This is a genomic window from Mycobacterium sp. 3519A, assembly GCF_900240945.1.
GTDB lineage: Bacteria > Actinomycetota > Actinomycetes > Mycobacteriales > Mycobacteriaceae > Mycobacterium.
In genome coordinates, this window is sequence record NZ_OESG01000013.1 from 53955 (window position 1) to 515327 (window position 461373).

The following is a 461373-nucleotide window of genomic DNA, read 5'->3' on the forward strand; positions in this document are numbered from 1 at the left end:
CGGCCCGGACACGCAGACGATCGACCTCGGCGACGGCTGCGTGATGCCCGGACTCGTTGAAGCCCACGGGCATCCGATGATGGAGGCGATCGTGCTCTCCGACCGGATGGTCGACATCCGGCCCGTCACGATGACGAACGCCGACGACATCGTCGCCGCGATCCGCGCCGAGGTCGACAAACGCGGTGAAACCGGCGCCTACCTCAACGGCTGGGATCCGCTGCTGCAACCGGGCCTGCCGGAGCCGACGCTGGCCTGGCTCGACGACGTCGCCCCGGACACGCCGCTGGTAATCGTCCACAACTCCGGGCACAAGGCGTTCTTCAACAGCGCCGCCGCCAAACGCGTCGGCCTGACCCGCGACACCCCCGACCCGAAGGGCTCGCGCTACGGCCGCGACGCCAACGGCGACCTGGACGGCACTGCCGAGGAAACCGGCGCGGTGTTCAGCCTGCTGACCGGTGCGATCCAGCCGAGCGACTACCCCGCGATGCTGCACGCCGAACTGGCGCGACTCAACCGCGCAGGCCTGACCACATGCTCGGAGATGGCGTTCGCGCCCCCGTTTCGGCCGGTGCTGGAGCAGATGCACGACGACCTCACCGTGCGCCTGCGGGTATACGAGATATCCAACGCCGACATGACGACGGATATGACGCCCGACAACGGCGACGATCTGGTCCGGCAGGTCGGCATCAAGATCTGGGTCGACGGCTCACCGTGGATCGGCAACATCGACCTGTCCTTCCCGTATCTGGACAGCGACGCCACCCGCGCCATCGGCGTCGCACCGGGCTCCTGCGGGCACGCCAACTACACCCGCGAGCAGTTGACCGAGATCGTGCACACCTACTTCCCGCAGGGCTGGCCGATGGCGTGCCATGTGCAGGGCGACGCAGGCGTCGACACGATCCTCGACGTCTACGAGGACACGCTCAAACGCTGGCCCCGCGACGACCACCGGTTGCGTCTCGAGCACGTCGGCGCGATCCGCGACGAACAACTGCAACGGGCACACGACCTCGGCGTGACGTGCAGCATCTTCGTCGACCAGATCCACTACTGGGGCGACCTGATCGTCGACGGCCTGTTCGGCGCCGACCACGGAAGCCGTTGGATGCCATGCGGTTCCGCGCTCGCCACCGGGATGCGGATCTCGCTGCACAACGATCCGCCGGTCACCCCGGAGGAGCCGCTGCGCAACATCAGCGTCGCGGCCACCCGGATCGCGCCGAGCGGGCGCGTGATCGGACCCGAACAGCGGATCACCGTCGAGCAGGCCATCCGCGCGCAGACCCTCGACGCGGCGTGGCAGTTGTTCGCCGACGACGTGATCGGCTCGCTGGAGGTCGGCAAGTACGCGGACATGGTGGTGCTGTCGGCCGATCCGCGTGCTGTGCCGCCGGCACAGATCGCCGATCTGGAGGTTCGCGGAACTTTCCTGGCTGGCAGGCAGGTTTATGGCACGCTCTGATCATGGTCGACCTGCCTGAACCGCGTTTCCTCGACGAACGCACCGCCCACTGGGCGCAAGCCAAACCCGACGAAGAAGCGTTCACGTATCTGGACCGCACCTGGACCTGGTCGGAGTGGAACGACCGGGTCCGCAGGCTCGCAGGCGCGCTGCAAGAACGAGGCATCAAGCGGGGCGACGTGGTGGCGTTCCTGGACAAGAACCACCCGGCCTGCGTCGAGTTGACCATCGCCGCCGCGTCGCTGGGAGCGGCCAACGCCATCATCAACTTCCGGCTGGCCGCCGACGAACTGGACTATGTGCTCAACGACTCCGGCGCCAAGCTGCTGATCGTCGGCGAGGAACTCAAACCGGGCGTCGACAAGATCCGCGACGGTCTCCCCAACGTCGAGCACGTCATCACCGTGACCCCCGAGGGCGGCGACGGTGACGAGTACGAGGCGCTGCTGGCCGGGGCGACGCCCGTCGGCCGCAGCGACGACGTCGAACCCGACGACGTCTGCATCATCATGTACTCGTCGGGCACCACCGGACGCCCCAAAGGTGTCGAACTCACGCAGGCGAACATCATCGCGCACACCGTCAACGCGCACGAGGGCTTCGAGTTCGACGAGGGCGACAAGAACATGGTGTCGATGCCGCTGTTCCACGTCGGCGGGTCGTCGTATGTGCAGTTCGGCATTCACGACGGCTTCCCGAGCGTGATGACGCGCGACGTCGACGGCATGACGCTGGCGGGGGCAATCCTCAAGGGCGCCAACAGAACTTTCCTGGTGCCCGCCGTGCTGGCCAAGGTGCTCGAGTCCGGTGAGGACGCCGTGAAGCTGTTCGGTGCGCTGAAGACGTATGCCTACGGGGCGTCGCCGATGCCGCTGCCGCTGCTGCGGGCGGCGCTGAAAGCGTGGCCGAACACCGACTTCATCCAGGCCTACGGGTTGACCGAAGTGTGCGGTGTGATCAGCCATCTGCTGCCGGAGGCGCACCGAGACCCCGGTAAGGAGGAACGCCTTTCCAGCGCGGGGACGTTGGTGCCCAATGCCGAGGTGCGGGTGGTCGACCCGGACACGCTGCAGGACGTGCCCGAGGGCGAGCAGGGCGAATTATGGTTCCGCACACCGCAATTGATGAAGGGTTACCACAACAAGCCGGAGGCCACGGCCGAGGCGATCACCGAGGACGGCTGGTTCCGCACCGGCGACATCGGCCGCGTCGACGACGGCGGCTTCATCTTCGTCGAGGATCGACTCAAGGACATGATCATCTCCGGCGGGGAGAACATCTACTCGATCGAGGTGGAGCGGGTACTCGCCGAACACCCCGCGGTGGTCGACGTCGCGGTGATCGGGATACCGGACGAGAAGTGGGGCGAGGTTGTGAAAGCCGTTGTCCAGCTTGAAGGTGAGGCCTCCGAACAGGAGCTGATCGCGTACTGCCGCGAACATCTGGCCGCCTACAAGTGCCCGAAGACCGTCGACATCAAGGAGGAGTTGCCGCGCAACCCGACCGGCAAGATCCTCAAGAAGGATCTGCGCAAGCCGTACTGGGAGGGCCGCGACCGCGCGACGGTCTAGCCTGGGAGCCGTGATCCCGCCGCTGGACGACCTGCTGGACCGCCTGCACGTCGTCGCGCTGCCGATGCGAGTTCGGTTCCGCGGCATCATGGTTCGCGAGGTCGCGCTGTTCGACGGGCCGGCAGGCTGGGGGGAGTTCGGACCGTTCCTGGAGTACGAGCCGCCGGAGGCCGCGCATTGGCTGGCCGCGGCCATCGAGGCGGCCTACGGGCAACCGCCCGACGTCCGGCGTGATCGCATCCCGGTGAACGCCACCGTGCCCGCCGTCACCGCCGACCAGGTGCCCGCGGTGCTGGCCCGGTTTCCCGGTGCGCGTACCGCGAAGGTGAAGGTAGCCGAACCGGGCCAGTCGCTGGCCGATGATGTGGCGCGGGTCAACGCCGTTCGCGCGCTGGTGCCGATCGTGCGTGTCGACGCCAACGGCGGCTGGACCGTGGATGAAGCCATCGCGGCCGCGGAAGCATTGACCGCCGACGGGCCGCTGGAGTACATCGAGCAGCCCTGCAAGACGGTGCCCGAACTCGCCGACGTCAGGCGTCGCGTCGATGTGCCGATCGCCGCCGACGAGAGCATTCGCAAGGCCGACGACCCGCTGCACGTGGTGCGCGCTGACGCCGCCGACGTCGCGGTGCTGAAGGTGGCGCCGCTGGGCGGGGTGCGCAAACTGCTCGAGATCGCCGCGCGGATCGACATCCCGGTCGTGGTGTCCAGCGCGCTGGATTCGGCCGTCGGCATCGGTCAAGGTCTGTTGGCCGCGGCGGCATTACCTGACCTGAGGCACGCGTGCGGGTTGGGCACCGGGGGGCTGTTCGTCGACGACGTCTGCGCACCAGAGCCACCCGTCGACGGGTATCTGCCGGTCAAAAGGGTGACACCCGAGCCGGGCCGACTGGACGCACTGAAGGCCTCGGCGGACCGCAGGCAGTGGTGGATCGACCGCATCGCGGACTGCTACCGCGTGAAACTCGAGTAAGCGGCTACGCTATGCGGTCGGCCCCGCCGGCCAAAGACTGCAGGCATGACCGGTTTACGCGTTGGCACGCTGGACTTGATCGTCGCGGGCCGACCGGCCGCCGACACATTCACCCGGGCCAACTATCTCAGCGCCGCGGCGATAGGCGTCGACTCGTTCTGGGTGCCTGACCATCTCAACTCCATTTTTCCGCGCGCTTTGTGGCAGCCGAAGTACTGCGGCGCCGCGCGGATTCAGCCGTCGGTTGACGCGTCGATGGAACCGTGGACGATGCTCGGAAACATCGCCGCGCGCAATCGGATCGGTCGACTCCCACTGGGTATCGGCGTCACCGACGCGGGCCGTCGCAATCCGGCGGTGACGGCGCAGGCCGCCGCGACCGTGAACCTGCTCAACCGCGGACGGTTCATCCTCGGCATCGGTCCCGGCGAACGCGAAGGCAACGAGCCGTATGGCGTCGACTGGTCCAAGCCGGTCGGCCGGTTCGAGGAGGCGATGGCCACGATCCGGGCGTTGTGGGACCCGACGAGTTCTACGCCCGGCACGGTGCGCAGCATCCGCTCGGCGTCGGGTTCGGCGGAGGCCAGGACCTGTTGCCGCAGACGCTCGACGAAGAGACCGTGCTGTCGCACATCAAGGGCGTCACACCGGAGTTCCTGCGGTCCATGATGCTGACCGGAACGCCCGACGAAGTCGTCGAACAAGCGGCGGCATGGCGGGATTGCGGTGTGCGGTATTTCGTCGGAATCAACACGAGCTTCCTGCAACAGAGTTTGCGCAACGGGATCGGTTCCGCCGTGCCGTTCTTGCGAATCCTGCGACGGCTGAAGCGGCTCTGAGCCGCGGCTGTCCTAATCTGTGGGGACCATGGCCTAGACGCCACCGCAACCCTCGCCAACACTGGGAGACATGCGATCGGTGGTGGTCCTCGGCTATCCGGGCGTCCAGGCTCTCGACCTGGTCGGCCCGTTCGAGGTGTTCACCGGCGCCACCACCTACCTGGCGGGCCGGGGGCGCGCTGATGAGGGCTACGCCGTCAGCGTGGTCTCCCGCGGCGGCGAACCGGCGAGCACGCTCACCGGACTCGCGCTGCTAACCGAACCGCTGCCGGACCCGCGGACACCGATCGACACCCTGGTGCTGCCCGGCGGCATCGGCGTCGACGACGCGCGCCGCGACGCGGACACCGTCGGGTGGATACAGATCGCCGCCGAGAACACCCGCCGCGTCGTCAGCGTGTGCACCGGCGCGTTCCTGTGCGCGCAGGCCGGCCTGATCGACGGGTGCACCGCGACCACCCACTGGGCGTTCGCCGACCGCATGTCACGCGAATTCCCTTCTGTGACTGTTGATCCCGAACCCATCTTCGTTCGCAGCTCCGAGAAGGTGTGGACCGCCGCGGGAGTCACTGCGGGTATCGATCTGGCGCTGTCGCTGGTGGAAGACGACTACGGCACCGACGTCGCGCAGACCGTGGCCCGCTGGCTGGTGCTGTACCTGCGCAGGCCAGGCGGTCAGACGCAGTTCGCGGCGCCGGTGTGGATGCCCCGCGCCAGGCGCGCGCCGATCCGCGAGGTCCAGGAGGCCATCGAGTCCGAACCCGGTGGTGCGCACAGCATTCCGGAGCTGGCCCGGCGCGCCGCGATGAGCCCACGGCACTTCACCCGGCTGTTCACCGAGGAGGTCGGCGAGGCGCCGGGCACCTACGTCGAACGGATCCGCACCGAAGCCGCCCGCCGCCAACTCGAGGAGACAGACGACACCGTCATGGTGATCGCCGCGCGCTGCGGATTCGGCTCAGCGGAGACACTGCGTCGCAGTTTCGTGCGCCGCCTTGGGATTTCACCGGACCAATACCGCAAGACGTTCGCCTAATCAAAGGAGATGGCAATGACGCAGATCGCAATCGTGGTGTATCCGGGCTTCACCGCGCTCGACTTCATTGGCCCCTACGAGGTGCTACGCAGCCTGCCCGATGCGGAGGTTCGGTTCGTGTGGCACGAACCGGGGCCGATCGCCGCGGACTCGGGTGCGCTGCTGATCGGCGCCACGCACTCGTTCGACGAGACGCCGTCGCCGGACGTCCTGCTGGTGCCGGGCGGCATGACGACGTTCGAACATGCCCGCGACGAGAAGCTGCTCGACTGGGTGCGGCAGGTGCACCAGACGACCACCTGGACCACGTCGGTGTGCTCCGGGTCGGTCATTCTGGCCGCCGCCGGGCTGCTGCAGGGACATCGCGCGACGTCGCATTGGATGGCGCTGCCCATGCTGAAGCCGTTCGGTGTCGAGGCCGTCGGCGATCAGCGGATCGTGCACGAGGGCAAGATCGCGACCGCCGCCGGGGTGTCGGCGGGCATCGACCTCGGGCTGTGGCTGGCCGGGCAGATCGCCGGTGCGGCCAAGGCGAAGGCCATCCAGCTCACCATCGAATACGACCCGCAGCCTCCGTTCGACTCCGGTCATATGTCGAAGGCGTCGGCGGCCACCAAGGCGTCGGCGACCGCGCAATTGACCAAGGAGACCGCCAAGCAGCACCAGTTGAGCCAGCCGGCCCGGCTGCTGTGGGACGCCGCGATACAGCGGGCGCGCGGCCAGCGCCGCAGCCGCGTCAAGGTGTGACCAGGTCGGCGTGTGCGTCGGTGAACGCCTGTGCGCCGCGCACCAGCGCCGACCTGTCGTCCTCGGTCATGCGTCGGCTGACTTCGTCGAACGCCGCGACGCGCAACGCGATCAGCTCGTCCAGTACGGCGCGACCCGCATCGGTCAACTCGAGCACGGTGGCGCGGCGGTTGGTCGGCGAGACGCTGCGGGTGATGTAGCCGGACTCCGCGAGCCGATCGCTGAGCCGGCTCGCCGTCGATGGCAGCAGATCGAGATCGACGCCGAGTTCGGTGACCAGGCATGGCCCGATCCGGTCCAGTGACTGCAGGGCGCGCAGCGGCGCCAGCCCGATCCGCTTCTCCATCCGCGCGAGCACCGAGACGTTGAGTTCCAGCAGCCCACGTGTGGCCCGCTCGAGTTCGTCGGCGAATCCGTCAGATCGCATACTCGGGCAGTTCGATGTCGTCGCGCAGTGCGCGGTTCAAGGCCAGATCGCCGACGATGGGAAGGTTCATCGCCTGTAGTCCTACGTTGCGCAGCCAGATCCCGGGCCACGTCCGCGCCGCGAAGAACGACACAAATGACGAGGCCCGGTTCTGCTTGTCTTCGATGAACGGTTGCAGACGGGTTTCGTATGCCTTGAACGCCTGACCGAAATCGCCACCGGCGCGCTGCAATTCGCCGGCCAACACGTAGGCCTCGACCATGGCCAGCCCGGTGCCCTCGCCTGCGAGCAGGGACACGCACGCGGCCGCGTCGCCGACCAGCGCCACTCGATCGGTGCACCACCGGTCGAGGCGCACCTGGCTGACCGAGTCGAAGTACAACTCGTCCACCCCGTCGAGCGCCTCGATGATCTGCGGGCACTCCCAGCCGGCGTCGGCGAACTCGCAGCGTAGCCGCGCGCGACCCGCCTCGATGCCCACGGGGACGTCGGGCTGCTCAGCACGAAAGATGAAGAGGAACAACGTGCGATCGTCGCGCAGCGCGAACCGTCCGAGCGACTTGCCCGGCACGTTATAGGTGACATAGACGACTTCTTCGCGTGGCCGATATCCGTCGACCACGCATGCGGCGACCTGACAACCCAGATAGCGCAGGTGCGTCGCATCCGGTCCGAAGGTCAGCGAACGCACCCTGGAGTGCAGGCCGTCCGCGCCGACGACGAGGTCGAAATCGCGAGGGGCCGCGCTCGCGAACGTCACGCCGACCCCGTCATCCCGTTCGTCGATTCCGGTGATCGTGTCGGAATAGATTGTCTCGACGTCGTTTTCGACGACGTGATAGATGGTCGCCGCGAGGTCACCGCGCGCAACACTGGTGTACTTGCCCTCCGTCGCTCGGCGAATCCCCGCAACCCGAAGCTCGGCCCTGGTCCGGCCGTCTGCGCCGACGACCCGCAGTTTCTGAATCTGGTAGCCCTTTTCGTGTAGCTGGGCCGCGATGCCCATCTTCTCTGCGATGCGATAGCCCAGTCCCCAGAAGTCGATGACGTAGCCGCCGGTGCGGAAGGTCGGTGCGGACTCGATCAAGGTGACGTGGTGGCCGGCGCGGCGCATCCAGTACGCGAACGCCGGTCCGGCGACGCCAGCGCCGCTGATGGCGATTCTCATGATTCGGACGCTACTCTGAGTTCGTGCGTATTGCACGATGTGCAGAATCGATGATTTGGGTCGGGGTGCTGGCGATCGCCCTGTGCGGCTGCAGCAGCGCGACCGCTGGTCAGGCGTCAGCCTCGTCGGACGCCCCGACCCGAGCCGCCACGGCCCTGGCGTCGCCGATGACCGACCAGACGCAGCCGACGGCGTGGACCGTGGTGCGTGGGCTGTCGCGCGCCGGCTTGGCCGCCACCAACCCGCTGGACACGACGGCTGGCGAATGCCCGGCGGCCGGTTGTCTGCAGTCGGTCGTGACCGATCAGCTCCGGGTGAAATCCTTTGCGACGCCTGTGCAGGCGACGCGCTACGCCACCGCCCGCGGGCTGCAGCACGCCGGAACGATCGCGGTGGCATTCGCCCCGCCGCTGTCACACACACAGCGCGAGCGCTACTGGGCCGCGATCGAGCGGCTGGCCGCGATTTGAGTGCGGAAATGCGCGCTCACCGCTCTCAGATGCACACAAATCGCCGTGAAGTAGCGTCGTCGGGGTGAACCTGGCCTACGACGACCGCGGTAGAGGCGACCCGGTGCTGTTCATCGCGGGGCGCGGCGGCGCGGGACGCACCTGGCACCTGCATCAGGTGCCGGAGTTCCTGCGGGCGGGTTATCGCTGCGTCACCTTCGACAACCGCGGTATCGGCGCGACGGAGAACGCCGAGGGTTTCACCACCGAGACCATGGTCGGCGACACCGCCGCGCTGATCGAGAAACTCGACCTCGCGCCGGTGCACATCGTGGCGGTGTCGATGGGCGCCTACATCGCGCAGGAACTGATGGTGGCCCGCCCCGAGCTGGTCCGCTCGGCGGTGCTGATGGCCACCCGCGGCCGGCACGACCGCACCCGCGACTTCTTCCGCACCGCCGAGCTGGACCTGGTGCGCTCCGGCGTGTCGCTGCCGCCGTCCTACGACGCGAAAGTGCGCCTGCTGGAGAACTTTTCACCCAAGACGCTGAACGACGACGCCGCCGTGCGCGACTGGATCGACATGTTCACCATGTGGCCGACCAAGCCGACGCCGGGCGTGATGACCCAGGTGTCGATCGCGCCGGAGGGCAACCGGCTCGCCGCGTACCGGAGCATCAAGACGCCGGTGCTCGTCATCGGCTTCGCGGACGACGTGGTGCTGCCCGCGCATCTCGGCAAAGAGGTCGCCGACGCCATCCCCAACGGCCGTTACCTGGAGATACCGCACACCGGCCACCTCGGATTCATCGAACGGCCGCAGGTCGTCAACGCCGCGGCCCTGAAATTCATCGCCGATAGTCTGTAGTGGTGAACCCATCGACTGCGCAGGCCCGCGTGGTCGTCGACGAATTGATTCGCGGCGGCGTCCGGGACGTGGTGCTGTGCCCGGGTTCGCGGAACGCGCCGCTGGCCTTCGCGCTGCACGACGCCGACCGGGCAGGTCGCATCCGCCTGCACGTCCGCATCGACGAGCGCACCGCTGGCTATCTGGCGATCGGGCTTGCGGTGGCCGAACGCGCCCCGGTGTGCGTGGCGATGACGTCGGGCACCGCGGTCGCCAACCTCGGGCCCGCGGTGGTGGAGGCCAATTACGCCCGTGTCCCGCTGATCGTGCTGAGCGCCAACCGGCCCTACGAACTGCTCGGCACCGGCGCCAACCAAACCTTCGAGCAGATGGGCTACTTCGGCACCCAGGTGCGCGCCAACATCAGCCTCGGCCTCGCCGAAGAAGGCCCCGAGCGGGTCGACGCGCTCAACGCGCAATGGCGCTCCGCGACATGCCGAGTCCTGGTGGCCGCCACCGGATCTCGCACCGCCAACGCGGGCCCGGTGCAATTCGACATCCCGCTGCGCGAGCCGCTGGTGCCCGACGCCGACGACCCGGCCGAGCGCTACGCGCCCGAGGGCAGGCCCGACGGCAGGCCGTGGACCTACACCCCGCCGGTCACGTTCGATCAGCCGCTCGACATCGACCTGACCCCGGACACCGTCGTGATCGCGGGGCACGGCGCTGGCGCGCATCCGAACCTCGCCATGCTGCCAACGGTCGCCGAGCCGACCGCGCCGCCCGCGCAGAATCCGCTGCATCCGTTCGCGCTGCGACTGGTCCGCCCGCAGCAGGTGATCATGCTGGGCCGCCCGACGCTGCACCGGCCGGTGTCGACGCTGCTGGCCGATCCGTCGGTGCCGGTGTATGCGCTGACCACCGGGCCGCGCTGGCCGGACGTGTCGGGGAACTCGCAGGCCACCGGCACGCGGGCGGTGACCACCGGCGAGCCGAATCCGGCCTGGTTGCACCGCTGCGCCGAAGTCAACCGGCATGCGGTCGAGGCGGTGCGCAGCCAACTCGCGGCGCACCCGCTGACCACCGGACTGCACGTCGCCGCCGCCGTCGCCGACGCGGTGCGGCCCGGCGACCAGTTGGTGCTGGGCGCCTCCAACCCGGTGCGCGACGCCGCGCTGGTCGGCCTCGACCCGCAGGGCATCAAGGTGCGGTCCAACCGCGGCGTCGCGGGTATCGATGGCACGGTGTCGACGGCGATCGGCGCGGCGCTCGCGCATGACGGCAGGACCATCGCGTTGATCGGTGACCTGACGTTCGTGCATGACAGTTCCGGGCTGTTGATCGGGCCGACGGAGCCGACGCCGCGCAACCTGACCATCGTGGTGTCCAACGACAACGGCGGCGGCATCTTCGAACTGCTCGAGCAGGGCGACCCGCGGTTCTCCGACGTGTCGTCGCGGATCTTCGGCACCCCGCACGACGTCGACGTCGGCGCGCTGTGCCGGGCCTACCACGTCGAGAGCAGGCAGATCGAGGTCGACCAGTTGATCGGCGCGCTCGGTGAGCGGTTCGAGGGGATGCGCGTGCTGGAGGTGAAGGCCGACCGGTCGTCGCTGCGGGCGTTGCACGCATCGATCAAGGCTGCCCTGTGAGGCATCTGAATGCGTTGCGGCGCTTCCTGATTCCCCGGCTGACCAAGGATCCCGGCGAAACTCTGTCCCAACGCGTGTTCCGCCGGATCCGGATCGGGATCATCGTCGTCGCATGTCTGGTGACGCTGCAGTCGGTGCTGCTGGTGCTGGGCGCGTGGCGCAACGACCGGCAGATCGAGCGCCACATGGGTGTGGCCGAAGCCAACGTGCTCAACGCCGGACCGCGGCGGTCCACCATCGAGTTCGTCACCCCGGACCGCGTCACCTACCGTCCCGAACTGGGCGTGTTGTACCCGTCGGAACTGGAGAACGGGATGCGGATCTACGTGGAGTACGACACCAACAACCCCGATCTGGTTCGGGTGCAAGACCGTAACGCGTCGCTGGCCATCATCCCGGCAGGCTCGATCGCGGTGGTCGGCTGGCTGATCGCGGGCGCCCTGCTGGCCGGCGTCACGCTGGTCGAGAAGCGAATGACCAGAACACCTGCCGCCGTTCAGGATTGAACGAGCTTGTTCAGCCAGTCGTTGTCGTAGATGTCGAGCTTCTCGCCCTTGTCCAGGTCGTAGACGGTGGGGGTACCCATCTCGGTCGAGTCGATTTCGTAGAGGAACTCGAAGTTGGCGTCGTCCATGTCCTTGATGTTGACCGCTGACCCGCCGCCCTTGATGTTCTGCGCGACGGCGTCGGGCATGCCCGCCTTCTTGGCGTACTCCGCGAGTTCGTCCCCGGTGGGTGGCGTGCCGCCGGGACGCTGGTTGGCCCAGACGTTTTCGACGAAGCGCTGGAACTCGGTGCCGGTCGCCGTCACCGCGGGTGAGCCGGCCTTGTCGGCGGCCAGAAACAGCGCGTTGCTGACCTGACCCGAATAGCCGTCGGTCTTGTCGTCCATGAAGATCATCGGCCGGTAGGTCACCTCGAGTTCGCCGACAGCGATGTAGTAGGCGAGTTCGTCGCCGAAATCGTGCTGCAGATCCGCGCAGTGGTTGCACTGCGGTTCGGTGTAGATCTCGATCTTCTTGGGCGCGTTGGCGAATCCGGCGACGACTCCGAAGCCGTCCTTGCTGACCGACAGCGGCGGCTTGTCCGGATCGGGTGCCGCGGTGCCCGCGACCTGCTTGGTGCAACCGACGGCGGTGATTGTCAACGCCGTCGCGATCAGCGCCAAGACCCGGGATATCCGCATGTCAACCGCCCTTCTTTGTGCGCACGATACTCGGCACGAGGTTTTTGCGTGTCGTATGCCCCCAGGCAACCTTTGCGACAGCCGTCGATGCGACATTCGTGGCGTGCGCGTTGCAATCGTCGCAGAATCGTTCCTTCCGAATGTCAACGGCGTTTCGAATTCGGTGCTCCGGGTGATCGAGCATCTGCGCCGCACCGGGCACGAGGCCCTGATCATCGCCCCGGACAACCCGCGCGGTGAACCCGCTGCCGACAAGGTGTACGACGGCATCCGTGTGCACCGGGTGCCGTCGCGGATGTTCCCGAAGATCACCTCGCTGCCGCTAGGCGTGCCGCGACCGCGGCTGGTGAACGTGTTACGCGGTTTCGACCCCGACGTGGTGCATCTGGCGTCGCCGGCACTGCTCGGCTACGGCGGCCTGCACGCGGCGCGTCTCCTCGGGGTGCCGACCGTCGCCGTATTCCAAACCGACATCGCGGGTTTCGCGCAGAGCTACGGCATCGGCTTCGCAGCCCGCACCGCCTGGGCGTGGACGCGGCACCTGCACAGCCGCGCCGACCGCACCCTGGCGCCGTCGACCGCCGCGATGGAAGACCTGACAGCACACCGCATTCCGCGGGTGCACAAGTGGGCCCGCGGGGTCGACATCACCGGCTTCGCTCCGTCGACGCGTGACGACGTCCTGCGGCGCCGCTGGTCGCCGCAGGGTAGCCCGATCGTCGGTTTCGTCGGGCGACTCGCACCGGAGAAGCATGTCGAACGGCTGGCGCCGCTGGCCGGACGCGACGATCTTCAGCTCGTAATCGTCGGCGACGGGGTCGACCGCGGAAAACTCGAAAAGGCGCTTCCGTCAGCGATTTTCACCGGTGCACTGTACGGGACCGAGCTCGCGACGGCCTACGCCAGCATGGATGTCTTCGTCCACCCCGGCGAGCACGAGACGTTCTGCCAAGCAGTCCAGGAGGCGATGGCGTCGGGTCTGCCCGTCGTCGCCCCGAACGCAGGCGGGCCGCGCGACCTGGTCGCGCCGTACCGCACCGGATTGCTGTTGAACGTCGACGAGTTCGAAGCCAGGCTGGCCGACTCTGTCGACCATCTGATCGCCGAACGCCAACGCTATTCGCTGGCCGCTCGCCGCAGCGTGCTCGGCCGCACGTGGCCCGCGATCTGCGAGGAGTTGCTCGGCCACTACGAGGACGTCATCGGCATGCGCCGCGCCAAAGCCGCGTGAGTCTCGCGCTGGAAACTCAGCCCTGCGCCTCGACCGCGACCAGCTGCCACTCTTCCCAAGTCTTGAGCCGGTTCTCGTAGTCGGCCTTGGCCAGTGACAGCGGCAGCTCACCGAAGAACACGCGCAGCGGCGGCTCTGCAGCATCGACGATCTTGAGCACCGCGCGCGCCGACGCCTGCGGATCGCCCGGCTTGGACGTGCGCTGGCTGCGCGCCCGCTCGGCTGCCTCGTGCACCTCTTTGTAATCGGGCAGCGGCGCGGAGCGCTTGGCCGACGACCCCGCCCAGTCCGTCGCGAACCCGCCCGGTTCGATCAGCGTCACGTGGATTCCGAACGGCGCGACCTCCTGCGCCAGGCTCTGCGAGAAACCCTCCAGCGCCCACTTCGACGCGTGGTAGATGCCGACGTTCTGAAACGCGGTGATGCCGCCGATCGACGACACCTGCAGGATGTGGCCGCTGCGTTGCGCACGCAGGTACGGCAGCGCGGCCTGCGTCACCCACAGCGCGCCGAACACGTTGGTCTCGATCTGCGCCCGCGCCTCGGCCTCGGTCAGTTCCTCGATGAAGCCGAAGTGGCCGTAGCCGGCGTTGTTGACGACGATGTCCAACCGGCCGAAGTGGTCGTGAGCCTGTTTGACCGCGGCGAAGTCCGCGTCGCGGTCGGTGACGTCGAGTTGCAGAGGCAGCAGCGCGTCGCCGTACTTCTCGACCAGGTCGGCCAGCGTCGCGGTGTCGCGCGCGGTGGCGGCGACCTTGTCGCCCCGCTCCAGCGCCGCGATCGCCCACTCCCTGCCGAACCCGCGTGATGTCCCGGTGATGAACCAAACCTTGTTACTCATGGTGGTGGTAATGCCCGCTGTGGCCCGCCTCATTCCCGAATTCGCGAATCAGAAGGCTGTGAGTTCGCTGAGGCCACGCCTCAGTCAGGCCGGTTGTAGATGACACGCGTGCGAAAGACGATGTCCTGCAATGATCTTCGATTCCGGTCAACGGCGACCCAGAGCAGGCCCACCGGAAACAGCACGTACGCGACCGCCCGAAGCAACGCGACCGCCGGTGCGACACGTCCTGAGCGGCGGCCGGTGACGCGCAGACCCATCGTCACCGCGCCGGCCGTGCATCCTGACACCACCCAACAGGAGGTCAGGTAGAGGACGGCAACCGCGAACGTGATCAGGGTGGAGAACACGGCATTGAGCGAAGGCAAGCTGAACGCGGCGGGTGAGAACACCAATCGGGTCAGCACCAAGCCCGCGTACAGCGCGCCCATGATCAGCAGAACGACGACCAAGTCGATCACGGCGGCGATACCCCGGCTCACGATTCCGGCAGCGCGCGCTTGCCCGGCGGCAGGCGTCGGTTGGGTCACTGCGGCGCTCGGGTCCGCCCAAGGACGCGATCGACGATCCCGGCGACCACGTCGTCGGCGCGTTCACCCTGAGTGCGGACGTCGGTCATCACCTCGGCGGTCACCGAGTTCGTCGACTCGCGGATGATCGCCGGGAGATCGACGCCGTCGATCACCTTGTTGGCCAAGTCGATCAGGTCCATCCGGTCCACGATCGCGTCGATATCGAATTCGGCGGCAATCGCGTTGATGTCGACGTGTTCGCGGACCAGCGTGGTGAGATCCAGCTCGGCCAGGATCTGCTCGACCATGTTCACCGCGACGGTGGTGACGAGAGTTCTGACCGGGTCGACGGCGTGCGTGAGCACCTGTTCGCCCTGAGCGGTAAGGGCGGCCACCCCTTTTCTGACCGCCGGTCCGACCACCGGCAATCTGGTTATCACGCCGTAGGTCGCCGCGGCCCCGCCGACGGCCAGCGTCGCCGCGCCCGCGGCGGCAGACACCACCGGGTTCTTCGGCACGTCGACGTCATCGGTCACCTCGGCATCGTAATTGCGTATTGCCACGGACGAGGCGGTCTGAGCAACCAGGTAGCGTCGCGTGCGTGAACCGCGCGACGCTGGACAAAGACCCGCATGAAGTGGCGTCGATGTTCGACGCCGTCGCGCGCCGCTACGACCTGACCAACACGGTGCTGTCGCTCGGGCAGGACCGGTTCTGGCGACGGGCCACCCGCTCGGCGCTGCGCATCGGGCCTGGCGACAAGGTGCTGGACCTGGCGGCGGGCACGGCGGTGTCGACGGTCGAACTGGCGGCTTCCGGCGCCTGGTGTGTGGCCGCGGACTTCTCGGTCGGCATGTTGGCAGCCGGTGCGCAGCGTGACGTGCCCAAGGTCGGGGCCGACGCGACGCGGCTACCGTTCGCCGACGGCGTGTTCGATGCGGTGACCATCAGCTTCGGGCTGCGCAACGTCGTCGACCACGCGGCGGGGCTGCGCGAGATGGCCCGCGTGACACGGCCCGGCGGCCGGCTGGTGGTGTGCGAGTTCTCGACGCCGACGAACGGCGCGTTCGCCACCGCCTACAAGGAGTACCTGATGCAGGCGTTGCCGCGGATCGCCCGCGCGGTGTCGTCGAATCCGGACGCCTACGTCTATCTCGCCGAATCGATTCGGGCGTGGCCCGATCAAGCGGAACTGGCGCGCCGCATCGCCGGCGCAGGCTGGTCAGCCGTGCGGTGGCGCAACCTCACCGGCGGCATCGTCGCGCTGCACGCCGCCGTCAAGCCCTAGCGGCGGCGCTGAGTCGCCGGTAGTTTCGGCTCATGGCTCACGGTCGTCTCGCAGATCCCGAATGCTCTCTCGGTACCGATCCCCGTTCCGACCCGCGAATGGTCAAGGCGCTGGCGCAGTTTGGTCTCGACGGTCTACTGGCCCCACTCCCGGTGACCGTCGATTCGCCGCTTCAGGAGCGGATCGAGTTCAGCAAGCTCGGTGAGGACGGCATGGCTGCGGTGTTCGCTGCGCTGGCGCAGGAGAGCCCTGCTGTGGAGGGCGTGACCACCACGACGACGACGATCGCGGGCGGTGACGGCAACGACGTGACGCTGTACATCAGTCGCCCGGACGGTGTGTCCGGCGCGTTGCCGGGTGTGGTGCACCTACACGGTGGTGGCATGGCGATCAGTCGCGCCGATGACCCGGGCTACCTGAAGTTGCGCGAATACCTCGCCAGCACAGGCGTAATCGTGATCGGTGTGGAGTTCCGCAACTCCGGCGGCAAGTTCGGTCCGCATCCGTTCCCGGCGGGACTCAACGACTGCGCGGCGGCGACGCAGTGGGTATCGGCGAACCGCGCTGAGTTGGGCATCAGCCATCTGATCGTGTCGGGGGAGTCCGGCGGCGGCAACTTGACACTGACCGTCGCGCACAAGGCGAAACGCGAAGGCTGGCTGCATGAGGTCGCCGGGTTCTACGCGCAGTGCCCCTACATCTCGAATCGTTGGTCGGAGGACTGCGAGGACCTGCCGTCGATGAAGGAGAACGACGGGTACTTCATCAGCCTGCAGCAACTCGCAGTGCTCGCCTCGCTTTACGATCCCACCAATTCGCATGGCGGCGACGCCACCTGCTGGGCCTACGTGGCCAGCGACGCGGAGCTGAGCGGTCTTCCGCCGCACGTTATTTCGGTCAACGAACTCGATCCGCTACGCGACGAAGGACTCGCCTACTACCGTCGGCTACTGCGTGCGGGGGTGCCCACTGTCGGCCGGATGGTCCTCGGCACCTGTCACGGCGGCGACCTGATGTTCCCTGGCGCCATGCCGGAGGTGTTCGAAGCGAGCATGCGTGACGTCAGCGCATTCGCGAAATCGCTGACCTAATCGGCGAACTCCCGCCACAGCCGGGCGGTTTCGCGGCCGACGTCGGCGTCGTGGGTCTGCTGGAAGTTGCGGCCACCGCGGGCGAACGTCGCCAGCACGGCCGCAGGAACGTCCTCCTCGCCGACCGGTTCGGCCAGCCACCGGCACGGTCGGACATGCACGAGGTCGACGGCCACCGCGGCGGCGTCGTCGTCGTAGAAGTACGGCCCGTCGATCCGGCCCAGCCAGTAGCGGCCGGCGTCGTCGCGGGTCCAGACGAACGCGCCGTCGGGGATCGCCATGAACCGCTCGACCCGACGGCCGAGCCGCTCCTGCTCGCCGCGGTCCATGACCCGCCTGCCGAACCCGCACACACCGAGCCTGCGGGCACGCTCGACCGCAGCCCGGCTGTCCACGTCGTCGCTGCGCGACCGCATCGGTGCGCGATAAACCTCGGGCATAGCGCTCATCCTGCGCGATATGCTCCCGCGCGTGGCCACGTTCTGGCGCTACGTCAAGATTCAGCTGATGATGTTCGTCTTCGGCATCGTCGGACCGATCTTCTTGATCATCTTCTTTGCGACGCAACCCGATCCGACGATGAAGTGGGCGTACTGGGCCGGATTGTTCATCACCGCAGCCGACGTGTTGATCGCGATCGCGCTGACCAAGGCCAGCGACCCGGACAAGACGCCCGCCGATCTCCGGCTCGCGCTCAAAGTCGCACAGCGCCTGCAGGGCGGCAACGGGCCTACGGGCGACTAGCTGATGCGCCGCGTGACGTGGCCTGCGATCAAGTCGTACATCCGGCGGGTGACTTCGGTCGCGTCGCTCATGATGTTGTAGCCGTGGTCCACGCCGCTGACTTCGACGTACTCCACCAGCGAGCCGACCGCGTCCAGCTTGTCGGCGTACCGTTTGGCTTCTTCCCGGAGTCGGTCGAACTCGGCCGTGACGACCAGTGCAGGCGCGATGCCTGCGATGCCGTCCCCGTTCGTTCCCCATGCGGGCGAGGCAAACCGGTGGCCGCGTTGCGCGCGGTCGGGAATGTAGGCGGTGTCGAAGACGTCACCCATCCACGGTTGCAGCACCGCCTTCGAGCCCAGCGGCGACGTCTTGTCGGCGGTCGGCGTCACGAGGTCGAGCGGGGGGTAGTGCAGCATCTGCAACGCGATCGCGGGGCCGCCGTTCTCCAGCGCCATCCGGGAAGCGGCCGCCGCCAGACTGCCTCCCGCGCTTTGGCCTCCCACACACAACCGGGAGCCGTCCCAGTCGCGTTCGGGTGCCGACGCCCATTGCAGGACGTCGTAGATCTGTTCGACGGGCGCGGGAAATCGTTTATGCGGCGCCAACACGTAATCCGTATTGAGCACATGGACATTGGCGTTGGCGGCGAGATATCGGCACCACGGGTCGTCTTGTTCGCGATGTCCTACGACGAAACCGCCGCCATGAACGTTCACGTACACCCCGGCATTGCCTGTTGATGTCGGCGGACGATAGATCGTCGCGGCGACAGCTCCATGGCGGGTTTCGATGCTGATTTCGGCGGTGTCGCCGAGGATTTCGGGAAAGCGGACTCCGGGTTTAGGAGTGGGGTTGATTGCCGCAGCGAATATGCGCGCGATTACGTCGGCCACTGGCCGTTTTGACAATATCGACACGAAGCCTCTCAACGCCGGACAGCCCGAATGCATTACCGCACGGTTGCGACGGGTCAGCTGAAGGGCGGCCGCCGGTCGATTCGCCGGGACGCCAATCCCGCCGAGCGCCACACCCGCGCGATCCAATCGACGTCCTCGTCGGTGACCAGATTGCCCATCACCCGCACCGCGATGTTCATCAACATCGTCGAACGCATGGCCAGCGGTCCCGTCGACGGCAGGAACCGCGGAATCGTCAGGAGCAGCCCAAGCCGCCGCGCGGCCGAGAACGCGCGCGCGTAGTGCGCCGTGAGCACCGCGGGCCATGCCGACGTCAGGTCTCCGGTGCCCAGCATCTCGGCGGCCAGCCTGCCGGTCTCCAGCCCGTAGTCGATGCCTTCACCGTTGAGTGGGTTCACGCAGGCCGCGGCGTCGCCGATCAACATCCAGTTCGGCCCGGCCACCCCGGACACCGCGCCACCCATCGGCAACAGCGCCGACAACGGCGCGCGCGGTTCACCGGTGAAGCCCCATTCCTCGCGGCGCAGCGACGCGTAATACGACATCAGCGGCCGCAGCGCGGCGTCGGCGGGACGTTTCGACGTCGCCAGGGCCCCGACGCCGATGTTCACGTCGCCGTTGCCCAGCGGGAAGATCCAGCCGTAGCCGGGCAGCACGCGGCCCTCCGGTGAGCGCAGTTCCAGATGCGACGTGATCCACGGCTCGTCGCTGCGCGGCGTGGAAAGGTAGCCGCGGATCGCCACGCCGTAGACGGTCTGCTGGTGCCATCCCCTGCCGAGCATCCGGCCCAACGGCGAACGGGCACCGTCGGCGACGATCAGCGACGTGCAACCGATCTCGGCACCGGAGCCCAACACCAACGAGGACACCCGCCCACTCGAATCATGGCGGACGTCAGCGACTTTCGATCCCAGCAGCATCTTGGCGCCGTCGTCGGCGGCCACCATCCGGATGCGGTCGTCGAGTTCGGTGCGGGGGACCGCGCTGCTGACGGCCGGGAACGACGGACCCGGCCACTCGACTTCGACGTCGCCGCCGAAGCCGATCAGCCGCAGCCCGCGGTGCTGCACGCGGCCTTCCAGCCAAGGGCCGAGGCCCAGCCGCTGCAGTTCCAGCACCGCGCGCGGGGTCAGCCCGTCGCCGCACGCCTTGTCGCGGGGGAACTGCGCCGAGTCGATGACAAGCACGTCCCGACCGGCGCGACAGGCCCACGCGGCGGCCGCCGAACCCGCCGGACCGGCCCCGACGACCACCACGTCGGCTCGCATACTCACGCCTCCCAGTATGTTGGCAGGGTGAGGACACCAGCGAGTGTGGTGGCGGGGGTTGATTTCGGAGACCCCGTGTTCGCGCATGACGTGCGCGACGGAGTGGCCCGCATCGAGGACCTGATGGCCACTGAGCTGGGTAAAGCCGATGAACTGATGTCGGAGGCCGTCCAGCATCTGTTCCAGGCAGGCGGCAAGCGGTTCCGCCCGCTGTTCACCGTCCTCTCGGCCCGGCTGGGGCCAGAGGCCGACGCGTGGCAGGTCACCGTCGCAGGCGCGGTCATCGAACTGGTGCACCTGGCGACGCTGTACCACGACGACGTGATGGACGAGGCTCAGGTGCGTCGCGGCGCACCGAGCGCCAACGCCCGGTGGAGCAACAACATCGCGATCCTGGCGGGGGACTACCTGTTCGCGACCGCCTCGCGGCTGGTCAGCAGGTTGGGCCCGGAAGCCGTGCGGGTTATCGCCGATACGTTCGCGCAGCTGGTCACCGGGCAGATGCGCGAGACCAGGGGAGCGGCCGACGGCGTCGACGAGGTCGAGCACTACCTGAAGGTGGTGTACGAGAAGACCGCCTGCCTGATCGCGGCCTCCGGCCGGTTCGGTGCGACGTTCTCGGGTGCCGACGAGGAGCAGATCGAACGGCTCAGCAGGCTCGGCGGCATCGTCGGCACGGCGTTCCAGATCTCCGACGACATCATCGACATCGACAGCGACCCCGATGAATCGGGCAAGGTGCCGGGCACCGACCTGCGCGAGGGCGTGCACACCCTGCCGGTGCTGTACGCGCTGCGCGACACCGGGCCGGACGCCGACCGGCTGCGGCAACTGCTGAAGGGACCGGTCGAGAACGATGACGACCTGGCCGAGGCGCTGCAGCTGCTGCGCCGGTCGCCGGGGATGGCGCAGGCCAAGGACACCGTGGCGCGCTACGCCGCCCAGGCCCGCGACGAGTTGGCCTTCCTGCCGGACGGGCCTGGTCGCCAGGCGCTGGCAACTCTGGTGGACTACACGGTGAACCGGCACGGCTGACCCAGGAACTCCCACAGCGGGGCCGGGCGTTGAATCAGCGGTTAGTTCGTAGGAGGAAGCGCAATGACCTGGCATCCGCACGCCAACACCGCGAAGACCTTTTTGCTGCTGGCGGGCTTCTCGGCGCTGATCGTGTTCGTTGGGGCGCTGTTCGGCCGCAACATCATGTTCCTGGCCGTGCTGTTCGCCGTCGGCATGAACGTCTACGTCTACTTCAACAGCGACAAGCTGGCGCTGCGGGCGATGCACGCCGTCCCGGTCAACGAGATGCAGGCGCCGGTGATGTACAAGATCGTGCGCGAGCTGGCCACCACGGCGCGCCAGCCGATGCCGCGGCTCTACATCAGCGACACCTCCGCGCCGAACGCGTTCGCCACGGGTCGCAATCCGCGCAACGCCGCGGTGTGCTGCACCACCGGCATTCTGCAGATCCTCAACGAGCGCGAACTGCGCGCCGTGCTGGGCCACGAGCTGTCGCACGTCTACAACCGCGACATCCTGATCTCGTGCGTCGCAGGCGCGATGGCCGCGGTGATCACGGCGCTGGCCAACCTCGCGTTCTTCGCGAGCATGTTCGGCGGTAACCGCGAAGGTGGCACCAATCCGCTTGCGATTCTGTTGGTTTCGCTGCTCGGCCCGATCGCCGCGACGGTGATCCGGTTGGCGGTGTCCCGGTCGCGGGAGTACCAGGCCGACCAGTCGGGCGCCGAGTTGACCGGTGACCCGCTGGCGTTGGCTTCGGCGTTGCGGAAGATCAGCGCGGGCGTGCAGCAGGCGCCGCTGCCGCCGGAGCCGCAGTTGGCCGACCAGGCGCACCTGATGATCGCCAACCCGTTCCGGTCCGGCGAGCGCATCGGCAAGCTGTTCTCGACGCACCCGCCGATCGAGGACCGCATCCGCAGGCTGGAAGCGATGGCAGGCCGGGGTCCCGGCCTCTACTAGGCGCTACTTCTTCCGGGGCCGGGCCGTGGCCTTGGGCATCGGACGCCAGATCGCAACCGAGGTCTTGTACGACAGCTTCTTGGCCCAGTGCACGCTCACCTTGACCGCGCCGACCGGGTGACCGTCATCGATCGCCGCCTTGATCTGCTTGGCGATCTCGACCACCGAATCCGGGACCTTCTTGTAGTGGCCTTCGCGGTCGATGACCCGCTGCAGCCGACTCTTGACGAAGCCGTGCGGATCACGCTGTGCGTCGGAAAACTTGCCGGGATAGTCCTTTTCGGAACTCTTGACCTCGAAGAAGTAGATCCATGCGACGTCACCCTTGACCTTGATCGCGACGAGGTCGACGCCGTGACCGCTGGGGTTCTGCAACTCGACGACCGAGTAGCCCCTCAGTTTGAGCGTCAACTTGAAACTGGCCTCGCCCATCTCACCGGTGCGCAGATCGCGGCCGTAGTTCTTGCTGGCTTCGGCCTCGATCCGCCTGCGCAGGTCCGCCAGGGAGGCATCCGTGAGCTGAGCCATCTCGGCCTCCAGCTCCTTGTCGCCTGGCGTCAGCAGACCCTCGAGCCCCTCCCACGGCTTGGTGGCCGCGGTCAGCGCCACATTCACCGCTTCCACGGGGTCGATCTTCTTCACAACGCTGCCACCGAGCTCCTTTTCGGTCTGTCGCACCAGACCGCGCTCGGTGTTCGAGATCGTCGGGCTGAACGCGGCCTCGGTGAGATCGGCACGCCTGCCGAGCGACGGCGCGCTCGTCAAGGCGATCGCGAACGCCGCCAGCATGGTGCGGTTGATCTCGTCCCACCGCTTGCAGAACTTGTCAGCGGCTTGGTTCAGCGAATCGCCTTCGTGCAGAACGTAATAGACGACTTCCTTCCAGAACTGCGGGTTGTCGTTGCCCAGCACGTACAGCTCGAGACGGTCGACCCCCCGCCACGCAAACCAGCCGCCGCGCACCGCGTACCACTTGATCCATTCGACGTCCGGCCAGCCCTTCCACTCCTTGCTGGGAGGTACTGGAGGCACAGGAACGATGCCGTAAGGAAAGGCCGCGACATACAGCCCTGGCTTGAGCGCGGTGAGCGCCTGCCCGCCGGTCATGCCGAGCGCGGGCACGTAGGTGTTGTTGTGCGCGCGGTTGGCTTCGCGGGCCCTCTCCTCGGCCGCCTCACGCGCCCACCGGTCTTCGGCGAACTCATCGCCGCCCTGTATCACGCGGTACCACAACCGTTCGCCGTACGACGACAGCAGCGTCAGGTCGAACGCGCCTGCCTCCCATTTCAGCAGCCAACGCATCGCCGGGTTCCCGCCGCGCTGCGGTTCGAGCGTGTAGCGGGGCGGTAGTTCGCCGCTACGGAACACCAGCTTGGCGATTTCGTGCGCGAACACCCAGGTGTCGAAGTCCAGCGTCATCGACCGTGCCAGGGTCTGTTGCACCCGGGCCTGCGGCACGTTCGCGGTGCCCCGCTTGTCTGTGCCCCGCTGTTTGGCCGTCGGCGATGACATGCGCTACGCCTCAGGCGGCACGACCACCGAGCCGTTACCGTCGATGAGGATCTGCTTGTCGATATCGGGATCGCCGCGCTCGGCGACCAACAGGCGACCGGCGTAGCGCAGGTTCTCCAACTCGAGCTTGCGCACCTCGGCGCGCGCCTTGGAGACGTCGACGGCGCGGTGCCGTAGCTTGAAGTCCTCGAGGTTGGGATGCTTGCCAGGCAGCGCGTCGATGTACAGCGACCGGCTGGGCACCACGATCTCCTCGCCGGGCCTGCGGGGCGCGCTGAGGATGCGACGGTATTGCTCCTCCAGAATCGGCAACAACTGGTCGAAGTCGGCCTCCGACAACGTGTTTCGGAGAGCCTTGACGTGTTTGACAAAATCTTCTGGGGTCCACGCGCCCAGTTCGTCGGGGTCGTGCACGCCGAGCTCGGTGTCGATGTATGGCGTCATCATGAAGTCCGTCAGCGCGTTAGAACGCTTCAGCGGGAAGATCATGTAGTTGCCCTTGAATCCGAGCGGGCTGTCCAGATCGGCGATCTCTGCCAACGTGCGGTCCTCGGCCGGGTCTACGGGATCAACGGGATCCGCCGGCGTACTGAAAACCTTCTCCGAAGTGACCTTGAATACCACGTGATCGGGCTTGGGGACGATGTGTGCCGGCGGCGCATCGAGACGTTCGACGGTGTACTGGACCGACGATGCGCGAAGCGTCGGCGCCTTGAGTTTGTGCACGGAGAAGTAGAGCTGATCGCGGAACGTGTGACTCCAGATGGCCTGCATGTAGTACAGCACGTTGGCCTTGAAATGCACCCGTAGCGCGGCGACTTGAAGGAGCCGGTTGGAGTGCTCGGCCAGCGCCTGGGCGTAGTCCGCGGTCGCTTTGTACAACGCCGCGGCTTCGCTGCGCAGCGACTCCCGCAGCTCCTGTTCGGCCCGAACGGCCTTCTCGTAGTAGGCGCGTGCGTTCTCTTCGCGAACGCGCACGGCTTCGAGGTCATCGCCTTCGCCCTCACCGGTCACCCAGTCGGAGAGCGAACCCCACCAACCTTCCTGCGCCTCTTCGTCGATCTTGTCGGCTCGCAGATTCATCATCCGCTCGAGCTCGTTGTTGCGCTGCTTGACCTCGGTCAGCAACTGTGCGTGATTCCGCTCGATGGTCTCGACGCTGGTGCGCAGCCGGTTCACGATGCTCTGCCGCTCGCGCAGGGCGAGTTCGTCTCCGACGATGGTCGTCGTCAGGTAGCGCAGAGCGTCTCGGTAGCGGTCGTCGAGCAAGACGCGGTTGATGATCCAGCTGTGCGTGATGAGAATGCGGTCGATCGAGCGGCGACTCGGGTTGGGCACCTCCATGCCGACCAGTACCACCGGCGTCAACCGGTGTAGCTGTTCGCATACCCGGAAGCGCCGCTGCAATTCGTAGAACAAGTACGTCACCGTGAGTTCGTCGTTGGGATTGGTGATCTCGGTCGACTCCGTCGACTCGAACTCCGACGTCTCCTTGGTTTCGATCTCCAGCTTGTGGTTGTTCTTGTACTCGCGGGCGGCCTGAAGCACCGCCTCGCGCATCGACTTCTTGGTATCGGCCGAGTCGTCGGAAGCGTCCTTGGTGAACGATGTCTTGCTGTCGCCGTCGGCGATGCCGATGTCGTAGCTGCCCTCCGCGGTGAGCGAAAAGCTCGTCTTGCCTTGCGCTTTGCGCACGATCTCCGCCTCGTCGCGGCCCTGGTCCTTTGACTCGTCTTTGCGAACCTCGAGGCTGTCCTCCATCTCACGGACCATGCGTTCCTTGCGCTCCACCCGCTTGATGTTGATCTTGCGGGTTTCCCGAGGGGTGAGCGTGATCGTGCCGACGAGATCGCCGACCTGGTAGGTGAGCGGCTCCCACCGCTGCCGATACGTGACGTTGAGGCCGTAGTTGACGCTGCCGGGGGCGAACACCTCGAAGCTGTACTGCTCGTGCAGCAAGGCCTCGAGCTGGTCGAGCAATTCATGCGGTTGCTTTGGCAGACCGTCGATTTGGGCGTCTTTGACTCCGCCGACCACCACGGGGCCGATCGGCGGCCAGTGTGGCGGCGTCGGCGGCGGCGGTGTTGGCGGAACCGGCGGGTAGCCCGGGTCACCGGGGGCCAGCGTGGGGGGGGTCGGGTTCATCATGGGGTCGACCGGGCGACGGGCGAGCGCAGTTGGGATGGTCGGGGTTTCGGCGCGCATGACGTGGCCGAGTTCGGCCCGCAGCGCCTGCAACGGCTTGGCGCCTTCGTCGACGGCCGTCACCGGATCGCCGCCGGCGTCGCTGACCGCGCGGGCGAGCCGTGACGAGATCTCGATGACCTCTTCGTCGACGGCGTGTGTCCAGACGTGGTCGAAGGCGATCTGCAGGTGGTGGAAGTCGTAGATCGCGGGCACGTCGGCGGGGCCGCCGCGCAGGGCGAAGGTGTCGGTGCCGCTTTGCACGGCGGCTTGGTCGGTTCGTGTTTCGGTCGGCGGTGCGTCGGGCGTGGCCATGGTGTCGACCAAACGGTGAATGTAGGCGGGCAAGTCGTCCTCGGTGGCAACAGGAGGTTGCCCGGATGGCGGCGTGGTGGGGTCCGGCGCCGGTGCAGGGTCGGCGAGCGCCTCGGTGAGCGACGGTGGTTGCGATGCCTGGTCCTCGGCAAGCGCCAGGGGATCCTCGCGGGTGCGGTCGGCGGTCCGGAACGCATCCTCGGCCGCGCCGAACAGCTCGCGTTCGACGATTGGGGCCGGCACATCAGTGGGCGTGCCTGCGGCCGTCGGGAATTCGGTTGGGACGTCGTCGCGCGGCAGTTGGATATAACCGACCGTCGGCGGCTTGGACCGGTTGGCAGACCGCGCCAGCGCGTTCCAGCTGGCGGTGTGGACTTCGTCCTCCGTTGAACCCGGTGCGATGTAGCCGGTTTTAGCGCTCGCATGTCCGGTGAGTTGATCGAGAAGCCGCGGTTGGAACTTCTCGTCGATGGTGCGGGCGCGTTCGCGTTCCTTGTCGACTTCATCCTTCGCGAGCTGGCGTAGCTCGTCCTTGAGCACTGCGGTGCGAGCCAGTGTCGCTTTGGCGCCGTGCAGCGCGAAGGCGGGTTGTTCGAGGGTGGTGTCATCCGAGCCGGCCGGAGGTGTGAGGCCCGCGGCTTCGAGCGCGGCAGAGGTGAGGGTGATCAGGAATTCCTCGACCGGGCCTGCTTTCCGACGCGGCTCTGGTGTGGTGTACAGCTTCGCGCCCTCACGTTCGCCATCGGGCGCGCGCACGACGACGACGATGTCATGGCTCCTGGCCGGCTCGCAGGGGTAGACGACTTCGAAACCGCCGTCCTGTCCGGTGATGACAGCCCCCAGCCGCGAGACGTCGGCGGTCTCGGACGGCGGCGTCGTGGCGTCGTGGCGTGTCACGTCGAACGCCGTCACGACGAGATTCGGGATGCCGACTCCGGACTCTGTGAGCACGATCCGGCCGCCGATGCGTTGAAATGTTGATGCCACTGTCGTTCCTCCCCTGTGGCCAATAAGCGCTCAAGGTAGGCCTGACGGCAGCGTCAACACACGAGTAGTGCGCTACTCGTACTGAGCGACCTGTGCACATTCCGGAGCGCTGAGCGCGCGTCAACGCACACAAACCGGACGGTCAGGGCCACTGGACCCCGATTTCGTCGCAGATCGGCGGGATGATGATCAGCGCCCCGCGCGGGCTGCAGAACGGCGTGCCGGGCGGCTTCGTCGGCAGGGGAGGCGGCATCGGGAATTCCGGCGCGGGAATGTCGGCGGAGATGAAGCTGTCCAGCGGATTGCCCTGCAAATCGACCATCCGCACGTTGCCCTGGCCGAACGGCACCGTGTACCAGGTGTGGCACATCTTCATGTCCCACTGGATGTTGTTGAACGGCAAGGCTTCGCCTGGACACCAGCTGTGCGGCTGGGCCGAGAACGTGTCGGCCTGCGCGGCACCTGCGCCGAAGACCAGGGCGGCGCCGGCGGCCAGCACCGCGGCCGGAAGCGTGATTCGGTTCATTCGTCCAGTACAGAGGCCGGTCTGAGCTACCGATCCCAACATCGTCCTGCGGTAACGCGGGGCGATCGGGGGTCGATGTGCTCAGTATGGTGCGAGCCAGAAGCGGGCGATTTAGGGTGTGGACCGTGCTGAGCAGAGTTTTCCTGGGCGTCCTTGGCGCGGCGGCCGTCGTCGGCGCGCCGGGTTTCGCGACCGCTGAACCGCCGCCCGACCCGCCGCCGCAGCCGCCGCCACCGCCGAACGTCAACGCGCTGGCGCCGGTCAAGCTGTCCGATTACGCGATGATGGACGGCAACTGGTTCGCGTTCACTACGCCGGAAGGGGTGATCTGCGCGCTGCAGAAGGGCAACGGCTACGGCTGCAGCGGCCCGATCCCCGCCGCGCCGGAGGGCGCGAACCTGGTCAGCGCCGGCTACGGCGGCCCGGCGGGCTTCTCGATCGCGCCGCGCAACGTCTTCGAGGCGGCCGCAGCGGCCAAACCGCTGCCGCCCGGTTCGCGGATCAGCTATCAGACGGTCAGCTGCGGCAACGACGGCACGACCACGACCTGTGTCGACAGCCGCAGCCAATCGGGTTTCGTGCTGAGCCCGGCGGGCAGCTTCATCATCAACTCGGAGAACCCGCTGCTGTATCGGCCCGACAACCGGGGTCCGTTCTCCAACTGAGTGGTCGTGCCACCGACCGGGTACTCGAACGCATCGAGTACGAGGAGGCACGATGGCTAAGGATCATGGGTCCAGCGTGAAGAACGACAAGCAGTACGAGGGCCTGCGCAAGAAGGGCATGAGCAAGGAGCGGGCGGCCAAGATCGCCAACACGCCCAACGCGTCGAAAAAGGGCGGCAAGAACAGCCATAAGAAGTCGAGCTAGCCCTTACAGGTAGTTCCCGACGGGCATCTGCGGCCGGAACCGGCCGGAAGTCACGGTGTTGACCAAGTCCGCAGTGCAGACGCGCCCGGATCCGGACAGCACGGTGCGGCGCACGATCTCGCGGATGTCGGCGCCGCTGGTGTCCGGGCTGAGGTGTGCGGCCACGGCGGCCAGATCGACGTCGTCGGCCCCTGGCACATCGCAGAGATAGGTCGCCAGGATGCGCGCCGCGGCTTCCCTTGTGGGATAACCGATTTCGATGATCGAGTCGAAGCGCGCCGACCGAACCGCCGCCGCGTCAAGGGTTTTGACGTCATTGGTGGACGCCACGGTGAGTAGCGGCGTCATCGGGTCGGCATCCATGACAGCCAGGAACTCGGACAGCACGGTGTCGGCGCCGTTGCCACTGCGATGGCCGACGATCAGGTCGATGTCTTCGATGATGACAAGGGTCGGCCCGAAACTGCGGGCTTCCCGGTAGACCGCGGACAACGCGTGTCGACCCGCCCGGGCGTCGACCATCACCACGGTGAACTGGCCGAGGAGTTCGTGGGCAAGTACCCGGGACACCACGGACTTGCCGACGCCGGGTGGCCCGGCGAGCAGGATGCCGCGACGGAGGCCGAGCCCCAACCGCTCCATTAGGTCCCGGTGGACGGTAACGGCGGCGACGTTCAGATCGATCTCGCTCCAGACTTCGTCGGGCACAATAACCTTGGCGCGGGTGATCTCCGGAAGTTCCACAGGTTCGAGGACCAGGCCCTGCTCCATGGATGCGGTCAAGGCGCGACCGCGAAAGAGGCTCATCGCGCCACGGGCGTCTTCCATGATGGCGTCCAGCACGCGCGCGGCGTGCGCACGGTCGGCGGGCACGGTGTAGACCTGAATGAGGCAGAACTCGCCGTAAGCGTTCGATTCGATCTGAACGACGATCGGTACCGGCGCGAGTTGACCCGCATCGAAGAAGGCGGCCAGCGTCGCAGGAGGCGCGAACCGTTCGTCGCCGATCTCGACGGCACCCCACGTCGGGGGTTCATCGTTGTTGCCGGGCCCGATGGGCGGGTCGAACTTGTCGATCAGCGCCGCGAGCGCCAAACCGGCTGTGACATGGCCAATCGAGGACAGCGATCGCGACTCACACACCACGTCGGAGTCGAACCCGCCAAGGGAGGAGTGCAGAAACCCGTCGAACGTCGTTCGGACACATACGTTGTCGGTGAGAATCCGGCCGAGCAGCTCGAGGGCTCGTTGGACATGCTCGGACTCGCCGGCAAGCGCGGACGACAGCGACGAAGAACACTCCTCCTTTCTGGACACGGTGAACCAGTATGAACCCGCCGACCGGCAAAGGCCAGCTAATTTTTCAGGCGGGCTCAGAAGCCGGAGCCGTGCACCTCGTGGCCGGGCGTCTCGGCCACCAGTCCGCGGTAGGCCTGCTCGACGGTGGAGCCGTGGTTGATGACGCCGTCGACCTCGCGGGCGATGGGCATGTTGATGCCGTACTTGTCGGCGAATTCCATGATCACGCTTGAGGCTTTGACACCCTCGGCGACCTGATTCATCGACGCGATGATCTCGTCGATCGGCTTGCCAGCGCCCAGTTGTTCGCCGACGTGGCGGTTGCGGCTGCGTTGACTGGTGCACGTGACGATCAGGTCGCCGGTGCCCGCCAGGCCGGCGAACGTGTCGCGGTGCCCGCCGACCGCCTCGCCCAGCTTGGACATCTCCCGCACCGCGCGGGTGATCACCATGGCGCGGGTGTTCTCCCCGATGCCCAGCGAGTAGCCCATGCCGACCGCGATCGCGTAGACGTTCTTCAGCGCTCCCGCCATCTCGACGCCGGTGACGTCGTCGGTGGTGTACGTCCGGAAACGCTTGGTGCGGAACAACTCCGCCAGCCGCGCGGCGAGATGCTGGTCGGGCATCGCGAGCACCGCGGCGGCCGCGTAGCCGTCGGCCACCTCACGGGCGATGTTCGGCCCGGCGAGGATGCCTGCCGGATGGCCGGGCAGCACCTCGTCGACGATCTGGCTCATCCGGTAGTTGGTGCCCTGCTCGAGTCCCTTCACCAGCGACACCACCGGCACCCACGGCCGCAGTTCCTTGGCCAGCTCAGTCAGCACTGCGCGGAAGCCGTGCGACGGCACGCCCATGACGATGACGTCGGCGCACTGTGCGGCCTCGGCGAAGTCGGTGGTGGCCCTGAGACTCTCAGGCAGTTGCGTCTCGTCGCCGAGGTACTTCGAGTTGCGGTGGTTGTCGTTGATGTCGTCGGCGGTCTCCTGCGAGCGCACCCACTGCAGCGTCGGGCCGCGCCTGGCGCAGATGGACGCCACAGTGGTGCCCCAGGATCCTCCGCCGAGGACGACGACTTTCGGTTCGCGTTGCGCAGCCATGCCGCTCAGCGTATTGCCGAGAGCTGCCGTTTCACCGGTAGTTGACGAACTGCAGTGCGACGTCGAGGTCGGCACCCTTGAGCATCGAGATGACGGCCTGAAGGTCGTCGCGCTTCTTCGAGCTGACGCGGATCTCGTCGCCCTGGATCTGCGCCTTGACGCCCTTGGGGCCCTCGTCGCGGATCAGCTTGGTGATCTTCTTCGCGTTCTCGCTACTGATGCCCTGCTTGATGGTGCCGCTGACCTTGTAGGTCTTGCCGGAGGCCTGCGGCTCGCCCGCGTCGAACGCCTTCATCGAGATGTCGCGGCGGATGAGCTTCTCCTTGAAGACGTCGACGGCCGCCTTGACGCGTTCCTCGGTCGAGCTGACGATCTCGATGACCTCCTCGCCCTTCCAGGCGATGGTGGTGTCGGTGCCGCGGAAGTCGAAGCGGGTGGCCAGCTCCTTGGCGGCCTGGTTCAGCGCATTGTCGACCTCCTGGCGGTCGACCTTGCTGACGACGTCGAACGATGAATCCGCCATGGATCCGTCCTTCCTGGACTCTATGGTGCGTTTTCGTCTTAGGCCCATCCTCGTTGTACCCTGCTAGTCGCACCAAACCGGGGCACACCCCCGGTGCAGCACCCAGGCAGGTTGCCCGAGCGGCCAATGGGAGCGGACTGTAAATCCGTCGGCTAACGCCTACGCAGGTTCGAATCCTGCACCTGCCACTCTGGTCAGACACTGTTTTGCGGGGGTCTGACTTGTTCGAAGGCTCCGAAATTATCGCAAGGTGCGGGTGGGCCGCGCCGATTTGAGGGTCGGTATCCCCGATTAGCGGAAGTACGCCTCGGTCGTGCGAGTACTCGGCGTCGACGCGTGATAAAACCGCTGCGTCGGCAGGGACCCGCGTGAAGTGCGAGCTGGATGGCAAACGGTCGAGTCGCTGCCCGACTCACCGCAGGTCGTTCGTCGCGGCCAGCCTCGTGCGATCTGGTACGAGGGCGCTAGTGCGAATACTGTCCGGCTCGCAGTTCGGCAAAGGCGGTGATCGCGGTTCTCCGCGACTCTTTCGGATCCGTCAGTCGACCGGACGTCAATGGGGTGTGAATCGCGGCTGACCACTTTCCGAACCGGGAGCCGCTGTAATGACCGCTTCGGGTTGCGAGTCGTCACGGTGAGCGCCTTCAACTCGTGCCCCGGCCATGCCGAGATCGAGGCGATTGGCACCTCCTGCAAATGCACGAGCGTGCGGTGAGTGCGGCAGGCTCAACGCCTCACCCGGGCTCGTTGACCACGACGGAGCGTTCCAACCTAAACCGACCACCTCGGCGCGGCGCATGCTCCACAGAGACAGCTGCCAACTGATCGCAATCTATACGCCCATCTTGAGACCGGCGCCCCCGTCTATGAACAGTTGCTGTCCGGTGACGTAGCGGGATTCGTCGGAGGCGAGATAGACGACGGCGTGGGAGACGTCGTCGGTTTCGATGTACGGGATCGGCATCGCTTGCAGAATCGGGAAAACGAGTTCCGCGTCCTCACGCGTTGGATCGGTCAGATCAGGGCGGAAGGTGCGGTACATCGGCTGGTTGTGCAACATGGCGGTGTTGACGCTCGTGGGATGCACGGTGTTGATCCGTATGTTGTGCGGCGCCATCGTCAGCGCCAGCGCTTTGGTGTAGTCGCGGACCATCTTCTTGGCCATCCCGTAACCGGCTCCGCCAGGACCGGAAGGCCCGCCGCCGTTCGCAAGGTCCTTTTGCTCGACCAATCCAGCGATGGATCCCGTCACGATCACCGAGCCCCCTGCGGTCAGGTGTTCCAGCCCGAGATGGACCGTATTGACCACTCCGACGAAGTCGACGTCGAACGCATCGATGAATCCGCGATACGGAATGTGGTTGCCTTGCGGGCAGATTCCCGCATTCGCGACTACCACGTGTAAGCCGCCGAGTTCTGCGACCGCATCGTCGAGCACCTTCTTCAAGGCGCCGCGGTCGCGGACGTCCACTACGCCGGTCACGACGCGCCGTCCGGACTTTTCGATTAGTTTGGCAGTTTCGTCCAGGTCGGCGGGCGTGGCCAGCGGGTACTCGTTGGACTCAATGTTCGCGCATATGTCGAGGGCGATGATGTCCGCTCCTTCGTCGGCCAGGTGCACAGCATGGCTGCGTCCCTGTCCGCGCGCTGCACCGGTGATGACGGCAACCTTGCCCGTGAGACGGCTCATCCAACCCTCCGTATGCGATGAATTGAGTACCCACCGTCGTTGGATAATAGAACACTGAGTGTTAATCTGTCACATGCCCTGGTGTGCCCGCTGTGACGCTTGGAGGGTCTGCATTCGGTGACTGTGAATCAAGACAGCGCCAGCGTGGAGTTCTTCGCCGACGCCACGATTCAGGATCCCTACCCGGTCTACGAAAGAATGCGAGCAGAAGGGCCCGTGCACCGGATCGGGGACTCGGGTTTCTATGCGGTATGTGGCTGGGACGCCGTCCATGACGTGATCAACCGGCCCGAGACGTTCTCCTCGAACCTAACTGCCACGATGACCTATAGCCCCGACTACGGTGTCGCGGCGTTTGAACTTGATGCACTTGGCGGTCCGACCCATGTTCTGGCGACGGCCGATGACCCGCTTCACGCGGTGCACCGCAAGCTCTTGATACCTCAACTGGCGGCTAAACGAATTCGCGCTGCTGAGCAGTTCGTATCTACGGTAGCCGACCGCCTGTGGAACGAGAATCTGCGCGATGGGCGAATCGAATGGATGAGCGCAATCGCGAACAAGCTCCCGATGATGGTGGTGGCCAGGATGATTGGCGTACCAGACGACGACGTCGACATGCTCATCGCAACGGGCTACGCGATGACGCAACTTCTCGACGGCTTGATCGATGACGATGGGCTTGCGGCGGCGGGCGCGGCGGCGATGGAGGTGAGTAACTACATCAGTGAGCATTTCGCTCGCGCGACCGCCAACCCGGGCGACGACCTCCTCGGCGCACTTGCGGCAGCGTGTGCTGCTGGAGAACTGGACGACACCACGGCGCGGATCATGATGCTGACTCTCTTCAGTGCCGGCGGAGAGTCCACGGCATCGCTTCTCGGCAGCGCCGTCTGGATCCTCACACGCTATCCCGACGTCCAGCGCCGACTGCGCAGCGAGCGGAACCTGATAGGCGCCTTCCTCGAAGAGGCTTTGCGGTACGAGCCCCCATTCCGGGGTCATTACAGGCACGTCGTTGCTGACACGGCCCTCGCCGGCGTCGCGTTGCCCGCGGGGTCACGCCTGCTTCTGCTCTGGGGTGCCGCCAATCGAGATCCTTCTCAATTCGTGTGTCCCAACGAATTTCGACTGGACCGACCGCATGGAAAAGGTCATCTCACCTTTGGCAAAGGTGCGCATTTCTGCGTCGGTGCAGCACTGGCCAGACTGGAAGGCCAGATCGTGCTGGAAATGCTGCTCGACCGTACCCGATGGATTGATACGGCTGACACCGGACGATGGCTGCCCAGCATCCTCGTGCGGCGTCTCGAGCGACTGGAGCTGGCTGTCACGTGAGTGTTCCGACGAGCAACGATCTCGCTGCGCATTACGAACTGGCCCAGGCGAAGGCGCGCTACTGCCGGCTCCTCGACACCAAAGACTGGGCGTCGCTGGCTGACTTGCTGACAGCTGACATGGAATTCGACCTGAGCGACGGCAGTTCCGACGTAGCGCCGATCGTCGGCCGGGAGAATGTGCTGGCGGCTGTTCAGTCGTCGGTCGCTGGAGCCAAGACTGTCCATCAGATCCACGCACCTGAAATCGATCTGAATGGTGATGAAGCGCATGCCATCTGGGCCGTGCAAGAACGGGTCGTTTGGGACAACGGCACGTCGCTGACAGCGTTCGGTCACTATCACGATCGTTGGGTGCGAATCGATGGCAAGTGGAAGATCGCAGCGCTGCGGCTCACTCATCTGGTGATGGACTTCGGATAGCGACCATCACCCGCCGGCTTCGACCGCGTGGCGCTACATCGCTGTGCGGCTGTCATGCCCCATCGATGCGGGATCTCGGTCGAATTCGCGGACCATCGCCTGAACGACATACGACGCGGCCAGTCGGCCACCGCGCGTGAATACCAGGCCGTCACCCTGTACCAACCCGCGACCCGACCAGAACGCCCGGTTTGCGTACAGTAGCCAGTCGGTGACATCGACCTCTTCATGAAATGCTATGGTGGCCTTCATGATTCCCGTCGACAAGCTGCGGTGAGCGCGCGCTTCACCGAAGCCCCGATGCGGGAGCATCCCGGCGGCAATTGTCCAATGCGTTGTGGACTGAGCCAGCAACCCCGCATGGAGATAGGGCTCGTCGGGTGCGTCCCGGAACCGAACCCACGCGTTGATCTCCGGCGGCCCGACCCGATCTGGATTTGGATCGTAGGCGCCATCGACCACTCGGATTTCGCGGCCAGTCATCCCGAAGCCCGCGAAGGGCTCGGCGTCTTCAGGCGGGGGAGTGTCGGGCATTGCTACGGCGTGACCTATGACGTCAGAGGCCCCGGCATCACAGAGCAGGATGCCTGCGCTACGCAACGCTCCACCCTGAGTCGCCCGCACTTCGGCGGTCGAGAAGGTCCGTCCACTGCGCAACATCTCGACCGAAACATCCACTGGGGCGTCGAACGAGGCGGCCTTCATGAACACCATCGAGGCCGAGGTGACACGTTGCTGTGGAACGGTCTTCGACACCGCGACGATGGCCTCAGCCAGCAGCTGACCTCCTTCGACGACATTGCGCCGGGTGGGCCCGTGTGCGGGCCCCGTGTAGCGCCCTTCGCTTGCAGGTTCCACGTCGATCAAACGCAGCAGCTCACTGGCGTCACCCCAGAGCGGAAAGGTCGCAGGCACTGCCGTTCCGTCCGGCCAGCGCTCGACGACGACCACGCGCAAGTCGCGGTCGTAGAAGGACACGTAGCCCGCCAGTCCGGCCACCTCGGGCAGTGGTGTCGGGTACGCCCAGACGACGTTGGCGATCTCATGCCCGTGCCCAGCCAGGTTCCAATATGACGCACGGCCCTTGAAGGGGCACACGGTGGTGTGGTCGGTGGCGTTGAACACGCTCCAATCGACATCGCTTTCGGGGAAATACAGCCGGTCGACGTGGTCGGTCTCAGTGACGACCAGGCATCGATCGCTCTGGGCCAGCAGGTTGTCATCGAGCCAGACCTGGCCTGTGTAGGTGGCCGGCGTGAGCTCGATGCGGTAGTCAGGGTGGGTCGGCCATGCCGACTCGACTTGCGTCGTCATCAGTCGCTCGCGGGAAGAGGCTTGGCTTCCTTCAGTGACAATGGTATTTCTCCGACGGTCAGACTTCCCGCCCCCGCTTTGGTCACCAACACCTCGGCGCCCTGTTCGTCGACGTAACGCTTTCCCATCACGGTGCCGCCCGAAAACTTCGGATCGAGTTCGCCTGAGCGTGCCGCGTCGAGTGGCACCATGGGAGCTCCGCCGCAACGGAGGTCATCGAGGCTGTCCGTGCTGCGGACGACGATGACTTGGGTGTCGTCGACTTGACTCTGTAACCGGGTGCCGTTCTTGATCACCGTTGTACCTCTTCCACTTTCATGCGACGGACACGTCGGCAATGATCTCGCGCCGAAGGATTTTGCCGGTTGCGTTGGTGGGCAGTTCGTCGCGGAACACGACGCGGTCAGGCGTTCGTGACCCGCGAAGGCTCTTCCGTACATGCTCACGCAGCTCGTCGGGATCGGGCGAGGCGCCAGGGGACGCCACCACGACGGCGACGATCGCCTGTCCCCAGTGCGCGTCCTCGACGCCGACCACCGCCACCTCGTGAACATCCGGGTGCTCGGCAAGCACGTCTTCGAGTTCGGCGGGGGCGATGTTTTCACCGCCGCGGATGATCGTGTCATCGGTGCGACCCGCGATGAAGCAAGCGGATTCCGTCGGACACCACGGCGGGTCGGTCTGGATTGTTCGAGACGGCCATCTCGAGCAGCAGGGAGATGCTCATCAGCGCATCGGCGCCGAGGGTGACTTGACGACGATGTGGTCGAGACCCACCCCCGGGGTGTCGGCCGCAGCGGCGAATATTCCGGCTAGCACATCGGCCACACCTTCCGGCGTCATCTGAGTACCGGGAACGAGGCCACGCGAAATCCATTCGGCGGACGCTGAGCCGAGCAGTTCGGGATCGAATGCCGAAGTGAAGTCAGTCGGCACGGTCGCACCGACTTCCACGCAGCTGAAGCGATAACCGGGCTGTTCCAGCCGCCACGAGACCAGGCTGCGCTCCAGCGCCGCCTTACTCGACGAGTAGGCGCCGAGCGCGAGGTGCGGACAATGCACCGAGTCCGAAGACAACACGGCGACGATGGCCGACGGAGTGAGCACCGGAAGGCACGCCCGGATAGTCTGGTGAACACCGATCACGTTGATCTGCAACACATCCAGCAGATGTTGCTCGGTGGTGTCGGCCATCATCGCCAGAGGAGCGTAGCCCGCCGATATGAACAACATGTCTATCTGGGTCAGTGACTCCCTGGCGACATCGGCAATCCTGCCGCGATCGGCCGCGTCTCGGATGTCGCCCACGACTGCGGTTCCGCCGCCGGCTTCGGCGATGACGTCGGCGAGTCGATCTCCGCGGCGGGCAGCAAGCACTAGTCGCGCGCCTTCTTTGCCGGCGCGGACGGCGAAGGCGCGCCCGATGCCCGCAGAGGCGCCTACCACCACGATTCGCTTATCTGCGAGGGATCGATCACCCATGAGTGTGTCCCCATGCCTTCATGTGTCGCATCATGACTTCACGCCTTGGGCAATGGATTTGATTTCCAGGTACTCCTCGAAACCTGCGACGCCCATCTCGCGCCCGACCCCGCTGTGGCGGTAGCCGCCGAACGGCACATCGACGCCGTAGAAGACGCCGCCGTTGACGTTCACAGTGCCGGTGCGGATGCGGTTGGCGACCGCCAGAGCACGCTCGTCAGAAGAGCTGATCACTGCACCGGACAACCCGTACTTCGAGTTGTTGGCGATCGTGACGGCGTGGTCGTCGCCGTCGTGCGGGATGACGGCCAAGACCGGTCCGAAGATCTCTTCCTGGGCAACGGTCGCGTCGGGGTCAACGTCGATGAGCACTGTCGGTTCGACGAAGTATCCCCGCGTCAGGTGTTCGGGAATGCCGCCGCCGATCGCAACGGTGGCGCCTTCCGCTATGCCGGCGTTGATGTAATGCAGTACGCGTTGTCGCTGCTCTTCGCGGATGAGCGGTCCCATGAGCATCGCCGGGTCGGTCGGATCGCCGGACGGCCAATCTGTCAAAGTCTCGACGAGCGCCTCGATTCCCTCGCGGTACTTGTTGCGCGGCAACACCAAACGGGTTGTGTTGGCGCAGCCCTGCCCGGCGTGCGTGGTCGCCGCGAATGCGGCGGAGGCAGCCACTGAGGCGATATCGGCATCCTCGAGAGCGACGAGTGCCGACTTACCGCCGAGTTCGAGGAACACCCGCTTGATGGTGGTTGCAGCCGCGGTCATGACCCGCGTGCCCGTCGCGGTTGATCCGGTGAACGAAATCATGTCGACCCGGGGGTCTTCGCAGAGTTGCTGTCCGACGTCGTGGCCTGAGGAGGTCACCACGTTGAACACCCCCGGAGGGATGTCGGTTTCTTCTGCGACGAGCTTTCCCAATAACGTGGCTGCCCACGGAGTATCCGGAGCGGGCTTGAGCACCACGGTGTTGCCTGCCGCCATCGCGGGGACGGCCTTGGCGAGATTGATCTGTACCGGATAGTTCCACGGCGTGATCGCGCCCACCACGCCCACGGGCTCGCGTCGTGTGTAGCGCCGTGTCTTCATCCCGAAGGGTTCCGCAATGCCGAGATCGCTTTCCCACGCGTAGGAATCGACCAGATCGGCCAACCATGGCAGACCTGCGATGGGGGCGTCGACCTGTGGCCCATAGGTCAGTGAGATGGGGCAGCCCACTTCGGCAACCGTCGTGGCGCGCAGCTCGTCGGCGTGCTTGGTGAGGGCGTCGTGCAATTGCCTGATGCACTCGACACGTCTGCTGTGGTCGAGTGCCCAGTCCGTCTCGTCGAAGGCTCGGCGGGCCGCGGCGATGGCGTCATCCATGTCGTCGGCATTGCCGTCAGCCGCGACGCCGACAACCTCCTCGGTGGCCGGATTGACATTGCCATAGGTCGCCCGGGATGCGGCAGGCACCAGACGCCCGTCGATCAGCATCCGCTCTTCGTGCCAGATCTCTGCCATGAATCTCCTGAACCGACCGAGCGGGCGCGTCGACCAGCTCACTCCGATGTCGGAGAACAATAATACAAGAACTGTTCAATTGATCCAGTACGGATTGACTCAGCGCAGGCCGTTGATCGCAAACTTTTCTACATAGCGGCGGACGGTGTCGGGCTTGCTCATATCGAACGTCTGGCCCGTGTTGACCGTGGAGAACGAATAGATGATGCGCGCGAGCCACTCGCTTGCTGCCGTCACATCGACGCTGGCACCGACCTCGCCGCGCTCCTGCGCTTCCCGCACGTATGGGGCTAGGAACGCCGTCGAGCGACGAATCGCGGTGTCACCGTCGGAGATCATGTGCCGCATCAATTCGGCGTCGTCGGCCATCAGGCGGTTTCTGGTGCGGTGGTCGATCAGGATCTTGGCGTGCGTCTCGGCCATAGCGCCGATCTTCTCGGCGAGCGTCGACTTCTTCGCCATGGCCGCGGCGACCTGCTCGTAAAACTTCTGCGCGCCGAACTCAATGGCCGCCTCGATCAACACGTTGCGGTCCTCGAAGTAGCGGTAGACCGTGCCTCGCGACACGTTCGCCATTCGGGCGACATCCTGCACGCTGGTGCGATGAATGCCGAGCTGAGCGAAACACTCGTTCGCCGCTTCGAGTATCTGATCCCGGCGGTCGAATTCGTCTTGATCGTCGAGCGCGGCTGGGGCTCGCTCAGTCGACATGTCGCTCCTCGTCCCCGAAATCCGGACCGTCCAGGCTGTTAATGCTACGCGACACACGGTGTCCAGGTGTTCTGTCGCTCGGCGTGTGACCTCCAGGTAAACACAATGACACATTGCGTTCTCTTGTTCAGTATGCGAGCTTATCTCGAAAGGCGGCGGTCCGCAGCGCTACCGCTGGTCTGCGAGAAGGGGGCGGTCGGTGGATCTGGGTGTCAGAGGACGCAATTTCGTCGTGGTCGGCGGTACCTCCGGCATGGGCTTCGCCGCTGCACAGCAGCTTGCGGCGGACGGGGCCAACGTCGCTTTGTTGGCGCGCGACGGCGACCGCGCGGCCGACAAGGCGAAGCGACTCTCAGAGCAGCATCGCGTGCAAGCGGTCGGCATCAGTGTCGACGCCGCGGCATCCGGAGACGGCGTCGACCGCGCCGTCGACGAAGCGGCCGACGCCCTCGGACCGTTGCGTGGCCTTGCGATCACTGCGGGTCCGATGAAGCAGCAAGGGCCGTTTCTCGAGCATGCAGACGAGTCGTGGGACTGGTACTACCAGATGATCCTGATGGCCACCGTGCGCTCATGCCGAGCGATCATTCCCCACCTACAACGCAACGGCGGAGGGACCGTGGTCACTACGGCCGCCTACTCCGTGCGCGCGCCGAAGATCCTCATTCCGCCCTACAACGCGCTCAAGGCCGCGGTGCTGACGATGTCGAAGATCCTTGCCAAAACCCATGGGCCGGACGGGATCCGGGTGAACACGGTATGTCCCGGATTGTTTGATACCGAGGTCAACGACTTCATCCGGGCGCAGCGCGCGCAGCAGTACGACGTACCTCTCGAGGACGCGATCTATACACACTTGTCGAGCAACCCGGCGTGGAACATGCGCGTCGCGTTGGACCGGGGTGGCCGACCGCACGAGGCAGGTGAACTGATCGCGTTCCTGCTGGGCGATCGGGCCGCTTACATGACGGGTGCGGTGATCAACATCGACGGGGGCACCGACTTCTAGATACCGACGCGTTCGGCCAGTAGTCGGCGGTGATAGGAGGCATCGCCGAGCAGATCACCCGACGACTTCGCTCGCTTGAAGTACATATGAGCCGGGTGCTCCCAGGTGAATCCGATGCCACCGTGGATCTGGATGTTCGCCGCGGCGGCGTGCAAGTAGGCGTCTGAGCAGTACGCCTTGGCGAGAGACGCGGCGGCAGGCAGTTCCTCGGCCATGGTTGCTGCAGAGTGCGCCGCGTATTGTGCCGCACCACGGGCACATTCGATCTCCAGCATCAAGTCGGCGCACTTGTGCCGGATCGCTTGGAACGACCCGATTGGCTTGCCGAATTGCTTGCGTGCCTTCGCGTAATCGACCGCGAGGTCGAGACAGCGCTGCGCGCCGCCGACCTGTTCGGCGGCCAGGCCCGCCGCCGCGACATCCAACGCACGCGAAAGCCCGGCCCAGGCACTGCCATCAGCGCCGATCAGGGTGGCTCCAGTGTCGGCGAAGTCGATACGCGCTTGCCGTCTGGTCGGGTCGAGCGTGGACAGCGGCCGACGCGTCAATCGGTCGACGTCGTCTACGGCGAACAGTGAGATCCCGGCGTCGGTCCGGGCCGCGACCAGCACCACGTCGGCGATATGCCCGTCGAGGACGAAAGTCTTTGTGCCGTTGAGGAACCAGGAATCTCGCTTGCGCACGGCGCGGGTCTGGATTCCCTCGACGTCCCAGCGGCCGGATTGCTCCGCCAACCCCAGGGCCACAATGCTCTCGCCCGACGCGATTCCTGGCAGATAGCGCTTCTTGGCCGTGTCGTCCGCACACAGCGCCAAGAGGCCACCTGCCAGTACCACGGATCCGAAGAAGGGGCTTGGCAACAACGCCCGGCCCATCTCCTCGAGCACCACGGCGAGTTCGGCGAAGCCGAAGCCGGATCCGCCGTACTCCTCGCCGATGGCAAGGCCTTGCAGCCCGAGTTGGTCGGCCATCTGTTTCCACACTGCGGGGTCGTAACCGTCGGCCGTCTCCATCACATGACGTACAGCGGCCTCGTCCGATTTGAGCTCGAGGAAGGAACGGACGGAACTACGCAACTGTTGTTGGTCATCGGTGAGGGCGAAACCGTCTGCGGGATTGTTCATCTCAACGGTCCCTTGAGGCGTTGACGGCGCGGCCGGTCGGGTTCACCCGTGGGCGGGCGGCGTCGCGGCGCAAACTGGTCAGCCACGCACCGACCGCCGCGGGCGCGCGCACCGGGGTGTCGAGCCGGCCGGGGTCGGCATCCCAGAACTCCTGCCACGACGGAAAAGCGTCGTGGAATCCGCCGTCGTGCCGTGGCGAGCCGGGCCAGCGCATTTTCGCCGACCCGATCGGCGGGTCGGTGACATCGGACTGGTACCAGAACAGCGGCGTGCGTTTTGCGAAATACCAGTGGCCGTCGCGGCGCTGATAGCTGTCGAGATAGGCGAGCAGTTCGACCACCCAGATCGCTTCTGTCTCCAAGTCGTTGCGCGAGTAGACGAGACCAGTGGCGTGGCTGTCGTCATGGATGTCGATGACGTGGCCGAGCACACCGTGCGCGCTACCCAGTAGGTTGTGGCGCATCTCGGTGTCGTACCACGCTCGCAGGGCGGCCCGGCCGCTGCGCTTGCCGGGAACGCCGACGTCATCGACGAAGAGGTTGACCAATGCATCGAGGTCGCGCATGTCGAGGGCGACGGCGTATTTCGCGGCGAGCTGACGGATCTCGTCGAGCGCTTCGAGACGTTCGATGCGGGCTTGCAGATCCGCAAGAGATGTCACGACAGTTCTCCCGTCGCGAGCAGGTCGGTCAACCGCGCTTTGTCGATCTTGTTCGTGGTCGTATATGGCAACCCTGCGGGATCGGGCAGAATCACCCACTTCTTGGGGACCTTGTAGGCGGCCAACTCCTTGCGGCACGCGGTCACCAGATCGTCTGCGGCTGCCGTAGCGCCCTCGTTGAGCACCACGACCGCACTGACGACCGCACCTTTGTCCGGGTCGGGAATTCCCACCACGTACGCGATCCGTACCCCGTCGAACCGGCCGATGGCCGCCTCCACCTCGACAGGAGCCACGTTGGCGCCCGATGTCTTGATCATGTCGTCGGTACGCCCCGCGAAGTAGAGGTGGCCGTCGTCATCGCGACGGCCCGCGTCCTTCGTGTGATACCAGCCGTCGGCGTCGAACACCTCTGTGTGGTTCCTGCCGACGATGCCGCGCATCATCGCAAAGCCGCGAACGCAGATCTCGCCGGAGACACCGTTGGGCACCTCGTTACCGTCGTCGTCGACGATCTTGTGCTCGTAACCGGGCGCGGACACACCTAGCGATCCGCGCTTGGACTGGGGTAGTTGTTCGTGCGGGGGCCACCAGGTGTGCGAACTGCACGTCTCGGTCATGCCGAGTTGAGCCACGCGCAGGGACGGATCGTCCGCGCGACGTTGCGGGGCGAGCAGCACCTGCTGGTAGCCGTCGCGCAACGTCGACAGATCGGTGCTATCGAAATCGGGATGGTTGGTCAGCGCCGGGCCAACGTGGGGGAAACCCGTTGCGTAGGTGGCGCGTTCGGCTTCGAGTAGGCGCAGCACGTCACCCGCGTCGAACTTGTGCTCGGTCAAGATGGTCAGACCGATCTGCATGGGGCCGAGCAGCCCGAACACCAACCCGCCCACCCAGAAAAAGGCCATCGGTATGTAAACGCGATCGCTCGCTGTCCACTCGTGTTGAGTCGCGATGAACCGCGAGTGTGTGATGGCCGTCGCGTGGGTGTGGATGACACCCTTGGGTTCCGATGTGCTGCCCGACGTGTAGATGACAACCAGGTCATCGCTGGGGCGCACCGTCGTTTCGACCGCGGCCAGAAACGACGCAGACACGGGGTCGGGCCATTCCGAGGCGTCTGCGTCAAGCGGAAAGATGTTGCGTAACTGGGGCAGTCCGTCGACGCGTAGCGAGACGCCGCGTTGTGCGATGCCCACTGCGCTGGCGACGCGGTCGCGAATGTCTTTCCCGAGGAGACGATCGACGGCCACCACGGTGTGAATATCGGCATCGCGCAGTAGCCAAGCGAGTTCGGGCGGCTGGAAGAACGTGTTGATGGGCACCGCGACGGCGCCGATGCGGGTGGCCGCCAGAAACGCGACTGCGAAGGCGGGTCCGTTGGGGGCGAGGATTCCGACGCGGGTGCCCTTACCCACTCCGGCGGCGAGAAACTTGCGGGCCATCTCCGCAGACTGCATTTCGGCTTCCGCGTAGGTGATTCGCTCGTCGGTGCCGTCGCCGATGGACGAAACGACGAAATCGTTGTCGCCGTGTGCGCCGACAATATCGGCCAGCATCGCCGGAATCACCGGGCGATAGGGAAGTGGTTCGTAGCTGAAGGTCCTCAATCGACTACCCATCGAGGTTCCCGCTTTTCGGCGAAGGCCACCATGCCCTCCCGGTAGTCAGGGTGAGTCATTTGGTGTTGCAGCACATAGCGATAAGCAACATCGTTGGCGGCGCGCAGGCCAACGTCCAGGCTCGTCCACATCGCCTTGATGGAAGCCTGAACGGTGGCGGGTGACAGTTGGGCGATCGAGAGTGCAATCTCGCGAGCGCGCTCCTGCAGGCGATCCGCAGGCACCACCTCGTTGATGAGGCCGATCTCGTAACCTCGCTGCGCGCTGATGCGACCCTCCTTGGTCATCAGCGCCAACTGCATCACCATCGACAACGGCATTCTGCGCAGCAGCACGGCCGGCTCGAGCGCGAACACGTTGCCGACCTTCAGATGCGTATCGATCAACTCGGCGTGTTCGGCTGCGATGATCAGATCGGAATCCGCGACCTGGTGCAGCGCGCCGCCGACAGCCATGCCGTTGAGTGCACAGATGACCGGCTTCCAGACCTCGTGATGCAGCCGCGATCCCGGTACCTTGTTGCGGATACCGCCCTCTGCGGTGGCCCGGATATCTTGACCCGCGCAGAACGCACGGTCACCAGCGCCGGTGATGATGGCGACACGGATGTCCGAGTCGTCGCGAACCCGCGCCCACGCCATGGCGAGTTCGGTTCTGGCCAAGTCGTCGGTGGCGTTGAGCCGCTCGGGGCGGTTGATCGTGATCGTCGCGACATGGTCGCTGACCTCAAACAGAATTCGCTTCAGATCCACGACAATCCCCTGGCCTCGGCGCTTGATAGCGCTAAACAGATTAGCAGAGAGTGTTTCATCGTCATGTCCGGTCAGTCACGGCATCCACTGTCCGCCCGATACCGAGATGAGCTGACCGGTCAGATGTTTCGCGGCGGGCGAGCACAGAAAAGCGACTACCGCCGCGACGTCGTCAGGCGCGCCGATCCGCCCGGTCAGGGTGGAAGCGCGCATCTGGTCGATCTCACTGTCAGTCTTGCGCGATAGCAGCCACGGGGTTGCCGTCGTCCCCACCACGACCGTGTTCACCCGTACGCCGAGTGGGCCGAGTTGCACCGCCATCAAGCGGCTCAGCCCCTCGACGCCTGACTTCGCCGCCGCGTACGCGGGCGGTCCGGTGCGCACACCGTGTGCCGACACCGAGCTGATGTTCACGATCGAGCCCGCCTGCTCCTGGATCATCTGACGCGCGACCACTTGCCCCATCACGAATGTGCCCTTGAGGTTGACGTCGACGATTCGGTCCCAGTCCTCATCGGTCTGATCGAGGAATGTGGCAGGCAGCGTCATCCCGGCATTGTTGATCAGCGCGGCGATGGGGCCGTATTCCGCGGCCAGTTGACTCATTGCGGCTTCCACCGCTTTCCGGTCGGTGATCGAGAGTTCAAGCGGGACAATGAGTCCGGCCCGGGCGACATCGCTATCCATGCATCGCGCAATAGCCTTGGGGTTCACGTCGACTACCGCGGTCCGATAGCCCGCGCCGATCAATGCGGTGACGATGGCTTCGCCTATGCCGCGAGCTCCGCCGGTCACCACCGCGACGGGAAGCCTGTCATCCGACACGGCGGCTCCTGTTCTCTTTGACAGCGCGCTCGATCCGGTCGATGGACGGCCGCAGCAGGTCGACCGCGTCGGACATCATCGCCGCCAGGTCGCCGGTCCCGCCACCGGAAACCCACACGTCGATCGCGGCCCGGTTGGCGCCGTTGACGATCGTTGCGGCGAGTCGTGGCCGCACGTCGACGTGATCCCGGGTGTCCAACCAGCGGGCCACTTCTGCCGTCATCTGGTCGATCCAGTCCTCGTTGATCCGGAGCATCGTTGCGCGCAGGGACGGCAAACGGCGGTACATCTCCGCCCTGACCAGAAAGATTTCCGGCTGCTCGCTGATGGCCGACGCAACAGCCTCCGACGCTTCGGCGAGTGCCCCCCACAGCGAAGCTGATGCCGAGTCGCGGAATCGGCGCGTGGCCTCCTCGAGTCGGTCCGCGTAGCCATGGAAGAGGATGTCCTCCTTGGCGGCGAAGTGATGGAAGAACGTCCGCGGTGCGACGCCGGCCGCGGAGGAGATCTGTTCGACGGTGGTCTCCTCATAGCCGTTACTCGTGAACAGTTCGATGGCGGCTGCTATCAGGGCATCCCGATTTCGCCGGCCTCGCGCCCTGCGCTGGTCCATGGTCAGCATCCTGCCAACGTTGCGCTTCCCGAAGTGAGTGCGACGACATCGCCTTGCAGGGTTTGGAACCGCACAGAATCGCCGCTGCGCCATACCTCTGTGCACAGTTCGGAGTCGAGCATGACCGGTTTGGCGAATCGACAGCTGATCGACGTAAGCGTTTGCGGGTCGCCGTCGCCGATCGTGTTGATCAACGCCCGCGCGGCGAAACCGAGAGTGCACAACCCGTGCAGGAACACGTCGTCGAATCCGAACTTCCTGGCCGCGACGGGGTCGATGTGTAGTGGGTTGCGGTCACCGCTGAGCCGATAGATCGCGGCCTGCTCGGGGCGCACCACGTCGACGAACACCGCGTCAGGCGCCCCGGTGGGATCCTCGGCAGGCCCTGGTCCGCGCGATCCCCCGAAGCCACCGCCCCCCAGCACCATCGTCTGAGCCGACGCGCTGAACAGTGGCCCCTGCGAGTCCACGCCCACCGATGTCACTTCGATGGCGGCGTGCCTGCCCTTGTCCCAGACCGCGGTCACCTCGGCGGTGATCGTGACCTCGCCGCTCGTGCCAAGGGGGCGTTCGAGCCGCAACGACTGCGCGGAATGCACGATCGGGTACGAACCGAGATTCAGCGCCGCGCGTAGATCCTTGACGGCCCACCAGTTGGCGATCAGCGCGAAAGTCGGCAGCACGGCCGGCCCGCAGTGCTCGTCGAGAAGCTGCAGTTCCTCCGGCGGGCGGGCACCCACGCCAAGCGCGTAGAGGATGGCGTCGGTGTCGGTCCACTGGAAGTGGGTCTCGGCAAGAGTGATGCCGACAAGGGCGTCGGAGAGGATCACGGGCGCGGTCACGGGGCCTCCAGCACAATGGAACGGTTTGACGCTATTTGTTCGATCGTGCAATATAGTCGCAGTAACTGCAACTATATTTGTGACGGAGGTGTCGACATGCGCTTCGGCGTGTTCATCCTCGGAGACAAGCCCAACCACCTCACGCACAAAGAGGTCCTCGCCAACGTGGTGGAAGAGGCGAGGTGGGCCGAAGAACTCGGCTACGACGAGATCTGGCTGGCCGAGCACCACTTCTCGCCCTACGGCACCCTCGCCGACCTGCCACTCGTCGCCGCGGCGATCGCCGCGCAGACGGAGCGAGTCCGCATCGGCACCGCGTGCATGGTGGCGCCTTTCCACGATCCGATCCAGCTTGCCGAGCGGATCGCACTGGTCGACAACCTCTCTGGCGGCAGGTTCGACGCCGGCTTCGGGCGCGGGTACCAAGCACACGAATTCAAGGGGTTCGGCGTTCCGATGGATGAGGCGACCGCCCGCTACCAGGAGTGCGTCGAGATCGTGCACCTACTGCTGACCCAAGAGAACGTCACCTACGCCGGCAAGTATTGGCAACTGGATGACGTCACCATCCACCCGCGGCCGGTCCAGCACCCCATACCGGTATGGGGCACGGTCATGAAGACGCCCTCGAGCTTCGAGTGGCTAGCCGACAAGGGGTTCGGCGCGATCATCGGAAACCCCTATCAGGTCGATCCTGATCTCCAGGGTGCGCTCGACATCTATCTGGAGACTCAGGCCAAGAAGGGCCTGGCCGCCGCGACAGGAAACGTGTGGGCGCTGCTGAACGCGTTCTGCCACGACGACGATGCTTTCGCGCGCACGTACCCACGCGAAAGCGTTGAGCTCTCGATCCGGACTCACCGTCAGTACTCGAATCCGTTCGAGCGGGGCGGCGAGATCCCAGCCGACTACAAGGCTTACTCGGACTGGTTCGAGAAGCACGACAAGCAGAGCTATGAACAGGTGCTCAACTCGCATCTGACGTTGATGGGTGATCCCGACCGAATCATCGAGAAGATGCGGACAGTGATCGACATGGGGTGGCGCAACATCATGTTGCGGATGTCGCGCGGTGGCGCGATGGATCGGCGCAAGGTCTACGAGTCGATGAAACTGTTCGCCCAAGAGGTGATTCCGGCGGCGACCGAGCTGGCGGCAACACCGGCTTGAGCGGGCAGCTCGCCGATCGCATTCGCGCGATACTGGCAATCGATCCGGACGCGCCTGCGATCGAGTTTCAGGGCACCTGGACGAGCTGGCGGACGGTGTCGGATGTCGCGGGCAGAGTCGAACACAGCTTGCGGACTTCAGGTTTGGACGAGGGGTGTCGTGTCGGCTTGGTGCTTCGCAACGATCCGGCGATGGTCGCGGCGATCCTGGGCGTCATATTCGCGCGCGGCTGCGTCGTCACGATCAACCCGTCCCATGGGGATGCCGGACTGGCCAATGACATCGAAGACCTGCGGCTCCCGGTCGTCCTCGCTGTCGGTGCCGACTGGCAGCGACCTTTCGTCGCGTCCGCAGCCAGCGGTGCGCTCGGTTTCGAAGTCAGCACCGATCCCGCATCTGTCGCTGCGGTTGCCAGCCTGGAGCATCTCGGCTCTGGCCCGTTTCGTCCGGCGGCGGACGGTGTCGCCGTCGAGATGCTGACAAGTGGCACGACCGGTCCGCCGAAGCGAATTCCGCTGTCTTATAATGCGTTCGAACGAACCGTGGCGGCTGCCGGCGCTCATTACGGGTCGGGTGACGCCGATGTTGCGCGCCTGCGTGGCGGGGTCGCCATCGTCAGCTCGCCACTGGTGCACATGTCGGGCCTGTTCCGCACGCTGCTCAACATCTGCGAGGGCCGCAAGGTCGCATTGTTGGAGAAGTTTCGGGTGCCCGACTTCGTCGATCTGCTCGAACGCCACCGGCCGAAGGCGGTCAGCCTGGTTCCGTCCGCTCTCGCGATGATCCTCGACGCGCAGGTTGATCCGGAGGCGTTCTCGAGTGTCAAAGTCGTCACGTCCGGCACCGCGCACCTGCCGGTGGCAGTCCAAGAAGAGTTCGAAGAGCGTTACGCCGTCGCGGTATTGCCGTCCTACGGGGCCACCGAGTTCGCGGGAGGGGTCGCGGGATGGAACTTAGACTTACATCGTGAGTGGTCAAAGTCAAAGCGCGGCAGTGTCGGTCGCCCCCAGGCAGATCGCGAAATCAGGATTGTCTCGACCGAGGACGGGCGCGGGCTGTCTGTCGGCAGCCAAGGGCAGATCGAGGTGCGAACGCGGGGTGGCGATTGGGTGCGCACGACGGACCTGGGGCGGATTGACTCTGACGGCTTCCTTTTCGTCGACGGCCGCACCGACGACGTGATCGTTCGCGGCGGATTCAAGGTGACGCCTGCCGATATCGTGGGGGCGCTACGAAGCCATCCCGCCGTCCGCGATGTGGGAGTGACCGGTGTGCCCGACGACCGTCTCGGCGCCGTCCCGGTGGCCGCAGTCGAACTCGCGCGCGGCGCTCGGGCGGACACCGAAGAGCTCCTCGACTTCCTCCGGGAGCGGGTGACCCGCTACCAGATGCCCGCATTGCTCAAGATCGTCGACGAGCTACCACGGACCCCATCGCTCAAGATCAGCCAGCCACGGTTGCGCGAACTGTTCAAAGGAGAGCGGACGTGAACTCGACCATCAGGGGAGCCGCAGCCATCGTCGGCGTAGCAGACGAGGTTTCGCCGTCCGGAGTCATCGACGTTCCGTTGCGTGAGTTGGAGGCTCGCGTCGTCACAGCGGCGCTGGCGGATGCCGGACTGTCTCTGGCCGACGTCGACGGGTTGTGCGCATGCACGGGCGGCACGCTGATGCACTCGGTCGAACTGGCCGAATACCTCGGCATCACAGCACGATTCACGGATGCCACGCAGACCGGCGGCGCCAGCTATGGCCTGTACATCGAGCATGCCGCCGCGGCGATCGCGGCCGGCGAGGCTGAGACTGTCGTCATCGTCTATGCGTCGACGCCACGTGCCGCGCGCAAGCGCGGTGAAAAGGGGCTCGGTGTGTTCGCCACCCCGGAGCGCCTGGAATGGGAAACCCCGTTCGGGGTGATGCTGCCGATCAGCGCGTATGCACTCGCCGCGAATCGGCACATGGCGACCTACGGGACCACTGCCGAGCAACTGGCACAGATCGCGGTCGACACCAGGGCATGGGCGGTCCGAAATCCGCGAGCGCATCTGCGTGATCCGATCACCGTCGACGACGTGTTGAATTCGGGTTTCCTGGCCGAACCGGTGCACAAGCTCGAATGCTGCCTTGTGACCGATGGCGCTGCCGCCGTCGTCGTCACCAGCGCCAAGCACGCGCGATCACTGAGCAAGCCGCCGGCCTATGTACTCGGTGCGGCCTCGGCTGCCTCGCACGCGATGATCTCGCAGATGCCCGATCTGACCGTCACGCCGGGTGCGGTGTCGGGCCCGTCCGCGTTCGCGGCGGCAGGCATTTCCCCGTCGGACATCGACGTCGTTCAGCTCTACGACTCGTTCACGATCACTGTGCTACTCGCACTGGAGGACCTCGGCTTCTGCGCGAAAGGGGAGGGCGGTCCGTTCGTCGGCGACGGCGTCCTGGCACCGGGTGGCAAGCTGCCCGGCCAGACCACCGGCGGCGGCCTTGCCTACACACATCCAGGAGCGTTCGGAGCCTTCCTTCTCGTCGAGGCCGCACGGCAACTGCGAGGGGAATCCGGTGAACGCCAGGTCTCCGATGCACAGACTGCATTGGTCCACGGCACGGGCGGCGTGCTCTCCGCTACATCGACGGTGATCCTGGGAACGGAGGCCACCCTGTGAACGACGGATTTCCGGTGCCGGCGCCCAGCGCGGTGTCCGCGCCATTCTGGGCCGCCACTGAAAAGCACCAACTGAGCATGCAGCGCTGCGAATCCTGCCATCGGTTGGTCTGGTATCCGCGCGCGCTGTGTCCGCGGTGCGGCGATTTCTCGTTGCGCTGGGAACAGCTGTCGGGCCAGGGCGTGGTCTACGCGGTCAGCGTGCACCACCGCGCCGCCCATCCTGCCTTTGCCGACCGCGTGCCCTACTCAGTTGTGCTGGTGGATCTCGACGAGGGTGCGCGGATGATGTCAAACGTATTCGGCGCACCGCCAGCCGTCGGCGATGCGGTGTCGCTGGCGTGGATCGCACTGGACGACGGACGCAACCTTCCCATCTTCGAGGCGCTATGAGCGGCGGAGACGACCTGCGACGAATCCGTGAAGACATCGTGTTGCGGCATGTCGCGGGTGAGAACGACCGCGATCTAGAAGCGATAATGGCGACCTTCACCCGCGCGCGATACGAAATCGTACCCACTGCAATGGTTTACGACGGTGACCAGTCAGTCCGCGAGATGATCCTGCGTCAGTGGGCCGAGCTTCCGCGGATGCACTACTCCGCCGAAGGCATCTTCCACGGCAACCTCGGCTTGATGGTGGAAACCCGGACAACCTGTCCCGGAACACCGATCGACATGCTCAGCGTGAACCTGTTCGGTTTCGACGGCGCGGGGCTGGTCCTCGAGCGCTGCTACTTCGACCGGACGCTGTTCGCGGCACAGCTGGAGCTATTGAACGGTTAGACAAAATTCGTCATGTTGTAGAATCGGACCGCCGAAGTGCACGGGCAAGGAGTGTGTATGGCCACGCAGTTGGACGCCGAGGCGCAGTCACCGACCAGCGATCGCGCCATTGAGCTGTACCGCCTGATGAGCAAAGTCCATCTCGCCGATCAACGAGTGCGAAAAGGCTTGTCTTCAGGCGAGATAGCGATGAGTTACTGGCCAGTCGATGGTCAGGAGGCGATGTCCGCGGGCGCGATGCTCGCGCTTGCCGAGAGCGACCAGCTGGTCACCACATACCGCGGTCTTGGCGACGTGGTCGCCAAGGGGATCGACCTGCCCCGGTACTTCAGCGAGATTCTCGGCAGATCGACGGGTCTTTCCCGAGGAAAGGCCGGCGCCATGGGAATCTACGATCCCGATCACGGAGTCGCGTGGACCACCGGCATCGTCGGCGCGGGACCGCTCATTGCAAACGGCATCGCTCTGGCAGCGGCCCAGCGCAACACCGGGCAGGTGGTACTCGTCAGCTTCGGCGACGGCGCCACCAGCATCGGCTACGTCCACGAAGCCATGAACATGGCCGCACTGTGGTCACTGCCCGTCGTGTTCTTCTGCCAGAACAACGCGTGGGCCGAAGGAACCGCGATGGGTCGATACACCCGGTCGCAGCGACTGTCCGACCGTGCGGCCGGGTACGCCATGCCAGGCGACACCGTCGACGGCACCGACCCACACGCTGTCTACACCGCCGTACGGGACGCGGTGGCCAACGCCAGGTCAGGACGCGGACCGAGCTTCATCGAGGCAGTCGGATATCGACTGCAGGGCCACTACTTCGGCGACGCGATGAGCTACGCCGACCAGGACGAACTCGCTGCCAAGCGAGCGGATCCACCTCTTTCACGTTATCGACGCCTGCTCATCGAGGAAGGCCTCGCCGACGAGTCGGGACTCGACAGCATCGATACCGAACTCGCCGACGAGATCGAGGACGCGTTCGCATCGGCTCGCGATGCAGCTGCGCCAGATGTCAGCGAGCTGACCCGCGATGTGTTCTGCGGCAACGGGTCCGAGCTGGCGGCGCGCGGTCAGGTGCGTGCAGTGTTGCCGTCGGGCGAGACCGAGGACCTCGGCCTGGTGCAGGCGATTCACCGAACCCTCGACAGGGCGATGGCTGCCGACGAGTCGATCGTGCTGTTGGGCGAGGACATCGGCGACCCTTCGGGCGGCGGTATGTTCAAGGTCACCGCCGGATTGTCGGCGAAATACGGTGAGCATCGGGTGCGCGACACCCCGATCGCCGAATCATCGATCATCGGTGCGGCGGTCGGCGCTTCGTTGGGCGGTCTGCGGCCAGTTGCCGAACTGATGTTCATGGACTTCTTCGGGGTCGCGATGGATCAGATCGCCAACCACGCCGCCAAGGTTCGGTACATGTCCGGTGGCCGCAAAGGCGCACCGATGGTCATCCGCACGATGGTGGGAATGGCTGCGGGACCGCAGCATTCGCAGGCGTTCGAGGCATGGGCGATGCACACTCCCGGACTCAAGGTGGTTTGGCCAAGCACCGCCGCTGACGCCGCCGGGCTGCTCAATGGGTGCCTGCAGGAGAACGACCCTTGTGTCTTCATCGAATCGATGAAGCTCTACTACGGCGGCGGTAAAGGGCCGGTCCCTGTCGCTGACTATGTGATCCCGCTCGGTCAGGCTGATGTCAAGCGGCCGGGCCGAGACGTCACGATCTGCACGTACGGCGTCATGGTTCATGCCGCACTGGACGCTGCGAAACAGCTTGAAGCGGAGAGTATTTCCGTGGAGGTGCTTGACCTGCGCAGTCTGGTGCCGCTGGATATGGAGGCAGTACTCGAGTCGGTTCGCAAGACGAAGCGGTTGGTGGTGGCACACGAGTCGGTCGGCTTCTGCGGCCCTGGTGCGGAGATCGCGGCCGCTGTCGGCACAGAACTCTTCGGCGTGCTGGCCGCACCGATCCAACGAGTCGCAGGCACGTACACGCCCGTTCCGCGGGCGGCCACGCTCGAGGCGGCCTGCCGCCCGAACGCGAGCCAGCTCGCCGATGCCGTCAGGGAGATCATGTGACAGAGGTTCGGATGCCGAAGCCGGGCGACGCGATCACCGAAGCGGAGGTGACGAATTTGTATGTCGCCGATGGTGACTCGGTGAATGAGGGCGAACCGTTGTATGCGATCGCCACCGACAAGGTCGAGATGGACATCGAAGCGCCCGCCTCCGGTGCTGTCACGTGGAAGGTGACGGTCGGCGACACATACGACGTCGGCGAACTCGTCGCCGTGATCTCATGAGTGAACTGCCCGATGCGGTAACCGTCGACCTCGGCGCGCCCGAGTTGACGGGTCGAATCGACGGGGACACGCTGACAGTCACTATCAATCGTCCGGAGAAGCGCAACGCGGTGACCGCCGACGGCTACCACGGCATCAAGCGCGCGGCGATGATCGTCGCCGACGAACCCCGGCTGCAATTCCTGGTGATCACCGGTGCGGGCGACGTTTTCTGCGCCGGCGGTGACATGAACTCCGTCGGCAATCCCGACCGCACCTGGGATGCGTTCACCGAGGCCTACGACGGCACCCCCTTCGAAGTGCTTGGCAAGATCCCCAAGCTCGTCGTGTGCGCTGTCAACGGAATCGCCATGGGCGGTGGCTTGGTGATGACCTTGTTCGCCGATCTGGTGATCGCATCCGATCGGGCACGATTGCGTGTTCCCGATCTGACGCGGGGCGTCTACGAAGCGTTTGTCGCAGCCAGACTGCCGCAGCGAATCGGGACGCTGCGGGCGAATCACTTGATCTACGGCAATGACTGGATCGATGCGGCGGAAGCGGAACGGCTCGGCCTAATCGGCAGAGTCGTCGCCCACGACGAGTTGTCCGAAGCGACCCAGGCTTTGCTGGCTCGGGTACGCAACACCGGCCCGGCCGCCCGTGCGGCGATGAAACGTGAGATGGCACGGGCGTTGCCTGCCGTCGACGTCAGCGGCTACTGGTCGTCGATCGGCACGTCAGAACAGATCGAGGCGTTCACGGCGTTCCTGCAGAAGCGCGACCCCATCTGGTCTGTCAACTCAGACCGCGACGCATTCGTTCATACCCGCCGGCCAGCATGGCTGCCGGCCGATGGGCAATTCTCAGAGGGGGAAAATCCTTGATTCGCACCAGATTCACCGAAACATTCGGTATCGATGCCCCGATTGTGCAGGGCGGGATGCAGTGGGTGGGTCGCGCCGAGTTGGCCGCGGCGGTCTCGGACGCGGGCGCGCTCGGGCTGATCACCGCGTTGACGCAGCCCACCCCCGCCGATCTCGCCAATGAGATCGCCCGCGCCCGCGACCTGACAGACAAACCATTTGGCGTGAATCTGACCATTCTCCCGACGATCGATCCGCCGCCGTATGACGAGTATCGGCGGGTGATAGTCGATGCAGGCATCAAGATCGTGGAGACGGCCGGATCCAATCCGGCACCGCATCTGCCGATGTTCCACGACAACGGAATAAAGGTGATCCACAAATGCACATCGGTTCGTCACGCCGTGAAGGCGCAGAGCCTCGGTGTGGATGCGATCAGCATCGACGGGTTCGAATGCGCCGGCCACCCCGGTGAGGATGACATTCCCGGACTGGTGCTGATTCCGGCTGCCGCAAAGGAGATCGAGATCCCGATGATCGCCTCGGGCGGCTTTGCCGACGGGCGTGGCTTGGTCGCCGCGCTGGCACTGGACGCCGACGGTATCAACATGGGCAGCCGCTTCATGTGCACCGTCGAATCGCCGATCCATCAGAACGTCAAAGACGCGATTGTTTCGGGCAGCGAGTTGGACACCGAGCTGATCTTCCGCACGCTCCGTAACACGGGCAGGGTTGCGAGTAACACCGTATCCCGAGAAGTGGTCGAAATCCTCAACGACGGTGGGCAATTCGAGGACATCGCTCATCTGGTGTCAGGTAAACGTGGCGTGAAGGTCTACGAGACCGGCGATCTGGATGCCGGTATCTGGTGGATCGGAACGGCGATGGGACTGATCGACGACGTTCCAACCGCCGGTGAACTGGTTTCTCGCATCGTCGCCGATGCCGAAGAGATCATCAGTGGACGGCTCTATGGGGCGCTGAAGTGAGCATGCCGGCGGGCACGTCGGAACTTACCGGCTGCGACGAGATCCTGGTAGCCAGCGATGGACCCGTTCGCATTGTCACACTGAACAACCCTGACAACGCCAACGCGGTGAACAACGCCATGCACGGCGCGTTCGCCCGGTTGTGGACGAAGCTCGGCGAGGATACGGACGCCCGGGCGGTCCTGCTCACCGGTACCGGTGACTACTTCTCGGCAGGCGGAAACCTGGTCGAGTGGCTCGAAACCCATGTCAACAATCCGGTGACTCGACGCGAAGGCATGCGCGACGCGCGCCGGATCGTTCGCGACATGATCGATTTCCCGCTTCCCATCGTGGCCGCGGTCAACGGCCCAGCCGTCGGATTCGGCTGCAGCATCGCGGTTCTGTGCGACATTGTCTTGATGTCGGACCGGGCGTTCTTCGCCGACACCCATGTCGCCAGCGGGCTCGTCGCCGGCGACGGGGGCTCCGTGCTCTGGCCGTTGTTGATGAGCCTGCTGAAAGCGAAGGAGTATCTGCTCCTCGGCGAGCGGATCAACGCGGCCACTGCCGTTGAGCTCGGCCTGGCCAACCGGGTAGTACCCCACGAATCGACCAAGCAGGACGGGCTGGCGCTGGCGCATCGGCTCGCCGCTCTGCCCGCGCGTGCCGTTCAGGACACCAAGCGGACCTTGAATCTCCATGCCGAGCGTGCGGTCACCGCGATCCTCGAATACGGGATCTCGGCGGAGACCGAGTGTTTCACCACTCCTGAGCACCGGGCGGCGATCGACAAATTCCTCAACCGGTAGGCCCTGATGACAGACGCACCTCTCGTCACCGCGGAGGACCTCGGCAGCATCAGAGTGGTGCGTTTGAACCGGCCCGCACAGCGCAACGCTTTGCAGTACGAGTCGTGGACCGAGTTGGCGACCGTCCTTTCAGACGCGGTCACGGCGGGCGTCCAAGGCGTCGTTGTGGCGGGTGCCGGCGGATTCTTCAGTGCGGGAGGCGATCTGAAGAGTGGACCCGCCCACGGCTCGGGGCCGATGAGCCCTGCCGGGCGTGTCGAGCATGCCCAGCAAGTGATCGAACAGCTCAAATCCGTCCCGATGCCGACTATCGCTGCTGTCGAGGGGGGCGCCGTCGGGCTCGGGTGGAGTTTGGCACTGTCGTGTGACCTGGTGGTAGCCGCCTCGGACGCCTTTTTCAGCGCGCCGTTCGTGGCCCGTGCGGTCGTTCCCGATGGCGGGCTGGCGTGGCGGCTCACCCAGCAGATTGGCCGGCATCGCGCGGCCTCGCTTCTGCTGCGGGGCGGGCGTCTTTCTGCGGTGGAGGCCGAACGACAGGGGTTGGTGACTGATGTCGTCGAACAGGGGAGTGCGGTTGACAGTGCCATCGCCATCGCTCGTGAATTGGCGGGCGCTGACGCTGGGGCGGTGGAAATGACCAAGAGGCTGATGAATTCAGCGGAAGCGGCACAGCTGGCTGCGTTTAACCCGGTGGAGTTGGCGATCGCGACTATCGCCCAGCAACGTTCTGCTAGCGGGGAAGCCCGAGGCCAGTGGTCGAGATGAGATCCCGCTGAATCTCGCTGGTGCCCCCACCGATCGTGTGAAGCAACGACAACAACAGGCCCTCCGAGAAATGCCCGTCAAGAAGGGCGTCAGGATCATCAGGCAGCAATGCGCCGGCGGGCCCGAGTATTTGTGCACCCAACTGACGGAGCTCTGCCGTCAGTTCTGAGTGGTACAGCTTGGAAAGCGACGGCAGCGCGGGGTCCAGCGCACCGGTGGCTTGTAAATGCGCAACCCGATACGACAGCGCGCGGCCTACCTCGACCCGTTCTACCATGCGTGCCAACGCTGTTCGGTTCATCGGGTCGCTGAGTGGATCATGCGTGGAGCCGAGTTGCGAATGGCACCAGTCGACGAGCTCGTCGAGGTAACGCTGTGCCTGCGCGGCACGTGTCACGTTCGACCGTTCGGCGTCAAGCAGCGCCTTGGCCACCTTCCACCCGTCGCCCTCGCCGCCCACCAGGTTGTGGGCGGGTACTCGGACCTCGTCGAAAAACTCCTCGGCGAATGTGGGATAACCCGTCATCGATCTGATCGGCCGGCGAGTGATTCCCGGCGTCGACAGGTCGACGAGGAAGAACGAGATTCCGGCCTGGCGCTTATCCGCCACGGGCGACGTTCGCGCCAACACGAACATCCAGTCGGCGAGTACGCCGTTGCTGGTCCACGTCTTCTGGCCGTCAAGAACGTAGTGGTCTCCGTCGCGGCGGGCCGTCATCCGCAATGCCGCGAGGTCCGAGCCCGCCTCAGGCTCGGAATAGCCCTGCGCCCACATCCGCTCCGAGCGCGCGATGGCGGGCAGGTGTTCGCGCTGCTGTTCGGGTGTGCCGAACCGAAAGAGCACGGGCGCAAGCATGTTCACACCGTTGGTGTTGACCAGCGGTGCGCCCGCATAGGCGAGTTCTTCCCGGATCACCACCTGGTCGACCACACCGCGGCCGCCACCCTCGAACTTCGCAGGCCAATGCGGTACGAACCAGCCCTGGGTATGCAGCGCCCGACAGAATGCCACCGCACGATCGTGTGCGTCGCGAGGCAGGTAATCGGGGTTGGCTGCGGTCCGCCTGAACTCGTCGGGCAGGTTGTCGTCAAGCCACTTGCGCACCTGGGTGCGCAGTAGGTCGACGGCCTCTCCGCCGCCGAACCGCACGATCGGCTTGAGCGGCACGACTGATCACACCCGGTCAGTTGGTTTTGCGGCCTTCTTCATCAACTCCGCCATGTAGTCCCGAAACTCTTTGGATCCTGTGACGACGGCCTGCAGGTCGTTACTCGCCTGCTGGTGCGTGCGGAACCCCATGTTCTCCCAGGCGCGCAGAATGCCTGCCTTCGTCGCCTGCAACGTGATCAACGGAGCTTTGGCAATCTTGGCGGCCAGCGCTTCGACGGTCGCTTCGAGTTGATCCGCTGGAACGACGTGATTGACCAGTCCGAATTCGAGCGCTTGCGCCGCGGTGATCTTCTGGGCGGTGTACAGATACTCGGCCGCTCGCTTGTAATTCATGAAGACCCACGGCTCGAACATCGTTTCCGACCCGGGCAGCCCGAATCCGGGCACGAGTGGCATCTGGAACCACGCGTCATCGGAGCACACCGTGATTTCGGGAATCAACGCCCAAGTGGTTCCGCCGCCGATCGCGTAGCCGTGAACCTGTGCGATGACGGGCTTCGGAAACTCCCATAGTTTCAACACCGGCCACAGAAACAACTGGGCGGCGGAGCGCCACACCTTGCCCGAAGCGTCGAGTTCAGCCTTGAATTCGGGATAGCTGCCGTCAGGGACGTGTCCGGAGCAGAACCCCTTGCCGTTGGCCTTGATGATGACGACCTTGACGTCGTAGTCGTATTGCGCATCGTCAAGTGCTTCGTTGACGCTGTGCACCATCTCTGACGTCTGCGCGTTGGCACGCTCCGGATTGTTGAGAATGATCCGGGCGATCGCACCGTCCTTCTCGTAGACGACGTGATCGAGCGTGCGTGATTCCAACGGGGTCCCTCCTCTTCCAACGGCCAAGCCACTACTAAACAGAATGACGCAGAGTGTACCATTGTTTAGCGGCCGGTCATCTGACGAAGGGAGCCTGCCTGATGGTGACAGCGGACCTGCGATGGGATCCGTTTGACCGTGCTCTCCACCGAGAGCCCTATGCGGTGTGGAGGCGGTTACGTGACGAGGCTCCGGTCTACTACAACGAGGAGTACGACTTCTACGCGCTGAGCAGGTTCGACGATGTCATGACGGCGTCACTGGACACCGAGACCTTCTCGTCCGAGCATGGCGTGACATTGGACATGATCACCTCGGAGCGCCTGGAGTCGAAGGCGATGATCATGATGGATCCGCCGGATCACACTGCTCTGCGAAAAATGGTGAACCGCAGCTTCTTCCGCAGCACCGTCGCCGAGCTGGAGGACCGGGTCAGGCAATTGTGCCGAAACTATCTCGAAAAATTCGATGGTGCAGACGGATTCGACTACGTCCGTGATTTCTCGATGAAGCTTCCCGTCATGGTCATCAGCTCTCTCCTCGGCTTTCCTGAGGAAGATCACGACAATTTGAGGGAATGGTCCGATCTGCAGATTCACCGCGACGAGGGTGCACCTGAGCTGAATGATGCCGGCAAGCAGGCCGCGGAGAAGCTCTTCGCCTACTACTTCGACCAGATCCGTCAGCGACGCGAGAATCCGAAGGACGACATCGTCAGCCATCTGATGGCGTCTGATCTGGTCCAACCAGGTAAGCAAAGTCGTCGACTCGACGACGGTGAGGTCATGCTCTTCATCGCGTTGATCAACGTCGCAGGCAACGAGACGGTGGCGAGACTGCTCGGCTGGGCGGCCCTGACGTTGGCGCGAAACCCGGGCGAGCGGGCCAAACTCGTCGCCGAGCCGAGTCTTGTCGGAAACGCCGTCGAGGAGTTACTGCGCTACGACGCACCGTCGCCGGTGCAGGGTCGTTACTCACTTCGAGAGGCGGCCTATCACGACGTCGTCATCCCAGCGGGGTCGCGCATCGCGCTGCTCACCGGGTCGGCGGGCCGAGACGAGCGTCAGTATGCCAACGCCGACATGTTCGACGTCAATCGAACCGGCATCCGCCACATCAGCTTTGGGCACGGATCCCACTTCTGTCTCGGGGCTGCATTGGCCCGCCTCGAGGCTCGCGTGGCGCTGGAAGAGACATTGGCCAGATTTCCCGAATGGGATGTCGACGAGGACGCGGTGCACTTCGTTCACACCAATTCGGTGCGCGGACCGTCCAGCGTCCCGATCAGCCTGTGACCACCTCCGGCTTGACAGCGCGCACCGAGGGCAGTGTGCGATGGCTGATACTCGACCGTCCCGACGTCGGGAACTCAGTAACGCGGGCGATGCAGCGCGACATCATCGAGAACCTGAACCGGGCGTCTGCTGATGTTGACATCCGCGCGGTCGTGCTAACCGCTGCCGGCGACAAACACTTCTGTACCGGACCGAACTTGCGTGACCCCGAGATGCGCCCGAGTCAGGATCGGGTGGCCGGTGACGCCGCCCGGATCCTGCGCAACGGATCACAGGCGGTGGTCACGGCGCTGTTGGATTGTGAAAAGCCGGTGATCTGCGCTCTCAACGGCGCGGCTGCCGGCGTCGGCGCCAGCATGGTGTTGGCGTGCGACCTCATCGTCGCAGCCGAAAGTGCAAGACTGATCGAGCTTTTCGTTCGGCGTGGGCTCGCGCCAGACGGGGGAGCGGCGTACCTGCTCGCCCGCAAGGTGCCATTCAACATCGCCAAACAACTCCTGTTCTTCGGTGCGGAGTTGTCCGCTCAGGACGCGCATCGAATCGGTCTCGTGAACAAGGTCGTCCCCGACGCCGACCTGCACGCGGAGGTAACCGCGTGGGCTCAGCGCCTCGCGAACGGCGCCACCCGCGGGATTGCCGCTGCCAAGGCCATGCTGAACCAAGCGCTGGATGTTGACCGGGCCGCGGCGTTCCATGCCGAGGCTCTGCTTGTCGAGCAGGTGGCGGGGACCGACGACGTCGCTGAAGGCGTCGCGGCGTTCATGGAGAAGCGCGAACCACAGTTTCGGGGACGATAGAGGCGGCGCAACAACTGATGCGAATCATGGCTTCCGGCGCGGGGACGATCTTGCGTCCCTTCGTCACCGCCGTCCATCTGAATACGAGCTCAGCGATCAAGACGCGTCTGCGCGGATACGGCGCCTGGGCGGGTGCGGTCAACACTGACTACGACCCGCTGGATCGGGCAACGGCCGCCCAACCGTTCACGGCCTACCGTGCCCTGCACCGCGGTGGTCGGGTGCACTACAACCCGAAGCGGTCGACGTGGATACTCCACCGTCACGAGGATGTGCGCGACGCATTGCGCCACACCGACGCCGTCACCAGCACACAGGGGGTGACGCGGTTCAAGCTTTCCGCACCGGTGCTCGTGTTGTCCGATGACGAAGAACATGCGCGACTGCGTAAGCAGGTGCAACCCGGCTTCAGCAAGGGGGCGATGACCAGCTGGCAGGTCATGACCGACAAGCTGGCCGCCGAACTGGTCACCGACGTGCTGGTCAACCCGGGGTGTGATGTCGTACAGAAGCTGACCATCCCGATGCCGATGCGGATGATCGCGCACATCTTGGGCATCCCCGACGCCGACGTTGCACAGTTCCGGCATTGGTCGGAGGCCGGAATGCACATCGTCGATTTCGAGCCGACGCGACAAGGAATCGTCCGCTCGGCCAAGGCGATTGCATCGGTTGTCGCTTTGCAGCGGTACCTGATGCGCCAGTTTGCCGCAGGCGGGCTCAAGGGCTCCGACGGTGTGCTCGGTAGGCTGCTCGCACACAACGACGACGGTTCTCTGACCGACGGCCAGCTGTTCCTGATCACCATGCTCTTGTTGATCGCGGGGAACGAGACGACGACGAACCTGCTCGGCGGCATGTTCGACACGCTTGCGCGCAACCCGGAGCAATATCAGCTGATCCGGTCCAACCCCGACCTCATTCCGATGGCGGTCGAGGAGCAGTTGCGATTTTCGACGCCAATCCAGAATCTGTACCGGTATACCCGGGACGACTACCGGGTCGGTGACGTGACCATTCCCGCGGGATCGCGGATACTGCTCTCGTTCGGGGCGGCCAATCGAGACCCCTTGGTATTCGAGAATCCCGACGAGTACCGGGCAGACCGAAATCCGCGCAGCCACATCGCATTCGGATACGGCGCGCATATGTGCATCGGTGCGCCGTTGGCTCGGATGGAGGCGCAAGCAGTACTGCGCGAACTCGTCACCAAGGCATCAGCCATCGCGCCTGCCGGCGAAACGACGTGGTCGACCAATAGCTCGCTGCGCGGGCCTACCTCCTTGCCGGTCTACCTCACGCCGGCCTGACCGGCGCGCCGCGCGCGAATAGTGTTGGTTGCCAAGTAGATCGGGTACGCGACCGACAAGGTGGCGGTCAGTCTGTGTGTGGTGGGACTCAGCAGCGTAAGGCCGATTGCCGTCTCGATCGCGCCGTTGCAGTAGACATGTGTGCGGGTGTGATTCGTGAAACCCAGCCTTCTGTTGAGCGGCTCGAACTTTCGCGGCCAAATGAAGTGAGCCAATCCGCCCGCCGCGACATTGAGCCCGAGGATGATCTGAGTTTTCGATCCGGCGGTCACTGCTGCACCTCGCCCTCGAGCACGCCGTCGCGCAGTTGCGCGCGAAGCCGGACCTTCTGGACCTTCCCGGATGCGGTACGGGGAAATTCTTTGACGACCCTTACCGATTCGGGCCACTTCTGTCTGGCCAGCCCGGCCTCCGCCAGATGGTTGCGGACCTGGTCGAGATCGGGTCGTCCGGCTCCGTCGGCAAGGCGGATAAGGGCTATGCCGCGCTCCCCGAATCGTTCGTCGGGTTCGGGGACGACCGCAACTTCAGTGACGCCGGAAAGACCGAGAAGCAGTTCCTCGACTTCTCGCGCCGATATGTTCTCACCACCTCGGATGATGATGTCGGACATCCTGTCAGTGATCGTGAGAAAGCCGTCTGAGTCGAGGACTCCCACATCCCCGGTTCGATACCATCCGTCGCTGTCGAAAGCCTCGTCGGTGAGAGCGGCGTCGGTGTAGCCGAGACACAGGTCCGGGCCGCGGCTCAAAATCTGGCCCTCCTGGTCGAGCCGAATCTCGACACCCGCCAGGGGATGGCCATCGGTGGTGATCCGCTTCGCTTCGTCCTCGCCGAAAGCGCACCCGGTGATTGTCGGATGTTCGGTGCTTCCGTAACAGCGAGTCACCTTGATCCCCAGTCCGGACAGGCGGCGGGTGAATCGCGTGGGAACCGCGGAGCCGCCAAGCCCGGCAGACGGGACGTACCGCAGATGCGCGCTGGTGAAATCGGGGTGGTCGAGCAGGCTGGTGAAGAAGTACGGCGCGCCGCCGGAGAGCCCGACCTGCTCGCCGAGCATCAACCTCAGCACTTCAGCCGCGTTCCATTCGTCGATCAAGTGGATTGGCACGCCGCGGATGAGCGGCCCCAGCAGCGCACCGAGCATTCCCATGAAGTGTCCGACGGGGGCACCGACAAGAGGGGGTGGCCCGCCGGCCGGGGAGATCGCCGCGTTCTGGCGCGCCTCGAATCCGATGGTGCGATGCGAATGCACCACACCTTTGGGGCTCTGGGTGGTGCCGGAGGTGAACGCGATGACCGCGGGCTGGTCAGGATTTACCGATACGGGTCGATCGAGCGGCTCTGCGGTGGGCAGAGCCGATTCGCCTTCGCCTACCAGCACCCACGGAATGTCGCCGACGACCTCGACCAGACTGTGGTCGTAGTCGATGCGTGCGAAGCGGTTTGGTGTGACGACAAGCGCGGGCGCAACATCTCGAAGGATGTGGCTGAGTTCCTTCGGCCCGTAAAAGTGCACGACCGGCACGATGACCGCTCCCGCAAACGCGGTGCCCCAAAAGGTGACTGCGGCTTCGACCCAGTTGGGAAGTTGCATGACAATGACATCTCCCGGTCCGATGCCTCGTTGATGCAGCCACCCCGCGAACTGGCGCGCGGCTGAGGCGACCTCGCCGATCGTGCCGCGCCAGGCGCGATCGGAGGAATGCACGACGAACGGGAGATGGACGACGTCGATCAGCGACTCGTGGATAAGCGTTCCAAGGCTGCGCGAGTCCCACCAACCTTGCGCGACGTAGCGGGCGGTCAACTCGGCGGGCACTTCACGCAGAGAATCCAAGCTCAATGCACCTCGGCAGCTAACCGGCGAGGTCGGTTAGTGCATGCAGCCGTCACGCCTAAACAATAGAACATAATGTGTACTCTTGTTGGAGTTGTCCAGTCATCCGACGGGAGATGGGCGTGAGCATGTTCGATGCTTTCTCGTACCGTGACAAACGTGTCCTCGTCGTCGGCGGCGCGACGGGAATGGGTGCGGCCGCTGCGCAACTGGCACTGGATGCCGGCGCCGAAGTGGTCGTGATGGACTACGCATCCATTGAGATCGACGGCGTCGGCACCATTCAGATGAATCTCGCCGAGGCGGCTAGCATCGAAGCCGCGGTCGATGCATGTGGCGGCCCGGTTCATGCCGTGTTCGCCTGCGCAGGCGTCGCCGACGGCCCGGGAATCGAGCGAATCAACTTCATCGGGCACCGCCACCTCATCGACCGGATGCGCAACCGTGCCATGCTGCCGCCAGGAAGCGCCATCGGGTTCATCTCATCGGCCGCAGGATTGGCATGGAGATCGAACTACGCTCAGCTCAACGAGTTTCTTGACATAAGGGATTTCGATAGCGCGACCAAATGGGTTCACGACCACGGTTGTGCGCACTACATGTGGACCAAACAAGTGGTCTGCGCTTACGTCGCCCGCGAGGCGATGAGTCTTCTCGAAGAAGGCATCCGAATCAACGCGATCTGTCCCGGGCCCACGGACACCCCACTCGCACAAGCGAATGCGGAGCTGTGGCTGGAATTCGGCGCTGACTACCGCCATAAAGTGGGCATCAAGGCCGCAACACCGATGGAACAGGCCTACCCGCTGCTGTATCTCTGCAGCGACGCCGCCGCTGTCGTCAACGGCATCACGATGGTGACCGATTCCGGATATCTGAGCGCGGGCATCACCGGCGCATTTCCGGCCGGTGCGGACATGGCCGCCATGCTCTTGGACGGGTAGCCGACAATGAGTGATCTGTCAGGACGCGTCGCACTCATCACAGGCGCCAGTGGCGGTATCGGGCGTGTACTCGCGCGCCGATATGCGCGCTGCGGTGCCAGGGTTGCACTTGCCGCCCGTCGACCGGCCGAGTTGAATACGACGGCCGCGGTGATCGCCGAAGAGGGCGGCGAGGCCATGGCTGTGGTGGCGGATATCCGCGAAGAAGGCCAGTGCCGCGACGTCGTCAACGCGACGGTATCGCGCTGGGGGCGGCTCGATATCCTCATCAACAATGCCGCCGTGCCGGGTGCTGACGAAGCTGTTGCGGACGCGACTGTAGCCAACTGGACGGACGTGCTGGCGACCAACCTGGTTGCGCCGATGGTGCTGTCGCGAGAGGCATTGCGACAGGCCATGATTCCCGCGGGCACGGGCAACATACAGTTCCTGTCCTCCGCCGCGGCACGCGAGGTGCAGCCACGCAAAGCGCACTATGCTGCGGCCAAGATCGGCCTGTCCGCGCTGGGGCAGACCCTCGCGCTCGAAGTCGGCCCCTGCGGGATCCGCGTCAACACCTTGGTCATCGGCAGCGTCGCGGGTGAACTGTTCGACAACTATGTCGGCAGGCGGGCCCGCGAGGAGGGGGTGAGTCCGGCCGACGTGCGGCGCAGGCTCGTCGGGCGCAACAAGCTGGGCCGGTTGGTCCAGCCTGATGAAGTCGCCGAGCTCTCGATTTGGCTGGCCTCCGATGCTTCCTCGGCGATCACCGGGCAGGACATCAACGTCACGGGAGGTTGACCGGATGACTGAATCAGACACTGTCGCGGTGCTACTCGCCCGCGACGACATTCGCCAGCTTCCCTATCTGTACGCCGCCGCCATCGAATCTCGAAACGTAGATGCGATGGCCGACCTGTATGCACCCCAGGCTCGGTTCGGTGAGTACGGCGACGGGCCCGATGGGCTACGCAGGCTGATGACACAGAGCCTTGATGGCAGCGTATTCGCGGTGATCCTGGTCGCCAACCACATGATCGAAATCCAGGACGCCGTCCGGGCGCGCGGACAAGTGTGGGCACATTGCTTCGCTCAGACCCGGGCTGAGGGATTCGTCGAACAACTCATCAAGTACGAGGACGCTTACATAAAGCACGAAGATCGCTGGCTGTTCCTGCACCGCAGGCATCGATTGTGGTACGGCCAGGCTCGCAATCCGTCACCACTCGAACAAGACCCTGCCGGCTGGCCCGCCCGCCAGGTGGGCATCGGCGATCTGCCGCTATCGGATCCTGCCTTCGCTGCGTGGTGGGAACGACGTCCATGACCGCGACAACACGATGTCTCGCAAGCGGTCTAGCGTTCCCCGAGGGGCCGGTCGCTGCTACCGATGGTTCGGTTCTCGTGTCGGAAATGGCCGCCGGTCGCATCACGCGTGTCTGTGCCGACGGCACAACGGAAGTGTTCGCCGAGACAGGGGGAGGACCGAACGGCGCCGCCCGCCTGCCCGACGGCCGCTTGATCGTGTGCCAGAACGGCGGATCGCGATTCGGAATCGGGCCGTGGCCCTATGAGTTCGACGGTTGCGCGATGCTGTTTCGACCCGTCGCTCCACCAGAGCATCCGGTCACCCCGCAGATACAAATCGTTGACACGGCTGGCAGTGCATCGACTTTGACGACCGAGTTCACTTCGCGGAGCGGAAAGCGGCTTCCGCTGGTGCGGCCGAGTGACATTTGCGTCGACGCCCATGGCGGGTTCTATACCACTGACGGGGGGACCACCCGTGGACGCAACCGAGCGATGACCGGCCTGCTGTACGGGACCGTGGACGGCGAATTGACCGAGATCGTGTACCCACTCGAAATGCCCAATGGCACAGCACTTTCGCCCGACGAAAGCAAGCTCTATGTTGCCGAGACCCGAACACGTCGAATATGGGAATTCGAGCTCGGCGGACCGGGCCTCGTCCGGGGGGCCCGCGGATTCGCGACGGTTCCCAGCGGCGGACCACTCAACGTGGGCGGCGCCGACGGCTTGTGCGTGGACCCCGAGGGCTGGGTCCTGGTCGCTACGCTGGGGCTAGGTGGCGTCACCGTATTCGCTCCGGACGGCAAGCTGCTCGGGATGATTTCGGCTGATGACCCGATGACGACCAACATGACGTTGAGCCCCGACGGTGAAACGCTTTACATCACCCTGGCCTCGTCGGGCAGGCTGGTGACGGTCAACGACTGGCGATCAGCTATCGAAAGGCGTTGACCGTCTATTCCTTGTTCGCCATCTGTTCGGCGAGGTTGTTGACGAAGGCGCCGTAGCCGACGCCGCCGTGGTCGGCCATCACAGCGTCGTAGTCGTAATCCGACGGCTGCCCGTTGTTGGGTCGCCAACCGGAGTCGGCGGTGCACGACTTGAAGCCCTCCTCGGGGAAGGCGTACCAGCGCCGGGTATTCAGCTCTACGATTTTGGCGGCGTCTTCATCTGGGACGTCAGCCAGCATCTCCTCAGCCCGGGCCCGACTCTTTGGCCAGAACGAATCCGAGTGTGGGTAGTCACACTCCCAGGTGATGTTGTCGATACCGATCTGGTCACGCAGTGCCACGCCGACCTCATCCTCGATGAAGCAGCCCGAGATGTTGCGGCGGAACAACTCCGACGGTGCGACGGTCGGGTGAATGTTCTGGTAGTACTTGTGCTTTCGCCACACGTAATCCGCACGCTCGACGAGGTAGGGCAGCCAGCCGATGCCGCCCTCAGAGAACGCGACCTTCAGATTCGGGTGTTTGTGGAACACCGGTGAGAAGACCAGTTCGACTGCCGCGGCCATCGACGTGGTGCCCATCAGCGTGACCATGACGGCAAACGGCGCCTCGGCCGCGGTCGAGGGCGGCATTCCGCCGGAACCGAAGTGCATCACCGCAGTCAGGTTCGTCTCCTCCAGAGCCGAGAAGACAGGATCCCAGTGCGGCATGTGGAAGCTGGGGAGGCCGAGATTCATGGGATTGTCGGGCAACCCGATCGCACGCGCACCCTTGGCGGCCACGCGCTCGATTTCAGCGACCATGAGGTCGACGTCCCACAGCGGGGTGATCGCCATCGGGATGAACCGGGCCGGATCTGTGGCGCACCATTCGTCGATCGAGAAATCGTTCCAGGCCCGTACCGAGAGCAACGCGAGTTCCTTGTCCTGGCCCTCCAGGAACACTGTGCCGCAGAACCGCGGAAACGACGGGAAACACAACATCGCGTGAACACCGTCGACGTCCATGTCGGTCAGTCGCGCCTTGGGGTCGTAGCAGCCAGGAATCATGTCGGAATAGCGCACCGGGTCTACACCGAACTCCTCAGGGGATTTTCCCGCGACCGCGTTGAGGCCGATGTTGGGGTACGCCCGGCCCTCGTAAACCCACTGCTGGACGGGCTCCGCGCCGTCACGGGGGAACTCCACGATCCGTGGACCCGCCTGCAGGAATTTCTTCGGTAGGCGGTCAGACCACACGTGCGGTGGCTCGATGAGATGGTCGTCAACAGACAACAGCTTCATCGACGGTTGCAGCGGCATTGCTCTATCCCCAGTTCTTCCGACTGTTACCCTGATGGAACAAATATACAAATTCTGCTCAGTTGACTATACCGCCGTTGCGGGTTCGTTCTCAACTGAGGTGCAGGCGCTGGCGAAGGAGATACTCGATGGATCCGAAGGACCGCATTCCGCACGACGACTGGGCTGACCAGGACCTATTGACCAAGAGTGAAGCTGCTGAACGGCTGGCGGCTGAAATCGAGGACGTCCAGACCAAGTTGGCGGCGGGCGCAGGGGACGAAATCATGGAACGACGCCTTGGTGCCCTGCGGGAATCACTGGCCCGGATCACGTCTGCCGACTGAACAGCGGCGCTATTTGCGTGGCAGGCCAAGCACCCGCTGCGCGATGATGTTGCGCTGAATCTGGGCGGTACCGCCATAGATTCCGGCGGCACGTGACCAGACGTAGATATCCCATTCGAGCCCTTCAGCGAGCAGCGGCTCGCTCCCGCGCACGTCCATCATGGTGTGGCCGAAAATCTGGTCAGCGCGCGTCATCAGCAGCTTGTCGACCGACCCTTCAGGGCCCGGGAGGTGGCCGTGCTGGCGGTCGCTCAGCGATCGTTGCACCTTGACCTGCAGTGCACGCAATTCGACGTATGCCCGGCCCAGCCGGGCGCGTGTGGCCGGAGTGTTCTGGAGACGGCCGACGCGAACGTCCTTCTCGAGATCCCGAAGTTGCCGGGAGAGCCGGCTGATCCAGTTGATGTCGCTGGGCCCTCGCTCGTAAGCAAGCAACTGGTTGGCGATCGACCAGCCCTGGCCCCGTTCGCCAAGCAGATTTTCGGCGGGGACCTCGACGTCGTCGAACGTCACTTCGGCGAACTCGCGGTTGCGGGCGGCGTTGACAATCGGGCGAACGTCGATACCGGGCGAGGACATCGGGACCAGCAAGACCGAGATACCGGCGTGTTTGGGAGCATCAAACTCGGTGCGGCACAGGAGGAAACACCAGTCAGCCACCGCGGCGAAACTCGTCCAGATCTTACGGCCGGTGACACGGAAGAACTGCTTGCCGTCCGCCTCCGTGTATTCTGCCCGGGTTTTCAGTCCGGCCAGATCCGAGCCCGCTTCGGGCTCGCTGAAACCCTGGCACCATCGCACGGCCCCTGACAGCAAGCCGGGCAACAACTCAGCGCGTTGCTGATCGGATCCGAAGATTCTCAGCGCGTTGCTGAGATGACCTACCCCTTCGATCGGTGAAGCGCCGGCGCGGCCCAATTCGTCGTTGAGGATCGCCTCATAGATCGGCGGCAGCCCGTGACCCCCGTACTCGGTTGGGAAGGACAGCCCGATGTATCCGGCCTTGTATAACGTTTGGTGCCAAGCATTCTGGGCGTCGGCGCGCGCTGCCGGATCTTCGGGGATCGCGGCCTGCGCCGCGTGCTTGCGCAACCACTGTCGCAACTGGTGGCGGAACTCGCTCTCTTGTGGTGAGTCATTGAAGTCCATCGGCCTACCCAATTTCCTCATCGGCGAGTCGAAGCTGCGCGATGGCGTCGTACTGAACTGACTCATCTCCGAACAGTTGCCGGTCGAGCAGCATCCTGCGTACCCGGAAATGCGCGATGTGTTCCCAGGTGATGGCGATGCCGCCGAAAACCTGAACCGCGGCTTCGACGACCTCGCGACCCGCATCGGCGGCGTATGCCTTCGCCGTCATGGCCGCCAAGCGAGCCTCATCCGGGGGTAGGTGGTCGATCGCCCACGCGGCATGCCAAAGGCAGCTCCTGGCGCCTTCGACGCGGACCAGCGCGTCGGCGAGCAGGTGTTGGACCGCTTGGAATGATCCGATTTTCACGCCGAACTGCGCGCGCTCGCCGGCGTAGCGCACCGATTCGTCGAGTGCACCCTGCATGACACCCATCAGGTCGGCCGCGATCGCCGTCAGCGCCAGCGACTCGACGCGTTGCCACCGCTCCGTGTCGATCGAGTCTCCGACGGCCATCGCCGACCCGTTTTGATCGGGCCGGATCCTCAGCAGTGTGCGGGTCAGGTCGAGGCCGTCGCCGCCACGGTCCTCGAGCGGCACGCAGACCACCCGTCTCACACCGTCGGTCTCTCCCACCAGCAGAGCGTGGGTGGCACCCTGCGCGTCGAATCCGATTCCGCCGCCGGCCGGGCTCCCGAAACCTCGCAAGTCACCTGTGAGGACCGGGGCGACCCGGAGAGTCCCCTCGGCAATCAGCTCGAGCTCTTTCTCGGCGCCGGCCGCCTCCAGCAGTTCGGTGGCAAGTACCGCCTGCCCGACCACCGGGACCGCGCACAATGCACGTGCAAGCTGCTCGATGACGACGACGGTCTCCATGCCACTGGTGTCCATGCCGCACAGCGCCGGGGAGCGCAATGTCGGCACGCCCAGTTCGACGACCTGAAGCCACTGCTCTTCGGAGGTGGAACCGGCTTCGATGTTGCCCGGTCCGGTGGTTCCCAAGCGTGCGGCAAGCCCAGATGCGGTGTCCTGTAGCAGCTTCTGCTCGTCGGTCAGGCCAATGTCCATTGGGCAACTATCGATCCTGCAACAGTGTCAGCGCGATTTTCGGGCACATCGCCACCGCTTCGCGAACCGCGTCCTGCCGATTGGTCGGAATTTCACCGACTTTCACAACTGCCAGATCGTCGGCGCCGAGTTCGAAGACATCGGGGGCGATGCCCACGCAGACAGCGTTGGATTCGCATAGGTCGCGGTCGACTTCGACGTGCATCCGGGTCCTCTTTCCGTGGCTGTCGACGATCTGTCATCATCTTGAATGATAGAACGAATAATGTTCAACTGTTCAATCTAGGAGGCTCGGGCTGTGACGCGGTTGAGTAATCGAAATGCCCTGGTGACCGGCGGTGGACAGGGACTGGGGCGGGCGATCGCGCGCCGACTGGCCGAAGAGGGTGCCCGCGTCACGGTGGTCGATCTGAACGAGGAGAAGGGCCGCGAATGCGTCGAGCTGATCGGTAAGGACGGCGGCGCTGCCGCCTACGTCAAGGCCAACGTCGCTAAGCGTGCGGACATCGAGTCGGCAGTCACCGCTGCGGCTGTCGACGGGCGACTACAGGTGCTCGTCAATGCTGCCCAGTACTTCGCAATGCCCAAGGCGCTGGAGCTCGTCACTGACAAGGATTGGGAGCTGTCGGAAGCCACTGGGCCAAAAGCTACCTTCCGCTTCATGCAGACCGCGCATCCGTTCCTCAAGGCAAGCGGTAACGCGTCGGTTGTCAACTTCGTGTCCGGTTCTGCGCTGGCCGGGATCGGCTACACCGCACCGTATTCCGCGGCAAAGGGTGCGATTGCAGCGCTGACGAAGGTGGCCGCCAATGAATGGGCTGGACACGGTATCCGGGTCAATGCGGTCTGCCCGTTCGCGTTGACCGACGTGCAGCGCGACATGATCGGTACCGAATGGGACAACTACACCAGGACCGCGGCCGCGTCACCGTTCAAGCGCGGTGCTGACCCGGACCGGGAAATCGCACCTGCGGTCGCATTTCTGGCCAGCGACGACGCCGCATTCGTCACCGGCACGGTGCTGCACATCGATGGGGGCATGACCGAGTTGTCCACGGTCGACTACTCACAGTCGCCCGGCGTCTTCACATAGATCACGCAAGGGTCATCTCCACGCTCGTGTAACCACGCACGGTTGCGGTCAAGACACGCTCGCGAGCACCGATCGTGTAGTTGGGGAATTTCTTTGCGATGTATTCGAAGACGAGCTGAGCCTCCCGACGCGCCAGCCACTGCCCGAGGCAGATGTGAATGCCCCAACCGAAATAGACGTCGGTGCCACGCGATCGGTTGATGACGAAGCGATCCGGTTCGTCGTATCGACGTTCGTCACGGTTTGCACTGCCGAGCAGGAGCAGCACCCAGTCTCCGGGCTCCATCACCACGCCGTGTTTCTCAACCCGCCGGGTGAGAGTGCGGGCGACCCAATGGCTCGGTGTGTCATACCGCAGTGCCTCGTTGACAGCGGCGGGAATCAACGTGTGGTCGCCCAGAATTCGCTGCCACTGGTCTGGATGCTCATGCAGCGCAACAAGTCCGTTTGAGATCAGCTTCTGCGTGGTTTCGGATCCGGCCGCCGACAGCAGGTTGGCGAACATCAGCACCTCGTGCGGGGAAAGGGCCCGCTCGCCGGTTTCGGGATCGTCGAACGTGGACCTGAGCACGATGCTGATCAGGTCGTCACCAGGCTCGCTGCGCCGCGCCTCGATGAGGTCACCGATATAGGCACTGATCTTCCGATTGGCTTCGATCGCACTCGGTGGCATCGCGACCTCGCCCTCGTGGCGGGTCAGAAAAGCTTCCCACCAGACCCGCAGCTGCTCGCGGTCGGCGTGCGGGACTCCCAGTAGATCCCCGATCACATCGGTGGGCACCGAGAACGCGAAGGCTTCCATCGCGTCCACAGTCGTGCCCGATCGCAGTCGATCCAAGTGGTGATCGACCACAGACTGCAATGCACTCTCCATCGCCGCGACCGCCTTCGGGGTGAAGAAGCCTTTCAACACCCCGCGGATGCGGTCGTGGCGCGGCGGATCCATGGAAATGACCGAGTATTTGCGGCCGTCATTGTCCGGATTCTCAGGGGCGGGGCCCAGTTTGGAGGAATACGTCTGCCAATCGCGCAACGCGCCCGACACGTCGTCGAAGCGCGACAGCACCCACCATCGGTTATCCGGATCTCGATAGACCGGTGCTTCATCGCGCAGCCGGCGATACACCGGATACGGGTCGTCGAAGACCGCCCTCGAGAACGGCGAATACATCAACTCGCTGGTCGCGGGCATGGAAAGACTCTACCATCAGCCTGAACAATGAGACGGATTGTGCCTAGTTGCTCAGCCTCTCGATCAGCTCGAGAAGATTGCCGTCCGGATCGGTGAGCATGAGTCCCCTGTTTCCGCCGGGAAAGGTGACTGTGCGTTCGGCGAGCAATGCGCCACCCTCGGCGACGACTGTGGACGCGAGCAGGTCGGGGTCGTCGACTCGAAAAGACAGGTGGGTGAAACCGGTGGCATTCATGGGGCGCGGCGTGGGTGCTTCGTGCCGGCCCGGCGCACGATAGCCGAGAAGTTCCAGGCGGACGCCATCTCGTTCCAGGTAGACAAGATCGAGGACCAGACCAGGGACGTCGAGGAGCTGTTCGGTGGCAGGGTCATCCACCGTCATCCTGCCGACTTCTGTGAATCCGAGTGCACGGCAATAGAAGTCGGTGGATCTTTCGATGTCCCGCACACAGAGCCCGATGTGCGTGAGCCGGTGACCGTCGCTCATGGACGCTCGACGAGTGACTCGAGTGTCGCGTTGTGTTCGCCGAGCATCGGCGGCCGCGTCGGGGGGTGCGTTGGAGTCTCGCTGAACAGATATGGCGTGCCCGGGTAGGTGATGGTCCTTCCGAGTTCCGGATGATGGACCGGCACCTGAAAGCCGCGCGCCACTGTGTGCTCGTCGTCGAAAGCTGCGTTCGGCGGGAGCACCGCCCCTGCGGGAAAGCCGCGGCGCTGGCTGGTGAGGAAGAATTCTTTGGCAGGCAATGTCGACGCGATGAGCCGGATCGCATCGCGGGCGGCACTGAGAATCGCCGTCGTTTCGTCGTCCTCGCCGATCAACGCGATCTCCACCGGGGTGTCGCGTTCTGCGGCAAGCTCGAGGAAGACTGCTTCGGGCAACTGCTCGGCGAGATTCAGTTCGCGCAGCCAGTCCAGCAATCGACCGAAGTCCTCGGGTTTGCGCGGCAACACGCCCGTCGTCGCGAAAAGGCCGTCGGCACAGCGCACCTGGACCGGTGCACTGGGCGCGGAGTGCGCATGACGTCCGGTCTGGCGGAAGCAGACACCCTGAACCGTCAGCCAGTGGTAGGTGGTCTGCTCGCAGGTGACATTGCAGGCAGCGGACACGCTGATGTCGACGAGCTGACCCCGTCCCGTCTGGTCACGATGCGCTAGTGCTACGAGCGTGCCTACCGCACAATACATTCCGGCTATGTTGGCGGCCTGGTCACCCGCGCCGCGGATAGGAGGAAGCGAGTGGTCGTCATAGCCGCAGTTCCACACCGGCCCGCTGCCCGCCAGCATGGTCAGGTCGGTGACCGGTTGATCTGCCCGGGCGCTGTGCAGGCCGAACGGGGTGACCGAGACCCAGATCAAGCCATCGTGACCAACCCGGCTCTGGTCGTAGCCGATTGTGCCCTCGCTGAGTCGGTCGCCCGGGGCGATCACGATGTCGGCCGTGCCGATCAGCCGTCGTACTGACTCGACGCCTCCAGGAGTGTCGAGATCGGCGGTGACGCCACGCTTTCCGGCATTGCCGCCCCACCACCGCAGGCTGCGGTCGGCACCTGGCACGTCGTCGACAAACGGCGGGCGGGAACGGTGCGGTGAACCGTCAGGTGGCTCGACCACGGTGACGTCGGCGCCGAGTTCGGCGAGCACCCGTCCGCCGATCGGTGTGTACTGACCCGTCAACTCCACGATGCGAAGATCGGCTAGCGCACTCAGATCACACCTCGATCCGCCCAGGCCGCCAACTCGTCGTCGCTGTGGCCGAGCAGGTCCGAGAACACCTCGCGGTTGTGCTGGCCGAGAACCGGCGCCGCCGCCCGGATCTGCCATGGCGTTTCCGAGAACCGCATCGGGATTCCCTCGACCCGAACCGTTCCCATCTCGGGGTGGTCGACTGTGGGAAAAAGCCCCATGGCCGCCAGGTCAGGATCGCCGTCGATCCGTTCGGCCGGGCTCTTGACTACGCTGGCGGGCACTCCGGCCGCGGTCAGGTCGTCGGCGAGCGTGCCTGCGATGCGGTTGGCGGTCACCGCGCCGATCAGTTTGTCGAGCTCGTCGCTGACGCGCAGACGCTGCTCGACCGTGCTGAATCGATCGGATGTCAGAGCTGGTTCCCCGAGAACCCCTGCAAGCAGGCCAAATTCCCGGTCGTCGCGGCAAGCGATGGCAATCCAGCGGTCGTCGCCCACGCACGGATAGATGCCGTGCGGCGCCATCTCGTCGAAGTCGGCGCGGTTGCCGTGAGCGGTTGTCGCCCGCCCATTGACCGTCCAGTCGAGCACTTCTGTCGGCAGCATGCCGATGCCTGCCGGGACGGTTGCGAGATCGACGTGCTGACCGATGCCAGTGCGCCTGTGGTGGTGGACGGCGGCGAGGATCGCGATCGCCATGTAGAAGGCCGAACCGTGGTCCATGTAGGAGAAGCCCCATCCGGAGGGTTCGTCATCGGGTAGGCCCGCGGTATACGTCAATCCACTGACGGCCTGCACGATAGGCCCCCACGTCTTGAAGTCCTTGTAGGGACCGGTGTGGCCGAAGCCGCAGTTGGAGACGTAGATGATGTCGGGTTTGATACGGCGGAGGTCGTCGTAGCCGAAGCCGCGGTGCTCCATGACCCCTGCGGCGAAGTTCTCACACACCACGTCACTGACGGCGATGAGCTCGCGCAGCAGCTCCTTGCCCTCGTCCGTGCGCAGGTTGATGGTCACACCGTATTTGCCGACGTTGTGGTTGTTGAATCCGCCACCCAGATTCACTCCGCGGCGATCGTCGACGTAGGGGCCGACTCCGCGGAGCGCGTCCCAGAGCCCTTGCGTGGCCGGATCCTCGACGCGGATCACCTCGGCGCCGAAAGCGGCCAGGATTTTGGTGGCTCCGGCACCTGCCAGCTGGCCACTCAAATCGCACACCCTTAGGTGGGAGAGCGCGTCGGTCACGACTGTCTACGATAGCAAATAAACATCTGGTGTTCTATTGTTCAATCCATGGCTGCGATCACATCGACTGGACCCATGGCCGGCGTTCGTGTGCTCGAGGTGGCCCAGTGGACGTTCGTCCCTGCCGCGGGTGCGGTGCTCGCCGACTGGGGCGCCGACGTCATCAAAATCGAACACCCGCAGACAGGGGATTCTCAACGCGGACTCAAGCAACTCGGTCATATCAAGGTCGAGGGCAGGCGCAATCCCGTGATGGAGCACGCCAACCGCGGCAAACGCTCAGTGGCGCTTGATATCTCCACGCCGGATGGACACGAGCTGTTGATGGACATCGCTCGCACCAGCGATGTGTTCCTGACCAACTTGCTACCGGATGCGCGTAAAAAGCTCAAGATCGACGTCGAGGACCTCAGGACGATCAACCCCGACATCGTTTACGCGAGGGGCAGCGCCTATGGGCCGCTCGGGCAAGACGCAGGCGCCGGCGGTTACGACATGACCGGCTTCTGGAGTAGAGCGGGGGGAGCGACGGGCTCGACGCCCAGCGACCTCGAGGGGGTGGTCCCTCAGCCGGGACCGGCTTACGGAGATTCGATTGGCGGCATGACAATCGCGGGTGGCATCGCGGCAGCGTTGTTCGAGCGGCAGCGCACCGGACACGCTCGCATAGTCGACATCTCGCTTCTGGGCGTCGGCGTGTGGGCGTCAGGGGTAGCTGTCAACGCCGCGCTGGTCAGCGGAGAGCCATGGATCACCAATCCGGCCGGCGCCAACGTGACGCCGAACAATCCCTTGGTGGGTTTTTATCGCACAAGCGACAATCGTTACCTCGGATTGTCGATGCTGCAGGGCTTTCGGTACTTCGCCGAGTTCTGTAAGCGCGTCGGAGTTCCGGAGTTGGGCACCGACGAGCGGTTCAACAGCCACGAAGCACTGACCCGCAATGCGGCAGAGGCGATTACGGTACTCCGAGAGGCCATTGGTGCGCATTCGTTGGAGCACTGGCGGAAAGCGCTGGAGGGCTTCGGCGGTCAGTGGGCGCCGGTGCAGAACACCGCGGAGGTGGCCGTTGATCCGCAGGTGCGTGCCAACGGCAACATCGTTTCCGTCGACGACGGCCGGGAGTCCTTCGAGCTGGTGGCGAGCCCCGTGATGTTCGACGAGACCGCATTGAACCTCCGCGCGATGCCTGAGTTCGCCGCAGACACAGAGCAGGTGATCCTCGAACTGGGTGGCGACTGGGATCGCATCATGGCGCTGAAGGAGAGCGGCGCCATCGCGTGAGTGCTCGCCTGATCAGGCCTGCATCAGCGCCACCACGCATGAGCCGCCACCCCCGACTGCTTGCGCGAGGCCGACCCGCGGATCGGCGACCTGACGTGAATCTGCTTCTCCACGAAGCTGACTGACAATCTCGGCGGTTTGCGCCAGTCCGGTGGCTCCGATCGGATGGCCACGCGCTATGCACCCGCCGTCGGTGTTGGTGGGCAGTGAGCCGTCTGATGCGAGCCCACCCGACTCGGCCAACTTCACGACACCTGCCGAGTCTGTCAGCCCCATCGCGATCAGGGCGGTGATCTCCTCGCTGGCGCACATATCGTGAAGGGACACCACCCCGACGTCGCCGGGTGCGACGCCGGCGGCGGCGAACGCCCGCTTGGCGGTCAGCGTGATCTGAGACGGCGGGCCGACAACCGGTCCGACGAGAGGCCAGGACGGGTCCGACGGCCAACTGGTCTGCTCGATGGACAGCAGAGACACCGATCGCGGCACGGCATCGGCAGAAACCACCACCGCCGCACCGCCGTCGACCGACGCGTGGCACATCATCTTGGTCAGTGGGTCTGCCACCATTCGTGCACCCAGCACATCGTCGGCCGTCACCTGGTCCGGATTGCGTCGGGCGGCCAGCGGATTGAGCCGGGCTTGGTTGTACGACTTGGCTGCGACCGCAGCGATGACCTCTGGCCCGCATTTCGTGTCGTGCAGCCAGCGCGCCGCCTCGATGGCGTAGTGCACCTGGGGCGGGAAGCGATCCCAGAAGCCGACGGCCGCGGGCACGACCCCGCCGGGTTCCAACGCCGTCGTCTTCTCGTACCCGATCGCCAGTGCGGTGCGGCAGCGCCCGGACGCTACGGCCCAGATGGCGTGCCGCAATGCGACCATCCCGCCGGCCGACGCGCTTTCGGTAGCTGTCACCGGGATTCCGGTGCGGCCCAGCCGATGTGCCACCGCCAAACCTGTTTGTGGACCGGCCAGTGCCGACGAGGTGAACACTTCGCCGACGGCTTCGTAGTCGATGCCGGCATCCGCCACCGCCTTTTCAGCAGCGACCACGCCCAGATCGGCCAAGGGGGTGCCGCTGTGCCTTCCGAACTCGGTGACCCCGATACCGGCGATACGAACGCCCGTCATGACGGGTCCGCCACGAACACTGCGACCGCCGCGTCTCCAAGACATTTCTCGACGAGGCGCCCGGTCGTTCCGGGTTCCGGGCGGGCGCCTTCGACGAGGACCTGCAGTCGGGTGTGCCCGCAGTCGACCCAGGCGACACAGTAGCCGTCCTGTCCAAATTCAGGGTAGGGCGACTTCGACGGCACGAATGTCGATGACCACACGGTTGCCGTCGCTTCAGCTGCTGACATCGCTGACTGACATCCTCTCGAAAACGTCACGGTGCCGAAAATCTGTGCTGCCCAGGGCCGGCGGCGGTGACAGTGGAATGGGACCCTGGCCGGCGAATCGCCATGGCAGCCCGACCAATCGCGCCGTGCCGATCGCGGGATCGGGATGGGCGATTTCGGGGAAGAAATCGCGGGTCCTCAGGTGTTCATCGACGATGAGCTCGGCTGCGCTTCGGACGACGGCCGCCGACACTCCGGCCGACCGAAGTTCGGCTGCGACGTCTTCGCCAGTATGGTTGGCTACCGAGGCCGCGATGGTATCGGCGTCGCGATGCTGCGATTCCTCGAATTCGACTGCGACCCAGCGACTGTCGGCACTCGGGAAGATGCCGCGGTGCACTTTGGCGTCCGGTTGTGTCTGTGCAATCGAGGCTGCCGAGACGAATTCCGAGATGGTGAACGCGACCACTTCGGCCATCGATACGTCGACGACTGCGCCTGTGTCGCGCGCCGGCCCGAGTGCCCAGGCCGCGATGACGACCGCCGTGATCACCGACGACAGCGGGTCCGCCAACACTGTGCCAAGGCGGGCGGGGTCGCCGTCGGCACTCACGGTTGTGCCGGCCAGTCCGCCGTATGCCTGAACGTTGTTGGCGTACACCCGATATCCTGCTAGCGGGCCATCGGAGCCGAACCCGGATACCCGTACCGCCAGACGGCCTTGCCCCGCTAGCTCGTCAGGGTCGACCTTCAACCGTCCGAGGCGTGAGGACCCGACGTTTTCGATCACGACATCGGCCTCGCGAAGTATGTTGGCGACGTCATCGATCGCAGTCGAGGGGTCGATCAAGACGCTTCGCTTGGAGTGATTGGCCACCGCGAAGTACGCCCCGCGCTCGGCGCCGGCGATTCCCTCTGCGAACGGGCCGGAGCGGCGGTAGATGTCGAGGCGGTCCGGATCCTCGACGCGCACCACAGTCGCACCCATACCGCCCAGCAATGCTCCGACGATCGGGCCGGCGAGTACATGCGTGAGCTCGGCGATGCGCAACCCACGCAGTCCTCCGCGACGCGGCAGGCCGGCGTGCCCTGGTCGACATCGCCACGGGGGCTCGAGCACGGCGATCTCGCGCTCGCCGAGGCGGGTGGACGTCAATGAGCCCCGGTGCGCGAACTGCGGTGAGTTCAGCAGTTCACCGGGTAGGTTGACCGGCGTCGACGGAACGCCGTGTGCCTGAAGCAGATCAGCGCAATCGGCCTTGTCCCGCAGGGCAGTCCACTCGGTCACCTTGGCGTTGATGAGTTCGGCATGCTCGATGCGGGCCGGACGTTCGTCGAGACCGTGTGCCCAGTCGGGATTGCCGAACGCAGTCAGGAGACCCTGCCATTGGTGGTTCTCGACGGCGGTGATGCGGACCAGGCCGTCGCGGCAACCGAACACACCCGAGGGCGCCAGGTATCGACCGCTGCCCGCGCGACCGGGGCACCGGTACATCGCGTGGGCGCATTCGGGCAGGGCGGCGGTGAAGATCACCGCTTCCTGGATGGACACATCCAGACGTACCGGACCCGAAACCTGGTTGCGACAGTCGAGGCCGTGCAACGCGGCCAACGCGGCCACGGCGCCCGCGGATTTCAACGCGACGTAGCCGGGTGCGGGCACCGGGTTGCCGTCGTCGTCCTCGATCGTCGCCAACAACCCGCCGCTGGCCTGGGCGACCAACTCTCCGCCCGGGCGTCCGCTGTGCGGTCCGTCCATACCGAAGGCGGACAGGGTGACAACCACGGTATCGGGGCTGACCGGCGGCGCGGCGGCGCCGTCGGCAATCACGATGTCGGCATCCCCGTGAAACCCGTTCTCGTCGTCGAGGATCCGCTTTTGACGGTCGAGGACGACGTCGACTGCGGAAATCTCACCTGATGAGCCGACCAACACCGGGCCGACACGAGGCGAACGTGGCCCGGGCAGCCTGGACACATCCGCACCGAGGCTCGCCAGGAGTGCGGCCGCCGCAGATCCCGCGATGCCGTCACCGAGCTGGAGCACGCGGACGCCCGACAGGAACGGGGTCGGGGCACGATCCTCGGTCACCGCACTGCGCTCCTGCATCCGGCCAACAGCGACAACGCTGTAGAACAATCGAACAACGGTCGTTTCGCTGCAGTGTAGCGGAGTCGGGTTCACAGATTCACACTCAGTGTTCTATTGTTCAGATATGGCGATGATGTCTCCTGCCGTGACCAATGCCCGGTTCGACGATCCGGCCTTCTATCTGGGCGACCCCAACGCGACGTTTCGCGAACTGCGGGCGAGTGACCCGCTACATTGGTATGACGACGGGAAATTCTGGGTCGTCACCAAGTACGACGACATCAAGGGCATTTCGGCCCGACCCGAGAAGTTCACGTCGGAGCGCATCGCGGTGATGATGGATTTGATCGCCCATCGGCAGGGCGTCGATCCACAGGGATTCGGAAACCGGGGCATCATGTTCATGGATCCTCCCGTGCACCGCGCCCACCGCAAGGCTATCGGCGTGCGCTTCACCCCTGCCGCTGTGGCGAAGATGGAGGATCGAGTCAAGCAGGTCGTCGCTGCGGCGTTCGACAATCTTCCTGACGGACAGTTCGACTGGATCGAGCACATCGCCGAACCGATTCCGGTGTACATCTTTTCCTACTTCCTGGGCGTGCCCGAGGAGGACTGGCCGAAGGTCGCGTCGTGGGCGACGACGATTGCCAAGGCAGGCAGCGGATTGGCCGACGACAACGACTTCGGGTTGATTTTCGACCAGATCGCGCCGTATCTGATGAATCTGATCGCGCAACGCGCCGTCGATCCACGGGATGACCTGCTGACCATGTTGACGCAAGTACGCATCGACGGTGAGCCGTTCAACGAGGTGCAGACGATGGTCTACGCCATGACGTTGCTCGCCGCCGGCAGTGAGACGACGCAGAGCCTGTTGGCCGGGCTCGTCCAGTGCATGGATCTGCACCCTGAACAGCGCGAGCGGCTCTTCGCCGATCACGCGTTGGCGGACAACGCCATCGAAGAGACGTTGCGATGGTGGACGCCGGTGATGAGCATGGCGCGACAAGCGGCCCACGATGTTGAGATGCGTGACAAGACAATCCGCGCGGGGGATGGGCTGCTGATGGCCTACGCTTCTGCCAATCGAGATGCCGACCATTGGGGTCCCAGTGCGGAGGAGTTCGACATCAGCCGCAGCGACGCGTCCGGTCACGTCGGATTCGGTGTGGGAGAACACTTCTGCATGGGCGCCGCGCTTGCGCGCCGTGAAGCCCGCTTCGTCCTGCACGAGGTGCTCGAGCGAGCGAAGGGGCTGCATGTCACCGGCGCGCGGGTCAAGCGAGAATCGTCGTTGGTCAATACCTTCGACCGACTCGAGGTGACGTTGGACTACCGCTGAGACGCGTGCCGCGCGGTCAGCCAGTCCGTCACGGCTCGGCGGTGCTCGGCCCGCGATCCCAGCGTCGCGACTGCGGTGGCCGCTCGGCGCAGGTGTATGTGGGCGTCGTGTTCCCACGTGTAGGCGATGCCGCCGAACACCTGGGTAGCACCCTCCGGCACAGCGCGAAGGGCATCGATCGCCCAGAATGCGGCAAGCGACACCAAAGCTGACGAATCCGGTTCGTTCTGCTCGCACGCGTCAGCCGCCCGATTGATGAGTGCCCGGGCCACCTCGATCGCGGACCGTTGGTCGACGAGTCGATGTTTGATCGCCTGGTATGAACCGATGGGTCTGCCGAACGCGACGCGCACCTTTGCGTACTCGGTGGCGGCGGCGTTGGCCGCTGATGCGATGCCGACGAGTTCGGCGATGGCTGCGATGCGGTGCCGCAACACCGCATCCGAGTGGCGCCGTACCGCGTCGTTGCCCTCTGCTATCGGCACCAGTTGCGCGTCGGCGAAAGTGACTGCCGCCGCGGGATTGTGGTCAAGTGGGCGAAGAAGCTCACGGCTCACACCCGAGGCGGCCGGATCCACCACGCCAAGCACTGGACATTCGTCTGATTCGGCCAGGACGAGTAACCGGGTGGCGCTCGCCCCGTAGGGAACGACAGGGGCAAATCCTGAAACCCGTTGTCCCACAGAGCTGACCGATCGGTCGAGGATAAGGGTGACGCCATCTTCGCAGCTGTCCAGGCACCATGCCGCCGCGGCCGTGGCGGTCAGCGGCACAGGTGCTGCGGCAGCACCGGCGGCTTCGGCCAGCACTGCGAGTTCCCGCAGCGTGCCGCCGCCGCCACCACTGGACTCGCTGACCAGGACGTCCGGCCAACCGAGTTCGCGCACCGTCCGCCACAGCTGATCGTCGAACGCTGGCTCGGATTGTTCGAGCAGGGCCCGAAGCCGTCCGATAGACCACGCGTGTCCGAGGATGCCATCCGCCGACTCTCGGAGATGCGCAAGTTCAATCGCAGCATCGGCGATATCGCCCAGAGAAGATGCGCTGTCAGTAGTCACGGGGCAATCCCAGAAGGCGCTCGCCGATGACGTTTCGTTGGATTTCCGAGGTGCCCGCGCCGAACGTGGCCGCACGCATCAACAGGTAGCTCGCGGCGACATTGCCGCCTTTGGCCGCACCTGGAGAGCCGCGCTCCAACGTGCCCGCGGGTCCGGCGAGTTCGAGCCCAAAGTTGGCCATCGACTGATCCACTTCCGACGTCAACAACTTGGCGACCGACGCTTCCGGCCCGGGACTCACTCCGCGTACGCCTGCCGCCGTGGCTTGAGCAGCGATCTGCCGCAAAGCCTCTACCTGGGCGGCGTACCTGACGATCTGATCGGCGACGTAACTGTCATCGAACCCGATCTCAGTCAGGGCATTCGGTTCCTGTGCCATTCGCACCAAGATGTCCAGTCGCCGTTCGATCCGATGTGTCCGGCTCTGACCCACTCGTTCATATCCGAGTGTTGACTTCGCGACTGTCCATCCGCCGTGCAGAGGCCCCAGCACGTTCGCCAGGGGGACACGAACCGAGTCGAAGAAGACCTCGTTGAACTCGGCAGCCCCCGTGATCTGGCGTATTGGCCGTACCGTGATGCCTGGAGTTTTCAGGTCGACGAGTATGTAGCTGATGCCCTCGCGCCGTTCGGCGTTGGGATCGGTGCGGGCAAGGATGTAGATCCAGTCGGCGTACTCGGCTTTCGACGTCCAAACTTTCTGGCCGCTGATGACCAGGTGTCCGCCGTCAACGACGGCTTTGGTCTTCAGCGCCGCGAGGTCACTGCCCGCGTCCGGTTCTGAGAAGCCTTGGCACCAGACGTCTTCAGCGGACAAGATGCGCGGGAGGTAGTGAGTGCGCTGGGCGTCCGTGCCCCATTGGATGATCGTTGGACCCAGCTGATTGATGGCACTGCGGTTGATGGGCTCTGGTGCGTGTGCTGACGCCATCTCCGTGTTGAAGATCAACTGCTGCACCGGAGTTGCGCTACGCCCGCCGAACTCGGTCGGCCATGAGATGGCGGCCAGGCCCGCGTCGGCCAGTCGGTTCTGCCAGCGCCGCATCCGGACAATGCGAGCCGACTCCCCACCATCCTTCGCACGGATGTCGGGTGTCAGTGCTGTTGCGAGGAAGGCTTGGACCTCATCGCGAAAAGTGATGTCGGCGTCGGTGAGCCTGACGCCGTAGTCGAGACCGGTCACGTTCCGCCGCGGATGATCGACGCCATCCGCTCTTTCATCTCCCCGTAGGTGATCGCGGTGGTGCCGGCCTTCGGTGCGCGGCCCGCGTCGACCTTGGGCGCCGACAGATCGAGCCCGCTGATCTTGTCGCGCAGGGCCGAGACAGTGCAGTTCTCTCGGCCGAGTCGCGCTACGCCGTCATACCCGTAGACGCGGGCGGCGTTGCGCCAGGTGATGGCCTCGACCTCGTCGAAGGTGCAGCCCTCGAGTTGCGCCGCGAGCTGCTCGGGCGCATCCGGCCAGCTGCTGTCGGAATGCGGATAGTCCATCTCCCAACAGATCGTTTTCACCCCGATTCGGTCACGCATCTCGATACCGACACGGTCGCGGATGAAGCACGACATGAAATTGCGTCGGAAGACGTCAGTCGGAGTCAGCCCGGCACCGAGGTCATCGCCAGTCCACGCCCGTTGGCGCGAGTAGATGTCCTCGAACCGCTCGAGTAGGAACGGGATCCAACCGATGCCGCCCTCGGAAAGTGCGAACTTGATGGTCGGGAACTTCGTGACGACCGGCGAGAAGAGCAGATCGGCCGTGAACCGCATGGTGTCGATCGCCAACATCGAGTTGTAGGCGAGATAGGTCGTCTGGTCAGAGGGCACCGGCACACCGCCGCCGGTCCCGATGTGGATGTTGACCACTGAATTGCACTCGCAGATCGCCGCCCACATGACATCCCACTGTGGGTCCTGCCACGGCGGCTGGCCGTAGTTGCCGATGTGCTGCGGCACGGTCACCGAATGACAACCCTGTGCCGCAACACGTTTCACTTCCGCGGCGGCCAGCACGGGATCCCACAGAGGCAGAATGCCCATCGGGATGAACCGATCGGGATGCCTGCCGCACCAATCCTCGATGTGCCAGTCGTTGTACGCGCGGACCATAGCTTCCGAGACGTCGCGGTCCCCGTGATAGGTGAACAACGCACCCGAGATAGTGGGGAAGGACGGAAAGCACGCTGATGCCAACACGCCCGCGGCGTTCATGTCTGCGACCCTGGCGTCGACGTCGTAGCAGCCCGGTCGCATATCGCTGAAGCTGGACGGCTCGAATCCCCACTCGTCGTTGGGGCGACCGGCCACCGCGTTGAGCCCGATGTTGGGCAGTTGCAGGCCCGCGTACTCCCAGAAGCAGACGCCGTCGTCCGTCTCGACGATCCGCGGAGCATCGTCGGCGAACTTGGCCGGAATCCGGCCCTTGAACATGTCAGGCGGCTCCACAGTGTGGTCGTCGACGCTGATCAGCACGAGATCACGGGGATCTATCACCGAACAATCCTAAACTAATGAACAAAGTTTGTGTATGTGTGTACAGGCTATCCCCCGCGCTTGTTCGTCGCATCCGCCAGCCAGTCGGCCATCATGGTGTACACAGCTTCGATGCTTTGGCGCGCATTCGTGTCGTCGCCTGATGGGTCGTAGTCCACTTCCCAGCCCACTCTGGACATGTCATGCGAACCGGGCACGTTGGTCACGAACACGACGGTCTCGAAGCGATTTACCGGCAACGGGTTGTTGAGGATCTCATAGGACAGTCGCATCTGATCTGGGTCAATCCACCGCAGTCGCTCGACGATAGGGGTGTCGCCGGAGCCATGAATTTTCCTGCACATGCCGGGGCCGTTCCCCTCGATCTCTACATCGCCGGCGACGGGGATCCAGTGCACGTCACCGAAGTCGGCTAGCAGCGCCCAGATCGCGCCGGCGCTTGCCGCGACATCCTTGCTCACCGTCATCGTTGGCATGCGCGGACAGTACCATCGTATGGAACACTTGATCGGATAGTGTTCCTATGTCCCATCGCTGCGACGGGATGGAAGACGGGGCTGATATGGCGAATGGCGATTCCGATTTCGTGGTCGACGAGGACTGGGTCGGATACCAGATTGTCGAGCCGCACATTGCACAGATAACGATCAATCGACCGGACCGACGCAACGCGATCCTCTCGCCCGACATGCATGCGCTGTTCAAGGATCGCCTCGATCGCGCCGAGGATGACGATGACGTCAAGGTCGTCATTCTGGTGGCTGAAGGCAAGGACTTCTGCAGCGGTGACGACGTTCGTCGTCTACCCGTCGAGCAGGCTGGTCTGACGAAGGGAAAGCGGCTACCGCAAACAGCGCGGATGGCGAATGCGCGCAGGCTGCATCGTCATCTGACGAACTGGCTGCACTTTCCCAAGACGGTGATCGCCGCGTGCCAGGGTGCCACCCTCGGTGCGGGAATGAACCTCGCGTTGGCCGCCGACATCCTCTTGGTTTCCGATGACATGTACCTTGCCCGGCCACAGGCACGCATCGGCTTCGCCGGCTTTTCCACGGCGATGCCGTTGGCACTGCTCAAGCTCGGTCCCAACCGCGGATATGAAGCCATGATCACCGGCCGGAAGGTCTCGGCGGCGGAACTCCGCGACTGGGGGGTGGCCGCTTCCGTGGTCCCCGCGGATGGCCTACGCGACGAAGCCCTGCGCTATGCGCGCGCAATCGCACACCACTCCGCCGATGGATTGATGGTCGGTAAGCATGCGCTCATTGCTTTCTGGAATGCGGTGGGCATTGCGCAGTTCGGCGATTGGGTTCCGATGGCACACACAGTGTTCAGCAACCTCTCGTGGCGCGAAGACGAGTTCAACTTCATGAAGGAGCGGTCCGCCCGTGGGGGGAGAGAAGCCTTGGCCGAGCTCGAACGCCGCTACTCCGAATGGGGATTCGACTAGATAGAACACATATACAGATTCTGTCAGAATGTTCTGTATGCTGAACGGGTCGACCGCACGGAAGTGAGTGACTATGGGTGTGCTGGACGGACGTACTGCGCTGGTGACGGGCGCCGGCAGAGGCATTGGAGCGGCGGTTGCCGAAGGGTTGGCCGCCGAGGGGGCGACAGTGCTGGTGTCGGACGCAGGCGTCGGCGTCGACGGGACCGGACATGATGCGGGGCCCGCGGAGACGGTTGCCGCAGCGATCAACGAGCGCGGCGGCAAAGCGTTTCCGGACACGACGGACATCACCGATTTCGGTGGCTGTGCGGAGCTGATCACGCGTGCGGCCGAGACGTTGGGCGGCCTGGACGTGGTCGTGAACGCAGCGGGCATCCTGCGCGACGGCATGGTGTTCAAGATGAGCGAGCAGGACTGGGACTCGGTCGTGGCGGTACACCTCAAGGGCACGTTCAATGTCACACGCCATGCCGCGGCGTGGTGGCGCGAGAACCGCGGTGGCCAGTACCGACTGATCAATTTCACGTCGATGTCCGGGCTGCAGGGCGCACCGAGCCAACCGAACTACGCGGCAGCGAAGATGGGCATAGTCGGGCTGACGTTTTCGTGCGCAAATGCGCTCAAGGGATACGGTGTGCGCTCCAACGCGATCGCCCCGATCGCGGGGACCCGGATGACGCAGGGCATCAAGGGTGGTGGGAGCATGGATTATTCGGATTCCAATACCCGGCTGTCGCCGAAGAACTGTGTCCCGCCCGTCGCCTACTTGGCCAGCGTGCAATCAGAGTGGCTCAATCGTCGAGTCATCTTCGCGGGCAACGGCCGGATCAGCCTGATGTCGAATCCCGTGGTCGAACGGGAGATCGTCTCTGCATCCGGTACGTGGGACATCTCCACCGCGTTCACGGAGATCGAAAGCTCGTTCAAAGAAGCGGTGTTGTGGCCCAACATCTTCGACAAGCCGCCCGCGGGCTGAGTCAGACGAGGGAAACGGTGATGACTGATTTGATGTCCGCCCGGGTGCCTGAGAAGTTCGCTTGCGGGGAGACATTCGTTCCCAAGAGTCGCTACATCGACCCGGAATTTCTCCGCCTCGAACTCGACCGCCTGTTCACCCAGGTTTGGCAGGCCGCGTGCCGCGAAGAGGAGATCCCTGACCCTGGTTGCTATTACGAGTACGCGATCGGCCGCCAATCGGTGCTGGTGGTGCGGCAAAAAGACGGCAGTATCAAGGCTTTCTACAACACTTGCGCGCACCGTGGGATGAAGATCGTGCGAGGCACCGGATGCGCGTCCGAGGGTGATTTGCGCTGCGAATTCCACGGTTGGCGTTACGGATTCGATGGCCGATCATCGTTTGTGCCCTGCCGCGATGAGTTCGCCCCGCGACCACGGGAGCAGTGGAACCTGTCTCCGATCAAAGTGGGAACCTGGGGCGGGTGGGTGTTCATCACGATGGCGCAGGACCCGCCTGACCTGCTCGAGTGGCTCGATCCGCTACCGACGGCGTTGGCGCCGTTTCGACTTCAAGACATGCGTTATCGGTGGCGCAAGCGGACATTCCTACCCGCGAACTACAAAACCGTCGTCGACGCGTTCATCGAGGGTTACCACACGCCGGGCACACATCCGCAAACACTGCGCGCTGTGCAGGGGCCCCGACCGTCGACCGAGCCCGCTGTACCACAGGAGTATGCGTACGCGCCGTACACGCCAACGATCACCTACAAGAATCACTCTCGGTTCGTGTACACGCAGCGGCCGGACACCGCCAACCGTGATGCCGGGCGCCAGCAGCAGGCCGCCCGTCCCGAGGTCTTCGCGAACTCCATGCAATACAACTACCTCGGGGTGGGCTCCCTGGTCACCGAGCGCGACTATCGCGCCGCTCAGCAACTGGCGAAGATGGAGCCAAGCGAGGTCCCGCCGTTCGTGCTGTATCACCAGATGTGCGAGGAGCTTGCACGCGCGGAAGGCGTCGACTTCCCCACGATGTCAATGGAGGAATACTTCGCAGGCAATGGTGACTGGCACATCTTCCCGAGCCTGGTGATTCTCGTCGAGAAGTCATGTCTGCTGGGATATCGCATGCTGCCTGACGCCGAGGACCCCAACCGGTGCACGTTCGAAATGTTTTCGTTAGAGCACTTCGCGCCGGGTGAGGTGCCCGAGACGGCTTGGCAGGAATTCGCGCGTTGGCAGGACCACGACGGGTGGGGCGAGCTGCCGACCCAGGATTTGCGGAATATCGGAGCCATCCACGCGGGCATGCATTCCAACGGATTTGACGGACTCTGGCTCAACACTGCGCAGGAGATGTCGATTCGCAATGAACATGCGATCGCCGATCGGTTCATCTTCGGCTCCGCCCGTGATTGAGGCGGACTCAGGCTGGCGGCCTGTGCCCGAACTGTCGGAACTGAACCGGCCGTTCTGGACGTCTGGTGCCGAGGGCGTCCTACGCCTGCAACGGTGCCCGAGTTGTCTGCGGATGATCCATCCGCCGGCGCTACGGTGTCAGCACGATCAGGGAAAGCCGGAGTGGGTGGTGCTCAGCGGTGAAGCAACGGTTGAGTCGTGGACGGTGAATCATCATCCATTCTTCCCGGGCTTCTCGTCGCCTTACATCATCGCGTTCGTCAATCCTGTTGAGGATGACCGAGTTCGGATCCTGACAAATCTCATCGACATCGACCCGGCCGACGTCGCGGCGGGCATGAGCGTGCGCGTGACGTTCGAGCACGGTGGCGATGAGGACGACCCGGTCTACTTCCCACTGTTCCGTCCGGAGATTTGATGTCGACACGCCTCACTGACTGCGTTGTCATCAGCGGGATTGGTCAGTCGGATATCGGACGCCGACTCCACCGAGATCCGTTGCAGCTCACCGCTGATGCATGCGTTGCGGCGGTCGAGGATGCCGGCCTTTCGCTTGCCGACATCGACGGACTGACGACGTATCCGGGCTCGTCGATGCCGGGCAAAGGATTCTCCGGAGCAGGCTTGCGCGAAATCCACGATGCTCTCGGAATCAATCTGAACTGGGCAGCCGGTGGCGTCGAATATCCAGGGCAGCTCGGGGCCGTGGTCGACGCGATGTTGGCCGTCGCGGGTGGCTTGGCCAATCATGTGTTGTGTTGGCGCAGCATCTGGGAAGGCACCGCGCAGGGTGCGGGACGCCGCAAGGGGTACAGCGTGCCGACCGGGACGAGGCCCACCGGTCAGCTCGGCTGGCAGCTTCCCTACGGGGCCGCGGCGGCGAATCTGGCCGGTCTCCAGATCCGGGCGCGGATGGAGAGATTCGGGTTGACACGTGAGCAACTCGGGCAGATCGCCATCGTGCAGCGAGCTCATGCCAACCTCAATCCGAAGGCGATCTACACAGAGCCGCTTCTGCTTGACGAATACCTGGACTCTCGGATGGTGTCGGACCCGCTGTGCATGTACGACTGCGACATCGCATGCGACGGGGCGACCGCATTTGTGATCTCCGGATCCGAACATGCACCGAACCTTGATCATCCCGCCGTAGTCGTCGAGGCGCTCGACTGCGCCCACCACGACCGATTCCTCTGGGAAGGAGGAGAGGACATCACCCGCATCAGCTCGCGGTGGTCGACGGTCTGGGAGCGAACGGATTTCACGGTAGACGATGTCGACTACGCCTCGCTCTACGACGGCTTCAGTGTGTTCGTACTGTGTTGGCTCGAAGATTTCGGGTTCTGCGCGCTCGGCGAGTCAGGCGACTTCGTGGCCGATCCGACCCGGATCTCGTTGGGTGGCGTGCTCCCGATCAATACCGCGGGCGGTCAGCTGTCTGGTGGTCGCCTGCACGGCTTCGGACATCTGCACGAGGCCTGCATGCAGATCCGTGGCGAGGCAGGCGCACGCCAGGTCGACGGTGCCGCGTTGGCCGCCGTCGGCGTCGGTGCGGCCAACAGCGGTACGACGGCGATGCTGTTGCGGCGCCCGTGAAGGGGATTCACTCCGGCCACAGCGGGGCCGGGGTCTGGCCCAGCGGATAGTAGCCCAGTGGCGCGTCGGAGGAACTGCGGTTGATGCGAGCTTGCATCTGCGGTGTGAGCATTCCGGTGGATATCAGTTCGGCGAATACGTTCGTTACGTGCACGCGGTCGAAAACGTCACGCTGCCATGCGAATTTACCGTTGCCCGCGTAGCCAAACCAGCTGGCACCCAGGCCATGCACCTCGCGACTCGACCCGTCGGGAAGTGTCACGATCTGTTTCCAGAACCCGACCAACTCCCCGGCGGCTTCGTCGATGAGTACGCGCTCATACGGATAGTGCCAGCCGAGCAGTCCATCCATCTCTCGGCCCAAGGCGATTTCGCGTATCTCGTCGACGCCGACACACATGACGTCGCCTTGTGTGCCGACGTTCCAACCGTAGGTCGCGTCGTCTGTGTAGAACCGTGCCAATTGACGCCAGTCACCGATTCGTTCCGCTTCCCGGTTGGCCGCCAACCACCGACGAGCCATGTCGTCGAGTTCGGTGCGGTCGAAGGAAGTCATACCCCTCACATCGGCCGTGAGTCGAGCATCAAGTCGACCCAGTTCTCAGCAGGGTGGTTCTCGCCTGGCCGGAAGATTGCGGTGCCCCCCGCCGGATCGTTGAACACGCCGGTGCTCTCGTCGTAGGGCACTACGCGCTGTCCGGACGCTTGAGGCGGAGCGTCTGATGCCGGCGCCTCGGCAGGCAGCGGAGCGGCAGGCGCGGCAGGAGGTGGCGGTGGTGGTGGCACACCGTACGGCGGAACTTGTTGGTCGGGGGGCGCGTAATACGGCCATGGCGGAGGCGGCGGTCCGGGCTCGTTCGGCGGAAACGGCAACGGAAACGGCGCATGCGGAGCCGGCCCAGGCCCAGGCGGCACGCCGGGTGGCAACTGCACGACCGGGGGACCCGGGTCAGGGTCTACCTGCGGCGGGATATAAGGATACTTGTTGGGCGGCAATATGTTCCGTGGGTCCGTGATCGGCGTGCCAACCGGTACCGGTGGACCGCGCCAGGGATTGTTGCCTACTGGCACGTACCCGTTCGGATCCCGGCAGAGTGCCACCGTTGGCGCTCGTTTGCCGGGAAACTCCTGACACGGGTAGTTGCGGGCGCCGCGCACTGCCGACGGATCATTGTGAGGCACTTTGCAATAGAGATCGTTAGGCAGCAGACGCAGTGTCTGGTCGGCCGGCGAACGGATCTCAGTCGGCGGCAGGAATCCGGTTTCGCATGGAGGCGGGTCTTGCAGACTGACCTTGAAGTCGAGCTTGCCGCCTTCGTCGGCAGGCAACTGGCCGGCCACCGTGAGGAATGCGGCGTACTGGGCAGGCAGGATCACCAGCACCTGCTCGATGGCCTTCCGGTAGATCACGCCGATGCGGCCGAAGTTCGCGAGGGTCGCCGCCAGTACTGGAAACGACGGACGAATTCCGGTCATCAGCGCGTTGGCCACGTCGGCGGTCGGCGGAGTTTCGCGCAACGTGGTGCGAATCTGCTGGTCCGCGGTGCGCAACTCGTCGGTGAACCGGGCCAGTCCACCGGCGGTCGATTTGATGTCGTCACCGCTACGGATCTGACTGTCCAACAGAGCCTGCGCCTGATCGATCAACTGCGACGTGGGAAGGTAGTTGGAGTTGGCCTCGTCCACGAGCACACGAGACGCACCGATCAGACGAGACAATTCCGGGCCAGACCCGTTGAAGGCCTTGAATGTCTCGCGCAAGAGATCGTGGATCCGAGTGTTGCCGACAGCGTCGACCAGGGCGTCGGCTTGCTGCAGGAGTGCCGTGATGTCCTCGCCCACCGCGGTGTTGTCCTGGCTGATCCGCGAGCCGTCCCGCAACAGCGCCGGACCGTGGTCGGGCCGGGGAACAAGGTCGACATACTGTTCCCCAACCGCTGAAACGCTCTTGACCGTGGCGCTGACGTCGGACGGAATCCTGGTGGCGGTGTTGAGTCGCATGTGCGCCTGCACTCCGGTGTCGGTGAGTTCGACCGACTCGACCCGCCCCACCGTTACACCGCGGTAGGTGACGTTAGCGTTCTGGTACAGCCCGCCACCAGTTTCGAAGTCAGCTGTGACGTTGTATGACCCGATGCCGACCGCAGCGGGAAGATGCAGGAACATCGTCGCGATCACGCCGATGCAGACGACCGTCACGAGCGCAAAGATGGACAACTGGACGCGTATCAGTCGACTGGTCATGGACCGGTTCCCGTCGTGGAGACGGTGCCGGGCGGAATTTTGAAGGGGTCCGCAGCCTGACCCGATAGATTCGCCATGTCGCCGACGATGAATTCCGGCGGGTTCACGACTTCGGACAGGTGTTTCATTTGATCGTCGAGCGCCGACGTCGTGAAGAGTGACTCACCGAGTCGGCGTAGCGTGAGGTCGAAGGTGACGAAGACGTTGAGATAGTCGCCGCGTGCTGCGCGCTTGATGTATTTGCCGACAAAGGGATACGTGACGAGCTGCTGCAGAGCGGTGACGAAATTCTCGCGGTAATCCGTGAGCGATTTGACGACGGGATAAAGGTCCTTCAAGTCGGCGCCGAAGTCGACCTTGATACCGGCGGCGACCTTTGAGGTGATATTTGCGAGCTTCTGCAAGGCGGCGAACGCATCGATGATGCGTTGGCGGCTGTTGTTGAGCACAGTCAGTACCTCGGGCAGTGTGTCGAGTGCTCGCCCGATCTTGTCGGTGTTGCGTGCCAGGATTTCTGCGAATCGATTCACCCCATCCGCGGCGGCGATGATGTCGCCCGTCTGGGCGGCGATGGATCTGGTGAACTCTGCCAGACGCGGCACGAGATCGGTGAACTGACCGGCCCGTCCGGCGACCGCAGCGTAGGCCTCGTCGGTAATATCCTGTAATGCACCAAGATTGCCCTTGTTGACCACCACGCCCAGGGACGACAGCACCTCCTCGGTGGTGGGGTACCGGCCTGTGTGGGCGAGCGGAATCACGGAATCCTGGGTGAGGGCGCCGACGGGCGGCTCGGCAGTCGGGGCAGCCAACTCGACGTGTTGCGAACCGAGCAGCGATGTCTGGCCCACTTTTGCGGTCGCATTCGCAGGCAGGTGGACGTTTCCATTGAGCGACAGCGTGACGGCCGCGTAGACCGTTCCGTCGGCTCGTTGCACTGCTTGCAGTCCCGAAACACTGCCGACTGCAACGTCATTAACCAAAACTGGTGAGTTCTGCGGCAGCGCTGCGACGTCAGGCAATTCGACTGTGAGGGAGAACGACCCTCTCCCGTGACCCTGGGTTCCCGGCATGTTGAGCGAATTCAGCCCGCCGAATTGACACGCGGATACCAGCATCAGGCACGAGGCGCCTGCAGCGGTTTGATACGCGGAGCGGGAAAGACGCTGCGAAGAGAAGAGAGTCTTCACCGGCCCGGCCCGTTCGATTGCCCGGCGCCCGGATCTGCCGGCGGTGGCGGTGTGGGTGTATCGGAGGGCGCTGGAGGGATGAGCAACGTTGCAGGGTCCACGGTTTGGCCGGGCGTTGGGATCGAGTCCGGCAGCGGCATCCATTGGAGGTAAGGCACTGGTGTTTGAGCTTTGGCTTCGGTGTCCGGGGCGTCGTATGCGATTTGGCCTTTGTAAGCAGTGATGCTGTCGATCGGGTGGAACAGGAACGGCGGATAATGCATGGCGAGTCGCTTGAGCACCGGGGCCATGCGCTGTCGGCAGATCTCGGCGCGCTTGTAGTAGTCCGGTGAGGCGCCCGCCTCGAGCGTGCCGCAGATGAACTGCATCGGGTTGGTCATGTTCGGCAACGTGAGCAGGCCGGCGAAGGTGGCTTGGGCAGGGCTGTACATGTTGTAGAAGTTGGCCAGACCATTTGGTCCCACATGGAGGATCTGTTCGATGTCTTCACTGTGCGAATTCAGCATCGAGGTGAACTGGGCAAGCTTGTTGATCTGATCGATCAAGGGAGCGTTGTTGTCTCCGAGGAACTTTCGGAGGTCCCGCAACGCCTGGTTGAGGGTGGCGAGCGTGTCATCCAAACCTCGAGAACTGCTTGCCAGCGCTTGGGAAACCGACGCGACGTGATCGGTGAACTGCACGATCTGGTCGTTGCTCTTGGACAGCGCGTTCACCAGGACCTGAAGATTTTTGATGGTGCCGAACAGGTCCGATCGTGAATCAGCGAGCCTGCCTGTCGTTTGTGAAAGCTCGCGAAGCGCCGACCGGAACGAGTCGCCGCTGCCGGTGAAGCTTTCTGCCGCTTGGTTGATGAATGCAGCGACGGGACCCTGCGGATCGCCGGCCTTCGGGCCCAGCTGGCGACCCAGGTCCGTCAGCTGCTTCTTGACGTCGTCCCATTCGACGGGAACGCCGGTGCGATCGGTTCCGAGGCTCGCGCCGTCGGGCAGGATAGGGCCGCCGGTGTACTGGGGTGTCAGCTGCACGAACCGGGCTGAGACGAGGTTGGGCGCGATGAGTATCGCGCGGGCGTTAGTAGGAATCGGGATCCGGTCATCAAGGCGCATGGTGACTTTGACGTTGTCGGGTAGCGGTTCGATCGACTGGATGGTGCCGACGGGGACGCCGACGACGCGGACGTCATCACCGGGATACAAACCCACGGCGGAGGTGAAATAGGCAACGACCGAGCGCCGATGCGAACTCGATGGCCATATGACGAATACACCGGCGACCAGAAGCGGGACGAGCACCGCGGCAGCGAAGATCCGCAGCCACGCTCGCTTCGACAGGCGCTCCGATGTGGTCATGGCGCCCTCGGCCTCAGAATCGTTCGCTCACTGAGAAATCCGCGTAGGTTGTCGGCGAGGCTGTCGGGTAGCTTGCCGGGCTGAAAGTACAGGTCCTCCAGCATCGCGAGGGCAGGCGGGGGGATGAGGCCGTTTACGTTGACCTGAAACCCTGGACCGGAGGCGACCACCTCGCCCAGCGCGGTCGCGTAAGGCGGCAACGCTGTGATCGCCTCGCTGATGTGTTCATTGCGGCTATTGAGGTTGTCAACGACGAGATTCAGCTTTTCGAGCGCTGGACCAAAATCCTGCTGGTTGTCTGCGACCAGGCCCGACAGTTGATGCGATACACCCTTGATGCCGGAGATGAGGCGATTAAGAGCAGACCGCCGTTCGTCCAACGCGGTAAATAGATCGTTGCCGTCGTTGACGAGTCGGTTGACTTGTTCAGCGCGTGTGTTGAGTGTCGCGCTGACTCTTCGGGCGTTGTCCAGCAGCTGTCCCAGCGCCTCGTCGCGTGCATTGATGGTGCGTGACAGTGCTGCTACCCCGTCCAGCGCCCCGCGAAGCTGAGGTGTTGCGTCGCGCAACGAGTCGGTGAGCATCTGAAGAGCTTCGTCGAGTTTGGTCTTGTCCAGGTCGGCTGAGCTTTGCCCGAGATCCTGCAGTGCCGAATTCAGTGTGTACGGGGTTGTCGTGCGATCGAGCGGTATCAACGTCGCCGTACCGCCTCCGACGGGCGACACCTCCAGTGACTTTTGACCAAGTACGGTGTCGGTCTTGATCGCCACCAAGCTCTGATCGCCGACCCTGATGTGACGGTCGACGGTGAATGCGACCTTAGCCCCGACGGGAGCTAGCGTGACTGTCTTCACGGTGCCGACCTTTATGCCCGAAACCGCGACATCACTGCCGGGAGATATCCCGCCCGCATCGGCGAACACCGCTTCGTAGCCTTTCCCTTGTGGCCAGAACGGTAAGTTGGTGTAGCCAGCCGCTACCAACATCAGACAAATGGTTAAGACGATGCCGAAAACCCCTGTCCGCAGGGGACTGTTGTCTGTGCGTCCGTGGTTAGCCATTCTCGGAGCACCGTCCTTTCGACGGGTCCGGTGGGCCTGCAACAGGAATGAGTATGTCGCTTCCGGCAGGCCCGTTGATCTTGAACCGGACCGAGCAGAAGTAGATGTTGAAGAAGGAGCCGTATGCGCCGAGCTGAGCCAGTCGGCGGTAGTTTTCGGCGGCCGGATCGATCTGTGCGTTGATCTCGTCTTTGCGCTTGTCCAACGTCGTGGCCAGCGGGCGCAGATTCTCGACGACGCCCTGCAACGGACGACGTCCGTTCTGAAGTAGTTCCGTGAGATCGGTCGTCGTGGAGGCCAGTGGTGGAATTGCACCTGCAATAGCGTCGCGGTTTTGCGCGAGGCCGCTGATCAGCTGTTGGAGTTGATCGACGGCTGTGTCGAACTGTGTGCCCTTGTTGTTGACGGTGCCCAACAGCGTGTTGAGATTGCTGATGACGTCGCCGATGAGCTGGTCTTGGCCAGCGAGCGTAGTCGTGAATTGGCTTGTGCTGTTTAGCAAATCGGAAAGCGCGCCGCCTTGGCCCTGCAGCAATTCGATGATCGCGTCGCTCACCTGGTTGATCTTGTTGCCGTCGAGCCCTTTGAGGCCTGGTCGCAGGCCACCGAGCAGCGCATCGAGGTCGAGTGCTGGCTGGGTTTGCGATTTGTCGAGTGTCCCGCCGGGCGGAATGAGGTTCAGATCGCCTGGGCCGCTGGCGATCTCCAGATATCTATCACCGATGAGATTCTGGTAGCGTACGATAGCCCGTGACGAGCTGTACAGGCGGTAGCGCTTGTTCATCTCGAACGTCACGTCCACGCTGTTGTCCGGCATCAGTTTGACGTCTTGAACCGACCCGATCTGGATGCCGGCCATCCGGACGTCTTGACCCGCTTTGAGTCGTGAGGCCGTGGCGAAGGTGGCGTGGTAGGCGTTGTTTGCGGCGAAGCGAAACTGTCCGAATGTGACGACCAGGAACGCGGCGACGAGCAGCATCGCGACGGTGAAGATCGCGACCTTCAACGGGATTCTGTTGTCGGGGTTCAAAAGTCGTCCCTTTCGGCGAATGCGCCGTGAAAGAGGAACTGCAAGGTTGACGGTGCATTGAACTGCAATTCCGTGTTCGGCTGAAACGGCACGTATGCGTTGTCGGTGACGACAAAGGGCGCGTGATACCAGGAGCCACCGTATTGGCGATTCGGGATGTTGGGTAGCCCTCGGCAGTTTGGGCCGCCATGTGCATTGACGATTGGAAGGCTCTCGGGATACGTGTATGCGGGCACACCGGGAAGAAAGCTCGAAGATGTGTACAGACCGGGCTTGATGCCGCCGATGATCGGCGCGAATTTCGCGATGGCCTGCGGGATCGCACGGAGCAGGCAAGGAATTTCCGGCGAGTACTCGCCAAGAACCTGCAACGGAGCCCGCAAGCGCTGCACGCCTGCGACCAGGTCGTCGGCGCCTGGGGCCAGTGTGTCGAATCCGTTGTTGGCCAGACCAGTCGCGGACAACAAGGCAGCGTTGAGGTTGTCCTGCTCCTCAACGACGGTGGCGCTGATTGACGGCACGTTGTCCAGGATCGTGACGAGATCGGGCGCGGCGTCGGCGTAGATGTTGGCCACCTGCGCTGTCTTCTGCAAATCGGCCTGCACCATCGGCATTTTCGGATTGATCTGCGCGAGATAGTTATTCAGACTCGAGAGTCCGGCGCCGAGATTATCGCCGTTACCTCGCAGTCCCTCCGCTATCGCGCTGAGGGTTCCATTGAGCTCAATGGGGTCGATCTTGTGCAAGAGGTCGGTCAGTGTCTCAAACAACGTGTTGGCTTCCAGCTGAACGTTCGATACTTCGACGACCGTTCCTGGGCTCAAGGCGTGTCCGCTGGCTCGATCGGGAATGAGGAATTCGACGGCCTTGGCGCCGAAAACGGTCGTGCTCGCGATCCGCACTTTGGCGTTGGAGGGAATGTGACCGAGTTGTCGGCTGTCGATGGCCAGCGTTAGACGAGCGTCGTCGCCGCTGTAATCGATTGAGGTCACCCGCCCGATTCGGATGCCTCGGTATTTGACCTTGGCGTCCTTGTCCATCACGAGGCCTGCCCGCGGGGACATCACGGTGACAATGTCGAATGAGCTGAACACGGCGTTATAGGACAGGTATGTGAACACCACGACGATCGCGATGAGGCCTACCAAACCGGCGGCGGCGATCCTCACGCGAGATCTCTTCGGTTGGCGGTCCGTTGTCGTGCCTCTCGATTTGCGCCGTTGGGCTGCGCCGCCTGCCGAGTAGCAAACAGCCTGATGGAACAATAGGGCAATATTTGTTCTGTCGTCAACAAGGGAATTGCGCCAACGTGAGGGGCGCTCATCGCGACCGACTGGCACAGTGCGGCACTGCGTGATGGCCTAGGTGCACCGAATTACGCTCTGCGGTTTCACAATTCACTGCTGCGGCCACATAGCGTCGATGGCCAGAGGTTGGAGTGGAGGAACGGGAGAACACGCTGTCCTTCGTGCACATATATGCATCCGTTGCGTAGATGTCTAGTCCGAGCGTCGGACGCATCTGAAGTATGGGCAGGCCGGTCGGGGAGGGATCTGACACTTTGGTCGCGAGACAGCTGCCAACTATCTCGTCGTTCCCGGTGAAAACCGGTTGATCATGATGGGCTGAAGTGCGCTGGGTCGCAGTCCTTTCCGCAAATGCGTCGACCCGTTGTTGAGCGCCGTCAAGCCGAACTCGTCGCTGTTCATGATCGGCGAAAAAATCTTTGCACGATCATGTTAGGTCTTATTGACGCGCGGGTAGATGACAGCTTGTAGCACGAGGTCGGGGCGGAGCTACTCACCGATGTAGGGAGCTTCGATGGCTGCGAAACACAGGAAGACGATCGACCGCGGACGCCCGGGTACGCAGACACTGGTCACAGCGGCCTGCGTTACCGGCGGAGCGTTCGCCGCGGCGATGGGTGGCGCACACAATGCCCCGGAATTGACGCCGACCCCGACGCCGACGACCGCACCGGCATCGATATTGGCCGCGGCCGTCGCATCCGAACCGATGCCGAACCCGCTGTTGGCAGCGGTCCAAACCACAGGGGATGCGGTCGGCGCACTCGGCGGGGTTGGTGTGGACCCGGTCGAGGACAACACCGATCCGGCACTGCAGTTGCCCGAGCGTCAACCCGTACTCAGCGCGGACCCAGTGCTGTCGTTCGCTCCTACGACCTTCTCCGCGCATACGCTCGGGTCGTCGATCGCAGGCGTGAACCCACGGTCGAGCGCGCTGGTCGGCCCCGCATCAGCGCAGTTCACGCCCGAGGCCGGATCGTTCCGGAACCCGGCGTTCGAGGCGATCGGCGTCATGACCTATCAGGCGGTCCAATTCGTCGGCATCTTCATCGGAAACGGCGACGAGCCCGGTGAAAATGGTGGCCTCCTGATCGGCAACGGCGCCGACGGGGGACCGGGCCAGAACGGCGGTCGCGGCGGACTGCTGTTCGGCAGCGGTGGCAACGGCGGCGCCGGGATCGCGGGTGTCGACGGCGGCCGGGGCGGGGACGGCGGCGACGCCGGGCTGTGGGGCAGCGGCGGCACCGGCGGGGGCGGGGGCCGCGTCCCGGCCGGCACCGGCGGGGGCACCGGGGGGAGTGGGGGGGGCCGGGGGCAATCCGGGCTTCAACGGCACCGCGGGCGACGGCGGCGACGGGGGCGGCGCGTCGGCGGTGTCCGGCACCGCGACGGGTGGAGTGGGCGGCAACGGAGGACTGGGTGGCATCGACGGTCAAGGCGGCGATGGCGGATCCGGCGGCAGTGCCGCCGCCGAGTCGGGTGATGCCATCGGCGGTGCAGGCGGTTCGGGCGGCGGCAGCGGCCTGATGCAACACGGCGGTGACGGCGGCGACGGCGGCCACGCGACAGCCGAGACCGGCACCGCGCTGGGCGGCGACGGCGGCAACGGAGGGTCCACCAGTTGGGCGAACGGATACCACGCCGGCAGCGGCGGCAAGGGTGGCAACGGCACCGCAACCAACGGCACCGGCACGGGTGGCAACGGTGGCGACGGCGGCACGGACGGTCCCGGTGCGGCGGACGGCACGGGCGGCGTGGGCGGTACCGGATCGGGATCCACCGGAAGCACCGACGGCGGCCCAGGCAAGCACGGGTAAGGCTACGGCGCCTGCTTGGTCAGCGCATCGATCTGCCGTTCAACGAAGTGGCGCATCTCCTCATGTCCCAGGGCGACGCCGACGGCGTCCTCGTTGCAGAGGCTGCGCGCGATCTGCGCGATCAGCATCGAGATCACGATCGGCGGGTAGGTGTCCAAGTCGATGCCGTGCGCGCGTAACGCGACGGTGACGGCTGCGGTCTCGATATCGCGAACGCGTTCGGCATACGCGCTGAGCTCAGCGCCAATTACCTTGCGGTGGTTGGCAAGTGCCATGAATTCGGTGTTCAGTACGGTGCGCCGCCGGTCGCTGTTGACGGCCCACAGTGCCCGCAACGGATCGTCGTCGGTCAGCGCGGCGCGCATCTGATTCAGCGCGGCGTCCGCGCCCTCGCGCAGCACCGCGAGGAACAGGTCGTCCATCGTGGGGAAGTAGTAGTGCACGAGAGGCTGCCGCACCCCGACCTTGGCGGCCACTCGGCGAGAAGTGGCAGCCGCATAGCCCTCGTCGTGCATGATCTGGGCGGTCGCCTCGATGAGCCGGCGCCGAGTGCCGCCGTCGTCGGCCCTCGCTTTGCGCGGCGCGGCCATTCAGCTGCCCGTCGATCGGATCGTGGTAGGCATCAGCCGATTATCGCTTCGACGCCGCCGGCGCTGTCGTCAGCACGTGAATCACTTCGCGCAGGGGTTCGGGTGACGTCGCGATTTCACCGATGAACGGGTGTGACAACTCCAGCACAAGGAACAGCTGCGCCCCGACGAGTACACCGAGGATGGCGACCATTGTGTAGTGCGTGGCCGGTCTCTCCACGCCATAGATGATCGCGCCGCCGAGCAGCAGTCCGCTGGTGAGGAAGATGACCGCCCACAACGACCATGGCGGACCAATGTCGGTGCGCGCCTGGAACGTTCGCTCAGCACGTGCCTTACTGAGCGCGTCGAGGTTGGAGTAGGACGCGGCGAGACGCGCTTTCTGAGCGTCGGTCTTGGCCTGGACCTGATCGTATGCCGCGTTCAAACGGGACAGTGCTTCGTCGGCCTGTGGATAGGTGCGTCCGTTGGCAACCTCGCCCCATTCGGTCACAGCCGCGTGCTCGTAGTCCAACAAGCTTGTCCGAATCCGCTTTCTGTCGGCGTCGTCGAACACCGCGGCGTCCCTGGCGAGTTGCACACCGGCGGTTCCCTCGCTGCGGGCTCGGCCGTCCGCGTCGTTGATCTGCCCCCACATCGCCGAGACCACGAATCCGATGAAGAACGCGAAGACGAATCCGACGACGCCGAACGCGAACCTCGTGACGTCGTTGTGCTCCTCACCTCTCAGCTGCGGATAGCGGCGACGCACGAAGCGCTGAATCAGCATCGCTGCGCCGGTGATGGCGACGATGATCCCCAGCAGCAGAAGCCACGAGGGCAGATTGTTGACCAACCATCGGCTCAAGCCGGCGCTCCTCCCCGCGACCCCTGACCTCGACTGTAGGTGCGCGGCCGGCTCGCGAATGTGCGATCGGAACTTTTGGCTGTCAGGCCCTTTACTCGGCGGTCGACTTCGAGGACTGCCACTGGATGGTCCGCTGGCGGGTCGTGCGCAGCGCATCTGCCGGAAAAACCCGGTCGGCCAGCTCGCGCCAGTCGACGGCGTCGATATCGGATGCGGAAGGCGCAAACTCAAACATCGTCGGACTCCTTCACTCGAGACTTGTCATGGGGCTGACTGGATTTGGGCATCGGTGCTCAGCACGGCCAACGGCACCCGTTGCGGGGGTGTAGTCGGCTCGAGAACCTGCTTGCTGTTCGTCACCGTCGTGCTGGTGCAGCTGGTGGTGTTCGTCGCCTTGTCCGTGACGCAACAGCGGTAGTTGGTGCCGGACTTGCCGGTGGTCTGGTTGTAGATCTTCGTTTCCGTGTACGTGCCGCCCTTGGCGGCGCAGTCCGATTTCTCGCTCGCATATGCGGTAGGCGCGGCGACGGTCATCAAAGTGCCGAGTCCGAGCACCGCCGCGGCAAGGGCCGGGGTCGCGAACCTGGTGAAGCTGGTGGTAAGCATGCGTCAATCGTCATGCGTGAGCTGCGGATCCGTAATCGCCGGCAAGCCAGATTCCGCCGCGCGGCGGGAAGGCTTTCCTATCCGTCGGGATAGGGACTAGGCGCGCTCAGCCGTCATGTTCATCTCGACGGTGCCCTGGCAGGCGCCGCTCGCGATGTCGGTGTGCATGGTGCCTGCCAGTGTTCCATCCGGCTGGGGCGTGTAGCGCACGGTCGATCGGGCCGGGTTCCATTCGATGGTGGTGTCGGGCATCATGCAGTCCCACTGGAAATCGGTGGTCTGCGTCCAAGACGTTCCGTCCCAGGTGAACTGGATGGGTTCGGGAACCGTCTTGTTCCGCGGCGGCGGGCCGCTGACGATCGTCGCCACGCACTTGCCGCTCGTGCAGGTCGAGCGGACCCCATAGGTGTCGCTGTACTGCCCCTCGGGCTGGCCGGCGGCGACGCTGGTCCCGGACTTCGGGCCGACGATGAACGTGATCGTGTACTCGCCATTCCAGGACGCGGTGTCGGCGCCGGCCGGTGCCGACAGGATCGCGGCCACCATGAGCGACCCGGCGCACATGCCAGCGGTACGACAGCCTCGCGTCATCGCCTGAGTGTCGCAGATTGCGGACGTCGCAGGCGCATCATCGATGAGAGTCGCACTGAGCTGAATCGAGGCGAGTGGATGTCGCACTCAACCGCCGACCGGGCCGCATTGGCCGCCGACCTGCAACGTGCCCGGACCGATTTTCGGCACTTGTTGCAAGCTGCCGACGAGCGGGACTGGACCAAGTCCACCGAGGACACGCGGTGGACCAACGAGCAGTTGCTGTTCCACATGGTGTTCGGCTACATGGTGGTGCGACGGCTGATCTTCCTGGTTCGCATACTCGGACGTCTGCCTGACGGCGTCAGCCGATGGTTCGCGCGGATTCTCGACGCGGTCGCGCGACCGTTTCACATGATCAACTACTACGGAACCTGCGCAGCTGCCCTTGTCTACAACCGCCGCCGCATGGGCGAGAAGATGGAAAGGGTGATCGACAGGCTGCAGCGGTCACTCGCTGCCGAAAGCGACGAATCATTCTGTCGCGGTATGCATTACCCGACTAGCTGGGATCTCTATTTCCGCGATTATATGACGCTCGCGGACATCTACCGGTACCCAGGACAGCACTACGACCACCATCGGCGACAACTGACGCTGACCAAGATGTGACGTCGCGCGCTACCGGCGCGCGGTGACCCCGAGTTCGGCGAGAAGGCGGCGGACACGCTCTTCGATGTCGTCGCGGATAGGCCGGACCGCGTCGACGGCTTGACCGGCAGGGTCGGGCAGATCCCAGTTCTCGTAGCGTTTTCCGGGAAAGTAGGGGCACGCGTCGCCACAGCCCATGGTGACGACGACATCGGCGGCCCGCACGATTTCGTCGGTCCAAGGCTTGGGAAATTCGCCGGTGATGTCGATGCCTACCTCGGCCATCGCGGCGATCGCTGACGGATTGATTTCCTGGCCGGGTTCGGAGCCGCCAGACCAGGCGACGGCGTCCTCTCCGGCTAGGTGGGTGAAGAAACCGAGGGCCATTTGCGACCGGCCGGCGTTATGGGTGCACAAGAACAGCACCGACGGTCTGCCGTCGGTCATGATGAACTCCTGGGGTGATGCGGTACGACGACTTCGTCGGCCACCCGCGCGGAATCCGGGTACAGCGCAACGATCAACGCCAGACCGATGAGCCCGCCGACGATTTGGGCGGCGATGAACCCTGGCGCGGAGCCTGGAGCGATGCCGGCGAAGGTGTCGGAGAACATGCGGCCGACGGTTACCGCTGGATTGGCGAAAGACGTTGAGCTGGTGAACCAATACGCGGCTCCGATGTAGGCGCCCACGGCCGCCGCCGCGACGGATGCTCGGCCGGTTCGGGCGAGGGTGAAGATCAGGGCGATCAAACCGGCTGTCGCGACGATCTCGCCGACCACATGACCGGTCGTGATGCGGTCCTTGGTGGACCATTCGAACACCTGACGGTCGAACATGAAGTTGGCCAGCCATGCCCCGACGACTGCTCCGACTGTTTGAACCACGGTGTAGGCGATCGCATGGCTTCCGGCGATACCGCTGCCGGACCGGCGGCCAAGCAGCCAGTCGGCCGCCGTCACGACGGGGTTGAAGTGCGCGCCGGAGACGGGGCCGAACATCAAAATCAGCACCGCCAAGCCGAATACCGTCGCGGTCGAGTTCTCCATCAGCTGCAACCCGACATCGTTCGCCGACAGTGCGGCGGCGGCGATGCCGGAACCGACCACGACGCTGACCAGAAGGGCGGTGCCGACGAACTCGGCGAGCAGGCGGCGCGGAAGCGCGACGGTGTCCACCTACCCGCTACCCACCAGACTGTCCGCGCCGCCGACCAATCGGGAAAGCTTCTGCTCGTGAACGCCGTCGGGACCACGGGCAGTCAGCCCGACGATCCCGACGGCACGCGGAGTCAGCAGCAGGACGCACTGGCTTGCGCTGGCTCGGCCTGCCCACCGCAGCAGACGCTTCCGCCTTCGTTCTCGTCGACATGCTTGGGACTGGTGCCGAAGGTGTCGGAGTCCGCGAGAACCGTGTAGACCTCCCACTTCTCACCTGCGGGGCCGGTGACCCACACCTTGTCCTGGAGGGCGAAGCAACACGTCGTGCCGATCTCCTCGTCGGTGAACAGTCCGGCGTCGGAAAGCCGGGCGATCTCGGCGTGGACGGCGTCGCTGGATTCGACTTCGACGCCGAGATGATTGATGGTGCCGCCCTGACCCCGGTTCTCGATCAGGACGAGCTTCAGAGGCGGGTCGGCCACGGCGAAGTTGGCGTAGCCCTCTTTCACCTTGGCCGGCGAGGTGTTGAACAACGTGGAGTAGAACGTGATCGCCTCGTCGAGGTCGTCGACATTGAGTGCGAGTTGAACTCGGGACATAATGAGTTCCTTCCTACCTGTGAGACATATATCGAAGTAGCGCGCTACGCCCAGCTTCCCACCTTTTTGATATATGTCAATATCCCTGGCAGTATTGATGCATGCCGAAGACTCTGCCGATGATCGATATGTCTGCGCCGGTCTGCTGTGCGCCCGTCGCCGCGGGCCCGATGACCGACCAGGACGCACTGCATGTGGCGCTTCGGCTCAAAGCCCTCGCCGACCCCGCGCGGGTGAAGATCATGTCTTACCTGTTCAGCTCGGCGTCGGGTGAAGAGAACAGTGGCGACCTCTCGAAGGCGCTGGGGTTGACGGAGTCCACCGTCAGCCACCACCTCACCCAACTCCGGCGCGCCGGACTCGTGGAGTCGGATCGGCGCGGCATGAACGTGTACCACCGGCCGCACCGCGATGCCCTCGGCGCGCTCTGCAGCGTCTTGGACCCCAACTGCTGCAGGTGATTTCGCTCAGGCAACGAGAGTCACTCGTCGACGACCCGATCGCGCTCCGAGGCGGATTGCCGTGGCGGCGCGATTCGATCTTCGATGCATTGCCGGACGGCGTCTTGCCCCTCGTTCAGGCACAAGAGGCCCAACCGGGTGGCACGCCAATGCGGCGGGGCATCCGACCACCGGCTCAGGTACACGAGCTCAGCATGTTCGAGGACCTGTAAGGCTTCTCGCACCGGTCGCTCCAGCCACCGGGTGTCACCGTCGGCGACATCGGGATACCTGCGGTGCAGGTGACCAGCTTCGCTTCGGTGAGGTCTTTACCCTCGTTGAACGCGGGCATGAGAACACCCGCCAACCCCTCGGGTGGACGCTGACGAGCATCATCTCTATCTCGTCAGCCTCCGAAATCGTGGGCCTCGTCGTATCCGTAGTCGCCGCCGGGATCGAGGCTCACCCGCGGTGCATCGACCCGATGTGGCGTCGCCGCGGCGGGCGACGGTTGGGCCAGCGCATCGTGGGCTTCGTCGTATTCGTAGTCGGAGCCCGCGTCGATGCGGTTCTCAGTCATAGGGAAAGTATCCGTCAGGTTGGTCCGATGATGTGGCAGGTTGTGTCGCAGCGCATCAACGTCCCCGGAGGAAGCGGCCGCAGCGGGTTGTACGACGGCGGGGCTGGCGCCGCAGGAGGCGGGGCCGGCGCGGCAGCAGGCGGTGCGGGCGCCGGCGCGGCTGGCGCTTGAGGCGGTGGCGGCGCAGGTGCTTGTGGCGGGGGGCCCAGCGCCGCCAACACGTGATCCGCGGTAAAAGTCGCTGCCTGATCGACCATTCCGCTCTCGACGTACTGCATGTGCGCGTTGAAGTCCTGCCCGTTCGAACAGACGAAATCGTCGGGGACGCACAAGTCGATGGTCTTGGCCGCGTACGCCGGGCCGACGTCGATCTGCGGTTCGTGGATCGCTCGCATGAAGCGGGCGTTCGGCTTTCCGAACAGCGCGACCGCGGCCACGTGGTTGGCGACGTCGGGCGGCATCGGGTTCGGCACGCCGTCGGGCGCACCGTCCGGTATCACGTTCGCGGTGACGAAACCCGCAACGGCCGCACCCTGGGAGAACCCGCCCAGCACGATCTTGGTGTTGGGGCAGTTCGCCGCCGTCGCCTCGACGTGTGCGCTGGCGTCCCTGACGCCGTCGATCGCGGTGGGGAAGTCGATGGTTGCCGGGTAGTCGACCGGATAGACGGTCATCGTCCTGGCGCCCAGCCGGGGCCGCAGCGCGTCCACGAATGCCTGCCCGGTCGGGCCGACGCCCGGGTCCTCGGTGGTGCCGCGGGCGAAGACGACCTCGACATCGGGGCAGGGCTGCGCGGACGCGTGCAACGGCGTCAACGATGCCGCCGCGACGGCGACGAGAATTGCGAAAGAGCGCACCCGCACCGCGCAATGCTGACACACCGCGGCGACGACGGCCTGTCGAGAATCAAACGAAAGATGAACGCCGCGTTAATGACTGGTGCGTGAGCGTCGAAAATGCACACATGGTCGTGGCCCACGTTTGATCACGACCCTGTGTGCAATCTCGCGCGACGGGTTCACATCGGCCAGCCTCCGGCGTAGCCTGTTAGGCATGAGTCAAATAGCGGCAGCGTTGCCGCCGGGGCCCCGGCTACCCAAGTGGCTCCAAACAGTCGTGTTCCTGCGGTACTGGCCGCGCTTCGTCAAGGCATGCGGCCGCCGCTACGGCAAGGTGTTCACCATTCGCGCGCTGACCGTGCCGCCGATGGTGTACGTGGCAGATCCGGCCGAGATCAAGAAGGTGTTCGCCGGCGACCCGAGCGTCTTCCACGCCGGTGAGGCCAACGCGATGCTCAGCGGACTGCTCGGCGACACCTCGGTGTTGGTGATCGACGGCGATGTGCACCGCGACCGGCGGCGCCTGATGCTGCCGCCGTTTCACCGGGATGCGGTGGCCAGGCAGGCCGCGCAGATGGCGCAGATCGCCGCGGCCAACATCGCGGAATGGCCGGTGGGCCAACCGTTCGCGGTGGCGCCGAAGATGTCGGAAATCACACTCGAGGTGATCCTGCGGACCGTGATCGGCGCCAGCGACGCGGCCCGTCTGGCTGCGCTGCGGGCGGTGATGCCCAAGCTGCTCAACATCGGGCAGTGGGCGTCGCTGGCGATCGCGCGCCCGCAACTGCAAACCCGACGACCGTGGCGCACACTGTGGGACCGCATCCAAGAGGCCGACCGGTTGCTCTACGCCGAGATCGCCGACCGCCGCGCCGACTCGCATCTCGAGGAGCGCACCGACGTGTTGGCGATGCTGGTGCGCGCCACCGACGAAGACGGCCGCACACTCAGCGACCGCGAACTGCGCGACCAGCTGATGACGCTGCTCGTCGCGGGCCACGACACGACCGCGACCGCACTGTCGTGGGCGCTGGAACGGCTTACCCGCCACCCGGACATCCTCGAAAAGGCGGCCCGTGCCGCCGATTCCGGCGACGACGAGTACCTCGACGCGGTGGCCAAGGAGACGCTGCGGATCCGTCCGGTCGTCTACGACGTGGGCAGGGTGCTCAAAGAACCGGTGGAACTGGCGGGCTATCGGTTGCCCGCGGGCGTGATGGTGGTTCCCGGAATCGGATTGGTGCACAGCGACTCCGAGGTTTACCCGGACGCGGACCGCTTCGATCCCGACCGGATGGTCGGTGCGACGCTGAGCCCGACGACGTGGTTCCCGTTCGGTGGCGGCAACCGTCGCTGCCTGGGTGCGACGTTCGCGATGGTCGAGATGCGCGTCGTGCTGCGCGAGGTGCTGCGCCGGGTCCAGCTGGCGACGACGACGGCGGCCGGCGAGACGCAGCAGGTCAAGCACGTGATCATGATCCCGCGCAACGGCGCACGCATCCGCGTGCGGGCGCTGCGGCCCGCACATGCCGTTACTGCGCCAACAGGTTGACCACACCCGCGAACACCCGCGGAAAGCGTTCTGCCGCAGGCACAATCCGCGACCGTATCGGCGACCCGCTGGCCTCCAGCGCTGCCGCCGTCAACAACCGGTAGCGCCGCGACATCCGGCGCCAACGCCGGTCGTACTGCTGCGGCTGTTGCGCCACAACGCATTCCACCAGTAGCTGCGCGGCGCCGAACGCGATCCCGAGACCCTCGCCGGTCAACGCGTCGACATATCCCGCGGCGTCACCCACCAACATCACCCGGCCCGCCGTCCTGCTCCGCACCCGCTGCCGCAGCGGGCCCGCCGCGCGGTCAGGCCCGTGCGCCCGCCCCTGAACCCGCTGCTGCAGATCGGGAAACGCCGACAGATGCGCGTCGAAACTCCCTTTGCGCGACGTGAGCACCGCGACCCCGACGCAGTCGGCGGCCACCGGGGTCACGTACGCCTCCGCATCCTGCGACCAGTACACCTCGACACAGTCGCTCCACGGCGCCATCACATGATGACGACGGATACCCCATCGCCGCCGTCCGCGCGACGGCTTTGCCAATCCCAACGCGCTGCGGATCGGCGAGTGCAAACCGTCGGCGGCGGCAAGATACCGCGACTCAAAGCCGCTGCAGCGCACCGAGGTAGCGCTTTGGCTCACCGGCCCGATCTCGCCGTGCACGATCCGCACCCCTTCCGTCGTCGCCGCCTCCAACAGCGCAGCGTGCAACGCGGTGCGACGCACACCGCGCCCGGCGCCCCCACGGAACCGACCCGTGACGCGGTGCCCGCCGTCGATGTAGGTGATGCCGTGAAACGGCGTGCCGGGCGGATCGACGCCGAGGCCGTTCAGCAGCGCGACGGCGTGCGGCATCAACCCCTCACCGCACGCCTTGTCGACGGGTCCGACGCGGCGCTCGACCACGACGACCTCCAGTCCCGCTCGGGCGCCGAGGATCGCGGTGGCCAGCCCTGCCGGGCCGCCACCCGCGACCAGCAGGTCGATCACCGCAGACTCTCCAATGCGGCGTTCTCGACGCCGATGCGGGTGCGCAACACCAACGCGTTGAGCACGGTGAACACCACCGCCGTCACCCAGGCCGTGTGCACCAACGGCAACGCGATCCCTTCGGCGACCACCGCGACGTAGTTCGGGTGTGAGAAGAACCGGTACGGGCCGCCGGTCACCCGCGACGCGTCGGGAATGACGACGACCCGGGTGTTCCACTGGTGCCCCAACGTCCTGATGCACCACCACCGCAACCCCTGCGCGGCGAGCACCACCGCCAGCATCGGCCAGCCCAGGGCAGGCAGGAACGGGCGGTGCGCCGCCTCCACCAGACACCCCACCAGCAGTGCGGTGTGCAGTGCCACCATCACCGGATAGTGCCGTGCGCCGAACTCGACACCGCCGCGCGCCCGACTCCACGCCAGATTACGTTGGGCGACAACCAGTTCGACGAGCCTTTCGGCCGCCACCGCGGCGATCAGCAACGAGTACCACAGCATGCTCAGTGCCAGCGCAGCAACACGAGTTCAGCGCAGAACCCCGGCCCCATCGCCATCAACAGGCCCGGTGTGCCCGGCGCCGGTGGCTTCGCACGCGCGTCGCGCAGGATATGCAGCACCGACGCCGACGACAGATTGCCGATCTCGCTGAGCGACCGCCACGACAGTTCGAGCGCGTCGTCGTCGAGGTCCAGCGCGGTGGTGATCGACTCGAGAACCTTTGGGCCACCGGGATGTGACACCCACGAGCCGATGTCGTCGACGGTGAGGTCGTGCTCTGCCAAGAAGCCGGTGACATCGTCGGCGAAATAGCGTTCGATCAGATCGGGCAGATCGGGCGACAACACCAGCTGGAAGCCGGAAGCGTCGACGTGCCAACCCATTATCCCCAGCGAGTCGGGATACATCCGGCTGCGCGTGGCGATTACATCGGGTCCTGCGGCACCGTCGTGCAGGCCGCGCCGGTCCCCGACGGCGACCACTGCGGCCGCACCGTCGGCGAACAACGCGCTACCGACCAGTGTGGCCATCGTCGGTTCGGCCGCCGCGTACATCAACGAACACAATTCGACCGACACCAGCACGGCGACTTCGTCCGGCGCGCCGCGCAGATAGTCGTGCAGACGCGCGACACCCGCCGCACCGGCCACGCAGCCGAGGCCGAAGATCGGCACCCGACGCACGTCGGGTCGCAGGCCGAGGCGCTCGGCGATGCGGGCGTCCAACGACGGCACCGCGATGCCGGTGACGGTGGTCGTCATGATCAGGTCGACATCGGTGGGTCGCAGCCCGGCGTCTTCCAGCGCGCCGGACAGCGCCGCGCAACCCAACTCGACGGCTTGTTCGATGAACAGGTCGTTGGTCTCGCCGAAGTCGCGCAGCGTCGCGTACCGCTCGAGCGGAAGAACGAGGTGCCTGGCGTCGACCTTCGCGCTCTTGTGCAGGCTGCGGATGATCTGCTCATGTCCGGCGAAGGCGGGATCGGCGATGAACGTGTCGGTGATCTCGTCCTGGCGGTACCGATTCGGGGGGACTACGCCGTGTACGGCTGCGATAACACTCACTACCTAGACACGCGGCCCAGACCCCGTGGGTTCGATTTCACCTCTGTGCTGTTGCTGTGCAGGTGTTTCGCCGTCGCTGAATCCGAGCCGCCGGTGCACTGCGACCAGCCAGCGCGGCGCCCACCAATTCCATTGCCCCATAACGTGCATGAACGCCGGCACCAGCACCATCCGCACCAGGGTCGCATCGACCAGTATCGCCAGCGTCAGGCCGAGGCCGAACAACTTCATGACCGCGACCTCGGCGGCGATCAACGCCGCGAACGAGATCGACATGATCAGTGCCGCGGCGGTGATGATCCGGCCGGTGTGGGCGATGCCGCGCGCCACGCTCTCGTCGTTGTCTGCGCGGGTCCGCCCCGACGCCAGCCAGAATTCGCGGATCCGGGAGACCAGGAACACCTCGTAGTCCATCGACAAGCCGAACGCGATGCAGAACAACAGCACCGGAATGTTGGCCACCAGCGTTCCGGTGGGCGTGGTGCCGAGCGCGCCGAAGTGGCCGTCCTGGAATATCCACACCATCGCGCCGAACGCCGCGGTCAGCGAAAGTACGTTGAGGATCAACGCTTTCAGCGGCAACACCACGCTGCCGGTCAGCAGGAACAGCAGCACGAACATGATCACGGCGATGAGGCCGAGCACCAGGGGCAGCCGTGACGTGATGGCGTCGACGCTGTCGCGGTTGGTCTGCGCCAGGCCGGTCATGTCGACGGTCTTGCCCGCGGGCCCCGGCACGGCGTGCAACCGGTCGAGTTGGGTCTCCGATGCGTCGGAGAACAGCGGAGCCGAACTGTCGACGGTCAAGAAGGCGCTGGTGGCGTTCAGTCCGGCGGGCGACGACGGTGGGCCGACCCACTTTCCGTCGATGAACGTCCCGGTCGGCGCCGATACGGCGGATACGTCGGGCACGCGGGACAACTCGGCGGCGTACCGGCCCATCTCGGTGGGGCCGACGCCGGTCATGTCGCCGATGACGACGGTCACCGCGGCGTCGGAGTTGTGTACGAAGTCCTTGCGCAACTGGTCACCGACTTGATGCGACGACGCCGACTCCGGCAGCACGCGGTCGTCGGGGAAACCCCACCGCACGTTGAAAAACGGTGCGCCGAGGAACAGCAGCAGCGCCACTCCCGCCAGGCCGAGCGGAATCGCCTTGTGCATAACGCAACTCGCCGACCGGTACCAGAACCTCTGCTCGACGGGCACGGGCCGGGTCTTGACGCGACCGCGCATCCGATCGCCTAGCAGCACCAGCGCGGCGGGCGTGACGACGATCGCCGCCAGCGCCGCGAACGTCACGGTCGCGACCCCCGCGTAGGCGAACGACTTCAGGAAATGCATCGGGAAGAGCACCATGACGGCCATCGACAGCGCGACGGTCGTCGCGGAGAACGCGACGGTGCGGCCCGCCGACACCATCGTGCGCAGCACGGCCTGGTCGCGGCTGGCGCCGTCGGCCAGTTCGTCGCGGAACCGGCTGATCATCAGCAGCGTGTAGTCGATCGCCAGCGCCAGCCCCATCGCGGTGGTGAGGTTCAGCGCGAAGATCGACACGTCGGTGGCAAACGCGATCAGGCGCAGCACGGCGAGCGCGCCGAGGATCGACATCACCCCCACCGCCACCGGCAGCGCGGCCGCGACCAACCCGCCGAACGCCCAGACCAGCACCAGGAAGCTCAGCGGTATCGCCAGCGACTCCATCACCAGCAGGTCACGTTGCGACTGTTCGGTGATCTGAACGTTCACGATCGCGGTCCCACCTGTCCGGACCGTGACGCCGGGAAGGGCGGAGTGGTCGGCCGCCACCTGGTCCGACAGTTCCTTGGCGTAACGCTGCTGGTGGTTCTCGTCGCCGATGATGCCCGCGACGATCAAACCCGACGTGCGGTCGCGGCTGACCAGGTCGGCGGCGGCCGACGGCGGCGCGGTCCACGGCGACGTAACTTGCGCCACGTGTGGCGAACTTCGGAGTTCGTCGACGATGCGGTTGCCTGCCGCGTGAGCTGGTGCGCTGTCAATACCCTCGGGTGTGGAGACGACGATCAGCAATTGCACGTCGCCTTGATGGAATTGGTCGGTGAGGATGCGCGTCGCGCGCGTCGACTCGGACGTCGGATCCTGGAATCCGCTGGCGGACAGGCTCTTAGCAACCGGCACGCCGAAGATGCCGAGCGCGACGGTCAGCAGCACCGCACCCGTGATCACGCGTCGCGGTGCGGTGATGGCCACTACGGCGATCCGGCGCAGCAGGGTGTTTCCTCCGCTCAGTCTTCTCGTCCTTAACACGAAAGACGGTCGGCAAGCGTTCAATGTAACGGGACATGCGGCACCGGTCAGGTGTCCGTAGTGTGGTATCCACGTGGCGCCGAAGCCAGTTGCTTTGCTGCGCTTCGATTTCGGCAACGTTATGCGTGCATCCAATGTGGGAACACGGTGTAACACTGCGCGTCGGGGTTCGAAATGGTTAGGACCGAAAGGATGAGCATGACCTCCGCACACGGTGGCTCGCGCCTGGGCACCCGTTTCGGGCCCTACGAGCTCAACGCCTTGATCGGAGTCGGCGGGATGGGCGAGGTGTACCGCGCCTACGACACCGTGAAGGAGCGCACGGTGGCGGTGAAGGTGCTGCGCGCCGAGATGGCCGCGGACCCGAATTATCAGGAGCGTTTCCGGCGGGAGTCACGCGTCGCCGCGCGGCTGCAGGAGCCGCACGTCATCCCCGTGCACGATTTCGGCGACATCGACGGTGTGCTGTACATCGACATGCGGCTGGTCGAGGGCGGCAGCCTGAAGGACGAACTACGCGCAAATGGGCCGATCGAGCCGGGGCGGGCGACGCGGATCATCTCCCAGGTGGCCGCCGCCCTGGATGCGGCGCACGCCGACGGCCTGGTCCATCGCGACATCAAGCCGGAGAACGTGCTGCTCACGCCCGACGACTTCGCCTATCTGGTGGATTTCGGGATCGCGCACGCCGGCGGCGACGCGAGCATGACGATGACGGGGCTGATCATCGGCTCATGCGCGTACATGTCCGCGGAGCGGTTCAGCGGCGGGCAGGTCGGGCCGTCGGCGGACGTGTACTCGCTGACCTGCCTGCTCTACGAGATGTTGACCGGGCGTCCTCCGTTCGAGACCGGTGACCTGCGGCAGTTGATGACCGCGCACATGTTCTCGCCGCCGCCGAGGCCGAGCATCATGCGCAGGGGGATCCCGCGCGCGTTCGACGACGTGATCGCCAAGGGCATGGCCAAGAAGCCCGGTGACCGGTTCGCGTCGGCGGGTGAGATGGCGAAGGCGGCGACGGCCGCGCTGTCCGGCGGCCCGGTGCCCCCCGCGCCGGTGCCCCCGCCTGCGCCTGTGCCCGGCGCGCCGCCGTCGACCATGCAGTTCTCGGCGATGTACGCCGACCCGGCGGGGACGGGATACACGCCGTACCCGCCGCCCGTGCTCCCGGCGCCCGAACCGGTGGCCCGCACGTCGCGGTTCCGGCCCAGCCAGGTGGCGTTGGTGGTGGCGACCATTCTGTTGTTCGGCGTCGCGGTGGTGCTGGCGATGCAACTGTTCGACGGCGACAGGGAGACCGCCGCGCCGCCACCGCCGACGACCATGGCGGCGCCGCCGCCTTCGACCACCACGCAGACCGAGACGGTGTCGCCGTCCGCGACGACGACGACCCCGACCACCACCACCACGACGACGACGTCGACGACTCCCACCACCAGCGGGACACCGCTACCCGGCGTGTCGGGCACCGACGCGCAGGGCTTCGTCGGACATGCCGCCAGGTGCGACGCGGGCAGCACACCTGCCGCGGCGATCAGGACCGCGCAGTCACTGGCCGTGATCTGCCAGACGCCGTCGGGCAGCTACTACTACCACGGCGAACGGCTGCGCGACGGCGCCAATGTCCGGCTGGCCAACGCCGTGCCCAACGGCGGCGGCTTCGACGTCGTCAATCCGGAGGACGGGGCCAGCTACGAGGTGCGGCCCGACCACCTGATCATCCGCAGCAACGGCCATGTCGATTCCAACGAGCCGGCGCTGGAGTACTCGTCAGGCAACGGCTAGACCCCGCCCAGTTGGTGCGCGAACGTTCGTTACCGCTCGAAAAATCGGCGATTTATCGAGCGGTACGGAACGTTCGGCCGTCGAAGACCACGTTTTGCAGCGGCTCGCCCCGCTGCAGCCTGCCGATGTTCGCCGCGACGTCATCGGCACGGCCCATGAACGTGTCCCGCGTGACGCCCGATGAATGCGGCGTCATCAACACATTCGGCAGCGCCGCAAACGGCAATTCACTCGGTGCGCCCACCCCGTGGCTCGCCGGATAGCGATACCAAACGTCGATGGCCGCCGCCCGGATCTGACCGCCGGCTAATGCGTCGTACAGCGCCTGCTCGTCCACCAGCGGACCCCGGCCGACGTTGATCAATACCCCGTTTTGGCCCAGCGCGTTCAACTGCGCAGCCCCGATCATGCCCGTGGTCTTCTCGTTCAGCGGCGCCGACACCACCGCGACGTCGCACTCGCTCATGAGCCGGTCCAGCTCGGCGGTGGAACCGGCCCACGCCAACCCGCAGTCCGGCACCCGACCCGAGCCCGTCACCGCCGCCCCGCTACAACCGAATGCGCGGAACAGGTTCCACGCACACCGTCCGATGTGCCCGAACCCGACGAACCCGATACGCGTGCCGCCCAGCGTGCCCGGTTGAGGTATCGACGGGTCGTACACCGATGTCGCCCACACACCCTGGCGCAGCTGTCGGTCCTGAGCGAGGAAATCCCGCCGCAGCAGCACGGCCGCCGCGACCGCATACTCCGCTATCGACCTCTCGTGGTGAAACGTATTGGCCACCAGAACATCCGGGCCCAGCGCCGCGAAGTCCACCTTGTCGGTACCTGCCGCGGCCGGGTGAACCAGCCGCAGCTTCTCCGCGACCTCAGCCATTTCGGCGGTGAACGTGCTGCCGACATATACGTCGGCATTCCGCAGTTCGTCGAGGCTCGGCTGCCACACCACCTGGGAGCCCGGCAGCAGCGCCGCTTCGAACCGCTCCCGGTGCGGCATCAAGTTCGGGTCAGCGACAACGATTTTCATCACGGAGCCGGAGTGCCGGCGACATCGGACCGCTGCAGCGCCGGCCGCTTGCTGTCGAACGTCCAACCCGGGATCAGATACTGCATCGCCACCGCGTCGTCGCGGCCGCCGAGCCCTTCGCGCCGATACAACTCGTGCGCCGCGGCGACTGCGTCCATGTCGAGTTCGACGCCGAGGCCCGGCTTTTCGGGCACAGTCAGATATCCGTCGACAATCCGGTACGGGTCGGCGGTGATCCGCTGCCCGTCCTGCCAGATCCAATGGGTGTCGATCGCGGTGATGTCTCCTGGCGCCGCGGCCGCGACGTGGGTGAACATCGCCAGTGACACGTCGAAGTGGTTGTTAGAGTGCGACCCCCACGTCAGCCCCCACGCGTCGCACAGCTGGGCGACGCGGACCGATCCGGCCATCGTCCAGAAATGGGGATCCGCCAACGGGATGTCGACGGCATTCGCCCGGATTGCGTGGCCGAGTTCGCGCCAGTCGGTGCCGATCATGTTCGTCGCGGTCGGCAGCCCGGTCGCCCGCTTGAATTCCGCCATCACCTCGCGGCCGGAGAACCCGCCTTCGGGCCCGACCGGATCCTCGGCGTATGCGAGCACACCCGTCAGCTCTCGGCACGTCTTCACCGCATCCGCGAGCAGCCAACCACCGTTGGGGTCCAACGTGATTCGCGCATCCGGGAACCGGTCGGCCAGCGCGATCACCGCCTTGGCCTCGTCGGCCGCGGACAGCACGCCGCCCTTGAGCTTGAAGTCGCGGAACCCGTAGCGGGCACGCGCGGCCTCGGCGAGTCGGACCACCGCGTCCGGCGTCAGTGCCTCCTCGTGCCGGATCCTCAGCCACTCGTCGGCGTCGGCGTTCTCGTCGGCCGGAGAACGATACGCCAGGTCGGTCTTGGTGCGGTCGCCCACGAAGAACAGGTAGCCGAGCGCCTGCACCCGGTCGCGCTGCTGGCCGTCGCCGAGCAGCGCCGCCACCGGGACGCCGAGGTGCTTGCCGAGAAGGTCGAGCAGCGCCGACTCGACGGCGGTCACCGCGTGCACCGCCACCCGCAGATCGAACGTCTGCGCACCGCGGCCCGCCGCATCGCGATCGCCGAACGCGCGCCGCATGTCGTTGAGCACACGGTGGTGGTCGCCGATGCTGCGGCCTGCGACGATCGCGCGTGCATCCTGCAGGGTGCGCCGGATCGGCTCACCGCCGGGCACCTCGCCGACGCCGGTGTTGCCGTCGGAGTCGGTCAGGATCACCAGGTTTCGGGTGAAGAACGGCCCGTGCGCGCCGCTGAGGTTCAGCAGCATGCTGTCGTGGCCTGCGACCGGGATCACCGCCATATCGCGGACGACGGGTGTGCTCATGTTGATCTCCTCACGAGGCGAACCATTTGTCGCCGTTGGCCAGTGGCCGCACCACGCGGGAGACTTTGTCTCCCATCGCGCACAGCGCGTCGACGATCTCCCGCTCGCGGTGCGACGTCAGACGCCCGACGGGCACCGACGCGCTGATGGCGTCCTGCGCGGGCCTGCAGTAGCGCAGCGCGACGGCGAAACACTTCAGTCCGGTGGTGTTCTCCTGGTTGTCGGTGGCGTATCCGCGCACCCGCACCTCGTCGAGGGCGTCGTCGAGGGCGCCGCGGTCGACGATCGTGTTGGCGGTCAACGCTTTCAACGCGGCGGGGATGTGCTCGTCGCGCTCGGTGCCGAACTGCTCGGCGAGCAGTGCCTTGCCCAGCGCGGTGGTGTATGCGGGTAACCGCCTGCCGACTCGGTTCGCCGCGCGCGTGTACTGCTTCGACTCGCGGGTGGCCAGGTACACGACGTCGGTGCCGTCGAGCCTGCCGAGGTGAAACGTCTCGTCGAGGTCCTGACGGAGTTCGTCGAGGAACGGGGTGATCAGCGGCATGTACGGATCGCTGTCCAGATAGCTGGTGCCGACCAGCAGCGCGCGAATACCGATGCCGTACAACGTGCCTGACGGATCGCACCGCACCCAGCCCTGCGCGACCAGCGTCCGCAGCAGAGCGTGGGCGCTGCTGCGCGGCATTTCGAGTGCGTCGCTGATCTCGCGCAGCCTGGCCGGGGTGTCGGGTCTGGCGGCCAGGTACTCGAGCAGTTCGACCGTGCGCACGGCGGACTTCACCTTGCGGACGGCGATATCGGGTTCGTCGGTCACTGTTCCCCCTCAGATCGGCAGCAGTTCGCGGCCGACCAACACTACGGCGCCCAGCGTCGAGGCCCCGATTGCCAACCAGCGCAATCGTTTCGGGTCGAGAACCCGGTTCAGACCGCGGGACAGCAGATAGCCCGCCACGGCGGCCGGAACGAGCAACGCGAAGATACGCATCGTGTGCGCGTGCACCGCGCCGGTGGCGGCGAGCGCGGCCATCGACATCAGCGAGCCGACCAGGAAGAAGCCGCTCATCGTCCCGCGCAGCCGTGCGCCCTCGTTGCGTTGCCACACCAGCGCCATGGGCGGACCGCCGATGGCCGTCGCGGTGCCGAGCACGCCCGACGTGGCGCCCGCCAGCACCACGTTGCGTCGTCGCGCGGCGGGGATCCAGCCCGTGCTGGTGAACGCCACCCCCAACAGCACCACCGCCGCCAGCATGATGGTCAGCGCGCGCTCGGGCAGCACCGCCAAAAGCAGTGCGCCCGCGATGGTTCCGGGTACCCGGCCCACCAGTGCCCAGCCGGTGCCGCGCAGGTCGATGTGCTCACGCTCGCGCACCACCACGATCAGTGTGATGAGCGTGGCCACCATGATCAGGGTGCCGGGGATCAGCGCCGGGTCGACGATCGCGACGACCGGTGCGGCGAACATGCCGATGCCGAAGCCGATCGACGCCTGCAGCGCCGACGCCAACATGATCGCCCCCGCCACCGTGCAGAACCCGAGCACACTCATGCCGACGCGGACGCCAGCGTCCCCTCCTGCAGCAGCGGATGGTGGCACTCGGCGGTGTGCGCGCCGACCTCCGGGTCGACGGCATTCGGTGGCCCGGTCGTCGCGCAGACCTCGGTGGCCTTCCAGCAGCGGGTCCGGAACCGGCACCCCGACGGCGGATCGAGCGGCGACGGCACCTCGCCCTTGAGCAGGATCCGCTCGCTGCGGTCCGCACCGTCCAGCTTCGGCGCCGCGGACATCAGCGCGGCGGTGTACGGATGGTTCGGGCGGTCGAAAACCGCTTCGGTGGGCCCGGATTCGATGATCCGCCCGAGGTACATCACCGCGACGCGGTCGGCGACGTGCCGGACCACCGACAGGTCGTGGGAGATGAAGATGTAGGAGATGCCCAGCTGGCCCTGCAGATCGTTGAGCAGGTTGAGCACCTGCGCCTGCACCGAGAGGTCCAGCGCGGACACCGGCTCGTCGCAGATGATCACGTCTGGATCCAGCGCCAACGCCCGCGCGATGCCGATGCGCTGACGCTGACCGCCGGAGAACTCCTGCGGATACTTGTCGGCCGCCTTGGCGCCGAGACCCACGAGGTCGAGCAGCCCGCGCACCCGCATGTCGCGGTCACGCCGGTTCTGGTAGAGGCCCTTGTGACTACGCCAGGGTTCGGCGATGATGTCGCCGGCCGTCATGCGTGCGTTCAGCGACGCATACGGATCCTGGAACACCATCTGCACCCTGCGGCGGAACGCCAGCAGGTCCTTGCCACGCAGGCTGAACGGATCGATGCCCTCGAACCGCACGCTGCCGGAGTCCGGACGCTCCAGCATCAGCAATGTCCGTGCCAGCGTGGACTTTCCGCAGCCGGACTCGCCGACCAGGCCGAGCGTCTCACCGCGCGCGAGGTCGAGCGTGATGCCGTCCAGCGCGCACAACCGCTTCTTGCCGGGCACGCGGAACGACTTGCGCAGATCGCGGACCTCGAGCAGCGGCTCAGACATTGACAACCTCCTCGGGGAAGTGGCATGCGGCTTTACGATCCGCGCCGGCGAGCGCCGGCCGATCGGTTGCGCAGATGTCGCGGGCGAGCGGGCAGCGGGCCTGGTACACGCAGCCGTGCGGGATCGCGTGCAGGTCCGGCGGGGTGCCGCCGATGGACTTGAGTACGTCGCCCCGTCGCGCGTCGACGGGTACGGAGTTCAGCAGACCCTTGGTGTACGGGTGTTGCGGGTTGGCGAAAACCTCTGACACCGGCCCGGTTTCGACGATGTTGCCCGCGTACATGACCGCGACACGATCGGCTTCCTCGGCGACCAGCGCGAGGTCGTGGGTGATCAGCACGACCGCCATCCGGTACTCGGCGCGAAGGTCGCGCAGCAGCGCCATGATCTGGGCCTGCACGGTGACATCCAGGGCAGTGGTGGGCTCGTCGGCGATCAGCACACTCGGGTTGAGGGCCACCGCCATTGCAATCAGCAGGCGCTGACGCATGCCGCCGGAGAACTGGTGCGGGTACGAGTTCAGTCGTGTTTCGGGCTGTGGGATGCCGACGCGGGCCATCAGGTCGACAGCCTTGGCCTTGGCTTCCCTGGCGGACAGCCCGTGGTGGATCCGGAACGGTTCGGCGAGTTGGGTTCCCACGGTGTAGAGCGGGTTGAGCGCAGTGAGCGCGTCCTGGAAGACGATCGCGAGCTCGGTGCCCGCCATCTCGCGTCGTTTGGCGCGGCCGACGCTGAACAGGTCGACGCCGCCGAGTTGCGCCGTTCCGTCGACGACATCGGCGACGGGTTCCAGCAGACCGACCAGTGCGGTGGCCGTCATCGACTTACCGCACCCGGATTCGCCGAGCAGCGCAAGCGTTTCCCCGCGGCGCGCCGAGAAGCTGACATCGTTGACAGCGCGCACCGTGCCGCTGATGGTGCGGATGTCGACGGTCAGGCCGTCGACCTCGAGCACCGGGTCGGCGTCGAGGGTCTTGCGGGTCCGGCGTTCTGCGACAGCGGTCATGAGAGGGCCTTCGTTGTCTTGGTGAAGCGGGACAGGCGTTTCTGCGGGACGGTCAGGCGCCACCGTTGTCCTGGATCGGTGGCGATGCGGGCCCAGGCCGCGAGGATGGTCGCCGATACGGTGGTGATGACGATGGCCAGGCCGGGGAAGAACGACAGCCACCACGCAGTGTGCAGGTAGGTGCGGCCCTGCGCGACCATCAGGCCCCAACTGATGTCGGGCGGCTGGATACCGATACCCAGGAAACTCAACGAGCTCTCCGCGAGCATCACGTAGCAGAAGTCCAACGTGGCGACGGTCAGCAGCGTGGGCAGCACCACAGGGACGACGTGGCGCCAGATGATCGAGCGGGCGCTGGCGCCGAAGGTGCGGGCGGCGTCGACGAACAGCCTGCTCTGCAGCTCGGCCGATTCGGCGCGGGCGGTGCGCAGGTAGACCGGGATACGCGTGATCGCCAGCACCGCAACGATATTCGTGGCGCTGGGGGAGAACACGTACAGGACGACGACGGCGAGCAGCAGTGACGGGAAGCTCATGATCACGTCGGCGACGCGCATCGCGACGGTCTCGCGCCAGCCGCGGTAGTAGCCGGCCCACATGCCGATGGCTGATCCGACGATCGCGGAGATCAGCACGGCGGGGACGGCGACCGACAGCGTGGTCTGGCACGCGACGATCAGCCGGGCGAGCATGCTGCGACCGAGCGGGTCGGTGCCAAGGATGTTGGCCCAGCCGTGGGCGAGTGTGAACGGCGCCTGGTTGGAGTTGTCGAGGTCGATGTGAGTGGCGAGGTTGCCGACGAGCGTCGGGCCGACGATCCCGGTCAGGAACACCAGGCCCAGCACCACAGCCGCGGCAGCCGCGACGCGGTCATTGACCAGCAGCCGGAACCACTTTGAGCGCTTACGGGTTTCGGGCTCGCCGACGATCGCGGTGGTCGGCTTGACCGGGACCAGATCGAGTTGAGTACTCACGGCTGTCTCCTAAACTCTCGCGGGTTCCCGGACGCGGGCGTCGAGCAGTGCATAGCAGGCATCGATGAGGATGTTGAGGGCGAAGATGCTCACCGCGGTCAGCAGCACCGCCGCCTGCAGCACGGCGAAGTCGCGTTGCAGGATCGCATCGATCATCAGCTTGCCGATGCCTGGCCAGCCGAAGATCGCCTCGACGACGACCGCGCCGTTGATCAGGCCGACGGCCAGGTCGCCCGCGACGGTCAGTGCCGGGGCGGCCGCGTTGCGCAGCGCATGGTGGGTGACGACGCGCAGGTCGCTGGCGCCCTTGCTGCGGGCCAACCGCACATACGGGGCGGACAGGGCGGAAACCATTGCGCCGCGGACCACTTGGGTGAGCACGCCGAGTGGGCGAATCATCAGCGTGGCGATCGGCAGGATCCACGACAGACCACTGTCGACGCCGGAGGTGGGCAGCCAACCGAGCAGCACCGCGAAGAGCCAAACCCCGGTGATCGCGAACCAGAAGTCCGGGATGCTCGCCGCTGTCATCGACAGCAGGCTGGAGAACCGATCAGCCAGCGAGTTCGGCCGATACGCAGCCCAGCAGCCGATGATGACCGCGAGCACGATCGCCAGAAGCATTGTGGTGAGCGCCAATTGCAGGGTGGCGGGAAAGGCCCGCAACGCCATCGCTGACGCGGACTCGCCGGTGCGCAGCGAGGTGCCGAAGTCCAGGTGCAGGACGCCTTTGAAGTAGTCACCGAGCTGGGTGAGCAGCGGCTGGTCGAAGCCGTGCTTCGCGGCGAACTCGGCGCGCTGCTCGGGGGTGGCCGACTCGGGCAGGTACAGGTTGGTCGGATCACCGGTGAGCCGGGCGAGCAGGAACACGCCGAGCAGCACGATGATCAACGGCAGTGCGCTGGTGTACATCCGGCGCCGGACGAAGGAGAACATGCGGCTGACCTTCCTTACTGGGCGGCGGTGCGGTCGGGCCCGGCCGGATGCATCTCGGCGAGCCGCATCTCGTCACCGGTGGCGGAGTTGGGTTTGTAGTCGACGCGGGGCGATTTACCGAGGATGCCGCGCATGTGGGCGATGTACGCCATCTGCATGATCTCCTTGGGTTCCTCGGCGAACAGTTGCGCGAACGCATCCTGGCGGGCCTGGCCCGTCAGTGCCTCGGCGGCGCGGATCTTCTTGTCGAATTCCGCTGTGCCGTACGCGGCTTGGGGCCCGTCGCTGAGCATGTACTGGTCCATGGTGAACGCGGCGTCACCGGCCTGGTTGCCGTGCATGATCATCAGGATGTATGGACCGGGGTTCGGCGGGAACGGCCGCAGCTGGTACTCCAACTGGTTGGAGGTGTCCATCATCTCGATCTTGACGTTCAGGCCGATCTCGGTGAACTCGCTCTGCAGCACCTCGATCGTCTCGCTGATGTTGGGGAACTGCGCGGTGCGGCCGATGAGCCGGATCTGCTTGTCTACAGGGACTCCGGCGGCCTTGGCCTCGCTGATGAGCTGCTTGGCCTTCTCGGGATCGTGCGGCCACAGCGGCAGCTTGTCGTTGTAGCCGACGACGCCGGACGGGATCAGCTGCGAGGCAGGCTGACCGAGGCCACGGAACAACGCCTTGACGATGCCGGTGCGGTTCACGGCATAGTTGATGGCCTGCCGAACGCGGATGTCGTTGAGCGGAGCCTCGGTGGCCTGCAATCGCAGGGCGGTGGTCTCGTTGTTCTGGAACGGCACGCCGAGATCGCCTGCGCCGTCTTCCGGGCCAAGGCCCGTCGCGATGTCGGTCTCGTCGTTGGTGATCATCGCGGCGCGCACGCTTCCCTCACTGCGCCACTGGTATTCGGCTTCGGCGAAGGCAGGCTTGGTGCCCCAGTAGGTCGCGTTGCGCTTCAGGCGCAGTTTCTGCCCGTACTGCCAATCGTCGATGGCGAAGGGGCCGGTACCGATCGGCTCGCGCACCTTCTCGGTGGTGCTCGTGGTGCGCGGCACGATCTCGACGAAGGAAATGCGCAGGGGGAGAATGGGATCCGGAGTCTCGGTGCCGACCGTCAGCGTGGTGTCGTTGACGGCGTCGAGCTTCAGCTTCTCGTCACCGAACACGTAGCCGTCGACATTGCATTGCAGATCGGAGTTGACGGCCCGGTCGATGGAGAATGCGGCGTCCTGCGCGGTGAACGGCGCGCCGTTGGAGAACGTGACGCCCTTGCGGATGTCGAACGTCCAGAGGTTGGGCGAGGTCTGGCGCCAGCCCGTTGACAGCAGCGGCTGCAGATCACCGGAGTTGGGGTCGCGCTCGATGAGGGGTTCGGTGATGTTGGATCGGACGACGATGCCGGTCGACGTCAGCGAGCTCTCGCACGGCTCGAGAGTCGGCGGCTCCTGCTGGAGAACGATGCGCAGAGTGTTGGTGTCGTACCCGCCGTGACGGGAGTTCGCGACGGTGCAGCCGGAGGCGGCCACAGTGACGCCCGCAAGGGCGACGGCGAGAGCTTGGCGTCTCATGGAACCTCCCGGGCTGCGGTGGTGGCGTCCACGTATGTAGATAAACCGTGTGATCGCAGACACACGGTAAGGACGGTCTCGGAACAGCGTCAACCCGGGCCCAAGTGCCCGAACAGCGTTCCGACGCGACGAACATTCGTCGAAAAGAACCAGGTCACAACCGGTTTCGTGACCTGCGATACCGTGCGGTTGCCGCGAATCCAGAAGTCATGCCGGTTCGGTATAAGTCCATGCTATTTCGGGGTTGGACGGGTATTCGCAGGTCGCCGTACCGTGTGACCATGAGCCGTTCGGTGTTACAGGTTGGCCCGTTGAAACCGTCCCTGGCGCAGACGCTGCAGGACGACTACGCGGCGTACGTGCTGCCCGACGACCCTGCCGAGTTTCTGGCCGCGCACGGCGACGAGATTTCGGCGGTGGTAACGTCGGGGCGTACCGGTGTCGACGCCGAGTTGATGGCGGCGCTGCCGAATTTGGGTGCGGTCGTCAACTTCGGAGTGGGTTACGACACGACGGATGTCGATGCGGCGGCGGGGCGTGGTGTTCAGGTGAGTAATACGCCGGACGTGCTGACCGATTGCGTGGCCGACACCGCGGTCGGGTTGACCATCGACGTGATGCGGCAGTTCTCGGCATCGGATCGGTATGTGCGGGCCGGTCGGTGGCCGGTGGACGGCAACTACCCGCTGACACATCAGGTGAGCAACAAAAGGGTGGGCATCATCGGCCTGGGCCGGATCGGCAGTGCAATCGCTAAGCGGCTCAGCGCATTTGGATGTGTGATCTCGTACCACAACCGGCATGCGGTCGAGGGTTCGGCCTACACCTATATCGGATCGCCGGTCGAGTTGGCGGCAGGCGTCGACGTGCTGATCGTCGCGGCGGCCGGCGGTTCTGGCACTGCGGGATTGGTGAGCCGCGAGGTGATCGACGCGCTGGGACCCGACGGGTATCTGGTCAACATTGCGCGCGGCAGTGTGGTGGACGAAACGGCTTTGGTCGACGCGTTGGTCGGTGGCCGGTTGGCTGGCGCGGGACTCGACGTGTTCGTCGATGAGCCCAACGTGCCGGAGGCGTTGCTCACGATGGACAACGTCGTGGTGCTGCCGCACGTGGCGAGCGGAACGGTGGAAACCCGTGCGGCGATGGAGGAATTGACGCTGCGTAACCTCGACAGCTTCTTGCAGACCGGTACGCTCGTCACGCCGGTGCCGATGCCGGCGGCCGCCTCGGGTTGACCAGGAGCAACCTCAGTATCGGTTGCAGGTATTGGCAACTTGCAGAACAAGCCCAGTGTATGGTCCCGCGGCCGGGATGCTCTGCACTTGCTGAATCATCTGCTGGCGCTGATCGCGAGGTGCGCCGAGAAATGAATGTAGCCACCCCACCGCAACGGGGCTACTGGTGAACTGTGCGGCATCGCCCGGTGAGTTGGCGTTGAGCGCCGCGATGACCTGATCGTAGGTGCATGTGGTGTTCACCACCGCGGTGACGTCGGGTTGCGCCGAGGCGACCCCGGTTCCGAGGCCGAGTGGCAGCGCGATACTGACAGCGGCTACAACCACTTTCGTGCTCGACAGCATGAATTCACGCTAGCACGCCGTGGACGTGCGTAACGAGCGAAGACCGCATCACCTCGGCGAATCGCCGATCGCCCATTTTCGTTGAGAGAGAACAACTCTCATGATGTCGGTGTCAGACCTGTCTGAAGCACGACATTAGTTGTCATTTCAAGCAAAGTCTGAAGACGTCACTGAACGGGAAAGTAAACGTCCCCAGCAACGTTTCGAGCGGCTTACAATCAGCGAGGCTTGCGCAACGGGGGGCGAACCATGACGCACGTACACGCTTTCGCCGATGATGCTCTCGGCGAACTGGACGCGGTCGCTCTGGCCGAGGCTCTCAAAACCGGCCGGGTGACCGGGTCCGAGGTGGTGGAGGCCGCCATCGCGCGCATCGAATCGGTCAATCCGGCGCTCAACGGCTTGGCGTGTCAGGCATTCGACCAGGCCCGCGCCCAAGTCGGGAAGCGCGGTCGAAACGGCGAACTCTTCGCCGGTGTACCGACTTTCGTCAAGGATTGTGTCGGCGCCGCGGGCATGCCGACGAAGTCGGGCTCGGATGCCTGGCAGCCGCGCCCCGCCGCCACCGACAGCAACTGCGCCCGGCAGTACCTGACCACCGGACTGATATCACTGGGCAAGACGCAGATGTCGGAGCTCGGGCTTGGCGGATCCGCCGAGCATCCCCGGCTGGGAGCGGTCCGCAACCCGTGGAACACGGACTACACCGCCGGCGGCTCGTCATCCGGTTCGGCGGCGCTTGTCGCGGCCGGTGCGGTGCCGATCGCGCACGGCAACGACGGCGGTGGCTCGGTCCGGCTGCCGGCTTCCTGCAACGGATTGGTGGGCTTGAAGCCGTCCCGCGGCCGCCTGCCGCTGGATGACAGGGCGTGGTTGCCGCTACACATTCTCGTCAACGGGGTGCTGACCCGGTCCGTGCGTGACACCGCGGCTTTCTATCGGGAAATGGAACGCATCTGGCGTAATCCGGCGCTGCCGCCGATCGGCGACGTGAGGCAGTCAGGCACGCAACGGTTGCGCATCGCCGTCGTCACCCGCTCGGACAAACGCGAGTGCAGCCCCGAACTGCGCGAGCTGACGGGCAAATGCGCCGACCTGTTGGACGAACTCGGCCACCGCGTGGTCTTCGTCGAGAAACTGCCGTTACCTTCCACCGTCACCGACGACTTCCTGCTGTATTGGGCCCTGCTGGCCTCCTGGCAGGTGAAGGGTATCCAGCGCGCATTCGGCGACACCTTCGACCGCACCCGGTTGACCAACCTGACACTGGGCCTGGACCGCTACGCCCGTCACAACAGGCACCGACTTCCACTGGCGATCATGCGGCTACGCGCCGTCCGGCGGCGCACCGCACAGTTCTTCGCCGACTATGACGTGGTGCTGAATCCGGCGGTCGCCGACGAGACGCCGCGCCTTGGCCACCTCGATCCGACCGCCGACGCGCGGCAGACCATCGACCAAACAGTCAGCTGGAACGCGTTCGCGCCTCTGCACAACATCACCGGCGAGCCCGCTATCTCGCTGCCGCTGGCTGAAACCGCGAACGGTATGCCGGTCGGCATGATGTTCTCTGCCGATCTTGGACGCGAAGCGCTGCTGCTGGCATTGGCCTTCGAACTCGAGGAGGCCCGACCCTGGGCCCGAATCGACAAAGGCTAGCCGACCACATCCTCGACAAGGTCGTCCGTTGTCCATTCCCGCTGCGGCAGAACATCTCTCAACAGCCGCAGCAGCGCGGGATTCGAACTGTCCCCCCGCCACACCGCGTCCAATTCGACGGGTCGCTCCCGGAACGCGCCGATGGAGCGGAATACCACCCCGTCGGGATGCAACGTGGCCGCCGACGCGGGCACCAACGCGATGCCGATGCCCGAGCGCACCAACACCAGCATCGTGTGCACCTGCGTCACGTACTGCACGTAGCGCGGCGTAGCCCCCGCGATCGTGAACGTGCTGATGAGCAACTCGTTGAAATACCGGGCCTGCACCGGCGAATACATGATGACGTCCTGCCCGTCGAGATCGTTGAGCGTCAACTGCCTGCCCAGCGACGCCATCGGATGCGCCTCCGGCAGCGCCGCGATCAACTGTTCGTGCAGCAGCGGCCGCGACACCAGACCCGGTCGCTTCACCGGCGGGCGCGCCATCCCCAGGTCCAGCTCGCCACTCATCAGCCCCTCGAGCTGTACGGCCGTCACCATCTCCCGCAGATCCAGTTTCACGTCGGGCAGCTTCTCCCGCGCCGCACCGAGCAGGCGGGGCAGCACGACGTGGGCCGACGCCGCGGTGAACCCGACCACGACGGTGCCCAGATCTCCTTCGGGAATCCGCTTCACCGTCTGCGCTGCGCCCTCCGCGAGCTGCAGGATGCGCCGGGCATCGGGCAGGAACGCCACCCCCGCCGGTGTCAAAGTGACGGTTCGTGTCGTGCGATCGATCAGCTGCACGCCGAGCTCGTTCTCCAGTTGCTGGATCTGCCTGCTCAGCGGCGGCTGCGTCATGTGAAGTCGCTCGGCGGCCCGTCCGAAGTGCAGCTCTTCAGCGACGGCGACGAAACAGGACAGCCGGGCGAGTGAAAACACCGATGCACTCCTCGCATCACTGCACGCCAATCGCGTGCCGATCCTGCATCAGTCTAGGCTCCGTCGACTGCCGAACGTGGGTTACCCGCACGCCTCAGGCGCCCGGAGCGTGCGGGTAACCCACGTTCGGCGATAGGCGCTACCAGCGCGGGCTGACCGCCTCGAACTGCGGATCGACGCTCCGCATGTATCCGGTGTCGTCGCGGTCGCGGATCCCGCAGACCACGTACTGCTCGTGCAGCGCCGCCAGCGCGTCGTCGTCGATCTCGACGCCGAGCCCCGGCCCGGTCGGCACCCGCACCGACCCGTCCACGAAGGACAGCGCGCCAGGACGCACCACGTCCTCGGTCTTCCACGGCCAGTGCGTGTCGCATGCATAGGTGAGGTTCGGTGTCGCACCGGCCAGGTGCACCATCGCCGCCAGGCTGATGCCCAGATGCGAGTTGGAGTGCATCGACAACCCGAGGCCGAAGTTCTCGCAGATGCCCGCCAGCAGACGCGACCGCTGCAGCCCACCCCAGTAGTGATGGTCCGACAGCACCACACGCACCGACTGTTTCGCCACCGCGGGCGCCAGCTGGTCGAACGCCACCACGCACATGTTCGTCGCCAGCGGCATCGGCGCCTGCTGAGCCACCTCCGCCATGCCGTCCAGTCCCGGCGTCGGGTCTTCGAGGTATTCGAGGATGCCCGCCAGCCCCGACGCGACCTTCATCGACGTCTGCGGCGTCCACGCCGCGTTCGGGTCCAGCCGCAGCGGGTGTTCGGGGAACACCGCCCGCAGCGCTTCGATGGCGGCCATCTCATCCTCGGGCGGGAACACGCCACCCTTTAGTTTGATTGCGGTGAAACCGTATTCGTCCACGATGCGGCGAGCCTGTGCCACGATGCCGTCGGGGTCGAGCGCCTCGCCGTAGGCGTCCGCCTCACGACCGGGATGTGCCGCCCACTTGTAGAACAGGTACGCGCTGAACGGCACCGCGTCACGCACCTTACCGCCCAGCAGATCTGACACCGGCCTGCCGACGGCGTGCCCCTGCACGTCAAGGCAGGCGACTTCGAACGGCGAGAGGACCTGATCCACCACGCTGGCCGTCGTGATCATGCCCGCCGTTCCGACCGCGCGGGAATCGCCGCGCAGCCGGTCGGCGATTGCCGCCCGAATCGCGTTCAAAGCGAACACATCCAGACCCGTGATGGCCTCCGCCGCAACCGTCAGCCTGGCGAGGTGCGCTTGGTCGGCGTACGTCTCGCCGAGACCCACCAGACCGGCGTCCGTGTCCAGCTGGATGATCGCCCGCAGTGCATACGGTTGATGCACGCCGACCGTGTTGAGCAGTGGCGGGTCGACGAACGCGACCGGCGTGATGCGGGCGCCCGTGATGCGAATCCGGCTGGGCGCCATCGCTATACGACCTCGGTGAGCGCCTCGGCCAGCACCGTCCGTCCCGCGGCGATGATCGACTGCAGCTGGGTCAGGTCGTCGGCGGTCGGCATCACCAGCGGTGGCCGCACCGGCCCCGCCGGCGTGCCCTCCATCGCGACACCTGCCTTGACGAGCGATACGGCATAGCCGGGCACGGTGTCGCGCAGGCGCACCAGTGGATGGAAGAACTCCCGCAGCAGCGCGTTGGCCAGCGCGTCATTGCCAGTTTCCAGCGCGTCGTAGAACGCCAACGCCAGGTCGGGCGCGAACGCGAACGTCGCCGACGAATACAGCGGCACCCCGATCGCACGATAGGCCTGCTGTGTGGTTTCCGCGGTCGGCATGCCGTTGAAGAACAGGAAGTCCTTGTCGGTCGCATCGGTGACTGCGCGGACGATGCGGGCCACCTGATCGAGATCGCCTGTGCCGTCCTTGAATCCGATCACGGTCGGGATCTTCGCCACCTCAATGGCGGACGCTTCGGTGTAGCGCGCGTTGTTGCGGTTGTAGACGATGACCGGTAGGTCGGTGACGCCGGCGACCTCGCGGGTATAGGCGATCAGCCCCGCCTGCGGCATCTCCACGAGATACGGCGGCAGCAGCAGCAGCCCGTCGGCGCCTGCGTCCTTCGCCGCCCGCGCGAACACCTTCGCCTGGTTGACGGAACCGCCCGCCCCGGCGTACACGGGCACCCGGCCCGCGACCACGTCGACAGCGGTCTGGACCACGCGGCCGAACTCCTCGGCCTCAAGGGCGTGGAATTCGCCTGTGCCGCAAGCGATGAACACACCGCCGGGGCCGGCGTCGACGCCGCTGCCAACATGCCGGGCCAGCAGGTCGAGATCGACCTCGCCGGTCTCGGTCATCGGCGTGACGGGGAAGAACAGAACTCCACTAAACGTGGGGTGCATCGGTGGGGACTCCTTGATCGGTGTTACGGGTCAGTCTTGTGTGAGTCGGCCGTCGATGCGCCGCCACAGGTGGTCAGGGTTGCCGTCGGCAATTGCGCTCGGCAGCAGTGCTTTCGGCATGTTCTGGTAAGCGACCGGGCGCAGGAACCGCTCGATCGCGCGCGACCCGACGGACGTGGTGCGCGAGTCCGACGTCGCGGGGTATGGGCCACCGTGCACCATGGCGTGGCCGACCTCGACACCGGTGGGCCAGCCGTCGAACAGGATCCGGCCTGCCTTGAGCTCGAGCAGGGGCACCAGCTGACGAGCATCGTCGTAGTCGGATTCGTCGGCGTGCACGGTGGCAGTCAGCTGGCCCTCGATGTTCTCCGCGACGGTGCGCATCTCGGCCGCGTCGGCGCAGCGCACGATCAGGCTGGACGCTCCGAAGACCTCGGCCTGCAGGGCCTCGGACGACAGGAAGCTCTTCGCGTCGGTCGCGAACAGGGCGGCGCGGCAGGAGGTTTGGTTGTCGCCGGCGCCGCCGCGCACGACCAGATCGGCCGCGCCGCTGAGCGCATCAACACCCGCGGCGTAGTTCGCCGCGATACCGGGCGTGAGCATCGGCGTGGCGGGCGCTTGCGCCACCGCGTCGCGGGCCGCGCTGAGGAAGGTGTCGAGGCCGGGGCTGTCGACGGCGATCACCAGGCCGGGATTGGTGCAGAACTGCCCGGAGCCCATGGTCAGGGACGCGACGAACGCCCGGCCGAGGTCTGCGCCGTGTGTCGCGAGCGCGCCGCCGAGCAGGAAGACCGGGTTGATGGAGCTCATCTCGGCGTACACCGGGATGGGTTCGGGACGGCCCGCGGCCGCGGCGACGAGAGCCATCCCCGCAGTGCGCGAACCCGTGAAGCCGACGGCCTTGATGCGCGGGTCGGTCACGAGCGCGATGCCCAGTCCGGGTCCCGAACCGTACAGCAACGAGAACGTGCCTGCGGGTAGGCCGCTGTCGGTGACGGCTTCGGTGATGGCGCGGCCGATCAACTCGGAGGTGCCGGGGTGGGCGTCGTGCGCCTTGACGACGACGGGGCAGCCCGCGGCCAACGCCGACGCGGTGTCGCCGCCCGCGACCGAGAACGCCAGCGGGAAATTGCTGGCGCCGAATACGGCCACCGGTCCGAGGGCGATGGAGCGTTGCCGAATATCGGGGCGGGGCAACGGTTTCCGGTCGGGGAGCGCGGGGTCGATGCGAGCCTCGTTCCAACTGCCCTCACGCAGCACGTCGGCGAACAGCCGCAGCTGACCGGTGGTACGGCCCACCTCGCCGGTGATGCGGGCTTCCGGAAGCCCGGATTCGGCGACGGCCCGCGCGATGACGTCGTCGCGGATGGCCTCGATGTTCGCCGCGATCGCCTCGAGGAATCGAGCGCGCTGCTCGGACGATGTCGAACGGTAGGTGGCGAAGGCCGCAGCGGCGGCCGCGCAGGCGGCGTCGACGTGGGACTGGTCGCCGTATGGGTATGCGGGCTCGAGGTCCTGGCCGGTGCTCGGGTTGAACCCGCGGATCGGCGTGCCGGCGCCGCGCACAGGTGAGCCGGCGATCAGCATCTGACCGGTCAGACGCGAGGTGTCGGACATCGTTGCAGTCATATCAGCAACGGTAGGAGGCATATCAATGCTTGTCCAAGACCGATCTACGCCCGACTAATGCAGTACATGCATTAATGGTTGACCCAGCGCGAGCGCGGTTTCGCCCGGCCCAACGCCGGGTACCGAGCAAACACGACCGCAGGGTCACCCGACGAACAGCTGAGGCGAAGGACTGTCGGCACCTTTTAAAAACTTTAGTCTGGTGTGGAGCACCCGAAACGGTCAGCTAGCAAGCGAAGGAATCCGGTAGGCATGGCACCGTTGAGTACCGGCGATGGGTTCGCCGACGTTGTCGTCACCGCGATCACGTCGACCACCTCGCTTGCGTCGGACGCCGAAAAGACGTGGCAGTTCTTATTGGAAGGGCACAGCGGCATTCGCGAACTGGACAAGCCGTTCGTGCCCGAATTCGAATCGCCGGTGCGCATCGGCGGCTCGCTGCAGGAGAACTTCGACGAACACCTCAGCCGTGTCGAACTGCGCCGGCTCGCGTACATGCAGAAGATGTCGCTGGTGTTGGGCAGGCGGCTGTGGGAGACCGCAGGCGCCCCCGACGTCGACACCCGGCGGCTGATGATCTCGATCGGCCTTGCGCTCGGCAGCACGCAGGAAATCGCGGAGCAGTACGACACGTGGAAGGAAAAAGGGTTGCGCGCGGTGTCGCCGCTGGCGGTGCAGATGTACATGCCCAACGCGCCCGCCGCCGCCGTCGGACTGGATCGCGAGGCCAAGGCGGGCATCATCTCGCCGGTGATGGCTGACACTTCGGGTGCCGCCGCGGTCGCGGAGGCATGGCGGCAGATCGTGCTCGGCGAGGCCGATGTCGCGATCTGCGGTGGCGTGGAAACCCATATCGAGGCGGTCCCCGTCGCGTCGTTCTGGCAGATGGGGCTGTTGTCCACCAACAACGGCGACCCGGAAGGGGCCTGCAGGCCGTTCGACAAGGACCGCGACGGCATGGTGCTCGGCGAGGGCGGCGCGCTGCTGCTGATCGAGACGGAGGAACACGCGAAGGCCCGCAACGCGCCGATCCTGGCCCGGGTGATGGGCGCGGCCATGACGTCGGACGGCTACGACAGCGTCGAGCCGGACCCGACCGGAGAACAGGCCGCCGCGGCCATCACTCGTGCCATCGAACTGGGCGGGTTGACACCGTCCGACATTGACCACGTCAAAGCGCACGCCACCGGAACGGCGCACGGTGATCTGGCCGAGGCGAGGGCGATCAGTCGGGCGTTCGGCGACCACAAGCCCGCCGTCTACGCCCCCAAGGCCGCGCTCGGTCACTCGCTCGGGGCGGCAGGCGCGGTGGAGGCCGTGTTGACGGTGCAGGCGCTGCGCGACGGTGTCGTACCGCCGACGCTCAACCTGAACGAACTCGATCCCGAGATCGACCTCGACGTCGTCGCCGGTGATGCGCGGCGCGCCGATTACCGCTACGCGGTGGCCAATTCATTCGGGATGGGCGGCAACAACGTCGCGCTGGTGTTCGGCGCGGCGTAGGACGGCTCAGGGCTTGACGAGCGTGAACTGACCCAACTCGCTGATGCCGCGGTTGAAGAAGTCCGAGCATCCGGTCAGGTAGCGGATGTAGCGCTGGTAGACCTCTTCGGACGTGGCGGCGACGGCCTCGTCGTGCGCGGCTTCCAGATTGGCCGCCCACGTGTCGAGGGTCCGCACGTAATGCGCGTTCAAATATTGCGTGTTTTTCAGCGAAAGCCCAGCGGCGCCCGAATATTCGGCGATGTCCTCGTCGCACGGGATGGCGCCGCCGGGGAAGATCTCCTTGGCGATGAAGCGCATGAACTTCAGGTCCGACATGGTGATCGGAATGCCCATGTCCGGCCAGCGCTTCAGCGGATGCCCCAGGATCGTCTGCAAAACCATCCGGCCGCCGGACGGCAGACTGCGGAAGCAGGTTTCGAAGAAGGCGGCGTACCGGTCCTTCGGGAACGCCTCGAACGCCTCGATGCTGACGATTCGGTCGACGGACCCGTCGAACTCCTCCCACCCCCGCAGGAAGACCTCACGCGAACGCTGCGAATCCATCTCCTGCAGCAGGTGCTGGCAGTACACGCTTTGGTTCTTGCTCAGCGTCAGGCCGATCACGTTGACGTCGTACTTTTCGACGGCGCGTTTCATCACCGAACCCCAGCCGCAGCCGACATCCAGCAGCGTCATCCCCGGCTGCAGGTCGAGTTTGTTCAGCGCGAGATCGATCTTGGCCATCTGCGCGTCTTCTAAAGACATGTCGTCACGCTCGAAGAAGGCGCAACTGTAGGTCCGCGACGGGTCCTGGAAGGTCCCGAAGAAATCATCGGAAAGGTCGTAGTGGGCTTGGATTTCCTCGAATTTGGGACGCAACGGCGTTGAACTCGCGCTGCTGTTGGCCACCTGTTACCGACCTCCTCCGGACAGATCGCTGTGCGATCGCTGACGGACTGACCCCCCCTTTGTTCTACCTCAGGTTTCGTTTTGCGGCCCAATTAGCCCTTCTCGCACGTGAACTGGCAAACGTCGGTGTAGCCGTTGCGGAAGAGGTCGGCGCAGCCCGTCAGGTACTTCATGAAGCGTTCGTAGATCTGTTCGGACGTGATCGCGATGGCCTCGTCCTTCTTCGATTCGAGATTTGCCGCCCAGGTGTCCAGCGTCCGAACATAGTGCGACTGAAGGTGTTGCTCACGTGTCACGGTGTAGCCGGCCGCCACCGCGTGCTCCTTCACCATCGACGCCAGCGGCAGCCGGCCGCCCGGGTAGATCTCGTCCATGATGAATTTGATGAAGCGGACGTTGGACATCGTCAGCGGCAATTTTTTGGCTTTGATCTCCTCGTCGCTCGGAATGATGATCGTGTGTAGCAGCATCACTCCGTCGTCGGGCAGCCAACTGAACGTGTTCTTGAAGTAGTCGTCGTACTTGTTGAAGCCGAAGTGCTCGAACGCGCCGATCGACACGATCCGGTCGACCCGGCCCTCGAACTCCTCCCACGGCTGCAGCCGGACCTCCATCTTGCGGTCGCTCTTGAGGTTGGCGAACCAGTAGTCCTCGATGTGGCGCTTCTGGTTCTCCGACAGCGTCAGGCCGATGACGTTGACGTCGTACTTCTCCACCGCGCGGGCGATCGTCGACCCCCAGCCGCAGCCGATGTCGAGCAGTGTCATGCCTGGCTGCAGGCCGAGCTTGCCGAGCGACAGGTCGACCTTGGCCATCTGCGCCTGCTCGAGCGTCATGTCGTCGCGCTCGAAGTAGGCGCAGCTATACGTCTGCGTCGGGTCCTGCCAGAGCTTGAAGAAGTCGTTCGAGATGTCGTAGTGGAACTGCACTTCGTTCTTGTCCGAGCCGCGGGTCTGCGCCGCTGACTTGGACAGCCACTTGGACTGGGCGGGCGGGACCGGTTTGACCTGGGCTTGGCTGGTTGTGTCTGCCACTGTTACATCCTGTCCGGAGGTCGAAACGGGCGGTTGGTTCAGTGTCAGCTGCTTGAACACTTGAGGCGAGATTACGCCTGCGGTTCAAGATCGTTGGTACCCAACCGAAGTCGATTCGCAATTGACGTCGCCGAGCAAATCCTGGCTAGTCCTGGACGGCTTTTGCCAGCGCAACGTACTTGGTCAGCGCGGCGGTGTCGGAGAGTTCGCGGACGGCCTGGCGTACGACGCGGACCAGCACCCAGGCGCGGGCTTTGTCTTCGTCGAAACCGGCCGCGTCGACCAGCGTGTAGAAGCGTCGCCGCACGCCGTCGCGGATGCCGCCTGTGAGCTCGTCCCACCGGTGCAGGAGCATCGGCGCCAGCTCGTAGTGCGGATCGCCGTTCGCGGGCCGCGGCGCGATCGCGAGCCACGGTTCCCGGTCGGCGGCAAGGACGTTCGCGTAGTGGAGGTTGCCGTGCACGACGGTGTCGGCCGGTTGGCCGACCAGATCGCGGCTCAGCGAAACCGCCTGCTCGACGAGGCGATGCGGGATCGCCGCGCTGCGCGGCAAGGCTTCGAATTCGCCGATCCATTGCTCGAGAGATGAAGTGAGGGTGGGCAGTTGGGGCAGTGCGGCAACGTGGAGCCGACGGTAGAGGCCTGCCACCACCTCGCACGCGTCGACGTCGGGCAGGGTTTCCAGGCTGTCCGGATGCAGCCGCTCCAGCAGCACGGCGTGCTGCCGCGGGTCGGCGGACAGCAGCCGCGCCGCGCCAGCGCCGCCCCATCGCCGCAGCACCAGGTGCTCATGCTCGGAGCCGCCGCCGATCTTCAGCACGGCGGGCACGCCGTCGGACGTCGTCACCGGCAGCACCACCGAACCCGGCCTGCTGATCGGTTCCCCGTCGCTGCGCAGCCGCCACTGCTCCAGGAGCTCGTTCACCGGGCGTCTACTGACCCGTCTCGCCCTCGACCTGCGACCGGATCCACTCGAGATTGGCCGCCATGTTCTGCTGCCATTCGGTCAGCCGCCGGGAGACGATCCTGGCTTCCTTGTCCGGCTGCGCGGCGATGCCGGGCGTCAAGCCCGACGGTCCTGGCCCCATCCGGCCCCATTGCCGGATCAACACGCCGTCGCTGGTGGGCTCCACCTCGAAACCCCATGTGGCGCTGACCCCCTCGGGGCCGATGACGTTCCAGACCCACCGGCGCTGGTCGTCGACCTCGACGACCTCGCACACCGTCTCCCAGTCGCCGAACGCGTCGTGGCGGCTGCGGCCGCGGAAGCGGGCGCCGAGCTCGACGCGATGGGCGCCGTCGAGCCATTCGGTGGACTGCAGTTCGTTGGAGCACCGCTCGGACAACGTGATGTCGGTGACGTAGCTCCATGCGGTCGCCGGATCGCACCGCACGCGCTGCGTCACTTCTATGGTGGGCTGATCACGGTAACGCACCGTTGCAGCATGCCACGGTCGGAAAGCGAGGCACCCGGTGAAGGTCGGCGCGATCATCGAACCCCGGTTGCCGGGCGCAATCCAGTTCGCCGTCGAGGCGGAGCGGCTCGGCGTCGACTCGTTGTGGACGCCCGAGGTGTGGGGCTACGACGCGTTGACCGGGCTCGCGTACGTAGCCGCCAAGACGTCGACGATCAAACTGGGAACCTTTGTGGTGCAACTGGGTTCGCGAAGCCCCGCGATGCTCGCGACGTCGGCGCTGAGCCTGCAGGAGTTGTCGGACGGCAGGTTCCTGCTGGGCGTCGGCACGTCGGGGCCGCGGGTGATGGAGGGTTGGCACGGCGTGCGGTTCCACAAGCCGGTGGAGACCACCAAGGAAACCATCGAGATCGTCCGGATCATCAGCCGCGGAGACCGACTCGAGCATCCCGGCGAGATCTACCCGCTGCCGCTGCCGGACAGCAGCGGGGCGGCGCTGAGGCCGCAGGTCCGGCCAAGGCACGTGCCGGTGTACGTGGCCGCCATGGGTCCGCGCAACCTGCGCCTGACCGGCGAAATGGCCGACGGGTGGCTGGGCAATGCGTTCATCCCGGAAGCGGCGGAGGTGTTCCTCGAGCCGCTGCGCGAGGGCGCGCAGCAGGCGGGGCGGAGCTTGGCGGACCTGGATCTGGTGGCGCCGGTCGCGGTCGAGTTCCACGACGACGAAGCGGCCGCCTCGGCCGCCGCGCGCAGGCATGCGGAGGGTTATGCGTTCACGATCGGGGCGATGGGCGTCAAGGGCCGCAACTTCTACAACGACGCGTTCACCCGGTTGGGTTATGGCGACGAGGTCGCCAGGGTGGCCGAGCTGTGGCAGAGCGGACAGCGGGACGAGGCGCGGCGGGCGGTGCCGCTCGACCTCGGTCGGCTGACGAATCTGGTTGGCACACAAGAGCAGATCGAGCAGCGACTGAAGCTGTATCGAGAAGCGGGCATCAGCACGCTGCTGGCGAAGATCGAGGGCGACTATGGGTCGCACCTCGCGACGTTGAAGCGGTTGCTCGCCGCGGTCGGCTAGATGGCCATCGGTTGGCCGTCGGTGCCGTGCCAGGCGTCGGCGGCATCCTGCAACGGCAGGCCCAGGGCGTTGCACAGTCCGATCACGGTGCCGAAGCTCGGGCTCGGCAGCCGTCCGACCTCGATCTTGCGCAGCGTCTCGGGGGAGATGCCCGCGTTGCGCGCAATGGTCTCCGGGTCGCGTCCGGCCCGGGCCGTCCTGATCAGCGCGCCGAGGCGTTGGCCTGCTCGCACCTGCTCGGGGCTCAGCGGTACACGCACCATGCCGTTAGCATAGCGGTATAAAAATACCGTGCTGGATGGATGTGGCAGATGATCGAACTGAAGACGGCGGCCGAGATCGACAAGATGGCAGTCACCGGGGCGTTCGTCGCGGAGACGCTGGCGACGCTGTCGGCCGAGGCGGAGCCCGGGGTGAATCTGATGCAGCTCGAGCATCACGCCCGCGAGCTGATCGCCGCGCGCGGTGCGACGTCGTGCTACTGGGACTACGCGCCGTCGTTCGGGCGCGGCCCGTTCAAGAACGTGATCTGCCTGTCGGTCAATGATGCTGTGCTGCACGGGCTTCCGCGCGATTACGTGTTGCGCGACGGCGACGTGTTAAGTCTTGATTTCGCGGTGTCGATCGACGGTTGGGTGGCCGATGCCGCGGTGACGGTGATCGTCGGCGAGGCGGCCGACGAGGAGGACAAGGCGCTGGTCGCCTCGACGCGCAGGGCGTTGGACGCGGCGGTGGCGGCGGCGGTGCCCGGTGGTCGACTCGGCGACATCTCGGCGGCCATCGGGGAGGTCGCTGCCGACGCCGGATATCGGGTGAACACCGAATTCGGCGGCCATGGCCTCGGGCGGACCATGCACGAGGATCCGCACGTGCCCAACCTCGGGCGGCGCGGGCGTGGGCTGCTGCTGCAGCCGGGGATGACGCTGGCGCTCGAGCCGTGGTGGGCGCGCGGCAGTAATCGGCTGGTGATGGATCCGGACGGGTGGACGCTGCGGTCGGCGGACGGGTCGAACACCGCGCACTCTGAACACACCATCGCGATCACCGAATCCGGCCCGCGTGTGCTCACCGCCGCGTACGCCCGCGCGTAGTCAGGTCAGTTGTCGCTCGGTACGTGGGCACTTTCGCATACGGCCTCCCAGAAGTCAGAGGCCGCCGAGATCGTCGGGCACATCGACGGCATGCTCCCGAAGGGCCGCCAACGGCACCACGTCCAGCGTGCGCTCATGGGTGCTGGCCAGCACTACCGGAGCGGCGCATTCGTCCCGATAGGCGCGGAACCAATTGGCCGCGGTGACGCACCAGCGGTCGCCCGGCGTCAGGCCGGGAAAGCGGTACTCAGGCCGCGGTGTCGACAGATCGTTGCCGATCGACCGCTGATGTTCCAGGAACTCCGCGGTCACCACGGCACAGATCGTGTGCCTGCCGATGTCCTCCGGACCCGTCGAGCAGCAGCCGTCGCGGTAGAAACCGGTCATCGGCTCGGTCCCGCACGGCTGAAGCGGTTCACCGAGCACATTGATCTCAGAGGTCTCGGACATCAGGCAGGCGTCAGCTTCACCGCCCGCAGCGGTTCCCGTTCGGCCGCTTCCCTGAACTCGTCGACCGTCGGGATGCGGCCGTCCCGGAACTGCAGCCCCATCATCCGCTGCGCGCGCCTGACGCCGTAGGTCTCGGCGACCTTGTGCGCCAATTCCGCGACGGCCCCGGGATCTTCGATGAGCTCACCGTGCATGGCCTTCATCGTGCCGTCGTGCAGCACTTCGGCGAGCGCCCCGTTGCGGAAGTTCTTCGTCCACGCCGCGCCGGCGAGCGCATAGAGCGTGTTGTCAATTCGGTGCGCGCTCACTGGAATCGAGTACCGATTGCCCGACTTGCGGCCCGTGAAGTTCAGCACCATCAGCTGCTTGCGGGCGGCGCCGGCAAGCGGGGTGCGCAGCAAGAACTTCAGCGCGGGGTTGACCGCGCGGAGAAGCCGCTCAGGCGGATGCGATGAGGTAACCGCTGGTGACTGTTCTGGCATGAGCTCACGGTAGGACTACCGCGGCGCGTGTGGGGCGCGATTCACCGGCGACCGGTTCTGCCGTCCTCCCGGACCAAGTCGACGATCTCGCGGTTCCACGCGTTGTACCGTGCGTGCCTCAGGCCGCCGTTGACCAGTACGACCATCAGGGCTGCGACGCCGGCCGCGCACAACCAGAGTCCGACCGCGGCGACGACGGCGTCGGCGCCTGCTTGCCACGACTGCGCGGGCGGGCTGACCTGCCGACCGTCCTTGTCGACCCAGATGTCAACCTTCGAACCGTCTTTCACGGGTGCGTGGTAGGTGACCAGCCCGGCGGTCTCGACGTCACCGGCTTGCCAGCGGGCCTCCACGCGTGCCGCGGTGCCCCGAGGGTTCGGCTTGCTGTCGGCCGTCGCGGTGGCGGCGACCCGGTGCCGGTCGAGTTTCTGCGCGGCGTACATCTTGGCGTGTTCGTCGTGAACCGCGGTGCCGACTGCGCCTGCGAACGGAATGACGGCCAGCAATGCCACGACGGCGACGGCCAGCACAGCGACCTCGACGCGGTCAGAGGAGCGAACCAGCGGGTTACGGCCTCGCACCTGGGCTAATCGCCACCGCCACCAGGCCACTGTCAACCACTGCATGACACACCCCTCCTCGGTCACTCGCGCACCGAGGTGTGGATAGACCAGACTTGGAAACTCAAACCCAACCGCGCCGCCCCGCTGAGACGTGGACACCGCCATCTTAGCGTTGACTTACTTGCAATTGGCCTGTATATGACGAGCGCCACGACTTTCTGGCAAACGTGATGTAGCTTCAAACGGCACAGCGGGGACAGCCGCTGCCTAGGAGTAAGCGGTGGATGCGACACCATTCGGGCACTATCAACTGCAAAAGCTGATCGGCCGGGGCGGTATGGGAGAGGTCTACCGCGCCTACGACACCAAGACCGACCGTATCGTCGCGCTCAAGGTACTTCCCCATCATCTGGCCGAGGACGCCACGTTTCAGCAGCGGTTTCGCCGCGAATCGCAGGCCGCCGCGGGCCTGAGCGACCCGCACGTGGTACCCATCCACGGTTACGGCGAGATCGACGGCCGACTCTATCTGGACATGCGGCTGATCGAGGGCCGCAACCTCGGCACCATGCTCGAGGAGGCCGAGGGCAAACCGCTCGGGGCGGCCTTCGCGGTCAACGTCGTCGAGCAGGTGGCCACGGCGTTGGATGCCGCGCACAGTGCCGGCCTGATCCACCGCGACGTCAAACCGTCGAACATCCTGATCACCGAGCGCGACTTCGTGTACCTGATCGACTTCGGGCTGGCCCGCACCGCGGGGGAAAAGGGCCTGACGACGGCGGGCAACACGCTCGGCACGCTGGCCTACATGGCGCCGGAGCGGTTCGAGGGCGCCCAGATCGATCCGCGCGCCGACATCTACGCGCTGACGTGTGTGCTCTACGAGTGCATCACCGGGCAGCGGCCGTATCCCGCGGAGAGCTACGAGCAGCAGATCAAGGGGCACATGGTGGCGCCGCCGCCGAAGCCGTCGACGCTGGACCCGAAGTTGTCGGCGTTCGACGACGTGATCGCCAAGGGCATGGCCAAGAAGCCGGTGAAGCGGTATCAGACCGCAGGCGAGTTGGCGGCCGCGGCCAGGCGTGCGCTGGAGACGCCGGTGCGGTCGACGGGTCGCTCGGGCAAGCACTCCAAACAACGATCGGCAGGGGGCATGTCGCGGCGCGCGCTGGCGATCGCCGCATCGGTGGTGTTACTCGCCGCGCTCGGCACGTTCGCGGTGTGGCAGTGGGCAGGCTCGCGGGGCAGCGACACCAAGCCCGCCGGCGTGGCCGAGAGTTCGGCGACCCCGGCACCGGTGTCCGGCGCGGTGCCCGAGATCGCGGCGACGGTGCCCGAGGCGATCAAGTCGACCGGCCGACTGGTGATCGGCGTCAACGTCCCTTATGCGCCAAATGAATTCAAGGACTCGTCGGGTCAGATCGTCGGCTTCGATGTCGACCTGATGAACGCGGTCGCCAAGACGCTGGGGCTCAAACCCGATTACCGCGAGACGGGTTTCGAGGCGATCATTCCGTCGATCCGCGCCGGCGACTTCAACATCGGGATGTCGTCGTTCACCGACACCAAGGAACGCGAAGGCTCCGCGGACTTCGTCACCTACTTCCAGGCGGGCACGCTGTGGGCGCAGAAGGTCGGCGCAGGCGTCGATCCGGACAACGCGTGCGGGCTGCGCGTCGGCGTGCAGTACGCGACGATCCAAGAGACCGAAGAGATTCCGGCGAAGAGCCAGGCGTGCACCGAGGCGGGCAATGCGGCCATCGAGAAGGTCGTCTACGTCAGCCAGGACGACTTGAACACCGCGCTGATCGGCGGGGAAGTCGATGCGATGTCGGCGGATTCGCCTGCGACGGGTTTCGCCGTCAAGACGTCGGGCGGCGTGCTGGAGCCCGCAGGCGAGATCTTCGACACCGCCCCCTACGGATGGCCGGTGGCCAAGGATTCGGGGCTCGCGGAACCGCTGAAGCGGGCACTTGAGCATGTGATCCAGACGGGGGAGTACCGCACGATCGCCACGATGTGGGGTGTGGAGAAGGGCATGATCACCTCGCCAGTGATCAACGGGGCGATTCGCTGACACATCGTCGGGGTGTAGATTGGTGGTAGGCCGCCGTTCGCCCGACGCACGATCTCGGCCGAACCGACATGGTTAAGGACCAGGCTATGGAATCGTCCGATTTGTTTTCGCATCCCTATGTGCCCGAAGCGGTTTCGAACAAGGAATCGTCTGCCGACCCAGTGCAGGCTCCCGTGTTCTCGGACCGCCCTGACTCGACTGCTGATACGCCGCCGTCGTCATGAACGGCTTGACCGGGACGCGGCGGTTGGCCCGTCCCGTCAGGCTGGCGCTCGCCCAACATCTGGGCTCTGACATCGACGGGGCGTGGTGGCCGTATACGTCGTCGCTCGCTGACGAACTGCCCCAACTGATCAGCGTTTTGCACAAACCGCTCGGCGAAATCGTCGACATCTGCATCAACTGGTCGGCCGTGCAGGGGCCGCGGGAACTCTACGAAAGCGTGTCCGGACCCAAAACGGCGCGCGTCGGCCATCCGGGACGTCAGCGCCTGATGGTCGTCGAGGGCCGCCTCGGCTGCGCGAATCTGCTTGTGGTGCCGCACATGACGTCGCAGCCGCTGGGCGTCATGGTGATGCGGTGCGCGGCCGCGAGGTCGTTCTCGAGTGCCGAACGTGACACCGAACTCTTCGAGATCGCGGAATGCGTGATGCGCGCTGCGCAACTCGAAAGTGCTTCGTGGACAACCCGTATGCGCGCTGGCGCCGTTCCTTCGCAGGAGGCCTAGAAACGCCAATGGGCTGGCACGGAGTTATCCGTACCAGCCCATTGTGAAGTCTGGGTCGCTCACACGGAGGAGACGCGTACCGCCTGGGGGCCCTTGGCTCCCTGCTCGACCTCGAATTGGACGCGCTGGTTTTCCTCGAGGGTGCGGAAGCCGCTGCCCTGGATCTCGGAAAAGTGCACGAAGACATCCTTCGCGCCGTCGTCAGGCGTGATGAAGCCGAAGCCCTTGTCGCCGTTGAACCACTTCACAGTTCCCTGTGCCATTTACTTACTTCTTCCATTTCAAATGCGGATGTACCAAAAACATCCGCGCATCACGGTAGCAGGGCCGGTCAGACGGCGCTGCGTTGTGAAGTTCTTGCGCCGTGACCGCGACGACGACGTGCGGACCCCGATCGACGCGGCCGCGTCGGATTGGGCGTTTGCGCCGCCGCCTTGGGTGCGGGCGCCCGATAGGGGGCGCGTTCGCCCGCCACCGCATCCACGGCGGCCGATTCGGCCGTCACTTCCTGCGGCGTGACGCGAATGCCTGCCCGACGCAACAGCGCCTGCGTTTCGCGGCGTTGCTCGGGCAACACGACAGTCACCACATCGCCCGAGTTACCGGCCCGCGCGGTCCTGCCGGACCGGTGCAGATACGCCTTGTGCTCGGCGGGCGGATCGATGTGGACCACCAACTCGATCCCGTCGACGTGCACGCCGCGCGCGGCGATGTCGGTGGCGACCAGCACCCGTACGTCGCCTGCAGAGAACGCGGCGAGGTTACGGTCGCGCGCCGGCTGGGAAAGGTTGCCGTGCAAGTCAACTGCGGGCACGCCGGACTCGGTGAGCTGTTTGGCGAGCTTGCGCGCCTGATGTTTGGTGCGCATGAACAGGATTCGGCGTTCGCTGCCGGACGCCAGCCGGTGCACCAGTTCCTTCTTGGCCTGGACGCCCGCGACGTGGAACACGTGGTGTGTCATCGCGGGCACCGGCGAATCGGCGGTGTCGACGGAGTGCAGCACCTCGTTGCGCAGGAAGCGTTTGACGAGTTTGTCGACGCCGTTGTCCAGGGTGGCGGAGAACAGCAACCGCTGCCCGCCGCTCGGGGTCGCGGCCAGGATGCGGGTCACACCGGGCAGGAACCCGAGGTCCGCCATGTGGTCGGCCTCGTCGATGACGGTGATCGCGACCGCGTCGAGACTGATCAGGCGTTGCTTCATCAGGTCCTCGAGTCGGCCGGGGCAGGCCACCACGATGTCGACGCCGGATTTCAGCGCCGCCACCTGCTTGCCCTGCGGCACGCCGCCGAAGATGGTGGTCACCCGCATCTGGTAGGCGGCGGCCAGCGGTTCGAGGGTCGCGGTGATCTGGCTGGCCAGTTCGCGGGTCGGAGCGAGCACCAGGCCCGACGGCTGTGACGCACGTCGCTTGGTGCCGGCCAGCCTACTCACCAGCGGAATGGAGAAGGCCAGCGTCTTGCCGCTGCCCGTCTTGCCCCGGCCCAGCACGTCGCGGCCGGCGAGGGTGTCGGGCAGGGTCTGGATCTGGATGGGAAACGGACTGGTGATGGCGCGCGCAGCGAGCACATCGATCAGTGGTTCGGACACGCCGAGATCGGCAAAAGTGTTGGGAGTACTAATTTTTGGGTGTCTTTCAGAGTCACGAGGTGGCGAGATTGCCGGTGGGCAAAATCGATCGCCGCGATACGAATCGCGCTGATGAGCGCGGGGGGAGGAGAATGTCTCACGACGTATCAGCCGTTGATTTGAACAGCCGACGTTGAGACAAGCATAGCAGGCGCACCTGCGGGTATTCACCGACCACCAGTCGTCGACCGTCAGGAAGCCCTTGTGAGTGACACCAATCAGCGCCAACTCGGCGCGTCGGACAGCCCCATCGAGGACGAGTTGGAGGAAGCGTTCGGCCGCATGATCGACGAGGGCACGCAGCGCCTGCATCGCACGTGGCGAGAGGTGTTGGTGACCGGCTTCTTCGGCGGCACCGAGGTTGCGATGGGGGTGTTGGCGTACCTGTCCGTCCTGCAGGCCACCCATGACCCACTGCTCGCCGGGCTGGCGTTCTCGATCGGATTCCTGGCGCTGATGCTGGGCCGCAGCGAGTTGTTCACCGAAGGCTTCCTGGTGCCCGTCACCACGGTGGTCGCCAAGCGCGCCAGCATCTGGCAGATGCTCAAGCTGTGGGCAGGCACGCTGGTCGCGAATCTCGCGGGCGGATGGGTGCTGATGTGGTTGATCATGCTCGCGTTCCCAAAGCTGCACGAGCAGGTCGTGGAGTCGGCGGGCCATTTCGCGACCGCTCCGATGACGGCGCAGAACATTGCGCTGGCGGTGCTCGGCGGGATGGTCATCACGTTGATGACCCGCATGCAGCACGGCACCGACGCGGTGATCGGCAAGATCGCGGCCGCCGTCGCTGCGGCGTTTCTGCTGGCCGGTTTGCAGTTGTTTCACTCGGTGCTCGACTCGCTGCTGATCTTCGGCGCACTCATCACCGGGGACGCGCCGTTCGGTTATCTCGATTGGCTGCGCTGGTTCGGCTATACCGTGGTCGGAAACGTGGTTGGCGGCCTGGTCCTGGTGACGCTGTTGCGCCTGCTGCGGAGTAAGGATCGTTTGGAGGAGGAGCGTGTCGCCGCCGACAACTGATCGCCCGCGACGCGCGCCGCTGACGTTCCTGTGGTTGCTCATCCTGTTCATCACCACCCGGATGCAGCGATCGGCGGGCCGGTGGGGTTCGCGTCGGCTGCAGCGTGAGCACTCCACCAATCTGCACCGGCTGCGAACCGAACCGCTCCGAGTGCTGGCCACCAGCCTGTTCTGGCTCGACGACCGCAGGTGGTGGCCGTACGTGCCGGTGTTCGCGGGCGTCGTCGCGCCGGCCGAATGTCGATTGGGTTGGTGGCGTTGGCTTTTCGTCGGGTTGGCGGCGCACACCGTCGGAACGTACGTCGGGCAGGGGTATCTGCGGCTGTTGATCCGGATGGGCCGGGCGCCGACGCGGTTGGTCGCGGCGCGTGACGTCGGGGTGAGCTACTTCCTTCTCGGGGTGGCGGGCACGCTGTCCGGATATGTGCGCACGCCGTGGCGGTTGCGCTGCCAAGGTGCGGCGGTCGCGGCGCTGACGGCCAATGTCGTTGTCAGGCCGACGTTCACGGAGGTCGGACACCTGACGGCGTTTCTCGTCGGGTTGGCGGCGATACCGCTGGCGCCCGACCGTGAACAGCCTCAGCGCACGATGATCGTGCGCTCGCGCTGAGGGACAAGCTCACCGATGATCGGCGCGCCGGGAATCTCGCCCGCCACCAACAGCCCACCAGATGTCTGCGCATCGGCCAGCAGCAGCGCTTCGTCGTCGCTGACCGCCGACAGGTCGACGTGCGGGCGCACCCAGTCGAGGTTGCGCCTGGTGCCGCCGCTGACATAACCGTCCTTCAACGCATCCCGTGCACCGTCGATGTACGGCACCGCCGCGGAGTCGACGACCGCCGTCACGCCGCTGGCGCGGGCCAGCTTGTGCAGATGCCCCAGCAGTCCGTAACCCGTTATATCCGTGGCGCATTCGGCGCCTGCGTCCAGCGCCGCCTGCGAAGCCGCGGCGTTCAGCGTCGTCATCACCTCGATGGCTTCGGCACATACCTCACCGGTCGCCTTGTGCCTGCTGTTGAGCACCCCGATGCCGAGCGGCTTCGTCAACGACAACGGCGTGCCCGGCTTACCGGAGTCGTTGCGCAGCAGCCGGTTCGGGTCCGCGATCCCGGTGACTGCCAGCCCGTATTTGGGTTCGGGATCGTCGACGCTGTGCCCACCGGCGAGGTGGCAGCCGGCCGCGTTGCACACGTCCAGTCCGCCGCGCAACGCCTCGGCGGCCAATTCGAACGGCAGCACGTCGCGCGGCCAGCCCAGCAGGTTGACCGCCACCACGGGACGTCCGCCCATCGCGTACACATCGGACAGCGCGTTGGTCGCGGCGATGCGCCCCCAGTCGTAGGCGTCGTCTACGACGGGGGTGAAAAAGTCCGTCGTCGCGATCAGCGCGCGGTCACCGTCGATGCGCACGGCGGCCGCGTCGTCACCGTCGTCCAGCCCGACCAGCAGTTCGCCGAACGGCTCCCGCGGCCCCGCCGTCGTCAACCCGCGGACCACCTCTTCGAGCTCTCCCGGGGGGATTTTGCAGGCGCAACCGCCGCCGTGTGCGTACTGGGTCAACCGGTATGTCATGGCTCCAGTGTGCTGCCTGCGATGATGTCACCGATGGTCTGGGAGGCGTATCCGGTCTGGTGACCGGCGCGGTCTTCAAAATCGCTGAGCGGCAGGTCCTGTCGCTGGCGGGTTCGATTCCCGTCCGCCTCCGCCATCAGGCCACCCAGACGATGTCGCCGTTCGCGCTGATCCTGGCCCCTTCCGACGGCGGGTGGGCGACGAGTCGGCCGTCGTGCATCAGGTGGCGCACCTGCAGCGAGCAGCGGAGCACCGCCACGTCGGCGACGATGCGGCGGTGACAGCGCCACCACACCGCCTCGCTGCACATCATCGCGGTGTGCTGCCGCTGCGCCTGCTCGACCAACTCCTCGAACGCCTCGGCGAACGGGGTGGTCCTGGTGTATGCGGCGTAGGCCGCGAACTGGCGGACCTTCCACCAGGTGTCCTCGAGCGGCGTGCCCGCGGGTAGCGTCCGACGGCCGCCCAGTCGGGGTTCCCACCGGTACGCCAGGCCGGCGTCGGCGGCCCACGCGGCGATAGCGGTGGATTCCACGTCGGGGTTGTGCCTGCTGTTCGGGTAGCGGCGGATATCGACCAGCGCCTCGACGCCGGCCCCGCGAAGCAGCTTGACCAGCGCGTTTCTGTCGAGCGCGCCGTGGCCCACCGAAGTCAGCACCCCATCGGTATACCCCGAAGCCCGCGACGAGTAGAACGGTGGAATGGACGACTGCCGTCGGCGTGTGCCCCGCACCGATGTGTTGCTCGCCGATCCTCGGCTCGTCGAGGCGGAACGGGCACTCGGCCGCGCACTGGTCAAAAGCATTGTCGCCCAAGCGCAACAGCGGGCGCGCGCCGGTGAGATCGAACCGGAGCAGGTGGCCGATCACGCGGTCGCGGCGTTGCCGGCGGCCGCGGCGAGCCTGCGTCCGGTCATCAACGCCACCGGCGTCGTGGTGCACACCAACCTCGGCCGCGCGCCGCTGTCGCAAGCCGCTGTCGACGCGGTGGTGACCGCCAGCGGGGCGACCGACGTGGAATTCGACCTGGAAACCGGGCGCCGGGCCCGCCGGGGCCGCGGTGCGTTGGCCGCCCTGGCCGGGGCGGTGCCGACCGCCGGTGGCGTGCACGTCGTCAACAACAACGCCGCGGCGCTGCTGCTCACCGCGATGACGCTGGCGCCGGGTAAGGAGATCGTGGTCAGCCGCGGTGAGCTGATCGAGATCGGCGACGGCTTCCGGTTGCCTGAGCTGATGGCCTCGACGGGCGCGCGGATCCGCGAGGTCGGCACCACCAACCGCACCCATTTGCCCGATTACGCCGACGCCATTGGCCCCGACACCGGCTTCGTGCTCAAGGTGCACCCGTCGAATTACCACGTCAGCGGCTTCACCTCGGCCGTCGGCATCACCGAACTCGCCGCGCTGGACGTCCCGCTGGTCGTCGACATCGGCTCGGGCCTGCTCACGCCGCACCCGCTGCTGCCCGACGAACCCGACGCCACCAGCGTGCTGCGCGACGGCGCCGACCTCGTCACCGCCAGCGGCGACAAACTGCTCGGCGGCCCGCAGGCCGGGCTGCTGTTCGGCACGGCCGAGTTGATCGAGCGGCTGCGACGGCATCCGGCGGCCCGGGCGCTGCGGGTCGACAAACTCACGCTTGCCGCGCTGGAGGCGACGCTCGTCGGTCCGCCGCCACCGGTGGCGCAGGCGCTCGACGCCGACGTGGCCGAGTTGCGTGCCCGGGCGCGCCGACTGGCAGCCCAGCTTCCCGGCGCGACGGCCGTCGACTGTGTCGCGGCGGTCGGCGGTGGCGGCGCGCCGAATGTCGAGTTGCCCAGCGCCGCGGTCAGCCTGCCGGAGTCCTGCGCCGCGCCGCTGCGCCTCGGCAGCCCGGCGGTGGTCGGGCGTCTGGAGGCAGGCCGGTGTCTGCTGGACCTGCGCACGGTCGACCCCTCGGACGACGACCGGTTGGTCCAGGCGGTGCGGGCGTGTATGTCGTAGCGACCGCGGGCCACGTCGACCACGGCAAGTCGACGCTGGTGCAGCGGCTCACCGGCATGTGGCCCGACCGGCTCGCAGAAGAACAGCGCCGCGGGCTGACCATCGACCTCGGTTTCGCGTGGACGTCGTTGGGCGGCAAGCAGATCGCGTTCGTCGACGTGCCCGGCCACGAGCGCTTCGTCGCGAACATGCTCGCCGGCGTTGGGGCAGTCGCCCCTAGAAACCCCGTGATGTTCGTCGTGGCGGCCACCGAAGGGTGGATGCCGCAGTCGGAGGAGCACCTCGCCGCGATGCGGGCGTTGGGCGTCCAGCACGTGCTGGTGGTGATCAGCAAGGCCGACCTGGCGGATCCGGCGCGCGCCGTCGCGCAGGTGCATGAACGGCTGCCCGGCGCACCCGTGGTTCTCGGTACCGATATGGATCGGGTTCGAGCACAACTACTTTCACTGGTCGACGGGTTGCCGGTGCCCGACCGTGCCGCCGATGTGCGGTTGTGGGTCGACCGCTCCTTCACCGTGCGCGGGGCGGGCACGGTGGTGACTGGGACGCTCGCGGCGGGCACCATCCGCGTCGGCGACGAACTGGAGCACGCGGGACGACGCGTCACGGTGCGGGGAGTGCAGTCGCTGGGCCGCGACGAAACCGAGGTGGGCGCGGTGGCGCGGGTCGCGGTCAACCTCCGCGGGGTGGACCGCCAACTCATTGGCCGCGGCGACACGTTGCGCACGCCGGGCGCCTGGCTGGACACGGCCGAACTGGACGTCGCGTTACGCGAACCGGGCGAATTGCACCGGGAACTGATGCTGCACGTCGGGTCGGCGGCGGTGCCGGTGTTCGTGCGGTCACTCGGGGAGGCGGCGGCACGGCTGCGGCTCGGGCATGCTCTGCCACTGCGCGTCGGCGATATCGGGTTGTTGCGCGACCCGGGCGAGCATCGCATCGCCGCGGGCATCGAGGTGCTCGACGTGCGACCGCCCGCGTTGCGCCGCCGCGGCGCTGCGCGGGAGCGGGCGGCCGAGTTGGCCACCGGCCGTGCCAGGCCGCCGGCGTGCGCACGCGCAGATGAGTTGCGCGCCATGGGTTTTGAGGCGACGGGGCAACGCGTTGGTGACTGGGTCGTCGACCCGCAGTGGTGGTCGCAGCGGCGTCAGCAGATGACAGCCGCCGTCAAACAGTGGGTGGCCGAGCACGACGTGGCGGCGGGTATGCCGCTGGAGACGGTCAGGCAGCGGACCGGTTTGCCGTCAACCGACCTCGTCGCGCACCTGCTCGACGGCACCGGACTCGAAGTGGTCGACGGCCGCGTCCGCTCACCGGGATCCGGGCTGCCGCCGCGCATCGACAAGGCGCTGCGCACCCTGGAGGAGTGGCTGGCCGCCGAACCGTTCCGGGCGCCCGACGCCGACGAACTCGCGGAGTTGAAGCTGGGCGCACAGGAGTTGGCGGCGGCGGTCCGGGTCGGGCGGCTCACCCGGATCGCCGACGGTGTGGTGCTCGGACCCGACGCATTGGACCGCGCCGCCGACATGTTGCGGTCGCTGCCGCAGCCGTTCACCGTCGCCGAGGCCAAACGGGCGCTGGGCACCACCCGCCGCGTGGCCGTTCCGCTGCTGGAACAGCTTGACGCGCGGCGGATCACGAGGCGAAAAGACGACAGCACGCGGACGGTGGTTTGATCGAGGGGGAAGCGGGCAAGGAAGGACGACATGGACCTCAAGGGTTTGTTCGAGTCGTGGCCGGTGTATCGGCAGCTCACCGGCGACGACCGGCTGGGCCGCGGCAAAGCCGCGCAATCCACGCGCTCCTTGACGTTGACGCCGCGCACTGCCGAGGCCGACCGCGTCGCGCATTCGGTCTGCCCGTTCTGCGCGGTCGGCTGCGCGCAGAAGGTGTACGTCAAGGACGAGAAGGTCGTCCAGATCGAGGGCAACCCTGACAGCCCGATCTCGCGAGGCCGCTTGTGTCCCAAGGGTTCTGCCAGCAAGCAGCTCGTCACCGGCCCGCAGCGGCTGACCAAGGTGCGCTACCGCCCGCCGTATGCCACCGAATGGCAGGAGATCGACCTCGACCGGGCGATGGACATGGTCGCCGACCGGGTGCTCGACGCCCGCGAAAAGGGCTGGCAGCAGTTCGACAAGGACCGCAACACGCTGCGCCGCACCATGGGCATCGCCAGCCTCGGCGGCGCGACGCTGGACAACGAAGAGAACTATCTGATCAAGAAGCTCTTCACCGCGCTGGGCGCGCTACAGATCGAGAACCAAGCCCGTATTTGACACAGCGCCACGGTTCCCGGTCTGGGAGCCTCCTTCGGTCGCGGCGGGGCGACGGATTATCAGCAGGACCTCGCCAACTCCGACTTCATCGTCATCATGGGCTCGAACATGGCCGAGGCCCATCCGGTCGGGTTCCAGTGGGTGATGGAGGCCAAGGCGCGCGGTGCGCGGGTGGTGCACATCGACCCGCGGTTCACGCGCACCAGCGCGGTCGCCGACCGCCATGTGCCGCTGCGTGCGGGCAGCGACGTCGCGTTCCTGGGCGGGGTGATCAACTACATCCTGTCCAACGAACTGGATTTCCGGGAGTACGTGACCGCGTACACGAATGCGTCGTTCCTCGTCGACGAGGGGTTCAGCGACACCGAGGATCTCGAGGGGTTGTTCTCCGGCTACGACGGCGAGACGGCCGCCTACGACCCGTCGACCTGGCAGTACGAACGGACCGACGCGGAGTACGGCGGTTCGGGTGCCAAGGAGCACGCCGCCCCGGATCAACACGGTTCCGGCGGGGCCCCGATAGAGGGTGCGGCGCAACGGATTCCGTCAGATGAGACGCTGCAGCACCCGCGTTGTGTCTATCAGATCCTCAAGCGGCACTACGCCAGGTACACACCGGAGATGGTCGAGCGGGTGTGTGGTGTGCCCGCCGAGGAGTTCCTGGCGATCGCGAAGGCGTGGGCGGAGAACTCGGGCCGGGAACGGACCGCGGCGCTTGTCTACAGCGTCGGCTGGACGCAGCATTCGCTTGGCGCGCAGTTCATCCGCGCCGGTGCGATCATCCAGTTGCTGCTCGGCAACATCGGCAGGCCGGGCGGCGGGGTGTTCGCGTTGCGCGGCCACGCCAGCATCCAGGGTTCCACCGACGTGCCGACGCTGTTCAACCTGTTGCCCGGCTACCTGGCGATGCCGCACGCGGGGCAGGAGACGCTGTCGGACTACCTCGACGACATCATGAGCACGAACCAGAAAGGCTTCTGGCGAAACGCGGATACCTACATGGTCTCACTGCTCAAGGAGTACTGGGGCGAGCAAGCGACCGCCGAGAACGACTACTGCTTCGACTACCTGCCGCGGATCAACGGCGACCACGGGACGTATCGGACCGTGATGGACATGGTCGACGGCAAGGTGTTCGGCTACTTCCTGCTCGGCCAGAACCCCGCCGTCGGGTCGGCGCACGGCCGGCTGCAAAGGTTGGGCATGGCCAACCTGGACTGGCTGGTCGTGCGCGACCTCGTCGAGATCGAGAGCGCGACGTTCTGGAAGGACGGTCCGGAGGTCGAGACCGGCGAGATGTCGCCGGAGACCTGCCGCACCGAGGTGTTCCTGTTCCCCGCGGCGTCGCACGTCGAGAAGGCGGGCACGTTCACCCAGACGCAGCGCAAGCTGCAGTGGCGGGAGAAGGCCGTCGAACCGCCCGGCGACGCCCGCTCGGAGTTGTGGTTCTTCTATCACCTCGGCCGCATCCTGCGGGAGAAGCTGGCCGACTCGACCGACGAGCGGGACCGCCCGTTGCTCGACCTCTCCTGGGACTACCAGTTGGAGGGCGACGAACCGTCGGGTGAAGACGTGCTGCGGCGCATCAGCGGTGTCGACCTGACGACAGGGCGGGCTGTCGACGACTACATGTCGTTGAAGGCCGACGGCTCCACGATGTGCGGATGCTGGATCTACAGCGGGGTGTACAAGGACGAGGTCAACCAGTCGGCGCGGCGCAAACCGAACGACGACGCCGAGTGGGGCTGGGTCTGGCCGATGAACCGGCGCGTGCTCTACAACCGCGCGTCGGCCGATCCGCAGGGCAGGCCGTGGAGCGAGCGCAAGAAGCTGATCTGGTGGGACCCCGAAAAGGGTGAGTGGGTCGGCGACGACGTCCCCGACTTCGAGAAGACCAAACCGCCGGACTACCGGCCCGACGACGACGCAATCGGGGTGGCGGCGTTGCGCGGCGACGACGCGTTCATCATGCAGGCCGACGGCAAGGCGTGGTTGTTCGCGCCGGGCGGCGTGCTCGACGGCCCGCTGCCCACGCACTACGAACCGCACGAATCACCGGTGCGCAACGCGCTTTACAAGCAGCAGGGCAACCCGGCGCGCAAGGTGTACGGGCGCGCGGACAACCCGTCCAACCCGTCACCCCCGGAACCGCACGGCGAGGTGTTCCCGTACGTGTTCACCGCCGCGCGGCTGACCGAGCACCACACCGCGGGCGGGATGAGCAGGCAGCTACCGTACCTGTCCGAGCTGCAGCCCGCGTTGTTCGTCGAGGTGTCACCGGAGTTGGCCGCTGAACGGGGCCTGTCGCACATGGACTGGGCGCACGTGATCACCAGCCGCACCGCGGTGGACGCGCGCGTGTTCGTGACCGACCGGATGCGGCCGTTGCGCATCGAAGACCATGTCGTACACCAGATTTGGATGCCGTACCACTGGGGCAACGTCGGGCTGATCGACGGCGACGTGGTCAACGATCTGCTGGGCGTCGTGGTCGACCCCAACGTGTTCATCCAGGAGAGCAAGGTCGCCACGTGTGACATCCAGCCGGGACGGCGGCCGCGTGGGCCCGCGCTGCTGCAGTACGTCGCGATGTACCGGGAGCGGGCCGGGATCACGATCGCGACAGGCACGGATCTGGACACCACCGGGCTGTCCACCGAGCACACCGAGGAAAACCCATGAGCGACAACAGCTTTTACGGACCGCTCGCTGACCCGGCTGGCAATGCGGGGTATTCCGAGCACCCGGAGCGGGTCGGGTTCTTCACCGACACGTCGGTGTGCATCGGGTGCAAGGCGTGCGAGGTGGCGTGCAAGGAATGGAACGGGGTGCCCGACGACGGGTTCGACCTGCTGGGTATGTCGTTCGACAACACCGGGATGCTCGGCGCGAACTCGTGGCGGCACGTAGCGTTCATCGAACAACCCTCGCAAGTTGACCTCGGCATGCCGGGCTTCGAGCGCCCAGGCGATGTGTCCGGCGCAGAAACGCGCACCGACTTCCGGTGGTTGATGAGCAGCGATGTGTGTAAGCACTGCACGCACGCGGGCTGCCTGGATGTGTGTCCGACGGGCGCGTTGTTCCGCACCGAGTTCGGCACAGTCGTTGTGCAGCAAGACATCTGCAACGGCTGCGGCTACTGCGTGTCGGGCTGCCCGTACGGGGTGATCGAACGGCGTGAAGGCGACGGCCGGGCGTGGAAGTGCACGCTGTGTTACGACCGGCTGCACGATGGTCTCGAGCCGGCGTGCGCGAAGGCGTGTCCGACGGACTCGATCCAGTTCGGGCCGCTGGATGAGTTGCGTGAGCGGGCGGCGCTGCGGGTGGAGGAATTGCATGCGCGCGGAGAGACTTCCGCGCGACTGTACGGACATGACCCCAACGACGGCGTCGGTGGCGACGGCGCGTTCTTCCTGCTGCTGGACGAACCGGAGGTGTACGGGTTGCCGCCGGACCCGGTAGTGCCGACGCGGGACGCCGCCGCGATGTGGAAATACGCGGGGATGGCGGCGTCGGCGTTGGTCGGGTTGGCGGTTTCGGCGTTTGTGGGGAAGCGATGAAGGAACAGCTGGCGGTGCCGCGGGCGGAGTTCCGCTCGTACTACGGGCGGCCGATTCTCAAACCGCCCGTGTGGAATTGGATGATCGCGGCGTACTTGTTCTGCGGCGGATGGTCGGCGGGTTCGGCGCTGCTGGCCGCCGGCGCCGACGTGACAGGCAGGCCGGGGCTGCGGCGCGGGTCGCGGGTGGGCGCGTTGCTCAGCATCGTGGCGAGCTTGTACTTCCTGGTGGCGGATCTGGGTCGTCCGGAGCGGTTCCATCACATGCTGCGGGTGGCGAAACCCAGTTCGCCGATGAGCATGGGCACGTGGATCTTGTCGGCGTACGGTCCTGGGGCGGGGTTGGCGGGTGTGGCCGAACTGATGCCGGGCCGGATGCGGCGCAGCCGGCTGGGCCGGTTGGTGTGGTGGCTGGCCAGGCCGGCCGGTGTGTGGGCGGCGGCGACGGGGCCGGGTGTGGCGTCGTATACGGCAGTGCTGTTGTCGCAGACCGCCGTTCCGGCGTGGCGCGAGGCGCATCCGTATCTGCCGTTCGTGTTCACCGGTTCGGCGGCGGCAAGCGGTGGGGGTTGGGGGATGGTGGTCGCGCCGCACGGTGAGTCCGGCCCGGCACGGCGGATGGCAGTCGCCGGCGCGGGTTTGGAGGTGGCGGCGTCACGGTTGATGGAGAAGCGGCTGGGGCTGTCGGCCGAGGCCTACACGACCGGAAAGGCACACCGATTGCGGCAGTGGTCGGAGTATCTGACCGTCGGAGGAGCGCTCGGTGCGGCGGTGAGCCGGCACCGCGCGGTGACGGTGGCGTCGGGCCTGGCGCTGTTGGCCGGCAGCGCATTACAGCGGTTCGGCGTCTTCGAAGCGGGCGTGGAATCGACACGCGACCCGAAGTATGTGGTGGTTCCGCAGCGGGAACGGCTCGCCGCCGGGCAGCCGGCACGTGGCGACCGTTCTGCCGCGACCAAGTGACCATTTCGAAAGTGCCCGCCTGTGAGCGACTTTGAGTTAGTTGTCGCTGGGTGGTGGTTGGGGTTCGTAGGGGTTGCACCACCACCAGTCGGCGCGTTCGCCCAGCGGTCCGGTCCAGGGTGGAACGTCGGGTGGTGGGCCGTTGGGTGGGCGACCGTGAGGTCAGTGGGGTGCCGTCGCTGTCGGTGACGACGAGCGCCTCGGCGGGCCCGGTGATGGTGATCTCGCCTTTGTGGTGCATGCGGTGGTGGTACGGGCAAACGAGCACCAGGTTGTCCAACTCGGTCAGCCCGCCGTCTTCCCAGTGGATGATGTGGTGGGCATGCAGTCCCCGGGTGGCCCCGCAGCCGGGGACCGCGCAGGTGGGGTGGCGGTGTTCCAACGCCCGGCGTAGTCGCCGGTTGATGGTGCGGGTGGTGCGTCCGGTGCCGACGAGCCGTCCGCAGCGTTCGAACCACGCCTCACAGGTGGCATCACAGGTGAGGTATTGGCGGTCGGCATCGGAGAGCAGCGGACCTAGGTGCAGGTTGGCGATGCGCTGTTCGACATCCAGGTGCACGATCACGGTGGTGCGCTGGCCGTGCGGGCGGGCCGCCACATCGGCGTCCCAGCCGGCCTCGACCAGGCGCATGAAGGCTTGCGCATTGGTCGGTAGCGGCGGGCGCGCTTCCTGGGTGCTGTCGCGGTGGTCGTGTTTGTACTCGTTGACCAACGCGTCCCGGTGTGAGGCCAGCGCGGCATCAAAGGTGGCGGCCTGATCGGTGGGCAGGGTGATCCGATACTTCGTGCACGTCTCGTCCGCAGTTTTGCTGAACGAGGCTTGCGGCGCCGGCGTGGGATCCGGATCCGGGCGCGGCTCCAACTTCACCGCCGTGCGCAACTGACTCACCGTGGCCACCGCCGCCAACTCGGCGTAATGGGCATCGGATCCCTCACCGGCGCGGGCGGCGATCACCCCGACCTGATCCAACGACAGCCGGCCTTCCCGCATCGCGGCCGTGCATTGGGGAAACTCCTCACTGCGGTCGGCGATCGTGGTGATCGTGTGCGCGGTCGTCGACGACAGTCCGAGTCGCCAGGCCATCAACGCGGCCACCGACCGCGCCCCCGTCGCCCCCCACAGGTTGTCCCGGTCGATCTGCGCGGCGATCTCCACAATGCGCCCATCAATGGCATTGCGCTGCCCCGCCAATTCGGCCAATTCCTCGTACAGCACTTCCAGACGGTCGCTGCGAGACACCGCAGGACCGTCGAACGAAGCAGCAGACGGAATCGGAAACATGACCCCATCATCACCACCACCCACGACAAGATGCCCATCCGAAAACCGCGCCTGTGGATGAATTCGGGTCTGGGGATAAACCCAAGGGGTTCATTCCCATTCGGGGCGAGTTATGCGTCACACCGGGTCACATTTACGGCTAGCAGGAATGGCGGTTTGGGCGTTCACCGTGACGACATTGAATTAACAACGGCGCAACATGGAACACGTCAGCCTGAAGGAGAAGAAATGAAACTGAGTTACGCCGCACCGCTGGCGATCGCTACCTTTGCCGCCGCGATCGGATTGGCGCCGCTCGCCTCCGCGGATGCAACCGTGCACCAAAACAATGGCAACACCGAGATCACAGCCACTCCCGGTGCCGCCGCTCACGAAGCTGCCCAGCAGCAGCAGCCGTTCGGTGGGGCCGAAGGCGCGCTGATCTTTCACCACTAGAAACCCGCTCACCGCTTCGGGCCGGACGCTACAGCGTCCGGCCCGAAGCGCTTGATAGCGTCAGGAATTGATGACTCCTCCGTTCTCGTGGCAGCTGCCGTACGCCTGGCCGCGCAAACCGCTGATGGCCCGCAACATCGTCGCGACCTCACAACCGTTGGCTGCGCAGGCCGGTCTGAGGATGATGGCCGGTGGCGGCAACGCGGTTGACGCGATCATTGCGACCGCGATCACACTGACCTTGGTAGAACCTGTGTCCAACGGCATCGGGTCGGATGCGTTCGCGATCGTCTGGGACGGACAGCAACTGCACGGGTTGAACGCGTCCGGCCGGTCACCGGTGGCGTGGACACCGGAGTACTTCACCGAGGGCGCCGTGCCCGCAATGGGCTGGAACTCGGTGACGGTGCCCGGGGCGGTGTCGGCGTGGGCGGAGCTCCATGCGAAGTTCGGCCGGCTGCCCTTCGCCCGGTTGTTCGAGCCCGCGATTGACTACGGCCGCAACGGTTTTCTGGTGTCGCCGACGGTCGCCGGGCAGTGGGCCGCGCAGGTGCAGCTGTACGCCGGACAGCCAGGGTTCGCCGAAGCGTTCATGCCCGACGGGCGGGCACCGCGACCCGGCGAGCTGTTCCGATTGCCCGAGCACGCCGCCACCCTGGAGAAGATCGCCGAGACGAATGGCGAAGCCTTCTACCGCGGTGAACTGGCCGAGGCGATGGAAGCACATTCGACGGCCAACGGCGGCGCGCTGCGCGTGGCCGACCTAGCGGGACACCGCGCCGACTGGGTCGGCACCATCACCGGCGACTACCGCGGTTACACGGTGCACGAGATTCCGCCCAACGGCCAGGGCATCGTCGCGTTGATCGCGCTCGGCATCCTGCAGCACTTCGACATCGCTTCGCTGCCCGTCGATTCGGCCGACAGCGTGCACCTGCAGATCGAGGCGGTGAAACTTGCCTTCGCCGACGCGCTCGCCTACGTGTCCGACGGCGACCACATGGCGGTCACCACACAGCAGTTGCTCGACAAAGAATACCTGAGGCAGCGGGCCGAGCTGATTGACCGACACCGCGCGAAACCCGTTGTGGCGGGCCAACCCCGGGGCGGAACGGTGTACCTCACCGCCGCGGATGCCAACGGGATGATGGTGTCGATGATCCAGTCCAACTACATGGGCTTCGGCTCCGGTGTGGTGGTGCCGGGCACCGGCATCTCGCTGCAGAACCGCGGCGCGGGTTTCGTCGCCGAGCCTGGGCACCCCAACCAGGTCGGGCCGGCAAAACGCCCGTACCACACCATCATTCCCGGCTTCGTGACGAAAGCCGGTGCGCCCGTGATGAGCTTCGGCGTGATGGGCGGCACCATGCAACCACAGGGCCATGTTCAGGTGATGGTCCGGATCGCCGACTACGGGCAGAACCCGCAGGCGGCCTGTGACGGTCCACGCTTCCGGTGGATCGGCGGACAGCAGGTCAGCGTCGAGGGCGGATTCCCGCCCGCCACGTTGGACGGACTACGCGAGCGCGGACACGACCTCGTCACCGTCGACGACTACAACCAGTTCGGAAGCTGCCAGGCGATCTGGCGACTCGACGACGGCTATGTCGCGGCCAGCGACCCGAGACGCGACGGGCAGGCGGTCGGTTTCTAGCTACGGCAGAACAGTTTTCATCAACATGACGTTGTAGGCCGTCCACTCCGACAAGTTGAAGTACAGCTCCCTGCCGGTCGACCAGGGATGCAGGAACGGTGCATAGATGCCGCCGGGGAACTGCATCGACGGCACGATCATCTGCTCCGGACCCCACGGCCCCTGCGGTGCAGGCGCGGTCCTGAACACCACGTCGTTCATGCCGTTGCAGTACATGATCAGGTACTGCCTCAGGTAGGTGTTGAACTGGGCCGACATCTCGCCAACCGGACCTGGAACCACCGGCGTCGCCGCCGCCGGATTGCCTGGCACCCAGGCGTTCTGGTCGGAGTTCCAGTACTCGTACTTGGTCACGTCCGCGATCGCGCTTGGCGCGACACGCGCGACGTACGCCGATCCGCCGCGGCCCGCCGGCGTGCCGAACGAGTAGATGTACGGATCGCCGGGACCGGGCTTGAGGAACGCCCCCTGCTGGAAATTCTCGTTACCCGCGACGTGCCGGGCGCCGGGAATCGCGTCGGGCCTTGGTGTGCGGACCGACCCGGGGTAGACGCCCCACCGCTCACCGTTGTCCGGTGACACCGCGATCGCCGAATAGTTGGTTGTCCACGCGCCGTTGGCATCCCAACTCTTGATGGACATGTAGTTGACGTACTGGTTGCCGCCGACGGAGATGCCTGCGGTCGGAATGATGCCCGTCTCGTCGGGCGCCCATCTGGTGCTGTTGATGATCTGCTTCGAGATACCCCGCGCCCACAATGGCGAGTTCGCCACACTGACCGTGTTGGACAGCGAGCCGTCCTGGCTGCGCATCAGCACGTTGTAGCGCCACTGGTGACCGGGAACGCTGCAATAGCCGGAGGTGTCGCCGAACGCCATCAGCACTTGGTGAGATCCGTTGTCCCACATGATGCCCAGGTCGGTTCCGGAGATGGCGAACCGGGACAGCGTGTTGTTCGGGCTCTCCGGCCCGGTCACCCAGCCGACGAGCGACGTCCCCGGCGGGGAAGGTGCCGCCGCAGGCGGCGGTGCCGGAGCAGCCTCCGGAACCGGTTGAGCCGCAACGGGTGGCGCCGGTTCGGTGGCCGCGGCCGGAGGAGGCGGCGGCGGGGCGACAGCGGCTTGCTGCTGCAGGCGCGCGGAGCGCTGACCCATCAGGTTCATCACCGCCGACGTGATGGGCCCGATCTTGGGCAGCGGCGCTGCGGTGTTCGCATAGGCGGGTCGGTGCCCTCGTGGCGGTCCGCCGTTGGTGGGCAGCGGTTGGGCAGGCGCCTCGACCTGAGGCTGGCCGGCCGCCGCCGCATCCGTGCACGGCTCGGCGCTCACCGGCGCCGCGACGCCGATCCCGACACAAAGCACAATCGCGGACGCCACCGATACCGGGGCAATTCGCGGACGCGGCGACATGACACACCTTTCGAGGGGGCATGACGTCGCTTGGACGTCAGGAGTCGACTGTTGTGACAGTAGTGATCAGTGAGGTCGAAGTGATCATTGATGTGCTGATAGGTATGCATCCGTGACCGTGTCGCTATACATCGATGTAATTCTGAAATCGGTCAGCAATCGAAAGGCATGTTGCTGACGGGACCGTCAAATGTGGCATCTTGGCAGGCCAACGAACTGAAAGTTCGATAACAGATCTTTGCTTTGCCATGCAGCGGGACATTTCGTGTGTTCCCATCGGTGGATGTCTGTGAGGCAGCGCTGGCCCGACGAGGTGTCCACCGACCTGGTCCCGGTGCACGCGGCGGAGGAAGCTGGCGACGAGTCGCGTGCCGACATACCGCTGTGGATGCTGAAGTTGCTGCTCATCGTCGTGGCCATCGGCGTCGTGGTCGCGTCGGTCGCCGTGATCGTGCAGATGACCGACCGCTCGGCAACCAACTCCCCGACCGCCGCGGCGGGCGGGGACTGCCTGACGTGGCCGCCCGGCGAGCCGGATCGCGCATCGCGGGTCGACTGTTCCGGCGAGCACCTTTTCGAGGTCGTCAGTTCAGAGGCCGCGGCCGACGAGCAGGCTTGCGCGCAAGCGGTCGAGCGCAGCCTCGGGACACGCTACGACCCGAATGGCCGCTTCGTCGTCGGAGCGGTATCGGTGTCCGGCCAGACGATGTGCGGCCTGCAGTTGCCGAGCAACGGCGTCGCGTCGGTGCCATTCAAGGGCCGCGTCGTCGATCAGGACCAGTCGCTTATCTGGCCGACAGGCACCTGCCTAGGGATCCGCGACGGCCAGACGACCGACGTCGCGGTCGAGTGCGGTCTGCCGCACGCGCTGGAAGTCACTGGGACAGTGGACCTTTCCGCCCACTTCGGCCAATCGGCACCATCGACCGCTACTCAGGACACGCTGTTGCGTGAGGTGTGTGGCGCAGCGACGTCGGCCTACCTGGCGCCGGTGCCGCTGACCGACACTGGCCTGGCGGTGCGCTCTCAGCCGATCGATGCGGCCGGATGGGCGGCGGGCAGCCGCAAGGTGGCGTGCCGCATCGGGGCGCCGAAAGACGGCGGCGGGTGGGCGACGTTGGTGCGCAGTGCGAAGGACGGCGTCGTGGTCGACGGGCGACGCGGCGCGGCACTGCCCGCGCCGGCACCCGAACCGCCTGCGCCCGTGGAAGTCTCGGCTCCGGCCGAACCCGCGCCCGTCGAACCGGCCCCCGCCGTGGAGGCGGCCGCCCCGGTCAGCGAGACACCTGCGCCGTCGACCGTCGCCGAAGTGCCGGTCCGGGTGAACCGCGAAACCGACGAATCCGCCACTGCCGCAACGCCGGTACCGCATCTGGACGGTGCGGAGGCCCCGGGACCGATCCCGCACATGGCGGGACCCACCGTGCCGGGACCGGTGCCGCACATGGTCGACTCGGTGGCGCCGGGACCGGCGTCGGGTGCGCTACCGGCAGAACAGACCGCGGAGTCGGCCACCCCTTAGCGGGCAGGATCAGTCGCCCGTCACTGCGCTCTCGTGCTCCTCGACGAGCCAGCGCGCCACGTCGACGAGCTTGATGTTGGTTTCCTTGGACGCCTTGGCCAGCAGGTTGAACGCTTGCAGGCCGGTCAGGTGGTCGCGGTGCATCAGCAGGCCCTTGGCCTGTCCGATGACGTCGCGGCTGGCCAGTGCGGCCTGGAAGTTCGTCTCCGCGGTGGCACCGATCATGGCGACGGCCGCGTGCTGGGCGAGGATCGTGCCGACATCCACCGAATCGTCGGAGAAGACGTCGGGCTCGCCTGCGTACAGATTCAGCGCGCCGAGGTTCTCCGAGCGGACGAATAGTTGGAACGACAGCAGGCTGCGGACGCCCAACTCCGTTGCTTGCTGCGCGAATTGAGGCCACCTGCCGTCCGTCGTCATGTCGGCGATGTGGACGGTGTGGTGCTCCCGCAGCGCCGTCAGGCACGGTCCATCGCCGAGTTCGGACTGCAGGTCGTCCAGTTTGGCGACGATCGGGTCGGTCGGGACCTCGGCGACGACCCGGCGTCCGTGAATCGTCGAGATGCCCGCCCACCGCGCGCCGGGCACGATGTGCGCGGCGGCGTCTACGATCGCGCGCAGCGTGTCCGCGGTGCCACTCTGCGCCTGCATGTCGACGGCTAGATCACCGAGGAGGCGGGCCAGCCGGTGGTGAACATCACCGGCCATGACAAAAGCGTAGGTCGGCCGCCTTGACCGCGGACCGGATCGACACTTCAGGTTTGATTTCGCCGCCCGGGGTTATATACCTTCCACCGGGCGAAAGGGACGGCGGTGGCGATCAATATTCCTGCTGAGGGCAGCGCGTTGGCGATCTGTCCGGCATGCGGGTATCCGACATGGGGTAACGGGCTGTGTGCGCCGTGCGCGCCGACGGTAGCGGACTCGATCAACGTGGCGGCCGACGTGTCGGACTTCAACCCCGCCGCCTAAGCGGCTACTTGTTGTACGCCGTACTGCCCTCGACGGCATGGGTGGTGCTGATCAACTTGGCGTAGCAGTGATCGCGGTCCAGGCCGCTACTCGTGCACCAGGCCAGGGCTTGATCGGCGGTCGGAAACCCGGTGCCGACGATGGTCACCCAGAAGTCCGATTCGGAGAACGTCGACCAACTACCTGACCACAGCAGCCGAACGTTGGGGTAGCGAGCTCGGAGCTGTTGATGATCGGCCAAGATCATTTCTTTTGTCCACGTGGCGCCTTCGGCGACCATGCCGACCCGTTTCGAACTCACCTGCGGTACCCAGCGGTCCTCGACGGCGTTGACGACCATCGGCTGGTCGCCCGCGGCGATGGCGCGCAGTTGTGCTCCACTGACGTCGCTGGTGGGAAGCGTCACAGGTGTCGGAGTCAAGGTCCGCGGCGGTGAACTGATCTTCGTCGTCTCGACGATGTTGGCCAAAAGCGATGGGACCGTGGTCTTTCCGCCGATCTGGGTGTCGTATGTCACGGCACCCTCGACTTCGACGAACATGGTCACGTCGTCCTTCACGACGAAGTTGGCGACCATGCGCGCATTGCGTGCAGTGACGAGCGTGTTCTGCTCATAGTCGTACGGGTCCGTCATCGGCGCAGGGCCCGTGTCGGCGCGGAACGCGGTCGCGCCGGTTGCCGCATCGAATTGTGTGATCACCCCGTAGACGACGATCTTGCGGCCCGCCCACGCGTCGGGGTTCTTCGCCATCAACGCGAACTCCCGCGCAGTCACCGGCGTGTACGTCGACCGATCCAAGCGCTCGGCTTCCCGCGCGCGGTAGCGTTCGGCTTGTCGGTCAACGGTCTCGCGTGCCGTGGTCGGCGTAGGCGCGGCGCTCGGAAGCGCCGGCGGTGCGGCATCGGGCCTGCTGAACTGCAGACCGAGCAGCACTCCCACCGCCAACACCAGCACCGCAACCACACCGGCGATTGAAGCGGCGAGCAGGGGACTTCGCTTCCCGCGCTTGCCATCTCGGTCACCGTAGTCTTCGGGCCACGGGACGACCTCGGCGTGATGGTGTGAATACGGCGGATAGACCATGATCTTTCTTTCTGCTACCGGTGGACGCGCTAACCGCCGAGCAATCCTGCGACGGCGCCGACGGCTGCGGCCATCACCGCGGCAGCAGGGAAGTTGCCAGTCATCAAGATATCTCCCTATCCGGCGACAATGTCACGCAGTCCAAGAGAAGGCTTGTTCTGATCTTGAAAGCGGCTTCACCTGGTGAAATTCACAGGATCGGCTTATCACAACCCAAGCTATTCGGAACTACACCGAAAGGAATCGGGTGTTTCCCTATCTTTGCTGAAGCGCCGCGGACGCGCTGCCGACCGTTTCACCCCTCGCTGACGGGGGAGGTCAGCAGACGTCGAGCGCGGGCAGCTTTCACGATGATGCCGGCGCTCTGGAACGCGGTGGTGCGCTGGTGCTCGTACAACACGGGCAGGTCGGCGGCCTGACGCAGCAGCATGGTGCCAAGAGCGGTGCTGGTACCGGCCGGCACGACCAGGAGATCCGCCTTGGCCAGGCTGCCGGTGACGGTGATGACGCGCAGATGCCTGCCGTTCTCACCGGGCGTGGCCGCGACGCCGCGACGGTTGATCAGGTCGAGATTCGAAACACCTTGTAACGGCGACCAGTTGACACTGATGTCGATGACCTTGCCCAGCGGTTCGCGCAGCGCATCGGTCAGGTCGGACAGCTCGCGCGCGATCGAGGACGTGTGCGGCCACCATGCTCCGTCGAGACCGCTGCCGAGCGTGGACGTCAGCGTCAAGCGGATCGGATTGCGCAGCCGTCGTCCGTCAACCGCGTCCCTGACCGTGTGATCCACCGAACGACTTCCTTCGTTTCGAGGCCGATCAGTTCGTTGAGCGGCTTACGAATCGGATCGCACACGTTGCCGGCTACGAAACGGTTCGCTGTGAGCCTACACGCGGCCCTCCGGGACAGGACCGTTGCCCTGCGTGAACGCGAAACCAGTTCGGCGGCAACGGAAATGCGTCTTCGAGGGCCAGGAGTCGCCAGTGGGCGTACGCTCGAGGCATCGGGACCATCCAGGCCCCCAATCGCAAGGGGTCTACATGGCTGACAAATCTCCCCGGCAATCCATGAGCAAGAAGTCCGGTAAATCGCTCAAAGAGAAGCGAGCCGACAAGCGCGCCAAGGCTGAGCACGCCTCGTCGACCACCATCATCCAAAAACACTGATGCTCAACTGGATTCACGTATGACCCGGGACAACGGACCGGAGAGCACGCCTCGGCTGCGGTTGAAGCCCAAGGCACCCGTGTCCGGACACGTCGACGGGGCGTGGTGGCCACGGACCGACGACCTCACCGTGGAACTGCCGGATCTGCTTGCGGTGCTGTCAGTGCGCCTCGGCGCGATCGACCGTGTGCTGTACAACCTCGCCGAATGGGCCCAGATGCCGAAGCGGTTGACCACCGGCGGTCGAGCGGTCCGCCTCGACGGGTACCGGCTGCAACCGCCGAACACCCTTCAGGTGCTGGGACTCGGTCGCGAGAATATCCTCCTGCTCGTCGTACCCCCGCACACCGACGCCGACGTCGCACACGAGGCGATGATGACCGCGGCGGCACCCAACGATGCGACATCCGTCGGCGATCTGCTCTCGATCGGCACGTCCGACCAAGATGAGCCCGCCGACTACCACCGCCCGACGTTTCGTCGGCGCGTCAGGAAGGCGTGACCGTGACCGTCAAAGTGACGCTTCCCGACGGCCGCACCGATGACTACATGCGGTTCGGTGACGCGTACGTCAAGCATCACGACGGCACTCTCGACGTCGTCCGCACCGGTGCCAAGCACCCGTACAGCTACGCGTCCGGCGAGTGGACCGGCGTCGAAGGAGACCAGAAGCGATTCAAGAAGCGGTTCTGGGGCTGACGCTCACGCCACCGTCATCGCTTCGCGCGCCAGCACCTCGGCGGCCGCCCGTTCGCCGGAGCGCACCGCTCCGTCGATGAATCCGTACATGGCAGTGGATGTTTCGGTACCTGCCCAATGGATGCGGCCGCACGGTTCGCGTAGCGCGGGGCCGAACTCGGTGAGTACGCCAGGCGGCGTATGGCTGATCATCCCGCCGCCGGAGTAGCGCTCGACACTCCAGTTGTGTTCGACGTAGTCGACCGGCGTCCGCGCCTTGTCGCCGAACCGTTCGGCGACGGCGGCAAGCACCGCCTGCCTGCGTTCGCCGTCGGACAACTTGGTCATCCGGCGCGCAACCGGTCCTTCCGTGATGACGGTCAGCACGCCGGGTCTTGCCGTGTCGGTGCAAGAATCGATGGTCAGATTGGCCATCGAACCCGGCGCGAACGACTGACCCGACAGGCCGTCGGCTCGCCAGAACGGCTCGTCATAGATCAGCGCGATCTTGAACACCGCTCCCGACGGCATCCGTTGGTGCAGCAGCGAGCGGTCCATCGAAAGCATTGGTGCATAGACGATTTGGCCCGCGATCGCGATCGGCACCGCCACGACGACGCGCCGCGCGCGGACCACCATGTCGTCTGACCGGACACTCACTCCGTCGGCGTCCTGGCTGATGCTGCGCACCGGCTGCGACAGGTGTATCGCCTCGCCGAGTTCGGCCGCGACCGCCCGGTGGATGGCGCCCATGCCCCCGACCGGTCTGGCGTCCTCGGCGGCATCCTTGACGCCAAGCACAAAGCTCGGCCCACCGGCCGAGGCCATCTGGTAGAGCACGAACAGCAGTGAGATCTCCGAGGCGGCCGACGTGTACAGCCCGGCCACGGAGGAGTCGAGCAACTGGTGTGCGGCCTTGGACAACGAGTGCCGGTCCAGCCAGGCGCCCCAGCTGAGTTGGTCCCATTTGCGTGCCTTGGGCGCGGCCCACGGCGCCTCGACCGGGATGGTTTTGCACATCTGCGTCAGTTCCAGGAACACCGCGCCGATGTTGGCCACCGCCCACGGGTTCATCGACAACGGGATGGTCCCCTGGTAGCGGTACTTCTTGCCGTCGACGAACATCATCGCGTCGCCCTCGACGTACTGCTTGTAGCTCGGCACCCCGAACTCGGCCATCAAGCGGTAGATGGCGTCCTGCCCCGGCCCGATCCAGGCGCCGCCGCGGTCGATCCACAAGCCGTCGTCGCGGGTTTCGGTGAAGGTGCGACCGCCGACCCGGTCACGGGCCTCCAACAGCGCCACCGAGTGCCCCGCCTGTTTCAGCCGCAGCGCAGCGGTCAACCCCGCGAACCCGGCTCCCACCACGCAATAGTCCACGTCGGCCATCGGGCCCCCTCGCCTCGAATTGGTGTCATTGTCACCCTCACGGCCGGGTTATGCTGGCTGCTGGCGCAATTTGCTCGGTACATGAGGAGAGGTCGTGCCTGACGAAGTCAGGGTTACTCCCGAAGACCTGCACATGTCCGCTGCCACTGTCGACGTCCACGCGGACACCATGAAGGCCCGTCATTTCGAGGCGGACGGCCGGATGGAATCGGCCCAGCTTGGTTTGCCCGCCGGGTCCGCGGCGGCGTTGACGGGCGCCGTGGCGAAGTGGCAGGCCGACACCACGGCGATCTTCGGCCGCATGGTCGACCATTCGGACGGGTTGCGCACCGGCGCGGCCGCCTACCAGCAGACCGACCACGAAACGGCAAGCGACCTCGATCTCGGGCTGTAGCGGTGACGCTGTCCGTCGCCGATATCGACCGCTGGAACCCCGGTGACGTCCGCGAGGTCTTCCACGCCACCCGCAGTCGGGCCGAGGCCGCCGCCGAAGCCGCCAACGGCATCGCGCAACTTCCGGCGTTCGGCACCTGGGGCGGCGACGCGTCGGCGGCTGCCAAGGACGCGATCGGCCAGACCCGCAAGGACCTGGACGCGCACGGCAACGAAGCGCTGGCGGTGGCGCGGGCCGCCGACCGGGCAGCCGACGACATCGAGGCGCTCAAGGGCAAGCTGGCCAACCTCCGCACCCGCGCCCATCAGCTGGGAATGGAACTCGATGCGGCATCCAATTCCTTTGTCCCCGTGGCCGGCTCGACACTTACGGCGACCGACGTGGCGCTGGCCGAAGCCGAGCTGCAACCCCAGCTGACCGCGCTGCTGGCCGAGGCCGCCGCCATCGACGACGAGTTGGCGCAGGCCATCAACATGGCCACTGGCAAGACACCGATCCCGCAGACCGGTCCGCCGGTCGGCCCCGAGGGGTTGACGCCCACCCAGGTCGCCAGCGACGCCAACGAAGCGCAGCTGGAGCAGGAACGCGCCGGCACCCAGGCGCGGGTCGACGAATTACAACACCAGATCGACGAGCTGGCCCGGCAGACCTACACCACCGGCGACCACAGCACCGCGACGTTCGACCGGCTCAACGAGCTCAAAGACCAATTGACCAGTGCCAAAAGCTATCTGGGTGACCTGAACGCGGTGCACGATGCGCTCGGGAAGGCCCCCGAGACCTACTTGACCGCATTCGACCCGCGCACCGGCACCGGCAAGCACGTGCTGGCGGCGGTCGCGGTCGGGAACCCCGACACCGCGCGCAACGTCTCGGTCACCGTGCCCGGCCTCGGCTCGAACACCCAGGAGACCCTGCCGGGCATGGTCAGCGAGGCGCAGAACCTCCGACTGGAAGCCGAACGCCAGATGCGCAACGCGGGAGTGCCCGGATCCGCGGCGACCATCGCGTGGATGGGCTACGACCCGCCGCCCAACCCGCTCAACACGCTGAGTCCGCGGGACGCGTTGGCGACCATAGGCGACGGGCAGGCACGCGCAGGCGCTGACAGCTTGTCGTCGTATCTGGAACAGGTCCGCGCCAACAATCCGAACGGACACATCACACTGTTCGGACATTCGTACGGGTCGCTGACGTCGTCGTTGGCGTTGCAGGAACTCAATGCCCAAGGGCTGCACCCGGTGAACGACGTCGTGTTCTACGGATCACCGGGCCTCGAGCTGACCAGTCCCGACCAATTGGGCCTCAGCGCAGGGCATGCTTATGTGATGCGCGGTGTGGATGATCCGATCGCAACCGCCGTCGCGGAGTTGGCCCCGCTGCACGGGTGGGGCGTCAACCCGTACGACGGCATGTTCCCGCAGTTGTCGGCGCAGGCCGGCCTGGACCCCGGTGGGGTGTTGCGTGAGGGCGTTCAGAGTCATTCGGACTACGCCCGGCTCGGAAGCGACAACCAGTTGCGGATGTCCGGCTACAACCTGGCCGCGGTGATGGCGGGCCTGCCCGACAACGTCGCGATGGCGCCACCGCCACCCGCACCCATCCCGGCGCCGCAACCCCCGCTGATACCGGGGGTCCCGGGGCGATGACGCGACGAAAGTTGGCTGCGGGCTTGCTCATTGGCGCGCTGTGCATCGCCGCGTGCGGCTCGTCGACCAGTACGGGGGAGACCAGTGTGACATCAGCCGACCCGACCCAGCTCGAACAGAAGCTGCAATCCAAGCCGTCCCTGGAAACCGCGCAGACGGATTACCAAGCGGCGGTGCAGAAGATGGCCGCAGCCATCGCGGCGCTGACGCCGGGCACGACGTGGCAGATCGAGCAGACCACATGGGTGGGTTGCGGAGGCGACTACGCGCAGACGAAGGGCAAGCAGGCCTACGTGATGGCGGTGTTCAGCGGGCCGATTCCCGACAACGTCTGGCCGCAGGCGGTGCAGATCGTCAAAGACGGTGCCGCACAACAGGGAGCGACCGAGTTCGGGACGTTCAAGGACAACCCCGGCGATCACGACATCTACATCGCCGGGCCCGACGGTGTCGAATTCAGGCTGGGCACGCAGAAGGCGTCGACGCTCACCGCCAAGTCCGACTGCCGATTGAGCCAGGCGGATGCGGCCCCGCGCTAGCCGTAAAGCCGTAGCGCTCGGCGCGGTGGCGTTGCTCGCCGCGTGCTCCAGCGGCACCGCCGAGCGCGCCGACGTCACCACCACGGCCACCACGGTGACACCGACCAGGCCGCCCGTCGCAGCCCCGCCACCGATGCCCGCTCCGAACCCGACGTTCGACTTCTCCCCGGTGTCCACGCTGATCAACGATGCGATCGCCGCGAACAAGCTGCCCGGGGCAGTGTTGCTGGTCGGCCACGGCGGCCACGTCGTCTTCCAGCAGGCCTACGGTCAGCGCAAGCTCGCGGGCGAACCGGGTCTCGACGGCTTGCCCGCCCCTGCCGAACCGATGACCGGCGACACCATCTTCGACATGGCGTCGCTGACCAAACCGCTCGCCACCGCCACCGCCGTCATGCAGTTGTACGAACAGGGCAAGGTGGCGTTCGACGATCCGGTGCAGCAGTATCTGCCGGACTTCAACCCGGCCGACGATCCGCAGCGCGCCAAGGTGACCGTGCGGATGCTGCTGACGCACACCTCGGGCGAAACGGGGGACGTCGACCTCAGGGACCCGTGGGGACTGGACCACCCGGACAAGGCCGAAGGCCTTCGCCGGGCGCTGACCACGCCGCTGGAGTCCGGACCTGGCGAGTGGTTCCGCTACTCCGACATCAACTTCATCCTGCTCCGCGCGCTGGTCGAAAAGCTCACGGGCCAAACCGAAGACGTCTACGTGCAGCAGCACATCTTCGCGCCGCTGGGTATGACGGAGACCCGTTACCTGCCTGTCGCCAAGGCGTGCGGCTCGTACACGCTGCGAGGGGCGGCGATCGCGTGGGACCCGGCGTCGAACCAGAGCGTCGCCTGTTCGGAAGGAACGTGGAACGTCGACTTGTTGCCGCGCATCGCACCGACCGCGCACGACGAGGAAGGCAGAGCAGATCCCGGCCGGAACCCCGATCTCGACCACTTGCTGCGCGGCACGGTGCACGACACCACGGCGCGGCGCATGGGCGGAGTGGCGGGGCACGCCGGACTGTTCTCCACGGCTCGCGATGTCGGGATCTTCGCGCAGGCGCTGCTTGATCGGCTGGCGGGTAGTCCCAGCGAATTCCCGCTGCAGCAAGCCACTTTGGAGCTGATGACGACACCGCAGCAGCCCGGCCACACCGATCTCCAACTCGACGCGGCGAATGAAGCGATTCGAAACGCCGTCGGTAAGGAACCGCGCTATCCCGCGATCAGGGGGCAGAACCTGCGCGGCTTCGGCTGGGACATCGACACGGGGCTGTCGATGCCGCGCGGTGTGGTCTTCCCCGTCGGCAGCTTCGGCCACACCGGGTTCACCGGAACGACGGTGTGGCTGGACCCTGGCTCCGACACGTACGTGGTGCTGTTGTCGAATTCGATTCTGGTGCGGGGCAGTCCGCCGATCCAGCACCTGCGCGGCGATGTGGCGTCGGCGACGGCCAGGGTGCTGCACCTCTACGGCAGCGGTTGATCACCGCTCGAAGTGCTGATAGTCCTTGGGATTTCGCCAGTAGCCGCCCCACTGCCACCCCCGGTCGGTGAACGCGCGCACGACGGCGTCTCCGCCGTGCAGGATGCCGGGGTCGGTGCGGTTGCGGTCGGTGTACGGCGCAGCGGTCTTTGGCTGTATCGCGCCGGCCCTGTCAACCTCCGGATTCAGCAGCGGGTTCAAGTCGATGGCCCGACCGAACGCGTGCAACGACCAGTGGCCGGTGCCCGGGATGTCGCGGCAGTTGAACGCCGAGGTGTTGTTGTCTTCCATCGACAGTTCGTCGTCGGCGCCCGGGTACTGGTCGACGGTGCGGATCTTCGCAATCGGATAGCGCTGCCGCAGCAATTCGTCGAAGATCGCGACGACGTCCGCCGCGAGGTCTGCGTTGACGATCAGCGTGCCGCGGTGCGTCTGCCTGTCAAACCCCAGATAGCCGACCTCGACCCGGCGCAGTTGTCGCGGGTCTATCGGGCATCCCGGCCGCCAACTCGGTCCGAGGTCGGCGACGGTGACCGGCTCGACGGTTGGCGACGGTGACGTCTCGACGGTCGGCGGTGCGGGCGTCGCGGCGGGAGGGGGTGGGGCGGAAGCGCACTGCACCACGGCGGCGCTGACCACTGCCAGCGTCGAAATAACCGCTACCAGAGGCGGTTTCGTGCGACCTGCCGAGATACGGTCGACTTTACGCGCGAGCCGTGGCTACGGCGCGGGAACGCTACCGCAACCGACGCCGGGCACACAGCCGCTGGCGCCGCCGGGACCCGCAACACCACCGGGTCCCCCCGGGATGCTGCCTGCGGCACCCTCCGGCCCTGCCACCCCGCCGGGGCCGCCGGGAATGGTGCCTGCCGCGCCTTCAGGTCCAGCCGCACCGGCGGGTCCGCCGGGGATGGCGCCGTACGCGCCTTCGGGGCCTGCGACCCCGCCGGGGCCGCCGGGAACTGCGCCGTACGCGCCAGGCACTGCGGGTGCGGGCGCCGGCGCCGCACAGCCCGCTCCAGAGAGGTCATAGCATCCAGGCGGACCGCCGGCCGGGAAGCTGACGGGCGAGGCAAAGGCGCCGGGAGCCATGGCAATCGCGGCGGCCGCCGCACCAGTGAAAAGCACGGGAGACAGTTTCTTCAGATCGACCAGCATGTCCGCGGAGGTACCACCGCGCAGGCACTTCGAAACTTCGGGATTTGCCGACCGCTTGACGGGGCAAAGACAGTAGGACGTCGAAGGAGGATGCGTGGGACGGTACCTGTTAGCGGCGAGCCCGATACCCGGGCACGTCATGCCGCTGCTCATGGTGGGTCGCGACCTTCGCGGGCGCGGACACGACGTCACCGTGCTCACCGGCGACGAGCACCACGCGGCCATCCGTGAGGCCGGACTGCAGCCGCTCGCCCTGCCGACGTCCGCGAAGCCGCTGCGCCCGCAGGTCGCGGACCGGCCGGTCCCCGAAGTGGTGAACCGTTGGCTCAGCGGGCGCGCCGAGATCACGTCGGTGTTCATCGAGCCGCTCGCCGCCCAGTATCACGCGCTGCAAGACGTGTTGCGCACCGAGACGTTCGATGCGGTGCTGTCCGACATCGGCTTCACCGGCGTGCTGCCGCTGCTGCTGGCCGACGGGCCGCGGCCGCCGGTGTTGGCATGTGGTGTCGGTCCGCTGACCATCTCGAGCGTGAGCACGCCGCCGTTCGGGGCCGCGTGGCGGCCCAAGCCGGGGCGCGGCTACCGGCCGATGACGTGGGTGGTGCACAACGGGCTGATGGCCGACATCCAGCGTCGCCTCGACAAGACGCTGTCCCAACTGGGTGTCCGCCGCTGCCCGGTGTTCCTCACGGATTGGCCCGCCCTGGCCGACCGGCTGCTGCAGTTCACCATCCCCGCCTTGGAATATCCGCGGGAGGATCTGCCCGCCAACGTCACCTTCACCGGCCCGGTCGTCACCGACACGCCGCCACGCAACCGGTGGGCACACGCATCGGGAGCGCGCGCCGTCGTCCACGTCACGCAGGGCACGTGGGACAACCAGAACCTCGACGACCTGCTGCTGCCCACCCTGCACGGCCTCGCCGATCGCGACGATCTGCATGTCGTGGCGACCACCGGCCGGCCCGTCGATCATGAACTGGGACAACGGGTTCCGGACAACGCGTACGTCACGGACTTCCTGCCGTACCGCGATTTGTTACCGACGGTGGACGTCATGGTCACCAACGGCGGCTACGGCGGCGTCCACTACGCGCTGCTGCACGGGATCCCGTTGGTGGTCGCTGGCGGTACCGCGGACAAGCCGGAGATCGCCGCGCGGGTGGCCCACGCCGGCGTCGGCGTCGACCTCGGGACGACGCGTCCCACCCCCGCTGCCGTCGCCGCCGCCGTACAGCACGTGCTGACCACGCCGGAGTACCGCGAGACGGCCCGCCGACTGGGTCGGGAAATGCTGCAGCACAACGCATTCGACAACATCGCCGCAACGCTAGGCGAGCTGGAGTGCTCGGCTAGTTCGCCGTGAAATGAGCCCGGACCAGCGCGACGGCCAGCGGATAGTCGATCAGTGCCGCGGCGAGCACACCGCTCAAGTCCTCGACCGCCGAGCGTGCGTCCACACCGCGACTGGTGAGCAGTTCGGCCAGCCAGGCCGCCGTCTCCGCCACCGTCCGCGGATCGTCGGTGAGCAGTGCGGCCATCACCGCGTGCAGCATGTGCGGTACCGCGTCACGCGCCACCGCCCGCACAGAGTCAGCGTCGGCGCCTGCGGTCACCGACCAACCGCGGCGGACCTGGTCGACCAGGCGCAAGTGGTCGCCCTCCATTGCGGCGAGCTCCTGGACCGGCGCTGCGGGCAGTGGCTCCACCGCAGGCACCACGACCGGCAGCGCGGCGGCGGCCTCGACGGCGCCCTTGGCGTCGCGTGCCCACGCGGTGGCGCCGAGCGCCTTGGCGCGCACGTCGTCGTCGCCGAACGCCGCACCGCCCACCACCGCGGGCACCCCCGCCGTCGTACTCGCCTCGATGAACCGCCGGGTGGTGGGCAACGCGCCGAGCACCGAACAGCTCACGGCCACCGCGTCCGGGCCGATGTCCTGGATGTACTGGCTGAACCGAAGCGGAGACGTCGCGGGCCCGAGTGGCACGGTCTGCCAACCGTCGGCGCGCAGCGCGCAGTCGATGATCGCGGCGGGCAGCCAATGCCATTCCTTCTCGGCGCACGTGACCAGCATCTGCCCGCGGGTGACTGGTGTCTCGGCGATGCGCCGCGCGACCACTTCCGTCGCGGCGATCCCCATCGCGGTGGCGGCGTGTTCCTGCGCCACCGACCATTCGCCGCGCTGCCATCGCCGGCCGATGTTGCGCTGGGCCGCCGCGACCACGTCGATCAGGATGTCGAGCGGTGCGGTTCCGCTGCCGAGCAGATGGTCGACCAGCGCGACGATCTTCGACCGGTCCCCGTCGGCGAGGGCCTGGTCGTAGCGCCGCAGCGCGGATGACTGGTCTACTTCGAGCATGTGACGGCCAGCAGCGCCATGTCGTCATGCGGGCGCCCGTCCAGGTACTCCATGACGTCACGCTCCACCGCCTCGCAGACGACTTCAGGTGCGGCGCCGGCGTATGCGGGGAGCAGGGAATGCAGTCGCTCCATTCCGTACTGGCCGGAGTCACCGCGGGCTTCGTCGACCCCGTCGGTGAACATCAGCATGGTGTCGCCGCGCTCGAGACGTAACGACGCGGCGCCGTAACGCATATCGGCGACCAGGCCGACGGCCATCCCGTACACGTCGACCTGGTCGACACGACCGTCGGCGCGTATCACCAACGGTGCGGGATGCCCTGCCGTGGCCAGGTCGACGTCGACGTGTGTGCCGTCGGGGTGCGGGCGCAGCCGGGCGCACAGCACCGTGACGAACTGGGCCGAATTCGATTGGTGCAGAACGTTGTTCAACGCGCTGAGGACGGTGGGCGGATGACGGTCGAAGTGCGCGGCGGTCCGGATGCTCTGCCGGGCCTGACCGGTCACCGCGGCGGCCTCCACGCCCTTGCCGCACACGTCGCCGAGCGCGACCAGCCAGTCGCCACCCTGACCGGTGACATCGTAGAAGTCACCGCCGACGTCGAGATGCTCAGCCGCAGGGCGGTAACGGGCGGCCAACCGCAATCCGGCGACCTGCGGAAGTTCGGGTGGCCGCAGATGCTGCTGCAGTACCGAAGCCACCCTGGCCGTCTCGTCGTACATCCGCGCCGAATCCAGTGCCATCGACGCGCGCGCGGCAATGCGTTGGGCGAATGCGACATCGTCGGCGCTGAATCCGGCGTTGGCCCGGCGCAGCATCACCAGCGCGCCGAACGTCGTACCGCGGGCGGTCAGCCCGAACCCCAGCGCCTCGGCAGGCACCAGCGCCTCGGCCGAACCGCGGAACGGTTCGACCGGTACCAGGCCGGACAACTCGCTGCCCTCGATCTGCTCGGTCTGTCCGGTGCGCAGGATGCGGCTCAGCGGCAGCCCCTCGAGCCTGGCCCGCGCGACCACGACACCACCGGGTTCGGCGTCACCCAACATCACCAGTTCACCGCTGCGACTGTCGGGAACGATCACCATCGCCCAGTCGGCGAGCCGTGGTTGAACCAGCCCGATCAGTTTGAGCGCGCTGCGGCGCAAGTTGAGGCAACCGCCCAACTCAACGGCGATCTCTTCGGCGAGTTGTTCGCGATCTTTGACAGATGGACGCACCTGGACCTGCAGCTCTGGGGTCACTGGGGTGGGCAATAACGACACAAATATCCGACCTTCTCCCCAACGGGGTTCCGAATGCGATGCGGGCAACGACGGCCCGCGGACACCGGTACGAGAAGGCTGGCATCTCAACCTCGCCGTCCACCCTACCCAGTCACCCCCGAGTGCGTGCGACGGCGGGAAAAATCGGATGCATCGATTGTGCATCAAATGGCGGATTGCGGGGTAAACACCGACACCCGACCTCACCCGTAGAAGGAGTTTCCAGATGTTCCGCACTCTGCCCGTTCGCACCTATTTGCTGGCCGGTGTCTCGGTAGTCGGCGCTGGCGTGCTTGCAGCCAGCCCCGCCGCGCCGCCGGCACCGCTGCAGGCCTCCGTCGCCCCGGCCGCTGCGGGTGCCGCCCCGGCGCCGGTGGTGCCGCCTGCGCCGGTCGCCCCGCCGCCCGCGGAGATCAACGCAGTGGCCGCCGCGGTTCCTGAGCCGGTTGCCGCTGCCCCGAACCCGGGCCTCCAGTTGAGCCTGCTGACGGGCACACCGAACCTCGGTGCGGGCAACGTCGGCAACTTCAACACGGGCCTGAACAACCGCGGCGCCGCCAACACCGGTGCGGCCAACGTGGGCAACTTCAACATCGGCGCCGCCAACACCGGCGACTTCAACATCGGTGTGGCCAACGACGGCGACTTCAACGTCGGCATCCGCAACCGCGGCAACTACAACGTCGGCGCGCTCAACGACGGGGTGCGCAACTTCGGCGTCGCCAACAGGGGCACGTTGAACTTCGGTATCGGCAACACCGGGACAGGCAACATCGGCTTCTTCAACACCGGCAACTACACCATCGGCGCGTTCAATATCGGCTTGCGCTACGCCAACTCGCCGACTGCGCCGGCCACCACCCTCAAGGAACCCGCGACCACCACTCTCAAGGAGACCACGACGCAGCGCGTGAGCACGACCTCCGGGAACAAGGCGACTCCTGCCACCGCGGCGAGCGATGACGACAAGCCGGTCGTCAAGAAACCGAAGGACCGTGTGCAGAAGAAGCAGGCAGACACCAAATCCGCTGACTCCAAAGACAAATGAGTGCACAACGCCGCGCAGCCACGCTGGTAGCGGGCTGCGCAGGCGTGGCGTTGGTGGTCGGGTCGATGGTCGCGTTCAACACCGCGCTCGGCGACATCGCCCGCGCCACCTCGGCATCGCAGACCCAGTTGACGTGGATCGTCGACGGGTACACCGTTGCCCTGGCGTGCCTGCTGCTCCCGGCCGGCGCGATCGGCGACCGGTACGGCAGGCGTTCGGCGCTGCTGGCCGGGCTCGTCGTGTTCGCGGTCGCATCGGTGGCGCCGGCGCTCAATGACAGCCCGGAGGCGATCGTGCTCTGGCGCATCGTTGCAGGCGCTGGCGCGGCGTTCGTGATGCCTGCCACGCTGGCGTTGATGGCGCAGGCCTATCCGCACAGTCAGCGCGCCAGGATCGTCGGGCTGTGGGCCGGGGTGGCCGGCTGTGCGGGTGTGGCCGGCATGTTGGGTTCGGCTGTGCTGCTACAGTTTTCGGACTGGCGTGCCATCTGCTGGGCGCTCGGCGGTGCAGCGGTGGCCGTCGCGGCGACGGCGTGCGTGGTGCCTGCGTCGGTGGCCCCCGACGCGCCGCGGATCGACTGGGTGGGCGCGGTGCTGATCGCGGCCGCGATCGCGGTGGTCGTGCTGACGCTGCTCGACGCGCCGCGACGGGGGTGGGATCATCCGCTGACCCTGGCGGGGTTGGCCGCCGCGGTCGGCCTCGGCTGGCTGTTCGTCGTCGTCGAGCGGAGACGGTCCCGGCCGCTGTTGGACGTCACGGTGTTCGCCGATGCGCGGTTCGCGGCGTCGGTCGCGACCGTCGTGGTGATGTTCGCCGCGACGTTCGGCTTCTTCTATCTGGCAATGCAATACGCCCAGCTGATCCTCGGCTACTCCGCGTTGACGGCGGCGTTCGCGTTCGCGCCGTTCGCGCTGCCGGTGGTGGTGCTCTCGGCGCTGTCGTTCCGCTTCGCGCCGCGGCTGGGTCTGCGGACCGTCCTCGGCGCCGGCCTCGGCTTGATCGCCGTCGGATTCGCCAGCATGACGCTGCTGCAACAGGATTCGCCGTATGCGCTGTTGGCGTCGACGGTGCTGGTGATCGGCTCTGGCATCGGGCTGTGCACCGCATCGGCGACGTCGGCGATCATGTCGTCGGTGCGCGACGAGCGCCAAGGGCTGGGCTCGGCGATCAACGACGTGGCCCGCGAGGTCGGCGCCGCGATCGGTATCGCGATCGCGGGTTCGGTGCTCGCCGAACGCTACACCGACACCGTCACGTCGCGACTGCAACCGCTTCCCGAGATGCTGCGCGCGTCACCGGGTCAGGCCCTGCAGATGGCCGACGCCATGGGCGCCAGGGGCGACTGGATCCGCGAAGCCGCCGTCGACGCCTTCGTGACGGCCACCCACGCGGCCGCGCTGGTGTTGGCCCTCATCGCCGGTGGCGCCGCGGCGTGGGTCGCATGGCGTGCACCGGGATTGCGAACGAAAGGTATCTGCAGTGTTGAACAAGATCATCAAAACGCTTGGCCAGCTGGGCTCAGTGGTGGGCATCCGCACCGTCGAGGAGCCGGGACACAGGTGCGAACCGCTGACGAAGCACGTCCAGATCCGGCATTACGGCCCGCGGGTGGCGGCGGAAACCACCGTCGGCCGTGACGAGATGTCGGCGCGCCACGAGGGCTTTCGCCGATTGGCCGGCTACATCTTCGGCCGCAACCACGGTGGTGACCGGATCGCGATGAGCGCACCGGTGGGCACCGCGCCGGCGGAACCCGGGTGGGTGATCCGGTTCTACATGCCTGCCGGACGGACGCTGGAATCGCTGCCGATGCCCCACGACGACCGTGTCCGGCTGGTCTCGGTGCCCGCCGAATCGGTTGCGGTGCTTCGCTTTACCGGCACCGCGACACCTGAGGCGGTCAGGGCGCACACCGCGGCGCTGCGTCGCGTATTACAGGCGTACGGTTTCGAGACGGTGGGCTCGCCGGTCACGTGGCTGTACGACCCGCCGTGGACCGTCCCGTGGCTTCGTCGCAACGAGGTCGCCGTCGGCATAACTCCGGTTCGGGTTTGACGCGACTGTCAACCCGGGTACGGGTGGGAAATGGAACGGCTGAGTGGACTTGACGCCAGCTTTCTGTACGTCGAGTCGCGCAACGTGCCGTTGCACGTCTGCTCGGTGGTCGAACTGGACACGACCACGATTCCCGGCGGCTACCGCTTCGATCGATTCGTCAACGACCTGGCCGCGCGAATCCAGGCGTTGCCGGAACTGCGGGTCAAACTGGTCGACAGTCAGTTGAACCTCGATCACCCGGTCTGGGTGGAGGACGACGACTTCGACGTCTCGCGGCACGTGCACCGGATCGGGTTGCCGTGGCCGGGCGGACGCGCCGAACTGGCCGAAGTGTGCGGACACATCGCCTCGGTGCCGCTGGATCGCGGCAAACCGGTGTGGGAGATGTGGGTGGTCGAGGGCGTCGCGGGCACCGACCCGCATCAGGGCGGCCCGCTGGCGTTGATGATCAAGGTCCATCACGCCGCGGTGGACGGCGTATCGGCGGCGAACCTGCTCAAACAACTGTGCACGCTGGAACCCGACGCGCCGCCGCCCGAACCGGTCGAAGGGCCGGGCGGGGCGTCGCTGGTGGAACTCGCTGCCGGGGGGTTGGTCAGATTCCTGTCGCGTTCTCTACAGATGGCCAGGGCGGTGCCCGCGGCGGTGTCGACCGTCGCTGATTCGGTCAACCGGGCCGTCAGCGGCATGGCGATGGCCGCGCCGTTCAGCGCGCCGCGCACCGTATTCAACGACGAAGTGACGCCGGACCGCGTCATCGCCTTGGCGCAGTTGGACTTTGACGACGTCACCCGGGTCAAGACGCGATTCGGCGTCAAGGTCAACGACGTCGTGTTGGCGCTGTGCGCGGGCGCGTTGCGGGATTTCCTCATCGACAGGGGCGAGCTGCCGGAGAAGCCGCTGCTGGCGGTGGTGCCGATGTCGGTGCACGACAAATCGGACCGGCCGGGCCGCAACCACGTGTCCGGGATGTTCTGCAACCTGCACACCGACATCGAGGACGCCGGCGAGCGGCTACATGCCATCGCCGAGGCGAACACCCGCGCCAAGGACCACAGTGCGGCGATCGGCCCGACGTTGGTGCACGACGTCACCCAGGTCGTCGCGCGCGGCATGGTCAGCCTCGTGCTGGGCGTGATGGCGCGGACCCCGCTGCGCACCGCCCCGATCCACAACGTGGTGATCTCGAACGTCGCCGGGCCGCCGGCCAAGCTGTACGGCATGGGCGCCGAGATCAAGGGGCTGTACCCGTTCGGCCCGATCTTCCACGGGTCGGGGCTGAACATCACCGTGATGTCGCTGGACGGCCAGCTCAACGTGGGCCTCATCTCCTGCAGGCGGATGGTCGACGACCTGTGGCCGCTGGCGGACCGGTTCGAGGCGCAACTCGACGAGCTGTTGGGCTGCGGCGCCCGCCCGCTGGTCTGAGGTGCGCGTTTTGGCCTGCCGGCAACTTCTCGTCGCTAGGCTCCTGAACTGACAGGGTCATCACAGGATCGGGGGATCGGCATGTACAGGCGTGAGACCACTGAGGCCAGGCAAGCCCGCGAGCAACAGCATGAAGAGGACGCCCGACGGCTCAAGGAGCTACCGGCGTTCTCGAAGTTCTCCGACGACGACCTGAGGCGGATCGCGCGTGCCACCCACCGCACCTCGACATCGGGGCCGTGGCCGCTGATCCGCGAGCAGACGGTGTCGGATGCCTGTTACATCCTGCTCAGCGGGGAGGCCGGGGTGTACGTGGGCCAGGAACGCATCGCGGTGGTGGGTCCGGGTGAGGTGATCGGCGAGTCGGCGCTGCGGCACGGGAAACTGCGCAACGCGACGGTGACGACGACCGGCCGGGCCGAAGTGCTGCACATCGCGCGTGACGACCTGCGGCGCCTGCTCGACGAGGTGCCTGCCCTGCGCCAGATGATGGACGAGACGGTCTCGCGGCACGTACCCAGAGCGGCAACAGAGGACTGACCGCAAACCAGCAAACTTGGAAGTTGCTGTGAAGGAATAATTTTCGGCGCGGGCGGGTTACCTACGCGCGTGCATGCCCAAGTCTCTGACACCTCGAAACTGATCTGATGCGCCAGGGACCCCTTGCCGGACGGTATCCGGCCGTGGCCGCGATGGTCACACTCGCATTGATTCCCTATTTAGCTTTGTCAGCGGCGCTCGACCCGTTGGTGCCGATCATCTCCGCGCAGCTGCACATGTCCGCCCAGGAGATGAGCCTCAGTTCCGGGCTCGGTAACGCGGCGTATGCGGTGGGCACGGTGCTGGCGGTGCAGTTCGCGCAGCACCTGCCGCAGCGCAGGATGCTGCTGGCGTACGCGGTGGTGCTGGCGGTGGGGTCGGTGCTCGCGGCGGCCGCGCAGAACTCGACGATGTTCATCGGCGGCCATGTGCTGCAGGGGCTGGCCACCAGCATGCTGCTGATCGCCGCGGCGCCGCCGCTGACCATCGGCTTCCCGCGGGAGAAGCTGCGCAACACCGCGGTGATCATGAACATGTGTGTGTTCGGCGCGGTGGCGCTGGGCCCGTTCATCGGCGGTGTGCAGGCCGCGTCGCATGCGTGGCGGCCGCTGTTCTGGGTCGTCGCCGGGGTGGCCGTGCTGGCGCTGCTGATGGCGGCGTTGACGTTCGAGGACGCCCCGCCCGCCGATCTGGACGCACCGCGCGACCTGAAGGCGATCCTGTTGGCCGCCGTCGGCTGTACCGCCGCGTTCGTCGGCGCGGCACAGTTGACCACCCACCCGTTCAGCGATCCGGCGGCCAGCGTGCCGATGTTCGGCGGCCTGGTCTTGATCGTGGTGTTGATCGTCTACCAGTTCCGGGCCGCGCAACCGCTGCTGACCGTACGCACGATGATGACCAGCGCGATCCCGGTCGCGGGCGTGGGTGTCGCGTTGTTCGCGGCGGCGGCGTCGGTGGCGGCCACGGCGCTGACGGCCAACGTGTTGATGCAGCACTTCAGCGCGGTGCAGGTGGGGCTGATCTACCTGCCCGAGGTCGGCGGCGCGATCGTGATGGCGGTGGTGTTCGGCTACGTCATCACCCGCAAGGCGATGCATTACCTGCCGCTGGTCGGCATGGCGCTGCTGGCGGCAGGCATCGTGGTGTTCCGGTTCGCGCTGCCGGACCATGTGGGCCTGGCGTTGGTCGGTTCGTTGTTGACGGGGCTGGCGCTGGGCGCGACCGTCGCGCCCGCGTTGTTCGTGGCGGGCTTCTCGTTGCAGTCGGCGAGCCTGCAACGGGGGTTCGCGATCATCGAACTGCTGCGCGCGGTGGCGGCGTTCATGGTGGCGCCGATCCTCGCCCACGTCGCAGGCGCGATGTCGGGCGATCTGAATGTGGGCACGGGTGTGACGCTGTGGATCGGGCTCGGGTTGGCGATCGGCGGCGCGATCTTCGGGGTGGCGATCTACGCGCTCAGCGGGGCCAGGCCGCAAGACCCCGACCTGGACGAGTTCCTCGACGGCGATTCACCCGCGTGGTACTCGCCGCCGTTGTTGGCGCGGTTGCGCGGTGTGCCGGTCGCGCCGCCCGCGCCTGCCGAACGGGTGACGGCGCCGGTGCAATGGCACGAGTCGCAACCGGTGGTGTTCGCCTACGACGGAACCCGCCTGGCGGACAAGGCAATTCGATACGCCGCGGGTCAGCTCGAGCCGGGCCGATGCGCGTTGGTGGTGTGCGTGTGGCAGCCGGCCGATGTGGGCTTCACGCCGACCGACGCCAAGCACTTCGACGCCGATCAGGCCGGCGAGGTGCGGCGTGCGGCGGAAAGGACCGCCGCGCACGGGGCGTCATTGGCCGAGGCCGCCGGGTTCCACGCGACGAGCATGGCGGTGGAGGCGGCGCCGACGTGGAAGGGCATCGTGCGCACCGCGACCGAACATGACGCGAGCCTGATCGTGCTCGCCCCGCACCGCCGCAGCGGGCTGCTCGGTTTGGTGCAGGGCAGCGTCACGGGCGCGGTGATCGCGCACTCCGACATTCCGGTGATGGTGGTGCCGGAGAGCGCGACGCCGGCGTATGTCGCGGATTCCGCCTTGGAGCAGGCGGCGTCGCGCTAGCTTTTGCGCCGAAACGGCATTCCAGCACGCTTCTTCTCGAACTTTGCGTGCTGGAATGCCGTTTCGCGGCGACGCAGGTTAGAGCCCGCGGCCCACTTCGTCGAGCACAACGCGCAACGCCTCGTAGATGGCGTCGAACTCCTGCTGACCGCTGATCAGCGGCGGCGCCACCTGCACGACTGGGTCGCCGCGGTTGTCGGCGCGGCAGTACAGCCCGGCGTCGAGCAGTTTCGTGGTGATCGTCGGGAGCAGCTTTCCGCACTCGTCGTTGGTGAAGGTTTCCTTGGTCGCCTGATCCTTGACCAGTTCGATGCCGTAGAAGAAGCCCTCGCCGCGGACGTCGCCGACGATCGGCAGGCTCAACAGCTTCTCCAGCGTCGCGCGGAACGCGGGCGCGGCTTCCTTGACGTGGTCGGTGATGCCCTCGCGGTCGAAGATGTCGAGGTTGGCCAACGCCACTGCCGCCGACACCGGATGCCCGCCGAAGGTGTAGCCGTGGGCGAAGGTGGTCTTACCGTCGTTGAACGGTTCGAACAGCCGGTCGGAGGCGATCATCGCGCCGATCGGCGAGTACCCCGACGTCAAACCCTTTGCGCACGTGATCATGTCGGGCACGTAGCCGAAGTCGTCGCAGGCGAACATCGAGCCGATGCGGCCGTAGGCGCAGATCCCCTCGTCGGAGACCAGCAACACGTCGTCCTCGTCGCAGATCTCGCGGCCCCGCTCGAAGTACCCCGGGGGCGGCGGAATGGACCCGCCTGCGTTCTGTACGGGTTCGAGGAACACCGCGGCGACGGTGTCGGGGCCCTCGAACTCGATGGCCTCGGCGATGCGGTCGGCGCAGTACTGCCCAAATGCTTTGATGTCGTGGGCATATGGCTCGGGTGCGCGGTAGAAGTTGGTGTTCGGTGCGCGGAACCCGCCCGGTGTCAGCGGCTCGAATTGCTGTTTGAAGGCGGGTAGGCCGGTGATGGCCAGCGCGCCCTGCGGGGTGCCGTGGTAGGCGATGGATCGCGAAATCACCTTGTGCTTACCGGGTTTGCCGGTGAGCTTGAAGTAGTTCTTCGCCAGCTTCCACGCCGACTCGACGGCCTCGCCGCCGCCGGTGGTGAAGAACACCCGGTTCAAATCGCCTGGCGCGTAATTGGCGACGCGCTCGGACAGTTCGATCGCGCTGGGCGTGCCGTACGACCACAGCGGGAAGAACGCCAGCGTCTCGGCCTGCTTGGCCGCAGCCTCGGCCAGTTCCTTGCGGCCGTGGCCGACCTGGACGACGAAAAGGCCGGACAGGCCGTCGAGAAACTGCCTGCCCTTGTCGTCCCAGATGTGTACGCCCTCACCGCGAGTGATGATCGGCGGTGTGATGCCCTCACCGTGCTTCGCGAAGTGGCCCCACAGATGGCGGTTGGCCTTGGCGGCGAGGTCGGTGGTGCCATTGAGAACGGTCTGTGTCATCGGATACCAATCTATTTGTTCTGGGGGAAGCCGAGTTCGATGCCGCCGTGGCTGGGGTCGAGCCAGCGGCTGGTGACGGCTTTCTGGCGGGTGAAGAACTGGACACCGTCCATGCCGTGGGCGTGGGTGTCGCCGAACAGCGAGGACTTCCAGCCACCGAAGCTGTAGTAGGCCATCGGGACCGGGATGGGCACGTTGACGCCGACCATGCCGACCTCGACCTCGTTCTGGAAGCGCCGCGCGGCGCCGCCGTCGTTGGTGAAGATCGCGGTGCCGTTGCCGTAGGGGTTGCTGTTGATCAGTTGCAGCGCTTCGTCGTAGGACTCGACACGCACCACCGACAGCACGGGGCCGAAGATCTCGTCGGTGTAGACGCTCATCTCGGGGGTGACGTGGTCGATCAGCGTGGGGCCGAGCCAGAACCCTTCAGCGCCTCCGTCGGCCTTCACCGTGCGGCCGTCGACGACGATCTTGGCACCGTCGGCTTCTCCGGCGTCGATATAGGAGGCGACCTTGTCGCGGTGGGCCTTGGTGACCAGCGGGCCCATGTCGGCGCCCTTGGTGCCGTCGCCGGTGCGGAGGGCGCGTGCCCGGTCACTGATTTTGGCGACCAGGTCGTCGGCGATCGGGCCGACCGCCACGCAGGCGCTGATGGCCATGCAGCGTTCACCGGCAGAGCCGAAGCCGGCGTTGACCATGGCGTCGGCGGCCAGGTCGAGGTCGGCGTCGGGCAGGATCACCGCGTGGTTCTTGGCGCCGCCGAGGGCTTGGACGCGTTTCCCGGTCGCGGTGCCGGTCTGATACACGTACTGGGCGATCGGGGTGGACCCGACGAAGCTCACCGACTTGATCTTGGGGTTGGTCAGCAGTTCGTCGACGGCGGTCTTGTCGCCCTGCAGCACGTTGAACACGCCGTCGGGCAGGCCGGCGTCTTTCCACAGCTGAGCCAGCCACAGTGAGGCGGACGGATCCTTCTCCGACGGTTTGAGGATGACGGTGTTGCCCGCGGCGATGGCGATGGGGAAGAACCACATCGGCACCATGGCCGGGAAGTTGAACGGGCTGATGATCGCGACCGGGCCCAGGGGCTGGCGGATCGAGTAGACGTCGACCTTGGTGGAGGCGTTCTCGGTGAACCCGCCCTTGAGCAGATGCGGGATGCCGCAGGCGAATTCGACGACCTCCTGGCCGCGGCTGACTTCACCGAGGGCGTCGGAGACGACTTTGCCGTGCTCGGAGGTGATGATCTCGGCCAGTTCACCTTTGCGAGCGTTGAGCAACTCGCGGAAGGCGAACAGGATCTGGGTGCGTTTGGCCAGCGAGGTGTCGCGCCACGCGGGGAACGCCGCGGCGGCGGCGTCGATGACGGTTTGCGCGTCGTCGACGGTGGCCAGCGCGACCTGACCGGTGACCTCGCCGGTCGCCGGATTCGTCACGGGCAGGGAACCGCCGCTACCGGCAAACGCCTTGTTGTTGAACCAATGGGTGATGGTGGTGTGCACGCGTCCAGCGTGCACCATCAGGCTGGGAATGGGGAGTGCAGATTGTCAACGGAATACGCTTGGCCTTTACACTGTGTAAATGCCGTTGACCGTGGCGGACGTCGTGAGTTTGCCCGTCATCCAGGCGGGCCGGCCCGAGGTGCTCAGCAAGTGCCGATGGGACGAGCAGATCCGCTGGGTGCATGTCAGCGATGTGGCGGACCTGTCGGGGCTGCTGCAGGGCGGCGAACTGGTGTTGACCACCGGCATCGCGTTGCGCAGATCCCCGGCGCGGTACCTGCGCCGCATCGCCGACGGCGGCGCGCTCGGGGTCATTGCCGAACTGGACGCGCCTTTGCCGAAGACGGCGGCGGCAGCGGCGGCGAGCGTCAACGTCGCGTTGGTGGTGCTGCACCGTGAGATCAAGTTCGTCGAGGTGACCGAGGCGGTGCATCGGCGGATCGTGGCCGAGCAGTTCGACGCGGTCGCGTTCGACCGCCGGGTGCACGCCACGTTCACCGACCTGAGCATGAAGCGGGTGTCGACGCCGGGCATCGTGACCGCCGCTGCGCGCATTCTCGACGAGCCGGTGGTGCTGGAAGACCTTGCGCACCAAGCACTTGCGGTGGCGCCGGGGCCGGAGACCACTGCAGCGTTGCTCGATGACTGGGAGTACCGGTCGCGGCGGGTGTCGGCTGAACGGGATGGCTGGGCGATGAGTCCGGTCGGCCCGCGCGGTGAGGAGTGGGGACGGCTGGTGGTGCCGCGACCGCCTGCGGATGCGTCGCGCGCCAAGATGGTGCTCGAGCGTGCGGCGGCGGCACTGGCGTTGAACCGGATGATCGAGCGGGACCGGTCCGGGTTACATCAGCAGGCACAGAGCGGGCTGATCGACGACGTCGTGCGCGGTCGGGTCAGCGACGAACGTGAAATCGCAGCGCGGGCATACGGATTGGGGCTGCGGAAGACGGCCCGCTATCACCCGGTGGTGGTGCGCACGGAGGACGCGTCGACGGGTTCGGACCCGGTTGCGGGCCAGCGGCGCAATGTCAGGCTGTTGGATGCGGTGGCGCACACGGTGAATGCGTCGGGGCACACGGGGTTGTTCACGATTCGCGGTGACGGTGAGATCGGCGCGGTGGTGGCGTTGAGCGCGACCCGGGACAAGGCGTGGACTGCGTTGGGGTTACACGTCGCGCGGGAAGTGGCACGGGTGGACGGCGGACAGCGGTCGGTGCTTGCGGTGGGGGAGTCGTCGGGTTCGATCGCCGACGCGATCGTGGGCATCGCCGACGCGGCGCATGTGGCGGAGGCGGCGTTGGCGATGGGTGGTGAGCGGCGGCCGTTCTACCGCACCTCCGATGTGCGGTTACGGGGTCTGATCTCGCTGCTGCAGGACGACCCGCGAGTGCAGGCGTTCGCCGAAACCGAACTCAAAGCGCTGTTGACGGCCGAGAACACCGGCAGTCCAACGGATTTCAAGGTCCTGCGGGAGTATCTGCGGTTGGGCGGGAACAAGGTGGCGCTGGCAGCAGAGCTCGGCATCAGCAGGCCTGCGCTGTACAAGCGGCTATCGGCCATCGAGGAGAAACTGGGCGTCGACCTCGCCGACGCGGAATCGATGGCGTCGCTGCATGTCGCCATGCTGGTGCTCGACGTGCGTCGAAGGGTCACACCGTCGTAGGAAGCGTCGCGCCGGTGGCCAATTCGGCGTACTCGCGCATCAACCGCAAAGCGGTGTCGCGGCTCATCTCGGGATCGCGCGCCACGATCCGGTAGCCGAGGTAGTCCTCCATCGACATCAACGTCATCGCGACGTCGCGGGCCGGGCTGCGCAGCGAGAATTCGCCTGCCTTCTGCCCCGCGCTCAGGATGCGGGTGTACAGCTTCACCTGCCGGTGGTAGATGTGCTGGACGTCGCGACGCTGGTCGAGTTCGAAACCGGCCGCCAGCACCGCACGCCAAATCGCCCGCCACTCAGCGTCTTCCGGGCCGGTGGGGAGTCCGGCGGCGATGGTCAACGCCAGTTGCTCGCGCACGTCGTCGGTGTGCTTGACCACCGCGAGGCGCTCGTCGTAGAAGCGGACATCCGAACGCTGGGCCAGCTCCGAGAGAAGCTGGTGCATGTCCTTGAAGTAGTAGCGCACCGCGTTGGCGGTCAGGCCCAGTTCGGCGGCCACGTCGGTGACCCGCAGGCTGGCCAGGTCGTGGCGTTCGATCAGGCCGATGGCCGCGTCGAGGATCTCGGTGCGCCTTTGCGCTTGCCGGTTCGGTCGTGCCACGGTCCCATGATCCCCTTTTTGCCGATTCTCTTGCGCAACCCACCGCCGAGGTGCATTCTTTTCCGCTAAGGAAAAAAACTATCACCACGGACTTCGCGGGAGAGTGCATGCGAGCCAGAGACCTCGGCATCGTGGTGGGCCAGCATCCGACTGGCCCCGATAACGCGATCACCGATGTCGCCGGTGTCCGCGTCGGCCACGTCACTGTCACCGACTCAGAGGCGGTGAACACCGGTGTGACGGTCGTGGTGCCGCATCCCCGCATCTGGACCGAACCGGTGTTCGCGGGCGCGCATCGACTCAATGGCAGCGGCGAGATGACCGGACTGGAATGGATCCGCGAGTCCGGCGAACTCACCACCGCGATCGGGTTGACCAACACCCACAGCGTCGGAGTGGTGCGCGACGCGCTGGTCGCGGCGCAGGTACGCGAGCGTGGCGAGGGCCTCTACTGGTCGCTGCCCGTCGTCGGCGAAACCTACGACGGAGTGCTCAACGACATCAACGGCCACCATGTGCGGGCCGAGCATGTGGACGACGCACTGGCGCGCGCGGACGCCGGACCCGTCGAGGAGGGCAACGTCGGCGGCGGAACGGGGATGATCTGCCACGGATTCAAGGGCGGCATCGGCAGCTCCTCGCGGGTTACCGAGACCGCGACGGGACAGTACACCGTCGGAGTTCTGGTGCAGGCCAATCACGGTCGCCGCGAGCGGCTGCGGGTGAACGGTGTCTCGGTCGGTGAACTCATGGACGATGTGCCGACGCCGGACATCTCGACGCGCTACGAAGCCGGTTCGGGATCGATCATCGCGATCGTGGCCACCGACGCGCCGCTGCTGCCGCATCAATGTGCGCGGCTGGCGCAACGCGCCGCCCTCGGTGTCGCCCGGATGGGCGGGGCGGGTGAGCAGTACAGCGGCGACCTGATGCTGGCTTTCGCGACGGGCAACCGCGGAATCCCGCCGTACGCGTGGGACGAGGATCCCGACGCGGGACAGCCGGAGATCCCGCTGAAAATGGTTGCCCCGCAGTTGATGACACGCCTGTTCGACCTGACGATCGAGGCGACCGAAGAGGCCATCCTCAACGCGTTGGTGGCGGCCGACACGCTGACCGGACGTAATGGCACCACTGTGCGCGCCATCGACCACGCCAAGCTTCGCGAGGTGCTCGGCACCAAGGAACCCGTCCACAACTAGGAGGACCCATGACCGAGACAGCGACCCGAAGCGGAAGGCTCACAGGACATCTCGGCACGGTGGGTGTCGTGTTCATGGTGGTGGCCGCGGCGGCCCCGCTCACGGTGATCGGGGGCAACATGCCGCTGGCGATGGGCCTGGGCAACGGCGCAGGCGCGCCGGTGGGTTTCCTGATCGCGGCGCTGGTGTTGCTGCTGTTCAGCATCGGCTTCGTCACGATGACGCCGTATGTGCCCGAAGCCGGCGCGTTCTTCTCGTATGTCACCGTCGGGCTGGGGAAGCGGGCGGGGATGGGAATCGCGGTGGTGGCGCTGATCGCGTACACCGCGATCCAGGTGGGCATCTACGGCTACATCGGGTGGGCCATCGACGATACAGTCCGCTTCTATCACGGACCGCAGATCCCCTGGCCGGTCTACTCATTCGTGATCCTGGCGATCGTCGCGTTGCTGGGCTACCGGCACATCGAGCTCAGCGCGAAGGTGTTGGGCGTGGCGCTGGTCCTCGAGATCGGCATCGTGCTGGTGTTGGATCTGGCGATCTTCGTGAATCCCGGACCGGCAGGGCTGACTGTCGCGTCGTTCCAGCCGAGCGTGTTCACGCACGGCACGTTGGGCATCGCGGTGCTGTTCGCGCTCACCGGTTTCATCGGATTCGAGGCGACGGCGGTGTTCCGCGACGAGGCCCGCGATCCGGAACGCACGATTCCCCGCGCGACGTATGCGGCGGTGCTGATCATCGGCGGCTTCTACGCGCTGACGTGTTGGGCGTTCGTCGTGGCGATCGGCCCGGATCAGGTGGCCGCCGTCGCGCAGCGGACGCTGGACGGCGAGGCGAACGTGCTGCTCGACACCACCGATCAGATGCTGGGCCGGGTAGGCCGCGACATCGTCAATGTGCTGCTGCTGTCGAGTCTGTTCGCGTGTGTGCTGTCGTTCCACAATGTGATCGCCCGCTACCAATTCGTGCTTGCCGGAAAGGGATTGCTGCCGCGACGGCTCGGCAGCGTGCACCCGACGCATCATTCGCCGGCGTTCTCGTCGGTGGTGCAGACGGCGACAGCGACGCTGATCGTGTTGGTGCTGGCGGTGTTTCAGGTTGATCCGCTGGTCGGAGTGTTCGGGTCGATGGCCGGGGTGGCGACGGTGGGCATGGTGATTCTGATGCTGACGACGTCGGCGGCCGTGCTGGCGTACTTCATGCGACAAGGGGGCGGGCTGTGGCAGACGCGGGTTGCCCCGGCGTTGGCGTGTATCGGGCTGCTGGTCAGCATGTGGCTGGTGTTGTCGAACTTCACGCTCGTTACGGGCGGCAGTTTCGCGCTGAGCACGATGCTGGCTGTGGTGCCGTTCCTCGGCCTGCTGATCGGCTTCCTGATTGGGCAGCCGCAGGTTTCGTCACGCGACGCTGCCGCGGCAGATGCTACGGCTCACCCTTAGTCGCGGCCGCGTCAGCCTTTCCAGCAGGCGCGGTTGTCGTTGTTCCGGGTTCGTCGGCGCCGGTCTTCGGTTCGGCGACGGGCGTCGGGTGCTCATTGCCACGGCGACGGCTGTACCACCGCCAGCCGTACCGGCCTGCGGCGACTAAACCGCCCCCGATGGTGGTGAGCTGAATCCAGTAGTTCTTCAGCAGATCGAAGAATCCACGCAGTCGATCGCCGAGGCTCGGCGTAACTGGCGGGGGCGCTGGGGGTTTCACCGCGGGGTGCACGCGAATCCGCAATGGCACGTTCTCCGTGGTGACGCTGCCGTCCGCTCGCGGACAGAAGATGATGGCCTGCAATTTGAGCTCACCGGCCACATGCGGCTGGATCTGCCACGGGAACAGCAGGCTCACCTGATCCCCGATCGATCTGTCGAGGGTCTCGAGTGGCGAGATCGTGGCGTCCGAGGAAATCACGGTCAACTTCGCTCGGATTACCGTGCCCGCCGTCACGTCGACCGGAAGAGGCGGCCGCGCAACGTCATCAGGAATCGTCGCATTGATCGCGTCCTGCAACCGTTGAGCATCGCCGATGCTCAACGCGATGTTCTCGGTGACGCCCTCAGTCAGGAAATCCGGCGCATGCCATACGGCGTTCTCAGTGACCAACCTCTGCACATTGTGGTCTACGCCGTGGGCCGGGCCGTCGGGTGCCTCCGTCTGCGGGGGTTGAGATGACGGTGCGACGGGGCCGCCTGCAATGACCTCGGGGCCTGGCGCCGGCGCACCAGGGGATAGCTCAGTGGGGGCAACCGGATACGTCGGCGCGGGACTTGAGGCGATTGTCGCCGTGGTCGTACGGCTGGGTTCAGACGTCGGAGAACTGTCCGACCCGCAACCAGCGACGAGGAGAGCGGCGAGCGCCGCCACTGGCAACACGCCGACGATGCACCCGCGGACTGTCGTGGACATCTCGGTCAGCCCCGTGCACTAGATATGCGCATTGTTCCCCCCTCGCGGACATCAGCACTCGTCGCGGAGCCTGAACCGCTAACACCAGGGTAAATATGTTGCTTCGCCGAGCAACGAGTATTCGGCTACTTGATTTGAGCTTTCGCGATCGCGGGCGGCCGAAGGTTTCGAACTGATGTGCGACGGGAATCAGGGCCGCATGAGTGATGACACACAGCTGCAGAACCCAGAGAAGGACACCTCGGAGTGGGTCACCGGCGACGAGCCGATGACCGGCCCGCAACGCAGCTACCTGCAGACGCTGGCGCAGGAGGCCAAGGAAGAGGTGCCCGATGATCTGACCAAAGCGCAGGCATCCGAGGCCATCGACCGCTTACAGAAGGAAACTGGACGCGGCAGGTAGCGGTCAGTTGGCCGGCGGACCACTATGTGCCTTCCGCCTTCGCGCAAGGAGGCGCTCACCAGCGTGGCAGTTTGCCTCGAATCCTCGAATCCGATGTCTCGCTCAGGTGGACGGTGGCCGCACAACCGTCGTCGGCGGGTCGCCGCTGTCGTCCGGCTTACGGCGCAGGATGCGCAGCGTGGCGGTCGGCGTCGCGAACTCCTCCGTCGGAGGCGCTTCGAGCACCGTCGTCGAATCCTCTTTCAGCCGAACAATTTTCGGCACCGCAACGGTGGGCGCAGGGGTACCGAGTGTCGGTGCGGCGGCCGTCTGCGGCTCAGGCGCCGGCGGTGCAGGCGCCGCAGAAACCCGGGTCTCGCGCCGGCGCACGAAGTAGGCGGCCAGCGGCCCCGTGAACAGCATCGCGAGCAGCACCGCCAGGCTGAGCAGACATACCGCGACGTCGAACGTGCTGGTGATCTGCTGGGCCAGGTTGTTGCCGTACACGGCATCCGGCGACGGTTCGGCGTAGCGCGGGGCCAACGCGACACCGATCGCCAGGTTCGCGACGGTGAACACGAAAAGCACACCACTGAACGCCGCGATCACCGTCGCGGTGGTCTCACCGCGCTCGAGTCGGCGGTGCAGCCACCGCGCCAGGACCCCGGTGATCAGGTCGAACACCGTCATCGCCACCGTGTCGTAGGCCGCGCGGGGCAGATCCAGCGACAGCGCGATCAGGAAGTCGACGACCCGGCACACGGCCGCCGCGAACGCCCAGAACGCGATCAGCGTCAGGCACTTCTGCGCCGCCGACCGGTAGGCGCCCAGCGTCGGCGGCTTGATCAGAAAGACGGCGTACAGCGTGGTCGGCGCGACGATGGCCGCCGCGGCCGCCCAGAACAGATAGCCCTCGTAGCCGACCGCGGCCGTCGACGTGTTCTGCGCGATGCCGTGGAAGGCGTCGATGTCGCGGCCGACCGGAAACACCCACACCAGCACCGTCGCCAGCGCCCCCGACGCGCCCAACGCGGTGGTGGCCAGCCGGGCGGCGGCCGACCTTTCCAGCAGCCAGCGCGACGCGATCAGCAACGCGATCATCGCGACCGCGCCGTAAAGCAGCGTCGTGACGATGACCGCGACGTCGCGCCCGCCGAACTCGCCGTTGGTGACGAACAGGTACCGCAACCGCCAGTACAGGTTGAAGGCGACCGCCAGCGTCGCGAGCGCAATCGACACCGCGCCGAGTACCCGCGCCGCGGCATACCAACGCCGAAAACCGTTGTCCTCGATGGTGATACTGGTGACCGGCGGCTGCGCGGCGAGCAGCGCGCCGCCGAGGCCGACGATCAGGCCGGGGCCCACGCCCGGCGGCGTCAACCCGGTACCGCCGTCGCGCACCGTCTCCAGCACGTGGAAGCCGACGAAGCCGAGCGCGAGAACCAGATACGGGACGGCGAGCACCAGCCGGATCAGGCCGGTGCGACGGACGTCGGCCTCGGGGCCGGCCAGCCGTAACGGGCCGCGGTGTGGCGCGGCCGCGGCCGCCAGGGCCAGCAGCGTGACGAAGACGACCAGCACGAAGAACAGGGCGTTGCTGCCGGGCACGCCGAGACCGAAGTCCAGATTCCAGGGCAGCAGCAGCGCCAGAACCAGCAGCGCGGCCGCGACACCGTCACGGACCACGTTGGTGCGGACCGGCACATATCCCACGCGTGGCGACCGGCCGACGGTGGCGGGCGCGTCGTAACGCTGGTCGCTCACGAAACGATTTCCTCTCTGGAGTGACGCGAGGGGTCGCCACTCAGGGTGCTGACTTTTGCTCTCATATACAAGCAACGCATCCAGGCCGCCGGGCTGTGAAAGGGTGAATCGGTGGACGTAATGGTCGGGGTGGCGGTCACCGGGAGGGTGGCGCGCCTGGCGATGATCGGCGCGGGCGGGCAGGTGCTCGACCAGTACGCGCTGGAGCTGCCCGACGACGCGATGACCGATCTGGCCGAGACCATCGTCGGCACGTACCGCGCGGTGGCCGACTCGGGCAACGTGATGGCCGCGACGCGGCTGTGCCTGCCGGACGCCTCACAAGCGGAGACGCTGCGGCAGACGGTGGCGAGCGCGGGCGTGCAGAACGTCGAGTTGGTGTCGGAGGCCGAGGCTGCCACGGCGCTGGCGCGCAACGCGGGTGCGGACGCGGCACTGCTGCTGGCCGACGACGACACGGTGTCGCTGACGGTGGTCGGCGAGGACGAGGAGTCGACGTCGGTGTTGGCGTCGGCGCCGATCGGGGTGGCCGGTGCGGCGGTCGCGTGCGCGGCGGTGCTGCAGAAGCTGCCGACCGAGCCGACGCGGATCATGCTGGTCGGCCAACGACTGGATCTGGATTCGGTTGCCGCAGAGCTGCATTCGACGGCGCCGGTGGAGGTGCCACCGGATGCCGGGTTCGCGATCGCACGGGGCGCGGCGCAGACGGCCGCACATTCGGAGTATCCGGCGGGCGCGGCGACGATGATGGCGCCTGCCGCCGCGGACGCGACGATGATGGCGCCCGCCGCGAGTGACGCCACGATGATGGCGCCCGCAGCTGGTGAGGCGACGCAGATGGCGCCGACGGCCGGTGACGCGGTGGTCGGCCCGCAGCTGGCCTATTCGGAAGAGGAGCCTGCCGAGTACGAGCTGCCGTACGACTCGCTGGAGGAATTCGTTCCGGAAATCGAGGACGAAGAGGCCTACACGGCGCTGATCGAGCCGCCGGCGCGGAAGTCGATGTTGATGGGCAGCGCGTTGGCGTTCGTGGTCGTCAGCTTCGCGACGTTGGCGGTGACGGTGGCGGTCACAATCCGGCCGGTGGCCGACGTGTCGGCGCAGCAGATGCCGGTTCCGGCGACGCAGCAAGCGGAGACGGTACCGGGGCGGTTCCTGCCGCAGGTGCCGCATGAGCCGGATCCGGTGGCATTGCCGGTGGCGGTGGTGTCGCCTGCGCCCGCCGCGCCGCCGGTGCGGAATGTGCCGAATGTGCAGCCGAACCGCGGACCGAATAGCTTCGCGCCGCAGGCGCCTGCCCCAGCACCGCAAGCTCCGCCGCCCGCGCCTGCGCCGGCTCCGGTGCCGGGCGCGCCGGTGATCCCGATCCCGCCGGTGATTCCATTCCCGCCGCCGTTCTTCCCGTTCCCGCCGCCGCCGACGTTCACCACGACGGTGACGTCACCGCCGACGACGCCGACGACAACGACCACCGAGCCGACGACGCCGACGACCACAACAACTGAGCCGACGACGCCGACGACATCGACGGAAACGTCGACGTCGACCGCAACTCAGACGTCGACGTCGACAGTGACGACGGTGTCACCGCCGCCGGTGATCGAGAAGCCGGCGCCGCCGGTGACGCAGGAACCGGCATCGCAGGCGCCCGCGTACACGGCACCGCCGGCTGCACCCGCCTACACGCCGCCGGCCGTGGTCGCACCTGAACCCGTGGCGCCGGTAGCTCCCGTTGCACCGGTGGCGCCTGCTCCGGTCATCGAAAAGCCTGCGCCGGTTTTCGAGGCGCCGTCGAGCGGTGGCGGCTCGTCGAGCAGCGGCGGATCGTCAAGTGGCGGTGAATCGTCAAGCGGCAGTGGAGGTTCCGGCTCGGCACCCGCGACGACGATCCCGGCGTCGCCCTAGTCGCCGGTCCGCTCGAACCTGTCGTTGAATTCGCCGCCGCCGGTGCAGTCGCCCCCGGCCGCAACAACTTGGTTGCCACGCCCGGTGAGGACCGCGATCGGGTCTCCCATCTCCGCGGGCAGCGGGTACTCGGCGTTGATCGTCACCTGAGCGGTGCCGCCCGCGCCGCACGTGGTGGTGCCCTGCTCCGCGCGGGTCCACTTGTCGCTGGCGAACATCAGCGTGACGGCGCCGTCCGTCCCGTGAAACAGACTCATGCACCGATCGCCGGTCCGCAAACAGTACGTGTTGGCGGTGAGCGTCCGCGGCGGAACGGTGGTGCCGTTGGTGAAGGTCGTCGTCTCGCGGTAGCGGCCGCGTAGCGCGTCGGCCGGCGATGCCACGCGCGGCGGCAGCACCGCGGGATCGGCCACCTTGCCGGGGTCGGCGTCGCCGGTGCGGGTGTATTTCACGGTTCGTTTGGCGGCGCAGGCGCTGTTGGTGGAGGCGCGGACGGTTTCGCCGGTGAGGGTGCCGTCGGATTGCGGTTTCAGCGAATAGACCACCCAGATCTCGTCCGGGGTGGGGCCGCCGCATTGCGCCGAAGCGAGACCGACGGCGACCCACGTTCCGCCCAGTTGATCGAACGTCAGGTTGGAGACCAGGGCGATGCCGCCTTCGTTGATGTTGGCGGCCGTCGCGACACAGCCGCTGGCGCCGCATGTCGAGCGGACCGCCCACGTGGCCGTCGTGGCGGGCGCATTGGCCACCGGCTTGTCGTCGAGATCCGTGCCCGGCCCGAGATCGGCGCGGTAGGTGCCGTCAAAGGTTTCGGGGGCGGCGGCCGTCGCGGCTGGCGTCGCGGGCTTGTCGTCGCGGGTGAGCTGCACGGCCGCGAAGACGCCGCCGGCGATGAGCACGACGACGCCGACGAGTGCGCCGGCCAGGATGAGTGGTGTGCGGGACGAGCGTTTCGGGGCCCCCGAAACGCTCGTCCCGCACACCACTCATCCTGGCCGGCGCACTCGTCGGCGTCGTCGTGCTCATCGCCGGCGGCTGGCCCCAGTTGCTGTGGACCACCGGCGCGGCTTGCGTCGGCGCAGAGTGCGACTGATCGGTCGGCTCGGTGATGGCTTGCCTTGCGGCAGCGGCCATTTCGACGGCGGTGGGGTAGCGATCGGTGGTCTGTTTGGCCAGGCCCGTTTCGATGACCCGGTCCAAGCCGGGCGGAACGGTGTTCGAGGTTTGGGATGGCCGGGGTGGCGGGGCGACCATGTGGCCGACGGCGACCTGCTCGAGAGTGGAGCCAGGGAACGGTGTTTCGCCGGTGAGGCACTGGTACAGCACGCAGGCAAGGGCGTAGATGTCGGAGCTGGGTTCGATGTCGCCGGTGCGGAAGCGTTCGGGGGCCATGTAGGCCCACGTGCCGATGGTCGCCCCCTCGGAGGTCAGCTTGGTGTCGTCGGCGGCGCGGGCGATGCCGAAGTCGATGAGGTAAGCGAAATCGTTGTCGGCCAACAGGATATTGGACGGCTTGACGTCGCGGTGCACCAGGCCGACGCGGTGGGCGCTGTGCAGCGCGCCTGCGATCTGCTCGATGATGTTGACGGCGCGTGCGGGCGGGAGCGGACCGGACTTGAGCAGGGTGTCGAGGTCGGCGCCGTCGACGAGCCGCATGGTGACGTAGAGGCGGCCGTCGATCTCGCCGACGTCGTGGATGGGAACGACGTGGGGATCGTCGAGACGCGCCGCGGTGCGGGCCTCGCGGCGGAAGCGGCGGTCGAAGTCGGGGTCCTTGGCGAAGTGAGGCAGCAGCATCTTCAACGCCACGACGCGGTCGATGGTGGTGTCGTAGGCCTTCCACACCTCGCCCATACCGCCTTGGCCGAGCAACTCGATCAGTCGATAGCGGCCGAATGGCGTCCCCTCCACGCGCTCACGATAAACCGGGTACGGGGCGCAGGTCCCGCGATCTTTTTCAGCCGCTGCGCGCAGCGACCTTCATTACAGCGCCATGTCCCAGAACGCCACCTCGTGTGCCAGCACGTCGGCGACCAGCTCGTCGTGTCGATCCGGGACGGCCAACACGCCGAGTGCGTCGACGTAGTCCGAGAAGGCAGGCGTAGTCCAGTGCTCGACGAACTCGCCGAACGGGGAGGCGTCGGACGCGGCGGACGTCCACGCGAGCAGGTACACCCGTTCGAGCACCCACAGCGCAGTCACCGCCGCCTCATATGGAATGGCATCCAGTCGCTGCAGCAGTTCGCGGTACGCGAGTGTCGCAGGCAGCGGTCCCTGCGCTAAGTCGATCCCCCGCCGCGCGGCCTGCTCCTCGAACCAGTCCAGTTCCGCGACCAGCGCCACGCAGCCTCCGGCGAGTACCGCCTGGGCTGCGCGCGGCGCGCGTGCCAACAGCCGCGCCTGAAAAGCCAGCAGGTCGCCGACGAACAGGACGTCCTGCGCAAGCCACCGGTCAAACGCGGAATCCGTGATAGCGCCGTCGCGCACCGCGTCGAGAAAGGGATGCCGGGTAGCCGCCGACCAGAGCGAATCAAGCACGCCCCGAAGGATAGTCACGGTGCTATCGGGGCCAGGGCGCGCCCGCTCGAGTCAGGCCATCTCAGGCACACGCAGGTGTGCGATGGCCAGGTCGAAGTCGCACTGGTCGAGTATCTCTGCGTGGGCGTCCTTGCTACCCGTGGTTCTGATCCTGTCCAACGCGTCCTTGTTTTGCTCGAGGGCTTCGGCGTTGTCGAAGGTCGCCGCGGTCACGCCACGACCGGATGCTCGGTCGACGAGCAGGCTGGCACTGCAGAATCCGTCCAGCTCCTCGAGGGCGGGCAGGATCGTCGTCTTGAAGAAGTCGATCCCTCGGTCGATTTGATCCGGATCGACCTTGACCCAGGTGGCCCGGACACAGCAGCCGTCACCCGCTCGGTGCTCGCGGTGCATGGCAGCGACCTCCCATTCCTCGACCTGCGCGCTGCCACCGAAGAGCCCAGCGGCCTCGTCGCGAATCGGCCGCACGCTCTCCGCGCTCGCCCGCATCGACTCCTCGGAATCCCAGGAGCTGGTGGCGATGCAGCGGCCGGACGTTCGGTCGACCATCAAGGACATGCCGACACATCCGGGAATACCCTCGAGCGCGGGCAGCACGGTATCGCGTATATGCGCAATACCGGCGTCGATGGATGAAGGCTGCGCCTGGATTGAGGTGCTTCGTGCGTACATGATCTGCCTCCGGTCTATGTGGGGCAGCGTCTCGACGGCGCCGCCGGACCACTTCATCGTCCTCCCACCGGCACGGCATGGCAATGGGAGCTGAAACGTGCTGTGCGCCCGCACAATACGCACTTCATAAGCAAGCGCAGCTAATGAGTTCAGCGGACCGCTGGGATGCGCCATCCTGTTACGGAGTAAGTGAATCTGCCCCGCCAGGACCCGTCGAATTTGTATGCTCTAGTTCGCTGTTCAAATAGCAGTGCTAACGGCGTGTCGCTTCGGGGGTGGCAACGTGGAGGCTTTGTTCACGAGTCAAGTCGGCGGGGCCGGCCTGCGCGATCGGATCCTCTCGGTGCTCCAGGACGCCGTCGATCTGGCCGGCGATCACCAGGTCGACGTCCACATCATGACGTTCTCCTTCACCGACGCCCAGATCGCCAACCGGCTTGTCGAGGCGGCACGCGCGCGGCCGAACCTGTCGATACGTCTGCTCGCCGACTGGAATCAGGGCGCCGAAGGCACCGGACGCAAAGTCCGCGCGTTGGCTGCGCTCGGACTGCCCAACCTCGAGGTGAGGTACAAGAAGGACCAGCCGTACGTCTGGGACGCCGACGCCTGCCGGATGCGGTGGTCGTATCAGGCCAGCCGGGGCCTCCTGCACCACAAGACGTTGGCGGTGCTGGTCGACGGGCGGCCACGCACGCTGTTGTGCGGAAGCTTCAACTGGTCGAAACGATCGGCGAAGTCGTACGAGAATCTCATCGCGTTCACCGCAGACGATCCCGCGTCGCTGAACCTGATGACCGCTGTCGAGCGGGAGTTCGAGGCGTTGTGGTGTGACGGCGCCGCCACGCTGTCGCCCGACGAGGTCCGCGCGCACTACGCCGCGGTTCTCAAGGAATACCAACAGGATTCGGCGCGTGACGCCGCATTGGTAGTCGGGGTGGCGTGCGGGTCGGGTGCTGCGCTCGAGATCCTGCGCGACGGGGACGCGCCCGACGGTGCAACGGGTTCGCCGTATGCGCAGATCGCCTTCAGTTCCCGCGCACCGGAACAGGCCGAGGCCGCCGCCGGGTACGCCGAAGCCAACCGGCGCAACCGGTTCGAGATGTGCAAACCGTCGGGGAAGACCAAACAGGTCCCGGTGACGTTGTCGACGCTCGCGTTGGACACCATCGCCCGCGCGCAACCGGGCGAGCATCTGCTGGTGGCCATGTACGCGCTGTCTGTCCGGGTGCCCGAGTACGGCGAACTCCTGGCCGCGGCCCGCCGCGGGGTACGCCTGCTCATCGTGTTGGACGGCCACGCCGGTGTGCGCCCGCTGTCGCAATTGGCCGAGGCGGCATACGGAAAAGAGAAGCTGCCCATCCACCTTCGGGCCACCGGACGCAAGACCATGCACCAGAAGTACATCGTCCATCCCGAGAGCCGGACCGTGCTGACCGGCACCGCGAACCTGTCGACCGACGCGTCGGACCGGCACAGCGAGCACCGGATCCTCTGGCGCGGCGACGCGCAAGCGACCGACGCGTTCGTCGCGGACTTCGAGACCATGTGGCAGCGGCTGGCCCCGCCGTTCAAGTCGCGTGCCGCCGCACCGGCGTACGGATCTTGACGTAACGCCCAGGCTGGGCGTAGCTTTTCGGCTAGCGAGACGGCCGCCGCGTCGTTCCCGTTGTTAATGATTAGTGCTTACGCCGGGTCATTCTTCCTCACCTCAACCGTGAAGCGCGTAGGCGATGTCGTCAGTCATGTGTCTGCTGCTGTATGGCAGTCGCGCGCGCGGAGACTTTGACGCTGACTCTGACGTCGACCTGACCGCGATCACCGCGGATGACGCACCCACGCCGGTGTCGTTCGGACGGGCCACGGTGATGGCCGAACCGCTCGACGATGCGCTGCGCGCCGCCCGGTCGGGCAGCCTGTTCGCCTACCACCTGGTGTCTGAGGGCAGGGTGTTGTTCGAGTCCGAGCCGGTGTTCGCACGAATCCAGCGAGCCTTCCAGTTCCGCGACGACTACACCCCGGTCATCAAAGACTGCGCAGAGGCCGGCTGGTTTTTGGTGCGACATCACGAGAAGGCCACCGACGCACGCAAATTCAACCATGCAGTCGCATGGTGCACCCGAGAGATGCTCATCGCCAAGGCGGCGATGGTGCGAGAACCCGTCTTCTCCGCCGACGGTCTGGCCGAGTTCGTCGGGTGTGCCGCCGTCGCGCCGGTGATCCGCGGCAAGCGCAGCTCGGTCATCGACCCGGAGGTTGTGCGGCAATTCCGAGGCATCCTCGACGAATTCGGCACGCCGGAACCGACGCCGCTGCCCTCCATGCTTACCGCCGAGCGCAGGTTTCGGGACGCTCGAAACTCCGCTGGCGTGATCGCGATGCGCGCCTTCCGCAACCCCACCGACACGGATATCAAAGGCAGGGAACATGTCTCAGCTCGATGATCAGTTCGACCTCGACATCCGGTTGGCCCCGTTCGTGCGTCCGCTCGCCACGTTGACCGAAGAGATGCGTGACACTGGCGGGTGGGAGTGCTATTCCGTCGACGCGAGCTGCGGCGAGACCTGCCCGTGCAGCACCGTCGAGACCTGCGATCAACGCCTGGAGGACTGCGGCTACCCGTTCACCTACCCGGGGAACTATTGCGAGGACCAATCCGACGGCTGCGGTGAGACTGGGGGCACCTGCGTCAACTGCCCCGATCCCGGCACCGATGGGTGCGACGGCTAGACGCCCGTGGACGCGCTGACCGTTGCCGTCGACACCGCGCGGCGGCTGCGCGCAGACCCAGGCGCAGCCGGCTTATGGGGAGGGTGCGCCGGGTTGGCGGTGCTGGCGGCGGCCCTGGACACGGTGGAGCCCGAATGTGGTTGGGATGGCGTCGGGTTCGATTATTTGCGCCATGCGGTCCGCGGCATGGAAGCGGATCCGAAGCCGGCGGTCGGACTGGGTGGCCTCGCTGGCTTGGCCACCGCGGCATCGCTGCTGTCCCGTGACGGCAGGCGGTACGACACGCTGTTGACCACACTGGACACCGCGATCGTCGACCGCGTCGGGCAGGTGTCCGACGGTGTGCTGCAGTCACGACCACACGGCGTCCCGGTGTCGCTGTTCGACGTGATCACCGGATTGGCCGGAGCCGGACGGTATCTACTCGGCCGAACGTCAGCACCCTGTCGGGCGGCGCTGGAGAAGCTATTGCGTGCGCTGGTGTATCTCTCGGAGGACGGTGGGGACGCGGTTCCGCATTGGCACACCACCTTCAATCACTCGACCGACAACCTGCGCGCGAACTATCCCGATCGTCACGTCAATCTCGGTCTCGCGCATGGGATTCCGGGGCCGCTCGCACTGCTGTCGCTGGCCGCCAGTGAAGATGTCGAGGTTACCGGTCAACGCGACGCGATCATTCGCACCGCCGACCGGATCGTGCACGCGCAGTGTCGCGACGAATGGGGGGTCGGCTTCCCGGTGGCCGCCGCGTTGACACAAACGACCGCGTCACCGGCGCGTTCAGCGTGGTGCTACGGGTCGCCGGGGGTGGCGCGAGCACTGTGGCTTGCCGGGGCGGCGACGGGCCGGTCCGACTACCGCAATCTTGCGGTGGCCGCGATGACCGCTGTGTTCAAGAGGCCCATCCCGCAGCGGCGGATCGATTCGCCCACGCTGTGTCACGGTGTGGCAGGCCTGCTTCAGATCACCCTGCGCTTCTCGCGCGACGGCGCAGGATCAGCCTTCTCGGCTGCCGCTGAGCAACTCACCACACAACTGCTCGACGCCCACGAACCCGACGGTCGGTTCGGCTACCGCGATCTCAAGCCGACAGGCGAACACATCGACAATCCCGGCCTGTTGGAAGGTGCGGCAGGCGTGGCGCTGGTCTTGCTGACCGCGGCCACGCCGGTGGAGCCGATCTGGGACCGGGTCCTGATGTTGTCATGACGCTGTACGAACCGTTGGATTTCGCGGTGGTCCGGGCGCCGCTACTGCCCGTCGACACACTCGACGCGTGCACTGGAGACTTGCGCGGCGCGCTGACGAGCGAGGCGCGCTCAGCACTCGCGGTGGCGAGCATGACGTTCAGCGACGCGCTGGCCAAGGACGGCGTCGGCCCGCTGCGCCCACGCACCGAATCCACGTTGCGCCGATACCTCATCCGGATGTCTACGCGGCCAACGCCGCTGGGCTTGTTCGCGGGGGTGGGCCTGGCCAGTTGGGGTGAGCGCACCGACATCGAACTGATCGCCGATCATCGGCCACGGCGCACCCGCCCGGACGCGGGCTGGCTGATGACGCTTGTGGATCGTGCGGAATCCGATCCGCGGATCCGCCGACAGCTGTGTGTCCGGGCGAACCCGCTGGCGCTGGCGCGGGCCGGACGGATCTTCCTCGCCGAGAGGGCGTCCCGTGACAACGGCGCGGCGCTGTCGGTGTCGGTGCGGGCCACCGACGTGGTCAAGCGGACCATGGCGGCGGCACGGACACCGATCCGCTTCGACGACCTGACAGCGCATCTGCTCGAGACGACGCCAGGAGCGACGGTCGAGCAAGTGACCACGTTGGTGGATCGGCTGTGTGAGCAGACGCTGTTGCTGACTGATCTGCATCCTCCGTTGACGGTTGCCTCGCCGGCGCGCTACGTGCTGGAGAAGTTGACGTCCATCCCTGCTGCGGGGCCGGTCCGCGCACAGCTTTCCGACGTTCTAGAGGCTGCCGACCAGTGGGATGCCGAGCAGTCACCGGACGAAGCAGGTTTCCGGACGCTGACAGCGCGGGCGAACGATGCGGTAACGGCGGAAGATGCGCCGCTGCAGGTGGATTCGGCGCTCAGTTTCGCTTCCGCCACGGTGTCGAAGCGCATCGCCATCGACGCGGCGCGCGCGGCGGAGTTGTTGCTTCGGGTGAGTCGCAGTGCGCGTGGGCCCGCGACGTTGGAAACGTACCGGCGGATGTTCGAGCAGCGGTACGGGGGACATCGCGAGGTGCCGCTGGTCGAGATGGTCGATCCGCACGTAGGCATCGGGCCGCTGCCGCTCACAGCGTCGGGTGAACCGGGTGGTCGGAATCAGGTGCTCGTGGATTTGGCGGCGGAGGCGTTGCGCAGCAGGAGTCGCGAGGTCTTCCTGGACGACAACGTAATTGAGCAGCTCGCCACCGGTGACATGTCGGCGACCGGGGTGCCGCTGTCGCTCGACGTCGATGTCGTGGTTTCGGCGGAATCACGGGAGGCGATCGACGCCGGTGAGTACGACCTCGTGGTAGGCCCAAGCATCGGCAGCGGGGCGGCCGGGCGGATGCTGGGCCGGTTCGCGGATTTCGTGCCGGACGCGCCGAAGGCGTTGGCGCAGGTGGCCGCCGCCGAGGCGGAACGCGCACCGGGGCAGGTGATCGCCGAACTGATCTATCAGCCGAGGGCGCGCAGATTGGGCAACGTGTCCACGCGGCCGAATCCGCGGCGCTACGAGATCGCGATCGACGTGCCGGCCAGCACCGATGCCGAGCACACCATCGGAGCCGACGAACTGGTGGTGGGTGTGCGTGACGGCAGGTTCCGGGTGCGGTGGACGCGCACCGGCGAAGAGGTGATGGTCACCGCTGGCCATATGCTCACGTCGACGCGCGCACCGGCCGTCGCCCGGTTCCTCTCCGAGGTGGGGCGCCATCAGACACGGCAACTCAATGCGTTCTCGTGGGGACCGGCGGCGTCGTTCCCGTTTCTGCCGCGGGTGCGGTGCGGGCGGATCGTGTTGTCGTTGGCGCAGTGGCGATTGCGCGCGGACGACTTCGTGTCGGGGCTCGACGATGCGGCGGCGTTCCGCACCGAACTCGATGTGTGGCGGGCACGGTGGGATGCCCCGGCCGCGGTGGTGGTCGCGGCCGGCGATCACCGGCTGACGCTGGATCTGACGCGAGACGCGGAGGAACTACGTCGAGAGTTGCGGATCCGCGGTTCACTTGTTGTCCAAGAACAATTCCCGGGACCGGACCGCACCTGGTTACCCGACAGCGCCGGCCGTCGATTCGCGGCCGAGTTCGTGGTTCCGCTGATCCGCCGCGCGCCGACGCCGGCGCCGCCCACGGGCCCGGTGGGTGGCTGGCGAGCGGACTTGAGGCCGCCGGGCAGCGATTGGTTGTTTGTGAAGTTGTACTCCCCTGCGGATCTGGAAGAGGAGTTGCTCAGGGGACCGGTGCGGGCATTGACGCGGGAGGTGGCGGGGGAGGGCTTCGGTGAGTGGTTCTTCATTCGATACAGCGATCCGCGCAGGCACATTCGGTTGCGGTTCCGCGGCGACCCCGAGCGCTTGCTGAGGGACTTGCTGCCGCGGATCACGGCGTGGGCGTCGGAGTTGACCAATGTTGGTATGTGCGAACGATTCTCGATCGACACATACGAGCGGGAGTTGGATCGGTTCGGAGGGCCGGACGGCCTGGCGGCGTCGGAGGAGTTCTTCTGCGCGGACAGTGTGGTGGTGAGCGATTTGTTGGCTTGTCCCGTGATGGAGCCATTGCCGACTGCGGTGATAACTGTCGACGCGATATTGCGGGGATTGGGGATGGACAGACAGGACCGAGGCCTATGGTGCGCGGCCAGATCGGGAGCCAAGTCTGAGTCCGGTGCGGATTATCGGGAATGGAAGCAGCTCTTACGGCCGATGCTTGCCGGCGGCACCGCACCGCCACCGCTCGACGGCGTTTTGGGTCGACTTCGAACGGCGAGCGCCCAACTGCACAACGCCACAACAAAACTCCACGGCGCGGGGCGTATGTCATGCGCGCCGATTGACCTGTATGGCAGCCTCGTACATCTACACCTGAACCGACTGCTGGGAGCCGACCGGGCCACCGAACGTCGGGTGTATGGGCTGTTGGGACGGCTATTGCACGGCCTCACTGTGCGGCATTGAGCCGCATTCCCATGGTCGGAGAATTTGCACGCGTCTCTCGGTCAGCAGCGGACGAATCTTCGCGACGACAATGTCTTGGTAGTGGTCCGATGCCTGATGTGCCGCAAGCGCGTCCTCGTCGCGGTACCGCTCGATGAGCACGATGCCGGTAGGATCGTCCCGCTGCTGAAAGATTTCGTAGCCTTCACAACCCGGTTCGGCCAAGGATCGAGGGCGTAGGTCGGCCAGTAGGTCTCGGACCGTGTCGATTGACTCCTCGGTGGTTTGCCAATCCGCCACCACCACAACTGATGTCACGGGATCATCTTCAGCGCTTCGACCAATGCCTCGCCCACCAACGCCCCCGATTGTGGATTCTGTCCGGTGATCAGGCGGCCGTCGACGACGACTTTCGGCTGCCACGGATCGGTCGCTTCATAGAGCGCGCCTTCCGCCCGCAGGTCCGTCTCGAGGTCGAACGGGATGTCCTGATCGGCATAACCGTCTTCCTCGGCGGTGGAGAAAGAGGTGAGCTTGCGACCGCGCACCAGCGGTGTGCCGTCATCGAGCGTGACCCCGAGAAATGCCGACGGACCGTGGCACACGGCCGAGACGATCATGCCCGCGTTCCAGGCGCGAATGACGGTGGATTGCACCTCCGGGTTGCGCGCGATGTCGACCAGTGGACCGAGACCGCCAGGGAAGAAGACCGCGTCGTAGTCGAGCACATCCACGTCCGACAGCCTGCGACTGCGGGAGAGCCGCCGGTAGGCCTTCGTGTCGAGGAAGTCGGTCTGGCTCGTGTCGTCACCGTCGAATCCGTCCTCCGGCGGCTTCCCCCCTTGCGGTGTAGCGAACTCGACCGCGATACCGGCACGGTCCAGCGCCTGGACCGGATGGGCGATCTCGGGAAAGAAGAATCCCGTCGGCCGATGGTGCGGACCGATGTGCGCGGCGTTGGTTGCGACAAACAGTACGTATGGAACACCCACGACCTTCTCCTTGACCTGCGATATCCGACCGTCGGACCTCCGCAGCACACCACGAACGCGCGGATCCGGGCGCGCTCCGCTCGGGTTCCCGCGCGGAACGGACAATCGCCGAGCAGGAATGGGCTATCGGGCTGCCGCCGCCGATGCGGCGCGGGCATGGTCGGTCGATCACCAAGCCGGACTGTGCGTCCAGCGCGCCGAACGGTTTCTCGCCGGACTCGGCTGACCGTCCGTGCGGTGATCCACTGCCCGTCAACTGATCGTCAACTGCTTCCGAATACGTTCGGCACATGCAGACGATGCGCGCGGCACGGATCCATCGCTTCAACCAACCGTTGGAGGTCGACGAAGTTCCAGTCCCCGATGCGGGGCCGAATCAGGTGCTGATCAAGGTCGCGGCGGCGGGGATGTGCCGCAGTGACTACCAGCTTCTGGATGGCTACTTCCGAGACGGCTCGCCCGTGGAGTTGCCGTTCATCCCGGGACATGAGGTTGCCGGCAACATCGCGGCATTGGGTTCTGCGGTGCCGGCGTCGGCGGGACTCTCCGAAGGCGACCCGATTGTGGTGGACCCGAACTGGGGCGACGGGACCTGTCGGCAGTGTCATGAGGGGAACGAACAGCTCTGTAGTGGTGGGCAACTCGTCGGATTCGGACCCGACGGTGGCTTTGCCGAGTACATGCTGGCGCCGTACGACCATGTCATCTCGGTGGCTGACCAACCGGACGCGCGACTGGAGAATCTTGCGCCGCTGACCGACGCGGGGATCACGCCGTATCGCGGGATGAAGAAGTTGCGCGACGCGGGCAAGCTGGGCGCCGGACGCACCGTGGTGATCAACGGGGTCGGCGGCCTCGGCGGGTACGGCGTGCAGTATGCCCGGCTCTTCGGTGGCGGAGCGACGGTCGTGGCATTCGCGCGAAGCGATGAGAAGCTCGCGGTGGCAACGGAGAACGGCGCGCATCACACGGTGAACGTGCGCGACAAGTCTGTCGAGAATGTGCAGGACGAACTCGAGGGGCTCACGGGCCGGCGCACTGTTGATGCAGTGCTGGACTGCGCCGGATCACCGGAGTCGTTGGGGTTGGCGGCGGCCATTCTGGCGACGGAAGGTGCGCTGTCTCAGGTCGGCTTGATGGGGCGGCGTGTCGAACTTCCGCTGTTTCCGTTCGTCAGTGGAGAGAAGTCCTACTTCGGGTCGTTCTGGGGCAACCACAACGACCTCACGGAGGTCCTTGCGCTCGCGAGCCAGGGGTTGATCAAACACAACGTGGTCACCACCAAACTCGACGATGTCAACACGAATCTAGAAGCGCTCGGTCGCGGCGACATCGTCGGGCGCGCGGTGATCGTCTTCGACTGAAACCGGTAGGGAGCAGTGCATGGCAGACATCGTCTTCATTCACGGTCTGTGGGTGTCGTACAGATCATGGCAACCGTGGATCGATCACTTCGCCGCCAGCGGCCATCGGGGGATTGCACCGCGATGGCCTGGCGAAGCCGACACCGCGGTGGCATCGCGGGAAAACCCTGATGCGCAAGCCGGTTTCGGCCTCGGCCAGATCACCGATCACTTCGCTGCGGTGATCGAACAGTTCTCCAGCTTGCCGGTGGTAATCGGGCATTCATTCGGCGGTCTGATCGCGCAGAAGCTGTTGGGGGAGAACAAGGTGGCCGCGGCGGCGGCCATCGATCCGGCGCCGATGAAGGGTGTGAGAGTGTTGCCTTTCGCGCAGCTGCGGTCGGCCTTCCCGGTATTGGGCAACCCGTTGAATCATGGTCGGGCGAAGGGGTTGACGCGTAAGCAGTGGCTGTATGGGTTCGGCAACACGCTGACGGAGGCAGAGTCGGATGAGCTGTGGGAGCAGTGGTCGATTCCGTCGCCTTGTAAGCCGCTGTTCGAGGCGGGAACGGCGAACTTCGTGCCGAACTCCGCGGCGAAGGTCGATGTCGGCAATGCGGATCGCGGACCCTTGCTGATCACGGGTGGGACCGCGGACCACACGGTGCCGTTCGTGACAGCCAAGGCGGCGTTCAAGCGGTACGCGAAATCCACTGCGGTCACGGAGTTTCACGAGTTCGACGGGGCGGGGCACTCGTTGACGGTCGATCGCCGTTGGCGGGAGGTCGCCGATGTGACATTGACGTGGCTGAGTGACAAAGGGTTCACCGGAAGCATCGCGGTATGAGCGGCGTACTGGCTGTCGACCCGGCCGGAGAGCTGTTCGCGCAGTTATCCGCTGCGGCCGGTGGTCATTGGCCGGGTGTGTCGATTACGCGGTGCACCTCGCTTCTGCAGTGCGACGGCGTCAGATCGCTGTCGCTTGTGTTCGTCGCGCAGCGTACTGATGCGCCAGTAGTGGGTTCGGTCAACTATCTGGTGGCGGCGCCTGGGCATCATCTCGACTGCGAGATTCCGCAGGGGTTTTCGGAACGTCCGGTGCTGGGTCTTGTCGTGGCGATTGACCCGCAGCTGGTTCGGTCGGTGGTGACGAGTGTGCGAGGAGTCGGCATCGTGTCACGCGATCCGTCTCTCGCGCGGCGTGGAGCATCGGTCGCCGATGCGGAGATGGTGAGCACCGTTTCGAGGTTCTTGGGGTCGCTGAGCGTTGAGTGTGATCGCCGGGTGCTGGCGCCGCTGTTGTTGCGGGAGTTGGTGTATCGGGTGTTGCGGGGCGAGCAGGGTGGTCGGTTGATGCGGATGGCCGCGGAGCAGGAGATGACGCATCCGGTCGGTGCGGCGGTGGCGTATATCGATACGCATCTGGCTGACGCGTTGACGGTCGATGCGCTGGCGGCGCGTGTGTGTCTGAGTCCGTCGAGCTTCTCGCGGGCGTTTCGGGAGATGACCGGGTTTGGGCCGTATCAGTATGTGAAGGAGGCGCGGCTTGTTCGCGCGCAGCAGTTGCTTGATGGTGGGCGGTGCTCTGTCGCGGACGCCGCGCGTCAGGTGGGGTACGTCAGCGTGTCGAATTTCATCAAGGCGTTCCGACGCCGATTCGGCGTGACGCCCGGCGACTACGCGAACGCGCATCCGTTCCGTCAGGCGTGCTGAGGGGCGTAGCGCGAGGACTCCGTCTCTGGCTGCTGTCGATGACACACAGGGCGCTCACACCACTACCGGCACCCGCTCCGCCGTCTTGCGCGCTCCTGCCCCAACGGAGTTTGTCCTACGCGCCACCGGTCGTCACCGGTATTGCCCCTGCTCATGCGGATCGGAAACCTCGGAAGCAGGGACCACAACTGCGTCGCGACTCTCGGTCATGAAGGCGACAGCCAGCTCCGCTGGCGTTTCTGGGGTCGGTGGCTGCATCAGGTCGCCCTCAACGGACAGGCTGACGACGGCGTCAACAAATTCTCTCGAAACCGCCGCGAGGCGACTGAACAAAACGTATTGTTCCTCTATCAAAAAGGGGGAGTTTGCTGTGATTGTGAAAGTATCAGCGTCATTGATGATCTGCACGGGGCTAGTCGTTGCGGGTGTCGATACCGCATCACCCGCGGGAGCCGATTCATGGGCGATGCCGAACCTGATCGGAAAGGACCTTCAAGGCGCGCAGGATGCGATTCAGTCATTGACGTCTGATGCGATCTGGTACACCTCCTCGACCGATCTCACTGGCAAGGGGCGTATGCAAATCGACGACCGCAACTGGGTGGTGTGCACTTCCACGCCAGCGCCAGGAGCCGTGATCACAGAGCGCAGCAAGATTGACTTCGGCGTGGTCAAGAAGGACATCGAGTCCTGTCCGTGATCGCCTGCTCTTTTCCGCACACACATGCCGAGAAGACCGACAGTCACTAGCCCGGGGGAAACATGAACAACAAGAAGCATCTGACCACTTTCGCCAGCGCCGCGATCCTTCTGGCTATCACCGGAGTGGGTGCAGCGACGGCACAAGCCGCCACCACGAGAAGCAATGCGCCTGTGCACATGGAAGATTCGACTGGCCTAATCGGGGGTTCCGCTGATACCGGAAAACCGACGATGGGCCTCAATCTCAGATCCGAACTGCCCCTCAGCCCAGCGAGTCAGCAAAATGCCGTCCGCTCCGCCGAAGACTATCTCGAGACCTCGTCCTTCTCGCGTCAGGGGCTCATTGAACAGCTCGAATATGAGGGCTTCTCAACTGAAGACGCAACATTCGCCGTCGACCACATCACCGTTGACTGGAACGAGCAGGCGGCGAAGTCCGCGAAGGATTACCTGGAGATGTCGGGATTCTCGCGCAGCGGACTCATCGATCAGCTCGAGTATGAGGGGTTCACACCAGCGCAAGCCGCATATGGGGTGACCGCCGCCGGGCTCTAGCCTGAACTGCTGCGCCAAGCTTTCACCTTAGTCGCGACGTCAGACCCCAGCAGGCACCTTCTCCGTGGTCTTCCGCATCTCCTGCCGCAGCGACGAGAACTCCGAGATTGTCCGCGTCGCGACCGACGCCACCGGCCGCGCGTTGCGGCCGGTCGGCTCGGTCTTGGACACCATCACCACGCTGTCGATGTACGGCTGGATCGTGGTGGCGTTCTGCACCGTCGCGACGATCACCAACTGGAAGCCGAACTTGCGGAACGCCTGCAGCGCCTGCTGCGCGAACTGCGGGTCCGACTTGCTGAACGCCTCGTCCAGCATCAGCTGCGCGAAAACCGGCCTGTTGTCATCACTTTCGGGGCTGGCCAGGTTGAAGCTCAACGCACCCGCGAGACAGAACGCCATCAGCTTCTCCTGCTCGCCGCCCGAGTTGTCGCCCGCATTGCTGTGCGTCCGGATGAGCTCGTCGTTGGCGACATCCCACTCCGCACAATCGAATGTGAACCGGTTCCGCACATCCAGCGCGTCGCGCGTCCACGCCTTGTCCTCCGGCGCCGTCGACGCCAACCGGTTACGCAGCCGCAGAATGTCGGCGTACTGGTCCAGAATCGCCTGCTTGTCGCCCAACCCGACCTCGGCGATGCGTCGCGAAATCGACCGCACGATCTCGGTCAACTCGCTTACCGCCGTCAGCTGCCGCGGCGTCGCCCGCAGCGTCAACCGGGTGCCACGGTTGAACTCCACCGCGCCCAAACCCGTGTTCACACGGTCGATCTGATCGCTGATCCGCCGCGCCTCCTGCTCGGCCACCCGGTGCAGCGTCAGGATCGCATCCGGCGCCTGCTCGGTGACCAACCGCATCATCCGCTCGTAGGCCTCGGGCAGCTCGCGCTCGTCGATGTGCTTACACAACGCGACGTAGTCGTGCACCCGCTCATCGAAATCGTCCGAATCGTTGGGGATCGCGTCCGGGAACGACGTGTCAAACGTGTTGAGGATGCGCGCCAACTCGTCGTAGGAGCGACGCCGGCTCTCCCGCAGCTGCTCGCGTTCCTTCTTGATCGTCGCGAACAACGCATCCCGGTGCGGCTCGGGATCCAACAACTCCAGCGACACCGGCAACGCAGCCGCGTACCGGTTCAGCAGCTCGGTCAGCGGCTCCGAGACGAACGCCGGCGACAGCCGCTCCTCGAGGTCCATCAGCCGGGTGCGCCGCTCGTCGAGGCTGTCCCGGCGGGTCTGGATCGCGCCGCGCCGCGTCATCAATTTCTGGATCTGCGACCAACATTCGTCCGCGCGCGCATTCAGCGCCTCGATGTCGGGATTGTCGGCCATCAGCAACTCGTACTGTTCGCGCAGCCGCTCGGCGTGCCCGTCGGCGGTCTCAGTATCGATCTGGCTCCACTGCGGGAACTGCTCGCAGATCGCCTTGCACGCCGCGGCCCGGTCGCGCCACTGCTGGCGCTGCGCGGCGATGTCGTCGGCCGTGCGGCGGGCCTTCTGATACGTCTCCTCGGCTGCGGCCAACTCGACAGTCAGCGCGTTGATCTTCGCGGTGACATCACCCTGGTACAGGTATTCGGACTGCTTGACCGGTCGCCGGTCATCCTTCACCGCCAGCCGGTCAGAATCCTTGTACAGGCCGGTGTCGGTGACCGCGCGCCGGAACCGGTCGAACACATCGGGGGTGTCGACGCACATGTGGTCGCCGGCATTACCAATCACATCGACAGCCTCGGCGGCGCACGGATGCGAAGGAGCGACAGCAAACAGCTTGCCCGCCAACGTATTCGACTCCGGCTCCACCGGCTCCGCACCCAGGAGTTTCGCCCGCACATGGTGCAGCTGCAGCCGGCCCCGCATATCGGTCTCGTTGACGAACCGCAGCACCGCCGCCCAGTGCTGATCGGGCACCAGCAGCCGTAGCCCGGCGCCGCGCAGCACCTTCTCCACCGCGAGCCGCCAGCGGGTCTGATCGGGCTTGAGGTCGAGCAGTTCGGCGATGTACGGCAGTTCGGTGGCATCGGCGCCCACGGCAGTACAAATGTGGTCGCGCATCGCCAACGCGAACTCGGGCAACGCCGAGCCGACATGCTCCACGCGCTTGAGTTCCTTGGCGGCATCGTCGCGGGCGATGCGGGCGGACTTCTGCGCGTACTCGGCGTCGGTGGAGGCCTCCCGGTTGCGTTCGACCTTGGCGAGCATCTCGGTGGCCTGCGCGAGCAGCTCCTCACGCAGGTTCCAGAATTCGTCGGCGGTGTCCGGGATCTCGATGTCCTGGGCGGTGAGCATGTCCTCGTAGGCGGCGCGGCGGCGCTCGACCTGCTCGGCCTCGGCCTCGGCGGCGGTCACCTGCGACTGTAGCGGCGCAATGTTCGCACTGGACCCGCTGATCTGGGCGTTGAGCGAATCCGCTTCCGCCTTGGCGAGATTCAGCGATCGGGTGACGTCTTCGTACTCGTTCTCCAGCTGGTCGATCGTGCCGTCGAGCGTGGCGATCTGGGCGGGGCACTGCGCGAGTCGGACGTGGTCGGTGTAGGCGCGCACCATCGGCGCGTCGACCAGGTCGATGATGCCCAGGTCCGACGACTCCGACGCGTACCGCTGCTGGATGGCCTCGATGTCGCCGAGGATCTTGCGTTTCTTCTGCGCGACAGCCAGTAGTTCGCGGGCCTCGACCAGCGGGTCGATCTGCTTGAGCGCCTCGGGCAGCCGGGCCAGGCTGTCGGGTTCGTCGAGCATGAACTCGCGCACGAACTGTTCAAGTCCACCAACGCTTTTCAGCGACTTGGCCTTGCCGAGCAGCTGCTGGGCGGCGTCGGAGGCGCGGATGCCGATGGTGGCGTACAGCTGCGCGAGGTACTGCGACTCGACCTTGGTGGAGAACCGCCAGTCCTCTTTGAACACTCCCGCGTCGAAGCGGCCGGCGGCCCAGCGGTTGCAGACGTCCTCGATGTCGAGGTCGCCGTCGCCGAGCACGAAGCGGCTGGAGGAGTCGTTGCGGGACTCACCGGTCAGCCACTTGAGCACCAGGCCGGTGACGGTGCGACCGGTGTCGCTGGTGTAGGTGACCGCGACGGCCGACCAGGCGGTGCCGTCGCCGCGCAGGTACATGACCCTGCTGGTGCTGCCGTCGCTGCGCTGGCCCCAGGCGCCGCGGACGTACTTGTCGACGGTGCGGCGGCCTGCGCTGGACCCGGCGGCGGTGTTGTCGCCGGAGGCGTTGAAGTTGCGCCGGTTGAACGGCAGGAAGCCGAGCGAAATCGCGTCCAGCAGTGAGGATTTGCCGCTGCCCGAGGCGCCGGCGATCAGGGCGCCGCCCGCGCTGAACGGGATGGAGTGGTAGCCGTCGAAGACGCCCCAGTTGATGACCTGCAGCCGGGACAAATGAAACTGCTCAGTCATCGACCTACATTCTCCGTGCCGTCGTCCACCTAGCGTTCCTCGATCTGTCATTTGTCGGACGCCTCAACATAGGCGACGGGGCCGACATCGCCGGCGTGGGGAGGGCCGTGTCGGGGGAGAAATCCGTCACCTCGGCCTCTTTGCCCGGTGCCGAGTAACAGCTGAGGCCAATGCGACCAATGTGGCTTATCGTGCCTTCAGTTCCACGACCCGAAGGTTCCCGTAATCAGCGACGTACACATCGCCCGCTGCGCTCACCGCCACACCCCAGGGCTTCTTCAGCCCAGAGAACGGCATGTCTGCCGAATGTGACTGGCCTGCAGCCAGTTTCGAGACACGCCCGTCGCCGTAACTGGTGACGTAAACGCCGCCAGAATTGTCGACGGCAACTCCATTCGGCCCGTGCAGGTCCGCGAAAGGCAATTCAGTCGCGTTGGGTGCGCCGGGCGCCAATTTCAACACGCGGTTGTTACGCGAGTCGGCGACATAGACGTCGCCGGCGCTATCGACCGCCACACCGGACGGTTTGCTCAGACCGGAGAAGGGCAGTTCGACGGCGCTACCACCGACGACCTTCACCACGCGATCGTTGTACGTATCGGCAATGTAGACGGTGCCCTCAGCGTCGACCGCGATGCCGCCTGGCCGGTTGAGTCCTGCAACGGGAAGTTCGGCGGTCTTACCGGCGCCAGGAGCCAGTTTCAGGACTCGGTCGTTGACGTAGTCGGTCGCGTAGACGGTGCCGGTGGCGTCGACGGCCACGCCGACCGGGCCTGCACCGGAGAAGGGCAGCTTCGCCGGGTCGGTGCTGTTCGCCGACAATCTGAGAACCTGGTCGTCGGCGATGTCGGTGGCGACGTCAGTGACGTAGACGTTGCCGCTGCCGTCGACGGCAACCCCTTGTGGTCCGTGCAGCGGGCCGAACGGCAACTCGGTCGGACCGGTCGGTGCCGAGGCCGACGGCAGCGTCGTCGCCGAGTGACGGGTAGCAGCGGACACGATCGCGGCGACCGCGAGCCCGATGACGGCGACCAGTGCCAGCCCCATCCATACCCACTTGGCTCGCGTCGGCGCTCGATCGGGTTGCGGTGAAAAGCTCACGACTGCCCTTCGTCTCCTTAGGTCGTGGGGGACGTACCACTGTCGCATCTCACCCGCCGCGACCGAATATTGCTGTCAGTAGCAGGCCCATTGGTGAGTTAGCCTAAGATCATGCCGACGGGAAAGTTCGAGGTAGACACCGGTTTGCTTCGTTCCGGCAGCGACTCCAGCGATTTTGCGGGGACAGCGGCCCGGAAGGCGGCGGATCGGCTCTCAGAGGCATCCGTTCCGCAGGGCATTTTCGGTGACTTCGCGGCCGCACAGGCTTTTCACAGCGCCATCACCACCGCTCGCGACAGTCACGCCCAGCGGTCGCAGGAGCATCATGCGCGGCTGACCGACATCGCGAGCAAGGGCCACATCGGTGCCCGCGCGGTGACCGACACGGATACCGGCGCCGCGCAGGCGATCGGTTCGGCGGGTGATCACGTCGGCGAAGGCGGCTCTTGAGCCAGTACGTCAACTTCACCGAAGCCGAACTGGTGGCCGCCGCGGGCGACGACCCGTGGAAACTGAACAAAGAGATCCAGGCGGGCGACGCCGGTGCGATCAACGACCTGGCCGATGCGTTTCACCAGTCCGGTCAGCACATCAAAGAAGCCGACGAGGAATTCGACGCTGCCAAGCGTCAATTCAAAGAGGCGTACCGGAAAAACGACAGCGAGTATCCGATCGACGAATCGCACGAAGTGCAACGTACGGCGACGCAGCTGGCCGGTCACCCCGAAGAACTGTCACGTATCGCCGTGGACCTGGAGCAGGTCGCGGCGGCGCTTGCGATAGCACAGCGCGACAGTGACGCCGAGATCGCTGCTCTGGAAACACAATTGCACGGTATCGACGATCAGATCACTGCCGCTCTGGCCGCGAACTCGCCATCCGAGGCGGCCCAGCTGCTCGAGTCGGCGAAAGGTGCGACCAGCGCGGCCGCCGCGCAGCTCGAAGGATTCCGCGGCGCCTACGTCGCGCAGTTGGACGGCGCAGAAGCCGCGATGATGGCGTCGGGTTATGCGCCGGACGTGATCGACGACGTCGACGGCGTGGCCGGCAACGCGCCTCGAGAGATCGCGCAGCGGTACGACCAATCGGGCCAACGGGCTCGCGACCAGGCTCTGGTCGACAAGGCGCACGCGGAAGGCAGGAAAACATATCTGCCGAGCATGGCGGGCCAGCCCGGTTATATGACACGGGAAGAGGCCGACGCGGCGGCGCGCTTGCGCGATTACCAGGCGATCACCGACCCGGCTCACGGGTATGCCCATTCGGCCCATGCGCACGGCGACGACCGGCCGACCCGGCTGGCGGGTCAACGGCTCGACGACTATATGACGGCCACGTCGACCGGTCCCGTGCCGAAAGACGTTGTCCTCGGCGGGGATGCACGCACCCGCGCGCAGGCGCGGCTGAACCTGCAGCACGATCTGCAGAATGGGAATGTGTCATGGCATCAACAACCCATGACGCCGGACGACGCCACTGTTTTGATCGATCAGATGGAAGTGACCGACCGGGCCAATGCGCTGACGCGACTGCAGCAGCAGCTCCAGGAATCCGGGATGACGCCGGAGGGAGCCGCCGGGGTGGCGGACGGTATGTCGCACGGCGTGGTGCCGAAGGAACTCGTCGAAGGTGCGTCGGCTGCGGGTAAGCCGATCGCGGGTGGGGCAGAAGCCTTCGACCGATTCGGTGAAGCGTTGCCCACGGGCAAGCATTGGCAGCCGGGTGTGGCATTCTCGCCCGAGGACGCTGAAGCGCTCAAGAAGATCGGCGGAAAACTCGGATGGGTCGGCAATGCAATAGATCTCGGGGTGGGCCTGTACGAATGGCAGCACGGGGCCCCGCTCGGGGAGGTGGTCACCAAGTCTGCCGGCGGGATGGCGGGGGCGTGGGCGCTGGGAGCAATCGGGGCCGAGGGTGGCGCGGCGATCGCCGGTCCGCCGGGGGCGTTCGTCGGTGCGCTCGTCCTCGGCACGGTCGGCGCGATGGGCGGCGAGGAAGCTGGGGAGGCGGCTTACAAATGGCTTACGGGGTAGATCATTAACGTCCCATTTGTCGTCACCACCTTCGTCGGCTTGCTGCTGCCGGTGCTGGCTCCCCACAGGAACCCCACGGTGGGTCGGCGGATGTTCTGGGCCGGCATTTCCATTGCGACGGTGTCCGCGTTTTTCATTGCGTTCCCGCCGGACTGGAAATCCGGCCTGCTGCTGTCGCTACTGGTCGCCGTGCTGATGCTCATGACGGCCTACTTCACCAGCTCGTACCTCAAATTCGGCGACAAGGTCGTCGCGTTCTCGACAGCGGATGCCGGAACCACGGCGTCGGATGCCGCCTTCACGTCAGCGCGCAAGTTGTGGTGGCTGATGGTTCCGGCAATGGCCTTGTGCGCATTCAACATCGGCCAGTACATACTGCACAAGGAGAATCCGCGGCTGGCGGTGGCGATGGCCGTCGCGGTGGTGGCCATAGCGGTCGTCTTCGGTTACAACGACGGACGCGCGCGGTATTCGATTGCCCGGAAACAACTCCCGCAGTTCGTTGTCGTGTCGATTGTCACGCTGGGCGTGTTCACCGTGCTGTACCTCGGCGGCTACGCGGTTGGCAAGCAGCGCGCCTAGCGCGCTACGCGGCCGTTGACCGGGGAGGGAACTCCGCACCGTTACTGATCGCGTCACGGTAGGCGAGCACGCGTCCCGGAATCGTGGACAGCACCGCGATGGTGCGGCCATCACGGCCGTAGGCGGCAGTGAACTGCCACTCGTCCGGGCGGCCTTCGACTACGGTGTAGGCATCGTAGTCCGTTGTCACACCGAGCATCTGGAGCTTGACGTCGTACTGATCGGACCAGAAGTACGGCAATTCGTCGTACGTGTCGGCATTGCCCGGACTGGCCAGCAGCGTGCGCGCCGCAGCCTCGCCCTGGCGGCCGGCGTGGTCCCAGTGCTCGATGCGTAGATGCCGCTCATAGCGTGGATGCCACCAGCGCGCGACGTCACCGGCGGCGACGATGCCGCTGCCGCCCTCGACGGCGCCAGTCGCGTCACATAGGACGCCGTCGTCGATCCGCAGTCCGGAGCCGTCGAGCCACTCGGTCGCCGGGGTGACGCCCAAGCCGACGACGACCAGGTCGGCGGCAAGCCGTGAGCCGTCGTTGAGCCGCACGCCGTCGACGCGTCCGTTACCCGTGAAGGTCTCGACTTGCACGCCGATCCTGACGTCGACGCCATGCTGTTTGTTCAATTGCGCCCAGCAGGAGGCCATTTCGGGACCGAGCGCCGACAGGAGCAGGCCATCGCTGCGTTCGATGAGGGTGACGTCGAGCCCGAGCATCCGGCACGTCGCCGCGACCTCGGCGCCGATGAACCCGCCGCCGACCACCACGACGCGGGGACGGTCGGCGAGTCGTTCGCGAATGGCGAGGCAGTCGTCGACTGTGCGTAACAGCATGACCCCGTCGGGCACCTCGCCCGGCCACGCGCGCGGGGCGGCGCCGGTGGCGATGACGAGGCCATCGTAACGCAGCGACAATGGCGCGCCGTCGTCGTCGAGTTCGAGCGTGTGCGACGACGGATCCAGCCTGCGTGCCGACGCACCGCGCAGCACGCGGGCGTCAAGATCGAACTGCGGGGCCAAATCGATTCCGGCGCGTTGGATCTGCCCGCTGAGCAGTTTCTTCGACAGCGGCGGACGGTGATACGGGGCGTGCCATTCGTCGCCGACGATCGTCAGAGCGCCGTCGTAGCCCTCCTTCCGCAGCGTTTCGGCGGCGCGCATCCCTGCGATCCCCGCCCCGACAACGACGACGTCGCGAAGGTCGGTAGGCATGCGGCTAGTCCTCCACTGTGATGGCCTGGGTGGGACACGACACTTGCGCACCAATGATCTGGTGACGCAGGTCGTCGCTTGGACGGTCGTCGAGCACGTGCAGGCCGTCCTCTCGGACGTCGAACACTTCGTGGCAGATGCTCATGCAGACGCCATTTCCGTCGCAGGTGTCAAGGTCGACTGCTACTTTCATTGGGCTGCAACCTCTTTCGTGTCGGCGACCTGCTGGCCGCTGGTCATCTCAGCGCCCTGGGGTCGTTGTCGAGCGCCTGCGCGTTCGCGTGCCGCCTTCGCGGCCGGCGAGTACTCGAGGTAGTCGATGGCCATCTGGGTGTCGCCTTCATCGTTGGGATGATGGCTGGGCCGCAGGTAACGCAGCGGCGCGGCCAACAGCAAGCTCCACGGTCCGGGTAGCAGACCCTTGCGTGCGGCCCGCGTCCAGTCGCGCCAGCGCCATTTCTGGTCGATGGTTGAGTCGGCGGCCATCAGATAGCGCGCCCCGGCGATCCACCACGCGACGAACAGGGGAGTTGTCATCAGCATCGAGAAGGCTCGGATGACGTAGTTGCCGCTGACATGTTGGTAGACGTCGTAGACCAGCGAGCGGTGCTCGACTTCCTCAGCACCGTGCCAGCGCAACAGGTCGAGCATCACCGGGTCGGCGCCGACTTCCTCGAGAGTGCGGTTCTTCAGGACCCACTGGCCCAGCATCGCGGTGAAGTGCTCGAGGGCGGCCACGTCGGCAAGCCGGCGATAGAGCCACCACCGTCGCAGCGGTGCCGGGAAGAACTTCGGCGGGTCGCCGAGTATTGCCGACAGGTGGCGTCCGAGGCGGTCGGTGTAGGGCTTGGTCTCGATGCCCTGGTCGGCGAGATGGTCCAGCACGACTTGGTGCGCCCAGGCGTGCCACGACTCCTGCTGGATGAACGGTTTGATGGCCGCCTCCAGCTCGGGGTCGTCGACCAGTGACGACGCTTCCAGAACAGCTTTGATGAAGTGGCGTTCGCCTTCCGGAAGCAACAGGTGCAGAACGTTGATCATGTGGGTGGTGAACGGGTCGTCGGGCACCCAGTGCAGCGGTGTCTCCGACCAATCGAAGCGGACCATGCGGCGGTACATGGGATGTCCGTCGTGATGCAGCTGGACTTCAGGCATGAACTCTCCCGGGATATGACGGCTGTGTGTCCGTCGGCTACCCGAGTTGGATGCCCGTTATGCGTACCGGCGGTACTGGATTTCGAAAAGCGGGAAAACAGGCTTCTTTCACAGCTTTTCGTCAGTCAGCTGCCAGGCGGTCGGGCCAGCTCAGTCCTCCGCGGAGTCTTCGTCCTCTGCCGGCGCTCCGCCATTGAGCAGCTGTTCGAACTGCTGCTGCAGTTCGGTGATGACCGAGGCTGTCATGATCGCGGTGATGACGGGGGAGATCGTGTAGCTGTCCTCGTCGTCGCGGGTTTTGCGAAGGATCTCCAGGCCGGTGAGCCGGGCGATGGCGCCGTCGATGCGGGCGGCGAAGGTGACGGCGTCGCGGTCGGTGTCGTTGAGGACGCCGGAGAACAGGCCGTGCATCTCCTCGCGGCTGATCAGCACGGTCTGCCCGCCGGACGCGCGCATCATCTGGGCCAGGTGCAGCGCGAGGATCGAGTCGTAGGTGCCGAGCGGCTCACGGCGCAGAAGCTTGATGCCTCTTGCGGATTCGTAGCGCGCCTGCTCGACGAACGCGACGTCGGTCCCGTCGACGATGCGCAGCAGCAGGTCGAGTTCCGACAGCCGCACGGCCAGTTCCTTGCGGTATTCAAGGACCCAGCTGTACACGTCGGCGTCAGCTTCGGCGCTGATGTAGCGGCGGGTGAGCAGGTGCTGCAGGGCCCAGCAGGCGCGGTCGGGCAGTTCGGAGACGTCGCCGTCGAAGCGGGGCCGCCGCTGGACCGGTGGACGGGCGGATTGGTCGACCTGGGGCAGTGAGGAGAAGTCGATGTCGGCTTCAGAAGTCACTCGCATTCCTCGCTCTGCACTTGATCGGACTCCCCAACATAGGACACGGCCCGGACATCGTGGGCACGCGGTAGGGCGGTGTCGGCGGCCGATTTCACGTATACGCGCTGCATAAGTGGCACGCTGAGGCCTATGAAGCGAGCCGTGATCGCGCTTGCCTCGGCGATCCTGCTGGTTGTCGCGTGCGCAAACGGCCCCGAATCCGTCGGGCAGCCGTCTAACGGCGGACCGGAGGACATCGCGACCAACCTCGACGTGCCGTGGGGCATCGCGTTCCTGCCCGACGGCACCGCGCTGATCGCCGAACGCGACAGCGGCGCGATTCGGCACATGACGCAACCCGGCGTCATCACGAACATCGGGTCAGTGCCGGGTGTCGCGGCGCGCGGCGAGGGCGGCCTGCTCGGCTTGGCCACGGCGGGTCAAACGGTGTTCGCCTACCTGACCACCGCGGGCGACAACCGCGTCGTGACGATGCGCTTCGACGGGGCCTCCCTGACGGAGCCGTCGCCGATCCTGACCGGCATCCCGGCGAGTTCGGTCCATGACGGCGGGCGCATCGCGTTCGGCCCGGACGGCAAGCTGTACGTGACGACGGGCGAAAGCGGTGACCCCGGCATCGCGCAGGACCGCTCGTCGCTGGGCGGCAAGATCCTTCGCATCAACCCCGACGGCTCGATCCCGTCGGATAATCCGGATCCTGCTTCCCCGGTGTGGTCGTTCGGGCATCGCAATATCCAAGGGCTGGCGTGGGATTCGGCTGGGCGGTTGTGGGTGACGGAGTACGGCGCGAACCGGGTGGACGAGCTCAACTTGATCCAGCGGGGCGGCAACTACGGCTGGCCGATCGCGGAAGGCCGCGCGGGCACGCCGGGGCTGATTGACCCGGCGATCGAGTGGGGCACCGGCGAGGCGTCGCCGTCGGGGCTGGCGTACTTCGGCGGATCGCTGTGGGTGGCGTGTCTGCGCGGTCAGCGGTTGTATCGGATACCGGTCGGCGCCGACGGCTCGGTGGCCGGTGCGACACCGTTGTTCGTCGGACAGTACGGGCGGCTACGCACCGTGGTCGCTGCACCGGACGGCGCGCTGTGGTTCACCACCAGCAACCGCGACGGCCGGGGCAGCCCGCGCGAGGGCGACGACCGGATCCTGCAGTTCCGGCCCTGAAACCCGCTTACCCCAGCGGCGCCAGCGGATAGATGATCTTCGCCTCTGCCGACTCCGGCGGCGCGATCGCCTTGACCTGTCCGCCCTGGATCTGCACCAGCATCGGGTTCAGTGCGGTGTTGTTGTGGAAGTGGTCGCCTTCGGTGGCGAATTTGATTGGCCCGTAGAAGGTTTGGATGTCGGTGGCGGCGATCAGGTCGTTCAGCTTGCTCCGGTTGTCCTCGGACAGCGACGGCGGCTGACCCAGCTTCTCCACTGCGGACTGCAGCACCAGCCCCGCGGCGCTGCACCCGGCGGCGGTGTAGTCCGGCGGCGAACCGTGCTGAGCCTCAAATGCTTTCGCGTAGTCGCCCGCCGAGCCGAACAGGTCATCCTTGAACGTCGCAGACGGCAACCACACCGAGATGCCCATCACCCCGTCGGCCTGCCGTCCCAGCGCCTTGGAGAACGAGGCGTCGGTGATCCCGTAGTGCTCGATGATCGCCTTCGGGGTGTAGCCGGTCGCGGCCATCGCCTTGACAAAGTCGACCAGCAGCACGTCGTGGCCGCCGACCGCGACGATGTCGGGCCGCTGCCCCGCGACCACCTGCGCCACCGGCGCCAGGTCGGCGTTGGGCGGGAACAGCGAGAAGTGCACCACGTTGAGCTTCGCCGCCTCGGCGCCGGACCGGAAACCCTGCGCGGTGTCGTCGGAGAACGGCTCGTTGGCGCCGACGACGGCCGCCGTCACCGGCTTCGGATTCGCGGTGTCGACGATGGACTGCATCGCCTTGGCCGCCGTGAGGTCGACGGCGGGAATCACGCCAAAGGTGAACGCGGGCTGCTTCTTCCAGACACCGGGCGACTCCGCGGAGCCGGCGATGCACGGCACCTTGTACTTCGCGCAGATCGGGTCCATCGCCAGCTGCACACCGCTGGTGTACGCGCCGAACATGGCGTTCACACCCTCTTGGGTCGCCAGCCGGGACGCCGCGTCGGCGCCGGTGGCGGGATCGCTCTTGCAGTCCTGCACGACCAGATCGACTTGGTACTTCTTGTCGCCGATCGCCAGTCCGCCCGCCTTGTTCACCGCGTCGGCCCACATCTGATATCCGCGCTGGGCGATCTGCCCACCGGTCGCCGATTCACCGGACAACTCGAGCACGGCGCCGACCTTGAACTTGTCGGTGGCCCCGCCGCCACCGCCCTGTTGCTCACCGCCGCACGCGGCCAACAGGCTCGGGCCGGCGACCACGCCGCCCGCGACCAGCCCAGCTCGGGTCAGAAAGCGTCGACGATTGATGTTGTGGGACATAATCATTCCTCTCCGGTTGCCCGACCTCCGAGATAGAGGTGCATCAACTCGCGGTCGTCTTCGACATCGGCGGGTGTGCCCTCGAACCGGTTCTGCCCGCCCACCAGGACGTAGAGCCGGTCGGCCACCCGCAACGCCTCACGGATGTTCTGCTCGATCATGATCACGCCGACCCCGCGCCGGGCTAGCGCGGCCGCGCGGACCAGGACGTCGCCGACGAGCTTGGGCGACAACCCCGCCGACGGCTCGTCGAACAACAGGAACCGCGGATTCAGCACCAGCGCACGGGCGATCGACAGGATCATCTGCTCCCCGCCGGACAGCGCACCGGCCTGCACGTCGTTCCGCTCGCGCAGCCGCGGGAACTCTTCCAGCAGTTCATCAATACGGCGGTCCAGCTGCTTGCGGTCGCGGATCGTGTAGCCGCCGATGCGCAGGTTGTCGCGCACCGAGAGCCGCGGGAACACGCCGCCGCCCTGCGGCATCATTGCCAGCCCGCGGCCCAGCGTGCGATGCGACGGCAGATGGGTGATGTCCTCGCCGTCGAGGCTGACGCGGCCCGCCCACGGGTCGATCATGCCCACCATCGCCTTCAGCAGGGTGCTCTTCCCGCAGCCGTTCGGCCCGAAGATGCAGGTGACCTCGCCGGTGCGGGCCGTCATCGACACTTGGCGCAGCACCTGCACGCCGTCATAGCCGGCGTCGAGTTCCTCGACGGTGACGACGCTTTCGGGGCGCTCACTCATCCGCGGACACCCCCAGATACGCCTCCATCACGTGCGGGTCGTGCGAGATCTCGTCAAAGCTGCCCTGCGCCACGATCTTTCCGGCGTCCATCACGATGATGCGGTCGCAGATGTCCTGCGCGAGTTCCATGTCGTGCTCGATCACCAGGAACGTGGTGCCCGCGTCGCGCAGGGTGCGGATGGCGCCCAGCATGATCTGGCGGAGCCGCGGATGCACCCCGGCGGCGACCTCGTCGAGCAGCGCGACCTTCGGCTTCTGCATCAGCACCCGGCCCATCTCCAGCAGCCGCTGCTGCCCGCCGGACAGGCTGCGGGCGAGGTCGTCGGCGACGTGGGTGAGCTCCAGCTGCTCCAGCACGGCGTCGGCGTCCTCGCGGGCGTTGTTCCAGTCGAACTGCACGGCGGCGGTCCAAAGGTTCTCCCGCACAGTCATATTGATGAACAGCGCCGGAATCTGGAAGGTGCGGCCCAGCCCGGCGCGGGCGATCTTGTAGGGGGCGAGGCGGGTGACGTCGCGGCCGAACAGCGTGATGCGGCCGGCGTCGGGTTTCAGCGCGCCGGTGAGCAGGTTGAACAGCGTGCTCTTGCCGCTGCCGTTCGGGCCGATGATGCCGACGATCTCGGACTGCGCGACGTCGAACGAGACACCGTCGACGGCGTGGATGCCGCCGAACGAGCGGGCCAGATTCTCGACTGCCAGCACCGTCATGGGCCGGCCTCCTGCGTGGCCTTTTCGCGTGGTGCGAGGTCATCGCGGGCGCGGCCAAGGAATTGGCGTACCAGGCGCATTCGTCGGGCGCGGCGGGCGATGCTGACGAGTCCGTCGGGCAGGAACAGCACGATCACCATCACCAGCACGCCGACGATCATGATGTAGGCGGTGGTGTCGCCGTAGCTGATTCGCATCTGTTCTTCGAGCAGGAACATGGCGGTGGCGCCGAGCGCGGGGCCCCAGATGTGGCCGAGGCCGCCGACGAGCACCATCACGACGAGCTGGTCGGTGATCAGGGTGTTCAGCACGCTGGCCGGGTTGATGAAGGTGATCCAGTAGGCGTTGATGCCGCCCAGCACGGCAGGGATGACCGCGCTGAGCACGAACGCCCAGATCTTGACCATGGTGGTGTTGATGCCCTGCGCGCGGGCGGCGATCTCGTTGTCGCGCACCGCTTTTACCTGGAAACCGAACCGGGAGCGTTCCAGGAGCAGATAGCACACGACGTAGGCGATCGCTGCGGCGCCGAGCATCGTGTAGAAGAAGAAGTTGTCGTCGGAGCGGATCGGGGTGGTGAGCCCGCGGGAGCCGCCGGTGAAGTCGACGACGGTGGTGAGCTGGCGGATCGCCTCGGCCAGCGCCCAGGTCGCGATGGCGAAGTAGGCGCCCTTGAGTCGCAGCGTGGGCCAACCGACCAGTGCGGCGACGGCGCCGGCGATGACGGCCGCGACCGGAAGGGTGGCCCAGAAGTTCCAGTCGTAGTCGGGTTGCATCAGGATCGCGGTGGTGTAGGCGCCGATGCCGAAGAACGCGACGTGGCCGAAGCTGATGTAGCCGGCGTACCCGCAGATCACGTTCCAGGACAAGGCGATTCCGGCCCACATCGCGACGCCGGTGGCGACGCGGACGTAGTAGGGCGACGTCATCATCGGCAGCAGGCACATCAGCGCGACGACGAGCACCAGCACGCCGAGATTCAGGAACGGGTTGCCCCCAGAGGCAGGCTTACTCATGCGACGACCTCGCAGGCTCGGTCGCCGCATTCTGGGCCGATGATTCGCTCGCAAGCTTCGCTCATGCCAGACCCCGCCGTGAGATGCCTTGCGGGAACAGCAGGAGCGCGACGAACAGCACGCCGAAGACCACCAGCAGGGTGTAGTCGGCGCCGACATAGGTGGTGGTCAACGACTGCAGCACGCCGAGGAACAGACCGGCGGCCATCACCCCGAGCGCCGAGCCGAGCCCGGCGAGCACCACGACGAAGAACGCGAAGAGGGTGTAGCGCAGGCCGACCTCGGGGGTCATGGCGTAGATGGCGCCCAGCAGCGCACCGGCCATCGCGGTGAGGCCGACGTAGAGGGCGTAGACCAGGCTGCTGATCCGCTTGACGTCGATGCCCATCAGCCCGGCGTTTTCTTTGCTCTGGGCGGTGGCCCGGATGGCGAGACCGGTGCGGGTGTAGAAGAGGAACGCCAAAAACAGGCCGGTGGCGATGACGGCGAAGGCGAAGCCGGCGACCCGGATGGCGGGTGCGGTGATGCCGAGCAGCGAGACGTTGCCGGAGAAGAACTCGGTGTGCACGGTACGGGGCGTGTAGCCGAACGCGGTGAGCAGGCCGCCGCGGATGAGGGTGGCCAGGCCGAAGGTGAAGGCCAGCCCCATCAGCGCGGGCAGGGCGTACTTGCTGGTCCGGACCCGGTAGATCAGCGGTGCGATGAGCCAGCCGACGATCCCGAAGACGATGAAGATGACGGGGAGCAGCAGGAACGCGTCGACGCCCAGCGCGTCGCTGGCCACGACGGCGGCGAACGCGCCGATGACCACCCACATGCCGACGGCGAGGTCGACGACGTCGAGGACACCGAACGACAGCGAGAAGCCGATGCTGATGGCGACGTACAGACCGCCGATGAGAATTCCCCCGACAAGCGCTTGCGCGAGTTCGGTCACTGCATCCTCTCGGCTGAGCGGTCAGACTGCTCGGAGCGTGTCCGGGCCGTGAGCGTAAAAACCATAAAACAATCGATATGGACGCGGACGACTTTCGAGGTCACGGTTCCGCATCCCACGTCGCGAAAGTTTGCTGGTGGCTCCGTTGAAAACGCGTGTCGAGTAACGACATTGGGTAGAGGGTTGACGGATGAAGGCGACACCCCAAGCGGATCTGGTGTGTGAAGGCGGCGGCGTGCGGGGCATCGGCTTGGTTGGTGCGGTGCATGCGCTGGTGGCGGCGGGATATGGGTTTCCGCGGGTCGCTGGATCGAGTGCGGGTGCGGTTGTCGCCTCGATGGTGGCCGCGCTGCAGGCGGCGGGCGAACCGCTGTCGCGACTCGACGAACTGGCGCAGAGTATCGACTATTCGAAGTTCGCCGACCCGACGTTGCTCGCGCGGATACCGATCGTGGGCCCGGCGCTGTCACTCGTGGCGAAGGATGGGCTGTACAAGGGTGACTACCTGGAGAAGTTGCTGACCGGGCTGCTCGGCGATCTCGGGGTGCACACGTTCGGTGATTTGCGCACCGGCGAGCAGGCGCCGCAGTATGCGTGGTCGCTGGTGGTCACCGCCAGTGATTTGTCGCGGCGCAGGTTGGTCCGCATTCCGTGGGATTTGCCGAATTACGGTGTGGATCCTGATGAGTTCTCAGTACCGAAGGCGGTGCGGGCCTCGTCGGCGGTGCCGTTCGCGTTCGAACCGGTGCGGGTCAGCGGTGCGACGTGGGTGGACGGTGGACTGTTGTCGAATTTTCCGGTGCAGTTGTTCGACAGCGGCAACGCGCCGCGGTGGCCGACATTCGGCATCCGACTGTCCGCGCCGCCGGGAATGCCGCCGACGCATCAGATCCGGGGTCCGCTGTCGCTGGCGTTCGGCGCGCTGGAGACGCTGATCAGCGATCAGGATGCGGCCTATGTCGATGACCCGTGCACGGTTCGACGCACCATCTTCGTTCCCGCCGAGTCGGTCGGATCGCTCGATTTCGACATCAGTGCGCACGAGCGCGATGCGCTGTACAACCGCGGGGTGCAGGCGGCCCAAGATTTCTTGGCGTCCTGGAACTACGCCGAATACCTGCGGGCGTGCCGCGGCGGGCCCGCGCCCGAAACTGACGTGTGACGGCTTCGGTGGTCAGGTGGCGGCGCCGACGAGGGTGGTGATCGGTTCGGTGAAAGTCAAACGCGGCACGGCGATTTCGCGGTCGCGGCCGTCGAGGGATCGAAAGCGGACGGTGGTGGACCCTGTGTCTTTGTCGGGGATCGGGGATTGTGGCTGCTTGAGCGCCCACGACCACAGCACGATGACGTGACCGAGATAGGCGGTGTCGAGCATGGCGACGGCGTCGGGCAGCGAGACGGGCCCGGCGGTGATGGCGTGGTTGAGCATGTCGGACATGGCGGGGGCGTCGACCTGGGTGGTGAGGGCGGCGAAGCTGGTGAGGTCGACCTCGGTGTTGCCGGGTGTGGCGGGTTTGGGGTTGGACAGGTCGCCGATCCGGAAGCCAAGGGCGCCAATGGAACTGATGTTGTGGCGGGCGAGGGGGACGTCGATGTCGAGGCGGGAATCGGTGAAGGAGGACTTGAGTAGGGCGCGGGCGGCGGTGATGGCGTCGTTGAGTTGGCGGGCGACGCCGCGGCTCTGCTCCATGGTGCCGAAGGCGGTGAAGCGTTTGACGCGTTGGGCGCAGCGCTGCTGGATGCGTTCGACTTCGTCGATCTGGTGGCCGACGAGTTCGAAGAATCCGGCCATCACTTTGCGCAGTGCTGGGTCGAGGGCGGGCAGGGCTTCGGCGACGGCCGCGACGTCGGCCTCGAACTCGGCGCGTTGGTCGGGGTCGTTGATCATCCGTAGGAAGGCGCGGTGGGAGTCGCGACCCTGGGAGTCCCAGGCGGCCTGGTAGTCGGTGTACATCTGGCGCTGGCGGTCGCGGTATTCGGTGTTGGAGTCAATGGGCTCGTCGAGGGCGGCGGTGGCCTGTTCGATCATGGTGCCGTACTGGCCGATGTCGGTGATGAGGCGTTCCATCTGCAGGGCGATGGCGCGGGCCTCGTCGTAACAGTCCGTCACGTCGGGCTGCGGGCGTTGGCCGGCATCGAGCGCGTCGAGTTCCTCATGGAGAGAAGCGATTTCGGCTTCGATGTGTTTGCGGATGCGGGCGGGATCATGGTCGACTTTGACGGCGACCTGTTTGAGGCGGGCGGCGATGCCGGTGATGGAGCCGCCGGTGGCGATGGTGTCCTGGCGGCGCATGGTTCTTAGGAAGTCAAGGGCCCGGCGGGCGTCCTGGGTGAGGTAGCAGACGTTCTGGTCGTGGCGTTCATCGACGATGCGGTGCAGCCAGCCCTGCGCAGCCCAGGACTTGATGAGCGCGAGGCCGGACTGGGGGTCGTCGAGGTCGGCGAGGTCGCGTTCCAGGCGCACGACGAGTTCGGTCTCGGGCAGCGCCCCGTCAGCAAGGTGGCGCTCCATGAGCGTCGCGTAGAGGTTGAGATTGGTGGCGGACAGCAGCCGGATCGCAGGAGAGCCTTGCAGGTCGCGGTTGAGCTCGAGCAGGTCCACCGCCGATACCGCGCTGTTCTCGTCCACCTGTTCCTCTATCGAGTTGGGTACCTCCGGAGGCCCCAACATAGGGCACCGGGCCGACAGATCCGGCGCGCCACTAGGCCGTGTCGAGGTTCGGTTTCGGAGACAGGGGACCAGTGTGAAACACGAGGTGAATGAGGCGAATGGATAGGAGTCGGCGCGGGTCGAGCGATGCTCGCGGTTTACGGTGAATCGGCTGCGCGGATCAGTGACGACGAAACTGGAGCGACGGTATGCGGCACGGATGTCGGATAGTGATGGCGGCGGGGGTGATGGCACTGGCGGCGTGTTCGTCGCAGTCTGCAACGACCTCGCCGCCATCCGAGTCGCACTCGTGGTTGTCGGCGTCGAGCGGTAGCGCAGCGCCAGGTTCCCCGACGTGGGGCAGCGCACAGGTCACGGTCGACGGCCACGCGCATGACATCACGGGCGTCAGGTGTAGGAGCAAGGAGGGGTCGGTGATCATCGACATTGGCGACGACAACCTAAGCACCGGCGCCATGGTGACCGAAGGCCGCGCGCCGAGGGTGGAAGTGGTGTCGATCGACAAGTCCATCGGGGGCGGGAAATCGAACCTCTACTTGGTTTCCAAGTTGGATGAAGCCACGGCGCAGAAGAACGGAAACAGCTACACCATCTGCGGCCAGGTGGATGACGTGGACGCTGCTGCGGACTCCACCAAACCGGTGACGAGGCCGTTCGAGATGAAGTTCAGTTGCCCTTGGTAGGCGTTCGTCAGCGAGTCAGCTGAGCCACGGCGTTGTACCCCTCGCGCGCTGCGCCCAGCGTCCTCTTCAAGTCCGCTTGACGAAATGCGCGATGCCTGCGATCGATCAGCCCTGCAACGCCCGGGACGCGCAGGCGCGCTGTTTCACGCACATAATTCGGAAGGAACCGAAGCAGCGGCGCGTTACGCCACAGCCCGACGGGTGGAAATCCGGCCTTGGCATAGGAGCCGGGCGCATAGAACGCCGCGTGCCCCAGATTGAACCGGTAGTTCAGTTCGGCTTTGATCTTGGCCAGACCGGTCGCCTCCGCGGGGGGACGATAGACGTCCATGAACGAGTGGCACAGCGTGCGCGAGTCCTCGTCGTCCTTCGTGCGTTGGGCTAGCGCCAGAAGTCGCATCGCGCGGAAACCCTCGGCTACCGTCTCCGGATAGAACGGCGTTTCGACTCCCATGATGTGTCCCACGTAGCGCCAAAAATGCAGCACGGCAACCAAATCGGCGTCACTCGTGCGGTAACCGAGGCGCTTGAGGTCCTGACCGGCGAGGAATGATCCGGCCATCAGGGTGCTGAACATGTTGAATTGACTGATCGGCACGCCGAGGCGGGGACGATCCCACTCCGGATGCGGGAGAATCCGCTGGCGGATCATGCAGTGCAACAGGCGTACTCGAAGGGCGGTGGTGAATCCGTCATTGCCGCGTCGCAGCCCGTCAATCTCGCCGATGTCGGTCCAGAACTTACATGTCTCCCAAAACCGATGCAGCGCAGAGTTTCCGGTGTATGCGCCGGTGAGAATCAGCGGCTTGGTCACCGAAGGCGTGCGATAACCCAGAAAGGTCGTCATGCCGAAATAGGGGTACAGCTCCTTGCCGTAACGGCGGAACACCTCGGCTCCGTAGTCAACAAGTTCCCAGTCCAGCCAGTCCGGTTCGGTGGTGATCTGGTCGAACAACGCTCGAAGTTGGCTCGAGGCATTCGGCACTGCATCGATGCCGTCGTTCAGCGCTAGGTAGAACTCTTCACGCGCTGTGCGTACCGAACCCCGGGCGACAGCGTCGGCGTACCACGCATCGCCGAGTCGGTCGCCCTGGTCCAACGATCTGCCCATCGCCGCGACCGTGTCCGACGGCAGTGTGACGTCGGTGCCCGCGATCTCCGTGAGCTTGCGGGTCAAGGCGTGACCGCGGGCGGAGCTTTCCTCCTCAAAGAAGACGAACTCCGTCGGGATGGCCGACTGGTCGTCAGCGCCCGGGGAGGGGTTCGGGTGATTGTCGGTTTGAAACATCGCTGCTCCGTCTGTCCGGATGGGAAGGCCGCCGCATTAGTCGCCCGCGGCTGCCCCCCGACCCTCGGTTCGTCGACCATATCTGTTCGCTTGCTTGCGCGCAAGCAAGGAGCGAGGAATGCCGAGTGACCTGGCTGGTTAGGGCTTGACGACTTGGTGAGGCGGCTCAGCCAGATTTTGCGGTCAATCCTGAAATTGCGAGACGCGCCGCGTCGTCGGCGACCTGATCGACCGTCAGGTGTGTGCGTTCGCCGTCGTACCACTCAGTCGTCCCGTTGCACATCCCGATGATCAAGAGTGCTTGCGAGATCGGCGGCGCGGACACGAAGATCCCGGCATCCTGGCCGGCTTCGATGACCCGAGCGGTCCGCTGGACATAACTCCACATGCCGTCACGCAGAGCCTGTGCTCGCGGTCCGGTCAGCTTGTCCAATTCCTTGAACTGCACGCGGAAAATGTCGACCCGCGACAGGACGACGCGGACGTGGTTGGCGATGATGCGCGCCAATTTGACGTCAGGAGGTAGGTCGGCGTCGAAGAGCGACTGCGATGATTCCGTCATTGCGGCGCCGGCTTGTGCAATCAGCTCGTAGAGGATCTCTTCCTTCGCGGGGAAGTAGTGGTAGACCGCCTGACGTCGGAAGTTCAATTCGAGCGCGATTTGATTGAGGTTCGTCTCCCGAAAGCCGCGCTCCGAGAACAGCTTCGTGGCGGTACGCAGGATCGCATCCCGACGGTTTTCGTCCTTGTGGGTCACGGGTCGCGAAGTCTTGGCGTCTCCAGCTGCCACAACGCTTCCTTCCGCTGCCCGGGCCGATCACGTTACGCGGCTGGTGGGCCACTCCCACAGGAACCCACGCCATGATGGAAGTGATGAACCGGACCATGGTTGCCCTCGCGGCGGTCCTGGGCGTGGTCGTGGCACTGCTGATGTGTGGATCGATCACTGCAGTGGCCCACGCGGCCGCTGCGGCACCGGCAGGCGATGCGCTCTCGATCGGCGACGCGGACGCGCTCGGGCAGATCGATCTGTACGTGGATCCGATGTGCCCGTTCAGCGGGAAGATGGTGCGCGCCAAGGGCGACGAAATCGGTAAGCGTGTCGATGCCGGCACGTTGCACGTCAGCCTGCGATTCGTGGACTACCTCGACAAGTACTCGGCCAGCGGCACCTACGACAGCCGGGCGATCTACGCGGCGTTCGTGGTGGCCGATCAGGCGCGGTCGAGCGACGTCGCGTGGCGCTTCGTCCGCCAGATCTTCTCGGCCGAGCATCAGCCGAAAGAGGGCGGCCCGACGGATCTGGACAACAACCAGCTCGCCGGGGTGGCCAACGACGTCGGCGCACCTCAGTCGGCCCAAGATCTCATCAGGGTGGGCCTGCCGATCGGGTTCGACCCGCATGCGATCGCGGTCAACAACCTCGCGCTGCTGCGCCAGTTTCCCGATCCCGGTGTGCCGACCGTCGTGATCAATGGTCAGCCCGTCGACGGGCAATCGGAGTGGCTCCGCCAGCTGCCGGCGGTGTAACGCAATTAGGTAAGCTAACGATCTCACTGTCGAGACGGGTTACCGGTCCACAGAATGGCTACACGGGACCGGACTGCCATTCGATATCGAGCGAGGACATACCAAACCATGACGGCGACGACCGACGCGCCACCACCGACGAGCGCGGAGGTGGCGGCGCCGAAGCGCAACTTGATCTTCTCGGCTGTGGTGCTGGGCATGCTGCTGGCCGCGCTGGATCAAACTATCGTCGCGACGGCGCTGCCGACGGTGGTGGCCGACCTCGGGGGTGCGGGCCATCAGGCGTGGGTGGTGACGAGCTATCTGCTGGCGTCGACGGTCGTGACGGCGATCGTCGGCAAGCTAGGCGATCTGCTCGGCCGTAAGACGGTGTTTCTGGCGGCGGTGTCGTTCTTCCTTGTCGGGTCGGTGTTGTGCGGGCTCGCGGACTCGTTGGAGTTTCTGGTGGCGGCGCGTGCGCTGCAGGGTATCGGCGGCGGCGCGATCATGGTCACCGCGACCGCGGTCATCGGCGAGGTCATTCCGCTGCGCGACCGCGGCCGCTACCAAGGCGCGCTCGGTGCGGTGTTCGGCGTGACGACGGTGATCGGCCCGCTGCTGGGCGGGTTCTTCACCGACCACTTGAGTTGGCGGTGGGCGTTCTGGATCAACGTGCCCGTCGCCGTGATCGTGATTCTGGTTGCGATTGTGGCGATTCCGAATCTGGGCAGGATCGCGCGTCCGGTCGTCGACTATGCGGGCATCGTGCTGGTCGGTCTGGGTGCGACGGGGCTGACGCTGGCGACGAGTTGGGGCGGCGGTGAGTACGCCTGGGGTTCGCCGATGATCATCGGGCTGTTCGTCGGTTCGGTGGTGGCGCTGGTGGCGTTCGTGTTCGTCGAATTGCGGGCGAAGGAACCGATTTTGCCGATGCGGCTGTTCCGCGAGCCGGTGTTCGCGGTGTGCTGTGCGTTGTCGTTCGTCGTGGGTTTCGCGATGCTTGGCGCGTTGACGTTCCTGCCTACGTTCATGCAGTTCGTCGATGGCGTCTCGGCGACGACGTCGGGTCTGCATACGCTGCCGATGGTGGCCGGGATGCTGACGATGTCGCTTGCCAGCGGCACGATCGTGGGCCGCACGGGAAAGTACAAGATCTTCCCGGTGGCCGGAACCGCTGTGATGGCAATCGGTTTCGTGCTGCTGTCGCGGATGGGCCCGGATACGTCGACTCTGTTGCAGTCGGTGTATTTGGTGGTGTTGGGCGCGGGGATCGGCATGAGCATGCAGGTGTTGGTGCTGATCGTGCAGAACACGGTCGACTTCGCGGATCTGGGTGTGGCGACGTCGGGGGTGACGTTCTTCCGCACCATCGGTAGCTCGTTCGGTGCGGCGGTGTTCGGGTCGTTGTTCAACAACTTCCTGGGTAGTCGGCTCGCGGTGGCGTTGGCGAGCAGTGGCGCGTCGCCCGAGGCTGCGCAGTCCCCGGACGGGCTGCATAAGTTGTCACCGGAGATGGCTGCGCCGATAGCGGCCGCGTATGCCGATGCGCTAGACAAGGTGTTCCTGTATGCCACGCCGGTGGCGGTGGTCGGGTTCATCTTGGCGTTGACGCTGAAGCAGGTTCCGATGCGGGACAACGCCGTTAGCACTGCGATCGATCTGGGTGAGGGTTTCGCGATGCCGACTTCGGCGTCGCCGGATCAGGTCTTGGAGAACGCGGTGGGCCGGCTGATTCGTCAGGGATCGGGAATGCAGTTGCGTGCGTTGGCCGAACGTCCGGGGAGCAAGCTGGACATCTCGCGGTTGTGGGCGCTGATGCAGGTGTATCGCTTCGGGCAAGCTGCCGGGCGGGCGCGGGTGGGTGATGTCGCCGAACATGTCCGGGTGCCGCGCGAGATTCTGCAGCCTGCGTTCGATCGGCTGGTGGCGACGGGCTACGCCGAGCGCAATGGTGATGATTATTGGCTGACGCCGATCGGTGCGCGCGAGATCGAGGTGGTCCGCACGGAGACGTTGGAGTGGCTGACACGGCGGCTGGCCCAGACGTCTGGTCTGGAGGCGCAACCGGAGCGTCACGAGGTCAGGCAAGCGTTGGACCGGATTACGCAAAACGTTCTAGTGCAACGAGATTGGACAGACGACGAGACGCAGGCGATGCGGTTACGGCCGCCACGCCGGGCGCTGCCGCCGAGACCGGCTCCGTCGCGGCCAGCGCCCCCGGCTCCGCAACCGGACCCGAGGGCCTACGGACGGCCACCCCAGCCGCCCGCGGAGCCGCCCACGACACGGATGCGGCCACCGCCCGGTCCGCCACCGAGGGGCCCGCGCCGTCCATACCGCTAGTGCCCGCGCGGTTGGCGACGTGACTGGAGATCTGCGGTTCGGCACCGAAGCGACCGGGCGGGGCGGAATCGCATTGATCTTAACGGCTTGAGCTATGTGCCGACGCGCTGGTGCCAGTGTGAATTCTGTTGCTGGTGTTGCTGGTATTGCTGGTGTTGCTGGTCGCTAGCTGCTCTGGCGACCGCCAAATCACTCTCGCTTGATGGCGCGACATGATCGGAGCCGTGATGTCCCACTCGTCGTGATCAACAGCGGGCTCGTCGACGGGCTCGTGGAACGCTGAAGATATCCGCTGGCAGTACAGTCGTGGGAACGGGTGTGATCTTTTGAACTCGGCAAAACTGCCGAATGACATCGCTTGCTTGTCGCTCATCGAGGTGCTTGATCGAAACCCGGTTTTGAGTCGCTTGGGATCGTAGGTGCACGGTCGTGGTCAGTCAGCAACTTCAATAATCGATTTCTCTAGCTGCTCCTGCGACGCAGGGTAATTCGACAACCGGATAGCCTTGAAGTTTTTACGGGCTCGCGCGATTTCTGCCTTGCTGGTTGGCGCAATATGGGCACGTATGAGCTCTTCGAGAAGTTCGGTATTTTCCTTTGCCGTAATCATCTTATTGTTCTCAGTATTAAACACCGCTGTCCACGGGGCGTTAGAAATCTTCCAAGTTAGCTTCGCAATCCTCTCGAGGACTTGATCGTATGTAAGAAGCTCCTGGTCGACGACGGTTTGAATTGCCCGCGCTAGCGCTTTCTGCACCACTGGACGCATCATAGGGTGGCCGTTGCCTTCTTTGCCTTTCGGTGCACGAAGGTCCTTCGCATTTGTACTAGCTTGCAACTTCGATCGAATGTCGTCGGTTGCCTTCATCAGCTGCTCAAGGCGGTGCGCAAGCACATCATAGGTCTCCTTAAGCACCTTGTCTGACGGACGATTCTGCAAATCAGCGATCTCTGGGGGCAAGTCCCAACCAAGTAACTTCAATAAGTCATAAAGTACGGTAATGGTAGTAAATGCGCTGGGGTCCGACACCGGTACGGACCCAGCCGCCAGCGTGAAATCGCCCTCTGAGGGCGGGCGGACAAACACGCGAACCCGACCCTTCTCACTGAAGAATGGATGGTCTGTGAGTAAAGCGCGGGTTGTTATGGCGAAGGCATCATCAACGTCGAGCGCGATGTTTTCAGCCTGGGTTGTCGTTTTCGCGTTCCGGTTGATATTCGTGAAGAGCCGTTGCGTCCGTTCACGCCCCGCCGCCGTGTCATAATGCGATACAAGCAGAACGCATATATCCTCAGCGCCCAGAGAGGGCTGCTGCTTGATTGCGTCTTTGATTGCACGGAGCCGATGTTGTCCGTCGAGGGCGAAAAATTGGTGACTCCCGTCGAGGGTGAGGACTCCGAATCCCTTGTCAACGCCTTTTAGTATGCCGTCGGGGTCGTCCATCTTCAATTCCTGGTACTTTGGATCGCCGCCCCAGGTGGCGACAATTAACGACCCCAAGAAACGGTGTTTCGACTTCAAAAGATAATCTCTTATTCCATCCGTTCTCGCACTTATGCCACGCTGAATAAGTGTATTGAGGTCCTTATTACCTCCGAGTTCGTGCGCAAACTGTACTTCACGTGCAACCTGTGCGTATTTCATGATGCAGATGTAATACTTCCAGTCGCCTACATTTGCTTCAAAAGCAGGAATAAAGGTTTTCGTAGCCACACTAATCTCCTAGAATGCTGGTTTCGGCTTACCGACGGCGCGCAGACGCGGACTTCCTGAAGTGTTCAATGGTGGGGCAAATAACGCGAATAATCGTCGTTCAAGCGAGTCGATCGATGCCGCCTCTTCAACCTCGCAATACCAGAACCAAAGAGGAGCTAGGTTGAGATAACGTTGCAATCTATCCTCTCGAGTATTGAGAGCGTTCTTGCCCCAGAGCCGCTCGGGGTCTCGGGCGACCAGCTTCGAGTATTCGCCCTTGTATCGAGATCTTAGAGTATTGCGGTTTTTTCCATCGCCCGCTTTGCCGACGTACAAAATGAAGGGAAAGGTTCTTCGCGCATGCGACGATGTGGCCACCGTCAGTTCGAAAGCTGGCTGCCAGACAAACATATATAGACCTGGGGTGGGCGGTATCTTTTGCCACGCGCTTTGCGTGGCCTTGACCATTTCCCAGCCGTTTGGCGCCGCGCGGAGGATGTCATCAGAAAGTGTCTTGCAATGGGCAGAGTCAGCCAGGCGGTCGAGGGGAACGCTGAAGTCGAGGCGTGGAGGTTCCTCGTCCAAATGGCGCTCTAATGCCTGTTTCAGAGCCTCACCCAACCTTGTTACCCTCCTTCGGGCCGCGCCCTTGATCCTTTGCTCGGGCGGAGCCATCACCACCCTAGGCGCTGAGGGCATCGCCTAGCGCTTGCTTCGGGAACTTGTTGGCTGACACCTCGCCGATTTTCAACATAGTGAGCAGGCAGCAGAAAGCATCAGCTCAAGGTTCAACAGCCGGCGTGCGATGGCGCAGGCAGCTGTCGTACACATGTGCGAACCTTCTCTCGTCCGCGTGGCACCCAACTTTTGCCGCCAGCACGAATAGGATCTAAGCGATGGTCTACCTCGATTACAACGCGTCTACCCCGGTTGACCAGCGTGTGCTCACCGCCGTTGCGGAGGCTCACAAGGCTTACGGGAATCCGTCGAGCTCACATCATCCCGCCGGTCAGGTTGCTGCCGAACTCGTCGAGGAAGCCCGTCACCGGGTCGCCTCGTTGATGCGTCGGCCAGTCCGAGATGTCATCTTCACCAGCGGGGCCACTGAAGCAGCTGTCCTCGGGCTCGTTGGGGCGATGCTCGGCGTGTCTACCCGACCCAATGTGGTGATCTCGGCGACGGAACATAAGGCGATCATCGCGGCAGCCGAGTTCGGGACTCGCTTGACCGGCGGTGAGATCCGCGAAGCGTCTGTGGATGCTGACGGCGCGATCGACCTTCGCCATCTGGAAGAACTCATTGATGATTCTGTTTCACTCGTTGCAGTGATGGCGGCGAATAACGAGACCGGTGTCATTGCTCCTGTCTTGGAGGTCGCGCACCTGGCCCGCAAGTCGGGTGCGCTCAATTTCGTCGACGCTACACAGCTTGTTGGCAAAGCAAACCTTGACCACGCGACCGACGCCGCTGATCTGATGGTGTGTAGCAGCCACAAAATCTATGGCCCTAAGGGAGCAGGAGCACTGATCGCGAGCCGGAACGTTCAGAAATCGTTGGTACCAATCATGTCTGGCGGCGGCCAGGAGCGCGGCATCCGAGGTGGGACCCAAAACACTCCATCAATTGTTGGGTTTGGAGTCGCTGCCGAACTCGCAATGAAGGAGCAAGCGGAGGATGAGGCTCGGATTGGTCAGCTTGCTGAGTCCCTACTCGGTGCTTTAGGGGCGAACCTGACCGGTGTGCACTTGAACGGCGCCAACGCTGAACGACTTTCAAACACGCTCAACGTGAGGTTCGAAGGTGCAGATGCGGAGGCGGTTATGGCCTCGATGCCAGACGTGTTCGTGTCGTCTGGAAGCGCGTGCCAGTCGGCAGTGCCCTCGCCCTCTCATGTGTTGTTGGCGATGGGTCTCGATAGAACCCAGGCGTCTGAATCACTGCGTATTTCGCTTGGGCGGCCCACGACGAAGAAAGAAATCGATCAGGCCGGAGCGTCCATCATCGTTGCAGTATCGCGAGTGCGCGAGATGACTTCGGACTAGGGGGACTCATGACGCTAGAACAGGCCGCGATTCCAACGTTCGCAAACCATCAAACGTTCCACCCCCGATTCGGGTGGATCAAGAAGGGCTACGACGCCGCCGCGAGTAACCCGAACATCTTCAACGAAAAGACTGCGCCCGTCGACCTTGGGGTCGGCAAGAACATGGTCGAAGCGATCCGATTCTGGGCGCTCGCAACGAAAGTGGTAACGCGGCGGCCGCATCCTGATCGCCCCCGAGTCTCGGTATACACCCCCACCCGCATCGGTCGGGCACTTCTGGACGACCGACGTGGACTAGACCCCTACCTAGAAGACACCGCGACCCTCTGGATGCTGCACTGGCATGCCGTCTCAGAGCGGTCGGTACTTCCAGTCTGGCGCCTCGCATTCAACGACTTTGGGGCAGTTGAGTTCACTGACGACGAGCTTCTTCAGTACTGCCTCGACGAGATCGCCGCCACCACTTGGTCGCAGCCAATGAAGAGCAGTGTCGAAAAGGACGTCGACTGCCTACTTCGGATGTATTCGCGGCGCGACGCTCAGCGCCGGCAAACGCTCGATGAACTTCTCGACTCACCGTTTCGCGAGCTTGGGCTGATACAGCCTTCCCAGGGAGCGAAGAAGAATACATATCGAATCATTCGGGGCCGTAAACCGACCTTGCCTGCGGCGGCCATTACCTATGCCTGCCTGGACTATTTGAGTAGAGCCGCTGATGGTAGTCAGACGATTACGCTCGCGCGCCTTGCCGCGGACCCCGGTGCGCCCGGGCGGATAATGAAGATTGGTGAGCAGGATATCGCAGACGCGATTGAGGAGTCGTCCATCGTTGTCGGCCACTTGCGGCTCGTTAGACCTGCAGGCTCGCGACAATTGGCAATCAGCGCGCCTCCGGGTGATGTTGCGTTCGAACTGATCGCCGCAAGGCATGCGCAGCGTGAACCCGACCTACTCGGGTTAAGCGACTTCGCGCTTGTTGGGCCTGATGCGACAACAGCAGTCAAGTCTGACTCGGAGATCGAGCGTGCCCTGCGGAAGGTGGAACGTGCCCAAGCCCGAATAGGTGGGGATGCAGCATGACTGACACACTGGCCAAACACGTTGAGCCGTCCGGAAGGTTCAGTCGATCCGCCAATGTTGAGCGTGATCACGGCACCGAGGCAATCGACGGATACATGCCTACCGGTCGTGCTCTCGATGTAATCGCGCGCATCGGACGTGGATTAGCAGATCCGGCGTCAGGTAGGACGTTTTCGCTTACCGGGCCACATGGTGGCGGGAAGTCGTCGCTCGCCGTCTTCCTCGACGGCCTTCTATCCGGCTCCTCGACAGCGGAATTCAAACGCGCACATGAAATCTTGAAGGCTATCGATCCGGCAATCGACGCGGAGCTAATGGGAGGAATGCGATCGGTAAAGGCGGGTCGTTCTGGGTTCGTTCGAGCTTTCGCGACGGCACGAAACGAACCAGTCGCTGAAACCATCGCACGGGCGTTGCATGGCGGGATGTCTAAGTCGGGTGCCGGCTCTGGGCTCGTGCCGGCCGGCTTCGCGTCGAAGAAGCGAAAGAGTTCAGCAGCCGAGATTAGGTCGTGTGTTCGAGAGATCACGCGCGAACATCCCCTTCTCCTTATCATCGATGAGTTTGGCAAGAACCTCGAGTACTTCGCTGGGACAGGAGCCGACGGGGACCCGTTCCTGCTTCAAGAACTCGCCGAGATGACGCAAGGCACTGACGCGGTGCCAATGGTCGTTATCACCATGCAGCACCTGTCATTCGACGAATATGTACAGGGCAGCTCGACTGCACGGCGACGCGAATGGTCTAAGGTCCAAGGGCGGTTCCAGGACATTCCCTACACCGAGACACCCGCGCAGTCACGCCGGCTGATCGCATCCGCGCTTCGCCAGGACAAGCACCTACAGCGGGCGGCCAAAGAGTGGCTTCGTGACCATCGAGTAAGGTTGGAGGAGCACGGATTACGCGATATTGCCGACGACGCCGCCGAAGCAATTCCGCTACATCCGCTGGCACTCGCAGTGCTTCCCGACCTTTGCAGCCGCTACGGCCAAAACGAACGCACGCTGTTCTCTTTCCTCACAGGCACTGAACCGTCAGCGTTACCGCAGTTCCTCGCGCAGACTGGCTGGGACGGGACTTCGACGATCCCCATGGTGGGGCTCGATCTTCTGTACGATTACTTTCTCGAGTCTTCAGGCAGCATGATTGGTGTTGCCGATGGCGCGAGTCGCTGGATCGAAATTGAAACCCGGATCCGTGACACTGCCGGCCTCAAAGATATTCAAGTCAAGGCGCTGAAGACGATTGGCCTTTTGAATTTGGTCTCTAGTGGCGGACGAGTGAGGGCGTCGCGATCACTCCTCACCCTGGCTCTCGAATCAGCTTGTCATACCAGCGAGGTTATCAACGAGGTGCTCGAGTCGCTCGTCGATGCGGGGCTCATCACCTACAGGGCTTTCTCAGATGAGTATCGGATCTGGCAAGGTTCTGACTACAACTTGCGTCAGGTTATCGAGAATTCAAGGCACGGATACGAAGGAACAGCTCTAGTCGACCTCCTACGCGATGCGGTCAAGCTTGAGCCGCTGGTGGCTGGTCGCCACAGTCAGCGAACCGGCGTTCTGCGGGTCTTCGCAAGGGAATTCAGCGACGGATGTGCTGAGGGGCTGGCTGGGCTTGACCCTTCCTGGGACGGAATAGTGCGTCTTGCAACGAATCCCAAGCTTGACTCAAAAGCTGCCCCGAGCCCCGCTGACGCGCGACCAGCAGTATACGTGGTGCCAAGAAGTGTTTCCGCCGTACGCGAAGCTGCAATCGAAGCTGCAGCGCTCACGTCGGCATTGAAAAGCGCAGAAGGTGAAGGCGCTGATTGGGTTGCGCTGAGTGAGTTGGTGGAACGCGCGTCCGACGCGCAACAGCGGCTCCAGTCGGTGATCGGTGACACGTGGAGCGCGGACGCGGGATGGTTCGTCGCCGGTACAAACGCTCCGCTCGACGCCCGCCAGGGGATATCCGCCACGTTGTCCGATGTAGCGGATCTCGCTTATCCCGATACGCCGCGAGTTGCAAACGAAATGATTGCTCGTCGCGAGCTTACTAGCCAGGGAGCAAAAGCTCGACGGTTTCTCATCGATGCTCTTCTCGCACATAAAGACTCCGAAGCTTTCGGGATCGAAGGTTATGGGCCTGATCGCGCGATGTACGAAGCGATCTTCCGTAAGACTGGGCTTCACAGGGAGACCGCTGACGGCGTCTGGGCACTCCACTCTCCATCTGATCGCAGTTGGAAACCGGTCTGGGCACGAATCAACTCCGAATTCGATAGTGCCGTCGAAGCGCGCCTGAGCTTGGCTGAAATTGGTGCGCGGTTGACCCTTCCTCCACTAGGTCTCAAGGACGGGATCATTCCGTTGCTTTTGATCGCGGGGCTCGTAGCTAGGAGCGACGAGGTTGCGCTATACGAACACGGCAGTCTCGTCCTATCGATCGATGACGCTGTCGCCGAACGGCTTACGAAGAATCTCACCCACTTCTCGATCAAGAACACGCAGACGCGGACGGGTAAGCGATCAGCCGTTATCAATAGCCTCGTGTCACGTCTCGGGATCCGGAAGCCGGAAGGTACACCCCCGACATTCTTGAACGTGGCGACTGCCCTTTACCGCGAGCTTAGGACGTTGCCCCCGTACACGCAGAGGACCAGGCGGGATTTGTCCCCTGAGGCTCTCGCGGTTAGAGAAGCGTTTCATCAGGCGACGGAGCCGGACGTCCTCCTCTTCGAGGCTCTTCCCCGCGTGTTCGGGCTAGCGCCGTTTACCGGACGCAATCGGGCAGAGTCTCAAGCCGCGGACCAATTCGCTGATCGGCTTGCAGACACGATCACTGAACTTCGCAATGCCTATCCACGGTTGCTTGCCATCGTTCAAGAACAACTTGCCCAAGCCACATCGTCCGCAGGACGACTTACAGAACTTCGGCAGGCTCTGGCCGCCGACGCGACACGGCTTGAGGGTCATGTCTTGGAACCACGGCTTAAGGCCTTCGTGGGAGCTTTGGCTCGTCCGCTTGATGATCAGCCTTGGTTGGAGAATGTCGCCATGGTGATAAGCGAGGGCCAGGCCCCTCGCGTGTGGAGCGACGACATCGCCGACCGCTTCCCGCTGAGAATTGCGGAATTGGGCGGCGCGCTGCGGCGGACGTCGGCCTTGCTACATGACCGTCTCGCCGCGAACCTTAATGAGGGCTATTCGTCGAGCCGCATGACGCTTACGCGTCCTGACGGCACTGAGTCGATTGAGCTTCTGGCGCTGACCAAGCAGCAGAAGATCGCGATTGATCCACATTTCGACCGGATCGTGTCCGCTCTGATGAAGAGTGGGGGCTCGCGGTCGGCGGCTTGTCGGATGCTGATGGCAAGGTTGGCCGCGGAATATGACGTTGCGGACTCAGCCGCAGCGGAAGGCACCAGCGGGGAGGAGCGACGACATGGCTGACGCTATCCGTCACATCTGCGGAATCAGCGGAGGGAAGGACTCCAGCGCCTTGGCCGTGTACATGCGCGATCGAATCCCGCAGATGGAGTACTTCTTTTGCGATACCGGAGCCGAGCTACCCGAAACCTACGAATACCTCGACCGCCTTGAGACCGCTCTAGGTAAACCGATAGCTCGGCTCAACGCTCGGAAAGGGTTCGATCACTGGTTTGACGTGTACCGGGGGACACTGCCATCTCCACAGATGCGCTGGTGCACAAAAAAGATGAAGATCGAACCCCTCGAAGAGTGGATCGGTGACGATCAAGCCGTCTCCTACGTCGCTATCAGGGCCGACGAGTCAGGTCGCAAGGGCTACGTGAGCACTAAGCCGAATATCCGCACGGTGTTGCCGTTCGTCGAAGACGACGTCGACCACGATGGCGTTCTCCGCATTCTGGAGGACGCAGGCATCGGGCTGCCCAAGTATTACGAATGGCGAACTCGATCCGGGTGCTATTTCTGCTTCTACCAGCGGAAAGCCGAGTGGGTTGGGCTCGCGGACAAACATCCGGACCTCTTCCAGCGCGCCATCGCCATCGAAGCGAAGGTCCGCCAGGACGCCGGCGCGGACGGTGATGCCTCGTTCGGCGAATATGCGATGAAGGGCCGTCAGTACACCTGGTCTGGCGGTGAGTCGCTGCCGGACCTCGTAGCGCGGCGGGAAGAGATCCTCGCGCGCCATGAGGAGGCGCAGCAGCAGGCGAAGAAGCGCAAGAAGAATAGACCGGTATGGGAAGTCCTCGGCGACGCGCTCGACGACGACGACGACTCAATGCAGTGTTCGGTATGTGCTTTGTGACGCGCGCCCGCAGTAGTGCCGTCGATGTCCCTGCAGGGAGTGACATCTAATCCCTAAAGTTTGCTGTAGTTGACGTAATCTTCGGACAGGCTCTGAGAGCTTCGGCATAGTTGCCTTTGCATTCGAACCAGCAGGGTGGGGATCTTGAGAGTTTCCGACGTATCAGAAAATGGATGTGTTTGCTGTCGCGGCAGGTGCCAGCAGCCGCCGACATATGTGTTCGCGCATGATCACATTTGATGACCTCATCCGCCGCGCGTCCGACCAGCTCCTACAACAGATGGTAGGTCGCGAGACTGTCCGCCTATTGGTAGGTATGGACGCCTCACTTGCTCGGCCGGAACGCCTCAGCGAGATCGCCTTAGGACTTCGCTCGCCCGCGGATATGCTCCTCGACCCGCCTCTCAGAACTGAGCTGCTCCTGTTATTGCCTCCTGCGTACGCCGAAATGCTGAGAGATCGACTCAACCTCGCCGGTGATCCGTACGAAGCGTTGACCTCGATGTCCGTTCGCCGGGGAACCGCACGATCGGCAGCGTTGCTTGACTTCTTCAGCGTCAGGGAGGACTCGGAAGAACGCTCGCTTCCGCCCTCGCACGAAACCGTGCAGCCGGCCCACGCGTTATTCGCGCATCAGAGGCTTGCAGCCAAGAGGGTCCTCGATGGCCTAAACGGTGAGCCTCACAGAGTGATGCTTCACATGCCGACCGGGTCCGGGAAAACGCGGACCGCGATGGCTGTGATCGCGGAACTATTGAACCAATGCGAACCCCGACTCCTGGTCTGGTTGGCACATTCCGAGGAGCTGTGTGAGCAGGCGGTCGAGGAGTTCACCCGCGCCTGGAAATCTCTTGGCAACCGACCCGTCGACGTCCAACGTTGGTGGGGGCCACATGAATTGACGATCCCGATAGTCCGGGACGGGATTATCATAGCTGGTCTGCGGAAGGCCTACTCGTCGGCACGAAAGTCTTTAGCGGAGATTGGGGCAATAGCTGGAAACGTCGGCCTTGTCGTGATGGATGAAGCACATCAGGCAGTGGCGCCGACCTACAAGCTGATTCTTGACGTGTTGACTGAATCTGGGAGCTTGACACCGCTGCTCGGGCTCACTGCCACACCGGGCAGGACTTGGAATGACATAGATGAAGATCAGCGGTTGGCTGATTTCTTCTATCGGCGCAAGGTGTCGCTTGAAGTCGAGGGATACGACAACCCCGTGCGGTTTCTCATCGACGAGGGTTATCTCGCCGACACGGACTTCGTTCGGCTCGAATACACATCACGTGATGCGCTAACCGCGCAAGAGATACAAGAGCTTGAGGATGCGCTAGATATCCCGCAATCCATCATCAACTCACTCGCGGCCGACGAGCAGCGCAACATGCTGATCCTCAGCCGAACGGAAACAATGTCTCGACGACACAACAGACTAATTGTCTTCGCCGCGACCAAGAATCACGCAGTCGTCCTCGCGGCAGTTCTACGAGCGCGGGGTTACTGGGCGTATGCCGTAACAGGTGAAACCCCAAGCGGCGACCGCTCAAGGATCATTTCCACCTATCGGACGGCGAGCGACGAACCTCGCATTCTTGTGAATTTTGGTGTGTTGACTACGGGTTTCGACGCACCGCAGACGAGCGCCACCATCATCGCTAGGCCGACTAAGAGTCTGGTGCTATTCAGTCAGATGGTTGGTCGAGCGACCAGAGGTGTTCGAGCTGGTGGCAACAAGTCAGCCGAGGTAGCGACTGTCGTCGACACTCGGCTTCCGGGATTCTGCGATATGGCTGATGCTTTCAGGAATTGGGAGGATGTCTGGTGACTAGCACTGTCAACGATTTCGATATTGTTCCGACCTCGCTTGCCGTTAAGGCTATGCGAGACAACGGATATAAGAACGCTGCTTATGCAATAGCCGAGCTAATGGACAACTCGATCCAGGCTGGCGCCAAGACTGTCCAACTATTATGCGCCGATCGAGAGTTGCAAGTCGAGCAGCGAACGCGGAGACGCCTCAACGAGGTAGCGGTTCTTGACGACGGCTCCGGCATGGATGCAGACACTCTTCGTATCGCGCTTCAGTTCGGCAATGGCACCCATCTCGAAGCGGATCAGCAGAAAGGCATGGGACGCTTCGGAATGGGATTGCCTAGCGCGTCGATATCTCAGTGCCAACGTGTCGATGTGTGGAGCTGGACGAACGGAATCGATAGTGTCCTGCATAGCTACATCGACTTACCGGACATCAACGCCGGCCGCATGCGGCAGCTACCCGAACCTCAAAGAAAGCCAATTCCGGAGAACTGGAGGACCGCCGCCGGTCGTGGAGCCTTCAATGAGTCCGGAACGCTTGTCGTATGGAGCAACATCGACCGTGTGCTTTGGCGGACATCGAAAGCCTTGATCGACAATTCTGAGGAGCTCATCGGTCGGATGTACCGATACTGGATTGACGATGGTCGCGTCGACATCGTGCTCAAGAGCTTCCTTGACGAAGACCCGGGGAAGATTCTGACTGAGCGACAGGCGAAGCCAAATGATCCGCTCTACTTGATGTCGCGCACTAGCTGTCCCGCCCCATTCGACGACAAACCGATGTTCAGGCCTTTCCCATCACCGGGTAAAAATGAGATACCGATAACAGTCCGCTTCCGCGGCGAAGAACACGTTGTGAAAATAAAGCTCGCAATCGCGTTAGAGGAAGCTCGAGACAGCGCCGGTGGACAGTCCGGCGGTAGCCGACCACACGGACAACATGCGGCGAGAAACCTGGGTGTCTCTGTCGTGCGCGCCGGTCGAGAGCTGGAATTGGATCCTGCATGGGCAACGACGTATGACCCTCGCGAAAGGTGGTGGGGCGTCGAAATTTCGTTCGAGCCAGGTCTCGACGAGCTGTTCGGAGTGTCGAACAACAAGCAATCGGCTCGCAATTTGGCCGAGGCGGCGAAGGTGGACACAAATGCGATCATCAAGGACCACGGCGGATCTCTGACCGCGGCGCGCGCGGCCTTGAGAGAGGAGGAGGACCCGCTGGAGCCGCTTCTTGAGATAGTCAACCGTGTCCAGACGAACATCCGCCAAATGCGAAGCATGATTCAAACGCAGGCGGAGGGAACGCGTCGCCGTACCAGGCATGCAGAGAGCGTAGAGGAGAAAGCGACTGACGCCGTTCGGAAACGACAGGAGGAAGGCCATCGCGGGCGAAGCGATGCGGATGAGAGCAAGTCGGTTGAAGAACGCAAAGCCGATGTCGCGCAACAGCTTGAGTACCAGGGTCACTCTCGTGAATCGGCTGAGGAGCTAGCCGCCGAGACGATCGACAAAGGCCTGAAGTACCGCATCGATGTCGCATCATTAGAAGGGGGAGCCTTCTTCTCAGTGCAACCGAGGGGCGGTGTTCTTCTCGTCACGCTCAACACCGATCACCCCGCATACGATCTCCTCCTCGGTGCGCGAGAACCGAAGGATCTGCCTGAAGATCCCGAGAAGCTAAAGGAAAAGCTAGTTTCGGCACAGTCAGGGCTCGAGATGATGCTCTTCGCATGGGCCCGCTACGAGGACGAGCAACAAGGGGATCGACTTCGGGCTACTCAGAACGTGAGACATGATTGGGGCCGAATGGCAGAAGCGTTCCTTTCTAGTCGCATGTAGGCGGGAAATGACTACACCGGAAGACATCACGCGAGTGCTTACACAAGCTTCCAAACCGCTCGCAGTTGCTGAAATCGCCGAGAAGACCGGTGGTGATGTCCGGGAGTGCGATGCCATCCTGTGGCAGAATCCAAGACACTTCGTGTGGCAACCAGGACATAAATGGACCGTCGCGAATCCCAAGTCGGTCTCACCGCGCGAAGAGATCGTTGATGCACCCGATGCGCGGACGCGCATGATCTCGGCGAACCTGCCTCGGGAATTACGGGCGATCACCTTGTCGAGCGGACTAAAGGTCAGCGTGAATCGGCGCCCCCTCGACTCGGACAGCTTCTTCTCCGTCCGATCGGCTGGCAGCACGATAACTCTCACGCTGAACTCGACTCACGAAGTATTTGCGAACCTACCTATGCCCTTTGAGACCGATCAGAACGAAACCGGTTTCAAGGAGCTCTGTGAGCTGCTATTGACCGCTTGGGCGCTCTACGAAGATGGAATACCGGGTGGGTCGACGAAACGTGCTATGGAGGACGCGCGCTTTCTGTGGGGTCGGCGGACGATCGAGATGCTGCGAGAGTCTTAATGACCGACCCGGGTACCGCGCTTCTGGAACTCGCCGCTGCTGCTGAGCGGAACTTCGTCATGTGTTCGCCCTTCGCAAAAGAACATGTTGTCGCACATGTGATTTCAGCCATTCCCGACGGCGTGGACATCGCCCTCTATACGCGTTGGCGTCCTGAAGAAATCGCAGCCGGCGTGTCGGACACGGCAGTCCTGTCCGTTTTGCAGCGGCGGGGCGGCGCCGTCTACCTGCATGACAGAATTCACGCGAAGTTTTATCGGAATGAGCACAGTGTCCTAGCCGGTTCCGCAAACCTCACCTCGACTGCACTCGGCTGGGCGGTGAACTCGAACCTGGAACTCTTGCTGGAGTGCCCCAGGGCAGCGATTCAAGAACTTGAGTCTCTGTTGGAGTTGGAGAGCATCCGTGCTACTGAAGCTCTGGCCGCCGAAGCCGATGAGATCGCACAGCTTCTTCCTAGAAATCCTCTTCCTCCTCCCAGGGTTGCTTCGGTACCGACCGACGAACCGTGGATTCCCCGACTTCGAATGCCCTCGGATCTATACCTGGCCTACAGCCGCGGCGCGTCACGTTTGAGCTCAACGTCGGCTGAGGAGGCGTCGGCTGACCTCGCCGCTTTAGACGTTCCGGTTGGTTTAGGTCGCGACCAGTTCTACGCCGTTGTTGCGCACCGATTAAGGGGCAAACCACTTATCAAGATGCTCGATGACTTTCTCACTCAGCCGCGGCGGTTTGGCGAGGTCCGGGAAAAACTCTGTAAGCCAATGGGTTTCGATCGCTCGGACGCCGACGCATCATGGCAGACGATCATGCGTTGGCTAATGGAGTTTCTACCGCACCGGTACACGCACCGCGTGTATAGGCACTCCGAAGTATTCGTGCTTACCGAAGGTGAGGGAGGCCCGGTCGCGTGAGCCGCATCTCTGTGTATCGGCAAATCACTGGAATTCTCGAAGCTAACTCCATGACATGGACGGAGACGTTCTCCGGCGGAATTTTTCTGCGATTCTCCAGTGCAGGCGTCTCAATTGAGCTTACGAACTGGGGATCGCAAACTCTGATTCAGATTAGCTCTCAGGTATTGGCCGAGGTTGGGGGCGAGACCGACATTGTTTTGGGGGAAGTTAACCGGCTAAATGAAGAATCACAGTTCGGCCGTTGGGTCTTCTACGTCAAGTCGCGAGCCATCGCTGTCGAGTACGATCTCCTCGGAGATCATCTGCAGGAGAATGAGCTGATGACCGCTCTCGCAGCCTTGGCTCGCGCGGCCGATTACCACGACGACCACCTCCAGAAACAGGTGGGCGGCCGACGCGCCTTCGAAGTGTGACGAACCATGGCGGATTGGGACAGTTCGAGACACAGGACCGCGATCGGTCGTGGCGATCTCTCGATGCCTGTGCGCCAGACCTTACGCGACGAGATCGTCGGCTCAGAATCTTCGGTCCTTGACTACGGGTGCGGACGCGGCCAAGACATGGCGCGGCTTCGCCAGATGGGAGTTAGTGCCGACGGGTGGGATCCGTTCTTCGCTCCCGACACTCGTCTCTCCGAGCGCGACGTCGTGCTGCTTACATACGTCCTGAACGTTATCGAGAACATAGCTGAGCGACGTGAAACGCTCGTCAAGGCTTGGGAACTCGCGCGGCGGGTCTTGGTCGTTTCAAGTCGGTTGAAGTGGGAGCTCAGTTCCGTCAACGGTGTCGACAAAGGCGATGGAATCGTCAGTAGTCGGAACACCTTTCAACACTTCTATAGTCCAAGTGAGCTTCGTGAGTACGTTGAGGAGGTCACCGGTCATCGATGTGTTTCGCCGCTTCCAGGCGTAGTTTATGTGTTCCGAAAAGACGAGGACCGGTTCGCCTATCTAGCTCGCGGAACCATCGCCGACTTCAAATGGGCTGAGAGCCAAGACTACGCTTCGGCTGTCGCTGAGATCATCTCGTTCACAGAGGAGCGAGGCCGACCACCTCTGTTCGAGGAGATCCCCCCTAATCTGCTGCCGCTGCTTGGGCGGGTATCACGCCGATCGATGTTAGAAGTGGTCAACAAGGGCGCATCAGCGGAGCGGGTTGCACAGGGATTTCGGCGATCTACGCTCGACACTCTCCTATACCTAGGCACGTCCATCTTCAACGGACGCGTTTCTCTGGGTGAACTTCCCCTCACAGTGCAGGCCGACATTAAGCACTGTTTTAAGAGCTACAGGGAAGCGTGCGCCCGGGCCGATCGCCTGCTGTCAAAGATCCGAGACGACCGCTACATCCGTGGCGCGATGCAGAACTCTCCAGGCAAGATGACCGCAACGGCACTATACGTACATAGGCGCGCGATGCCGAAATTGCCTGTGGTGCTGCGGCTTTACGAACATTGTGGTTTCGTAGCTGCGGGACGGCCCGATGAGTGGAATATCCTGAAGCTGGACCACCGTGGACGACGAGTGTCGTGGTCCTCTTATCCGGAATTCGACAATGACCCACACCCGACGTTGGACTGGACCTACGGCGTCGAGATGTCCTCGTTGAAAGCATCGTTTCAGCGATTCGGCGACAGGTCGAATAGGCCGCTACTGCATCGCAAGGAAGAGTTCCTTGATCCTGATGATCCGATGGTCGACAAGTACCGTCGCTTAACCGCCGCTGAAGTGCGTGCGGGCTTATACGAGAATCCGGCCGTCATTGGACTTGAAGAGGGCTGGAGTTCGGAACTTGCACGTTGCGGTGTGTCACTACGTGGCCATCGCGTTGTGAAGGTCCGCAAGTAAACGGCACGCCCGCCGCGCTGCACGAGCGGCGGATTCGAACTAGGTAAATCTATCAGCGTCAAGTTCGATCTTGGCCGGTGGGTTGGGCCGATACCCACAGATGTCTGACCCGCAGCCTTCGGATGGCCCTTTACGTGTGGGCATGACGGTGGAAGTGAGGGCTCGAGGCTGCCATGTGCTCAGCACCGCGGTCGTCGCCGGCGAATGGTACGCGTCGTCATTTCGCGTACCGCTGGTGCGTCCCGGCACTAGTACGACCTGCCTTCGATCGAACAAGTAGAGCTCCGCAGCGCTTCGGGTAGCGGCAGTCGTAGCGGTTTCCCGATTCGCCAGCGTGGGTAGCCTCGCGCCCTGTGCCAGGGTGGTCGTTCATCGATGTCCGAGTACGAGTGGAAGGCGTGGGACGCCCTCGTCTCAGACGTAACGAGGAGATCGGCGGAGAACGGCCGATTGGGCAAATTCACCGAAGAGGGACGACCGAGCTACGCAACGAAGCACCGTCGGTAATGTGGTTGTGCCACTTGACAAGGCACGGGAATGGATTCGTGACTACACCGATACCACAGCGCCGTCGCCGCGGCCCGGACGCCTACCCCGCGTCCGACAGGTACGGACAGAATCCGCAATGACCCACGAGTGCTCTCAGATGCCGACTTGCTCGCGCCGGGACTTCTGAATGTTCCCGTAAAGATCCGGTCCTACTACGATCTGCAGCGGATCCGCCCTCAGCTGGAATCCGCTCTGGCCACTAGCGACCTGCAGTTTGCATCGGCCTGAAGTCGGACGACTCAGTCCGTATTGCGGCAATGGTTCAGCCCCTGTACACGGTTCTTGGCGACTCACCTCAAGCCGCGGAATGTCAACGCCACGACGCTGATCAAAATCTTGCCGCGTAAGCGCCCGCAATCCCTAGTCCTACACGATAGGTGGGTTAATGAGTGCAGCGTACATGCGGATGGTCCGATTCATCCTGCCAAGATCGGTCATGGGCGGACTACATGACTGCTATCACCGTTGCGATTGGCAACGACATTCGGAGTCAACGTTTCGCGTTCGACGCGCTCGATGAAGCCACAAGCGCACCTGGGTCTCTGTCCCACGTTCGACTACTTGACATCGTTGCGTGGACTTCCCGAGGCGGAGCGCGAAGTGCCAAAACCGGCTATTGAGACCGTTTTCGAGGGCGGGCGTAGAGATCGTGAATCTTTGCGACTTGGCTCGACCAGAACATCAGCTTGTCGTCGGATGTAGCGACATTTGAGAGTAGCCCGAGCTGAACCGCCAGGTTATAGAAGCCGGGTCCGGCATCGTTCCTGTCGATATACGCCACTATGGCTGAAAGCATGATGCCGGTGTCACCGATGGTGCGCTCCACAACATCGCCGAGCACTGCGCCAACAGCGTTGCGGTCGCTAGGCATCGAGAAATCGAAGGGCCGATGGCCGGCTTCAGCCAATGCATTGCTGACCTCGGAGTAGCTCGTAATCAGACGCGCACGGGACTTCTCCTCTAAGAAAGCTTGGGTGGTAACGACGATGGCGTCCCACTCGTCGTCGCTTCGATCAAACATGTTTCAGATCCTCACGATCAAAGGGTCTGGGCACGCCGAGCGGGCTAATCCGGAAGTTCACGCCGTTATCGGTTCTGCCGGGAAGACTAGAACTGAACCGTTCGCGTTTTTCTCGATTTCGATCGCCACGTCAGGTTGATAGCCAGAATCGTTGACCTCGTCGCCCAGCGCACGAAGCCGGTAGGACGCGCGCAACAGATCGTCAACTTCGCCTTGCGTAAACATGACGCTTCGAATTCCGCCGTATCGCTTCAACTCCAGCGTTGATAGATGCCGGAGGACCGTTGTGATCCCGGATTCGAGCTCGTTTACTCGCTTCTCGTCTTCCTTCAAGGTCTCAATGAACCTCTTAAAGGGGTGGTTGGCTCCCTCAAGCTGTGCATGTTCCACGGCCTGCAATACGAGTACCCGCCTCTTAAGCGCAATCGCGAGCTTCGCGAGCTCAAGATGCGCTCGAAACTCTCCGCCAGTCTCCTCTGTAACACCGGGGAATGACTTCAGAACTGTCGCGAGTTCGGCTCGTGCGGGCATCTCAGACAAGCCTTGCTGCCACTTCCCAAGTCGGCGGATCGCCCGCTCGACGGCAACGTTGATCGCGTAGACAGTCGCATCGAGGCCGAGTGATGCGCCGACGCGTCCTTGGTCGAGGAGAATCGCTGTCGCCTTGGTAATTGCATCGCGGCACCCATCGAGCTGACTGCGCTCCTCGTCGAGCTTGTCCTCGTGCAGCTTCTCGAGTAATCCCGTGATGCGTTCAAGAGCTTGCTCGCGTCTATGATCGGCATACGCACTGGCGCCCGCCGCGACGGCCATTAACATTAGCGGCGCGGCAATGGTTAAGGCTCCGGCGCCGACTGCTGCGGCACCAGCGCTCGTCGCTGACCCAGCAACCGGCACGAACGTCGCCTGGGCAGCAATCCGGCCCCAGTTAACGAGCGCCCCGTGTACGCCACCGGCCGCGGCTTTCGACAACATAGGCTGCATCAGCCCCTTACCGACCTGAGCGGCGACCTTCGCGGGGACCACCATGCGATACAGCACTTCACCGGAAGCAGCGACATTCGCCACTGCAGACGATGACTTCGCTGACTGAGACATCAGCAGCGATAGGTTTTGGGCAAGGGGACTGGCTGCATCCAGCGGAATGCCGCCTGCCCGATTGCGTTTGGTGGATAGCGGGTGCGCTTCTAGAGTCGCAATGGGAGTGTCCGCGAGGGTAGCTAGAACCGTCCTAAGCTCGGCCAAGCGTTCCGGTGTCATGTTGGCCCCACAGGTGACGTCGGGCAGGTCCACTTGCTCGGTGGCCAGGGTCCAGACGGGCACTATGGGTGCGTCTTCAGCGGTCATGATTCAGGATTTTCCCCTCCGTTGCACTCACCATAGGCGGCCCCAGGGACACGCGCCAGCAACTTCTATTAGGAACTACTTTCGTCGCCTGCGTCGGCTATCGTCCGCCCCATGGAGTTAGGGGTGTACGAGTCGCTGTTGACCCAGAAGCTTTCTAGGACTCTGACCGAAGTCGGTGGAATCCATCCGGAGTACCAGAGCGTCGACGATGCCGAGCAGCCGATCGCAGTCGCGCGGCATCTCGCTCCGATCATCGAACGCTCGATGCGGCTGGCGCGAACCGCTGATGACAGAGCAGAGCTGACCCGGCGGATTCTCGCCGTCCTGCCAGACATCGACAACGACGACGAGGCACTGGACTCGTACGAACCGGGCAAGATGACTCGCCTCGAGGAAGTACGGAGGGCCGGGGAGCTCGGCACGTCCCGGCTGCCTCGGCCGGCCACGCCCTTCTCTGATGCGGCGCTGATGACGAACGCCCGCAATGAGCCGACTCTGGCAGCCGAGCTGCGCGCCGAGATGGGCAGTGCCGACGAAGTGGATCTCCTCTGCGCTTTCGTTAAGTGGCAAGGACTTCGCCTCCTCGAAGGCCAACTCGAGGAGTTACATCGACGCGGCATCCCGCTGCGTGTGATTACAACCCACTATCTAGGTGCTACAGACGCACGTGCTCTTGACGCTTTTGTTAATGAGTTCGGTGCCGACGTCAGGGTCAACTATGAGACCGATCGCACGCGTCTACACGCCAAAGCATGGCTTCTGCGCCGCAAGACCGGTTTTCACACTGCATACGTAGGTTCCAGCAACCTCTCCCACGCCGCGCTCGTAGACGGCCTTGAATGGAACGTGCGCCTCTCGGCAATCTCCACTCCGCATTTACTCGAGAAGTTCCGCGCGACGTTCGATTCCTATTGGGAGAATCGCGAATTCGAGCCCTACGATCCCAGCCGAGATGGCGAGCGGCTGCGTGCGGCGCTTCAAACTGCCTCGGGCAATCGCACCAGCGACTGCGTGACGATCACACTCTCTGGCTTGGAGGTACATCCAAAGCCGTACCAGGCAGAGATGCTTGAACAGCTCGATGCCGAGCGCACGATCCATGATCGGCATCGAAACCTTGTTGTCGCTGCGACGGGAACGGGTAAGACGGTGGTCGCGGCGCTCGACTACCGAAGTCTTACGCGGGATGTGCACAACCGCGACCTCAAGTTGCTATTTGTCGCTCACCGCAAGGAGATACTTCAACAATCGCGGCGTATGTATCAAGAGGTGCTCACCGACGCGACTTTCGGTGAGATGTTGATCGACGGACGGGAACCAGTCCACTGGCGCCACGTCTTCGCCAGTATTCAGTCCTTGTCCGCACGCCGACTCGCAGAGATTGAGCCGAAGCACTTCGATGTCGTCGTGATCGACGAATTTCATCACGCGGAGGCAGCGTCGTATCGGCGACTGCTCGATCACGTGCAGCCCGTCGAACTCCTCGGGCTGACCGCAACACCCGAACGTGCTGACGGCGTTGATGTTCGAGAGTTCTTTGGCGGGCGTGTCGCCGCAGAGCTGCGCCTGTGGGAGGCACTGGAGCAGAATTTACTCTGCCCATTTCACTACTTCGGCATTCACGATGGCACAGATCTCGAGTCGGTTCAGTGGAGGCGCGGTGGGTACGATCTCTCAGCGCTCAGCCAGGTCTACACCGGAAACGATGCGCGCACGCGGATAGTGCTGAAGAGCCTGAGGGACAAGTTGTCTGACGTCGAACAGATGCGAGCCTTTGGCTTCTGCGTAAGCGTCGAACACGCAAGGTATATGGCGCACCGGTTCGAAGAGGCCGGTATTCGCGCTCGCGCGGTCTCAGCCGAGACGTCGGCCCCCGACCGTCGCGACGCTTTGAACGCCTTGAGAAATCGTGAGATCAATGTTCTATTCGCTGTCGATCTCTTCAATGAAGGCCTCGATATCCCGGAGGTGGACACAGTTCTGTTTCTGCGTCCAACCGAAAGCGCGACCGTATTCCTCCAACAGTTGGGTCGCGGACTTCGACTCACCACAGGCAAGACTGTGTTAACGGCCCTCGATTTCGTCGGCCATCAGCGCCGCGAGTTCCGCTTCGATCAGCGATTTCGCGCGATGACCGGTGTAGGCGGAAAGGCGTTGCAGCACCAAGTTGAAGAAGGCTTTCCGTTCCTGCCCTCGGGCAGCCAGATTGTCCTCGACCGGGTTGCGCAAGATCTGGTGCTGCAGAACATTCGACAACAAGTTGCACCGAGGTGGGCGGCGCTCATATCAGAGGTCCGTGCGCATCCGGACGACCAACTGGCGTCCTACCTCGAGACCTCCGGGCGCAACCTAGAGGACATCCTGCGCAATAACCGATCGTGGACGACGTTGTGTCGCGAAGCGGGGAAACCCCGCAGCGAACCTGGACCGCGTGAAAACGCATTGGCGAAGCGGGTTCGTGCGTTGGCACACGTCGATGATCCAACGCGTTGGAGGGCTTACCGCGCGCTCCTGGACGGCGATCTAGACCCCCGCACTGAGGCCGAGAAGAGGCTGGCGAGGATGCTGTTTTACTCGATCTTTCCTGACGCAGGTGGATTCGACGATCTCTATGACGGATTGGAAGCCATCCGACATGAAGCGGTCGCTGAAGAAATGCGTCAGGTGATGGATATTGCGTTCGATAGCGCGAGGCGCACAACGTTCGGCTTGGGACAGTACGTCCCGGCACTTGCAGATGTGCCGCTGGAGCTCCACGCGAGTTACTCCCGCGAGGAGCTGCTTTCGGCACTTGACTTCGTCTCCTTGAGGCGCACGCCGAGCACTATGCGAGAGGGTGTCGCGTGGTGTGACGACGTTCAAGCTGATGCCTTCCTCATCACATTGAAGAAGTCCGATCGTGACTACTCACCCACCACGATGTACCGCGACTTCGCGATAAGTCCCGAACTGTTTCATTGGGAATCGCAGTCAACCACGTCGTCAGCGTCACCTACCGGGCAGCGTTACATCAATCATCGTCAGAACGGTTCGCACATACTGCTTTTCGTACGGGCCGCGAAGACGAATGCACTTGGCACGTGTCCGTACGTGTTTCTTGGACCCGCCTCCTATGTTTCACACGAAGGTGAGAAGCCGATGGCAGTTACATGGCGGCTGCACAAGCCCATGCCAACAGAGGTGTACCAGGCATCGACGGTGGCGGTTGCGTGAGCGAAGACGCCAATGCGGACATCCTCTTGATCACCTGCGTCAAGTCGAAGGGAGCTCGACCATGCGCGGCGAAGGATCTCTACACGTCGGCACTCTTCAAAAAGCAGCGCGCGTACGCGGAGAAGGCCGGCGTTCCGTGGTTCATCCTTTCGGCAGAGCACGGTCTAGTCGCGCCGGACGAATGGCTGGCGCCCTACGAGCGCTACCTAGCCGATACTCCGGCTTCGTACCGAGCAGCATGGGGTTCCTGGATCGCTGCCAGGCTGGAGTTGCTTGCTGGTCCCTTGCAAGACAAGGTCGTTGAGATCCACGCCGGGGCAACGTATATCGATGCGGTTCGGCCTGAACTGGAGAAATTAGGAGCCCGGCTGGTCGATCCATTACGAGGCCTGCAGATGGGACATCGCCTGGCCTGGTACGGCGACATCGCTATCGAACCAGCTTCGCAAGTCGACGCGGTTGATACGTGCGTGCAGGTGCTGCGTGACCCGTCCAAGGCCCTTTCACCAGAGGAGTTCACTGCCGCTGGCCGACCTGCATCTGATAAGCCCGGCTTATACAGCTGGTGGGTTGATCACAGCGGTGCGGACGCTCTGACTCGTGGCCTTGGATTAGAGGTCCAGCCCGGTCTGATCTACGCGGGTCTAGCTGGTGCCACGCGCTGGCCGAGCGGCATGCGATCAAACAACACGCTGTGGTTGCGCGTCATGACTATGCACCTCGGTGGGAATCACGAATTCTCAACGTTCCGTCGAACGCTCGGCGCAATCCTGGCCCACGCTCAAGGCTCGACGCATGTCGATGAGGATGCGCTTACGCAGTGGATGCACGCCCATCTACGGCTCGTAATTGTCCCTTACGACGACAGAGATGTGCTGGGGCGGCTCGAGCGCGATGTGCTGCTCGAACTTGACCCGCCACTGAATCTCCAGGGGATGCCTTCGACGCCTGTACGCCTGCGACTCAAGGAACTACGGCGAGCCATCACAACTTAGAACCAGGACGGCGGAAAGCTGACGTCGAGACGCTCGGTCTGCCTATAGCCTGACCACGTCGGCACGCCGGCCGGCTGACCGCGGTAGATACCGCGTGCGGCTGCGGCTACCCGGTCGTGCTGCGTCGGCCACTGCAAGGACGATGCCAGCTGCTCCAAGGCTTCTTGATCACGGTGCAGCACTTGATCAACGAATCGCACCGCAGGCAATGCGCCGCTCTTGTCGCCGTTGCACCGTGCGCATGCGAGCACCAGATTCGACAGTCCGTCGATGCCCACCAGCGACCACGGCAGCACGTGATCGATCGGGTTGTTCGCCGGCAGATGAGTACCGCAGTAAAAGCAATACGGCCCAAATTCTTCCTTGAACGGCTCGCGTACTGCCGTCAGCGCCGTGCGCTCCCGACCGAACAGGTGCCCAGCCACATCGGGTACCTCGGCATCGAGGAACTTGTTCATGCGGCGAACGTCTTCGACCCACATGATCTCCAGCGCAGGCTTCAGGAGACCGGCGAGGCGTGCCAGACCATGGGCGACTCCAGGCTTGAGTTCGATGGCATCTCCGTGCGCACGAAGTGTTGATTGCGAAACATGGTCGTGGAGAAACGAGTCGTCGTACAAGAACGAATCGCTGGTCGAGGAGCCGGGCAGCTTTTGCAGCCGATACAACGGTTGTTGGGCCAGGCAAAGTACCACCTCGTCGACCGCGCTCAGATATGCCGCAGGTGCACGCACCTGCGCGGAATCGACGGATCTGGCGGCTCGGCCCGAGGCCACTCGCAATGCGTTCGTGGCGATGAGGATTCGTGCCCGCGGCTGCGTCGATTGCCGTAGCTCGTGGCCATCGAAGGGGCGAACTTGGCGCCAATAGACCTCCAGCACCCGATGCGCGAGCTCGGGCAGGAGCACCGGCAGCGGGTCCTCGGGTCGCTGGGGGAGGTGCTCGATGCAGTGCTCGATGAGAGCCATCAGAGTCGCCAGCTTGTACGTCGCCGTCCGAAGGCCGGTCTCGAGAATCGCTACGACTCGCTGCCCGAGCAGTAGAGGGTCGAGGGCTTCACTGCCCATCGCAGACCTTGGGCCTCAGCGCTGACTGCACGATCGTATTATCGCGACTGATCGTCGTCGCCGGTAGCAATCTTGTGCGCGGTACTTGCCTGAGGAGCAAACTTCCAATCCGGGTGCCCGATGTCCGCCCGACGTTGTTCAATCGACATATGGCAGTCACAGATGAGTCCCTGTCGACGGGCGCCGATTCAACAGAAACATCCGTGCATGACGTCATCCTGGAGATGCTCGAGAACGATGCAGGGCTGAACGCCGAGGTCAAGGAAGCCGTGCTCGAGGCGCTCGCCGAGGTCGTCGGTGAGACGCAGGACGACACAGGCGCGCAGACTGCATCGACCTTTCTGACAAAGATCTCGGTCGTCGGATTCCGCGGTATCGGGCCCCAGGCCGAGCTTGATCTCTATCCCGCTCCGGGACTCATGGTCATCAGCGGACGCAATGGATCGGGCAAATCGAGTTTCGCCGAGGCGCTGGAGCTCGCCCTGACTGGAACCAGCTACCGTTGGCACGAGAAGAAGTCGACGCTTTGGACCGAATCCTGGCGGAACCTGCACCACACCAATCCGTGTGCCATTCGCGTCGGTTTCACCGCTGAGGGCCTCGGGTCTTTTACGGTCGGCGTGAACTGGGCAGACGAGGCCGAGCTCACTCACCGGACGACCTGGACGCAGACTGGTACTGACAAGCATGTCGACGGAACCGGCCATCTGGGGTGGTCACGGCCCCTCGAATTGTGGCGACCTGTGCTTTCCTACGACGAGCTGGGCCGGCTCTTTGACGGCGGTCCTTCGGCGCTGTATGACGCACTCGCGAAGCTACTTGGACTCGATTCCTTGGCTGAGGCCGAGAAAGGGCTTGCCACGCAACTGAAGTCAACCAAGCTCGCCCGCGAGAAAGCCGACGACGAACGCAAACGCCTCCTCGACGTGCTGTCCGATTCCGCCGATGAGCGTGCCCAGCAGGCCATCGTGCTGCTTCGTAAGAGGGGCGGCGCGTCGATGGACGACCTGCTGGCGCTCGCCACTGGGTCAGACGAGACCGGACTGCGGGTGACCGCGACGCTGCGAGCACTGACCCAGCTCGAGACTCCGACGATTGGCGCGATCGAAGCAGCCGCCTCGCGGTTACGCACTGCAATCCAAACCGTGGTCGAACGGGGCGGCGAACTCGTTGACGGCAGCCGTCAGCGCGTCGATCTCCTACAGGCCGCCCTTCGGTTCCACGAGCATGCTGGCGACCGCGACTGCCCTGTGTGCGGACAGGGCAGTCTGGACGACGACTGGGCCGCGCGCACCCGCGATGCCGTCGCTGCTTCTGAAGAGTCGCTTATGGAGTTCCGCACTGCGACAGGCGAACTCGACCAGGCGCGGTCCGCGGCCGTTGCTCTGATTGCCGCTCTCAAGACTGCAGATTGCATATCGGAAGTAGAGCTGTCCGGACTTGCGGGTTATAACGACGCCGTCGCTACGGCGCGACAGACTCCGGAGGATGACACGGCCCTGGCCGCTCACGTGGAGTCGACGCTCGTCGCGGCCGCCGTGTCAGCCGACACACTGCGCGCTCAAGCCGCCGAAGCCCTGACGTCGCGAGAGAGTGCTTGGGCGCCGCTCGCCGCCCAGCTCGGCGGCTGGGTGCCTATGGAGGAAGAAGCTCGAGTGCTCGACGCGACGGTGAAAACAATGACGGCGGCCAAGAAGTGGATGTCCGACCATGCCGGTCAGTTCCGAAATCTGCGGTTGGAACCCATTGCAGTACAAGCGCGAGAGATCTGGAGCCAGCTGCGTCAGGAGAGCAATGTCGATCTTGGGGAGATCACCCTGGAGGGCACGGCAACCCGTCGGCGAGCGACCCTGGGGGGATCGGTGGACGGGCAGCCCACCAAGGCGTTGTCGGTGATGAGCCAAGGGGAGAAGCATGCACTCGCGCTCGCGCTGTTTCTACCGCGTGCCACGGCTCCGGCCAGTCCGTTCCGATTCGTCGTTCTCGACGATCCGATTCAGGCAATGGACCCCGCCAAGATCGACGGGTTCGTCCAGGTGCTTTCCGGGATCGCCCGCACCCACCAGGTCATCGTGTTCTCTCACGATGATCGGTTGGCTTCAGTGATCAGGGAGACCGGTACGGACGCCAGACTCATCGAAGTGGTGCGGGAGTCAGGGTCCAAGGTGACGATCCGCGACAACGTCAACCCCGCGTTGCGGGCCGTGAATGACATCTTCGCGCTGATCAAGGACGACCGCCTGCCCGACGACATCAGAGCGAGGGTACTGCCGGGCCTGTGTCGCGTGGCAGTGGAATCGGCTGCGAAGCAAGCGTTTTACACGAAGCAGTCCATAGCAGGGCGACCTCGTGCGGATTCTGAGAACGCTTGGATGTCGGCTAAGAAGACGTTGTCGCGGCTGGCGCTTGCGGTACATGGCGACCCGAGTGCAGACCTCAAGGGCTGGCTCGACGGCAGACCTGAACGCCGGCCGACTCTGCGCCTGTGCAACGCGGTCCACGACGAAGCCCGCGGCGTCTCGATGAGGGAGGCGCGAGAGCTCGAGCGGACGGTGCAAGCGGTGTTGGCGTTGCGATGAGTGCTATCGAACTCCTGAGTCAGGCCCAGCGGATCCTGACTGCTCGCGGCACCGGCGGATCGTCGTCCCGTATGGCGGCGTTTCTCGCACGCCGCGCGCTGGAGGAGATCGTCGAGCAACGCTGCGTCAGCCTCGGAGCGTCGGCACCTCGGGCCACGACGCGCAGCAAGCTGTTGATTCTGCGGGCACTCGACACTGCGGGCGCAGCCAACCGCGCCGCCTTCGCGTGGAACCGGCTGAGCAATGCCTGCCATCTGCATGCATTCGAAATGCAGCCCTCAACAGCGGAAGTCGAGCAGTTGTGCGGTGTGGTTGCTGGACTACTGCCGTCTACAGGGATTTAGCCAACAATCAATCTATGACCGCTACGCCGTTGGAAGACATACATCTGCCGCCACAGGCCGTCGCCCAGCTGAGGGATACCGAAGCTGCGGAGTGGATCGATAATCACACCATCGAGGTCCGTCGCAGTTGGTGGACAACGACCCTTGAGGAGCATGGTTTCGATGACACCCTGGTCGGCGACACCATCAGCCGCGCGGAAATCTTTGCGCTTTCCGGGCCTGCTGCCGAGAGTCCCGATGCAGCCTTGACCCTGTTATGGAACTCGCTCGCGTGGGGTAGCGGCAGTAAGCGGCGAAAGAACCGTGCCCGAATCGCATCTGTCGCCCGAAATCGCGAAACCGCCACGGCATTACTGCAACAAGCAGCTCGTTGTAGCCGTCGCGACCCCGGCGAGGCATACAGTTTGTTGTATCCGGACAACCGCACAGCGATACGTCAACTGGGTCCAGCCTTCTTCACCAAGTACCTCTACTTCGCTGGTGGTGGTTCCTCCGACCACCAATGTTGCATCCTCGACGAGAACGTCGCCCTAGCGCTACAGAAGACATGCGGATGGCATTCGCTCCCTAGTCGGAGTTGGTTGGCGACCGCCTACGCGCGCTATGCGGTGCTCTTGGGGCGCTGGGTCAACGAGCACGAATTGGATCGGCCAGATGTCATCGAGCGATGGCTCTTCGAAGAGGGTAAGCGCTTGCGAATGACCGCATCCACGGTCAGCCCCAAGCCAGCCAGAATTGCTGACGCAGTTCCAGCGGTTGAGCCCGCAGAGCCTGACGGGACATGCTTCTGCGGTTGCGGTGAGGCGACAAGTGACGGCAAGTTCTTCGTGACGTCGCACGATCGCCGGGCCGAGTCTCGCGCAATCCGCGAGAGATTCGGCGACATTGCGACGTTCGTTGCTTGGTCGGAGAAGCACCTACCAAGGATCGGTGGTTAAGTGTTCATCAAGCGTGCAATCGCATGTCGAGGGAGTCTGGGCTACAGGCACTCGCCGTTGTGGACCATGAAGCACTTTTCGCACCGCTGCTCAGGCTTCTCCTGGCGCGGGTGGTCGTTTGCACCGAGGCGGACATTGCCTAGCGGGGTCAACTTGACGGACGGATCGAGCTGCTGCAGTTGAGTCAATCGGGTGATGGTGTGCTGACGAAGCTCAGGCGACCGCGGGTAGTTCAGTAGCTCCCGGTACAGCCCAGCCTGCATCTCGGCTTCCGATGGTGTCGCGAGCTCTCCAGCGAGCGAAAGACGCACGATTCTGCGCACTTCGGCGATCCTCTCGAGGTTCACTGGCTCACCGTCTGCCGCTGCTGCCGCGACCATCTCGGCGTCGGTGAGGTTCCTCTTCATACCGTTGAGGACCTTGGCGTAGCGGGTGCGCTGGTGACTAAGGAGAATCTGCTCGATCTCTGTACGGAATGGATACTGGTCGGCCATCACGTCCAGTATGCGGGCGCGGGCCTGGTCCCGGGGTCGAAGCAACGACACTATTGAACCGATTCTTCGTGCGCGTCAGTTTACGGTTCGCGTTGACTCCAGCTCGACTCCTTCGACCGCGGGCCCTCGCGAACAGCCTTGTCGCCACGCTTCTGGATCAAACAGTTCCGCAGACTAACCACACTGCACGGCAAGCGGGTTCGCAAGAACTGCGAGGCGTCCCCACACACGCCCGGTTTGCCACTTAACCGCGGTTAACTCCGGTACCGAACTTGACTGTAAAGGGGTCGTCGAATCACCTTCTGTGCAACGGTCGTGCTGTGGACGAACAAGACGACACAGAACTCAAAGAACTCGGCGCGTTGCTTCGAGAACGAAACGCTCTTGACGCCCGCATCGGCCGCCTGCTGGACCGCCCGGTGAACACCGGAAGCATTGGCGAATGGATCGCAGCACGGATCTTCGAAATCGAGCTGGAAACCGCCGCGAACACCGCCGGTTACGACGGACGCTTTACCACGGGTGAGCTTGCCGGTCGAACGGTCAACGTCAAAGCGTATACGAAACACGAAAGCGTTCTGGACATCAATCCGAGTGCTCCACTGGACTATTACCTCGTTCTCACCGGTGCACCATCAGCCCTCGCGTCGTCGCGGGGTACCTTGCGCCCGTTCTGTATTCAGACCGTATTCCTACTGGACGCGCACCGATTGCATGCCGAGCTGAAGGACCGAGGCGTGAAGATCGGCATAGCGACGAGCGTGCTTAAGACTCAGTGGGAGGCAGCCGAAGTGTTTCCGCGTTCCACCAATCCACTCCTTGTTCTCACAGAGGCGCAACGTCGTCAGCTTGAGATATTCGCCTGCGACTGAAGTCCGAGTTCTAGCTGGAACCGCTTCAAAAACGTGTTCATTAGCTAGGAGACCGTCCACTGCCGTCATCAAAAGGTATCGAGTAACCGCCAAAATCTTGCGCAGCAGGGATACCCAACGCAACGTCGTCGCCCGCGTTCTGGCCAACGAAAGCCGCTGCCAACGCGCTGAGCCCTAGCCGTCCGCGACGTCGGCGCGTTGCTCGCCGGAGTAACCGTCCATGACGGCGTCAGGGTTCTCGATCCTGGCGGCGCGGTGCCGGCTGATGTTGGCCGATGTCATGGCCATGACGTCGCGGGCTTTCCCCCTGCCGAAGGTCACCGACTTGTCGTGCTGCACTCCGAGGCGGACCCCGACTTCGACGGCGTCCTGGTCGGCGCCCATGTAGAGAAACTCCCAGCCGTTTTTGGTCTGCTGCTGGACGAGACTCTTGACGGCCGGGTGCGTCCACTCTTGACTCGAATTCTCATAGCCGTCGGTCATGATCGCGACAATCACCGTGCCCGGGCGCTCGGCCTCCGGCGCCGCGTCAAGCTGTGCCGCCGTATCGGTGATCAGCTTGCCCATCGCGTCCAGCAGCGCCGTGCCACCGCGCGGCTGCAGGTTCAGCGCAGGAACCTCCCCGACCGGGATCTGGTGATAGACGACCTCGTACTGGGTATCAAACTGGGCCAGCGTCGCGGCGCACTCACCGGGCGCCTGGCGTTGTTCATCGATGAACGCGGCGAATCCACCTTCGACGTCAGACTTGATGGACTGCATCGACCCCGAACGGTCGAGCAGAAACACGAGCAGGGTGCGATCGGAGTTCGACATGGTTTGGCCCTTTCGGTCAGGCGGTAGGTCGGCGGCGTTTGAACTGCATGGGCTTGGCGTCGGGCGGCGGCGCGGGCGGTGGTGCGATCCCGGTCTCCTTGTCGTACCGGGCGCGCGTCACACCTTTGGCGTTGACCCGACCGTCGGCGGCGTAGCCACCCAGCTTCGCCGTGGTGGCCAGGCGCGGGCCAATCGCGTTCTCGGTCAGCCCAACCTTCTCCGCCGCTGCGCGAAGCGACAGCTCCGCGTCGACGACGGCGTCGGCCAGTGTCTCGTCGATCAGCCCGCCAACGTCGTCGAGCACCGCGCGAAGGTGCGTGAGTGCCGTTGCCGGGTCAGCCTTTTCGGCCCTGGCAAGCTCGGATCGGATGCGTGTGTAGCGATTGGACACACCGCACCATACCGCAGAAACTGCGGATACGCAATACATGCGGGTTCGCACGATATGCGGCCCGCTTGTCGGTGGGGCGAGGTATCTTGCCGGCCATGACCAACACGAGTCCCGCCTGCGGCCGATGCGGATCGACCGCGCTGCACCACCAGGTCCACGGCATGCCCACCCCAGAGTTGTTCGACGAGGCAGCGCACCGCGCGGATCTCGCCCTGGCCGGGTGCTGCGTGATGGAGGGCGACTGGACCACTGAATGCGTGACGTGCGGTCAACGCGAAACCATTGGCTCCTACAACGATTCGTCATGGACAACGGCGCCACGCCCGGATACCGCAGGCCTCATCACCGCGTACGCGGCATTGACGCGGCAGACGCTGGACACGGCGCAGACACCGGCCATTTCCTACCTTGGGTTGTGGCTGTTGCTCGCCCGCTTCGCGCCGATCGCCGCCGGTGCACACCGCGCCCGACTGTCCGAGGTGCTCGGCGTGCCCTGCGAGGACGCCGCCGCGCTGGCGGCCGGCCTGCTCGACTCGCCGCACCCGACCATCGCTGCGGCGCTCGGAGCGTGGTCGCGCGTCTCGCTGACGGCGACGCTGCCCGTCGCACTCGACGAGCTGCCCGACCAGGCCGCACTGGACCGCTGGGCCGTCGAGCACACCCGCGGCCTCATCGAGCGGTTCCCGGTACAGATCGACCCGTTGACCCAGCTCGTCCTGGCTACCGCGCTGGTCATGCAGCCGCGGTGGACCACGGAACTGGGCACCGACGAGAACGGGATGCTCGTCCTCGACGATGGGCTGCAGACGATCGTCGACACCAGTGCCGCAGGACTAGTCGCCGTCGCCAAGCCGTTCAGCGAGGATGGCATCGACGTGGTCAGTGTCATTGCTGCACCGGATGTTTCGCCGACCGATGTGTGGCGATCTGTCGACGAGGTCGTCTCCAAGCTCAACGAGGGTGCACTGTGGCACGGGGAAGCGCCCGGCAGGAATCCGGCCGACGGCCATGCTTGGACCGTCCGCGAAACAACCGAGACGTTCACCGACTGGGACGCACCTGGCGGCGGCGACTATCTCTGGCGCAGTCATCTGCCGCGTTGGGACGCCGCCGTGGACAGCACACTCATCGCCGCGCCCGGGGTGGCAGAACTCGCCGCATCACTGAGAGAGGCCGCACCAGAACTCAAGGGCCCGACTGAGTGCGTGCAGGCGGCCACGGCCGCCTACGACGAGAACGGGTTCGAGGCCGCCGCCGTCACCGCTATGGCAATGGCGATGGGGGCCCCGCAGTTCGTCGAACGCACCATCCACCGCGTCGAGATCACCTTCGACCGCCCGCACGCCGTCGTCGCAGTCGCCCGCGGCGGTGCCTGGGAGGGCGTGCCGCTGTTCCACTGCTGGGTCACGCCTTAAGGCAGTGCCGGCGAGGCGCCTAGAACGCACGAATTCAACTGCGGTGCAGATGGCTTCGCACCGCTAACGCCGCTTCGGATTGATTACGGCTGGCCTGCCTCGCGGCGAGAATCCTTCGCGCGCAGCTCGGTTGCAACTTTTCGGCCTGCTTCAGTCAGGCCCAGCCATATGGAATAGTCCCACGATGCCGGATCGTCATAGTGGCTGACGAAGCGTTCATGTAGGCGGTTCATGGCCACGTCGATCGGTTCCCACGCGGGAAATGTCTCTTCCGGTCCGGGTAACTCGCCGATCTGCATCAGGCCGTCCTCGAGTAATGAGCGGATGGTCCTGACGGTTAGTTCCGTGCGCGCTTCATCGCTCTCGGCGAGCTGGAAGTGCGAAATAATCTGCTGCGTCTCGGCGAGTGAGACCCAATCAGATAATCCGCTGGTCAGTAGCTCTGTGCGGAGCCGCCCGTCCTTTGTCATCGTTTAAGCCTCTGCGACATCGGGTTTGCCGTCGCCGAACACTGGCAGGTCGGGGCCACTCGCATCGGGCCTGGGAAGCTCGACCAGGTGAGGCCTTGCCATACGGAGTAGTCGCGCGAAGCTGGCTCCTTTGTACCGGCCGACGAAGCGCTCAAGTCACTCCTCGACAGCCGGGAGAGGCCCTCGGTGCTGGCTCTCAATCCGACTTCTGGTGCCGTGGATGGGCGCGGAACTCCATGGACCGTTTGCGTCGCAGTGGCGAATGCCTTCCGATTTGATACGCGGCCAGGTACAACGCAGCGAACACGCCGACAGTCACGATCGCTGCGATGACGAACTGCACGCGTTGGCCACGGGCGATCCCGTAGCCCCAACTCGCGTCGCCGAATCCCATTGCGATAGAGAGAAATACGATGAAGACCAAGCCCATTGCGGCAACCCACCATTCACCTTTCCCGGAGGCAAATGCGTATATATTGCCGGTCGAGATGATCATCATCAGTATCAGTAACCACCACATCTTGGTGGCCGTGAGTAATCCGCTGTATGCGTCGGGAGCAGGGTCGCGGTCTTGGTCAGTCAAAGCTGAGCCAGGACGCTCCGCGGAGTTTTCGTCTGGGGCAGGTCGGCTGTCCTGCACCGTGAGTGCGTAAACCTTGCCACCGATCTTGATATACGGCGTGTATGCGTACGCCGCGGCAATCATGACACCCACGAAGAACAGGGCTATGCCAATCCCTTTTCGGGAATCCGGATAGAAGGCGAAATACGCCGCCACTGCCCCCAAACATGCACAGCCCCAATAGATGCGCCTTTGCAAGCTCCTGCTGTACTTGACGTACTGCTGCGCGAGGGCACCGACGGCGCACACGACGAGGATGACGAAGAATACGTTCGCCACCGTGCTATTTGCCCATCATCCAGTCCACGAACTTTTCTCCTCCTATGCCGCCGCCCAGCGCACCGAGGAAGCCGACAACAAGTGTGCCTTCCGGTCCGACCAATGAGCCCCACGCCGCACCTGCGAGCCAACCGCCGCCCATCGCCCCAAGCGTACGGCCGCCAAACTGCGCGCCCTCTTCGAATGCCGGTGCGCCATGCAGCACATCGTTGATCGTCAACAGCCCATCGACAACCGTGCCAGCCGTACCGAGTTTCGAGCCAAACCCTTTTAGCGCTTCCGCATCGGCGTTCGACCAGACCGGCGCATTACCCCAATGCCCTCCGCCAGGTAATGCTTCTGCGTGCGCTTTTGCGCCCTCACCAAGGTTGGTGGCCTGCGTTGCAAGACCTGCCGTCGCTTCCTTGATCACCTCACCGGGCGACGCGCCATTCTGGATTTCGTTGACGGCCTGTTGAGTTCCCTGTGCCGATACACCAGCTTGTTGCAATTGCGTCGCAAACTGGTGTAGGACCATCCCGCGGCCGTTGGCTTCCCACTGGTTCAGCAGCTGGGTGGCCTGGTCGGGTGTCAATGGCGGCTTGCCGGGCAAGGCGTAGGGCGACTCCAGCCGCTGCTGCATCTGCAGCCTTGCCTGAGCCCGGGTCCGCGCATCGCCGCCCATCACTGTGTCGGTCGGCAACGGCCCAGAGAACTGAGACATGCGGTAATCGTTGAGGCGTTCACCGGCATAACGGACTTCGTCGACACCGGCCGTCGGATTGTTGATCGTCGCGAAATCACGCAGACGACCTGCGGCGGCCTGCTTTTCCGGCGTCCACGGCCCCGGCGAGTGCACAAGCGATTCATCGGCTGCGCGCTGCGTCTCTCCGTACTTGCCGGCCTCGGCGTGAGCTTCTTCATTTGTCGATACGTCAGCTTCGCCATCGACGGCCGTTGTCGCCTCGGGTGTGTAGCCTTCGGCCGCCATCTCGCCTCGTGACGCATCGAGTTGTTTCGAATACGCGTCACGGATTGCATGAATCTCGTGCAGTCCTTGTGTTGTCGCGTCGATGGCGGCCTGCTTCAGATCAGACCAGTCGACGTCTTGACCGTTGGCAGCCGCCGTCGCGATCTCGCGGTCGATCTGGTCGTCGATCGCTTGGAGCCGGGTCTCTAGATTGCTGATCGAGATGCCTCCGCTGCGCTGTGCTTCAGCCAGTGACGCCGAAACGTTCTGCAGGTCCACGCCGACTCGGGTCATCTGCTGCCTGGTGAGATGCAGCGACTCGGTAGCCCTTCGAACTTCATCAGAATCGTTGATCGGATGATCGCCGCCGTCCTGACGGTCCCAAGCGGACGCGAAGCGCTGCCTGGCGGCGTTGAACTCCTCATCCGTCTCCTGCGCGCACACACCGGCCTCGTAAAACGCGGTCGCCAGCTCGCTGATCGCACCCGGCGAACCGCTTTGCATCGTCTTGTTTAGCTGCCAGGGATCACCGCCCGCGGCTCCAGTCAGCTCACCGATGTCGAGATGCCTGAGCAGGACTGACATTGGATGTCAGCTGACGTCGCGTCCGGCTGAACGCAGCGCCGAACCGCTTGTCTCGTCCTGCTTGGTGAACACGGCGGCAGCGGAGGTGGCCTTTTGGGCTAGTGAGTCGAAGTCCGCGCGATGGCCCTGCAAAGTGGTGACGTGGTGATCGTGCGCTTGGGATAAGGCGTGGTGAAACGCGTGGGCAGTTTCAAAATCGCCGAAAATGCCTGCTGACGGCTGCGTCGACGCGAGCCTGTCGGCCCCGCGTTGGGCGATAGCGCCCGCACTCTGTGAAAAATCTGCTCCCATACGCAGCAAATCGGTATCGACGAACATCAGACCCCTTGAATCGTTGATGACAATTATATGGAGGGTCGTCGGTCGCACGACGCACGAACTTGGGCCGTCGTCGCCGAGGAGATATGGACCGGCTCGAAACGCCTGCATTCATGGTGACGCCGTACCGTCAGGCTGCGCGTCGATCCATCAACCGCGTCGGCTCACTGCCGGGGACCGCGACGTCCTGCGTGCGGCTCAGAAGGTTCGCACCGTTAATCACAACTGTCGTATATTCGCTGAAAGGTTCAATGAAGCGAACTCCTGAGATTTCGGAATTCGCGTATAAGCCCCCCGAAACCGCTTGGTGGACTGCGGCTGACACCCGGTCTGACTTGTCAGTCGCTCCCGATACCTTCGGATCGACTCAGAGATGCCGCCGCGACGGTGCGGCGGGAAATCTCGTGTGCCGAGGGGGGCTTGCCATGATTCGACGCGACAATGTCACCGCAACAGCGGTTGTGTTGCTTGGCGACGACGAAACCGTCCGTCGCTGTGAGCAACTGGCGGCCCGCGCGGCGCTACGCTCGGCGACCGTCACCGCAATGTTCGCGTTCACCCATGGGGAGCCCGCTTCGCACGACGATTTGGCAGATGTCGATGCGGTCGTGGCGGCGATGGCCCGCGCCATCTCGGTCCGGCTGCCGATCTGGATGCCTAGTGCGCTAGCGGATCTGGGGCGCGAGCAGCACTACCGTCGGCTGACTCTGGTACTGCATCGACACGGCCTCGACCTGCTGGTGGGCGACGATCTGTGGCCCGTCCCTGACGTCGGCGGCATGAACGAAATCGACCATGCGCTGCGGCGTGAGGTGCAGGCCGTCGACGTACTCGACCACGCTGCCTTGGCCGCCGCCGGCATAGAAAGTCTCGAGAGAGTGGTCGAACAGGCGGCGCATGCTGCGCCGGCGGCTCCACACGAAAGTGATTGGCCACCAAGGCTTCCTCAGCCAGCCACACCGTGGTCGGAGCATTGTCCGGCGATCACGAGTTATGTGCGCTGGCTGGTCGAGGGCTGTGGGGTGACCCGCGCAGCGGCCGCGCGGGTGCTGAACTCGTCGGGTCAACGCACCCCCGACGGCCGGGCATGGCAATCGAGAAACGTCTCGGCGTTGCTCGACGGCTATTACGACCGCGAAGCAGCTGCATGACCTACCGATCGGCGCCACTGACCGCGGTCCGGAGGCCGATGTGCTACAACAATGCTACAGTCGTAGCATGTCTACGGTCGCGTCCCGCGAATTGCGAAACGACACGGCAGGCGTGCTTCGTCGGGTTCAAGCGGGCGAAGAGGTGACGGTCACGGTGAATGGGCGAGCCGTCGCGGTGATCACCGCTGTGGCGCCGAAGCGTCGGCGGTGGATATCGAAGGCAGAGTTGATCAATCGGCTCGAGACCAGCCAGGCGGACCCCGGTTTGCGTGACGACCTCGCGGAGCTCGCCGGCGAAACCACCGACGAACTCGACGACTTGTGACGACCGATCGAGCGGCGGCCGGCATCCTCGACACGTCGATCTTCATCGCCAACGAGAGTGGGCGCCAACTGGAGGCGACGCTGATTCCGGAGGAAGTAGCCACGACTGTGGTGACCCTCGCCGAACTGAACGCGGGTGTGCTCGCGGCGCAGACCTCCGAGATCCGGGCGCGTCGACTTCGCACGTTGGATGCAGTCGCTGATATGACCGCCTTACCGGTCGACGAAGACGCGGCTCAACTCTGGGCACTGCTCCGCGTCCACCTGGCCGAGGCCGGGCGACGGGTCCGAGTCAATGACCTATGGATCGCTGCAATCGCAGCCGCCAAGCAGCTGCCCGTCGTCACGCAGGATGCGGACTTCGATGTATTAGAGGGTGTCGCGGGTCTCGCGATAATCCACGTCTGACACGAGCATCGTCATCCTTTGTCTAGCCCACAGCGAGTGTGCCGCCGGCGGCACCGGTGTCCACCGTCATCCGCAGCCGCACGCTGTCCACGCCCGCGGCTGCGCCGGGGCAGAGGTCGTCGCTTGTTATCTCCGGCCACTGCGATGGGCTCGCGGCCACACCGCCGCCGCGGTAATCGCCACGACCAAAGCGGCCACAGCCGCCGTCACCGCCAACGCTGTACTGCCCCGCCCCGCGGCGCCGACCGCGATCGCCACCAGCGCCCACAACGCGCCCGCCACATACCCGGGAGTGCCGCGCAACATCGTCGTCATCCCCAAAGCGAACATTGCGGCCACGACCAACACCACGAACTGCCATCCCGTCGACGACGCCGAGACGCCCGAACTGATCAACGCCGCAGCCACATTCGCGAACACCGCGATGCTGCTCCACCCCAGATACAAGCCGAACGTCACCGTCGCCAACACCGCCAGCCACCCCGGACACGTCATGTCGTGCCGCCGTCGCACCAGCAGTCGCATGACGTGAATCAGCGCCGACACCATCACCGCGAACACCACTACGCTCAGCCACAGCCAGTCCTGGGCGGCCACCACCAGCCACACGCTGAACCCGGCGAACACCACGCTCGCGTCGATGAGCAGGCTCGTCTCCCACCACGCGCCCAACCCGTAACGCAGCACCGACACCGCCGTCACTGCGCTCAGTGCCGTGATCAATCCCCACAGACTGAAGGCGTACCCGGCCGGCGTGATCAGCGCCTCGTTCGTCGCGCCCGACTCGAGAAAGTTCCCCGCGACCGCGTCCGCGACGAACGGCGCGGCCAACTGGCTCAGCGCCAACACGGTGGCGATCCACCGCCACGCCCTAACTGCCCTCGGCGCTGCGCGCGTCGTCGTGGTCTCCACACCAAGTGATTCGGAGCAGCGCCGCCGCCGGATTGGCCGCCGCCCCCGACCCCTGTCTTCCGAGAAGTCGATAAGTTTGCAAACGTGACTGTCACACCGGCGGGTCTGACCGGAACCGAACGCGCCGTACTTCTGGTCTTGATGGCCGAGGCGCGGCCCGTTCCCAACCCTGACCTGGTAGCTCTCGGGCCCAAACTCGACAAACCTGGACGCGACAAACTCAACGCCCTCGGTCTGATCGAGTCGGATCGCAGCACCGGCCGCTTCGTCCACGAGCTCACCGACCGCGGCTGGCGGTTGTGCCACGACATCCTGGCTGCCGGCCCGCCGCCGCGATCGACCGGTCCCGCGAAGACGCTCTACACCGTGCTCGGCTCCCTCAACCGCTACCTGCGCCGCGCCGACCTCAGCCTGGCCGACGTCTTCGGCTCCGACGGCCAAGCTCCCGCGACCGCCGAGGAGCGCATCCGTCGTGCCTATGCCGACCTCGCCCCGCGGCCAGGCGGCTGGGTCAGCCTCACCCAGCTTCGTACCGAGCTCGCCGACACGCCGCGCGCCGAAGTCGACGCTGCCCTCCACAGCCTATTTCGGGCGCCTGACGTGAGCCTGATCCCCGAGGAGAACCAGAAAGTCCTCACCGCCGCGGATCGAGGCGCCGCCGTCGTCATCGGCGACGAGAGCAAGCACCTCATCGCGATCGGGCCGTGATGCAGGAAGCACAACGTGAAGCGCTCGCGTCGCTTCGGCTGACGTGGGCCCCAACCGCCGACGACCTCTGGCGACCGCAGGCCGCCACCCACGTCGCCGGCCTCAACGAGTTCGCCGTCGACGACGTCATGGACGCGTTCGGCGACGCCACCCGTGACCCCATGTCCTCGCCGCTCGGCGTCGTCGTGCAGGGTCGCGCGGGGTCCGGCAAGACACACCTGCTCGGACAGGTTCGCGAACGCATCCAAGCCGCAGGCGGCTACTTCTTGCTCGTGGAACTGCTTGACGCAGCGACCTTTTGGGAGTCGGTGCGCAACGGCATCGTCGACAGCCTCGGCCGTCCCGGCGCCACGCGCGAGACGCAACTCAAGGACCTGCTCTGGGAACTGTCGTCGATCGCGCACGTGTCCCGCGCCGACCGCCGCGCCATCATCGGCGACGACGACCTCGAACCCGAGACGCTTGACCGCTTCATCAACGCCCTCGCCAAAGCACACCGCGACCCCGTTCGGGACTGCCATCAGACCTTGCGCGCGCTCGTACTCCTCGGTGCGACAGACCTCGTCGCGCACGACGTCGGCGAGGCCTACCTGCAGGCCAGCGACGAATTCGGTGACGACGAGCGCGCGCAATGGCGCCTGCGCACCTCACCCGCCTCGGCCCAGCAGTGCGTTCAAGAGATCTCTCGGCTCGTCGCCCTCGCCGGCCCGGCGGTGTTGGCGCTGGACCAGATCGACACGCTCTTGGCGCAATCCTTGACGCGCACCGACGACGCCCGCACCGACGGCGACGACGTCCTGCATCAAGTCGCCGACGGACTGATGGCTGTCCGCCAGAAGATGCGGCGCACTGTCGCTGTGGTCGCCTGCCTGCCGGCGGTATGGGAAGGCATTCGGAGCCGTGCGACCGCGACGGTGGCTGACCGGTTTCGGGTCACCGCACCGCTGAAACCGCTGCCCACACCGGACATCGGCCGCGCCATCCTCGAACGCCGCTTCGTCGCAAGCTACGCCGAGACGGGGTTCCGGCCGCCGTACCCCAGCTGGCCCATCCTGCCCGCAGCCTTCACCGAAGCTCCCGACTACACACCGCGCCAACTGTTGATGCGCGCCGACACTCATGTCCGAGAGTGCCTCAAGCACAACAAGATCGTCGAACTCGACCACCTCCATGCCGACCAGAAGCCGATCTGGGAGTCCGACGACGAGACTGAAGAGAATGTCTCTTCCGAACTCGATCGACGGTTCGCAGAGTACCGGCGGCGCGCAGTACCGTCCGCCGCGTTGGACCACGAAGGCGAAGACACCACCATGCCGGAGCTGCTGGGCGCTGCGCTCACGGCCTGGGTCGCTGAACGCGACGGAGATCAGACCTTCGCTCTCGATCCGCCGCCCGGCCGCCACGTCGCCCTGCATGCGCGCCTGCGTCAGAGCCTCGACCGCGCCACCGAGGACGAACGGCATTGGGCGTTTCGCGCCGTCGCCGCAACCAACGCCGTCGCCGCCCAGAATCGAATCAAGAAGGCTTGGAGCTCAACGGGACTCGGCATGGGCTCCGACCGGCGACAGCTGTTCCTGCTGCGCAACTCGCCGTGGCCCGCCGGCCCGAAGACGGCGCAACTGGTCGACGACTTCCATCGCGCCGGTGGCCGCACGCTTGCGATCTCCGACGACGACGTTCGGACCATGGTCGCGCTTCGTGACCTGATCGCCGACGACCCCGCGGACCTCGCAAGTTGGTTACGCGTCCGGCGGCCCGCCCACGGGCTGGTCATGCTGCAGGATGCGCTCGGCTTCGAACCCGATGACGGTGTGGTTCCGCCGAAGGATGAAGAAGAGCCGGTTGTTGTCGAGGTCGAGTATGAAGTGCCGGATTCTGCGATACCGCTGGGCGTCGATAGTCGAAGTGACACAACAGTTTCCGTTGACCTAGTCGCGCTGCGCAAGCACGTCGCGATATTCGCCGGTACCGGGTCGGGCAAGACGGTGTTGCTTCGCCGTCTGATCGAAGAGTGTGCGCTACAGGGCGTGTCGTCGATCGTGCTCGATCCCAACAACGACTTGGCCCGGCTTGGCACCAGGTGGCCGCAACGGTCGGACGGCTGGCGGAAGTCTGACGATCGTCGTGCCGCCGAGTACCTGGAGAACACTGAAGTCGTGATCTGGACGCCGCGGAAGGCGGCGGGACGTCCTCTGGTGTTTCAGCCGTTGCCCGACTTCCCGAGTGTTGTCGACGACGATGACGAATTCACCGAAGCCGTCGAGTCGGCCGCCGCAGCGCTCGAGCCGCGGGCGTCGATATCGGGTCAGACGCAGAAGGCGAATCGCGAGCGGGCTGTGCTGCGAAATGCGTTGGAGCTGTATGGCCGAAAGCCGGATCCCTCGCTCGGCGGGTTCGTGGACATGCTCAGCGATTTACCCGACGACGCAAGCGATTTGGCCGGTGCGCACAAGATCGCGGCGAATTTGGCGGAGAACCTGCGCGCGGCGATGGTCAACGACAAGATGTTCGGCGGGGCGGGCACGGCGCTGGATCCTGGTGTACTGCTGACGCCGTCGTCCGGGCGCCGCGCTCGGGTGTCGGTGATCAGCATGATCGGACTGTCCTCCGACGAACAACGGCAGAGCTTCGTCAACCAGTTGCAGATGGCGCTGTTCGCCTGGATCAAGCGGAACCCTGCTGACGACCGTCCGCTGCGCGGGTTGTTGGTGATGGACGAAGCCCAAACACTAGCGCCATCAAGAGGATTCACGGCGTGTACTCGTAGCACGCTGGCGTTGTCATCGCAGGCGCGCAAGTACGGCCTGGGGTTGGTCTTCGCGACGCAGGCGCCCAAGGGTCTGCACAACCAGATACCCGGCAATGCGGTCACGCAGTTCTACGGCCTGCTCAGCGCCCCTGCCCAGATCGCGTCTGCCCAGGAGATGGCACGGGCGAAGGGCGGACTCATGCCCGACATCAGCAGACTGCGCACCGGCGACTTCTATGTCGCGATCGAAGGAGAGGCGTTCCGCCGCATGGTCGCGCCGTGGTGCCTGTCCTACCACCCACCGAATCCGCTGTCGCCCGAAGAAGTGGTGGCGCTGGCGAAAGGGTAACGTCGCGTCGTTGACCGCGGCAGTCAAGCCGCGCGCCTATCCATCAACCTCGTCGGTTCGCTGCTGGGGACTGCTGCGGGGTGCAGTAGTGGCTCATGGTTGTCGCGCACACCACGGTAGCTCTGCAGATACCGATCAATCTGTTCGCGGCGCAGCGGTCGGGCCCAGATGTTCTCACCGGGGATGTCGATGCCGCTGTCGTTGGACTCCGTCCGCATGCGTGCGCCGACCCGGAAACCCACCACCGACGCGACCATCAACACGACCATGCTGGCGGCGAGGATGCCCGCCAACGCGCCTCCCGTCGCCGACGCGTAGACAAAACAATCCCAGCGCCACGAACACCAGCAGCAACAGCACGTATGCCACATTCGTCATCGAAACTTGGCGCAAAGCCTTCAACACCTCGATCACCTCTCCCACTCCGATACAAAACGCTACGCGTAGCGTAGCGCTACGCCTAGTGTAGCGTTTTTCTCGGCATGGTTATTCCGCCGTCGGCCGAGGAGGATCACAATGGCGCCGCGACAAGACGTCGACGACTCGATCGCCGACGCCACGCTTGCCCTCCTGCGCACCAAAGGCCCTCGGTCGGTGACCGTCGAGGCGGTGGCAGCGCGCTCGGGCATCGCCAAGACCACCATTTACCGCCGCTTCAGCGACCGCCGCGACATGCTCTCCGCTGCACTGTCGCAGGTCACCACTCCGGAACCGCTCCCCGAGCGGGCCGACCCGCCCGAGCGGCTGCGGTGGCTGATCAGACAAGCTGTCAAGACCGTCGAGGTCGGCATCGGCTACGGCGGGCTGGCCGCCTTGCTCACCGACGAGGATCCCGCGTTCACCAAGCTCTTCCGCCGCATCCTGGCCAAGCAACGCGCCGAACTGGAATCAGTGATAGATGCGGGGAAAGCCGACGGGTCGTTCCGCGCCGATGTCGACGCCGCCACCCTCGTCGACGCAGTCGTTGGCGCGCACATCGCCGAGCGCACCCGCACCGGACGAGTGACGACCGGATGGGAAAAGCGCTTGTTCGATCTCTTCTGGCCGACCGTGCGGACCTGACCCGTGGTCATGCCGTCGATCCCTCTGGGTCACATCGCGATTGGAGGTACTCGTTTCAGGACGACACGGCACAGCTACCGCGATCAGCGCGCACCGGGCCAGTCGCGCTTGGCCGGATGTCGAAATCGAAGATGGCAGTTGGCAAATACAACGAGCAGCATGCGTTCGGGATGTCAACAACGCCACTGACTCGGCCCTCGATCGGTGCCGCACCGAGCAGCAAGTACGCCTGCGCGCCGGAGTAGCCGAACTTCTCCAGGTATGCGACCGCATTCAGGCACGCGTTGCGATACGCCACCGTCGCGTCGTTGTACAACTGAGTATCGGTGCCGTGGTCAACGCCGATGCCGATGAACGTCAGGAACTCCGAATAGCGCGGTTCGACGTTGCCCGGCATCAAGATCGGATTCGTCGTGACCCCATACGTTTCCATTCCACCCTTGATCAAGTCGATGTGGAAGTCGATGAAGCCGCCCATCTCGATGGCGCCGCAGAAGGTGATCTCGCCATCGCCCTGGCTGAAGTGCAGGTCGCCGCCGGAGAACAAGGCACCCGGCACGTGGACTGGGTAGAACACCCGCGAGCCGCGAGTGAAGTTCTTGATGTCGTGATTGCCGCCGTTCTCCCGGGCGGGCACGGTGCGTGCGCCATCACGGGCGATCGCGGCCAGCGCTTCGCCAGTTGCGGTGCCGCCCAAGGTGTTTTCGTCCAAGGGCGGCAGCGCCAGCGGCGGCACCCGGGTCGGATCGGTGTCGATCAGCGCCTGCTCGCGGGCGTTCCACCTACCCAGCAGCTCAGGCGACGGCGCCGTGCCGAACAGCCCCGGGTGAGTGATGCCCGTGAGCTCCACTCCGGGGATGTGCCGCGAGGTGCACTTCTGGCCCGCGAAATCCCAAATAGCTTTGTACGCATCGGGGAAGTGGTCGGTGAGGAAGCCGCCTCCGTTGGCCTTCGCGAAGATGCCGGTGTAGCCCCAGCCCTGACCGGGCACGTCGCCGATCTCCTGCGGCACTGGACCAAGGTCGAGGATGTCGACGACCAGCAGATCACCCGGTTCGGCCCCCTCGACGTAGAGCGGCCCGGACAGCATGTGCGCATGCGTCAGGTCGACGTCGCGTACATCATTCGCGGAGTCGTTGTTGCCGATCTGGCCGTCGGTCCATTCGCGGCATTCGATTCGAACATGTTGTCCGGGACGGACATTGGCCGCTGGCGGAATGTCGGGGTGCCATCGGTTGTGACCGGGTACTGCCTGGTCGCGCATCGAGCGTGCCTGGTCAACCGAGAAGACGACGTCGGGCATGGCAACCTCCAGAGTCAGGGACGGGGCAGACGGGCGTGTCGAGGGTCGGACGTGATAGGGGTGGCCCGCCGCGAACGCCCAGGCACCGACGACACGACCTGCGGGGCGTCGGCGCTTCTCTCGCCGGCATCGTGTGCCCGGCGGACGTCCGTGTCGAGCGCACGCAACGCTGGCAACCCGAACACCCGGCGGGCGTCGTCGCCGCAACCGGGGCAGTCCGCCAGCGACCGTGCCTCGGCCATCGGTCTCACAAGGGTGAACGGGCCGCAGTCGCCGCATTGAAAGCTGTACGTCGGCAACGCCCACCTCCGGAGACGATTATGAAAGACCGGTGGCAGCGCTGCGGGCACCAGTCGTGATCGTAGCGACGCAACCTGAATGCTGCTTGGCAGCTGCTGTTGACTCACCTTGCGACGAGTCGGCGATATGACAGACACCGGCTGGGCGGCGGTGAAACGATTACTGACGTCGAGGGGCCAGTCCTATCGGCAGAGGGGAATCGGCAATGGTCACGACGCGCGCCGCAGCAGGGCAGTACCTCAAGGACGCCGGCGGCTTGAAGCTTGTCGTTTACGGAGCGGACGGGCACGAGGTCGCAGCGATGTTCGTACGCGGATCGGTGTCATACGACGAGGAGGAGTTCACCTTCATTGCGGTCTCTGAGGACGGCCTCCCGGCGGGAGAGCTATTCGTCGATGACACGGTCGCTTATGACGAGAACATAGACGCCTTCGTCATTCGCACCGCGCAATAGCAGCGGTCTGCGTCGGCTCGCAGCAAAGGCTTGTGCAACCGAATTGTCGTACCCCTCTGGGATAATGGTTCAGTGACGCAAACAATCACTGAACGCCTTCACATCGTCGAGGGGAGCGACTGGAAGGACGCGATAATCGCGCTCCTCGAGCCCGAGTCCCCGTACCGTCCCTGGCGCCATGGCTTCGGGGAAGCCCATGCCGGTGATCCCGTGGCAGTGCTGCTGAACACCGATCCCGTCTCGGTCCTGACCAGACTTGCGTACGTGGACGACGACGGCGACCCGGGCTGCGCGGTGGTTGATTCGCCGTCGCGGGCCGGCCTCGTCGACTTGACCACACTGGCAATGGTGCTCGGCTTGCAACACTTCCTGACGGATGTGTGGAAGTTGGAGGGGGACGCCGCGATCAAGATGGAACTCGCTTTGAACGAATGCATTTGTCGCGATAGCCCCAGAGACAGATTCGGCCACAGCTCGCTAGCCGCCGCTCGTACGTTGTTGAAGTCCGGGGGAGGCTGCGATGGATGCAACAGCGATATCGACCTGACCGGCCCAGGTGCGCGGGACAACGTCCATATCCGCACCGTCGATCCACATCGTCGACCGGACCCGACGCCACCGATCGTGACGCGGACAGATGATTCTCAGTCTCTATCGTCCATCCGCTATCGACCGTCGTTGCGAGTCCAGGCCACCGACTGGCCGGCTGTCCTGTGCCGCGAATGCCACGAACGTATGCGGGCTGGCGAGTATCGAAGCTTCCTCGACTTTCGGTTCGAACAGCATCCGGCATGCCCGCAATGCGGTGCCGGCCGTACCCGCAGCACGTTCTATGGAATGCCTTCCGCGCCTTGGAATATCCCGCCGTGGCTGAATGCGGCTGGGTGTTGCGTGTCCGACGAGTCGTGGTATTGCGACGCCTGCCACCACAAGTGGTGATCTACAGACGTTCAGGTCTGTAGGCCCAGGCGCCGCGTGGCACGCTCCCGAAGTGCCCGACGCTGCGATTCGGATTCCGGGCAGCGCTCGTGAGCCTTGCGCGTCCCGGCGCGCAACTCGGCGATTCGACCGATCGTGGTGTCGTAGTCCAATCCGCCGTCGATCAACAGACAGCCGACGACGGTAGTGGTTCGGCCTTTCCCGCCCCAGCAATGGAGGTAAACGGTTCTGCCGTCGTCGATTTCGCTTCTGATGAAGCCAACGATGCCGTCGTAGCCGGCCTGGTCGAGGACCCCCATGTCGGGAATCGGATGAGCGTAATGACGTAATTCGCGCCCGATCGATTCGCGCACCGCCGGCAGTGCCTCTTGATACGGCTCGAGGCCATCCTCGGGTCTCGTCAGGTCGATGATCGTGTCGATGCCGGCATCGGCGAGTAGCCGCAGCTTCTTCGCAGTCTGCTCAGGCGTCCGCGCGCCGGGGTATTCGCCTGCAAGCAGACGCCGTGGTTCGACCCACCACGCGTGCAGGACGTCGTCGTGTGGCCATGATGCGGTCTTATCCATTGAATCGCTCGGCGATCATGCGGTTGGAGTCGTGAATGCGACCATGGCTCACCAGGCGGACGTCTAACCCTGCATGGTCGACGGACTCCAGCGCGCGCACAATCGCGTCGTCAATCCACTTGTCCGCGTTGCCGAATGCTCCACCGCCGACGCGCGTCAGCAGCACGATGTTCGACCCGCCCGCTGACGACTGCTCGACCGCCGTAAGCAGGGTCGCCTCGTATGCGGCTTCCAGTACCAGCCGGGCGAACGCCTCCCATGCCGTCGACGGACCACTCCCGTACGCGACCGGCAACGCCGAGCAGAACGCCTGTGACACAAGGCGTCGCGCGTCCACGCGAACATCAGTCACTTCGACGTCGCGGTGCAACCCGACCGCAAGCCGCGCTCGCAGCTGGTCGCGCAGGCCATCGTCCGCGTCTGCGAGCAGGCGGGTGATCGCATCCAAACCGTGTGCCGTGCACAACGCGTAGCCGTTGCGCATCTGCCACAGCTCCGACACCGGCAGTCCCAGCTCAGCAGACAACGCCTCGCCCACGCCAGCCAAGGCGTTGATCTGGCGCTGCCGTGTCTGGCCGATTTCACCGTCGACGGGCGCGAAGTAATTGCGGTAGATCGTCGCGGCGCCCGCCGCGATGGCGCACGCCGGACCCTGCGTGTGGTCCTCGCTATACCGCGTCACGCCGTCCTCCGGAGCGACGCTCGGTCCTGTCATCTCCAGCAGATTGAATTGGGACGCGACCTGGAACAGCGCCCCCACGAGCCCGGGGTCGGCGTGCATGGCCCGCGCTTCGCCGGTGACGCACCGGACAGTCGTGCGTCCATCGGTCGGAACGTCGACGCGGCCACGCAAATCGTTCAACGTTGGCACTTCAAGCGTGCCGATGCCATACCGTTTCCCGTTCACCGTGGAGACCAGCTCGTCGCCCTCGACGAGAAGCTGCTCGCGAGTGGCGTCGTAGCTGGTTTCCCGGAACCCCGTGAGCTCGGTGAACCAATCAGACTGCATGGCAGCCATGTTCGCATGGGCCACCGACACCGAAGGCGTTAACCGGCGTCGACAGAAGTTGTCGGACCGCTGGCGCACAATCACTGCACCAGGGACGGGAAGTGGGGGCCATGAGCAGGCGGCGATACAGGTCGGGAAGCAGCGGCGGTGGGTTCGCCGGCGTGATCGGTGTGCTGTTCATCGTCGGCCTGATCATCAAGTTCATCTGGTGGATCCTCGGCGCGGCAGCCCTCGTCGGCCTGTTCTTCCTCGTGCGCGCAATGGTTCGTGCGCACGCCCGCCAGCACGCCGCCCTGGCCCAACGCATGAACGAACTGGCCGCGCGCGCCGACCAGCAGCACAACTGGGTGATGCAAGGCGATGACCGTGGGATCTACGGTCCGCAGGGCGCGGATTTGATGCACTACATCCGGCAACCTGACCAGTTCCCGATGCAACCGCACTAGCGCATCGGCAACATCGCGTGCTACCGGCCGACGCGGCCGCCGCGTTCACCGAGGCATTGGGCCGTTAGCTTCCAAAGGCCTTGCCGGTCGGGGATCCGGACGATCACCGAACTGCTCCAAAGATCCTTTTTCGATGTCTCAGGAGTTCGCTTGGAGCACACCTCCATCTCGTCCGCTCGCGGCCAGCTGGTGGGGCATTAGTTATCCACGAATACTCGAGCCCAGAAAGGTGCCCATCAGTGAGCCACATGATCACTTCGCCTTGGTATTCCGCACTATTGGGTACGAAGGCTTGTGCTGGAAACGGCCCTTCGGTAGATCAGTGCCGTCCTTTTTGTTCGACACTTTTACCGCCACCATGGCGTCGCGCCCTCGAGGTCGGCAACCTGTACGCCACTGCGACGAACGTCCGCGCGCGAGAGAATTGAACGGATAACGTCGGCCTCTTCGGACGACATTGCCCGCCAGCTTGTTTGGTCCTTCATAGGATGAAACGCCGTACCAATCTTGATCAAGCCGTCGCAGTCAACGAATCCTCATTGGTCGTCCGAATTCGACTGCGGCTTCCAGATGGCTAGCTTGCCGCCCGGTGCGCTAACGACCAGCGCACCGCCCGGGCCCGAAACGCTCCACGCCTCATAGTCTGGGTCAGGCTCGACCGTGAGACGCGCGCCGCCCTCGAAGGTCAAGTGCAGAGCTCCCACGTCGTCGGCCGTCGCGTCTTCGATCGTGCGATCAACCAGCTGGCGCAACACCCGCAGGGCTTCGTCGCGATCTTCTTCTGGTGACAGCGAGAAGCTGTCTCCATCGATGTCCAACCTGAACGGCGATTCGATCACGATGAAATACACATCAGAAAGGTCCATTCTGACGGTGTACTCAATCAGCACCGACTGCAGACTCTTCCCGCGTATTCCTAAATCCATCACGGCCAGCCTCTCGGTATCGGGAACGAACCGTCGGGGTTACGAGGTATGTGCGTCTCCGCGCGTGTGCCGGGCTTCCCATCGAGGTTGATGGGTTGATTGTGTTCGTTCGTGAACCTTACGTATCCGTAGGGGGAGCGCGGGTCTGCACCTGGCTCCATGATTCGTATCGAATTGCTATTTCCGACCGCCCCCGGCTGCTGGTACACCGTTCCCATGCCGTTGTCGGCTGGTCGGGCTATCCAACCGGGAGGGACGCCAGGCGGCGGTAGTGCGGATCCCGCCGCCAGCGGCGCCGGGATGTCGGCCCTGCTGGCGATCGGCGGGCAGGGGACCATCGGATTGCCGAGCGCTGTCAGTGCGTCGCCGACGGATGTGTGGTACTGCTTGGCCGTCTCTTCGGCCTTCGCGACCAGCTCGGCATAACGAGACGTCGCCTGTCGGTACTCGATCATGCCGATGGCCGGTGACACAGCCACCAGCGCCGCCGCCTCCATCACGTCTGATTCGGCGTCGCTGAACTCATCCGGAGTGGGGCAGTCCTGCTTCGCGGTGTCGAAAGCGCGCGCCACCGCCTCCGCTGCAACCGAAAGCCGCTCCGCCCACGCTGCCGCCGAGTCCAGATACTTCGCGTGGTCCATGATGTTGTTCTCGGCTTTGTCGCCGCTGGACCAATGTTCATTGACCTTCGCGCCCACCGACCGCGTGTCATCCGCGGTGCGGGTGATGTCTTGGCTGTTGTGGTGCCACGCCCGCGAGAAGTCGCGCAGGTCAGATGGACCCGGACCTGAATGCAAATCGGCGGAGAACTGCTCGCCTCCGATCGACGGCAGCGCAGGCAGCTCCGGAATGCTCGCGATCGGCGGTTGATGCGGCACCGGCGGCAGCGCCGGCATCTGCGGCGGGCCCGACGAGCTGATCGGCGGCGCACTGGTCTTGTCGACCCGATGGATCGACGTCGCGCCTGCCTCGTCCGTGAGCTCGAATACCACTGCCGCCGACTTGATGACCCCGCCGCCGTACTCTCGGACTCGGGTCGCGTACTCCAGGATGTCAATCAGTGCTAGCTCGTGCTCGTTCAGCGCCCTCGCCGCGCCAAGCGACGTCGAATCAGCACCTGGCGGAGCGCAGTTCGACTTCTTGACTGGCTTTCCCAGCGACTCCAGGCGTCCGCCGTCGGCGTTGAGCGCATCGATGTCGACCTCGAGGACCGGCGCCATATCGTCGGATCCCTCCGAAACGTCGACGGCGCAGCACGCCGGTTACTCGCCAAGGACTAGCCAGAAATCACGTTAGTGCCCGCTACGGGTAGCCCGGCGCACCAAATCTGACGCCTCCAAGAAATCGCCAAGCGCTCCGCCGCACGCTTGCCGGCATGAAGCTGATCGCGCTGTCCCTGCTGGCGGTTCCCGTGCTCGCGGGCTGTTCGGCCACGCGGACGACCCCCGCTGCACCGGCTCCGACTGTCACCGTCACGGCCGTCGCCCCTTCGGCGTCGTCGCCTGCGCCGGCCGTACCCGCCGCCCCGGTGACCGTCACCGTCACTACGCCCGCCCCTGCGCCGCTGAGCGCCCCCGGCCAGTGCACCGACGACGACCTCGTCGTCACCAACGGACCGCTGGAGTCTGCCAACACCCAGCGTCACGTGGTCCTGTCCTTCACGAACACGTCGCCACATTCCTGCACCCTCGTCGGCTATCCGGGCGCGGACCTCGTCACCCCCGCCGGAGGTGTCCTGATCAATGTGCCGCGACGCCAGGCCAACGCTGCGCACCACCTCACACTCAACACAGGTGACGTCGCTACCGCGGACATCACCGCCTACGCGGTCGACACCTCGACCGGAAACGACTGCCCGCGCTGGGGCAACTTGGTCGTCACTCCGCCCAACGGATTCGTCTCACACCCGATGAGCGTCGACGTACCCATCTGCAACGCCAGCATCAGCACGGTGGACTGATCCCCCGAAAGTTGCTGCGGCAGCGACAAAGTCGCCCAGAGGTGGGCACTTGGTGTAGTGGTCCGCCGCTCACCTTATCGAGAACAGGGTCAGCTTCGGCGGCGTCGTGACGGTGGCTTCTGCTGGTCGCAGCGATCAGGCCGCGCGTCGATGCATCAGCTGCGTCGGTTCGCTGCCGGAGGCTGCGACGGCCTGCAGCAGTTGTTCATGGTTGTCCCGGGCACCGCGGTAGCTCTGCATATAGCGGTCGATCTGCTCACGCCGCAGCGGTTGTGCCCAGATGTTCTCGCCGGGGATCGCGATGCCGCTGTCGTTGGATTCCGCCCGCTTGCGCGCGCCGATGCGGAAGCCCGCGACCGACGCGACCATCAACACCACCATGCCAGCCGCGATGATGCCGGCCGGCGCGCCTCCGGTCGCCAGCGCGTAGACGAACATCCCCAACGCCACGAACACCAGCAGAAGCAGCACGTACGCCACATACGTCATCGAAACCCGTCGCAATGCCTTCAACACCTCGATCACCTCTCCATCCTAAATAAAACGCTACGTGTAGCGTATCGCTACGTCTAGTGTAGCGTTTCTGCGGCCGCGGTTATTCCGCCGTCAGCCGGTCGAGGAGGATCAACATGGCGCAGCGCCCAGACGTCGACGACGCCATCGCCGACGCCACCCTGGAGCTCCTGCGCACCAAAGGGCCCCGCGCGGTGACCGTCGAAGCCGTCACCGCGCGCTCGGGCATCGCCAAGACCACGATCTACCGCCGGCACAGCGACCGCCGCGACATGCTGGCCGCCGCGCTGTCCCGGGTCACCACCCCCGACCCGCTCCCTGCAGACGCCGACCCGCCCGAGCGGCTGCGCTGGCTGATCAAAGAAGCCATCAAGACCATCGAGGTCGGCATCGGCTACGGCGGCCTTGCCGCCCTGCTCACCGACGAGGACCCCGCCTTCACCAAACTCTTCCGCCGCATCCTCGCCAAACAGCGCACCGAACTGGAATCAGTGATCAACACCGGCAAGGCCGACGGAACCTTCCGCGCCGACGTCGACGCCGCCACCCTCGTCGACGCCGTGGTCGGCGCACACATCGCCGAACGCACCCGCACCGGCAAGGTCGCGACCGGAGGGGAGAAGCGCCTCTTCGATCTCTTCTGGCCGATCGTGCGGACCTGAGCCGCGACTGCTGCTCCGCACACCGCATTCCGAGACGAGATCGCCTCCGCCTGTACGTGCTTCAGATACCGATGACCACGCAAAATGGTCACGCAACCATAGCCCTGGCATCCGGACAGCTGTCAAGGCTCGATGTTGCAAAACCCTGCCACTTTGTCGCGGGCTTTTCGTTAACTTGACCGAAGAAGCTGCGAAGGTGACTCATTTCGCCCCCGGGGGGAGTGGCAATGACAGAGCAGTCCGCGAAGCCGCGTGCGACACGAGCCGAGCTTGCGATTTCCAAAGGGTGGGTGCAGGGCGTGGCCCTGGTCATGGTCTTCGGGTTCCTGATCATGGGCGTGCTGGCCGCGCGAACCTATACAGCGTCGATGCCGCTGCCACAGCGGGTGGTCGGCCCGGACGGCCAGACGCTGTTCACCGAACAGCAGATCACTGCGGGACAGCAGATCTTCCTGCGTCGCGGCCTGCAGGAATACGGCTCGGTGATGGGGCACGGCGGCTACCTCGGGCCGGACTACACCGCCGAGTACCTTCGATTGTCGGCCGACAGCGTCGGTCAGCAGCTGCGCGACTCCGGATCGCAGGACCCGACGGCCGCCGTCGTGCAGATGATGCGCACCAACCGCTACGACAAGGCCACCGGGACCCTGCAGTTCACCGCCGAGCAAGTCGCCGCGTTCGACAAGATCCGCGCGTACTACGCCGACTACTTCGGCACGAACTCGACCGAACACGGGCTGATCCCGCAAGTCATCACCGATCCGCAGGAAATCCGTGACCTCACCGCGTTTTTCAGCTGGACCGCCTGGGCCAGCGCAGCGCAGCGCGAGGGCCACCGGTACTCCTACACCAACAACTGGCCGCCGGAACAACGCGTCAACAACGCGCCGACCGCCGACATCCTGGTCTGGTCGGCGATGTCGCTCATCGCGCTGCTGGCCGGGTTGGGCGCACTCTTCGCCCTCTACGGTCGGTGGAGCCGCAAAATCGGTTGGCACGCAACGGAAACCCCGACGCTGGCCTTCCGTCAACCGGGCGAGGTGGAGATCACCCCCTCCCAGAAGGCGACCGCGTGGTTCTTCCTCATCGTCGCCGTGCTCTTCCTCGGTCAGACGGTGCTGGGCGGCCTCATCGAGCACTACCGCGCCGAGCTGAGCAACTTTTTCGGATTCGACATGGCGCAGGTCCTCCCGTTCAACCTGGCGCGCACCTGGCACGTGCAGCTGTCACTGCTGTGGACGGCCGCGTCCTTCCTCGCCGCAGGGATCTTCCTCGCGCCCATCATCTCCGGCCGCGAACCGCGGCGGCAGTCCTGGCTTACCTACGGCCTGCTCGGCGCGCTGTTCGTCGTCGTCGCCGGCACCTTGACGGGAACGGCGTTGAGCACCTTCGGTGTCAGCTGGGCGAAGGGCTCCATCTTCTTCGACCAGCAGTGGGAATACCTCGACCTGCCGAGGTTCTGGCAGATCCTGCTCGTCATCGGGCTGTTCCTGTGGATCGCGATCATCTACCGGGCGATCCGCTCCCGGCTGAAAACCGAGAGCAAGCTGAACATGCCGTGGCTGTTCTTCTACGCCGGACTGGCCATCCCGGCGTTCTACGCCGTCGGCATGCTCGCCGGCACCCAGACCCATCTGACTGTCGCCGAGTTCTGGCGCTTCTGGGTGGTGCACCTGTGGGTCGAGGACTTCCTCGAGTTGTTCACGACCGTGATGGTCGCCTACATCTTCGTGATGCTCGGTGTGGTGCGCCGCAGGATCGCCATCCAACTGATCTTCCTCGACGTCATCTTGTACTCGGCCGGCGGCGTGATCGGCACGATGCACCATCTCTACTTTTCCGGCACACCGGTGGAACACATGGCGTTGGGCGCGTTCTTCTCGGCGATGGAAGTCATCCCGCTGACCTTCCTCACCGTCGAGGCGTGGACGTTCCTGCAACTGGGCTCGCGGCAGCAGTCGCGCAGCAGCGCACCGTTCCCGCATCGGTGGGCGGTGATGTTCCTTGTCGCCGTTGGCTTCTGGAACTTCGTCGGCGCAGGCATCTTCGGCTTCCTGATCAACCTGCCGATCGTGTCCTACTACCAGATCGGCACGGCGCTCACCGCCAACCACGCACACGGCGCGATGATGGGTGTCTACGGCATGCTCGCCGTCGGTCTGGCGATGTTCGCGCTGCGCTACATCATTCCGCCGCAACGCTGGCCGGAGAAACTGGCCAAGCTGTCCTTCTGGTCGCTCAACATCGGCCTGGCGTGGATGGTCTTCGCCACCCTGCTGCCACTGGGCGTCCTGCAGTTGTGGCACTCCGTCAACGACGGCTACTACGAAGCCCGCACGCTGGGCTATATCACCCAGCGCGGCAACGTCGTACTGGAGTGGCTGCGCATGCCCGGCGACTTCCTGATGATCCTCGGCGGCGTGCTGCCGTTCCTCTGGATCGCTTGGCTGGGTGTGCGATACGGAATCAAGGCGACCACCCACACGATGCCTGCCGAGACACTGTTCGTCGAGGAACACGCCCACGCGGAGGAAGACCGGACCGGACTCGCGGTGACGGGCGGCGGCGGGTCATCTCGCTACGCCTCGGACCGCCGGACACTGGTCGACGACGGCGACACACCGGAGCGCAGTCCGTGACCGCGGGCATCGCGATCGACACCTGGCTGACGATCGGATACGCCGCCTTGCTCGTGGCGATCGCGTACGGCATCGACACGTTCGCCCGCCGCGCCGCGGCGAAGGTGGAGCAACATCGGGCGGGCGGGTTCGTCTACCACGAGGACCACGACGCGTGGCGGTGCCCGCAGGATCAGTGGTTGTGGCCCAAGTCTTTTGATCCCGATAACCGGGTCATGCGCTACCGCGGCAGCCCGACGGTCTGCAACGCCTGCCCGGTCAAGCAGACGTGCACCACCTCCAATGACGGCCGCGAGGTGAGCCGGGCGATCGACAGCTGGCCCGCATCGGAGGCGGCCCGCTTCCACCGCGGTATCGCCTGCGTCGTCAGCGCCATCGCCGTCATCTGGCCGCTGGCCATGTCACTCGCCGCCGATACCGTGCCGGAGACGCTCCTACTGCTGGGATGCGCCGCCGCGGTCGGTGTGGTTTCGCTGCCGCTCTGGTCGCACCTGCGCCGCACCCCCGCGGTACCGCCCGGGGTGGTGTTTCAGTCGCTCGACGAGAACATCGAGGAGCGAAAGCGGTTGGCTGAAGCGGAAGTCCGTCGTCGTTCTTCGTATGCGTCCGATCGACGGGAGGCGCGCTGATGGGTCCGTTCACGGTAGTCGTTGTTCTTCTCGTCGCACTGGTCGTCGCCTTGGTGATCGCTTCGATGCGCATCATCAAGGAATACGAACGCGGTGTCGCGTTCCGCCTCGGTCGACTGCGCGGGCCGTTGGGCCCGGGCATCGTCGTCGTGCTGCCGGGCATCGACAAGCTCGTGCGTGTCGACCTGCGCACGGTGACATTGACCATTCCGCCGCAGGAGGTCATCACCCGCGACAACGTGACCGCGCGGGTCAACGCCGTCGTGCTGTTCCGGGTGACCGACCCGACGAAATCAGTGATGGCGGTGGAGAATTTCGCGGTCGCCACGTCTCAGATCGCGCAGACCACGCTGCGTTCGGTGGTCGGGCGCGCGGACTTGGACACCTTGCTCGCGCACCGCGCCGATCTCAACGAGGACCTGGCCGCATCGATCGCGAGCCAGACGGAACCGTGGGGGATCAAGGTCGAGGTCGTCGAGATCAAGGATGTCGAGATTCCGGAGATGATGCAGCGGGCGATGGCCCGAGAGGCCGAGGCGGAGCGGGAGCGACGCGCCAAGGTGATCAGCGCCCGTGGCGAGTTGCAGGCGTCAGCGGAATTGCGCGACGCCGCAATGACACTCAGCGAGAGTCCGGCGTCGCTGCAACTGCGTTATCTGCAAACCCTGCTCGAACTTGGCGCCGACCAGAACTCGACCGTCGTTTTCCCGCTTCCAATGGACATCGTGGGCCCGTTCCTCGAGGGCTTGCGGGCCAACTCGACAGACGGCCCGGACAGCGGCGGCGACGCCGTCCCCCACATCAGGAGTGTGAAATCCGATGACTAGCGCAGCATCCGATCCGGTCCCCGTCGATGATGACGCCCCTGGAGTCGGTCGCCCCGTCGTCCTCGAGCCGACCCCGCCGGGGATGTGGCGGGCGCTGCTGGGGTTGGCGGTCGCTGTGTTAGCGCCGTTGGGGGGCTTCCTCGTTGGCGGTGCCTTCGGCGCCGGAACGATCGGCGAATCGATCGACCCGATGTTCATCTCGCTGTTCGTCGGCATTCTGATCGGCGGCGTGGGCGTGCTCGTCGCGCTGTCCGGCGGAGCCCGGCTGTGGCGGCACTTCCATCGGAGGGATGGGGTCGAGTACTAATCCGGTATGGCCATCAAGACCACTGAGACGCCGCGCCTTGCCAACCGTGCCGAACGCCGCGTGCCGGCGGGGTCATCGGTGATTTCGGCAGCCAAACTGGCGCACGTAGCAGCTAGCCACTCCAGGCCGACGGGATCAAACCTGACCGATGACTCCACCCTGGTAAGTGTAGGTCGACGCCGCTGGTGCCCTGACGGCAATTTTGTGAGGAGTGTTCTCTTCGGCTGTTGATAGGGTTCGCTTATAGCTTTTGGACCGTCGCCACAGGTTTGTATGGAGTCGCATGACCATAATCCGGGCCGAGCTCGCTTCGGAGTTCAGGGGCGAAGCTGTGGTGTTGTTGGCCATGGATGGGACCGGGGTATCTACTTTTCTCACTGCATTGAAGACGGCCGAACAGCAAGGAGCATTTGAGCTGGAGCACGGCGGAATAACGCACCAATTCGTCATACAAGACGATTCAGCTGATGTTGAGTTGCGCGATGAGCGCATGGTGTGGCGCCTCAACCAGATCAAAGCAGCCGAAATCATCGATGATCTGACAGTGCTGAACAACAATGATGGCCCCTGCCACGACTACGTCGACATCTCGTCGCCAACGGATACGCTTGTTCTTTCCCGCGACGAGTATGTTCACGGCGTTCAGCCGCCACGATCGCGTCCGTAGGCAACGTCTCCTCGGGCTCGCAATTCAGTTTACGTCGGCACTTCGAGAGTTCGGATGCCGTAGCGCATGCCGTTCACCGTGGAGCCTAGCTCCGCCTCCTCGACAACGAGATTCTCGCGAGCAACTGCATAGCTTGCTTCTCGACAGTTCGAAGATTCAATCAGACTGATTGGCAAGCATATTCGCATAGGCCACCAGTACGCGGAGTTCGTCGGCGAACGATCTTCGCGGCTCATCTAGCCGTAGTGATCACTACTACTCGGTCTCGAGAAGCTTCTCGCCGTCGAGTTGCCGCGCTACACGGACACGACGATCGCCGATCCCTACAAGCTGCGCGACGGGCTCGCCGATATCCGGCGACGGCTTCGCCGTCAATCGTGGTGAGTGGAGGCCCGACGTCGGCTGTGTCGCCGCCGCGGTGATGGCCGGTGACGGCTTTGAGTGTCAACATCCCGATCACCCGCCGGACCGACGAATCCGAGGCCGCGTTCGGCGCGTTCGGCGTCGCGGTGACTGAGGCGGCGGGCAGGCTCGGCTATCCGTTGCTGTGGGTACTTGCTGAACCGGCTCTGCAACCGAGCGCAGATGAGCCGGGAAGCGGCGATATGTCGTACCCGCATGCGATGATCGGGGCGTGAACGGATACGACATCATCGGCGATGTGCACGGTTGCGCGGCTCCCCTCGAGGATTTGCTGATTTACCTCGGGTACCGGCCCGACGGTCGGACCGGCGCCTACCGGCATCCCACCCGTCGCGCGGTGTTCGTGGGCGACCTTGTCGACCGCGGCCTGGAGCAGCGTCGCGTGCTCGAACTCGTCAAGCCGATGGTGGACGGCGCAAGCGCCTACATCGTGATGGGCAATCACGAGTTCAACGCCATCGGCTATGCCACGGAGGATCCGCGCACGGCTGGTGACTACCTACGCAAGCACAGTGAGAAGAACACCAAGCAACATCGGGTATTCCTCGATCAGCTCGGCGACGCTGAACGGGCCCACTACGTCGAGTGGTTCAAGACGCTGCCGCTGTGGCTGGACCTGGGCGACCTTCGCGTGGTGCACGCGTGTTGGCATCCTCAGTCGATCGAAGTCGTTGAGCGCGAACTCGGTTCGAACCGGTTCAGCTCCGCGTCTCAGTTCGTCAGGGCATCGACAAAAGACAACCGGCTCCACGACGCCGTCGAAGTGCTTCTCAAGGGGCCCGAGATCGACCTGACTCAACATGGCCAGCCACCGTTCAGGGATTGGGGTGGCTTCCTGCGCAACGAGGCACGCGTGCGCTGGTGGGACGACGCCGCTGCGTCATTGCGTGACATCGCCGAGTTGGGCGGCGACTTCACCACGGAGCAGCCGTATCCGGCGCTGCCCGAAACGGCGGTGCCCGAGGACTATCGGTCCTTCGTGTACACCGACGACGTACCGGTGTTCTACGGACATTACTGGCGCGACGGATCGCCGACGCACCGACAGGACTGGACGAGGCGCACCGCATGCGTCGATTTCAGCGTCGCCAAGCCAGGCGGGGTGTTGGTGGCTTACCGCTGGTCAGGCGAATCCGAGATACGTGCGGAGAACTACGTGCGAGCGCGATAGGGACTTGACAACTACAAGGGGGGTACTAGATGAGTCATCGTTTTGCGGTGTTTCCCGCTGGTGCGGCCGACTCGATCGAAGCGGCGAACAATCTGGTGGCGGCGATGTGCGCCGAGAGCGTCGGTGAGCCACCGTCGACCGTCGCGGAGTTGGTGGAGGCACTGACCGAGTGCGGTGAAGAGGTCTGCTGGGTCGAGCGTCCGGCGGACTCCCGCGGCGTGTTCGTCGAAACAAGGCAGCCGGAAGACGGCTTGCTGAATTATCTGCTATTGGAAACCAAGGACCGTGGCCTCGCTGTCTACGACCTCGAACTGTTCCGTCTCTACGATCCCCGCGGACGCGTCGACATCGACGTCGTGCTTCAGGGTGACGTCGCATTGCCTTACCTGACACCAACGCTGTTGCGGGACCTCGTCCTGCGACCAACGTGGCCTCGGCCGGACGACTCGTTCTTCATCGTCGAGCGAGGCGAGGAGCAGTACGTCCAGGTCTATCGCGAAGCGGACGGGTCCTACACACTCGAGCACCGCGACGGCGGGGCCGACGCCCACTTCAAGTACCGCTTGACCGACGTCTCGCTGGTCGCAGATGTGATGTGGGCGTGGGTAACTGACGACTCGCGCTGGCGCACTGCCGTGGCGTGGACTCCGTTGCAGATCGCAGAAACGGATGACCAGGATTCGTGGCGGCCAGCCGCCGGGACCTTCCATATCGACGAAAACTCCGACCGGGAGCTGACGTTCGATGACACCGACGGCGAACCATTCCTGGCCTACCATGCCGGCAACCCGGACAATGAGAAGGACGCCGATGGTCGACTGATTCCGCTCGGCTTCGACGATGTCGACGAAGCGGCGGCCAAAGCCAAGGACCACCTGGACCCGCCCGGCACGAAGGCGCCGCGTCATATCAACCTTCGCAGCGAGCATCGAGACGACGGCAGTTGGCTCAACCTCGACGCCACTCTGGGCGACGACGGGTCGCTTCATATCAACGGGCAAGACTTCGGCCCGGTGACTCGGATGATCAGTTCGGACGGCGAGTACGAGTACTTCTACACGATCGCCGCCGCGAACGTGCCCGCACTGGTGGCCGCGCTCGGTGGAGAACCGGGGACGGACGTCATCGACATGCTGGCACAGCGCTACAGCGGCGACGCATCGTACCAACTCGAGCGTGAAATTCGTTCCAGCGGTGTCGATTACCGGTTCACCAACTATTGCTGAGATCGGTAGGACACGATGACGAGTATCGAGACGGTTCACATCGTCGAGGGTCGACCATGGAAGGATGCGTTGATCAGTGTCCTGGAGCCCCGGTCGCCTTACCGGGCCTGGCATGCCGCGACGGACATCTCGAGCGGCGAACCGGTCATCGGAGTTCTCGACACGGATCCGCCGGCGCTGCTCGCGTCGGTCGGCATCGTCGGACTGGACGGCGATGTAGGTCAAGCGTTCGGCAGGATTGACGATCTCGATCGCAGCGGTCTGCTCGAACTCGGCACCTTGAACTCGTTGGGGGACTGGACTGTCCGTCCAGGGGCCCACACGGTCTATTACCACGACTCGTATGAAGATTTCGTGGACACGATTGACGGCTACCGCTGGCGGGCGGATGAGTCGCTATTCGGCGCGACGTCGCTCGCCGCGGCGCGCATCGTGCTCAATTCCGGCGGCAGCTGTGCGGGCTGCAGACGGCGAATCGATCTGACAGGAGAGGATGCGCGCGACCGTGTGCACCTACACACCGTGGCGCGTCGCCTGTCAGAGGCTCCCGCTGATTGGCCTGCTGCGCTGTGCGATTCCTGCCATGACCGCATGCGCCGAGACGGGTTGACCAGTTTCGTCGACTTGCGGTTCGCGCTGAACCCCCGCTGTCCTTCTTGTTCTGCTCAACGCTCGATGTCGACGATGTACGGGATGCCGGCCGGACCGGTCGAACAACCATGGATCGCGGCGATGGGCTGCTGCGTTGAACCATGGGATTGGGTTTGCGCCGAATGCGGCCACCAATGGTGACGTCGCGGCAATGAAGGTCTTTAGTCGCGTTTTTGGTGCCGTGGGTGGGCGCGGTACTCCATGGATTGTTCGCGCCGCAACGGCCAACGCTTTCCCGTCTGATAAGCCGCCAGGTAGAGGACTGCGAACACGCCGACGGTGACAACGGCCGCGGCGACGAACTGCACGCGTTGACCCCGGGCAATTCCATAGCCCCAACTTGCGTCGCCGAACCCGGTTGTGACAGAGAAGAATACGATGAACACCACGCCTATGGCCGCGACCCACCACTCGCCTTCTCCGGACGCAAATGCGTATATGTTGCCCGTCGAAATGACGAGCAGCATTATGAGCAACCACCACGCCTTCGTGGCTGTGAGCAATCCGCTGTAGGCGTCAGGAGCCGGGTCGTAGTCCCGTTCATCAGCGGCGGTTGCGGCAGCCTGCGCGGAGTTGTCGTCGGGGTCAGGTCTGCTGTCCTGCACGGTGAGCGCGTAGATCCTGCCACCAATCTTGATGTACGGAGTGTAGGCGTACGCAACCACGGCCATTACGGCTAAGAAGAACGCTCCCATCCCAGCCGCTTTTCCGGAGTCCGGGTAGAAGGCGAAAAACGCTGCGACAGCACCCAGACATGCACAGCCCCAATAGATGCGCCGCTGTAAGCTGCGGCCGTACTTGACGTATTGCTGAGCCACGGCACCTACTACGCAAGCGACGAGGAGCACAAAGAAGACGTTCGACACGGTGTTACTTGCCCATCATCCAAGTCACAAGTTTGTCTCCTCCGAAACCACCACTAAGCGCGCCGAGGAAACCGAAGATGAGTGTGCCTTCGGGTCCAATCAAGGAACCCCAGGCCGCACCTGCCAGAAGCCCACCGCCCATCGCTCCTAACGTACGGCCGCCAAACTTCGCACTCTCTTCGAGTGCTGGAGCGCCGTGGAGCACATCGTTGAGCGTGAGCAGTCCGTCCACAGCGGTGCCGGCTATGCTGAGTTTGGTGCCGAATCCCTTGAGCGCCTCGACATCAGCGTTCGACCATACGGGCGCCGTACCCCAATGGCGTCCGCCAGGCAGTGCGTCCGCGTGGGCTTTCACGCCTTCGCCCAGTGCGCTGGCCTGAGTAGCGAGACCTGCTGTCGCATCCCTGATCACCTGCCCAGGGGATCTGCCGTTTCGGATTTGATCGACCGCCTGCTGAGTCCCTTGCGCCGACACACCTGCGTTCTGCAGCTGGGCTGCGAATTGGCGTAACACCATGCCGCGCCCATCGGCTTCCCACTGGTTTAGTAGTTGGGTGGCCTGGTCAGGCGTCAATGGTGGCTTGCCGGGCAAGGCGTTTGGCGACTCCAGCCGCTGTTGCATCTGCAGTCTCGCCTGGGCACGGGTGCGTGCGTCACCACCGAGAACGGTGTCGGTTGGCAATGGTCCCGAGAACTGCGACATTCGGTAATCATTCAGGCGTTCCCCGGCATAGCGGACTTTGTCGACATCGGCCGTGGGTTTGTTGATCGTCGCGAAATCGCGCAGGCGTCCGGCAGCGGCCTGCTTGTCTGGCGTCCGCGGGCCGGGCGAGTTGACCAACGATTCGTCGGTCGCGCGCTGCGCTGCCCCGTATCTTTCGGCCTCGGCATGCGCCTGATCATTCGCCGATACGCCACCTTCGCCGTCGGCGGCTGCTGTTGCGTCGGGTGTGTAGCCTTCGGCGGCCATCACAAGTCGTGACGCGTCGAGTTGTTGCGAATAGGCGTCACGGACTGCCTGCACCTCGTGCAGTCCGTGTGTGGTTGCGTCGATCGCAGCCCGTTTCAGATCAGACCAGTGCGCGTCCTCGCTGTTGGCAGCAGCAATAGCGATGGCGCGGTCGATTTGGTCGTCAAGCGCTTGCAGCTTGGTTTCTAGATTAGCGATCGAGATGTCTCCGCTGCGCTGCGCTTCGGCCAGAGATGCCGAAATGTTCTGCAAGTCAACGCCGATTCGCGTCATCTGTTCCTTGGTGAGGTGCAGTGAATTCGTCGCCCTGCGTACTTCATCGGAATCGTTGATGGGATGATCTCCGCCGTCCTGGCGGTCCCAAGCCGTCTCGAAACGCTGCTTGGCGGCGTTGAATTCGTCGTCCGTCTCCTGCGCGCACACGCCAGCTTCGTAAAACGCGCTCGCAAGTTCACTGATCGCGCCGGGTGATCCGCTCTGGATCGCCTTGTTCAGCTGCCAGGGATCGCAGCCCGCAGCGCCAACGAGTTCACCAATATCGAGATGCCTCAGTAGGACTGACATACGGGCTCAGCTGACGTCGCGGCGTGCCGACTCCACCGCCGAACCGCAAGATTCGTCCTGCTTCGTGAAGATCGCGGCAGCGCACGCAGCCTTGTCAGCCAATGACTCGAGCTCCGTGCGGTGGCCCTTCATCGTGGTGATGTGGGTGTCGTGAGCCCGGCAGAGTGCTTGATGGAACGCGTGTGCGACTTCGAAGTCGCCAAAGATGCCGGCTGTCGGCTGTGTCGACGCGAGCTTCTCGGCCGCGCGTTGAGCGATGGTCCCCGCACTTTGGGAGAAGTCAGCTCCCATGCGAAGCAAATCGGTATCGACGAACATCAGACCCCTCGATTCATTGATATCGACTATATCGAGGGCCAGCAGCACTACGACGCACGAATTTCGGCTAGGCGCAGCATGGGTAGCACACCACCATGGAGAACTCAGCAAAGCGTGGACCTGCGTCGACGGTCGGTGTCATGGCCTCGGCACGACGGAAGTGGGGGCCATGAGCAGGCGCAGATCCAGGTCAGGCGGCGACGGCAGTGGCATCCTCGGCGTGCTGTTCATCCTCGGGGTGATCATCAAGTTCATCTGGTGGATCATCGGCGCGGCAGCCCTCATCGGGTTGTTCTTCCTCATCCGCGCCTTGGTCCGCGCCGATGCCCGCCGACGCGCCGCGTTGGACCAACAGCGACGCGAACTCGCCGCACGTGCCGACCTACAGCACAACTGGGTGATGCAGGGCGATGATCGCGGAGTCTACGGTCCCGAAGGTGCAGAGCTGATGCGCTACATCGAACGTCCTGCGGGGCTGGGCCGGCCGGGTGCACGAAGCGCGCCAGGAGGCAGTTAATGGCTTTTCAGCGTTACGCCGACGTCGGTAAACACGTCGCGAACCGAATCGACGAAAGACTTGTCGAGGTGGCGTCGCGACGTCGCCATGTGCCGCCAGACGAACTCGAAGGGCTGGTCTTCGGGTGTGCCGAATCCGCCGCGCAGACAGTCGGCCAGTGCGTCGAGATTGCGCCCGAAATACCCGCCGGGGCCGTTGACAGCGCGCCCGATCTCGCGATAGAAGTCGTTGGCCGACTTGATCTTTCGGCCGTCGATCTCGTACACCACAGGCTTGTTCGTCATCGTCCTCCTGCGTCGGTGATCAGACAGAACGAGTCGTAGTGATCGCCGGTGTAGAAGTACTGCGAGGGACTGGTTAACGGAAGTCCGCCAGTGACAATGCGTTTCGTCGATCGGTTGTCCGCTCCCGGCGAGATGACGGTGTACTCGTGGTAGTAGCCCTTGGCACGGTCGGGCAGATGCCCTTCGCGGTTGCCGAACACGACGCCGTCGTTGCGTGGGAACGGGAACGGACCACCAGAGTGAATCGCCCGCACCGTCTCGGCCGCTTCGCGAGGCAGCGTCGCAATCGGGCATGTCGGCACCCCGCCCGTCGACGTCGGCTGCGGGTCGGCTGAGTTCGTCCGCAGCAGCGCCCAACCGCCAACCGCGACGGCCAGCACGAGGAGCGCGATGATCGCGATCCTGCGACGACTTATCGTCATGTACTTACCCGGTCGCGACTGGCGTCGGGCCCAACTTGCACCCTCATAGGGTTACCGCTGGGGAACCTCCACGTCAGACATCAGCACCCGGACGCCGCCGGTGGCGAGCCGTCCCAACGCTTCGAAGAACGCGCCAGCTTCCGGGGTGCCGACGGCGGCGACCGCGGCGTCGTAGTCGGGGTAGTACAGGTCGATCATGCGATACGCCGGCGTCGGGCTACCGTCCTCCTTGGGCCACACCTTCGACGCCTCGAAGCGGATATGCCCAGGGATGCGCTGGGCGGCCTCCAACTGCTCCGAACCGTAGGCGGCTTCGAACGCCTCGGGGTCGGTCGGGTTGTCGTAAATGACGGTGATCTTCGTTTCAGACATGGCGTACCTCCGCTCACGCACCAATACCCCCGGGCGAACTCGACAGTAACGTCTCGAAATAGACCCTGCACGAATCGAGTTCGTACAGTGGACCGAGCTCCCGCCGAAAAGAGGCATCCACCATGACCGCAGCCTTGCCTGAGACCTCGCTGGAACTGCGCTCGACGGTGACCTCGAAGGGCACAGTGGAACTCTCGCTGGTGGAGGTTCCTGTCCCCGTACCGGCCGCGAACGAGGTGCTGGTTCGCGTGGAGGCGTCCCCGGTCAACCCGTCGGACCTCGGCCTTCTCACCGCAGGAGCGGACATGTCGGCCGCCACGGTGACGGGAACAGCGGACCGTCCCATCGTCACCGCACCCTTGGGTGAGGGCGCTGTGGCGGGGCTGACGGCGCGATTCGACCAACCGCTGCCAGTCGGCAACGAAGGCGCGGGGACCGTCGTGGCGGCGGGCGAATCGCCGGCGGCGCAGGCGCTGCTCGGGAAGACAGTGGGAATCGCAGGCGGCGCCATGTACTCGCAGTACCGGGCGGTGGACGCCGGGGCTTGTCTGGTCCTGCCGCCGGGAGCGACGGCCAAGAATGGCGCATCGTCGTTCGTCAACCCGTTGACGGCGCTCGGAATGCTGGAAACCATGCGCCGCGAAGGACATTCGGCGTTGGTGCATACCGCGGCGGCGTCGAACCTGGGCCAAATGCTCGTCAAGCTGTGTCTCGCCGACGGCGTGCCGCTGGTCAACATCGTCCGCAAGCCCGAACAGGAAGAGCTGCTGCGTTCGCTGGGCGCTGTCCACGTCTGCAACACCGCCTCACCGACATTCGAGGCAGACCTGGTGGACGCGCTCAAGGCGACGTCGGCGACCCTGGCGTTCGACGCGACAGGCGGCGGAACCCTGGTGAGCCAGATACTCAACGCGATGGAGGAGGCGGCCAGTGCTGACGCGGCCGCCTACTCCCGGTACGGCTCGACGGTGCACAAGCAGGCGTACATCTACGGCGGACTCGACACCGGACCGACGATTCTGACCAGAAACTTCGGCATGTCGTGGGGGCTGGGCGGGTGGCTGCTCACCTACTTCCTCATGAACGCCGGCGCCGAGACTGTCGGTCGGTTGCGCGCCCGGGTCGCCGCCGAGTTGACGACGACATTCGCGAGTACATACAACCGCGAGGTCTCTCTCGCAGGCATGCTGCGGCCGGATGCGTTCAATGCCTACGTCAAGCGCGCGACGGGGGAGAAGTTCCTCGTCACCCCGCAGGCGCTGCCGTAGATCGGTGGCCCCGCGGTGAAGGCGATGAGCGGCGAGGGCGTCCCCGCCACACGTTCGTTCACGGTGACCGGCACCGATGGCCTCGTGCGGTGCGGCTGGGTCACCGAGGTCGGCGACGATCTGACCGACTACCACGACCGGGAATGGGGCACGCCCGTCCACGACGAAGCGGCGTTGTTTCGGACGTTGGTGCTGACGTATTTCGAGAACGGGCTGTCCTGGGCGCTGGTCGTCCGCAAGCGCGAAGCGTTGCGTCGCGCGTTCGCCGACTTCGCCCCGGCCGCCGTGGCGGCGATGACGGATCGCGACGTCGACGTGTTGATGCGCGACGAGGGGATCATCCGCCATCGCGGAAAAATCGAGGCGACCGTGCACAATGCGCGTCTGCTGAGCAGCTTCTCGCTCGCTGACGTCGCTTGGCGCTACCGGCCGAGTCGACGGTATCCGCTTCGGCGGTGGAGCGATGGCAGGTCGCAGACCGAGGAGTCCGAACAACTCGCAACTGACTTGCGGCGCAGAGGTTTCCGGTTCGTCGGGCCTCGGGTGGCCCATTCGTTCATGCAGGCGGCAGGCATCGACAACGGCCACTTCGACGGCTGCTTCCGCGCCGTTGTTACGCCCTGACGGCTGACGGGTGCACTTCGACGGGGTAGCCGCGCCGCAACGCCTCCACCGACAACGTCGGCGTCACGACTTCCGCCGTATCGCTGCCCGCGTCGTCGGTCGCGACCGCATCGACATAGCCCGGTGGCGTCCATCGGTGAAGAAACCCGTGCCAGACCAGTCGAAAGTCGTTGTCGCCGAACGTAACAAAGACGCCGTCAGGCAGATCAGCGATCACGGCCGAAGTCCTTGGCGCCCGCCGCGACCGGTTGAGCCGTCGGTCGAGATCCCTTGGGCCATCCAGCGGTTGCTCCCCGCCCGCGTCTACTGCCGCCATGTAGCTCCGGTACTGCGGGCGCCGACATTCCCCGCACGGGCGATGTCCGGCCGCGAGCGCGACGGCCTCGTCGAGAAAGAACAACTCGGTGTACGTGCCCGGGGTCATCACCGTGCGGCGGCGGCCTTTGAACTCGAGGAGGCAGATCAGCCACATCGCGTTGCGCGACGTCCGAACGATCTGCTTGTTCTCGTCGTGCAGGATGCCCCGATTGCCCATGACCGTGCCGCGCGCTGGGGTCGCGATGATCTCGCCGGCCGGAGTCACCCGGTTCTGCAGAGGCACACAGTCACGGTAATCCCCAAGCCCGACACCTAAGCCTTCTGCAGGCCGCCTGGTGTGTTCTTGACCGCGTCGCCGATGGCCAACGCCTCCCACATGGTGCGGTCGACACGCACCTTGACGGTCTGCCCGCCGTCGACCTGCACGAGTACGCGCCGGTAAAGATTCGCTCCGTCGAGCAGCGCCCGGTATTTCTTGACCACCGTGCCCTCCCACTCAGCCGAGGACATCACCGCGCGACCCGGTAGCGGAGGTGAGCCACCCCGGGCGCCTCCAACACGCGCACCAATTCCATCTTCGGTACGCCGGGCTGGAAGCCGTCGAACAAGCGCTCACCCGACCCCAGAATCACCGCCGACACCTGCAGGTCGATCTCGTCGACCAAGCCTGCCTGGATCGCCTGACGGGCGCACGACGCGCCGCCGGCGATCGAGATGTCCTTCCCGCCGGCCGCCGCCTGAGCCTGTGCATAGGCGGATTCGATGCCATCAGTGACGAAGTGGAACGTCGTGCCGCCCTTCATCTCGATCGGATCGTGCGCGTAGTGGGTGAGCACGAAGACGGGGCAGTGATACGGCGGCGTGTCGCCCCACCACCCTCGCCAGTCGGAGTCGCCCCAGTCGCCCCGGATAGGGCCATACATGTTGCGCCCCATGATGGTTGCGCCCATGCCGTCCAACATGTCGGACACCACCTGCTGATTGACCGGGTGGTCCTTGTTGGGGCCGAGGTGCCAGCCGTGCACCGCGAGTCCGCCCACGCCGAGGGGATTCTGCTCGCTCTGGTTGGGACCCGCGACGTAGCCGTCCGCGGAGATCGACATCGAGAGGTTGGTTCGCGCCATGTTGATAAGACTGCTCCACTGCCCGAAAGTCATCGCGTCGGTGTCACCGCCCGCACGTAGCGTCCGTGACATGAACGACCGACGACGAGCACGCAGGGCTAAACAGGCCCGACGCAACGGGCGGCGCGCGAAGAAACGCACCACTGAGTCTTCTGCCGACTGGACACTGAGAGACGCAATACGCAGCGTCCTGGGCGGGCATCCCCTCGGCCTGCTCAGCATGGCCTGCGTGATGGTCGATGCGGCGATACCGGAACGAGTCCTCGAGATGTTCGACGGTGTGCGGACGCGGGAAATGACGGCGCTGCTGGCAGTGACCGCCGAACTCCTCGTCGACGAACCCGCGACGCAGCTCGAATGCCGACGCGAGGTGGCTGAACGAAACGAGCACCTGCCTCGATGGATCGCCGCGCTACCGCGGGCCGACGCCTACCGCGCGGTGCGCATCACCGATGCCTACCGCGACTTCGACCAACTCGTGATCGGCATGCGAATCGGCCAGCACGAGTTGACCGTCGTCGTGACGCTTGATCACCTGTTGTGGTCAAGGATCACCGATACCGAGGCAGTGCACGAACCGATCGGCGAAGTTCTTGCCCACGTCATCGAATCCCGCACGGACATCGATGTTTTCGAAATGACGCTGGCCGACGCGCGCGCGTGGATAGCGGATGTGCTCGACAAGTCGACCTTCGCGCCGAAGTCCGAAACATGGCCGCTCTACAAACCACTCGTTCGGTGGGCGTTGGACCGGCTACCCGACGGTGGCGAACATCGGCCGCCCGTCACGGACTGGGAGTCGAACGAAGAGCTGTGCGACAAGTTCTTCGCCACCAGTTCCGCAGCGCCATTCACCGAGTCCGAACATCGTGAACTGCTGCACGAATTTTTCGAGACCGGTTCAGTTGACCCCCTGCGGTGGAGCCCGGCGCGTGTCCATCAGGCGATTGGCGACACCCCGTACAGAGAGCACAGCATGCCGTTGGAGGTCGCGCTCGACGCGCCGGACCTGTTACGCGCCTACATCCCATACGCACACGCGCAATGCGGCATTCGAGACGAACTGACGTCACGGACCCTCGCGAGGGTCGACGCTTTGCGGTTGCGCTACAAGCGGTTGCTCTTACGGGAGTACGAGGACGAGTATCTCGACGACGCGGTCTGACGAATCAGTGGGATTTTCTTGGCTCGCGCCGTTCTTCCCGTATTTCCGGGGCGGCAAGGCGTAGCCTCCCGGTACCGGGTCGTGCGGACCACTTGGGGGGTGTCCGCGCGGGTGTCGACGCCGACAAGGACTCCCCGCCTGAGTGGTCATGGGGGATGACATGCCACGACAGATCCAGACCCTGCGGCCACACTTCGAGGACGTGCAGGCCCACTACGACCTGTCCGACCAGTTCTTCGAGCTGTTCCTGGACCCGACGCGAACGTATAGCTGCGCTTACTTCGAGCGCGACGACATGACTCTTGAAGAGGCCCAGATCGCCAAGATCGACCTGGCGCTGGGCAAGCTCGGGTTGCAGCCGGGCATGACGCTGCTCGAAGTCGGCTGCGGTTGGGGAGCGGCCATGCTGCGGGCGGTGGAGAAGTACGACGTCAACGTCGTCGGCCTGACGCTGAGCAAGAACCAGGCTGCCTACGTCGAGCAACTGCTCGCCGCATCCCACAGCCCGCGCGCCAAGCGCGTGCTGCTCGACGGGTGGGAGCAGTTTGAGGAGCCCGTGGACCGGATCGTGGCGATCGGCCCGCTCGAGCATTTCGGCTACGAGCGCTACACCGCCTTCTTCGACAGGACCTATGACCTGCTGCCCGACGACGGCACGATGCTGCTTCACACGATTACGCAAATAAGCACCGAGGAGAACGCGGTGCGCAAACTGCCGGTGACGATGCGGCATCTCCGCTTCTTCAAATTCATCAGAGACGAGATCTTCCCCGGCGGGCGCCTGCCGACAGTGCCGATGATCGAAGAGCACGCCAACAAGGCCGGCTACACGGTCAGCCGAATTCAACGGATAGGGCCGCATTACGCCAGGACGCTCGACATGTGGGCAGCGGCGCTGGCCGCGCGCAGAGACGAGGCCATCGCGATTCAGTCCGAAGAGGTCTTCGACCGGTACATGAAGTATTTGACCGGTTGCGCTGAATTGTTCCGCGACGGCTACACCGATCTGTGCCAGTTCACACTGGACAAGCGATAGGTTCGCGCACCGCGGCACTACCACGCCGCTACGACAGTAAGGCGCTGCGCCACCGGGTTATCCCCAGGCCCGAATTCATCCACAGATCCGGCCGGTTCGGGCTTTTGGTCGCGTGCGGTGTCATTGCTCGTGGTGATGATGGGGTTATGTTTCCGATTCCGTCTGCTGCTTCGTTTGACGGTCCTGCGGTGTCTCGCAGTGACCGTCTGGAGGTGCTGTTCGAGGAGTTGGCCGAATTGGCGGGGCAGCGCAACGCCATTGATGGGCGCATTGTGGAGATCGCCGCGCAGATCGAGCGGGACAACCTGTGGGGGGCGACGGGGGCGCGGTCGGTGGCAGCGTTGATGGCCTGGCGACTCGGATTGTCGTCGACGACTGCGCACACGATCACCACGATCGCCGACCGCAGTGAGGAGTTTCCCCAATGCACGGCGGCGATGCGTGAGGGCCGGTTGTCGTTGGATCAGGTCGGGGTGATCGCCGCCCGCGCCGGCGAGGGATCCGATGCCCATTACGCGGAGTTGGCGGCGGTGGCCACGGTGAGTCAGTTGCGCACGGCGGTGAAGTTGGAGCCGCGCCCGGATCCGGATCCCACGCCGGCGCCCGCGGCGTCGTTCAGCAAAACCGCGGACGAGACGTGCACGAAGTATCGGATCACCCTGCCCACCGATCAGGCCGCCACCTTTGATGCCGCGCTGGCCTCACACCGGGATGCGTTGGTCAACGAGTACAAACACGACCACAGCGACAGCACCCAGGAAGCGCGCCCGCCGCTGCCGACCAATGCGCAGGCCTTCATGAGCCTGGTGGAGGCCGGCTGGGATGCCGATGTGGCGGCCCGCCCGCACGGGCAGCGCACCACGGTGGTGGTGCATGTGGATGTCGAGCAGCGCATCGCCAACCTGCACCTGGGTCCGCTGCTCTCGGATGCCGACCGCCAATATTTGACCTGTGATGCCACCTGTGAGGCGTGGTTCGAACGCGGCGGACGGCTCGTCGGCACCGGACGCACCACCCGCACCATCAACCGGCGACTACGGCGGGCGTTGGAACACCGCCACCCCACCTGCGCGGTCCCCGGCTGCGGGGCCACCCGGGGTTTGCATGCCCATCACATCATCCATTGGGAGGATGGCGGGTTGACCGAGTTGGACAACCTGGTGCTCGTTTGCCCGTACCACCACCGGATGCATCACAAGGGCGAGATCACCATCACCGGGCCCGCCGAGCGGCTCGTCGTCACCGACAGTGACGGCACCCCACTGACCTCACGGTCGCTGGCCCGCCCACCCAACGGCCCACCACCCGACGTCGCCCCCTGGACCGGGCCGCTCGGCGAACGCGCCGACTGGTGGTGGTACAACCCCTACGAACCACAACCACCACCCAGCGACAACTAACTCAAAGTCGCTCACAGCCGGGCACTTTCGAAATGCAGGGATGGCTCACGCCATCGAGAACAGCTCCTGCATCACGACGACACTCGCGACGCGCTGCAGATTGCCTTCCACCACGATGCGCTTGTCGGCCGGCACGTCGAGCAGCCCATCGAGCGCCGTCGAGACCTTTGCCATGTCGTAGATCGGCTGGTCTTTCGCCGCCTGCGACGCGAAGGTATCGCGATAGAACTCCAGCATCGGGTCGTTCGGGTTCCGCGTCGGGGGAGTGGTGAACGGATGCTTCTGCCGGTCGTACACCTCGGGGATCAACACGTCCTTGGTCGCTTCGCGCAGAACATGCTTCTCGCGAATGCCTTTGACCTTCATGCGCACTGGCACGCGCGCCGCGGCTTCGGCGACCCGGTGATCCAGGAACGGCACCCGCCCCTCGATGGAATGCGCCATCTCCATCCGATCCGCCAGATAGTTCAGGATGAAATTCGGCAGCACGGTCCTGGCATTGACATAGAGCATCTGATTCAGCCGGTCGCGGCCCTCGACCCGTTGCGCCAGCGGCAGCCGATCCAGCGCGGCCACCAGCGGCTGAAACTCCCGGACCGAGGCCGGTAAGTCGTCGCGGAGCAACGGCACCACGTGATTGGCTTGGCCCGCAGCCATATTCAGCGTCGCCGGCAGCCAACCGAGCCTGCGCTCCACCGCCTGCAATTCCGGGCTGTCGATCTGCTCCGGCATCAGCATTGCGCGCGTCGCCGCATTCGCGCCGAACATCTCATCAAGCAGCGCTGTCTTCTGATCAGGAGTCAGCGTCGGATCGTTGTTCAGCGCGTCGATCCGGAAATACGGGTAACCGCCCAGCATTTCGTCGGCGCCTTCACCGGTGAACACCACCTTGATGCCCGCGCGGCTCACCGCGCGGCTGAGCAGATACTTGGCGACCCCGTGGCCGTTGAACATCTGCGTCTCGGAATGCCAGACCGCATCGGCGAACGACTCGGCGATCTCGCGCCCGGTGATCGGAATCGGGTGATACGTCGCGCCCACATGCTTGGCCTGAGCCTCAGCGACGCTCGCCTCGTCATAGAGCGCGTTGTCGAAGGTGAGGGTGAACGCGCGGATAGGCCGGTCCATCTCCTGCTGCGCCAGGCCCAGCACCGCACACGAGTCGATGCCGCCACTCAGATACGACGCCACCTCGACGTCGGCCACCAATCGTTCCCGCACCGCGTCGGCCAACGCCGCGCGGAAATCCGCGACGACCTCCGCCTCGCTTCGGGTGTCCGCTTGCATCTGCTCAGCCGTCGGGATCTCCCAATCCCAATACGGATAAATGCGCACAACCCCGTCGCGGGCGATCGCGTAGCACCCCGGCGGCACCGTGCTGATCCCGGCGAACTCGGTCTTCTCGTGCGATCGGCCCATCCCGCCGGTGGCGCCCTCGAGGTCCCATGCGGCCGGCACGCCCAGCGCCAACAGCGCCTTGATCTCGGAGGCGAAGAACACCTCGCCGTTGACCACCGCGTAGTAGAGCGGCTTGACCCCGAAGCGGTCGCGGATGGCGTACATCGCGCGCTGCCGTTCGTCGGCGATGACCACCGCGAACTCACCGCGTAACAGCGTCGCGGCCTGGATGCCGCGCTCCCGGTACAGGTGCAGCGCGACTTCGCTGTCGCTGTCGGTGGAGAACTGATAGCCCGCGGCGCGTAGACGTTCGCGCAGCTCGCGGTATCCGTAGAACTCGCCGTTGACCACCAGATGCACCGCGCCGTCCGGGCTGGTCATGGGCTGGCTGCCGTTCCGCAGACCGATGATCGACAACCGCGTGTGTCCGAGCGTCCACTGCCCGTCGCGGGAGGTCCACAGGCCGGCGCCATCCGGTCCCCGGTGCTCCATACGTTTGAGCGCCTGATCGCATCGGTCGCTCGAAACGCCATGACGCGTCATTGCAGCGAAGATCCCGCACATCCTTGTGCCCTCCAGTGTGTCGGCGGTAGTCACGCGCCACCGGGCGGGCAGCGCTGCCTAATGGACCCTAACGACTGGGTATAGTTTTCTAATCCCAGGAGAGACCAAAATTTTCGGTCGTCCTGTCGACGCAGCCGTCTTACGCTCGACGTACCGGAGGTGCGATATGGCGACGACGAGCCCCGAACCGCAAGAGTCGATTGCCGAACGCGTCGCGGGCGGAATGCTGCCGCGCGTGCTGAACACCTTCGACATGGTCGCGATCTTCGTCTCGATCGTTCTGTTCATCACCAACGCCGCGGTCATCCAGAGCGCGGGCCCGGCCGCCTTCGGCTGGTGGATCATCGGGTTCGTTGCCTTCCTCATTCCCGGTGCCATCGTCACCGGCCAACTCGGCCGGATGTTTCCCGGCGAAGGCTCGATCTACCTGTGGACGCAGAAGGCCTTCGGACCGTTCTGGGGATTCTTCGCCGGCTTCTGCGCGTGGTGGCCCGGTGTGCTGGTGATGGTCGCGACCGGCACCGTCGTCTTGAGCTATCTCGGCTACGTCTTCCCGACGACCATCGGCGCCGCCAGCGTGCAACTGCAAGGCGTGATCATCATCGCCTTCATCGTGCTCTCGGCAGTGCTTGCCACCCAACGCTTTCGGCTCACGCAGAACGTCGTCAATGTCGTCTGCGTCCTCTATGCCGTGGCGATCGCCCTGGTGGTGATCGCCGGCGTCGTGCACCTTGCCGGTGGCGTCGCGCCCGAGACCAACCCGACCGACTGGTCGGCGTGGGCCCCGTCGTCGGAAACCGGTATCAATCTTGCCAATTGGAGCTTCTTCGGTGTCGTTGTGCTCGCGCTGCTCGGCGTCGAGGTGCCGCTCAACATGGGCGTCGAGATCAAAGAGGAGCGCTCTATCACCCGTTACCTGGTGTGGGGATCGCTCGCAGTGATGGCCGCCTATGTGCTCGCCACGTGGGCGGTGATGGTGACCGTGCCCGCCGCCGACGGTGAGTCCGCTCAGGTGACCGCACTGGCGACCGCTGTCGGCACCGCGCTGGCCGGGTGGGTCGGCAAGATCGTCGCGATCCTGTTCGCTGCCTTCTTCCTCTTCATCACCGTGGTCTACAACTTCTCTTTCGCACGACTGGTTTTCGTCTCGGGGCTCGACCAGAAGCTGCCATCGGCGATGGCGAAGGTGAACAAGCACAAGGTGCCGAGCAACGCGGTGTGGGCGCAGACCGTGATCGCGTCGGTGTTCGCGTTGGTGGCCTTCGTGGTGCTGCCGTCGATCGGCTTCGGCGGCGGCAAGCCGATCGACATCCAGACCAAGGTCTACGACGTGCTGCAGGCCGCCGTCACGGTCATCTGGTGTATCTCCATGGTGGTGTTGTTCGTCGACGTGGTGATCATCATCAGGCGCTTCCTGCCGCGGTACGAGAAGACCAAGCTGGCTCGTCCCGCGGTCTTCTACACCTGCGCGGTGATCGGCGGGCTGTCGGCGTTGGTGGCGGTGGTCGCCACACTGAGCGGATCGTGGACCCCGTTGATTGCCAACGACTCTGGGAGCGTGTCGATCGGCGGCGCACATATCGCGTACGGCGTCTGGTTCTACCTCGTCGCGGGCATCGCCGCGCTCTCACTGCTGGTGGCGGTCGGTATCTACTTTGTGGGTAGAGCGACTAGTCGAGCATCGCTACACCATCACGCCATGCATTGACGATGTCCTCGACGCGCTCCTGCACCTGTGCGCGCGCCGATTCGCGGTCGACGCCGAACATCAGCAACTCGTCGTAGTCAGTGTCGACATGGCGCACCGAGGCGACGACGGCAAGACGCACCGCTTCACTGTCCAATGCTCGGCCGGCCGCACTTCGTCCCACCCGGCCGCTGCCGCGTGCCGCGGTGTGCAACGCGATCGCCTCGGCCCGATCGGCGGGGCAACCCGGGAACTGCTCACGGATAGCGGCGGCGAACTTTTCCTGGAACAGCACGTCCTGAGTCGCTCTGCGGCGGGCGCGTGCATCGGCGTCGTTGAGACATTCCTGCGCGGCTTGTTCGATTGCCGCCGGCTCCACCAAAATTCCTTGCCGCTCAGCGCGATGACGTCGACCATTCCAACGCATCACGACAGCGGACATCCCGCTGGCCTTGGTGGCGCGCCGGGTGAGCGTCGCATCACCGGACGGCAAGAACTCGAGATGCCCGAGCCCCGCACAGTCCAGGCAGAGCGCGCCCGCCTCGCCCGCGCGCAGCAAGTCGCCGATGCCGCCGCACGACGTGCACGTCGCCGCCGTGTCCGCCAACATCACGGTCATCTTTCCGGGGCGGCGTGGTGGAACCGGTGCTTTTGGTGCAGGAGCGCCGGCTGAGGCCCAATAGGTGCGGTAGGCGCGTTCGACGTCCGAGTCGCCGTCGGACGTGAAATGCAGATGCTGATAGTCGGCCTCGGACGCCGTGAGCCCGCGGCCTTGGGCCCAATGTCGCAGCGCGGCAAGGGCTGGTGGGACTTTGGCGGGTTCGACGCCGAGGCAGCGATCGAGCGCAGGGGCGCGACCCTTCATCCAGCGTTCGACGCTCGGCTCAGCGAGCCAGCCCAGACCGATGAGCACGTCGATGGCGCGGACGTATCGCTGGTCGGCCAACAACGCCTCAGCGATGCGCGCTACTCGGGTTTGCAGTGTTGCCATGCCGGGGCCGACATTACTGCTCGTCGACGGTGGGGCCCGACAGTTATCCACAGTCGACCCCGTTCGTGCGTCGTCCTGTCGGACACCGGGGTGACACTCGACCCACGACGCTCGAAATGGGGGAACATGGGCAACAGGGCAAACTTCGTCGTCGTGAGGCTCGCCCGCGGCCGAAACCACATGTGCCACTTGATTTCCGTGGTCGACGCGGAAGGGCAGCTCCGGTTCTGGCCGCTGTGGTGGCACCTCAGTAAGGCCTGGCATGGGCCGCGTTGTTGGACAGGCTACCCGGCCCTGGCATCCGCCGGATCAAACTCGGCGCAATCCCAGAAGGCGGTGCGCATATCGACGTGCGCCGAAAAACGTTGGGGGCGTGGCAAACCGCCGACACGATGGGGTTCTTTCACGCGCTACCCGAGCTCTGGCGCGGCTGGCAGATCGAGGCCTGGGAGGACCGCTACGAGCAGCACGTCAACAGCTGCGCGGGGGCGCTACGCGTTCCCGAACTGGATGTCGTGGCCGGCATCGACACCGCGGAGTCGCGGATCCGTGGACGGGTGTTCGAGAGCTTCGAAGACAGCCCGGCCGGGGCCATCGCCAAGCTCGGGGGGATGTTGGCTCCCCTGGCGCCTGGGTTTGTGGTCAGCCCGGACGCCCTCGGTGACTGCGGTGTCCGCCCCACGGATGCTGCGTGGTCCCGGTTCGTCAGCGCCTGCGAGCGGGCGCGCTCCACCCATGCGAAATCGGCGTGACCTGGGCGATCGTTGGTGCCATTCTGTGGGTAGGAAGGTACCAATGGCGCTCAATATCAACGACGAAGCGGTCCACGCGGCAGTGAAGCGAATTGCCGCGATCACCGGAGAGTCGCAAGCTCAAGTAGTGGCCACAGCGGTGCGTGAGCGGCTGGCCAAGTTGGAGAAGGACGCGCTTGCGGCCCGGCTCCTGGACATCGGCCGCAAGACCGCCAGCCGGATGAGCGGCGATGCACTCGACCATGGCGCACTGCTCTACGACGACCGAGGGGTGCCATCGTGATCGTTGTTTTTGGGTATACCGGCATCGCGTCGGCGTTGGCGCGGTAGGTCAGGCTGCGGTCCGTTCGCGGATCTCCACGGCCGTCTCGAGCATCTGCTGGGTGCTGGTGAACCAGTCTTGCAGATTCAGGTCGATGATGAGCTCGTCTGCGCCGGCGTCGGCGGCGGTGTGGATGTCGTCGATGATTTGGTCCAGAGTGCCGACGAACGCGGTGCGGTCCAGCCCTGCCGGGCGCTCGGTGAAGGTGACGTTCCCGACGATGATCATCTCCATGGTGCTTGGGTCACGTCCGTGCTCGCTCGCCAATTCCCTGATGCGGCTCCAGCTTTCGCGTAGTTCTGCGGCGCCGGCCGGTCCGGGTGTCAACATCACCGGTAACCAGCCGTCTGCACGTTTGGCGATGCGCTGCATGACTTTAGAACCGACGCCGCCCAGCATCACCGGTACTTTCGTAACCGGCTTCGGCAGGACTGAGGCGTTGTCGATGACGACACGGGGACTGCGGAACGTCACTGGGTCCGGTCCCCACACCGCACCGAAGACGTCGATTGTCTCGTCGAGGAGGCGGCCGCGATCGGCTCGGGTGGCGCCCGCCGCCCGGAATTCGTCGGTGGACCATCCGGTGCCGAGTCCGGCGATCACGCGGCCGCCGCTGATCTGATCGACCGTCGCCAACGCCTTCGCCAACTGGATGGGTGTGTGCAGTGCCGCAACCAGAAGCGAAACACCGAGGCGCACCTTTTCGGTCGCCACCGCCGCTGCGGTGAGAACGGCCAGCGGGTCGACGGTCTGCCGCTGGCTCTCCGGCCACGCCAGGTCGGTCCCACCGTAGCCCTCGGCGGGATGCTTCGGGAACAGCAGCCGTTCGAATGTCCACAAGCTGGTGTAGCCCGCCGCTTCGGCCGTCTTAGCGGCTTCGACGAGGTCGTGTTGGAGGTCGACCCCGAGTCGCTGGGGCAGGCGCAGTCCGAGTTTCATGTCCACGCATCGAGTGTTCAACCTTCACATTGATGTGAAGGTCATATGTAACCTTGAGCACATGAGGATCGGCGAACTTGCGGAGCGCACCGGCGTCTCGCGCCGGCTGCTGCGCTACTACGAGGAGCAGGGGCTGCTCACGCCCAGCCGCGGTGACAACGGGTACCGGGAGTACAGCGAGCCGACGGTCGATGTGGTGCTGCAGATCAAGGGACTGCTCGATGCCGGGCTGCCGACCCGCATCATTCAGGAACTGCTGCCGTGCCTGGATCAGCCGCAGACCATCTACGTTCCGGACGTGACTCCCGACATGATCACCACGCTGCGACGCGAACAGGCCCGGCTGACCGAACGCATCGAGTTCCTGACCCGCAACCGGGACGCCGTCGCCGACTACCTGGACAAGGTCCTCAAAGTCAAGGCGGCCAACGCATCTCGCGCGGGTTGAAGGCCGGCCCGCTCAGGGCTCCCTACTCGTCGCGGTCAGGCTCGGTCAGTTCCGGCGCGTTCTCCCGGGTCGCCATCCCGCCCTCGCGGCCGTGATCGGCCGGGCCCGGCGGCGGGTCGACCTTCGCCGAGTCGTCGTTTTGCCTATCAGTTTCCTTGGTCATGACCGACCGAATACCCCGCGCCGCCGAATCTAGAACAGCGCCAGCTGCCGGTCCTGCCCGAACTTCACCGGAACGGGCCGCTGCCGCACCCGCACCGGCCACCAGAACCACCGCCCCAGCAGTGCGGCGATCGACGGCGTCATGAACGACCGCACAATCAGCGTGTCGAACAGCAGACCCAACGCGATCGTCGTTCCGATCTGCCCCAGCACCCGCAGGTCGCTGAAGATGAACGACGCCATCGTGAACGCGAACACCAACCCCGCCGCCGTCACTACCGAACCACTGCCCGCCATCGACCGGATGATGCCCGTGTTGATCCCGGCGTGGATCTCCTCTTTGAACCTTGACACCAACAACAGGTTGTAATCCGAGCCCACCGCCAACAGCAGGATCACCGCCAACGGCAGGATCACCCAATACAAGTCGACACCCAACAGGTGCTGCCACACCAACACCGACACACCGAACGACGCACCCAGCGACAGCGCCACCGTGCCGACGATCACCAACGCCGCCACCAGGCTTCGGGTGATGAACAACATGATCAGCAGGATCAAACTCAGCGACGCGATGCCGGCGATCATCAGGTCGTAGTGCGCCATCTCGGCGATGTCCTTGTACGTCGAGGCCGTACCGCCGATATAGATCTTCGACCCCGCCAACGGCGTCCCCTTCACCGCCTCAGCCGCCGCATGTCGAATCCCATCGATATGCGAAATGCCTTCCGGCGTCGCCGGATCCACATCGTGAGTGATGATCATCCGCGCCGCCTTACCATCCGGCGACAAGAACAGCTTCAGCCCGCGCAGGAACTCCGGGTTACTGAACGCCTCTGGCGGCAGATAGAACGAATCATCGGTCTTCGACGCGTTGTACGCCGCCCCCAACTGCGTCGAGTTCTCCAGCGCCTTGGCCGTCTGGTCGTAGATTCCCGACGTCGTCGCATGATTCGTCATCGTCAGGTCGCGGTTGGTCTCCTGGTTGGCGATCTGCGGCGGAATCAACGCCAGCAACTTCGGCTGCAAGTCGTCGAGTTTGGCGATACTGCCCGAGACATTGGCCAGCTGATCGGTCAACTCGTTGATGCCGTCGAGCGCGTCGAACAACGACCGCAGCGCCCAACACGCGGGGATGTCGAAACAGTGCGGCTCCCAATAGAAGTAGTTGCGCAGCGGCCGGAAGAAGTCGTCGAAGTTGGCGATCTTGTCGCGCAGATTTTGCGCAGTGGCCACCGTGTCGGCGAACGCCTGACTCTGCTCGTGGGTGATCGCGCTGGACTGCTGCTGCAACGCATACTGCTGACGCAACACGTCGATGGAGTCGTTGATGACCTGAACCTGCCGCACCAGATCCGACGCCCGATCCTGTTGGAACGGCAGGTTGTTGATCTGCGCGGCGCTGTTGGCGCTGAGCTGGAACGGAATCGAGGTGTTGTCCAGCGGCGTGCCCAACGGTCGGGTGATCGACTGCACCTGCGCGATGCCATCGGTGTGGAACACCGCCTTGGCCACCCGCTCCAACAGGATCATGTCGGTCGGATTGCGCAGATCGTGGTCGGCCTCGATCATCAACAATTCAGGATTCAACCGCGCCTTCGAGAAATGCCGCTCCGCCGCCGCATACCCCACATTCGACGGCGCACTGGCCGGCATGTACGGGCCGACGTCGTAACTGACCTTGTAGCCCGACAACGCAGCCAACCCGACGAACGCCAACGCCAACGTCGCGATCAGGATCGGCCCCGGCCACCGCACGATCGCCGTCCCGATCCGCCGCCAACCCCGTTTGGCCGTCTTGCGTTTCGGCTCCAACAGTCCGAAGCGGCTGCCGATCACCAACACCGCCGGCGCCAACGACAGCGACGCCACCAACGCCACCAGGACACCGATCGCCGCCGGGATGCCCAGGCTCTGGAAGTACGGCAACCGGGTGAAGTACAAACATGCCACCGCACCCGCGATCGTCAACCCCGACCCGAGAATCACGTGCGACGTTCCGCGATACATGTCGTAGAACGAGGCCTCCCTGTCGAGGCCGTCGTTGCGTCTCTCTTGATAACGGCCGAGCAGGAAGATGACATAGTCGGTGCCCGCCGCGATCACCAGCAACGTTAGGATGTTCGTCGAATACGTCGACAGCCCAATGAGTCCCACGTTCGCCAGAAACGAGACGATCCCGCGCGCCGCGGACATCTCGACCAGCACCGTGAGCAGCGCCAGGATCATCGTCACCGGGGAGCGGTAGACGATCAGCAGCATCACCGCGATCACCGCGACGGTCAGGATCGTGACGAAGGTGGTGCTCTCGTTGCCCACTTCGAATTGGTCGGCGATCTGTGCCGCCGAGCCCGCGACGTAGGCGTGAATGCCCGGTGGGGCAGGGGTTTTGGCGATGATCTGGCGCAGCGCGTCCACCGACTCCAGCGACAACGCCTCACCCTGATTGCCAGCCAAAAACACCTGCACGTAGGCGGCTTTACCGTCCGGGCTCTGCGAACCCGCCGCAGTCAGCGGATCACCCCAGAAGTCCTGCACATGCTGAACGTGTTTGGTGTCTTCGTTGAACCGCTTGACCAACTCGTCGTAGTAGCGGTGCGCCTCGGCCCCCAACGGCTGGTCACCCTCGAGCACCACCATCGCCGCACTGTCGGAGTCGAACTCACCGAACACCTTGCCGATCCGCTGAAACGCCTGCAGCGACGGCGAACTCGGCGAACTGAGCGCCACGTTGTGCTCTTCGCCGACCTTCTCCAGCTGCGGCACGAACACGTTCGTGATCGCCGCGATCGCCAGCCAGAACAACACGATCGGCACACACAACCGGCGCACCCACTTGGCCACCCGATTCGTGGCCGTCGCGCGCTCGGCCAGATGTTGGCTCATCCGGACTTGTCCAAGCAATAGGTGAAGGCGTTCAACGCGTTGACCGTTCTCTCGTCCTTGACGACGTCGTCAATCTTGATCCGGCAGCCCAACGAGTCACTGTCGCCCTGGGCGGAGACGTTGACGAACACCGCCGGCTGGGTGGTGGTCGTGTCATAGGCCCACGGCAGCGTCGCATTGTCGACGCGCTGCGGTTGGGCGTTGACATCGGTATACGTGATGGTCGCGACCGCGCCCGGCGGACCGAACACCTCCATCACCACATGCTTGGGGTTGAACGGGTGAATCTCATTGGCCGCCCCGCTCGGGGTAGAGGTGACGTCCTTCGAGCCGAAAATCCCGTTCAGCCTGTACACCGCGAATCCCGCTATCGCGACGACCAGCACCGCCACCAGGATCATCCAATGCCGCAGCAGTCGGCTTCCGATCGAAACCCGCGGCATCCGTGACCCTTTCAGGCGTTATGGCACGTCGACGAACGGTGGATCATCGCTTGATGGATATCAACTTGGTTGACAGTACGGTACGGGACCGGACCGCACAACCCGTCCATCACGCGTTGTGACGACTGAGACTGGGGATCAGCACGTTGTCGACGAGCTCGGCCATGGTGCGGGCCGTTGCCTGCCGCCCGGTCAGCACCGACCGGTAGATGAGGTAGCCGGGCAATACGTCCCACAGGTCCTCGGTGATGGCCGACGCGACGATCTCACCGCGCTCGACGGCTCGCTGCAGCACGTCGCCCACGAGCGCTTGCTTCTGAGCGAGAAATTGCTCCTGCATCACCGTTTCGAGGTCGGGGTTGCGGGAGACCTCGACGAGCACCGCGCGGATAGTGCCTGCGTGGGTGCTGACGTGCGCGAGGATCTGCTCGCCCAGTGACAGCAGGTCGCCGCGCAGGGTGCCGGTATCCGGATCGACCGCGACCTGCCGAGTGCCCTCGATGAATGCCGCCAGCACCAACTCGGCCTTCGTCGGCCATCGCCGGTACAGCGTGGCCTTGCTGGCATGCGCCCTGGTGGCCACCGCCTCGAGGGCCAACCGGTCATAACCGTGTTCCTGCAGTAGCTCGAGCGTCACCCTGAGCAGCTCGGCTTCCCGTGGCGACCACGGGCAGTCCGGGTCGACCACCTTCATGGCATGAGTATGGGCCACGTTTCTGATCGGCGAGCAGAGTGCTCGCATTGTGAAGGAACTAGGCGACCTTGGTGACGTGGGCCGCCGATGCCCCGATGGTCGCCTCACCGTCTCCGATCATCGTGTGCAGCAACGCTTTCTGTTCGCGCTCACCACGCAGCGCTGCACGGTCCACACCGCCGGGCCGCACCAGCGCAGCCACGCTGCGCACCAAGTTGACCGGAAGTTTCAGCATCGGATACCACGGCGGAATGTACGCAGGCAGCCCCAACGCGCGCATCGCCCGCGGACCGAGGAACCCGCTCGTCACCGAAAGATGCTGCGCCCGAGCCAGACGACGGCGCAGCCCCGCCACGCTGCGGTAGTGCCATTGCATCGGATCCTCGGCCATCGGCATCGCCAACTGTTTCGTCGATTCGTCGGGCTCCGACAGCGCGGCCACCGTGTGATACAGCACCCGAATCCCGTCGCGGAAGTCGCGCGGCAGCCACTCGTCGTGCACACCGATCAGCCATCCGACGTACCGCGTCAAATGCGCGATGCCCTCATACTCCCTGGGGGACAACACAAGTCCCATGCCCAGCCCGCCGGTCGGGGGAGCGATCAACGCGCCGACGAGGGTGGCGGCCATATCGGTCTGGTTGATCGGCACACCCCACTCGTCGCCGCGCCAGTCGGGCATCGCGCTGACATGCCTGCGGACGAACGCGTGGATCAGCCGCACCCGGATCGTGGACCGATAGCCCACACCCTGCGGCGCCATCCCGTTCTCGGCGATGACGTCCATCGCCCACTGCATCGTCTCGGCGAACCGCTTGTTGGACCCCTTCTCCAGTGCGCCGGTGCGAATCAGCGTCCTGTTGAAACCGGAGAACTGATAGCCGCCGAGCAACGACACGTCGCGCGCGACGTACATGCCGTCGGCGCCGCCGCGACGCATCGCGCGCTGACCCAGCCGAATCAGCTTCCAGTCCACCCAGTCCGGCACCGTCTCAACGGCGGTGAAGAACTCACGCAGCGGCTCCGGCGCCTCGGGCACGGCCGCGATGCCGTACGTCAGGGCGCGATCGAACAGTGCACGGGTCTGCTCCATGCCTGCCGACGACATCCACTCCACCAGGCGGTCCATCGGCGCGTCGCCGACGGTCAGATGCTCGCCGAGCTTCCGCCACCGCTCGGCCGTCGGCTCGCGCACCCCGAGCACGGTCGCGAAGAGGCGGACCGCGGCGGGCACCGGACCCGGTGCGGCCGGATGGCGAGCCGGAACGGGCTGGTTCATCGACACTCTCCAGTTCTGATAACAAGCGTTGTCCAAATGTAGGACGCGAGTAGTGTCGCGTCAATGAAACGCGCAGAGGTGGTGCGCGACTACGGCGGCATCAGCGCGGACGACCGCCGCACCGAACGGCGCGAAAAGCTGCTGACCGCCGCGCGGCAGATCTGGGGCGCATCCGGCGTCACCGAGGTCACGGTCCGCGGCGTCTGCAGCGCCGCGGGACTGACCAGCCGGTACTTCTACGAGCAGTTCGACAATCGGGAGGCGTTGCTGTTCGCCGTCGCCGACGAGGTGCGCGACGAGTTACTGGCCGCGCTGGTCGAGGCGGGCGTCGGCCATCCCGGCTCGCTCAACGACAAACTGCGGCCCGCGTTTTCGGCGTTCCTCCAGATCATCGCCGCGAACCCGGACGTGCACCGCATCGCGACCCGCGACGTCAGCAGCGTGCCGGGACTCGCCGAACACCGCGCACACATACTCGACCTCATCACCGAGTTGATCATCGAGCACGCGCCCGATGTCCTTGGCGAGGAGACGCCGAGTCCGGTGGCGCTGCGTCGCGGCGCGCTGTTCATGGTCGGCGGCGTGAACCACCTCATCGAGACCTGGCTCGACGATCCGGTGGAGACTCCGGCCGAACTCGCGGCCATCTGCGCGGACCTGTGCGTCGCGGTGGTCAACGGCATCGGCTAACCGAGGCCAAGTGCCGCCGCGGCGTCAGTACGGCCGGATTTCGAACTTTCGACCGCGAACGCTATGGCGGTTGTCGCGAGGTCGCTGGTGACGGCGAGGTCGAGTCCGGTCAGCGACGTGAAGGCAGCCAGCCGTTTGCGAACGGTGTTGCGGTGTCGAAAGGTTCGCGCGGCGATATCCGCGATCGTCCCGCCGTGCGCGACCAGATCACCCACAGTTTCGAGGATGCCGTTGCGTTCGTGTGTGGTGAGGTTGTCGAGCGGCCGGAACACCGCGGCGTGAAGTGCTTCCGACAGTTCGGCATTGGCGGCGGTGACGGCGTGCAACCAATTGTCCCGCACGCGACGGACTCCGGGGTCCGACCGCCCGCCGACCACCATTCGTGCCAGTCGGATGGCCCTCGGTACGGCGGACAGGCCGTCGGCTTCGATGACCGAACACGTGTGTTCCTTCAGGGGTGCGAGATCGGTGGTGACGTCGATGTGCCGGCTGGGCACGTGGACGATGCCGCGAAGCTCCTGCGCGAACCAGTTGAAGTAGTAGTCGTAGCCGGCGGCGTCCAGGCGGGTCACGCATTCCGCCACCAATTCCGGTCGCGGGCTTGGGAAAGCGCCGACGAGGCACACGTAGTGACCGGTGGCGGGCAGCCCGAGCATGCGCGCGGCGTTGTCGACGGTGGGCTGGTTGTGATCGCCCTCGAGCAGCAACTGTTCGAACGCCGCCGAACGGATCTCCTCCCGGCTGCCCTGCGCGACTTGGTAACCGTGCACGACTTCCTCGGTGCTGGCCTCGATCGACTCCCACACCATCAACGACGAACGCTCGAGGAAGTCGGCCCGGGTATCGACGCCGAGCGCACGGCCTTCGGCGATCAACGCCTCCCAGAGTGTCTTGAGGTCAATGCGGAAGGCGTGTAGCACGCTCGACAGCGGAACGTTCTGATGCGCCCTGATGTGGCCGACGTCGAGCGCCGCGGTCTTCACATCGTCCGGGATGTCGTCGCCGACGAGGCGGGCCAGCGCGAGACGCATTGTGCGGTCCATCTGGTAACGCAGATCGTCCTCGCTGACGACACCCGCGGAGTACACCGGTTCGTCGTTGATGGTCTGTTCCACCGCGCTGTCGATGATCTGCGGGAGTCGGATGTTGAGCAAGCGGCGTGCGGCCGCCCGGATCAACAGGGTTGTCTGGTCGGAGTCAGCCATCTGCGCTCCTCTCGATTCGAGATGCGCTCCTCACACGGGAGCAACTCGCCAGAAACAATAGCCGCCCGACCGGACGCAAAATGTGCAAAGTGCACTTGATCCGGTCGAATCGTGCGCCATCACGCGCATTGACGTGGGCATTCTGCCGCCATTGAATGTGCTGTACGACACGTTGAAAACGCAACCGATGCGTCGTCCCGGAAAGGAGAACGATGTCGAAGCCGTCCGTCGAGTCCGCGGATACGGACGAGTTGGCGCGGGCGGTTGTCTCTGCCCGCCTGGCCGACGGCTATGGACTCGTGGGCGCCGACCTGACGTTTCTGGGCGGCGAGTTGGACCGCAATTACCGGGTCTCGACAGGCGGCGGGCGGACCTTCCTCGCCAAGCTGCGCACGAAAGCGGATCGCGGCGGTCAGTTGCAGTGGCAGAAGGAGATCCTGCTGCACATCGCCGATCGACAGCTCGACTTCGCAGTACCGACCTTGGTCCCCACCATCGACGGTGACCTGGGCGTCAGCCTCGACGTCGGTGCTGAACGCTGGCTGCTCACCCTGCTCAATTGGGTCCCTGGAACCGACATGGTGCGCGTCGAGAACCACTCCGAGGGGCTGCTCGTCGACATCGGGGCAACCGCCGCGCGGGTGACCAAGGCGCTCAACGGGTTTCAATCCGACACCCTCCATGACACCCACCACTGGGATGTGACGCGTTCCGCCGAGGTGATCGAGGAGTGCCTCGCGCTGGATCCGACGCTTGACGACAATCCGGACATTTCCACGGCTCTCGGCTGGTTCAGAGAGGTCGAGCCGCTTCTCGACTCGCTGCCCATGGCCATGGTGCACAACGACCTCAATGACAACAACGTCCTCGTCGAGGACGTCGACGGAGTCCAGAGAGTCGCGGGCGTACTGGATTTCAACGACGCCCTGTACACCGTGCGGGTCGCCGAACCGGCGATCGCCGGCGCCTACGCGATGCTTCGCAAAGACGATCCCCTCGCAGCGATGGGGTTGGTCATCGCCGGCTACCACCACGTCACACCGCTGCTCGATGCCGAACTGGCGGTGGCCTATCCGCTGGCGGCGGCGCGGTTGTGCGTTCAGGCGCTGACGTGGGCGGTTCGCGGAAAGTCCAATCCGACCGAATACGGTGCGATGCGGGTGCGTCACACCCTGCCCGCCCTGCACCGCGTTCTGCAGGTCGACCCACCATCGGCGGCGGCGCACCTCCGGGAAATGTGCGGCCTGCGTCCCACCCGACTGAATGGATCCTGAGGCTGGTCATGGCGCATATCGAAATACGCAATGTCAGTAAGAGATTCGGCGCGACCGCCGCGTTGTCGGATGTCTCGATGTCCGTGGAAGCGGGCCAGGTGCACGGGCTGCTCGGGGAGAACGGTGCGGGTAAGTCGACCCTGATGAAGGTGCTTTCCGGCGTGGTGAAACCCGACGCGGGGGACGTGCACATCGGCGGCAAACCCTTACACCTGGGTTCCCCGCGAGACTCCCGTGAGATCGGTCTGGCGATGGCTTACCAAGAGCTGTCCGCCCCGCCGAACATCACGGTTGCCACCAAGCTGTGCCTGCCGAACCTGCCGACCCGCTTCGGATTCGCGGTATCGCAACGAGCGTTGCTCGAGAAGGCGCGCGCGCGGCTGCGTGAATGGGAGGCCGACGACCTCGACCCGCACGCGGTGATCGGCGAACTCAGCCTGGCCGCTCGCCAACAGGTGGAAATCGTTGCGGCGCTGTCGAGCTCGCCGTCGTTGCTGGTGCTCGACGAGCCGACGGCGGCACTGCCCGACCCCAGCTGGCTGTTCCGGCAGCTCAACCGCGTCACGGCATCGGGTGCCGCGGTCATCTACATCAGCCACAAGCTCAACGAGATCAACGCGATCTGCGACACCGGCACGGTACTGCGCAACGGGAAGACGGTGGCAAGCTTCACCCGAGGCGAACTATCCGAGGACGAGCTGGTCGAATTGATGATCGGTCGCTCGTTCAACCACGCCTTTCCCGCCAAGCCCGACGAAAAGAGCTTCGGTGACGTGGTTTTGGACGTCCGCGAACTGTCGGCGGGCACCAAGCTGACCGGGGTGTCGCTGCAGGTGCGGGCCGGTGAGATCGTCGGCGTGGCCGGCCTCGAGGGCCAGGGTCAACGGGAGCTGTTCTACGCGTTGGCTGGCGAGCTGCGCCCGCACGCGGGCACGCTGGCTGTTGCGGACAAGTCGGGATCCGTCGATTTCGCTCTGGTTCCTGAGGAGCGCAAGAGTGAGGCGCTGTTTCTTCAGATGCGCGCCGACTTCAACCTGACGCTGCCCCTCACGTCGCGGTTCGCGCGGGGATCGGTGGTGTCGCGACGACGAGAGCGCCAGCTCAGCGCAGAGGTGGCGGCCGACGTCAACCTCGCACCGAAGATGCTCAAGCAGCGCATCGCCGACCTGTCGGGAGGCAACCAGCAGAAGGTGGTGTTCGGTCGGGCCGTTGCTCAATCACCCCGATGCCTGCTGCTGTTCGACCCGACCCGCGGCGTCGACGCGGCGACGAAGTTGGAAATCTACAAGTTGGCACGGGAATTCGCGGCCAAGGGGCACGCGGTGCTGGTGTACTCGACCGAGATTCCTGAACTCGTCGGATTGTGCGACCGCGTCTGTTCGCTCTACGACGGCCGGATCGTCGCCGAACACACCGCAGACGAACTCATCGAGAGTTCGGTGATGCGCAGCGTACTGGGCCGCAACGCGGAGGTCGTCCGATGAGCATGATCGAATCCCTGACCCGCCGCAGCGTCGGCACCAACCGGGAAACCCGCATCGCCGCCATCGTGTTCATCGCGTGTTACGGATCGGTGCTGTTCGTGACGCCGTTCGAACGGAACAGCTACGCCTTCAACAACTTCGTCGTGTTGATGACCCCGCTGGCGATCGCCGCGGTCGGCACGACCCTGGTACTCATCACGGGCGGATTCGACCTGTCGGTCGCGGGCACCATCAGCCTCTCGAACGTCGTCGCTGCCACCACGATGGCGAAGTATCCGGATGCGACTTGGCTGATCGTGCTGGTGGTCATCGCGGTCGGCTTGCTCGTCGGATTGGTGAACGGTCTGCTCGTCGTCCGGGCTGGTTTGCAGTCGTTGGCAGTGACTCTCGGCACGTTCATCATCCTGACGGGCGTCGCACTGGTCGTGCTCCCGGCGCCGGGCGGCGAGGTTCCCGAGTCCTTCGCACTGGCACTGACGGATCCCCTCGGCCCGGTGCCGGTCGCGCTGATCGTGCTGGCCCTGCTCGCCGGGGCGTGCTGGGCGTTCAGCACCTCGTCGATCGGGGTGGCGGCCTACGCCGTCGGCGCCGATCGGCAGGCGGCACTGATGTCGGGTATTCGAGTCGGGACGGTGGAGATCATCTGCTACACCCTCGCCGGCGGACTCTATGCGGCGGCGGGCATCTACCTGACCGCCATCACCGCCTCGGGAGATCCCAACGCCGGACGGCCTTTCCTGCTGACATGCTTTGCGGCGATGGCCCTGGGTTTGGTCGGTTTCCGGGGAGGTTCGGGCAGCGCGGTGGCCACCATCCTGGGGGCCGGCAGCCTGGTGGCGCTGCCCAAGCTGCTCTTCGCAGCGGGCATCGAGGACTTCTGGTCGGGCGCGTTGCAGGGCACCGTCATCCTCATCGCGCTCGCGATCCCGGTGATCACCATGCGGCTCGCGGCGCGACCACGATCCGCCGTCCAGGAAGGGGTGGCACGATGACCTCAGGAATCACCGAACCGACGGTGGATGCGACCCGACAGATCGGACCGCAGCCCGCGACGACCAGCTCGCGTCGGGACTGGTTGCGCAACCAGGCACTCATCGTCTGGATACTGCTGCTGTTGTGTATCCCGTTGTCCCGCTTGGTAAGCGAGAGCTTCCCGTCGGTGTCCCTGGTTGTCAACGTGCTGATCCTGGGACTCTTCCTTGCCGTGATCGCCTTCGGGCAGGGGCTGGTCGTGCTGACCGGCGGCATCGATCTGTCGGTCGCCTCCGCAGTTGCTCTCGGTGCCTATCTCACCGGATCCTTGTGGGCGGCAGGTCTTCCCACCGTGCTGGCGGTTGTGATCGCGGTGGTCGCATGCACTGCGGTGGGAGCCATCAACGGTCTGGTGATCAGCCGGTTCGGGTTCCCCCCGTTCATCGTCACCCTCGCTGTGGGCACCATTCTCGCGTCGGTACTCCTGGGCGTGGCCCGCGGTGCCCCCGCGCAGCGGTCTCCGGAGGGGCTAGCCGCGTTGTTCCGTCAGGAGACCACGCTGATCGGTGTGCCGGTGGCGATCTGGCTGTTCCTCGTGATGGCGGCGCTGGGCCTTGTCGTACAGCACAAGACGACGTTGGGCCTTCGCGCTTATGCATTGGGCAACAGCGTCGCCGCGGCCAGGAACGCACGGGTCGACGTCGCGCGGGTGACCGTAGCGGTGTACGGAGTCGCCGGCGCCGCATACGGGCTGGCGGGAGTGATGCTGCTCGGCTACTCGTCGGGTGCCGACCTGAATGTCGGTGAGCCCTGGCTGCTTCCCAGCATCGCCGCCGTCGTCGTCGGCGGTGCGTCGATCCGCGGCGGGTCCGGCACCTACAGCGGCACGTTGGCTGGAGCGCTGCTACTGACGCTGGTAGGTATCGACATCAGTGCCACCGGCCTGGCCGAGGGCTACAAACAAATCGTCTACGGCGCCGTGATCCTCATCGCCCTGCTGGGATCGCGCCTGGCGGGCAGGCGGAGTTGAGATGACCAGATTACGACGTGCCACCGTGTTGGCCGCAACGCTGCTCGCGGCAGCCGTACTCGCGATGAGCGGCTGCGCCGACCCCGACGCGGGCAGAGACAAGATCTTTCTCGACCTGAGCTACAGCGGCAACAACTGGCAGGACGAGGCCGCCAACCTGGCGCTCGCCGTGGCGAACTCCCCGGAGTACACCGGTAAATACGTTGTCAGAAAACAGATCTCGGGTACTGATATCCAGAAGCAGATCTCGGATCTGCAGTCGATGATCGCCGCCAAGGCAAAACTGGTCGTGCTCTATCCGCTGTCACCCACCGCCTTGAACCCGACGATCCGGCAGGGCTGCGAACGGGGCGTCACGTTCATCGCCTACGACTCCACGGTCCGCGAACCCTGTGCCTACAACGTCGCCTTCATCACCGGTGCGCGCGTCGATGATCCCCGCGACGCCTTCTTCGGCGCACAGACCGCAGAAGCGCTTGCACAGATGCTTGGCGGCAAAGGCAGGATCTTCATGAACCGAGGCGTCCCGGGAACTGCGACCGATCAGGTCCACTACGACACCGCCAAGGCGGTGTTCGACCGGTATCCCGGCATCACGGTCGTCGCCGAGTATTACGGCAAGTGGGATTCGGCGGTCAGCCAGCAGGAGACCGCCAAAGCGCTGGCGGCGCACCCCGACGTCAACGGAATCTGGTCGCAGGACGGCGAAGTCGGGGTGGTCAAGGCGCTTCAGGCGGCCGGTAAGAAGATCCCCGTGACGGGAGAGAACGGCAACTATTTCCGCAAGATGCTGAGCCAAGGCTGGCCGGGCATCTCCTCGGGTTCGCCACCGGCACAGGCAGGCGTCGCAATGCGCATCGGGCTGCGCATCCTGGAGCAGGGACCCGACTCGGTGCCGCACAACGTCGAGATGCCGCTACCGTGGGTCACCACCCAGACCGCAAAGCCATGTCCCGGCAATGAATTCGTCGGGGGGTGCAACTTCTTCCCGAACGAGTCCGACACCTTCGTCACGGAGATCTTCCAGAAGGACCTGTTACCGCAAAGCTCGCTGGCCGCCGCCAAGACCGGCCAGCCGATGGAAGGCCTGAGCCCCCTCGGTGACGTTTCTGCATTCGCGCAACCGGAATGGCGAAGGGTCTACACCCGGGGACACTGTGACAGTGGATGGAGGGACGGCGACGTCGAAGGCGTGCAGAACCCGTCCGGACTTCCCGGTTGCGTCGAAGACCGGCAGTGACCGCACCAAAATGAGCGGAGAGGACACCACGGTGACCAATCGAATCGACATCAACGCCGACATCGCCGAGAGCTTCGGCAGGTGGAACCTGGGTGACGACAGCGCCCTGGTCAAGCTCGTCACGACGGTCAACGTCGCATGTGGTTGGCACGCGGGCGATCCCGCCACGATGCACAAATCGGTGGAGATGGCCGCCGAGGCGGGCGTGAACATCGGCGCGCATCCCGGATTTCCCGACCTACTGGGTTTCGGGCGGCGACCGATCGTCATCGACGACACCGACGCCGTCGATTACGTGCTGTACCAGGTCGGCGCGCTGATGGGAATCGCCAGTCGCTTCGGCGTCGAACTCAGCCACGTCAAACCGCACGGGTCGTTCTACGGTTCGATCGTCACCAATGCGCAGCGGGCCGTGGCGATCGGCGAAGCCCTGCAAGGCCTGCAGAAGGGAATCCCGATGCTGCTGGCCCCCGGCCCCGGTGCCGATGCCCTGCGCGCCGCCGGCTTGCCGGTCATCGCGGATAACGCGGCGGATCTCGACTTCGACGAGGACGGACGAAACATCATCGAGGCGCGACCGCAGCCGCGCGACCCCGAAGCGGTTGCCCAGCAAGCGCTTCGAATGGCCCGTGGCACCGTGTTGACGGTGTCCGGGCGTGAGGTCCCGATGGCGGTGCAAACCATCTGCGTTCACGGCGATCGGCCGAACTCCGTCGCAGTGGCCACCGAGATGAGGCGGGTGCTGGCCGACAACGACATCATGGTGCGATCGGTCTTCGAGGACGACCAGTGACCGAGTTGCCCGACGGATCCCGGTTGAGCTTCGGCGGTGAGGAATTCGTCTTCGTCGAGCTGACCGAGTACATGTCGTTGTCGGGGGCGCTGCGAATCCAGGCGATCACCGACGGGCTGGCCGAACTCGGTCTCGACGGCATCATCGACATCTGCCCCTCGAACGCAAGCTACATGCTGCGCGTCGACCCCGACCGATGCGACCCGCGCTCGTTGCACGAACCGATCACCGAACAGCACCGCCGCTTCGTCGACACCACCGACGTCGTATTGGACACCGAGATCCTCGAGGTGCCGATCTTCTACAACGACCCGTGGAGCACCGAGACCGCGATGCGGTTCAGGGACCGGCACCAGTCGCCCGAGGAGACTGACCTCGAATACATCAGCAGGATCAACGATTTCGGCTCGGTCGACGACTTCATTTCCGCGCACTCGGGAAATCCGTTCATCGTCACATTCATGTGCTTCGTACCCGGTAACGCCGAGTCGATGCAATTGGTGCCCGATGGCATGCAGTTGGAGGCGCCGAAGTATGTGCGGCCCCGAACCGACACTCCCGAACGCGCGCTCGGCCACGGTGGCGCCTTTGCGACCATCTATCCCGCCCGCGGCGCAGGGGGATACCAACTCCTCGGCCGCGCCGCGACGCCCGTTTTCGATCTGGCGCAGCAACTTCCCGATTTCGCAGACGATCCCGTACTCGCCAAGGCGGGGATGATCGTCAAGTACCGGCCCATCGACCACGACGAGTACGACGCGATCCGCAAGGACGTGCAGGGCGCGACCTACCGCTATCGGCGGGTACCGGTTGAATTCGGCCTTGCGGCGTTCTTCGACGACCCGTTGACATACAACAAATCTCTGCTCAGCGAGCTCAGTCATGCTTGACGTCGTCGAACCCGGCGTCCAGACCCTGGTGCAGGATCAGGGCCGTAACGGCTACTTCGCCATCGGCCTTCCCCCATCCGGTCCGATGGACTACTTCTCTCACCACGTCGCCAACGCGCTCGTCGGGAACGACCCGGCGGCAGCCACCCTGGAGTCGGTGTTCATCGGCCCGACACTGCATTTCCGCCGCGACACCGTCGTCGCCGTCACCGGCGCCGAGGTGAGGCTGACGCTTGACGGGGTGTCGATGCCGTCATGGACGACGCTGCCGGTGCGGGCCGGGCAGGTGCTGACCGTCGGGCCCGCGCTGAAGGGCCTTCGCAGCTATCTGGCCGTGCGTGGCGGCATCGGCACAGCGGTGGTCATGGGCAGTCGGTCGACGTATCTGCAGTCGGGGATCGGCGGAGTCGACGGGCGGGAGCTCCGCGCAGGCGATGTCCTGCCGTGCGCGGATCAGTTCGGACCCTATCCACGACTCGGCCATGTCGTCGACGAAGCGCTGCGCCCGTCTCTGGAAACCCACCAACAGATCCGGATTGTGTTGGGACTGTGCAGCTATCGGTTCACCGACGTCAGTATCGAGAAGATGTTGTCATCCGATTTCACCGTCGGCACCGAGGCCAACCGGGTCGGCTACCGGCTGACCGGGCCGCCGCTGGAATTCGTCGACCGGGAAGCGCCCTTCGGGGCCGGTGCCGACCCCAGCAACGTCGTCGATCTCGGCTATCCGATGGGGTCCATCCAAGTCCCCGGTGGCGAGGAGTTGATCTGTCTCCTGCGTGACGGTGTGACCGGTGGTGGCTACGCGACCATCGGAACCGTCATCGGGGTCGACATCGACTCGTTGGCGCAGCTGCAGGCACCCAACACTGTCCGGCTGGTCGACGTCGACATCGACAAGGCCGTCGCCGCCCGACGTGCGCGCGATTCGACGGTGGCAGGCATCTATCGGTCGGCGCAGCTGAGCTGACTGTGCGCGAAAAGCAAGGAGAGACGGTGGCTTCGAAGACACTGCACATGGCGAACGCCTTCGACGGGACGGAGTTCGATCAGCTCGACCCGCAGGCGCAAGCCCTCATCCGCCGCCGCGAGGCCGTCCTCGCGCCCAGCTACCGCCTGTTCTACCGGCATCCCGTGGTTGCGGTGCGCGGCTCCGGAGTGTGGCTGCACGACGCCGACGGCAACCGGTACCTGGACGCGTACAACAACGTCCCGGCCGTCGGTCACAGCCACCCGCACGTGCAGCGGCTGGTCAACGAGCAGCTCGGCACCCTCAACACCCACACCCGCTACCTCACCGAGCCTGTGATCGCCTACTCGGAACGACTTCTCGACCTGTTCCCACCGGAACTGACAAAAGTCGTCTATACGTGCACGGGCAGTGAGGCGGTCGACCTGGCGCTGCGCATCGCCCGCTACGAAACCGGCGCCGAGGGCATCATCTGCACCTCCCACGCCTACCACGGCACGACGACGGCCGCGGCAGCCATCTCACCGAGCCTCGGGCCCAACAACCGGATCGGCTCCGACGTGGCACTGGTCACCGCCCCTGACACCCAGCGCGATGATCCCGCCACCATGGCCGAGGACTTCGCGGACCGTGTCCGCCAAGCGATTTCCGATCTGCGCGGGCGCGGCGTCGGGTTCGCGGGAATGATCGTGGATTCCATCATGTCCAGTGACGGCGTGCAGTCCGATCCGCCAGGCCTGCTGGAACCCGCGGCCGGTGCGGTGCGCGAGGCCGGCGGGCTCTGGATCGCCGACGAGGTTCAGCCGGGGTTCGCGAGACTCGGGTCGACGTGGTGGGGATTTCAGCGGCACAGGTTCGTGCCCGACTTGGCCGTGCTGGGTAAGCCGATGGGCAACGGGGTGCCGATCGGTGCCGTCGTCGGTCGCGACGAGGTGATGGCCGCCTTCGGCCGAGATATTCGTTACTTCAACACTTTCGGCGGTAATCCGGTGAGCATCGCCGCTGCCACGGCGGTCATCGACGTCATCGAATCAGAACAGCTGCTGGACAGTGTGAGTCGTACGGGCCAGGCGCTGCTGCAGGGTCTTCAGGAGTTGGCGCTGCGACACCCCGGCATCGCCGGTGTGCGCGGTTGCGGGCTCTTCACCGCAGTCGAGTTCGTCAGCGAGGACGGGATCACCCCGGACGCCGCGACAGCGTCGTTGGTGGTCAACGAGCTTCGTGATCGCCGCATCCTCATCAGCGCCTCCGGCCCCAAGGAGAACGTACTCAAGATCCGGCCACCGCTGCCGTTCTCGACTGAGCACGCCACGATGTTGCTGACCGAACTCGACGATGTGCTGGCGCACCTGCCGCGCTGACTCACGCAGCCATACTGCTGCCGCGAATGATCAATTCCGGTGCGAGCAGCACAGATTCGGGGCGGCGGCCCGCCAGCACTTCCAGCAGCAGCCGGACGCCTTGCCGACCCATCTCGTGCATCGGGGACCTGATGGTGGTGAGCGGAACCGCGCCACCTTCGGCCAGCGGGGTGTCGTTGTACCCGACCAACGCGACATCGTCGGGTACTCGAATTCCCTTGTCGCGCAGCACTCCGAACGCCCCGATCGCCGCGAAGTCGTTGGTGGCGAAGATCGCGTCGGGCACCGAACCGTGCGCCAGGATCTGCTCTGCGGCCGCGCGGCCACCAGCGGGATCGAAGCCCGTGTAGACAACCCGCTCGGGCGGGACGTGAATCCCGTTCTCCGCCAACGCAGCAAGGCAGCCGTTCGTCCGGTTGCGTGCGGTCGACGCGAACTCCAGGCCGGCCACCACCGCGACGTCGCGCCGACCGGTGTCGGCCAGATGTTGTCCGACGAGCCGGCCGCCCTTCTCGTCGTCGCAGGTGGCCGACGGATAGTCGCCCGCCGTCCGCGAGACCAGTGCGAACTTGATGCCTTCCGCGTAGACCTGGTCGAGAAACTCGTGATCGAGGTGCGCGTCGCCGTAGATCAGGCCGTCGACGCGCCGATCGATCATCATCCGCGTCCGCGCCCGCTGGTTCTCGTCGATGTCGAGCGAGTTGGTGACGAATGTCGACAGGCCGGCCTCCGACGCGGCCTCCTCGATGCCCTCGTAGATCGTCGCCAACACATAGTCCTGCAGCCGGGGCACGAGCACACCGATCAACCCCGACCGCCGCGTGCGCAGGCTGGACGCCTGCGGGTTGGGGGAGTACCCGTGCTCTTTGGCGAAGGCGCGGATCCGGGCGACGGTCTCGGGCGAGCCCCACCGCAACGCCTCACCGCCTGGCGTGGCCAACACGCGGGACACCGTCGACGGGCTGACCCCGAGCTCGTCGGCGATTCTGCGCAGCGTCATGGGCCCCTGTTGCGACGCCATCAGCTAACTGTCCTCCCTGATATGGCCATCACCCTATAAGACCTCACGCGTTACCAACCGTTTTACACAAACGTTTGACGGAAGTTACACAAACGATTGCGTCAAACGTTTGTGCTGTGTTTCACTCGCTACATGCGCCACCCCGAGACAGCCGTCACAACCGACGGCTACGACCGCCACAGCGCACCTGGACGCCGATGACCCGCATTGCCGTGATCGCCACCGGCGGCACCATCGCGTCGACCGCGTCGGACGGCGGTGTCGTCGCCACCCGGTCGGCCGCCGACCTGCTGCAGACCGCCAAGGTGACCGGCATCGAGGTCGAATCGATCGACCTGATGACCGTGGGGTCCTACTGCATGAGGCTGGAACATCTGCGGTCCATCAGCGACGCCGTCGCCGCGCTTCTCGCCCGCACGGACGATCCGGTCGACGGCATCGTCGTCACGCACGGGACCGACACCATGGAGGAGACGGCGATCCTGCTGGACCTCGTGCACGACGACCCACGGCCGGTGGTGCTGACCGGTGCCCAACGCGCCAGCGACGCCCTCGACGCCGACGGGCCGCAGAACCTTGCCGACGCGGTCGTCGTCGCGGGATCCTCTGACGTGCGGGGGATCGGGGTGTTGGTGGTGTTCGCCGGCCAGATACTGCCCGCCCGCGCTACCCGCAAGCTGCACACGACAGCCCTGGCGGCGTTCGGGTCGGTGTCGGGCGCGCGGATCGGTGCGGTCACCGACGGCACCGTGGCCATCAGCGCGATTCCCAAGCGGCCTCAACCCCTTTCGCGGCCGACCGCCGACTTCGACGACACCCGCGTCGACCTCGTCGAGATGTATCCAGGCGCCGACGCCACGCTGATGCGAGCCGCGGTCGCGGCGGGCGCCAGGGGAATCGTGCTGGCGGGCACCGGCATCGGCAACGCCAACCCACAGGTCGTCGACGCCGCCAGGGAACTGGTTGCCGACGGAGTGGCCGTGGTCCTGTCGACACGCGTTCCCGAGGGGCCGGTGGCCGGTGTCTACGGCAACGGGGGCGGGGCCGACCTGATCGCGGCGGGGGTTCCCGCCGCACCGGCGCTGCCGGCAACACAACTTCGAATTCTCCTGGCGCTGTGGCTATCTCAACACGACGACAACGCTCCGGGAGTCGACTCGATGATCGCGCTTTACGCGGATGACAAGGAGGAATGAGCAATGGCTAAAGAGATCTTCGTCGCCTTCGGCATCGACGTCGACGCCGTCGGCGGGTGGTTGGGCTCCTACGGCGGTGAGAACTCGCCGGGTGACATCTCCCGCGGCGTGTTCGCGGGCGAGGTCGGCGTGCCCCGGCTCAACACACTGCTCGAGCGGTACAACCTTCCCGCCACCTGGTTCTGGCCCGGGCACTCGATAGAGACCTTCCCGGAGCAGTTCGACACGGTCGTGGCGTCGGGCCACGAGATCGGCGTCCACGGCTACAGCCACGAGAACCCGATCGCCATGACGCGCGAGCAGGAATCCGAAATCCTGGACTACTGCATCGATCTCATCAATACGCGAACAGGAAAGCGGCCGACTGGCTATGTGGCGCCCTGGTGGGAGTTCAGCAGGGTCACCAACGAGCTGCTCGTCGAACGCGGCATCAAATACGACCACTCGCTGATGCATCGCGACTTCGAGCCCTACTACGTCCGCGTCGGGGACTCCTGGACGCCGATCGACTACGACAAGCCGGCCGCCGAGTGGATGAAGCCCCTGGTGCGCGGCGAGGAGACCGACCTCGTCGAGATCCCGGCCAGCTGGTACCTCGACGACCTGCCGCCGATGATGTTCATCAAGGGCAGCCCGAACAGCCACGGCTTCGTCAACCCGCGACACATCGAAGAGATGTGGCGCGACCAATTCGACTGGGTGTACCGCGAAAGCGACTACGCGGTCTTCACATTCACCATTCACCCGGATGTGTCGGGCCGCCCGCAAGTGCTGCTCATGCTGGAACGTCTCATCGAGCACATCAACTCGCACGACGGCATCACCTGGGCCAATTTCGACACCATCGCCGAGGACTTCAAGAAGCGGCGTCCTCGCGCCTGACCAGTTCACCCAGACAATAAGGATCGGCCAATGTCATCATCGAACGCCTCCGTAGGCCCTGGGCTGCGCCGGGTTTCAGGCAGGGAGACGCGTCGCGCGTCGGGGATCGCCTACATCGCCTGGACCATCGCGGTTTACGACTTCATCCTGTTCGGCACACTGCTGCCGCGCATCGCGGAGTCGTTCGGGTGGTCCACCAGTCACGCCCTTCTCGTCTCGACACTGGTCAGCGTCGGCACGGCCATCGTGGTGCTGCTGGTCGGCCCGATGGTGGACAAGCTCGGCCGGCGTCGCGGCATGATCATCTCGGTCGGCGGCACCGCCGCGTCGTCGGCGGCCACGGCCGCAACCTTCGGTGCGGCGTCGCTGGTCGGCGTCCGCTCGATCAGTGGACTCGGTCTGGCCGAACAGTCGGTCAACGCCACCTACCTCAACGAGCTCTACGAACTCACCGAGGACGAGGCGATCAAGAAGCGGCGCGGATTCGTCTACTCGATGGTGCAAACCGGTTGGCCCACAGGCGCCTTGCTCGCGGCCGGCTTCGTCGCCGTGGTCACCTCGGTCTTCGGCGAGGGCGCGTGGCGCATCGCCTTCCTGTTGGCGACCATCCCCGCCGTGCTGGTCGCCCTGCTGTGCCGCACCCTGAAGGAGAGCCCGCAGTTCGAGGCGCAACAGACGGTGCGCAAGCTGCGTCGCGAGGGCAGGCACGACGAAGCCACTGCCCTGGCGGCGGCCACCGCGACCGTCGAGCAGACCGCCGCGCCGTACCGGCGGATCTTCACCGGCAAGCACCTGCGCAACACGGTGGTGCTGTCGCTGGCCTGGCTGCTCAACTGGTTTGGTATCCAGACCTTTTCGGTGCTCGGCACGACTGTGCTCGAACAGGGCAAGGGCATCGACGCGTCGAGCACCCTCATCCTGGTCGTGCTGTCGAACATCGTCGGTGTTGCGGGCTACCTGGCGCACGGCTGGGCCGGCGACCGGTTCGGCAGGCGCAACACCATCGCCGTCGGCTGGCTGCTGGCCGGCGTGTTCTTCGCGGCCATGTTGTTCGGACCCTCGAACGACGCCTACGTCCTCGTCACGTACATGATGGGCCTGTTCTTCCTGCTCGGCCCGTACGCCGCGATCATGTTCTTCCAGGCCGAGTGCTTCGACACCGATTGCCGCGCAACGGGTAGCGCATTCATCGGGGCGATGTCGCAACCCGGCGCGATCATCTCGGGCTTCATCCTCACCGGGCTGACCGCCGCATCCATCGGGTACGCGACCGCGGCGTTCTGGGTAGGAGCGGTCGGCACCGTCGTATCGGGTGTGGTCGTCCTCGGCGCACACAAAGTGGCGCCGCCCACGGCGGCTGCGGCGCGGGAACAGGCACAAGCCATCACGGAGGTGCAGTCATGAGCGATCAACCCGTGGCGATGATCACCGGCGCCGCCTCGGGAATCGGCGCCGCGACCGCGGTGTGCTTCGCCGAACGGGGTATTCGCGTCGGAATCGGGACGTTTCCCGGCGACCCGCACGATCCGGAGACCACGTTGCGCGACGTGCACGACGCGGGCGGGGAAGGAACGATCGTGGAAGTCGACGTGCGGTCGACCGACTCCGTCGATGCGTTCGCCGCCGCCCTGATGTCCGCGTGGCGGCGCATCGACATCGCGGTCGCGAACGCGGGCATCCTGCGCGGATCGGCGTTCGCCGACATCACCGACGAGCGGTGGCACGACCTGCTCGACGTCGACCTGCACGGGGTGATGCGCACGGCCAGGGCCGGACTCCGCCACATGGGTGAGGGTGGATCGGTGACCGCGATCTCGTCGATCGCCGGCGGCGTGTACGGCTGGCAGGAGCACGCGCATTACGCCACCGCCAAGGCCGGCGTGCTGGGGCTGATCCGCAGTCTCGCAGTCGAATACGGCCCCCGCGGAATCCGCGCCAACGCCGTCATCCCCGGTTTGATCCGCACACCGCAGTCCACCGACGCGGTCAATTCGCTCGGTCCCGAGGGCCTCGACCGTGCGGGCGGCTACATCCCGTGGGGCCGGGTCGGACATCCCCGCGAAGTAGCCGAGGTCATTGCGTTCCTGTCCAGCCCGCAGGCGTCCTACGTGAGCGGTCAGGCCATCGTCGTCGACGGCGCGCTGACCGTGGCGATGCGAGACTGACCATGCCCAAAATTCTCGACGGCAGAAGAGCACTCGTGACCGGCGCCGCATCCGGGATCGGGCATGCGATCGCCGCCGCGTTCGTCGAGGCCGGCGCGGTGGTCACCGCCGCCGACCGCGATCCCGAAGTCATGGGACTCGCCGCCGCGATGGGTGCGCGGCGGGCCCACGTATTGGACGTCACCATGGAATCGGCGGTCGACGCGGTGGTCTCCGACATCGTCGAAAACGATGGCGGGCTCGACATTCTCGTCTGTTCGCATGGCATCCTGACGCAGTCGCCCGCGGCGGACATGTCGACCGAACGTTGGCAGGAGACGCTCGACGTGGACCTGACGGGGGTCTTTCTGCTCAACCGCGCGGCGCTGCGGCCCATGCTGCAACAGCGAAGTGGTCGGATCATCAACATCGCTTCGCAGTTGGCCATCAAAGGCGGTGTGTCGCTGGCTCACTACGCGGCGGCCAAGGCAGGTGTGATCGCGCTGACGAAGTCGATCGCGCTGGAGACGGCCGACCAAGGAGTGCTCGCGAACGCGATCGCGCCTGGGCCCATCGATACCCGGATGGTCGCCGGAATCGACGAAGAGTGGAAGCGCGACAAGCGTGCCGAACTTCCGCTCGGGCGGTTCGGAACTCCCGACGAGATCGCGCCGACGGCCGTCCTGCTGGCGTCCGATCCCGGTGGCAATCTCTATGTCGGCCAGGTTCTCGGACCCAACTCGGGCGACGTGATGCCCTGATGTGCGGCGGATGTGCAGGTGCACCACCGGATTGGGCCGCCGACTTGGTCGCCGGTCCGCGACGCCGGTCCGCGGTGGCCAACCGCCTGGCGGCATTGATGAAGCGCGACCAGATACGGGCGATCACGTCGGGATGGATGGTCAGCGGCCCCACGGGGGTGTCGGTGGTGTGTCGGACCTACGACGACCTGGTGAACGTGGTGAGCGAGCGAACAGGCCTCGACCACCGGTCCGTCAGCGCCGCCGGGCTCAACGAGGCGCCGACACCCACTCCAGGAACTCGTCGGCCGTGAACACCGGCTTGCCGTACTCCTGCGCCTTGCGTGCCTTACCGGATTGCGTGCCCGCCTCCGCGATGACCAGCACCTCACAGCGCGTCTTCGTCACCGATTTGACGGGCTTCAGTCCCGCCGACTCGGCCAGTTCCTCCATCTCCCACCGCTCGACGATCCGGCCCGCACTGTCCTGCGCGGTCCCGGTGAAACAGATGCGGGCTCCCGGCGTCAGCACCGAGCCGATGTCGTCGCGCTCCAAAAAGGTTGACTCGGGCAAGATTTCGCTGCCCAGTAGTTGAGACGCCTGCTGCAGCCGCTCCACCACCACCGCGGGCACCTGCACCCGTGACGCGGCCGCCCGCAGCTGATCGGCCACCGACTGCCGCGCCGCCCACGACGAATCCAACTGGTGGAGCGGCTCGGCTCCCAACAACACCGCACCGACATCACGGCTGACCCGCAGCAGCGCCGACAGGCCAGGCAGATGGTCGGCCGCCGGTGTCGGCACGGCGTGGTCGCGGCTGACCAGCAGCCCCGAAACCGACTCCGCCGGTTCGGGTTCCTCGAACGCCGACGAGCCCTGTTCGGACTCCGACGCCGTGTGCGCAGCCAACTCGGACTGCGCCCGCTCCAACGCTGTCCGGCCCGAGGGCCGCACACCGGCCAGTTCGATGCCGAGCGGCATCGCCGTCACATGTCCCAGTCGCTTCAGCTCGAAGTCGATCAAGCCGAGCGTCTCGTCGATCCCGGCACCCACCGGCGTGCAGCCCGCCAGCATCGGCGCGATCACCGCCCACGCCTCCCGCAACGTCGGCGCCAGCAACACGTCAGAGACGTTGATACCGAACGCCGTTCGGGCATCAGCGAGATCCCGCTGCGGATTGATCAGGGTCGACACCGCCGTGCCGTCGTCGAATGCGACCGCCAACTCCACCGGCCGCGGCCGCGACATCCGGCCCTCGTCGCCGACGGTCAGCATCCCGATCGCGCAGTACCGCCGCGCGCTGCCGTCGTCGACCGAACTGCGCAGGAACCGTGCGATCCGCCGATCCGTCTTCAGATCCTTCGGCAGCACAGGCCTTTTCAGCACCAGCCCCGCCAACGACGTGCAGCGGCTCAGCGCCACGTACAACTGGCCCGTCGAGAACATCCCACCGGACAGGTCGACCACCAACCGCTCCAGCGTCTGCCCCTGCGCCTTGTGGATGGTGATCGCCCACGCCAGCTTGAACGGCAACTGCGTGTACGAGCCGATCACCTCGCGGCTCAGCGAACCGCCGGACACCACCGGCCGGGTGGCCTCCCACGTGTACGGCGACACGTCCGCACAGGAGCCGTCGGCGAATTCGACTTCCACCACCGCGCCGTAGCGGTCGTAGTCGACGCCGATCACCCGGCCGATGGTGCCGTTCACCCAGCGGTCGCTCTGGTCGTTGTTCAGCATCATGATCTGCGCGCCGACCTTGAACCGCAGCGTCTCCTCGACCGGCGGGTCGAACAGCGACAAATCACCAGAAGCCTTTGCGTGGTGCACCAACTCGTCGCCGGGCAACCGTTCCAGCTGTTGTCGGTTGCGCGCGGTGACCAGACGGTTCGTCGGCGCCAGCGTCATCCAGAACTCGTCGTCCGGCGGAACGAACTCCCTGTCCGCGCGGGCATTGAGCTGTTCCTGTGCATGGCCGAGTAGCACGCCCTCGCGGATCTCGTTGAGAATGGCGGTCATTCGGTCGTCGCCGAGCTGACGGAACACTGTCGTCAACGACACGGTCGGGAAGTCGTCACGGCGAAAACTCCGCGCGGAGAAGAAGTACGGCGTCTCGTAGGCCGTCGAAAAGTACTCAGCCTCGCCCTCGCCGACCACCGGCGGCAGCTGGTACAGGTCGCCCACCAACACGATCTGCACGCCGCCGAACGGTTCGCCGGGGGCAGGCCCGAACCGCTGCAGCGCCGCAGCCAGCATGTCGAAGACGTCGGCGCGCACCATCGACGCCTCGTCGATGATCAACGTCTGCAGCGACGCCAACGTCTTCGTGAAGCGGCCAGGCCGATATGCACCGTCGCGGACGTCGGCCAGCGTCGTCGTCGTGCGGAAGCCGAACAGCCGGTGGATGGTGTAGCCGTCGACGTTGAGCGCCGCGATGCCCGTCGGCGCGACCACCACCACCGCTCGGTCCGTCTGCGCCATGAACTGCCGGATCAGCGTCGACTTGCCGGTGCCCGCCTTACCGGTCAGAAACAAGTGCCGTCCGCCGGCAAGCAGGTCGAGCGCATGGCGGAACTCGTCGGTGAGCACGAGACCGTCCGTTGCCATGAATGCCCACGTTAGCGCGGGCGATACGGCCTATCGTGAGCTATGCAGGTTCGGGTGCTCGGACCGCTCGAAGCGTTTGCCGACGGGACGGACGTCACGCCGACAAGCCCGAACCAGCGCACGGTGCTCGCGGTTCTGGCCGCCCACCCGGGCCAACACGTCCGGACGGACACGCTGATCGACGCGCTGTGGGGCCACGACCCGCCGCCGACCGCCGAGCGCACCCTGCGCAGCTACGTGTCCCGACTGCGCGCGGCCGTCGGTAGCCGCATCGTCGCCAGCCGCGGCGGCTTCTGTCTGGATACCAGCGATATCCGACTCGACTCCATCGAGTTCGAACGCCTCGTGGCGTCTGCCAAACCGCTTGCTCCGGCGGCGGCGGCAGACACCTTGCGCTCGGCGTTAGCGCTGTGGCACGGACCGGCTTTCGGCGAGTTCGCCGAACTCGACACCGTATGCGCGCAAGCCCGCGCGCTGGAGCAACTCCGGATCGGCGCCCGCGAACAACTGGCCGCCGCGCTGCAGAAAGCCGGCGACTTCGCCGCCGCCGGTGCGGAGGCCGAGGCGCTTCTTGCCGAACTGCCGCTCGACGAAGGGGCCTGGGAGATCCTGATCCGCGCGCTGAGCGGCGGTGGCCGGACGGCCGAGGCGCTCGAGGCGTACCGACGGGCCTACGACACGCTGTCCGCCGTCGGGCTCGAACCGTCAGAACGGTTGCGGCAGGCCCAGCGTGACGCGTTCGACGCCAAGCCCGCGGCACCGCCGCGACCGGTCGTCGTCACGCCGAACGAGGGACTGGTGGGCCGCGACGACGACCTGGCCGCGTTGGCGAGGCTCGTCGACCGCTGCAACCTGGTCACCGTCGTCGGGCCCGGCGGGGTCGGTAAGACCACCCTGGCCCGCGAGGTGGCCCGGCGTCGGGCGCCGTCGCACAGCGGCGGGGTGCGGGTGGTCGAACTGGCGGCGGTGACCGATGCCTCGGCCGTACCCGACGTGGTGGTCACCGCGCTTGGTTTGACCAGCGACGGCGGCGCGCCGTTGACGGCGTTGCGACGCGTCCGGTCCATGGATCTCGTTGTCCTGCTGGACAATTGCGAGCACGTGCTGGACGCCGTGTGCGACGTGCTGCAGGCGGTGCTGCCCTCCGAGCCGTCGCCGTTGCGGGTGGTCGCGACCAGTAGGGAACTGCTGGGAATGCCCGGCGAGCACGCCTGGCCGCTTGCTCCGCTGGACTGCTCCGGACCCGACTCCCCGGCCCAGCGGTTCTTCGCCAGGCAAGCAGATGCCGTCAGGCCAGGCACCGTCACCGCGTCCGATTCGGCGGCGGTCACCACGATCGTGCGCCGGCTCGACGGGTTGCCGTTGGCAATCGAGTTGGCCGCCGCGCAGGTCGCCGCGCTGGGTATCGAGGATCTGGCCGAGCAGATCGACTCGTCGCTCGAGGCGCAGCTGGGCGGTTTGGCGCGTCGGGGTGGCGAGCCGCGGCACCGGACGTTGCGCGCGGCGATCGAATGGTCCGAGCGCCTGCTGCCGCACGATGCGCGCGAGGCGCTGGTCGACTGGACGGTGTTCGCAGGGGCGGTCCGTCGCAGTGATGCGCAGGCGGTGCTTCAAGTGGCGCCCGACGTGATCGACGAGCTGGCCCGGCGGTCGTTGCTCAGCGTCGAGGTGCGTTCCGGCAGAACGTATTACACAATGCTGAAGACGGTACGGTCGGCGGTCGGTCCGCCGTCGGAGGACGCCGAGCGCAGGCATCTGAAGCATTTCGCCGCCGCGGCCGAGCAGGCAGCGACCGCGTTGCGCACCGCGGAGGAGCCTGCGGCGCACCGCCGGATCGTCGAGCTCATCGATGAGCTCCGGCTGGCGCACACCCGCGCCCGCAGCATCGATGTCGAGACCTCGGTGCAGATGTCGACGGCGTTGCACTGGTTCGGGGTATCGCGGTTGCACACCGAGGTGTTGGGCTGGGCTGCCAAGCTTCAGCCGTTGGTGGCCGACCGGCCCGACCTGCGCGCAGCGGTCGACTCGTCGGTCGCCTACCTGCACGTCATCGCCGAACAGCTCGACGTGGCACATCGGCTCGCCGACGGCGCGCTTGCGGACGCATCCGACGACCAAACACGTTGCCGCGCATTGGAAGTCCTCGCCGACTGCGCGTTGTTCACGGGTGACCTCGAAGCCGCCCGCAGCTGGTCGTCCGAACTGGTGACGGTGGCCCGCCGCGCGCGTGACGTGTACTACGAAGCGGTCGGCCGCTACGTGGTGGTGATGTCGTTGGCCTACGGCGGCGAGCACGATGCGGCCCGAAAGCACCGGGTCGAACTGGACCGCCGCTTCGCCAAGGGCGCGGTGAGCCCCACACTGCAGAGCTGGCTGGCCTACCTGAAAGGGGAAACGGTGCTCGACGCCGACCCCGCCACCGCGTCGGCGGCGTTCACCCGCGCCATCGAACTCGCGGACTCCGCGGGCAGCACGTACGTCGGAGGCGTCGCGCGGGTTTCGGCGATCACGCTGCGCTCACGCACCGCCGCAACCCCCGATGTGCTGCCGTTGTACGTCGACGTGATCGAGCGATGGCTGGACGCCGGATCCTGGTCCTATCTGCTGACCACGATGCGCAATCTCGTGCCGACGCTCACCGAACTGGGGGAGTACGTCGCGGCGGTGCAGGCCCTGGGCGCGGTGACCCGGCCCGAGCAGACCCCCACCTACGGTCGCGAACGAGAGCGGCTCGCGAGCGCCGAGGACATGTTGCGGGCCAAGCTGAGCGCCGCGGACTTCGCGCACCACTGCGCTGTCGGGAGCGCCCGCGACCTGGCCGCGGCGGCCCGCGCGGCGGTCACCGCGATCATGCGGGCACACTTGCGGATTGAGGCCGGGCCAGCAGTTTGGTGAAGCGTTCGTAGCTGAAGATCGCCATCACGTAGAACGCGAGATCGGCGACGACGCTGCCAAGGACGAAGCCGGCCGCCGTGCTGCCGACCACCAAGGGGCCGAAGTACAGCGCGATCGGTCTGATGGTGACGCTGTCGATCACCTCGGCAGGCCCGAATTCGACGGCGATGCTGCGCGCCGCAAGACCGTTGGCGACGAGCACACGCATCGGCCGGCTTCGCTCGGTTTGTGCGCGGTAAGACCAGCGTGCGGCGTTGAAGTAGGCGGCCGCGTAGTAGCCGGCCGATGCGCCGATGGTGGCGGCGATGACCGCAGCGGCGTACGAGCCCGTCAGCGCATGGGCGGCCGCGGCGGCCCCGATCTGGCCGACCCATCCTGCGATCTCATTGGGCGCATAGCGTCGCAACCACTCGACGATCTTGTGCCGGACTCGGTGTTGAGTGCCTGACTTCATGACGCTCCTCTTCGCGACGACCCAGGTCAGGATCGGTCTGCGGCATTGCAGCCGCGCTGCAGCGCGATTGCAGTCCTCGTCAACGGGCAGGTTTGCGACCACCGCTCGGAGGGAAAGCGATCTCCACTATTTGTGCTTTTCGCAAGGAGGCGGTCATGGCAGCGCCAACCGAGGCACCAGGCGTGATCCGAAGCTTGATTCCGGCCCGAATCGACCGTCTACCGTGGTCGCCGTTCCACACCCGGATGGTCGTCGCGCTGGGCGTGGCCTGGATCCTCGACGGCCTGGAGATCACGGTGGCCAGCGCCGTGGCCGACACGCTGACGCAGGAGGAAACCCTCGGCCTGTCGTCGACGGCGGTCGGCTTCATGGCGACGGTGTACCTCGCGGGCGAGGTGGTCGGCGCGCTGTTCTTCGGGCGTTTGTCCGACAAGCTCGGCAGGCGCAACCTGTTCATGATCACGTTGGGCGTCTACCTGGGCGGCAGCGGTCTGACGGCGTTGACGCTTGGCAACGGCGCGGGCTGGATCGTGTTCCTCTACGTCACCCGGTTCATCGCGGGCATGGGCATCGGCGGCGAATACGCCGCCATCAACTCCGCGATCGACGAGCTGATCCCCGCCCGATACCGCGGCCGTGTCGACATTGCGGTCAACGGAACATATTGGGGCGGCGCGATTCTCGGCACGCTCGGCACGTTCGTCTTCCTCAAGGCCATCGATCTGAGCCTCGGCTGGCGGCTGGCGTTCCTGCTCGGGCCGGTGCTTGGCCTGATCATCCTGTTCGTGCGACGGCATCTGCCGGAAAGCCCGCGCTGGCAGGTGATGAACGGCCGCGTCGACGCCGCCGAGAAGTCGATCTCCTACATCGAGAAAGAGGTCGAGGCCACCGGCGTGACGCTGCCGAAGGTCGACGAAAGCAAAGCCATCGAACTGCGGCCCACCGAGAAGATCGGCTATCTGGCGCTGACCCGGGTGTTGTTCCGCGAGTACCCGTCCCGATCCATCCTGGGTGCGTCGCTGATGATCAGCCAGTCGTTCCTGTACAACGCGATCTTCTTCACCTACACCCTGGTGCTCGGCAAGTTCTACGGGGTGGCGTCGGAGTCGGCACCGTTGTACCTGATCGCGTTCGCGGTCGGAAACCTGACGGGCCCGTTGACCATTGGGCACTTCTTCGACACCATCGGCCGCAGGAAGATGATCGCCGGGACCTATCTGCTGTCCGGCCTGCTGCTGGCCGTCAGCGCGGTGTTGTTCAACGCCGGCGCGCTGAATGCGATCACCCAGACCATCGCGTGGTGCATCGTCTTCTACTTCGCGTCGGCGGGGGCCAGCGCCGCGTATCTGACGGTCAGCGAGATCTTCCCGCTCGAGGTGCGGGCCAAGGCGATCGCGGTGTTCTTCGCGATCGCCCAGTGCTTCGGCGCGCTGGGCCCGGTCATCTACGGTGCACTGATCGGCGACGGCTCCGACTCGTTCTCGCTGTTCCTCGGCTATCTGCTGGGCGCGGGTGTGATGATGGCCGGTGGCTTGGTCGCCTGGTTCCTGGCCGTCGATGCCGAAGGAAAGTCGTTGGAAGAGATCGCAACCCCGCTGGCCGTCGAGGGCGCCACTCGGCGACGCGGTTCGGTCCGCGCGGAGGGCGCCACCCGGCCGTACTCGACCTGACCGGCGACCCGGACGTCGTCAGCGAACTTCTTCAACGGTCTGAGCCAATATCTTCGGGACAAGGCCCATACTCAGGCCAGCATGGAAGTTCTGGGGAAGGCCGTTCCGATCGCGACGCTCGTGTTCGTCGTGTCGAGCATGGTGGCCATGGGGCTGGGACTCACCGTCGCTCAGGTGACTGCTCCGCTGCGCAATATCCGGCTGGTGGTGCTGTCGCTCCTGGCGAATTTCGTGCTGATGCCGGCCGCCGCGGTGTTACTTGCCCGCGTCCTGCGGCTCGACGAACCGCTTGGCGTTGGACTGCTGTTGCTTGGTGCGGCAGCAGGCGCACCGTTCCTGCCCAAGCTCACGCAGATCGCCGCCGGAAACCTGGCGTTCGCGGTGGCGTTGATGGTGCTCCTGATGGTCATCACGGTGGCCTACATGCCGCTCGTGCTGCCGCTGTTGCTACCAGGGGTGACGGTCGATCCGGCGCGGATCGCCGCGTCGCTGGTGGTGACGATGCTCCTTCCGCTGGGCATCGCGCTCGGTGTCAATGCCAAGTTTCCCGCTGCAGCCACGCGGGCCAAACCGCTGTTCGATCGCCTGTCCAGCCTCGGCCTCATCCTCGTGGTGGTGCTGCTGGTGGTGGTCAACTTCAAGAAGGTGCTGTCCGTGTTCGGCACCGGCGCGATCCTGGCCGGCCTGCTGTTCATCGCGCTCGGATATGCCGCGGGATGGGTTCTCGGCGGGCCTGCGGCGGACACCAGACCCGTACTCGGCTTGGGAACCGCTCAGCGCAATATCGCCGCGGCGCTGGTGGTAGGCGGCCAAAGTTTCAGTGACCCAAGCGTTGTGGTGATGGTGGTCGTTGTCGCGATCGTCAGTCTGCTGATACTGCTGCCGATTTCGCGGTTACTGGCGCGGTCACATAGCTCTATTCCGGGCCCTACTGCGGGCTGACGAACGACGCGTCGATCAGCGTCTTGAGATCGAGGTTCTTGACCGCGGGGTTGGTCGGCGCCAGTTGGTCCACCGAGGTCTGCAGCTGCTCGATGGTGGGCGTCGGCACGTCTGGCAGCACCTTCGTGTAGTACGCCCAGGTGTCGTGTAATGCCTTGGGATCGGTCACCTTCAGATGCTTGGACAGCACGCTGACGGCATACGGCTCGTCGGTCTTCTCCCGCTTGATCGCTTGCTGCACCGCGGTCATGAACCGGCGGATCTGATCACCGTGCGTCTGCACATAGGCGTCGGTGGCGGCGATGCCCACGTTTGACGTCGGGATGTTCTGCGTCGCCAAGTCCAGCATCGAGTGGAATCCCTCCGCCTCCAACTGAGTCGTCGTGGGCGGATGCGACAGGGCGGCGTCAATCGTGCCCGCCACGAGCGCGTTGTTGACGTTCGTCACCGAACCCAACGGCGTGAGCGCCACGTCGCTCGGCTGCAGCCCCAGTTGATGCAGCGCCTCCAACGTGGCGATGTACAGCGAACCGCTCGTCGACGTGATGCCGACCCGCTTGCCCTTCAGCTCCTGTGGCGTCTTGAGTTTCGTGAACAATTCGTAGATGAACACCGGCGTCAGCGTGGCCAGGTAACTCACCTGCCCGCCGGAGGCGGCGCCGGACACCATCTCCGGCGCCCCGATCGACGCGAGTTGCGTCTGGCCGGAGATCAACGCCGGGAAGCCGTCGGAACTGCTGAGGTTGGTCAGCTTCACATCCAGGCCCTGCGCCTTGAACAGCCCCGCCTCGTCGGCGATCCAGAACGGCAGTTCGTCGGCGACCACCTGGCTGTAGCTCAACGTGATCGAGTTCGGGTCACCGCCGGAGGCTTGCGGGCCCGCGTTGTCGCCGCACGCGGTCATCGCCATGGCGGCGGCAGCAGCGAGGATCCAGATTCGTTTCATAGCCCTTCTCCGTCAATGTGATTCGGGTCGCCACGCGGCGAAGCGCCGTTCGACCGCGCGCAGCAGTCCGGTCAGCACCACACCGGTGATCGCGAAGATGAACAGTCCGGCGAACACCACCGAGGTCTGGAACTGCTGACCGGCGTTGTTCATCAACATGCCGACGCCGTGGGTGGCGCCGCTCAATTCCGCGACGAAGACACCAATCAGCGCCTGGCCCACCGCGAGTCGCAGTCCGCTGATGATGAAGGGCACCGATCCCGGCAGTGCGATGGTGCGGAAGATCTGCAGATCGTTCGCACCGAAACAGCGCGCCACGCGCAGCACCGCCGGATCGAGGTTCTGCACGCCGCTGGCGGTATTGATGAGGATCGGGAAGATCGCCATCAGAAAGACGATCGCGATCTTCGACGTCTGGCCGATTCCGAGCCAGATGATCAGCAGCGGCGTCAGCGCGATGCGCGGGGTGGCGTAGAGGAAGTTGATCAACGGGCTCGCCGCCCAGGACAGCCTTCGGTACCAGCCGATCAGCAGACCGAGCGGCAACCCGACAAGGGTGGCGAGCACCAGTCCGTAGAGCAGTTCCTTGCCGCTGGCCGCGAGGTCGCTCCAGATGGTCGCGCTGGCGAACAACTGCTGGAACGCCAGGAGGACATCGGACGGGCCGGGCAGGATGATCGCCGGCTTGATCCGCAGCATCGCCACGATCTGCCACAGGGCGAGCACCGCCACGACCGCGCCGGTGCCGTAGACGAACTTGGCGTTGAGCCTGCGGCGCGGTCGCGGGCTGTCCGGTTTCCGGCGGGCGGTCACCGGCCGCGTCGCGGTCACCGCCATCAGTGCACGCCTCCTGCGATCGCTTCGGGGCTGTAGAGCAATTCGGATATCTCCTCCACCAGCGCGAGATACTCCGGCGAGCGTCGGATGCTCTGCGCGCGCGGACGTTCGAACGGCACCTCGACCTCGCGGATGATGCGGCCCGGACGCGGACCGAACACGCACACCCGGTCGGCCAGCAGCACCGCCTCGCTGATGTCGTGCGTGACGAACAACGCGGTGACGCGTTGTGCGGCGCAGATGCGGAGCAACTCGACCTGCATGACTTCGCGGGTCTGGGCGTCGATCGAGGCGAACGGTTCGTCGAGCAGCAGCAGTTGCGGTTGTACGGCCAGCGCGCGGGCCAGATTGACGCGCTGCTGCATGCCGCCGGACAGTTGGGCCGGATAGCGGTCGCCGAAACCGGAGAGGCCGACCAGTTCGAGCAGTTCGTTGGCGCGGTCGCGGGCTTCGCGCCGCTTGAGTTGCTTGCCCAGTTCCAGGCCGTAGGTGACGTTGTCGAGCACTTTGCGCCACGGCAGCAGGCTGGGCTGCTGGAACACCATGGCGCGGTCGGGGCCGGGGCCGGGGATGTCGTGACCGTCGAGGCGCAGCACGCCACTTTCGATCGGGGTGAAGCCGGCGACGGCGTTGAGGAAGGTGGTTTTTCCGCAGCCCGACGGGCCGACGATGCAGACGAAGTCGTTGCGTGCGACGCTGAGGCTGACGTCGGCGACGGCCAGCGTGGGTACGGCACGCGTGTCGGGATTGCGGTATTCGATCCGCACCCGGTCGGCTTCGAGATGCGCGGGCTGTGCTCCAGGCATGTGAGCAACGTTACGGTCTGATGTCAGGCTGAATCAAGGCCTGACCATAAGGCCATTACCGGGCGAGGGTTCGGGCGACGGCGCCGTACTTCTCGAACCGGTCCGCGTCGCCGACTGCGTTGTACAGCACGATGCGGGTGGCGATTTCGCCGTACTTCTTGCTCAGGGCGTCGGCCAGGCCGTCCCACGTCGACTCGGTGGCGAAGGTGGCGATGTGGTCGTCGGTGATCTGCTTGGCCATCCCCGCGAAGTCGCCGGCCTTCTGCTTTTCGCGGATCCGCGCCGTCGTCCCTTCGAAGCCTGCCTCGTCCCAGATGAACGCGTAGTTCGGGGTGCTGCCGTAGAAGCTCATGCTGGCGCGGACCAGTTCGCGCTCGTGGTCGCGCTCCTCGTCGGTGTCGCCGACGATCGTCATCACCGGCACGATCACCGCGATGTCGGCCGTCGACCGGCCCGACTTCGCCGCTCCCTCAGCAACATTCGGCATCACATGCCGAGCCAGGTAGCCGGGTTCGCCGAGCGGGTGCACGTGCACACCGTCTGCGACCTCGCCGGCCATCCGCAACATCCACGGATTCACTGCTGCCACATCGACTTTGGGATCGGGTGCGTCGATGGGGCCTGCGCTCCACTGCGGCGTGATGAAGTCCAGCCGATAGAACTCGCCGAGGTGATCGAGCTTGCCGGTGCGGAAGGCTGCAAAGCAGGCCTTGACCGCGCGCACGTAATCCCTCAGGCGCGGACCGGGCCGCTCGAACTGCGCGCCGTAGCGCCGCACCACGTGCGTGCGCACCTGGGTGCCAAGGCCGAGGCGGAACTTCCCCACGGTGGCTTCCTGCAACTCCCACGCCGTCGCGGCGGTGACGAACGGGCTGCGGGGAAAGGCGACCGCCACGCCGGTCGAGAGCTCCAAGCCGGGTGCGGCCTGCGATGCGACGGCGGCGTTGAGATACGCCGTCCGACCGGTTTCGGTGAACAGCATCCCGTCGAAACCTGCGGCCTGCGTCCGGCGCGCGAGGTCTCCGATCTTTCCCAACGGCTGCGGGACCGTCATCACGTCGACGCGCACGGTCGAACAGTACGCCGCTAGCCGACGTTGACGAACGGGCTTATCGCGTCGCGCGCGAACTGCGCGACGTTGGTGCCGGGGCTGCCGTCGGGAAAGCTCACCGTCGCGAGGATGTTGCCGCCCGCGTCGGCGAAGTCGCCGTCGGCGCGGCCCTGATGTGTCGTCGACGTCACCAGGATGATCCCGGTGGTGCCCGCCTGCTTGGCCAACGGCACCGAGAACTGTGCGTTCTGCACCGTGCTATTCGCCCTGTCCTCCACGATGATTCGGTTCGCCGGGAAGCCGAGCAGCATCAGCATGTTGCGCATCTGCCCGGCCTCGGTCTTGCCGTTCTGCGGATTACCGCCGGTGACAATGACCGGCGACTGCGGAAAGAACTGCGCGACGATCAACCCCGTCATCACCCGGCGGCGCAGGATCGCGCGCATCGACCCGTCGGGCGTCAGCCCGTAGCCGAGGATCACGATCGCCGGTTTCGTGAAGTCCTTTCCCGCGGCCGCGGGTTGCGCCTGCGAGATCGCCGGGGACACACCGCCCAACACGGCAGCCACCGAAACGGCGACCGCGCCGAGCGCGGCTCTCCATCGGCGACGCATGTGCCCTCCGCAACGGTTGGGACTGATGAGAAGAATGTTACTGACGGTGTAATCGAGCCGACGCCCCCATTCGTTACCGGCGACACGGCGCAAACAAGATCAATCCATTTTGCGTTTCGTTTCCCGTCCGGGAGGGTAACGTTCCCGCAGGTCGAAGCGTCATGGCATGAGGGGAGTAAGGGTGAAGGTCAACAAATTGGCGGGAGTGGTCGCCGCCACCGCAATCGCATTCAGCTTTGGTGCAGTCACGGCCGCGCCCGCCGGGGCGGCTAACAACATCAAGGTGTTCGGTCAGCCGGAGGCACTCGAGGACGCCTATGGCAACCCGATGATCACCTACATCGTGCACGGGTTGAATCCGAGTTCGGACGCCGTGCCGCACAACGGTCGGCTGTACGAGGCCGACGTGACCAACGAAGGCGGCATTCCGATCGCCGCGCTGTTCAACGCCCGTGCCGAGAGCGGACAGACCTACCGAATCATCGGCGGCGGTATCCCGGGCAAGATCTACTTCGATGTCGTGGGCGACACACCCAACAGCGTCGTCTACAACGACGGTGTTCAGGATCTGCTGGTGTGGGTCTCGCCGACCCCGATCAGCAGCGGCGCCCCGGACGTCACGGGCGAGTCCACCGAGGGCGCCGGCGGCGCCACTGATGGCGGCGGTGCCACCGACGGCTCCACCACCACAGGCGGGGACGACGTCGCGCCGCAGGTCGAAGCGCCAGGGCCCTTCGGGCTCACCGAGTCGGAGGTGGCCGAGCCGGGCTTCAACAACGGCGGCGGGCATCGCTGATTCGGTAGTTTGTCGCTCGCTACGCGGGCACATCGCGGATCGCCTCTGATGTCGGATTCGATGCGCCACAACGGCACTGACCTTCCCGACGCCGACGCCGCGCTGCCACCGGACTACCGGCTGCTGGCCAGAGAGTGGCGCACAGTAGGCGAGTATGTGGCGGCGCGGCGGGCGGTGCGTCAGATGTCGGCGTGGCCGGCCGGCGACGGGCATCCGGTCCTGGTGCTGCCCGGGTTTCTCGCGGGCGCGGGGTCGACGCAGTTCCTGCGGAACGTGCTGCGCAGGCTCGGGTACCGCTCCTACGACTGGCGGCTCGGCACCAATTTGGGCGTCCGGCCGGGCATGCTCAAGCAGTTGCCTGCCCGGCTGGACGACATCCGGGCGCGCAACGACGGCCGCAAGGTCAGCATCGTCGGCTGGAGCGCGGGCGGCATCTACGCCCGCGAGCTGGCCAGGGCCCAGCCCGACGACGTGCGGATGGTGATCACGCTCGGTTCGCCGATCCGCGGCAACCAGCAGGCCACCCACGCCTGGCGGATGTGGCGGATCCTCAACCGCAAAACACAAGCGCGGCAAGTGGTTTCAGATGCGGCCCGGATCGCCCGTGAAGAGCCTCTGCCCGTTCCCACCACGTGCATCTACAGCAGATCCGACGGCATCGTGGCGTGGCAGTGCTGCTTGAGCCGACCGTCGGCACAGACCGAGAACGTCGAAGTGCACTGCAGCCACCTCGGCTACGGGCACAACGTCGAGACGCTGGGTGTGATCGCCGACCGGCTGGCGCAGCCGGAGGGGCAGTGGCGGCCCTACGCGGGCTGACAGTCGATCAGCACGGCGTCGCCGACCCGGATGGTGCCCGAACGCAGCACCCGGCATGCCGAGCCGGCCCGGCGTCGCAGCGCCGCCGCGGCACCGGGTCCGATGAAGTCGTCGAGCAGTCGGCATGGCGCCGACACCCGCACCACCTCCAGTTCCACGTCGCCGATCGACAGCCGCGTGCCCGGCTTCGTCGGGATCTCACCCGCGTCCACCGTGATGTTGCGGCGGGTCGCACCGGCGTCGAACCCGTGACCCAGTTCGGCCGCCGCCTTGTCGAGCATCTCCTGCGACTGAATGGTGACGTGCCGGTGCCGGGTGCCGTGATAGCGGTCGCCGACCAGGCCTCTGCCCTCTTCCGCCGTCACCTCGTCGACCGCCCGCACCGGAAGCCGGCTGCCCGGCGCGATATGGATGGCGCTCACCTGCATGAAGCCAGGGTACCGACGTAGCACATGCCTGCCGGTGGGCCGATGATTGACGGCATGACTCGAGACGAGATCACCCAACAAGTCATCGCCGCCCGGCTCGCCAAAGGGCTGACCTGGCAGCAGCTGGCGGACGCCATTGGTAAGCCGGTCGTCTGGACCACCGCGGCATTGCTCGGCCAGCATCCGATCCCGCCGGAGAATGGCCGCACCCTGGTCGACCTCCTCGGCCTCGACGAGTCGGCGGTGCCCGTGCTCGCGGCCGTGCCGATGCGCGGCGGCCTGCCCACCGCGGTGCCGACCGATCCGACTATCTACCGCTTCTACGAAGCCCTGCAGGTCTACGGCCCCGCGATCAAGGAACTGGTCCACGAGCAGTTCGGCGACGGCATCATGAGCGCGATCAACTTCAGCGTGAACGTCGAGAAGAAGCCGCACCCCTCTGGCGACCGCGTCGTCGTCACCTTCGACGGGAAGTTCCTACCGTATGACTGGGTGGCCGCGGACACGGCGGGGTGAAGCGCTGAATTCGCCCACACAACAAGACCGTTACGAATCAGTGCGGCTCAACCTAGTTGCGCCGATCTCACCGCGCTCTGTCTAATATTGAGCCGTCCCGGCCCTCGCCGACCCCAACGGAGAACTGTTGACGTCTACTCGCCGTGTCCAGGGAGCCTGCCTGGCGGTTGTGCTCGCGGTCCTCGCTGTGCTCGGCGGTGTGGTGGTGTCTACGACTCCCGCCTGCGGCAACCGTTGCGCGGTGACCGGCACTCCCGTCGCGCACGCCGCGACGCAGCCGGCGCCGCCGCAGCCCGCCGCGGTGTGGGTGGCGCCGTCGTCGGGCGCGGACCACGTCAGCCCGTCGGGACCGGTCCTGGTCACCGCCACGTCGGGGACGATCACCGCCGTCGAGATGCGCAGCGACTCGGGCAAGGTGATTCCCGGCGTGCTCACCCCGGACGGGACGGTGTGGAAACCGACGACCCAGCTCGGCTACGGCCGCGACTACACCCTGACGATCTCGGCCCGCGGACCGAACGGGATGCCGACCCGCGAGACGTCCAGCTTCAGCACGCTGACACCCGGCAACCAGACCGAGGTGTACCTCGAGACCACAGCAGGCGGGCTGATCCAGGACGGCGCGACGTACGGCGTCGGCATGGTGGTCGTCGCGAAGTTCGACGAGCCCATCGAGAACAAGGCCAGCGCCGAACGCCATCTCGTGGTCACGACGAACCCGCCGGTGACCGGGTCGTGGAACTGGATCGACGACCAGACCGCGCACTGGCGGCCCGAGAAGTATTACGCGCCAGGCACTACCGTCGACGTGACGGCCAATCTCTATGGCACCCCGGTGGGTGACGGGCTGTATGGCCAAGAGGACGAACATGTTTCGTTCCGGATCGGCGACTCGCACGTGTCGATCGCCGACGACAACACCAAACAGGTGAGCGTCTACGACAACGGCAAGCTGGTCCGCACCATGCCGACGTCGATGGGCATGGGTGGCACCGAGACCTTCGGCAACACCACGTTGAGCTTCTGGACACCGCCGGGGGTCTACACGGTGCTGGACAAGGCCAACCCGGTGATCATGGACTCGTCGACGTTCGGGTTGCCGATCAACTCGCGGCTCGGGTACCGCGAGACCATCAAGTACGCCACCCGGATCAGCATCGACGGCATCTACCTGCACCAGCTGGATTCGACGGTGTGGGCGCAGGGCAACACCGACACCAGCCACGGCTGCCTGAACCTCAACGGCGACAACGCGGCATGGTTCTACGACTTCTCGGTCCCCGGCGACATCGTCGAGGTCCGCAACACCGGCGGCCCGCCGCTGAAGCTGGGGGACAACGGCGACTGGACAGTGCCGTGGGACCAGTGGCGTAAGGGCAGCGCGCTGGCTTCCTGAGCTTCCTACGTCACGAGCGACAGCGCGTGCGCGCGCCGCAGCTTCCCCGACGGGGTCTTGGGGATCATCCCTGGCTCGAGCACGACGACGTTGCGTGGGCGCACGTCGACTTCGGCGAACACCTCGTGCGCGACCTGCCGCTCCACCCGGCGCACCTGCTGTTTGTCCGCGAACTCCTTGCATTCCACCGCGACGGCGAACGTCTCCCGCGACAGTCCCGCGTCCAGCCGTACTGCGACCGCGCACCCCGGCCGTACGCCCTTGACGCGGCCCGCGGCGCGTTCGATGTCGGTCGGGAAGATGTTGCGCCCGGCCATGATGATGACGTCTTTGACCCGGCCGCAGACGACGACGCTGCCGGTTTCGGTGAGGTAGCCCAGGTCACCGGTGTCATACCAGCCGCGCTCGTCCTGCGCCGAGATGAACCCGCCCATGGTGGTGTAACCCCTGGTCACCGGTTCGCCACGGACTTCGATGACGCCGACACCCCGCGCGGGTAATGCCGCGCCGTACTCGTCGACGACCCTGACCTCCAAGCCCTGCAGTGGCCGGCCCAGCGTGACGAGGCGCCGGGTGTGACCGCCGGTCACCGGGATCGCGCGATGCAGCACCGCCAACAGGTTGGCGTCGACCTCGTCGACGACCATGCCGCCTCCGCACTCGGAGAATGACACGGCCACCGTCGTCTCGGCCATTCCGTAGGCGGGGATGATGGCTTCGGGCTTGAGTCCGAACGGTGCTCCGGCGGTGCACAAATCTTCCACATCGACTGGATCGACTTGTTCCGCACCCGAAAGTGCCCATCGCAGCGAAGACAGGTCGAAGTCGCCGACGGTGGCTTGCTTGCGCAATCGGTTCGCGAACATGTTGTAGGCGAAGTTCGGCGCGGCCGTCATCGTGCCCTTGTACTTGTCAATCAGCCTGGCCCACAACAACGTATCGCGCAGGAAATCCATCGGCGTGATCTTGACGAGCTCGGCGCCGACATACATCGGCACCGTCAGGTAACCCGTCATACCCATGTCGTGGAAGCAGGGCAGCCAGCTGACGATCACATCACGGTCGGGGTCGAAATCACAGCCGGCCATCATCGCCTCCGCGTTGGCGACGATGTTGGCGTGCGTGATCTGAACGGCCTTCGGGGATCCTGTTGAGCCCGAGGTCAACTGCATCAAGGCCACGTCGTCGTCGTCGGTGTCGACCGGTGTGATCGGCGCGCTCGCGAGCAGGGACTCGGCGGTCAGCACCGTCATGCCAAGCCCGCACAGCACGGGCGCGGCGGCCATGAATGGATCTGAGACGACGACAGCCTTGGCCGTGATCATGTCGATGACGTCGGCTGTTTCCTTGGCCCAGCGGACCAGATCGGTGCGTGGCGTCGGCTGATGCAGCATGGTGACGCTGGCACCGCGCATCCAGATGCCCTGGGCAGTCGGGGCGATCTCGACCGGCGCTCCTGCCAAGACGGCTACGGCGTCACCGCGTCCGATGCCTGCGGCGGCCAATCCTCCTGCGACGCAGCGGGCTTGGTCATGTACCTCGGCCCACGAATGTCGAACAGGGGTGTGTGGTTCCCCGGTGACCATGCCCTTGAGGCTCCGCTGTGCATTGCGGTACATCGTTTCGGTAAATCGACTCACGCGAATTCCCTTTGCCTGCGCGCGATACGCGTAGTGGGTTGGTATTTCGGAAGCCGCTGGGTTCGACGATGCCTGTGGAGTTCCTCGACTCCGCGTTGTTCACCCCAGTAAGACCCGCCACCCCGGCTGGGGCGGCGAGTTATTCGCCAGACGCACCGACTGTACAGACGGCATACCTGATTGGATATCGCAGCGCGCCGGTGTGAGTGCGGATTGTCCGAATTGTGGCCGAAAATTCGCCTGCCGCCCGCGGTTCACATCCTGAACTGCCCAGCTCGGGGCCACTTTGTCGGAATTCGGGGATGCGCTGTTCAGGCGCCTGCCAGAATCGAGGCCATGAACGGATTCGGTGCCCGCGGCCTCACTCTAGTCGGGATGTGCGCGGTGATGATCGGGCTGTCGGCGGTCGCCGAGCCGGCGACGGCGGACGCCGACGTCTGCGGGTCGGTCGGTGGCCGCCATGTGTCGGTCAACGCCTGCGGCAGCGTCGCCGACGCCATCGCGCAGTGGGCGCCGCCGCCCGCCGAGTACGCACCGTTACCTGAGGACTTCGAAACCGCACCGCCGCCATCGCCGCCACCTCCGCCGCCCAACGTCAACGTCTGCGCCAACTTCGGGCGGCGGATCAGCGTCAGCGGCTGCGTCTAACCGCGCGCAGCCGCTGCGCCAGCCCCGACGCGCGCAGCGCCCGCCGCTCGATGGCCGCCCGCACCGCAGCTTCCGCGCCCACCACGCGGACGCGTTCCTTGGCGCGAGTCACCGCCGTGTAGAACAGCTCCCGCGTCAGCAGCCGTGAATCCTCTTGCGGTAGCAGCACTGTCACCTCGTCAGCCTGACTGCCTTGCGACTTGTGGATGGTCATGGCGTGCATGGTCTCCACATCGGCGAGTCGACTGGTCGCAAACGACGCATCGCCGATGACCGCCCGCAGCATCTCGTCACGCACCACGGTCACGCCGGTGTCCCCGTTGTACAAGCCGAGCCCATAGTCGTTGGCCGTCACCAACACCGGGCGACCCGCGTACCACGCCGACCAGATCGGTTCGCCGGTTTCCTCGGTCAGCCACCGCTCGACCTGCCGGTTCCAGTACGCGACGCCGAACGGCCCGCGCCGGTGTGCGCACAGCAGTCGGTGCTCGTCGAGGATCTTCAGCGCGGCGTTCTGGTCGCCGAGGATCGCCGCGGTCCGCAGCGCAACCGCGTGCGGCACAAGCACTTTGCGTAGCTTGTCGCGCGGGTTGTCTGCGTCGACCCATTCGATGTGCTCGCCGCCGGCCCGCAGCACCTCGATGGCCGCGTCCGCATCGCCGTCCCGGATCGCTGCGGCCAGCGCGCCGATCGACTCCCCGAACCGATGCGACGTCTTCAGCGCCGCGATCTGCGCCTCACCCAGCCCGTCGACGAGATCCGCCAGCACTGCACCGGCTTCCACCGAGGCCAGCTGGTCGGGGTCGCCGACCAACAACAGCCGGGAGTCCGGCCGCACCGCCTCCAGCAGCCGGGCCATCATCGTCAACGACACCATCGACGTCTCGTCCACCACGATCACGTCGTGCGGCAACCGATTGCCGCGGTGATGCCGGAACCGCGCCGACGTGTCCGGCCTGCTGCCCAGGAGTCGATGCAGCGTGGTCGCGTGCAGGCCGCTCAACGCCTGCTGGTCAGACGACGACAGCTTGCCGACCTCCAGCTGCACCGCCTCCTGCAGCCGGGCGGCCGCCTTGCCGGTCGGCGCCGCCAGCGCTATGCGCAGCCGCTTACCGCTGGCGAGTAACGCCAACAACCGCGCCACCGTCGTCGTCTTGCCCGTGCCGGGACCGCCGGTCAACACCGTCAGGCCTTGCGACAGCGCGAGTTTCGCCGCAGCCTGCTGCTCTTCGAAGCCCGCCGGGAAGAGCCGGTCGATGTCGGGCGTCGGCTCGGCGGGTCGTGGCGTGACCATCGCGAGGATGTCGTCGCACACCTGTTGCTCCTCGAGCCAGTACCTGTCCAGGTACAGCAGGTCGCCGTTCAGCCGCAGAATCGGCGGGTCGGCCAGCAGCGGGCTCACCCGTACCGCCTCGGCGAGGTCGGCCATCTCGTCGGACTTCAGGTCGACGCACACCGATCCGCCGCGCAATGCCCGCACCACGTAGGCGACCGCCAGCGCCACCCGCTCGTCGGGTTCCTTGGCCAGCGCGGTCAGCCGCTGCGCCACATGCACATCCGCCGGTTCGAAGACGTCGTTGATCGCGAGTTCGACGGTCATGCGACCAGCTCCGAGACCGCGAGGACCAACGATGCGGGCGGCTGCCAACTGAACACGCCCGCCGGATGCCCGTCGACCACCGGCGTCGACGCGCCGCACATGCCCCGCACGAACAGATACATCACCCCGCCGAGATGGGTCTGCGGGTCGTATTCGGGCAGCCGCCACCGCAGAAACCTGTGCAGCACCACCGAATACAGCAGCGCCTGCAGCGGGTAGTCGGAATGCAGCATCGCCTCGGTCATCCGGGCCCTGTCGTAGTCCGCGGACGTCAGCGGGCGATCGGCGTCGCCGAGCCAGTTCGTCTTGTAGTCGACCACCACATACCGGCCCCCGACCCGCAGCACCGCGTCAACCGAACCGCTCAGATAGCCGCGCAGCGTCTGCCCACCCAGCGCCGCTCCGGTGAGCCGGTCGGCATACGACGCCAGCGGATCGCCTTTCGGCAGGTGCTCGCGAAGTAACTCGCCTGCGTCCCGCAGATACCCCCCGGCCAACGGGAATTCGAAGTCCATCTCCCGCAAGCGGTCGCGAAGACCGATCTGACGCAATGTCAGGCCGTCGGCCAACGGGCCGAGCGGGGTGTCGTGCATCGGCACCATCGCCGCCGCCAACTCCGACGCCTCGACATCCACCGGCCACCACACCGCGTGCTTCTCGATCTGCGCCCGCAACTCCGCGGCCAGGTCGGTCGCGAACGGGTCGGCCGTCTCCAACACCGCGTGCACCAGCGTGCCGAACTTCGCGCCCGTCGGCAGATTCGCCATCGGCGACGGCACGTCGGGCCCGGACGCCCGCGCCAGCACCGGGATCTCGGCCACCTCGTCGTCCAACTCGACGATTTCCGGCTCACTCGACACCCCTGGCGTCTCCGCGGCCCGGATCAGACCCGAGTACGACGTGCGCCGCCACGAGGTGTCGATGGTGCGGTGGAAGTGGCGGACCTCGAACGCGACGTCCGCACCGGGCCGGGCGACCGGGGCGGCGTCGGCCACCACCGATTCCTCGATCACCAGCGCGTCGGCGGCCGCCCACTTCTGCAGCCGTGTCATGGCCTCGTCGTCCGAGACCTTCGCCGGCACACAGCGATCCGGAACCGACGGCTCACCGGGCTCGCGTCCGCGCAAGAGCCGGGACAGTCCGCCGTTGGGTTCGGCCCACGCGGGCGACCACCACGCCACCACCTGTGATTGCGCACGGGTCATCGCGACATACGTCAGTCGACTGTCGTCGCTGGCGTCTTCTTTGCGGCCCTGCGCGGCGACCTCGTCGTAGTCGGCGCTGTCCTTGCCGCCGACGTGCAGGCAGCGGGTCTCGCCCTCGTGGTAGAGCACCAGTTCGTGGTCGGAGACGTTGCGGTAGAAGTTGAACGGCAGATACACGACGGGGAACTGCAGGCCCTTGCTCACCCACACCGTCATGATCTGCACGGCCGCCGCGTCGCTGTCCAGTCGGCGGTTGCGTTCGGTGACGGCGCTTCGCTCTTCGCGTTGTGTCCTCAGCCAGTCGCGAAGGGCGGGCAGGTGGTAATGCTCGCGGTGCGCGGCGTCCTGAAGCAGTTGTGTCATGTGCGCCAGGTCGGTCATGTGGCGCTCGCCGTCCTCCCACGACAGCACGCGGTCACCCATGCCGTTCAGTTGCGCGGCCTCGTAGATCGCGGCGACGCCGCGCTCGCGCGCATGGCTGGCCCACTCGCGCAGGGTCTCGGCGATCCGGTCGGTCAGCTGATCACCGCCCGCGGCAAGGGTTTCCGCGGTCTCGCCGAAGAACATCGTCGCCGCCGCGGCGCGCACCACACCGGAGCGATGCGGCTGATCGAACGCTTCCAACAACGCCAGCCAGTCCGCCGCGGCCTGCGACCCGAACACATCGGAGTCGCCGGTGTACACCGACGGCACCCCGGCGTCGAGCAGGGCTCGATGACAGACGCGGGCGTCCTTGTGGCTTTCCACAATCACCGCGACGTCGCCTGCTGCCAGCTTTCTGCCGTCGAAGGTCGCGTCGCTGGCCAGCAGCGCACGAATGTCGGCGGCCAAGTCCCGGCTGATGTGTGCCCGCAGGTCGTCGATCGCGAGATTGTCGATTCCCCTGCGGCCGAACGTCGTTCGCTTGACCACGCGCAGCCGGAACGGATCACAGTTCGGCGCGCCCGCGAGTCGGCTGCCGCGGTGATGGGCATCGACCTCGTGCACCACGATGCGCGGGTCACCGAGTTCGGCGCCGAGCAGCACCTTCTGCAGCCTGTCGACGAGGTCGCCGTCGCTGCGCCAGTTGGTGCCCAGTGTCTTTTTGTCGCCTGCGGTCTCGGCCGCTGTCAGATAGGTGACGATGTCGCCGCCGCGGAACGCGTAGATGGCTTGTTTCGGATCGCCGATGAGGATGACGGTCGAGCGGCCGCTGAACGCGCGATCGATGACCTGCCACTGGACGGGGTCGGTGTCCTGGAACTCGTCGACCATGACGATCGGCCACCGCAGGTGCATCCGGATGCGCGCGGGGGAGTCGTCGGCCTTCAACGCGTCGGCCAGGCGGGTCAGCAGGTCGTCGTAGCCGAGGATGCCGAGGCGCCGCTTGCGGATTTCCAGTTCGGCGGCAACGTCTTTGGCGAATGAGACGCATACCTGGGCCCGGGAGTCCGGTTCCGGGTCGAGCGGCCGCAGTTGCGTCGCCGGATGGTTGACCACCTCGCGCGCCAACCGCAGGGCATCCTTGTAGGTGAGGACGGGATCGTCGCGCTCGTGCCCGAAGTGAGCCAGATACAGATCATCGACGATCTCGGTGATCAGGTCGTCGAGGCTCTCCACCAGGGTGACGCCGGTGTCGCCGTCACCTGCCACGCCGAGTGACTTCAGCACGAGTTGGCAGAACTGATGTGTGGTGGCGATCGTCGCGGCATCGAAACCGGCCAACGCGTCGCGCAGTCTGCGGCGGCGGTCCGGTTGTTGCTCCGTGGCTGCGGCGTCGACCAGTTGGGCGCGAACCCGGTCCCGCAGCTCCTGGCTGGCGGCACGGCCGAAGGTGATGAGCAGCATCTGGTCGAGCGTCGCGGCGCCCTCGGCGACATACCGAGTGACCAGGCCCGCGAGCGTGAACGTCTTTCCGGTGCCTGCGCTGGCCTCCAGCACCGTCGTCGAGTTCGGTGCGGGCAGTGGGTCCTGCAAGCTGAACGGCGGAATCATTCGGCCTGCCTTCCCGCGCGCAGCATCGGCAGCCACACCCGTTCGGCGTAGTCGCCGAGGCCCTTGTCGATCAGGATCGACAGATCGGCCCGTTCGCCCCACGCCCGCACGTGCGCGGGTTCGGCGTCTTCGCCGGGGTAGCGGTCACCGGATTTCCACCGGTAGCGTGCCTCGCCTTCGGGGCTGTCGCCGCAGTGCCGTGCCGCGGCCCAGGCGTAGGACGTCTTGATGGGCAACGGGATCGGCTCGCGACGGCCGGCGTCGTAGACCGCGACGAGGTCGCGCAGCAGGACCGCCGCATCGACTTCCGGGCGGCCGATCCCTTCGGTGCGCAGCATGTCACGCTTCTTCGCCCTGCCGATGCAGATCGCCAGCCAATCCCGCGCAGAATCGTGGGCGTACAAGGCCAGCAACGGAATCCACGACGCCAACAGGTGCTTGCCGTCCAATTTCGAGTACGTCACCGACACCAGCCGATCACCGAACACCGGCGACACCGTGCCGGTCAACCGCCTGCCTGCGCCGAGGTCGACGTCGATGTCGTACGCCCGCGGCTCGGTAGTGCGGTAGCGCAGTGCACGCTCGGCGAGTTGCGCGGCCTGCTTGGTGATCTCTTGTGCTTTGCGCCAGCCGAGCTGGCCGGGAGGCAGTGTGCCGCGGCACCATTCGGCCTGCCGCGCCTGTTTCGCCGACATGCCGCGGAGCATGTCGTGCAGCATGCGGTCACCGACGGTCCACTCCTCGAGGGCGTTGATGTCGACGGGCATCGCGTCCTCGACCCCGTCCACATCCCAGGGCAGCGTGTAGTCGAGTGCGCGGAAGAAGCCCTTCACCGGATCCCGGTAGAACGCGATCAGGTCCTCGAGCACGACGTCGTCGGCGGGCACCGGCGGCAGCGGGCCGGAGATGAACGGCGGTTGCGCGGTGCGATGGCCGGTGCTGGCGATCGCGGCCCGCTGCACGGTCGGGTCGAAGGTGAACGGTTCGCCGGGTATCAGCTTGCCGGGGATGACATTGCGAATGTCGAAGGGCTGCAACGGATGTTTGACGACGATGCGGTTGCGGATCTTCTCGCCGGTGGTGAGGTCCAGGGTGTCGAGCAGTTCGGCGAGCGGTACCGAGGGCGGCCGGTCCTGCCCGGAGAACTCGTTGGCGCCGGTATAGGTGATGACGAGGTTCTCGGTGGCCGCGCCGATCGCGTCGAGCAGCAGTTGACGGTCCTCGGAACGGATGTCGCGTTCCCCGGTCATCGGGTCGCGGGCCAGCACGTCGTCGCCGTCGACGATGCCAAGCCGGGGGAAGACGCCGTCGTCGAGTCCGACCAGGCACACCACGCGGTGCGGCACCGAGCGCATCGGCACCATGGTGCACACGGTAAGCGTGCCGGTGCGGAAGTTGGCCCGCGTCGGCCTGCCTGCGAGGTGTCGGTCGAGCAGCGCCCGGATGTCGGGCAGTCGCATGACCGTGTCCTTGCGCGGGCCCGCCGTTTCGAGCACGTCGGCGAATTCGCGTTGCATCTGGCTGGTCTGCCAGGCGTCATTGTCATCGACCTTGGTCAGCGAGGTGATGCCGTCGGCCAGCGCGGTCAGCCAATCATGCAGTGGCCGTGCGCCGTTCAATGAGTCGACGGTGAGCTGCAGGCGGTGGACGTACTCGGCAAGCTGGCCGGCGAGCTCGACACGGTTGCTGCTGACGTCGTCGAGCGGCAGCGTCGAGGAGATCCAGGCGTGCGAGTCATCCGACAGCGCGACACCCGCGAGAACGCGGTCGATGCCGAATCGCCACGTGTTGTGGACGAAGTCGACACCGAACGGCTTGCGGTGCTCCTGGTCGAAGCCCCACCGGATGTTGGCCTGCCTGACCCAGCGGGTGATGCTCTCGAGATCGTCGGCAGTGAAGCCGAATCGGGCGCGCACGGGCGCGGTCTGCGCGAGGTTGAGCACCTCGCTGGCGGTGACGCGGCTACCCGCCAGGGTGAGCAGTTGACTGGCGACACCGAGCAGCGGGTTGGTCTGGATCAGTGAGCGGTCGGCGAGGCGCACCCTGAGCCGATGCGCCGGGTGCGCACCGCGTACGACGTCGCCGAGCCCGAAGTCGGCGTTGATCAACGGCGCGTAGGTCTCGATGTCGGGGCACATCACCAGGATGTCGCGCGGTTCCAGGGTGGGGTCGTCGGCGAGCAGGCCGAGCAGCACCTCGCGCAGCACGTCGATCTGGCGGGCCGGTCCGTGGCAGCTGTGCACCTGGACGGAGCGGTCGTCGGCGCGCAGGGTGCGGCGCTCGGCGCGGACGGTGTTGGCGGCGATATCGGACTGTAACCAGCCGAGCAGGGTGTCGGGATGGCTTGCGCTGCCCAGATATTCGTCGGTCTGCGGGGCGGCAGGCAGGCTGCGTTGCAGTTCGCGAAGGTCGCGGCCGAGGGTGGCCAGCAGCGGATGGTCGACCTGGCGGTGGCTGGTGTCGTCACGGCGGGGGATCGGGCCGTGCTGGTCGGTGAGCCGCTGCCAGAGGTCGTCGCTGGGATGCGGCAACCACAGATGCAGGTCGTGATGAGTGGCCAGCGCGGTGAGCAGTTCGACCTCGGTGGACGGCAGCCGGGTGTGCCCGAACAGTGACAGCCGCTCGGGTAGGTCGAGCGGCGAACCTTCAAGTCTTTTCAGAGTTTTCGCGTGCCGGTGGTGTGGTGCTTCGGCGTCGACCTTGTCGAGCAGCGCCCGCCACAGCGGCGGCTGCCATGCCAGGTCGGGGTCGACGTCGCCGGTGTTGCCCTGTTCCCAGTCGATGAGCAGCCGCGGACGCTGCCTGGCGTAGGAGGCGAACAGGCCTGCGAGCCGACGTGCCACCGCGTAGCGACGGCCCTGGCGGAGCTCCTTCTCCTCACCTGCTTCGAAGTGGCCGAGGTGGGTGGCCAGCGGCTTGCACCAGGCTTCGGTGCAGCTGGCGTCGATGACGTCGAGCAGCGGCCAGACCATGGCGTCGGGGGCCCAGGGGTCGTCGTCGACGGTGCCGGTGATTTCGGCGATCAGCGAGTGCGGGTTGCGGAACGAGATGCCCGCGCAGACACCGAGGACGTCGGACAGCCGCTGACTGAGCCAGCGTTCGACGCCCTTGGCGGGCACGATGATCAGCTCTTCGGCGAACGGGTCGGCCAGGGGAGTGGCCAGCAGCTGGCTGAGGCCGTCGGCGAGGAGATCGGTGCGCTCAGCGCGGTGCAGATGCAGACCCATCGACGATCACACTAGGACGACTCCGCTGTCGCCTTCGACAAGACGCTTCAACTCGTCGACGACACGGCCGAGTTCGTTGACCATCCAGCTGTCGAGGCCGCGGTTGCGGTACGCGGCGAGCAACTCGGTGTAGTACCAGAGGTGGTCGTGCGGGTTCTTGCGGTTGAAGCGTTCCCACAGCGCCGGTCCGTGCTCGTGGTAGTCGCGCAGCATGGACCGCGCGTTGTCGAGCTTGTCGGCGACGGAGACCAGAAGGGTGTCGTGGCCGACGTCGGCGAGGTGGGCGATGTAGGCGCGCTTGCGGTCGAGCCACGGGGGCTTCGGCTCTTCGTCGGTGTCGCTGCACTCGTCGACGATGCGGGCCACGTCGTCTCCGAAGGCGCTGCGGATCTCCTCGAGGGTCGGGGGACCGCCCTGGTCCTCGACCGTGTCGTGCAGCAGCGCCGCGATGGCTTGTGTTTCGGAGCCGCCGTCGTTGAGCACCAGGGAGGCGACGCTCAGCAGATGGCCGATGTACGGGATGTCGCCGCCCTTGCGGACCTGGCTGTGGTGTTTGTGCTCGGCGTAGACGAGCGCCTTGGAGAACTGATCGGTCAGCTTCGGTGTGGCAGTTTGCTCAGTCAATGTCGATTCTTCCCCTTTCAGCTTGACCATAGCCGGTGGGGGTGACCGGAAAGTTTTGCCGGCCTTCGCGCCTCAGTTCCCCGCGAACCACGCCGTCGTGACCGCGCGCCGCCGCGGCGGCTCGAACGGCGTATCCCGCGGGCCCAGTTCGCCCACGCGCACGATCCACACCGGCCCAGACCGATCGATGGCCGACACCGGATCCGCGCCCGCCGCCACCAGAACCCCCATCGACGTCTTGCCGGGATTGCATCCGTACACCGGTACCATGTCGTCGGCCCTTGCGCCCCAATCGATTCCGTTCGGCAGGATGCACCGCGTCCCGTCCTCCAGCTGCATCGCGAACGGCATGGGCACCGGCGGCGGGTCCACTGCGGGCAGCGCACCCGGCTTTGCGAACCGCCGCAGCCCCTTGCTCCAGGGGTCGGCGAGGCACAGCACAAACGCCGACGCGGGCCAACAGACTTCGGCCGCCGCCTGCGCGGGCTCGCACGAGTAGATATTGGCCCCCACCGCCGCCGGCGACGGCGCTGGGCACGCCCATAGATTCGGCGAGCTCTGCCGATTCACCACCTGATACCCGTTGGCTGGTTCGCCGTTCGCCGAGACGGCCGCGACCGTGATGGTGACCGTCGCCCCAGGGGCCGCGTCGGCCTGGGGGATCTGCAACGCGAGAACCCCTGCGAGTGTGAAGACCGCCGACCGTAACACCAGAGCCTCCACATCCAGGATGGCGCATTCGGCGTGTGAATCAACGCGAATTAATAGGCTCGCCCCATGAAGGCGGTCACCTGTACCGACGCCAAGCTCGACGTCGTCGAGACGCCGAGCCCGATCCCCGCGAAGGGCCAGCTGCTGCTCGACGTCCTGCGTTGCGGCATCTGCGGCTCAGACCTGCACGCCCGCAACCACTGCGACGAGCTCGCCGACGTCATGGACGAGACCGGCTACCCCGACTTCATGCGGTCGAACCAGTCCGTCGTGTTCGGCCACGAGTTCGCGGGCGAAGTGCTCGACCACGGCCCGAAAACCCGCAAGATCCTGAAGGCGGGCACGCCGGTCGTCGCGCTCCCGCTCATCCGCCGCGGCGAGGAGGTGCACGCCATCGGGCTGTCCGCCAAGGCGCCCGGCGCGTACGCCGAACAGTTGGTCGTCGAGCAGTCTGTGGCGCTGCCCGTCCCCAACGGCCTGTCCATCGCGCATGCCGCCCTCACGGAGCCGATGGCCGTCGGCTGGCACGCCGTGCGCCGATCCGACATCGGCAAGGGTCAGGTCGGCATCGTCATCGGCTGCGGCCCGATCGGCCTGGCGGTCATCCTGATGCTCAAGGCCCACGGTGTGCGCACCGTCATCGCCAGCGACTACTCGCCGGGACGCAGGGCGCTGGCCACCAGATGCGGCGCCGACGTCGTCGTCGACCCAGCCAAGGAGTCGCCCTACGCGGCCGCTGCAGGCCACGGTCACCTCGAAACCCCGCTCGACGCTTTCGATCTCGCGATCGGCACGATCGAGAAGCTGCAGAAGGCGCGGTTGCCGTGGTGGCATGTCTGGCGCGCCGCCGACGCCGTCGGTGCCACCACCCCCAAGCACCCGGTGGTCTTCGAATGCGTTGGCGTGCCCGGCATCATCGAACAGATCATCACCAGCGCGCCGTTGTTCTCCCGGGTCGTGGTGGTCGGTGTCTGCATGGGCGCCGACAAGGTCAGGCCATCGATGGCGATCAACAAGGAAATCGATCTGCGGTTCGTACTCGGTTACACGCCAATCGAATTCCGCGACACCCTGCACATGCTCGCCGACGGCAAAGTCGACGTCAGCCCGCTCATCACCGGGACCGTCGGTCTCGGCGGCGTCGCCAACGCGTTCGAGGCTCTCAAAGATCCCGAGGCGCACGCGAAGATCCTCATCGATCCCAAGATCGACGCCACCGTGCCAACCCCCTAGACTGATCCCAGCTTCACGAGTTGCCGTCGCCAAGCTCCGACTTGACGGCACGCCAACCCCACGCTCGTGGGTGGCTCGGATGACGAAGCGGCCCGCACCGACCGGTGCAGGCAAGAGCGCCTCCACCGCGGAGGCCCCGACAAGGGAGCCGCATGCGCAAGCACTTCTTCCGCTCGTTCGTCGCTGACCCCCTGTGCGCATCCTCGGATGCCGGCCACCACATCGACATCGGCCGCTACTTCATGGCTGTCGCCCGCTCCGCCGTCACCATCCCCGTCACGGCCCAGGTGCGCGGCGGCCTGGTGCACCTCGACACCGCCGAAATCCTTTGGCACCACCGCCCCGACGACGTCGCCTACGCATTGGCGAGCACCGACGGTCGCGCCGAGTGGTCGCCCGAATGGCAGGTGCTGCTCGTACCTGGCGCCGCCCTGGCCGACGAGCGGACCACCTTCACCCTCGCCCATCCGGACGAATGCACCGACTGCGCAGCCGAGGTCAGCCTTGTTGGACCTGGTTGGCGCCGCTGTTGAGTACGTCCGGCGAACCGGAGTGGTAGGTCACCACGTTGTTGACGCCCGACGCGGTGATCTTGTCGGACGAGTCGAGCGTGACCTTGTTCTGCATCCCGGACACCGTGAGCGTCGTGCAGTGGCCGGTGATCGTCACGGTGTTGCCCATACCGCTGACGGTCACCGGGTTGTCGTTGCATTCCAGCGTCTTGTTCTCGCCCATGCCTGAGACGCTGAGTTGCTCACCGGGCGGCGCCGCGGTCGGACGCGAAGGCATGTTCGGTGCCGACGGCACGTCGATGCTCGGGATCGTGACACCGGGGAAACTCGGGATCGAACTCGTCGACTTCTGCACGATGAACCATCCGACGCCGCCCGCGATGATCATGAACACCACGGCCGCGACCCCGAACACGATCCACGGGATACCTGCCGACGGCCTCCGCGGGGGCGGCGACCACGGCGCGCCGTAGCCGGGCTGCTGATACGGCCCCTGCGCCTGCGGCGGCATCGGCGGCAGCGGCGGTGGCAGGTAGCCCTCGTTGGGCGCGGTGTACCCCGTCGTGCCCAACTCCGTCGCCCGCGCGGTATCGGCGAGCGGTTGCTCGAGTGCCCTGATCCGAGCCTCGGGATCGTCCTGTGGCTCCATGCGCAGATGGTGCCATGTCCCGCAGCTAATTGAGTACGTATTCGAGTTGGCTGCGCGAAGTGATTTCGAGCTTGGTGAAGACCTTGCGCAGGTGGTACTGCACGGTCTTGGAGCTGATGAACAGACGGGTGGCAATTTCGGGGTTGGACAGGCCCTCCCGTGCCAGCCTTGCGACCTGAACCTCCTGAGCGGTCAATTCCGGCGTCGTAATGACGGCGGTGCGCTTACGCAGCGTCTCACCGGTGGCCAGCAGCTCGCGGTTGGCCCGCTCGGCGAAGGCCGCCATTCCGATCGACTCGAACATCTGGTGCGCGGTGCGCAGCTGCTCGCGGGCGTCGACGCGCCGCCGTTCACGGCGCAGCCATTCGCCGTAGATCAGATGCGCTCGCGCGAGCTCCGTCCGCACCCGAGCCCTGCCGAATCGCGTGATCGCCTCTGCATACAGGTTTTCAGCCTCGTCACCGTCGGCCAGCAGAGCCCGCGACCGGGCTTCGACTCCGAGCGCCCAATCCGTGCCACTGGCTTCGGTCATCTCCACGAGCCAGCGCAGTGTCTCAGAGGCCGCCGCCAACCTCCCGTTGCGGACCGCCGCCTCGATCTGTTCGGCCGCCGCCCAGTTTGCGACGCCCGGATACCGGACGTCCGGATACTCCTGGTGATACAGCGCCTGCTCCGCGGCGGCCATCGCCCCGGTGTAGTCGCCGAGGCCGTTGAGCAGCACGGCTCTTGTCCACTCGGCGACCGCTATCCCGATGCCCTCCCCACGATTTGGAACCTCGAGCGCGGTTTCGTTGATCAGCGCGAACGCTTCGGTCTCGTCGCCACGCAGCGCCGCTAGTCGCATCGCGGCGTAGGGCGCGAGGTTGCCGCCCGTCGCCTCTGTCACCGCCTTCTGTTCGTCTACGAGCACCGCGGCGGCTGCGAGGTCACCTGCGAACAGCAGCATCATGGCGCGGGTGCTCAGCGCCAGGGGGAGTTCGCTCAATGCGCCGCTCGCTCGAGCGAGTTCGAGGTAGCGAACCGACAGCACCTCCCAGTGCTCGTCGTCCCACAAGTGCAGGGCCGCGAGGTTGATCAGCCACATCCAACGCAGCTCTTCGTCCGGTGTCATGTCGTCGCCGAAGGTGATGAGCGCGGCGCGAAGGTCATCGACCGCCGCCGGGTAGCCCGTGACGAAGTTCGCTGAGAGGCCGTCGAGTAGGCGGTCGGTCGACCGCGGTGGATGTGCAGGCGCTGGCGCGTTGGCGGCGGCCTGTGCCACCTCGGTGACGTGACCGCCCTGTGTCGCGAGCCGCCCGGCGAATGCGGCGGCGTTGATCGCGTCCAGGTAGGTCTGGCGGGCGAGGCGGGCGTCGATCGGCTCGAATCGCGTTGCGGCCCTTAGCAACAGCAGAGGCGCATCGCCGCCGCGGTGTGTCGCGAATGCGAGTGCGCCGCGCAGCAGGTCGATGCCGGCCTGTTGGGCTTCGTCCAGCGGGCCGCTCTCGGCCATGGCCAGCAGTTCCGTTGTCGCGTCGAACGCACCGGCCTGAAACTTCGTGCTGGCGGCGGCCAGCGCGCGCCCTGCGCGGTGTGCCGGGTCGAGGGTCAGCATGGCGGCGCGTTCCAGGAACGCGGCGGCGGCGGCCAGTCCGCCGCGGGCACCCGCCTGTTCGGCGGAGCGCTCCAGTGCAGCGGCGATTTCTTCGTCGAACCCGGGGCTGGCTTCGGCCATGTGCCACACCCGTCGGTCGGGATCGACTGCGGGATCGGTTACTTCGCCGAGTGCGCCGTGTGCGATCCGGCGATCCTCCAGCGGCGCGGACCAATAGGCCACCGCGCGTGCCAACGGATGCCGGAACCGAATGCGCGTGCCGATTTCGGCGATGCCTGCCTCCGTTGCGGGATCGGCTGCTGCGGTCGCGATGCCGATGCGTGTCGCTGCCCGCCATACCAGGCCGGCGTCTCCTGTCGGGTCGGCCGCGGCGAGTGTGAGGAGGCGCTGGGTGTCGGCTGGAAGCTCGGCGATGCGCCGCCGGAAGTTCTCCTCGACCGCGCCGGACAGCGGCTCGGCGGAAGGCACGTTGAAGCCGCCGGCCAGATCTGCGGGCGAAAGTCCCCGTGGGAGTTCCAACAGCGCAAGCGGATTGCCCCGCGTCTCCGCGATGATCTGATCGCGCACCCGCGTGTCGATCGGGCCACGAATGGCCCCCTTCAACAGTTCCCGCGACTCATGCTCGGCGAGCCCCTCGATGAGGAGCCCCGGCAGATTTGCGAGTTCGTCACCGGGTACCCGAGTCGCGAAGATCATGCCAACCGACTCCGCGCCGAGCCGGCGCGCGACGAATGCGAGCACCTGCGCCGAGGCCCGGTCCAACCACTGCTGATCGTCGATCAGGCACAGCAGCGGTTGCTCTTCCGATACCGCCGAAAGCAGCCCGAGAACAGAAAGGCCGATCAGGAACTGATCGGGCGCGGGTCCCGCACTCATTCCGAATGCGATGTGCAGCGCTTCTCGCTGCGGGGACGGCACGTGATCGAGCCGATTCAGCATCGGCGCGCACAGTTGATGTATGCCCGCGAACGGCAGCTCCATTTCCGACTCGACGCCCGACGTGCGCACCACTCGGCAGTCCGGCACCCGGGCGGACAGGCTCTCGACGAGTGCGGTCTTGCCGACTCCGGCCTCGCCGTAGATGACCAGCACGCGGCTTTCTCCGGTCCGGACCGCGGCAACCAGTTGATCGAGCACCCGGCTCTCGTCGCTGCGGCCGGTCAGCTTCGATGCCGAGCTGGCGTTCGACATGAAAGACGACCGTAGTGGAGCGTTGAGCGCGGCGCCTTTCGATTTGCGGATTCGCGGTGTGTGGCCAAATTCCTGTGATCTCATTGATTTGTCAAACGACCTTGGGGTTTGGGGGAACACCGATGGCGACACTGACCGAACTTCGCGACAGGGGCGCGGAGTTGTTCACCGAATTGATGACGGTCCAGGAACCCGGGCATGCTCCGCCGCCCATTCACCTTGACGGACAGCGTTTCTCGTGGTTCGACGCGCAGCAGGGCGTCGACGCCAGCCTGCTCGCGTTGCGGTTGAGCGCCGCCGCCGCCACCCGATCCGGCGAGACGGCGGGACTTTCCGCCGCGCTCGCCGTCGTCGACGAGGAACGCGCGCAGCACGACCCGGAACTGGTCCGCCAGGGCTTCGCGCTGTTCGTCACGCACAACGACCGTGGGCGCCGACTCTTCAAACCCCGCGTCGTGCAAGTCGCGCCCGGCATGTTCACCGCGCCGACCGCCAAGCGGATCGGGCGGCGGCTGTCCATCGGCGGCCTGTCACCCGACCTCGACTACTGGCGCGAAGACATGCTCGCCAACGAACACCACCAGCACTGGCATGAGGTCTACCCGTGGACGGGCCGCCCGCCGGAATCCTTCCCGCAGTGGGTGCAGACGGTCACCAACGCCGAAAAGGCACGGCTGCTTGGCACCATCGCGCCCGGCGTCAACTGGGCCGCCCAGTTGCAGAACGCCAGCCCGACACAGGTCGCCCAATTCTTCGTCAACGGACTCAACGGGCAGGGCCGCCGCCGCCTGATCAACGCGGCGTTCGCCGAACCGCCGACGTTTCCTCGTGCGCTGTACCGCAAGCTGTTCCGGCTCAACGATCGTCACGGCGAGTTGTTTCTCTACATGCACCGGCAGATGCTGGCACGCTACGACGCCGAACTGCTCTCGCACGGCAAGCAGCGGGTGCAGGCCTTTACCTCGAACCAGTGGCCGGGCCCGATACCCGAGGGATACGACCCGGAGGGCCTACGCGACCAACAGGGGGTGCTGTTCACCACGCGCAAGCAGAACAAGACCCTGTCCGCGTTCTGGCGCAACCGCCTCGCGTCGTTGGCGCAGGGTGTCGACGACGTGTTGAGCAGCGGGGCGATTCCCGGTGCCGACCCGTCGGAACCCGACGTCGGAATCGCGATCTCGCCGCTCGGCGAGTTCATCGAAATGGGGATCCACAACAACGGACACGGTGCGCTTGGCGAGCTGTCCGAACCGATCCCGCCAGGTCAGCTCGGGCAGAACCTGCCCAACGGGGTGATGAACAACCCGCTCGGGGCCATCCGCGATCAGGTGTTCTGGCGCTGGCACAAGCTGATCGACGACCTCGCCGAACGGTGGCAGTCGACACAAGCGCCAGAGGATTTCAGCGACGGACCCGCGGTGCTGATCCGCGACGGGGCCGCGCCGTGGGCCAGCCCAGACATCATCCTCGTACGGACCTCCGATCTCCCGGCCAATCAGAGCGCCGCGCAACGCCAACAGCTCGGCGAGCGGTTGTTCGGCGGTGCCAAATGGGACACCGACTTCACCGAGGCGGCCGCGCAATCCGGCAACGTGTCACTGAGCACGACAGGCGAATTGGTCACCCTCATCGCCACGGCCAACGTCGCGGGCAGGCCCAACCCGGTCAAATTCCTCACCCATGAACCCTTCGTGTACTACATCCGTGTCGAGAACACCAAGAACCAACCGGTCGCGGTGACCGCGCGGATCTTCCTGGTGCCGAACGCGTTCGAGGCCGATCGGACCGCGTGGATCGAGATGGACAAGTTCACTGCGACACTGGCCGCGCGGCAGAAGGCGGTGTTGTACCGGCCGGACACCGAGAGCGCGGTGATCAAACGCAAGGCCGAAACCTCGCCGACGGCGATCGAGAATCGGCCGCCAGGGGGACGTTCGTCGTACTGCGACTGCGGCTGGCCCTACACCCTGCTGCTGCCGAAAGGCACGGCTGCGCCGGGTATGCCATGCCGGCTGCTGGTGATGTTCACCGACGCGACGCTCGACAACGTCGGCCAACCCGGTGAGTGCGGATCGATGAGCTTCTGCGGAGCCCGCGACCGCTATCCCGACAACCGGGAGATGGGCTATCCGTTCGCCCGGCCGTTCGGCGGCGGAGCCAACGCGATTCGCGACACCTTGCTCGGCCTGCCCAATGCGTCGGGCAGAACAGTGCACATCCGCCAGGCCTAGTGAATCGGCACCGCCACGTCGACCCACGGCTTCTTGCCGGTACGCCGTTGCGTGCTGAAGTGGTCGGAGAACTGTTCGAGCGCCTCCCGTAGCGGACCCCGCGGCACCTCCGTACCCCGCCTGGCGTCGCCGTGCTTCCCTGACTTCGTCGACATGACCGACACCAGCCGGTTCGCAGTGGCGTGCGCCGCATCCTGCTTGTGGCTGAAGCCATTCCACAGCGTCTTGGGGGTGGCGTTCAGGCTGCCGTGGTGGCCCACCTTGTAGACGTTGGTGGCGGCAAGGCGCTCGCGAATCGCCTTGTGGTTGGGCGCATCGAAGAGGGCGTAGCTCCAATTCTCGATCTGGGCGTCGCCGGGGAACAGCAGCGTGGTCCCGCCGATCTGCATCAGCAGGATCAGGCTGGTGTTGTTCAGCACCTCGTCCATGATGCGCAGGATGCCCAGCATGTCGTCGGCGTAGGCGCGGGTGATCTGGGGCACCAGCCACTTGGCCGCCTGCGGGATGTCGGCCCGCACGGCGTTCGGAAACAGCGGCGCCAGATTCGCACCGGGCCCCGTCGTGTCGGTGGTTCCCGCCGCGGCCAGCCGACCCCAGGCGGCGGCGAGGTGCCAGAACTCGTCGGCATTCGTGCGGGCCTGGTGGGCGATGGCTGGCGCCTGCCTGAGGGTGGGCGGCCCCAGCACATCGATCGTCACTCCGGGCAGCAGGCCCCGGACGTCGATCCGGTCACCGAACTTGGCGTACTTCGGTTTACGGACACCCATCGTCATCAGCCGCTTGACTGCGGCCTCGTTCTTGATGTTGGTCTCACCGAGGAAGTTGAGGCGGTCGGCGACGGTGGGCGGGAAGCCCGCGAGGCCAGCCAGGCGCAGCCCCTCCACGCTGGCGCCGGCCGCGAACGCGTGCATGTTCGTCAACGTCCGCGCCAGCGCCTTGTGGTCGGTCAGCGCTGCCCGGCCCCTCGGTTGCACGGCGTCGGTTTCCAGGTCGGGGTCCTCGGTCCACGGCTGCACGACGAGTTCGGGGTGCAGATCCTCGATGATCGGCCCGGTCACCGAATCACCGAAACCGCTGATGTGGTCGGCGTGCCGGTGCGTGGCCACCACCACGTCGAGCTTGCCGCCCGACTCTGCTGCGATGTCCTTGGCGATCACCTCCATGTGGTTCTTGACCCGCGAGTCGGGCAGCTTCGTGCTGCCGAAGTCGAACAGCACGCTTCGCACCGGCCGCTCACCCTCGTCGTAGGTGAGGGTCAACAGCAGGCAGTCGCCGAACCCGACGTTGTACGCGCGCAACCGCGCGCCGGTGACCTTCATCGGTTCCACCCCTCGCTGGCGCGGCGTTCCTTGGCTTCCAACTCGACGTCGGGGTCCACTGTGCCGGCCGCCAGCGCCCGCTGACGGTGGAACGAGGCCAGCGCCGATGACCGGTTGACCGCGAAATACCCTCGGTCCCAGAGATATTGGAGGCGGCGCTCCCACGCCTGCTTTTCCGCCCGCGACGCGGGCGGCGGAAGTCTGTTGGACACTTCGAACTTGAGCTCGCCGTACTCGTCGAGAATGAACGTCGAACCGCCCTCCAGAACCACTTCCTGGTCGTCCGGCATCCCGGCAGGCTTCCTGATCCGGTATTGCGGCCACAATTCGGCGGCGGTGACCTTCAGGTACTGGACGAGTTCGACGACGGTCTCACGGATCTGGAACCCGTCGTCGGGTGAGACACGCACACAGGGGCGCACGCTCGTGATGCGGGTCAACGCGTCGGTGTCGAGTTTGAGATCCATGCGGTTGTTCCAGATGTGCCGGAACATCTCCGTCGGATCGGACTGCAGCGCACTCAGGTGTGAACCTTCCCGCACCAGCTTCAGCGCCGCCGGTGGCCAGTAGCCGCCGTCCTCGCGGGATTTCGGCGCAATTCCGTACTGCGCCATCTCCGTCAGCAGGTGCCCGCGGAGGTGGTAACGGCTGTCGTCGCTGCGCACCTCGTTGTCGGCGGTGAGCATCGCGCTGAGGAAGTCACTGAAATCGATATGGATGGGCGGGGTGTAGTCGATGGCGCGGATCACCATCGTCAAAAGGACGTCCGCGATATCGGCGCCCTGTTCGGCGACAAGATTGACGTCCACCAGGCCCTCTGGGTCGTCGTCGCCGAGTTGTCCGATGCGGGCCACCCACGCCGACAGGAACGCGCGCATCACCGCCGCAACCAGCACCTCACCGCGTCGGTGCTCCTCCTCGAACTCGAGGCGGTCGAGGATGTGCGGATTCGGGTCGATCTCGACAGACCGGCGCAAGGCGTTGACGCGGGCATCGGCGGCTTCGGTACGCATCTCCTCCGCGAGCCCGAGTAGCGCCGAGCGCTTGAGCTCGCTGAAGGTGAGTTTCGATTTACGCACCAGACCTGGTGGTGCAGTGCGGTCCTGCTCTTCGAGCGGAGCGATCAGGTTCTGCACCAGTTCCGGCAACCCGAATACCGACAACAGCGCGACGATGTCCGCGAACGCCTCATGCAGCGCCGCCTGATCCGGCGACGACGGCGCCATGAACTTGTCGCGCAGCCCGTCCAGCAGAGCATGCGCGGTCTCGTGCGCGACGATGTCGTGCGACAGGCACAGGAAGGTCGGTTCACTGCGGCGGATGTAGCCGAACAGCAGCGCCTCCATCTCGGGTGAGTAGAACGCGTTGGCTTCCTCGAATGCGTGCGGCACGATCTTGAGCTGATGGCCGTAGATGCCCCAGCCGACCCGGCGCCCGAGTGCGAACTCGAATCGCAGCAGCGTGCGCATCGCGATCGCATACGCGTTCATCGCGTGGTAGCCGGGGTCGGCGAGCAGCCCCTTCCTGCCGCCCTTCGGCACCGTGACGGCCTCGGCGTTCTTCAGCGGCGGCGGCGCCTCGTACATCGTGTTCGTCGACGCGTCGTAGTCGACGACGAACAGGGAGTAGCCCATCGGACCGCGGGCCAGGTCCTCGAGCGGAAGGCTGACCGTCGCGGTCAAGACCCTGCCGTTGCGGTCGCGCACACTCGGATCCTGGGCAACGATCTCGAATTGTCGCTTTTGCATAGCGAAATAGTCGCACTTCCGTGGACCCACCGAGCCGATTCTCAAAGCGTTGCGGAGCGGGACAATACGACACGTCCGTCGTACCCGTAAGCCTCACTCAGCTAACCAGCAACACGCTGCGTCGTTGCCTACGAATTTGTGACCAAAGCATGACAAGGGGTATGAGCGGGCCGCCGAAGTGGTACCCAGGAAATGTGGTGGCTCCAGGTTTCACGGCCATCGGCAGTGGTCCGGCAGGGTTGAGCGCGGCGGAGACGTTCCGCAGCAAGCATCCCAACATTCCCGTGCGGATCCTGACCAACGACCCCGCGCTGCCGTACGCCAAGCCGCCGCTGAGCAAGGAATACCTCTGCGGCCGCGAGGCCAAGCTCGACCTGCACAGCGCGGGCTGGTTCGTTCGCAACAACGTCGAACTGATTCGCGGCGTCACCGTCGACCACATCGATCTGGCCAGGCAGGAGGTCGTCACCGAGGGCGGCCGCCGCTACCCGTATTGGCATCTGATGCTCGGCTGCGGCGCCAACGCCGTCCCGTTGCGCATCCCCGGCGGTGAGACCGCGCTGTCGCTGCGCTCGTTCGCCGACGCCGTGATCCTCCGAATGGCGGCCCGCAGCGCCGATTCCGCCGTGGTGATCGGCGGCGGGCTGATCGGCTGCGAGGCCGCGGCGTGCCTGGCCGAACAAGGTGTGCCGACGACGATGGTGGCCGCCGAGCAGGTGCCATTGCAGCGCCGGTTCGGCGAGCAGGTCGGCGAGCGGGTCGCAAAGATCCTGTCCGACAACGGTGTTCGGTTCCTCGGCTCGACGACAGTAACCCGCATCGACGACGCCGAAGTCCACCTCGACAGCGGCGGCACCCTCGACGGCGACGTCGTCGTCTCCGCCACCGGGGTGCGACCCGATCCGCACCTGGCCGTCGACGCCGGACTCGAAACGTATGACGGCCGCATCGTCGTCGACGAACACATGCACACCTCGGCGCGCAACGTGTACGCGGCAGGCGATGTCGCGCTGGCCTACAACGTCACTGCGGGACGCCGCATCCGCGCCGAGCACTGGCGCGATGCCGCGCAGCAGGGCCGCGTCGCCGGGCTGACCGCGGCGGGCCATCCCGCCGCGTGGAGCAAGGTCCCCGAATTCTCGTGCACCATCGGTGAATCGACGTTGAGGTACCGCGGCTGGGGTGTGGCCTACGACCACGCCCGGCTCGAGGACCACCGCGACGGATTCACGGTGTACTACGAGTCGGGCGGCGATCCCGTCGGCGTCCTCACAGCCAGTCTCGGCGGCGGAACATCCAGTACAGCGCAAGCACGATCAGCACGATGATCGACGTGCTCGTCACGAAGCCGCCGACGGTGTCGACGCCCGGATATTTGACGTTCTGCCCGTAGAACCCGGTGATCGCCGTCGGCACCGCGATGATCGCGGCCCAGCCGGTCAGCTTCTTCATCACCGTGTTCAGCCGCGCGTCCTGCAGTGACAGATTCGTTTCGAACACCGTTGTCACCATGTCGCGCAACGACTCCGTCCACTCCGACACCCGCAGCACGTGGTCGTACAGGTCGGAGTACAGCGGGTCGAGTTCCGGCGCGGTCTTGGCGTCCAGCCTGCGATGCTGGATGGAGCTGACCACCTCACGCATCGGCAGCACGACGCGGCGCAACTGGACAAGATCCTTCCGCAGCTGGAAAGTCTTGCGCTGCAGCCCTTTCCGGGGGGTGTTCTCGAACAGGTCGTCTTCGAGCGACTCGATGCCGTCATCCAGCTCCTGCACCGCCTCGAAGTGGCCGTCGACCACCACGTCAAGCAGGCCGTGCACCAGCGAGCCGACACCGTACTCCTGGCCGCCGAGTTCGTCGAACCGCCGCGACACCGCATCGATGTCGAAGTGCGGCGAGAGGCGCACGGTGATCAGCCCGCGCGGGAGTACGAAACCGGAGATCCGATGGATGGCGAGCATCGACTCCGTCGCGTCGGCGGGCTGCTTGGTGGTGACGCCGTACACGGTGAAGAAGGTGTGGGTGCGGTAGACGACGGCCTTGGTGCGTTCGGCCTCGGCGAGCGCGTCTTCGACCGCCCACGAGTTGAGGCCCAGTTCCGCGGCCAGATCCTTGAGGATCGCGTGGTCGGGGTCGTAGATATCGCACCAGACCAGCGCGTCGTCCTCGGTCAGGTAGTCGGAGATGGCCGCGAAGTCGAACTCGTCCTGCGGCTTGCCGGCCCGCCACACTCGGCCTCGGACGTGGGTCACTCCACCATCATGTCAGTGCGCCCCTTGCGCAGGCCCGGCACCAGCATCGGCACCCGCTCGCGATAGGCCGCATACCGGTCGCCGAGCGCAGCGAGCAGGTCACGCTCCTCGAGTTGCATGGCGACCAGAATCCAGGCCGTCGTCATGGCGGCGAACAGCAGGTGTCCCGCCGTCATGGTCGGCGCAGCCCAGAACGCGACGATGAAGCCGAGATTCAGCGGATGGCGCACCACCCGGTAGAACAGCGTCGTGCGGAATCCGGTCTCCGCCTGTGGCCTGGCCCGCCAGACCGCGAATACCTGCCGCAGCCCGAACAACTCAAAGTGGTTGATCATGAACGTCGACGCCAGCACGATCGCCCAGCCGAGCCAGAACAGCGCCCAGATCGCCAGCCGTGCGGGTTGGAAGTTCACCTCCCACACCACGGCAGGGATGTCGCGCCACTGCCAGAGCAGCAGGGCCAGCACGAAACTGGCGAGCAACACGTAGGTGCTGCGCTCGACCGGCCGCGGTACATAGTGGGTCCACCACCGCTTGAAGGCCGGCCGTGCCATCACGCTGTGCTGAACGGCGAACAGCGTGAGCAGTGCGGTGTCGACGGCCAACGCGGGGATGGTCGGGGCGGCGATCGCGTTGTCGACATTGCGCGGGGTCAGGCCGCCGACAAAGCCGATCGCGTAGACGAAGACCACGAGGAACAGGGCGTAACTGATGACGCCGTAGGCCATTGCGAAATAGCGGTTCATGGACTCAGCGTGGCGCCCCCGCAACCCCGCAGGCATGGGGCAAATGCCTCAACTGTCGACGCGACCGACCAGTCCCCGCTCGAGCGCGTACATGCTGGCGCCGATCCGGTTGGACACCCCGATCTTGGCGTAGGTGCGCTCGACGTGGTTGCGGGCCGTCTTCTCGCTGATCACCAGCTTGCCGGCGATCTGCTTGTTGCTCGCGCCCTGCGCGACGAGGCGGAGCACGTCGACCTCGCGGGCGGTCAAGCCGTCCGGCCGCGGCGTGGTTTTGCGTGGCCCGTGGCCCGCCACATGCAGGACGGCGTCCGCCGTGACGTCGTCGAGTTCGCCGTCGGTGACGCGTTTACGCAGTCGCCGTGCCGCGCCCTCGGGTGACATCGCCTCGCGGTACGGCCGCGGCTCCAGCGCCGACTGGTAGCTGACCGCTGCGGCCAGTATTCGATCCGGCATGGTCAGCTGCCGCGCCGCCAACCCACGCGGATACCCGGAGCCGTCAAGGCATTCATGATGATTGGCGGCGACGGAGGCCACGTCTTTCAGACCGGGTACCCGATGCAGGATGCGTTCGGTGAGGTAGGGGTGCAGCCGCATCCGCTCGAACTCGGCCATCGTGAGTTCGCCTGGTTTGGACCAGATCTGGTTGGACACCCCGATGCGGCCGATGTCGTGGATGTGCGCGGCCCTGCGGGTCAGCCTGACGGCGTCGCCGTCCAACCCGGCGGCGCTGGCCGCGTCGGCGGCCAGCTGTGCCGTCGCACGTGAATGACCAAGAGTGAACGGACATTTCAGGTCGACGAAGTCGCCGATCGCCACCAGGAGGTCGTCGAGCGCATGCTCGTCGAGTTTGGTGTGCCGGTCGGGTGCCTGCTGCAGCGCCATCGCCCAGACGTCGCCGGTGGCGGGAACGGCCAGCAGCGGTTCGGCGTCGGAGGTGAACGCGTCGACGACGGCGGGGTCGAACTGCCCGCCGCGTCTGCTGCGCGCCATCGCCACCGCACCGACGGTGCCGTACTCACGCTGATGCACCTCGACCATGTCGGCCACCTGGGCCACCCGCATCTCGATCGGAATGTCTTCGCCCGCAGCGCCGTTCGGCAGCCCACCGCCGTCGAAACGCTCGAACGTGTAGCTCAGCGCGGTCTGCACATCGGTGCTCAGACCGATCCGGTCGGCCAGCAGTGCGGCAGATGTGCAGTGCGAGTGGATGAGGTGTGAAATGTGGCCGCGGGCATTCACATACAGCGTCGAGATGGTCTTCAGCCGCTGCAGCAGGGATTCGCCGTGCCGGATGTTGGTGAGCAGGAAGCGTTGATAGGGCAGACCCGACCAGTCGACCAGATAGGAACTGCGCCGCACGGAGATGTCGTCGCCGAACCACCGCGCGTATTCGTGCGAGTCGGCATGGCAGCCGATCCACATGATCAATGTGGAGTAGTAGACGCACTCGCGTTGCGACTCGGGCAGCCCCATCCGGTCGGCCAGTCGGGTGGCGATCAGCGCCGAGCGCAGCATGTGCTCGGCCGGCTGACCGAGGCCGAGGTCGACGGCCACCGACAGCGCCGCCAGCACCTCCGCGCGCGTGGTCATATGCCGATTCTGTCCCCGTCACGATGTCGGGCGATGTCAAACGGTTCGAACCGGCCCTGCGCGACGACGCAGATACCGCGCTGCGGCAGTTGGAAGTCGGCGAGGTTGCCCTGCACGGGGTGTGGGCCGACGGGGCCGATGTCTTCGCCGTCGACGACGGCCGTCGAATCGGCGACCGCCCACACCCGTTTGGGGGCGATCCGGAATTCCTGTCCGTTGGGCAGGTTTCCGGTCAGCCGCAGCCTGCCGACGCCGAGCAGCGGACCGACGAGGTGGCTCATGGCGCGCAGGGTCCTGCGGCTGGTCCACGCCGCGGCGGGCATGTGGCCGCCGATGACGCTCATCAGCCGGGTCGCCGCGGTCCGGGTGACGTCGACGCGCCAGTCGAGCAGCCCGTCGATGGACACCCGCAACGTCCACGGCGTGGTCCAGGTCGAGCGGATGTCGCACACCACCGGGTCGACCGGTGTCACGGAGCTGAAGTAGCGCGAGCAGCTCTGCGGGCCCGGCGTGGTGGCGTAGAACGTCCAGACGCCGTCGGGGGTGCGGTGCCACACCGACAGGTAGGCCGGTGAGAAGGACGTCGCGGGGAAATCGCGAAAGGCCAGGTAATGACCGCTGGCGAACGGCAGGCCCAGCACGCCGAAGCCGACGACTCGCTCGTCGTCGCCGGTGGGCAGGGCGAGGTGTTTGGTGGCGGCTGCGGCCGCTTGTGGAGTGGTCATGCGGCAATGGTCTGGCGAACGGCCGTCCGCGGGCATGGGGCAATTGCCCCAACTTGGGATCGGTAGCGGGGTGGGCGGGCTGTACTTGACGGCAACGAAAGGAAAACAGCCATGAGCCGATTCATCCGGTTCGCCACCGTGGCGGTGGTCTCCGCCGGTCTGAGCCTGGCCGGTCTCGGCGCCCCGACCGCGCAGGCCGACGGCCCCAGCTATCAAGGCGGCAACTGCCCGGGCAGCACCACGTGCACGCACTGGTGCCCGGGTGACCCGTTGATCCCGGGCAGCCAGGTGATCAGCTGGGACTGGAACGTCTGCCACGACTGGTTCTGGAATTCGGAGGGCGTTGTCGACGTCAACGCCAACGTGATCTACCCGTGGCGCGGCACCCCGCATCCCGCCGGCCTGCGGCCGCCGTACTCGTTCCCGCCGCCGTAACAGACTGCGTCGGCCCGTCACCTCAAGAGGCGGGGGTGGCGGGCCGACGTTTCACCCGGGCTACTGCAGCCCGGCCAGCAGCGACGTCACGCCCAACTTCCATCGCCGCTCGATCAGCTGCCCCGACCCGAGCCATCGGCCGGCCTCCTGCACCGCCAAACCCTGTGCGAGAGCGAGCAATACGTGCGCCATATCGTTCGGGTCGCCCGACAGCAGGCCCGCATCGATACACCGCTGAATGCGCCCGACGAACACCTCACGCACCGCCGCGCCCGCCGCGAGCTCCTCTGCCCCCGGCTCGAAGTCGGCAAACGGCCGAGAGAACATCACCTGCGCCAGCCGCGGATAGGCCCGGCAGAACAACCGGAACACCGGCACCAGACGCTCGACGTCCGCCAGCGGGTCGGACGTGACGGGCACCTTCGCCAACTCCGCGCCGAGCAGCCGGAAGCCTTCGAAGAACATCGCCCGCACCAGGCCGGCCTTGTCGTCGAACAGCTCGTAGACCGCGGGCACGGATGTGCCCGCCCGCTCGGCCACCCGCCGCGTGGTGAACCGGGCGATGCCTTCCTCGGACAGGGTGGCGATCGCGACCTCCAGCAGCCGGTCCCGTAGCTCGGGGGTGCGCTGCTTGGCCCGTGGCATCAGCCGAGCGTGAATTCCGTGGCAAGCCCGTCGATTCCGGCCCTGATCGCCTTCAACGCGGAATCGCGCGCCTTCAATTTGGTCGCCAGGTGCGCACCCGCATGCAGCGTCGCGGCCGCTTCGGCGGCCACCTGCTGAGCCCGGGGCAGCACTTGGTCGGCGTCGACGATTTCGTCGAGCCACCCGCCGGCAACCGCCTCGTCGCCGACGAACGTCGCCGCCAGCGCGGCGCCGCGCTCGAACGCCGCGGGCGTCAGCCGCGCCCGCATGATCTCGATCGCCGAGATCGGAATCGTCATGCCGATCGCCACCTCGATGGCCTGGCACCGGGACTTGGGCTGCCCGATGCGGTGGTCGCCGGAGAGCAACAGAAACGAGCCCATCGCGATCGCCGGGCCCGTCGCGGCCATGATGACCGGCACCGGGAAACTCAGGCAGCGCACCGAAAGTTCGAAGCCGCCTGCGAGCATCCCGAGCGCCGCCTTGGCGTCGCCGGACTGAAACACCGCCAGGTCGAAACCGCCGCTGAACACCCGCTGATTGCCCGCGATCACGACGGCCTTGGCGGAATCCTTCTCGGCCTTGTCGAGCGCGTCGTTGATCGCCGCCTGCATCGCGGGCCCAAGCACATTGACCTTGCCGTCGTCCAGCGTGATGGTCGCGACGGAATCGTTGAGCTCGTATTTCACGGAATCAGCCATGGCTAACGATGTTACGTAACGACGTTACGAAAGCCAACAGCGAATGTGGGTACTCACCCGCCACTGACCGAGGGGCGGCCGATGAATCCGGTAGAGCGAATCACACGTCGGGTCGACTGCTGGCAGCAGCGCCACCCCGTGGTTGCCGTGCCCGTCGCGGTGGTGAAGAAGTTCGGCGACGACGAGGCAGGCAACCTCGTCGCCCTGCTGACGTACTACGGGTTCCTCGCCACCTTCCCGCTGCTGCTGGCGTTCACCGCCGTGCTGGGAGTGGCGCTGCGCAGATATCCGGAGTTGCACGCGAAACTGGTCAACTCGGCGTTCGCCGAGTTCCCGATCGTCGGCGGCCAGATTCACCAACAACTCGGTGTCGAGAGATTCAGCGGCACCAGCTTTGCGCTGACAGCCGGAGTGCTCGTCGCGGTATTCGGCGGCCGCGGTTTCGCCCATGCCCTGCAGAACACCTTGAACACGGTGTGGGCCGTGCCCAAGACCGACCGCCCCGGCTTGTTGCCGCGTTACCTGCGGACGCTGACCCTGCTGCTGCTGCTCGGATCCATCGTCATCGTCACCGGCGCCGCAAGCACGTCGGCGGCGACCGCGACGTCGCTCGGGTTCGGCGGCCTGCCCGCACGGCTCGTCAGTTTCACGGTCGGCGCGGTGCTGGGCTTCGCGTTCTTCCTCGCGCTGTTTCGGGTGGCCGCCGCGGGACAGGTGCCGACCAGGAATCTGCTGCTGAGCGCCGCGGTCAGCGCAGTCGGCTGGCAGGTGCTGCTGATACTCGCGGGATACGTTGTCGCACACCAACTTCGGCATGCGCAGGCGATCGCGGGTCTGTTCGGTGCCGTGCTTGGCCTGCTCGCCTGGCTCGCGCTGCAGGCCACGGTGATCGTGTACGCGATCGAAATCGACGTGGTCCGCGTCAAGCGGCTGTGGCCGAGAAGTATCGTCCAGCCGCCGCTGACCAAAGCCGACGAGGCGTACTACACCGACAGACTGCGCGCCGAAACGCAGCGGCCGGAGCAACAACTCGACATCGAATACGACAGGCAGCCCGCCGATCCGCGCTAGTTCAGGTCGCGGCGATGCCTGCCGTTGATGACCGTGGTGTGCGCCTCTTCGAACGCGGTGTCGACGTTGTTGCGTAGTTGCGCCGCGTTGTACTGGGTGCGGTACCGGTCACGCAGATCGTCGGCGGCGGCCTTGACCCGGTTGATCTCGACGCGCAGCACTTCTTCACGGCTCTCGCTGGCCGCGTAGTGGTAGTAGGTCAACAGATTGCGCAGCAGTTCGAGCTTCTGCTTCTCCTGGCGGGCCAGGTCGTGTGTGGTGAGCAGCTCGAGTCGTTCGACGGGATGCAGCGTCGCCCAGTCCAGCACCGCGCTCGACCGGTACTGGGGTCTGCTCTGTCTGCGCCGCCCGGTGTCCTTCGGTTGGTCGTAATAGGTGACCGCGCCGTGGAACCGCGACGCGATGGCTTCGCCGAGCTCGCGACGGTCCAACGCGGAATCCCACACGATCCGCCATTCCTGGTTCGGCGCCAGATAGGGAATCTCGGCGGGCAGGTTGAGTTCGGTGATGTCGACGTAGCGGTCTTCGTAGGCGCTTTCGTACTTGCCGACGGTCGGCGGGTTCGCGAACTCGAAGCGGATGCCGTACGCCGGGGTGCGGCCGAAGTTCTTCACCACCAGTTCGATGAGGTGCCAGTCGCTGGCGCTGGGTTCCATGTACATCGCGACGTTCGGCTGCAACAGCTCCGCGGCGTCTTCCTTCGCCCGTTGGTACTGACGCCATGCGTAGATCAGCGCTGCGATGCCGACCACCACCGCCAGCCACGCCGCCAGCGCCGTCCACGCTCCCGACGACATGCCGAGCACGTGGTCACCGAACCAATCCACGCAGCGAAGTAAACCATGGTCGGCGGCTCCCTTCAGCATTCGCCGGCGCCGGTCTTTGCTCGTTGCTGGAAAGCCCCAGCATGATGTGTCACCAGGGACAGAAGTGCCTGACGGGACTGCCGCCTGATAGCCGACATTGGCAAATACTCGTCGCCCAGCGAACGGGACTGTTGTCGCCCACAGCAAGCGTTCAGGAACTGCGGGGATGTCGCCCCACAAGGGTTGCCAGCCGCGCGAACGCCGTTATGACGTCGACCGGGAAATGTTCGCCACCCTCCGGCTTCTAACGATTCACGGCGACGGAAATGGCGGAATGGCCGGTTCGTTGCCGTCCGAGTTCACTTGCCGATCGCGATCGAACAGGAACGCGACGATCTGGGCGATCGTGTTTGCGTTGGTCAGCGCCTCGCCGACATTGCTGACCGAATGATCGCCGAGTCCGACGAGATGGAAGTACTCGTGGGTGATCACATCGCGACGGAGATCGTCTGACACGGTGAAGAACGGATCGCAGACGCTCACCCGGGGATGCGGGTCGCTCGCGAGGGTGGCCGCGAAGGGAACGCCGCCGGGCACCAATGCACACCGGCCGCTCGTTCCTTGGTCGACGACGGTAACCGGTTGCGCGAGGTTCTGGTTCATCAGTCCAATCGTTGCTTGCAGAGCCGAACGCAGACCCGCATCCAATGGTTGGGCACTGACGAGCAGGCGCCGCGACAACACCTGTAAGTCGCGCGCATGGGACACACTGATGATGCCTGCCTCGAATGTCCGCGCAGGTTCGGGTAATTGGTCGGCAATGTTGATTTCGGCCTGTAAGCCGACCAGGCGGTCGCGGACCGCGGTGAGCGAGTCACGGCTTCGCCGGTGGGCGATCGAGAGCTGGCTGGCTCGTGTGACGCCGCCGGCCAGCAACTCGTCGTCCAGAGACTTGATCGTGCGCTTCCCGACGATGTTGTCGGCGTCCTGCTGAATCGCGAAGTTGATGATTCGCCGAATCCGCTTGTAATGCAGTACGGCATCGGCCGTCGCGGGCCCGTAGGTGAGATTGTCCTTCTCGTCGAACGGAATCTCGATCTGTTCCAACGTCTCGAGAGCCAGTTGAATCTTCAGGACGTGCGTGCCGAAGCTTCCCGGCGTGACGTGACTCGCGTCGTCGACGAGCGCTTTGTTCAACCTGTCGTCCCCAGCGAACTGGGCTGATTGCAGTGGCATTGTTGTCATCCCCCTCTGATGGATATTGGTTAGAGCCCGACGTGATCGGCGTAGACCAGCCGCTCGGTGGTGGACGGCCCCCGCTCGCCCGGCTTGGGGTCGGCGGCGAGCACTTCGAATTCCTCGACGAGCACGCGTAAGTCATCCGACGTGCCGGGCGTGACAAGCTGTTCCGCAGGTTCCAGCTTCAATGCCCCTGTCCACGACGCCTTGAATGCGGTCGCGTCGACACCCGCCAGCTCACACGCGACCGCCCGCACGTCGGTCCAATCGAGATCGGATTTTCCTCCCGCGGCCCGCGCCTGCAGCGTCGCACTGACCCGGCGAGACTTCGCGAGCCCGTCCCGCAGTGAGGCGCTGTCGGTTGGCTTCACGGGCTTCTCTGCGCCCGGTTCCGCTGTCACCGCGGTGACTCCGGTCAGCGTGATGCGTACCTCACCTGCCTCGGGTCGGCTCAATGTCGCGATCCGTTCGGGGGGCAGCTGCACGAAGTCCGTCGCGACGACTTCGGAAGACTCCTTCCCGACAATCGAGTTGGGCTGGTACCGAGCCAGCGACAGTCGCAGGAACGGCCACACCGCGTTGGCCGCATCGAGAACCACGTCGACGAACCACCGCTTGCGTCCCCTGTGGAATTCCGGCCTGAACATGTAGGCGTTGACCACCTTGTCCCGGTCGGCGAACTGATCGGACTTGCGCTGCTTGACCACATGCAGCACCGGTCGGCCGGGTCCTTCGAGCGGTGTCATGGCCAGTTGGGCTGCGCGCTGCTGCCACGCCGGCAGCACAGGTACTTCAAAGGAATTCGCCATCGCCGGTCCGGCCAGGATCGGGTCACGCGCCCACAGGCTGACCTTCTCGTCCGGTGTGAGCCCTGGATCGCCTGTCGTCAGGACGGCCAACAACTCTCCGCTGCCGCTCGAGTACCACGGCCGTTCCAGCCAGATGCGGACACCGCTGCGCCGGATCCGGCGGATCGCGAACGGGTGCTCGGGTTCAGACGTCTGCTCCCACATGAACATCGGGATCACGGAGTGCACCACAGGTGGTGCCGGCACCGCGCAGCTGGGAATGTTCACGGCGACTTCGTTGCCTGCGGATTCAAGGTCGTCTGCGGGCGGAAGTTCGCTGGGCGCGAAGAACTCCCGGTAACGCGATGTGCCATGCAGCCGGTAGTTGACCACTCGCGCCTTGGTGTCCGGCAGCTTGTGGATGGCCGTCCGGATGGCGACTTCGGAGGTGCGGTCGCCGACGTGCTCGGCGTCAGACTGCAGTGTCAGCAGGGAATACCGTTCGTGCTCCTCGATCCGGTGATCGACAACGATCTCCTTGGACGCCACGAGCATGGGTTCGTCGGTAGCGGGATCGTCGATCAGGTCATCCCAGCGCGCGCGCAGCTCGACCTTCTCGGTGCTGGCGCCGTGCACGTCGATGACGCCGTCGAGGTTGGCGGTCGGGACGTCGGCCGCGCGTGGTTGCGCCACCAGCTTGGTGATCGTCGGCGGGCGGGCGGGCCGCACAGTGGCATGTACCAGACGCAGGCTCTCGTCCGGGGTCAACCACCACAGCCAACCGTCTCGCGCCGCGCGGGCGAGCGTCTCGCGGTCTGCCTCAGGCACATTCGGGTCGTGCACAGGATGTAGCTTCCACAACGCCATCTTGTCCAGGTGGTCGACATCCAGCGTGGTGGAGAACGCCACCGCCACCTGCTCGCCCGGAGGCAAGCCGACGTTGATGACGTTGCCGTCCTGCTTGGCATCCAATCGCGGCGCGGTGTGCAGCACCAACCGCAACGGTTGCAGCTCTGGCCATTGACCGGCGTACTTGATCGCGACCGACTGGAGGACACGGGGATTGGCCATGCGGTGATCGGCGCCTGCTTCGTAGAACACTAGTGCCACACCGTTGGCCATCGGGTCCGGCAAGTAGGGCAGCACAAGGTTGTCCACGTCGTGGACGATGTACTGCCCCTCGGCCGGTTGCTTGTCGTGCTTCGGGTCGTTGGTCGGATTCTGCAGGTCGTCGAGATCGACGAGGCCGGTGGCGCCCGGTGTGGCCAGCAGCGCCATACCCGGTTGGACGATCGTCGCAGTGGGGGAGTTGAGGTCCTGGATCCGGGTGTGGAAGAGATTTCCGCGTTCTTTCAGGGCGATCGCGTACGCGCGCGCGTGGTCGCCCGCCCGCATCAGTGCGTCGAACCGGCCGTCGAGTTCAGCCTCCATCTGGCTGCCCTTCGGCGGCACGATGTGGCGCTGGCAGAGCCCAGGATCTCCGACCAAGCCCGTCCGAATGACCATCCGCTGCAACGACTCCCCGGCTGTGTACGCGACGCGGGGCACCAGCGTCGGTGCCGGGATCGGATCCCACCGATAGAACGGTCGCGGAGTGCTCACCGTTTGTGGATCGCCGGAGTCGGCGAACAGCCCCGCCAATCTTTCCGGCTCGATGTCCAACTGGGGGTTCATCCGCACCGCCGACGCGTGTTCAACCGCCGATGCGGACGCGCGTTCGATCTCACCGGGAGTGCCTTCGGCTTGCGGCGCCCGGGGTTGTGCCAGTCCGCTGTCACGCAGCGATGCGAAGACACCGGCCTGCTCGCGTTGGGTTACGTTGGCACGCAACGCATCCAGGTGTGCCTGTGCGGCCGCGACCAGCGGTGTGTCCGGTTGTCCCGTCGGCAGCGGATCCATCGGCACACTGTTGCCCGCCAGATCGACCCCGGCGATCCGGAACGAGTACTTGCGGCCGTAGCGCAATGCCGGAAGCGAGCCCTGTGCCGCTGTGGAATGGATCTCGATACCGGGCGGTTGCCCTGCTTGGTCGTCGACCTGCTCGGTGTTCGTGGTGACGTCTTCCTCGCCGTTCTTGTGGATGACCATCTTGCCCGGCTTGGGCGCCGACAGGCTCCAGCCGTCCCATCCGGCCAGCACCTCGTGGACGTAGTACGGGTTGTTCTCGTTGCCGGGGACCCGGCTCATCGGCGGGTTCTGCAGGAAGCCGATGTCGCGGGCGCCGCCCAGGATCGCCGCATCGGCAAACGATGCGTCCACCCGTCGTTCGTGCAGGCTGTGCCAGATCTTGGTGGCGTCGTCCCACACCTCGACTCGGCTGCCGCGCAGCAGCGTCTCGTAGTGGAATTGGTGGCGCGGTTGCGCAGTGCCCGGCACCTCGACGACTGGCTCGAGTTGTTCGGATTGTTGCAGGCGGGTCTTCAGGTCGTCGGGACGATTCAGCTCGGCGAGGCAGAATCCGGTTGCGCGCAGGCCCGCCGGGGCGAACGTGGCGCGGTCGCCGTTGGCCTCCGTGGCCAGCGCGCGGACCACGTCGCGCAGCAACTGCTCGAGCTTGAGCCCGGCCGCGTCAGGGTCGAGGTCCAACACCCGGTACCGGTTCGGGTCACCGAGCGCAAGTCTCCCGGTCCGCCACCGGTCGCTGGCCGGTTTGGCCAGGAATCGGGAACCTGCTGTCAGGCAGTGTGTTTCGGGCGACAGGTACTCCTCGGCCCCGTCGACGATGACGTCACACCGGATGCGCGTCGCGTTGCGGAGCGCATCGAGATCGTGGACGCGGACGTCGACGACGAAGCCAAGGGTGCGCGCCAGCGTAGGCACATTGGCCGTCGACGCTGCCCGCTCGTGAAAGTCCGGAGAGGCGTGCGGGGTGCGTGGCGGTTCGTTCTGCCCGTCGATGGGCCGTTGCTCGTACTTGCGGGCTTCTTCGGGACGGTTGTAATACTTCTGCGCGGCGTGCACGTCGGCCAGCATCTGCAGCATCGGCGTGGTGATCAGCCGGGGATCGGCGACGAGTCGATCAAGGAACGCGGTGATATCGGCGTCGAGTTCGCGATCAGCGAGCAGGAGTTCGATCGGCGAGCGCCACGGCTGCGGTGTGATGACGTCACGCAGGCGGACGACAGGGCCTACGTTGGGTTCGAAGATCGCAGGCGTCGGACGGCCCGGGTCGACGGCCGCGCGCGCATCGTTGTCCAGGTCACGCGTCAGCACGGCGCGGTGATCGATTGCCGCTGCGCGGTATTGCCGAAGCGCGCGGATGACGCCGTTGCGCGGTCTCGCGCCCTGGAACACGTCGAGCGTGGCCTCGGCGAGCGGATTGCCCGCGACGCTCGGCCGGTTGACCGGGCAGGAACATGCCGACGCGTAATGGGCATCCAACGCATGGTCGCGCATCCGGTTGGCCGGGAATGACCGCCACGCATTCTGCGTCACGGCCGGCTTCGGGAAGTCGTGAACGTGCGTGGTCGGGGGAAATGCCGTGGTCCAGGCAGATTCAACCGGCGGCACGATCGAAGGATCGGGGTCGGGGTCGAGCAGCGGTGTGCAGTCGATTGCCGACGGACTCGAGTCGGTGTGCAGCCGGAAGGTGGCCGCGCGCAGCGCCGTGACCCAGTTGACCATGGCTGGGTAGTCGGCCAGTGTGCCACCGCCCTCCAGCCGATGCGAGAAGTACAGCGAGACGTGGAAGGGATCGTTTGCGTCCACCGAAAACGGTAGGACGGTGGCCATCACCCGGGCGGTCGTCATGGCCTACGCTCCGATCGCGAACGAATTGAAGTACGAATCCCACATGCGCTGCCCGCCTTCGTTGGGCGGCATGATCATCAGCAGGGTCGGATCCCCCTTCGAGCCGGCCAGTTTCCGCTCGCAGGTGATCTCGACCGATGCGGAGAAGAAGGCGATTTCGATCTCCACCCGCAGGCTGGCACGGCCGATGAGCTTGCCTGAACCGAAGTCGTAGGTCAGGGAAAGTTCCAGGGTGATCGACGCCGATGCGATGCCCAGCACCTCGACTTCGCCGCGGATACGGAAGTATCCGGTCAGCTGCCCCTGTTCGCCTTCCAGCCGCAGGTAGACGCCGATCATCACGGACACCGAACCTGAGGCAACGCCGAGGTCGACGCTCAGCGAGGCACCGGCCTCGAGGCCCATCTCCAGCATCACCAAACCCTTGGGCGCCAACCGAATTGCGACCCATCCGCCGCCTCCGATGGCCATCACTGTCAGCCGGAATGGCGCCTCTTTACTGCAGAATCCGAAGCCGACAGTGACGGCTTCGCCGAGGAACGGCACGCGGCAGTCGGCGGACAGCGCGATGTTCTCCAGCGTGAATACGCCAACCGCAACGCTGGGCAGCGCGAGTTCGAACCCTGCCGTCGCGCCCTGGGCGGAGATGTCGACGTAGGGCGGGTCGGCGAAGCCGTCGAACGGGATCAGCTGTCGCAGCTTCTCGATGAATCCCAGCGCACCGAGGAATTCCAGCTTGTCGAACTGGACGTCGACCTCGGGCTTGCCGCCGGTGGCGACGCGGAACCCGACACGGCTGAAAACCATTGCCATCAACGGGGCGCCGGGCAGCAGCTGCAGCCGGAAGTTGCGTAGTTGTGCGCTGACGTCGGACTGCGGCTCGCCGTCCCTGGGGATGCGGACCTCGACGGCGATCGCCAGCGCATTGTCGGGTTCCGCGGGGATGAAGACGCGGTTGTCGTCGCCCGGCGTCGGACCCCAGCCCTGGATGGTCGGTGTCCACTCGTAGCGAATGGTCGCGTTGTCGAGGGGGTTCTTCAGGGCATCGAGGAGTTTGTTGCTCTTCGCCACGTCCAGTGCGCCGGCCAGTGCCTTGTAGGGCCGCTCGACCTGGGCGCGCAGATAGGCCGGTAGGAAAGCGCTGTCCGCGAGGTCCTTGGCCGTACCGGCGGCCGCCTGCAAGTCGGACGCCAGGTTCCCGACGGCGCTGACGTCACCGGTGACGGCCTTGGCCAACGAATCAATCAGCGGTTGAACAGGTTTGGCGGCCAGGTTGTCGATCGCGAGCTGACATTGGTCTTGCAGCGTCTGCAGCCGTTGCTTGGCGCCGGCGGTCGTGGCCGCCGCGAGATCCGCGTCGAGCGTGGTGCGTGCCGTCTGCAGTGCCGTGGCCAGATTCTGGTAACCGGCAAGGATGGAGCCGATGAAGTCGAGTTGGTCGGCGACCAGTTTCGGCGCCTCGGTCAGAGGCAGGTTCTTGACCAAAATGTCTTTGAGGTCGAAGAGGCCGAACAACCGCGGCATCGCGTTGCCCAGAAACGCGTCGGGATTGAATACGCCTTGTTTGATGCCGTTCGCAGCACCCTTGTCGCCGACCGCCCCCTGCGTCCGCGACACCGCGTTGATGGCCACATTGGGCTCGATGAAGCCACCGCCCCTGTCACTGCTGCCGGTGAAGTCGAGCTTGCTCGCGGCGTCGAGCACAAGGAAGATCTGCGCGGGTTCGTCGGTCACGAATCCGTTGGCCACGTAGTCGTTTTCGTAGGTCACGGCTACCGGGCCGCCACCACGGTTGATCGCGGCCAGCGCGGGCATTGTGACGTGCGCCTTCACCATCCAGGGGGCGCTGGTGAACTTGTCGGCGTCGCCGGTGAGGTCCAGAAACTGTACTCGTGCCGTGGTGTCGCCAGGGACGTTCGCCTTGGCGAACGCCACCTCGGCGCCGCCGACGTCGATCGACTTGTTCTTGGCGATCTGTTGATTCCAGGTGTCCAGGGCTTTGGTGTGAAAGCCCTTGGGCACAGCGACCAATGCGGTGGTCATCGTGATCTGGCGGCCGGCCCAGTCGACCGCGGTGATCTTCCACTGGTACTTGTCGCTGCCGACCGTCGGCACGAAGCAGTCAGCGGGCGGGTCGACGATCCCTGTCAGGTCCGGTGACACCACCGGGTCGATCGACACGGACCTGAAGGGCAGTCGCCGGTCGTCGTAGCTGCGGGTGCGTTCGCGCAGAACGATGAAGAATCGCTTGAAGAGATGCGCGGCGTGATCGCCGTCGACGGCTTTGATCTTGCGTTCGGTGAGCTTGACCAGGGTGGCGCGGTGCCCGAACGGGAAGAGGTAGATCGGCCTTTCGACCCGCACGTAGGCGTCACGGCCCATCGGCGCGAGATGCCGATATGCCGACAACGCGTCGCCGAGGTATTCCTCGAACCGTGGCCAACCCGCGCGCCAGTCGATCCAGGCGCCGAGCGCGGAGACGAACAGCTTGTCGACCGTCAGCGGTTCGGGTTCGATATCGGGCCCGTGCTCTTGGTTCGGTTTCGGGTTGGCGGTTTGGCGGACGATGGCCCGCCGGTCGGCGGGGCCCAAGGAGCCGTAGGCCGGGTCGGCATCTTGTGTGTCGTCGTCGTCCCGCGTCCACACCGCTCGCACCGTGCGGCGCGCGTCGTCGTTCTCGTCGACTTCGACGAACTCTCCGTCGACGACGCGGCGTACTCCGAGTCGGGAGTGCCACAGTTCGATGCGGCTGGAATCGCTTGGTGCCGACGCGGCGTCGGCCGCATGGGTGAACCCGCCGTTGACGTCGGGCGACACGACCAGTCGATACGGGGCCTCGATCGCAGTCTGGTCTGCTCTCGGCGCGGAAGGTGGCACGAGCGCCTCGGGCGGACGCTGCCCGCCGGGCTCGAGCTTCGGCACCGCCAGCGGCGCAACCCGCAGTCCGAGTGTGGTCAACGCGGTGAGCACACCGGCCGTCGTGAACGGGATCTCGGTGCCCTTGGGCAGCTCGAAGACGATCCTTGAATCGTTGGCGGCGCGGGCGCGGGCGATGTCGGGAGGAGTGGTCCCCGCCTCCGGTGCCTCCTCATAGATGTTCTGCGGGCCGAAGGTGACGATGAGGTGCGCGTCATCGACCACCGCCACCAGTCGCGTGCCCTGCACTGTCGGGGCGCCGATGCCCGGAATGATGAGGACCTGTCCGGGAAAGATGAGCGACGGGTTCGCGATGTTGTTGGCAACGGCGATCTCCCTGTACCGGAAGGGATTTCCGTAGAAGCGCTGCGCCAGATCCCACAAGGTGTCTCCCGCGACCACGACGTGCGTCACGGGTGCGGGAGGCGGTGGCGGACTGGGCCGCCGCGGAATGATCAGCACTGTGCCAGGGAAGATCAGACTCGGGTTCGGGATGTGGTTGGCCTCTGCGATCAACCGGTACAGCCGGCCGTCGCCGTAATAGTGGACGGCCAGATTCCATAGGTTGTCGTCCTTGACGACGGTGTGCCGGGCCAGCGGTTCAGTCGGGACTGGCCCGTCGGTGACCACCCGGCAACCGATGGCGGTGCACTGGACGTTCAACAGGTCGGCCGGGCGCAGCAGCCGGAACGCGACCGGATCCGGCGGCTTCTGTGGGTCGGGGTCCGGCCCCGGATCCGGCGGCGTGATGTCTGGAATTCGCAGCACCTGCCCGGCGAATATCCGGTCGGGGTCGGCGATGCCATTCGCCTGGGCGATGATCGGAAACTTGGTGGCATCGCCGTAGAACCGCTGCGCGATACCGGACAGAGTGTCGCCGCGTATGACCGTATAGAAAGTGTCCATGGCCTCCCCCTGCCACGCCATTCCTCACCCACCGGCGAAACTACGGTCGACGGGCACCCCTGGCGTGAGTAGGTGACTACTCGATTTCGGCGCCGGATTGTGTTCTGGCGCCTGCGCATTGACGGCACCATAGGCAGAGCAAATTTGCCGGTTCGTCACTGAAGCGCAAAATGGCGTCTTTCGGCCAGTCGGGTTAACTTCGGCAAATCGTCCAGTGGCAAGTGTTCGCTTCGATCTGATTTCGAGTAGTCGAGTACTCATGGCACGGCGCCGGTGCGGACCTACCGTCAATACATCAATCCGGATGGGTGATAGGAACTGCAGTGGCATACATCGGCTGCACCATCAAACAAGTACCGCCCGACAAACTTCTCGAGTCGGCGGCAAGAGCCGTCGAAATCAACCCGGCCAACGCGCCCAACACCGGCTCGCTGCCACGAGAATTCGCGCCGTCGCCGCAGCAGCTGGCGGTGATGACCCAGAACTACTGGGGTCCGACGGGCGTTCGACTCACTGTCGGCTTCCTCGACAAGCCGTCGGCCGAACTACGACGCCGCATCGTCTCGCACATGAACGCATGGGGCTCGTGGGCGAACGTGCAGTTCACCGAGACCAACACCGACCCGCAGGTGCGGATTGATCGCATCAATACCGGCCCGGATGCCGGCTACTGGTCGAACCTCGGCACCGACATTCTGTCCGTGCCGGCCGACGAACCGACGATGAACCTCGACAGCTTCACCATGAACACGCCGGACTCGGAGTTCTATCGCGTCGTGCGGCACGAGACCGGGCACACGCTCGGCTTTCCGCACGAGCACATGCGCAAGGCCATCATCGACCGCATTGACAAGGAGAAGGCGATCAAGTTCTTCATGCGCACCCAGGGGTGGTCGCGCCAAGAGGTGATCGACCAGGTTCTGACGCCGTTCCCGACGTCTGCTCTGAAAGCGACCGCCGCGACCGATGAGAACTCGATCATGTGTTACGACCTTCCCGGCAGCATCATGAAGGACGGCATCGCGGTGCCGGGCGGCGCGGACATCGGCAATCTCGACGCGGCCTTCGCGGCCAAGCTCTATCCGGGACCGGTGTCGCCGTCCGGGGTGTGGCCGAACGGCAAGGTCTACCTGTTCAAGGGCAAGAAGTATCTCAGCTACGACGTGGCGTCAGACAAGACCGCCCCCGGATATCCGGTCGACATCGCCGGGCACTGGGACGGTTTCCCCGCCGAATTCACCAAGGGCGTCGACGCAGGCAGCATCTGGACCAACGGAAAGGCCTACTACTTCAAGGGATCTCAGTTCGTCCGCTTCGATCTGCCAAGCGAACGGGTCGACCCCGGCTACCCGAAGACGATCTCGTCGAAGTGGCCGGGATTGTTCACCGAGGACATCGACGCGGTGGTGGTCTGGCCCGACGGGAAGGCCTACTTCTTCAAGGGTGCGGAATACATCCGGTACGACATCGCCCGCAACAAGGTCGATGCCGGGTTCCCGGCTCCGATCGCAGGTAACTGGCCGGGGATGCCCGATGAATTCGCCTCAGGCATCGACGAAGCGGTGGTGTGGAACGACGGCACGGCCTACTTCTTCAAGGGCCCGCGATACGTCCGCTACGACATCGCGGCGGACCGTGTCGAGCCGGGCTATCCGAAGCCGATTGCCGGTAATTGGCCCGGAGTTTGGGCCGATGGCGTCGGCCGCTGAGCGTACGCTGTAGCCACAGTGTCCAGCTAAGTGGGGGAGATGGACATGACGATCACCACGGCGGCAACCGGGGGCGCAGCCGTCACGCCCGGGAACGGTGAGACGCGCGAGAAGTCGCATCTGCCAACCACATCAGATGCTGGCTCGCTGGCGGGTCCGGCGGTGCCCGCGCCGCGGCGACGGCGCCTGCGCACCTTCGCCTTCGACCCGATGTCGACCAGGCTGTCCGGGCGATACCTCACCATCAGCGTGCCGTACGAGACGATTCTCCGGAAAGGCCCGCAGGGCAAGCTGCTGCGCGTCGTCGACTACGACCCGGTGCACAAAACCTGGTATGCCCTCGTCGATCTCGACGATGCGTTCATCCTCGCCCAAGACGGCCTGCAGCCGTCGGAGGGGGATCCGCGGTCACACCAACAGATCGTCTACGCCGTCGCGTCCAGCGTCATCGAACGGTTCGAGCGCTACCTCGGCAGAAGGTTCCGATGGCGGGGACAGAGCAAGCTGTCCCTGGTGCCGCACGCCTTCGAGGGACGCAACGCGTACTTCGACCCGAAGCGCAAGGCCGTCCTGTTCGGCTACTACCGCGCCGACGCCAACGACCCGGGGGCGAATCTGCCCGGGCAGGTCATCTTCACCTGCCTGTCATCGGACATCATCGCCCACGAAGTCACCCATGCGATAGTGCACCGGCTGCGCCCGTACTTCGCCGAGGCGACCAACCCTGACGTCTTCGCATGGCACGAGGCCTTCGCCGATCTGATCGCGCTGTTTCAGCACTTCGCCTACCGGGAGGTCGTCCTCGAAGCGATCGCGTCGACGTCGGGCAGCCTCGAAAAGGGCAGGGCCCTCTTCGATCTGGCATCTGAGTTCGGCCAGTCGACGGGTCGCGGCGCGGCGCTACGATCCGCCATCAACCCCGACGTGCCCGCCGGCCAACTCCGGACGCCGGACCACTTCAACAACGCGACCGAACCACACGAGCGCGGTGCGATCTTCGTCGGTGCGGTGTTCGACGCGTTCCTCGATCGCTACCAGGCCTCGGTCGCCGACCTGCTCCGCATCGCCACGAACGGCACCGGTGTACTCCCCGAGGGAGCGCTGCACCCGGACCTTGTCGCACGGGTCACCACCGAGGCGATCCGCACCGCCGACCGCTATCTCGCGATGGTGGTCCGGGCGTTCGACTACCTGCCCCCTGTCGATGTCACGTTCGGCGACGTGATTCGCGCGATCGCGACGGCGGATCACGCGCTGTATCCGACCGACACACTGCACTTGCGGGGCAACCTGATCGAGGCCTTGCGGCGCCGCGGCATCTACCCGGAACGCGTCGACTCGCTGACCGACAGCTCGTTGTGCTGGCCGGGTGGTAACGGCTTGAACCTGCGCGACGGCAAACCCGAGGTACCGCTGGAGACGCTCGTGATGGAGGCGTCGATGAACCTCGACACGGACGCCAATTACGGTGTCGTGGAACCGAAAGCGGTCTACCGACAGTTGACCAAGTGGGCGCACAACCACGCGGTGCGGATCGGGCTGGAACCCAACCACACGATCGCGGTCGCCAGCCTGCACGTCGCCTACCGGCAGGCCGAGGACGCGCAACCGCGCCCCGAGATCGTCGTCCAGTTCACCCAACGACGGAAGGACCTCGAGGAGATCGAGCAGCCCTACTTACCGGACGAGGCGCGGACCCCGTTGCGCGCAGGCACGACCCTGATCGCACGCGTCAACGGCGAAGTGCAGCACATCATCTCCAAGCCGCTGCCGTTGAAGAACCCGGGCACGGACGAGGACTCGCGCTACGTCAACATGTTCGGCGAGGACCGTCTGGAGAAGATCAGAAACTACTTCGGTGAGGTCTCGGAGGCTGATCCGTTGACCGCCTGGACCGACGAGCCTGCCGCACACCGGCTCACCTTCGCCAACCTGCATTCGAATTGTTAGGCGGATCCGCGATGACTACCACAACCGAGACCGCCACCGGAACCGTCGAGGTGCGGATGTACAACGTCGGATTCGGCGACGCATTCCGGATCACCGTGAAACGCAATGGCGAGACGTGGCGGATGCTCGTCGACTGCGGTGTGCATTCGCACGGCGCCGCCCGGCCGCTGAAGGAGTCTGTGAAGAACATCATCGATGACCTGAAAGCGGACTGCGGCGGTGCAGCGCACCTCGACGTCGTGGTGGCCACCCATCACCACCGCGACCACATCCGCGGGTTCGCAGAAGACGATTGGGCCGAGGTGGAGGTCGACGAGGTCTGGCTGCCGTTCGTCGAGGACGAAGACGACGACGACGCCAAGAGCCTGCGGGAAGCGCAGCGGCGGACCGCGCTGAAGTTGGCGATGCTGATCGGCGAACGCCAGCAGAAGCTGGGCGCCGAAGGAGCCAAGGCGAATTCGTCGCTGGCACAGGCCATGGCGATGGCGCAGAACTCGCGGGGCAACGCCAGGGCCACCAACCGTCTGCTGGGACGCGGGCTTGGCTTCGCCAACCCCGAGCATGCTGTGCGGTACCTGCCGGACATCGACCCGGCGGAGAACACGGTCCGATTCGACGGCTGCGGCGTCGTCGCGCACATTCTGGGCCCACCTCGCGATGCCGCGATGCTCAAGAAGATGGACCCGCCGAGGAACGCCGGATGGCTCACGCTCAACCTCGACGACGTCGTGGACGTTGAAGCCGACGCAGAAGCCGACGATGACGAGCCGCCCAAGGCCACCGAGCCGATGACCGAGGACGGCATGCGCCTGTTCAACAAGATGTATGTGGTCGCCGACACGCAGGTGCCGCGCGAACTGCGTGACGCGCGGGCCAAGCTCGACCTCGACGGGTTGAGCAACGATATGGGCCTGCTGGCGGCGGCCTCGGTGCTCGAACAATCGGTCAACAACACCAGCCTGTTCTTCGTGCTCGAGGTCGGCGGGGTGCGCCTACTTTTCCCCGGTGACGCCCAGTACGGCGCGTGGGAATCGGTCCGTGACGATCCCCAGGCGTTGGAGCTGATCAGCAGTGTCGACTTCTACAAGATGGGCCACCACGGGTCGCACAACGCGACGCCGATGTCGTTCATCGAAAACCAGTGGAACAACAGGCCTGGCGACGTGATGGTCCCGTGGGGTCTGGTCAAGCTGTGGAAGGACTCCATTCCGTATCAGCCGCTGATGGACGCGCTCACCACTGAACATCATCGGGTGATCAAGCCGAACAAGGACACCGTCGGCGAGAACCCGGTCAGTGAGCTTGTCGAGACGGAGTGGTGGTCGCAGCTGACCTTCAAGGTGGATCAGTGAGCGATCTGTTCCAACCGGCGGGAAACGCCGACCCCGCCTATCACGCGCTGATCATCGGCGTCAGCCGCTATCCCCATTTATCCGGCGGCACAGGCCCTTTGACCGACGAACCGCTGGCGGCAGGGCTGCCGCAGTTGCGAGCGGCGGCCACCTCTGCCGTGCGGGTGGCCGCGTGGATCCGTGACAACCTCGAACACCCCACCGCCAGCAAGGGCTCGATCCGGCTACTGGTCTCGCCCTCCGACACCGAGGTGCCGCTGCCGCACGGCATCACTGCACCGCCGGCGACATACGAGAACGTAAGTGCGGCAATCACTGCGTGGCGCAGGGATGTCCGCGCCAACGCAGACAACCTGGCAATCCTGTACATCGCCGGTCACGGCATGCAGACCGGCTTCGGCGGTGGGATCCTGCTGCTGGAAGACTTCGGCGCGCCCAACGCGCCGACACCGTTGCATGCCGCCATCGACGTTGAATCGGTTCGACGGGGGATCGTCGGCGACCCGAACCGACCGGCCACCGCGACACCCAAGCTCCAGTTCTACTTCTACGACGCATGCCGAATCAATCCTGAGGCCACGGCGGGCTACGAGACACTTTCCGCGGGCATCAGATTGGACGGTCCGCGCGGGGCCGAAGCCGAGGCGTCATGGGTCTGTTTCGGTGCGCGGCCGAAAGAATATGCGTTCGCCGACCCCGCGCGCCGAGTCACGCTGTACTCGCAGGCATTGATCGAGTGCCTGGAAAGCCGAGCGCCCGCCGAGGTCGACGGGCGCACTGTGCAATTCAATGAACTCACCTCCACGTTGCGGCGGGTGGTCAAAGACCTCGGCAGGCAGTACGGCGAGGAGCAGCGGTCCACAGTCGGGGGCGACGGCGATCTCGACGTGGCGGTTCATCGTCGTCCGGAAGTTGCCGCGGGTGCCGGCATGCCCATACCCGCCTGGGCTCCCACCTTCGATGTTGATTCACCACTAGGCCAACTGCGGTTCGTCCGCATCTCGGTACATCCGCAGCGGCCGGTGTCGGTACGACTGGCGGGCAACATTCTAGCCAGCGAGACTCGAATGCTCACCGACAAGCCACTCGAATTGGCGGTGGGCAACTACGAGGCCGTCGTGCCGCTGCCGTGGGGCGGAGAACACGTCCACGGATTTGTGGTGACACCGGGAGACAGTGAACTCGTCATCGATGTCAAAGTGCCGTCGGACCTGCCGACTGCGCCGCCGGAAGTCGGTCTGGTGCCCATGCCTTGGTACATCAGGTTCTTTCGATGGGCAGACGGCGCATTCCGTCTGCACGAATCTCCACCGCCACTGCAGTCGTACACCCAGTCTGCCGGCGGGAACGACCTGCACAGGCTGACGATCCGTGACCTGTGGACCGCACCGGTGCTCTTCCAGATCGAGTCGGACGTCGGGCAGCAGTCGCCGATAGTGGCCCTCCCGATCGGCGGCGGACACGCGCCCTGCGAGGTGTACGTCGGCGTCGGATTCGACAAGGTGACCGCGATTGCCCGTCCAGGCGATGAGGAAGTGAACACCATTGCGGGTTACCTGAATTCGGGCCGCGCGGACCGGGCGGTGATGAGCATGGCCACCACCGCCGAGGAGATGCTGCGAGAGAAGATGGCAGACCCCATCGGCGCGATCATCGGCGGCTACGCGCTGCTGAAGCTGCACGAATTGGACCGCATGCACAACTGGCCGAACAATCTCGCCGAGATATTCAACCTGTTGCCGGACGGCCCGGTGATCGCCGGTGTCCTCGCCGCGCGCCGCGGCGACGACGAGGCGGCCGCCGGCTGGTTCAGAACGGCAACCAGGCGCGGCATTCCGATCTTCTCGGAGGGTTTGTCGCTGCTTGCCGCCGAGAGCAATGCACTGATGCAGTCACAGCGCGGCGATGCCCTCGACATCGCCGAGGTTGCCCGGACCGCGGCGGCTCTCGCGCCGTTGGCCGACTTCTCCGCACTCTGCACCACGCTGCACGTGCATGAGCACCTGATGGCTGATGTTCCGCCGAACGCCGGCTGGAAGCAGGTCGGGCCGCCGCGCGGCGATTCCGACAGAGGATGGGTGGATCGATGAGCTCGGAGACGTTCCTACTGCATGCCCTGCCCGCAGGTAACGGCGACGCATTGGTGCTCGAGTACGGCACCGACGGTCAGACAAGCCGGATCCTCATCGACGGCGGCGTCTCTTCAGCCGCCACCGCCGTCGGCCAGTTTCTCGGTGCGAATGCGGATCTCGATCTGCTTGTGGTCACCCACATCGACAACGATCACATCGCGGGAATGGTCAAGCTGTTGAAGCAGGCTGATCCGCCGGTGCCGAAACAAGTCTGGTTCAACGGTTTCCGTCATCTTCCGGACACCGCACTGGAGCCGATGGGGCCGATCGAGGGCGAAAAGCTCACCGCTCTCATCGTCGACCGCGGATATCCCTGGAACACGTCCTTCGGACAGGGGCCTGTCGCCATCACCGAACCCGCTCCTGCGACACCGCCCACGCCAGACCCGATCAATGGTCTGCAGTTCACGGTGCTGTCGCCCGGCACCGAGCAACTCCGGAAACTTCGCAAGGGCACGAATTGGGCCGACATCGTGCGGGCTGCCGGTTTGGATCCGCACGTTCCGCCCCCACCGCAACCACCGCCCGTGTCCGGCCTCGAGCGGATGGGACCGCCCGACGTCGACGTGCTTGCCGATCAGAGCACCGATAACGATGACACGGTCGCCAACGGCAGCACGATCGCCCTGTTGGCCGAATTCGCCCAACGTACCTGCCTTCTCGCCGGTGATGCCCATCCTGACGTAATCATCGCCGGTATCGATCAACTGGTCGGCGAAGGAAATGTGCTCGACGTCGACGTCTTCAAGCTGCCGCACCACGGCAGCAAGGCGAATGTCACCCGGAAACTGCTGTCGCGAGTGCGCGCCCACACGTACGTGTTCTCCACTGACGGCAGCGGCAACCAAAAACACCCCAATGATCAAGCGGTGGCACGGGTCATCAAGTACGGCGGGCGCGCACCGGTACTGGTCTTCAACTATCGATCGGATCGAAACAGCGACTGGGATAGCGACGTGCTGCGCGGCAAATGGGGTTACCAGACCGTGTACCCGCCTGAGGCCAAGCCGGGAATCAGTGTCGACCTACTCGCGATCGAGAGGTGAGTGAAGTGCCCAAGAACATCCTGATCTGCCTGGACGGCACCAAGAACCAGGTGGAGGCGACCGAGGTCACCAACGTCTTTTCCATCGCCGAGTTCGCCGATCTGACCGACCCGGCCGAGCAGGTGCTCTACTACGGCCCCGGCGTGGGCACCATGGCGCCGCCGAGCGCGTGGACCGGTCTGGCGCAGCGGATTTCGTTGGTCGGCGGATTGGCGCTGGGCCACGGGATGCGACAAGACATAGCCGAGGCGTACACCTACCTGATGAACACATGGGAACCCGGCGACAAGGTGTTCGTGTTCGGTTTCAGCCGCGGCGCGTACACCGCGCGAGCCCTGTGCGGGATGCTGTACCGGATCGGGCTGCTGCGGCCGGGCTCGGACAACCTGGTGCCCTACGCGGTGCGCACCTACGCGCGAAAGCCTGGCAAGGATTCCGATCTGAGCAAGCCGGAAGGCTGGGGCCGGATGGACAAGTACTCCGAAGGGCTGGCGCGCAAGATCGAGGGCGAAAGCCGTGCCTTTCCCATCGAGTACCTCGGCCTGTTCGACACCGTCAAGGCCACCAAGGCTTTTGGCCGCGACATCCGCTGGCCCTACACCAGGCAGTTGCCCAACGTTCGGGTGGTCCGGCACGCCGTGTCGATCGATGAGACCCGTCCGCAATTTGTGGAGTACCTCGTCGAACCCGACCCGAAGCAGAAGTTCCCGGCACTGGAGGAAGTGTGGTTCGCCGGTGTGCACTCCGACGTCGGCGGCGGATTCCAAGACGACAAGCTGACGCTGTCCAAGATCCCCATGCGCTGGATTCTCGACGGCGCCATCAAACGCGGACTCAAAGTGCGGTCGGGCAAATATCGTTCGCACCTGACCAAACTGGGCGAGGCCGAGGCGTGCTCCGGCATGCGCACCAACAGCACGGCCTGGCGGTTCCTACAAGCACCGTGGCGCGCCGTGTTCAAGCCGTGGCGCACTCGACCCATCCCCGACGACGCGACGATCCACGGCAGCGTCGAAATCCGAATGGCCAAGGCGAGCCCCAAGTATCAGCCGCGGTTACCGGACAAGTTCCTCGTCAACGATGAACCGTGGTCTGGCCCACCGCCGCCCGTCGAGCCCTGAGGACTACTTGCGGCCGCCGTTGGTGATCAGCGCGGCGAGTTCCTCGCGGTCGTTGATGTCGAGCTTGGTGCACGCACGGTACAGATGACCCTCGACCGTGCGCACCGACACCGTGAGCCGGTCGGCGATCTCGCGGTTGGTCAACCCCGCGGCCGCGAGGTTGGCGATCTCCCGCTCCCGCACCGTGAGCGGCAGCGGATGAGACGCCAAGTTCAACGCGGGCGTGCGGATCCCACCGCATTCGGCGGCTAGCCGGTTCGCGACCGCGGCCGCCTCCACGCTTCGCCGACGATCGTCTGCGGCCTCGAACAACACCGCAGCCTGGGCTGCGGCATCAGCAGCCGACAACAGCGCGCCGAGGTCCTCGAATTGCCCTGCCGCCGCGGCCATTCCCGCGGCGTCGCCGTTGCGCAGCGCTTCGGCATGCGTCGCGATGACTGCGGCGAGCCTTCCGCCGGTCGCGGTGGCGACGTCGACCAACTCGTCCAGACACGTCGAGTCGCCGAACCGGACCGCGTCGTGCAGCGCCAGCATCTGAATCGCCCGCTGCCCGGAGTCCGCAGCTTGATTTGCCGCATCGAGCGCGAATCCGATTGCCGCGCTGACATTTCCCTCCGCGGCGGCCAACCACGCTTCGGCGATCTTGAGTTGCGGCCCGAACACCGCAACGTGCCGGCCGTACCGCGTCTTGACCTCGGCCATCATCCTGGCGCCCGGTTCGGCCCTGCCAAGCGCACAGTAGGACTGCGCCAGCAGCAGCCGCGCCGGGAAGCTCCACGACGAGGCCGACTCCGCGGTGAGCGCCGCGACGGTCTGCTCCATTCTCGGCACCGTGTCGGCGAACACCCCGCGGGCCACACCGACGGTGCCCATCAGCACGTTGGCCATGCCCCACGCCAAATACTGACCCGCCGACGTGATCCGGATGATGTCGGCGGATCGCTGTGCGGCAGTGTCGAAGTCACCCGCCAGGGTGAGAGCCTTGACTTCGCCGAACGCCGCCAGATAGCGCAACAGCCCGTCGACCTTGTTCTCGACCTGATGCCCGCGCGACGCGACAGCGGCCACCTCGTCGTCGCGGCCCATCAATGCCAGCGCCAGTGCGCCGCCGAACGCCGCCCACTCGACCGCGGTCGGATGGGCACTCGGGTCGGCGAGCACCCGCCTGGACAGCGCGGTGGCGTCGACAAGCTGGTTCTCGAAGGTCCGCGACGCGGACGCCACACCGTCGATCATCAGCCGCAACCGGTCGTCGGTGACCTTCTCGTACAACAGTTCCAACACCTCGTCGGCGCTCTCGGCATCGCCCATCGACCAGTGCAGGTTGGCGATTCGCGCCAACCCCCAACGCACCAAATCGACTTCGTCCATCGCCTCGGGGTCGAAGGAACTCAACGTCTCCTCGGCCTCGGCCGCCTTGCCCTGCCACAGCAGCGACCGGGCCAGCAGTTCGCTGGCGACCAGCCCGCCGCCACGGTTCACCGCGGCCCGCGCCAACCGCTCACCGAGCGTGACGTTCGTCAGTGCGATCGCGTCGCGCGCCGCGCCGACGAGCAGGTCCACCTCCGGCTGCTGATCGCTGTCGAGGGTCAACTCCGCCAACCGGATTCGCTCCGCCGGGCCACTCACCGGCCGGCCCTGCAGCGCCTTGACCACCTCGCCGCGCAGCCGCCTCGCCGCCGCCATGCCGAGCCGGCGCCGGATCACCTCGCCGAACAGCGGGTGGTTGAACCGCGCTTCGATGCTGGAGTGGTCCTCGGCGATGCGGATCAGGCCGCGAGACTCCGCATCCTCGACGGCGTCCGCGCCGACGATGTCGGTGAGCGTGTCGAGGTCGAGCGGCTCGCAGAACGTCAACAGCCGCAGCGCGTGCAGCACGTTGTCGGGGAGCTGCTCGATTCTGGCGTCCAGCAGCGATGCGAGCTCGGACGTGACCGCGGTGCGCCCCCGCAGCTGCCACACGCCGCGGACCTGACGCAGCGTGCCTGCTTCCAGGGCGCCCTCGACCAGATGCCGGACGAACAGGGCGTTGCCGCCGGATGCTTCCCACATCAGATCCGCGGACAGCCCCTCGACGCGACCGCCCAGCGCCGATTCGATCAGCGAGACGCACTGGTCTCGGGTGAACGGCATCAAGTGCAGCCGCTGCAGATAGCCGTCCTTCCACAGCGATGTGATGGCGTCGGGTACCGCCTCGCCGGCCCGCACGGTGGCCACGATGCGCACCTGGCCGTCGAGCGCGAGCTGATGCAGCAGCGTCGCGGACAGTTGGTCGAGCAAGTGGGCGTCGTCGACGCCGATCACCGAATGCCCTTCGGACAGGATGGTCTCCCGCGCCGCGGACAGGAACGCCACCGGATCCCTGGACGTCGCGGCGCCCACGAGGTGGGCGAAGACACCCAGCGGGATGCTGCGCGCCGATTCGGTGCCCGCCACCCACTGCACCCGCGACGGCAGGGACTGCGTCACCAGCCGCGCCAACGTCGTCTTGCCGACACCGGCGTCGCCGATCAGGACGATGCCACACACGCCGGTTTGCTCCGCCAACGCGCTGTGGATCTTTGCAAATTCGATGTCGCGCTGGACGACCGGCCATCCGTGGGCCACCGCTTCAACGGTCATGGAACGAGTCTGCGGGCGATTCATGGCGCTGATGCGAGTAGACGACTACGCGAATCACGAGGCCGCGGCGGCGAATTCCGCCTGTCGTGCCGGCGCCGCCGGTTTGGTTTGCACCAGTCGTTCGCTGCGCGCCAACCAGTCGACGTCGGCCCACACGACGCGGTCGGGTAGCCGCCGCCAGTATTCGGGATGCGCCCGCAGATAGATGTCGACGCTGGCGTGCACCAGCGCGTCGGCAGGGGGCCTGCGCAGCGAAAACGTGCGGGCACTGCCCGCGAGGGCGTCACATTCGGTCGGCGCGGGCGCATCGGACTGGCTGGCCGCACGGACCGCGACGCCGGCCCGCACCGCCCCGTCGAGCACCCAGTCCAGCGCGATATCGGCCAGCGGCCAGCACGCTCCCGGGCCGCCCGCGATATCGCAATGCGCACCGCGGAACCAGACTTCCTCGACGCAGTCCGGCGGCGACACCAGATGCGAGCCGCCGAGTCGGCCGTCGATCGCGACCGCGTGCCTGCCGTCGACGACATTCGTCAGCGGTACGGCCGACGGGTGTCCACCCGGCACGCTGATCATGTCCCAGAGCCCCAAATACTGAACGGGAACCTCGATTTCGCGCCGCCCGGTCAGCCGCGCGGTCAGTGTGGTGAGCCGCGTCCAGTCCTGGGGATCGCGGTGTGTCCGCGGTACGGCGTAGGTGGCGAGCACGTAGTCCATCAGATCGGGCAGCAGGCCGACGGTGCCGAGCAGTCGGGTCAGGGCGTGCGCGCAGTACGCGCCGCGGCCCACACCGAACAGGTAGATCCGATCGCCTGAATCCCAGTTGTCGACCAGGAACTCGTAGGCCTCGGCGATCGTGGCGCGCGCCTCCTCGGCCGCGCTGCGGCGCCACCGCAGCCGGTCCACGTTGCTGTGGACGGGCACCGGTGTGCCAGGGTGATACCAGGTGAGCTGCGCGTCGCTCTCGTCGAGCAATCTCAGCAACGCCGCGGCGTTGGTGGCGTCACGAGGACCTGGATGGTCACGTACACGATCGAAGCACAGCACGATGTTCTTCACGACGACCCCCGACGGAAGTGTTTTCGCTGTTGGGGATTAGTTTGCTCCGCAAGAATCGCCGTGTCCTGCGTATCGCACTACTCGAATTACCTATTCCTTCGAATTCGCTACAGGGCGACCTCACTCGGCGCGGAATCCGTGATCGTGATGCCGCAGGCACGGCCGAATTCCTCCGCCGTGAGCCCGTCCGCCGAGTTCATATCGCAGCGGCCGAACGGCGGTGCGCCCTCCGGCAGGCCGCCGCCGTAGCCGGACCCGTCGGTGTACTGGTGAGCCACCTTCCCGGGGTACGGCGGGTTGCGCCCGTAGGCCGCGACGACGAGCCGGATGCCGGGCGGTTTGGCGGGCCACAGGGTGTTCAGGTCGCCCACATTGCCGTAGCCGATCACCTTGGCCGTCGAGCCGACGAACGCGCCGACGGCCTCGTAGGCGGCGTTGATGCCCGTCGACCGGTCGCCGCGGATCTGCCCACCCCACGACTCCACGTCGATCATCACCGCCATCTTCGGATGCGGCGCGCCGACCATGTCCGTGAACGTGTCGACGGTTTGCTGCCAATTCGGCCGCCAGACGAAGTACACGATGAAGAACGTCAGCCGGCCGCTGTCGGCGTTGCGCAGACACCAGCCGTAGTTGTTGTCCCACCGGCGATCTCGATGTGTGCCGTCGTTGGACCGGATGCACAACACCGGATACGGATAACTGTCGTCGACGCCGACCTGCCACTCGGACACATCGGCGTAAAGCGTGTCAGCCACGCCTTCCAGTCTGCGCGCGACTACGACAACGGAATGTCGACACCCGCGCTCATCGGCTCGCCGTGCACCTCGAGCGACTCACCGGTGGTGCCCGGCGGCACGTCGAAAGCGATTGCCACATCCGCCGAATCGCTTGGCGCCAGGTCGGCCCAGGTGCCGTTGAGGTATGCCGTCGCCTCGTCGTCGATGTCGTACGTCGAGCCGCGGGCCTTGAGCTTCTGCAGCGTGGCGAGGAAGCCGCCCTGCGCGTCGCCGGAGTTCAAGACGTTCAAGTGCACGATAAGGAATTCGCCCTGGGCGGTCTTCTCCACCGGCGCATCCTGATACTGCACCGACGGCGCGCTCTCCACACCGGTGATCGCGAACGTCAGGCCACCGTCGGACGCTTGCGGGCCGGATCCCGAAGCGCCAGCGGGTGTTTCGGTCGCCGTCTCGATGCTGTTGCCCCAGCCGTTGCCCGGCGTCATCGCCGGCGAGGCCACGATGTTGGTGGACATGTTGAAGAACACGCCGTAGACGATGACGACGACCAGGATCGCCAACAGCGCGGCACACGCGGCACCGAAACCGATGATCAGCGAGCGTCGGCTGTCATCGACCGCGGGTGTTTCTGGCGACCGGTGCCCGGTCCACGTCGAGCCGTCCCAATACCGTTGGCCACCCGAGCCGTCGGGATCGGGATACCAACCTGCGGGTGTCGTCATCGCGGGAGGATATCCCGATTCACAGGAAACGAGGAGGTTTCGCCCAGGAAAGGGCCCGGTCAGGCGCCCATCAGCATCCGCCACTGGTCCAGATTGCTGGCCCGATACACGTAGTTGGTGCGTTTCACTTCTGACAGCGACGCGCTCGGCTCAGCCGAATACCAGTGGCCAGGAAACACTGTGGGGTCGCCGGGCAACTGAGCCAGCGCTTGCAGGCTGTGGTAGATCGCCTCGACGTCCCCGCCGGGGAAGTCGGTACGTCCGCAGCCCTCGAGGAACAGCGTGTCGCCCGCCACCAGTCGCCCGTCGAGCAGGAAGCACTGGCTGCCCGGGGTGTGCCCCGGCGTGTGCAGCAACTCGATGTCGATGTCGCCGACGCTGACCACATCGCCGTGCTCGTGTGCGGTGAGCTCCGAACGCGCGATCCCCGTGACCCGCGAAACCCAGTCAGCTTCAAGGGAATTCACGTGCACCGGCACGCTGGTGCGCTCCAGCAGCTCGGCGAGGCCCTTGAGTTCGAAACCCATCATCGAGCCGCCGACGTGGTCGGGGTGGTGGTGGGTGACCAGCACCCCGGACAGGTGCATACCGTCGGCTTCCAGCGCGTCGACCAGATCGTTCGCGGCGTAGGCCGGGTCCACCACGACGGCGTCGCCGGTTTCGCGGTCGCCGATCAGGTAGGCGAAGTTGCGCATCTGCGCTGCGATCATGTCGCCGGCCGCGAAGTCGCGCCCGGAGAGCAGCTGCCGGAAATACAGGCGGTCAGTCATGGCTTCAGACTAGGTTGCGGTGGGCTTCAGTCGAACCATGCGGGTGGTGCTGCTCTCGTCGAGGTCGACGATGTCGCTGCGCGACCGGAGGAAGTCGCTGAACGACTTGAACCCCAACGACTTCTCGGAGAACGACGGGTCCATCCGCTTCATCTGGGCCTTGACCGCGGAGTTGTGCAGCCATTCCGCGTCGTCCTTCTCGTGGCCGATGCGCAGCGCCCGCTCCAGCAGCCCCGTCGCGGCGGCCTGCGGGTCAGGCTGATCCGGTTCGTCGTCGGTTTCCTTCGTCTTCGCGCGCTTGGCCGCCTTCTTCGGCGTCACCACCGGGACCCCGGGCAGCGCGTCGTAGGTGACGAACTCGTCGCACGCGGCCGTCAGCGATCGGCTGATCGAGCCGGTGATGCCGATGCCGACCACGTAGCGGCCGAGGCGTTTGCAGCGCTGCGCCAGCGCGATGTAGTCGGAATCGCCCGCGACGATCACCACGTGGGTCAGGTCGGGCAGCCGGAACATGTCCTCGACCGCGTCGACGGCCAGCCGAATGTCGGCCCCGTTCTTCGCGTATGCGGCCGCGGGGAACAGCTGAACCAGGTCGACGGCCCGACCGACCAGCTGGCCCTGATACTCGGCGTTCACGTCGGCCGACCAGTCGGCGTAGGCCCGCGTCAGCACCAACGTCCCGAACGACGAGGCGAAATCGATGATGGCGCCGACGTCGACGACCGCTTCGGTGAGACGCCCCGGCCGTTTGTGGAACCCGGCTGCCCTGTCGCGCTGAAACGAGTTGCGGCCGTGCACCTGGTCGTAGCGGGAGATGACGATGTTGTCGAAGTCGAGGTAGACCGCCACACGCGGCGTGTTGGGTTCGGTCATCTGTATGTCCTATCACCTCGGTATCCGCGGCGCGCCGCCATCGAAGTGGTGGCTAACCGGGTTCCAATTGCTGCGTGAGCCGACACGCTGCACCGCCAAGGCGGTCGGGGCGCGAGCTGGGCCTGCTGATCGGGCTGGGCGTGGCGGTGGTGGCGGCGATCGGTGTCGTCGTCGCAGGGGTGGTGCTGGCGGCCAGGATGGATGTCGACGAACCGGCCGTCGCGGCGCAGACCACCAGCGCCGAGACCGCGGCGCCTGCCGCGACCTTGCCTGCGGTCCAGATCCCCGCGGCCGACGTCGCCCCGCCCGAGGTGGCGTCCGGCGTCGTCGGCGAAGAGGTGCGCGACGGCGACTTCTCGTTCGTCGTGACCGGCGTGCAGCGCCTCGACGCCATCGTCAACCCCGACCGCCCCGACATCGAGAAGACGGCGCAGGGCGAGTTCGTCGTCGTCCAGATGACCGTGACGAACGTCGCCGCCGAGCCACGCACCTACACCGGGTCGTTCCATACACTGTCGGACGGCACCACGACCTTCCAGCCCGACGACGAGGCCTGGCTGTACTTCGGCAAGCTGCCACCCAGGCTCGATCCCGGGGAATCGACGGACAGCTCGGTGGTGTTCGACGTGCCCAAGGGCGCCGAGGTCGCCGCGATCGAACTGCACGACGCGCCGTCGTCGACCGGGGTAACGGTCCAGCTGTAGCGGCGCGAGGACCTGCGGTTTGGCGCAGCTATCGGCGAGAATGTACCCTCTTTAAGGCCCACGCCGCTGGTGCGAGGGTCTGGCCCCCTTAGCTCAGTCGGTAGAGCGTTTCCATGGTAAGGAAAAGGTCAACGGTTCGATTCCGTTAGGGGGCTCGGTGGTCACCACGCGCAGTGGCTAGTAGGTGGCACCCGGATGGCGGTGTAGCTCAGCTGGTTAGAGCGCACGACTCATAATCGTGAGGTCGGGGGATCGAGTCCCCCCACCGCTACAGGACCAGCAGACAGTTTGAGAAAGAGGCAGTTGACGTGGCGTCAAGTACAGACGTACGGCCGAAGATCACTTTGGCGTGCGAGGTGTGCAAACACCGCAACTACATCACCAAGAAGAACCGTCGCAACGATCCCGACCGGCTCGAGCTGAAGAAGTTCTGCCCGAATTGCGGCAAGCACCAGGCTCACAAGGAATCGCGCTAGCGCGTCACCCCGTTCGGCTATCTGCCAGGGGTTGACCCGAGAGGTTCGTTCACCGTGGGGCTGTCACAGCAGATCGTCGGGATGCACTACCGCTACCCCGACCATTACATCGTGGGCCGGGAGAAGCTGCGCGAGTACGCGGTCGCCGTCAAGAACGACGATCCGGTGTTTCACGACGAGAAGGCGGCCGCCGAGCTCGGTCACGACCGGCTGCCTGCGCCGTTGACGTTCATTTCGGTGTTCGGTTACCAGGCCCAGTTGGCGTTCTTCGAAAGCGCGAACATCGGGATCCAGGATGCCCAGATCGTCCAGGTCGACCAGGTGCTGAAGTTCATCAAGCCGATCTTTGCGGGCGACAAGCTCTACTGCGATGTGTACGTGGACTCCGTCCGGCAAGCCCACGGCGCCGACATCATCGTGACCAAGAACATCGTCACCGACGACAAGGGTGACGTCGTCCAGGAGTCGTACACGACCCTCGCGGGTCGCTCGGGTGAAGAGGGAGAAGAGGGTTTCAGCGATGGCACTGCGTGAATTCGACTCGGTGAAGGTGGGTGACACCCTCCCGGAGAAGGTGATCCCGCTGACCCGTCAGGATCTGGTGAACTACGCCGGGGTGTCCGGCGACCTCAACCCGATCCACTGGGACGACGACATCGCCAAGCAGGTCGGCTTGGACACCGCGATTGCGCACGGCATGCTCACGATGGGCCTGGGTGGGGGCTACGTGACGTCGTGGGTCGGTGATCCGGCCGCGGTCACCGAGTACAACGTCCGCTTCACCGCGGTGGTGCCGGTTCCCAACGATGGCGTCGGCGCCGAAATCGTGTTCAATGGTCGGGTGAAATCCGTTGAGCCTGAGACAAAATCAGTGACCATTGCGCTGTCGGCCACAACGGGGGGAAAGAAGATTTTCGGTCGCGCCGTTGCCACCGCGAAGCTGGCGTGATCGATGGCACTCAAAACTGATATCCGGGGGATGGTCTGGAAGTACCCGGACACCTTCGTCGTCGGCCGCGAGCAGATCCGGCAGTACGCCGCGAGCGTCAAGTCGATGGACCCGGCCTCGCATGACGAGGATGCCGCCGCCCAACTCGGTCACTCCGGGTTGATCGCGCCGCCGACGTTCATGTCGATCTTCGCGGTGATGATCCAGCGGCACTTCTTCCAGCATGTCGACGTCGGCTTCGAGACGCTGCAGATCGTGCAGGTGGATCAGAAGTTCCTGTTCCACGAGCCGATCAAGGACGGCGACGTGCTGACCGGCACCATGTACATCGAGTCGGTGAACGAGCGGTTCGGCGCCGACATCGTGACCACCCGAAACGTGTGCGCACGGCCCAACGGCGACGTCGTGATGGAGTCGTTCACCACGCTGATGGGCCACGAGGGCGACAACTCGATTTCAGCCGGGTGGGACCCGGAAACCGGCCAGGTCGTGCGCAAGCCCGTCAAGCACGACGACTAGAGGCGGATTAGTAACTATCACGGGTGGCGCGCTACACTCGGTCCTCGGGGTTTTCCCAGTCCAGCGCGCTGTCCGTCGGTTTTCAATCGGCCGAACGGGGAGCGCGCAAATTGTGTGAGCCCCGGTGAAGGGGCGTAGCTCAACTGGCAGAGCAGCGGTCTCCAAAACCGCAGGTTGCAGGTTCAAGTCCTGTCGCCCCTGCTCAACTGAATACTCGACAAGTGTGGACACTGGAAGGTGACCACATAACCCAGACGAAAGGCATGCGGTGAGCGACGAGCGCGATGGTGTCAGCTCCGCAGGCGACGACACCGTAACTGACAGCACTGGCCAGACCGCGGTGGTGACCCGCCCGGCCCGTCCGACCGGCAAACGGTCGCGGCGTGGCGCGGTCGATGCCGAGAGCGAGGCCATCGACCTGGAGACGGGTACGAAGGCCGCCCCGACCAAGAACGGTGGGGGGACCGCCACCAAGACGGCCAAGAAGTCCGCCGACCGGCCGTCACGCAACCCGTTCAAGTTCGTCTGGAACTACCTGGCGCAGGTCGTCGCCGAACTCCGCAAGGTGATCTGGCCGAACCGCAAGCAGATGGTCAACTACACCGCCGTGGTGCTGGTCTTCCTGGCCTTCATGGTGGCGTTGATCGGCCTGGTCGACATGGGGCTGTTGAAGCTCGTGACGCTGGTGTTCGGCTGACCACGCTGACGAGCGAATTAGAGAGGACTGACAAGTGACTTCCTTCGAGGGCGATACGCCTTCGGCCGAGAGCGTCGATGTCATCACTGACGAGAGCAACGTCGATCCGGTGACCGAGGACACCGACGCGGCTCCCGATGAAGCCGACGTCGAGGCCGACGGTGCCGATGACGCGGCTGCGCAGGACGCGCCGGAGGACGAGGAAGAGGATCCGGCCGTCGCGCTGAAGAAGGACCTGCGTACCCGGCCCGGCGACTGGTACGTCATCCACTCCTACGCCGGCTACGAGAACAAGGTGAAGGCCAACCTCGAGACCCGCGTGCAGAACCTCGACGTCGGCGACTACATCTTCCAGGTCGAGGTGCCCACCGAAGAGGTCACCGAGATCAAGAACGGCCAGCGCAAGCAGGTCAACCGCAAGGTGCTGCCGGGCTACATCCTGGTGCGCATGGACCTCAACGACGAGTCGTGGGGCGCGGTGCGCAACACGCCCGGTGTGACGGGCTTCGTCGGGGCGACTTCGCGGCCGTCGCCGCTGTCGCTGGACGACGTGGTGAAGTTCCTGCTGCCGCCCGCTGCTGCGAAGAAGCCGGGCAAGGCCGCGGCCACCACTGCCGCCGCTGCGGAGACCGGGGGAATCGAACGGGCACCGATCGAGGTTGATTTCGAGGTCGGCGAGTCGGTCACCGTCATGGACGGGCCGTTTGCGACGTTGCCCGCGTCGATCAGCGAGGTCAACGCCGAACAACAGAAGCTCAAGGTGCTGGTGTCCATCTTCGGCCGCGAAACACCTGTCGAACTGACCTTCAACCAGGTCGCCAAGATCTAACCGCGGTTTGTGTGCGTTGAGGCGCGCTGAGCGCTCGAAAACGCACACAAATCGCAAGGAAACGAGAGGAAAAGATGGCCCCGAGAAAGAAAGTCATCGGGCTGATCAAGCTGCAGATCCAGGCCGGGCAGGCCAACCCCGCCCCGCCGGTCGGTCCCGCACTCGGCCAGCACGGCGTCAACATCATGGAGTTCTGCAAGGCGTACAACGCCGCGACGGAGAACCAGCGCGGCAACGTCATCCCCGTGGAGATCACCGTCTACGAGGATCGCAGCTTCACCTTCAACCTGAAGACCCCGCCCGCCGCCAAGCTGCTGCTGAAAGCCGCTGGCGTGCAGAAGGGTTCAGGCGAGCCGCACAAGACCAAGGTCGCCAAGGTGACCTGGGATCAGGTGCGTGAGATCGCCGAGACCAAGAAAGAAGACTTGAACGCCAACGACATTGATCAGGCGGCCAAGATCATCGCCGGCACCGCCCGGTCGATGGGGATCACCGTCGAATAGACGGCTCCCGTGGGAGGGCTGGCATCGGCCCGAATCGACCACAACTCTGACAACTAGGAGATACCAATGAGCAAGACCAGCAAGGCATATCGCGAAGCCGCCGAGAAGATCGACCGGGAGCGGCTGTACACGCCGCTGGAGGCCGCGAAGCTGGCCAAGGAGACGTCGTCGAAGAAACAGGACGCCACCGTCGAGGTTGCGATCCGCCTGGGCGTCGATCCGCGTAAGGCCGATCAGATGGTGCGCGGCACCGTGAACCTGCCGCACGGCACCGGTAAGACCGCGCGCGTCGCGGTGTTCGCGGTCGGTGAGAAGGCCGAGCAGGCCCTCGCCGCGGGTGCGGACATCGTCGGCAGCGACGACCTGATCGAGAAGATCCAGGGCGGTTTCCTGGATTTCGACGCCGCGATCGCCACCCCCGACCAGATGGCCAAGGTGGGCCGGGTCGCGCGTGTGCTGGGTCCGCGTGGTCTGATGCCGAACCCGAAGACGGGCACCGTGACGCCGGATGTGGTGAAGGCCGTCAACGACATCAAGGGCGGCAAGATCAACTTCCGCGTCGACAAGCAGGCCAATCTGCACTTCATCATCGGCAAGGCGTCGTTTGACGAGAAGGCGTTGGCCGAGAACTACGGCGCTGCGCTGGATGAGATTCTGCGGGCCAAGCCGTCGTCGTCGAAGGGTCGCTACCTGAAGAAGGTCACCGTCTCGACGACCACCGGCCCGGGCATCCCGGTGGACCCGTCGGTCACGCGTAACTTCGCGGAGGCGTAGGCGAAGCCGGAGCCGACCATCGGCACCGAGGCGTAAGTCTCGGGTCAGCGGGCGCTTTCTAGCGCCTCTCGATAGACGTCGAGGACGGCCGACGCGGTGGCGGCCGCCGAGCATTCCGATTGCACACGGACTCGTGCAGCATCAGCGCGGCGCCGCGCCGATTCGCGGTCCTGCCGCACGGCCAGAATGGCGTCGGCGAGCGCTTCCGGATCACCGGGCGGCACGAAGGTGGCGTCGTCGGCCGGGACCACTTCGGGCAGCCCGCCGCACCTGGTGGCGACGAGGGGAACGCCGGCCGCAATGGCTTCCAGCGCCACGTAGGAACATGATTCGAAGTGGGAGCTGACCACCGCGACGGCAAGCTCTCGGAACACGGCGTCCGCCGACGGGACCGCGCCCAGAAAGCGGACCGCCGAGCCGAGGCCGAGATGGTCCGTGAGATCGATGAGCCGAGCCCGCTCGGGGCCGTCGCCGGCGATCACGAAGTGTGCAGTCGGATCGCGGGCGCGGACAAGGGCGGCCGCCTCGAGAAACACATCGACCCCCTTGACCGGGTCGAGGATGCCTATCACTCCGATGGCTCCGTCGGCCGGCTGCGGTACGGGCGGCCTCGGCCGGATGCCGTTGTGCACGACGGCAATTCGCGCTGCGCGGTGGCCGAGCTTGCCTGCGAGCCGTCGGGTCGCCGTCGAAGGAACGATGACCCGGTCGGCCCGCCGCAGCAGAGCCGGCTCGGCAATCTGGTAGGCCACGCGGTCGCGGGGAGTAGGTGGCGGCTCGCCAGGTATCGGTAGGTACGGCTCGGGAAGTCCGTGCAACGTGTGGATGCGAACTCGTCCCGGCATTCGGGCCCGGCCCAACACCCACAGCGCGCTGCGCCGGTCATGGCTGTGCACCACGTCGGCGTCGCGGCACGCCGCTACCGCATCGCCCCCGAGGCGGCGGGTGCCGGCGAGCACTACGTCGGCCCCTTCGGCGGCGAAGGAGGCGGCCGTCTGCTCATCGACGACGACGGCGGTGACCGCCGCGCCGAGTCGGCACAGGTCACCGGCGAGAAGTCTGGCGTGGGTGATCGGACCGCCGCGGCGCAACGACGTAACGAGAGTGACCTTCACCGGTCGTCGTCCAAGGAGCGTCGGTTGTCGCCGACGCTCGCCGCGAGCGGCACGGCCATTGCCGCGGTGAGCCAGATCGGCGCGGCGATCTGGACGCTGAGCGATGCGGCGCTGACGACCGCGACGAGGGCACTGCCCTGGACGGCAAGCGCTAACCAACCCGCATGGGTGTCGTCGGCGTTGCGGGCGGCGCGGCGCGCGCGCACCAGGATGATCCACGACCCGGCAATGAAGACGATGAAGAGGGTGAGGCCGACGGCGCCGTCCTCGGCGAGCACCTCGAGATAGGCGTTGTGTGCGACCGGTTCGACGATGCCCCATGGCTCACCGCGGACGAAATCGGTGGCGCGGTGGGGAAAGAGACCAGTTCCGATGCCGAGCAGCGGCTCTTCTTTGAACATGTCGACGGCTCCACGCCAGAGCGCCTGACGCGAAGCCCAGTTCTCGTCTGCCACAGCCATTTTGGCATTGACACGCTCGCTCACCCATTGTGAGTCGATGGCCAGAAGGGCTCCGCCTATCGCCGCCGTGACTACGACACCGCCGACAAGTCCCTTGGCAATGGTCTTGCTGTGCAGCGCCGCCCACAACGCGGCCACCGCGAGGCCGACGACGGCGCCTCGAGAGAACGTGAGCGCGATGGTGACGAATAGGACGACGCTCGCCGCCAGCCAGAGGACCCGGTGCTCGCGGTGCCGCCAGGCAAGGTAGAACGCGAGCGGAACCGCCGTCGCCAACACATACCCGAAGTCGTTCGCCTCGCCGATGGGGCCTGACGCGCGCCCAGCCATCGACGCGAAGAACCGGAAGCTGCCGACGATTGCCGCGGCCGTCGACGAGACCACAAACACCTCGATGAGCAGTAGCAGGCGTGCCCGATCTGTGAGGAGTTGGATGACCAGAAAGTAGAAGACAGCGAACAGCGCGTAACGCATGCACTGCACGGCGCCGTCGGCCACCTGCCCGCTGCGGAGCAGCGATACGACGAGGACAGCGAGAAAGGCCATCAGCACCCAGAACACTCGCGGCACCGGCACCCAACGGCGATGGGGTCGGGAGGCGAGATAGGCGATGACCAGCGCGGCGCCCAGTAGCTTGCCAACGGAGACCTGTCGCGTCGGGTAGCCGAGGGCGTCGTCCCATGGGAACGAAGCCACCAGCAGAAGGAGGATCGCGAACGGGATGGCGCCCGAATCGGTCAGGCCCGATCTATTCGACAAGCCGGCGGTCGCTTTTCCCATGGTGCTAAGTACACACTGTCGGCAAAGCCGGCGAACCCTGAATCCGGGTACGGCGATGTCTGCCTGAGTTAGTCTCGGGACGGCCGCACATCTGCAGACTGCACTGGAGCTCGAGTAGTGAACCCCCGGGACGTGGGACGCGTTGGCAGAGAACGCGATTTTCACAACAACATGTACGCCTTGGACGTTGGCCGAGTCGCGCAGGCGAAGTACTACTGGGCGGTCAGCGACGGCGTGGCCGACTACATGCGCGCCTACCAGCAACTCGCTCCGGGCAAAGACGTCCTGGTCTACGGATGTGGCGACACTCGAGAATTTCTGAAGCTGGCGCCCGTCGTCAGGAGCCTGCACGCGATCGATATCTCGGATCAAGCCATCGACCGGCTGAAGACCGAGAACAACCACGACAACGTCCATCTCCATGTCATGGATGCGATGAACATGACGTTTCCCGACGACTCTTTTGATTTGGTGTTTGGCGCCGGGATCATCCATCACCTGGAGACCGCGGCTGCTGCGCGTGAGGTGGCAAGGGTCTTGCGTCGCGGGGGACGTGCCGTCTTCTGGGAGCCGCTTGGGCTCAACCCCCTGATCAACATTTATCGACGTCTGACGCCTGACGCGCGTTCCGTCGACGAGCATCCGCTGTTGGGTGAGGATTTTGCCATCATGGCCCGGTACCTCCAGCTGGACGACGTCCGTTACTACGGCCTGTCAACACTTGCCGCCGTTCCGCTACGGAACACAAGATTCGGGACCCCATTGCTCAATGTCGGCCGATGGGTCGACAAAGCGCTTTTCACCCTGCCCGGTGTGAAGCGCCTTGCGTGGCGCGCGCTCGTCATCGGCGCAGCGAAATAGCCGTTCGGAGAATCACCGGTTCGGTCAGTTCGAGGTTGGATATTGCGCTAACGTTTGCTGAGATCCGATCTGCGGGCGTTGCGTGAGGTATGTCCATGCCGGGACTCCACCAGATATGACCGGAGTACGGGTGATGCACGTCATCAGCGAGATGGGAACTGGTGGCGCAGAAGCGTTCGTGGTCGAGATGGCCCGACGGGGCGCCGACGCAGGCTGGGTGAGTGCGGTGGCCTCCCATGGTGGGCACCGCGTCGACGACTTGATCGCCGCGCGGGTGCCACACTTCGAAATCGCGATCGTGCGTCGGACAATCCGGGGCCTCATTGCGGCCCGCATGACCACTGCCCGCGCGCTGAAGAGGTTCAATCCGGATATCGTTGTGGCCCACAATGTCTCAGCGACCCTGGTGGCGCGGCTGGCCAGGCCGGGGGTTCCGATCTTGACGATCTTTCACGGCGTCACTTCGCCCGATTACCGGAATGCGGCCAGGGTGCTGAACTTCGCGGCCGATCGAGTCGTCGTCGTGTCAGATGCGATAGGGATGCGACTCCGGCAAGCCGGGCTCCGCAAAGTGAACGTGGCGACGATTCAGAATGCCGTGACGCCACCGGTCCTGGGGTCGCGGACCGAAGCGCGCGCCGAACTGGGTCTGCCGCGTGACGCACCGGTCGCGCTGTGTCCGGCACGGCTGGAACGGCCAAAACGCCACGATCTTCTGCTCGATGCGTGGAGCCGACTGCGTGGCGACGCGATCTTGTTGGTGGCCGGAGATGGCTCGCAACGCGCGGCACTGGAAGAGCGGGCCGCTCCGATGGGCGACCGAGTGAGGTTCCTCGGCAGCAGATCGGATGTGCCGATGTTGCTCGCGGCGGCCGACGTGACGGTCCTGATAAGTGACTCCGAAGGTTTACCGCTGGCGATCCTGGAGTCACTGGCTGCGGGTCGTCCCGTCGTCGCCAGCGATGTCGGTGGCGTGCGGGAGGTCCTCGAGTCGGGTGCCGGGCGGTGCGTGCCCGCCGGCGACGTCGGCTCCATCGCTGCTGCGCTGCAGGAGATGCTCGACGACGAGCCCGCGCGGGCAGAGGCGGCGGCGATTGGATTGTCCGTTGTCAACACGTTGCACGACCCGGTACGCATGATGGACCGTTATCGAGAGCTGGTCAGTGGAATGCTCGCGGCACCAGTCGGATGAGTAGGCCGGACAAGGTCTCTGAGCGGGCCCGAGCAGGTGTGTTGTGGCTCGGGTTCGTGAACGTCGCCACCAAGGGCAGCCAGATGGTTGTCACGCTCGCGCTCGCGGCCGTGTTCACTGAAGGCGAGCTGGGTCTGGTGGCTCTGACGTTGTCTCTGGCCAACACCGCGATGATCGTGCAGTCAATGGGTGTCAACAATGTGATCACCCATACCGGGCGAGACGAGCACGTGATGGCCGGCACTGCGCTGACGATGTCGCTTGTACCGACCACCGTTCTCACGCTTGTCGGTGTCTTGGGTGCGTCGCACATCGCCCGTGCATTCGATGCGCCCGGTGCAGCGCCGCTCATCGCCATCGTCGCTGTCGGCTTGCCCTTCTGGGCTTTTGGCTGGTTTCAGACAGCGTTGATGAATCGTCGCCTCGACTTTCGGCGCAGGTTACTGCCGGACGTCGGTAGTGCCGCCATCGGCGCAACGGTGACCCTGGTTCTGGCGCTCCGTGGCGTCGGACCGGTATCTGCCGCTATCGGAGTCCTGGTCCTCGCTGTCCTGCAACCGTTCTTCGCTCTTTTGGTTGGGGTGCGGGTGCGACCGACTTGGGATCGGGGCGCAGCGGGTGAGGCTCTGCATTGGATCATGACCGTGGGGGCTGGCGCCGTCGTCTACACCGTGATGATCAACGTCAACTTTCCCATCGTGTCTCGGCTGCTCGGTGTGGACGCGCTCGGCCTTTACTCGCTCGCCTTTCGGGTGGGGATGATTCCGTACCTGCTGGCTGCCGTGGTGCTCAGCGCGGTCGCGTTTCCGTTGTACGCCAGATTGATTCGCGAGGGTCGTCGAGACGAGTTGGCACATGCGGTTGCGCAGTTCACTCACGTGCTTCTGCTCGGTGTCGGTGGGCTGTATGTGATCCTTGCGCTGCTTTCCGGTCACCTCGTGATATTCGGCGAGCGATGGGCGCCCGCTGTTCCTGCGTTGGTGGCGCTGTGTCTCTATGGTTTGGGTCTCAGCCTGCTGACGCTGTGGTATCAGGGCGTCATCGTGTCGGGTCGGCTGCGGCAGTACCTGTGCTTCGAAATCGCGCATCTCGCACTGCTTGTCGGGTTGTTGCTGATGTTCGCCAGGTCCGGGATAACGGCTGCTGCCATCGCTCAAACCGCCGCGGTGTGGACCGTGCTCGCTGCCGCGGGGGTGGCGGTGTACCGGGCGAAAGTGGCGCCTCCGCTTGGAGATAGCGTCCGGGCCATATGGGGTTTCCTGATACCCGCGGCAGCTTGTGTTGTGCTGGTCGTGGTGTCGCGGTGGCTCGGCATCGAGGCCGATCCGGGATCACTGTTGGGCGCGGTTTGCGAACTGATCGTCCTTGCCGGTTGTTATTGCGGCATCGCCGTACTGACGAATCGCTCCCTAGCGGCGTCCTTGATCAGACGCCAGAACGCTGAGGTGCAATGACCACGATGCTGGGTCGAGTTGCCTTGGTGTGTGAGCCACCGGATGGGGGAGTCGCAACGCATGTGCGTTGGCTGGCTCAAGGACTTCCTGCCCACGGCTACGAACCGGTGGTCGCTGTGCCGCATAACTTCGCCTATCTGGCGGAATTGCGGAGTGAGTGCGAAGTCGTCACGATGCCTTTCCGGCGTGACTACTCGCGCCCCGACGATGAGCTGCGTGTCATGAAGCAGCTGTTGCCCGTGATCCGTCGGGCGACTCTGGTGCATGCCCATTCCGCGAAGGCAGGTGTGCTCGCCCGCGTCGCAGCGCGGGTGGTGCGCACTCCCGCACTCTATACACCGCATCTTTTCCCGTTTATCGGTGAGATACCCGTCGCACGCAAGCATTTCGGACTGCTGGTGGAGCGGGTGCTGGCCCCGTCGACGGCTGCGTTGATATGTGTGTGCGAGTTCGAGCGCAGGCTCGCGCTTCAGAAGAGGCTGCGTGCTCGACGGGTCGAGATGATTCACAACGGATGCCCGCCGTGTTCTGACGGATCACCCGCAGAGTTGCCCGAGATGCCTGACGGTCTGATCGTCGGTACGCTCGCCGTGCTGCGACCGCAGAAAGCACTGCACTACCTCCTTGATGCGATGCCGGCGATCAAAGCCGCTGTGCCAGAAGCGAAATTCGTGATCGTGGGAGACGGTCCAGCCGAGCCCAAGTTGCACGCGCACGCCGTCAAGTGCGGAGTCGATGTGACATGGCTGCCGTTCGTGCCGCCTCCGTCGCGATATCTTCGCTCATTCGACGTGTACGTTCTGAGCTCGTCCTGGGAGGCGTTCCCGATCAGCGTGCTCGAAGCTCAGGCTTGTGGAATCCCGCAGGTCGTGTCTGCTGTCGGGGGTATGCGGGAGTCGGTCGTTCCGGAGACGGGAATCGTGGTTCCGCCTCGAAACCCGAAAGCGTTGGCGCAGGCGGTGATTCAGCTGCTCTTGGATCCACAGCGGCGGGCCGCGATGGCTACGGCTTCGCGCGCGCGTCAGGCCGAACGCTTCACCGTCGAACGCATGGTCGCAGACACCGCCGAGGTGTACAGGCGTGTGCTATCCGGTGCGTGATGCGCATTTTGATCTGCACCTCCGAATCACCGCGCGCGCCGCTGAACGGTTCGCGACTGCTTTCGTGGCATCTGTGTTCGAGGCTGGCGCGCGACCACGAGGTGACAGTGGTCGCATTACGGTATCCAGACCAGGATGGGTCGCCGCCTGACGGCGTGCAGTTGTACGAACTGCCCATGCCGCAGCCGTCATGGGGCCGTGCCCAGCTACGGCGGCTTGTCGCACTTGCGCTGTGCGAACCCGTCGAGGCGCGGCGGCTGGCGGCACCGTTCCGGTGGTTCCTACCGCAGCTGGGAGGGCGATTCGACGTGGCGCATGTGATGCTGGGCCCGCTCGCGCGGGTGGCTCCCGCGCTCGATGTGCCCGCGGTGATCGTGCCGATGGACGCGTGGCATCTCAATGTGGAGGCCGAAGCAGCATCGGCGACCGGCTGGGTCGAGCGGGCCTGGCGGCGCACGCAGGTACACGCTGCACGGCGGTTCCAATCGCGCGCTTACCGGCCCTACGCCCGGGTAATCCTGGTCGCCGAGGAGGACGCGCGCGAAGTGCGAGCGCTCGATCCGTCGCTGACCACCGAGACGATCTCCATTGGCGTGGACACCGCATCGTTCGCCCCTGACGGTCGGGCCCGGTCGGGCATCCTGTTCACCGGCGTCCTGAATATGCCGGCGAACGAGCAGGCCGCCATCCGTCTGGCGGAGCGAATCATGCCGCTGGTGCGGCGCTCCGTTCCGGAGGCGACGCTGTCACTGGTCGGTCGGTCGCCCAGCGCGCGGGTACGCGCTCTGGATGCCACGGTCGTCCCCGACGTTCCGGATCTGCGGCCGTATCTATGGGGTGCCGGCGTGTATGCCTGCCCCATGGCGAGTGGTACGGGCATGAAATACAAACTGCTCGAGGCGATGGCGGCAGGCGCACCGGCGGTCGCGACATCGCTTGCCTGCCAGGGATTGACCGTGCGCGACGGAGTCGAGTTGCGGATCGCCGACGGTGACGAGGCCTTCGCCGCAGCGTTGGTAGCGACGCTGCGTGCGCCGGGTGAGCTCGGCGAAGCCGCGCGGCAGTACGTGATCGACCACCACGATTGGGATGCGGTCGCGAAGGCGTATGCGGCGGTATACGAGGACGTGATCTCGTGAACCCGCCCTCAGCCTGTCGGCCTCGCGCCGCCACGGCGGGCGCAGGGGAGGATGCCGGGCCGAGCAGGCATTCACCCCAGGCCTGCAGGCATGCGTGCGATGACCTTGTCGGCTGAACGATCGACGAATAGTGAACTCACGATTGATTGCTGAAGACCGTACGACCACCTGGATTGGCTACTAGCGGTTACGTCGACGATGGCTCGGGTGGAGGTCAAAAGGCGCCCAGCCGTGAGGGGCGACAGTGGGCTGTCGCAACGCGAACTGTCGCTCGTTCGATCGACGGTGTCACCGACAGGCCGTTTCGTTCGCAAACGCAGCAGAGATTGGTAAAGACTGGGCACGCGCCCGCCGCGTGTCAAACTGGCTAACTAACGGCGGTCGTCGGTCGGGGTTGGGTTCCCCGCCAGATCTGAGGGCCGATCTACTTGAGGCGGCAATACCGCGGCATCGAATCCAGCTAATTAGCGCAGGTGTAGATACATTTGCGGCGGCAGTTAGATCGCGCCAGGTCACCCGAGACAGATCGCGTAAACATAGGGAAACGCCCGATTGCTAACGCGACTACTGGTTAAATAGACTCAGTTCGTTGGCGGGGCGCAGGCCTCACGCTTCTGGGTCAGAGCGGGCCGGTTTGTATTAGGGAACGATCCAGCAACGGTGTGAGACTGCCTCCCGATGGCAACGTCGCCGCTGCACGGGGCAATGGGGGGTAAGAATGAGAATCGCACTTGAGCGACGGTGGGGATTCGCGCGCGCAGGGGAGCCAACGACGGTCGCGCCCAAGGCTTGGGATCGACCGGGCGCGACGGGCAGTGCTGTGTGTGTGTCTCGGTCACCGTCAGCAGGGCCCTTGATTCGTGATTCATTGTTCGCGGGTGAATGGGACGGGTGCGGGCCGATCGGACGGTTGCTAACTGCTTTGAACGCAAATCCTCTCACCATTGGCGAGGGCACGTTATGACCGTCGTTGACCCTGGTCGACGGAATACTAAGTGGACCGCGGATCACCCAAGTCAGCCGATTCCGCTCCCACGCCTAGACGCTGCTTCGCTCAGGGGGAGTGCGGCGCGTACCTCGGTCCCGCGCCAGAGCGTCGCCGTACGGGTCTTGAGTCGCGTCCGAGCATGGATGTTGGTGCCGCTGGTCGATTTCGGGTTAATCACGCTGCCGCTTCTATGGCGGCCAGCACAGATTCACGCCGTCCTCGCGATGGCGGTTTTAGGCACGCTGTTTCTGACGGAAGGCGGACGGTACCGAGCGCGACTGCACCTAAGTGTGTTGGATGAGCTCCCGACGATCCTTAGCCGGATGCTAACCGCCACCGCAACGGTTGCCTCGGTGATCCTGTTCTTGCATCAAAGGGAAGCGGTAATCGATTTCCTGCAGACTGCTTGCCAGGCGACGGCGCTAGTCGTCGGCGGCCGCGTGGTTACTACTCGTCTCACTGGGTTAGCTCGGCGGCGCGGGATCGCGCGGTATCCCACCGTCTTGCTGGGTGGCGGTTCACTAGCCGCTGAGCTCGCCAAAATCCTTGCGGAGCATCCGAATTACGGCCACCAAGTTGTCGGTTTTGTCGATGACGGGGAGTTGTTCCCGGCGAAGCAGTATGTGCCGCATCTCGGGCGCCTCGCCGATTTGGACCTCGCGGTCGCGACTACAGGTGCGTGCGCGCTGCTGGTCGCTGACGGCAACTTCGAAGAACGCGCGTTGATGGACGCAGTACGCACAGAACAGTGCCAGGGGGCTGATCTTCTGGTCGTTCCGCGCATGCACCACTTCCATACTCAGACGGGGACTGCCGATCACATCGGCTCGATACCAGTAATGCGTGTTCGCAATCCGAACCTTGGCGGGCCGGCGCGGATGACCAAGCGTGCCTTCGACATTGTCGTAGCAGTTACAGCGAGTATCGTCCTGTCTCCGGTGCTAATCGCCGCCGCACTGGCCGTGCGTCTTGAGGGCGGCGCTGATGTCATCTTCCGTCAGGTGCGGGTAGGCCGCGATGGTAAGCACTTCGAGTTGTGGAAGTTCCGCTCCATGCGGCCAGCCGATGAGCACGAGTCGCAAACGCGATGGTGCGTCGCGACCGACGCTCGCGTTGGACCCGTCGGCCGATTCCTCCGCCGCACTTCGATCGACGAATTGCCACAGCTATGGAACATCATTCGTGGCGACATGACCCTGGTTGGCCCCAGACCAGAACGTCCACATTTCGTGGAGTTGTTCTCCGCGCAATTCGACCGGTACGCCCAACGCCACCGCGTCCAGGCCGGTCTAACAGGATTTGCACAGGTCAGCGGGCTGAGGGGAGACACGTCAATCGCCGCGCGCGCCCGGTACGACAATTTTTACATCGAGAACTGGTCGCTCTGGTTGGATGTAAAAATCATCCTCAGGACATTCCGCGAAGTTCTATTCCACCGCGGAAGTTGAGCGCGGATCTATGCCCCCGCAACGGTTCTCACTTCCGCGAGCGGTTGCCTCGGATCGGCCGTATTCGAGGGCCCCGAAGCCTGCCTCTAACCTGCCGACATGATGGAGCATAGGTATCGGCCCAATGTTGTACGAACCGAGCCAACGGGAGCCTTCCCGCTCGACGAGCGTCGCGGGGCACACGTTCACCGGTCATCGCCGACAAAGCTTGAGAATCGGTAGCATCAAGTCGGCGATTTGATGGCCGACCGCCGCAAAGGTCTGGCGGCTGTGACCGAACGGGTCCGGAATATCCTGTGCCTCACGAGGGTCCAAGTGGGGGCGGAAGGCATCGAGGTCTGCAACTTTATCCGGCTTGCATTCCGATGCGAGCCGGGAAGCTTCGCTCAGTGTAAAGGTTCTGTGGAGTTGGCCGGGGGCTAGGTGAAGTACTGCGTCACGATGCACCGCCGTCATTGTGATAACGAGATCGGCGGCGGAAGCGATTCTGGAGGTCAGCTGTCGCGCGGCGAAATCCGAAGCGTCGCCACCCAGTTCCTCGAGTACACACGCCGCGTTGGGGTGAATTACATGGCCCGTCAGCGCTCGAGTCCCCGCGCTTGACGCTCTAAACTGCGGTATCGCCAACCTTGCGCCGTAAGCAGCGGCAAGTCGCTCTGCGATAGGGGAGCGGCAAATGTTGCCAGTGCACACAAACAATATATGCAGACTAACCTCCTATGCTAAGACTCGGATTGCCAACGCGATTGGGTCAGGTGTGTTAGAGCGGCGAAGCCACAAGGAGATCCTTCTTCAGTACAGGCTCGTGACCGTTGCGCACAAATGAATGCACCGAAGCAAGGTTTGCGCCAATCAGCTGCGAGGGTAACGCGGTTCCGCACGACTCGATAATGCCCATGCTTCCGGACGGTCGGCGCAGGGCACTCGCCCGACTCTGCGCATGCGATATCTCTGCGCATGCGATATGCAGTCGGGAGACGTTCGACAGCCGTTGCTCCGTCTGCGGAAAGCCCGACGGTTGGCCCGAGACTAATCGAAAACTCGAAATCGCCGGAGCGCTCGCCTCACTGGTTCCACGCTTGTGGCGGCTAGGACCTGAGCTCGGTCGACGGCACGCGCATCGAAGAGGCCGCGCAGGAGGTCGATTGTCAGTTCGGGAAACCAACGTACCTATGCCCTCGGGCATTCGGCGCGGCCGGATGGCTGTCGAAGCGAAACAGTAAGTAGACGATGCGTCGGCTTCGTCGCTCTCCTGTGTTCGAATGCGACATTTCACAAGAGCAAGGTGATCGGACCATCCGTCAACGTCAGATCGCGCCATCATTCCAGGTCGCCATGAGTTTATAGCGCGTATCCGTGTGCGGCTCATGGGTGCGATCCCTGTACGGCCCCACCGACCAAGAACGCCGTTCGTGCAGTTCATTATAAGCGTCGGCAGGCACGCCTAATCCTTGAAATTCAGCCCAGTTTTGCGCGCCAACGCTGCCAGTCTGTTGACCGTTGAAGGCGGCAGCCGCCGAACGGCCGCTTTGACGTAGTGGAGCGGTTGCTTCTTGTCGTACTCGGTGACCCCTTTCCACTGGACATATTTCGTGTGGTCAATATCCGAAACGGTGCTGTCGGTGGTGTAGTAGTAGAGGGCGAGGGAATTCCGCCGTACTCCTGGGGGGGCAACGACTGGATGTGGGTGTCCATGCCAGCTTTTCCCACCTGTGTAGAAAACGACCAACCGATTGAACAGCGGCGCAACTGTCTTCACGCACTCGGTCGCGTCAGCATTCCACAGTTCTAGATCACCGCCCCAGCCAGGTTGCCACCCGGGTGAGCAGTAGTAGATGCAATTAATCAGCTGGTGCAAACCTGGATCCGGATGGCGGGAGGCATCGAGGTGTAACATTAGACGCCCGCCGCTTCCAGTCGAATGAAGCCCGCAGCCAACGTGATTCGGGTCGGGAGCCAATTGTTGGAAGCCGGTTAACCCATCAAGGAAGCGACAAAAGATGCCTGTTTGCATCTGGCTCATCATGTGCCTGATGTAAGGCGGGAACAACTCCTCGTCGCTGGTGGTTATCTTCTCGATGTTGCGGTCTCCGGTGTGTTTGCTGTCCCCGGGGCCTTCGAAGTGCCAGTCGATGTCATCAACTCCCGGAAATTCCTTACCTATCTGTTCCGCTACATCAGCTGGCAGGAAGTCATCGATGACGATATGCGGGAAAGGCGTAGCGTTCCGAAACGTCTCTCCATGCTTCATGGCGAGGTCTTGCATCTTCTGCCTTGAAAAAAAATAGAGACCAGTTGCAGTGTGCATAGTCCCAGTCATCAGAACCCCCTAACAGATGTGAGCAGAAAGCCCGCAAAGCTTGCCTCCCTGGCTACCATACAGCGACCGTGTCAACGGCAGTCACTAGTACGGCAGAGTAGGAAGCCGGCCCACGTAACAGGTCAGTCCTGCTAATGCTCACATCCGAGCGGTCCATACCGGCTGGGCGAAGTGGACAGCACTGTCGTGACGATCTGTGAGAGGGCCGCTGAAGAGGGCAACCTGCCGAAATCGGGGCGAGGAGACGGATCTCTCTCGACCGAGGGCGAGCCACGAACAGGTCGCCTGCATAAAGTCCTGAAGTGTGGGTATTGGCAACCAGCGAATGGCTGTCGTCGCGGCCTAGTAACGACTTGGCCCACAGGGTTGCTTTCGAGACAGAATCGATTGCATCCCTCAGCAAAGCGCTAGGGTTACTGTGCGGCGACGGACTTAAATACGAAAGGCATCGATGCGCCATACACGAGCGACCAGGATCCACCACCCTCGCACGCCGATTCGTTGTCGTCTTTACCCGCCCAAGGTCGTCCGATCTGGAGGGAGTAACAGCATGCGCGTCCACTTGCGGGCAATTCGCGCGAGCATGTGGCCCTACGCGGACGCGCACACGGACAGCTGGGCCGTCGGGCGCCTGCGCATCGCGTGGCGCGACAATGTGCATCTAGGAGACGCCCTCCAATACGACACCGTTGCTCGCGAGTGCGCCTTGACCTGCGCGCTCCGAAATGTCTCCCGAGACGCTGTGGATGATGCGTTATGAGGATTCTCATCGACGCGATGGGTGCTCCTGCCGGCCGCGGCGGCATGAACGTGTATGCGACTCAGGCGATTTCGTCGTGGGTGGAAACATACCCCCACGACGAGCTGGTGCTGGTGGGTGGCACTTGGTGCACGAGACTTGCCCAGACGCTCGACGCACCTCAGTTAAGAGTGGTGGCAATTACCGCCACCTGCGCGCCGGTCCGGTTCCTGGTGCAGGTCTTCCTGGTCGCATGGCTCCGAGTGCGTCTGCGCTGCGACTTCGTGCTCTCGCTGAGCCCGCTGGTCTCTTTTCTGGTGCCCCGTCGGCGCCGTGCATGCGTGTCCCACGACTGGCGGCATCGGAGACGGCCTGAGGAGTTCGGCTTCGCTCAAAGGGCCTATCGCAACCTGTGGACCCTTTCGGTGCGCCGGGCCGGCACGGTGTTCTGCATTTCTCGCAAGACCGAGTTGGAGCTTCAATCAATCGCACCGCGCGTGCGGCCGGTGCTTGTTCCGGTCGGTGGCGACCACCCCCGCCGGTGGGCGCGTGTCAACCGTGACGAAGACGCTTTCCGAGTGCTGACGTACTGCCACGCGACAAACAAGCGGCCTGAGCTCGTGATCGACGCTGTGACCCGGCTCAGCGCGGCGGGCCCCCCGGTCGAGCTCACCCTCTTGGGAACGAGGGGCAACTACCGCGACGAGCTTCTGGCCCGGGTGCCCGCCGGTTGGACAGGCAGTGTGGAATGCCCGGGTTTCGTGCCTGACGCGGAGTATCAACGGCTTCTGCAGCGTAGCGACGTCGTATGCCTTATGTCTTCGGACGAGGGATTCGGGTTCCCCGCCGTCGAAGCCGGCTACTTTGGCATTCCGTGCGTAGTCGCGAGCGACAGCGGCATGACAGACATCCATCCCATCGGCCTCACGGTCAGCGAGCCCAATGCCGAGGACCTAGCCACGATACTGTCACGGTTACGTGAGACGCCTGAGCGGGTCGCGGCCGTCCCGAGTGTGTCTTGGTCCAGCACCGTCTCGGGATTGCGAAACAGGCTCCAGCAATGTCTGCGGGAGCCAGACGCACTTCTGCGGGAGGCAGGGGGATAACACTGATGAGCGAACCCACCAGAGGCTGGCCTGTCAGGGTCACCTTTGCCTCGGTTAGCTGACAACTCGCGATTTCGAGTAGCTGCAGCCGCCGCCGAGGGGGCGTGAGCTGATCGCGGGGTAACACTACGGTCGGCGTCGTGACCGAGCGTTTCGCCCGGGAGAGCTGCCTGCCGGGGGGGTCGATGCGGAACTGCTGCGCCTCGACGTTCGAGTCAATTGCTAATAGTGACACTAGTTTCGTCATTGGTTGTGTTCGGACCATCGAACCGCGTTGGCGAGATTCGACGCCGAATGGTTGCCGACGGATGTGGGGTCGAACCGGCGTCATTGGACTTGGTGAGATGGCGTCGTCAAAACATGGCGGGCAGCGCCGCAGACCACGCGTATTGTTGCTCGCAAGTCTCGTCCTCACCGCTTTACCGGAGCGGTTGGGGGCATGCAGCTGAGCAGTCACGGGGGGCCGGTGGTCAACGAGCAGGCCGCGCGTGAATGACGCCGCGATGGGCGGCAAATTTCAGACGGTTGGACGGAAGTGCAAGAATTCTGTTAGTAAGTTGTGATGCTTCTCGGGGATGGGACCACTTTGTGAACCGTATCGCTCTTTACTTCAGGAAGGTGCGCGAAGCGCGGGCCAGCGAATCGTTGATGGAACGCACTAGCCGGTTCTTAGCGATCAACGCAAGGCGGCCTCTCGAGGTACTTGCCGGCTACGCCCAGCTACCAAGGGCGGACCGAAGATTGAACGTTAAGGATGGATTCGCCGACCACCGCGCCGAGCAGAATCATCATCGAAGCAAACCCGAACACCTCGTGCGGATCGTTGCCGCTTACAAAGCCGCGAAGCTTGCTCAACGCGATGCAGCGCCGCCGTTCGCGATCCGGGGGCTTTGGGCCGAATGGATCTCAGTTCATTATGAGACTCTCATCGCGGCACTCGAGGACGACGACCCTACGGCCCTCGGGCGGCTGCTAGAAAATCTATTCCGAGAGCGGTGCGCAGCAGGCATGGGCGGGTACGACAACTACGTCCGCTACCGTTCACCCCTTGGCCATTTCTACATCAAGTATGTTTGGAGTGCATACCGCGACAAGCTCCTAGGGCTAGGGTTCGATCCTGCGGACGTCGCCTTCCCGAACGTCGGCAATCAGGTCGGCGTCATGCTTGACGGCAAAGTCGTCTCAATCGAAACCCTCAGGCATGCGTATCACGCCATCGAGATGCGCGAGCTGCTGTGCGACGTGCGTGGTGCCGTCTGCGCTGAGGTAGGTGCCGGACTCGGCGGTCAGCCGTATCAAGCCGTTAAGATCGGCGGTGGGCGGATCGCCAAGTATGTCGTGTTCGACATCCCGGAGGTCGCGGTACTCAGTTCGTACTTCCTGTTGTCGGCGTTGCCTGAGTGCCGTGTACGGCTGTTTGGTGAGGGGCCAGTCTCTGTTGCCCCCGACGAAGAATACGACATCGGCATTTTTCCGCACTACGCCATTACGCAGTTGCCCGATGCATCCGTGGACCTCTTTTACAATTCTTGCAGCTTCTCAGAGATGGATGCCGAATCATCACGGGCCTACCTATCAGTCATCGAGCGAGCATGCCGGCGCTATTTCCTCCACGACAATCACGATGTCGAATTCGATTTTAAGAACCCGGACGGCACAAGGTCGAGGAACGTCATTGGATCAAAGCTTGTTCCGGATCCTGGCACGTTCAAGCGAATATTCAAGAAGCCGCGCGTTCATGGATTGCCCGAGGACCGAGCTTATGTGCAGTACGAATACCTCTACGAGAGAATCCCGCAATGCGTCCGTGCGACCGTGGAAGGCTAAGCGGATGGCGAAGACGAATTGTCGGGCGGTCGAGATTGCCGGGCATTATGTTGCTCTCGGCCAGCGTCTTCCTCGACTAATGGTAACGGCCAACGCACCGCGACGACCTCAACGGACCACCCACCCGTGAAATACTAAGTTGAGCTAGTCTTCATCCTCGACGACGATTTAAGGCATTAGGCCAGAGAGCAGAAACCATGAGTCGGTACTTCGTTTGGCCGCGCTCGTCACCTGCAAAGAGCCGGCTCCGTCCTTCCGGTTTGAATGCCTGGAAGGGACACATTTTGCGTGTAAGTCCGCCTCTAGCTAACATTCGTGGTTTCGGTATATCGGTTTGCTGCCGCTGTCATTGCGCTTCTTCGGCCGTCGGTGCCAGTGTCGAAATTCAGCGGCCGTCCCGTGATGCGGGATTACCGCACATTCAGATCGCGCAGACCCCCAGGAATGTGGGGCCTGAGCGCAATGCGGAAGTGCGTGTCGCCAGGAAACGAGAAACATCACACTCTACTGACGACCGGGAAGGCGTCGCCCTCGTCGCCCGATACACGCTGGGGCACACGATCCTCAACTTCTTGTACAAGCTCTGCCATCTAGCGGCGGCTGAAGTACCGTTGCCCGCCTCCGGCGGGCTTACTGCGCCGGCCCGGATATGAGTTCCCGCTGGATGCTTTTGTGAGCTTGTCGATCAGGCGGCTTGCGCGGATTCTTGCGCCGAACGTCGGCATCGCACTGCTGCGGGGGTCGCAGTTGTTGATTCTGGCGCTTCTCGCTCGGTCCCCGGTTGACATCCGCAGCCTCCTGTTGACGGGCTTCGGTCTGCTCGCGGCCTTCGCGATGCTCAGTGACTCTGGGGCAACGCTGTACGTACTTGGCATCGATCGCAATGCGTTGACCCGTAGCGTTCTGGGCAGATCGCTGGTCCTGCAAGGCATCACCATAGGGGTGGGTCTGAGCATCGGTGTGACCTTTACCCTTATCGTTTCCGGAAAAGCGGGCGCGACCGCCGTTATGCTGCTGGTTGCACTCGCCCTCAATCTCGCCGTCGACAGCTTGACTCGGACAGCGAAGGCGCCACTGCTTGTTCTCGGCCGCGACGGTGCCTATGGACTCCTCGACCTAGCCCTCGGTGCCGCCAAGGTGGCGGTGCTGGCCGTCGGGATACTGCAAGAGTCGCTATTGGTTATGTTGGCGCTCCCATTGCCTGGTCTGGTGGGACTGTTTTTGGTCACCAAGTGGGTCGCACGGCGGCTACCGCGAGGTCAACCCGCTCCTGCTGGGATGACGCGGGAGATCCTGACGACCGGGGTCGCAGGGGCACTCAGCGCCGGGTATTCACAAATGGCGGTGCTCGTCGGCAGCGCCATGCTGCCGCTGCACTCGGCCGCGCTGCTCGCCGCCTCGACCCGCATCGTGCAGTCAATGGAATTGATTCCCAGTACGTTCTTTCTGCAGGTGATGCCCCGGCTGCGGAAGTGGGCCTCGTCGTGGCGGCGCGTTTACGGAGGTTTTCTGACCTTGGGCGCCGTCCTTGCGCTTGCCGCGTACATTTTGCGGGGCCTACTAGAGGCGTTCACGGGGGTTGAGCTGGACGTCGTGCCGGTGTTTGGATTGCTATTGATTACGTTTGTATTGAAGTCTGGTAACTACTTCCTCGTGGCCCGGCTGCTGGTCTTGTGGCCGAAGCGTGTCTGGGTGATGGTCAATATTGTCGTCAACGTCGTCGCCTTGGCCTTGGCCGTCATCGGCTGCATGTTGGCGGGCCTTTTCGGCGCCGGCATGGCCGCTGTGGGCATTGAAATGACGTTCGCGACTCTGGCATTGCTGGTCATGCAGCGGCTCCGACCGCGCGATTGCGGAAAGTTTGAAACTGGTTGATCAGGTTGTAAATTGGTGAATGAGGGAAACAACCGTGTTTCCTAGGCGCTCACCCACCGCCAAAGTCAGTTGACGTGAAAAACATCTGCGCTGGCACCGAAACTTGGCGCGCTCGGAGATGCCCCGCTCACCGCCTTAAATGGGAACTGCGAAGTCGCTTGGAGCGAACCACACCTAGCGCCCCAAATAGAGCGCTCCTCAGTGCCGCTATTCTCGTGATGGAGTTGAGTACCAAGGTTATCATCTGGACCAAAACAAACCGTCCCCAAATGGCTAACGTGATAAAGAAATTCAACAACTGTGGATTCGAAGGGGCGATGTGCTTCCTGTAAAATATTGCCATGCTTCGGTGAAAATGGTAGTTTAATTTGAGGCTTCGCCTCTTGCCTGAACTGCCGCCTTTTACATGGAGTGCGGTTACACGGCCATCGTAGACGACGCGCCATCCGGCGCGGCGATACCTAACACTCCAATCTAAATCTTCGCCATACATCCAATAGTTTTCATCCAGACCACCGACAGCACAGAGCGCCGACCGCCTAACAAGCATGAATGCCCCATTCAGTGCGTCCACGTCTCCTACAGCGGTCTCTGCGACATCATTTGCCACGTAATTGCCGTTTCTCCGTCCGAAAGCCTGCGAGACGAAATATTGGAGCGCTTGTAGTGGGCTAGGGATCCGTCTCTTGGCCGCGTGATCGAACGACCCGTCTTCCAACAGCAGACGGCAGCCTATCATTCCAATAGAAGCGTCGCTCTCAAGCTGGTCGACCAGGTGGTTAATGATCGGCCAACGGGTTTCGGTGTCAGGATTCAACAAGAGAACAAAAGGAGCTGTTGTAAGGGCCAAGGCCTGATTATTTGCTACAGCGAACCCAGGATTGTCAGTTCTGCGGATAAGGCGTACCTGAGGAAATTCATGAGTCACAACTTCTGGTGTGTCATCGGGAGAGTCATTGTCCACCACCGTAATTCGCAGGACTCCGTCGGGAGAACTTGCCAACAGCGTTTCTAAGCTTCTGCGGACTAAATCAGCGCGGCCGTGGGTGACCATGACGACATCGACAAGCGGCGGATCTCCCTCGTCGAATGATTTGCTAGTCACATGCAATCACTTCCGAAAGTGATGTAGCTCTTGGCGGAACCCACGCACTCGGCCACCGCGGATAGGTGGCCGATCATATATCGGCACAGGAGTACCCAGAAGGCGACGCGAGTAACCAGCGGTGGTTTGGTGAGCCTTTAGTAGCTCAACAGACGACGTTGCTGGTGTGTCCTCCGGTAGCCTGAAGCTCCATGCAGCGACTGGATCGTCCGTTAAGGAACGCACCGGAGGCCGCAGCGGGATCCAAATTGGCCTTGATGGCCGCAGGGGCCCTCGTCGCGGCCGCGTTAGTTGGGCCGTGGCTAACGCAGATTCCACTCGAACGTGCCGCTCTCGCGGCCGCCGTCGTCTTAGCCAGTTTGTACGGGTTCGTCTCAGGGGTCTTCCCACGCGTGCGCCCCATCCAGGCCGTCACATTCGGATTCGCATTACCTTACCTTGGTGTTGCGCCGATTTACCAGATGGCGAAGCAGAAGGCGGCTTCGTTGGACTCCGCACTCATGTATGAGACCAACGCAAGCAATTTGTACTTCGCCCTTGTGCTGAATTTGTGCTTTGTGCTCGCCATGCTGGTGGGATTTCACATGGGCGCGGCACGATGTCGAGTTGGGATGTCCTCCCCCCCAGTGCGCGCCCAAGTCCGAATGGTCCTGCCTTGGGTCTATCTCTCGGCGGCAGCCGCGCTTACTCCTGGGGCGGTAGAAGCAGCCGGAGGTTGGAGCGGGCTATTTACCGATAGGAACACCAGGGCAGACGAATTGAACGCGGCGGGTATTACTTTGGCAGAAAGCGGTGGGGCATCGCTGGCGTTGGTCGGCCTGCTGCCGACCGCCCTCTCCATCGCCGCCTGCTACTTGTTCCTCTTCCGCCTCTTGACGGAGGCCCGTACGAACTCGTGGAATCGTGTTCCGGCGCTTCACCTCTTAGGCTTCGTGATTGGCGCGGCGCTGCTGGTCGTCCACGCAAACCCGTTGGCCAGCTCACGATTTCAATTCATCTTCGCCGTCGGTTCTCTCGCGTTGATCTGGTTCATTCCACGAAGCGGAAAGGCCGGGCTTTGGCTGGCCGCCATCATCCTATGCGCCACTCTGGTTGCGTACCCGTTAGCGAATGTGTTCCGAACCGACAAGATGACTCTTGTTGCGGGAGCCGAAGCGTTTGCGACCCCTGACTTCGACGGGTTCCAGCAAATCGTCAACGCAATCGCGTTCACGCAAGCTCACGGACACTCATTCGGGCGCTACGCGCTCGCCGCGATCTTCTTTGTCATCCCCCGGTCTCTATGGACTGGCAAAGCGTTTCCTGCGTCTCAAGACGTCGCAGCATTCCGCGGCTATGTATTCACAAATCTATCGTTACCTGTCAACGCCGAGTTATATGTCGAGTTCGGTCTGCTTCCTATGATCGCCATCGTGCTCGTCGGAGCGATTCTCTTGGGACGGTCCGACAGTACGTGGCAACTCGCCCCGGGGAGTCGGGGGGCAGCCATGGTGCCGATGTTGGCGATGGCGATGCTCGGGATCGTGCGCGGGCCGTTGGGGTCACAAGCACCCGTCTTCTTGACAATCGTTGGGTTGGTGCTTATCGCCCTGAGGGAAGGTCCGTCGGCAAGCGAAGGCCAGGACGATGCGCCGACCGAGTTGGCATTGGAACTGCCGACGTATAGGACGCTATAGCTTTGCGGTCCTAAGCCGTGGCCGCACCCAGGCGTCTGTTCGCGCAACCATTGCACGCGGGGCATGGCGAGAGAGAAAATTTGAAACGTTGGATTCGAGGCACGCCACAGCGGCGCATCGAATACTTATTTAATTATCAGCGCTACACCTAGTGCGGCCGATGCGCGTAACTCATGTGCCGGTTCCGGGGCGATCAGCGGTTAGCGAGGGCGCCGGCTAAACCACGGTAAGAGCGGCTGGCGTTCGTGATCACTGGGATGCTATCCCCAGTGCGCGCTTCACGCGTTCCCGATACTTTTCGGGTAGTCGGAGAAACACCTCTTGCAGCGGGGCAGCCAACCGCCGGTAAATGAATTGGCGACGGGCGCGCCGAAACGCTGCTTCAACACGGCTATCTGCGATTCGCTGATCGTCTTCCTCCAACCAGTCCAAGAAGATACCACGTTGACGCCAGTATTCACGGGGTTTGATCTGCGCATTATATGAACCACCGTGCTGACGATAAAGCAGCCAATTGCGTGACGAGATGTATATCGGGAAGCGCAGCGACACCTTGAGGAAGAAGGCCTGATCCTCGAACAATCCGCGGAACCGCTCTTCGAAGCCGCCCACCGCATCGAAGGCACTTCGTCGCACGAGCACGTCCATGCCACCAGTTGGTCCGCAGCCAAGCGGTTTCACCGCCAGCGCCCCTTCCGGCGGGTCGAGGCGTCGATCAGCTAGTCCCGCGGTGAGAACCAAATTATCCAGCCTGCTTGCTGATGGATTCCAGCTACGCCAATACAGCATCGCTCCATAAACCATCGCCACTTCTGGATTACTGTCGAGTAGTTCCACCTGCTCGGCCAACTTACAAGAAACCCATACATCGTCCGCATCGAGAAATGCGAGGTACGGCGAAGTGGCGTGTGCCACGCCCAGGTTCCGTGAGGCGCTCATCCCTTGGTTCTCGTGCCGAACATGGTCGATGTAGTGAATCCGCTCATCTTTGGCAGCCAGTCCGCGAGCGATTGTCGTGCTGCGGTCGGTAGAACCGTCATCCACGAGGATCAATTCCCAGTTTGTCAACGTCTGGCTTCGAACGCTCTGCACCGCCTCTTCGATGAAGCGCTCCTGATTCAGAAAGATGAGCACGACCGACACGAGTGGCACCACGCCAGTCTGCAGATAATCGGTAGCAGGAACAAGCAAACTCGGCAGACAGCGAGCATCCCGATCTCCTCCGGACGGTGTTTTGAGCTGTGACCACCGAGTGTGCGAGCTGGGGCGTTAGTGTTCTGTGCTCGTCGGCCGAGGGCGCGGTTACCAGCTAGCGCCCACGGGATCTACGACATGACACGTGATGGACCCGTGAAGGGATGTCGACGGGTCCCACAATGCGGGCGCGTGTATGACGGCGTCCGATCGTTTGCTCGTAGTCTTCGGAAACCGGCTCCTTCTAGAGTGAGATACGGGGAGAATTGCCGCTCGAAGGGATCGAATCGAACCCCGGCTGGCAAGTCCGAGGGAGGCTGCTTGTCTTGTCAAATCACAGGAGCGTGAAGCCATTCCGGGTCAGGCTCTTTCTCGTCGGCTGCAGCACGCGGTGAGCGCAACTCCGGCTGCTTCGGTGCGTCCACGGACGCACATACGGCCGTCTTGCGGCTCCATCGCCATCGGTTGGAAGGATCTGTGGGCATACCGCGACGTTCTCTACTTCTTGACGTGGCGCGACATAAAGGTGCGCTATAAGCAGACTGCCCTCGGTGCGGCCTGGGCGATCCTTCAGCCGCTCCTCACGATGGTCGTGTTCAGCATCTTCTTTGGACGACTGGGAGGAATACCTTCCGGCGACCACCCGTACCCCGTCTTTGCCTACGTTGCTCTCGTGCCGTGGACATTCTTCGCAAACGCCGTAACGCAGGCCAGCAACAGCCTGGTGGATGAGGAGGAAATCCTGACGAAGGTATATTTCCCACGTCTTCTTGTGCCGACAGCTGCAGTACTCGCGGGTCTCGTGGACGTTGCGATCGCCTTCGTTGTGTTAGTCGGGCTCTTACTTGCATACGGCATCACCCCGACGACCGCCGTACTGATGATTCCCCTGCTTGTCGCTTTTGCAGCGATAACAGCGCTCGCGGTCTCGCTGTGGCTGTCAGCCCTCAACGTGCGCTATCGCGACGTGCGGTACACCCTGCCATTCCTGGTTTCCCTGTGGCTGTTCGCTTCTCCGGTAGCTTACCCGTCGTCGTTGGTCCCGGAACCCTGGCGTTTGATCTACGGTCTCAATCCGATGGTCGGCGTTGTCGACGGCTTCCGATGGGCGCTCTTAGGCAACCCCGAGATGCCGGGGATAGCCATGTTCGTTTCGGTGACGGTCGTGGTCGTGCTCTTTGCCGGAGGTCTCATCTACTTCCGCCGCATGGAGAGGTCGTTCGCGGATGCCGTCTAACGGGCGGGACATCGCCCTACAGGTGAGGGGCCTCGGCAAGCGGTATCAGCTAGGGGAGCGGGAGTCCTACCAAGCCCTGCGGGATGTAATTGGTAGGCGAATAAGCCGCCCCCTCAAGCGATTACGAGGAGCTCCGCAGGGGCCAACTCGGCAGACGGGATCCTTTTGGGCGCTGCGCGACGTCACCTTCTCGGTATCGCAGGGAGAAGCACTCGGCATCATTGGACGCAACGGGGCCGGGAAAACCACGCTGCTCAAGATCCTCTCCCGCATCACCGAGCCGAGCGAGGGAGAGGCCGTCGTCTACGGCCGCGCCGGCGCCCTTCTGGAGGTTGGAACCGGATTTCATCCCGAGCTCACCGGCAAGGAGAACATCCTGCTCAACGGAGCTCTTCTGGGGATGCGGAAAAGCGAGATTCGCGCAAGCATGGACGACATCATCGACTTTGCTGGAGTTCAACTCTTCGTGGATACTCCGGTGAAGCGCTACTCCACGGGCATGCGTGCACGATTGGCCTTCGCCGTTGCCGCCTTTCTGCAGAGCGACATCCTCATCGTCGATGAGGTACTAGCCGTCGGCGATGCCGAGTTCCAGAGGAAATGCATGGGGAGAATGGGGGATGCAGCTAACAGCGGCCGCACGGTCCTGTTCGTCTCTCACAACATGGCGGCGATCGAGGCATTGTGCCGGCGGTCGATCTGGTTAGAAGGAGGTCGCTGTGTCGCAGATGGCCCTAGTTCCGAAGTTGTGTCTCGCTACTTGTCTACGTCCTTTTCGGCTCTGAGTGAAAGATTTTGGCCGGACATCAACTCGGCTCCCGGTAACGACTTTGTCCGGCTTCGGCGAGCGGCAGTGCGTCCCGAGGGCGGGTCGGCGGCTGATTCGATTGACGTCCATACCCCCATCGCAGTTGAGATTGAGTACTGGAACTTCCGCGACGGGGCTCTGCTCAACCTAAGTCTCCACGTGTACAACGAGCAGGGCATCAAGATCTTCAACGCTCTTCCTTATCTGGAGCGGGTATGGCAGGGCCGGCCGTTTCCGACCGGCTTGTATCGCGATACCTGCCATATCCCCGCAGACCTCCTCAACGATGGCATGCACCGCATCGAACTGATGGTGATCGGTGACGGTAACTACCTGATCTACCAGGTCGACGACTTGCTTGTTTTCGACGTTCGTGACGTGAGTGCAAGTCGGGATGGATGGTTCGGCGAGTGGGAAGGGGCGGTGCGGCCCCAATTAGCTTGGGAGACTGAGCAATTACTTGAATCCGATCCCGCCTGTGGGGCAGCCCGTGACTGAGCTGAGTGAGAGCGGGCTTGCCTACGCGGACCCTGCCTACGTCGCCTCCTTGGCGGAATTCGGCCTGCCCCTCGAACTTCCGAGAAGTCACGGCTGGGTCCTCGAGCGTCCGGTCCCGGGCACCCGGTACATGGACCTGATGGGGCCTTATCCACTCTTCAGCTGCACGGGGTGGTCTTCGCTCCCCGATGATCTCGAAAATTTAAATAGCACATTTGTGAGCCTCGTAGTGGTCGTGGATCCAATCGCCGACGCGGATCTTCCAACCCTCCGCCGCGCGTTCCCAGACCGTGTTATCGCAATGAAGCAACACTTCATCCTTGAGCTGGGGGCACGTTTAAGTCTGCCGATACACCATCGTCGCCAGCTGCGCCGGGCGGAGCAGTCTGTGGATATTCACGTCTGCCCAAACCCAATCGACCACCTCGACGAATGGGTACGTCTCTATGCCGAGTTGTCGACGCGGCACCGGCTAACCGGGATCCACGCTTTCTCCTTTACATCTTTTCGTCAACAGCTTCAGGTGCCGGGCATGTTCGCTGTGCTGGCCCGCCGAGGAGCCGAGACGGTGAGCATGGCACTTTGGCTGATTGACGGTGACAAGGGCTACTACCACCTCGGCGCCTCGGCATCCGCGGGCTACGAGGTCGGGGCCTCTTACGCAGTCTTTGCGGCCGCCCTCGACTACCTGAAATCGCGTGGGGCTCGGGTTGTTGACTTCGGTGGTGCGGCCGCAGATGGTCGCGACGGGGCAGGCCTCATCCGTTTCAAACAGGGCTGGGCGAACGCCGAGCGACCCGCTTACCTGTGCGGTCGAATATTTGATCGCCCGACGTACAGCACTCTTAGCCGCGGCCGGCGCGCCGCTACCGATTGGTTTCCGGCGTACCGCTCACCCGAATCACATTCTGGAGCGCCCACCGGCGATACCGCCTGCGGAGTGGGCTGATGATGGACGAGCAATCAGGCAGTGGGACTTCAGCGATGGAGTTTGCTATGCTCGGCGCACGGCCGCGATTCGCCGAACCCCGACATGTTGGCCGGCCCAACATCGGCGACCGCCGAGAGTTGATGCGGAGAATCGACGGATTGCTCGACCGACATCTCCTCACAAATAACGGTCCCCTCGTCGAGGAGTTCGAGCGGGCTGTCGCGGCAGTCGTCGGTGTACGTCACTGCGTCGCCACATCCAGCGGCACCGTTGCGCTGGAGATCGCCATCGAGGCCGCGGGGCTGCGAGGCGAGGTCATTACGACGCCGTTCACCTTTGTAGCGACTGCCCACGCGCTGAAGTGGCGGGGCATAACGCCGGTCTTCTGTGACATCGATCCATCGACTCACAACATCGACGCGAAACAGGTCGAACGATTGGTTACACCTCGCACCACCGGAATCCTCGGCGTACATGTCTGGGGCCGGCCATGCGACGTGGACGCGTTAAGCGAGATCGCTGACCGGCGACGGCTGAGTCTGCTGTTCGACGCCGCGCATGCGTTCGGATCAGAGTTCCGCGGCCGAAAGATCGGCGGCTTCGGTCGGGCCGAGGTGTTCAGCTTCCACGCGACGAAGTTGGTCAACGCCTTCGAAGGTGGTGCGATAGTTACCGACGACGACGCTCTTGCAGATCGAGCCCGCCTCGTTAGGAACTTCGGCTTCTCGGACTATGACCAGGTCGACACCCTCGGAATCAACGGGAAGATGAGCGAAGTCGCGGCTGCAATGGGTCTCACCTCGCTCGAGTCGCGTGACCGGTTCGTCGCTGCCAACCACCGCAACTTCGCGGTGTATCGCGAAGTGTTGGAAGGCATTCCGGGCATCGGCCTCATTCCATATGACGACGTCGATGCGACGGCCCGGCACTACGTCGTCGTTGAGGTCGATGACGATGCCGGCTTAAGCCGCGACGAACTTCGTGACGTACTGTGGGCGGAGAATGTTCTTGCCCGCCGGTATTTCTATCCCGGCTGCCACCGACTCGACCCCTACCGCGCGGAACACGAAGCTTCGGGCCGCAGCCTGCCGGAAACGGATTGGCTGGCGGCACGAGTTCTCACCCTTCCAACTGGGACGGGGATCACGCCGAAGGATGCCGTAACGATCGCCGGAGTCATTCGGCGTGCTGTTAGGGAAGCACCGGCGTTGAAGCGAGCCCTCTCGACGCGACGGAGCTCGGCATGCGATTAGGAATGACATCAGCCCGCCGTTCCCCCGTGCGAGTGAGCGTTTTGATCCAAACTTACAACCACGCACGCTACGTCGCGTCTGCGCTTGATAGCGCTCTCGACCAACGCGGCGTGGATTCTGTTGAAATTCTTGTTGGGGATGACTGCTCCACAGACGAAACCCGTTCGATCATAGATGAATACGTCCACTGTCACCCCGGTCGGATCAAGACTTTCTATCCGGAGCGGAACATGGGCGGTGCCGGTAAACGATTGTATGCGGAACTGATCACGCGTTCCCAAGGCAATTACATCGCACAGATGGACGGCGACGACTATTGGACTTCTCCCGACAAGTTGCGCCTCCAGGCGGATCACCTGGACGCGGAGAGACTCTGCGTGATGTGCTTCCACAACGTGGTGAACGTGGTGGAGGACGACGAGTCGTGCAGTGACTACTTCAACTCGCCGAAACAGTCGCCCCACGTAGGGATCGAGGAACTTTTCGCAGACAATCCGATTGCATCGTGCAGCCCGATGTTTCGCCGAGAAGTTCTGGACCCTCTGCCCGCCTGGTACTTCCGCCTCCCGTGGGGAGACTGGCCCTTGTACTTCATGGCAGCCGAACACGGCCGCATTGATTATCTTCCAAATATCCTCGGGGCATACAGGATTCATTCCGGCGGCATGTACTCCGCCCAGTCGTCGCTTGAGCGCAAGACCGTCATGGTCGACTTTCTTCACGGCATGACCGGCGTCGTGACAGGTGGCGAGCAGTTCCGCCGCCGGCGATTGTCGCGCGCGTTGGTTGACTTGGCGCACGAGCGCGTTCTACGGGGTGATTACGCTGAGGCCCGAAAACTTTTGAGCGAGAGCTTTCGGGTTTCTCCAGTGACCCGGCACTCTCTGCGCCCCGGCCAGGGTGAGCGGCGACGCCTGTTGTTGTGGTGGTCGACGACGAGACGTTTCAGGCTACGCCGAGGCCTCAAAGCGATTCGATGATGGCAGCGCGCGAGCGATTCATCCCGCTCGAAGCAAAGGATGACTGGGAAGAGGCTCTACGCGGACTTCCTCATGCTTTCGCCCATACATGGGCCAGCTGCCACGCAATGCACCTGACCACTAACTGGCCTACTTTTCTCTATACATGGCAGAAGGGAGCGAGGCGCGCGGTATGCGCAATCGCTGAGAGAAGTTTTGGCGGCTATCTGGACGTGGTCACCCCATACGGATTCGGCGGAATTGTCGGCGAGCGTGTGGGGCCAGACATGCTTGCGGACTGGCAGAGGACGGCGCGAGACCGGGAGTATGTCTGCGCTTACCTCGGGCTTCATGCAGAACTGATGCCCGCGTTCTGTCGCGAATCGCCTGATTATTCAGTGGATAATGATGTGTTCGTCTTAGAACTCGACCGCGGCGAAGCTGCTCTCCGCGGTGCACTATCGAGGAACCGGCGTCGGCAATTGCAGGCATTCATTGACGGGCCAGCACGTCTCGTCGAGGATCAGGACCGCCTTGCGGCCTCGTTTCGAAGTGGGATCGATATTTTCCTGCGTAGTAGGAAAGCGTCGCCCACCTACAGATTTTCTGGTGCAACCTGGAATGAATTGCTCGGGCTCGACAGTGTTTTTCTCATCGGAGTCGAAGGCTCTGACGGGGAAATCGCTGCAGTCCACCTCTACGCGTACACGCCCTACTGTGCCGAAGCCTTATTTGGCTTCTCTCGGCCAGGAGCAGACACGTACGCTGCGCCCCTGATGTGGGCTGGTGCGATGAAGTTGATGCAGTACCGCGTGCCGCGCCTGAACTTTGGAGGTGGTGTCCGGCGTGGAGATGGGATCGCGTTGTTCAAGGAGAGATTCGGCGCAAAGCGTCTCCCGTCCGGTGCACTTAAAGAGGTGTATCGGCCCGACACTTATGCCGTACTCGTCCGACGCGTGGGGAAGAATCCGCGCGATCGCAGTGGCTATTTCCCGGCTTATCATTTACCCGCGCGGATGTGACTAAGGAAACATTGGAGATTCATGTTCATCAAGTCGGCCCCGTTCTATGACGCGCTGTACGGTTTCGTTGACTACAGTGCCGCAGTCGAGCGTTTGCGTGAGGTGATCCAAGCTAACGCACCTCATGCCGCCACCCTTCTCGACGTGGGATGCGGCACAGGCCGACATCTGCGCCACTTCCAGAAGTTCTACGATGTCGAAGGATTGGACCTCAACGGACTGCTGCTCGAGACTGCCCGCGAACGTTGTCCTGACGTGCGTTTCCATGAGGCAAGCATGCTGGACTTCTCCCTTCCGCGACGATTCGACGTGGTGACATGCCTGTTTAGTGCCGTCGGATACGTCCAGACGGTCGAGAACATGCGACGAGCGATCGCCAATATGGCTCGGCATGTTGAGCGGGGCGGCCTGCTCATTGTGGAACCGTGGTTCGAGCCTGATCGCTATTGGACCGGCACCATTACCGCTAACCACGTCGACAGACCCGATATGAAAATCTGTTGGATGTATACCAGCAAGCGCGACGGTCAGTTATCCGTACTGGATATCCATTACCTCGTCGGGACACCGGATCGTGTCGAGCACTTCGAGGAGCAGCACCGCATAGGACTATTCACTCGAGAGGAACACATGTCTGCCATGACCGAAGCCGGTCTCGATGTGATCTTCGATCCGGAGGGCCCTTTCAAGAGGGGTCTCTACGTGGGCCGCGCTTCAGGAGCCGGCCAGCACGACTGACCGTTCTGGTCGGGATAAGCAACGGCCGAGATACGTACGAAATGTTGCGGAAGCCAGCGACGCCGTATGCCGGAGGGGAGGACTCGACGGCCGCTGTGCCCCATCGCCGTCCTGAGTCGTCCCGAAGGTACAGCGTCTTCGCGCTTTGCGTGTTCGCGGCGGCCTGTATCGCGTTCGCGATAACCGCGCGGGACTTCTGGGACTACACGCTGGACGATGCGTACATCAGCTTCCGCTACGCCCAGAACTGGGCCGACGGCAGTGGCTTGGTGTTCAACGCAGGCGAATACCCTCGCGCGGAGGGGATTACTAGCCCGCTTTGGGCGATCGTCTTGTCAACGGGCGTCGCAGCGAAAATCGACCCCCTGCTGCTTGCGAAGTGTTTGGGTGTGATGGCGGTGCTCGCCGCTTCGGCAATCGTGGTCGTGACAGTGTTTAAAGTCCTGCGCGGCTCAACGACATTGTCAGTCGGGATGTCAAGCGCCTTCGCGATGGTGGCGGCGGCGAGCTTGATAAGTTCACCGTACATGGCGGTGAATTCCGTCTCTGGAATGGAAACCGTTCCAGCCGTTGCTGCCTACGCGGCGTTTCTGCTCAACGTTCTGCGGACCATGGAATTTGGGGCACGGCGATCCGTCGCGGTGGTGACTGGTTTTTGTGCTGTCGCGGTCCCGATGGTTCGCCCCGAAATGTTGCTCGCCGTGGCGGTTACGCTCCTTGGCGCATTCTTGATATGGCGGTCCAGCCGTGCCAACGTGGCGCTGTCCTTCGCCAGCTTTGTAAGCATCGGCGTAGTGTACTTCCTCATCAGATATGCCTACTACGGTCTGCCTGTTCCTCTACCGTTCTATATAAAGCAGGGTGGGTTTGACTTCCCCGGCTGGGGTGATGTATCGGACTATGCGAAATACGCTGTGCTGCTTGGATTGTCAAATGTGGTGGCGATCGGCTTCGCGACGTGTTCCATAGCGGGCAAACAAGGTAGGCCGGCGGCCGCAGCGATATTAGCGATCTCTGCTGGTGCCACCGCGCAGATGGCTTATTACGCGACCGTTCATCACATCATGGGGTTCGGGTTCCGCTATCTCATGCCAGTCTCGGTTGCCTTCACGATTGCAGGCGCCGTCGGTCTCGGCATGCTTTGCGCACGGATCGCAACGCGTACTGGGCTGCGAACAGCCGTCCTTGCGGCAACAGTTGTTGCGCTCCTTACGCCCAATGGACTTGCTTTGCCGCCGACCAAGAAGCTCGTCACTTGGTACAGCGAGGGCAAGCCGCTTACCGAAATCGCGACCGCCATGCGGGATGCAGGAGTTGGGTCATTGTCCCTCGCGATCAACGACTGTGGCGTCATCCCCTACGTCACGCGATCGCGGGTTCTGGACTTAGCCGGGCTCAACGACCGCACCATTGCTCGAGGGCACCGCGGCCACGCGCACGAGGCCGCGGTACTGGAGGTCTTGAGTGCTCGACCGGACCTCGTTTTGCTGGTAGCGAGTCGAGTCAATGACCCATCATCGGTGTCGGGATTTGAAAACCTTTCCGATGCGGACATGCGTTCTCTCGGATATCTGTCGGCGGCAACTGAATACTGACCAGAGCGCGGCAACTGAATTTTGACCAGCTTCCTGGAGACCCTTGGCTTGGTTGAGCCAGGGAGGAAGCGAGTGTTGAGCGTGGAGGACTGGGCAGAGATCCGGCGGTTGCGTCGGTCGGAGCAATTGTCGATTTCTGAGGTGGCGCGGGTGATGGGGGTGGCTCGCAATACCGTGAAGGCGGCGTTGGCCAGTGACCGGCCGCCGAAGTATCAACGGGTGTCGGCGGGGTCGGTCGTTGATGAGGCCGAGCCGCGGATTAGGGAGTTGCTGGCGGCGTATCCGAGGATGCCGGCGACGGTGATCGCCGAGCGGATTGGCTGGCGGTATTCGATCCGCACGCTCAGTGAGCGGGTGCGCGAGTTGCGGCCGGTGTATCTGCCGCCAGATCCGGCATCGCGCACGACGTATCAGGCTGGAGAAATCGCGCAGTGCGACTTGTGGTTCCCCGACGTTGCGGTTCCGGTCGGCCATGGTCAGGTGCGCACGGCCACGGCGCTGCCGGTGCTGACGATGGTCTGTGGGTATTCGCGGTGGGCCTCGGCGCTGTTGATTCCCACCCGCAGCGCCGAGGATCTGTATGCCGCTTGGTGGCAACATCTTTCGGTGCTGGGCGCAGTGCCGCGAGTGTTCGTCTGGGATGGTGAGGGCGCCGTCGGGCGGTGGCGGGCGCGGATGCCGGAGCTGACGGCGGCCTGTCAGGCGTTCCGCGGGACGGTGGCCGCCAAGGTCATCATCTGCAAGCCCGGCGATCCCGAAGCCAAAGGCCTTGTCGAACGCTTTCACGACTACCTGGAGCGGGCGTTTCTGCCGGGTCGAGTGTTCGACTCGCCGTCAGATTTCAACGCTCAACTGAACCAGTGGCTGGTGATCGCCAATCACCGCCAGCATCGGGTGTTGGGATGCCGACCGGCGGATCGGGTCGAGGCTGACCGGGCCGCGATGGTGCCGTTGCCGCCGGTGGCGCCGGCCACCGGGTGGCGCACCCATGCCCGGCTGCCGCGCGATCACTACGTGCGCCTGGACGCCAACGACTACTCGGTGCACCCCGCTGCAGTCGGCCGGCGCATCGAGGTCGTCGCGGATCTGGCCCGTGTTCGGGTGTGGTGCGCGGGTCGGTTGGTCGCCGACCACGACCGGATCTGGGCCAAGCATCAAACGATCAGCGACCCCGAACACGTTGCGGCGGCTAAAGTTCTGCGCCGCAACCGCTTCGACGTCGTCACGCTCCCAACTCAAGTCGAGGTCGAGCAGCGGTCGTTGACCGACTACGACGCCCTGATCGACATCGACGGGCCGGTGGCGTGATGGCCACCAAGACCACCACCGCCAGCCGCGACGTGACTGCCGAGCTGGCGTATCTGACCCGGGCGCTCAAGGCGCCCACGTTGCGGGAGGCCGTCGAGCGGCTCGCCGAGCGAGCTCGAACCGAGACGTGGAGCTACGAGGAGTTCTTGGCGGCGTGTCTGCAGCGCGAAGTGTCGGCGCGCGAGTCTCACGGCGGTGAAGGAAGAATCCGTACTGCCCGGTTTCCCTCGCGGAAGTCGTTGGAGGAGTTCGACTTCGACCACGCCCGTGGCCTCAAACGCGACACCATCGCCCATCTGGGCACGCTGGACTTCGTCACCGCCCGCGACAACGTCGTGTTCCTCGGGCCGCCAGGGACAGGCAAGACGCACCTGGCTATCGGGATCGCGATCCGGGCTTGCCAGGCCGGACACCGCGTCCTGTTCGCCACCGCCAGCCAGTGGGTCGACCGCCTGGCCGCGGCACATCACGGCGGCACACTGCAAGCCGAACTCGTCCGGCTGGCCCGCTACCCACTCTTGGTCGTCGACGAGGTCGGCTACATACCGTTCGAACCCGAAGCCGCCAACCTGTTCTTCCAACTGGTGTCCTCCCGATACGAACGCGCCAGCCTCATCGTCACCTCCAACAAGCCCTTCGGCCGCTGGGGCGAAGTCTTCGGCGACGACGTCGTCGCAGCAGCCATGATCGACCGCCTCGTTCACCACGCCGAAGTCATCTCACTAAAAGGAGACAGCTACCGCATCAAAGACCGAGACCTCGGCCGCGTCCCCAACGTCACGGCCGACGACCAATGACCCCAAGCTGGTCAAAATTCACTTGCCGACAACTGATCAAGATTCAGCTGCCGTTGACAATATCGACTGGCGGGCACAATAGAAGCTGCAGCGGGCTACAACTATCTGGTGTACGTGTACTCCTCGGCTGCGAATCCTGTGCTCAAGCGTTTGCAAGTCGATGGGACGATGACCGCTGTGACATGAGCGATCTCTGCGTTTCGAGAAAGGCCGCATCGGTCGACCACCTGAGGCGGCGTGCGCCTGCGAATGGATGCACACCCGCAAGCGGCTAGGCCAGATCGTTGGCATGGCGGCTAATATGCGACGACCGTATTGCGGCACAGCGCGTCCGACTATTCGACTGTTCGGCGAACGGCGCCGCACCCCTAGGACGAGGCATACGCGCTAAGTTAGACGCGACGACAAGCTAGAGGACGCGCTCACCGCCCTGGTATAGGCCTCGCGCAGTTCCGACGCGTAACATCGCGCGGACTGCGGCCTCCTCGATCGGCCTCCAATGGACCGCTGCGGCAGCAAGGGCGACGCCACTGAGTCCGAATCTCATTGCTGCCCATGCGGTGCCTGACCGTGCCGCCCAAAGAAGCGGCCGTAGGGCTCTCCGCGGCGGCGGGACTTTGTCAAGCTCGCGGAGTCGAGGGTACGCCTGGTAGAGGGCCGCGCGCCCGAGGCCAGCGTTGTAGGCGTCGGCGCTGGCGTGCCAGACGGAGCGGCGGTACCAGTGCCAAGACCGTAGCGTTGGGTCGAAAATGCCTGCCAGCCCGACCTCGCGAAGTCGCATTCCGAAGTCGCGGTCGTCGTGATACCCAGCGGAAGTTCTGGGCAAAGCGGCGGCGGCGAGCCAACTCCGACGTGTGACAGAGCAATTCCCGCCCCATAAACCGAGCAACACCGCATCCGGATCGGCCCGGTAGCGGGCGCAGGCGCGTTCGTAGTTTTTGGCGTAGATCTGCACCGTCGCTTGCGGTGTAAATCGACTCGGCGGCAGCGGAATCACGGGCATATAACCCAGTACGACGAGGTCCTTTCTTTCGGCATGATGACGGGCGTGCCCGCTTACCATTCCAGCTTCGGGCTCGACGTCATCGTCGAGGGTCAGCACGATTTCCGAACTTGCGAGTCGCACACCTTCGTTACGAGCGATTTGGCCGTGGTCGTCATCCTGCACACCGTTACGGTGCCCGGCCCTGTCGTAGCGGATTGTGCACGTGGAAAGTACGCGGGTGTCCCGGTCAGCGTAGCTTTGGACAACGTGCTCAGTGGCCGCGTCCGGTCGATCGAACACGATAATCAGCTCCGCCGTCGCGGGATCGGCGAGCAGACGTGATATGGCGCGATCAATCAGCCGCGAGCGGCCTCCGGCGGTCGGAATCACCACACTTACCGTCGGAAATTGTTCGGCTAGTTCGACGATCGGCACACCTCAGAAAGCGTCTCGGCGTTGACGTTAAGCGCGGCCTCGAGCCAACCTGGCGCGACCGCCTGCCGCTGGCTGCGGCCCAGGTGGCGCGCGAACGACATCGCCCGCTCGCCTCCCAGCATCATCGCAACCCCTCGTATCGCATCCTGCGGATTGCGCGTAACTCGTGCTAGCCGAATGTATGCCGCCGCAGTGCCTCGGCGGTCGCCAGCCAACCGGCGTGCGTTGATCCTCCATCGCCACCATCCGGCCATGTCGATCGATGCAGCGTTCGCCGCGCTGGCCTCGGTGTACTTCTCGTTGAGATACCGCAACTCATCCATGAGACCGGTATCGTCAATCTGCATGTTTGCGCCGTGCAGCCGGTAAGCAATGAGAGGCTCGTCGACGGCAACTGCGGCGCCTGCCTGGCTTAGGCGCAGCACGAAGTCCCAGTCCGCAAGGTGTTGCAGTGCCGTATCGAACACGCCGGCCCGCTCGATCAGACTCGCCGAGGTGATGACATTCGACGCGATGTAGGGGATGACTCGGCTGGACAGCAACCGCCGGTGCAGGTTCGAGTCGGCGCGTGGCGCCGATTCGGAACTGGTCACCCGACCCTGACGATCGATGGCTACGCCACCAGTGAATGCGAAGTCCGCATGCGTGGCGGCGGCGGCGTCAAGTTGTAATCGCAGTTTGCTAGGCGCCCACAGGTCATCGTCGTCGAGCAGCGCAATCCACGGCGCATGTGCGGCAGCGATGCCCACGTTGCGTGCGGCCGACACGCCCATGGGATGTGAATGGCGAATCACCCGGAGGCGCTCGAGCGCCCAGTCGGATAGGACCGTGTCGACGGGGCGGCAAGACCCGTCATCGACAATAATGACTTCCGCTGTGGTGGCCTCCTGTCCCAAAACACTGACCAATGTGGACGGCAACCAGTCGCTTCGATCTCGCGTCGGGATGACGATCGAGATTTCGGGTTCCGTCACCGGTCCTGATTGCGGCGAATCGAGCGGGTCGTTTGATGACGCGGAGGGTTTGTCAGTGGCGGCCCTTCGCTGTAGTAGCTGTACTTGTAAGCCGCATTCCGGCGTGCGGGTGTCATCGTGAACACGGCGCCGAGGATCCGGGCTTCGACTTTCTTGAGATTTTCAACAGCTTGTGCCAGCTGCGCGCGTGTGGTCTTCGCGAATCGGCCGATTATTAATACACCATCGGAAGCAGCCGCGAGAATGGCGGCATCAGTGACCGGCAGGAGCGGCGACGAATCTACGATCACATAGTCGAAGTTCGAGCGCAGTTCGCTGAGAACTTTCTTGTTCGTGACCGATCCAAGCAGCTCACTCGGATTCGGAGGAAGAGCTCCCGAGGTGAGGACAGTGAGTCCCGGGAATCTTGTCTTCTGAAGGACCTCGCTAAGGGAGGCCTTGCCACTGAGCACTGTGCTGAATCCGACTGACCCAATCAAGTCGAGGTAATCGGCCAGCTTTGGACGTCGCATATCTCCATCAACGAGCACGACGTTGTGCTCCGCCTCGGCTAGCGCCAGCGCGATATTGATCGACGTTGTGCTTTTGCCCTCGCCTGGCAAGGAACTAGAGACTACGAGCAGGCGGGGCGGGTTATCCACCTCGAGGAACTGCAGATTGGTCCGGAATTCTCTAAATGCCTCGGCTATAGGTGACCCATCATTCGCGAAGGAGATCGCAGGATCGGTCTTTCGGTGCTTATCGACAGGAATGTTGGCGACAAGTCCGGCGCCCGTAACCTCCTCGAGGACTCGTTTATCACTTACCGCGGTGTCCAACCTGTCGCGGAGGAGTGCGAAACCGATTCCAAGCAGCACGCCTAAGGCCAGCCCGACTAACAAGTTTCGAGAGGTATTCGGAACGACGGGATCAGGGCGAACCGAGGCGCGTTGCTCAACGACAACGCGCGCGTCGGGCTTGTCACCGTCCGGGGCAGTCTCCAATTCCTTGACCATGGCGACAAACTCCGCCGACAACACGTCGGCGATCTCACGCGCTTGGGCGGGTGAGGGGTCACGAACCGATACATCTATTAGAACGGTGCCGGGTGCGGAACTGGCCTTGATCTCTTTCTGCAAGTCTTCGGCGGACATGTTCAGGCGAAGCTTGTCGATAGCCCGCTGCGACAGCGTTTCACCCATGATCAGCTTGGTGTACGAGAGCACGCGGTCTTGCGACGATAGGTTGCCCTCGTATACCTCGCTCGCGGATCCACCGGCCGCCGTGGACACAAACAATCGCGTCTGAGCCTCATAGAGCGGCGTCGTCAGCAACGTGATCGCAGTGGCCGCCGCGAGAGAGAGGACCGCAATACCACAAACGATCAGCCACCGAGTGCGCAATATCCGCATGAAGTCCTGAAAAGTCAAAGCGGCCCCCTCGTCGCTATAAGTCCGCCCCGTGCGCCGTAGGACAGCGACGTTGCGGTTTGCCAGATCATACATTTCTGAGTTACTGACCAGCTCTGGATAGCGAGATCAGCCGCGAGCCAAAGCGTGCCTACACACGAGAAACTCGAAGTCAGCCGCGGCCCATGTCGCTGTGCACATCAATCTGAGGTTGCGCGTTAGCGCAATACGTTGGCCGGCGGCGATCTTCTGGTGAGAATGCACCACCACGGCCTCCTCGTCGTAGATCCCCTGCCGGAAACCAGCCAGCGACTCGTCGCCCGAGAAGGCGAGTAGATGTCGAGTGGGGGCGGCCTCGGCGTGGGCGACTTGATCAGCATTCGCTCTGCCGACAGTGGCGCCACCGCTGGAGTGGGAGTGCAGCACATCCGCCCCTAGGTACGGTCTAATGCCGAGCGAGATCATCGACTGCGTGAGGTCGACGCGCCACCACGATTCGTTCCGCGATAGGTGGCCACGCGCCTAGCTACTCGAGCGGTCGGCACCTCCGCCTCCGTCAGCGCCTCGCGGAGCGGCGGGCGATCAGTGGTGATCTTGTTTGCCAGAGATGCCGTCGTTTGCGATGTCATGTCCGCCATTGAGACGACATCACAAATTCAGCAAAACTACACAGGTTGGCTCTTGCGGCCTGATCTCGATGGCACACACTTCAAACGCCCAGTTAGTATGGGGTTAAGTCGCCTAACCGTAGGGAAACTCCTGATTCCCTAGCGTCTACATGGTTAATACGCTATGTTTTGCATGAGGCGTAAGGAAGCCGAGCTGTCCGATTGCCAAAGTTGGTTGCGGCAGGTGTGCAGGGGGGTAGCCGGCGGCACCGGATTCCCGAAGTCTCGACAGCAAAGTTGTCGCAGTACGACAACACGGGGGTTAGGACGCTGATGCCGTGCTCTGCGCGTAGCCGCCAAGCCGACCTCGTTCGGCTGGCTTGGCGGAATTCTGGGCATTGGTCTCGACCCAGCGTCCGCGCGCCCCTAGACACTCGTCACCAGCTGCCCCCCGCGGCGTCAACTGTCCTGCCTGAGGCGCGGAACAAGGAGGGGAAATGCGGCAGCGTGCTGTATTAGCGGGTGGGGCGGGGGTCGTCGGCTCGCATCTAGCGGAACGTCTGCTCACACACGACATTGATGTCATATGCCTCGATAATTTCGTGACGGGCTCGCGCGCGAACGTCGCACACCTCGAGGGTCGTGACGGCTTCCGGTTGGTCGAGCATGACGTCAGTCACTACATCTCGATCCCCGGCCCTGTCGACTACGTGCTGCACTTCGCCTCGCCGGCCTCACCGGTCGACTACGCCGAGCTCCCAATCGAGACAATGAAAGCAGGATCGCTTGGCACACTGCACACTTTGGGCCTCGCGAAGGAAAAGGGTGCCCGCTACTTGCTGGCGTCGACCTCCGAATCGTATGGCGACCCGCTGGTTCACCCGCAGCCTGAAAGCTATTGGGGCAACGTCAATCCCGTCGGCCCGCGCTCCTGCTACGACGAGGCGAAACGCTTCGCGGAGGCATTGACGACCTCCTACCGGGCGAAGCACGGGGTCAACACCGCGATCATGCGGATCTTCAATACCTACGGCCCGCGGATGCGTCCGAACGATGGCCGCGCCATCCCGAACTTCGTCAACCAGGCCTTATCCGGCGCCCCGCTCACCGTCCACGGAGACGGCAGCCAGACCCGGTCCGTGTGCCATGTCGACGATCTGGTCGACGGCGCCCTTCGGCTGCTGTTCTCCGACATCGCCGGACCCGTCAACATCGGCAACCCGAACGAAATGACGATGCTGGAGCTGGCGAACCTGATCCTCAAACTCACGGGATCAGACTCCCCATTACAGTTCATCGACCGCCCCAAGGACGACCCGTCGCAGCGCAGGCCCGACATCACGCTCGCGCGCACCCGTCTCGGCTGGGAACCGAAGGTCGACGCGCGCGACGGTCTCTTGGACACCATCGCTTGGTTTCGCGACCGCGACCAATCTGCAACTCCGAGTGCAACTGCTGTCAACCGCAAGCAGCCACGCCACCGGGTTGCGGTCATCGGTACCGGTTACGTAGGTGCGGTCACCTCGGCCTGCCTCGCGTTCCTGGGACACTCGGTCTACGGCCTCGACACGGATTCGAAGCGCGCCGCACAGCTCAACCACGGCCAGGCGCCTATCCATGAGCCCGGATTCCCGGAACTGTTGAAGTCATCGCTGGCGTCCGGACGGTTGAGGTTCACAGACAAACCCAGCGAGGCGCTGTCCGATGCGGACTTCGTGTTCCTGTGCGTCGGAACTCCGCCGGCCGCCGACGGTTCACCAGATCTCACGCAGCTAGAGAGTGCAATTCAGTCGTTGGCCCCGTACCTGCGTCCCGAAGCGGTCATCGTCAACAAGTCGACAGTCCCTGTCGGCTCGGGCAATTGGACGCGTGCGATCCTCGAGGACGCGCTGGAAGGCAACCGCGAACTCACATTCCATGTCGTCTCCAATCCCGAGTTCCTTCGCGAGGGCTCTGCTATCAACGATTTTCTGTACCCGGATCGGATCGTGCTGGGTGGTGCGCCCGACGATGCCAGTCGGGTCGCGGAACTCTACCAGCCGGTACTGGACCAATCATTCGATTGCGGACGGCGGGATCTACACCCCTCGCTGATCACCACCGACCTGGCGTCTGCGGAGATGATCAAGTACGCGGCGAACGCATTCCTGGCGACGAAGATCAGTTTCGCCAACGAAATTGCGCAGATGTGTGAACTGTTCGGCACTGATGTCCGTCAGGTGCTGCCCGCTATCGGCGCAGACCACCGTGTCGGCCCCTCGTTCCTGAATGCCGGTGTGGGATGGGGCGGTTCGTGCTTCGGCAAGGACGTCGCTGCGCTTATCGCAACGGGCGAAGAGTACGGCTACACGCCGTCGATGCTGCAGGCGACCGTCGAGATCAACAAGGCGCAGCGTGCGAGCGTAGTGCGCAAGCTGCAACGAGAACTCCACATGCTCAAGGGC

General features: G+C 65.1%; 432 protein-coding genes, 5 tRNA genes, 5 pseudogenes and 1 riboswitch (2 of these 443 running past the window's edge). Of the genes and pseudogenes, 226 read left to right on the top strand and 216 right to left on the bottom strand.

Translation table 11 applies throughout. The features are described from left to right. The 6 genes and pseudogenes from C1A30_RS08115 to C1A30_RS08140 all read left to right on the top strand — a co-directional run. A protein-coding gene (locus tag C1A30_RS08115; protein ID WP_101947780.1) for an amidohydrolase crosses the window boundary here: on the top strand, positions 1-1474 show its 3' portion. The gene continues 134 nt to the left of window position 1, outside the view; 1474 of the gene's 1608 nt are visible here — the last part of the coding sequence; its start codon lies off the left edge, out of view; its stop codon occupies positions 1472-1474. Between the two features lie 2 nt (positions 1475-1476). Further along, complete coding sequence (locus tag C1A30_RS08120) at positions 1477-3045, top strand: long-chain-fatty-acid--CoA ligase (RefSeq protein WP_101947781.1); 1569 nt, start codon at positions 1477-1479, stop codon at positions 3043-3045. Positions 3046-3055: 10 nt separating this feature from the next. Next, complete coding sequence (locus tag C1A30_RS08125; protein ID WP_101947782.1) at positions 3056-4018, top strand: o-succinylbenzoate synthase; 963 nt, start codon at positions 3056-3058, stop codon at positions 4016-4018. A 45-nt stretch (positions 4019-4063) separates the two neighbouring features. After that, positions 4064-4857, top strand: a pseudogene (locus C1A30_RS08130) (LLM class flavin-dependent oxidoreductase). A gap of 70 nt (positions 4858-4927) precedes the next feature. Continuing rightward, positions 4928-5893 (top strand): GlxA family transcriptional regulator, encoded by a 966-nt coding sequence (locus tag C1A30_RS08135; protein ID WP_101947783.1) that lies wholly within the window; start codon positions 4928-4930, stop codon positions 5891-5893. A 15-nt stretch (positions 5894-5908) separates the two neighbouring features. After that, positions 5909-6640 (top strand): DJ-1/PfpI family protein, encoded by a 732-nt coding sequence (locus C1A30_RS08140; protein WP_101947784.1) that lies wholly within the window; start codon positions 5909-5911, stop codon positions 6638-6640. Here C1A30_RS08140 and C1A30_RS08145 read toward each other — a convergent pair. Further along, entirely contained in the window at positions 6630-7067 is a 438-nt protein-coding gene (locus C1A30_RS08145) for a MarR family winged helix-turn-helix transcriptional regulator (protein WP_101947785.1), read from the bottom strand. The two genes, C1A30_RS08140 and C1A30_RS08145, sit on opposite strands and share 11 nt — an antisense overlap. Next, a complete protein-coding gene (locus C1A30_RS08150) occupies positions 7057-8235 on the bottom strand; it encodes an FAD-binding domain (RefSeq protein ID WP_101947786.1) in 1179 nt (392 codons plus the stop codon). Before C1A30_RS08150 ends, C1A30_RS08145 begins: the two co-directional genes overlap by 11 nt. A 50-nt stretch (positions 8236-8285) precedes the next feature. On the opposite strand from C1A30_RS08150, the gene C1A30_RS08155 reads away from it, so the two are divergent. The 4 genes from C1A30_RS08155 (at position 8286) to C1A30_RS08170 (ending at position 11689) form a co-directional block, all read left to right on the top strand. Beyond that, on the top strand, positions 8286-8705 hold the full coding sequence (locus C1A30_RS08155) for a hypothetical protein (RefSeq protein WP_142392565.1): 420 nt from the start codon (positions 8286-8288) through the stop codon (positions 8703-8705). Between the two features lie 64 nt (positions 8706-8769). Further along, on the top strand, positions 8770-9552 hold the full coding sequence (locus C1A30_RS08160; protein WP_101947788.1) for an alpha/beta fold hydrolase: 783 nt from the start codon (positions 8770-8772) through the stop codon (positions 9550-9552). A 2-nt stretch (positions 9553-9554) separates the two neighbouring features. Further along, the gene (menD, locus tag C1A30_RS08165) at positions 9555-11183 is read left to right on the top strand and encodes a 2-succinyl-5-enolpyruvyl-6-hydroxy-3-cyclohexene-1-carboxylic-acid synthase (RefSeq protein WP_101950052.1); all 1629 of its coding nucleotides are present in this window, start codon (positions 9555-9557) and stop codon (positions 11181-11183) included. Further along, on the top strand, positions 11180-11689 hold the full coding sequence (locus C1A30_RS08170) for a DUF3592 domain-containing protein (RefSeq protein WP_101947789.1): 510 nt from the start codon (positions 11180-11182) through the stop codon (positions 11687-11689). The genes menD and C1A30_RS08170 overlap by 4 nt, the downstream gene beginning before the upstream one ends. Here the strand turns inward: C1A30_RS08170 and C1A30_RS08175 are convergent. Further along, a complete protein-coding gene (locus tag C1A30_RS08175; RefSeq protein WP_101947790.1) occupies positions 11680-12369 on the bottom strand; it encodes a thioredoxin domain-containing protein in 690 nt (229 codons plus the stop codon). The genes C1A30_RS08170 and C1A30_RS08175 overlap by 10 nt on opposite strands. 103 nt (positions 12370-12472) lie before the next feature. Between C1A30_RS08175 and C1A30_RS08180 the strand changes: the two genes are divergently transcribed. Continuing rightward, on the top strand, positions 12473-13600 hold the full coding sequence (locus C1A30_RS08180) for a glycosyltransferase family 1 protein (protein WP_101947791.1): 1128 nt from the start codon (positions 12473-12475) through the stop codon (positions 13598-13600). Between the two features lie 16 nt (positions 13601-13616). Here the strand turns inward: C1A30_RS08180 and C1A30_RS08185 are convergent, their stop codons facing one another. The 3 genes from C1A30_RS08185 to C1A30_RS08195 all read right to left on the bottom strand — a co-directional run bounded on the left by C1A30_RS08185 (position 13617) and on the right by C1A30_RS08195 (position 15489). Further along, on the bottom strand, positions 13617-14441 hold the full coding sequence (locus C1A30_RS08185) for an SDR family oxidoreductase (RefSeq protein WP_101947792.1): 825 nt from the start codon (positions 14439-14441) through the stop codon (positions 13617-13619). Between the two features lie 80 nt (positions 14442-14521). Continuing rightward, positions 14522-14971 carry an RDD family protein gene (locus tag C1A30_RS08190; protein ID WP_101947793.1) on the bottom strand — a complete coding sequence of 150 codons (450 nt, stop codon included), beginning with the start codon at positions 14969-14971 and terminating at the stop codon, positions 14522-14524. Then, a complete protein-coding gene (locus C1A30_RS08195; protein WP_235009736.1) occupies positions 14968-15489 on the bottom strand; it encodes a hypothetical protein in 522 nt (173 codons plus the stop codon). The genes C1A30_RS08190 and C1A30_RS08195 overlap by 4 nt, the downstream gene beginning before the upstream one ends. Before the next feature lie 65 nt (positions 15490-15554). Here C1A30_RS08195 and C1A30_RS08200 point away from each other — a divergent pair, with 65 nt between their 5' ends. After that, positions 15555-16241, top strand: a complete 687-nt coding sequence (locus tag C1A30_RS08200) for a demethylmenaquinone methyltransferase (RefSeq protein ID WP_101947794.1) — start codon at positions 15555-15557, stop codon at positions 16239-16241. A gap of 32 nt (positions 16242-16273) precedes the next feature. Then, positions 16274-17332 (top strand): alpha/beta hydrolase, encoded by a 1059-nt coding sequence (locus C1A30_RS08205; RefSeq protein WP_101947795.1) that lies wholly within the window; start codon positions 16274-16276, stop codon positions 17330-17332. Here C1A30_RS08205 and C1A30_RS08210 read toward each other — a convergent pair. Beyond that, positions 17329-17772 (bottom strand): GAF domain-containing protein, encoded by a 444-nt coding sequence (locus C1A30_RS08210; protein ID WP_200828215.1) that lies wholly within the window; start codon positions 17770-17772, stop codon positions 17329-17331. The two genes, C1A30_RS08205 and C1A30_RS08210, sit on opposite strands and share 4 nt — an antisense overlap. 31 nt (positions 17773-17803) lie before the next feature. Between C1A30_RS08210 and C1A30_RS08215 the strand changes: the two genes are divergently transcribed. After that, positions 17804-18076 carry a hypothetical protein gene (locus tag C1A30_RS08215; protein WP_101950054.1) on the top strand — a complete coding sequence of 91 codons (273 nt, stop codon included), beginning with the start codon at positions 17804-17806 and terminating at the stop codon, positions 18074-18076. Here C1A30_RS08215 and C1A30_RS08220 read toward each other — a convergent pair. Both C1A30_RS08220 and menJ read right to left on the bottom strand, forming a co-directional pair. Next, entirely contained in the window at positions 18073-18975 is a 903-nt protein-coding gene (locus C1A30_RS08220; RefSeq protein WP_101950055.1) for an alpha/beta hydrolase, read from the bottom strand. The two genes, C1A30_RS08215 and C1A30_RS08220, sit on opposite strands and share 4 nt — an antisense overlap. Before the next feature lie 53 nt (positions 18976-19028). Further along, positions 19029-20330 (bottom strand): menaquinone reductase, encoded by a 1302-nt coding sequence (gene menJ / locus C1A30_RS08225; protein WP_369974106.1) that lies wholly within the window; start codon positions 20328-20330, stop codon positions 19029-19031. Between menJ and grcC1 the strand changes: the two genes are divergently transcribed. Both grcC1 and htpX read left to right on the top strand, forming a co-directional pair. Further along, positions 20271-21278 (top strand): nonaprenyl/(2E,6E)-farnesyl/geranylgeranyl diphosphat synthase, encoded by a 1008-nt coding sequence (gene grcC1 / locus C1A30_RS08230; protein ID WP_200828217.1) that lies wholly within the window; start codon positions 20271-20273, stop codon positions 21276-21278. The two genes, menJ and grcC1, sit on opposite strands and share 60 nt — an antisense overlap. A gap of 63 nt (positions 21279-21341) precedes the next feature. Continuing rightward, positions 21342-22220, top strand: coding sequence for a zinc metalloprotease HtpX (htpX, locus tag C1A30_RS08235; protein WP_101947799.1), 879 nt, complete (start codon positions 21342-21344; stop codon positions 22218-22220). Positions 22221-22223: 3 nt separating this feature from the next. On the opposite strand, the gene C1A30_RS08240 is transcribed toward htpX, so the two are convergent. The 3 genes from C1A30_RS08240 to C1A30_RS08250 form a co-directional block, all read right to left on the bottom strand. Continuing rightward, positions 22224-23732, bottom strand: a complete 1509-nt coding sequence (locus C1A30_RS08240) for a hypothetical protein (protein WP_101947800.1) — start codon at positions 23730-23732, stop codon at positions 22224-22226. Between the two features lie 3 nt (positions 23733-23735). Further along, complete coding sequence (locus tag C1A30_RS08245) at positions 23736-27218, bottom strand: hypothetical protein (protein WP_101947801.1); 3483 nt, start codon at positions 27216-27218, stop codon at positions 23736-23738. A gap of 142 nt (positions 27219-27360) precedes the next feature. Then, positions 27361-27744, bottom strand: coding sequence for a hypothetical protein (locus C1A30_RS08250; RefSeq protein WP_101947802.1), 384 nt, complete (start codon positions 27742-27744; stop codon positions 27361-27363). Positions 27745-27869: 125 nt separating this feature from the next. On the opposite strand from C1A30_RS08250, the gene C1A30_RS08255 reads away from it, so the two are divergent. Beyond that, the gene (locus C1A30_RS08255) at positions 27870-28409 is read left to right on the top strand and encodes a hypothetical protein (RefSeq protein WP_369974107.1); all 540 of its coding nucleotides are present in this window, start codon (positions 27870-27872) and stop codon (positions 28407-28409) included. 52 nt (positions 28410-28461) lie between these two features. Continuing rightward, positions 28462-28614 (top strand): hypothetical protein, encoded by a 153-nt coding sequence (locus tag C1A30_RS35765; protein WP_197518772.1) that lies wholly within the window; start codon positions 28462-28464, stop codon positions 28612-28614. A gap of 3 nt (positions 28615-28617) precedes the next feature. Here C1A30_RS35765 and C1A30_RS08260 read toward each other — a convergent pair whose 3' ends face one another. Genes C1A30_RS08260 through C1A30_RS08270 form a run of 3 tightly spaced genes read right to left on the bottom strand, consistent with a single transcriptional unit; the run spans position 28618 to position 31533 of the window. Then, on the bottom strand, positions 28618-29931 hold the full coding sequence (locus C1A30_RS08260; protein ID WP_101947804.1) for an ATP-binding protein: 1314 nt from the start codon (positions 29929-29931) through the stop codon (positions 28618-28620). A gap of 56 nt (positions 29932-29987) precedes the next feature. Next, on the bottom strand, positions 29988-31010 hold the full coding sequence (locus tag C1A30_RS08265; RefSeq protein WP_101947805.1) for an NAD(P)H-dependent glycerol-3-phosphate dehydrogenase: 1023 nt from the start codon (positions 31008-31010) through the stop codon (positions 29988-29990). Positions 31011-31041: 31 nt separating this feature from the next. Beyond that, the gene (locus tag C1A30_RS08270; protein WP_101947806.1) at positions 31042-31533 is read right to left on the bottom strand and encodes a YajQ family cyclic di-GMP-binding protein; all 492 of its coding nucleotides are present in this window, start codon (positions 31531-31533) and stop codon (positions 31042-31044) included. A gap of 105 nt (positions 31534-31638) precedes the next feature. Between C1A30_RS08270 and C1A30_RS08275 the strand changes: the two genes are divergently transcribed. Then, a tRNA-Tyr gene (locus tag C1A30_RS08275) sits at positions 31639-31721 on the top strand. A gap of 644 nt (positions 31722-32365) precedes the next feature. Here the strand turns inward: C1A30_RS08275 and C1A30_RS08280 are convergent. Next, positions 32366-33223, bottom strand: coding sequence for a mycofactocin-coupled SDR family oxidoreductase (locus C1A30_RS08280; RefSeq protein ID WP_101947807.1), 858 nt, complete (start codon positions 33221-33223; stop codon positions 32366-32368). 117 nt (positions 33224-33340) lie between these two features. On the opposite strand from C1A30_RS08280, the gene C1A30_RS08285 reads away from it, so the two are divergent. Beyond that, positions 33341-34561 (top strand): cytochrome P450, encoded by a 1221-nt coding sequence (locus C1A30_RS08285; RefSeq protein WP_200828218.1) that lies wholly within the window; start codon positions 33341-33343, stop codon positions 34559-34561. Further along, a complete protein-coding gene (locus C1A30_RS08290) occupies positions 34558-34983 on the top strand; it encodes a nuclear transport factor 2 family protein (RefSeq protein ID WP_235009738.1) in 426 nt (141 codons plus the stop codon). Before C1A30_RS08285 ends, C1A30_RS08290 begins: the two co-directional genes overlap by 4 nt. 33 nt (positions 34984-35016) lie before the next feature. Here the strand turns inward: C1A30_RS08290 and C1A30_RS08295 are convergent, their stop codons facing one another. From C1A30_RS08295 to C1A30_RS08320, 6 genes and pseudogenes are all read right to left on the bottom strand, one after another. Next, positions 35017-36297 carry a DUF427 domain-containing protein gene (locus tag C1A30_RS08295; RefSeq protein WP_101947809.1) on the bottom strand — a complete coding sequence of 427 codons (1281 nt, stop codon included), beginning with the start codon at positions 36295-36297 and terminating at the stop codon, positions 35017-35019. Next, positions 36297-36593 carry a hypothetical protein gene (locus C1A30_RS08300; protein ID WP_101947810.1) on the bottom strand — a complete coding sequence of 99 codons (297 nt, stop codon included), beginning with the start codon at positions 36591-36593 and terminating at the stop codon, positions 36297-36299. Before C1A30_RS08300 ends, C1A30_RS08295 begins: the two co-directional genes overlap by 1 nt. A gap of 19 nt (positions 36594-36612) precedes the next feature. Beyond that, positions 36613-36948 (bottom strand): annotated as a pseudogene (locus tag C1A30_RS08305) (long-chain fatty acid--CoA ligase); the annotation flags it as partial. A gap of 75 nt (positions 36949-37023) precedes the next feature. Further along, the gene (locus C1A30_RS08310) at positions 37024-37779 is read right to left on the bottom strand and encodes an SDR family oxidoreductase (protein WP_101947811.1); all 756 of its coding nucleotides are present in this window, start codon (positions 37777-37779) and stop codon (positions 37024-37026) included. Positions 37780-37809: 30 nt separating this feature from the next. Further along, entirely contained in the window at positions 37810-39282 is a 1473-nt protein-coding gene (locus tag C1A30_RS08315; protein ID WP_101947812.1) for an aldehyde dehydrogenase, read from the bottom strand. A 99-nt stretch (positions 39283-39381) separates the two neighbouring features. Continuing rightward, complete coding sequence (locus C1A30_RS08320; protein ID WP_101947813.1) at positions 39382-39993, bottom strand: TetR/AcrR family transcriptional regulator; 612 nt, start codon at positions 39991-39993, stop codon at positions 39382-39384. A gap of 199 nt (positions 39994-40192) precedes the next feature. Here C1A30_RS08320 and C1A30_RS08325 point away from each other — a divergent pair, with 199 nt between their 5' ends. Then, positions 40193-41002, top strand: a complete 810-nt coding sequence (locus tag C1A30_RS08325; protein ID WP_101947814.1) for an SDR family NAD(P)-dependent oxidoreductase — start codon at positions 40193-40195, stop codon at positions 41000-41002. On the opposite strand, the gene C1A30_RS08330 is transcribed toward C1A30_RS08325, so the two are convergent. From C1A30_RS08330 to C1A30_RS08360, 7 genes are all read right to left on the bottom strand, one after another. Further along, the gene (locus tag C1A30_RS08330; protein ID WP_101947815.1) at positions 40999-42126 is read right to left on the bottom strand and encodes an acyl-CoA dehydrogenase family protein; all 1128 of its coding nucleotides are present in this window, start codon (positions 42124-42126) and stop codon (positions 40999-41001) included. The genes C1A30_RS08325 and C1A30_RS08330 overlap by 4 nt on opposite strands. Position 42127: 1 nt before the next feature. Next, on the bottom strand, positions 42128-42787 hold the full coding sequence (locus C1A30_RS08335; RefSeq protein WP_101947816.1) for a nuclear transport factor 2 family protein: 660 nt from the start codon (positions 42785-42787) through the stop codon (positions 42128-42130). Then, positions 42784-44409 (bottom strand): class I adenylate-forming enzyme family protein, encoded by a 1626-nt coding sequence (locus tag C1A30_RS08340; RefSeq protein ID WP_101947817.1) that lies wholly within the window; start codon positions 44407-44409, stop codon positions 42784-42786. Before C1A30_RS08340 ends, C1A30_RS08335 begins: the two co-directional genes overlap by 4 nt. Further along, entirely contained in the window at positions 44394-45161 is a 768-nt protein-coding gene (locus tag C1A30_RS08345) for an enoyl-CoA hydratase-related protein (protein WP_101947818.1), read from the bottom strand. The genes C1A30_RS08340 and C1A30_RS08345 overlap by 16 nt, the downstream gene beginning before the upstream one ends. Positions 45162-45236: 75 nt before the next feature. Beyond that, positions 45237-45986: an SDR family NAD(P)-dependent oxidoreductase gene (locus tag C1A30_RS08350; RefSeq protein ID WP_101947819.1), complete on the bottom strand. Its 750-nt coding sequence runs from the start codon at positions 45984-45986 to the stop codon at positions 45237-45239. Beyond that, entirely contained in the window at positions 45976-46608 is a 633-nt protein-coding gene (locus tag C1A30_RS08355; protein ID WP_235009740.1) for a TetR/AcrR family transcriptional regulator, read from the bottom strand. Before C1A30_RS08355 ends, C1A30_RS08350 begins: the two co-directional genes overlap by 11 nt. Further along, positions 46602-47441: a MaoC/PaaZ C-terminal domain-containing protein gene (locus C1A30_RS08360; protein ID WP_160112710.1), complete on the bottom strand. Its 840-nt coding sequence runs from the start codon at positions 47439-47441 to the stop codon at positions 46602-46604. Before C1A30_RS08360 ends, C1A30_RS08355 begins: the two co-directional genes overlap by 7 nt. A 96-nt stretch (positions 47442-47537) precedes the next feature. Here C1A30_RS08360 and C1A30_RS08365 point away from each other — a divergent pair, with 96 nt between their 5' ends. Genes C1A30_RS08365 through C1A30_RS08415 form a run of 11 tightly spaced genes read left to right on the top strand, consistent with a single transcriptional unit; the run spans position 47538 to position 57747 of the window. Continuing rightward, the gene (locus tag C1A30_RS08365; protein WP_101947821.1) at positions 47538-48611 is read left to right on the top strand and encodes an LLM class flavin-dependent oxidoreductase; all 1074 of its coding nucleotides are present in this window, start codon (positions 47538-47540) and stop codon (positions 48609-48611) included. After that, positions 48608-50101 (top strand): class I adenylate-forming enzyme family protein, encoded by a 1494-nt coding sequence (locus C1A30_RS08370; RefSeq protein ID WP_235009742.1) that lies wholly within the window; start codon positions 48608-48610, stop codon positions 50099-50101. Before C1A30_RS08365 ends, C1A30_RS08370 begins: the two co-directional genes overlap by 4 nt. Continuing rightward, the gene (locus C1A30_RS08375; protein ID WP_101947822.1) at positions 50098-51270 is read left to right on the top strand and encodes an acetyl-CoA acetyltransferase; all 1173 of its coding nucleotides are present in this window, start codon (positions 50098-50100) and stop codon (positions 51268-51270) included. Before C1A30_RS08370 ends, C1A30_RS08375 begins: the two co-directional genes overlap by 4 nt. Next, complete coding sequence (locus C1A30_RS08380; protein WP_235009744.1) at positions 51267-51662, top strand: Zn-ribbon domain-containing OB-fold protein; 396 nt, start codon at positions 51267-51269, stop codon at positions 51660-51662. Before C1A30_RS08375 ends, C1A30_RS08380 begins: the two co-directional genes overlap by 4 nt. After that, positions 51659-52054 (top strand): nuclear transport factor 2 family protein, encoded by a 396-nt coding sequence (locus C1A30_RS08385; RefSeq protein WP_101947823.1) that lies wholly within the window; start codon positions 51659-51661, stop codon positions 52052-52054. The genes C1A30_RS08380 and C1A30_RS08385 overlap by 4 nt, the downstream gene beginning before the upstream one ends. Positions 52055-52111: 57 nt before the next feature. Beyond that, positions 52112-54133 (top strand): thiamine pyrophosphate-dependent enzyme, encoded by a 2022-nt coding sequence (locus C1A30_RS08390; protein WP_101947824.1) that lies wholly within the window; start codon positions 52112-52114, stop codon positions 54131-54133. Next, a complete protein-coding gene (locus tag C1A30_RS08395; protein WP_101947825.1) occupies positions 54130-54357 on the top strand; it encodes a biotin/lipoyl-containing protein in 228 nt (75 codons plus the stop codon). The genes C1A30_RS08390 and C1A30_RS08395 overlap by 4 nt, the downstream gene beginning before the upstream one ends. Further along, positions 54354-55223 (top strand): enoyl-CoA hydratase/isomerase family protein, encoded by an 870-nt coding sequence (locus C1A30_RS08400; protein WP_101947826.1) that lies wholly within the window; start codon positions 54354-54356, stop codon positions 55221-55223. Before C1A30_RS08395 ends, C1A30_RS08400 begins: the two co-directional genes overlap by 4 nt. Next, on the top strand, positions 55178-56191 hold the full coding sequence (locus tag C1A30_RS08405) for a nitronate monooxygenase family protein (RefSeq protein WP_101947827.1): 1014 nt from the start codon (positions 55178-55180) through the stop codon (positions 56189-56191). Before C1A30_RS08400 ends, C1A30_RS08405 begins: the two co-directional genes overlap by 46 nt. Before the next feature lie 2 nt (positions 56192-56193). Continuing rightward, entirely contained in the window at positions 56194-56982 is a 789-nt protein-coding gene (locus tag C1A30_RS08410; protein WP_101947828.1) for an enoyl-CoA hydratase/isomerase family protein, read from the top strand. A gap of 6 nt (positions 56983-56988) precedes the next feature. After that, positions 56989-57747, top strand: a complete 759-nt coding sequence (locus C1A30_RS08415) for an enoyl-CoA hydratase/isomerase family protein (RefSeq protein WP_255413205.1) — start codon at positions 56989-56991, stop codon at positions 57745-57747. Here the strand turns inward: C1A30_RS08415 and C1A30_RS08420 are convergent. Next, positions 57713-58915: an acyl-CoA dehydrogenase family protein gene (locus C1A30_RS08420; protein ID WP_101947830.1), complete on the bottom strand. Its 1203-nt coding sequence runs from the start codon at positions 58913-58915 to the stop codon at positions 57713-57715. The genes C1A30_RS08415 and C1A30_RS08420 overlap by 35 nt on opposite strands. Before the next feature lie 6 nt (positions 58916-58921). Further along, entirely contained in the window at positions 58922-59734 is an 813-nt protein-coding gene (locus C1A30_RS08425) for an enoyl-CoA hydratase/isomerase family protein (protein WP_101947831.1), read from the bottom strand. A 101-nt stretch (positions 59735-59835) separates the two neighbouring features. Between C1A30_RS08425 and C1A30_RS08430 the strand changes: the two genes are divergently transcribed. The 3 genes from C1A30_RS08430 to C1A30_RS08440 are packed head-to-tail and all read left to right on the top strand — an operon-like array spanning position 59836 to position 63136. After that, on the top strand, positions 59836-61029 hold the full coding sequence (locus tag C1A30_RS08430; protein ID WP_101947832.1) for a cytochrome P450: 1194 nt from the start codon (positions 59836-59838) through the stop codon (positions 61027-61029). After that, positions 61026-61826 carry an enoyl-CoA hydratase/isomerase family protein gene (locus tag C1A30_RS08435; protein WP_101947833.1) on the top strand — a complete coding sequence of 267 codons (801 nt, stop codon included), beginning with the start codon at positions 61026-61028 and terminating at the stop codon, positions 61824-61826. Before C1A30_RS08430 ends, C1A30_RS08435 begins: the two co-directional genes overlap by 4 nt. Positions 61827-61852: 26 nt before the next feature. Beyond that, on the top strand, positions 61853-63136 hold the full coding sequence (locus C1A30_RS08440) for a cytochrome P450 (RefSeq protein ID WP_369974146.1): 1284 nt from the start codon (positions 61853-61855) through the stop codon (positions 63134-63136). Here C1A30_RS08440 and C1A30_RS08445 read toward each other — a convergent pair. Continuing rightward, positions 63118-63408 (bottom strand): hypothetical protein, encoded by a 291-nt coding sequence (locus C1A30_RS08445; RefSeq protein ID WP_101947835.1) that lies wholly within the window; start codon positions 63406-63408, stop codon positions 63118-63120. The two genes, C1A30_RS08440 and C1A30_RS08445, sit on opposite strands and share 19 nt — an antisense overlap. After that, a complete protein-coding gene (locus tag C1A30_RS08450; RefSeq protein WP_101947836.1) occupies positions 63405-64976 on the bottom strand; it encodes an AMP-binding protein in 1572 nt (523 codons plus the stop codon). Before C1A30_RS08450 ends, C1A30_RS08445 begins: the two co-directional genes overlap by 4 nt. A 122-nt stretch (positions 64977-65098) precedes the next feature. Here C1A30_RS08450 and C1A30_RS08455 point away from each other — a divergent pair, with 122 nt between their 5' ends. The 4 genes from C1A30_RS08455 to C1A30_RS08470 are packed head-to-tail and all read left to right on the top strand — an operon-like array spanning position 65099 to position 68161. Then, positions 65099-65920 (top strand): SDR family oxidoreductase, encoded by an 822-nt coding sequence (locus C1A30_RS08455; RefSeq protein ID WP_101950060.1) that lies wholly within the window; start codon positions 65099-65101, stop codon positions 65918-65920. Positions 65921-65926: 6 nt separating this feature from the next. Continuing rightward, positions 65927-66700 (top strand): SDR family NAD(P)-dependent oxidoreductase, encoded by a 774-nt coding sequence (locus C1A30_RS08460; RefSeq protein WP_101947837.1) that lies wholly within the window; start codon positions 65927-65929, stop codon positions 66698-66700. Positions 66701-66704: 4 nt separating this feature from the next. Continuing rightward, positions 66705-67226, top strand: a complete 522-nt coding sequence (locus tag C1A30_RS08465; protein WP_101947838.1) for a nuclear transport factor 2 family protein — start codon at positions 66705-66707, stop codon at positions 67224-67226. Beyond that, positions 67223-68161 carry an SMP-30/gluconolactonase/LRE family protein gene (locus tag C1A30_RS08470; protein ID WP_101947839.1) on the top strand — a complete coding sequence of 313 codons (939 nt, stop codon included), beginning with the start codon at positions 67223-67225 and terminating at the stop codon, positions 68159-68161. The genes C1A30_RS08465 and C1A30_RS08470 overlap by 4 nt, the downstream gene beginning before the upstream one ends. 4 nt (positions 68162-68165) lie before the next feature. On the opposite strand, the gene C1A30_RS08475 is transcribed toward C1A30_RS08470, so the two are convergent. Then, positions 68166-69461 carry an amidohydrolase family protein gene (locus C1A30_RS08475; RefSeq protein ID WP_101947840.1) on the bottom strand — a complete coding sequence of 432 codons (1296 nt, stop codon included), beginning with the start codon at positions 69459-69461 and terminating at the stop codon, positions 68166-68168. 128 nt (positions 69462-69589) lie between these two features. Here C1A30_RS08475 and C1A30_RS08480 point away from each other — a divergent pair, with 128 nt between their 5' ends. After that, positions 69590-69787 carry a hypothetical protein gene (locus C1A30_RS08480; protein WP_101947841.1) on the top strand — a complete coding sequence of 66 codons (198 nt, stop codon included), beginning with the start codon at positions 69590-69592 and terminating at the stop codon, positions 69785-69787. Positions 69788-69796: 9 nt separating this feature from the next. Here C1A30_RS08480 and C1A30_RS08485 read toward each other — a convergent pair whose 3' ends face one another. From C1A30_RS08485 to C1A30_RS08495, 3 genes are read right to left on the bottom strand one after another with little or no spacing between them, the layout of a single operon-like run. Next, a complete protein-coding gene (locus C1A30_RS08485; protein WP_101947842.1) occupies positions 69797-70936 on the bottom strand; it encodes an acyl-CoA dehydrogenase family protein in 1140 nt (379 codons plus the stop codon). Positions 70937-70940: 4 nt separating this feature from the next. After that, entirely contained in the window at positions 70941-71984 is a 1044-nt protein-coding gene (locus C1A30_RS08490) for an acyl-CoA dehydrogenase family protein (protein WP_101947843.1), read from the bottom strand. Positions 71985-71991: 7 nt separating this feature from the next. Then, positions 71992-72189 (bottom strand): ferredoxin, encoded by a 198-nt coding sequence (locus tag C1A30_RS08495; RefSeq protein ID WP_101947844.1) that lies wholly within the window; start codon positions 72187-72189, stop codon positions 71992-71994. Positions 72190-72312: 123 nt separating this feature from the next. Here C1A30_RS08495 and C1A30_RS08500 point away from each other — a divergent pair, with 123 nt between their 5' ends. Continuing rightward, positions 72313-73077, top strand: a complete 765-nt coding sequence (locus C1A30_RS08500; protein WP_235009752.1) for an SDR family NAD(P)-dependent oxidoreductase — start codon at positions 72313-72315, stop codon at positions 73075-73077. A gap of 1 nt (position 73078) precedes the next feature. Here C1A30_RS08500 and C1A30_RS08505 read toward each other — a convergent pair whose 3' ends face one another. From C1A30_RS08505 to C1A30_RS08520, 4 genes are all read right to left on the bottom strand, one after another. After that, entirely contained in the window at positions 73079-74203 is a 1125-nt protein-coding gene (locus C1A30_RS08505; RefSeq protein ID WP_235009754.1) for a cytochrome P450, read from the bottom strand. A 109-nt stretch (positions 74204-74312) separates the two neighbouring features. Next, on the bottom strand, positions 74313-74756 hold the full coding sequence (locus C1A30_RS08510) for a VOC family protein (RefSeq protein ID WP_101947847.1): 444 nt from the start codon (positions 74754-74756) through the stop codon (positions 74313-74315). Then, positions 74753-76000 carry a CoA transferase gene (locus tag C1A30_RS08515; RefSeq protein ID WP_369974147.1) on the bottom strand — a complete coding sequence of 416 codons (1248 nt, stop codon included), beginning with the start codon at positions 75998-76000 and terminating at the stop codon, positions 74753-74755. The genes C1A30_RS08510 and C1A30_RS08515 overlap by 4 nt, the downstream gene beginning before the upstream one ends. Next, complete coding sequence (locus C1A30_RS08520) at positions 75976-77199, bottom strand: CaiB/BaiF CoA-transferase family protein (protein ID WP_235009758.1); 1224 nt, start codon at positions 77197-77199, stop codon at positions 75976-75978. The genes C1A30_RS08515 and C1A30_RS08520 overlap by 25 nt, the downstream gene beginning before the upstream one ends. 75 nt (positions 77200-77274) lie before the next feature. Between C1A30_RS08520 and C1A30_RS08525 the strand changes: the two genes are divergently transcribed. After that, the gene (locus C1A30_RS08525; protein ID WP_200828219.1) at positions 77275-78483 is read left to right on the top strand and encodes a CaiB/BaiF CoA-transferase family protein; all 1209 of its coding nucleotides are present in this window, start codon (positions 77275-77277) and stop codon (positions 78481-78483) included. 12 nt (positions 78484-78495) lie between these two features. Here the strand turns inward: C1A30_RS08525 and C1A30_RS08530 are convergent, their stop codons facing one another. Together C1A30_RS08530 and C1A30_RS08540 are read right to left on the bottom strand one after the other, a co-directional pair. After that, complete coding sequence (locus C1A30_RS08530; protein WP_101947850.1) at positions 78496-79614, bottom strand: thiolase family protein; 1119 nt, start codon at positions 79612-79614, stop codon at positions 78496-78498. 216 nt (positions 79615-79830) lie between these two features. Beyond that, positions 79831-81963 (bottom strand): CoA transferase, encoded by a 2133-nt coding sequence (locus C1A30_RS08540; protein WP_235009759.1) that lies wholly within the window; start codon positions 81961-81963, stop codon positions 79831-79833. Between the two features lie 76 nt (positions 81964-82039). On the opposite strand from C1A30_RS08540, the gene C1A30_RS08545 reads away from it, so the two are divergent. Further along, positions 82040-83257 carry a cytochrome P450 gene (locus tag C1A30_RS08545; RefSeq protein ID WP_200828220.1) on the top strand — a complete coding sequence of 406 codons (1218 nt, stop codon included), beginning with the start codon at positions 82040-82042 and terminating at the stop codon, positions 83255-83257. Here C1A30_RS08545 and C1A30_RS08550 read toward each other — a convergent pair. The 4 genes from C1A30_RS08550 to C1A30_RS08565 are packed head-to-tail and all read right to left on the bottom strand — an operon-like array spanning position 83248 to position 87281. After that, positions 83248-84315 carry an acyl-CoA dehydrogenase family protein gene (locus C1A30_RS08550; protein ID WP_101947853.1) on the bottom strand — a complete coding sequence of 356 codons (1068 nt, stop codon included), beginning with the start codon at positions 84313-84315 and terminating at the stop codon, positions 83248-83250. The genes C1A30_RS08545 and C1A30_RS08550 overlap by 10 nt on opposite strands. Next, positions 84305-85498 carry an acyl-CoA dehydrogenase family protein gene (locus C1A30_RS08555; protein ID WP_101947854.1) on the bottom strand — a complete coding sequence of 398 codons (1194 nt, stop codon included), beginning with the start codon at positions 85496-85498 and terminating at the stop codon, positions 84305-84307. Before C1A30_RS08555 ends, C1A30_RS08550 begins: the two co-directional genes overlap by 11 nt. Beyond that, the gene (locus tag C1A30_RS08560; protein ID WP_101947855.1) at positions 85495-86805 is read right to left on the bottom strand and encodes an amidohydrolase family protein; all 1311 of its coding nucleotides are present in this window, start codon (positions 86803-86805) and stop codon (positions 85495-85497) included. Before C1A30_RS08560 ends, C1A30_RS08555 begins: the two co-directional genes overlap by 4 nt. Positions 86806-86852: 47 nt before the next feature. Continuing rightward, the gene (locus C1A30_RS08565) at positions 86853-87281 is read right to left on the bottom strand and encodes an SRPBCC family protein (RefSeq protein WP_101947856.1); all 429 of its coding nucleotides are present in this window, start codon (positions 87279-87281) and stop codon (positions 86853-86855) included. Between the two features lie 47 nt (positions 87282-87328). On the opposite strand from C1A30_RS08565, the gene C1A30_RS08570 reads away from it, so the two are divergent. From C1A30_RS08570 to C1A30_RS08590, 5 genes are all read left to right on the top strand, one after another. Further along, a complete protein-coding gene (locus C1A30_RS08570; RefSeq protein WP_235009760.1) occupies positions 87329-88255 on the top strand; it encodes an enoyl-CoA hydratase/isomerase family protein in 927 nt (308 codons plus the stop codon). A gap of 73 nt (positions 88256-88328) precedes the next feature. Then, the gene (locus C1A30_RS08575; RefSeq protein WP_101947858.1) at positions 88329-89234 is read left to right on the top strand and encodes an SDR family NAD(P)-dependent oxidoreductase; all 906 of its coding nucleotides are present in this window, start codon (positions 88329-88331) and stop codon (positions 89232-89234) included. Between the two features lie 20 nt (positions 89235-89254). Then, entirely contained in the window at positions 89255-90637 is a 1383-nt protein-coding gene (locus tag C1A30_RS08580; protein WP_101947859.1) for an SRPBCC family protein, read from the top strand. Next, complete coding sequence (locus tag C1A30_RS08585) at positions 90594-91055, top strand: Zn-ribbon domain-containing OB-fold protein (RefSeq protein WP_101947860.1); 462 nt, start codon at positions 90594-90596, stop codon at positions 91053-91055. The genes C1A30_RS08580 and C1A30_RS08585 overlap by 44 nt, the downstream gene beginning before the upstream one ends. Before the next feature lie 80 nt (positions 91056-91135). Further along, entirely contained in the window at positions 91136-92233 is a 1098-nt protein-coding gene (locus tag C1A30_RS08590) for a thiolase family protein (protein WP_235009761.1), read from the top strand. A gap of 7 nt (positions 92234-92240) precedes the next feature. Here the strand turns inward: C1A30_RS08590 and C1A30_RS08595 are convergent, their stop codons facing one another. From C1A30_RS08595 to C1A30_RS35590, 9 genes are all read right to left on the bottom strand, one after another. Next, on the bottom strand, positions 92241-92789 hold the full coding sequence (locus C1A30_RS08595; protein ID WP_101947862.1) for a hypothetical protein: 549 nt from the start codon (positions 92787-92789) through the stop codon (positions 92241-92243). Positions 92790-92794: 5 nt separating this feature from the next. Then, entirely contained in the window at positions 92795-94477 is a 1683-nt protein-coding gene (locus tag C1A30_RS08600) for an MCE family protein (RefSeq protein ID WP_101947863.1), read from the bottom strand. Continuing rightward, the gene (locus C1A30_RS08605) at positions 94474-95595 is read right to left on the bottom strand and encodes an MCE family protein (protein WP_101947864.1); all 1122 of its coding nucleotides are present in this window, start codon (positions 95593-95595) and stop codon (positions 94474-94476) included. The genes C1A30_RS08600 and C1A30_RS08605 overlap by 4 nt, the downstream gene beginning before the upstream one ends. Before the next feature lie 68 nt (positions 95596-95663). Beyond that, the gene (locus C1A30_RS08610; RefSeq protein WP_101947865.1) at positions 95664-97016 is read right to left on the bottom strand and encodes an MCE family protein; all 1353 of its coding nucleotides are present in this window, start codon (positions 97014-97016) and stop codon (positions 95664-95666) included. After that, positions 97013-98077: an MCE family protein gene (locus C1A30_RS08615; protein WP_101947866.1), complete on the bottom strand. Its 1065-nt coding sequence runs from the start codon at positions 98075-98077 to the stop codon at positions 97013-97015. Before C1A30_RS08615 ends, C1A30_RS08610 begins: the two co-directional genes overlap by 4 nt. Further along, positions 98070-99128: an MCE family protein gene (locus C1A30_RS08620; protein WP_369974148.1), complete on the bottom strand. Its 1059-nt coding sequence runs from the start codon at positions 99126-99128 to the stop codon at positions 98070-98072. The genes C1A30_RS08615 and C1A30_RS08620 overlap by 8 nt, the downstream gene beginning before the upstream one ends. Then, positions 99104-100276: an MCE family protein gene (locus C1A30_RS08625; protein WP_235009763.1), complete on the bottom strand. Its 1173-nt coding sequence runs from the start codon at positions 100274-100276 to the stop codon at positions 99104-99106. The genes C1A30_RS08620 and C1A30_RS08625 overlap by 25 nt, the downstream gene beginning before the upstream one ends. Positions 100277-100903: 627 nt before the next feature. Next, positions 100904-101158 carry a hypothetical protein gene (locus C1A30_RS35585; RefSeq protein ID WP_101947869.1) on the bottom strand — a complete coding sequence of 85 codons (255 nt, stop codon included), beginning with the start codon at positions 101156-101158 and terminating at the stop codon, positions 100904-100906. Positions 101159-101363: 205 nt separating this feature from the next. Beyond that, positions 101364-101732 carry a hypothetical protein gene (locus tag C1A30_RS35590; protein WP_160112711.1) on the bottom strand — a complete coding sequence of 123 codons (369 nt, stop codon included), beginning with the start codon at positions 101730-101732 and terminating at the stop codon, positions 101364-101366. Here C1A30_RS35590 and C1A30_RS08640 point away from each other — a divergent pair. Further along, positions 101713-102231: a hypothetical protein gene (locus C1A30_RS08640; protein WP_160112712.1), complete on the top strand. Its 519-nt coding sequence runs from the start codon at positions 101713-101715 to the stop codon at positions 102229-102231. The genes C1A30_RS35590 and C1A30_RS08640 overlap by 20 nt on opposite strands. A 2-nt stretch (positions 102232-102233) precedes the next feature. Here C1A30_RS08640 and C1A30_RS08645 read toward each other — a convergent pair whose 3' ends face one another. From C1A30_RS08645 to C1A30_RS08660, 5 genes are all read right to left on the bottom strand, one after another. Then, positions 102234-102821 (bottom strand): TetR/AcrR family transcriptional regulator, encoded by a 588-nt coding sequence (locus C1A30_RS08645; protein ID WP_101947872.1) that lies wholly within the window; start codon positions 102819-102821, stop codon positions 102234-102236. A gap of 40 nt (positions 102822-102861) precedes the next feature. After that, a complete protein-coding gene (locus C1A30_RS08650; RefSeq protein ID WP_235009765.1) occupies positions 102862-103668 on the bottom strand; it encodes a DUF4239 domain-containing protein in 807 nt (268 codons plus the stop codon). A gap of 91 nt (positions 103669-103759) precedes the next feature. Beyond that, positions 103760-103903 carry a hypothetical protein gene (locus tag C1A30_RS35770; protein ID WP_200828388.1) on the bottom strand — a complete coding sequence of 48 codons (144 nt, stop codon included), beginning with the start codon at positions 103901-103903 and terminating at the stop codon, positions 103760-103762. A gap of 26 nt (positions 103904-103929) precedes the next feature. Continuing rightward, the gene (locus C1A30_RS08655; RefSeq protein WP_101947874.1) at positions 103930-104274 is read right to left on the bottom strand and encodes a hypothetical protein; all 345 of its coding nucleotides are present in this window, start codon (positions 104272-104274) and stop codon (positions 103930-103932) included. A gap of 96 nt (positions 104275-104370) precedes the next feature. Then, the gene (locus C1A30_RS08660) at positions 104371-104865 is read right to left on the bottom strand and encodes a hypothetical protein (RefSeq protein WP_101950063.1); all 495 of its coding nucleotides are present in this window, start codon (positions 104863-104865) and stop codon (positions 104371-104373) included. A 78-nt stretch (positions 104866-104943) separates the two neighbouring features. On the opposite strand from C1A30_RS08660, the gene C1A30_RS08665 reads away from it, so the two are divergent. After that, positions 104944-105477, top strand: a complete 534-nt coding sequence (locus C1A30_RS08665) for a DinB family protein (protein WP_101947875.1) — start codon at positions 104944-104946, stop codon at positions 105475-105477. Between the two features lie 9 nt (positions 105478-105486). Here C1A30_RS08665 and C1A30_RS08670 read toward each other — a convergent pair. The 3 genes and pseudogenes from C1A30_RS08670 to C1A30_RS08680 all read right to left on the bottom strand — a co-directional run. Further along, positions 105487-105903 (bottom strand): annotated as a pseudogene (locus tag C1A30_RS08670) (arsenate reductase ArsC); the annotation flags it as partial. Further along, a complete protein-coding gene (locus tag C1A30_RS08675) occupies positions 105900-106634 on the bottom strand; it encodes an MIP/aquaporin family protein (protein WP_101947877.1) in 735 nt (244 codons plus the stop codon). The pseudogene C1A30_RS08670 and the gene C1A30_RS08675, both read right to left, overlap by 4 nt. Positions 106635-106747: 113 nt before the next feature. Beyond that, complete coding sequence (locus C1A30_RS08680) at positions 106748-107215, bottom strand: ArsI/CadI family heavy metal resistance metalloenzyme (RefSeq protein WP_101947878.1); 468 nt, start codon at positions 107213-107215, stop codon at positions 106748-106750. Positions 107216-107316: 101 nt separating this feature from the next. Between C1A30_RS08680 and C1A30_RS08685 the strand changes: the two genes are divergently transcribed. Further along, on the top strand, positions 107317-107676 hold the full coding sequence (locus tag C1A30_RS08685; protein WP_101947879.1) for an Rv2640c family ArsR-like transcriptional regulator: 360 nt from the start codon (positions 107317-107319) through the stop codon (positions 107674-107676). A 385-nt stretch (positions 107677-108061) separates the two neighbouring features. Here the strand turns inward: C1A30_RS08685 and C1A30_RS35595 are convergent, their stop codons facing one another. Continuing rightward, complete coding sequence (locus C1A30_RS35595; RefSeq protein ID WP_160112713.1) at positions 108062-108235, bottom strand: hypothetical protein; 174 nt, start codon at positions 108233-108235, stop codon at positions 108062-108064. 14 nt (positions 108236-108249) lie between these two features. Continuing rightward, positions 108250-109098, bottom strand: a complete 849-nt coding sequence (locus C1A30_RS08695) for a cutinase family protein (protein WP_101947881.1) — start codon at positions 109096-109098, stop codon at positions 108250-108252. Positions 109099-109288: 190 nt separating this feature from the next. Here C1A30_RS08695 and C1A30_RS08700 point away from each other — a divergent pair, with 190 nt between their 5' ends. After that, positions 109289-110626, top strand: coding sequence for a cytochrome P450 (locus tag C1A30_RS08700; RefSeq protein WP_101947882.1), 1338 nt, complete (start codon positions 109289-109291; stop codon positions 110624-110626). Here C1A30_RS08700 and C1A30_RS08705 read toward each other — a convergent pair. From C1A30_RS08705 to C1A30_RS08720, 4 genes are read right to left on the bottom strand one after another with little or no spacing between them, the layout of a single operon-like run. Next, positions 110607-111620, bottom strand: coding sequence for an NAD(P)/FAD-dependent oxidoreductase (locus C1A30_RS08705; protein ID WP_101947883.1), 1014 nt, complete (start codon positions 111618-111620; stop codon positions 110607-110609). The genes C1A30_RS08700 and C1A30_RS08705 overlap by 20 nt on opposite strands. Continuing rightward, a complete protein-coding gene (locus C1A30_RS08710) occupies positions 111617-112120 on the bottom strand; it encodes an isoprenylcysteine carboxyl methyltransferase family protein (protein ID WP_101947884.1) in 504 nt (167 codons plus the stop codon). The genes C1A30_RS08705 and C1A30_RS08710 overlap by 4 nt, the downstream gene beginning before the upstream one ends. Positions 112121-112122: 2 nt before the next feature. Continuing rightward, entirely contained in the window at positions 112123-113184 is a 1062-nt protein-coding gene (locus C1A30_RS08715) for a type III polyketide synthase (RefSeq protein WP_101947885.1), read from the bottom strand. A gap of 3 nt (positions 113185-113187) precedes the next feature. Further along, entirely contained in the window at positions 113188-115437 is a 2250-nt protein-coding gene (locus tag C1A30_RS08720; RefSeq protein ID WP_101950064.1) for an MMPL family transporter, read from the bottom strand. Positions 115438-115671: 234 nt separating this feature from the next. Between C1A30_RS08720 and C1A30_RS08725 the strand changes: the two genes are divergently transcribed. Beyond that, positions 115672-117258 (top strand): serine/threonine-protein kinase, encoded by a 1587-nt coding sequence (locus C1A30_RS08725; protein ID WP_101950065.1) that lies wholly within the window; start codon positions 115672-115674, stop codon positions 117256-117258. 52 nt (positions 117259-117310) lie between these two features. Here the strand turns inward: C1A30_RS08725 and C1A30_RS08730 are convergent, their stop codons facing one another. Genes C1A30_RS08730 through C1A30_RS08770 form a run of 9 tightly spaced genes read right to left on the bottom strand, consistent with a single transcriptional unit; the run spans position 117311 to position 126668 of the window. Continuing rightward, a complete protein-coding gene (locus tag C1A30_RS08730) occupies positions 117311-118288 on the bottom strand; it encodes a 2-hydroxyacid dehydrogenase (protein WP_101947886.1) in 978 nt (325 codons plus the stop codon). Continuing rightward, positions 118288-119649, bottom strand: a complete 1362-nt coding sequence (locus C1A30_RS08735) for an enolase C-terminal domain-like protein (protein WP_101947887.1) — start codon at positions 119647-119649, stop codon at positions 118288-118290. The genes C1A30_RS08730 and C1A30_RS08735 overlap by 1 nt, the downstream gene beginning before the upstream one ends. Positions 119650-119659: 10 nt before the next feature. Continuing rightward, positions 119660-120463 carry an IclR family transcriptional regulator gene (locus tag C1A30_RS08740; RefSeq protein WP_101947888.1) on the bottom strand — a complete coding sequence of 268 codons (804 nt, stop codon included), beginning with the start codon at positions 120461-120463 and terminating at the stop codon, positions 119660-119662. 9 nt (positions 120464-120472) lie between these two features. Continuing rightward, the gene (locus C1A30_RS08745) at positions 120473-121195 is read right to left on the bottom strand and encodes a sulfite exporter TauE/SafE family protein (RefSeq protein WP_101947889.1); all 723 of its coding nucleotides are present in this window, start codon (positions 121193-121195) and stop codon (positions 120473-120475) included. Then, a complete protein-coding gene (locus tag C1A30_RS08750) occupies positions 121192-122187 on the bottom strand; it encodes an ABC transporter ATP-binding protein (RefSeq protein WP_101947890.1) in 996 nt (331 codons plus the stop codon). The genes C1A30_RS08745 and C1A30_RS08750 overlap by 4 nt, the downstream gene beginning before the upstream one ends. Further along, positions 122180-123193 carry an ABC transporter ATP-binding protein gene (locus tag C1A30_RS08755; RefSeq protein ID WP_101947891.1) on the bottom strand — a complete coding sequence of 338 codons (1014 nt, stop codon included), beginning with the start codon at positions 123191-123193 and terminating at the stop codon, positions 122180-122182. Before C1A30_RS08755 ends, C1A30_RS08750 begins: the two co-directional genes overlap by 8 nt. Continuing rightward, entirely contained in the window at positions 123190-124167 is a 978-nt protein-coding gene (locus C1A30_RS08760) for an ABC transporter permease (RefSeq protein WP_101947892.1), read from the bottom strand. The genes C1A30_RS08755 and C1A30_RS08760 overlap by 4 nt, the downstream gene beginning before the upstream one ends. 9 nt (positions 124168-124176) lie before the next feature. Then, positions 124177-125103, bottom strand: a complete 927-nt coding sequence (locus C1A30_RS08765; protein WP_101947893.1) for an ABC transporter permease — start codon at positions 125101-125103, stop codon at positions 124177-124179. 14 nt (positions 125104-125117) lie between these two features. Continuing rightward, entirely contained in the window at positions 125118-126668 is a 1551-nt protein-coding gene (locus tag C1A30_RS08770) for an ABC transporter substrate-binding protein (protein ID WP_101947894.1), read from the bottom strand. 281 nt (positions 126669-126949) lie between these two features. On the opposite strand from C1A30_RS08770, the gene C1A30_RS08775 reads away from it, so the two are divergent. Then, the gene (locus tag C1A30_RS08775; RefSeq protein WP_101947895.1) at positions 126950-127906 is read left to right on the top strand and encodes a 2-hydroxyacid dehydrogenase; all 957 of its coding nucleotides are present in this window, start codon (positions 126950-126952) and stop codon (positions 127904-127906) included. A gap of 12 nt (positions 127907-127918) precedes the next feature. On the opposite strand, the gene C1A30_RS08780 is transcribed toward C1A30_RS08775, so the two are convergent. Then, positions 127919-128251, bottom strand: a complete 333-nt coding sequence (locus tag C1A30_RS08780) for a hemophore-related protein (RefSeq protein ID WP_101947896.1) — start codon at positions 128249-128251, stop codon at positions 127919-127921. Between the two features lie 249 nt (positions 128252-128500). Here C1A30_RS08780 and C1A30_RS08785 point away from each other — a divergent pair, with 249 nt between their 5' ends. Continuing rightward, positions 128501-129910 (top strand): amidase, encoded by a 1410-nt coding sequence (locus C1A30_RS08785; protein WP_101947897.1) that lies wholly within the window; start codon positions 128501-128503, stop codon positions 129908-129910. Here C1A30_RS08785 and C1A30_RS08790 read toward each other — a convergent pair. The 4 genes from C1A30_RS08790 to C1A30_RS08805 all read right to left on the bottom strand — a co-directional run bounded on the left by C1A30_RS08790 (position 129907) and on the right by C1A30_RS08805 (position 134799). Continuing rightward, positions 129907-130833 (bottom strand): LysR substrate-binding domain-containing protein, encoded by a 927-nt coding sequence (locus C1A30_RS08790; protein ID WP_101947898.1) that lies wholly within the window; start codon positions 130831-130833, stop codon positions 129907-129909. The two genes, C1A30_RS08785 and C1A30_RS08790, sit on opposite strands and share 4 nt — an antisense overlap. 139 nt (positions 130834-130972) lie before the next feature. Then, positions 130973-132238, bottom strand: coding sequence for a glucarate dehydratase family protein (locus tag C1A30_RS08795; RefSeq protein WP_101947899.1), 1266 nt, complete (start codon positions 132236-132238; stop codon positions 130973-130975). Positions 132239-132240: 2 nt separating this feature from the next. After that, a complete protein-coding gene (locus C1A30_RS08800; protein ID WP_101947900.1) occupies positions 132241-133170 on the bottom strand; it encodes a 5-dehydro-4-deoxyglucarate dehydratase in 930 nt (309 codons plus the stop codon). A gap of 30 nt (positions 133171-133200) precedes the next feature. After that, positions 133201-134799 (bottom strand): aldehyde dehydrogenase (NADP(+)), encoded by a 1599-nt coding sequence (locus C1A30_RS08805; RefSeq protein WP_101947901.1) that lies wholly within the window; start codon positions 134797-134799, stop codon positions 133201-133203. Positions 134800-135051: 252 nt separating this feature from the next. On the opposite strand from C1A30_RS08805, the gene C1A30_RS08810 reads away from it, so the two are divergent. Next, entirely contained in the window at positions 135052-136302 is a 1251-nt protein-coding gene (locus C1A30_RS08810; protein ID WP_101947902.1) for a KasA/KasB family beta-ketoacyl-ACP synthase, read from the top strand. A gap of 6 nt (positions 136303-136308) precedes the next feature. Here the strand turns inward: C1A30_RS08810 and C1A30_RS08815 are convergent, their stop codons facing one another. The 4 genes from C1A30_RS08815 to C1A30_RS08830 all read right to left on the bottom strand — a co-directional run bounded on the left by C1A30_RS08815 (position 136309) and on the right by C1A30_RS08830 (position 139663). After that, the gene (locus C1A30_RS08815; RefSeq protein ID WP_101947903.1) at positions 136309-137193 is read right to left on the bottom strand and encodes a cyclopropane mycolic acid synthase family methyltransferase; all 885 of its coding nucleotides are present in this window, start codon (positions 137191-137193) and stop codon (positions 136309-136311) included. 92 nt (positions 137194-137285) lie between these two features. After that, on the bottom strand, positions 137286-138227 hold the full coding sequence (locus C1A30_RS08820; RefSeq protein ID WP_101947904.1) for a cyclopropane mycolic acid synthase family methyltransferase: 942 nt from the start codon (positions 138225-138227) through the stop codon (positions 137286-137288). A 145-nt stretch (positions 138228-138372) separates the two neighbouring features. Beyond that, complete coding sequence (locus tag C1A30_RS08825; protein ID WP_101947905.1) at positions 138373-139152, bottom strand: aminoglycoside phosphotransferase family protein; 780 nt, start codon at positions 139150-139152, stop codon at positions 138373-138375. A gap of 7 nt (positions 139153-139159) precedes the next feature. Then, complete coding sequence (locus C1A30_RS08830) at positions 139160-139663, bottom strand: SRPBCC family protein (protein WP_101950066.1); 504 nt, start codon at positions 139661-139663, stop codon at positions 139160-139162. A 37-nt stretch (positions 139664-139700) separates the two neighbouring features. On the opposite strand from C1A30_RS08830, the gene C1A30_RS08835 reads away from it, so the two are divergent. Next, entirely contained in the window at positions 139701-140720 is a 1020-nt protein-coding gene (locus C1A30_RS08835; RefSeq protein ID WP_235009767.1) for an LLM class flavin-dependent oxidoreductase, read from the top strand. Here the strand turns inward: C1A30_RS08835 and C1A30_RS08840 are convergent. Then, positions 140717-140983, bottom strand: coding sequence for a helix-turn-helix transcriptional regulator (locus C1A30_RS08840; RefSeq protein ID WP_101947906.1), 267 nt, complete (start codon positions 140981-140983; stop codon positions 140717-140719). The two genes, C1A30_RS08835 and C1A30_RS08840, sit on opposite strands and share 4 nt — an antisense overlap. Before the next feature lie 48 nt (positions 140984-141031). Between C1A30_RS08840 and map the strand changes: the two genes are divergently transcribed. Further along, positions 141032-141811, top strand: coding sequence for a type I methionyl aminopeptidase (gene map, locus C1A30_RS08845; protein ID WP_101950068.1), 780 nt, complete (start codon positions 141032-141034; stop codon positions 141809-141811). A 54-nt stretch (positions 141812-141865) separates the two neighbouring features. Here map and C1A30_RS08850 read toward each other — a convergent pair whose 3' ends face one another. The 3 genes from C1A30_RS08850 to C1A30_RS08860 are packed head-to-tail and all read right to left on the bottom strand — an operon-like array spanning position 141866 to position 143369. Further along, complete coding sequence (locus C1A30_RS08850) at positions 141866-142261, bottom strand: DUF2237 family protein (protein WP_101947907.1); 396 nt, start codon at positions 142259-142261, stop codon at positions 141866-141868. Beyond that, complete coding sequence (locus C1A30_RS08855; protein ID WP_101947908.1) at positions 142261-142743, bottom strand: hypothetical protein; 483 nt, start codon at positions 142741-142743, stop codon at positions 142261-142263. The genes C1A30_RS08850 and C1A30_RS08855 overlap by 1 nt, the downstream gene beginning before the upstream one ends. 41 nt (positions 142744-142784) lie before the next feature. Next, a complete protein-coding gene (locus C1A30_RS08860) occupies positions 142785-143369 on the bottom strand; it encodes a hypothetical protein (RefSeq protein WP_142392568.1) in 585 nt (194 codons plus the stop codon). Positions 143370-143586: 217 nt separating this feature from the next. Between C1A30_RS08860 and C1A30_RS08865 the strand changes: the two genes are divergently transcribed. Continuing rightward, the gene (locus C1A30_RS08865) at positions 143587-145383 is read left to right on the top strand and encodes a bifunctional serine/threonine-protein kinase/transporter substrate-binding domain-containing protein (RefSeq protein WP_101947910.1); all 1797 of its coding nucleotides are present in this window, start codon (positions 143587-143589) and stop codon (positions 145381-145383) included. A 220-nt stretch (positions 145384-145603) separates the two neighbouring features. Further along, entirely contained in the window at positions 145604-146110 is a 507-nt protein-coding gene (locus C1A30_RS08870; RefSeq protein WP_101947911.1) for a DUF5994 family protein, read from the top strand. Between the two features lie 59 nt (positions 146111-146169). Here the strand turns inward: C1A30_RS08870 and C1A30_RS08875 are convergent, their stop codons facing one another. Then, positions 146170-146373 carry a cold-shock protein gene (locus tag C1A30_RS08875; protein ID WP_101947912.1) on the bottom strand — a complete coding sequence of 68 codons (204 nt, stop codon included), beginning with the start codon at positions 146371-146373 and terminating at the stop codon, positions 146170-146172. Between the two features lie 68 nt (positions 146374-146441). Next, on the bottom strand, positions 146442-147731 hold the full coding sequence (locus tag C1A30_RS08880) for a DEAD/DEAH box helicase (protein WP_101950069.1): 1290 nt from the start codon (positions 147729-147731) through the stop codon (positions 146442-146444). Positions 147732-147941: 210 nt separating this feature from the next. On the opposite strand from C1A30_RS08880, the gene C1A30_RS08885 reads away from it, so the two are divergent. After that, positions 147942-148757: a formate/nitrite transporter family protein gene (locus C1A30_RS08885; protein ID WP_101947913.1), complete on the top strand. Its 816-nt coding sequence runs from the start codon at positions 147942-147944 to the stop codon at positions 148755-148757. After that, a complete protein-coding gene (locus tag C1A30_RS08890) occupies positions 148738-149367 on the top strand; it encodes a rhomboid-like protein (protein ID WP_101947914.1) in 630 nt (209 codons plus the stop codon). Before C1A30_RS08885 ends, C1A30_RS08890 begins: the two co-directional genes overlap by 20 nt. Here the strand turns inward: C1A30_RS08890 and selD are convergent. Further along, positions 149337-150329, bottom strand: coding sequence for a selenide, water dikinase SelD (gene selD, locus C1A30_RS08895; RefSeq protein ID WP_101947915.1), 993 nt, complete (start codon positions 150327-150329; stop codon positions 149337-149339). The two genes, C1A30_RS08890 and selD, sit on opposite strands and share 31 nt — an antisense overlap. 41 nt (positions 150330-150370) lie before the next feature. Between selD and C1A30_RS08900 the strand changes: the two genes are divergently transcribed. After that, positions 150371-150465, top strand: a tRNA-Sec gene (locus C1A30_RS08900). Here C1A30_RS08900 and C1A30_RS08905 read toward each other — a convergent pair. Continuing rightward, positions 150466-150987 (bottom strand): DUF488 family protein, encoded by a 522-nt coding sequence (locus C1A30_RS08905; RefSeq protein ID WP_101947916.1) that lies wholly within the window; start codon positions 150985-150987, stop codon positions 150466-150468. It lies immediately after the preceding tRNA gene. 43 nt (positions 150988-151030) lie between these two features. Here C1A30_RS08905 and selA point away from each other — a divergent pair, with 43 nt between their 5' ends. From selA to nrfD, 5 genes are read left to right on the top strand one after another with little or no spacing between them, the layout of a single operon-like run. Continuing rightward, a complete protein-coding gene (gene selA / locus C1A30_RS08910; RefSeq protein WP_101947917.1) occupies positions 151031-152311 on the top strand; it encodes an L-seryl-tRNA(Sec) selenium transferase in 1281 nt (426 codons plus the stop codon). Beyond that, positions 152299-153987 (top strand): SelB C-terminal domain-containing protein, encoded by a 1689-nt coding sequence (locus C1A30_RS08915; protein WP_101947918.1) that lies wholly within the window; start codon positions 152299-152301, stop codon positions 153985-153987. The genes selA and C1A30_RS08915 overlap by 13 nt, the downstream gene beginning before the upstream one ends. A 30-nt stretch (positions 153988-154017) precedes the next feature. Then, positions 154018-157269, top strand: coding sequence for a formate dehydrogenase (gene fdh / locus C1A30_RS08925; protein ID WP_235009769.1), 3252 nt, complete (start codon positions 154018-154020; stop codon positions 157267-157269). Continuing rightward, on the top strand, positions 157266-158147 hold the full coding sequence (locus C1A30_RS08930) for a 4Fe-4S dicluster domain-containing protein (RefSeq protein ID WP_101947921.1): 882 nt from the start codon (positions 157266-157268) through the stop codon (positions 158145-158147). The genes fdh and C1A30_RS08930 overlap by 4 nt, the downstream gene beginning before the upstream one ends. Next, the gene (nrfD, locus tag C1A30_RS08935; RefSeq protein ID WP_101947922.1) at positions 158144-159109 is read left to right on the top strand and encodes an NrfD/PsrC family molybdoenzyme membrane anchor subunit; all 966 of its coding nucleotides are present in this window, start codon (positions 158144-158146) and stop codon (positions 159107-159109) included. Before C1A30_RS08930 ends, nrfD begins: the two co-directional genes overlap by 4 nt. A 36-nt stretch (positions 159110-159145) precedes the next feature. On the opposite strand, the pseudogene C1A30_RS08940 reads toward nrfD, so the two are convergent. Further along, positions 159146-160391 (bottom strand): annotated as a pseudogene (locus C1A30_RS08940) (HNH endonuclease signature motif containing protein). Positions 160392-160619: 228 nt separating this feature from the next. On the opposite strand from C1A30_RS08940, the gene C1A30_RS08945 reads away from it, so the two are divergent. Both C1A30_RS08945 and C1A30_RS08950 read left to right on the top strand, forming a co-directional pair. Then, positions 160620-160826 (top strand): hypothetical protein, encoded by a 207-nt coding sequence (locus tag C1A30_RS08945; RefSeq protein ID WP_101947923.1) that lies wholly within the window; start codon positions 160620-160622, stop codon positions 160824-160826. 70 nt (positions 160827-160896) lie between these two features. Next, positions 160897-162480, top strand: coding sequence for a gamma-glutamyltransferase family protein (locus C1A30_RS08950; protein WP_101947924.1), 1584 nt, complete (start codon positions 160897-160899; stop codon positions 162478-162480). On the opposite strand, the gene C1A30_RS08955 is transcribed toward C1A30_RS08950, so the two are convergent. After that, the gene (locus tag C1A30_RS08955) at positions 162481-163890 is read right to left on the bottom strand and encodes a DUF4185 domain-containing protein (protein WP_101947925.1); all 1410 of its coding nucleotides are present in this window, start codon (positions 163888-163890) and stop codon (positions 162481-162483) included. Positions 163891-164173: 283 nt separating this feature from the next. Between C1A30_RS08955 and C1A30_RS08960 the strand changes: the two genes are divergently transcribed. Further along, the gene (locus tag C1A30_RS08960; protein ID WP_101947926.1) at positions 164174-165412 is read left to right on the top strand and encodes a septum formation family protein; all 1239 of its coding nucleotides are present in this window, start codon (positions 164174-164176) and stop codon (positions 165410-165412) included. Positions 165413-165421: 9 nt separating this feature from the next. Here the strand turns inward: C1A30_RS08960 and C1A30_RS08965 are convergent, their stop codons facing one another. Then, complete coding sequence (locus C1A30_RS08965; protein WP_101947927.1) at positions 165422-166120, bottom strand: GAF and ANTAR domain-containing protein; 699 nt, start codon at positions 166118-166120, stop codon at positions 165422-165424. Positions 166121-166225: 105 nt separating this feature from the next. Between C1A30_RS08965 and C1A30_RS35600 the strand changes: the two genes are divergently transcribed. Further along, entirely contained in the window at positions 166226-166384 is a 159-nt protein-coding gene (locus C1A30_RS35600; protein WP_160112714.1) for a hypothetical protein, read from the top strand. Between the two features lie 4 nt (positions 166385-166388). Here the strand turns inward: C1A30_RS35600 and C1A30_RS08970 are convergent, their stop codons facing one another. Then, positions 166389-167468, bottom strand: coding sequence for a hypothetical protein (locus tag C1A30_RS08970; protein WP_101947928.1), 1080 nt, complete (start codon positions 167466-167468; stop codon positions 166389-166391). Between the two features lie 295 nt (positions 167469-167763). Continuing rightward, a complete protein-coding gene (locus C1A30_RS08975) occupies positions 167764-168261 on the bottom strand; it encodes a DUF5994 family protein (protein WP_235009771.1) in 498 nt (165 codons plus the stop codon). A 250-nt stretch (positions 168262-168511) separates the two neighbouring features. On the opposite strand from C1A30_RS08975, the gene C1A30_RS36335 reads away from it, so the two are divergent. The 3 genes from C1A30_RS36335 to C1A30_RS08990 are packed head-to-tail and all read left to right on the top strand — an operon-like array spanning position 168512 to position 169336. Next, positions 168512-168637, top strand: a complete 126-nt coding sequence (locus C1A30_RS36335; protein ID WP_101947929.1) for a hypothetical protein — start codon at positions 168512-168514, stop codon at positions 168635-168637. 19 nt (positions 168638-168656) lie between these two features. Further along, a complete protein-coding gene (locus C1A30_RS08985; RefSeq protein WP_101947930.1) occupies positions 168657-169139 on the top strand; it encodes a DUF5994 family protein in 483 nt (160 codons plus the stop codon). A gap of 2 nt (positions 169140-169141) precedes the next feature. Beyond that, positions 169142-169336, top strand: a complete 195-nt coding sequence (locus C1A30_RS08990) for a hypothetical protein (RefSeq protein WP_101950071.1) — start codon at positions 169142-169144, stop codon at positions 169334-169336. Between the two features lie 3 nt (positions 169337-169339). Here the strand turns inward: C1A30_RS08990 and C1A30_RS08995 are convergent, their stop codons facing one another. Next, positions 169340-170704, bottom strand: a complete 1365-nt coding sequence (locus C1A30_RS08995; protein WP_101947931.1) for a flavin monoamine oxidase family protein — start codon at positions 170702-170704, stop codon at positions 169340-169342. Positions 170705-170798: 94 nt separating this feature from the next. On the opposite strand from C1A30_RS08995, the gene C1A30_RS09000 reads away from it, so the two are divergent. The 4 genes from C1A30_RS09000 to C1A30_RS09015 are packed head-to-tail and all read left to right on the top strand — an operon-like array spanning position 170799 to position 174769. Then, the gene (locus tag C1A30_RS09000; protein WP_142392569.1) at positions 170799-171098 is read left to right on the top strand and encodes a type VII secretion target; all 300 of its coding nucleotides are present in this window, start codon (positions 170799-170801) and stop codon (positions 171096-171098) included. A 2-nt stretch (positions 171099-171100) separates the two neighbouring features. After that, a complete protein-coding gene (locus tag C1A30_RS09005; RefSeq protein ID WP_101947933.1) occupies positions 171101-172747 on the top strand; it encodes an alpha/beta hydrolase in 1647 nt (548 codons plus the stop codon). Then, entirely contained in the window at positions 172744-173286 is a 543-nt protein-coding gene (locus C1A30_RS09010; RefSeq protein ID WP_101947934.1) for an LppA family lipoprotein, read from the top strand. Before C1A30_RS09005 ends, C1A30_RS09010 begins: the two co-directional genes overlap by 4 nt. Then, complete coding sequence (locus C1A30_RS09015) at positions 173270-174769, top strand: serine hydrolase (RefSeq protein WP_101947935.1); 1500 nt, start codon at positions 173270-173272, stop codon at positions 174767-174769. The genes C1A30_RS09010 and C1A30_RS09015 overlap by 17 nt, the downstream gene beginning before the upstream one ends. Here C1A30_RS09015 and C1A30_RS09020 read toward each other — a convergent pair whose 3' ends face one another. Both C1A30_RS09020 and C1A30_RS09025 read right to left on the bottom strand, forming a co-directional pair. Continuing rightward, a complete protein-coding gene (locus C1A30_RS09020) occupies positions 174770-175408 on the bottom strand; it encodes a M15 family metallopeptidase (protein ID WP_235009773.1) in 639 nt (212 codons plus the stop codon). Positions 175409-175489: 81 nt separating this feature from the next. Beyond that, positions 175490-175927, bottom strand: coding sequence for a hypothetical protein (locus tag C1A30_RS09025; RefSeq protein ID WP_101947937.1), 438 nt, complete (start codon positions 175925-175927; stop codon positions 175490-175492). Between the two features lie 94 nt (positions 175928-176021). Between C1A30_RS09025 and C1A30_RS09030 the strand changes: the two genes are divergently transcribed. Then, positions 176022-177293, top strand: a complete 1272-nt coding sequence (locus C1A30_RS09030; RefSeq protein WP_101947938.1) for a glycosyltransferase — start codon at positions 176022-176024, stop codon at positions 177291-177293. On the opposite strand, the gene C1A30_RS09035 is transcribed toward C1A30_RS09030, so the two are convergent. Together C1A30_RS09035 and C1A30_RS09040 are read right to left on the bottom strand one after the other, a co-directional pair. Further along, positions 177280-178287, bottom strand: coding sequence for a B12-binding domain-containing protein (locus C1A30_RS09035; RefSeq protein ID WP_101947939.1), 1008 nt, complete (start codon positions 178285-178287; stop codon positions 177280-177282). The two genes, C1A30_RS09030 and C1A30_RS09035, sit on opposite strands and share 14 nt — an antisense overlap. Continuing rightward, a complete protein-coding gene (locus tag C1A30_RS09040) occupies positions 178275-179531 on the bottom strand; it encodes a PP2C family protein-serine/threonine phosphatase (RefSeq protein ID WP_235009775.1) in 1257 nt (418 codons plus the stop codon). Before C1A30_RS09040 ends, C1A30_RS09035 begins: the two co-directional genes overlap by 13 nt. Before the next feature lie 247 nt (positions 179532-179778). On the opposite strand from C1A30_RS09040, the gene C1A30_RS09045 reads away from it, so the two are divergent. From C1A30_RS09045 to C1A30_RS09070, 6 genes are all read left to right on the top strand, one after another. Beyond that, the gene (locus C1A30_RS09045) at positions 179779-180600 is read left to right on the top strand and encodes a hypothetical protein (protein WP_101947941.1); all 822 of its coding nucleotides are present in this window, start codon (positions 179779-179781) and stop codon (positions 180598-180600) included. Then, on the top strand, positions 180597-182237 hold the full coding sequence (locus C1A30_RS36025; protein ID WP_101947942.1) for an MFS transporter: 1641 nt from the start codon (positions 180597-180599) through the stop codon (positions 182235-182237). The genes C1A30_RS09045 and C1A30_RS36025 overlap by 4 nt, the downstream gene beginning before the upstream one ends. After that, positions 182209-182655 (top strand): heme-binding protein, encoded by a 447-nt coding sequence (locus C1A30_RS09055; protein WP_369974108.1) that lies wholly within the window; start codon positions 182209-182211, stop codon positions 182653-182655. Before C1A30_RS36025 ends, C1A30_RS09055 begins: the two co-directional genes overlap by 29 nt. 30 nt (positions 182656-182685) lie before the next feature. Then, positions 182686-184086 carry a wax ester/triacylglycerol synthase family O-acyltransferase gene (locus C1A30_RS09060; protein ID WP_101947943.1) on the top strand — a complete coding sequence of 467 codons (1401 nt, stop codon included), beginning with the start codon at positions 182686-182688 and terminating at the stop codon, positions 184084-184086. 81 nt (positions 184087-184167) lie between these two features. Beyond that, a complete protein-coding gene (locus tag C1A30_RS09065; RefSeq protein ID WP_101947944.1) occupies positions 184168-184626 on the top strand; it encodes a cyclic nucleotide-binding domain-containing protein in 459 nt (152 codons plus the stop codon). A gap of 107 nt (positions 184627-184733) precedes the next feature. Further along, positions 184734-186725, top strand: a complete 1992-nt coding sequence (locus tag C1A30_RS09070; protein ID WP_101947945.1) for a universal stress protein — start codon at positions 184734-184736, stop codon at positions 186723-186725. Positions 186726-186803: 78 nt separating this feature from the next. Here the strand turns inward: C1A30_RS09070 and C1A30_RS09075 are convergent, their stop codons facing one another. After that, entirely contained in the window at positions 186804-188180 is a 1377-nt protein-coding gene (locus C1A30_RS09075) for an aspartate aminotransferase family protein (protein WP_101947946.1), read from the bottom strand. An 11-nt stretch (positions 188181-188191) separates the two neighbouring features. Beyond that, positions 188192-189682 carry a CoA-acylating methylmalonate-semialdehyde dehydrogenase gene (locus tag C1A30_RS09080; protein WP_101950073.1) on the bottom strand — a complete coding sequence of 497 codons (1491 nt, stop codon included), beginning with the start codon at positions 189680-189682 and terminating at the stop codon, positions 188192-188194. Positions 189683-189761: 79 nt separating this feature from the next. On the opposite strand from C1A30_RS09080, the gene C1A30_RS09085 reads away from it, so the two are divergent. Then, positions 189762-191345, top strand: coding sequence for a PucR family transcriptional regulator (locus tag C1A30_RS09085; RefSeq protein WP_101947947.1), 1584 nt, complete (start codon positions 189762-189764; stop codon positions 191343-191345). Here the strand turns inward: C1A30_RS09085 and C1A30_RS09090 are convergent. Next, a complete protein-coding gene (locus C1A30_RS09090) occupies positions 191332-191943 on the bottom strand; it encodes a TetR/AcrR family transcriptional regulator (RefSeq protein ID WP_101947948.1) in 612 nt (203 codons plus the stop codon). The two genes, C1A30_RS09085 and C1A30_RS09090, sit on opposite strands and share 14 nt — an antisense overlap. 107 nt (positions 191944-192050) lie before the next feature. Between C1A30_RS09090 and C1A30_RS09095 the strand changes: the two genes are divergently transcribed. Beyond that, complete coding sequence (locus C1A30_RS09095; protein WP_101947949.1) at positions 192051-193145, top strand: P1 family peptidase; 1095 nt, start codon at positions 192051-192053, stop codon at positions 193143-193145. A gap of 8 nt (positions 193146-193153) precedes the next feature. Then, positions 193154-194584 carry an APC family permease gene (locus C1A30_RS09100; protein ID WP_101947950.1) on the top strand — a complete coding sequence of 477 codons (1431 nt, stop codon included), beginning with the start codon at positions 193154-193156 and terminating at the stop codon, positions 194582-194584. Here C1A30_RS09100 and C1A30_RS09105 read toward each other — a convergent pair. Further along, positions 194568-195236 (bottom strand): hypothetical protein, encoded by a 669-nt coding sequence (locus C1A30_RS09105; RefSeq protein WP_142392570.1) that lies wholly within the window; start codon positions 195234-195236, stop codon positions 194568-194570. The two genes, C1A30_RS09100 and C1A30_RS09105, sit on opposite strands and share 17 nt — an antisense overlap. A gap of 502 nt (positions 195237-195738) precedes the next feature. On the opposite strand from C1A30_RS09105, the gene C1A30_RS09110 reads away from it, so the two are divergent. Continuing rightward, positions 195739-195942: a DUF3072 domain-containing protein gene (locus tag C1A30_RS09110; protein ID WP_101947952.1), complete on the top strand. Its 204-nt coding sequence runs from the start codon at positions 195739-195741 to the stop codon at positions 195940-195942. 102 nt (positions 195943-196044) lie between these two features. On the opposite strand, the gene C1A30_RS09115 is transcribed toward C1A30_RS09110, so the two are convergent. Further along, positions 196045-197685, bottom strand: coding sequence for a hypothetical protein (locus tag C1A30_RS09115; RefSeq protein WP_101947953.1), 1641 nt, complete (start codon positions 197683-197685; stop codon positions 196045-196047). 120 nt (positions 197686-197805) lie between these two features. On the opposite strand from C1A30_RS09115, the gene C1A30_RS09120 reads away from it, so the two are divergent. Continuing rightward, positions 197806-199590, top strand: a complete 1785-nt coding sequence (locus tag C1A30_RS09120; RefSeq protein WP_101947954.1) for a hypothetical protein — start codon at positions 197806-197808, stop codon at positions 199588-199590. Here C1A30_RS09120 and C1A30_RS09125 read toward each other — a convergent pair. The 4 genes from C1A30_RS09125 to C1A30_RS09140 all read right to left on the bottom strand — a co-directional run bounded on the left by C1A30_RS09125 (position 199587) and on the right by C1A30_RS09140 (position 202800). Continuing rightward, the gene (locus C1A30_RS09125; RefSeq protein ID WP_160112715.1) at positions 199587-200459 is read right to left on the bottom strand and encodes a hypothetical protein; all 873 of its coding nucleotides are present in this window, start codon (positions 200457-200459) and stop codon (positions 199587-199589) included. The two genes, C1A30_RS09120 and C1A30_RS09125, sit on opposite strands and share 4 nt — an antisense overlap. Then, entirely contained in the window at positions 200392-201501 is a 1110-nt protein-coding gene (locus tag C1A30_RS09130) for a serine/threonine-protein kinase (protein ID WP_101947956.1), read from the bottom strand. Before C1A30_RS09130 ends, C1A30_RS09125 begins: the two co-directional genes overlap by 68 nt. 72 nt (positions 201502-201573) lie before the next feature. After that, the gene (locus tag C1A30_RS09135) at positions 201574-202128 is read right to left on the bottom strand and encodes a TenA family transcriptional regulator (RefSeq protein ID WP_101947957.1); all 555 of its coding nucleotides are present in this window, start codon (positions 202126-202128) and stop codon (positions 201574-201576) included. Positions 202129-202179: 51 nt separating this feature from the next. Further along, the gene (locus tag C1A30_RS09140) at positions 202180-202800 is read right to left on the bottom strand and encodes a hypothetical protein (RefSeq protein WP_101950074.1); all 621 of its coding nucleotides are present in this window, start codon (positions 202798-202800) and stop codon (positions 202180-202182) included. Positions 202801-203083: 283 nt separating this feature from the next. Between C1A30_RS09140 and C1A30_RS09145 the strand changes: the two genes are divergently transcribed. The 5 genes from C1A30_RS09145 to C1A30_RS09165 all read left to right on the top strand — a co-directional run bounded on the left by C1A30_RS09145 (position 203084) and on the right by C1A30_RS09165 (position 209702). Next, entirely contained in the window at positions 203084-204406 is a 1323-nt protein-coding gene (locus tag C1A30_RS09145; RefSeq protein WP_101947958.1) for a phospholipase D-like domain-containing protein, read from the top strand. A gap of 124 nt (positions 204407-204530) precedes the next feature. Further along, on the top strand, positions 204531-205241 hold the full coding sequence (locus C1A30_RS09150) for a nucleotidyltransferase domain-containing protein (protein ID WP_142392571.1): 711 nt from the start codon (positions 204531-204533) through the stop codon (positions 205239-205241). Further along, complete coding sequence (locus C1A30_RS09155) at positions 205225-205527, top strand: hypothetical protein (protein ID WP_101947960.1); 303 nt, start codon at positions 205225-205227, stop codon at positions 205525-205527. Before C1A30_RS09150 ends, C1A30_RS09155 begins: the two co-directional genes overlap by 17 nt. A 6-nt stretch (positions 205528-205533) precedes the next feature. Next, the gene (locus C1A30_RS09160; RefSeq protein ID WP_101947961.1) at positions 205534-206739 is read left to right on the top strand and encodes a lanthionine synthetase C family protein; all 1206 of its coding nucleotides are present in this window, start codon (positions 205534-205536) and stop codon (positions 206737-206739) included. Further along, positions 206736-209702: a lantibiotic dehydratase gene (locus tag C1A30_RS09165; RefSeq protein WP_101947962.1), complete on the top strand. Its 2967-nt coding sequence runs from the start codon at positions 206736-206738 to the stop codon at positions 209700-209702. The genes C1A30_RS09160 and C1A30_RS09165 overlap by 4 nt, the downstream gene beginning before the upstream one ends. On the opposite strand, the gene C1A30_RS09170 is transcribed toward C1A30_RS09165, so the two are convergent. Continuing rightward, entirely contained in the window at positions 209673-209999 is a 327-nt protein-coding gene (locus tag C1A30_RS09170) for a putative quinol monooxygenase (RefSeq protein WP_200828222.1), read from the bottom strand. The genes C1A30_RS09165 and C1A30_RS09170 overlap by 30 nt on opposite strands. Next, positions 209996-210673 (bottom strand): type 1 glutamine amidotransferase domain-containing protein, encoded by a 678-nt coding sequence (locus C1A30_RS09175; protein WP_101950076.1) that lies wholly within the window; start codon positions 210671-210673, stop codon positions 209996-209998. Before C1A30_RS09175 ends, C1A30_RS09170 begins: the two co-directional genes overlap by 4 nt. Before the next feature lie 290 nt (positions 210674-210963). On the opposite strand from C1A30_RS09175, the gene C1A30_RS09180 reads away from it, so the two are divergent. Genes C1A30_RS09180 through C1A30_RS09190 form a run of 3 tightly spaced genes read left to right on the top strand, consistent with a single transcriptional unit; the run spans position 210964 to position 213729 of the window. After that, positions 210964-212037 carry an NAD(P)-dependent alcohol dehydrogenase gene (locus C1A30_RS09180; RefSeq protein ID WP_235009779.1) on the top strand — a complete coding sequence of 358 codons (1074 nt, stop codon included), beginning with the start codon at positions 210964-210966 and terminating at the stop codon, positions 212035-212037. Positions 212038-212056: 19 nt separating this feature from the next. Beyond that, positions 212057-212863 (top strand): alpha/beta hydrolase, encoded by an 807-nt coding sequence (locus tag C1A30_RS09185; RefSeq protein WP_101947963.1) that lies wholly within the window; start codon positions 212057-212059, stop codon positions 212861-212863. Further along, positions 212860-213729, top strand: coding sequence for an AraC family transcriptional regulator (locus C1A30_RS09190; protein ID WP_101947964.1), 870 nt, complete (start codon positions 212860-212862; stop codon positions 213727-213729). The genes C1A30_RS09185 and C1A30_RS09190 overlap by 4 nt, the downstream gene beginning before the upstream one ends. A gap of 132 nt (positions 213730-213861) precedes the next feature. Here C1A30_RS09190 and C1A30_RS09195 read toward each other — a convergent pair whose 3' ends face one another. Then, entirely contained in the window at positions 213862-214137 is a 276-nt protein-coding gene (locus tag C1A30_RS09195) for a hypothetical protein (protein WP_142392572.1), read from the bottom strand. Positions 214138-214195: 58 nt separating this feature from the next. On the opposite strand from C1A30_RS09195, the gene C1A30_RS09200 reads away from it, so the two are divergent. Both C1A30_RS09200 and C1A30_RS09205 read left to right on the top strand, forming a co-directional pair. Then, a complete protein-coding gene (locus C1A30_RS09200; protein WP_200828223.1) occupies positions 214196-214429 on the top strand; it encodes a hypothetical protein in 234 nt (77 codons plus the stop codon). Between the two features lie 62 nt (positions 214430-214491). Then, complete coding sequence (locus C1A30_RS09205; RefSeq protein WP_235009781.1) at positions 214492-214986, top strand: Ltp family lipoprotein; 495 nt, start codon at positions 214492-214494, stop codon at positions 214984-214986. Between the two features lie 39 nt (positions 214987-215025). Here the strand turns inward: C1A30_RS09205 and C1A30_RS09210 are convergent, their stop codons facing one another. Together C1A30_RS09210 and C1A30_RS09215 are read right to left on the bottom strand one after the other, a co-directional pair. Continuing rightward, a complete protein-coding gene (locus tag C1A30_RS09210) occupies positions 215026-218388 on the bottom strand; it encodes an ATP-binding protein (protein WP_101947967.1) in 3363 nt (1120 codons plus the stop codon). Between the two features lie 186 nt (positions 218389-218574). Continuing rightward, a complete protein-coding gene (locus tag C1A30_RS09215; RefSeq protein ID WP_160112716.1) occupies positions 218575-219489 on the bottom strand; it encodes an NHL repeat-containing protein in 915 nt (304 codons plus the stop codon). Between the two features lie 111 nt (positions 219490-219600). On the opposite strand from C1A30_RS09215, the gene C1A30_RS09220 reads away from it, so the two are divergent. The 3 genes from C1A30_RS09220 (at position 219601) to C1A30_RS09230 (ending at position 222104) form a co-directional block, all read left to right on the top strand. Continuing rightward, a complete protein-coding gene (locus tag C1A30_RS09220) occupies positions 219601-219939 on the top strand; it encodes a DUF2563 family protein (RefSeq protein WP_101947969.1) in 339 nt (112 codons plus the stop codon). After that, the gene (locus C1A30_RS09225; RefSeq protein ID WP_101947970.1) at positions 219936-221522 is read left to right on the top strand and encodes a hypothetical protein; all 1587 of its coding nucleotides are present in this window, start codon (positions 219936-219938) and stop codon (positions 221520-221522) included. Before C1A30_RS09220 ends, C1A30_RS09225 begins: the two co-directional genes overlap by 4 nt. A 120-nt stretch (positions 221523-221642) precedes the next feature. After that, positions 221643-222104, top strand: coding sequence for a hypothetical protein (locus C1A30_RS09230; protein ID WP_142392573.1), 462 nt, complete (start codon positions 221643-221645; stop codon positions 222102-222104). Positions 222105-222108: 4 nt separating this feature from the next. Here C1A30_RS09230 and C1A30_RS09235 read toward each other — a convergent pair whose 3' ends face one another. From C1A30_RS09235 to C1A30_RS09250, 4 genes are all read right to left on the bottom strand, one after another. After that, the gene (locus tag C1A30_RS09235) at positions 222109-223311 is read right to left on the bottom strand and encodes an NAD(P)/FAD-dependent oxidoreductase (RefSeq protein ID WP_101947972.1); all 1203 of its coding nucleotides are present in this window, start codon (positions 223309-223311) and stop codon (positions 222109-222111) included. Between the two features lie 4 nt (positions 223312-223315). After that, the gene (locus C1A30_RS09240; protein WP_101947973.1) at positions 223316-223504 is read right to left on the bottom strand and encodes a ferredoxin; all 189 of its coding nucleotides are present in this window, start codon (positions 223502-223504) and stop codon (positions 223316-223318) included. Then, complete coding sequence (locus C1A30_RS09245) at positions 223501-224466, bottom strand: metal-dependent hydrolase (protein ID WP_101947974.1); 966 nt, start codon at positions 224464-224466, stop codon at positions 223501-223503. The genes C1A30_RS09240 and C1A30_RS09245 overlap by 4 nt, the downstream gene beginning before the upstream one ends. 150 nt (positions 224467-224616) lie before the next feature. Next, entirely contained in the window at positions 224617-225309 is a 693-nt protein-coding gene (locus C1A30_RS09250; protein WP_101947975.1) for a DUF4194 domain-containing protein, read from the bottom strand. A gap of 126 nt (positions 225310-225435) precedes the next feature. Here C1A30_RS09250 and C1A30_RS09255 point away from each other — a divergent pair, with 126 nt between their 5' ends. Then, the gene (locus C1A30_RS09255) at positions 225436-226470 is read left to right on the top strand and encodes a sorbosone dehydrogenase family protein (protein WP_200828224.1); all 1035 of its coding nucleotides are present in this window, start codon (positions 225436-225438) and stop codon (positions 226468-226470) included. Between the two features lie 7 nt (positions 226471-226477). On the opposite strand, the gene C1A30_RS09260 is transcribed toward C1A30_RS09255, so the two are convergent. From C1A30_RS09260 to C1A30_RS09280, 5 genes are all read right to left on the bottom strand, one after another. Continuing rightward, a complete protein-coding gene (locus tag C1A30_RS09260; RefSeq protein ID WP_235009783.1) occupies positions 226478-227764 on the bottom strand; it encodes an amino acid ABC transporter substrate-binding protein in 1287 nt (428 codons plus the stop codon). Positions 227765-227766: 2 nt separating this feature from the next. Continuing rightward, entirely contained in the window at positions 227767-228510 is a 744-nt protein-coding gene (locus C1A30_RS09265; RefSeq protein WP_101947977.1) for an ABC transporter ATP-binding protein, read from the bottom strand. After that, positions 228503-229219, bottom strand: a complete 717-nt coding sequence (locus tag C1A30_RS09270; protein ID WP_101947978.1) for an ABC transporter ATP-binding protein — start codon at positions 229217-229219, stop codon at positions 228503-228505. The genes C1A30_RS09265 and C1A30_RS09270 overlap by 8 nt, the downstream gene beginning before the upstream one ends. Further along, on the bottom strand, positions 229216-230235 hold the full coding sequence (locus tag C1A30_RS09275) for a branched-chain amino acid ABC transporter permease (protein ID WP_101947979.1): 1020 nt from the start codon (positions 230233-230235) through the stop codon (positions 229216-229218). The genes C1A30_RS09270 and C1A30_RS09275 overlap by 4 nt, the downstream gene beginning before the upstream one ends. Before the next feature lie 61 nt (positions 230236-230296). Continuing rightward, positions 230297-231172 carry a branched-chain amino acid ABC transporter permease gene (locus tag C1A30_RS09280; protein ID WP_101947980.1) on the bottom strand — a complete coding sequence of 292 codons (876 nt, stop codon included), beginning with the start codon at positions 231170-231172 and terminating at the stop codon, positions 230297-230299. Positions 231173-231362: 190 nt separating this feature from the next. Here C1A30_RS09280 and C1A30_RS09285 point away from each other — a divergent pair, with 190 nt between their 5' ends. After that, the gene (locus tag C1A30_RS09285; protein ID WP_101947981.1) at positions 231363-232334 is read left to right on the top strand and encodes a patatin-like phospholipase family protein; all 972 of its coding nucleotides are present in this window, start codon (positions 231363-231365) and stop codon (positions 232332-232334) included. 12 nt (positions 232335-232346) lie between these two features. Here the strand turns inward: C1A30_RS09285 and C1A30_RS09290 are convergent, their stop codons facing one another. Beyond that, positions 232347-233843, bottom strand: a complete 1497-nt coding sequence (locus C1A30_RS09290; RefSeq protein WP_101947982.1) for a DUF3375 domain-containing protein — start codon at positions 233841-233843, stop codon at positions 232347-232349. 227 nt (positions 233844-234070) lie between these two features. Here C1A30_RS09290 and C1A30_RS09295 point away from each other — a divergent pair, with 227 nt between their 5' ends. Further along, positions 234071-234526 (top strand): lipoprotein LpqH, encoded by a 456-nt coding sequence (locus C1A30_RS09295; protein ID WP_235010035.1) that lies wholly within the window; start codon positions 234071-234073, stop codon positions 234524-234526. 7 nt (positions 234527-234533) lie between these two features. Here the strand turns inward: C1A30_RS09295 and C1A30_RS09300 are convergent, their stop codons facing one another. Together C1A30_RS09300 and C1A30_RS09305 are read right to left on the bottom strand one after the other, a co-directional pair. Then, positions 234534-235625: an oxygenase MpaB family protein gene (locus C1A30_RS09300; protein ID WP_160112718.1), complete on the bottom strand. Its 1092-nt coding sequence runs from the start codon at positions 235623-235625 to the stop codon at positions 234534-234536. Between the two features lie 355 nt (positions 235626-235980). After that, positions 235981-236604, bottom strand: a complete 624-nt coding sequence (locus tag C1A30_RS09305; protein ID WP_101947985.1) for a TetR/AcrR family transcriptional regulator — start codon at positions 236602-236604, stop codon at positions 235981-235983. Positions 236605-236687: 83 nt separating this feature from the next. On the opposite strand from C1A30_RS09305, the gene C1A30_RS09310 reads away from it, so the two are divergent. Then, positions 236688-237344 (top strand): DsbA family protein, encoded by a 657-nt coding sequence (locus C1A30_RS09310; protein ID WP_369974109.1) that lies wholly within the window; start codon positions 236688-236690, stop codon positions 237342-237344. A gap of 108 nt (positions 237345-237452) precedes the next feature. Then, on the top strand, positions 237453-239666 hold the full coding sequence (locus C1A30_RS09315; protein WP_101947986.1) for an MDR family MFS transporter: 2214 nt from the start codon (positions 237453-237455) through the stop codon (positions 239664-239666). Positions 239667-240099: 433 nt separating this feature from the next. On the opposite strand, the gene C1A30_RS09320 is transcribed toward C1A30_RS09315, so the two are convergent. After that, complete coding sequence (locus C1A30_RS09320; RefSeq protein ID WP_101947987.1) at positions 240100-241380, bottom strand: DNA sulfur modification protein DndB; 1281 nt, start codon at positions 241378-241380, stop codon at positions 240100-240102. Positions 241381-241389: 9 nt separating this feature from the next. Next, positions 241390-241983, bottom strand: a complete 594-nt coding sequence (locus C1A30_RS35360) for a hypothetical protein (protein ID WP_142392574.1) — start codon at positions 241981-241983, stop codon at positions 241390-241392. A gap of 275 nt (positions 241984-242258) precedes the next feature. Here C1A30_RS35360 and C1A30_RS09325 point away from each other — a divergent pair, with 275 nt between their 5' ends. The 10 genes from C1A30_RS09325 (at position 242259) to C1A30_RS09370 (ending at position 255762) form a co-directional block, all read left to right on the top strand. Then, a complete protein-coding gene (locus tag C1A30_RS09325; protein ID WP_101947988.1) occupies positions 242259-243404 on the top strand; it encodes a cysteine desulfurase family protein in 1146 nt (381 codons plus the stop codon). Positions 243405-243412: 8 nt separating this feature from the next. Continuing rightward, positions 243413-244486, top strand: coding sequence for a DUF4007 family protein (locus tag C1A30_RS09330; RefSeq protein ID WP_101947989.1), 1074 nt, complete (start codon positions 243413-243415; stop codon positions 244484-244486). Continuing rightward, a complete protein-coding gene (locus tag C1A30_RS09335; protein WP_101947990.1) occupies positions 244483-247920 on the top strand; it encodes a hypothetical protein in 3438 nt (1145 codons plus the stop codon). Before C1A30_RS09330 ends, C1A30_RS09335 begins: the two co-directional genes overlap by 4 nt. Then, positions 247913-248761 carry a phosphoadenosine phosphosulfate reductase family protein gene (locus C1A30_RS09340; RefSeq protein WP_101950081.1) on the top strand — a complete coding sequence of 283 codons (849 nt, stop codon included), beginning with the start codon at positions 247913-247915 and terminating at the stop codon, positions 248759-248761. Before C1A30_RS09335 ends, C1A30_RS09340 begins: the two co-directional genes overlap by 8 nt. Before the next feature lie 226 nt (positions 248762-248987). Continuing rightward, positions 248988-250586 carry a DEAD/DEAH box helicase gene (locus tag C1A30_RS09345; protein ID WP_235009785.1) on the top strand — a complete coding sequence of 533 codons (1599 nt, stop codon included), beginning with the start codon at positions 248988-248990 and terminating at the stop codon, positions 250584-250586. Continuing rightward, the gene (locus C1A30_RS09350) at positions 250583-252415 is read left to right on the top strand and encodes an ATP-binding protein (RefSeq protein ID WP_235009786.1); all 1833 of its coding nucleotides are present in this window, start codon (positions 250583-250585) and stop codon (positions 252413-252415) included. The genes C1A30_RS09345 and C1A30_RS09350 overlap by 4 nt, the downstream gene beginning before the upstream one ends. A gap of 7 nt (positions 252416-252422) precedes the next feature. Next, positions 252423-252998, top strand: coding sequence for a hypothetical protein (locus tag C1A30_RS35365; protein ID WP_142392575.1), 576 nt, complete (start codon positions 252423-252425; stop codon positions 252996-252998). After that, positions 252998-253912 carry a phospholipase D-like domain-containing protein gene (locus C1A30_RS09360; protein WP_101947993.1) on the top strand — a complete coding sequence of 305 codons (915 nt, stop codon included), beginning with the start codon at positions 252998-253000 and terminating at the stop codon, positions 253910-253912. Before C1A30_RS35365 ends, C1A30_RS09360 begins: the two co-directional genes overlap by 1 nt. Then, on the top strand, positions 253909-254328 hold the full coding sequence (locus tag C1A30_RS09365; RefSeq protein ID WP_101947994.1) for a YbjN domain-containing protein: 420 nt from the start codon (positions 253909-253911) through the stop codon (positions 254326-254328). The genes C1A30_RS09360 and C1A30_RS09365 overlap by 4 nt, the downstream gene beginning before the upstream one ends. Before the next feature lie 6 nt (positions 254329-254334). Continuing rightward, a complete protein-coding gene (locus C1A30_RS09370) occupies positions 254335-255762 on the top strand; it encodes a DNA phosphorothioation-associated putative methyltransferase (RefSeq protein ID WP_101947995.1) in 1428 nt (475 codons plus the stop codon). A gap of 1162 nt (positions 255763-256924) precedes the next feature. Here C1A30_RS09370 and C1A30_RS35775 read toward each other — a convergent pair. Both C1A30_RS35775 and C1A30_RS09380 read right to left on the bottom strand, forming a co-directional pair. Beyond that, positions 256925-257332: a hypothetical protein gene (locus tag C1A30_RS35775; RefSeq protein WP_200828225.1), complete on the bottom strand. Its 408-nt coding sequence runs from the start codon at positions 257330-257332 to the stop codon at positions 256925-256927. Positions 257333-257389: 57 nt separating this feature from the next. Continuing rightward, positions 257390-258679, bottom strand: coding sequence for a hypothetical protein (locus C1A30_RS09380; protein ID WP_101947996.1), 1290 nt, complete (start codon positions 258677-258679; stop codon positions 257390-257392). Positions 258680-258790: 111 nt separating this feature from the next. Here C1A30_RS09380 and C1A30_RS09385 point away from each other — a divergent pair, with 111 nt between their 5' ends. Together C1A30_RS09385 and C1A30_RS09390 are read left to right on the top strand one after the other, a co-directional pair. After that, positions 258791-261892: a DUF3427 domain-containing protein gene (locus tag C1A30_RS09385; protein ID WP_101947997.1), complete on the top strand. Its 3102-nt coding sequence runs from the start codon at positions 258791-258793 to the stop codon at positions 261890-261892. After that, positions 261889-262887, top strand: coding sequence for a DUF6884 domain-containing protein (locus tag C1A30_RS09390; protein ID WP_101947998.1), 999 nt, complete (start codon positions 261889-261891; stop codon positions 262885-262887). Before C1A30_RS09385 ends, C1A30_RS09390 begins: the two co-directional genes overlap by 4 nt. Here the strand turns inward: C1A30_RS09390 and C1A30_RS09395 are convergent. After that, positions 262884-263954 carry an HNH endonuclease gene (locus C1A30_RS09395; protein ID WP_101947999.1) on the bottom strand — a complete coding sequence of 357 codons (1071 nt, stop codon included), beginning with the start codon at positions 263952-263954 and terminating at the stop codon, positions 262884-262886. The two genes, C1A30_RS09390 and C1A30_RS09395, sit on opposite strands and share 4 nt — an antisense overlap. A 149-nt stretch (positions 263955-264103) precedes the next feature. Between C1A30_RS09395 and C1A30_RS09400 the strand changes: the two genes are divergently transcribed. Genes C1A30_RS09400 through C1A30_RS09410 form a run of 3 tightly spaced genes read left to right on the top strand, consistent with a single transcriptional unit; the run spans position 264104 to position 267815 of the window. Beyond that, entirely contained in the window at positions 264104-266533 is a 2430-nt protein-coding gene (locus tag C1A30_RS09400) for an AAA family ATPase (protein ID WP_101948000.1), read from the top strand. Continuing rightward, positions 266530-266877, top strand: coding sequence for a hypothetical protein (locus C1A30_RS09405; protein ID WP_101948001.1), 348 nt, complete (start codon positions 266530-266532; stop codon positions 266875-266877). The genes C1A30_RS09400 and C1A30_RS09405 overlap by 4 nt, the downstream gene beginning before the upstream one ends. 14 nt (positions 266878-266891) lie before the next feature. Then, positions 266892-267815, top strand: a complete 924-nt coding sequence (locus C1A30_RS09410; protein WP_235009787.1) for a hypothetical protein — start codon at positions 266892-266894, stop codon at positions 267813-267815. Positions 267816-267856: 41 nt separating this feature from the next. Here C1A30_RS09410 and C1A30_RS09415 read toward each other — a convergent pair whose 3' ends face one another. Further along, positions 267857-268309 carry a hypothetical protein gene (locus C1A30_RS09415; RefSeq protein WP_101950084.1) on the bottom strand — a complete coding sequence of 151 codons (453 nt, stop codon included), beginning with the start codon at positions 268307-268309 and terminating at the stop codon, positions 267857-267859. 320 nt (positions 268310-268629) lie between these two features. Here C1A30_RS09415 and C1A30_RS09420 point away from each other — a divergent pair, with 320 nt between their 5' ends. Then, positions 268630-269181: a hypothetical protein gene (locus C1A30_RS09420; protein WP_101948002.1), complete on the top strand. Its 552-nt coding sequence runs from the start codon at positions 268630-268632 to the stop codon at positions 269179-269181. A 174-nt stretch (positions 269182-269355) separates the two neighbouring features. On the opposite strand, the gene C1A30_RS09425 is transcribed toward C1A30_RS09420, so the two are convergent. Together C1A30_RS09425 and C1A30_RS09430 are read right to left on the bottom strand one after the other, a co-directional pair. Next, the gene (locus tag C1A30_RS09425; RefSeq protein ID WP_101948003.1) at positions 269356-269997 is read right to left on the bottom strand and encodes a vWA domain-containing protein; all 642 of its coding nucleotides are present in this window, start codon (positions 269995-269997) and stop codon (positions 269356-269358) included. A 16-nt stretch (positions 269998-270013) separates the two neighbouring features. Continuing rightward, the gene (locus C1A30_RS09430; RefSeq protein WP_101948004.1) at positions 270014-270388 is read right to left on the bottom strand and encodes a hypothetical protein; all 375 of its coding nucleotides are present in this window, start codon (positions 270386-270388) and stop codon (positions 270014-270016) included. 95 nt (positions 270389-270483) lie between these two features. On the opposite strand from C1A30_RS09430, the gene C1A30_RS09435 reads away from it, so the two are divergent. Continuing rightward, positions 270484-271803, top strand: coding sequence for a hypothetical protein (locus C1A30_RS09435; RefSeq protein WP_101948005.1), 1320 nt, complete (start codon positions 270484-270486; stop codon positions 271801-271803). Between the two features lie 83 nt (positions 271804-271886). Here the strand turns inward: C1A30_RS09435 and C1A30_RS09440 are convergent, their stop codons facing one another. The 4 genes from C1A30_RS09440 to C1A30_RS09455 form a co-directional block, all read right to left on the bottom strand. Then, positions 271887-272273, bottom strand: coding sequence for a hypothetical protein (locus C1A30_RS09440; protein WP_101948006.1), 387 nt, complete (start codon positions 272271-272273; stop codon positions 271887-271889). Between the two features lie 196 nt (positions 272274-272469). Next, a complete protein-coding gene (locus C1A30_RS09445; protein ID WP_235009789.1) occupies positions 272470-273174 on the bottom strand; it encodes a hypothetical protein in 705 nt (234 codons plus the stop codon). Positions 273175-273178: 4 nt separating this feature from the next. Then, the gene (locus C1A30_RS09450; RefSeq protein WP_101948007.1) at positions 273179-274708 is read right to left on the bottom strand and encodes a hypothetical protein; all 1530 of its coding nucleotides are present in this window, start codon (positions 274706-274708) and stop codon (positions 273179-273181) included. Between the two features lie 6 nt (positions 274709-274714). Further along, complete coding sequence (locus C1A30_RS09455) at positions 274715-275026, bottom strand: DUF2563 family protein (RefSeq protein ID WP_160112719.1); 312 nt, start codon at positions 275024-275026, stop codon at positions 274715-274717. Between the two features lie 425 nt (positions 275027-275451). Between C1A30_RS09455 and C1A30_RS09460 the strand changes: the two genes are divergently transcribed. The 3 genes from C1A30_RS09460 to C1A30_RS09470 all read left to right on the top strand — a co-directional run bounded on the left by C1A30_RS09460 (position 275452) and on the right by C1A30_RS09470 (position 276909). Further along, a complete protein-coding gene (locus tag C1A30_RS09460; RefSeq protein ID WP_142392576.1) occupies positions 275452-276177 on the top strand; it encodes a hypothetical protein in 726 nt (241 codons plus the stop codon). 67 nt (positions 276178-276244) lie between these two features. Further along, a complete protein-coding gene (locus tag C1A30_RS09465) occupies positions 276245-276502 on the top strand; it encodes a type II toxin-antitoxin system Phd/YefM family antitoxin (RefSeq protein WP_101948010.1) in 258 nt (85 codons plus the stop codon). Next, positions 276499-276909 (top strand): type II toxin-antitoxin system VapC family toxin, encoded by a 411-nt coding sequence (locus tag C1A30_RS09470; RefSeq protein ID WP_101948011.1) that lies wholly within the window; start codon positions 276499-276501, stop codon positions 276907-276909. The genes C1A30_RS09465 and C1A30_RS09470 overlap by 4 nt, the downstream gene beginning before the upstream one ends. Positions 276910-277035: 126 nt before the next feature. Here the strand turns inward: C1A30_RS09470 and C1A30_RS09475 are convergent, their stop codons facing one another. Further along, positions 277036-277821, bottom strand: coding sequence for a hypothetical protein (locus C1A30_RS09475; RefSeq protein ID WP_101948012.1), 786 nt, complete (start codon positions 277819-277821; stop codon positions 277036-277038). Positions 277822-277905: 84 nt separating this feature from the next. On the opposite strand from C1A30_RS09475, the gene C1A30_RS09480 reads away from it, so the two are divergent. Together C1A30_RS09480 and C1A30_RS09485 are read left to right on the top strand one after the other, a co-directional pair. Then, positions 277906-278529 carry a hypothetical protein gene (locus C1A30_RS09480; protein ID WP_101948013.1) on the top strand — a complete coding sequence of 208 codons (624 nt, stop codon included), beginning with the start codon at positions 277906-277908 and terminating at the stop codon, positions 278527-278529. Next, positions 278529-281627 carry a helicase HerA domain-containing protein gene (locus C1A30_RS09485; protein ID WP_101950086.1) on the top strand — a complete coding sequence of 1033 codons (3099 nt, stop codon included), beginning with the start codon at positions 278529-278531 and terminating at the stop codon, positions 281625-281627. Before C1A30_RS09480 ends, C1A30_RS09485 begins: the two co-directional genes overlap by 1 nt. Before the next feature lie 23 nt (positions 281628-281650). Here the strand turns inward: C1A30_RS09485 and C1A30_RS09490 are convergent, their stop codons facing one another. Beyond that, positions 281651-281920, bottom strand: coding sequence for a hypothetical protein (locus C1A30_RS09490; RefSeq protein WP_235009791.1), 270 nt, complete (start codon positions 281918-281920; stop codon positions 281651-281653). A 223-nt stretch (positions 281921-282143) separates the two neighbouring features. On the opposite strand from C1A30_RS09490, the gene C1A30_RS09495 reads away from it, so the two are divergent. Then, a complete protein-coding gene (locus C1A30_RS09495) occupies positions 282144-282689 on the top strand; it encodes a TetR/AcrR family transcriptional regulator (RefSeq protein WP_101948014.1) in 546 nt (181 codons plus the stop codon). Positions 282690-282744: 55 nt separating this feature from the next. On the opposite strand, the gene fmdA is transcribed toward C1A30_RS09495, so the two are convergent. Together fmdA and C1A30_RS09505 are read right to left on the bottom strand one after the other, a co-directional pair. Then, the gene (gene fmdA, locus C1A30_RS09500; RefSeq protein WP_101948015.1) at positions 282745-283992 is read right to left on the bottom strand and encodes a formamidase; all 1248 of its coding nucleotides are present in this window, start codon (positions 283990-283992) and stop codon (positions 282745-282747) included. A 14-nt stretch (positions 283993-284006) separates the two neighbouring features. After that, a complete protein-coding gene (locus tag C1A30_RS09505; protein ID WP_369974110.1) occupies positions 284007-284429 on the bottom strand; it encodes an FmdB family zinc ribbon protein in 423 nt (140 codons plus the stop codon). Positions 284430-284497: 68 nt separating this feature from the next. Here C1A30_RS09505 and C1A30_RS09510 point away from each other — a divergent pair, with 68 nt between their 5' ends. After that, positions 284498-284746 carry a hypothetical protein gene (locus tag C1A30_RS09510; RefSeq protein WP_101948017.1) on the top strand — a complete coding sequence of 83 codons (249 nt, stop codon included), beginning with the start codon at positions 284498-284500 and terminating at the stop codon, positions 284744-284746. Positions 284747-284818: 72 nt separating this feature from the next. Then, positions 284819-285685, top strand: a complete 867-nt coding sequence (locus C1A30_RS09515; protein ID WP_101948018.1) for a hypothetical protein — start codon at positions 284819-284821, stop codon at positions 285683-285685. Between the two features lie 11 nt (positions 285686-285696). Here C1A30_RS09515 and C1A30_RS35370 read toward each other — a convergent pair whose 3' ends face one another. After that, the gene (locus C1A30_RS35370; RefSeq protein WP_142392577.1) at positions 285697-286251 is read right to left on the bottom strand and encodes a serine/threonine protein phosphatase; all 555 of its coding nucleotides are present in this window, start codon (positions 286249-286251) and stop codon (positions 285697-285699) included. After that, entirely contained in the window at positions 286244-287260 is a 1017-nt protein-coding gene (locus C1A30_RS09525) for a hypothetical protein (protein WP_101950088.1), read from the bottom strand. The genes C1A30_RS35370 and C1A30_RS09525 overlap by 8 nt, the downstream gene beginning before the upstream one ends. Positions 287261-287370: 110 nt before the next feature. Here C1A30_RS09525 and C1A30_RS09530 point away from each other — a divergent pair, with 110 nt between their 5' ends. Next, positions 287371-287706 carry a hypothetical protein gene (locus tag C1A30_RS09530; protein ID WP_101948019.1) on the top strand — a complete coding sequence of 112 codons (336 nt, stop codon included), beginning with the start codon at positions 287371-287373 and terminating at the stop codon, positions 287704-287706. 536 nt (positions 287707-288242) lie between these two features. Here C1A30_RS09530 and C1A30_RS09535 read toward each other — a convergent pair. Together C1A30_RS09535 and C1A30_RS09540 are read right to left on the bottom strand one after the other, a co-directional pair. Then, positions 288243-288632, bottom strand: coding sequence for a DUF6188 family protein (locus C1A30_RS09535; protein WP_101948020.1), 390 nt, complete (start codon positions 288630-288632; stop codon positions 288243-288245). Continuing rightward, positions 288632-289852, bottom strand: coding sequence for a PPE domain-containing protein (locus C1A30_RS09540; protein WP_101948021.1), 1221 nt, complete (start codon positions 289850-289852; stop codon positions 288632-288634). Before C1A30_RS09540 ends, C1A30_RS09535 begins: the two co-directional genes overlap by 1 nt. A gap of 155 nt (positions 289853-290007) precedes the next feature. Here C1A30_RS09540 and C1A30_RS09545 point away from each other — a divergent pair, with 155 nt between their 5' ends. Beyond that, positions 290008-290592, top strand: coding sequence for a DUF4232 domain-containing protein (locus C1A30_RS09545; protein ID WP_101948022.1), 585 nt, complete (start codon positions 290008-290010; stop codon positions 290590-290592). A 135-nt stretch (positions 290593-290727) separates the two neighbouring features. On the opposite strand, the gene C1A30_RS09550 is transcribed toward C1A30_RS09545, so the two are convergent. Continuing rightward, on the bottom strand, positions 290728-291117 hold the full coding sequence (locus C1A30_RS09550; protein ID WP_369974111.1) for a hypothetical protein: 390 nt from the start codon (positions 291115-291117) through the stop codon (positions 290728-290730). 104 nt (positions 291118-291221) lie between these two features. Here C1A30_RS09550 and C1A30_RS09555 point away from each other — a divergent pair, with 104 nt between their 5' ends. From C1A30_RS09555 to C1A30_RS09600, 10 genes are all read left to right on the top strand, one after another. Further along, entirely contained in the window at positions 291222-291767 is a 546-nt protein-coding gene (locus tag C1A30_RS09555; protein WP_101948023.1) for a TetR/AcrR family transcriptional regulator, read from the top strand. A 227-nt stretch (positions 291768-291994) separates the two neighbouring features. Continuing rightward, positions 291995-294406, top strand: coding sequence for a nitric-oxide reductase large subunit (locus C1A30_RS09560; protein WP_101948024.1), 2412 nt, complete (start codon positions 291995-291997; stop codon positions 294404-294406). Next, complete coding sequence (locus C1A30_RS09565; RefSeq protein WP_101948025.1) at positions 294403-295035, top strand: hypothetical protein; 633 nt, start codon at positions 294403-294405, stop codon at positions 295033-295035. The genes C1A30_RS09560 and C1A30_RS09565 overlap by 4 nt, the downstream gene beginning before the upstream one ends. After that, positions 295035-295862 carry a slipin family protein gene (locus C1A30_RS09570; protein WP_101948026.1) on the top strand — a complete coding sequence of 276 codons (828 nt, stop codon included), beginning with the start codon at positions 295035-295037 and terminating at the stop codon, positions 295860-295862. The genes C1A30_RS09565 and C1A30_RS09570 overlap by 1 nt, the downstream gene beginning before the upstream one ends. Continuing rightward, positions 295855-296169: a hypothetical protein gene (locus tag C1A30_RS09575; RefSeq protein ID WP_101948027.1), complete on the top strand. Its 315-nt coding sequence runs from the start codon at positions 295855-295857 to the stop codon at positions 296167-296169. The genes C1A30_RS09570 and C1A30_RS09575 overlap by 8 nt, the downstream gene beginning before the upstream one ends. A 283-nt stretch (positions 296170-296452) precedes the next feature. Then, positions 296453-296836, top strand: a complete 384-nt coding sequence (locus C1A30_RS09580; protein ID WP_101948028.1) for a hypothetical protein — start codon at positions 296453-296455, stop codon at positions 296834-296836. 428 nt (positions 296837-297264) lie between these two features. Next, entirely contained in the window at positions 297265-297474 is a 210-nt protein-coding gene (locus C1A30_RS09585) for a hypothetical protein (RefSeq protein WP_101948029.1), read from the top strand. After that, on the top strand, positions 297471-298430 hold the full coding sequence (locus C1A30_RS09590) for a metallophosphoesterase (RefSeq protein ID WP_101948030.1): 960 nt from the start codon (positions 297471-297473) through the stop codon (positions 298428-298430). Before C1A30_RS09585 ends, C1A30_RS09590 begins: the two co-directional genes overlap by 4 nt. Positions 298431-298459: 29 nt before the next feature. Continuing rightward, positions 298460-299656 (top strand): hypothetical protein, encoded by a 1197-nt coding sequence (locus C1A30_RS09595; RefSeq protein ID WP_142392578.1) that lies wholly within the window; start codon positions 298460-298462, stop codon positions 299654-299656. A 15-nt stretch (positions 299657-299671) separates the two neighbouring features. Continuing rightward, complete coding sequence (locus tag C1A30_RS09600; protein ID WP_101948032.1) at positions 299672-300448, top strand: hypothetical protein; 777 nt, start codon at positions 299672-299674, stop codon at positions 300446-300448. A 20-nt stretch (positions 300449-300468) separates the two neighbouring features. On the opposite strand, the gene C1A30_RS09605 is transcribed toward C1A30_RS09600, so the two are convergent. From C1A30_RS09605 to C1A30_RS09615, 3 genes are read right to left on the bottom strand one after another with little or no spacing between them, the layout of a single operon-like run. Further along, positions 300469-301173, bottom strand: a complete 705-nt coding sequence (locus C1A30_RS09605) for a hypothetical protein (RefSeq protein ID WP_235009797.1) — start codon at positions 301171-301173, stop codon at positions 300469-300471. A 4-nt stretch (positions 301174-301177) separates the two neighbouring features. Further along, positions 301178-302707: a hypothetical protein gene (locus C1A30_RS09610; protein ID WP_101948033.1), complete on the bottom strand. Its 1530-nt coding sequence runs from the start codon at positions 302705-302707 to the stop codon at positions 301178-301180. Between the two features lie 6 nt (positions 302708-302713). Continuing rightward, on the bottom strand, positions 302714-303073 hold the full coding sequence (locus tag C1A30_RS09615; protein ID WP_101948034.1) for a DUF2563 family protein: 360 nt from the start codon (positions 303071-303073) through the stop codon (positions 302714-302716). Positions 303074-303194: 121 nt separating this feature from the next. On the opposite strand from C1A30_RS09615, the gene C1A30_RS09620 reads away from it, so the two are divergent. Then, a complete protein-coding gene (locus tag C1A30_RS09620; RefSeq protein ID WP_235009799.1) occupies positions 303195-303542 on the top strand; it encodes a hypothetical protein in 348 nt (115 codons plus the stop codon). On the opposite strand, the gene C1A30_RS09625 is transcribed toward C1A30_RS09620, so the two are convergent. From C1A30_RS09625 to C1A30_RS09635, 3 genes are read right to left on the bottom strand one after another with little or no spacing between them, the layout of a single operon-like run. Further along, complete coding sequence (locus C1A30_RS09625; protein ID WP_101948035.1) at positions 303539-303826, bottom strand: barstar family protein; 288 nt, start codon at positions 303824-303826, stop codon at positions 303539-303541. The two genes, C1A30_RS09620 and C1A30_RS09625, sit on opposite strands and share 4 nt — an antisense overlap. Next, complete coding sequence (locus C1A30_RS09630; RefSeq protein ID WP_235010039.1) at positions 303823-304242, bottom strand: ribonuclease domain-containing protein; 420 nt, start codon at positions 304240-304242, stop codon at positions 303823-303825. Before C1A30_RS09630 ends, C1A30_RS09625 begins: the two co-directional genes overlap by 4 nt. A 57-nt stretch (positions 304243-304299) precedes the next feature. After that, entirely contained in the window at positions 304300-304620 is a 321-nt protein-coding gene (locus C1A30_RS09635; RefSeq protein WP_101948037.1) for an EthD family reductase, read from the bottom strand. A gap of 122 nt (positions 304621-304742) precedes the next feature. On the opposite strand from C1A30_RS09635, the gene C1A30_RS09640 reads away from it, so the two are divergent. Together C1A30_RS09640 and C1A30_RS09645 are read left to right on the top strand one after the other, a co-directional pair. Then, a complete protein-coding gene (locus C1A30_RS09640) occupies positions 304743-305888 on the top strand; it encodes a zinc-binding dehydrogenase (protein WP_101948038.1) in 1146 nt (381 codons plus the stop codon). Positions 305889-305912: 24 nt separating this feature from the next. Then, positions 305913-306512 (top strand): DNA-3-methyladenine glycosylase I, encoded by a 600-nt coding sequence (locus C1A30_RS09645; RefSeq protein ID WP_200828226.1) that lies wholly within the window; start codon positions 305913-305915, stop codon positions 306510-306512. Here C1A30_RS09645 and C1A30_RS09650 read toward each other — a convergent pair. Genes C1A30_RS09650 through C1A30_RS09660 form a run of 3 tightly spaced genes read right to left on the bottom strand, consistent with a single transcriptional unit; the run spans position 306502 to position 307954 of the window. After that, positions 306502-307113, bottom strand: coding sequence for a hypothetical protein (locus C1A30_RS09650; protein WP_101948039.1), 612 nt, complete (start codon positions 307111-307113; stop codon positions 306502-306504). The two genes, C1A30_RS09645 and C1A30_RS09650, sit on opposite strands and share 11 nt — an antisense overlap. Before the next feature lie 29 nt (positions 307114-307142). Further along, on the bottom strand, positions 307143-307340 hold the full coding sequence (locus C1A30_RS09655; RefSeq protein WP_101948040.1) for a hypothetical protein: 198 nt from the start codon (positions 307338-307340) through the stop codon (positions 307143-307145). Beyond that, positions 307340-307954, bottom strand: a complete 615-nt coding sequence (locus C1A30_RS09660; protein WP_101950093.1) for a dihydrofolate reductase family protein — start codon at positions 307952-307954, stop codon at positions 307340-307342. The genes C1A30_RS09655 and C1A30_RS09660 overlap by 1 nt, the downstream gene beginning before the upstream one ends. A 70-nt stretch (positions 307955-308024) precedes the next feature. Here C1A30_RS09660 and C1A30_RS09665 point away from each other — a divergent pair, with 70 nt between their 5' ends. The 3 genes from C1A30_RS09665 to C1A30_RS09675 all read left to right on the top strand — a co-directional run bounded on the left by C1A30_RS09665 (position 308025) and on the right by C1A30_RS09675 (position 311555). Then, a complete protein-coding gene (locus C1A30_RS09665) occupies positions 308025-309119 on the top strand; it encodes a hypothetical protein (protein ID WP_101948041.1) in 1095 nt (364 codons plus the stop codon). Positions 309120-309279: 160 nt separating this feature from the next. Next, positions 309280-310155, top strand: a complete 876-nt coding sequence (locus C1A30_RS09670) for a cyclopropane mycolic acid synthase family methyltransferase (protein ID WP_101950094.1) — start codon at positions 309280-309282, stop codon at positions 310153-310155. Positions 310156-310301: 146 nt separating this feature from the next. Continuing rightward, on the top strand, positions 310302-311555 hold the full coding sequence (locus C1A30_RS09675) for an HNH endonuclease signature motif containing protein (RefSeq protein ID WP_101948042.1): 1254 nt from the start codon (positions 310302-310304) through the stop codon (positions 311553-311555). Positions 311556-311600: 45 nt separating this feature from the next. On the opposite strand, the gene asnB is transcribed toward C1A30_RS09675, so the two are convergent. Then, a complete protein-coding gene (gene asnB, locus C1A30_RS09680; RefSeq protein WP_101948043.1) occupies positions 311601-313517 on the bottom strand; it encodes an asparagine synthase (glutamine-hydrolyzing) in 1917 nt (638 codons plus the stop codon). 166 nt (positions 313518-313683) lie between these two features. Between asnB and C1A30_RS09685 the strand changes: the two genes are divergently transcribed. Further along, the gene (locus C1A30_RS09685) at positions 313684-315225 is read left to right on the top strand and encodes an APC family permease (protein WP_101948044.1); all 1542 of its coding nucleotides are present in this window, start codon (positions 313684-313686) and stop codon (positions 315223-315225) included. On the opposite strand, the gene C1A30_RS09690 is transcribed toward C1A30_RS09685, so the two are convergent. Then, positions 315188-316195: a DUF2293 domain-containing protein gene (locus tag C1A30_RS09690; protein ID WP_101948045.1), complete on the bottom strand. Its 1008-nt coding sequence runs from the start codon at positions 316193-316195 to the stop codon at positions 315188-315190. The genes C1A30_RS09685 and C1A30_RS09690 overlap by 38 nt on opposite strands. A 275-nt stretch (positions 316196-316470) precedes the next feature. Here C1A30_RS09690 and C1A30_RS09695 point away from each other — a divergent pair, with 275 nt between their 5' ends. After that, a complete protein-coding gene (locus C1A30_RS09695; protein ID WP_200828227.1) occupies positions 316471-316947 on the top strand; it encodes a hypothetical protein in 477 nt (158 codons plus the stop codon). A gap of 43 nt (positions 316948-316990) precedes the next feature. After that, positions 316991-317230: a type II toxin-antitoxin system VapB family antitoxin gene (locus C1A30_RS09700; protein ID WP_101948046.1), complete on the top strand. Its 240-nt coding sequence runs from the start codon at positions 316991-316993 to the stop codon at positions 317228-317230. Positions 317231-317278: 48 nt separating this feature from the next. Here the strand turns inward: C1A30_RS09700 and C1A30_RS09705 are convergent, their stop codons facing one another. Beyond that, a complete protein-coding gene (locus tag C1A30_RS09705; protein WP_101950096.1) occupies positions 317279-318208 on the bottom strand; it encodes a TIGR03619 family F420-dependent LLM class oxidoreductase in 930 nt (309 codons plus the stop codon). A 61-nt stretch (positions 318209-318269) separates the two neighbouring features. Between C1A30_RS09705 and C1A30_RS09710 the strand changes: the two genes are divergently transcribed. After that, entirely contained in the window at positions 318270-318656 is a 387-nt protein-coding gene (locus C1A30_RS09710; RefSeq protein WP_101948047.1) for a MerR family transcriptional regulator, read from the top strand. A gap of 22 nt (positions 318657-318678) precedes the next feature. On the opposite strand, the gene C1A30_RS35780 is transcribed toward C1A30_RS09710, so the two are convergent. The 5 genes from C1A30_RS35780 to C1A30_RS09730 form a co-directional block, all read right to left on the bottom strand. Continuing rightward, entirely contained in the window at positions 318679-318819 is a 141-nt protein-coding gene (locus C1A30_RS35780) for a hypothetical protein (RefSeq protein WP_200828228.1), read from the bottom strand. Between the two features lie 29 nt (positions 318820-318848). Further along, complete coding sequence (locus tag C1A30_RS09715) at positions 318849-321704, bottom strand: RND family transporter (protein WP_101948048.1); 2856 nt, start codon at positions 321702-321704, stop codon at positions 318849-318851. After that, complete coding sequence (locus C1A30_RS09720; protein WP_101948049.1) at positions 321701-322147, bottom strand: MmpS family transport accessory protein; 447 nt, start codon at positions 322145-322147, stop codon at positions 321701-321703. The genes C1A30_RS09715 and C1A30_RS09720 overlap by 4 nt, the downstream gene beginning before the upstream one ends. A gap of 109 nt (positions 322148-322256) precedes the next feature. Beyond that, the gene (locus tag C1A30_RS09725) at positions 322257-322841 is read right to left on the bottom strand and encodes a TetR/AcrR family transcriptional regulator (protein WP_101948050.1); all 585 of its coding nucleotides are present in this window, start codon (positions 322839-322841) and stop codon (positions 322257-322259) included. A 58-nt stretch (positions 322842-322899) separates the two neighbouring features. Beyond that, the gene (locus C1A30_RS09730) at positions 322900-324120 is read right to left on the bottom strand and encodes an oxygenase MpaB family protein (RefSeq protein WP_101948051.1); all 1221 of its coding nucleotides are present in this window, start codon (positions 324118-324120) and stop codon (positions 322900-322902) included. 63 nt (positions 324121-324183) lie between these two features. On the opposite strand from C1A30_RS09730, the gene C1A30_RS09735 reads away from it, so the two are divergent. Beyond that, positions 324184-324810, top strand: a complete 627-nt coding sequence (locus C1A30_RS09735) for a TetR/AcrR family transcriptional regulator (protein WP_101948052.1) — start codon at positions 324184-324186, stop codon at positions 324808-324810. Here C1A30_RS09735 and C1A30_RS09740 read toward each other — a convergent pair. Continuing rightward, the gene (locus C1A30_RS09740; protein ID WP_101948053.1) at positions 324807-326015 is read right to left on the bottom strand and encodes a helix-turn-helix domain-containing protein; all 1209 of its coding nucleotides are present in this window, start codon (positions 326013-326015) and stop codon (positions 324807-324809) included. The two genes, C1A30_RS09735 and C1A30_RS09740, sit on opposite strands and share 4 nt — an antisense overlap. Positions 326016-326227: 212 nt before the next feature. Here C1A30_RS09740 and C1A30_RS09745 point away from each other — a divergent pair, with 212 nt between their 5' ends. The 9 genes from C1A30_RS09745 to C1A30_RS09785 are packed head-to-tail and all read left to right on the top strand — an operon-like array spanning position 326228 to position 336029. Further along, positions 326228-327289 carry a phosphotransferase gene (locus tag C1A30_RS09745; RefSeq protein WP_101948054.1) on the top strand — a complete coding sequence of 354 codons (1062 nt, stop codon included), beginning with the start codon at positions 326228-326230 and terminating at the stop codon, positions 327287-327289. Positions 327290-327297: 8 nt separating this feature from the next. Beyond that, positions 327298-328773 (top strand): sugar ABC transporter ATP-binding protein, encoded by a 1476-nt coding sequence (locus C1A30_RS09750; protein ID WP_101948055.1) that lies wholly within the window; start codon positions 327298-327300, stop codon positions 328771-328773. After that, complete coding sequence (locus C1A30_RS09755) at positions 328770-329765, top strand: ABC transporter permease (RefSeq protein ID WP_235009801.1); 996 nt, start codon at positions 328770-328772, stop codon at positions 329763-329765. Before C1A30_RS09750 ends, C1A30_RS09755 begins: the two co-directional genes overlap by 4 nt. Next, complete coding sequence (locus C1A30_RS09760; RefSeq protein WP_101948056.1) at positions 329762-330775, top strand: ABC transporter permease; 1014 nt, start codon at positions 329762-329764, stop codon at positions 330773-330775. Before C1A30_RS09755 ends, C1A30_RS09760 begins: the two co-directional genes overlap by 4 nt. A gap of 1 nt (position 330776) precedes the next feature. After that, positions 330777-332015, top strand: coding sequence for a sugar ABC transporter substrate-binding protein (locus C1A30_RS09765; protein WP_101948057.1), 1239 nt, complete (start codon positions 330777-330779; stop codon positions 332013-332015). 31 nt (positions 332016-332046) lie between these two features. Beyond that, positions 332047-332808, top strand: a complete 762-nt coding sequence (locus tag C1A30_RS09770) for a LamB/YcsF family protein (protein WP_235009803.1) — start codon at positions 332047-332049, stop codon at positions 332806-332808. Then, a complete protein-coding gene (locus C1A30_RS09775; RefSeq protein WP_101948059.1) occupies positions 332805-333698 on the top strand; it encodes an allophanate hydrolase subunit 1 in 894 nt (297 codons plus the stop codon). The genes C1A30_RS09770 and C1A30_RS09775 overlap by 4 nt, the downstream gene beginning before the upstream one ends. Beyond that, a complete protein-coding gene (locus tag C1A30_RS09780; protein ID WP_101948060.1) occupies positions 333691-334668 on the top strand; it encodes a biotin-dependent carboxyltransferase family protein in 978 nt (325 codons plus the stop codon). Before C1A30_RS09775 ends, C1A30_RS09780 begins: the two co-directional genes overlap by 8 nt. Positions 334669-334709: 41 nt before the next feature. Then, positions 334710-336029 (top strand): aspartate aminotransferase family protein, encoded by a 1320-nt coding sequence (locus tag C1A30_RS09785; protein WP_369974149.1) that lies wholly within the window; start codon positions 334710-334712, stop codon positions 336027-336029. Between the two features lies 1 nt (position 336030). On the opposite strand, the gene C1A30_RS09790 is transcribed toward C1A30_RS09785, so the two are convergent. Beyond that, positions 336031-337050, bottom strand: a complete 1020-nt coding sequence (locus C1A30_RS09790; protein ID WP_101948061.1) for a LacI family DNA-binding transcriptional regulator — start codon at positions 337048-337050, stop codon at positions 336031-336033. A gap of 197 nt (positions 337051-337247) precedes the next feature. On the opposite strand from C1A30_RS09790, the gene C1A30_RS09795 reads away from it, so the two are divergent. The 6 genes from C1A30_RS09795 to C1A30_RS09820 are packed head-to-tail and all read left to right on the top strand — an operon-like array spanning position 337248 to position 342326. Further along, positions 337248-338246: an asparaginase gene (locus C1A30_RS09795; protein ID WP_101948062.1), complete on the top strand. Its 999-nt coding sequence runs from the start codon at positions 337248-337250 to the stop codon at positions 338244-338246. Positions 338247-338249: 3 nt separating this feature from the next. Continuing rightward, positions 338250-339128 (top strand): polysaccharide deacetylase, encoded by an 879-nt coding sequence (locus C1A30_RS09800; RefSeq protein ID WP_101948063.1) that lies wholly within the window; start codon positions 338250-338252, stop codon positions 339126-339128. A gap of 30 nt (positions 339129-339158) precedes the next feature. Next, positions 339159-340532: an MFS transporter gene (locus C1A30_RS09805; protein WP_101948064.1), complete on the top strand. Its 1374-nt coding sequence runs from the start codon at positions 339159-339161 to the stop codon at positions 340530-340532. Further along, positions 340529-341293, top strand: coding sequence for an SDR family NAD(P)-dependent oxidoreductase (locus tag C1A30_RS09810; RefSeq protein WP_101948065.1), 765 nt, complete (start codon positions 340529-340531; stop codon positions 341291-341293). Before C1A30_RS09805 ends, C1A30_RS09810 begins: the two co-directional genes overlap by 4 nt. Before the next feature lie 2 nt (positions 341294-341295). Continuing rightward, positions 341296-342033: an SDR family NAD(P)-dependent oxidoreductase gene (locus C1A30_RS09815; RefSeq protein WP_101948066.1), complete on the top strand. Its 738-nt coding sequence runs from the start codon at positions 341296-341298 to the stop codon at positions 342031-342033. Then, a complete protein-coding gene (locus C1A30_RS09820) occupies positions 342033-342326 on the top strand; it encodes a hypothetical protein (protein WP_101948067.1) in 294 nt (97 codons plus the stop codon). Before C1A30_RS09815 ends, C1A30_RS09820 begins: the two co-directional genes overlap by 1 nt. On the opposite strand, the gene C1A30_RS09825 is transcribed toward C1A30_RS09820, so the two are convergent. Continuing rightward, entirely contained in the window at positions 342283-344619 is a 2337-nt protein-coding gene (locus tag C1A30_RS09825; protein ID WP_101948068.1) for an AAA family ATPase, read from the bottom strand. The genes C1A30_RS09820 and C1A30_RS09825 overlap by 44 nt on opposite strands. A 54-nt stretch (positions 344620-344673) precedes the next feature. On the opposite strand from C1A30_RS09825, the gene C1A30_RS09830 reads away from it, so the two are divergent. After that, on the top strand, positions 344674-347514 hold the full coding sequence (locus tag C1A30_RS09830) for a BTAD domain-containing putative transcriptional regulator (RefSeq protein ID WP_160112720.1): 2841 nt from the start codon (positions 344674-344676) through the stop codon (positions 347512-347514). Here the strand turns inward: C1A30_RS09830 and C1A30_RS09835 are convergent. Beyond that, entirely contained in the window at positions 347468-347968 is a 501-nt protein-coding gene (locus C1A30_RS09835) for a hypothetical protein (protein WP_101950099.1), read from the bottom strand. The two genes, C1A30_RS09830 and C1A30_RS09835, sit on opposite strands and share 47 nt — an antisense overlap. A gap of 155 nt (positions 347969-348123) precedes the next feature. On the opposite strand from C1A30_RS09835, the gene C1A30_RS09840 reads away from it, so the two are divergent. After that, positions 348124-349638 (top strand): MFS transporter, encoded by a 1515-nt coding sequence (locus C1A30_RS09840; protein ID WP_101948070.1) that lies wholly within the window; start codon positions 348124-348126, stop codon positions 349636-349638. 81 nt (positions 349639-349719) lie between these two features. Next, on the top strand, positions 349720-350580 hold the full coding sequence (locus tag C1A30_RS09845; RefSeq protein ID WP_101948071.1) for a bile acid:sodium symporter family protein: 861 nt from the start codon (positions 349720-349722) through the stop codon (positions 350578-350580). Here C1A30_RS09845 and C1A30_RS09850 read toward each other — a convergent pair. From C1A30_RS09850 to C1A30_RS09870, 5 genes are read right to left on the bottom strand one after another with little or no spacing between them, the layout of a single operon-like run. Continuing rightward, a complete protein-coding gene (locus tag C1A30_RS09850) occupies positions 350567-351526 on the bottom strand; it encodes an ABC transporter substrate-binding protein (protein ID WP_101948072.1) in 960 nt (319 codons plus the stop codon). The two genes, C1A30_RS09845 and C1A30_RS09850, sit on opposite strands and share 14 nt — an antisense overlap. A 12-nt stretch (positions 351527-351538) precedes the next feature. After that, positions 351539-352357, bottom strand: coding sequence for an ABC transporter permease (locus tag C1A30_RS09855; protein WP_160112721.1), 819 nt, complete (start codon positions 352355-352357; stop codon positions 351539-351541). 5 nt (positions 352358-352362) lie between these two features. Next, positions 352363-353169, bottom strand: coding sequence for an ABC transporter ATP-binding protein (locus C1A30_RS09860; protein ID WP_101948074.1), 807 nt, complete (start codon positions 353167-353169; stop codon positions 352363-352365). Between the two features lie 55 nt (positions 353170-353224). Further along, positions 353225-354238 (bottom strand): TIGR03617 family F420-dependent LLM class oxidoreductase, encoded by a 1014-nt coding sequence (locus C1A30_RS09865; RefSeq protein ID WP_101948075.1) that lies wholly within the window; start codon positions 354236-354238, stop codon positions 353225-353227. Between the two features lie 17 nt (positions 354239-354255). After that, positions 354256-354834, bottom strand: coding sequence for a YdcF family protein (locus C1A30_RS09870; RefSeq protein ID WP_101948076.1), 579 nt, complete (start codon positions 354832-354834; stop codon positions 354256-354258). 181 nt (positions 354835-355015) lie between these two features. Between C1A30_RS09870 and C1A30_RS09875 the strand changes: the two genes are divergently transcribed. Together C1A30_RS09875 and C1A30_RS09880 are read left to right on the top strand one after the other, a co-directional pair. After that, positions 355016-355630 carry a DUF1942 domain-containing protein gene (locus C1A30_RS09875; protein ID WP_101948077.1) on the top strand — a complete coding sequence of 205 codons (615 nt, stop codon included), beginning with the start codon at positions 355016-355018 and terminating at the stop codon, positions 355628-355630. 48 nt (positions 355631-355678) lie between these two features. Then, positions 355679-356449 carry a triacylglycerol lipase gene (locus C1A30_RS09880; protein WP_101948078.1) on the top strand — a complete coding sequence of 257 codons (771 nt, stop codon included), beginning with the start codon at positions 355679-355681 and terminating at the stop codon, positions 356447-356449. On the opposite strand, the gene C1A30_RS09885 is transcribed toward C1A30_RS09880, so the two are convergent. Continuing rightward, positions 356437-356877 (bottom strand): MOSC domain-containing protein, encoded by a 441-nt coding sequence (locus tag C1A30_RS09885; RefSeq protein ID WP_101948079.1) that lies wholly within the window; start codon positions 356875-356877, stop codon positions 356437-356439. The two genes, C1A30_RS09880 and C1A30_RS09885, sit on opposite strands and share 13 nt — an antisense overlap. 42 nt (positions 356878-356919) lie before the next feature. Between C1A30_RS09885 and cynS the strand changes: the two genes are divergently transcribed. Both cynS and C1A30_RS09895 read left to right on the top strand, forming a co-directional pair. Continuing rightward, positions 356920-357393, top strand: a complete 474-nt coding sequence (cynS, locus tag C1A30_RS09890) for a cyanase (RefSeq protein WP_200828229.1) — start codon at positions 356920-356922, stop codon at positions 357391-357393. Between the two features lie 124 nt (positions 357394-357517). After that, the gene (locus C1A30_RS09895; protein WP_101948080.1) at positions 357518-358789 is read left to right on the top strand and encodes an Ig-like domain-containing protein; all 1272 of its coding nucleotides are present in this window, start codon (positions 357518-357520) and stop codon (positions 358787-358789) included. Positions 358790-358794: 5 nt separating this feature from the next. Here C1A30_RS09895 and C1A30_RS09900 read toward each other — a convergent pair whose 3' ends face one another. Continuing rightward, complete coding sequence (locus tag C1A30_RS09900; protein WP_101948081.1) at positions 358795-360429, bottom strand: fatty acyl-AMP ligase; 1635 nt, start codon at positions 360427-360429, stop codon at positions 358795-358797. A gap of 336 nt (positions 360430-360765) precedes the next feature. On the opposite strand from C1A30_RS09900, the gene C1A30_RS09905 reads away from it, so the two are divergent. Further along, a complete protein-coding gene (locus tag C1A30_RS09905; RefSeq protein ID WP_101948082.1) occupies positions 360766-361077 on the top strand; it encodes a hypothetical protein in 312 nt (103 codons plus the stop codon). Here the strand turns inward: C1A30_RS09905 and recD are convergent. The 5 genes from recD to C1A30_RS09930 all read right to left on the bottom strand — a co-directional run bounded on the left by recD (position 361061) and on the right by C1A30_RS09930 (position 370418). Further along, positions 361061-362677 carry an exodeoxyribonuclease V subunit alpha gene (gene recD / locus C1A30_RS09910; RefSeq protein WP_101948083.1) on the bottom strand — a complete coding sequence of 539 codons (1617 nt, stop codon included), beginning with the start codon at positions 362675-362677 and terminating at the stop codon, positions 361061-361063. The two genes, C1A30_RS09905 and recD, sit on opposite strands and share 17 nt — an antisense overlap. Continuing rightward, entirely contained in the window at positions 362674-365856 is a 3183-nt protein-coding gene (gene recB / locus C1A30_RS09915) for an exodeoxyribonuclease V subunit beta (RefSeq protein ID WP_101950101.1), read from the bottom strand. Before recB ends, recD begins: the two co-directional genes overlap by 4 nt. Then, positions 365853-369083 (bottom strand): exodeoxyribonuclease V subunit gamma, encoded by a 3231-nt coding sequence (gene recC, locus C1A30_RS09920; RefSeq protein WP_101948084.1) that lies wholly within the window; start codon positions 369081-369083, stop codon positions 365853-365855. The genes recB and recC overlap by 4 nt, the downstream gene beginning before the upstream one ends. 6 nt (positions 369084-369089) lie before the next feature. After that, a complete protein-coding gene (locus C1A30_RS09925; protein WP_101950102.1) occupies positions 369090-369707 on the bottom strand; it encodes an HD domain-containing protein in 618 nt (205 codons plus the stop codon). A gap of 72 nt (positions 369708-369779) precedes the next feature. Beyond that, positions 369780-370418, bottom strand: a complete 639-nt coding sequence (locus C1A30_RS09930; protein ID WP_142392579.1) for a hypothetical protein — start codon at positions 370416-370418, stop codon at positions 369780-369782. 66 nt (positions 370419-370484) lie between these two features. Between C1A30_RS09930 and C1A30_RS09935 the strand changes: the two genes are divergently transcribed. Both C1A30_RS09935 and C1A30_RS09940 read left to right on the top strand, forming a co-directional pair. Continuing rightward, positions 370485-371651: a zinc-binding dehydrogenase gene (locus tag C1A30_RS09935; protein ID WP_101948086.1), complete on the top strand. Its 1167-nt coding sequence runs from the start codon at positions 370485-370487 to the stop codon at positions 371649-371651. Between the two features lie 11 nt (positions 371652-371662). After that, a riboswitch (SAM riboswitch) is annotated at positions 371663-371774 on the top strand. 29 nt (positions 371775-371803) lie between these two features. Then, a complete protein-coding gene (locus C1A30_RS09940; protein ID WP_101948087.1) occupies positions 371804-372184 on the top strand; it encodes a hypothetical protein in 381 nt (126 codons plus the stop codon). Here the strand turns inward: C1A30_RS09940 and C1A30_RS09945 are convergent. Both C1A30_RS09945 and C1A30_RS09950 read right to left on the bottom strand, forming a co-directional pair. Then, positions 372150-372812 carry a DUF3060 domain-containing protein gene (locus tag C1A30_RS09945; protein WP_101948088.1) on the bottom strand — a complete coding sequence of 221 codons (663 nt, stop codon included), beginning with the start codon at positions 372810-372812 and terminating at the stop codon, positions 372150-372152. The two genes, C1A30_RS09940 and C1A30_RS09945, sit on opposite strands and share 35 nt — an antisense overlap. Positions 372813-372837: 25 nt before the next feature. After that, the gene (locus tag C1A30_RS09950; RefSeq protein WP_101948089.1) at positions 372838-375597 is read right to left on the bottom strand and encodes a LuxR family transcriptional regulator; all 2760 of its coding nucleotides are present in this window, start codon (positions 375595-375597) and stop codon (positions 372838-372840) included. A 122-nt stretch (positions 375598-375719) separates the two neighbouring features. Between C1A30_RS09950 and C1A30_RS09955 the strand changes: the two genes are divergently transcribed. Next, positions 375720-377828 (top strand): tyrosinase family protein, encoded by a 2109-nt coding sequence (locus C1A30_RS09955; RefSeq protein WP_101948090.1) that lies wholly within the window; start codon positions 375720-375722, stop codon positions 377826-377828. On the opposite strand, the gene C1A30_RS09960 is transcribed toward C1A30_RS09955, so the two are convergent. Together C1A30_RS09960 and C1A30_RS09965 are read right to left on the bottom strand one after the other, a co-directional pair. Further along, a complete protein-coding gene (locus tag C1A30_RS09960; RefSeq protein ID WP_142392580.1) occupies positions 377825-379147 on the bottom strand; it encodes a hypothetical protein in 1323 nt (440 codons plus the stop codon). The genes C1A30_RS09955 and C1A30_RS09960 overlap by 4 nt on opposite strands. Next, on the bottom strand, positions 379144-380895 hold the full coding sequence (locus tag C1A30_RS09965) for a hypothetical protein (protein WP_101948092.1): 1752 nt from the start codon (positions 380893-380895) through the stop codon (positions 379144-379146). Before C1A30_RS09965 ends, C1A30_RS09960 begins: the two co-directional genes overlap by 4 nt. A gap of 161 nt (positions 380896-381056) precedes the next feature. Here C1A30_RS09965 and C1A30_RS09970 point away from each other — a divergent pair, with 161 nt between their 5' ends. After that, positions 381057-382223, top strand: coding sequence for an NAD(P)/FAD-dependent oxidoreductase (locus C1A30_RS09970; RefSeq protein WP_200828230.1), 1167 nt, complete (start codon positions 381057-381059; stop codon positions 382221-382223). Here the strand turns inward: C1A30_RS09970 and C1A30_RS09975 are convergent. Genes C1A30_RS09975 through C1A30_RS09990 form a run of 4 tightly spaced genes read right to left on the bottom strand, consistent with a single transcriptional unit; the run spans position 382165 to position 386209 of the window. After that, positions 382165-383148 (bottom strand): magnesium transporter CorA family protein, encoded by a 984-nt coding sequence (locus C1A30_RS09975; RefSeq protein WP_101948093.1) that lies wholly within the window; start codon positions 383146-383148, stop codon positions 382165-382167. The genes C1A30_RS09970 and C1A30_RS09975 overlap by 59 nt on opposite strands. Next, positions 383145-383894: a methanethiol S-methyltransferase gene (mddA, locus tag C1A30_RS09980; RefSeq protein WP_101948094.1), complete on the bottom strand. Its 750-nt coding sequence runs from the start codon at positions 383892-383894 to the stop codon at positions 383145-383147. The genes C1A30_RS09975 and mddA overlap by 4 nt, the downstream gene beginning before the upstream one ends. A gap of 48 nt (positions 383895-383942) precedes the next feature. Then, on the bottom strand, positions 383943-385484 hold the full coding sequence (locus tag C1A30_RS09985) for an HD domain-containing phosphohydrolase (RefSeq protein ID WP_101948095.1): 1542 nt from the start codon (positions 385482-385484) through the stop codon (positions 383943-383945). Continuing rightward, positions 385481-386209 carry a hypothetical protein gene (locus C1A30_RS09990; RefSeq protein WP_101948096.1) on the bottom strand — a complete coding sequence of 243 codons (729 nt, stop codon included), beginning with the start codon at positions 386207-386209 and terminating at the stop codon, positions 385481-385483. The genes C1A30_RS09985 and C1A30_RS09990 overlap by 4 nt, the downstream gene beginning before the upstream one ends. A 111-nt stretch (positions 386210-386320) precedes the next feature. Between C1A30_RS09990 and C1A30_RS09995 the strand changes: the two genes are divergently transcribed. Then, on the top strand, positions 386321-386644 hold the full coding sequence (locus C1A30_RS09995; RefSeq protein WP_235009805.1) for a hypothetical protein: 324 nt from the start codon (positions 386321-386323) through the stop codon (positions 386642-386644). Positions 386645-386704: 60 nt separating this feature from the next. Here the strand turns inward: C1A30_RS09995 and C1A30_RS10000 are convergent, their stop codons facing one another. Both C1A30_RS10000 and C1A30_RS10005 read right to left on the bottom strand, forming a co-directional pair. After that, positions 386705-387289, bottom strand: a complete 585-nt coding sequence (locus C1A30_RS10000; RefSeq protein WP_101948097.1) for a TetR/AcrR family transcriptional regulator — start codon at positions 387287-387289, stop codon at positions 386705-386707. Continuing rightward, positions 387289-387990, bottom strand: coding sequence for a crotonase/enoyl-CoA hydratase family protein (locus C1A30_RS10005; RefSeq protein WP_101948098.1), 702 nt, complete (start codon positions 387988-387990; stop codon positions 387289-387291). The genes C1A30_RS10000 and C1A30_RS10005 overlap by 1 nt, the downstream gene beginning before the upstream one ends. An 81-nt stretch (positions 387991-388071) precedes the next feature. Here C1A30_RS10005 and C1A30_RS10010 point away from each other — a divergent pair, with 81 nt between their 5' ends. Beyond that, on the top strand, positions 388072-389061 hold the full coding sequence (locus C1A30_RS10010) for a YihY/virulence factor BrkB family protein (protein ID WP_101948099.1): 990 nt from the start codon (positions 388072-388074) through the stop codon (positions 389059-389061). On the opposite strand, the gene C1A30_RS10015 is transcribed toward C1A30_RS10010, so the two are convergent. From C1A30_RS10015 to C1A30_RS36505, 5 genes and pseudogenes are all read right to left on the bottom strand, one after another. After that, on the bottom strand, positions 389058-389888 hold the full coding sequence (locus C1A30_RS10015) for a hypothetical protein (protein WP_369974112.1): 831 nt from the start codon (positions 389886-389888) through the stop codon (positions 389058-389060). The two genes, C1A30_RS10010 and C1A30_RS10015, sit on opposite strands and share 4 nt — an antisense overlap. 291 nt (positions 389889-390179) lie before the next feature. Continuing rightward, positions 390180-391103 (bottom strand): hypothetical protein, encoded by a 924-nt coding sequence (locus tag C1A30_RS10020; protein WP_101948100.1) that lies wholly within the window; start codon positions 391101-391103, stop codon positions 390180-390182. 29 nt (positions 391104-391132) lie between these two features. Next, entirely contained in the window at positions 391133-395644 is a 4512-nt protein-coding gene (locus C1A30_RS10025; RefSeq protein WP_101948101.1) for a hypothetical protein, read from the bottom strand. A gap of 3 nt (positions 395645-395647) precedes the next feature. Beyond that, positions 395648-399328, bottom strand: a complete 3681-nt coding sequence (locus C1A30_RS10030) for a LysM peptidoglycan-binding domain-containing protein (protein WP_369974150.1) — start codon at positions 399326-399328, stop codon at positions 395648-395650. After that, positions 399317-399460: pseudogene (locus C1A30_RS36505) on the bottom strand (LysM peptidoglycan-binding domain-containing protein); the annotation flags it as partial. The pseudogene C1A30_RS36505 and the gene C1A30_RS10030, both read right to left, overlap by 12 nt. Before the next feature lie 329 nt (positions 399461-399789). Between C1A30_RS36505 and C1A30_RS10035 the strand changes: the two are divergent. The 6 genes from C1A30_RS10035 to C1A30_RS10060 are packed head-to-tail and all read left to right on the top strand — an operon-like array spanning position 399790 to position 408776. Beyond that, positions 399790-401175, top strand: coding sequence for a hemopexin repeat-containing protein (locus C1A30_RS10035; protein ID WP_101948103.1), 1386 nt, complete (start codon positions 399790-399792; stop codon positions 401173-401175). Positions 401176-401220: 45 nt separating this feature from the next. Then, complete coding sequence (locus tag C1A30_RS10040; protein WP_142392581.1) at positions 401221-403125, top strand: hypothetical protein; 1905 nt, start codon at positions 401221-401223, stop codon at positions 403123-403125. Positions 403126-403136: 11 nt separating this feature from the next. Further along, positions 403137-404477 (top strand): hypothetical protein, encoded by a 1341-nt coding sequence (locus C1A30_RS10045; protein WP_101948105.1) that lies wholly within the window; start codon positions 403137-403139, stop codon positions 404475-404477. Further along, positions 404474-406567, top strand: coding sequence for a caspase family protein (locus tag C1A30_RS10050; protein WP_101948106.1), 2094 nt, complete (start codon positions 404474-404476; stop codon positions 406565-406567). Before C1A30_RS10045 ends, C1A30_RS10050 begins: the two co-directional genes overlap by 4 nt. After that, entirely contained in the window at positions 406564-407655 is a 1092-nt protein-coding gene (locus tag C1A30_RS10055) for a ComEC/Rec2 family competence protein (RefSeq protein WP_160112723.1), read from the top strand. The genes C1A30_RS10050 and C1A30_RS10055 overlap by 4 nt, the downstream gene beginning before the upstream one ends. Before the next feature lie 5 nt (positions 407656-407660). After that, the gene (locus tag C1A30_RS10060) at positions 407661-408776 is read left to right on the top strand and encodes a DUF2235 domain-containing protein (RefSeq protein WP_101950105.1); all 1116 of its coding nucleotides are present in this window, start codon (positions 407661-407663) and stop codon (positions 408774-408776) included. A gap of 3 nt (positions 408777-408779) precedes the next feature. Here the strand turns inward: C1A30_RS10060 and C1A30_RS10065 are convergent, their stop codons facing one another. From C1A30_RS10065 to C1A30_RS10090, 6 genes are all read right to left on the bottom strand, one after another. After that, on the bottom strand, positions 408780-411398 hold the full coding sequence (locus tag C1A30_RS10065; RefSeq protein ID WP_235009807.1) for a LuxR family transcriptional regulator: 2619 nt from the start codon (positions 411396-411398) through the stop codon (positions 408780-408782). Positions 411399-411452: 54 nt separating this feature from the next. Then, positions 411453-412457 (bottom strand): DUF2235 domain-containing protein, encoded by a 1005-nt coding sequence (locus tag C1A30_RS10070; RefSeq protein ID WP_101948108.1) that lies wholly within the window; start codon positions 412455-412457, stop codon positions 411453-411455. 107 nt (positions 412458-412564) lie between these two features. Continuing rightward, positions 412565-413215 (bottom strand): hypothetical protein, encoded by a 651-nt coding sequence (locus C1A30_RS10075; protein ID WP_101948109.1) that lies wholly within the window; start codon positions 413213-413215, stop codon positions 412565-412567. A 20-nt stretch (positions 413216-413235) separates the two neighbouring features. Continuing rightward, a complete protein-coding gene (locus C1A30_RS36030) occupies positions 413236-413919 on the bottom strand; it encodes a DUF4352 domain-containing protein (protein ID WP_235009809.1) in 684 nt (227 codons plus the stop codon). A gap of 59 nt (positions 413920-413978) precedes the next feature. Beyond that, entirely contained in the window at positions 413979-414689 is a 711-nt protein-coding gene (locus tag C1A30_RS10085) for an MBL fold metallo-hydrolase (RefSeq protein ID WP_101948110.1), read from the bottom strand. Positions 414690-414698: 9 nt separating this feature from the next. Next, positions 414699-415562, bottom strand: coding sequence for an NYN domain-containing protein (locus tag C1A30_RS10090; protein ID WP_101948111.1), 864 nt, complete (start codon positions 415560-415562; stop codon positions 414699-414701). A gap of 74 nt (positions 415563-415636) precedes the next feature. Between C1A30_RS10090 and C1A30_RS10095 the strand changes: the two genes are divergently transcribed. From C1A30_RS10095 to rplA, 12 genes are all read left to right on the top strand, one after another. Continuing rightward, positions 415637-416266 carry a DUF4352 domain-containing protein gene (locus C1A30_RS10095; protein ID WP_101948112.1) on the top strand — a complete coding sequence of 210 codons (630 nt, stop codon included), beginning with the start codon at positions 415637-415639 and terminating at the stop codon, positions 416264-416266. A gap of 82 nt (positions 416267-416348) precedes the next feature. After that, positions 416349-416421: transfer RNA gene (locus C1A30_RS10100), tRNA-Thr, on the top strand. Between the two features lie 42 nt (positions 416422-416463). Beyond that, a tRNA-Met gene (locus tag C1A30_RS10105) sits at positions 416464-416537 on the top strand. Positions 416538-416574: 37 nt separating this feature from the next. Further along, complete coding sequence (rpmG, locus tag C1A30_RS10110) at positions 416575-416742, top strand: 50S ribosomal protein L33 (RefSeq protein WP_006246868.1); 168 nt, start codon at positions 416575-416577, stop codon at positions 416740-416742. A gap of 81 nt (positions 416743-416823) precedes the next feature. Then, positions 416824-417276 (top strand): (3R)-hydroxyacyl-ACP dehydratase subunit HadA, encoded by a 453-nt coding sequence (hadA, locus tag C1A30_RS10115; protein WP_369974151.1) that lies wholly within the window; start codon positions 416824-416826, stop codon positions 417274-417276. Continuing rightward, complete coding sequence (hadB, locus tag C1A30_RS10120) at positions 417263-417691, top strand: (3R)-hydroxyacyl-ACP dehydratase subunit HadB (RefSeq protein WP_067804370.1); 429 nt, start codon at positions 417263-417265, stop codon at positions 417689-417691. The genes hadA and hadB overlap by 14 nt, the downstream gene beginning before the upstream one ends. Positions 417692-417694: 3 nt before the next feature. Then, positions 417695-418210: a (3R)-hydroxyacyl-ACP dehydratase subunit HadC gene (gene hadC, locus C1A30_RS10125; RefSeq protein ID WP_101948114.1), complete on the top strand. Its 516-nt coding sequence runs from the start codon at positions 417695-417697 to the stop codon at positions 418208-418210. Between the two features lie 128 nt (positions 418211-418338). Further along, positions 418339-418411 (top strand) — tRNA-Trp (locus tag C1A30_RS10130). Between the two features lie 67 nt (positions 418412-418478). Further along, positions 418479-418907: a preprotein translocase subunit SecE gene (gene secE, locus C1A30_RS10135; protein WP_101948115.1), complete on the top strand. Its 429-nt coding sequence runs from the start codon at positions 418479-418481 to the stop codon at positions 418905-418907. Between the two features lie 34 nt (positions 418908-418941). Beyond that, a complete protein-coding gene (gene nusG / locus C1A30_RS10140; RefSeq protein WP_101948116.1) occupies positions 418942-419736 on the top strand; it encodes a transcription termination/antitermination protein NusG in 795 nt (264 codons plus the stop codon). Positions 419737-419810: 74 nt separating this feature from the next. After that, a complete protein-coding gene (gene rplK, locus C1A30_RS10145) occupies positions 419811-420239 on the top strand; it encodes a 50S ribosomal protein L11 (RefSeq protein ID WP_101948118.1) in 429 nt (142 codons plus the stop codon). Positions 420240-420305: 66 nt separating this feature from the next. Beyond that, positions 420306-421013: a 50S ribosomal protein L1 gene (gene rplA, locus C1A30_RS10150; protein WP_101948120.1), complete on the top strand. Its 708-nt coding sequence runs from the start codon at positions 420306-420308 to the stop codon at positions 421011-421013. A 44-nt stretch (positions 421014-421057) separates the two neighbouring features. On the opposite strand, the gene C1A30_RS10155 is transcribed toward rplA, so the two are convergent. After that, complete coding sequence (locus C1A30_RS10155) at positions 421058-422128, bottom strand: glycosyltransferase family 4 protein (RefSeq protein ID WP_160112724.1); 1071 nt, start codon at positions 422126-422128, stop codon at positions 421058-421060. Then, complete coding sequence (locus C1A30_RS10160) at positions 422125-423369, bottom strand: O-antigen ligase (protein WP_101948123.1); 1245 nt, start codon at positions 423367-423369, stop codon at positions 422125-422127. The genes C1A30_RS10155 and C1A30_RS10160 overlap by 4 nt, the downstream gene beginning before the upstream one ends. 132 nt (positions 423370-423501) lie before the next feature. On the opposite strand from C1A30_RS10160, the gene C1A30_RS10165 reads away from it, so the two are divergent. The 6 genes from C1A30_RS10165 to C1A30_RS10190 all read left to right on the top strand — a co-directional run bounded on the left by C1A30_RS10165 (position 423502) and on the right by C1A30_RS10190 (position 431551). Next, entirely contained in the window at positions 423502-424230 is a 729-nt protein-coding gene (locus C1A30_RS10165; RefSeq protein WP_160112725.1) for a class I SAM-dependent methyltransferase, read from the top strand. 115 nt (positions 424231-424345) lie between these two features. Further along, complete coding sequence (locus tag C1A30_RS10170; RefSeq protein WP_101948126.1) at positions 424346-425422, top strand: glycosyltransferase; 1077 nt, start codon at positions 424346-424348, stop codon at positions 425420-425422. Then, the gene (locus C1A30_RS10175; protein WP_101948128.1) at positions 425419-426876 is read left to right on the top strand and encodes an oligosaccharide flippase family protein; all 1458 of its coding nucleotides are present in this window, start codon (positions 425419-425421) and stop codon (positions 426874-426876) included. Before C1A30_RS10170 ends, C1A30_RS10175 begins: the two co-directional genes overlap by 4 nt. Before the next feature lie 5 nt (positions 426877-426881). Further along, positions 426882-427976 (top strand): glycosyltransferase, encoded by a 1095-nt coding sequence (locus C1A30_RS10180; RefSeq protein ID WP_235010041.1) that lies wholly within the window; start codon positions 426882-426884, stop codon positions 427974-427976. Then, positions 427976-429115 (top strand): glycosyltransferase, encoded by a 1140-nt coding sequence (locus C1A30_RS10185; protein WP_101948133.1) that lies wholly within the window; start codon positions 427976-427978, stop codon positions 429113-429115. The genes C1A30_RS10180 and C1A30_RS10185 overlap by 1 nt, the downstream gene beginning before the upstream one ends. Before the next feature lie 1131 nt (positions 429116-430246). After that, positions 430247-431551 carry a sugar transferase gene (locus C1A30_RS10190; RefSeq protein WP_101948135.1) on the top strand — a complete coding sequence of 435 codons (1305 nt, stop codon included), beginning with the start codon at positions 430247-430249 and terminating at the stop codon, positions 431549-431551. 192 nt (positions 431552-431743) lie between these two features. On the opposite strand, the gene C1A30_RS10195 is transcribed toward C1A30_RS10190, so the two are convergent. Then, positions 431744-432244: a low molecular weight phosphatase family protein gene (locus C1A30_RS10195; RefSeq protein ID WP_235009810.1), complete on the bottom strand. Its 501-nt coding sequence runs from the start codon at positions 432242-432244 to the stop codon at positions 431744-431746. Positions 432245-432995: 751 nt separating this feature from the next. Further along, complete coding sequence (locus C1A30_RS10200; RefSeq protein WP_200828231.1) at positions 432996-433871, bottom strand: 2OG-Fe(II) oxygenase; 876 nt, start codon at positions 433869-433871, stop codon at positions 432996-432998. Positions 433872-434627: 756 nt separating this feature from the next. Between C1A30_RS10200 and C1A30_RS10210 the strand changes: the two genes are divergently transcribed. The 3 genes from C1A30_RS10210 (at position 434628) to C1A30_RS10220 (ending at position 439418) form a co-directional block, all read left to right on the top strand. Continuing rightward, positions 434628-435716, top strand: coding sequence for a glycosyltransferase (locus tag C1A30_RS10210; protein WP_101948143.1), 1089 nt, complete (start codon positions 434628-434630; stop codon positions 435714-435716). A gap of 588 nt (positions 435717-436304) precedes the next feature. Beyond that, complete coding sequence (locus C1A30_RS10215; protein WP_160112726.1) at positions 436305-437543, top strand: putative sugar O-methyltransferase; 1239 nt, start codon at positions 436305-436307, stop codon at positions 437541-437543. Between the two features lie 672 nt (positions 437544-438215). Continuing rightward, positions 438216-439418, top strand: coding sequence for a hypothetical protein (locus C1A30_RS10220; protein WP_101948148.1), 1203 nt, complete (start codon positions 438216-438218; stop codon positions 439416-439418). Positions 439419-439545: 127 nt separating this feature from the next. Here the strand turns inward: C1A30_RS10220 and C1A30_RS10225 are convergent, their stop codons facing one another. Next, a complete protein-coding gene (locus C1A30_RS10225) occupies positions 439546-440523 on the bottom strand; it encodes a glycosyltransferase family 2 protein (RefSeq protein ID WP_142392585.1) in 978 nt (325 codons plus the stop codon). A 191-nt stretch (positions 440524-440714) separates the two neighbouring features. On the opposite strand from C1A30_RS10225, the gene C1A30_RS10230 reads away from it, so the two are divergent. Beyond that, entirely contained in the window at positions 440715-442199 is a 1485-nt protein-coding gene (locus C1A30_RS10230; protein WP_142392586.1) for an oligosaccharide repeat unit polymerase, read from the top strand. Between the two features lie 249 nt (positions 442200-442448). On the opposite strand, the gene C1A30_RS10235 is transcribed toward C1A30_RS10230, so the two are convergent. Next, positions 442449-443342 carry a glycosyltransferase family A protein gene (locus tag C1A30_RS10235; RefSeq protein WP_160112727.1) on the bottom strand — a complete coding sequence of 298 codons (894 nt, stop codon included), beginning with the start codon at positions 443340-443342 and terminating at the stop codon, positions 442449-442451. A gap of 442 nt (positions 443343-443784) precedes the next feature. On the opposite strand from C1A30_RS10235, the gene C1A30_RS10240 reads away from it, so the two are divergent. The 10 genes from C1A30_RS10240 to istB all read left to right on the top strand — a co-directional run bounded on the left by C1A30_RS10240 (position 443785) and on the right by istB (position 454539). After that, positions 443785-444630 carry an ABC transporter permease gene (locus C1A30_RS10240; protein ID WP_101948157.1) on the top strand — a complete coding sequence of 282 codons (846 nt, stop codon included), beginning with the start codon at positions 443785-443787 and terminating at the stop codon, positions 444628-444630. Continuing rightward, positions 444620-445936, top strand: a complete 1317-nt coding sequence (locus C1A30_RS10245; RefSeq protein ID WP_101948159.1) for an ABC transporter ATP-binding protein — start codon at positions 444620-444622, stop codon at positions 445934-445936. Before C1A30_RS10240 ends, C1A30_RS10245 begins: the two co-directional genes overlap by 11 nt. Beyond that, positions 445929-446885 carry a GNAT family N-acetyltransferase gene (locus tag C1A30_RS10250; protein ID WP_142392587.1) on the top strand — a complete coding sequence of 319 codons (957 nt, stop codon included), beginning with the start codon at positions 445929-445931 and terminating at the stop codon, positions 446883-446885. Before C1A30_RS10245 ends, C1A30_RS10250 begins: the two co-directional genes overlap by 8 nt. Further along, positions 446885-448120, top strand: coding sequence for an aminotransferase class I/II-fold pyridoxal phosphate-dependent enzyme (locus C1A30_RS10255; RefSeq protein ID WP_235009811.1), 1236 nt, complete (start codon positions 446885-446887; stop codon positions 448118-448120). The genes C1A30_RS10250 and C1A30_RS10255 overlap by 1 nt, the downstream gene beginning before the upstream one ends. 32 nt (positions 448121-448152) lie before the next feature. Further along, entirely contained in the window at positions 448153-449100 is a 948-nt protein-coding gene (locus C1A30_RS10260; protein WP_160112728.1) for a glycosyltransferase, read from the top strand. Then, positions 449046-450101, top strand: coding sequence for a hypothetical protein (locus tag C1A30_RS10265; RefSeq protein WP_142392588.1), 1056 nt, complete (start codon positions 449046-449048; stop codon positions 450099-450101). The genes C1A30_RS10260 and C1A30_RS10265 overlap by 55 nt, the downstream gene beginning before the upstream one ends. A gap of 21 nt (positions 450102-450122) precedes the next feature. Continuing rightward, entirely contained in the window at positions 450123-450839 is a 717-nt protein-coding gene (locus C1A30_RS10270; protein WP_101948167.1) for a bifunctional 2-polyprenyl-6-hydroxyphenol methylase/3-demethylubiquinol 3-O-methyltransferase UbiG, read from the top strand. Between the two features lie 149 nt (positions 450840-450988). Further along, positions 450989-452434: a hypothetical protein gene (locus C1A30_RS10275; protein ID WP_101948169.1), complete on the top strand. Its 1446-nt coding sequence runs from the start codon at positions 450989-450991 to the stop codon at positions 452432-452434. A 72-nt stretch (positions 452435-452506) separates the two neighbouring features. Next, the gene (istA, locus tag C1A30_RS10280) at positions 452507-453742 is read left to right on the top strand and encodes an IS21 family transposase (protein ID WP_101948171.1); all 1236 of its coding nucleotides are present in this window, start codon (positions 452507-452509) and stop codon (positions 453740-453742) included. After that, entirely contained in the window at positions 453742-454539 is a 798-nt protein-coding gene (istB, locus tag C1A30_RS10285; RefSeq protein ID WP_101948173.1) for an IS21-like element helper ATPase IstB, read from the top strand. Before istA ends, istB begins: the two co-directional genes overlap by 1 nt. 409 nt (positions 454540-454948) lie before the next feature. Here the strand turns inward: istB and C1A30_RS10290 are convergent, their stop codons facing one another. The 3 genes from C1A30_RS10290 to C1A30_RS10300 are packed head-to-tail and all read right to left on the bottom strand — an operon-like array spanning position 454949 to position 458342. Next, positions 454949-455959 (bottom strand): glycosyltransferase family 2 protein, encoded by a 1011-nt coding sequence (locus C1A30_RS10290; protein ID WP_101948174.1) that lies wholly within the window; start codon positions 455957-455959, stop codon positions 454949-454951. Next, positions 455941-456933 (bottom strand): glycosyltransferase, encoded by a 993-nt coding sequence (locus C1A30_RS10295; protein ID WP_101948176.1) that lies wholly within the window; start codon positions 456931-456933, stop codon positions 455941-455943. The genes C1A30_RS10290 and C1A30_RS10295 overlap by 19 nt, the downstream gene beginning before the upstream one ends. Then, entirely contained in the window at positions 456930-458342 is a 1413-nt protein-coding gene (locus C1A30_RS10300; protein WP_101950108.1) for a polysaccharide biosynthesis tyrosine autokinase, read from the bottom strand. The genes C1A30_RS10295 and C1A30_RS10300 overlap by 4 nt, the downstream gene beginning before the upstream one ends. Positions 458343-459426: 1084 nt before the next feature. Between C1A30_RS10300 and C1A30_RS10310 the strand changes: the two genes are divergently transcribed. Continuing rightward, positions 459427-461373 carry the 5' portion of a UDP-glucuronate decarboxylase gene (locus tag C1A30_RS10310; RefSeq protein ID WP_101948181.1) on the top strand. Its footprint extends 360 nt past the window's final position, so only the first 1947 of its 2307 coding nucleotides appear in the window; its start codon is at positions 459427-459429; its stop codon lies beyond the right edge, outside the window.

What these genes read in the sequence shown, in the direction of transcription:
- C1A30_RS08120 (WP_101947781.1), top strand. Translation starts at nt 1,477, where the DNA reads ATGGTCGACCTGCCTGAACCGCGTTTCCTCGACGAACGCACCGCCCAC.
- C1A30_RS08135 (WP_101947783.1), top strand. Translation starts at nt 4,928, where the DNA reads ATGCGATCGGTGGTGGTCCTCGGCTATCCGGGCGTCCAGGCTCTCGAC.
- C1A30_RS08140 (WP_101947784.1), top strand. Translation starts at nt 5,909, where the DNA reads ATGACGCAGATCGCAATCGTGGTGTATCCGGGCTTCACCGCGCTCGAC.
- C1A30_RS08145 (WP_101947785.1), bottom strand. Translation starts at nt 7,067, where the DNA reads ATGCGATCTGACGGATTCGCCGACGAACTCGAGCGGGCCACACGTGGG.
- C1A30_RS08150 (WP_101947786.1), bottom strand. Translation starts at nt 8,235, where the DNA reads ATGAGAATCGCCATCAGCGGCGCTGGCGTCGCCGGACCGGCGTTCGCG.
- C1A30_RS08155 (WP_142392565.1), top strand. Translation starts at nt 8,286, where the DNA reads ATGATTTGGGTCGGGGTGCTGGCGATCGCCCTGTGCGGCTGCAGCAGC.
- C1A30_RS08175 (WP_101947790.1), bottom strand. Translation starts at nt 12,369, where the DNA reads ATGCGGATATCCCGGGTCTTGGCGCTGATCGCGACGGCGTTGACAATC.
- C1A30_RS08185 (WP_101947792.1), bottom strand. Translation starts at nt 14,441, where the DNA reads ATGAGTAACAAGGTTTGGTTCATCACCGGGACATCACGCGGGTTCGGC.
- C1A30_RS08205 (WP_101947795.1), top strand. Translation starts at nt 16,274, where the DNA reads ATGGCTCACGGTCGTCTCGCAGATCCCGAATGCTCTCTCGGTACCGAT.
- C1A30_RS08210 (WP_200828215.1), bottom strand. Translation starts at nt 17,772, where the DNA reads ATGCCCGAGGTTTATCGCGCACCGATGCGGTCGCGCAGCGACGACGTG.
- menJ (WP_369974106.1), bottom strand. Translation starts at nt 20,330, where the DNA reads ATGCGCGAACACGGGGTCTCCGAAATCAACCCCCGCCACCACACTCGC.
- htpX (WP_101947799.1), top strand. Translation starts at nt 21,342, where the DNA reads ATGACCTGGCATCCGCACGCCAACACCGCGAAGACCTTTTTGCTGCTG.
- C1A30_RS08240 (WP_101947800.1), bottom strand. Translation starts at nt 23,732, where the DNA reads ATGTCATCGCCGACGGCCAAACAGCGGGGCACAGACAAGCGGGGCACC.
- C1A30_RS08250 (WP_101947802.1), bottom strand. Translation starts at nt 27,744, where the DNA reads ATGAACCGAATCACGCTTCCGGCCGCGGTGCTGGCCGCCGGCGCCGCC.
- C1A30_RS35765 (WP_197518772.1), top strand. Translation starts at nt 28,462, where the DNA reads ATGGCTAAGGATCATGGGTCCAGCGTGAAGAACGACAAGCAGTACGAG.
- C1A30_RS08265 (WP_101947805.1), bottom strand. Translation starts at nt 31,010, where the DNA reads ATGGCTGCGCAACGCGAACCGAAAGTCGTCGTCCTCGGCGGAGGATCC.
- C1A30_RS08270 (WP_101947806.1), bottom strand. Translation starts at nt 31,533, where the DNA reads ATGGCGGATTCATCGTTCGACGTCGTCAGCAAGGTCGACCGCCAGGAG.
- C1A30_RS08280 (WP_101947807.1), bottom strand. Translation starts at nt 33,223, where the DNA reads ATGAGCCGTCTCACGGGCAAGGTTGCCGTCATCACCGGTGCAGCGCGC.
- C1A30_RS08295 (WP_101947809.1), bottom strand. Translation starts at nt 36,297, where the DNA reads ATGACGACGCAAGTCGAGTCGGCATGGCCGACCCACCCTGACTACCGC.
- C1A30_RS08310 (WP_101947811.1), bottom strand. Translation starts at nt 37,779, where the DNA reads ATGGGTGATCGATCCCTCGCAGATAAGCGAATCGTGGTGGTAGGCGCC.
- C1A30_RS08315 (WP_101947812.1), bottom strand. Translation starts at nt 39,282, where the DNA reads ATGGCAGAGATCTGGCACGAAGAGCGGATGCTGATCGACGGGCGTCTG.
- C1A30_RS08320 (WP_101947813.1), bottom strand. Translation starts at nt 39,993, where the DNA reads ATGTCGACTGAGCGAGCCCCAGCCGCGCTCGACGATCAAGACGAATTC.
- C1A30_RS08330 (WP_101947815.1), bottom strand. Translation starts at nt 42,126, where the DNA reads ATGAACAATCCCGCAGACGGTTTCGCCCTCACCGATGACCAACAACAG.
- C1A30_RS08340 (WP_101947817.1), bottom strand. Translation starts at nt 44,409, where the DNA reads ATGGGTAGTCGATTGAGGACCTTCAGCTACGAACCACTTCCCTATCGC.
- C1A30_RS08355 (WP_235009740.1), bottom strand. Translation starts at nt 46,608, where the DNA reads ATGCTGACCATGGACCAGCGCAGGGCGCGAGGCCGGCGAAATCGGGAT.
- C1A30_RS08365 (WP_101947821.1), top strand. Translation starts at nt 47,538, where the DNA reads ATGCGCTTCGGCGTGTTCATCCTCGGAGACAAGCCCAACCACCTCACG.
- C1A30_RS08385 (WP_101947823.1), top strand. Translation starts at nt 51,659, where the DNA reads ATGAGCGGCGGAGACGACCTGCGACGAATCCGTGAAGACATCGTGTTG.
- C1A30_RS08390 (WP_101947824.1), top strand. Translation starts at nt 52,112, where the DNA reads ATGGCCACGCAGTTGGACGCCGAGGCGCAGTCACCGACCAGCGATCGC.
- C1A30_RS08400 (WP_101947826.1), top strand. Translation starts at nt 54,354, where the DNA reads ATGAGTGAACTGCCCGATGCGGTAACCGTCGACCTCGGCGCGCCCGAG.
- C1A30_RS08405 (WP_101947827.1), top strand. Translation starts at nt 55,178, where the DNA reads ATGGCTGCCGGCCGATGGGCAATTCTCAGAGGGGGAAAATCCTTGATT.
- C1A30_RS08410 (WP_101947828.1), top strand. Translation starts at nt 56,194, where the DNA reads ATGCCGGCGGGCACGTCGGAACTTACCGGCTGCGACGAGATCCTGGTA.
- C1A30_RS08415 (WP_255413205.1), top strand. Translation starts at nt 56,989, where the DNA reads ATGACAGACGCACCTCTCGTCACCGCGGAGGACCTCGGCAGCATCAGA.
- C1A30_RS08430 (WP_101947832.1), top strand. Translation starts at nt 59,836, where the DNA reads ATGGTGACAGCGGACCTGCGATGGGATCCGTTTGACCGTGCTCTCCAC.
- C1A30_RS08440 (WP_369974146.1), top strand. Translation starts at nt 61,853, where the DNA reads ATGGCTTCCGGCGCGGGGACGATCTTGCGTCCCTTCGTCACCGCCGTC.
- C1A30_RS08460 (WP_101947837.1), top strand. Translation starts at nt 65,927, where the DNA reads ATGAGTGATCTGTCAGGACGCGTCGCACTCATCACAGGCGCCAGTGGC.
- C1A30_RS08465 (WP_101947838.1), top strand. Translation starts at nt 66,705, where the DNA reads ATGACTGAATCAGACACTGTCGCGGTGCTACTCGCCCGCGACGACATT.
- C1A30_RS08470 (WP_101947839.1), top strand. Translation starts at nt 67,223, where the DNA reads ATGACCGCGACAACACGATGTCTCGCAAGCGGTCTAGCGTTCCCCGAG.
- C1A30_RS08475 (WP_101947840.1), bottom strand. Translation starts at nt 69,461, where the DNA reads ATGCCGCTGCAACCGTCGATGAAGCTGTTGTCTGTTGACGACCATCTC.
- C1A30_RS08480 (WP_101947841.1), top strand. Translation starts at nt 69,590, where the DNA reads ATGGATCCGAAGGACCGCATTCCGCACGACGACTGGGCTGACCAGGAC.
- C1A30_RS08485 (WP_101947842.1), bottom strand. Translation starts at nt 70,936, where the DNA reads ATGGACTTCAATGACTCACCACAAGAGAGCGAGTTCCGCCACCAGTTG.
- C1A30_RS08490 (WP_101947843.1), bottom strand. Translation starts at nt 71,984, where the DNA reads ATGGACATTGGCCTGACCGACGAGCAGAAGCTGCTACAGGACACCGCA.
- C1A30_RS08495 (WP_101947844.1), bottom strand. Translation starts at nt 72,189, where the DNA reads ATGCACGTCGAAGTCGACCGCGACCTATGCGAATCCAACGCTGTCTGC.
- C1A30_RS08510 (WP_101947847.1), bottom strand. Translation starts at nt 74,756, where the DNA reads ATGAGCGACGGTCACCGGCTCACGCACATCGGGCTCTGTGTGCGGGAC.
- C1A30_RS08525 (WP_200828219.1), top strand. Translation starts at nt 77,275, where the DNA reads ATGGCCGGCGTTCGTGTGCTCGAGGTGGCCCAGTGGACGTTCGTCCCT.
- C1A30_RS08530 (WP_101947850.1), bottom strand. Translation starts at nt 79,614, where the DNA reads ATGACGGGCGTTCGTATCGCCGGTATCGGGGTCACCGAGTTCGGAAGG.
- C1A30_RS08545 (WP_200828220.1), top strand. Translation starts at nt 82,040, where the DNA reads ATGGCGATGATGTCTCCTGCCGTGACCAATGCCCGGTTCGACGATCCG.
- C1A30_RS08565 (WP_101947856.1), bottom strand. Translation starts at nt 87,281, where the DNA reads ATGCCAACGATGACGGTGAGCAAGGATGTCGCGGCAAGCGCCGGCGCG.
- C1A30_RS08570 (WP_235009760.1), top strand. Translation starts at nt 87,329, where the DNA reads ATGTCCCATCGCTGCGACGGGATGGAAGACGGGGCTGATATGGCGAAT.
- C1A30_RS08575 (WP_101947858.1), top strand. Translation starts at nt 88,329, where the DNA reads ATGGGTGTGCTGGACGGACGTACTGCGCTGGTGACGGGCGCCGGCAGA.
- C1A30_RS08580 (WP_101947859.1), top strand. Translation starts at nt 89,255, where the DNA reads ATGACTGATTTGATGTCCGCCCGGGTGCCTGAGAAGTTCGCTTGCGGG.
- C1A30_RS08585 (WP_101947860.1), top strand. Translation starts at nt 90,594, where the DNA reads ATGCGATCGCCGATCGGTTCATCTTCGGCTCCGCCCGTGATTGAGGCG.
- C1A30_RS08595 (WP_101947862.1), bottom strand. Translation starts at nt 92,789, where the DNA reads ATGACTTCCTTCGACCGCACCGAACTCGACGACATGGCTCGTCGGTGG.
- C1A30_RS08600 (WP_101947863.1), bottom strand. Translation starts at nt 94,477, where the DNA reads ATGACCAGTCGACTGATACGCGTCCAGTTGTCCATCTTTGCGCTCGTG.
- C1A30_RS08605 (WP_101947864.1), bottom strand. Translation starts at nt 95,595, where the DNA reads ATGCTGGTATCCGCGTGTCAATTCGGCGGGCTGAATTCGCTCAACATG.
- C1A30_RS08610 (WP_101947865.1), bottom strand. Translation starts at nt 97,016, where the DNA reads ATGACCACATCGGAGCGCCTGTCGAAGCGAGCGTGGCTGCGGATCTTC.
- C1A30_RS08615 (WP_101947866.1), bottom strand. Translation starts at nt 98,077, where the DNA reads ATGGCTAACCACGGACGCACAGACAACAGTCCCCTGCGGACAGGGGTT.
- C1A30_RS08645 (WP_101947872.1), bottom strand. Translation starts at nt 102,821, where the DNA reads ATGGCCGCGCCGCGCAAAGCGAGGGCCGACGACGGCGGCACTCGGCGC.
- C1A30_RS35770 (WP_200828388.1), bottom strand. Translation starts at nt 103,903, where the DNA reads ATGTTTGAGTTTGCGCCTTCCGCATCCGATATCGACGCCGTCGACTGG.
- C1A30_RS08655 (WP_101947874.1), bottom strand. Translation starts at nt 104,274, where the DNA reads ATGCTTACCACCAGCTTCACCAGGTTCGCGACCCCGGCCCTTGCCGCG.
- C1A30_RS08660 (WP_101950063.1), bottom strand. Translation starts at nt 104,865, where the DNA reads ATGACGCGAGGCTGTCGTACCGCTGGCATGTGCGCCGGGTCGCTCATG.
- C1A30_RS08665 (WP_101947875.1), top strand. Translation starts at nt 104,944, where the DNA reads ATGTCGCACTCAACCGCCGACCGGGCCGCATTGGCCGCCGACCTGCAA.
- C1A30_RS08680 (WP_101947878.1), bottom strand. Translation starts at nt 107,215, where the DNA reads ATGTCCCGAGTTCAACTCGCACTCAATGTCGACGACCTCGACGAGGCG.
- C1A30_RS08685 (WP_101947879.1), top strand. Translation starts at nt 107,317, where the DNA reads ATGCCGAAGACTCTGCCGATGATCGATATGTCTGCGCCGGTCTGCTGT.
- C1A30_RS35595 (WP_160112713.1), bottom strand. Translation starts at nt 108,235, where the DNA reads ATGACTGAGAACCGCATCGACGCGGGCTCCGACTACGAATACGACGAA.
- C1A30_RS08700 (WP_101947882.1), top strand. Translation starts at nt 109,289, where the DNA reads ATGAGTCAAATAGCGGCAGCGTTGCCGCCGGGGCCCCGGCTACCCAAG.
- C1A30_RS08710 (WP_101947884.1), bottom strand. Translation starts at nt 112,120, where the DNA reads ATGCTGTGGTACTCGTTGCTGATCGCCGCGGTGGCGGCCGAAAGGCTC.
- C1A30_RS08725 (WP_101950065.1), top strand. Translation starts at nt 115,672, where the DNA reads ATGACCTCCGCACACGGTGGCTCGCGCCTGGGCACCCGTTTCGGGCCC.
- C1A30_RS08730 (WP_101947886.1), bottom strand. Translation starts at nt 118,288, where the DNA reads ATGAAAATCGTTGTCGCTGACCCGAACTTGATGCCGCACCGGGAGCGG.
- C1A30_RS08735 (WP_101947887.1), bottom strand. Translation starts at nt 119,649, where the DNA reads ATGAGCACACCCGTCGTCCGCGATATGGCGGTGATCCCGGTCGCAGGC.
- C1A30_RS08745 (WP_101947889.1), bottom strand. Translation starts at nt 121,195, where the DNA reads ATGAGTGTGCTCGGGTTCTGCACGGTGGCGGGGGCGATCATGTTGGCG.
- C1A30_RS08750 (WP_101947890.1), bottom strand. Translation starts at nt 122,187, where the DNA reads ATGTCTGAGCCGCTGCTCGAGGTCCGCGATCTGCGCAAGTCGTTCCGC.
- C1A30_RS08755 (WP_101947891.1), bottom strand. Translation starts at nt 123,193, where the DNA reads ATGACCGCTGTCGCAGAACGCCGGACCCGCAAGACCCTCGACGCCGAC.
- C1A30_RS08765 (WP_101947893.1), bottom strand. Translation starts at nt 125,103, where the DNA reads ATGTTCTCCTTCGTCCGGCGCCGGATGTACACCAGCGCACTGCCGTTG.
- C1A30_RS08770 (WP_101947894.1), bottom strand. Translation starts at nt 126,668, where the DNA reads ATGAGACGCCAAGCTCTCGCCGTCGCCCTTGCGGGCGTCACTGTGGCC.
- C1A30_RS08775 (WP_101947895.1), top strand. Translation starts at nt 126,950, where the DNA reads ATGAGCCGTTCGGTGTTACAGGTTGGCCCGTTGAAACCGTCCCTGGCG.
- C1A30_RS08780 (WP_101947896.1), bottom strand. Translation starts at nt 128,251, where the DNA reads ATGCTGTCGAGCACGAAAGTGGTTGTAGCCGCTGTCAGTATCGCGCTG.
- C1A30_RS08785 (WP_101947897.1), top strand. Translation starts at nt 128,501, where the DNA reads ATGACGCACGTACACGCTTTCGCCGATGATGCTCTCGGCGAACTGGAC.
- C1A30_RS08795 (WP_101947899.1), bottom strand. Translation starts at nt 132,238, where the DNA reads ATGGCGCCCAGCCGGATTCGCATCACGGGCGCCCGCATCACGCCGGTC.
- C1A30_RS08800 (WP_101947900.1), bottom strand. Translation starts at nt 133,170, where the DNA reads ATGCACCCCACGTTTAGTGGAGTTCTGTTCTTCCCCGTCACGCCGATG.
- C1A30_RS08805 (WP_101947901.1), bottom strand. Translation starts at nt 134,799, where the DNA reads ATGACTGCAACGATGTCCGACACCTCGCGTCTGACCGGTCAGATGCTG.
- C1A30_RS08810 (WP_101947902.1), top strand. Translation starts at nt 135,052, where the DNA reads ATGGCACCGTTGAGTACCGGCGATGGGTTCGCCGACGTTGTCGTCACC.
- C1A30_RS08840 (WP_101947906.1), bottom strand. Translation starts at nt 140,983, where the DNA reads ATGGTGCGTGTACCGCTGAGCCCCGAGCAGGTGCGAGCAGGCCAACGC.
- map (WP_101950068.1), top strand. Translation starts at nt 141,032, where the DNA reads ATGATCGAACTGAAGACGGCGGCCGAGATCGACAAGATGGCAGTCACC.
- C1A30_RS08850 (WP_101947907.1), bottom strand. Translation starts at nt 142,261, where the DNA reads ATGTCCGAGACCTCTGAGATCAATGTGCTCGGTGAACCGCTTCAGCCG.
- C1A30_RS08855 (WP_101947908.1), bottom strand. Translation starts at nt 142,743, where the DNA reads ATGCCAGAACAGTCACCAGCGGTTACCTCATCGCATCCGCCTGAGCGG.
- C1A30_RS08860 (WP_142392568.1), bottom strand. Translation starts at nt 143,369, where the DNA reads ATGCAGTGGTTGACAGTGGCCTGGTGGCGGTGGCGATTAGCCCAGGTG.
- C1A30_RS08870 (WP_101947911.1), top strand. Translation starts at nt 145,604, where the DNA reads ATGAACGGCTTGACCGGGACGCGGCGGTTGGCCCGTCCCGTCAGGCTG.
- C1A30_RS08875 (WP_101947912.1), bottom strand. Translation starts at nt 146,373, where the DNA reads ATGGCACAGGGAACTGTGAAGTGGTTCAACGGCGACAAGGGCTTCGGC.
- selD (WP_101947915.1), bottom strand. Translation starts at nt 150,329, where the DNA reads ATGACATACCGGTTGACCCAGTACGCACACGGCGGCGGTTGCGCCTGC.
- selA (WP_101947917.1), top strand. Translation starts at nt 151,031, where the DNA reads ATGGACGACTGCCGTCGGCGTGTGCCCCGCACCGATGTGTTGCTCGCC.
- C1A30_RS08930 (WP_101947921.1), top strand. Translation starts at nt 157,266, where the DNA reads ATGAGCGACAACAGCTTTTACGGACCGCTCGCTGACCCGGCTGGCAAT.
- nrfD (WP_101947922.1), top strand. Translation starts at nt 158,144, where the DNA reads ATGAAGGAACAGCTGGCGGTGCCGCGGGCGGAGTTCCGCTCGTACTAC.
- C1A30_RS08945 (WP_101947923.1), top strand. Translation starts at nt 160,620, where the DNA reads ATGAAACTGAGTTACGCCGCACCGCTGGCGATCGCTACCTTTGCCGCC.
- C1A30_RS08950 (WP_101947924.1), top strand. Translation starts at nt 160,897, where the DNA reads ATGACTCCTCCGTTCTCGTGGCAGCTGCCGTACGCCTGGCCGCGCAAA.
- C1A30_RS08955 (WP_101947925.1), bottom strand. Translation starts at nt 163,890, where the DNA reads ATGTCGCCGCGTCCGCGAATTGCCCCGGTATCGGTGGCGTCCGCGATT.
- C1A30_RS08960 (WP_101947926.1), top strand. Translation starts at nt 164,174, where the DNA reads ATGTCTGTGAGGCAGCGCTGGCCCGACGAGGTGTCCACCGACCTGGTC.
- C1A30_RS08965 (WP_101947927.1), bottom strand. Translation starts at nt 166,120, where the DNA reads ATGGCCGGTGATGTTCACCACCGGCTGGCCCGCCTCCTCGGTGATCTA.
- C1A30_RS08970 (WP_101947928.1), bottom strand. Translation starts at nt 167,468, where the DNA reads ATGGTCTATCCGCCGTATTCACACCATCACGCCGAGGTCGTCCCGTGG.
- C1A30_RS36335 (WP_101947929.1), top strand. Translation starts at nt 168,512, where the DNA reads ATGGCTGACAAATCTCCCCGGCAATCCATGAGCAAGAAGTCCGGTAAA.
- C1A30_RS08985 (WP_101947930.1), top strand. Translation starts at nt 168,657, where the DNA reads ATGACCCGGGACAACGGACCGGAGAGCACGCCTCGGCTGCGGTTGAAG.
- C1A30_RS08995 (WP_101947931.1), bottom strand. Translation starts at nt 170,704, where the DNA reads ATGGCCGACGTGGACTATTGCGTGGTGGGAGCCGGGTTCGCGGGGTTG.
- C1A30_RS09010 (WP_101947934.1), top strand. Translation starts at nt 172,744, where the DNA reads ATGACGCGACGAAAGTTGGCTGCGGGCTTGCTCATTGGCGCGCTGTGC.
- C1A30_RS09015 (WP_101947935.1), top strand. Translation starts at nt 173,270, where the DNA reads ATGCGGCCCCGCGCTAGCCGTAAAGCCGTAGCGCTCGGCGCGGTGGCG.
- C1A30_RS09025 (WP_101947937.1), bottom strand. Translation starts at nt 175,927, where the DNA reads ATGCTGGTCGATCTGAAGAAACTGTCTCCCGTGCTTTTCACTGGTGCG.
- C1A30_RS09035 (WP_101947939.1), bottom strand. Translation starts at nt 178,287, where the DNA reads ATGCTCGAAGTAGACCAGTCATCCGCGCTGCGGCGCTACGACCAGGCC.
- C1A30_RS09045 (WP_101947941.1), top strand. Translation starts at nt 179,779, where the DNA reads ATGTTCCGCACTCTGCCCGTTCGCACCTATTTGCTGGCCGGTGTCTCG.
- C1A30_RS36025 (WP_101947942.1), top strand. Translation starts at nt 180,597, where the DNA reads ATGAGTGCACAACGCCGCGCAGCCACGCTGGTAGCGGGCTGCGCAGGC.
- C1A30_RS09060 (WP_101947943.1), top strand. Translation starts at nt 182,686, where the DNA reads ATGGAACGGCTGAGTGGACTTGACGCCAGCTTTCTGTACGTCGAGTCG.
- C1A30_RS09065 (WP_101947944.1), top strand. Translation starts at nt 184,168, where the DNA reads ATGTACAGGCGTGAGACCACTGAGGCCAGGCAAGCCCGCGAGCAACAG.
- C1A30_RS09070 (WP_101947945.1), top strand. Translation starts at nt 184,734, where the DNA reads ATGCGCCAGGGACCCCTTGCCGGACGGTATCCGGCCGTGGCCGCGATG.
- C1A30_RS09075 (WP_101947946.1), bottom strand. Translation starts at nt 188,180, where the DNA reads ATGACACAGACCGTTCTCAATGGCACCACCGACCTCGCCGCCAAGGCC.
- C1A30_RS09085 (WP_101947947.1), top strand. Translation starts at nt 189,762, where the DNA reads ATGCCGTTGACCGTGGCGGACGTCGTGAGTTTGCCCGTCATCCAGGCG.
- C1A30_RS09095 (WP_101947949.1), top strand. Translation starts at nt 192,051, where the DNA reads ATGCGAGCCAGAGACCTCGGCATCGTGGTGGGCCAGCATCCGACTGGC.
- C1A30_RS09100 (WP_101947950.1), top strand. Translation starts at nt 193,154, where the DNA reads ATGACCGAGACAGCGACCCGAAGCGGAAGGCTCACAGGACATCTCGGC.
- C1A30_RS09110 (WP_101947952.1), top strand. Translation starts at nt 195,739, where the DNA reads ATGAGTGATGACACACAGCTGCAGAACCCAGAGAAGGACACCTCGGAG.
- C1A30_RS09120 (WP_101947954.1), top strand. Translation starts at nt 197,806, where the DNA reads ATGGTCGGGGTGGCGGTCACCGGGAGGGTGGCGCGCCTGGCGATGATC.
- C1A30_RS09140 (WP_101950074.1), bottom strand. Translation starts at nt 202,800, where the DNA reads ATGTACGCACGAAGCACCTCAATCCAGGCGCAGCCTTCATCCATCGAC.
- C1A30_RS09150 (WP_142392571.1), top strand. Translation starts at nt 204,531, where the DNA reads ATGTCGTCAGTCATGTGTCTGCTGCTGTATGGCAGTCGCGCGCGCGGA.
- C1A30_RS09155 (WP_101947960.1), top strand. Translation starts at nt 205,225, where the DNA reads ATGTCTCAGCTCGATGATCAGTTCGACCTCGACATCCGGTTGGCCCCG.
- C1A30_RS09165 (WP_101947962.1), top strand. Translation starts at nt 206,736, where the DNA reads ATGACGCTGTACGAACCGTTGGATTTCGCGGTGGTCCGGGCGCCGCTA.
- C1A30_RS09180 (WP_235009779.1), top strand. Translation starts at nt 210,964, where the DNA reads ATGCAGACGATGCGCGCGGCACGGATCCATCGCTTCAACCAACCGTTG.
- C1A30_RS09185 (WP_101947963.1), top strand. Translation starts at nt 212,057, where the DNA reads ATGGCAGACATCGTCTTCATTCACGGTCTGTGGGTGTCGTACAGATCA.
- C1A30_RS09190 (WP_101947964.1), top strand. Translation starts at nt 212,860, where the DNA reads ATGAGCGGCGTACTGGCTGTCGACCCGGCCGGAGAGCTGTTCGCGCAG.
- C1A30_RS09200 (WP_200828223.1), top strand. Translation starts at nt 214,196, where the DNA reads ATGCCGAACCTGATCGGAAAGGACCTTCAAGGCGCGCAGGATGCGATT.
- C1A30_RS09205 (WP_235009781.1), top strand. Translation starts at nt 214,492, where the DNA reads ATGAACAACAAGAAGCATCTGACCACTTTCGCCAGCGCCGCGATCCTT.
- C1A30_RS09210 (WP_101947967.1), bottom strand. Translation starts at nt 218,388, where the DNA reads ATGACTGAGCAGTTTCATTTGTCCCGGCTGCAGGTCATCAACTGGGGC.
- C1A30_RS09220 (WP_101947969.1), top strand. Translation starts at nt 219,601, where the DNA reads ATGCCGACGGGAAAGTTCGAGGTAGACACCGGTTTGCTTCGTTCCGGC.
- C1A30_RS09235 (WP_101947972.1), bottom strand. Translation starts at nt 223,311, where the DNA reads ATGCCTACCGACCTTCGCGACGTCGTCGTTGTCGGGGCGGGGATCGCA.
- C1A30_RS09240 (WP_101947973.1), bottom strand. Translation starts at nt 223,504, where the DNA reads ATGAAAGTAGCAGTCGACCTTGACACCTGCGACGGAAATGGCGTCTGC.
- C1A30_RS09245 (WP_101947974.1), bottom strand. Translation starts at nt 224,466, where the DNA reads ATGCCTGAAGTCCAGCTGCATCACGACGGACATCCCATGTACCGCCGC.
- C1A30_RS09250 (WP_101947975.1), bottom strand. Translation starts at nt 225,309, where the DNA reads ATGCGAGTGACTTCTGAAGCCGACATCGACTTCTCCTCACTGCCCCAG.
- C1A30_RS09255 (WP_200828224.1), top strand. Translation starts at nt 225,436, where the DNA reads ATGAAGCGAGCCGTGATCGCGCTTGCCTCGGCGATCCTGCTGGTTGTC.
- C1A30_RS09260 (WP_235009783.1), bottom strand. Translation starts at nt 227,764, where the DNA reads ATGTCCCACAACATCAATCGTCGACGCTTTCTGACCCGAGCTGGGCTG.
- C1A30_RS09265 (WP_101947977.1), bottom strand. Translation starts at nt 228,510, where the DNA reads ATGAGTGAGCGCCCCGAAAGCGTCGTCACCGTCGAGGAACTCGACGCC.
- C1A30_RS09270 (WP_101947978.1), bottom strand. Translation starts at nt 229,219, where the DNA reads ATGACGGTGCTGGCAGTCGAGAATCTGGCCCGCTCGTTCGGCGGCATC.
- C1A30_RS09275 (WP_101947979.1), bottom strand. Translation starts at nt 230,235, where the DNA reads ATGAGTAAGCCTGCCTCTGGGGGCAACCCGTTCCTGAATCTCGGCGTG.
- C1A30_RS09285 (WP_101947981.1), top strand. Translation starts at nt 231,363, where the DNA reads ATGAAGGCGACACCCCAAGCGGATCTGGTGTGTGAAGGCGGCGGCGTG.
- C1A30_RS09290 (WP_101947982.1), bottom strand. Translation starts at nt 233,843, where the DNA reads ATGTTGGGGCCTCCGGAGGTACCCAACTCGATAGAGGAACAGGTGGAC.
- C1A30_RS09295 (WP_235010035.1), top strand. Translation starts at nt 234,071, where the DNA reads ATGGCACTGGCGGCGTGTTCGTCGCAGTCTGCAACGACCTCGCCGCCA.
- C1A30_RS09310 (WP_369974109.1), top strand. Translation starts at nt 236,688, where the DNA reads ATGAACCGGACCATGGTTGCCCTCGCGGCGGTCCTGGGCGTGGTCGTG.
- C1A30_RS09315 (WP_101947986.1), top strand. Translation starts at nt 237,453, where the DNA reads ATGACGGCGACGACCGACGCGCCACCACCGACGAGCGCGGAGGTGGCG.
- C1A30_RS09325 (WP_101947988.1), top strand. Translation starts at nt 242,259, where the DNA reads ATGGTCTACCTCGATTACAACGCGTCTACCCCGGTTGACCAGCGTGTG.
- C1A30_RS09330 (WP_101947989.1), top strand. Translation starts at nt 243,413, where the DNA reads ATGACGCTAGAACAGGCCGCGATTCCAACGTTCGCAAACCATCAAACG.
- C1A30_RS09335 (WP_101947990.1), top strand. Translation starts at nt 244,483, where the DNA reads ATGACTGACACACTGGCCAAACACGTTGAGCCGTCCGGAAGGTTCAGT.
- C1A30_RS09340 (WP_101950081.1), top strand. Translation starts at nt 247,913, where the DNA reads ATGGCTGACGCTATCCGTCACATCTGCGGAATCAGCGGAGGGAAGGAC.
- C1A30_RS09345 (WP_235009785.1), top strand. Translation starts at nt 248,988, where the DNA reads ATGATCACATTTGATGACCTCATCCGCCGCGCGTCCGACCAGCTCCTA.
- C1A30_RS35365 (WP_142392575.1), top strand. Translation starts at nt 252,423, where the DNA reads ATGACTACACCGGAAGACATCACGCGAGTGCTTACACAAGCTTCCAAA.
- C1A30_RS09360 (WP_101947993.1), top strand. Translation starts at nt 252,998, where the DNA reads ATGACCGACCCGGGTACCGCGCTTCTGGAACTCGCCGCTGCTGCTGAG.
- C1A30_RS09370 (WP_101947995.1), top strand. Translation starts at nt 254,335, where the DNA reads ATGGCGGATTGGGACAGTTCGAGACACAGGACCGCGATCGGTCGTGGC.
- C1A30_RS35775 (WP_200828225.1), bottom strand. Translation starts at nt 257,332, where the DNA reads ATGTTTGATCGAAGCGACGACGAGTGGGACGCCATCGTCGTTACCACC.
- C1A30_RS09380 (WP_101947996.1), bottom strand. Translation starts at nt 258,679, where the DNA reads ATGACCGCTGAAGACGCACCCATAGTGCCCGTCTGGACCCTGGCCACC.
- C1A30_RS09385 (WP_101947997.1), top strand. Translation starts at nt 258,791, where the DNA reads ATGGAGTTAGGGGTGTACGAGTCGCTGTTGACCCAGAAGCTTTCTAGG.
- C1A30_RS09395 (WP_101947999.1), bottom strand. Translation starts at nt 263,954, where the DNA reads ATGGGCAGTGAAGCCCTCGACCCTCTACTGCTCGGGCAGCGAGTCGTA.
- C1A30_RS09400 (WP_101948000.1), top strand. Translation starts at nt 264,104, where the DNA reads ATGGCAGTCACAGATGAGTCCCTGTCGACGGGCGCCGATTCAACAGAA.
- C1A30_RS09405 (WP_101948001.1), top strand. Translation starts at nt 266,530, where the DNA reads ATGAGTGCTATCGAACTCCTGAGTCAGGCCCAGCGGATCCTGACTGCT.
- C1A30_RS09410 (WP_235009787.1), top strand. Translation starts at nt 266,892, where the DNA reads ATGACCGCTACGCCGTTGGAAGACATACATCTGCCGCCACAGGCCGTC.
- C1A30_RS09415 (WP_101950084.1), bottom strand. Translation starts at nt 268,309, where the DNA reads ATGGCCGACCAGTATCCATTCCGTACAGAGATCGAGCAGATTCTCCTT.
- C1A30_RS09425 (WP_101948003.1), bottom strand. Translation starts at nt 269,997, where the DNA reads ATGTCGAACTCCGATCGCACCCTGCTCGTGTTTCTGCTCGACCGTTCG.
- C1A30_RS09435 (WP_101948005.1), top strand. Translation starts at nt 270,484, where the DNA reads ATGACCAACACGAGTCCCGCCTGCGGCCGATGCGGATCGACCGCGCTG.
- C1A30_RS09440 (WP_101948006.1), bottom strand. Translation starts at nt 272,273, where the DNA reads ATGACAAAGGACGGGCGGCTCCGCACAGAGCTACTGACCAGCGGATTA.
- C1A30_RS09450 (WP_101948007.1), bottom strand. Translation starts at nt 274,708, where the DNA reads ATGTCAGTCCTGCTCAGGCATCTCGACATCGGTGAGCTGACTGGAGCC.
- C1A30_RS09455 (WP_160112719.1), bottom strand. Translation starts at nt 275,026, where the DNA reads ATGTTCGTCGATACCGATTTGCTGCGTATGGGAGCAGATTTTTCACAG.
- C1A30_RS09460 (WP_142392576.1), top strand. Translation starts at nt 275,452, where the DNA reads ATGATTCGACGCGACAATGTCACCGCAACAGCGGTTGTGTTGCTTGGC.
- C1A30_RS09465 (WP_101948010.1), top strand. Translation starts at nt 276,245, where the DNA reads ATGTCTACGGTCGCGTCCCGCGAATTGCGAAACGACACGGCAGGCGTG.
- C1A30_RS09485 (WP_101950086.1), top strand. Translation starts at nt 278,529, where the DNA reads ATGCAGGAAGCACAACGTGAAGCGCTCGCGTCGCTTCGGCTGACGTGG.
- C1A30_RS09495 (WP_101948014.1), top strand. Translation starts at nt 282,144, where the DNA reads ATGGCGCCGCGACAAGACGTCGACGACTCGATCGCCGACGCCACGCTT.
- fmdA (WP_101948015.1), bottom strand. Translation starts at nt 283,992, where the DNA reads ATGCCCGACGTCGTCTTCTCGGTTGACCAGGCACGCTCGATGCGCGAC.
- C1A30_RS09510 (WP_101948017.1), top strand. Translation starts at nt 284,498, where the DNA reads ATGGTCACGACGCGCGCCGCAGCAGGGCAGTACCTCAAGGACGCCGGC.
- C1A30_RS35370 (WP_142392577.1), bottom strand. Translation starts at nt 286,251, where the DNA reads ATGGATAAGACCGCATCATGGCCACACGACGACGTCCTGCACGCGTGG.
- C1A30_RS09525 (WP_101950088.1), bottom strand. Translation starts at nt 287,260, where the DNA reads ATGCAGTCTGATTGGTTCACCGAGCTCACGGGGTTCCGGGAAACCAGC.
- C1A30_RS09530 (WP_101948019.1), top strand. Translation starts at nt 287,371, where the DNA reads ATGAGCAGGCGGCGATACAGGTCGGGAAGCAGCGGCGGTGGGTTCGCC.
- C1A30_RS09535 (WP_101948020.1), bottom strand. Translation starts at nt 288,632, where the DNA reads ATGGATTTAGGAATACGCGGGAAGAGTCTGCAGTCGGTGCTGATTGAG.
- C1A30_RS09540 (WP_101948021.1), bottom strand. Translation starts at nt 289,852, where the DNA reads ATGGCGCCGGTCCTCGAGGTCGACATCGATGCGCTCAACGCCGACGGC.
- C1A30_RS09545 (WP_101948022.1), top strand. Translation starts at nt 290,008, where the DNA reads ATGAAGCTGATCGCGCTGTCCCTGCTGGCGGTTCCCGTGCTCGCGGGC.
- C1A30_RS09555 (WP_101948023.1), top strand. Translation starts at nt 291,222, where the DNA reads ATGGCGCAGCGCCCAGACGTCGACGACGCCATCGCCGACGCCACCCTG.
- C1A30_RS09560 (WP_101948024.1), top strand. Translation starts at nt 291,995, where the DNA reads ATGACAGAGCAGTCCGCGAAGCCGCGTGCGACACGAGCCGAGCTTGCG.
- C1A30_RS09570 (WP_101948026.1), top strand. Translation starts at nt 295,035, where the DNA reads ATGGGTCCGTTCACGGTAGTCGTTGTTCTTCTCGTCGCACTGGTCGTC.
- C1A30_RS09575 (WP_101948027.1), top strand. Translation starts at nt 295,855, where the DNA reads ATGACTAGCGCAGCATCCGATCCGGTCCCCGTCGATGATGACGCCCCT.
- C1A30_RS09580 (WP_101948028.1), top strand. Translation starts at nt 296,453, where the DNA reads ATGACCATAATCCGGGCCGAGCTCGCTTCGGAGTTCAGGGGCGAAGCT.
- C1A30_RS09595 (WP_142392578.1), top strand. Translation starts at nt 298,460, where the DNA reads ATGAGTCATCGTTTTGCGGTGTTTCCCGCTGGTGCGGCCGACTCGATC.
- C1A30_RS09600 (WP_101948032.1), top strand. Translation starts at nt 299,672, where the DNA reads ATGACGAGTATCGAGACGGTTCACATCGTCGAGGGTCGACCATGGAAG.
- C1A30_RS09610 (WP_101948033.1), bottom strand. Translation starts at nt 302,707, where the DNA reads ATGTCAGTCCTACTGAGGCATCTCGATATTGGTGAACTCGTTGGCGCT.
- C1A30_RS09620 (WP_235009799.1), top strand. Translation starts at nt 303,195, where the DNA reads ATGAGCAGGCGCAGATCCAGGTCAGGCGGCGACGGCAGTGGCATCCTC.
- C1A30_RS09625 (WP_101948035.1), bottom strand. Translation starts at nt 303,826, where the DNA reads ATGACGAACAAGCCTGTGGTGTACGAGATCGACGGCCGAAAGATCAAG.
- C1A30_RS09635 (WP_101948037.1), bottom strand. Translation starts at nt 304,620, where the DNA reads ATGTCTGAAACGAAGATCACCGTCATTTACGACAACCCGACCGACCCC.
- C1A30_RS09640 (WP_101948038.1), top strand. Translation starts at nt 304,743, where the DNA reads ATGACCGCAGCCTTGCCTGAGACCTCGCTGGAACTGCGCTCGACGGTG.
- C1A30_RS09645 (WP_200828226.1), top strand. Translation starts at nt 305,913, where the DNA reads ATGAGCGGCGAGGGCGTCCCCGCCACACGTTCGTTCACGGTGACCGGC.
- C1A30_RS09655 (WP_101948040.1), bottom strand. Translation starts at nt 307,340, where the DNA reads ATGTCCTCGGCTGAGTGGGAGGGCACGGTGGTCAAGAAATACCGGGCG.
- C1A30_RS09660 (WP_101950093.1), bottom strand. Translation starts at nt 307,954, where the DNA reads ATGGCGCGAACCAACCTCTCGATGTCGATCTCCGCGGACGGCTACGTC.
- C1A30_RS09665 (WP_101948041.1), top strand. Translation starts at nt 308,025, where the DNA reads ATGAACGACCGACGACGAGCACGCAGGGCTAAACAGGCCCGACGCAAC.
- C1A30_RS09670 (WP_101950094.1), top strand. Translation starts at nt 309,280, where the DNA reads ATGCCACGACAGATCCAGACCCTGCGGCCACACTTCGAGGACGTGCAG.
- C1A30_RS09675 (WP_101948042.1), top strand. Translation starts at nt 310,302, where the DNA reads ATGTTTCCGATTCCGTCTGCTGCTTCGTTTGACGGTCCTGCGGTGTCT.
- asnB (WP_101948043.1), bottom strand. Translation starts at nt 313,517, where the DNA reads ATGTGCGGGATCTTCGCTGCAATGACGCGTCATGGCGTTTCGAGCGAC.
- C1A30_RS09685 (WP_101948044.1), top strand. Translation starts at nt 313,684, where the DNA reads ATGGCGACGACGAGCCCCGAACCGCAAGAGTCGATTGCCGAACGCGTC.
- C1A30_RS09690 (WP_101948045.1), bottom strand. Translation starts at nt 316,195, where the DNA reads ATGGCAACACTGCAAACCCGAGTAGCGCGCATCGCTGAGGCGTTGTTG.
- C1A30_RS09700 (WP_101948046.1), top strand. Translation starts at nt 316,991, where the DNA reads ATGGCGCTCAATATCAACGACGAAGCGGTCCACGCGGCAGTGAAGCGA.
- C1A30_RS09705 (WP_101950096.1), bottom strand. Translation starts at nt 318,208, where the DNA reads ATGAAACTCGGACTGCGCCTGCCCCAGCGACTCGGGGTCGACCTCCAA.
- C1A30_RS09710 (WP_101948047.1), top strand. Translation starts at nt 318,270, where the DNA reads ATGAGGATCGGCGAACTTGCGGAGCGCACCGGCGTCTCGCGCCGGCTG.
- C1A30_RS35780 (WP_200828228.1), bottom strand. Translation starts at nt 318,819, where the DNA reads ATGACCAAGGAAACTGATAGGCAAAACGACGACTCGGCGAAGGTCGAC.
- C1A30_RS09715 (WP_101948048.1), bottom strand. Translation starts at nt 321,704, where the DNA reads ATGAGCCAACATCTGGCCGAGCGCGCGACGGCCACGAATCGGGTGGCC.
- C1A30_RS09720 (WP_101948049.1), bottom strand. Translation starts at nt 322,147, where the DNA reads ATGCCGCGGGTTTCGATCGGAAGCCGACTGCTGCGGCATTGGATGATC.
- C1A30_RS09725 (WP_101948050.1), bottom strand. Translation starts at nt 322,841, where the DNA reads ATGAAGGTGGTCGACCCGGACTGCCCGTGGTCGCCACGGGAAGCCGAG.
- C1A30_RS09730 (WP_101948051.1), bottom strand. Translation starts at nt 324,120, where the DNA reads ATGAACCAGCCCGTTCCGGCTCGCCATCCGGCCGCACCGGGTCCGGTG.
- C1A30_RS09735 (WP_101948052.1), top strand. Translation starts at nt 324,184, where the DNA reads ATGAAACGCGCAGAGGTGGTGCGCGACTACGGCGGCATCAGCGCGGAC.
- C1A30_RS09740 (WP_101948053.1), bottom strand. Translation starts at nt 326,015, where the DNA reads ATGGCTGACTCCGACCAGACAACCCTGTTGATCCGGGCGGCCGCACGC.
- C1A30_RS09745 (WP_101948054.1), top strand. Translation starts at nt 326,228, where the DNA reads ATGTCGAAGCCGTCCGTCGAGTCCGCGGATACGGACGAGTTGGCGCGG.
- C1A30_RS09750 (WP_101948055.1), top strand. Translation starts at nt 327,298, where the DNA reads ATGGCGCATATCGAAATACGCAATGTCAGTAAGAGATTCGGCGCGACC.
- C1A30_RS09755 (WP_235009801.1), top strand. Translation starts at nt 328,770, where the DNA reads ATGAGCATGATCGAATCCCTGACCCGCCGCAGCGTCGGCACCAACCGG.
- C1A30_RS09760 (WP_101948056.1), top strand. Translation starts at nt 329,762, where the DNA reads ATGACCTCAGGAATCACCGAACCGACGGTGGATGCGACCCGACAGATC.
- C1A30_RS09765 (WP_101948057.1), top strand. Translation starts at nt 330,777, where the DNA reads ATGACCAGATTACGACGTGCCACCGTGTTGGCCGCAACGCTGCTCGCG.
- C1A30_RS09780 (WP_101948060.1), top strand. Translation starts at nt 333,691, where the DNA reads ATGCTTGACGTCGTCGAACCCGGCGTCCAGACCCTGGTGCAGGATCAG.
- C1A30_RS09790 (WP_101948061.1), bottom strand. Translation starts at nt 337,050, where the DNA reads ATGGCGTCGCAACAGGGGCCCATGACGCTGCGCAGAATCGCCGACGAG.
- C1A30_RS09795 (WP_101948062.1), top strand. Translation starts at nt 337,248, where the DNA reads ATGACCCGCATTGCCGTGATCGCCACCGGCGGCACCATCGCGTCGACC.
- C1A30_RS09800 (WP_101948063.1), top strand. Translation starts at nt 338,250, where the DNA reads ATGGCTAAAGAGATCTTCGTCGCCTTCGGCATCGACGTCGACGCCGTC.
- C1A30_RS09805 (WP_101948064.1), top strand. Translation starts at nt 339,159, where the DNA reads ATGTCATCATCGAACGCCTCCGTAGGCCCTGGGCTGCGCCGGGTTTCA.
- C1A30_RS09810 (WP_101948065.1), top strand. Translation starts at nt 340,529, where the DNA reads ATGAGCGATCAACCCGTGGCGATGATCACCGGCGCCGCCTCGGGAATC.
- C1A30_RS09815 (WP_101948066.1), top strand. Translation starts at nt 341,296, where the DNA reads ATGCCCAAAATTCTCGACGGCAGAAGAGCACTCGTGACCGGCGCCGCA.
- C1A30_RS09820 (WP_101948067.1), top strand. Translation starts at nt 342,033, where the DNA reads ATGTGCGGCGGATGTGCAGGTGCACCACCGGATTGGGCCGCCGACTTG.
- C1A30_RS09825 (WP_101948068.1), bottom strand. Translation starts at nt 344,619, where the DNA reads ATGGCAACGGACGGTCTCGTGCTCACCGACGAGTTCCGCCATGCGCTC.
- C1A30_RS09835 (WP_101950099.1), bottom strand. Translation starts at nt 347,968, where the DNA reads ATGAAGTCAGGCACTCAACACCGAGTCCGGCACAAGATCGTCGAGTGG.
- C1A30_RS09840 (WP_101948070.1), top strand. Translation starts at nt 348,124, where the DNA reads ATGGCAGCGCCAACCGAGGCACCAGGCGTGATCCGAAGCTTGATTCCG.
- C1A30_RS09845 (WP_101948071.1), top strand. Translation starts at nt 349,720, where the DNA reads ATGGAAGTTCTGGGGAAGGCCGTTCCGATCGCGACGCTCGTGTTCGTC.
- C1A30_RS09850 (WP_101948072.1), bottom strand. Translation starts at nt 351,526, where the DNA reads ATGAAACGAATCTGGATCCTCGCTGCTGCCGCCGCCATGGCGATGACC.
- C1A30_RS09860 (WP_101948074.1), bottom strand. Translation starts at nt 353,169, where the DNA reads ATGCCTGGAGCACAGCCCGCGCATCTCGAAGCCGACCGGGTGCGGATC.
- C1A30_RS09870 (WP_101948076.1), bottom strand. Translation starts at nt 354,834, where the DNA reads ATGCGTCGCCGATGGAGAGCCGCGCTCGGCGCGGTCGCCGTTTCGGTG.
- C1A30_RS09880 (WP_101948078.1), top strand. Translation starts at nt 355,679, where the DNA reads ATGTCGGATTCGATGCGCCACAACGGCACTGACCTTCCCGACGCCGAC.
- C1A30_RS09885 (WP_101948079.1), bottom strand. Translation starts at nt 356,877, where the DNA reads ATGCAGGTGAGCGCCATCCATATCGCGCCGGGCAGCCGGCTTCCGGTG.
- cynS (WP_200828229.1), top strand. Translation starts at nt 356,920, where the DNA reads ATGATTGACGGCATGACTCGAGACGAGATCACCCAACAAGTCATCGCC.
- C1A30_RS09905 (WP_101948082.1), top strand. Translation starts at nt 360,766, where the DNA reads ATGAACGGATTCGGTGCCCGCGGCCTCACTCTAGTCGGGATGTGCGCG.
- recD (WP_101948083.1), bottom strand. Translation starts at nt 362,677, where the DNA reads ATGACCGTCGAACTCGCGATCAACGACGTCTTCGAACCGGCGGATGTG.
- recB (WP_101950101.1), bottom strand. Translation starts at nt 365,856, where the DNA reads ATGATTCCGCCGTTCAGCTTGCAGGACCCACTGCCCGCACCGAACTCG.
- recC (WP_101948084.1), bottom strand. Translation starts at nt 369,083, where the DNA reads ATGGGTCTGCATCTGCACCGCGCTGAGCGCACCGATCTCCTCGCCGAC.
- C1A30_RS09935 (WP_101948086.1), top strand. Translation starts at nt 370,485, where the DNA reads ATGAAGGCGGTCACCTGTACCGACGCCAAGCTCGACGTCGTCGAGACG.
- C1A30_RS09940 (WP_101948087.1), top strand. Translation starts at nt 371,804, where the DNA reads ATGCGCAAGCACTTCTTCCGCTCGTTCGTCGCTGACCCCCTGTGCGCA.
- C1A30_RS09945 (WP_101948088.1), bottom strand. Translation starts at nt 372,812, where the DNA reads ATGGAGCCACAGGACGATCCCGAGGCTCGGATCAGGGCACTCGAGCAA.
- C1A30_RS09950 (WP_101948089.1), bottom strand. Translation starts at nt 375,597, where the DNA reads ATGTCGAACGCCAGCTCGGCATCGAAGCTGACCGGCCGCAGCGACGAG.
- C1A30_RS09955 (WP_101948090.1), top strand. Translation starts at nt 375,720, where the DNA reads ATGGCGACACTGACCGAACTTCGCGACAGGGGCGCGGAGTTGTTCACC.
- C1A30_RS09960 (WP_142392580.1), bottom strand. Translation starts at nt 379,147, where the DNA reads ATGAAGGTCACCGGCGCGCGGTTGCGCGCGTACAACGTCGGGTTCGGC.
- C1A30_RS09965 (WP_101948092.1), bottom strand. Translation starts at nt 380,895, where the DNA reads ATGCAAAAGCGACAATTCGAGATCGTTGCCCAGGATCCGAGTGTGCGC.
- C1A30_RS09970 (WP_200828230.1), top strand. Translation starts at nt 381,057, where the DNA reads ATGAGCGGGCCGCCGAAGTGGTACCCAGGAAATGTGGTGGCTCCAGGT.
- mddA (WP_101948094.1), bottom strand. Translation starts at nt 383,894, where the DNA reads ATGAACCGCTATTTCGCAATGGCCTACGGCGTCATCAGTTACGCCCTG.
- C1A30_RS09985 (WP_101948095.1), bottom strand. Translation starts at nt 385,484, where the DNA reads ATGACCACGCGCGCGGAGGTGCTGGCGGCGCTGTCGGTGGCCGTCGAC.
- C1A30_RS09990 (WP_101948096.1), bottom strand. Translation starts at nt 386,209, where the DNA reads ATGACCACTCCACAAGCGGCCGCAGCCGCCACCAAACACCTCGCCCTG.
- C1A30_RS09995 (WP_235009805.1), top strand. Translation starts at nt 386,321, where the DNA reads ATGAGCCGATTCATCCGGTTCGCCACCGTGGCGGTGGTCTCCGCCGGT.
- C1A30_RS10000 (WP_101948097.1), bottom strand. Translation starts at nt 387,289, where the DNA reads ATGCCACGGGCCAAGCAGCGCACCCCCGAGCTACGGGACCGGCTGCTG.
- C1A30_RS10005 (WP_101948098.1), bottom strand. Translation starts at nt 387,990, where the DNA reads ATGGCTGATTCCGTGAAATACGAGCTCAACGATTCCGTCGCGACCATC.
- C1A30_RS10010 (WP_101948099.1), top strand. Translation starts at nt 388,072, where the DNA reads ATGAATCCGGTAGAGCGAATCACACGTCGGGTCGACTGCTGGCAGCAG.
- C1A30_RS10020 (WP_101948100.1), bottom strand. Translation starts at nt 391,103, where the DNA reads ATGCCACTGCAATCAGCCCAGTTCGCTGGGGACGACAGGTTGAACAAA.
- C1A30_RS10025 (WP_101948101.1), bottom strand. Translation starts at nt 395,644, where the DNA reads ATGACGACCGCCCGGGTGATGGCCACCGTCCTACCGTTTTCGGTGGAC.
- C1A30_RS10040 (WP_142392581.1), top strand. Translation starts at nt 401,221, where the DNA reads ATGACGATCACCACGGCGGCAACCGGGGGCGCAGCCGTCACGCCCGGG.
- C1A30_RS10045 (WP_101948105.1), top strand. Translation starts at nt 403,137, where the DNA reads ATGACTACCACAACCGAGACCGCCACCGGAACCGTCGAGGTGCGGATG.
- C1A30_RS10055 (WP_160112723.1), top strand. Translation starts at nt 406,564, where the DNA reads ATGAGCTCGGAGACGTTCCTACTGCATGCCCTGCCCGCAGGTAACGGC.
- C1A30_RS10065 (WP_235009807.1), bottom strand. Translation starts at nt 411,398, where the DNA reads ATGACCGTTGAAGCGGTGGCCCACGGATGGCCGGTCGTCCAGCGCGAC.
- C1A30_RS36030 (WP_235009809.1), bottom strand. Translation starts at nt 413,919, where the DNA reads ATGACGACACCCGCAGGTTGGTATCCCGATCCCGACGGCTCGGGTGGC.
- C1A30_RS10085 (WP_101948110.1), bottom strand. Translation starts at nt 414,689, where the DNA reads ATGACTGACCGCCTGTATTTCCGGCAGCTGCTCTCCGGGCGCGACTTC.
- C1A30_RS10090 (WP_101948111.1), bottom strand. Translation starts at nt 415,562, where the DNA reads ATGACCGAACCCAACACGCCGCGTGTGGCGGTCTACCTCGACTTCGAC.
- hadA (WP_369974151.1), top strand. Translation starts at nt 416,824, where the DNA reads ATGCACTACCGCTACCCCGACCATTACATCGTGGGCCGGGAGAAGCTG.
- hadB (WP_067804370.1), top strand. Translation starts at nt 417,263, where the DNA reads ATGGCACTGCGTGAATTCGACTCGGTGAAGGTGGGTGACACCCTCCCG.
- hadC (WP_101948114.1), top strand. Translation starts at nt 417,695, where the DNA reads ATGGCACTCAAAACTGATATCCGGGGGATGGTCTGGAAGTACCCGGAC.
- rplK (WP_101948118.1), top strand. Translation starts at nt 419,811, where the DNA reads ATGGCCCCGAGAAAGAAAGTCATCGGGCTGATCAAGCTGCAGATCCAG.
- rplA (WP_101948120.1), top strand. Translation starts at nt 420,306, where the DNA reads ATGAGCAAGACCAGCAAGGCATATCGCGAAGCCGCCGAGAAGATCGAC.
- C1A30_RS10160 (WP_101948123.1), bottom strand. Translation starts at nt 423,369, where the DNA reads ATGGGAAAAGCGACCGCCGGCTTGTCGAATAGATCGGGCCTGACCGAT.
- C1A30_RS10170 (WP_101948126.1), top strand. Translation starts at nt 424,346, where the DNA reads ATGACCGGAGTACGGGTGATGCACGTCATCAGCGAGATGGGAACTGGT.
- C1A30_RS10175 (WP_101948128.1), top strand. Translation starts at nt 425,419, where the DNA reads ATGAGTAGGCCGGACAAGGTCTCTGAGCGGGCCCGAGCAGGTGTGTTG.
- C1A30_RS10180 (WP_235010041.1), top strand. Translation starts at nt 426,882, where the DNA reads ATGCTGGGTCGAGTTGCCTTGGTGTGTGAGCCACCGGATGGGGGAGTC.
- C1A30_RS10185 (WP_101948133.1), top strand. Translation starts at nt 427,976, where the DNA reads ATGCGCATTTTGATCTGCACCTCCGAATCACCGCGCGCGCCGCTGAAC.
- C1A30_RS10190 (WP_101948135.1), top strand. Translation starts at nt 430,247, where the DNA reads ATGTTGGTGCCGCTGGTCGATTTCGGGTTAATCACGCTGCCGCTTCTA.
- C1A30_RS10200 (WP_200828231.1), bottom strand. Translation starts at nt 433,871, where the DNA reads ATGACTGGGACTATGCACACTGCAACTGGTCTCTATTTTTTTTCAAGG.
- C1A30_RS10210 (WP_101948143.1), top strand. Translation starts at nt 434,628, where the DNA reads ATGAGGATTCTCATCGACGCGATGGGTGCTCCTGCCGGCCGCGGCGGC.
- C1A30_RS10230 (WP_142392586.1), top strand. Translation starts at nt 440,715, where the DNA reads ATGCAGCGACTGGATCGTCCGTTAAGGAACGCACCGGAGGCCGCAGCG.
- C1A30_RS10245 (WP_101948159.1), top strand. Translation starts at nt 444,620, where the DNA reads ATGCCGTCTAACGGGCGGGACATCGCCCTACAGGTGAGGGGCCTCGGC.
- C1A30_RS10255 (WP_235009811.1), top strand. Translation starts at nt 446,885, where the DNA reads ATGATGGACGAGCAATCAGGCAGTGGGACTTCAGCGATGGAGTTTGCT.
- C1A30_RS10270 (WP_101948167.1), top strand. Translation starts at nt 450,123, where the DNA reads ATGTTCATCAAGTCGGCCCCGTTCTATGACGCGCTGTACGGTTTCGTT.
- istB (WP_101948173.1), top strand. Translation starts at nt 453,742, where the DNA reads ATGGCCACCAAGACCACCACCGCCAGCCGCGACGTGACTGCCGAGCTG.